Genomic DNA, 359,131 nt, shown 5'->3' with positions numbered 1-359,131 from the left:
GAGGCCGCCCATGTCAGCGTCGACGACATCGCCAAGCGTCTGGTCGATTCAGGCTTCCACGCGCCCACCATGTCCCGCCGGTGGCCGGCACCCTGATGGTCGAGCCCACGGAATCGGAACCCATGGCGGAACTCGACCGCTTCTGCGACGCCATGCTGTCCATCCGGGCCGAAGCGCAGGACATCATCGACGGCAAGATCGACGCGGACAACAACCCGCTGAAAAACGCCCCCCACACGGTGCGCGATCTGGTCGGCGACTGGGATCGCCCCTACACCCGAGAACAGGCCTGCTTCCCGCCGGGCTCCATGGGCGTCGACAAATGCTGGTCCCCGTCAGCCGCGTCGACAACGCATGGCGACAGAAACCTCGTCTGCACATGCCCACCAATGGACGCATACCTCGACGCAGCTGAGTAAATCACACCCCCCGCCAAAGGCGGGGTCCACGACAAAACAACGCAGCCAAATCAGGCGGGGAGGAGAAATGAACACTATGTCCTCGGCAACAACCACGTACAGTTGGCCCGAACTGCCTCTGAACGGCTGCGAAGTATCGACGTTTTCTAAGCGATCCCGAGGCCGAAGGTTCGGCCGAAATGGTTACCGAGTTTTTACATGCTCTGAATGATCTTGTCGAAGATCACACCTATGCCGTCACCATTCGGAATACATCCGAAGCCTTTACTGGCGACCCCCTGTATTGGGCGGGTCGCACTGCGATTTTTTGGGGCGACATTCACAAACTCTGGCACTGCGCCAGACAGGACAAGACCCGCGTTGCGCAGATACTGAATCTGGCGTCACGCTCCATTCTGGTCGGGGGGGCTGCTCTGCTGCTGGCGCACAGCGCGAAGACTGATGAGCCCCTCGCCGCCATCCATCCGAATTTCTCGGCCGCAGCGCAGGAGATCGGGCTTGCCGACTGTCACAAACCCACGCACAAATCACCCGATGGGCGGGTACACAGTGCCGCGACCAAACTGAGCGCCCTGCGCCTGCTGGCGGAATTCGTAGCATTGGACCACGGTGAACATCTAGCCGAAAGTCTACGAGGCTACATTGGCCTTACCGAACCAAAACGCGGCTGTGCAAGCCAGTTGGCCAACCGCCTGATCCAACGGTCCGGGGCTGATCCGATGGTCCGGCAGGTGATCGACAAGATGCTGAACAATGTCGAAGACCCGCTGAAAATCTCGGACCTGTCGCAGGCGCTTGGGGCCTCGACCCGTCAATTGCAGCGGCGGTTTCTGAACAAGACCGGTGTCAAATTGTTGACCACCTATCGCGAGCTGCGGCTTGAGCGCGCCTACAGCTTGCTGCGCTATACCGACATGCCACGGCTTGAGATTTCAACAGCAACCGGTTTTCATCAGCTTCTGCCCAGGGCGGGCTTTCAGGCGCAGTATTCCACCACGCCGAGGCCGTTCGCGCTGCCGATTTGCCGGAGAACTTAGGGATCACGGCGCGCTGCACTAACCTGCCAGACACCTTGCCGGGCCCGTAAGTCCGGGCCAATCTGCACGAATTCTGCACAACTGCTGCAAGGTTCTGCGATCTGCCCCTGCAATCTTGAAACTCAAGCGGGAGGCTGATATGCCCAATGAACTTATAATCCGGGGTGCCCGCTCACTTGCCCATGATGGCTGGTGGCTGGCCAGTGAAAGTGGCACGTCGGTTGACCCAACGCCCCGCCTGCGACCCGGAAACGTGCTGGACGGCGTCCGAAGGTTTCCGCGGGTTACTGCACTGATCCTGCTTGTTCTGCTGGGCGATCTACTGTTCTGGGGCCACAAACCCGGGCTCTCACTGGCCCTTTTCGCTTGGTGCATCTTTGCTGCCGTCTGGGTGAAAAAGCCCACCCGCTCAAAACTACTGGTGCCCGCAGTTGTGTTGATGCTGGCCACCCTGCCCTTGATAGAACATGTCCAGCTTTTGGCGGTGACCTTCCTGATCTCGGGGCTGCTCAGCGCGATCGTGTTGTTGCAAATCCCACCAGAGGTCAAATACCGCAAGCTCCTTCCCTGGCTGGCCGGTGGAGTATTGCGCCTTATCAAAAGGGTTCCGACTGCCGGGCTGAAGGAATGCGCAACGCACGTTCGGGGATGGCGCCGTAAACCGGTAGCACATGGCGAAACCGGCCGTTCAATAGTTCATGTATTCATCCGCAACTGGGCCTTTCCGTTGGGTGGCTTCTTCGTGCTTGGGGCGTTGCTGATCAGTGCTAATCCGGTGTTGGAACATGCTTTGGTCCGAGTGCTTAAGGTCGATTTCGACCTGTTTGTGCTGATCCGCCGGATCGCGTTCTGGGGCGGGCTGGCCTTGTTGATCTGGCCGTTCCTGACAGCCCCCGCGCCGGATGCGCCTATGGCAGCCCCCACCCTAAGCTGGAACATGTCACGCCTGTTGAATGCCGGATCGGTTTTCAGGGCTTTGGTCCTGTTCAACCTCATGCTGGCGGCGCAGAGCATCATGGACATCTCGATCCTGTTCGGCGCCGCCGCCCTGCCCGAAGGTATGAGCCACGCCACATATGCCCATCGCGGCGCTTACCCCCTGCTGATGACGGCCTTGCTGGCCGGGGCCTTCGCACTGGCAGCGCGCCCCTTTCTTGGGCAAAGCCCAGCGTTGAAACCCTTGTTGCTTGTGTGGCTGGCGCAGAACGTTTTGCTGACCTTGTCCGCAGCGTTCCGGTTGGACTTGTATATCGACGCGTTTGGCCTGACTTACCTACGGATCTACGCGCTGATCTGGATGGGATTGGTGGCAATTGGGTTGGCCATGGTGGCCTGGCAGGTGCAAAGGGGGCGTTCGTCTGTCTGGTTGATGCTGCGGGTCACTATGTTGAGCGTGGGAACCCTCTATATCTGTGCGTTCATAAATTTCGCTGCGCTGATTGCGACGGATACATTGTCGCGTGCTGCAGATTCGGATACCGCGACCCGGACCGACTGGACCTATCTGTGTGGTTTGGGGCATTCGGCCTCCAAGGCAATTTCTACCCAGATTGCCAAACAGCCGATCATGCACATTCCCGACTGGGCGCAAAGCTGTGTGCATCCTGCCCCAACCCATCCGAACTGGCGCGAATGGGACTTTCGCACCGCACGTGTGAATGGCTATCTTACGGCGAACCCCAAAGGCGAGGCGCGATGAAAATCCTGTTGGTTGATGATGATCCCCGCCTGCGCGATCTGGCTGGTCTGGCGTTGGAACGCGCCGGCTTTCAGGTGATCACCGCCAGCGATGGCCAGATGGCCGTGACCCACGCCGCCCGCGAAGCACCGGATCTGATCGTCCTGGATATTGGCCTGCCCGAGATGGACGGGTTCGAGGTCTGCCGTCGCATCCGCGCCCGATCCGAGGTTCCGATCCTGTTCCTGACCGCGCGCGATGATGAGATTGACCGGATACTGGGCCTGGAAATGGGCGCAGATGACTATGTCACCAAACCCTTCAGCCCGCGTGAGCTGGTGGCGCGGGTGCGCGCGATCCTGAAACGTGCATCCGGGTCGCGATCCAGCCCGACCTTGACCCATGGACGGATCACGCTGGACCCAAGCGCGCATGTCTGCAGGTTGGACGGAAACGCCATATCGCTGACCGCGACCGAGTTCACTTTGCTGGCCACGCTGGTCGAACGTCCCAGTCAGGTACACACCCGCGCGCAGCTGATACAGGCGGTCTGGGGGGCGTTGTCGCAAGTCTCGGACCGTACTCTGGACAGCCATCTACGCAACTTGCGGGGTAAGCTGGCGCAGGCCGGTTGCACTGGGGTGATCGAAACTGTGCATGGTGTCGGCATCCGCATTCAGGACACCGCGGCATGAGGCGCGGCGCCCAGCCTTGCCTTCGTGCTGGGCGGCGCCCTATGCGGCACATTGCTGTTGTCCCTGACCGGGCTGGTTGCGTTTCGGTATCTGGGACCGGAACTGGGCTATCGCAATGCCGCCGTTTTGCTGGCGGTGATCATCACGGCGGCCACGGCTGTTCTAGGCTGGTTGTTGGTGCGGCTATTGCTGCGACCGATTTTTGCGCTGGAACGTTTTGCCACGCAGGTTGTTCGGCACCCCGCCGATCCCCTCTCGCCGCCCTCACGTTTTGGCACTCAAGAGCTTGGCACCACCGCCCAGCGCGTCATCGACATGGCCGAAACCCTGCGCAACCGTGAAACCACTATCCGCAGTTTCTCGGACCATGTCACGCATGAGTTGAAGACGCCTGTTGCAACACTTAGGGTAGCGACGGAATTACTGCGCGATGATGACACGCTATCGGCTGAAAACCTGAGGCTGGTGGACCAGATTGCCGGCGCGGGCGTGCAGATGGAACAGCAGATCGACGCCATGCGTCAGGTAGCCCGCGCGCGCGAGTCGCGTCATGAGGGGGTGACCTGTCTGAACGCGGTGCAAGACGCATTGTGCCGATTTTCCCACTCGAAATGCGTTTTGACGGCGGCGATCTAATTATCCCGATTGGTTCCAATGGCTTGCTGGTCGTGTTGCGCCAATTGCTCGGCAACGCGCAAGAACATGGCGCGCAGGTTGTGACCCTGTCGGCAACAGGAGACGATACCGAAGTGATCCTGCGGTTTAGCGATGATGGGCCAGGAATTTCCTCCGGCAATGCAGCGCGGGTATTTGATCCGTTCTTTACCACCAAACGCGATCAGGGCGGGACTGGTATGGGGCTGTCCATCGTGCGCAATACACTGCGGGCACATGGTGCGGATATCTCGTTACTACCGACACATGACGGCGCTGCTTTTCGATCTGTTTCGACCAAATAGGCGCAGATCATTCCAGGATCAGTCAGTGTTCTCGACGGTGCTAGTCGATCCAATCTGATGCGCCCCTGAAGGTCACGCTCAGATAAGATTAGGTTTCAGTCTCGTTTTCTTCGTGGCGCGCACGCCGCAGATCATTGATCATCGCCTTGGCAAGCGAGACACACATCAGCAACAAGACCACGCTAAAAGGCAGCGCACCAATGATCATGGAATTGGTCAATGCCTCAAGCCCGCCGCCCCGGCCATCAGCAGCGTTCCAATCACCAGCGTCAGCAACCCGCCCCACAAAACACGGTGCATGACCCCGGTTTTCTCGGCCCCGCCGGACATAATCGTGTTCATCACCAGAATGCCGGAATCCGCAGACGTGACCAGAAAGGTCATGGTCAGCACCACGCACATAAAACTGATGATTACCAGCAGATGTCCCGAGATCATCTCGCTGAGCGTCACAAATAGCGTCGCCGTGGTCGAGGCCGCGAGAATGGCGCCATCGGCGTCTCCGTTCAGTTCCAGATCAATGGCCGAGCCGCCCAGAATGGTCATCCGGGCAAAACAAACCAAAGACGGTGCAACCACTGCGCCAAGGATGAATTCGCGCACTGTGCGCCCACGCGAGATGCGGGCCAGAAACAGACCGACAAAAGGGGAAAAGGCAATCCACCACGCCCAATAGAAGGTCGTCCAGCCCGATTGCCAGCCGAACAGCCGCCCCGGTGTACCTGCATCATAGGCGGCCTGCTTTGTCGTGTCAGGCAGGTCGGCCACGTCCCCGCTTAACCCTGCCAAAAAGCTGTCACGCGTGTCCCAGGCATCAGTAGCGCCGGGAAACAGCTCGGCCACGAAGGGGGCGGCTTCAGGTGGCAGGGCTGCGGCATACTCGGATTGGGACATCGGGGAATGGGCCTGAAGGCTGAGCGGTATAAAATTGACGATATAGTCCACCAATGCCTGCCCATAGATCCTGATCGCAAAAGAAAACGAGCCAAAGAAAATGAACACCGCCAGAAGAATCAGCGACAGGATCAGATTGAGGTTCGAAAGGTATTTCACCCCTCGCCCCACGCCGGACACCGCCGAAAGGGTCGACATCATCATGACTAACGCCAGCGCCGCAATCAGACCAGCGGTCGAGGGTTTCATGACCCCTTCCATCAACCACTGCGCACTGGTGATCAGGAAGGCGCCGTCGACAAGCTGCGACACTCCGTACCCGATGGTCACCGCCACCCCGAGGATGGTCGCCACCACGCCCAATATGTCGATCACGTGGCCCGCAACCCCGTTGGAATACTCGCCCAACAGCGGCGTCAGCGCCGTTCTGATCGTCAGAGGCATGTCGCGAGTATAGGCGTAATAGGCTAAGCTCAACCCTGTCACCACGTAGATGGCCCAAGCGTGGAAACCTGTATGCAGAAAGGTATAGCGATAGGCACCCTGAATCGCCTCGGCGCTTTTCGGGGCGACCTCACCAGACATGGTAAGCGGATTTGATTCCCACAGGCCCAACGGTTCGGCCGTAGCATACACCATCAACCCAACGCCCAGCCCGGCCCCGAACATCATCGAAAACCATGAGAAGTTGGTGAATTCGGGCCGCTCATCATCACCCCCCAACCGCATACGCCCGGTGGCAGGAAGGAGAGCAACCACAAACAGAAAGAAGGCAAACAACGCGACCGAGAGGTTGTAGAAGACGTTAAACTCGCTCAGCAGCCCGGATTTCCACGATCTCAGCGTGTCATTCGCATTCAGCGGCCAGACCAACGCCCATAGCACCAGCAACGAGACCGTGATCTTGCTGACCAGCGCAATCGGCAGGTTGTAGCCCTTGTAAAACCCGCTGTCCTGCCGTTCGATTTTAAGATCCGTAAAGGGGTCTTGCAGCGACATTTTGCGTGGGCCCACCTCGGTTTCCGTGCCGTTCAGCATCCGAGAAACCCCGGAAGACTGCAACAATTTTCAGGTCTTGCGGGAACTACTCGTTGGCAGTTCGCAACCCAGACAGCCATTCCCGAACGGTCTGAAATGCCGCATACAGCACCGGGATCATAAGCAGACCCAGCGTGCTGTCCAGGATCATGCCAAACAGTACCGGATACCCCACCGAGACCCGCGCCGCCGCCCCTGCCCCGCTGGACAGAACCAGAGGCATAACCCCCACGATGAAACACAGGCCCGTCATCGTCACCGGCCGGAACCGGATTTCAGCCGCCTTTAAGGCCGCGTCCTTAATGCTGGCCCCGCTTTCACGTTGCTGATTGGCAAATTCGACCACCATGATCGCCTTTTTCGCGGCCAACCCGATTAGCAGCACCATCCCCACCTGCGCAAAGATATTGCTGGTCAGGAACGGTAATACCACCAATGGGATCAACGCGCCCAACAGGGCAAAGACCGCCGACGTGATGATCGACAGCGGCAGAATCCAGCTTTCATACAGCACCACAAGAAACAGATAAGCCAAGACCAGCGCCGACAGCATGATGAAGGGCACAAGCCCCTGTGCCTTCACCTCTTGCTGGTGACACCCGACCAGTCGATCCGAAACCCGTCAGGCAGCGTCTTGTCGGCAATCGCCTGCATCGCGATGATTCCGTCGCCCGAACTGACCCCTTCGGCCAATTGCGCACTGACCGAGGCCGCCGTGAACAGGTTGTAGCGCGGGATCGTGTCCGGTGCGAGGACCGGTTCGCTGCTGACGAAATTGCGCACGGGCAGCGAGTCTCCGGCGCTGTTTTTGACATAGATGTTATCCACGTCATCCAGCGTCTGACGGAATTCGGCATCGGCTGAAATCACCACCCAATAGACGCGCTCGTCCAGTATGAAGTTGTCCACGAAGTACGAGCTAAGATTGGCCTGCAACGCGGTAAAGATATCCGCCACGCTGACGCCTAGCGTCTCGGCACGGTCTCGGTCGATGGACAGCTTGTATTGCGGGCTTTGGGCCGAGAAATCGCCATGTGCACGCGAAAACTCGGGCGCGGCATTCAGGGCGGTTACAAAGCCGTTCATTACCGCATCCAATTGTGCCCCGTCGCCTTTGCCCAGATCCAGCAGTTGGACCGAGATACCCCCCGTCGAGCCCAACCCGTGAATGGTTGGAAAGGGAAACACGTATGAGACCCCCTCTGACAATGTCGCCAGCTGTCGTTCAAGCCCATGCATGATGGCGTACCACTGCAAATCCGGACTGGTGCGTTGATCCCATGGGGTGAGCGTAACAATGGCCATGCCCACATTCGAACGCCCCCCGGCCAGCATGGAATGACCCGAGACCGTTGTGACCGCTGCAACCCCTGGCGTCTGTTCGATCAGCTTACCCACCTGCGCCATGAAGGCCTGGGTGCGCTGTAACGAGGCCCCGTCCGGCAGTTCCATCGACGCCATCAGAACGCCGTTGTCTTCCTGCGGAATCAGGCCGGTGGGCACAGTTTTGAACAGATACACCGTCACGCCGACGGCCCCGGCAAACACCAGCAGCGACACCGCCATATAACGCAGCATCAGCGCCACAAGGCGCAGGTATTGGCGCCGTAACCAGACAATCACTGCCGGAACAATCGCCAGCGGACCGATGGGCCTGCTGTCAGTTTTCAGCATCATCGCGCACAAGACCGGTGCCAACGTCAGGGCGTTCACCGCAGACAGGACAAAGGCAAAGATGATCGTCAGCGCGAACTGGAAATAGATCGTCCCCGTCACGCCCGGAAAGAAGCACACCGGCACGAACACGGCTGCCAGAACAAAGGTCGTCGCCACGATCGGCCGGTTGACCTGAGACATCGCCTTCAGGGTCGCCGCACGCGGGTCCAGCCCCTCATCCCGCAGGATACGTTCGGCGTTCTCGATGATGATGATCGCGTCATCCACCACTAGGGTAATGGCCAGAACCAAAGCGAACAGCGTGATCATGTTGGCGCTGAACCCGATGGCATAAATCAGCGCCACAGCACCCAGTAGCGACACCGGGATGGCGATGGCCGGTACGATGGTTGCACGCAGGCTGGCCAGAAACAGAAAGGTCACCGCAATCACCAGCCCCGCCGTCAGGGCCAGCGTCGTCATGATATCGCGGATCGAAACACGCACCGCGTCAGTAACGTCATAGGTGATCTCATACGACACGCCCTTGGGAAATTTCGCCGACAGATCCTTCATCAAAGCGCGCAGTGAGTCTGAAATCTCAAGCGCGTTGGCGGCGCTTTCCTGATAGACGGCGATTGTGGCCGAGTCCTTGCCGTTCAGCTTGGTCGACCCGGAATAGGTGGCCGCGCCCAGCTCGATTCGAGCGATATCCTCAAGCCGCGTGACTGACCCGTCGGGGTTCGAGGCGACAATGATCCGCCCAAATTCCTCGGCATCGCGCAGCAGCCCCTCAGCCCGCAGCTTAAACTGGAAATCGGTTCGTCCCTCGGCAAATGGCGGTGCCCCGACTTGTCCGGCAGCGGCGATGACGTTCTGATCCTCGATGGCGTCGGCAACCTCGGACGCGGTGATATTCAACGCGGCCATACGCACCGGATTGATCCAGACCCGCATGCTGTATTCCAGCTGACCAAATTGCGACACCGTCCCTACCCCCGGCAATCGCTGCAACGGGTCGTGCAGGAAATCAGCACCGAAATTGCTGAGAAACAGCTCATCCCGCGATCCATCGGGCGAGGTCAGGTTGATCACCACAATCATATTGCCTGACCGCTTGGTAACCTCGACCCCTTGCTGCAATACGGCCGAGGGCAGTTCGGAACTGGCCAGCGCCACGCGGTTTTGCACCTCAACAGCCGCCACGTCGGGGTCAGTGCCTAGCTCAAAGGACACGTTCAGCATATAGGTGCCGTCATTCGAGCTTTTGGACGACAGCGATAACATGCCCGGAATGCCGTTCACACGCTCTTCGATGGGGGTGGCGACGGATTCAAGAATGACCTGCGCGTCCGCCCCCGGGTAAGACGTATCCACATAGATCTGCGGCGGCGTGATATGCGGGTATTCGGTAATCGGGATCAGGCGTACACAGACCGCGCCGAACAGAACCATCAGGATCGCAATCACGGCTGCAAAATGCGGCCTGTCGATGAAGTAGCGTGCGATCAAACCTGCCCCTAACCCTGACTGTCTACTGCTTTCACGACCAGCCCGTCATGTATCTTCTGAAGTCCCTGTACCACCACACGGTCGCCTTCGCTCAGCCCGGATACCACCTGAGTGCGGGTCGCGGTCTGAGTGCCGATCTCGATATTCTGCCGGTGGGTTTTGCCGTCACTGTCGACCGAAAACACGAAATAACCCTGCTTGTCGAACTGCACAGCGTTGCGCGGAACGGTCAGCACATTGGGCTCCTCTGAACCGGCCAAACCCACGGTCACGAATTGACCGGGGATCAGCACGCCGTCAGGGTTGGCGAAACTGGCGCGCAGCTCAATCGTGTCGGTGTTCTGGCTGACGCTGTCGCCCACGAATATGACTTCGCCCGTGGAGGCATAGGTTTTCCCATCCGCCAGTTTGATGTTTGTGGTCAGCTTGATATCGTCTGGCGTGATGCGCCCTTTGCGGCGTTCTTGCAGCAAGACCGGCTCGCTGATGTAAAAACTCACCAGCATCGGATCAACGCTGTTAACCGTTGCCAAAACTCCGGTATCGGAGCTTTACCAAATTGCCCGCATCCACCGCTGACAATCCGATGCGCCCATCAATGGGACTGAGGATTTCCGTGTAATCCAAATCAATCTGCGCGATTTTCAGATCGGCCCTCGCCTCATCCACCGCAGCCTGCCCTGCGGCATAGGTTGCCAATGCCGTGTCCAAAACAGCCTGTGGGACATCGCCCTTATCGAACAGAGCCTGCTGACGATCCAGCGCCGCTTTGTCGGTCTGCGCGCTGGCCAGCGCGCTTTTCAGCGCTGCCTGTGCGCTGTCCACACTGGCCGCGTATTTCTTCTTCGATGCGAAACAGCATCCCCTTTGGCGACTGTCCCGCCTTCGGTAAAATTGACTTCTTCCAGAAACCCTTCGACACGGGCCTGCAGATCGACGCTTTGATCCGCCACGACCCGGCCAACAAACTGGGCCTTTTCTGCAAATCCTCCAACGTCACCGGCGCGACGGTCACACTTGGCGGCGGCGCGTCGGACTGGGCCGCTGCCGGGCCCGGCAGAAACAGGGGGATCAATGCGCAAACAAACAGCTTGGTAGGGTTCATCAAGGACCCCCGGTAGTTTGTGATCCCTTCACTATCCCTGCATCCCCCACACGGTGCAACGGTTTTCTGACTGTCACGGCGCACGCATTTCCCTGCTATATCAATCCCTTTGATACAGGGCTTGCCTGTCGCTGGTTCTTGGGATTTTCTGACGCCAACCACCAATCAAAAGGCCGGGCCTTCATGAAACTTGAATTCCATCACATCAACTTTGTCTCGGACGATGTTGAGCGGTTGCACCGTTTCTACACTCAGGTTCTGGGGTTGGCCGATATCCCGATCGAGAATTTTCCTCGGCCCGATGAGACCGACGACAAGGGCTATAGCGGCAAGATCCGCTTTGCCACCGACGGGGCCATACAGATGCATCTGGCCGAAAAGAACCTCGACGTCGCGTTCAAACATGGTAAGACTATCAACCCTGTCGAACGCGGCCACATCGCGTTTCGCACCGATGATATCGAGGCGTTCAAAAAGCTGCTCGATGACAACGGCATTCCGTATTCGGACTATGGCACCGCATTCGCGAAAGAGTGGCACCAACTGTTCTTCTACGACCCCGAGGGCAATATCATCGAGGTTCATCAAGCGGTTTAGCCAGCATCGGAGGTATTGATTGAAACAGGCCGTATTGGTTGTCGACGTCCAACCCAGCTTTGACCCGCCTGATTGGCTGGTCGAACGCAGCCGTCTGTTGGCGACCAAATTCCCCTCGGTCGCTACCGTTGAACGCCATGACGAGGACAAAGTTCCCTTTTTTCGACAAATTGGGTGGAAGCCACGTTCTGTCGACGAAAGCCTTGTTCAGGCAGATCATATTGTCCTGAAATACGGCTACAGCCCGCCCCGGAAGTCATCGCACAATTTCAAAGCTGGAAAGTCGACCGTGTGCTGGTCTGTGGCATCCAGGCCGACACCTGCGTTCTTGCCGCAGGGTTCGCCCTATTTGACGCGGGCCTGCAACCGACCATAATTGCCGATACGGTTGTTGGGTCTTCGCTTGATCGCAGCGGTAAGCTGGGCGTGGACCTGTGGCAGCATCATTTTGGCCAGGTGATTGATAGGCACTCTGATATTTTGTGACGTCGCAATCTCTGTCCGCATCAGAGAGGAGAGCTATTGTGACCTCGAACCCCATTTTAAGAAAAACAGCCTTTGCCATTTTTGTGGCCATCCCTTGTGCAGCATATGCAGAAGGCTTTTCACTGACCGGCCAATACGAAGGGCGCTATGCCTGTGACAGCACCACGGGTGGCGTGCCCTCAAGCTGGTCCGACCCCATGAGTGCCGGGATCGTTCAGGACGGAGACCGCATATCCATCGACCTGCGATACACGGACAAACAAGAGCTTGGGGCTGAATACTCGCTTTATACCGGATCAGTTGTTCTGAACCCCGAGGGCACCTTGGTCAGCGGCTATTTCGAAGCCTGCGGCGGCACTTTCCCGTCGAAAGAACTTGCGCGGTTTTTTCCCGCTGCTGCAAACACGCCATTCAGTTTTTCGGTGACCAGTGTTTGGGCTTCGGATCAGGTGCCAAACCTGCCAGGCCTAACTGTTCAAACCTGCACCTGGAGCCTGCAGCGCGTGTCCACGGAAACACCCACAGTCAGGCAGTGCGAGACGGCGGCTCAATAAGGAAATTTTCAATCTGGACCTATTTCTTAAGTCCAGATGTTTAAATTGGATCCAAAAGACCCATATAGCCGCAATCTTATAAATTAACCGTGCTTGAACAGCGACAATTCCCCTGTCAGGCCCCCAATCAAACTGGATGGTCCCGATGAATTTTATTCTACGCGGTAGCCTGGTTACGCAAATCATCATCGGTCTGGTAGCCGGTGCCCTTCTCGCCACCCTCTGGCCCGCTGCTGGTTCAGCCGTCGGTCTGCTGGGTGATTTCTTTGTCGACGCGCTAAAAGCCGTCGCCCCCGTTCTGGTGCTGATCCTTGTCTGCGCCGCAATCACCAACCACAAGAAAGACAGCCAGGCCCGCATGGGGCCGGTGGTGATGTTATACATTCTCGGCACGTTTGCCGCTGCACTGGTTGCAGTGGGCGCCAGTTTCCTGTTCCCCGTCTCTTTGCACCTGACTGGCACGCCCGAGCTTTTGGACGCCCCGGACGGGCTGGCAGAGGTGGTCAAGAACATCCTGTTGAAGATCGTGGACAATCCGGTGAACGCGCTGGCGCAGGCCAACTATATCGGCATTCTCGCCTGGGCCATCGGCCTTGGACTGGTTTTCCGCCACGCCAGCGACTCGACCAAGACCCTGATGTCCGATCTGGATGGCGCGATCACCAAGATCGTGGCTGCAATCATCCGGGTTGCACCCATTGGTATTTTTGGCATCGTGGCCTCGACCATTGCTGAAACCGGCTTTGAAACGGTCGCCAGCTACGGCCAGCTGCTGTTGCTGCTGATTGGCTGCATGGCGTTCATGGCGCTGGTTGTGAACCCGCTAATCGTGTTCCTGCGCATTCGCAAGAACCCTTATCCGCTGGTATTCACCTGCTTGAAGGAATCCGGGATCACCGCGTTCTTCATGCGCAGCTCCGCCGCCAATATTCCAGTCAACATGGAGCTGTGCCGCCGCATGAATCTGGATGAAGAGACCTATTCGGTCACCATCCCCATCGGCGCCACAATCAACATGGCCGGTGCCGCCATCACCATCACCGTGATGACACTGGCGACCGTGCACACCATGGGAATTCAGGTCGATTTCTTCTCGGCTCTGTTCCTAAGCATTATCGCTTCGGTTGCAGCCACCGGCGCGTCGGGCGTCGCGGGCGGGTCCCTGTTGCTGATCCCAATGGCCGCCAGCCTGTTCGGTATCGACAACGCAACGGCCATGCAGGTGGTCAGCATCGGGTTCATTATCGGTGTTCTTCAGGACTCGGCGGAAACCGGTCTGAACTCGTCCACCGACGTGCTGTTCACGGCGGCAGGATCGTACAAGCAAGGCGATCCCTATCCCCGCAAACTGCCGATGGAGCAGGTCGCCGCCTAAGCGGCCCTGATCCCACCCCACAACCGTCAGGTTTTACTCGGCGGTTGTGGAGTCTGCACTACCCCAACCGGCGGCGCGCATTGCCGAAGTTAGATCCCGTACAGGACCTGGATCGGCAAATACCCTGGTTTTCAACGCCTCCAACGGAAAGTTTGGCCAGGTCCTGGCGTATAATTCGGCCAGTCTGCGTGCCTCACCCTGATCACCGTTTTTCCAATGCGCGGCCATCAGATAGGCAGTTGAAATTGGCCCGAATGGGCCGCCGCGCGCGATCGTATTCTCATAGGTTCGGATTGAGCCCGCATAGTCGCCGGTGTGAAACTGCGCCGCACCCAGCGCGTTTCCGGCCACCGACCCACCACCATCTTCAGCCAGCGCCTGATAATGCTGTGCCTGTGAAAGTACGCGTTCAAAGTCAGAAGTATAAAGCGATATCAGGGCGTCAAATTCCGCAATATGTGGATCATTAGGGGCCAGCTTGGTTGCCCTGTGAGTCAGACTGACGGCCTGATCGAAATTGCCGGCAGCGAACTCAGACCATGCTCTGGCCGACAAAGCCCAGGGCGCATCCGGGGCCAGTTCAAGTGCATGGGCACTATTCTTATCGGCAGCGCCAAGCAACTCCTCTGCGACAGGATCGTAGAACTGCAAAATGGCAAGCATGGTTTCCACCTGCGCAGCCCCTGCATAGCCGCAGTAATACAGCGGGTCCCGCTGTATAGCCGTTTCAAACACCATCAGAGCCGGGCGGAGCCGTTGTAAATCCACAACCGGAAAAATCAGGTCCTGACCAGCGCTACACAGGTTCATCGCCTCGACCCGGGTCGGAGAAACATCGTAGATCGTGGATTGATCGCCGGTGGTCGGTGGCGCATTGCGGCCGCTCAGATGCGTGGTTGCCACATAACCGCCAAGGCCCAGCAGAACCGCTCCGGTTACCGCTCCGACCAGCAGCAGGTTGCGCTTACCTCCAACCTCGGCCGCACCCGACCGAAACTCTGGCGCGTAGCTGCCGACGGGCAAGGTGATGACCACCGGGTCCGACGCGCCTTGCCCCCGTAATACGCCTTAAGTTTGCGCCGAACGCGACCCGCGTCGACACGACCCCTTCGCGTCGGGACAGGTCATCGGTGCTGTAACCATAGACGTCCATGGCAATCGTCTTGGCGCGGATTTCATCCGTGCGTCCGGCAAGCGCCTCGGTCACGACATAGGTCAGAAATGACTGCATCCGCGCCGAACCCTTGAAATCCTTCGACGCAAGAACCCGATCAAGCGCCGACTGGATCTGTTCCTTTGGGAACGATCCTGCATCCCTCTGCGTGGTATCGTCGGTTGCGGCAGTCAAGAACTATCCTTTCAAGGTAAGGACTTGGCGGCATTCTGCTACGGTAGCATGCGGTTTAATACGTTCAAGACATATTCTTGGACAGGCATGTTTGAATGGCGAATCCAGCGGATGCCGTTACAATGACAGATGATGACTTCTTTGCAGCACAGTTTCCCGGCGCGGCACATCAATTGCAGGCTTTGCGCGCGCGGGACAAGGAGTTTAACCAAATCTGCGCCGATTACCACGAGGTACTCCGCGAGTTGGCGCTTGCCCCGCGATCCGCAGGTGGAACGCAGACCCGTTACCTCGCGGATCTGGCCGAAAGTGTCTCGGACCTGCGAAGCAGTATTGAAAACGGCTGCACGCCCCTGACCGCACAAATGAGTGAAAGGTTGACCATGAAACTCTGTACCCTTCTGCCCCTGCTGATCCTGACCGCCAGCCCGGCCATTGCTCAGGACACCCCAATCATTCACGATGGTGAGTTCGAATACCTGCGCGCGCAGTTCGGCACTGGGACGCACAGGATGTTGAAATTGACGCCAAGCTTGCCGAAATCCGCGATGCGAATGGCGGCCAACCACCCAATTTCCTTTACATCCTGATTGATGACGTGAGCTTTGGTCAGATGGGCGACCGCAAGATGAACTACGTCATGGGGATCGAGACACCGAACATCAACCAGCTGGCAACCGAGGGTCTGTCGCTGATGCGAATGTATACAGAACCCTCCTGCACACCCACACGCACGGCAATGCTGACGGGCCGCCATCCGGTGCGAGCCGGGGTGGAAGAGGTCAAGGTGGCGCTGGTGGGCGAGGGTCTTCCGGCCTCAGAAGTAACCCTGCCAGAAATCCTGAAACAAGCGGGCTATAACACCGCCCATGTCGGCAAATGGCATCAGGGCGACATCGAACAATCCTACCCCCACAATCAGGGGTTCGACTGGGCCGCCTTCCCCCTGCACCAACAAGTACAGCTGAGCCTCATGACCCCCGAGGCGATGCGGTCCAATGCCATGCTCGGTTATGTTCCGGAAGGGCAGAATAACCAGTTCCTTTTGGACGCGAGGTTCAAACCCTACGGTCTGGTCACAGGTGTCGAGGCCGAGGCGGGGGGCGTGGCCCGCGAAGTCGACATGGCGGCGGGCGAGGTTTGGACCCAGGCGAAATACGAAGACATGAACCTGCGCTATCAGCAGCAAGCTCTGGAACAACTTCAGCGCGTTGCGGCTGAAGATGCGCCGTTCTTCCTGCAATACTGGCCGCTTTACCCGCTGAATTTCGTCTATCCCGATCAGGCGATTTCACGCAACGGGGGCTTTCACGCGGACAAGCTTCAATTGCTGGACGGCTGGATCGGTGATCTGCTGGCCGCGCTGGAAGAAACCGGCGAAGCCGACAACACAATCGTCGTCCTGATGGCCGACAATGGCCTGATGTATCACTACGAGGGCACCTCAGGCCTGAACCAGTTGATCTATCGCGGTGGCAAGACCCAGCATCTTGAGGGCGGTGTGCGCACCGATGCCTTCATCCGCTGGCCCAACGTCGTCGAAGCCAACAGTGCAGCCGGCGATATCTTTCACGTCTCTGATATATACACCACCATGGCCAGGATCGCGGGAGCGACGGACTATATCCCGCGCGATCGTGTAATTGACGGCATCGACCAGACCGCCCTTTTGCTGAACGGCGAAGGCCACGGACGGCGCGATTATGTCTATGTTTACGAGGGGCCGGTCCTACGGTCTGTGGTCAAGCAAGAGTTCAAGATGCACCTGCCTGCCCCCGGACAACCCGGCGCTGGCGCACCGACCTACAACATCTATCGCGACCCGCGCGAACAACACCCGCTGGTGGGGTATTCCCTTTGGGCCGGGGCCTCGTTTCAGGACATGGTCAAACGCCATCAGAAAATGATCGCCAAATACCCGCATTCCGAGATTGGCACTGGCCTGCCCTATGAAGGGATCGAAAACCTGCGTCCGGAATCGGAACTGGCGCGCGAAACCTTCATGAGCTGGCAATGAGGTAAACCGTAGAATTTTAGAAATAAACATCATAATGTTTCAATGTGAGAATGCCTCGGCAGCCATAGGCCAAGAGAACATCATGCATACAAGGGGAGTACGGAATGAAACTGGGATGGTTAATCACCTTGTCATCAGGTCTTGTGGCCACATCGGCATTGGCGCAGGAAAACCCCATTCAGCACGACGCCGAATTTTACGTTCTGCAAGCCCAGCACGCCGACCAATGGGCACAGGATGATGCTGCTGTAAACGATGCATTGGCCACTTTTCGGGACCGCAACGGCGGCAACCCTCCAAACATTGTCAGCGTGCTGATCGATGATATGGGCTTCGGCGACATGGGCATCCCCGAACTGAACGCGGTGCGGGGATATGAAACGCCAAATATCAACGACTTTTCGGATCAGGCTATGCGGATGGTGCGTATGTACACCGAGCCATCATGCACACCGACCCGTGTGGCACAGATGACTGGGCGTTTGCCGGTAAGGATGGGGATGGGCGACACCGCCGTGGATATAGCAGGGTTTGGCTTGCCCGGCGACGAGGTCACCCTACCGGAAGTTTTGAAACAGGCGGGCTATGCCACAAGCCATGTCGGAAAATGGCACATGGGCGGACATCGCTGAAAGCTGGGCCATGAACCAAGGCTTTGACTACGCCCAAATGGCCGTACACCAGCAAGGACAACTGACCATTTTCAACGATGATGCCATAAAGGAACAGGTATCTGTCGCGATCCGCGATTATGACGACAAATACACTTTGGACAATTGGTTCAGACCTGATGCATCCGCGATGATGACAGTAATCGAAGGCGAGGCCGACGGTCCGATCCGCGAAATCCGCATGGAAACAGGCGAACGTTGGAATGCCGCCAAATACGACGAGATGAACCAAGCCTTCAGGACAAAACCCTGTCTGAACTTGAGCGTTTGGCCGGCGATGAAGAACCTTTCTTTCTCCAATATTGGCCAATGATTCCCCTGGATAACACGCGTGCTGGTCGTGACGGACCCGAAAGCGCCAACGGCGGGCTGTATGTCGACAAAATGCAGTTGCTGGATCAATGGCTTGGTGACCTATTCGCCAAAGTGGACGAGCTTGGGCTAACTGAGAACACCATCATTGTCGTAATGGGCGACAATGGCCATTTCACCAAGTATTCTCCGCAATCAGGGTTCACCCCAATGATCTTCCGCGGTGGAAAAGCTGACACGACAGAAGGTGGTGTTCGTGTTGATGCCTTTATTCGCTGGCCGGGAATGATTGAAGAAGACGCATTGTTGAACAGCATTGTTCATGTCTCTGACATGTACACAACGTTTGCGCGGTTTGCTGGTGCGGAAGAGTTCATCCCTCGCGACCGGCTTGTCGATGGTGTGGACCAGTCGGCCGCACTTCTTTTTGCCGATGAATCCAAAGCACGCCGGGATCACGTGATCATCTACTCGGTCGCCAAGCCCGAAGCTATCGTCAAAGATCAGCTCAAGCTCAAGCTGCCGGGACCCGGTGAAAGCCCGATTGTTGCCAAGTTTTTCGACCTATATCGCGACACGCGTGAGGAGTATTCGGTGTCGACCGAAGTTGGTGCCTGGGGTGGACAGGAGTTCGTTCGGATTCTCGGGCGCCACAATGCGCGAAAGGAAAAATTCCCGGATACTCCTCCGGCCACGGGTGTTCCGTACGAGGGCATCGACAACATCCGCCCCGAGACACAGCAAGCGGTTGAAGCGTTCCTGGTCAAACGCCAATCGTCACAACAATAAGCTTAGACTGCCCGCAGTATTTCCGCGGGCGGCCTTTTCAACTGACAGCAGGTAAGGCGATGGCTGGAAACATAATCTTCGCACTTGGCATAGTGGTGTCGCTTGGCATTGGCTTTGTCTATTTCCGCGATCTGGGCGACATCTCGCAAATGCTGTTGAAGGTGAAGCGCGAGAATATGGTGCGGTTCATCCGGCATGAATACCGCCTGATCGGTATCGGGTTGGGCGCATTTGCCGTCTCCACGCTGACCTTTCTCTTTTTGGGTGGCGGGTCGTTCTGGTTGTGGGCTTTGTCTGCGTTGCTGGTGCTGTTCTTTTACGGCTTCCCTTATGTCTGGGTGCATCTGGGCCTGCGTAACCAATTGAACGAGGCGGCATTCTTTCCGATCAGTGAGGCCCGCAAATACGTCGGCCCAACCGCGCCGGTCATCGTGATGGATCACAACGGCCATGCCCGCGCGCACCCGGATGCACAGATCATGCGACCTCATCTGGCCGGTGACGTCGATGGGTTGGGCGGTGAAGATGTGGTGATGACCTATTGCGCAATGGCCAACCTCGGTCAGGGATACACCCCACGGATCGAGGGCAAGCGGCTGGACCTTGAGGTGCTGGCCCAGCACGGCAACAACCTGATCCTGCGCGACAATGAATCCGGCGAACCGATCCAGCATATCTATGGCTTCCGCGAGGCTGACCGCGACCCGAACGCAGATGGGCTCGCCTGCCCCCTGCGCCCCGAGGCGCAGATGAAGCCCTGGCCGACCTACCGGATGACGTTCCGAGGATTCCAAAAGGCCTTTCCCGACGGCGAAGTCTTTCTGAACAAACCCTCGTCCAATCCTCTGCTGCGGCTGCTGGACATGGTGACCGAAATCACCTTTGGCTGGGGCATCGGCCGCCAGCATCAGGAAGAAGCACCCGTGATGGACAATATGGATCGTTCCGATGACCGGCTGCCCAACAAGACCTATGTCTGGGGGATCACAATCGGCAAGGATGCCGCCTGCTGGACGGATGATTTCGTCATCGACAACAACTGGATCGTCAACGCCACCGTCGGTGGCCGCGATGTCGTAGTCAGTTTGGACCCGAAATACGAAAGCTTGGGCGTGTGGTATAATGACAGTGGTCAGCCCGTTTCACATTGCGATTTCTGGGGTGTGTCGGACCAGGGTCAGTTGCAACGGGTAGAAACTCTGCGGGCCGGAATATTCTGGCACGTCTGGTCCGAGTTTTTCCCGGACACTGACATAAATCGCGTCGGCTCGGGCGCAACGGATTCTGAGGACGTAGCGGCATAGAACCCATTTCGGAAACACATAATTTAAGACAGAAATAGTGAGGGACAGAATGGTACAAACCAAAAAAACAAGGCTCGGCACCGTCGCAGCGGCCTTACTGACATCCGTGGCAGCACCCACCTCGGCGCAGCAGTCCGATTGGTCTTACGAGGCCACTATCTATCTGTTCATGCCCGAGACCGAGACCAGCATTGAAACCCCTAGGGGTACGCTTGACGCGACACTTAGCTTTACAGACGCGCTGGAAAACCTCGACTTTGCGTTCATGGGCGCGCTGGCGGCAACAAACGGGCAATGGAGCGTGCTGGCCGACTATAACTATACCAACTTGTCCTTTGGCGATACCGGGCCTGGCGGCGGCGATCTTGAAACTTCGGTCAAGACACAGTTCCTGACGGCCTTACTGGGTTACCGAGTGCGCAATGATCCAACCGTCAAGGTGGACCTTGCGGGCGGCTTCAGGTGGTACAGTACCGACACTGATTTCTCGCTGACACCTGTGGGAGGTCCCGCCTTTACCTCTACTGCCGACGAAAGTTGGGTCGACCCGGTAGTTGGGGTCCGGGCACGGTTTACGCTATCCGATTCATGGACCAGCACCGCTTATGTGGATTACGGAGGATTTCGCAGCGGCAGCCAGACCTGGTCGGTTCTGCTGACTGCAGACTACATCATCAACGACAGGTGGATGCTGCGGGGTGGATACCGTTACATATCTTTCGACCACGATATTGACGGCAATGATTACGAATTCGATCAATCCGGCCCGCTGATAGGTGCTACTTACCGGTTCTGAGTGCGCAATCTTTAACAACCGGGGTTACGACAGATGCGCTGTGGCCTCAATCTCAACCATGGCTTCGTCTTCGACCAAACCGGCAACGATGATCATCGACATGGCGGGGAAGTGCCTGCCAAACACCTCGCGATAGGCTGCGCCGACTTCGGCCTGTTTTGCCAGGTATTCGCTTTTGTCGATGACAAACCAGGTCAAGCGGGTCACGTCGGTTACCTCACCACCTGCGGCTTCGACAATGTCCACGATATTTTGCAGGGCCTGTTTCATCTGGCCAATAAAGCCGCCGTTGACGAATTCCTTGTTCGCGTCCCATCCGATCTGGCCGCCAATATGCAAGGTTCCGTCCTTAGTCAGAACGCCGTTCGCATAGCCTTTGGCCGGAAGCCAGCCGTCGGGCTGAATGATCTTGTGGCTCATGTCGCGTCCTTTCTGAATGTTTCCAGCTTGCTGCGGATGGTATCTGGCCACGCCTCGGGGCGGCCATCGGCGTTGACGTGGACCAATGTCGCCAAAGTTGTCAGCCGCACCTCGTCCCCACAACGGGCGGTCATCGTGTACCCCGCCGAGCTGTTGCCGATCTGTGTGATTTCAAGTTGGAAAACCAATTGGTCTCCATGGCGGCTGGGTGCGGGAAACTGGGTCTGGATCTGAACAGTTGGTACGGCACCTGCGCGATGCAGATCGTGGAACGGCGCGTTCAAACCCTGATCAAAGAACGCCTCGACGCAATCATTGATCATCTCGAAGTAACGCGGAAAGAACACGATACCGGCAGGGTCGCAATGTTTGAACAAGACTTTTTGATGAAACTCAAACGCCATCAGACCCCCACATATTTTTCGGAAATTTCAGGGGTCAGGTCAGTGATGGCACCGGTCCAGACGGTGCGGCCCCGCTCCAGAATGACCGCTTTGTCAGACACAGCCGCCAACTCCTTTAACGATTTGTCGATCAGCAGGATCGCCACGTTGGTCTCTTGCCGCAGGCGGTGCAGCGCTGCCCAGATTTCCTGCCGGACGATCGGGGCAAGCCCCTCGGTGGCCTCATCCAGGATCAGCAGTCGGGGGTTAGTCATCAGCGCGCGGCCTATCGCCAGCATCTGCTGCTCTCCTCCCGACAGGGAAACCGCCCGTTGCCCCTGCCGTTCACCCAACCGGGGAAACAACTCGGTCACACCACGCAGGGTCCAATCCCCTGGGCGTGCCGCCGCAATCAAGTTTTCACGCACAGTCAGGTCGGCAAAACAGCGGCGGCCTTCGGGCACCAGCCCCACGCCTTTGCGCGCGACCTTGTGACTGGGCAGCGCATGCAGGTCCTGACCGTCCAGCGTTAGCGTGCCGTCTGACCGGATCATCCGGCAAATGGCCTTTACCGTGGTGGTCTTACCCATCCCGTTCCGCCCCATCAGGGCAGTGACCTCACCCTGCGCAATCTCAAGATCCACACCAAACAGGGCCTGACTGACACCGTAAGAGGCGCTGAGGTTTTCTATCCGCAGCAGACTCATGCCTCGTCCCCCAGATAGGCGTCGCGCACCTCGCGGCTGGTGCGGATTTCGTCCGCCGTGCCCGTGGCGATGACCTTGCCATAGACCAGCGCGCTGATCCGATCGGCCAACGCAAAAACCGCGTCCATGTCGTGCTCGACCAGCAAAATGGGCGCTTCCTGCCTCAGCCCGTCAAGAAAACCCGTCAGTCGTTTCGACCCTCCGGCACCAAGCCCGGCCATTGGCTCGTCCATCACAAAGGCTTTTGGGGACAAGGTCAAAGCAACTGCAACCTCCAATTGCCGCCGCTGACCATGGCTGAGGTTGGCACAGCGCGTATCGCGGTCATCGCTGAGGCCCACGCGCTCCAACGCTGCCTCGGCCCGCTCGCGTAGCACGGGTCGTTTCAAGGCAGGTCGCCAGAACCGCCAAGCCATATGCTCGGCCCCCATCGCGCCCAGCACGGCGTTTTCCAGAACAGTATCTTCCATGCACAATTGGGAAATCTGAAAGGTGCGCCCCAGCCCGTCCCGCGCCCGCGCCTGCGTGCTATGCCCCGAGACATCTTGACCATTCAGCAGGACCCGCCCGGAATCTGGCTGCAACCCACCGCAAATCTGTTGGATCAGCGTCGATTTGCCCGCCCCGTTTGGGCCGATGATAGCATGGATTTCGCCGGGTATCAGGTCAATCGACACGTCGTCGGTGGCCTTGAGTGCGCCAAAGCTTTTGGTCAGGTTCAGCGTGGAAAGGACGGGATCAGACATGTGCCCCCTCTTTCCCGGTCAGCAGACCGATCAGCCCCCCGCGCCCGAACAGCACAATACACAGCAGGACCACGCCCAAATAGACGTGCCAGAAGTCAGTTAGCTCGCCCAAAAAATGTTCCAACGCGACAAAGACGCAGGCCCCGATGACCGGCCCCATCAAGCGCCCCACCCCTCCGATGATGATCAGCACGATCAATTCACCCGACAATTGCCAACTGAACATCGTGGGGGAGACAAAGCGGTTCAGGTCTGCAAACAGCGCGCCTGCCAACCCGGTGATTGCCCCCGAAAGGACAAAGGCCAACAGCTTCAACCGCATCGGGTTCAGGCCCACGGTCTCAACCCGAGTGGGCGTCTGACGCGCCGCGTTCAGCGCCAATCCGAAGGGTGAGCCTTGAAGGCGGGCGAACAGAAATAGCACCACACAAAGCAGCGTGAAACAGATGCCATAGAACTGGATCGGTGCTAGTGTGTTCAGACCAGGAAAGTCGTTGCGGACATAGATCGACAGCCCATCCTCCCCCCCGTACTGCGCCCAGGAGATCGCGAAGTAGAAAAACATCTGCCCAAAGGCGAGCGTGATCATGATGAAATACACCCCGGACGTGCGCAGCGACAGCAGCCCGATAAAGAACGCCACAATCCCTGAAAGGATCATCGCCACCAGCCAGATCACCGGCATAGCTTTGGTGCCATCGGTGGTGAATAGTCCCAGATCAAGCGCCGTGTAGGTCTGCGCGTGATAGGCAAGGATGCCCATCGCGTAGCCTCCGATCCCGAAGAACACGGCGTGGCCGAAACTTACCATGCCACCGATCCCAAGGATGATGTTTAACCCCACCGCCGCCAGCGCAAGGATCACCGCCCGCGTCACCAATGTGATCGTAAAGGGTTGATCAGCCACAACGGCCCAAAGCGGCAACACCAGCAGGCCCAAGATCATCGCGGCATTGAGGTATTTCTCATTCAACCTCATGCGCGTGCTCCGAACAAGCCAGTAGGTCGCCAGATCAGCACCAGCCCCATCAGCACATAAATCCCCATCGAGGCCAGCGCCGAGCCGCTTTTCTGCGCCGCACCGTTGTCCATGAACAGCTTGAACAATTCGGGCAGGAACACCCCGCCCAGCGTGTCGGTCAGCCCGACCAGCAGCGCTCCGATAAAGGCTCCGCGCACCGAGCCGATGCCGCCGATAACGATGACCACAAAGGCGAGGATCAGCACCGGCTCGCCCATACCGACCTGAACCGATTGGATCGCCCCAACCAAAGCACCCGCCAACCCGGCCAGCGCCGCGCCCAGCGCAAAGACCAGTGTGTAGAGTTTCGAGATATCTACGCCCAGCGCTGCAATCATCTCGCGATCATTCTCACCGGCGCGAATTTGGATACCCAATCGGGTGCGTTCGATCAGCGCCCACAGCCCCACGGCCACAGCCAGCCCGATGCCAATCAGGGTCAGGCGATACAGCGGGTATTCGATCCCGCCCGGCAATGTGACAGGCCCCGACAGCGCGTCGGGGATGTCCAGAAACAGGGGGAAAGAACCAAAGACCCAACGCGTGCCTTCAGAAAAGATCAGGATCAGCGCGAAGGTGGCCAGCACCTGATCCAAATGCGGCGCGTTATACAATCGTCGGATTACAACCATCTCGACAATCGCTCCGGCCAGCGCTGCGGCGGCCAAGGCGGCGACCAACGCCAGCAGGAAGGACCCTGTGGCACCAGCTACGGCGGCGGCGGCAAAAGCCCCCACCATGTAAAGGGACCCGTGCGCCAGATTGATCAGGCCCATCACGCCGAAAATCAGCGTCAGACCAGCCGCCATCAGGAACAGCATCACACCGAACTGCAGCCCGTTAAGGATCTGCTCGACAATCAGGATCGAGGACATGGGAACTCCGGTGGTCTGCCCGCCCCGCAATCGGGGGCAGGCAGAGGGTCAGTTACATTTTGCACTCGTCCGCATAAGCGTCAGAGTGGTTTTCCAGCGCAACGCCAAGGATCTTGTTGGTGAATACATCGCCTTCCTTGATCACTTCGCGCGCATAGATGGTCTGAACCGGATGATGGTTCGGGCCAAAGCTGAAATCACCGCGGGTACTGTCGAATTCGGCCGCTCGCAGCGCCTCACGGAAAGCATCGGCATCTGACGGGTCGGCCTTGTCCAGCGCCGACAGCAGCAGATTGGCGGTGTCAAACCCTTGACTTGCGTAGAGCGAAGGCAGACGTCCGTATTCCGCCTGAAAGCTTTCCACAAACGCCGCATTGGTCGGGTTGTCGATATCCTTGTTCCACTGCGAGGTGTTCACCACACCCATTGCCGCATCACCAACTGCCTGCAGGATGCCCTGATCAAAGCTGAAGGCCGGACCGACCACGGGCAGGTCGATCCCACTGTCGGCATATTGCTTGAGGAAGGAAATCCCCATACCGCCCGGCAGGAAGAAGAACACACTGTCTGCATCGCTAGCCCGGATTTGGGCGATTTCAGCAGCATAGTCGGTCTGTCCCAGTTCGGTATAAATTTCACCGGCCAAGTCACCCTCGAAGAACCGCTTATAGCCGGTCAAGGCATCCACGCCAGCCGGATAGTTCGGGGCCAGAATGAAACTGTTCTTATAGCCCGCACCGTTGGCATAGGCCCCGGCGGCCTCGTGCAGGTTGTCGTTCTGCCAGGCGACGTTGAAATAGTTCTGATGGCAACCTTTCCCGGCCAAGGGAGACGGGCCCGCATTGGGCGACAGATAGAATACGTTCTGGTTCACCGCCGCAGGCACAACCGCCATGGCAAGGTTGGACCAGATGATCCCGGTCATCACGTCAACCCGTTCGGATTGGATCATCTTGTCCGACAACTGCACGGCGATGTCGGGCTTGCGCTGGTCGTCTTCGATTACAACCTCAATATCGTCGCGGCCCGTTTGCGCGATGGCCAGCATGAACCCGTCCCGCACATCGATGCCCAACCCGGCCCCGCCGCCAGACAGCGTGGTGATCATCCCGACCTTGACCTCGGCCACCGCACCGGTGGCGCACAGCGCGGAAACCGCAGCGGCCGCTAGAAACTTTTTCATCTTCATCTCCCTTCGTTGGTCTTTCGAACGCGCCTTTTGCCAATCTTCCCCGCGTTCAGCCTATGCCCCTGACAGGGCGTTCTTTTTTGTTTTGCCGCTATTCACACCGATCACGCCCCGTTCGTCGAGGGGGATTTCAACCTGAAGCGCTGAATTTTTCCCGTCGCAGTCTTTGGCAACGCGTCGCAGAACCGGATCGAGCGTGGGTACTTGTAGGGCGCGATTACGGATTTGACATGAGTTTGCAGCGCCTCGCGCAGGCTATCCTCTGCCACAGCACCTTCGGTCAGCACGACATGCGCCTCGACAATTTCGCCCCGATCCGGGTCTGGGGCGCCTATCACTGCGCATTCCAGCACGGCCTCGTGCGCCAGCAGCGCGGCTTCGACCTCGGGGCCTGCGATATTGTACCCGGCCGAGACGATCATATCGTCATTGCGTGCCGCGAAATGGAAATAGCCGCCCTCGTCCTGATAGAAACTGTCGCCGGTGATGTTCCAGCCGTCGTGAACATAATCCTTTTGACGATCATCATTCAGATATCGGCAGCCGGTCGGGCCTCGCACCGCCAATCGGCCAATGTCGCCCGTTTTGGCCTCAGTCCCGTCGCGGTTCAAAACCTTCGCTTCGTACCCTTTGACCGGCCTTCCGGTGCAAGCGGGCCGGTGATCGTCGAACCGGTTTGAGATGAAGATATGCAGCAATTCCGTGGCCCCGATGCCATCGAGCATCGGCTTGCCTGTACGTGCAATCCAGTCGTCATAGACGGGTTTGGGCAACGTCTCGCCCGCCGAAACGGCAGCGCGCAGGCTGGACAGATCGGCCCCGTCCTCCATCGCTTGCAACATGACCCGATAGGCGGTTGGAGCTGTGAAACAGACGGTGGCTTTATACTTCTCGATGATCTCGATCATACCGGAGGGAGAGGCTTGTTCCAGCAAGGTCGCCGTTGCCCCAAATCGCAGTGGAAACACCGCCAATCCACCCAGCCCGAAAGTGAATGCCAATGGAGGGGACCCGACAAAGACGTCCTCATGCTGCACGTTCAGAACCTCGCGCGCATAACCATCGGCGATGATCATCAGATCGCGGTGAAAGTGCATCGTGGCCTTGGGCTCTCCGGTCGAACCTGAGGTGAATCCCAGAAGGGCAACGTCATCGCGACCCGTTTGCACGCATTCGAACTGAACCGGTTTTTCCAGCGCCAGACGATCAAGTTCGGCATCGTGGTTTGAGGTGCCGTCGAACCCCACGACGCGCTCTAGGAACCGGCTACCCTGTGCGCAGGTTTCCATTTCCTCCATCAAACGCGTATCGCACAGGGCGAACTGGATCTCGGCCTTGTCCACATGTTTGGTCAACTCTCCCGCCCGCAGCATGGGCATAGTGTTGACGACCACGGCCCCAGCTTTGGTCGCGGCCAGCCAGCAGGCCACCATGGCCGGGTTATTTGCCGAACGGATCAACACACGGTTACCGGGCTGTACTCTTATATCTTCGACCAGCACATGCGCCAGACGGTTGGTCCAGTCGGTCAGCTCTTTATAGGTCCGCTGCCGCCCATTTCCGATCAGCGCGATGTTGTCGCCAAACCCCTTGTCCACCATCGCATCGGTAAGCTCATACGCAGCATTCAGAAGGTCGGGATAGTCGAACCCATCCAACAGAAAATCTGGCCACTGCTCCTCGGACGGCAAGCTATCGCGGCTGAACGTATCGATATGTGCGGACGGTCCCAACATCACTTCCCCTCCCTATGCGCGGCCATTGCCTGACGGGCGATGACCACTTTCTGAACGTCCGAGGCACCCTCGTAGATGCGCAACGCCCGGATTTCACGGTACAGCGCCTCGACCGGCATGCCCGATCGGACACCGTCACCGCCGAACAGCTGTACCGCCTTGTCGATGACCTGCTGCGCGTGGTCGGTGGCAAAAAGCTTGGCCATTGCGGCCTCACGTGTGATCCGTGGTGCCCCACTGTCTTTGGTCCAGGCGGCGCGGTAGACCAGAAGCGCCGCCGCATCGACGTCCAGCGCCATATCGGCGATGTGCCCCTGCACCATCTGCAGATCGAACAGCGGCGCGCCTTGCACATGCCGGGTACTGACCCGCGTCAACGCCTCATCCAACGCGCACCGGGCGAACCCCAAGGCCGCTGCCGCCACGGTCGAGCGGAACACATCCAGCACTGACATGGCGATCTTGAACCCGGCACCGGGCGCGCCGATCATCGCCGACGCTGGGATACGCGTATCAGAAAACCGCAGTGTCGCCAGCGGATGCGGAGCGATGGTGTGCAGCTGTTCGGCAACCTCAAACCCCGGAAAGTCGGGTGTTACCACAAAGGCAGACAATCCCTTAGCACCCGGCGCCTCGCCCGTGCGGGCGAACAGGGTGTAGACATCGGCAATGCCCCCGTTCGATATCCACGTCTTTTCGCCGTTCAGAACATAGTGATCGCCATCACATGTCGCGGTCATGGCAGAATTCGCCACATCGGATCCTGACTGCGGCTCGGTCAGCGCAAAGGCCGAAATCGCCTGCCCGCTGCGCGTTTTAGGCAACCATTCGGCCTTTTGCTGGGGTGAGCCGAACAGGGAAATCGCACCGGTGCCAAGACCCTGCATGGCAAAGGAAAAATCAGCCAACCCATCATGCCGGGCAAGGATTTCCCGGGTCAGACACAAAGTCCGCACATCCAACTGGCCGTCTTCATCCGCAGTTGGCTGCAGCAGCCCCGCCGCGCCCAAGTCACGCACCAGCGCGCGGCAGGCGGCATCCGTGTCCGCATGGTCGACCTTTAGCTCCTGCACGACCTCTTCGACTCGCGCGGCCCAGTTGCGGTGGCGTGGCTCGAAAAATGGCCATGACAGGAAGCTGCGATCTGCCATCAATCCCCCTCGAACTCTGGTTTTTCTTTGGCGACAAAGGCGTTGTAGGCACGCTCAAAATCGCCGGACTGCATGCAGATGGCCTGCGCTTGTGCCTCGGCTTCGATGGCCTGTTCGATCGACATGGACCATTCCTGCGCCAACATGGTTTTGGTCATCATATGGGCGAAATTCGGCCCCGCAGAGATACGCCGGGCCATGTTCTGCGCCGCGCCCTCAAGCTGATCCGCCTCGACCACGCTGTTGTAGAACCCCCAGCCAAGCCCCTCCTCGGCGCTCATAGACCGTCCGGTATAGAGCAGCTCTGCCGCCCGCCCCTGCCCGATGATACGGGGCAAGATGGCACAGGCTCCCATGTCACAACCAGCCAGCCCAACCCGTGTGAACAGAAAGGCGCATTTCGCCTGTGGTGTGGCGATACGCAGATCGGATGCCATGGCGATGATCGCTCCAGCCCCAACGCAGATACCGTCCACCGCCGCAATCACCGGCTTACCGCAATTCACCATCGCCTTGACCAGATCGCCGGTCATGCGGGTAAAGGCCAACAACTCTTTCATATTCATGCGGGTCAGCGGGCCGATGATGTCATGCACATCGCCACCCGAGCTGAAATTGCCACCATTCGAAGCAAAGACCACCGCGTCCACATCATCGACATAGACCAGATCGCGAAACCAGTCGCGCAGCCCGGCATAGCTGTCGAAGGTCAGTGGGTTTTTCCGCTCAGGCCGGTCCAAGCTGACCGTGGCAACGCGGTCTTGCACCTCACACTGGAAATGTTTGACGTCACGGATCATTAGGCTCCTCCGGCAGGCTGAATTCAGTGGTGAGCGTCCTTGCATCCTCGGCCGAGAATTGACCCAGCATATCGGCGATCCATGCCTCATGCGCGGCGGCCTGGCGGGCGAATTCCGCCCGGCCCTTTTGGGTCATACACACGCGATGGGCGCGGCGGTCTCCGGGCACCGGCACCCGCACCAGCAGGCCATCGTCAGCCAGCCGGTCCACGATCCCGGTCACGTTGCCATTGGAGACGCGCAGCACGCCGGAAATCTCGCTCATTTTCAGGCCGCCCTCAAAGCGCGAGAGCGCTGCCATCACGTCGAACCGGGGCAAGGTCGTGTCGAACTCGGCCCGGAAATTCTCACGCAGTTTGGCCTCGATACCTCGGGTGGTTTTCAACAGACGCAACCACAGGCGCAGCCGTTCTTTCGAGGCATCCTCAAGCGGGGGGTGTGCAAGGGTCGGGGTCATATTTCACCTCCCGAAAGGCTGAGCGCATGACCGTTCACGGACTTCGCTGCGTCCGAGCACAGCCATTTCACTGCGCTGGCGACCTCATCCGTTTCGATAAACCGGCGTTGGGGGTTGCCCCGGTGAAGCGAGGCGGCGGCGTCCTCTGCGCTCATCCCCGTTTTTTCGACGATGGTTTCGATCGAACGTTCCAGCATCGGCGTATCTACAAAACCGGGGCACACGGCGTTGACGGTGATCCCGGTCGGGGCCAGTTCAACTGCCAGCGCGCGGGTAAGGCCGATAACCCCGTGTTTCGCGGCGCAATAGCCAGAGACGTAAGGATAGCCTTTCAATCCCGCTGTCGAGGCGATGGCGACCAGACGCCCAGCGCCCGCCGTCTGCATGTCTGCCAGCCCGGCCTGCCAGACGTTGAATACACCGATCAAGTTGACCTCGGTCATGCCGCGCAGGTCATCCGCCGTCATTTTGGCAAACGGCACCGAATGCGCCGCGCCTGCATTGGCGATGACCGCCGTGACCGGGCCGCGTTGGGCGCGGGCTGACTCGAAAGCGGCCTGTACTTGCACCGTGTCGGTCACATCGCAGACTTCGAAAGGTAGGCTCTGCTGTTGCAAGGTAGCCTCGGTCCGACCTAAAAGAGTGATCACCACGCCATCCTCAGCAAACGTCTTCGCAATCGCTGCACCGACCCCGGTGCCACCGCCTGATATGACCACATGACTCATACCTTACCTGCCATTTCCGCGTCGCGGTCGGCCAGACGCCAGGCCTGATCGCGCCCAGCCTCATAGGGTTTTGGCCAGATCTCCTGCCGGTCGCCCAGCGCCGTGGCTGCGTGCAAGGTCCAATAAGGGTCGTTCAGATGCGGTCTGGCCAGACAGACCAGATCGGCGCGCCCTGCCATCAAGATCGAATTGACGTGGTCGGCCTCGTAGATGTTGCCAACTGCCATTGTCTTGATGCCACGTTCATTGCGGATACGGTCCGAGAATGGGGTCTGGAACATCCGCCCATAAATCGGCTGCGCCTGTGTCGAGGTCTGGCCTGCGGACACATCCACGATATCCGCCCCCGCCGCCTCGAACATCGCCGCGATCTCAACGGCCTCTTCCGGTGTGATGCCGTTTTCACCCGCCCAGTCACTGGCCGATATACGCACTGCCATCGGCTTGGCCTCGGGCCAGACCGCGCGCATGGCCGCGAACACCTCAAGCGGGTAACGCATGCGGTTTTCCAAACTGCCGCCATAGTCGTCGTCTCGTGTGTTTGAAAGCGGAGAGATGAAGGACGAGATCAGATACCCATGAGCCGCGTGCAGTTCTATCATGTCGAACCCGGCGCGATCAGCCATTTGGGCGGCTGCTGCGAATTCAGCCATGACGCGATCCATATCCGACCGATCCATCGCTTTGGGTATGGCGTTGTCGTCTGACCACGCAATGGCCGAGGCGGAGATCAGGGGCCAGTTGCCTTCCTCCAACGGCTGATCCATGCCCTCCCACCCGATGCGCGTCGATCCTTTGCGCCCGGCATGACCGATTTGGCAGCAAATCTTGGCGTCGGTCTCGGTGTGGACGAAATCGGTCAGGCGGCGCCATGCCGCCTCATGCTCGGGCGCATACAGACCGGGACAACCTGGCGAGATGCGACCATCGGCACTGACACAAGTCATCTCGGTATAGACCAGCCCTGCCCCGCCCTTGGCGCGCTCGCCATAGTGGATCAGATGCCAGTCGGTCGGGCAGCCATCCACGGCCTTGTACTGTGCCATGGGTGAGACCACGATCCGGTTCTTCAACTCCATCCCACGCAGACGGAATGGCGCAAACATGGGCGCGCGGGCGGGAGCGTTGATCCCGACCCCGGCTTGCGCCATGAACCAGGCCTCGGCCCGGCCCAGCCACCCAGCATCGCGTTCGCGCAGGTTTTCATGGCTGATCCGTTGCGACCGGGTCAGCATGGAATAGTTCAGCTGCACGGAATCCAGATCCAGATAGCGTTCAACATCCTCGAACCACTCAACCGAGTTCCGCGCCGCCGATTGCAGTCGCAGTACTTCGAGCCGCCGTTCGTCTTCATAACGGGCAAAGGCAGCCTCAAGCGTGTCTTCGCTGTGGATATACTCGGCCAGCGCAATCGCGCTTTCCAACGCCAATTTGGTTCCCGACCCGATCGAGAAATGCGCCGTAGCCGCAGCATCCCCCAGCAAAACGACGTTGTCGTGGCTCCATTTCTCACACAGCACGCGCGGAAACCGCAGCCAGGCTGAGCCACGGATATGGTTGGCATTGGTCATCAGAGCATGCCCGCCCAGATGATCCTTGAAGATGTCTTGGCAAACTGCAATCGAGACCTGCTGGCTCATCTTGTCAAAGCCATAGGCATCGAATGTCTCTTGTGTGCATTCGACAATGAAAGTCGCGGTGTCTGGATCGAATTGATAGGCATGGGCCCAAACCCAGCCCTTATCGGTCTTCTCGAAGATAAAGGTAAAGGCGTCGTCGAATTTCTGGTGCGTTCCCAGCCACACAAACTGACACAGGCGCTGGTCGATATCCGGTTTGAACACATCCGAAAACTCGGCGCGGGTTTTCGAATTCAGCCCGTCCGACGCAATGACGACGTCATAGTTGGCCATATAGTCCAAGGCGGATGCAGCCTCGGTTTCGAACCGCATCTTCACATCCAATTCGCGGGCGCGGGCCTGCAGGATCAGCAACAGCTGCTTGCGCCCGATGCCGCAGAACCCATGCCCGCCAGACACAGTGCGCTGGCCTTTGTGAACCAGCGCCACATCGTCCCAATAGGCAAACTGTTCCCGAATTCTCTCAGCGCTGATCGGATCGTTGACCGCCAGATTGTCCAACGTTTCATCGGACAGAACGACGCCCCAGCCAAAGGTGTCATCGGGTCGGTTGCGCTCGATCACCTCAATCTCGGCCGCCGGATTTCGAAGCTTCATCGAAATCCCGAAATAAAGACCCGCCGGTCCGCCGCCAAGGCAAGCAATGCGCATCGCTAAACTTCCCTTCATCCGTCTGAATACCTTAAACGCTAGACCGAGTCGCTGATCCCTTCAAGTTAAAATATTTTATGCTTGAAGTTTTTTTGCGGGAAGTTACGCTTTCAATTATTCTCCAAAACGTCGGGTGGCCGGATGGTGTTGCGTGTCGAAACAAAGGACGATTTGGCGGTTGTGACGATCGACAACCCGCCTGTGAACGCGGCCAGTCAGGCAGTGCGCGCGGGGCTGTTGGCAGCCATTGCTGAGACCGAAGCGAACACCTCTGCCAAGGCCGTCATACTGTGCGCTGAAGGTCGGACATTCACTGCTGGTGCGGATGTACGCGAGTTTGACAAATCGCCAATGGAACCCCACCTGCCGGACGTCATCCAGGCGATTGAAGACACAATAAAGCCCTGGGTCGCGGCACTGCACGGTTCTGTCCTTGGCGGTGGACTTGAGATCGCGCTTGGGTGCAGTCACCGCGTGGCGCTGCGCAGCACCAGGTTTGGCCTGCCCGAGGTAACGCTGGGCCTGATCCCTGGCGCGGGCGGCACCGTTCGACTACCGCGCCTGATCGACCCGCTTGAGGCTCTGAACATGGTGACCAGCGGCAAGCCGATCTCGGCCGCGACGGCGCTGAACCTGGGTTTGATTGACGGTATCGCCGACGGTGACCTGATGGCCTGTGCCAGTGCGCTGGCCCGGTCGGCCGCAAACGCTCGGCCTAGAACTGCATTGCGGCACCGGAACGCCAAACCAGTTATGGACCCAACAGCTTGGGAAGCAGCAAAGACCCGCATCATCACAAAAGCGCGCGGCGCACATGCGCCTGCCGCAGCAGCAAGGGCCGTGCAAGCCGCGCTCGATCTGCCCGCGGATCAAGCTCTGTTTCAAGAGCGTGAGACGTTTTTGACCCTGAAATCCGACCCGCAAAGCGCGGCCTTGCGATACATCTTCTTTGCTGAACGATCAGCGTCAAAACTGTCCGAACTGAAGGACATTGAACCCCATCCGCTCACAAGCATCGGCGTGATTGGTGGGGGCACCATGGGGGCCGGAATCGCCGCCGCCTGCTTGTTGGCAGGGCTGCCAGTGACCTTGGCTGAACGGAACGAAGCTGCCCGTGCAGCCGGGCAAGGTCGCATCACAGCCATCCTAGACAACAGCAGAAAGCGCGGCCTGATTGACCAAGACAAGCAGGAGGCTCTGACCGCCGCTTTATCAACCACGACCACATTCGAAGCTCTGACCGAAACCGATCTGATCATCGAGGCTGTATTCGAGGACATGGAGCTGAAAGCGCAGGTCTTTCAGGAGCTAGATAAGCATATCCGGCGCGACGCCATTCTAGCCAGCAACACGTCTTATCTGAATATCAGCGCCATGGCCGCCCAAGCCAGACACCCCGAACGTGTGATCGGCCTGCACTTTTTCTCACCCGCCCACATCATGAAACTGGTTGAGGTCATCATCCCAGACAGTGCCGCCCTATCCGTCGTGGCCACAGGGTTTGCGCTGTCGCGTAAGCTTGGAAAGATCGCCGTGCCCTCCGGTGTATGTGACGGGTTTATCGGCAACCGCATCATGTCTGCCTATCGACGTGAATGCGAATACATGGTCGAAGACGGTGCCCTTCCATGGGACGTTGATCAGGCGATGCGCGATTTTGGTTTTCCCATGGGTGTGTTTGAGATGCAGGACCTTGCGGGCCTCGACATCAGATGGGCCAAGCGCAAAAGCCAAGCTGCGACCCGCGACCCCGCCCAGCGCTATGTTCACATCGCCGACAAGCTGTGTGAGGCGGGACGTTTCGGGCGCAAGGCCGGTCAAGGTTGGTACGATTACGCAGGCGGCAATGCGACCCCGTCGCAATGGGTGGAGAACCTTGTTCTGGCCGAATCCGCGCGCAAGAAGATCGCCCGCATTCCGGTATCCGATACCGAGATCGTCCAGCGCCTTCTGACCACCATGCAGGCCGAGGCACAGGCCCTTTTGACGGAAGGCATAGCACGCCGCCCCGAGGATATCGACGTGGTTATGGTCAACGGTTATGGATTTCCACGCTGGCGCGGCGGCCCGATGTTCCGGAAACACCACCCTTAGGTGGATTGAACACCCTCAGAAACTCGGCGCGATCATGTTGGCATAGTTGTTGGCCAGCACCTCGGCATCAGTGCGGTTGAACTTGACCGAGGGCAGCGCCTGCATGTCGATCTGTGCCGCATTGTCGAATAGTTTCGCCAGATCGACGGTCAGATGAACCTCTTGCTTTCCGTCTGCCAAAACCACTGCCGGAACTGAAAACTCGACCTCGCGCGCGTTCTCGGAAAACCCCACGTGATAGACTAGGGGGGACACGTCCCCACCCACTTGCAGCGCCCCTTCGAATACGACAAATTTGTACCCGACCTCCCAATTCCAGGCCATTTGACTGTTGGGGTCCAGGTCCCCGCGCACCTCAATCGAGCTGTTCGCAGCCGGGTCGACACCGATCAAGAACCGCACGGTTTCAATCGATGGCAATGGCACGGCAGGCAAGGTGATCGAATGCGCGCTGTCCGCATTGTCAAAGCGCAGCAAATGATAACTTTCGGGTTCGGCATAGGTCTCATCCCCGTGCCCGAAAGACAGGTTGCTGAGGTAGAACCTGAAGTCGCGAACCCTGAACTGACCCTGCCCGCCCGGATTATCATAGATGAATTGATCATAGATCAGAGGCTCATCCCCCATCTGGGCGTGGAATGTCAGCGTGATCGGCGTGGCTTTGTTTTGCCCCGGGTTCAGCACGAACCACCCCGCGATCAGGACCACCAAGGCTGAAATTACAATGATCGGACGCATCACGACCCTCCCTCGAACGGGTTGGAAAACTGCGGGTTGGTCAGAAACGCCTCATCCGTCAGAGTGTGCAGGAAGGCGATGATGGCCTGGATTTCATCGGGCGTCATGCGCAGGCCCACCGTTTCCTGCCCCGCCTCGGGCGCATTGTCGGCCTCAAGGATCAACGGGCTGAGTGTATCGCTGACCACGATACCATCGTTGTAATGGTCCATTACGTCTTCCAGCGTGTCAAACCGACCGTCATGCATGTAGGGAGCTGTGACGGCGATGTTGCGCAGGGTCGGGACTTTGAAAAACCCCTTATGCGCCGGGTTGCCCGTCACCGCCATCAGACCGTCGGGCAAGGTCTCATCCGGATCCAGCCCGTTGTTGGAAAACCCATCCAGCGCATCGCGAAAGCCCGAGGTCAGGAACTGACTGTGGCAATCGATGCAATTGCCGCCCCTCAGGGACACCTTGGTATCGGGATGCGCCATGAACAGCTTGCGCCCATGTTCTTCCTGCGCGGTCAGCCGGACCTCACCCCGTAGGTATTGATCGTATTTCGAGTTTGACGAGATCAAAAGCCGCATGAAAGTCGCCAGCGCCTTGGCTGTATTTTCGGGCGTGACCGCACCATAGGCCTGACGAAACATCTTGCGATAAGACCCTGAGGCCTGAAGCTCCTCCATCAGCGCATCGATATCCTGCCCCATCTCATCCGGATGTTGGATCGGCATCAATGCCTGCTCTTCCAACGAGGTCGCACGGCCGTTCCAGAAAAACCTCTCCTGCCCCCAAAGCAGATTGGCGAGGCTCATCGAACTAAAGTCCAGCTCACCCCCGGACAATGTCGGCGACTTTGCCAGCCCATCGGTAAACGCCAATTCCTGCACGTGACAGGTTGCGCAGGACACCTCATTGTTACCCGACAGGATGGGGTCATAGAACAGGTGCCGGCCCAACGTGAACGCCTCTTGCGTCAGCGGGTTGTAGGGCGGAACGGCAAACCGCCCGAACACAAAAGGGGCTGAGAAATCGGCAATGGGCGTTGCCGTCGGGCCGCGCATCCGATCCCAGACCATCCAACCAGCCACCGCAATCCCTGCGGCGGCCAGGATCAACACAACCCAACGCATTCCGCCCCCCCCAACGGCCGTCAGTGGTGGTGAACAAACCCCGAGCCGAACAGTCCTTCGAGGTTATCCACTCCCTTGTTGTAACGCTCTTTGAAATCAATCGTGGCCAGACGCTCTCCGGTCTCCAGATCATGAACCGAGATCGTATGGCTGGCCAGATCGGCGATGAAATCCACATCGGTCGGATCATCTTCAGCCCCGTTGCCCAGATTCAGCAGATTGTTCTGAACGGCAATCAAATCGCGCCCCGAAGCCGAGGTGAAAAAGATCATATGATGCGCCCCCGGATCGGCGACGATATCCGGCCCGCTGGGCACCAGCTCGGGCAACGCGGCCAATTCATAGCGTTTCACCACACCCGGCAGGGCATGCGAGATGAACAGCTCATCCTCGGTGCCGTAGAATTCCAGAGGTACAGCCGTTTCATTGGCAACACCGCTATAGATCACTTCGGCCTCACCAAAACTTTTGGAACTGGCGTCATAAGGTACTTTCCACGTCTCGAACCCGAACATTGTATTGGCCAGAATGGCCGGTTCGATATCTGGATGCATGCCCGGGCGGGCAAACAGCACCTCGACCGGAGAGGACGGAAAGTCCAGCGGCTTTTCTTTCTCAACCACGATGTTTTCAATGGGCTCCAGCGCGTTCAGATCAATGATCGTCAGCATGTTGCCAACACCGGTGGCCAGATCCGGATGCACGGTCGAGGTCACGACCATGCGGTCCTCAAAAGCCGAGATACCATGCGGATACATGATATAGGGCGCGCCTTCGCCCACCTGGCTTTTGCGGGCTTCGATCACTTTTACGACCTCATTCGTCTGTGGATCAAAAACGCCCACCGAACCGCCATCATCGCCGCCGGTTCCGCCCATGAAGGTCACGAACATGTATTCCTGACCGTTCGAATTGGCCCACATGATGTCTTCACCGACCATCTGTCCCTGCGTATCCAGACAGGTAAAGCCCGAAATCACCGGCGCACCGCCCGCATCGCGGGCCAACCCGACCTCGGCCAGGCTGCACGAGGGATCAAGCCCCGTGGCATAGAGCCTGCCATTCGGGCTGTAATACAGATGGTGCAAGGGATGCTCCATCTCAGGCTGTTCTACTTCGCTGAGGATTTCTCCGAACCGATCCGACTCCGGGTCCAGCTCAATGATTGCGATACTGTGACTCGTATCCAGCGTCGGCAGCCCGCGCAACAGCACCATGCCCTGGCTTTCCTCGCGGTCCTGCGACAATGCGGGCGACAGACCTGCCAGTATCAGGCCCGCACCGATCAGAACACTACGTGTAGTATGGCTGAATTTCATAACTTCCCCCCCTGAGATGAAATTTAGGAATACTTGTGAATAAGATGCACCTTACCCCACGTCATATCACAATACTGGAATGGAACCAAATTCATGGGGGCCGAAAGATTTGTTGACGGATGGGGCATTCCTCACTCAATGTTCTAGGCATCAGAGGATAAGGAACCGAAGCTGTGACAGCCACCCTTCGACAACCGATGATGCGTCGCGACACCGGGTGCGATCTGGTCGTCTAACCCGCGGGGACAGACCGTTATCATCTGACCCGGCTTCGGGTTTGTTCCACCTTTTCAAGCTGATACCCAAATGATCCAACCAGATGGATTGCGCATGGCAATCGATATCGGCGGTACGTTTACTGATACCGTCCTGCTGAACAGCGCATCGCAGGTGGTGGCAACCACCAAAACTCCCACCACTCCACATCGCCCTGCCCTTGGTGCCGTTGCGGGTGCCACGCATGTGCTTGAAGCCGCTGGTGCCGATTGGCATCGGGTAACCGGTTTCATTCATGGCACCACGCTCGCCACCAATGCGTTGATCGAACGGCGCGGGGCCGCGACCGCCACCATAACCACGCGAGGGTTCCGGGATATCCTCGAAATCGCTTATGAACGGCGCTACAGCCAATATGCGATTGATCTGGTCAAACCCGACCTGATCGTGCCGCGCACCCATTCGCTGACCATCGGTGGGCGCATGGACGTCAACGGGCAGGAACTGGAACCGTTGGACGCTGCGGCCATCGCGCCTTTGGTGGACGAACTGACGGCGCTTGAGGTCGAGGCCGTCGCCATCTGCCTGCTGCACGCCTATGCCAACCCTGCACATGAACTGGCCCTGCGCGATCTGCTGGCGCTGCATATGCCCGATTTGGTCATCTCACTCAGCCACGAGGTCAGCCCCGAAGCGCGCGAGTTCGACCGGCTGTGTACCACCATTGCCAATGCCTACGTGCAGCCGCTCATGGCCGGATATCTGCAGGATTTTGAGGCGCGCTTTCGGCAGATGGGATTAACCTGCCCGATCCTGATGATGACAGCAGGTGGCGGCATGACCACGCTCGACACCGCTGCCCGGCTACCGATCCGGTTGGTGGAATCCGGCCCCGCCGGTGGCGCCGTTCTCGCCGCCCGCATCGCCGAGGCCACTGGAGAGGCGGACGTGCTGTCCTTTGACATGGGCGGCACCACGGCCAAGCTGTGCCTGATCGACGAGTACCGCCCTCAGACCGCGCGCAAGTTCGAAATCTCGCGGGCCGAACGCTTTATCAAAGGCTCAGGCATGCCGGTTCGGATACCTGTGATCGAGATGATCGAAATCGGCGCTGGAGGCGGTTCCATCGCCAGCGTCGACCGTCTAGGTCGCATTCAGGTCGGCCCCCATAGCGCGGGATCAGACCCCGGCCCGGCAGCCTTTGGAAAGGGCGGGGAAAACCCCACCGTCACCGATGCCGATCTGACGCTGGGTCTGATCGAGCCTGGGCGTTTTGCCGAAGGACGGCTGCAGATCGATCAGAGCACAGCGCAACAGGCGATGGCGAAAGATGTGGGCGACCCTTTGAGCCTTAACCCCGATCAGGCCGCCTTTGCGGTCAGTGAGATTGTCGACGAAAGCATGGCCAGCGCAGGTCGTATGCACGCGGTCGAATCCGGCAAGGACCTTGGCAATCGGCTTATGATCGCGTTTGGCGGCAACGGTCCACTGCACGCCACCCGTGTGGCCCGTCGCGCCCAGATGCGGCGCGTACTGATCCCGCGTGATCCGGGCGTCGGGTCGGCCGTCGGGTTCCTGTTTGCACCGGTCTCTTATGAGGTCATCCGGTCACGCTATGCCCGATTGGACAGTCTGGATATCGACGGGTTGAACCAGTTCTTCGACAGTATGCAGGCCGAAGCGGAACAGGTTGTCCGCGCCGGTGCGCCCGACGGCGAATTGCTGCAACGCCGGATCGCCTATATGCGATATCACGGGCAAGGGCATGAGATCGAAATCAGCCTGCCGGATCGGGCTATGGCCGCCTCGGATCTCGACGCGCTAAGGCAAGCTTTTGAGACGGAATACAGCCGACAATTCAGCCGTATCGTGCCCGGCATGACCATCGAGATTCTGAACTGGGGACTGTCCGTTTCATCGCCAGCACCTACACATGAGCCGTATCTTGGAAACCCGGGTCATCGGCAGGCGGAAACGACCGAACAGCGCCAGATCCTGTGCGACATTACCGGGGAATGGCGCTCTGCAGGCGTCTACAGCCGCACCGACCTGACGCCGGGATCAACGCTCAGCGGTCCGGCGCTGATTGTCGAGGCACAAACGACCACATTTGTTAGCGCAGATTTCGGCGCAACCGTGGATGGCCAGGGCAATATCTGGCTGACGCGGCAAGAGGAGGCACAGGGATGATCCAAGCAGATACACGCCTGCAAGTGATGTGGAACCGACTTCTGGCCGTGGTCGAGGAACAGGGGCAGGCGCTGATCCGCGCCGCCTTCAGTCCGATCGTGCGCGAATGCGGCGATATCTCGGCCGGGATATTCGACATGCAGGGTCGGATGCTGGCACAAGCTGTCACCGGCACGCCGGGACATATCAACACCATGGCTGAGGCGGTCAAAACCCTGCGCGCCAGATTTGCCCAGACCGATATGAAACCCGGCGACATCTATATGACCAACGATCCGTGGATCGCCTCGGGTCACCTGAACGACTTTTTGCTGATGATGCCCGTGTTCCACGGCGATACCGTCATCGGCTATACGGCCTGTACCTCGCATCTGGTCGACCTCGGCGGGTTGGGCATGGGGCCGGAAGGGTCGGATATCTATGACGAAGGGCTGCTGATCCCGCCCTGCAAACTGGTCAGCCAAGGCGAGGTCAACGCGCTGGTGCTGGAGATCGTCAAAGCCAACTCTCGCGAGCCCATCGCCAACGAGGGCGACATTTATGCCCTGATCGCCTGTTGCGAGGCCGGGTCAACAAGGCTGGTTCAGATGATGCAGGAATTTGGCATCACCGACCTGAGCGCGCTGTCCGATTACATCATCGAAACGTCACGTCGCGGCACGCTAGATGCTATCGCCGGCCTGCCCAAGGGCACATGGCAACACGTGCTGAAAGTAGATGGTTACGACGAAGAGATCGAGCTGCACGCAGCGCTGACCATCGCCGATGATCACCTGTTGCTGGACTTCGACGGCACAGCGGCCTGTGTGGGTAAAGGGATCAACGTGCCACTGAACTATGCAACCGCCTATTCCGTCTTTGCCCTGCGTTGCATCATCGGGGCGGATATCCCGAACAATGCGGGTTCGCTCGATCCGTTTCGGGTGACGGGCCCCGAGGGTTGTATCCTGAACGCGCAACCTCCGGCACCGGTGGCGATGCGGCATACGTTGGGGCAGATGACCCCCGACCTGGTCTATGGCTGCCTGTCGCAGGCCCTGCCTGAAAAGGTTCCGGCCGAGGGGGCATCATGCATGTACGATCTGCCCCTGCGCCACGCGCCTGAAGCGATCGACCGGGGCGATGACCAGTTTGCGTTGGAATTGGTGTTCAATGGCGGCACAGGCGCACGCCCCGGGCTGGACGGTCTGTCGGCCACGGCCTTTCCCAGCGGCGTTTGGGGCAGTCAGGTCGAAACCACCGAGGCGGTTGCCCCTGTGCTGTTTCACCGTCGTGAACTGCGGCCCGATTCCGGTGGCGCCGGGCGTCTGCGCGGCGGTCTGGGGCAGCATATCGAACTCAGCGCGTCCAAGGATCAGGATTTGATGCTGTTCCTGTCGGTCGAGCGGATCAAGAACCCTGCCAACGGCCGAGAAGGTGGGTTGGACGGCGCGCCCGGTCGCATCACCGTGATGCCGGAAAACCGCCAACTGCCGGGCAAAGGTGAGGTTCGGATCAAGGCCGGTGAAACGCTGATCTTTGAAACTCCGGGTGGGGGTGGCTTTGGCCTGCCCGAGGAACGCCCGGAGGAGGCGGTGCAAAGCGACGTCCGCGCGGGCCTTGTCAGCGAGGCGATGGCCCAAACCCAGTATCGGAGGCAAACATGACCCAACCGCACCCGCATATTGCGTGCATGTCCCCCTATGCGCTGGCCAACCTTGACGCGCCCGAGGGCAAAACCCTGATCTCGCTGTCGCAAAATGAAAGCCTGCGCCCGCCCAGCCCCAAGGCGACCGAGGCGGCAGCGCAGGCGTTGGGCAGCTCGATGCTCTATCCCGATCCGGACTGGACGGACCTGCGGCACGCACTGGCCGAACTGCACGGAATAGATCCCGATGGTATTTTGTGCGGCAACGGATCGCTCGACCTGATCGGATGCCTGGCGCGCGTGTTCGCCGGGCCAGACCGGGCGGTGCTGGCGCCCGCCCATGCCTATCCGTTCTTTCAAACGGCGGCGCAGGTGACAAACGCGCGGTTCGACCCTGCCGCCGAAGTAGATGCCGTCGTCAGTGTCGACGCCATGCTTGCCGCGGTCCAACCTGATACCGGGATCGTCTTCGTCGCAAACCCCGGCAACCCGACCGGCACGCGCATTCCGAAAGCCGAACTTGTCCGCCTGTGTCAGGGCCTGCGGCCTGACATCCTGTTGGTGATCGATGAAGCGTATGGCGAATTTTCTGATCACCTGGGCGAGCGGTGTTTCGATCTGGTTCAGGGCGGAAACACAGTCGTTTTACGCACGTTTTCTAAAGCATACGGCATGGCGGGGTTTCGCGTCGGGTGGGGTCTGTTCCCACCTGCCATCGCCAGAGAGTTGCGTAAAGTGATGAACCCGAACAACGTCCCGGCCAGCGCCCAAATCGCTGCCGCGGCAGCCGTGCGGGACGATGCCTATATGCGCGAAACCTGCGCGATCACCGCAAGCTTGCGGGATCAGGCAACGGCCCAGTTGAAACAGGCCGGGTTCGCGCCTTATCCCAGTTTCACCAACTTTGTGCTGCTCAACATGGGCAGCACCGAAGCCGCAGCAAGCGCGGATCAAAGGTTGCGGTCCGAGGGCGTGTTCCTGCGCCCGCAAGGCGGCGCGGGCCTGCCTCATACCCTGCGCATGACCGTCGGTCCGCAGGCGGCGCTGGTCAAAGCGATAGAAATCCTGACGAAATGGAAACAGGAGGGACAGATATGACAGCTTCCAGAGGGCGGGCCCGGTTCGGCCTGCTGGTGCCCTTCACCAACACCAATTTTGAGCCTGACCTGGCCCTGATGTCCCCGGCAGGCGTTTCACTGCACGTAGCCCGATTGGGTGGGTATGACGAGGATGAAATCCCCGACGAATCCCAGATGCACGATCTAGGGGCCGCCGACTTGGATGAGCCTTTGCGACTGTTGATGGGAACCAAGCCGGACGTTGTCTTTTATGGATGCACCTCGGCCACGCTGACTCATGGCCCTGAGTTCGACCGAGATCTGGCCAACCGCATCAGCGCCGATAGCGGGGCCAAGACGGTGACCGCAGCGGGGGCGTTGGTCCATGCGTTGTCCACCTTGGGGGCCAAGCGTATCGGTTTCGCCTCGCCCTATGTTCCGGCGATCAACGACATGGCAATTGCTTTTCTGGGCAAGCTGGGGGTGGACACGATCCAACGCTCGGAAGTGTCTGAACCGCTTGGCAATGAAGGCCAGGGGGCGTTGGAGCCGGATGCCGTATTCGAACTGGGCCGCGGGGCTGATCACCCCGAGGTCGACGCGCTGGTTCTGTCCTGCACCGACATGCGCAGCGTCGAGGTCATAGCCCGGCTGGAAGACGCGGTTGGGAAACCGGTGATCAGCTCGAACCAGGCGATGCTGTTTCAGGCGTTGCAACTGTTGAATATCGATGAACCCATCCCCGGGTACGGACAGCTATTGGAACGCGAAAGGTGATCCGAGCGGTCAATCCTTCAGTTCACCAACGGATGTCACTCCGATTTGGGCCATGGTGATGCTAAATTCTTCGCTCAACACATCCCAAAGCTGCTGCAGGCCCGCCTCGCCTGCGGCGGCCATGGCAAATTGCAGGATGCGGCCAAAGAACACATAATCCGCACCCGCGGATAGGGCCTTTATGGCGTCCTCACCGGACTGCAACCCGCTGTCATAGAACAACGGGTATTCGTCGCCCACGGCGGTGCGTATCTCTCGCAGCGCTTCAATCGCCGCCGGGGCGCTATCCAGCTGCCGCGCGCCATGGCTTGAGACCTGAAGGGCATCAGCGCCCGCTGCTTTCACGGCCAGCGCGTCCTCGGGGTCCAGCACCCCTTTGACGACCAGCTTGCCCTCCCATTGATCGCGCAGACGGGCCAGCGTCTCCCATGTTGCCTTTGCGCGGCTTTCGGTGCGGTCGAACTCGTAACCCTCAGTCAGAAAGTTCGCCATCTGAGGTTTACCTGCCATCAGGGTTGAAAGGGACCACTTCGGATGCAGGGCAAAGTCCACGAATTGGCGTGGGCCGATCCGAAAGGGCATCTTGAACCCATGGCGCAGCTCACGTGGGCGTCGCCCGACCTCGGGAACATCCACGGTCAGCACCAGCGTCTCGTAACCTGCAGCGCGGGCGCGATCGACCAGCTTGAACGTGCCCGAGCCGTCGCCGCTGAAATAAAGCTGGAACCAGGCGTTGCCTTCGGCTTCGACAATAATCTCCTCCATCGACGTCGAAGCGACCGTGGACACGCCCAAGGGCACGGAATACCGCGCGGCCAGACGGGCCAGCATCAGATCAGCCCCGGGTGCGGACAGGTTACACATGCCCATTGGCGCGATGCCGAAGGGGCGTTGTGTGGGCTGGCCAAAGACTTCGGTCGCCAGAGACCGTTCGCTGACGTCCCGCAACACCCGCGGGCGTATTGTCATAGCGTCCAGGGCGGCACGGTTGCGGGCCGCGCCGGTTCCAAGCCCCGCCGCGCCGTCAATATAGTCGAATACCATCCACGGCAGACGCCGCCGCGAAATGCGGCGAGCGTCTTCTGCGCTGTGGATCGCATTGCTTGGGATCAAGCCTGAACGGCCTTCATAAAGCGGTCACGGATGACTACCGGATCCATTGTGATGACAGGCATCTTGGCATTACCGCTTTCGCATTTGCTGACAATGATGGTCATCTGTTTGGCATCCAGCGCCTCTTGCAGCACACGGCCTGTATCTTCGGCCTGGCATTCGATCACACGTTCGCACCCGGCGGCCTCGGCCATTTTCGCCAGAGAAGTTTTCTGCCCCGCATAGGTCGGTTGATCCCCGGTTGAGCCATAAGAGCCATTGTCGACGATCAGCAGGATATAGTTATCGGCCACGTTGTTGGCGATGGTCGGCAGCGTGCCAAGATTGGTCAGGATCGAACCATCCCCGTCAATCACTATCACCGGCTTCGGCTGCGACAGCGACAGCCCAAGACCGATGGATGAGGCCAGCCCCATCGTGCCCAGCATATAGAAATTGTTCGGCTGATCATCGATTGCGTGCAGTTCCTGGCTGGGGATACCGATGTTGCAGACAACCAGTTGATCACGCAGGATCGGGGCGATTTCTTTCAGAATCTCAGAACGGATCATTGGTCGCCGTAGCCTCCCCAGAAATTGGCATCGGTCAGGATTGCGACCGGCTTGTTGCACATGAAGGTGTATTTCAGGATCGCATCCAGTTCCTCGACATCCGCCTGATGGTGAAAGTGGTAGGTCGGGATGTTCATCTGCGCCAACAGGGCCTTGGTATGCACCGCCATCTCGACCTGACAGGCAACGGGTTCGCGCAATTCTCCACGGTATGAGATCAGCATGGGCAGCGGCATGCGATAATACTGGATCAGCGTTGCCAGCGTGTTGATGGTCACTCCAATCGCGGTGTTCTGCATGATGATGGCCGGGCGCTTACCGCCCATCCACGCGCCTGCGCACAGGCCCATCCCTTCGTCTTCCTTGTTTGACGGGATGTGGAAAATCTCTTCCCGCGCGTCGATCTCCTCGATCACGCCAGCAAGCTGCTTACACGGGACGGTGGTCACAAACGAAATATCGTTCGCCACCAGATCGTCAGTGATCTTCTTGTCTATGTTCATTTCCGGTCTGTCAGTCCTGTTTGGGGCGCCCGGGGCGCGATTGATGGTTCAGATGCCACGATGCACATGCACCGCACATCCGGCATGACGGACGACGCGCGACGCGGTCGATCCCAGAAAATAGTCGCTGAGGCCCGGCTTGTGCGAACCGATGACGATGCAGTCAAAATTATTGCTGTTGGCGTAGTCAATGATGCTCCGGGCGGTGTGGCCCTTGACGATCTCGGGCTGGATGCCCTCAAGATCCTCGGTCTTTTCTTTCAATACTCTGGCAGCGGCCCGAAAGCCTTCCGCGACCATCTCTTTGTCCAGATAGGCACTGACCGAACCCTGTGGCATCTCATAGACGTGCAGCGCGACGATCTCGCCACCCTCGGCGGTCAGCGCGCGGGCGACCTCTAGCGTGTGTTGCGAAATATCGTGATCCAACGCCATTGGAACCAGAATTTTCTTATACATGAATCCCTCCGTTTCTTCCGGGCCTATGCCCACGGCATGAGGATGATTTTCGGTGCCGCAACGACCCCATTGCGCAAGTCACGAAACGCCTCGGCGCCTTCAGACAGGGCCCGTTCTTCAACCCAATCCAAACCACCCAATCGGCCATCAAAAATGGCCTGCGCGGTTTGCCGGAAATCCTCGGCCGTATATGTATAGGTGCCGATAAAAGTGATTTCCTGCAAGGTCATGCGACGTATATCCAGCCCTCCGGCGTCTTCTCCCAACCCGACATGGGCAATTACCCCGCCCGGCTGAACCATCGTTGAGGCCAGGGACCTAGTGGCAGCAAAACCGACCGCGTCGATCACAAGGGGGAAGTCTTGCATCGTCTCTTTGACCACGTTGAACGCACCAGTGCTCTGCAAATAAGCGCGCCGTCCGTCGCTGGGTTCGACGATAACCACATCATCAACATCCATCGCAGACAATGCCAGCGCTGCGGCCACACCGATGGCGCCGCCGCCAATCACCAACGCCTTGCGATCCATCGTGGGATGCAGCGCCTCAAGGCCCAGCCGGACCGCGTGCCAACTGACCGCCAGAGGCTCGGCCAGCGCAGCCTTTGCAAAGCTCACGTGTGCGGGTACCTCGACAAGATTGCTGGCAGGCATGGCGACATATTGGGCAAAGGCCCCTTCACGCGGTGGCATTGAAATGATCTGACGGTCGGCGCACAGGTTCTCGCGCCCCGACTTGCACGCGCTGCACTTGCTACAACTCACCAGCGGGTTGATGGTGACGCGCGCGCCATCGCGTGGGCCGCCTACAATCGTGCCTGCGGCCTCGTGCCCAAGGATCAAGGGTGCCGGGCGGCGTGCATCGTGGCCCAGATAGGCGTGCATGTCCGATCCGCAGATGCCGGCGGCCTCGATCCGGATAAGATGTTCGGCTTCCCGCGGCGCAGCATCCGGGACATCCCGAAAGGCCACTTGTTCTACACCTTCATAGACTAGAGCTTTCATTTTGCCGTAAACCCTCCGTCAACCATCAGCACCTGCCCGGTGACGTAATCCGAAGCTTTCGAGCACAAAAACAGGATCGGCCCGTCGATATCCTCGACCCGCCCGTTGCGCTGGGTACAAGTCTGAGCCGCGTTGCGAGCGGCACGTTCGGGATCATCGAACACGGCTTGGGTCAGTTCGGTCGGGAAGAACCCCGGCCCGATGGCGTTGGCGGTGATCCCGTGCGGCGACCAAGCCTCGGCCATGGCGCGCGTTAGTTGCCCGATCCCGGCCTTGGTTGCACCATAAGCAATGCCCCCCGGAAAAGCCCGTGTGGTTTGCAGCGAGGCGAAATTCACAATCCGTCCCCAACCGCGTTTCTTCATGGCAGGCACCATCGCCTGGCTCAGGAAAAACGGCGCGCTGAGGTTCAGCGCAAGCGTGGCATCCCAACCTTCGGCGGAGACATCATCCGCTGCTTCACGCGTGTTTACCCCGGCCGCGTGAATAACAATGTCCGGCGATCCGAATTTCGAGCCTATCTGTTCCACCAACGCCCCTGTCACCGACCGATCGGCCACATCGGCAACCACGGTTTCGGCACGCTCACCGATTTCGCGTTTCAAATCTGACAGTGCCTCGGCCCGGCGAGCCACGCCAACCACCTGAGCACCGGCAGCAGCCAGAACAACCGCCACCCGGCGACCAAGCCCCGAACTGGCCCCGGTCACGCAGGCCACCTGCCCCGTCAGATCAAAGAGAGATCGGGGGTCATCCATCTGACGTCAGGTCAAACTGTTCATCAGGAAAATACTTGGCCAGACGAACATCTGCCGCCCGGGCGTGCCCCTCCATCCCTTCCAGGCGGGAAATCCGGGCAGTTGCCACAGCAATAGGCTTTGAACCTTCGCGCGTGGCCCTCTGCCAGGTGACGATTTTCATGTACTTGTGAACACTCAGACCGCCGGTATAGCTGGCGGCACCTGATGTCGGCAGCACATGGTTGGTTCCGGTCGCCTTATCGCCGTAAGAAACCGTCGTTTCCTCACCCAGAAACAACGAGCCATAGCAGGTCAGCCGATTCAGCCACCAATCCAGATCTTCGGCCTGAACGGTCAAATGCTCGGGCGCGTATTCGTCAGAACAGGCCGCCATTTCTTCACGATCCGAACAAACGATCACCTCGGCATAGTCACGCCACGCGGCTGAGGCGTTTTCGCGGTTCAGTTCCGGCAAGTCTTCAATAAGCGTTGGCACCAACTCCATCACTTTTTCGGCCAGGGCACGATCATCAGTGACCAGCCAAACCGGCGAGTTATAGCCGTGTTCAGCCTGAGAGACCAAATCGGTCGCAACCACATGCGCATCGGATGAACTGTCGGCAAGGATCAGGCTGTCAGTAGGCCCTGCGATCATGTCGATGCCGACCTTGCCGTACAAGATACGTTTGGCTTCGGCGACAAACTGATTGCCAGGACCAACCAGGATATTGGCGCGCGGCAATCCGAACAGGCCATAGGTCATCGCGGCCACACCCTGCACGCCGCCCATGGCCAGAATGCTGTCGGCCCCGCAGATATGCGCCGCATAAACAATCGCCGGGGCAACCCCTGCGCCAGGACGCGGAGGGGAACAGGCCGTGATATGGCGGCACCCGGCAACCTTGGCCGTCGTAACCGTCATGATCGCGCTTGCGATATGGCTGTACCGGCCACCAGGCACATAGCATCCCGCCGCATCCACCGGGATTGCCTTTTGACCAGCGACGAAACCCGGAACGATCTCCATCTGAACATCGGACACGGTTGCCTTTTGCGTTTCCGCAAAGCGGCGCACGTTATCATGGGCAAATCGGATGTCAGCCTTCAGTTTTTCCGGCACCAGCGCGATGGCGGCGTCAATCTCGTCTTGAGTCATTAGGACATTGCCGTCGAATTTGTCGAACTTGGCGGCATATTCCATGGCCTTGGCGTCGCCACCTGCCTCGATATCGGCAAGGATGGTCTTGACCGTTTCATGCACTTCGGACGCATGAGATTCAGGGGTCAGCGTCGCCTTTTTCAGATAGTCACGAGGCATAGTCAGCAAGTCCTATTGGTAGATTTCAGGTAGCAAAGTGGTCGACACCGCCGGGACATACGCGATCAGCAAAACCACGATAAGCATCGTTAATACGAAAGGCACAGCACGGGCGGCAATCTTCAGAATGGACTCGCCTGTAATGCCAGATACGACAAACAGGTTCAGGCCCAGAGGCGGGGTAATGAAACCCACACCCAACGCGGTGATCATCATGATACAGAACTGAATTTCGTTCATGCCGATATTGTCCGCCAACGGCTTGAGGATGGGGGCAAGGATGACGATATTCGGTGTCGTTTCCATGACACATCCAGCGGCAATCAGGATGCCGATCATCAGCAGGATCAGCAGATAGGGGTCATCGGTCAACGATGTGATCGAGGCCACGAACCCCTGCGGCACACCCATGATCGCCAGCGCCTCGGCTAAGGGAGCGGAGAAGGCGATGATGGGCAGGATAACGCCGTTCACCTTGGCGGAACTGACCAGCATTGAGGGGAAATCGGCCAGCGTCAGCGTACGCAGGATAAAGCCCATGATGATAGTGACAACAACGGCGGTGGCGCCGGCCTCCGTCGGAGTCAGACGCCCCGAGAAGATACCATAAAAGATAATGCCTGGCACGATAAAGGCGTACCAGCCGGATTTCAGCGCTTTGCCTAGATTGGCCAGCCATTCGCCCATAGTCATCATGCCGCCGCCCTCATAGGCATAGAGGCGATTCATGATGATGTTGGTGACCAGAATCGACACCAGAATGGCCAAACCGGGGATCAACGCCGCCAAGAACAGGGTCGAGGCAGAAATACCCAGAACAAGGCCGATGATGATATAGGCGATGGACGGCGGGATCAGGATCCCAGTACAGGCACCGGCGGCCACCAGCGCGCAGGCATAGGGGCGCGGATAACCACTTTCGACCAGCCGGTTGATGGTCATGCGGCCCACTGCGGCAGCCCCCGCCGCGTCCGAGCCGGAAATGGCCGCGAACATGCCGCAGACCAAAACGGTGGCGGATCCGAAACCGCCCTTGGCGAAACAGGTCAGCGCCTCGGCTACATCCAGAAACTTGCGCGATAGCCCAGTGCGCACCAGCACGTCGCCGGTCAGGATAAACAGCGGCACGGCGGTCAGCGCAAAAGCGTCGATGCCGGTGAACAGGCTTTCGCCAACAAGGCTGAGCGGCAGGTCGCCCGACATAATCAGCATGACAATCGCAGCCGTACCAATCGCGGCCCATACCGGAACCGCAAGCGCGATCAGGCCCACGAACATGATTACAGGCAGATAAAAATCCCAGCCCAGCTCAACGGTTTGATTGAGGGAATTCCAGAGCATCCTGTTTCTCCTCAGTCAAACAGCTTGTCGCCTTCGAAAACGGGCGTGCCGTCACGAAGGGATTTCAAATCACGCAGGAAGGATTGGATCAGACGCCAGATCATCAGCGCGAATCCGGTGGGCACCGCCATCAGGAACCACACCTTGGACACTCGCAGCCCGTCCGTCACCGAGCCGAACTTGGCCGAAACGTGGACCGCCTCGAACGACCAGTAAAGTGCAATGATCGCCACGACGAACATCACCAGGTCGCCGAATATATACAACAGCGCTTTGGGTCGTTGCGGCAAGTAATGCATGATTACGTCGATGCGGATATGGGCGCGTTCCCGGACCGCAGCCGCAGCCCCGATCCACGCAAGATAAATGAAGGAATAGCGAACGATTTCCTCACCCCAGATCGAGGAAAACGCGAAAATCTCTCGCCGCAGAACCTCGATGGCCATCGTAATCACCAGCATCACGTAGAACACCAGCAGCAGCCAGCGTTCGGCGTTGCGGTCTATGTTTTGAAGAACGGTCATCGTATCCCTCGACAAAAGAGCAGTCAGGCGTTGGCCTTCTGTTACGGGCCGGTTTCGGCCTGACTGCTAAGGATGATAGCGGGCACGTTGGCTGCGCCCGTCGGCTTGGTATTACGCGTCGTGGACGTAGTATTTGCCCTGCGTTCCGGCCGCTTCGACCAGCTTTTCAAAATTGTCCATTGATCCGGCCAACTCGGTCTTGAACGGATCCCATTCCGACCGCTGATAGCCACCGACATCTTTCCACTCGGCCAACTGATCATCTGTCAGCGACTGGAATTGCACACCGGCCTTGTTCAGTTCAGCCATGGCAAAGGCGCGTGCCGAGGGTACTTTGGACAGGTTCTGGTGGCTGGTCATTTCCGCCCCCCACATGATACCTTCCTGCACATCCGCAGGCATCGAGTTGAACCATTCCAGGTTACAGGAATAAACCTGACTGTCCGGCACCGCCTGCGTGAAGGTCACGTTGCTGAGAATGTCTTTAAACCCAAAGACATAAAGCGCGCCGACCGACGGATCGAGCGCATCGGCCACGCCTTGTTTGATTGCCGAAGGTGTTTCACCCCAGGCCACCGGCGTCGGGTTCGCGCCAACCATCCGGTAGTATTGTTGCAGCATTTTTGAGCCCGGCACGCGGAACTTCACGCCGCTCATATCTGCTGGTGTGACAATGGGGTTCCCGCCCTGACGCACCGCAACGACACGCGGGTCGATCACCACATAGAACAGCGCCTTGAACCCGGCGGCCTCGACCTTGGGATGGACCTCATTCTTCCAAGTTTCGGAATGCACCAGATTGGTGAAACGCTGGTTCGAGCCGCACAGATACGGCATGTTAATCAGGTCAACGGTGGACGCAAAAGGCGCAAAGTTCGACAGCGAATGTTGCGCGGCCTGAATGGTGCCACCTTGCACTTTCTGCACCAGCGAACCGCCTGCACCCAACTGACCACCCGGCGCCAGTTTCACATAAACTTTGCCGTTGGTGGCATTCTGGATGTTTTCCTTCAGATCCAGCTGCATGATCGGATAGCTGCGCGACGCGCCCAGCACATAGGCCGTGGCGATCGTCATCACATGATCCGCAGCGTTTTCACGCTCTTTTTCCTCTTTTGCGGTTTGCGCTGCCGCTTCGGATGACCACAGCACGCCGCCTGCTCCGGCCACGAGTGCAGCAGTGAATGCACCGCTAGCGCTGAGCTTCAGGAAATTGCGGCGCTCTGCCGAGGCCAGTTCTTTTTTGTCGTTGTTCATTAATTGCCCTCCCAAGCAAAAAAGTCAGCCGTCGCTTTCTGCGTCGCGGTCAGCTTCCCTTTTCAGAATTGCGACAACGAACAGGATCGACGCCGCGAACAGGACCAACATCTCTCCTACGTCCCCAAGAAACGCGCTGCCCGCAAATGCCCCCATGGCAACGTTCGCAAAATAGATGACGAACACGATGATGGATGCGGTCAGAAACATTTCTCAGGACTCCCTTTGGAATCGGCCCGATCTCATTTGTAAGCGCTTACATAAAAAATGCAAGCGCTTACATAACGGCTTTCCTTGCGACCCGGTTAAGTTTAGACTTATTGGCAAAAGTGAATGGCGGATTTGAAAATGTCGAAACTTGGATCGGCGCCAACATTGGATGATGTGGCCAAACTGGCTGGCGTTTCGACCGCAACCGTATCACGTTGCCTCAACAACCCAGATCAGGTGGTCAAGGCGACGCGCCAGCGCGTTCAGTCAGCTGTAGACGCGCTGGGTTACGTGCCAAACTTTGCTGCGCGCGTGATGGCAGCCAAGCGATCCTCGACGATTGGTGCGATTATTCCGACGATGGAGAACGCCATCTTCGCCCGTGGCCTGCAGGCGTTTCAGGAAGAATTGCACCAGCACGGATATACGCTGCTGGTCTCAAGTTCGGCCTACAAACCGGAGATCGAGGAAGAGCAGATCCGAACGCTGGTCGCGCGTGGCGCGGACGGCTTGCTGTTGATCGGACATGATCGCAAACCGCAGATTTACGAAAACCTTGAGCGATGGAAAATTCCAACTTTGGTCGCTTGGTCATACCTGCCCGATGGGCAGCTTCCCTGTATCGGCTTTGACAACCGTGCGGCAATGGCCGAACTGGCAAACCGTGTGATCGGTTTGGGCCACAGAAGGATCGGCGTGATTTCAGGCATCAGCGCAGGCAATGATCGCGCACGCCTGCGGATCGAAGGTGTACAGGATGCGGTCAGACAGAACGATCTGGCCTTGTCAGACTTGGCTATCATCGAAACCCCTTATGAGATTGAAAACGGGGCCGCGGCCTTCTCGGGCTTGATGGCGCAGGATATGCCGCCCACCGCGATCCTGTGCGGCAACGATGTTTTAGCCGTGGGCGCCCTGCATCGGGCGCAGGAAATGGGATTGAATGTGCCCGGGGATGTCTCCATCACCGGATTTGACGATATCGAGCTGGCCCGGATTGTCACGCCCCGCCTGACAACCGTACACGTCCCGCACCGGGAAATGGGCCGCAGGGCCGCATCAGAGCTGATCGGAATGCTTGAAAACCAGGCAGGTGGCAGCGGTAAGCGGCTGGACACACATATCGTAGAGGGCCAATCCCTCGGGCCGCCTGCTGACAGCTAGGCGGCTTCGGCCTCCATGGTGCGGAAATCATCTTTTAGCCAGGCATGACTCGCACTCATGGGGTCGGTGAAATGCTGCCGTATCAGCGTCGCCATTACCTTTTGGATCAGTTTCGAGGTTGTTTCGGGATACACCTCGGTTGTGAACAGCGACACGGTGCGCACAAAGTTCCGCCCCGGAAACGGGATCGCCCTAAGACTGTCGTGGAACCTCTGAGCGCGATGGAAACAGGCGGCGGTCGTAATTGCCCAGCCGCTACCCTCGGCAACCAGCCCGATGATCGAGTGATTGCATTCCAATTCGAACCGGTTGGGCAGATTGTATTTGCTGCGGGTCAGCTGAATCTCGATCTGTTTGCCGATCATAAGGTCGCGTGAATAGCGCAGCAGAGGCAACTCTGCATCAGGCGTCAGCAGATCTTCGGGTGTACCCTGATATCCAATGGGCAGGATCACAATAAACGGATCGCGCATCAGCGGGTATTCGATCAGCCCTTCCGTCCGTTCCGAAGGCCGCGTGGCGACGCCAGCGTCCAGTTTATGCTCTTGCAGGTTGGCGATGATCTCGTGACTAGGGCGCGTATAATGGCGGAAACTGCATCGCGGCAGGGCCTGAGCCAGAAAGCGGAATAAATCCGGCGCGATCTGATTGTCGAAATCGTCGATCAGGGCCAGCCGCAGGTCTGTTGCATGCTGCCAGTTGCCGGACCGGATTTCAGCCTCGCCCCGTTTCAGCACAGTCAGCCCATCGCGAACATATCGCGCAAAAACCTCACCCGCAGGGGTCAGACCCATTGGGCGACGCCCGTGATCGACCAGATCGACGCCCAGCGCGCCCTCAAGGCTACGCAGGTGGTTCGAGACGGTGCTGATCGACAGCCCCGTCTCGGATGCGACCTGTTGGATCGACCCTGATTTGGCCACCAGTCGGAAGACTTCCAGCCAACGAAGGCTCAGAGATTTCGACACCGCGAACACCCATTGTTTCGATTTCTTCGAAACGAACCCAAGCAAAGTTTTGCGCTGGCGGCAATGGTGAAGTTGACTGACGTGCTGGAATTACTCTCGCATCCGCTCGAATCCCGGATCGTAGGGTGACGGCGGTATGACCGTAGTGCGCACGCGATGACCGCAGGAATCCAGCTCCATTTCAGCCCCGATATCGGCCAGTTCGGGATCGACAAACCCATATGCCAGATTGAGCCCGGTGCGGTGCCCCCAATCGCCCGAGGTAATTGTGCCCACAACACGCTCACCTTGCATCAATGACGCGCCGGGATGCGCAGGCTGTTGTGTTGCATGAACCTGCAGAGCAACCAGTTTTTTGCGCGCGCCCTCTGCCTGCCGTTTCAGTAATGCGTCGCGCCCGATAAATTCACCCTTGTTCAGCTTCACAAAGCGATCCAGCCCCGTCTCAAACGGATCAAATTCGGTGATCAGATCGGCCTTCCAATGTAGAAAGCTCTTCTCCATGCGCATGGATTCCACTGCCCGCGCGCCGAACAGTTTCAACCCGTACGCGCCCCCGGCCTGACGCAATGCCAGATAGGCTGCATAAAGCGAGGCGTTGGGCACATGTATTTCATAAGCTAACTCGCCCGAGAAACTGACACCCATTACCGTCGCCGGGGCGATCCCGACAAAACATTCCCGCACGCTGAGCCACGGAAACGCCGAAGCGGACCAATCGCCACGTGCGCAGGCAGACAGTACATCGCGGGCTTTCGGGCCAGCTAGCACCAGAATGGTCTGATCGCTGGTCAGGCTGCGCAGCTGAACGTCCTCACTGGCCCTAACATGCTGTGCCAGCCAATCCATGTCGTGAAATTCACTGGCGGCGGCCGAGCCATACCACAGACGGGCGGGGCCCCGATCGCTGGCGGGCAGGTTGGTAACGGTCGCCTCGGCCTTGACCATGCCGTGATGGTTCAACAAATACCCCAGCCCCACCCGGCCCTCACGCCGGGTGACGGTGCCGCAGAACATCCGGTCCAGAAAGGCATGCCGATCCGCACCCGTGATTTCGATCCGGTTGAAACCATTCACCTCGGCCAGCCCGACGCCGGTTTGCACATTTGCCACCTCAGCCGCGACCAGATCAAAGGTTTCGTCAAAATCGAAACTAAGCGTCGGAGAAAAGCTGGGGGAAGGCTTGATGTACTCCACCCTTTCCCACCCGTTGACCACGGTGAATTCCGCCCCTTCTGCCGCCAACACCGGCGTTAACGGCGTCGTCTTGGCCGGTCGTCCGGCAGGGCGGTGTTCATGGGGGAAGTGAAACCGGAATTCGTTCTGATAGTCTTCAATTGCTTTCAGCGCCGTGAGTTCCACATTCGCATGACCCGTGAACCGGCGCGGGTCCAGACACCAAGTGTCATAACAGGCCTCTCCATGCACGATCTGCTGGGCCAGCAACCAGCCATGGCCGCCCCCTTCACCCAACCCCGCACGCAGCCCAATGATACAGAAGGCATTGCGCTTGCCGGGGATCGGCCCAACTAAAGGCGCGCCGTCAATCGTATAAGTAATCGGCCCGTTGACAATCGTGTGGACCCCGACCTCCATCAGTGCGGGCATTCGGGCAAACGCGCCTTCGAGCACGTCAGTCACCCGATCCAGATCATCAGGGCACAAGGCGTTGACAAAGTTTGGGTCGATCCCGTCCATCCCCCAGGTCTTGCAATCCTGCTCATAAAACCCCAGCAGCAGCCCGTTCTTTTCCTGGCGGCAGTAATAGTCGCTGATCGGACAGCGCAGCAGCGGCATACGGTGTCCTGCGTCCCGGATGGCGGGGATTTCTTCGGTCAGGAAATACTGATGCTCCATCGACGCGACCGGATGGTGAACCCCCATCATCGCGCCAACCTCGTTAACCCTGTAGCCGCAGGCATTCACTAAAACATCGCAGTCGATGTCGCCATGTTCTGTATGCACGGTCCAAGTGTCGTCGCTGTGTTGTGTCAAGGCCGTAACGGGGGTGTTGCGATAGACCTCGGCCCCGGCTTTGCGCGCCCGGCGCGCCAGCGCCTGACACAGCTGGGCCGGGTCGATGTCTCCATCCATGGGATCCCACAGCCCGCCAATCAGGTTCTCGCTCGAGATCAAAGGGTGGCGGCGAGCGCATTCCTCGGCGTCGATCACTTCGAATTCCACATCCATCCCGCGTGCCATCGATGCGAAATGGCGATAGCCTTGCATCTGGGCCTGCGTGTTGGCCAGACGGATACCACCATCGCCATGATGATAGTTGATCGGATAATCCGGGTCCTCGGCCAGTTCCTTGTACAACCGGATCGAATGAGATTTCAGACCAACCATTGTCTGGTTCATGCCGAAATTCGTCACCTGTGCCGCCGAATGCCATGTCGTGCCCGAAGTCAGCTCGTTCCGCTCGACCAAAACCACATCCGTCCACCCTTCTTGCGTCAGGTGGTACAGCGTTGAACATCCGGCGATCCCGCCGCCGATGACAACGACCTTGGTGCGCGACTTCATGGCTCTGCTCCCTCTTGTCCCCGACAAGTCTTGCGGAAAAAAGGGCTGAGCCGACAACAGAGGCATCGACTGTATTGAAAAATCGAAACTGCGATTGAGGATTTTGAAATTCGCAATTCCCCTTTGCTGCAAACTGGATTTGCCGATTAGGGTTTCCGAAAGACGCGCGGGAAAGGAAAGGGATGTCCTCGGAAGGTGCCAAACGAAGCGGTCGTCGGGCCCGGCATGCGCAGCGCGCGGCCAAGCCTGTGATCGATCCCTGTCCGCCCGGTCAAAAAGGCGGCGCGTTCAAGCCATTGACGCAGCCCGAGATCACACAAATCTACGACACCGCCCTACACCTGCTGGAAACATTGGGCATGGGCGAGGTGCCTGACCGGCTGGCCGCTGATCTAAAAACGGCCGGCGCACAACCGGGTGAACAGGGTCGGCTGGTGTTCCCACGTGAAATGGTAGAGCGCGTGATCCAGAGCGCTGCCAAGACATTCACTTTCCACGGTCGCGACGAAACCCGGTCCATTGAGGTTGGCGGCGACCGCGTGTTCTTTGGCACTGGGGGGGCCGCCGTACAGACGTTGGACATGGAAACCGGCCTGTACCGCCCGTCGACATTGGCCGATCTGAGCGATTTCGCACGATTGCAAGACACATTAGCCAATGTCAGTTGGTTCACCCGCTGCTGCGTGGCGACCGACCTGCCGGATGTGCGCGATCTGGACATCAACACAGTCTATGCACTGGTGCGCAACACGACCAAACCAGTGGCAACTTCATTCACGCTGGCCGAGAATGTCGCCCCGATTGTCGAGATGCTGGATATCGTGGCCGGCGGACCGGGTGAGTTCGCAAAACGCCCCTTTCTGAAGGCCCATATCAGCCCGGTAATATCTCCGCTGCGTTACGGCGAAGATGCTGTGGACGTGGTCTATGAATGTATCGCAAACAATATCCCCATGTCCTGCATCACCGCAGCGCAGGCCGGTGCAACAGCCCCTGCAACGCTCGCCGGATTTCTTGCACAATCACTGGCCGAAACGCTGGCCAGCCTGGTCATGGTCAACGCGATCCAGCCCGGCTTTCCGATGGTGTTTTCCAACTGGCCTTTCATCGTTGATCTGCGCACTGGCTCGTTTGCCGGGGGCAGCGGTGAAACCGCCATCCTGAACGCCGCCTCGGCGCAGATCACAAACTGGCTGGGCTTGCCCTCGGGTGTCGCGGCGTCGATGGCCGACGCAAAGGCCATCGACGCGCAATACGGCGCGGAAAAGGGTATGACATCGCTGGCTGCCGCACTGGCCGGGGGCAACCTGATCTATGAAAGCTCGGGCATGACTGCCTCGCTATTGGGTGTCAGTTTCGAGGCTTTTGTGTTGGATAACGAAATGCACTCGCACACCTACCGGGCGTTGCGTGGGATCGAAGTGACTGAGGAAAACCTGGGCTTCGACGCGATCTGCCATTCGGTTCTGGGAGACGGTCATTTTCTGGGCAGTTCGCATACGTACGCGGCGATGGAGCGGGATTACTTCTACCCGGACCTGGCCGATAGGAACGAGCCGCGCACGTGGCAGGAAGAAGGCGCACCAGACGCTTGGTCGGCGGCACGCGAAAAGGCCAAAGAGGTGTTGGCCACGCATCATCCGAAGTATCTGACCGACGCTCAGGATGCCGAAATCCGCAAACGCTTTCGCATTCTGATCTGAACGCGCCAGACCATTTTCAATCGACAATTCTGCCGCTAGGCTCACCCGCAACCGACAGAGAATGGGGACCTCATGACCAATTCGTTTTTTCAGCCGGTCTCGGCGATGGAGCTTGCCCGGTTCGCCGGCATTCCCACCTTCATGCGCCTGCCCAGCATGACACTGGATCACGACCGCATTGCCGAGGTTGAACTGGGTCTTGTTGGCATTCCTTGGGATGGCGGCACCACCAACCGCCCAGGCGCGCGGCATGGTCCGCGTCAGCTGCGGGATTTCTCGACAATGATCCGCGCGATGAACCCGGTGACCGGGGTCGCGCCATTCTCAATGGTCAATTGCGCCGATCTCGGCGACGTCGCGCCGAACCCGGTGGATATCGGGGATACGCTGGAGCGGGTGACCGCGTTCTACTCGGACTTGCAGGATCGCGGCATCACCCCCCTGACCGCTGGAGGGGATCACCTGACCACCCTGCCCGTCCTGCGCGCGATGGCCAAATCCGGCCCGCTTGGCCTGATCCAGTTTGACAGCCATACCGACCTGTTCGACACCTATTTCGGTGGTCATAAGTTCACCCACGGCACCCCGTTCCGCCGCGCTGTCGAAGAAGGACTGGTCGACCCAAAACGTTTTGTTCAGGTCGGCATTCGCGGTACCGCATATAACACGGAAGACATCGAATGGGGCGAGGCGCAGGGCATCCGCATCATCCGCATCGAGGAACTGTTCGATCGCGGCATCGACGACGTCATGACCGAAGTGCGCAGTATTGTCGGAACGGCACCGACCTATTGCACCTATGACATCGACTTCGTCGACCCGACCTATGCGCCCGGCACCGGCACGCCCGAAATCGGCGGACCGAACAGTTTTCAGGCGCAGCAGGTCATTCGCAAGATGGCTGGCGTCAATCTGGTCGGGGCCGATCTGGTCGAGGTCGCGCCGCCCTTCGATCCCGAGGGCGGCACAGCCTGGCTTGGTATTTCTCTGATGTTCGAACTGCTCTGCGTGCTGGCGCAGGCAGTGGATGCGCGGCGACCTTAGGCCCCACTGACGTTCTCAGCGATCATCGAGATCATCTCGAACATCACCGCTGCTGCTGTCAGGGCGGTGATGTTGTTGGGGCTGTCCTTGGTGGGCATCATGCAGACGACGTCTCCGCCCACAATGTTCAACCCGCGCGCGGCGTGCAGAATGCCGACGGCTTCGTCTATGTCGAAGCCCTTCTCACCGGGTTCCAGATTGGACACCGCAGGCGCAACTGTCGGGTCGAGGCAATCTAGATCGAAGGTGATATAGACCGGGCGATTACCCAGAACCTCTTTAGTCTGCGCCACCACATCTGCAAGCCCGCGCTGGCGGAATTCGCGCATGGTGACGATGTTATAGCCATAGTCGTATGAAGGCTGCAGCCAGTCCAGACTGCGCGGATGGCCACGAAGACCGATCTGCATGGATCGTGTCGGGTCGACCTGTCCCTGATCGGCCAGATAAGCCCCCCAATGCGCTGCCGATTTCTTGGCGCCCAGAAAATGATCGACCTTGGTGAACACATCCGTGTGGGCGTCCAGATGCAGAAAGCTAATCGGCTCACCGCCCGCCAGCTTGCCCCGGCCCAGCGCCTGCACGATCCCGCCCGTAATGGAGTGATCGCCACCCACCGAAACAGGCCGCGCACCAGCTGCATCGATATCTTTGTAAAACTGCGTGATGCGCTCGATGCAGTCCTCGTTGTCATTGGCCCTGGGGAACGGCACGTCGCCCACATCGGCAATCCGCGCAGTGTTCCAGGGATCGATCCCAAACAGCGAATGAACACGGCGCTGCACGGCCGAGACATGGCGCAAGGCGCGCGGACCGAGATGCTGATCCCGCTCGGTCGTGCCATTGCCGGTGGAATGGGGCACGCCAGCCAGCGCGATATCCTGCCCTTCAGGCCCGACATTCGGGCAGCGGAACAGGGTGGGCACCCCCCACCAGTAAAGGTTTTCCATCATGGATTGTTCATAACGGTCTGTCATTGTTGTCCCCGGTAAAAGAAAAACGCCCCCGGCGGAAACCGGGGGCGAGTATGTTCAGAGTTTCTCGTCTTCTCGCCGGAAGGCCCCTTGCACGATCCGGTCCATGACCATGGCCAGGAACAGGATTGCAAAGCCGCCCAGCAGGCCCGGACCCTTGGCGGCGTATTGCAGCGCCTCAAGGATTTCCTTGCCCAAACCACCACCGCCGATCAGCGAGATGATCACCACCATCGACAGACACATCAGGATGGTCTGGTTCACCCCGGTCATGATGGACGGCAAGGCCAGCGGGATTTCCACATCTTTCAGCAACTGCCATTTGGACGCGCCAAAGGCGACGGCCGCTTCCTTGATGCTTTCCGGAACCCCGCGCATACCCAGCGCAGTCAGACGGATCACCGGTGGCATGCCAAAGATGATCGTGGCCAGAATGCCCGGTGGGTTACCCGTGCCAAAGAAGGCAATGATTGGGATCAGATAGACGAAGGCCGGAAGCGTCTGCATCAAGTCCAGCACAGGTTCCGCTGCGCGATAGGCGCGTTTGGACTTGCCAAACCAGATGCCCAGCGGGATGCCGAACACAACACACAGCAGAACCGCAGCCCCAACCAGGGCCACTGTCTCCATCGCCACATCCCAGTAGCCCAGCAAGGCGATATAGGCCAGCGAAGACGCGGTGAAGATCGCCACGCGCGGACCCGCCGCACGCCATGCGGTCACGCAGATGACCAGCATCACAACCGGCCACGGCGACCCGATCAACGCCACCGTCAACGCATCCAGAACCGAACGGACACCGGCGACAATCCCGTCAAAGACGTCTCCCCCAGCAGCGGCAGCGGCGTCAATCCTCGCCTCCATCCAACTGGCCAGGTTAGAAAACAGCGTTCCCTCGCCCGGGCCCAAAATGATCTCGGACACCTGTTCCTCGGGGAAGGCATCCAACAAGGGCAACGAAGCGTTCACCGTGAACTTATAGACGATCAATGGCGCAATCGCAGCCACCAGAATGGCACCCATCACTGTGTTGCGCGTGGAACGGCCGCTTTCCGTACTGGCCGGATCCGTCCGCCATTTGGAATACTGCTTTTCATAGACGCGATCCGCGTAAAACCCCTGCACCAGTTTGAACACCAGCAACATCAGCAGGCCAGTGACCATAATACCCACGGCCTCGGACTGTGCAGCAGCAGCCTTTTCAAAACTGGAATCGGCGGCCTTTTGGATGTTTTCAGCCAGTTTGGTGAATCGGTCTATGTCGGCCTTTTCCGTGGCTTCCCCAGCCCGTTCCAGCAGCTCGTTCGCGCGGGCCTGCTGGCGCTCGGCCCGCTCGGCCAGGTCGGCCCCGGGATTGCCCCAGGCCCCACGTCCGATCTGAACCCACGCGATGATTTCCAGGATCAGGAAGGTCCAGAACATGCCCCAGATTGCGCGCGACGCCGACCAGAAAGGCCCAAGTACCGCTGCCCAAAGGTTGAACGTGTTCGGAACCGGGCTGGTCGCATCATGGATTTTGTGGAACGCGTTGACATAGTAATCACCGCTCGGCCCGACGAAATCGTGAATGGACTGGTCCAGCGCCTCGCGGTCGACCTCGATATCTGAGGCGGCCGTTACTTTGACCTCTGTGGTTGCATCAGTCATTTTTGCCCCCCTGAATTCCGCGCAGCAGGCGTGGTTTGGTCACAACGCCCACATCGGCACCCGCGTCAGTGATGATCACTGGCATATCCGTATTGACGGCCAGGTCGATCAACTGATCCAGATCCGCCCCTTCGTCTGCACGTGGCGCGCCCTCGGTCGGGCCGGAATAGCTTTCCATGGGTTCCATGATCGAATGCGCCTTGACCAGTTTGAGCTTGGAGATGCCCTGCACAAACTCGCGCACATAGTCGTCCGCCGGGTTCATGACGATGTCTTCCGGCGTGCCGATCTGAACGATCACGCCGTCTTTCATGATCGCAATCCGGTGACCGATGCGAATGGCCTCATCCAGATCGTGAGTGATAAACAATGTCGTCTTCTGCAACTGCGCCACCAACGCCTTGAACTGATCCTGCAATTGCAAGCGGATCAGCGGGTCAAGGGCCGAAAACGGTTCGTCCATCAGCAGAATTTCCGGGTCCGAAGCCAACGCGCGGGCAATCCCCACCCGCTGCTGCATACCGCCCGACAGTTCTTTGGGCAGGCGATCCTCATATCCAGTCAGGTCCACCAGACCCAGCGCGTGATCGGAAACCGCCCAGCGTTTCGATTTGGAAACCTTTCGAATTTCCAGCGGATAGGCCACGTTATCGCGCACCGAACGGTGCGGCATCAGCGCCATATGTTGGAACACCATCCCGATCTGTTGTGCCCGAATGCGCCGCAGTTCATTTTCGGAAATCTTGGACACGTCGTGCCCCAGAATTTCGATCTTTCCTGCGGTCGGCTCGATCAGGCGGTTCACGTGCCGCACCAGCGTCGACTTGCCCGAGCCCGACAGGCCCATGATGCAGAAAATCTCTCCCCGAGGCACTTCGAAGGTGGCACCCTGCACACCCACGACACAATTAAATCTTTCCAGAACTTCGGGCTTTCCTATGCCCTCGTTCCGCACTGCGGTCATGGCTTCTTCGGCCCGTGCGCCAAAGATCTTCCAGACATCCGTCAGTTTTACGACTGTTTCTGTCATTTTTGTCCCTTCGATGCAGAACAGGCCGCCGGTCAACTCCGGCGGCCTGTCCGAGTTTCAGCCCTGATTGGCGTCACTCACTGTGACATCCAGTCCAAAACGGCATCTTCGTTGGCTGCCACCCACTCTTCCGCATAGGCAGCAGGCTCTTTGCCTTCGATCACCAGCGCATAGGTCATGGCGGAAACCGAATCGGTATCCAGCTTCATGTTGGCCAGCAATTGGGCAACCTCGGGATATTCATCCTCAAGCGCCTTTGCATAGTGCAGGTGCAGATAGGCCAGATCCCAGGCTACACCGGCCTCGGACTTTTCAAGCCAATCCGGATCGTCGGTGGGCTGAAGCACATTCCACTTGGACGCGTCATAGGCCGGCTCTTCCAGAATCTGCATATCGTGCAGGGCAAACACGTAGTGCGGCGTGTAGCAGAACCCGACCCATGGGTCGCCTGCCTTGATCGCATTGTCGAGGTTCGCATAGGCGACGGTCTCGTCAATCTCGGTCAGCTCCATAACCTGATCGTAGCCGTAGGACTTGGCCCGGATTTTTTCGACATTGGTCGAGGCCCAACCCGGCGCACCGATCCATACTTCACCCTGGCCGTCACCATTGCTGTCGAACAGCGCGGCAATGTCGGGGTTGGTCAGATCGTCGATCGAACGGATGTCGTTGGCATCCGCTGTCGCCTTGTCGACACACATGCCCTGGAACGCTTCAACACCATTGGGGTTGAACGCAACGGTGCCTTTGTCGGTCACATAGGTGTCGTGCAGATTCTGCTGGTTCGGCATCCAAACTTCGGGGTGAACATGCATCGCACCGGAATCCATCGCCTCGAAAACGATTGGGTTGGTACCGTTCTGCAGTTCGACCTCAAGCCCGAGGTTCTGTTCAATCGCTACCTTCAGGATATGCGCTGTCGCATTCACCGATGGCCAGTTCGGCACACCGATCACGATGTCCGCGGCCATAGCAGGCCCGGCGATCGCCATTGATGCGCCTCCCAGTAGCGTTGCAAATTTTTTCATCTGATATCTCCATGTTGGTCGTCTTTAGTGCTTGTTGTTGTCCCCGGTCTGACCGAGACGCACCTTTCGAACAAATGCCGGAAAGCCGAATTACCTGTCTTCTTAGGTAAACAACTTGCTACTCCGGGATTGCCCGAAAATTCAAACATGCCAGCACGCCGCCCATCAAGAGCTTCGCGCGACAATTTCCTTAATACGACATTATCGTAGGTTAGTTTCGCTTTTTTGCAAATCGAATGGCTGTGACGCCTGAATTTTTCGCATGAAGGCGTCTGGCATAGCTTTGTCGATTTTGTTTCGGAAGAAAACCACCGTAACGATATCCACGAAACGGTTGCGGGTTGGACCTACCCCAACCGGAAGATCAATTGTCATGGCCGCCAGAATAGCCAACCCTTCAGGGTCGCTCAGCAATACTGCTTGGTCCTGGCAGTGCATCAACGGGCACTTTCAAATCTTTTCGAATAGAGCTGTCGCCTCTTTGTGGGTGGTCGATGGATGTCACCGGCGCATATTTTAGAGCAAATGGTTATTCTTCAGGAGCATACATGAACGCCAAGTATTTCGCGCCGCACGGGGGCCATCCCGCGCAGGACCAACTGTTGACTGACCGCGCTGTTTTTACGGACGCTTATGCCGTCATTCCCAAAGGCACAATGCGGGACATCGTGACCAGCTTCTTGCCGTTTTGGGACGACACGCGCTTGTGGGTAATCTCGCGCCCGCTGAGCGGCTTTGCCGAAACATTCTCGCAATACATAATGGAGGTGCAGCCGGGCGGGGGTTCTGACCGGCCTGAGGTCGACCCCGAGGCCGAAGGCGTTTTGTTCGTTGTCGAAGGAACAGCGACGTTGAACGCCGAAGGCGAAACCTACGAATTGACCCCTGGTGGCTATGCCTATTTGCCTTGTGCAAGTGAATGGACGCTGCACAACCACGCTGAAGAAACGCTGCGGTTCCACTGGATCAGAAAAGCCTATGAGGCGGTCGAAGGGCTGGATAAGCCCGATGTTCTGATCCTCAACGAAAACGATATTGAGCCGACAACCATGCCCGGCACAGACGGCAAATGGGCCACAACACGGTTTGTCGACCCAAGTGACCTGCGTCACGACATGCATGTCACGATTGTCACGTTTGAGCCGGGTGCAGTCATCCCATTCCTCGAGACGCATGTAATGGAGCACGGGCTCTATGTCCTCGAAGGAAAAGCTGTTTACCGGTTGAACAATGACTGGGTCGAGGTTGAGGCCGGCGATTACATGTGGTTGCGCGCGTTTTGCCCCCAGGCCTGTTACGCAGGTGGTCCGGGCAAGTTCCGGTATCTTCTTTACAAGGATGTAAATCGACACATGGCACTGAGACCGGGATCGGTTGCCTACCCTCAGCAAAAGCGCCTCAGTACGGCGGCTAAATAGCAACTATATAGCCAGGAACATACGATGGGCCGCCTCGATTTCGGGGCGGCTTGGTTGTTCGGCGTCTGGATCCTCAAATCTGATCCTGACAGTAGGATTTAGGAACAAACAAAAGCGGCGCACCTCGGCACGCCGCTTTTTTTACTGTGTCACGTGGAATGCCAATTCAGGCATCATTAGACGTGATCGTCATGTCCAATCGACCCCTGACCGTGACCCGCCATACCACCTGAAACCTCTTCGGTTGCCTCGTCCGAAAGTTCCTCGGGCAGAACCAGGTTCAAAACAATCGCGATGACGGCGGCGGGAAGGATACCCGAGGTGGCCAGAACCTTTAATGTGCCGGGCAGATACTGCAAAGCACCGGGCTCAAGCTGCAATCCAAGGCCAAGGCTCAGCGCAATCGCAAAGATCACCATGTTGCGACGGTTCCAGTTCACGTCCGACAACATCGAGACACCCGCCGCGACCACCATGCCGAACATAACGATTACGCCACCGCCAAGCACTTCGATCGGGATGGATGAGATAATCGCACCTATTTTCGGGATCAGACCACAAATGATCAAGAAAAGCGCACCGATGGTGACAACCATGCGGCTCATGACACCGGTCATGGCAATCAGACCGACGTTCTGGCTGAACGATGTATTCGGCAACGCGCCAAAAAGGCCCGAGATTGCGGTGCCGACACCATCGGCATAGGTCGCGCCCTGAATTTCCTTGTCGGTCGCTTCTCGTCCAGCGCCGCCCTTGGTGATACCGGACACGTCGCCCACCGTTTCGACCGCTGATACAAAGGACATCGCGCAGAAGCCAATGATCGCAGCGACCGAAAATTCAATGCCGAAATGCAGCGGGTTCGGCAGTGCGAAGGAAGCCGCGTTGCCAACATTGCCCAGATTCACCTGACCAAGTGCAAATGCCACCGCGTACCCGACCAACAGGCCGATCAGCACCGCCGACACAGACAACATACCCCGCGCAAAGAACTTCAGACCAAGCGTGACCACGATCACGGTGCTTGCCATGAACCAGTTCAGGCCCGAGCCGTATTCTTCGGTACCGATGGCGGGCACACCGCCAGCGGCGTATTGAACGCCGACCTTCACAAGCGCCAAACCAATCATGGTCACCACAAGACCTGTCACCAGTGGCGGCAGCGCAAATCGAAGACGTCCGATGAACAGCCCCAAGAACGCATGGAACAGACCACCAACAACAACGCCGCCCATCAGGACAGCAATGGCATCAACGCCCTTTCCAACCACCAGCGGGATCATGATCGGGATGAAGGCGAACGATGTTCCCTGCACGATGGGCAAACGGGCTCCGACAGGACCCACACCAATGGACTGGAACAACGTGGCGACGCCCGCAAAGAACATCGACATCTGGATCATGTAGATCATCTGCGGAAAATCAGGACTGTTCGAGCCGAACCCAAATCCGGCCGCGCCGCAAACGATAATGGCTGGCGTAACGTTCGAGACGAACATCGCCAGCACGTGCTGAATGCCCAGTGGGACCGCTTTGATAAGTGGTGGTGAGTAATTCGGATCGCGGAGCTGCTCCGGCGTTCCGATGGTTGCATCTGACATTTTGTCTTTCCTCCCTTGAGAGACGTTAACCGGCTCCTCTTCCGGCTAGGTTTCTCATTCTGTGATTGTGAAGGGCTCCTCGAACCAATGCTCCTGAAGGTTGGGCCCGGTTCCAATTCGGTCGACCACTGCAAAAAGCCCGGGCGCGTGGAGCGGGGTCAGAACCCCATGCCACGTGTTGCGGTGATAATTCACGCCCTGCCCCGGTGCTGTTTTGAATGCGATAGGCTGTCCGGGGACTCCATCTTCGTCGGGCGCCACGACCACAACAAAGGGTTTGTCCGACAAGGGCAGAAAGGCCTGACTTCCATCCGGGTGACGTTCGACCATGTCCAGTTTGATCGGCAGGCTGAACGCCTCGGACTGAAACACGCTGATCCCGGCGCGCCCGTCACGGAAATCCAGCGCGGCGCGGTCATGATACCGCGCGCACTTGCCCTGATTGATGTATTTGTCCACATCACCAGCCACTTCGATGACATCGCCGAATGGCGCAAAGGCCTCGGACGTCAGGGGCAGAAGATTCAGGACAGTCGTCATCCCGCGAACTTCTCGATCAGGCGCAGTTCCGCGATCCGTTCGACCTGGCGGCAGGCTTCGGCAAATTCGGTGTCGCGGTCGCTGTCGATACGGCGGTTGAAGGCGTCTAGAATGCTGGCTTTCGTGTTGTCCTTGACCGCGATGATGAAGGGAAAGCCGAACTTGGTTGTGTATGCCTCGTTCAGCGCTGTGAAATTCGCGCGTTCTTCGTCCGTCAGCATATCCAGACCGGCCCCGGCCTGTTCAGCCGTGCTTTCCTTGGTCAGACGACCTGCCGCGGCAAGCTTGCCCGCCAGATCCGGGTGGGCAGTCAGAACACCCAGACGTTTTTCGGCAGAGGCCGTACGGAACACCCGCGCCAGCGCGTTGTGAACTCCGGCAGCATTGTCATGGGTCGGCCCAAGCTCCAGATCATACGCGCCTTCGGCAATCCACGGGCTGTGTTCGAATATGCCGCCGAATTCGGCAACAAAGGTGGGCTGGTCCATTTCGGACGGGGTGAGGCGTTGCATCGGGGGGTGTTCCTTTGCCCAGTGATCGGCAATCTGTTCGCGCGTCGCGAACCAGACACCGTCATGTTTCATGAAATGCTCCAACGCGCGTTTCAGCGCCATGGCGCGGCCCGGCCGGCCAATCAACCGACAATGCAGACCAATTGAGAGCATTTTGGGCGCACCGGCTTCGCCTTCGGCATACAGCATGTCGAAGCTGTCTTTCAGATAACTTTCGAACTGGTCGCCAGTGGTGAACCCCGCCTGAATCGCAAAGCGCATGTCGTTGCAGTCCAGCGTATAGGGCATGATCAACTGATCTTTGCCACCGGCCTTTGTCCAATAGGGCAAATCGTCGGCATAGCTGTCTGCGATATAGGCAAAGTCGCCTTCCTCGGCGGCCAGATCGACTGTATTCATCGAACAGCGGCCCGTGTACCAACCGCGCGGCGGCTGGCCCGTGACCTCGGTATGCAGACGGATCGCTTCGCGGATTTGCGCGCGTTCTTCGTCTGGGCTCATGTCTTTGTGTTCGATCCACTTCAGGCCATGGCTGGCGATCTCCCACCCTGCGTGTTTCATCGCTGCAAGCTGCGCCGGCGCACGGGCCAACGCGGTGGCAACGCCATAAACGGTTATAGGAGTGTCCTGCAAAAGCTGGTGAACGCGCCAGAATCCGGCACGGCTGCCGTATTCATAGATCGTCTCCATGTTCCAGTGTCTTTGGCCGGGCCAAGGGGCGGCACCGGTGACCTCGGACAAAAACGCTTCGGACGCGGCATCACCATGTAAGATGTTGTTTTCACCACCCTCTTCATAGTTCAGCACAATCTGAATCGCGATCTTGGCATCATTGGGCCAGTTGGCTTTGGGCACTTGCCCGCCATAGCCGGTCATATCTCGTGGATAACGCGTCACATCAATTTCCTTCTTCTTGAAATGATGAATACCCCAGATAATCGACGATGTTTTTCAAAAAATACAACAAAGAGTTTCGGCCAGTCAGCCTTTGCCTCTTGGGGAGTATTCGGATTAGTAATTTCCAAGTTTTATAGAGAGGCGCAAATGTCAGGTTACCTAACTACACATGTTCTGGACACGGCGCGGGGGTGCCCTGCCGAGGGTCTGAAAATCGAACTTTTTCGAATTGAGGGGACTGGCCGTACATTGCTGAAAACCCTGGTCACCAATGACGACGGCCGCACGGATGAACAAATCCTGCCCGAAGCCGAGTTTTCATTGGGCGAGTACGAATTGATTTTCTACGCCGGGGAATACTTGGACGCATCTGGCACTCCGCCCGAGGATCCACGTTTTCTGAACGTAATCCCAATCCGCTTCGGGATGTCCGAACAGTCGCATTACCATGTGCCGCTGCTTCTTTCGCCCTTCGGGTACTCAACCTATCGCGGCAGCTGAGCCGCCTTTTAGGGCGTGTTTGTCTCAGCAATCGTTGAACCAATACGCTCGATTATGAACTCCATGAACAGGCGTGTCTTGGGGTCCTGCATACGACGGTGGGTAAACAAACACGCCATTTGAATCGGTTCCGGTGGTGTTTTAACCGCGACCGGAACCAAAGTACCGGCGTTGAGGTACTTTGAAATCTCAAATACCGGCTTCAACGCGATGCCGTGCCCGGCCAAGGCCCAATCCGTCAACACGTCGCCATCGTCTGACTCGTACCGCCCTGAAACACGGAATCGCTTTGGTCCGGTTTCGGTTCTCAAAAGCCACTGGAATTCAGTGGCACCGGGAAACCGCAGGCTGAGGCATTCATGCCCGTTGGCGACAATATCGTCGCCACTTTCTGGCATCCCATGTTTCTTGATGTATTTCGGGGAAGCACACAGAACCCGTTCCACGTCAGCAATCTTTCGAATGCGCAAATTGCTGTCTTCGGGCTGACCAAGGAAGAAAGCCAAATCCAGGCCTTCGGTCGTGATATCCACATTTCGGTCAGTCAATCTGAGCCGAACATTCACCTCAGGGTATTCAGCCAGAAATTTTGGCACCTGCGGTGCTATCAGACGCCGACCAACCCCCAAGGGGGCGGCGATATACAGCGATCCCTTGAGGTTCTCGGTGATATTGACGATTTGCGCTTCGGCGTTCTGGACGGCTTCAAGAATTTCCGTCGCCCCCCGATAAAACGATTTTCCCTGTTCTGTCGGCGTCAGGCTGCGCGTTGTACGTTGAAACAGACGTACACCAAGATGTTCTTCAAGCTGGGAAATCCTAGCCGAGGTTACAGCCGGTGAAACCCGCAAATCGCGGCCCGCGGCAGACATGCTGCCCAATTCATAGACACGGACAAAAGTGCGGATGTTATCGAAGTAGGACATTTTTTTGCATTTTTTGATACTGCTTGGTCTTTCGCAGCAATACCAGAACAAACCTCTATCGCATAGAGTGCACAGGAACTTTGAACTTTAGGAGCAATGCCATGTACGACTTGGCCGTAATGTGGGAGTGGATCGCCTTTTCTGTCCGCTGGCTGCATGTGATCACCGCGATGGCGTGGATTGGCGCGTCATTCTATTTTATCGCGCTGGACCTCATGCTTAAGCCAAACCCTGCCCTACCGGACGGGGCTTATGGCGAGGAATGGGAAGTACATGGCGGCGGGTTCTATCACACCGTCAAGTACCTTGTGGCGCCTGCCCGGATGCCCGAACATCTGACCTGGCACAAATGGCAGAGCTATACGACCTGGCTATCTGGAGCGGCCCTTCTGATGATCATCTACTGGGTCGGCGGTGAGCTGTTCCTGCTTGATCCAACCAAGGTGGATTTGGCGCTGTGGCAAGGCATCCTGATCTCTGGCGGTTCACTGACTATCGGATGGTTGCTGTACGATCAGATGTGCAAATCCAAGCTCAGCGACCACCCGACCGTGTTGATGCTGTTGCTATTCGTGATCCTGGTGATCATGTCTTGGGGTTATAACCAGATCTTCACTGGCCGCGCTGCGCTCTTGCACCTTGGTGCGTTCACGGCAACGATCATGACGGCCAACGTGTTTTTTCAGATCATGCCGAACCAGCGGATCGTGGTCGAAGACCTCAAGGCCGGTCGGACGCCCGACGCGAAATACGGCAAGATCGCCAAGGTGCGTTCGACGCACAACAACTATCTGACCTTGCCGGTCGTGTTCCTGATGTTGTCGAACCACTACCCTCTGGCTTTCGGAACCGAGTATTCGTGGATCATTGCCAGCCTGATCTTCCTGACAGGCGTGACCATCCGGCATTACTTCAACACCATGCACTCGACCGGGGAAGGCCCGCACTGGACCTGGGCTGTCACGGTCATTCTCATGGTCATAATCGCTTGGCTGTCTTCGGTCAGGCCAACAGAAACATGGGAAGACGCCGAAGCCCGCGAGCTGACGCCATATGAACAGAAATATGCGTCAGCCGCCGGTTTTGAGGCCGCGTATGACACGGTGCTGGGCAATTGCTCCATGTGTCATGCGCGCGAGCCGGTCTACGGCACCATGAAATGGGCACCCAAGAAGGTTTACCTTGAAACACCCGGTGACGTGGCCCGGCAGGCCGACCAGATTTATCTGCAGGCTGGGATCAGCCACGCGATGCCGCCACCATCGGCGGTTCAGATGGATGAAGAAGCACGCCAGACCATTGTTGCGTGGATCAACGAAGTCAGAGATCAATAGCACCAACAGAGAAATTGGTGACAGGCAAACTGGGTTTTCATACCCAGTTTTTTGTTTTTCAGCCCGGCGCGAAAAAGCGTTTGCTGTGCTGAGCGATATGTTCGACGAAAAGGCGCACCTTGGGGTCCTGAAGCTTTTTATGCGGATAAAGGCACCCGAAAATCGTCGGCACTGGGGGTGTCTTCGGTAGGACCTCGACCAGTCGACCGTCCTCAAGATATTCCCGCACGTCAAAGCGTGGTTTGTTAACGATCCCTTTGCCCGCCAGCGCCCAGTCCGTCAGCACGTCCCCATCGTCCGCATCGTATTTACCGTGAACTTCCAGCTTTCGCGGTCCCATGTCGGTGTTGAGGGTCCAGAAGTATTCGGGCGATCTAGGATACCGCAGCAAAAGGCAGTTATGGGGCGTATGCAGAAGGTCATCCGGCGTATTGGGCACGCCAAAGTTCGACAGATATTCCGGAGACGCGCACAGCACGCGATCGCAATCCGCAAACTTTCGCAGTTTCATGGTGGAATCGCCGGGCTCACCGATAAAGAACGCGATGTCCAAACCGTCGGCCATCATGTCCACCTTGCGGTCCGAAAGACGCATGCGAATCTCTGTTTCGGGGTAGAGTTCTGAGAATTCCGGCACCAGAGGCGCGACGATTCTACGCCCGACACCCAGCGGCGCGGTGATGCGAATGGCACCTCGCGGGGCATCGGAAAAGCTGGCAACGCGCGCTTCGGCGTGATCGATCGCCAGCAGAACGGCTTTGGCCTCATCGTAGAAAACCGATCCAACTTCTGTTGGGGTCATCGACCGGGTGGTTCTGTTGAACAGCCGCACGCCCAAATGGTTCTCAAGCTCTTTCAATCGTTTGCTGGCCACCGCCGGGGTTAACCGCAGGTCGCGCCCGCCGGATGTAATGCTGCCCAGCTCCATCACTCTGACAAAAACACGCAGGCTTTCGATGTACGACATTCGATCCTCTCCTTGCGGAAAGACTGCGCCATGGCGTTTTCTTTTTCAACGATCCGTTGAAAGTATTTGCCGTTTCCGGCGATTTTAAGACTCAATCGTTGCGCCTATGGTCCCCCCGATCACCCACCTGAAAGGCAGGGGCATAGGGAGAATACCATGACGCATCGCACCGACATCCAATTTGTCCTGAATGGCAAGGATGTGTCCGTTCCAAACGTATCCGCAGACCAGACGCTTCTGGATTTCCTGCGGTTGGAGCGTCGGCTGACAGGCACAAAAGAAGGCTGCGCCGAGGGCGACTGTGGCGCGTGCACCGTTCTTGTTGGACGGCTTGGCGGTGAAGGTCTGGCCTATGTTCCCGTGAATGCCTGCATCCGGTTTCTTGCCTCGGTCAATGGCTGCCATGTCGTGACGGTTGAACACCTGTCCGGCCCGGACGGTCGTCTGCACCCGGTACAACAGGCGATGATTGATCACCACGGCAGCCAGTGCGGGTTCTGCACGCCGGGCTTCGTCATGGCGCTGTATGCACTGTGGATGCAAACGCCCGAGCCGACTAAAGCGCAGGTTGAAACCGCGCTGCAGGGCAACCTGTGTCGCTGCACCGGGTATGAGCCAATCATCCGTGCCGCCGTTGCCGTCAGCCGCTATGGCACCCCGGCATCGGACCACCTGAATACCGAACGTGAAACCATGACCGCACGTCTGGCCGCGCTCAAGGACGATCGGCGCGTTGTATCCGGGCCGGAAGACAACCTGAGCATTATCCCCTCCAGCGTTGATGACCTTGCCGATTGCCTGCAGACCTATCCCAAGGCCACGATCGTGGCCGGTGCCACGGATGTGGGTCTTTGGGTCACCAAATTCCTGCGTAACATCGGGCCTGCCATCTTCACCGGTCATCTCGAAGACCTGAAAACAGTCGAAAGACAGGGTTCCCTCCTCCTGATCGGTGCTGGCGCCAGCTACACCGATTGCCAGGAACTTCTGTCTGAACACCTGCCACACCTGTCCTCCTACTGGGATCGCATCGCAGGGTGGCAGGTGCGGAATATGGGAACCGTCGGCGGAAATATCGCCAATGGCTCGCCCATCGGGGATACGCCGCCGGTTCTTATCGCGCTTGGAGCGGAAATCACGCTGCGGCGCGGTTCTGAAAGCCGGACGCTGCCTCTCGCTGAATTCTTCATCGACTACGGAAAGCAAGACCGCCAACCCGATGAGTTCGTCGTAAGCATCCATGTGCCCCTGCCCGGACCCGATGATCTGAATGCAGCCTACAAGATTTCCAAACGTCGAGACGAGGACATCTCCTCGGTCGCTGCTGGCATTCACATGACGGTCACGGACGGCACCATCAGCAATGCGCGCATCGCATTCGGCGGTATGGCTGCCACGCCCAAGCGAGCCGCTGCTGCCGAGGCGGCGCTGAACGGTCAATCCTGGTCGCGGAAAAGCTTTGAGGCCGCCGCCGAGGCGCTGGCTGAAGATTTCAGCCCTCTCACCGATTGGCGCGCATCGTCTGACTACAGAATGCTATCCGCCCAAAACCTGCTGCGCCGCTTCTACCTTGAAAACGACGCCCAAACCGACGCCCCCGTTCAACTGGCTTGCGCCTGATAAGGAGACAATAAATGAAAGATAACGTTTCCATCACCGGGGCGGCCCACACCAATGTCAAACATGACAGCGCGATCAAGCATGTCACTGGACGGGCCGATTACACCGACGATATTGCCCAGCCCGAAGGCACGCTGCACGCGTATCTCGGCGTCTCGGACGTAGCGCACGCCAAGCTATTGGGCATCGACTTCACCGACGTTCTGGCCACGCCTGGCGTTGTCGGAGTGTTGACCGCGGATGATGTGCCGGGGGCCAATGATATCAGCCCGACACATCTGAACGATGAACCGGTTTTCCCGACCGATGCCATTCAGTTTCATGGGCAGCCTTTGTTTGCCGTTGTTGCCGAAACCCGCGACATCGCGCGCCGGGCCGCAGAACTGGCAAAAATCAACCACGAAACTCTGCCCCATGCGCTGGACCCGATTGCCGCGCAGGAGGCCGGTTACCCGCATGTCACGGCACCGCTCAAGCTGGAGCGCGGAGATGTCGCCCCGGCGCAGGCTACCGCCCCCAACCGGATCAAGGGCCGCATGAGCGTTGGCGGCCAGGATCACATGTACCTCGAGGGTCACATCGCCTTTGCCATTCCGGGCGAAGACGACGATGTGGTCGTGCATTGCTCAACCCAACACCCGTCCGAGGCGCAGCATATGGTGGCGCATGTCCTGGGCGTGCCGTCCAACGCCGTTGTGGTCAACGTGCGCCGTATGGGCGGTGGCTTTGGCGGCAAGGAAAGCCAGATGAACCTGTTCTGCGCGGTTGCTGCCATGGCTGCCAAAAAGTGGAACCGCGCCGTGAAAATCCGCCCCGACCGGGATCAGGACATGACGGCGACCGGCAAACGCCATGACTTTGTGATCGATTATGACGTCGCCTTTGACGATGATGGCCGCATTCAGGCTGTCGAAGGCAGCTTTGCCGCGCGCTGCGGGTTTTCAGCAGACCTTTCGGGGCCCGTGACCGACCGGGCGCTATTCCACGCGGACAACGCCTATTTCTATCCGAACGTGCGCCTGAACAGCCATCCGATGAAAACCAACACGGTTTCGAATACCGCATTCCGTGGGTTTGGCGGCCCCCAAGGCGTGATCGCGGCAGAGCGGATGATCGAAGAGATTGCCTATGCCACCGGACAGGACCCGCTGGATGTACGCAAGGCCAACTTCTACGGCACCACGGACCGCAACATCACCCCCTACCACCAAGAGGTCGAAGACAGCATTCTCGACCGGTTAATCGGAGAGCTGGAAGAGACATCGGAATATCGCAAGCGCCGTCAGGAGATCATCGAATTCAACAAGACGTCGCCAATCCTGAAAAAAGGCATCGCGCTGACACCAGTCAAATTCGGCATTTCCTTTACAGCGACTTGGTACAATCAGGCTGGCGCACTGGTGCATGTCTACAATGACGGTTCGATCCACCTAAACCACGGTGGCACCGAAATGGGGCAAGGCCTGAACACCAAGGTCGCGCAGGTCGTGGCCGAAGCCTTTCAGGTCGATTTCAGCCGGATCAAGATCACCAAAACGACCACCGAGAAGGTTCCCAACACCTCAGCCACGGCTGCCTCGAGCGGGACTGATCTGAACGGCATGGCTGCGTTGAACGCGGTCGAGCAGATCAAAGCGCGTCTGGTGAAATTCGCCGCTGAGAACTGGGATGTTACACCCGAGAACGTGGCCTTCCACGCCAATCAGGTGCATATCGGCGACGAAGTTCTGCCTTTCGACACGTTCATCAAACAGGCCTATCTAGCACGTGTGCAACTTTCGGCGGCCGGGTTCTACAAGACGCCGAAAATCCACTGGGATCGGGCCAAAGGACAAGGCCGCCCGTTCTACTATTACTCCTATGGCGCGTCCTGTTCGGAAGTGACAATTGACACCCTGACTGGTGAGTATCGGGTAGAGCGTACTGATCTTTTGCACGACGTTGGACGCTCGTTGAACCCTGTGCTGGACAAGGGCCAGGTCGAAGGCGCGTTTATACAGGGCATGGGGTGGCTGACCACCGAAGAGCTTTGGTGGGACGACGCGGGCCGTCTGCGCACCCATGCGCCGTCGACCTACAAAATTCCGCTCGCGTCCGACCGTCCGCGCATCTTCAATGTGAACCTCGCCGACTGGTCGGAAAACCGCGAGCTGACCATCAAACGCTCCAAAGCTGTCGGAGAACCGCCGTTCATGCTGGGCATTTCGGTGTTCGAGGCGCTGTCAATGGCCGTGGCCTCTGTCGCTGATTACCGCGAATGCCCGCGCCTTGACGCGCCAGCCACTCCGGAACGTGTGCTGATGGCAGTTGCGCGGCTGCAAGCGGGGCCCTGAGCCATGACTGCCCCCGGTTCCCTTAGCGAATTCCTGTCCACGCAGCACAGTGTGATCTGCATTGCGCTGACACGCGTGCGCGGGTCGTCGCCGCGCAACGAAGGGACCGAGATGTTCGTGGCACCCGGGGCACTGTGGGGAACCATCGGTGGTGGCCAATTGGAGTTCATGGCCATCAACGCCGCCCGCGACATGCTGCGCGACGGGGTGTTGCATCAGGATCTGGATGTGCCGCTTGGCCCGGAAATCGGCCAGTGCTGCGGTGGGCGGGTCGAGATGAAACTGACCCGCATGCGTGCGTCCGACAAATGGGCCGCCACAGAACGCGCGACCCCGCGCGACGAGGCTTTGCCACACGTCTATGTCATGGGCGCAGGTCACGTGGGGCGCGCTTTGGCCAATCAGTTTCAGCATCTGCCGGTGCGCTGCATCCTCGTCGACACTCGACCCGAAGAGGTCGAGCTTTGCACAGCCAATGTCGAAACCCGCGTCAGCGCGATCCCCGAGACGGATATCTGGGGTGCGCCTGCAGGCAGCGCCTTTATCGTTCTGACTCACGATCACGGGCTTGATTTCCTGCTGACATCCGCCGCACTGGAACGTCAGGACGCCGCTTATGTGGGGATGATCGGATCCGCCACCAAGCGAGTGAAACTTAGGAACTGGGCGCACAAACACTGTGACGGACAGTCTATCGAACACTTGAAATGCCCTATCGGGGCAAGCGGTAGCCGCGACAAGCGGCCCAGCGTCATCGCCACCTTCGTGGTGGCCGAGGTGATGGCTGAATTGACCTCTGAAACTGCCGCGACCGCCCCGACCGGGGCAAACCAGGCGCCCCTGCGGGGCCACCATCACGACCGGAAAGGGAGATCGGCCTGACATCTGTCGGGCCATTCCGGTCACATCAGAGGAGGAGACCGTCATGGACGGGAGGACCTACGAATACAAGCTGTTTACCCGCAGCGACTTCAGCGCTTTCTGGGCGCTGTTTACTGACAACCTCGTGAATCTGCTGATCCTTTCCGGGGTCTGCCAGTTCGTGTTTCAGATGCCCGCCGAAATCGTGTTTGGCCGCATTGTTCCCGGTGCCGCCGTCGCGATTTTGGCCGGTGTTGCCGTTTATACGTACCTCGCCAAATGGGCCGCAAACAAACGGGGTGAAGACGTCACCGCCTTGCCCTACGGCATCTCGACTCCGGTTATGTTCGTCTACTTGTTCGGTGTGATCGGACCCATCTACTGGGCGACCAATGATCCCATGCTGGCATGGCAAGTGGGCATTGGCGCCGGGTTCATGGGCGGCATCGTTGCGGCCTTGGGTGCCATTGTCGGGCCTTATCTGAAGCGGATCACGCCGCGCGCCGGGATGCTGGGCACGCTGTGCGGTATTGCGCTGGTCTTTATCGGTTCCGTTCCGTTGGCCGAGGTGTTCGAAAACCCCATCATCGGCTTCACGTCGCTGCTGTTTATCCTGTGGGGTCTGATCGGGCGTTTTCGCCTGCCGGGCAATGTTCCGGCCGGTCTGGTCGCAATTGCTGCCGGTACGGTGATTGCTATCATCCTTGGTGAATCCAAAATCGACGTCAGCGGCATCGGCTTTTACCCGCCGGTCCCCTATTTCGGTGACCTCATCGCCGGTGTGCAATACCTGTTCGCCAACCCCGAGCTGTTCCTGGTGCTGATCCCGGTACAAATCTACAACTTCATCGAAACCATGAACAACGTGGAATCTGCCGAGGCTGCAGGCGACCACTACCCGGTTGGACTGTGCCAAGTAACGGACGGCGCAGGCACAATGTTGGGTGCGCTTTTTGGTTCGCCCTTCCCGACAACCGTTTACATCGGGCACCCTGCCTACAAGCGGCTTGATGCTCATGCCGGTTACATCGTTGGTGTGGCTGTTGTGATCGCTGCCGCCGCTTTCCTGGGCTTCTTGTCCTTCCTTGCGGGCCTGATCCCGATTGCCGCCGCGGCTCCGGTCCTGGTCTTTGTTTCGGTCAGCCTGATCACCAACACGGCCTGGGCTGTAAAGCCGATGCACATGGCTGCCGTATCCTTTGCGATCCTGCCTCACATCTCGGCCTTCCTGATGGTCAAGTGGGGGTCTCTGATGAACGCTCTGCGCAGCACCGGTGTCGAGGGACTGCCCTCGCTGGGTGACGAAGGCCTGACCGCAGCACTACTGATGGAAGGTGCCCATTACGAAGGACACCTTGCCCTGAGCCAAGGCGCGATCATCACTGGTCTGGTCTGGGGTGCCATTGTGGCCGACGTAATCGACGGCCGGTTCCGGATGGCGGGCGCGTTTGCTGTCGCTGGTGGGCTGATGTCCTCTGTTGGGATCATCCATTCCTACACGTTGCAGGTGCCTCAGTTCGACGGGATCACCATTGGTTACTTGATCATCGGCGCGTTCCTCTACGTCTATCCGATGTTCGCACCCAAAGAGGATCTTGAGCATCGTGTAATCGTACCGGATGAGCCTGATCTGATCGACGACGACTCACCTGCACAACAGGCCTAATCCATAGCGGGGCAGTCGCAGGGCTGCCCCCTACTCTTTCCCTATCCTACAAACGAGACCTTTCATGACACAGAGATTGCTTCGCGGTCGTCTGCTGACCTTTCATCGCGAACCCCTAAGCGGCGAAGATTCCGGCGCGTATACCTATCTTGAGGACGGCGCCCTGCTGATCCAGGACGGAATCATTCAGGATACCGGACCCTTCGCCGAGATCAGCGCGAAAGCCGGGGATGTGCCTGTGACAGACCACCGCCCGCACCTGATGATGGCCGGTTTTATCGACACGCATATTCACTTCCCCCAAGTGCAGGTGATCGCCTCATGGGGCGCACAGCTTTTGGACTGGCTCAACAATTACACCTTCCCGGAAGAAACCCGTTTTGCCTCGGATGCACACAGCGCGAACATGGCGCGAGCATTCTACGATCAACTCGTCACCCACGGCACCACGACCGCCGTGGCCTATTGCTCGGTCCACAAAACCTCGGCAGATGCGTTCTTTACAGAAGCAACCAGACGAAACATGCGCATGCTTGGTGGTAAGATCCTGATGGACCGCAATGCGCCAGAAGGTCTGCAGGACACGCCGCAAACCGGGTACGACGACACCAAGGCGCTGATTGCGGACTGGCATGGCAGGGGCCGCAACGGCTATGTCATCACACCTCGGTTCGCGATCACATCGACGCCGGAACAGATGGCCATGACGCAGTCCTTGGCGCAGGAGCATCCGGATTGTCACATCCAGACGCATCTGTCGGAAAACAAAGATGAGATTGCCTTTACCAAGCAGCTTTATCCGCAGGCGCGCGATTATCTGGATGTCTACCAATCCTTTGGTCTGCTGGGGCAAAAGACTCTGTTGGGGCACTCGATCCATCTGGAGGCACGCGAGATCGACGCGCTTGCAGAAACCGGTGCACATCCCGTGTTTTGCCCGACCTCGAACCTGTTCCTGGGCAGCGGCCTCTTTGATCATGGCGGGCTGAGCGCGCGCGGTATCTCGAACGGGATCGCAACGGATGTCGGTGCTGGCACCAGCTACTCGATGCTGCAAACCTTGAACGAAGGGTACAAGATTCTGCAATTGCAAGGGCTGGCTCTGCATCCCCTGCAGGCCTTCCACTGGGCTACGCGCGGTAATGCCTGCGTTCTGGGTCTGGAAGACAAAATCGGAAACCTCGACCCCGGAACCGAGGCGGATGTCGTTGTTCTGAACGCCCGCAGCACCCCCGCCATGGCCCTGCGTATGGATCGCGTTGGCAGTCTTGCAGAAGAATTGTTCGTCCTGCAGATGATGGGAGACGATCGCGCTGTTGAAGAGGTCTATGTATCAGGTACGCCCAGCAAGTCTGTGACCGGCCAATCCTCCGAAACCAACTTTGCGTTCGATCCCGCGTAAATGATAACTGACCTGTGTTTGGCCGTTCCGTGACCGGTTAACGGCCAAGCATTTCAACGAACTGCCGGTGCAGCCCGATGCGGCCCGGCGCAACTAACGATCCTTTCCGCTTTTCATCATTACTAACCGGGATCACGTTTTCACCGCTCTCAGTTCGAAAAATAAATTGTCATGGTTGACAAAGTATTTTTCTCGCTTATTTGTCATTCGTGACAATAAACGAGATCCTGATGCCCAGACCTTCGCTAAAAGACCAAAGATCGCACGAAATACTCGACGCCTATCTAACCTGCGTGGCGCGGTTCGGGCTGGAAGGCGCGACCCAGGCGCGGATCGCCGATGAAGCCGGCGTCAAGCGACCGCTCTTACGCCATTACCTTGGAAACAAGGACGAAATGATAACCGCGCTGGCCGAATACGTGATTGCCGGATTTACCGCGTCATTGGACGGTTTGCGTCGGGCTTTGCCAGACACGGCGACACCTTCGGACCTGGTGGACACCTTGTTTTCCGAAGATAGCGGAACCGATCCACGGCTGATGCTGGCCTATCAGGCACTGGTCACCACAGTGCCCGATCGCCCCGATCTGCGCCAAGGTCTGATGGACAGCCTCACGGATTTCTTCGACGTGGTCGAAGCAATCCTGCGGCGCGCGGCACCAATGGCACCAGACGCAAGCATACGCGCAGCAACACAGGGCATTTCGGCAATCTTTGTCAGTATGGACGCCCTGTCCCCGCTGGACCCGCCCGAAGCATGGCGCGCCGAATTGAAACTGGCCGCCTCTCTACTGGCATCGACACTGGAGGCTAAAGTATGACCCCGACGCGAACGGTGAACTACATTGCCCTGCCCATCCTGCTGGTAGCCACTGTGTTTGGTCTCTACTGGGTTTGGGGGCTGCTCTTTGTCTGGTGGATCGTCCCAACCATCATGAACGGACAAGCCTTTCTGGTGTTCGAAATTAACCGCGACGATGACCCGATTCTGTACTGGGCCATCGTCGGCCTCTGGGCTGTGCTGGGTCTGATGATGATCGCCGCCAGCCTGTTTCCCCAATATGCCCATCTTCTTGCCTGAGGTACTCTGATGACCAAAATGTATCACCATCTACCGGTTGAAGCTTACACCTCGCAGGACTGGTTCGACCGCGAACAGCGCCAGATCTTCTCGCGCACTTGGCGTTTTGCCGGGCTGGTCGAAGATATCGAAGGACCGGGCCATTACCTGTCGGTTCAGGCCGGGCTGAACAATCTGTTCATCGTCATGGGGCGCGATCACCGGCTGCGCGCCTTTCACAACATCTGCCGGCATCGGGGTACCCAGTTGATCCGCGCGGTCGGCAAGACACAAAAAGCGCTGACCTGCCCTTATCACGACTGGACCTATGATCTTGAGGGCAACCTGATCTCGGTCCCGGATGAGGCCTCTGAATTTCCCGGCGGCGTCGACAAATCCTGTCTTGGCCTCAAACCGGCCAGCGTGGATGTCTGGCGCGGGATGCTGTTCGTGCATCCGGACCCTGACGCCCCCACCCTTGCTGAATGGTTCGGAGAGGTCGATCCCCTGTTGGGCCCGCACAAGCCCGAGGAACTGGTCGAGTATACCGACGGGCGCAACACCTATGAAATCAAAGCCAACTGGAAGATCGTTGTCGAGAATTACATCGATGTCTACCACTTGAGCCATCTGCATTCGAATACGCTGCATATGTATGACCATGCCAAGGCGGAATACGGATGGAAGGGGCCGCATTACCACTTTTGGGAACCCCCGTCCGAGGCCTACGCGAAGGACCACGAAGCCAAACTTCCTATGCCGCGTGTGATCGCTGAACCTCATACCGGTGCGTGGGTTCCTATGCTGTTTCCCGGCATTGGTATCGGGGCCAGCGAAGAAAGCTGGAATCTGTTCATCATCACACCGTTGGCCCCCGATCTGACACGGATCGAAAACCGCACAAAGGTTGCCAACGCTTCGAACTGGGAGTTCCAGAAGCAACAGTGGAAAAGCGCCGGCTTTTGGAGGGATTTTGGCGGCCCGAAATATCAAGGCGACGATGCAGCAGGCGCAGATGATCCGATGGCATCGGGCGATTTCACGACCGAAGATATCTATGCCTGCGAACAGCAGCAGAAATCGCTGAAAAGTCCGTATCTGGAAATCGGCCCCGCTGGGATTGGCGAAAGCCCGATCACGCAGCACCAGAAAGCGGTGCTGGATTTCATGCAAGACAGCTGAATGCCCCGGAGATTGATCATGAAACCAATCCAAGCCACCCTGATCGGAGTTGCGCTTGCATCGGCTCTGGTGCTGACGGCGCAAGCTGACGCACCGGAAGACATTGCCGCGCGTATCCTACAAGCGCAGGATGAACAAAGCCTGCTTGCCACCTGGAGCGATTGGCACCCCGATGCCACGCATCAGATCATCCTCAAATACGGGATGGGGCAGCCGGACGACGTGTTCACGTACCGTGTCGGGGATGACACCGACGCGGAAGACCCCGAGATCGCGAAGGCGTTGGAAGGTTACTCAGAAACAGCCCGATCAGCGCCCGTGATTTCATCGCGCACCGAGGATGGCGTGTCGCACGTCACCGCCGTGACCGATGTCGATTATGATTGGCAGGGATACAGCGGCAGAATGCGTCAGACAGACAACTTTGTCTTTGCGCCTTATCTTGGCGGGACGGTGATCCAGTCCTTGACCACGACCTATGATTACCGATGACGGGACCTTGTTATGCAACGTGACTTTCATACCCTGACCGTGTCCGACACTCGCCGAGAGATCGGCGGCGCGGCCACCAGTGTAACTTTCGACGTCCCGCCCGATCTGACCGATCTGTTTCAATGGACGGCCGGGCAACATCTGACGCTCAGGTTTCAGATTGCCGGTGCGGAGCAAAGGCGCAGCTATACCATCTCGAACCCGCCGGGATCGGCGCTGCGTATCACGGTCAAGCGCGTAAAGGATGGGATCGTTTCCAACCACATAGGCGACACCCTGTCGCCCGGTGGCACGGTCGAGGTCATGCCCCCATTCGGGCATTTCACCTTACAGCCCGGAGCCCTGAAACGCCGCACCCACTATTTCTTTGGAGCCGGCAGCGGTATCACGCCGCTTTACGCGATGATCAATTCCGTTCTGACCGATGAACCCCATTCTTCGGCCCATCTGGTCTTTGGCAATGCCAATGTGAACAGCATCATTTTCCAGGATGAGCTTGAGCAGTTGCTGGAACAACATCCGAACCAGTTCACCCTACGCCATGTCCTGTCGCACCCCTCCATGCTCAGCTGGTTTTCACCGTGGCGCACAGGGCGGTTGGACGCAGATGTCATTCAGGCGGCAATCACTGAAACGCCTCCGGTGGCGCAAGACACTCACTATTGGATCTGCGGCCCCGGCAGTATGAATACGGATATCCGGGCGGCGCTGCGGAATCTGGATGTGCCAGACGATCGCATCCACATGGAAAGCTTCGGCGGAGACGCCCAAGACGACCTGAGCGAACCCGGCATGGCCGCAACCGCCCGGATCAGGCTTGACGGCAAGGTCTCGGAGGTGCCTGTTGCTGCTGGGCAAACCCTCCTTGACGCGGCGATTGCAGCCGGTCTGAACCCACCGTTCAGCTGCCAATCCGGTGTGTGTGGTGCCTGCGTCGCCCAGCTTGAGGACGGCGCCGTTCATATGCGCAACCGGATGGCTCTGGAGGATCGTGACGTCGAGAAGGGGTTGATCCTGTGTTGTCAAAGCGTCGCAACACAAAAGGAGCTATCCCTGCAGTTCGAAGATTAGGTTATGTCAGGGCGTTTTGACATAACCCACCTTACTTGAACGTCAGATCAGGTGCGCCGCGCGTGACGTTTTGCGCGCGGCTTTTACCAGCTTGATCAACCCGCACGGCCAGCTTTTCGGCCGTCGGGAATCGTTCGAAATATGCAAAGTGGATGGCCTCAATCACGTCGATATTCTTGCACCTTATCAGGTATTCAGCTTGAAATTCGTTTGTGTCATCACCATCCGTCCGCGTGGTGTCTGTGTCTTGCCCCAAACCTATGGCCGAAAGTGTGACATTGGCCATCGCGGCAAAACACTCGGCCTCTTCGGGCACGACAAACAACTCCAGAGGCTTGGACAGGTCGGAAATGGCGACAGCAATAGAATCCCGCCCTTCATCGTTTTGTACAGGCTTCTCGGTACCAAGAATGCCGACGGCGGGGACTGCAAGCGACAAGGTGAACTCGGCCCCGGATACCACAATGTCCAGATCACCCGCGGCATGATCCTGCGCGACAGCGGTATGAGCCTGCGACACAAAAACCGCAGAGATCAGGATCAGGGCGAAAGCTGCGCTTTTCATAAACAGGCACCACTAAACAAAGAATCACCCGGATTATTCTAATATGTTTCAAATCCCGTGCAATCTTGGCCCCACGCATCGCGCCCCACCAATATTGGGGAGTATCGGGGTGACCAATATTATCCGACTATAAAACTCAGGTTGACATAGGTGACTAATTCACTCAGTTAATACATCATACGCACCGCATAACCGGCGTATGAAAACTTTTTTCTGACTGGAAAGTGTCACCCCCATGACCCGATTTTTCACCGCCACCAGCATCCTTACAATTGGTGCTGCCTCCGCAGCTTTTGCAGCTGACGCACCCTCGAAAGCCGAAGTTCTGAATACCTACGCAAACATCGCCGAAGCCAAATATGACGATAGCTTGATCGCTGCCAAAGCGCTGCAAGAGGCCGTAAACGCCCTGATCGCCGACCCATCCGATGCCACCCTGAACGCGGCCCGCGCCGCCTGGGTCGCCGCGCGCGTGCCCTATCAACAGACCGAGGTCTACCGCTTTGGAAACGCCATCGTTGATGACTGGGAAGGCAAAGTGAACGCCTGGCCGCTGGACGAAGGCCTGATCGATTATGTCGATGCCTCCTATGGCGGACCCACTGATGAAAACGAGTTTGCCGCGCTGAACGTGATTGCCAATCCAAGCTTTGAGTTGTCGGGCGAGGCCATCGACGCCAGCGAAATCACCCCCAAACTGCTGGGCGAAACCCTGCACGAGGCTGACGGGATCGAGGCAAACGTCGCCACCGGCTACCACGCCATCGAATTCCTGCTATGGGGTCAGGACCTGAACGGTCACGGCGCGGGCGCGGGCAATCGCCCGTATACCGATTATGTTCAAAGTGACGCCTGCACCGGCGGCAACTGTGATCGCCGCGCCCAATATCTGAGCGCCGCGACCGCCCTGCTGGTCAGCGATCTGGAATGGATGGCCGCACAATGGGCCGAAGGTGGTGAGGCGCGCGCTGCACTGAACGCGAATGAAACCGCTGGCGTCAGCGCGATCCTAACCGGCATGGGCTCGCTGTCCTATGGCGAGCAAGCAGGTGAACGTATGCGCCTTGGCTTGATGCTGAACGACCCCGAAGAAGAGCATGATTGCTTCTCGGACAACACCCACAACAGCCACTATTACGACGGCTTGGGCATTCAGAACGTGTATCTGGGCAGCTATACCCGCATCGACGGCACCCCGGTTTCGGGCGCTTCGCTATCGGACTTGGTGATCTCGTTCGATCCGTCGCTGGACGCCGAGATGAAGGTCAAGCTGGCCAACACCATGCAGGCCCTGGGCCGCCTGAAGTCGACCGCCGAGGCCGGTTTCGCCTATGACCAGATGCTGGAACGCGGCAATGAGGGCGGCGAGCAACTGATCATGGGCGGCGTCAACGGTCTGGTCGATCAGACCAAGACGATCGAGCGTATCGTGACCGCTCTGGAACTGGATCAGATCGAGTTTGAAGGCTCCGACAGCCTGGATAACCCGAACGCAGTTTTTCAGTAAGCTGTTCGCACGCAGGAGCGACCTTGTTCCGCCCCGTCGTATCCTCTTGGGAAACTAAACGCACCTGTTATCGTGCGGGACCTTAGGGTTCCGCACTTTTTCATGCCGAATAAGGTTGCCAATGAAGGATGCCCCCAGATGCCGAAGGTGTTCTGTGGAAGACCCAAAGGTTCGAGAAGGTTGCCTTATCCAGTTCAGCTTTTTAAAGATCACCCTGCAATGCGCTGGCGAAATCGGGTAACTCAGGCAATTACAGGCGAAATCAGAACAGATTCAGCGTTCAAAAACAATCGAATTGAAGAAAGTTCTAATGATCTCACATGATGACATACAAGCCGATTTGGACCTGAAGTTTCAGCACGCGCAAGCCGCCGGTTTCAATGATCCTGCCATCATGATCTATCAAATGGGCAAAGTTGGTTCCCAGAGCCTCAAATCAGCATTCCAGACTGCCTACCCCAATGTTGCGCATATGCACAAACATGAGCGCGCGAAAAAATTCATTACCGATCGTGCAGCGGTTAAACAGCCTGTCCTGCTTTTTGTGGCGTCCGTGAACCACTGTCACGATGCATGTCCGCCTGCTTTCAGAACATCTGCAATCCAATAAATGCATATTGGTATCTTGGCGACGAGAAATCGGTTTTGAATACCAACCTCGAAGACATCCGTGCCCACTTCGACGTGGTCGCACCAAAGCACGTGACGAACTTCATGGCGCCCTGGTTCGACAGCTTCCAGAAACCACGGGCTTCGCCTTAGACGACCTTGCACTTGTGGAAAATGGTTTCTGGTTCACAAGCACACCAGACATCAGTGTTTTCTTCTATAAACTGGAAGAAATGGCTGAATTTTACCGGGGCTGCAGAGCTTTTCTCAATTCCACGAGATTCCTTTCGGTGTCTCCAACACTGCAGAGGATAAAAGATCTTCGGTCTCTACCGCGCCCTGCAGCAGTCCTATTCAATCACACCACAAGAATATCAATCCAAATTTGGAGACATTTCGTGGCTATCTAAATTCTACGATGCGGACGAACTGGCGGCACTAACCGCGCGCTGGATCAAAGAGTGATCCCCAAAACCACGTGTCGGCAGAGACGCACCTAAAACCTTCAACTCAAGGTCATACGAAATTTCTAACTGGACGCCCCGAAATTAACTGACTATTTCTCTAGGAAATAGAATCGGCTGAATTCACTATGATCGTATGTCACTGCACAAATATAACTGACCATGATATCCGCGCCGCGATCGATTGGATGCGGACAGCAGATGCACACACGATCATCACCCCCGGCAAGGTCTACCACGCCCTTGGAAAATCAGCGGATTGTGGCGGCTGCATGCCGCTTTTTCTGGACACAATGCGATCGAACGATAATCTGGAAGTCCCCATGCAGCTCCGTGCCCTACGCACCAGAGCAACTCAGGAGAAAGCAGATGAAGGGCAACCCCAAGGTAATAGAATACCTCAACAAATCTCTGCGGCATGAGCTGACAGCCGTCAGCCAGTACTGGCTCCATTACCGCCTGCAGGAAGATTGGGGCCTTGGCCACATGGCCAAGAAAAGCCGTGAAGAATCCATCGAAGAGATGGGGCATGCCGACAAGCTAATCGAACGGATCATCTTTCTGGAAGGCCATCCCAACCTGCAGAAACTGGACCCGCTGAGAATTGGTCAGAACCCCAAGGAAACACTGGAATGCGACCTGGCAGCCGAGCAGGACGCGCGCGCGTTGTACGTAGAAGCGCGGGATTACTGTAGAGAAGCACAAGACTATGCCTCTATGTCGCTGTTCGAAGAATTGATCCGCGATGAAGAAAGTCATATCGACTTTTTGGAAACGCAGCTCGACCTGTACGAAAGGATTGGCGACGCCAATTATGCGCAACTCAACGCATCGAAAATGGACGAGGGCGAGTAGCCTTTTCATCCTGTCGGTGGTCGCCCTTGCGGCCACCCAAACCCCAGCCGCCGAGCTGCGGGACTATCACCTGAATTTCGAACCCAGAACCGAGGATGAGCGTGCGCGCATCGCCCGTGTCACCGCTGCGCCCACCGATTTCAGCACGCCCCAAAGGTTCGAGGACTTGCCCGCCGGTGCCGCCACCGTTCGCGCCCGTGCCGATGCTGACGCATTTTCGCAGCCCTCAGGCAACCTGAGCTTTGAGCAAGAGCTGGACTTTAAGGTTGGAAACGGACTGTTCAAGAAAATCTGGGTGTCTTCTCCGGCCTCAACTCTGGCCTCGGATGGGCTGGGGCCGCTGTACAACGCCCGGTCGTGCCAGCGCTGCCATATCAAGGACGGGCGCGGGCACACGCCCAACGGTCCGGATGACAATGCAATTTCGATGTTCCTGCGGATCTCGATCCCCGGTGGCGGCGGATATGACGAGATCGAGGATTACATCGCCACCCAGCCCGAACCAAATTACGGCAGCCAGATGCAGGATTTGGCCCTGCCCGGTCATCCGGCTGAATATCGCCTGGATATCACTTACAAAGACGTCCCGGTCACTTTGTCAGATGGCGAAACCGTCACTTTACGCAAACCAACCTACGCGGCGGCTGACCTTGGATACGGGCCGCTGCATCCAGAGGCGATGCTCAGTCCACGTGTGGCGCCGCAAATGATCGGCCTTGGATTGCTCGAAGCGATCCCGGTCGCGGATCTGCTGGCCAACGCTGATCCCGACGATGCCGATGGGGATGGGATTTCCGGGCGTCCCAATATCGTCTGGGCGATGGAATATAGCGCCCCGATGATGGGTCGGTTCGGGCACAAGGCCGGGATGCCCACGATCATGGAACAATCGGCGGCGGCCTTTGCCGGTGATATCGGCATATCAAGCCCACTTTACCCCGCCAGCCACGGCGATTGCACCGATGCTCAGATTGGTTGTGCGACCGCCCCGCACGGGGACGGTGACGTGCGCGAGTTCGAGATCGACCAGATCGGAATGGACCTTGTTGCCTTTTACAGCCGCAACCTGGGCGTTCCCGCCCGGCGGGACATGGACGACCCTCAGGTGCTGCACGGTAAGCAGGTGTTTTACGACACTGGCTGCGCGTCCTGCCACACGCCTGCCTTTGTCACCCATCGCATGTCAGACCGGCCCGAACAGAGTTTTCAGCTGATCTGGCCTTACTCCGACCTGTTGCTGCACGATATGGGCGAAGAACTGGCTGATAACCGCCCCGAGGGTCGCGCCACAGGGCGCGAATGGCGCACGCCACCGCTTTGGGGCGTTGGGCTGACTGAACAGGTTTCGGGCCACACCCAGTTCCTACATGATGGTCGCGCGCAATCCTTGCTGGAAGCCATCCTCTGGCATGGGGGTGAGGCGCAGGCAGCCCGCGATACGGTCGTGGCCATGCCCAAACCCGACCGCGATGCCCTGATCCATTTTCTGGAAAGCCTCTGACACATGCGTATCCTTGTTGCTGCTGTCGCATTGACGCTGCCCCTAACTGCGCTGGCGCAGGACCTTGAGCCGATCTTGTCGGATACGGTCAAAGGGCACATCCTTCCCGGCTTTGCCGCACTGGCTGAAACGACCGGGGTGTTGGCCCAAACAGCACAAACCGATTGCACCCAAACCTCGCCCGAATTGCGGGGCGCCTATCACGCGGCCTTTGACGACTGGATCTCGGTCAGCCATCTGCGCTTTGGCCCGTCCGAGGTGGACGACCGCGCCTTTGCGCTGGCCTTCTGGCCCGACACCAAAGGGTTCACCCCCAAAGCCCTGTCCAGCCTGATCGCGACCGAGGATGCGGCTGTGGAAAGCCCCGAAGGTTTTGCCGAGGCATCCGTCGCCGGACGTGGCTTTTTTGCGTTAGAGCAGATGCTTTATGAGCCCAATTTTGCCGATCAGGGCAGCGCCACATATCGCTGCGCGTTGATACAGGCCATCACCACCGATATCGTCAGCAATGCCCGCGCGATAAACGCAGATTGGGGCGGCTATGCAACTGCCCTAACCCAACCAGGCGACGACAGCCCCTATCGGTCCGACGATGAGGCCATGCAAGAGCTTTACAAGGCGTTGGTGACCGGACTTGAATTCACTGGCGACACCCGCCTTGGTCGTCCGATGGGCACCTTCGACCGCCCGCGCCCCAACCGGGCCGAGGCACGCCGTTCGGAACGCGCGCTTCGTCATGTGGAACTGTCCCTGATCGCCCTGCGCGATCTGGCCGCGCACCTGTCAACGGACCACCCCAAGATTGCCGCCGATCTGGACAGCGCCTTTGACAAGGCCATCATCCGCGCGCAATCGCTGGACGACCCGGTGCTGGCCGGGGTCGCCACTCCGCAGGGCCGCCTTAGGGTCGAGGCGTTGCAGCAAGCCATCAACGATATCCGTGCGATTGCCTCGGCCGAGCTGGGTCCGACTCTAGGCATCAGCGCCGGGTTCAATTCACTGGACGGGGACTGACCTGTTGCCCAGCCGTCGTCATTTTCTGGCCGGTCTGGCCGCGACCAGCCTTTCGCCGTTACACGGCTGGGCCGCAGTTGGTTCGCCCGACTATCTCGCCGCTGCCCTGTTCCCGGATGGCAGCTATCGACTAGCTGGGCTGGATACGGGTGGAAACATCCTGTTTTCCATACCTCTACCTGCGCGCGGCCACGCGGCGGCAGCCCATCCGCACCGCGCACAGGCCGTGGCTTTTGCCCGTCGTCCCGGTACCTTTGCGGTGGTCATCGATTGCGCCACAGGCACCGAAGTCACCCGACTTAACGCCCCACACGGTCGCCATTTCTATGGCCATGGCGTCCTTTCCCTCGACGGCACTCGTCTGTTCACAACTGAAAACGAATATGATTCCGGAGACGGCGTGATCGGCGTCTGGAACACAGACAGCTACACCCGCATAGGCGAGTTCACTTCGGGCGGGATCGGTCCGCATGACATGCGATTGATGCCCGATGGTCAGACGCTGGTCATCGCCAATGGCGGCATCGAAACCCACCCCGAGACAGGGCGCACCAAGCTGAACCTGCCAACCATGCAGCCGCAGCTGACCTATCTGGATTTGTCCGGCACGGTTTTGGAACAGGTGGAACTGCCACGCGCACTACATAAGAATTCGATCCGCCATTTGGCTGTACGGCACGACGGTTTGGTGGCATTTGCGATGCAGTGGCAGGGGGACAAGGTGCATCACCCCCCTCTTCTGGGCCTACATCGTCGGGGCGAAGCACCACGTTTGCTTTCAGCGCCTGATGCCGCGCAAAGCACGTTGCAAGGCTACGCGGGCAGTGTAGCCTTTGCCGGGGATGAAACCACGGTTGCCATCACCTGCCCACGCGGCAACGCCTTGCACCGGTTCGACGTCGCGAATGGCCAACTGAACGGGGATTTCCCGTTGGAAGACGTCTGTGGCCTAGGCCCCGGCCCCAAAGGGTTCGTTTTTACCACCGGCACTGGGATAGTCGGAGAGCTGACATTCACCCCCCGCATTTCAGCCCGTCCGGACTGTCATTGGGACAATCACCTGATCCCAATTCGCAAGCCTGCATAAACTCGGCAAATCCCCCCACATAGATTACACTTGGAAGAATCAAAATGCTGCCGTATTGGCGGGCGCTAAACCGGCACTTTAACCGCAAGGACTGACCTGATTGAAACAGACGCCCGACGCACCGCATTCCATCTACGGGGTAGAGAAATGGGGCAAAGGCCTCATTGAGGTGACGGAGCAGGGCGAGATCGGTCTGCGCAATCCCCTAGTGCCCGAGGCGGCGGCAATCAGCCTGCCAGGTATCCTGCATGATCTGGACGAACGCGGTATTAAGGCACCGATGTTGCTGCGCATCAGTTCGTATCTGGAAAACGAGATCGCGCATATCAACGAAAGCTTTCGCGATGCGATTGCACGTGTCGGCTACAAAGGCAGCTATCGCGGCGTATTCCCGATCAAAGTGAACCAGCAGGCCCAGGTGGTCGACCGGATCGTCGAGTTCGGTAAAAAGTACAACTATGGGCTCGAGGCTGGCTCCAAGCCCGAACTGGTTGTCGCACTGGCGCACCGTCTGGCCCGCGAGGCGCTGATTGTCTGCAATGGCGTCAAGGATGCCGAGTTCATCCAACTGGCCATTCTCAGTCGTAAGATCGGCTTCAACACGGTCATCGTTCTGGAAAGCCCGAAGGAGGCGGACACGGTGATCGAGGTCTATAACGAACTGGGCATCGAACCCCTGATTGGTGTGCGGGTCAAACTGACCAATCAGATCAGCGGCAAGTGGGAAGAAAGCTCGGGCGACCGGTCTGCCTTTGGCATGAACACTGACCAACTGGTCGCGACTGTGGACAAGCTGAAAGCGGCGGGTCTGCTGCATTGTTTGAAGCTGCAGCATTCACACCTGGGCTCTCAGGTGCAGGACGTCAACGACGTGCGCCGCGCCGTTGGCGAGGCCTGCCGTTACTACACCGAATTGACGCGCGAGGGCGTGCCGCTGACCCATCTAGACCTCGGCGGCGGCATGGGTGTGGATTATACCGGTGAGAAAAAGGCTGCAGAGAACTCGATCAACTACACGGTCGAAGAATACTGCGCCAACGTGGTTGAAACCGTGGCCTACGCGATGGACGAGGCCGAGGTCGAACATCCAACGCTGGTGACCGAGAGCGGGCGCGCCGTGGTGGCGACGTCGTCGATGCTGGTGTTCAATGTGCTGGAAAGCACCTTGTATGACGCACCGAACGGCCCCGAGGTCGAAGCAGACGATCACCATCTGGTCTCAGACCTTGCCGCGATCAACGGGTACCTCAGTACCGAGCGTTTGCAAGAATGCTGGAACGACGCAAATTTTTACCGCAACGAGCTGCGCGCGTTGTTCCGCCGCGGCTATGTCGACCTGCGTCAGATGGCCCGCGCCGAACGCATCTATTTATCGCTGATGGCCCGCCTCAAGGCGCTGGCAGCAAGCGATGATTTGGAAACGGATGTGGACGACCAACTGGAAAAAGTGGCCGATATCTACCACTGCAACTTCTCGCTGTTCCAGTCGCTGCCCGATGTCTGGGCCATTGACCAGCTGCACCCGATCGTCCCGCTGCAGGGGCTGAACAAGACACCCGACCGCCGCGCGGTCCTGTCCGACATCACCTGCGACAGCGACGGTAAGATCGACCAGTTCATTTTGGCCGACGGTGTCTCACCCAGCCTGCCGGTGCATTCCCTGCCCGAAGATCAGGAATACCTGATGGGCGTATTCTTTGTTGGTGCCTATCAGGAAACACTGGGCGATCTGCACAACCTGTTCGGGGACACCAATGTCGTAACCATCGACCTGCGAGCAAACGGTGGCTTTGATCTGCTGCACGAACAAGAGGGCGACACCATTAGCCAGGTCCTTTCCTATGTCGAGTTCGACCCCAATGATTGCGTCGCCACCTTCCGCAAAATGGTGGACGAGGCGATCTCGACCGGTACTCTGATGGCCAAGGACCGCAAAACCCTGATGAGCGCCTATCGCGACTCGATCAACGGCTACACCTATTACGAATAACCCCAGAGAGGAGATTACCCCCATGGGAACTTTGAGTGGCAAAACACTGGTTGTCGGCGCGGGCGGCGTATCCCACGCTGCCGTGCATAAGATGGCGATGAATTCGGATATCTTCACCGAAATCACTCTGGCCAGCCGGACCAAATCGAAATGCGACGCCATCGCCAAAGCGGTGAAAGAGCGTGTGGGCGTTGATATCGCCACGGCGGAACTGGATGCCTACAAGGTTGAAGACACGGTCAAATTGATCAAGGAAACAGGGGCTGAGATTCTGGTGAACCTCGCCCTGCCCTATCAGGATCTGGTGCTGATGGATGCCTGCCTTGAAGCTGGCATTCACTACCTCGACACAGCGAACTATGAGCCCGAGGATGAGGCCAAGTTCGAATACCACTGGCAATGGGCCTATCAGGAGCGGTTCAAAGAGGCTGGGCTGACCGCCATTCTTGGATCGGGCTTCGATCCGGGCGTGACCAGCGTCTTTGCCAAATGGCTTAAGAAACACAAGCTGGACACCATCCGCCAGATCGATGTTCTGGATGCCAATGGCGGCTCGAACGATCAAGAGTTCGCCACCAACTTCAACCCCGAGATCAACCTGCGTGAGGTTCTGGCCGAGGTCCGCCATTGGGAAAACGGCGAATGGCACCATAGCCCGGCGCTGACCAACAAGGTTGAATACGACTTTCCTGCCATCGGGCCGAAAAACATGTACCAGATGTACCATGAGGAACTGGAATCGCTCTCGACCCACTTCCCCGAGATCGAGCGCGCCCGCTTCTGGATGACGTTTGGCGACGCCTATATCAAACACGCGACCGTACTGCAGAACGTCGGCATGACACGCATCGATCCGGTCATGCATGACGGCAAGGAAATCATCCCGATCCAATTCCTGAAAACCCTGCTGCCCGATCCCGGCGATCTGGGTGCCGAAACCAAAGGTAAGGCCTGCATCGGCGACATCGCTACCGGTCAGGCCAAGGACGGCTCGGGTGAGAAGACCTATTACATCTACAACATCTGCGATCACGAGGAATGCTATGCTGAGGTCGGCAGCCAGGCCGTCAGCTACACCACCGGCGTCCCCGCCATGATCGGCGCGGCGCAGGTGATCAAAGGCAACTGGTCCGAGCCCGGCGTGTGGAACATGGAACAGCTTGACCCCGACAACTTCATGGACATGCTGAATGAGCATGGCCTGCCTTGGCAAGTCCACGAACTCGACGGCCCGGTCGAGTTCTAAGTCCACTCATTTCATCTTTTGCCAAATACTCCGGGGGTCCGGGGGCAGAGCCCCCGGCCTCTCCACCACAAGGAAACGCCGGACATGTCCGACATGATGACCACACAGGCTGGCGACGCCGGAGCCTTCCGCAATTTCGACCTGAACCGTGTGCCAACCCCCTGCTTTGTGGTCGATGAAAAAGCGGTCGAGCGAAACCTGACCATCCTCTCCGATATCGGCGCCCTGTCCGGCGCGCATGTCCTTTCGGCGCTCAAAGCGTTTTCCATGTTTTCGTTGGCCCCACTGATGCGCCAGCACCTCGGTGGCACCTGCGCCAGCGGCATTTACGAGGCCCGGTTAGGCCGCGAAGAATATGGCGGCGAAGTCGCCACTTTCTGCGCCGGGTACAAAGATGCCGACATGGACGAAATCCTGTCGCTGTCCGACCACATCATCTTTAACAGCTCGGCACAAAAGGACCGGTTTTTGGCCAAAGCACAGGCCGCAAACGTGCAGGTTGGGTTGCGCATCAACCCCGAGCATTCCGAAGGCGAGATTGCCAAATACGACCCCTGCGCGCCCTGTTCACGTCTGGGTACCCCGATTAGCCAGTTGACCACCGAGGCCATGAACGGTGTCGATGGCCTACATATGCACACACTCTGCGAACAGGGGTTCGATCCCTTGCAGCGGACATGGGCCGCCATAGAGCCAAAAATTGCGCCCTATATCAATCAACTCAAATGGCTGAACTTTGGTGGTGGCCACCACATAACGCGCGACGACTATGACCGTGAGGGTCTGGTGGGCTTCATCAAGAGCACCCGCGAAACCTATGGCATCAACGTTTACCTCGAACCCGGCGAGGCTGTCGCGCTGGATGCAGGTATTCTGGTCGGCGAAATCCTCGACCTGCCCACCAACGGAATGAACCTTGCCATCACCGATATCTCGGCCACCTGTCACATGCCTGACGTGATCGAAGCCCCTTATCGCCCCGCGTTGATGGACGAGGCCGTGGCAGGTCACACCTATCGTCTGGGCGGCCCGTCCTGTTTGGCCGGTGACGTGATCGGAGACTACACATGGGACAAACCGCTGGAGATCGGTCAGCGTTTTGCCTTCCTTGATCAGGCGCATTACTCAATGGTGAAAACCAACACGTTCAACGGCGTACCCCTGCCCACCATCGCCCTGTGGAACAGCGAAACGGACGAGTTGAAGATCATCAAACAGTTCGGCTATGACGACTTTAAGGACCGCCTCTCATGAGCATTTTTCTCGACAGTGAACTGACCGCATCTGAGCGCTCCGAAGATGCCCGGTTCCGCGTGATCCCGGTACCGCTGGAGCGCACGGTATCTTACGGTTCGGGAACGGCCAAAGGCCCCGAGGCCATCATCGAGGCCAGCAATGAGCTGGAACGTACCACCGGCCACGCCGAGCCCTGCGTCGAGGGGATTTTCACCGAAGAGCCCGTAGATTGCGATGCGTCCCTGTCCGAGATCATGGAGCGCCTTGCCCAGCGCACCGAGGCCGCCATTCGCGCGGGCAAGGTGCCGGTCACTTTGGGGGGCGAACATTCGCTGAGTTACGGCGCTGTGATGGGTGTGGCTCGCGCCTTGGGTCAACCCATAGGCATTGTCCAGATCGATGCCCATGCCGACCTGCGCAATGCCTATCAGGGGGAAAGACACTCCCACGCATCGGTCATGCATCTGCTCGCTGAAGAAGGTATCCGATTGGCGCAGTTTGGCGTGCGCGCCTTTTCGACCGAAGAAGCGCAAAGCCGCCTGAAAAATCACGTTTTCCACGTGGATGCTGAGGAGTTGGTCACCGGCAATACCCACACCGTCGACCTGCCCGAGGATTTCCCCGAGCTGGTCTATGTCAGTTTTGACGTGGACGGGCTGGATCCCGCCATCATGCCCGCCACCGGGACACCGGTGCCCGGTGGGCTGGGCTACTATCAAGCGCTGCGGTTGGTCGAACATACCCTGAAAGGCCGCAAATGCGTGGGCTTTGACGTGGTCGAACTGGCCCCCAACGGCAATACCGCCTGGGACTTTACCGCCGCGCAGATCGTCTATCGCCTGATGGCTGCCTGTTAACCCTCAGACGTTTCGTTCAACTCCATGTGCCCCTCGCCCTTGTTCAGGACACGGCGCAACATGGGTTCGAAGAACTCCAGCGGTTTGGTCGGGTAATCCGGGTCGAACGCCTTTTGGTCGTATTCATGGCAGAAATAGCGGCAGTCCTCCCAATAAGGGCTGTCGCGATACTTGTCGCGGGCGTTGCGGTCGCCGCCTAGATGATGGTTGTAGTAGTACCCCTGAAACACACAGTGATGTTTGAGAATCCAATAAGTTTTCTCACTGACATAGGGCTTCATCATCGCCGCTGACAGCTCACCATGGTTATAGGGTGACAGAATATCGCCGGTGTCGTGGATCAGTGCTGCGACCACGATTTCCTCGTCCGCGCCGTCTTCAAAAGCGCGCGTCGCGGCCTGCAGGCTGTGCTGATAGCGGTTCACGGGATAGGGCGTCCAGTCTTCGTCCAGCGACCGGATCGCGTCCAGAATCCGGTCAGGCAAAGCGGCATTGTATGCCTCTTCATACTCCATGACGGCGTCCCAGTCGGCCTTGGTGGCCTCTTCGAAACTGGTCCACTTGGGTTTGTGGCTTTTGTCCAGCATGGCGCGGTCCTTTGGCTGATCTGTTGGAATCAGAGTAACGCATCCCTCCCACTCAAAAAAATGAATTGATTTTATCAATCCGATGAAAAAATAGTATCACCATGCAATTCAAAGCAATCGAGACCTTTCTATGCGTGGCCGAGACCGGGGGCTTCCATGCCGCCGCACGCAAATTGAACGTGACACAAACCGCTGTCAGCGCCCGTATCCGGCTGATCGAAGAAGAAACCGGCAAGGCGTTGTTCACCCGCGGTGCAGGCGGCACCAGCCTGACTGAATTCGGGCAACAGTTCCGACCATATGCCGAACAGATGCTGTCGCTTTGGTCCTTTGCGGCACGCGAACTGCCAGCCCAAACGCAGAACCGGATCGCGCTGCGTCTTGGTGCGCAACTGAGCATCTGGGACCCGCTGCTTGTCGATCTGGCCGTTCAGTTCGAACAGCGCCTCGGGCAACTTTTGCTGACGTTGAACTATGACCACGATCTGAGCATGGTCGACGCGGTCGCCACCCATGTTCTGGACGCCGCATTAACCCACGAAACACCCAACGATCCGCGCGTGCAATCGCACGAGTTAAACCCCGAACGCCTGTTGCTTGTCAAAACTCCGGAAACGGACAATCCAGTTTTCGTCAATCTGGAACTGGGCGAGGTCTATCAGGACCACGTCCGTTCGGCTGCGCGGCAGGCCACGGGGCAAACGGTGTTTCTGGGCAATTGCCTGATGGCCCTGCGCTATGTCCTGCGGCGGGGCGGAACCGGGTATTTCCCGGAATACGTCATCCGAGATCATCTGTCCGCGGGTCAACTGACCCTCGTGGCCGGGGCCATTGACCTGCTGCTGCCGCTGCATCTGGTGACCCGCCGTGACAGCACAACCAGCGACGATGTCCTGACCTGCCTGACCGAGCTGCGCGCAGCCTAGGCCTGAGAGATCGCGCTCGAGGCATCTCTGTGGCGCCTGCGCAGCAACGGCCGCCCGGCAACCAACAAGAACAGACAGGCGACCGCGATGCCGATGACCGCCGGCAGATACAACAGTATCCACAACTTCGGTTCTTCGATTACAACGGGTGAAACAAAGCCCCGCACGCCTTCCAGCACGACCAGAATCGAAAACGCCCCCAGGATCTGCGGCCACAGACCAAATCGCGAAAAGCTACCCAACATCAACGTGGCATACCCGGCCATTGCCACGGCGATACAAATGGCAATCCACGAAAACCGCTGATGCAATTCGTCGACCAATTCTCCGATGGGAAAGCCTTCGGCGACGCTGATGGCGGCGTGGTCTCGCAAAAGTTCAATGGTGGGGATGGCTTCGAGACTGCGCTCGGCCATGACATTCGAATTCGTCAGTGCGGAAATGTCATATGAGGCGTCCTCGAACAGCGTCGAGGACAAGGTTCTGCCCTCCTGATTCAAACGCAACGCGATCCCGTCCAACATCACCAAGTGGATCCCAGATTCATTGTTGACCAAATAGGCCGTTTTTGAGGAATAGCTGACCGGGTTCAGCGCATCTCGCCGATCTGATACGAAAACCTCGGACAGCGTGCCGTCCAGGTCAATCTTGCCGATATAGACAGTAACGCCAAAGGCGGGATGCAGGAATTCGCCTTCATTCAGCAATTGCGCGGTGACGTCCCCTGCTACTTCGGCTTGGCGCTGTTCAAGCTGCTCAACAGATGCGGGGCGCAAAAAGACGCTGATGACTGCCATCATCAGCCCGGCCACCAACCCAAACAGGAATACCGCACGGGCCAGCCGCCATGGGCTGGAACCAGTGGCCAGCATCACCGTCATCTCGCTTTCGCGGCTCAGCCGGTTGGTGGCATAAACAGCGGCGGCAAACACCGCCATCGGCATCACCGTGCGGATCAGCGTTGGCAATGTCAGCGCCGAGAATTCCAGAAACACCATGGCCGATTGGCCACCGCTGATGACCCGGTCAAACAGGCTAACCGATCGGGTGATCCAGAACACACCGACCAGAACCAAGGTGAAAAAGCCGAACAGAATCAGCAATTGCCGCAGGAAATATCCATCAAAGCGCGACATGGGTCCTCTTACGTGTGTTCGTGGTGGTCGGACATTATGTCATTCCGTCGCTGTAGGAAACCGGGATTGGCCAATTGTCACCACTACGAAAAGCGCGGCAATGGCCTGGCTTGCTGAACCTGAGACTGTGGCGTGGCCGATTCACGCGGACTATGCCTCTGGAAACTCTTATATTCGGATCAAGGTGTGTCCTCCTTACCCGCCCATCCCGCTGTATCTCGGCGCTGTGTATCTACCTCTTCGAATTCCTGCTAAACATAAACAAAACAAAAAAAACATCCTAGAGCAGACGAGCAGATGAGAGGTCTAACCGCAGCGTTGGCAGTGCTCTTGACTATGAGCGCGCCATTGACATCGAAAGAAATACAGGTTGGCAATGATCCAGGCGGGCGGATTCTGGACCGCAAGGTTCAGATCGAAATCGCCAATAGGACCAACGCGCGCATACACATTGTCGGGGATTACTGTAACTCCAGCTGCACCATGCTGTTGGGGGCAGACGATGTGTGTGTATCCTCCGAAACGCTTTTCGGGTTTCACGGCCCGTACCGAGTAAACCGGACAAAGATGACCGAAAAGGAATTCGACCAGAAAAGCACTTCGCTTGCCACGTACTACCCGCGACCGATAAGAAACTGGTTCATGTCCAAGGCAAGGTTTGTGGGCCCGGATGAGTTTCTGTATGTGTCCGGTGAATATCTGATAAGCATCGGCGTTCAAGAGTGCGCGTAAGTCTTCTGCAGGCTGTCACTTCTCACAACACCCCATATGCAGGTCGCACGACTCATGCGCATCCATTGAAACAGCGATTTGAGTGGAATGGCAGGGGCAGCAGGGTTCGAACCCGCGACCTACGGTTTTGGAGACCGTCGCTCTACCAACTGAGCTATACCCCTAAGGTGCGCCTCAGATATGCCAGCCGCGCGACGGACTCAAGAGGCTTTTTCAGATTCCGCGCGACAATTGCATTCGACAAACAAGTTGCGTGCGGCGTTGAGTTCTATAAGACACTGTTTGGTCAGTACGAGGGACCCCATCCGTGAGTATCCGCAAAAAGATCGCCGACAGCGAAGCCGTTCTGAACTGGGCTGCGCGCCGCATCGCAAGCTATATCCGGATGGTCAATCGCAACACCACATGGCAACGCATCGGGTACGACGAACTGGACCAGTTGGTCGAACAGGGTGAGCCGGTGATCGTGGTGCTGTGGCACCAAAGGCTGGCGCAATCCCCCTATTTCTTTCCTTTGGAAAAAGGGCCGATCTGTTCGATCACCTCATCCGCAAGAGCGGGTAGTATGGTGGGCCGAGTGCAGAAACTGTTCGGCATGGATACCATCGCCATGACCAGCAAAAACGCAAATAACATTGCGATATCGCGCCAAGTGATCGGCAAGATTAAGCAGGGCATTTCCATAGGCATCGCCGCGGACGGTCCGCGCGGTCCCGAACGGGTACTGTCAACTGTGCCTCTGGTCTGGGCGCGCACCTCGGGCAAGCGGGTGTTCGGCATCACCTTTTCGGCAGAACATGGCCGCGAGGCCGGGACATGGGATCGTCTTTTGATGCCGCGCCCCTGGCGGAACAAGGGTGTCTTTCTGTGCCGGGAATGGACTGAAACCGTGCCGCGCAAAGCGTCCGAAGAACAGATCGAAACCCTGCGCCAAAGCCTTGAGCAGCACATGAACGACATCACCGCCGAAGCCGACCGCATGGTCGGGCGCGAACCGTGGTCGCCTAAGGGTTAACCGCCCCTCAGCCGTTGCATCAGATAGATTTCGCTACCTTCGGGGATCGGTTCGGTTAACCCGCTGGCGATGACCCGCCCGTCGATGGCGATGGACACCCCCGCATCAATCGGGGCCTGCAATTGCGGATGAATCTTCACCAGTTCTCGCAGCAACTCGCCTGTGGTCTTGGCCTCAACCTCCACCATCTGCTGGCCCCCGGTCAGTGACCGGAGGCTGGACCAGAGGTGAACCTCAACCATTGTCCTTAAGCGCCGCCAGAATGCGGGGCGGTGACATCGGCAGTTGCTTCATCCGAACGCCCGCCGCATGCGACACCGCATTTGCGATGGCGGCCAAAGGTGGCACGATGCCCGTCTCACCCACACCACGCACGCCAAACGGATGGCCGGGGTTGGGCACTTCGACAATCACCGTGTCGATCATCGGCAAGTCACTGGCGACAGGGATACGGTAATCCAGGAAGATCGAGTTCTGCAGGCGGCCATCCTCGCCATAGATATATTCCTCGTTCAGTGCCCAGCCGATGCCTTGCGCGGCACCGCCCTGATACTGGCCTTCCACATAGGTAGGATGGATCGCCTTACCCGCGTCCTGAATGACCGTATAGCGGGTAACCGCAGTCTTGCCTGTTTCCGGATCGACCTCAGCATCAACGATATGGGTGCCAAAGGATACGCCTGCGCCTTCTGGCGTGGCCTCGAAATGGCCCGAGATAGGCCCGCCGGTTTGACCCATGTGGGCGGTGATATCGGCCAGTGGGCGCGGGTCGAAATCACCCGCGTTTGGACCCGAAGGTACAGCGCAGCCGTTTTCCCATTTCACAGCATCCGCCGGAATTCCCCAGCTGGCGGCAGCTCGTTCGCACAGCTTTTCAACCGCGTGTTTTGCTGCCTTGATGGTTGCCAAGCCGCTTGCATAGGTCACGCGCGAACCATGCGAAACGTCGTTATACCCCAGCGTCGCCGTATCGGCGACGGTCACACGGATGTTCTCATACGGAATGCCCAGAACCTCAGCCGCCATCAGCGCCATTGACGCGCGTGAGCCACCGATATCGGGCGTACCCACCATCAACTGTGCCGAGCCATCCTCGGACAGCGCCAGCGAAACCGACGTTTCACCCCCGTGGTTGAACCAGAACCCGCAGGAAATCCCACGGCCCTGCCCCGGCTTCAGCGGGGCCGAGTAATGCGGGTGGGCCTTCGCGGCCTCAAGCGTTTCCACCAAACCGATCCGCTCATACGTCGGGCCATAGCTGGCTTTGGTGCCTTCATGGGCGGCGTTTTTTAGACGAACTTCGATCGGATCGAGGCCCAGCTTCTTACACAGCTCGTCAATCACCGATTCAACCGCAAAAGCCCCCATCGGTGCACCCGGCGCGCGGTAAGCGGCCTGTTTCGGGCGGTTGGCCATCACGTCATACCCAATCTGGCTGACATTGGTCAGGTTATAGGGTGCAAAGGCACACATGGCGGTCATGTCACCCGGGGCGCCCGGAAACGCCCCGCCCTGCAGGCGGAACACGCCTTGGGCTGCCGAGATGGTGCCATCCTTCTTCATCCCGATCTTGATATCCATCGACGCCGAGGATGTCGGGCCAGTGGCCCGGAACACCTCGGACCGGGTCATCACCAGCTTAACCGGGCGGTTCGCCTTGCGGCTCAGTGCCAGCGCGACAGGTTCGATGAAGACTGTGGTTTTACCGCCAAAACCACCACCAATCTCGGACGCAGTCACGCGCAGTTGCGAGGTTTCGATACCCAATAGCGCCGCGCAGGTCTTTTGCGCGATCCAGTGGCCTTGAGTGGTACACCACAGCTCACCCTTACCGTCGTTGCCCAACATGCCCAAACAGGCATGCGGCTCGATGTACCCCTGATGGGTTGCCTCGGTGACAAAGCTGTCTTCGATAATCAAGTCAGCTTCGGCAAAGCCAGCTTCTACATCGCCGTGCCCGCTTTCGTGGTACCGCACGACGTTCGGGTGCATCCCCTCGGGCACGGAATAATCCGCAGCACCTTCGCGTAAGACCGGCGCATCCGGCTCCATCGCTTTGTCTACGTCGGTGACGTGCGGCAGCACCTCGTATTCAACCTCGATCAGCTTGAGCGCATCGCGCGCCGCCAAAGCCGAGGTCGCCGCCACAGCCGCGACTGCGTGCCCGTCATAGAGCGCCTTTTCACCCGCCATGACGTTTTCCAGAACATTCCAGAATTCACCCTCAAGGCCGGGTTTGAACGGCACTTCGGCAAAATCCGCGCGGGTGACGACGGCTTTGACATCCTTGTGCGCTTCGGCCTGCGAGGTGTCGATCTTCACAATCCGTGCGTGGGCGTGGGGCGAACGCAGGATCGCGCCGTGTAGCATGCCTGGCGCGGAAACATCCGCCCCGAACTTGGCGCGACCAGTGACCTTGTCTAACCCATCAGGCCGGTTTGGGCGCGTTCCAACGAAGGTGAATTGTGTTTTACGATCGTCGAGTGCCATTACGAAGCCTCCCGCAGTTCTTCGGCCGTTTCCATCACGGCGCGAATGATCTTGTCATACCCAGTGCAGCGGCACAGGTTGCCTGCCAGCCAGTACCGGGCCTCTTCCTCGGTCGGGTTGGGGTTCTTCTCCAGCAGCGATTTGGCCGCGACCAAAATGCCCGGCGTGCAGATACCGCATTGCAGGGCGGCATGCTCGATGAACTTTTTCTGCAGCGGATGCAGAACGTCACCCTCCGCGATGCCTTCGACGGTTTCGATCTGCTTACCATCGGCCTCGACCCCTAACATCAGGCAGGAACAGACCAAACGGCCATCAACGGTGACCGAGCATGCGCCGCAATCGCCGGTGCCGCAGCCCTCTTTCGCACCAGTCAGGTTCAGCTTGTCGCGCAGGCAATCCAGCAGGGTTTCGCGCGGATCGCAAAGGTAATCGACCGCGTCACCATTCACGGTGGTGGATACGTGGAACTTGCTCATGCTTCCTCTCCCTTGGCGCGGGCATAGGCGATTTTCGCGGCGCGCTTGGCCAGAACGCCGGCGACTTCGGTACGGAATTCGATAGTGCCGCGTTTGTCGTCAATCGGGTTGCAGGCGGCGGATGCCGCAGCGGCCAGTGCATCCAATGAAGCGTCGTCCAGCGCGCTGCCGATGATGGCCTTGGCACAGTCCTCAACCAGCAGAACGGTCGGCGCGACAGCGCCCAATGATACGCGCGCCTCGGTGACGGTGTCCCCGTCCAGACGCAGGCTGACGCCAACGCCAACCACGGCAATGTCCATCTCAGTGCGCGGGATAAAGCGCAGGTATGCGTCGCCGCCATTGTCGCCCCGTGCGGGGATGTGGACGGCCGAGATCAACTCGCCCTTGGCCAGCGACGTTCTACCGGGTCCGGTTGGGATGTCTTCGACCGCTACCTCACGGTCGCCATCCGGGCCGGTCACCGTGACCGTGACACCCGCCGCAACCATGGCAGGCACCGAATCCGCCGCCGGAGAGCCGTTGCACAGGTTGCCGGTCAGCGTCGCGCGCCCCTGAACCTGGGTCGAGCCGATCAGATCCATCGCCTCGACCACGCCGGGCCAGTCGCGACCCAGTTCCAGATGTTCGCTCATCTCGGCGCCAGTGGCAGCGACGCCCAGCGTCCAACTGCCGTCGGCGTTGCTGTTGATATCGCGCACGCCGTCGATCTTCTTTATGTCGATCAGCGTTTCGGGCGTCACAAGTTCTGATCGCAGTTGCACCAGAACATCGGTGCCGCCTGCCAGAAACCGTGTGATGCCCGTCGCGTTTGCGGCCAGTGCCGAAGCTTCGGCAAAGCTGGCGGGGCTGTGATAATCCATGAAATACCTCGCACCTGTTGATCAGGATTCACTGGGTTCAGAGGGGACGTTAGTGCAGCAGCATGGCCGCGTCCATGGCAGGAGCGACCAAATTTCATGTTACCCGATGTCGTTTCCAGACCTGAGGTCAGAGGTCGATCTCGATCACACCGTCTGGCTGCGCCGCGCGACTTTGGCACAGGATCATCGCATCCGCGCGTTGCTGGTTCGACAGAACGAAATCGCGATGTTCAATGTCTCCCGAAATCACACCGCATTTGCAGACCCCACATATGCCGTCTGAGCATTTGACGTCCACGTGAATCCCCGCCTCGGTCAACACCTGTGCGGCGTCCTTTTCCACAGGTACGATCAATTCCCGACCCGATTTTGCCAGCCGTAAGGTGAACGGATGGTTTTCATATTCAGGCTGTTCAGGGACCGAGAAATACTCCAGATGCCGCGCGTCCTCGGGGAAGCCCTGCGCCTCGGCCGCTTGTATCACACTGTCCATGTAGCGGTCCGGCCCACAGGTATAAACGTGCCAACCCGGTTGGTAGCCCGACAGAACCGCATCCAGATCGGCGCGGGTGCCTTCGTCCGAGAAATGAAAATGTACATGTTCCGCCCAGGGCATCGCCGCCAGATCGTCCAGATATCCGGCGCTGGCACGGGTGCTGGAGGAATAATGAAGCACAAACGGCTTGCCCAGCGCGTGCAAACGGTGGGCAAAGGCGATCATGGGGGTAATGCCAATCCCGCCGCCCATCAAAAAGGTCTTGGTGGCCGTCTCATCCAATTCGAAATGGTTGATCGGTTTTGAGATGAACACCTTGCGCCCTTCGTTAAAGATGCGGTGCAAAAGGGCTGAGCCGCCGCGCCCGTCATCCTCGCGCAGCACTCCGATTTGATAGGAGGACCGGTCAGACGGATCGCCGGACATAGAATACTGCCGCAGGAATTCCGGCGCGACCAGCACGTCCAAATGCGCCCCTGCGGTCCAGTCGGGCAAGGGCGCGCCGTCGATGGCCGCAAATTCGTACTTGGTCACATCCGCCGTCATCTTGTCGACTTTGGTCAGCTCAACCCGCATCACTGGCGCGTCGCCCGCAATAGTGTAGCGGTGGATTACCGACACATCACCGGCCGCTTTGCGGGCCTTGTATTCCTCAGCCGTGACCATCGCTTGATAGGCGGTAATCCCGGCTTCGCGATCCATAGCAAAGGGATAGGGCCAGGGGTGCGGCGCCAGATAGGCAGGGTAGACGGCCAAAGTCTGATCTTCGTATTTCAGGTCAAGGTCTGTTTGCAGACCACGCCGGTTCAGCGGGTGAGCGGTGGGGCGATAGGCACCATCAGTCTGCAGTTCGATATCCCACCACCACTTCTTGACGTCGTTCAAACCGCCATTTCCGACCGCATCATCCAGCTTTGCCAAAACAGGCGCAGCTTGCGGCAGGTTAATCGCGGCCCAGCGAAAGGGCCGCTCTTGAAATATACCTTCAAGGTTCCACGGGCAGGTTTTCATGCACCGCCCGCACATGGCCCCACCTGACGTGCCGATCCGGTACGTGGCACATTTCTGGCTGTCGGATTTCCAGATTTCATAGCCGTTGAACATCAGTTTCGGTCCGGCCGTGATCGCCCCCGAAGGACATTCACGCGCGCATTTGTTGCATGCCTCGCAAAAGCTCTGCAGACCGAAATCGATGGGCTTGTCGTGGCTAACCGGCATATCCGTTGTCACCACACCGGACTTCAGGCGCGGACCCAGATAGGGGTTCAGGATCACCTCTCCGATCCGACTGACCTCACCCAGACCAGACAGAAGCAACAGCGGCGGTTGCAGCACTTCGCCGTCCATGACGGTATGCGCTTTGGCCTTGTATCCGAGGTTACGGATTTGCTGCGCAATCACGCCGCCAAGAAGGGAAAACCGCAAGTAAGCCCGCATGGACTGGCTGACCGCGATCCAGTCGTCACCACTGGACCCTTCCATGGTTTCACGCCCCTGGTCGATGATCATACTGATCGCCTGATCATGCGGGGGGTTGATTTCCTCTCCAGCAGCGTCGTGGGAATACCAGCTCCATTCAGGGCACCGGCTGAGGCCAACGGCATCGGCACTTAGAAAATAGCTTGCGGCCTTAATATTCGCGGCATTGCGCGCGGCATCGGTAGGCTGCGACACCTCAGCACTTTCACCATCCTGCAAAAGCACGAAGGCCCCAAGCGCCCGGCGCTGCGCAAAGCTGGGGGCAGATTTGCGGACATAATGCCCACCCTTTGCGGCGTCCTGCAGCGGTTTGCCCATATCGCCAAACAACGCACGGGCGAACATGTCAGCACGCTTGGGGACGCGGGCGACATCTTCTTCGTCGATATAAGTGGTAGGGCTCTCAACGCGTTTAAGCTTTTCGAACGGATGTGCGCCGTCCACATAGCGCCGTTTGGCGTAAACGTCGCGGTTCAAGGCGTTCTTGGCAAACCCGGTGCCCAACCACCAGGCCGGACCCTGTGTGTGAATCCACGGCTGTTGCGCCATGGGCATCAGAGGCTGGTCATGCGTGATCTCTAACTCGGTCGTTACGGCGGCCAGACCGAACCGTTTGCCCAACCACGGGGCCACTATGTCGCCACCCTCAACCGTGGCTAGACCCGCCGCCACTGCCAGCCGGCCCAGATCAACCTCGGACGACATCGCGGTATGCGCCCGCGCATCATAACCCAGCAGGCGGATGTAATTGGCGATCACCACCGCGTTCTCGGTCGCCAGCAGACAGGCACGATGATCCTGCGCGTCGATGATCCACTCGGCCCCTGGCTCGGCCGGGTCTGGATCACGATTGTGTTCGTACAGAAAAACGATGGTGTGGCGATGCGTGTCCATCGGTTTGGGCGCGGCCTCCATGCTTTCCTTCAGGTCCGCCATGATCAGGTCGATCCCCGAAGCCAACGTCTTGGTCTGTCGCGTCTTCAGCGCATGGGCCAACCGGTCGATATCGGGGTTGCGACGTGGCTCAGACAACAACGCCTCAGACGTCAACGGGCCGCAGCCCATCATCGAGGCATCATTGAAATAGCCAAATGCCTTAAGGTGGTTGGCGCGCTCGGACGGGTCCGCCGGAATCTCTGATCTCACCGGATTCACGAACCCGTCGCGGATGGCGTCCATCATCGCTTGAAACTCACCCATCGCGTTGACGATGCTTTCGGGCTGGTCCGGTTGGCGAAATCTCAGCTTTGGCATCGGGGGCACAACAGACAGATCCGGCATCTCGATCTGCCGCGCCAACCGCTCCAGCGGATACCCGCCCATATGGACAGGTCTGTTCTTATCCGAGAAAAAGCGGATTCCCATTGCGCGCCTCCTGTTGCTGACTTTCACCTAATGCGCCGTAGACAGCAAATCCATTCATGAATAGTCATAGATGATATGAGCAAAACTGATTTCACCGATCTGGACGGCAAAGTCTTGCGCACCTTTCTGACGATCCTCGAGGAAAGCTCGGTTTCAAAGGCTGCCGACCGGTTGGGTGTGACGCAATCAGCAATCAGCCACACGCTGGCCAAACTGCGGCAGGTTCTGGGGGATCCGTTGTTCGTGCGCTCGGGTCAAGGCCTGACCCCGACCGAGCGCGCCTTATCGCTGAAAGAGCCGGTACAACAGGTGCTGGACGGCATGCGGGCGCTGACTGACGAGCGTCCGTTTGATCCGCTGGCCGATGAGATCAGCATCCAGATCGCCACCAACGACATGCCGCGCGACCTGATCTTTCCGCCATTGCTGCACGCGCTTCGGGCCGAAGGCGTGCGCCTGCGGCTGGGGTTCATCCCGTCCGGCGTCCCCGACCCCGACCTGCTGCGCAGCGACCGGTGTCAGTTGATGCTGACCCCGCTGCCGCCCGATGGGCCGGATATTTTTCAAAAACGCGTACTGATCAGCCCGCTAATGATTTTCTACGATGCCGATCAGCGCAATCCGCCAGACAGTTGGCAGGCCTATTGCCAGTCTGAGCATATTGAAGTGCGATTTACCGACGGACGCAGTTCCCGCGCTGTGATGCGTGGTGTGGACCAAAGCCAGATCCGGCCACCAACCGTCACCCTGCCGCATTTCCACGCGATTCCGTCCTTTGTGAAGGGCAGCGACCTGATATCGACGGACACTGTGCTGATGAAACACGGGCCGTTGGCGGCACTGGACTGCGCGCCACTGCCGTTCGAGTGCGAGCCGGTCTCGATCTACATGGTCTGGCATCAACGCTCGGCCAATGACCCGGCCCATCGCTGGTTGCGCGCACGGATCGAGACCATCGCCACGACGCTGCAGAATTGATCACCGGGGCGGTCGCGGATCAGAACCGTGCCTTGATCAGATGCATCAACGTCGCGCCCGTCTCGAAATAAGCACGTCGCAGGGCGGTCCAGCTTTCGCGGTATTCAGGAACCGCAGGCACAGGCAGCAGGCTCGGGTCGTCCTGCAGCAGGCTTTCTGCCATTAAGCGGCCAAAAACCGTACCCGGACCGATGCCCCGTCCAGAATATCCGTGTGCTGAAAGGGCATTGGGACCGATCTGCGTGATCTTGGGGATGTGGTCCGAGGTCATGGCGATGCGCCCATGCCAACCTTGGGTCAACGACTGACCGGAAAGTTGTGGAAACAGCTCGGCCAGCTTGCGCCTGCACCAAGCCGCGTGAACCGCCCGGCCCGCCTGCCCCAGATCGCCCATGCCCCCGATTATCAGCCGCCCTTCGGCATCCATACGGAAAGAGGTCATGACCAACCCGGTGTCCCAGCACCCCTCCGCCTCCGGCAGAATGCTGGCCCGCAGATTGTCCGACAACGGAGCCGTAAAGAACTGGAAGTAATAGACCGGAACATAGTCCGGGGCGGTATCTTGAAGACCCTGATGATAGGCATTGGTGGCCTGAATTAACGATTTCGCCCGCACCGAGCCATGCGGGGTTTTCAGCACCCATTGACCGTTGTCGTACTGCGTCGACTGCACCGGGCATTGGGTGGCAATCCGCGCCCCGGCCTCGGCAGCGGCACGGGCCAGACCACGCACATAGCCCAATGGGTGAATCGTCCCCGCACGCGGATCAAACAGCGCGCCATGGAATGCCGCGCTGCCAGTCCGTTGGGTAGCCTGATTGGCGGGCAGCAATTTAACCGGGGCTCCCGTGGCGCTCAACTGGGCGTGGCGCCTCTGCAAATCCTGCAGGCCCGAGGCGGAATGCGCGCAGTGTAACGTCCCATTGCGAACAGGATCACAGTCGATGCCATGCCGTTCGATCAGGTCAAACACATCCGCAGGTGCCGCGGCCAAAAGATCGATCAACCGATCCCCGGCCCGCTTGCCCAGATGCGCGCGGATATCCTCGGGTGGCAACCACAGCCCCGCATTCGCCAGACCGACGTTTCGGCCTGAACCGCCGTGGCCAATGCCTTGCGCCTCCAACAGGCAGACCGACGCCCCGGCCTGCGCTGCCGTCAATGCTGCGGAACAGCCAGTATAGCCGCCGCCGATTACGGCCAGATCAACTGTTAGATCACCGCTTAGGGGGCGGTCTTCCACATGCTCGCGGCAGGTTTTCAACCACAGGGATTGGTCGTGGTCACTCACGCTGGGCTCCAGAATTTTGCGCGGATCATCGGGGCTGATTCAGCCGGTTGCAAGTGCCCTTTGATCATCACGGCCCATTGCGATCAGAAACGGCTCGACCTGTTGCCGCGCCTGAAACGCCGCCTTGTCCGAAATGCCCTTCCAATCGGCCAGAACCAGTGATTGCGCCACGGCCCCCCCCAGGGTCGCGCCCGGGCCGGTGACGATGAACAGGTCCGGGGCGAACTCGCGCGCAGCGGTCTGGATGGCGCGGGTAAAGTCATAGGTCTCGGTCACCTGATGGCCCAGAGTGTAATCCCAAAGCGCCTGCGTATCTGTCGCGCCCGGCCACCAGATTTTGCCGCGCCCATCGATCAAGGGGCGATCAGGCTGCGCAAACAGATCCGGTGCCAGTCGCGCGCGCCCTTCTGCAGCGACCGGAGTCTGCAAGGACGTATGAAACGCCGCGTGGTTCGCCAACCGCATCGGAAAGCGTTCCTGTATAACAGGCTGAGAAGCTTCGAACGCCTTCAACCCCGCTTCGTTCCCGGCCAGCACCAACATCCCACCCAGATCGATGGACAGCGCCAGATCACACCCGTCGGTTGCGTTGATCCGCGCCACATCCGCCAGCAACTCGGCCTTGCGCGCCGGAGCATCCCGCCAATCGTCGCCCGCATATGGATAGACAAGCTGCCCGCCAATAAGCTGTTCCTGCATCAGCGTGCCCATCGTGTTCACCACCCGAAAACCATCCTGCGGCGACAGCGCACCACCAACGGCCAGGGCAATATACCAGCCCATCGAATTGCCGGTGACCGCGACAACCTCGATATCGTCCGCCAAAGCCTGCGCATCGGCAAACGAGGCCGCATAAATTAAGGGCGAGGCCACATCGCCCCGCGAATACTTGGACATCGTATACCGGCCTGCACCATCCAGGGCGGTCACGGCGTCCTGCCCCGTCTCGGCACGGATGGCGTCGAAGTTGTGGAACAGGTCCATCCACTGCGCGTGATGGCGGTGCAGAAAGCCCAGCTCGGGCTTGTTATAGGTGCCCCGACCGGGGCAGATGACGACGGCTGTGCGGGTCATTGGCGGCCTCCGGCCAGTTTCAGCGCGGCGGCAACGATACCGCCCTTGGATGGCAGTGGCGCGGCATAGGCCGGACCCGTGGCGATAAAGCAATCCTCGGCCACAACGCGTGCGGTTGGCGTTGCGGGATTTTCTTCGGCGAAGAATGTCATCAGCGCCTCGGACTGGCTGCCGGTGCGGCGGCATTCATCCACGACCAGAACATGTGCGCAGGGCTTGGTGGCCTCGCGCAGGGCCTCGACTGGCAAAGGCGCCAGCCAGCGCATGTCGATGATGCGCGTCTTTATCCCGGCTGCGTCCAGTTTGGGCAGCGCCTGTTGCGACAGGTAATGCCCGTTGCCATAGGTCACGATGGCCAGATCGGTACCATCCCCATGCACACCAACCTCACCCAACGAAATACGTTGATCCGGCGAAGGGTAGGTGGTCATCCATCCGCCATCTTGCGCCCCGTGCAAATCGCGCATCGGATACAGCGCGATGGGCTCTAGAAACACCACCACCCTTTGCTCTTCCCGCGCCAACCGCACGCATTCACGCAGCATCTGTGCCGCATCTGCACCAGAGGACGGACAGGCAATGATCACGCCGGGAATGTCGCGCAGCACCGCCAGGGAATTGTCGTTGTGGAAATGCCCGCCGAACCCTTTCTGATACCCCAGCCCCGCAATCCGCAGCACCATCGGGTTCGTGAACTGCCCGTTCGAGAAGAACGGCAGCGTCGCGGCCTCGCCCCTGATCTGATCCTCGGCATTGTGCAGGTAGGCCAGGAACTGAATTTCGGGGATCGGAATAAAGCCGTTGTGCCCCATTCCTATCGCCAGCCCAAGTATGGATTGCTCGTCCAACAGCGTGTCGATCACCCGATCCGGACCAAAGCGTTGTTGCAATTTCTGCGTCACACCATAGACGCCTCCCTTACGGCCCACGTCTTCACCCATACAGACGACTTCACCGTGTTCCAGCATCAGATCTGTCAGCGCCCAGTTGATCAGGCGGCTCATGGGCTGGGGGTCATTCATCGCCCGCAAATCGCCGCCAAAGGCTTTGGCGCGCGCCTCGGCATCCAGGCCGTTGGTAGGTTTGCAGATACGTTTCGGTGGAACCAGACTGGCCACCACCTCGGCGGCATCTGACAAGTGAGGGCGGGTGGCGGCCTCGGCGGCGATGCGATCCGTGCGGGCGCAGGTGTCATTGTAAATCTTCAACGCCTGATCCGGCTGCAACGCGCCCGCTTGATCCAACAAACGCACAGTATGCAGCAGCGGGTCGTTGGCCTCATCAGCTTCGACCTCGGCTTTCGACAGGTAGGTGGTCGGCACATCCGCCCCGGCGTGACCGTAGAGGCGCACTGTTTTCAGGTGCAGAAAGGCGGGCTTTCGGCGGGTTCGCACGTAATCGGCGGCTTCCTTGGCCACGGCGTAAGTCTCGAATATGTCTAACCCATTGGCTTGGAAATACTTGACGCCCGGCCGATGCTCCATCGACGATTGAATCCAGCCCTTCGGTGTCTTTACCGAGATTCCGATCCCGTTATCCTCGCACACGAACAACAACGGTAACGGCGTCGATTGCACGCTGGTCCAACCGGCCGTGTTGAACGCCCCCTGCGCGGTCGAATGGTTGGCCGAAGCATCCCCAAAAGAACAAACAGCAATCCCGTCCAAGGGCAACTCGCGGTGTTCCGGATCATGCCGCCGCGCCGCGCCCAGGCTATAGGCCGCGCCCACCGCTTTGGGCAGGTGGCTGGCAATGGTCGAGGTCTGCGGCGGGATCCTCAGCGCCTTTGACCCCAGCACCTTGTGTCGCCCGCCCGAGGTCGGGTCATCCTTGGAACACGCAAAGCTAAGCAACATGTCCCAGGCGATCTGCTGGCCCGGCACCTGTTCGGCCCGGGCAATCTGAAACGCCGCATCGCGATAATGCAGAAAGGCAATGTCGGTCGGGCGCAGCGCATGGGCGACGGCTGCCATCCCCTCGTGCCCCGATGAACCTATCGTATAGAAGCCCTGCCCCGCCTTCTGCATCGCACGGCTGGTGCGGTCCAGCGCACGGCTGAGGACTTGCGACCGAAACAATGACACCGCATCGGGGTTGCTCAGACCCGGTCTGGGGGCGGCCCCGTCGGGTAAATCGCGCTGTGCGACTCGGGTCAGGAAATTCTCGTGAACGATCTGAGCGCGATCCATGGCCAGTTCCCTGATCCTGTGTGACTTAATCCGGAGTGTTGCCGCAGCAGCACCCCCTTTCTTGCAGGCATTCGAGGGCAGAGGCAAAAGAAAGCCGCAAGCACCCGGGAAATAAACCTCCGATCCGATGCACCGGCTTACACGCGCATACCCTGAAGAAATACCTGCATTTGTATCGGGCTGGCGCGCGGCAAAAGCCAGTGATATTCCTTTCGAAAGGTATGAGGATTTGTCATATGATCGCCCCGCGCCGCTTTTTGCCCTCGATCCCCTCTTTGCTGGCGCTTGAGGCCGTTGATCGCCTTGGCAGCGCCTCTGCCGCCGCCGAAGAACTGTCACTGACGCAAAGCGCAATCAGCCGTCAGCTCAAGACGATGGAGGAACAGCTTGGCGTCGCCCTTATCCAGCGCAGCCAGATGCGGTTGCATCTGACGCCTGCGGCAAAGGAATATGTCCAGGTCGCCCGCAAAGCGCTGAACCAACTGGCGCAGGCGTCGCTGAAGCTCAAGGCCAACCCGACCGGAGGGTCGCTAAACCTGTCGATCCTGCCTGCATTCGGCATGCACTGGCTGGCGCCACGCCTGCAGGATTTCGCCCGCCGCCATCCAGAAGTCACGGTAAATCTGAATACGCGGCTGCGGCCCTTTGATTTCGACACGGAACAATTCGACGCCGCGATCCACTTTGGTCAACGCGACTGGGCCGGTGTGAATTACCTGCCCATTATGCGCGAAGATGTAGTGCCCGTTTGCGCACCCGATATGCTGCCCGACGACAGCGATGACATTGAGTGGTTGATCAAAGCGCCCCTGTTGCATTTGGAAACACGCCCCGAAGCCTGGGAGAAATGGTTCGCCGCACAAGGCCGCGAGGTTTCTGGGATACAGGGAATGCTATTCGATCAGTTCTCGACCATGGGACAGGCCACTATCCACGGGCTGGGCGTGGCATTGCTCCCAAGTTACTTGATCGAAGCTGATCTGGCAGCGGGGCGGCTTGTCCCAGCGTGGCACGGTCCGGGTGTCAGCCTTGGGAATTTCTATCTGGTCTGGCCACAATCGCGGGCGGAATCCGAACCACTCAGATCATTCCGAGCGTGGCTGCAAGGTCAGATTGATCAGGCCCCCAACACGTAAGCCAGAGGTGCAATGCGGCTCTGCGCCGCCTTCGGCCTTGCGTGCTGCGGAAGGAGGAGGGGCCAGGCAGGCGCGCGCATAGCCCGCGCCTGCCTGGCCCAACGGGAGGATATGTTTCGCCAGAAACATTGATGACGGGCGGGAGTAACCGGTCTGATTAAGTATCCAAAGATCGGGCAATGAGTTCCTTCATGATCTCATTGGTGCCGCCATATATCATCTGAACGCGGGCATCTGCGTAAAGGCGGGCAATCGGGTATTCCATCATGAACCCATACCCACCGAACAGCTGCAAGCATTCGTGCATGATTTCGTTTTGAACTTCCGACCCCCAGTATTTCACCATCGAAGCGGTCGCCGCATCCAGCGTGCCAGCTTCAAGCCGCGCGATGCAATCATTGACGAAGCTGCGCAAAACCTCAGCCTTGGTCTTGCACTCGGCCAGCTTGAAGCGGGTGTTCTGGAAATCCATCACCCGTTGACCAAATGCCTTGCGTTCTTGCGTGTACTTCACCGTCTCAGCAATGGCGAAATCAATTGCGCCCAGCGCACCGATGCCAATCGTCAGGCGTTCCCAGGGCAATTGGTTCATCATTTGGTAGAACCCCTGCCCCTCTTCCGCGCCCAGAAGGTTGGTCATAGGCACCTTAACGTCTTCAAAGAACAGCTCAGCCGTGTCATTGGCCTTCATCCCTAGCTTCTTGAGGTTACGCCCCTTGCGAAAGCCCTCGGCGCTCTCGGTCTCAACCCCAATCAGTGAAACCCCTTTTGAGCCCAGCGCCTTGTCCGTCTTGCACGCCACAAGGATCAAGTCTGCCGATTGCCCGTTGGTGATGAATATCTTGGATCCGTTCAAACGGTAGGAATTTCCATCCTTGTCGGCCGTCGTGCGAATGGCCTGCACATCCGAGCCGGTCCCGGGTTCGGTCATGGCAAGCGCGCCGACCATCTCGCCCGACGCCAGTTTCGGCAACCAGTTTTGCTTTTGATCTTCGCTGCCATAGGCGCTTATATAGTGGATAACGATAGATTGGATCGCATACCCCCACCCGGAATCCCCGTGCGAGGATTGCGCGTACATCGTAACTGCGTCAAATCCGATGCCACCACCTACACCGCCGTAAATCTCGGGGATCGCGCCCGCCATTAGCCCCATGTCGCCAGCCTTGCGCCACATGCCGCGATCCACGACACCATTTTCGATCCAGCGTTCGATGTTGGGGATCAGCTCATTATCCATGAACCGATCCGCCATTTCGGCAAACATCCGGTGTTCTTCAGTTACCCAACTGGCGGTCGTGGTAAATAGCTGCATGGGTATCCTCCCCAAATCTTTCGTTGATCAAGGTAGCTTTGGAGGCATTGCAATCCAATCCATCCAACGCGTTGGAACGTAACGTTCTTTTGAATGTTCGGGTCCGGTCAAGCCAGCGCCGCGTCCAGCAAGACCCGGGCAGCCGCCTTAGCATCCCCCGCCGGGTCACAGGTTTTCAAGAACACAGCCGTCACAATTGCGCCTTCCTGCAATAGAACAATCTGGCAGGCCAGATGTTCTGGATCACGGGCACCGGCCTTCCGCGCCAGATCGATAAAATGATCGAGCAATATGCGCTTGTGCTCGGCGGATTGCTTGTGGATCGGGTGGTCAATTTCCTGATACTCCGCCCCTGCCTTGATGAACATGCAGCCGCGGTATTCTTTCTCATCAAACCACTCGCCCAGCGCATCGAAACTGGCGAGCAACTGGCCGACAGGGGTATCTGCGAGCTCCTCGATCCGAGAAAAGAACTCTTTTCGGAAGTTCTCATCCCGCAACTGCAAGGCAGCCAGAATCAGCTCTTCCTTGGTGCGAAAGTGTTTGTACATCGAGGTTTTTGACACGCCCGTTTCCACCACCAGCTTGTCCATTCCGGTGGCGTGAAATCCGTCACGATAAAAGACCTGCAAAGACTTGCGGACCAGTTCATCGCGTTTGTTTGGGCGCATGTGTCACCTCCTGCATGTACAGATCAGTACATAATACCGCACTGTCCTCACGGCAACCGTAGAGTGCGCTGCGGTGAAATTTCAAAATAAGACTTGCAAAAGTTTACAGATCGGTACACATTGCCAACAAGATGTACCGATCTGTAAACCTTGGAGCGCGCAGATGAGACACCATGCCAGCCTTTTCCCACCCCAGTACGTCCCGGTTGTTTTAACCTTGGCGATGCTTGCAGCCATACTGACATGAAAGACCACGCAATGAGCCGGCCCCCTCTGCCCCCGTTCAGTCTGGAAACCGCCAAACAGAAAGTCCGAATGGCGGAAAACGCTTGGAACAGCCGCGACCCGGATGTGGTCACTCCGGCGTATACTGATGACAGCCAGTGGCGAAACAGGGCAGAGTTCCTAAACGGTCACGTCGAAATCCACGCCTTTTTGACCCGAAAGTGGAGCAAGGAACTGGACTATCGTTTAATAAAGGAACTGTGGGCCTTTTCCGGCAACCGTATCGCCGTGCGCTATGCATACGAATGGCGGGACGACAGCGGACAGTGGTTTCGGTCCTATGGCAACGAGAACTGGGAATTTGCACAAGATGGGCGGATGGCCAAACGCTATACCTCATTAAACGACTTACCAATTTCCGAGGGCGATCGCCTGTTTCATTGGCCACAAGGGCCCCGTCCCGATGATCACGCCGGGCTGTCTGACCTGGGGTTGTAAAGGGGTAAGAACATGCCGCGTGCCTTTTCCGAACTGACATTTACACCAGCCGTCCGTGCGCATCAGGAAAGGATGGGCTCAGCCAAGACTTACGCCAAGTTTGTTGACGGCGGTCCGCAGCAAGGCCATCAGATCGGACCGGTTGAAAAGGCCTTTATCGAGGCGCGCGATGGATTCTATCAGTCCACTGTTTCCGAGACCGGCTGGCCTTACGTTCAATATCGCGGCGGACCGATTGGGTTTCTAAAGGTTCTGGACCCACAGACCATCGGATACGCCGATTTCACGGGGAATAAACAGTATATTTCGCGCGGGAACCTGGATGGAAACGACCGGATCGCCCTGATCCTGATGGATTATACCAACCAAAGGCGCCTCAAGATTTTGGGTCGGGTGGAGTTTACTGAGGGCGCGGCCGCCGCCGCCGACCTTTATCCCGAAGGTGCTAAAGCCCCCGCCGAACGCGCCGTCCGAATTCGGGTCGAGGCGCTGGACTGGAACTGCCCCAGCAACATCACACCCCGCTTTACCGAAGCCGAGTTGCGCCCGCATCTTAACGCGCTGGGCCAGCAACTGGCTCAGTTACAGGCCGAGAACGAAAAACTAAGACAGCAACTAGCGCAACGGTCCTGACCCCGTTGCACCCAAAATTCGCAAACTAAATCAGATAATAGGGTCCACAACCATGCTACGCTTTGCCTTGAATGTTGTTCATCTCGGCCTGATTGGGGCACTGTTGCTGGCTATGGGCCTTGCGTTGGCGTTTTTTGCCTCGCCTGAATCCGTGCGTTCCCCTCTTCCCTTTTTGCACGATTCCCTTTTGCTTGATCAGCTATCGAACAAGTGATCTGCGCTGCGGAATTCTACGGAAATCTGACATGACCCCTTGACCTTCCCGTGACTGGAACCCTCATTTGGAGGGTAAAAGTGACGATAGGATGAGTCGGATGGCTGCGCCGCAGACAACTCAGTTGAAAATCTCAGGCATGGGATGTGCCTCTTGCGTCGGTCGGGTGGAAAGCGCCTTGCTGGATGTGCCGGGTGTGTCTGACGCCTCGGTCAATTTTGCGACGGAAACCGCGCAGGTTACCTATGACGGCCAGGTCAGCGGTTTGATCAACGCCCTGTCGCATGCCGGATATCCCGCAGCAACCCGGCAAACGAGCCTGAAGATCGCCGGTATGAGCTGCGCCTCGTGCGTCTCTAAAATCGAGCGCGCGCTGAAAGCTGATCCGGCAGTGGTCGACGCTCAGGTCAATCTGGCCACGGAAAGCGCGCAAATCACCTATGTCGACGGCGCAACCGATCCACAGGTGCTGGCGAAACGCTGCGAAGAGGCCGGGTATCCGGCGCGCGTGGCGGACGCCGCCGACCCCCAGGCCGATGGGCGCAAAACCGAAGAGGTCCATGCGCTGACCCGCGCCACCCTGTTTGCCGCCATCCTGGCCCTGCCCGTGTTCGTATTAGAGATGGGCGGGCATATGATCCCGGCTTTCCATCACTGGGTGCAGGCAAGCATCGGCACACAAACCAGCCATCTGATCCAATTCGCGCTGACCTCAGTGATTTTGCTGGGGCCCGGGCGGGTTTTCTACGCAAAGGGCATCCCCTCGCTGCTGCGCGGATCGCCGGATATGAATGCGCTTGTGGCTTTGGGCACGGGCGCGGCGTACTTGTTCTCGGCCACGGCCACCTTTGCGCCGCAAATCCTACCGCAGGGCAGCGCAAACGTGTATTTCGAGGCCGCCTCGGTCATCGTCGTTTTGATCTTGCTGGGTCGCGTGATGGAAGCCCGCGCTAAGGGCCGCACCGGGGCCGCAATCCGCAAACTGGTAGGCTTGCAACCCAAAACCGCGCGGGTCGAAATGGACGGTCGCTTCATCGACCGTCCGATCGCCGACATTACTGTTGGGGACATCCTGCAAATCCGCCCAGGTGAGCGGGTTCCTGTGGACGCAGAGGTGCTTGAAGGCACCTCCTACGTGGATGAAAGCATGATCACGGGCGAGCCCGTTCCTGTGGGCAAATCCCCAACCGATCAGGTTGTTGGCGGAACGGTCAACGGCACCGGCGCGCTGCGTCTGCGCGCCACGCGGGTCGGGGCTGATACGGTTCTGGCGCAGGTCATTCGGATGGTCGAACAGGCGCAAGGGGCCAAGCTGCCGATTCAGGGGTTGGTCGACCGGATCACCGCATGGTTCGTGCCGGTGGTCATCGCCGTCGCACTGCTGACGATTGTCGTCTGGCTGATCTTTGGCCCTGTGCCTGCGCTGCCGATGGCACTGGTCACCGGGGTCTCGGTCCTGATCATTGCCTGCCCCTGCGCGATGGGTCTGGCGACGCCGACCTCGATCATGGTCGGCACCGGGCGCGCGGCTGAACTGGGAGTTTTGTTCCGCAAAGGCGATGCGCTGCAGCAATTGCAGCAGGCTAAGGTCATCGCGCTAGACAAGACCGGAACCCTGACGCTGGGGCGGCCCCAACTGGAAAGCGTTACCACCACGAACGGCTTTGATCGCGACACCGTTCTGCGGTTGGCCGCAGCGGTAGAGGCGCAGTCAGAACACCCCATTGCCACCGCAATCACCCGCGCGGGTCCGGACGATCTGCCCGCAATTTCCGCGTTTAAATCCCTAACCGGGCTAGGCGTTCAAGCGACGGCCGACGGACACGATCTGTTGATCGGGTCGCCGCGGCTGATGGCGCAGAACGGGGTGGGCTTAACCACCCTGACTGCCGAGGCCGATTTGCGCTCCAGCGAAGGTGCCACACCTCTGTTCGTCGCCATTGACGGTCAGGCGGCGGCTCTATTGGCGGTTTCGGACCCGGTGAAACCCGGCACGCAGGACGCGTTAGAACGATTGCATGCAATGGGCCTGAAACTGGCGATGGTGACCGGCGACAATGCCCGCACTGCACAAGCGCTGGCCGACAGGCTGGGCATCGATCATGTCACGGCCGAGGTTTTGCCGGACGGTAAACTGGCCGCGATCACCGCGCTGCGAGAACAATTCGGCGCATTGGCGTTTGTCGGCGACGGTATTAACGACGCCCCAGCGTTGGCGGCGGCGGATATCGGCGTGGCCATCGGAACCGGCACTGACGTGGCGATTGAAACGGCGGATGTGGTGTTGATGTCGGGTGATCTGCGCGGTGTGGCCAATGCGGTCGAGATCAGCCGCCGCACCATGCGCAACATTCGCCAGAACCTGGGCTGGGCCTTTGGTTACAACATCCTGCTGATCCCGGTGGCCGCTGGGGTGCTGTTCCCGTTCAGCGGGCATCTGTTGTCCCCTGCCCTCGCTGCCGGGGCAATGGCGTTGTCCAGCATCTTCGTGGTCGCCAACGCGCTGCGCCTGCGCCGTGTCCGGGCTGCGCTGCCCGAAACATCCCAAGACCACACATCCCAAACGGTGACGCCATGAATATCGGAGACGTTGCAACCCAGACCGGCCTGCCCGCCAAGACGATCCGGTATTACGAGGATATCGGCCTGATCAAACCTATGCGGGACGACAACGGCTATCGCCGGTTCCGTGAACAGGACGTGCATAAGCTGAACTTTCTGGGCCGCGCCCGCGCTCTGGGGTTCACGATTGAGGATTGCCGCACTCTGATGGCCCTTTATGAGGATGAAACCCGCGCCAGTGCCGATGTCAAAAAGGTTGCCCGCGCGCATCTGGTGCAGATCGAAACCAAGATCGCCGACCTCAACGCGATGCGCGATACGCTGGGCCACCTGATCGACGCCTGTGCCGGAGATGACCGGCCTGATTGTCCGATCCTGCAGGATTTGGGTGGCAAACCCTGACACGGGGTTGCTCTTTGCGCGTGGCTTTGCTTTGTCTCTGCCTGGCAATCCGGCCCGCCAAATGAAATGGCCCGGACAACAGAGAGGATCACAATATGGCAAAAGTTGCGTTTCTGGGTTTGGGCGTCATGGGCTATCCAATGGCCGGTCACCTGCAGGCGGCGGGCCATGAAGTAACCGTATACAATCGCACTGCTGCAAAGGCCGAAGCCTGGGTTGCCCAACATGGTGGCGCGATGGCAACCACCCCGAAAGAAGCCGCCCAGGGCGCGGAGTTCGTCATGGCCTGCGTCGGCAACGATGATGACCTGCGGATGGTCTGCACGGGTGAAAATGGTGCCTTTGACGGAATGGCCGACGGCACAACTTTCGTTGATCACACCACCGTTTCCGCCAAGGTGACCCGTGAGCTTTATGCGGCGGGCCAAAGCAAGGGTATCGCATTTGTGGACGCCCCGATCTCGGGCGGTCAGGCGGGAGCCGAGAATGGCGTCTTGTCGATCATGTGCGGTGGTGATCAGGCCGCCTATGATGCGGCTGAACCGATCATGCAGGTCTATTCCAAGATCTGCCGTCGGATCGGCGACAGCGGCGCAGGGCAGATGACCAAGATGAGCAACCAGATCGCCATTGCCGGTCTGGTTCAGGGTCTCAGCGAAGCGCTACATTTCGCTGAAAAAGCCGGATTGGACGGTCGATCCGTTGTTGAGGTGATCAGCCAGGGCGCTGCGGGCAGCTGGCAGATGGCGAATCGCTATGAAACCATGCTGGATGATCATTTCGAACACGGTTTTGCGGTTGACTGGATGCGCAAGGATCTGGGGATTTGCCTTGAGACGGCAAACGAAACCGGGGCGTCCCTGCCGGTTACGGCGTTGGTCGATCAATTCTACAAAGATGTGCAAAAGCTGGGCGGCGGACGGTGGGATACATCTTCGCTGTTCAAGCGGTTGCGCGCGTTGGACTGACGGCATTGGGGGGCTGTCTGCCCCCTTTTGGACCGTTCGGCCAATTCACCCCCGAGGATATTTTCGGCCAGATGAAGGGGAACCTCGTGAAAATTGGACAGGGAAGCGTATGAGCGACTTGACCGTATTCTGGGCGGATGCCCTGCGCGCCCATTGGGGGCTGGACGCCAAGCTGACGCGGCTGGATGGCGAATATGATCTGAACTTTATGGTGCGGGCTACCAATGGTCAGGATTACGTACTGAAAGTCATGCGCCCCGGATGCGAAGCAGAGTTCGTTGATCTGCAGGTCAAGGCATTGGCCCATATCGCGGGTGAAGCGCCGGGGCTGCCATTCCCTCAGGTCTATCCCGCCCTTACCGGGGCGCAGCTGCCGCAAATTGCCGATCAGCAAGGGCAGATGCGGCTGGTCTGGTTGCTGGAATGCCTGCCGGGGCAATGTTACGCTAAGGCCGCGCCTAAATCCGAGGCGTTGATCTTAAAATTGGGGCGTGTTCTGGGTGCCACCGACAAAGCGTTGGAGCGGTTTACCCATGACGGGCTGCATCGTGCAGATTTCAAATGGGACCTTACGCAAGCCGGTTGGATCGCCGATCGGCTGGATGCGATCACTGATCCTGCTCGTCGGGTTTTGCTGTCCGAGATTTGTGACCAGTTCGCGGCGATCTCGGGTTCGTTGGCGGAACTGCCGAAACAGGCGATCCATAATGACGTCAACGACTACAACATTCTGGTTGAGGGCGAACTGGGTCAGCGTCAGAGTATCTCGGGCCTGATTGATCTGGGCGATATGTGTGCTGCGCCGCGTGTCTGTGATCTGGCGATTGCGGGGGCCTATATCGTTCTGGATCACCCCAAGCCGGAACGCGCGCTTGCCGCTCTTGTGCAGGGCTATCACGCGGCTAATCGGCTGCGCCCCGATGAGATTGATTTGATCTGGCCCTTGCTGCGGATGCGGCTGGCGGTGTCGGTTGTAAACTCGACCCTTATGGCGATTGAGAACCCGGACGATCCTTATGTGACGATCAGTCAGGCCCCCGCATGGCGGTTCCTTGAGAATGCAGGCGTGAACGGTGACCTGATGGCGGCGCGGCTACGAACGGCCTGCGGTTTGCCCGTTACTGACGGGGCCGAACGCATCCACGCCTATCTGTCCGAACATCGCGGCCAGTTCGCCTTGATGTTCAATCAGGATCTAAGCGATGCGCCCATGGGCTCGCTGTCGGTTGAGAACTCGACCTGGCCGCAGAACCCGTTCCACATGCCACTGGAAGAGGCCGCGCGTGTGGGTGAGGAATTTGGCCAAGGCCTTTGGTTGGGCTATTACAACGAACCCCGCCTGATCTATGCCGAGCCCGGGTTCCGCAAGGGGTCCTGGAAGGCTTCGGACCGGCGCACCGTGCATTTGGCGGTGGATGTGTTTGCCCTGGCAGGCACCGTGCTGCACGCGCCGATGAGCGGCCGGGTCGAAGCGGTCGAGAACCGCGACGCCCATTTGGACTATGGCGGCGTCGTGATCCTGCATCATGAAACGCCTGAAGGTGACCCATTCTATACGCTTTATGGCCATCTGGACCCCGAGGTTTGCGACCGGCTGAAACCCGGCGATCCGGTGGCGCAGGGGGCGGCCTTTGCCCGGCTGGGGGACGCTAGTCAGAATGGCGGCTGGGCCCCACATGTGCATTTCCAGCTGGCCCTGACCACGGATGGAATGCAGACCGACTGGCCCGGTGTCGGCGATCCCGATGAGATGGAGCTGTGGCACGCCGTCTGCCCCAACCCCGCGGCGCTGTTGAACCTGCCGGAGGAGAAAGTGTTCTATCGCCCCACCGACAAGCAAGCGATCCTGCAGGGGCGGCACGATCATTTCGGCGGCAACCTCAGCCTGACCTATGACGATCCGGTCATGCTGGTGCGCGGTTGGAAACATCACCTGTTCGACGAATGGGGGCGACCCTATCTGGACGCCTACAACAACGTGCCCCATGTGGGCCACGCGCATCCGCGAATTCAGGCGGTGGCGGCGGATCAGCTGAAGCGAATGAATTCAAATACGCGCTATCTGCACCCTGCCCAGACGGCCTTTGCCAACAAGATTCTCTCGAAACTGCCGGATCATTTCGAGGTCTGCTTTTTTGTCAATTCAGGCACCGAGGCGAACGAGTTAGCCTTGCGTCTGGCCCGCGCTCATACCGGCGCCAAGGGCATTGTCACCCCGGATCACGGCTATCATGGCAACACCAACGCGGCTGTTGCGATCTCGGCCTATAAGTTCAACAAACCCGGCGGTGTCGGTCAGGCCGACTGGGTCGAGCTGGTTGAGGTTGCCGACGACTATCGCGGGTCATTCAAACGTGACGACCCGGACCGCGCTACAAAATTCGCGAATTTTGTAGACCCTGCAATCGCTGCTCTGCAAGACAAGGGGCACGGGGTCGCAGGTTTCATTGCCGAGACCTTCCCCTCGGTCGGCGGCCAAATCATTCCGCCCAAAGGTTACCTGCCAGCGGTATATGAGAAAATCCGCGCTGCGGGCGGTGTGTGCATTGCCGATGAAGTACAAACCGGGCTTGGGCGACTGGGTGAGTACTATTTCGGCTTTGAACATCAAGGCGCGCTGCCGGACATCGTCGTCATGGGCAAACCTATCGGTAACGGCCATCCACTGGGCGTACTGGTTACGACCAAGGAAATCGCCCAGAGCTTTGACAACGGGATCGAGTTCTTTTCAACCTTTGGCGGCTCGACCCTGTCATGCCGGATCGGCAAGGAGGTGCTGGACATCGTCGATGACGAAGGCCTGCAGGACAACGCCCGCGATATGGGCGCGCGCCTGATGGATGGTCTGCGTCAGATTGAATACGATTTCGGATGCGTTGGCGATGTGCGAGGAATGGGCCTGTTCCTTGGGGTTGAGCTGATCAACCCGGATGGGTCCGAGGGCACCGAAATCTGCAAATACGTCAAAAACCGGATGCGCGATCATCGTATTCTGATCGGCAGCGAAGGGCCCAAGGACAACATCCTGAAAATCCGCCCACCGCTGACGATCGAGGCCGAGGACGTCGACATGATCCTCTGGGCTTTGCGGGACGTTTTGACCGGAGTGGGTGATTTCACCCCTGCCGCAGCCTGCGATCACGGGCATCACCATGCTGGGTGCGGGTGCTGCTGAGAAATAAACCCCGGCCTAGGGAGGGCCGGGGTTCTGCGCCACGCTGCTGCCTAATGCAGCAGGGCTGCGGGGGGTTGGTGCCCGGTTGTGGGCAGCGGAATCGACGCGGTCATGCGTCGCAGCGCCAGTCCAAGTTGTTCTGATAATGAGGCCAGAGCGGGGGCAAAATCCGGTCGCACAATCAGGGACGCCATCATCATCGCGTCTTCACGGGACCCTTCCGAAGCCGCCGCGATCATCTGCGCAAAGCAATTTTCGTCAGCGCCAAGACAAGAACACCCCAATCCGTGACGGATCAACGGGCGGCGCCCGTGATGCGCGCACAGCGAACACAGGCGGTCAAGCGACATCATCGCAGCGCGCCCGCATTCTGCGCCCAACGCAATTTCAAAATCGCTGGCGGCATCTGCGCGGCCCTGGGCACCATCACCCCAAAGCCGCAAGTACATCACGGCTCCGGCTTCGACGGGGCCAAGGTCAGTTAAGCGGCCAACAGCCGCCCCACCCCGAGAGGAAGTTTCGCTCATTTCGTCAGGATCAATTTGCCTGCGCGGGTGATGCGCAGCGTATACAGCTGGTCGCCCAATTCGATATGGGCCAGGTTACCGCCATTGGTCAGTTCTTCGGCCTTATGCGATGGCAGCATGGATACAGCATAGGATTGGCTGGGATTCGGGGTCTGCATATTCATCAGGACAACTCCAGAGGGGGCTGGGGCGAAATGCCTTAATCTGTTCGCGTTTTACTTGATCTGGCTGACCCTGACAGGGGTTGGCTGTGGACTTGAATAATAATCTGATTAAAATAGTCAGGTATGTCAAGGCCCGTTCTGGTGAATTCTCCAACCTCGCACGATTGCACCAAAAATTCAGGCAGGGTACCACTTTCTCAGAATATCAAACCAAGGGGGCAGCCAATGGCCGCGACTATCATGTTTGACCTAGATGGAACGCTCGTGGACAGTCTTCCTGATCTTGCAGCGGCCGCGAACAATATGTTGCGTGACGCCGGCGTAGCGCCCTTATCACAGGACCAGATCAAACAATTTGTTGGCAACGGGCTACCCAAACTGGTCGAGCGTGTGATTGAGCATTGCGACCTGCCGATGGTCCAGCACGGTGATCTGACCCGGTTGACGCTTGCCCATTACAACGCCGCCTCCAGCGATAAAACCGTGGTCTATCCCGGTGTGCTGCAGGCGCTGAAGCATTTGCGTGACATGGGCTGCGTTCTGGGGGTTTGTACCAACAAACCCGAAGCCCCTGCCCGCCATGTGCTTGAGGCGATGGGGCTTGCACCCCATTTCGATGCCGTCCTTGGCGGTGACAGCCTGAACACCCGCAAACCCGACCCGGCCCATCTTGAGGCCAGCTTTGCCGCCGTTACCACAGCCGGTCCGCAGTTGTTTGTCGGAGATAGCGAGGTGGATGCCGAAACCGCTCAACGTGCACAAGTGCCGTTTTTGTTGTTCACCGAAGGTTATCGAAAATCACCGGTTGCCGACATTCCACATACAGCAAGCTACGACCGATCCTCTGAATTGCCCAAACTGGTTGCACAAGTACTGCTATCTCTGGAGCAAAGCGCCTGAGAGCCTATTTCTAGAGGGGGATCGAAACGGGTCGCGGCCAGTGACTGAGGGGCCGGCCGAGGGGGTAAGTAGCCAGCCCCTCACAGGGGAAAAGTGGTATCGTCCGATATGACCCGTTCGATAAAACACAGTTAACGAATCGGCCTGAATTTCGATATAGGGGGTTTCCCGTAGCGCGCCGGACAGTGTTGAAATCACAGTTAATTTTTTCGCCCATTTTGGCGCAAACAGGGGTTTTGCCCTGAAAACAGATAAAATAGGCGAACCCTTAGCGCGCTTGTAAGGCAGGACCGTGCGGCTGCATGTCCTACCGGGCAAATGACGTTGGACGGTACAGTCCACCACCTTGGCGTTGAACTGGAAAATCCGCTGGATCACAGATTTTTTTGGAACACACCGCGCGACTGTGGTCGAAAAATCCGCCGGTTCAGCGGCCATTCATCTTCCACTCTATACATCCGGTTCGTCTCTCGGTAAGGAGCGTGCTTCGACAATGATCCGTGTGTTGGACGCTCTGAGGGTGACCGCATCACCCAAGAGAGCCGAGCTATGAAACAGACAATCGCAGATGCGCTGAAGCGCAAAGGATATGATACCCTGACCCCGGTCCAGGAGGCCGTGTCCGCACCTGAATTGCAAGGAAAGGACCTGCTGGTTTCGGCACAGACAGGATCGGGAAAAACCATCGGGTTCGGCCTGGCCATCGCGCCGACCATTTTGGGCGATGCGCAGGTTTTCGGCACCTCAGACGCGCCTTTGGCACTGGTGATTGCGCCAACGCGAGAGCTGGCAATGCAGGTCAAACGCGAATTGGGATGGCTTTACGCCGACGCGGGCGTGTTCATTGCCTCATGTGTTGGCGGAATGGATATGCGCGACGAACGCCGGGCCCTGTCACGTGGGGCGCATATCGTGGTCGCGACACCGGGGCGTTTGCGCGATCATATCATGCGCGGGTCGATTGATCTGACGGCCGTGCGCGCTGTGGTTTTGGATGAAGCCGACGAAATGCTTGACCTTGGGTTCCGCGAGGATCTGGAGTTCATTCTCGACGAAACGCCCACAGACCGACAAACACTGTTGTTTTCCGCCACGGTTCCGCGCGCCATTGCCACCCTTGCCACCCGGTATCAACGGGATGCCGAGCGTGTAAGCACCGTCAGTGAACGGACGCAACACGCCGATATCGAATACCGTGCAATGAATGTGGCCCCGCGCGATGGTGAAAACGCGATCATCAACGTGCTGCGTTATTACGAGGCCCCGAACGCCATCGTCTTTTGCAACACACGTGCGATGGTTGCACGCCTGACTGCCCGCTTGTCGAACCGTGGATTCTCGGTTGTGGCTTTGTCCGGTGAACTGACCCAAAGCGAACGCTCAAATGCCCTGCAGGCCATGCGCGACGGGCGTGCCCGCGTCTGTGTGGCGACCGACGTGGCCGCGCGCGGGATTGACCTGCCGAATCTGGATCTGGTGATCCATGCCGAACTGCCCAACAGTCACGAAACTCTTCTGCACCGTTCAGGTCGAACCGGGCGCGCGGGGCGCAAAGGGGTCAGCGCCCTGATCGTCGCACCGGCTTCGTTCAAAAAGGCTCAACGGCTGTTGAAATTCGCCAAACTGACTGCTGATTGGGGTCCGGCACCTTCCGCAGACGCAGTCAACGCACAGGATCTACAGCGGATGTTCGGCTCGGACGACTGGCAGGTGGATCTCGTCGAGAGCGAGCGCACATCGGTCGACGAACTGGTGGCCAGATTCTCGCCGGGACAACTCGCCGCGGCCTATGTCCGTCAATACAAACGTCAGCATTCTGCACCGGAAGAATTAAGCGACGTCAAAACCACAGGGACAAAGTCAGAGGCACCTTTTGGTCCGAGTGTGTGGTTTTCGCTGTCGGAAGGACGCAACGATAACGCGTCTCCGCGCTATATTCTTCCCATGGTGTGCAAGGCAGGGAACATCACCAAATCCGATATCGGCGCGATCCGTATCGCTGACGATGTGACCTATATCGAAATTCGCGAAAGCAGCGTTTCCGGGTTTTTGGACGCGATCGGACCTGAGATGAAGGTCGAGGGCACAAAAGACATCGTGCGGCTGGACACGGCCCCCGACTTTTCGAAACCGTCAAAGACAGGCCCAAAACGAGGCGTGAAAGGCAAGAGAGACCCGCAAAAGTCTGAGCGCAGACCGCCTCGCCTTGTCGATCCACAGCCTGCGAAGGCGCGAAAAAAGACGGCATCAAAGCCGCCTGAGAAAGCCAAAGTCGACACTAAGCCCAAGCGCGATGGCGATAGCCTAAGCAGTAAAGGCAAAAAACCAAACCGCGGCCCAAAGGGCCCGCCGCCGCCCAAGGGTAAGCCAAACAGCAAGAAAAACCGCGCACGCGCTGCCGCGGCAAAGGGCGGCAATTCTGTACCGAGACGTTCTAAGTAAGCTGAAACGATCCCCAACCCGAATTCGCCTGGGTTCGTTCTTGGGAGGCAAACAAGCCGCACTGAAAAAGCAGCTTTTCTCGCGCTGTCAGAAAAGGTTTAATCCACCCGTTCTAAGCTTTTGCTAAATGGGTCAGTGGCATGAATATTGCAGACATCGTCGACTTTGGGCGTTACCCTCTGGGAATTGCAGATTTCGGTACGAAGGCAAGATCGTCACTGAATGAAAACGGTGTCTTGGTCCTTGAGGAATTCATCCGCCCCAAGGCACTGGCAATGATGCAAGCCGAGGGTTTGACGGGACAAGACCAGGCATATTTCTGCACTCAAAGCCACTCGGTCTACCTAACGCCGCCAAATCCAGAGTTTGACGCATCACACCCGGCAAATCGTCAAGTGGAGTCGTCCAAAGGATGTATCTGCGACGACGTGGTGTCACCGACATCGCCCCTGCGCACCCTGTATAACGACCCATCATTCCACAGCTTCATCAAGCAGGTCACGGGCGAGGCTGAATTGCACCCTTATGTCGATCCGCTGTCGTCTATCAACATTCACTATGCAACCCGCGGACAAGAACTCGGTTGGCATTTCGACAATTCCTCGTTCGCAATCACATTGCTGATCCAGAAACCCGACGCCGGTAGCCGTTTCGAATATGTAAAGGACCTGCGGGACGCGAGCGCAGGCGACATGAACTATGAAGGTGTCAGGGCCGTTCTGGACAAAGAATTGAAGCCACAAATCCTGAACATGGATCAAGGCACGCTGGTTCTGTTTCGCGGTAGGAACTCCATTCACCGGGTCTCACCGAATGAGAGTGACAAGACAAGAATGCTCGCCGTGTTGGCCTATAACTCGGAACCTGATGTGGAACTGTCAGAGAGTGCCCGCATGACCTTTTACGGTCGATTGAACTGACGTCGGCTTACTGCAATGCAGTACGAACATGCGCGAGATGGGACCTGGAAGGCCGCCAGTTTTTCCATTGAGTCCAATTCTGAGGTGGCTCGCAGAAGCGCCGTCTCTCAAATTAAGATATTGATTTAAAATCAAAATGACCTGGAAGCATCGACTGCAAGACAAACAAGCAGATTTTCAAAGCCTCTCGGGGTTTGAAAATATCTGAGTGCAAATGGAAGTCGGTCCAGAGCCCTTCCAACAAAGCAATCAATGCATCTGTTGCAAGTTTGGCGTCTACGTCTTTGTACCCACCTTCGCTTATGATTTGCTGCAACAGCTCAAGGATCACTGCCCTGAAACTTTTGTCCCGCGAGTCGATGAAAGGAAATATGTCGGGGTTCGAGAGCGCTTCGGCCCGAAATGAAAACCAGATCGCGACGTCCCGTGCGTTCAGGACCAAAGGGTCGAAATCCGCCTTGAGGATTGAGATCAACTTGTCCGCAGGGCCTAATTCCGGACTGTCCGCGATTGTTTTCCACTGCCCGGCATAGCGCGCTGACAACTCCTCGGCCACGGCAAGCAGCAATTTCTCTTTGGAACCAAAGTGCAGGTTCACCATCCCCCTCGACAGTCCTGACAGCTCCTGGATTCTGGCCGAGGTCGTGCCGCGAATACCGTATTTATGGATGGCATCCGCAGCCGCCTGAATCAGCTGCTGTCGGTTCTGCAACTTACTCAGATCGCGGGCATTGGTCGGAGTATCGGCCTCGAGAGTAATCTTGTTTTTCCTTCGCTGGGGTGTTCGCCTTTGCTTTCTCGCATCTAGTGAACCGGAAGTTCAAGGATTGACATTGAATGAATGTTTGTTCATTTTGTGATATATATTACATCAAGGTGCCCCATGACTCTGTTCAACTCCGACTTTCAGTCCGTACGTGACTGGGACAACGAACACTTCCTGCATCCATGGGAAGGGATGTCATTCCTTGGCCAAAATGAACGAACCTTTGCCGAAAGTGGCCAAGGCGTTCACATCGTGACAGAGGGCGGAAAACGCTTGATTGACGGACCTGCGGGGATGTGGTGCGTTCAATTGGGCTATGGGAACGCTGAAATTGCCGATGCGATGGCCCAGCAAGCGAAAGAGATGGCGTATTTTTCGCCCTTCAACAACGCCAACTCGGCCCCAGCCCGGCTGGCACATGAGATCGCCAAAAGAACGCCGGGTGACCTGAACCATGTGTTCTTTACAACCGGCGGCTCAACAGCCGTTGATAGCGCCCTGCGGTTTGTGCAGTTCCGCAATAACCTGCTTGGCAAACCTGAAAAAAAGATCGTGATATCGCGGCAAAAGGCCTATCACGGTTCGACTTATTTGGCGGCCTCAGTATCTGGAAAAGAGCGCGACAAAGGGTGGTTGGACCAGGCCTCTCACCTGACGCGCTTCCTGCCGAATGTGAACCCGTACACGCGCCGCGCCGATCAAACGGTTGAAGATTTTCTAGACGAAAAAATCGCTGATCTAGAGAACATGATCCTGGAAACCGGCCCTGACAAGGTCGCGGCTTTCATCGCTGAACCGATCCTATGTTCTGGTGGGGTCATCGTGCCTCCGCAGGGGTATCATCAGCGCTGCTTGGACATCTGCCGGAAATACGATGTCCTGAATATTTCAGATGAGGTTGTGACTGGATTTGGGCGGCTTGGGCATTGGTTTGCATCCGAAGACGTCTTTGGCATTCAACCAGATATCATCACCTGCGCCAAAGGTATGACGTCTGGCTATGTCCCCATGGGGGCCTGCATTATCTCTGATCGACTGATCGCAGATGTCTGTGGTGAGAACGCGCCGGAGGCTACGTTTTCAAACGGGTTCACCTATTCGGGCCACCCGGTAAGCGCGGCGGCTGGTTTGAAAACCATCGAAATCATGGAGCGCGACGGTATTCTGGAACATGTCCGCGCGCTTACGCCGCTGTTCGAAGAACGCCTTCAGGCTCTGGCGGCCTTGCCGCTTGTGGGTGACGCCCGAGGTATGGGGCTGGTTGGCTGCGTCGAATGCGTTGCTGATGCTAATGCTGACAATCTTTTGGACCTTGATAAGTCTGTTGGCGCATTGATTGACCAGCATTGCCAGGAAAACGGGCTGATCCTGCGACCGATCATCAACATGTGCGTGTTTTCCCCACCGCTGATCATCACGGAAGGCGAGTTGAACCGGATGTTCGATATCCTTGAGAAAGGTATTCGGTTGGCGACTGAAGACCTGACACAGCAGGGTGCGTTTAAGGCTTAGAAGCCGTCTTGATGCGGCATCACTATTTTACAAGTTTCAATGCCGCATCGCCTTCCGCTGTCCTCAACCCGCCTGCATCGCCTCAGGCGGTAATTTAATCGGAAACTTGGCCCGCACCTCTGCATCAGCCTTGCTGCCAAAGTAGTTCGGATAGTGATTGGATAGGATGTCGTCCACCACCGACCGACTCCTCTCAAACATGTCCTGTCGACCTGCCTTTTCCCAAGTATCGGTCAGTTCCCGATCCAGCAGGGTCGGGTAGACATATTCCGTCTCCATATATTGCAGGGTCTGCGCGTTACCAAGGAAATGACCCGGATCAATTGCGCATTCATGGATAACGTCGATCGAAAGCGTGTCGTCGCTCACCTCGATCCCGCGCAGCGTTCGCGAGATCATGCCCGCAGCCTCGTTGTCGATGACCATGGACTCAAAGCTGCAGCCCATCAGACTGCCAAGCATACCGCCAAATTCGCAGAGCCTGTTGGCACCGGCATGCGCCGCCAATGCAAAGGTCAGTGCCTTTTCCAAGCCGTATTGCGCATCCGGGATTTTGGAATCCGTCATACCACACCCAACACTGGTCGGCAGGTTATAGAAATTGCCCATCTGGATGGCCGCAGCTGAAATTAACGCCTGTTCGCCACTGCCGCCAGTAAAGGACCCAGTACGCAAGTCGGTGATGAAAGGCCAAGCTGCAAAGACGACCGGAGTGCCCGGATTGATGAGGTTCGCAATAGCGACGCAAGACAAGGTCTCAGCAACCGCTTGCGCTAAGGTTCCTGCCAAAGGCGCCGGCGAAGTCGCCCCGGCCTGTGGGGGAACGGCAAGATCGCACACCAGCCCCATCTTCGCCGTATCGATCAAGATTTCCAGATTTTCGCGCCCGAACCTAAGCGGGGATACGATGGGACAGCCTCCAAAGATGACCGAGGGCTTTTCAAGGAACTTGCCCTCGCCACCCGATGCCAGATCGAACAGATGGATCGCATCCTGAATGTGCTCGCGGGTTCTGAAGGTCAGGCAGGAAGGTTTTTCGCTGCCTGCCAGAATGGCGTAGAGCATGCTCATGTCATGCTCATAATCCTGTGGCACATCCGTCGCCAAAACCGTGTCACCGGTCATGTGAATATTATCGAGCCGGTCGACCAAGCGGGTGAAGTCGTAAATATCCTTAAGCGTTGATGGCCTGTAACTGCGAGTCTCGGCATCAAAGGTTGTCACCGCCGTGCCGGAATTTGCGTAATACACCTTGTCCTTGGTGCAGTGCATGTCGTCCTTACCGGCCCGCGATCCGCGTGCATGGACAAAGAATTCACTGGCGGCTTTGGCCAACAGATCTTCCATCAAGGCGCGAGGAAAGCACAACCTGCCGTGCGCGTTCAATGTCGCCCCTTTTGGCACCACAAGATCGAGAACTTCCTGCGTTGGGTCCCCCACGCCTGTGCGTTCCAGAATGCTAAGCGCGGCCTCGTGAATGCGCGACATGTCCGCGTCTGACAGGGGCTTGTATCGCCCACCCGAAATACCCGGCCAGATTGCTTGCGAGGCTGCGTTGCTGGTTCGCACGGCTGCGCGTGCCTCACGCCCGCCCCCGCGCCGTCTTGATCTGCGCTGCGTTAGCTCTGTCATGTTCTTTCTCCGAATTTTGCGCGTCTCAGATCATGCTGAAGTAGTTGCGATAGAAGCCCGAAATGCTCCATTCCATCTCGGACAATGGCCCGGGGACGAAATGGTGCGAGTTCACGCCTTCCTGATTGTGCCGGATGATCCGTTCGTCATCGAGCGATGTGACATGCCACAGCCATGTCAGGGTATCCTTGTCATAGTCGCGCCCCTCTTCGGCGTCGCCGCGAACGTACCAGACGATCTGAATATCGGTGTCTTGCAGAGCACGCGGCACGAACCGATACCCGACAACGTGATCGGCATAGACGAGGAAATAGTTTAGCGTACCGATCCCCAGATCGGTGGCCCCGCCGTCTTGGGATTTCAGCTCACCCAATGGCGGCGCCAAGGGCGCGCCATCCTTGCTGCCGGTCAAGTAGCCGGGGAACAGTGGGTAACGCCGCCAATAGACATCTGCGCCCGGTGCGACTGCGTTTTCTCCAGTCAGATCAAGCTCCTCGAGGGGAACCCCGGCTTCTTTCATCCGCTCGTGCAGTGCCCCGCTGAACTCGAGAACCTGGGCCGGATCTTTCAAGGAATGACTGCGCGAATAGTCCTGATGAGATGGCGCGCAGTGATAACATTCCAAGTAATTCTCCAGAGCAAGCTTCCAGTTCGCCGGAACCGGGTATGAGGCCTCATGGGCAATCTTCAGATTCTCAAAACCGAACGGCTTTGACAGCGGGGCCAGCCTATCCAAAGCGGCGTCCAGCGGCGGCGCGTCTTCGGACGGGCAAACAAAAATCAGACCCTGAAATATCTTTACCTGAACCGGAAACAAACCGTACTGGCCCGGGTCAAAATCCGCCCCCATTGACCGCCCGTTTCTGAGCTTACCGTTCAGGTCAAAGGTCCACGCGTGATAGGGACAGATGAAGTTTCGCGCCTTGCCTTTCTGTTCAATGCAAACGCGCGATCCCCGATGGCGGCAAACATTTAGATGCGCGCGCACCTCACCCTCGCGATCCCGAACGATGATGATGGATTCAGGCCCGTAGTCGAACAGGAAATAGTCGCCCGGCTCGGCAATCTGGCTGATATGTCCGACCCAGATCCAGTTGCGATTCCAGAACGTGCTGATATCGTTTTCGTATACTGCCTGAGACGTATAGAAATGGCGCGGCAAGGCGAACCCTTCCCGCTGCGCTTCCATCAAGTCGCGCATTACTTGCAAGTCATCTTTTGGCATAGCGCACCTCATGCAGATTCAAGGGAAACGATTTCCCGACGGAAAAATTCACGGTCGATATCGCCCGCGTCGCGTTCAAAATTCCGGGCTGCCATGTGGCCCGAATAAACAGCGTCAGCGATCAAACCGGGGTTTGCCGCATCACCGATCAGTTCCAGACTTGTCAGTGGCTTGTCGGGCAAATTTCGCAGTTCCTCATAAAGGGCAGTCTCGCGCGCGCGCTGCGTGACCAAAACAACTGATGCGCACTCGACGCTTTGTTCGCGTCCGGTATAGGCGCATTGAACTCTCGCCAATCCGGGCGTGATTTCGACCAGGGTCTGGGACAACACCAGCCGAACACCTTTTTCCAACAAGCCGCGTTGCACTTTGACCTGTTCCAAGGTCAATTCAGTGAAAGGCGAAACCATCGAGGCCGGGGTTACAAAGACGACCTCTCGCCCGGCTTGCGCCAGATGATCCGCCAACACGCCACCGAGATAGGCCTGATCATCATCGTAGACCATAATCGGGCCATCCCCCGGCATTACCCCTGACATGATGTCGTCCGGAGTGAATACTTGAGAGCCTGACTCTATCGATACGCCCCGGAACGCAGACTTCCCGCGACCGTCTCGCCGCCATGACGCGCCAGTTGCCAGAAAGACATTCGGAATGCCCAACTCGACAACCTCGCTTGCTGACAAGCGACTGTCGGTGAACAGTTGCACGTTCCCGCGTTGCTGCAAGTCATAGATCCTGTGATCTGTAACGCGCTTCCATGCGGATAGCCCGGCCAGACCAGATTCCTGCAACACGCGACCACCAAGCTCTTGCTTGGCTTCGGCCAGGGTTACGTCATAGCCCCGACGCGCCAATTGCATCGCGCATTCAAGCCCGGCGGGACCGCTGCCGACAACAAGCGCGGCTTCTTCTTTTCCTCGGCTCTCTATGATTTCAGGATGCCATTTCCGGCGCCACTCCTCCCCCATCGTCGGGTTTTGAGTACACCGGATAGGAACGCCCAGCGCGTCAGAGGACACACAGATATTGCAGCCAATACACTCGCGAATTTCCTCGATCCGACCTTCCTTTATTTTGTTGGGAAGAAACGGGTCGGCAATGGATGGTCGCGCTGCGCCGATGAAATCAAGGATACCTTTCCTGACAAGTGACACCATCAAGTCCGGAGACGTGAAACGCCCGACACCCACAACAGGCTTGGACGTCACCTGTTTGACGAATTCAATATATGAGGTTTGAAAACCGTCGCGGGGCTCAAAACGTGTCGTCGCCGAGTCATTGCTCCAGTCCGCGACGTTGACGTCCCATAGGTCTGGCAGGTCTGCCAACAATTCGACTACGGCACGGCCTTCTTCCTGCGCCTGCATCCCGTCTGACCCCAGCATTTCATCAACTGCGAAACGCAAGGCGATAGCACACTCATCCCCGACCTCTTCTTTGGTTTCTTCCAGAAGCTCTCGGGTTAAGCGCACTCGGTTCTCCAACGAGCCTCCGTATTCATCCGTTCGGTCATTGAACTGAGGCAGCAGAAAATGATGCGGCAGGGTCATGTGATGACCGGCATAAACATACACGATGTCAAAGCCCGCCTCGCGCGACCGCCGCGCCGCCGCGCGGTGCCACTCGCGAAACTCGCGAATGTCCGACTTATCCATCGCCCGAGCCTGTTTGGGATACGCTGTTTGCAAGGCAAGTTCTGACGGACCTAGCAAAGGTGCGCGGCTCAGGTGGTTCTGCGCATGGTGGCCGTTATGTGCCAATTCAATGGCCGCCAACGAACCCTTGGCATGAACTGCATCGGTCATCAAGCGCAGCGCTGGAATATCCCGTTCGTCCCATAGTCGGTTTTCCGCATATGGGGACAAATCTGAAGTGGGATGAATTTCCGTCTCCTGATTGGACACTACGGCCCAACCACCCTCGGCCTTCATTGCCCGCATGCCAGCTTCGGCCTGCGGTCGCAGATGTCCCATACCATTGCAGTGGGGCACCTGATAGAACCGGTTTCGGGCCGATACAGGCCCGATCTGAACCGGTTCAAAGAGAACAGAATATCCGTCAGCGCCTGACATTGTCGCGCTTCCTCCAGAAAATTTGGAAATGGTTCTGTGGGATCGGCGGGCTTTCTAAGGCACCGCCAATCCCAGTTGTGTAGTTAGATGGTTCTAAAAGCCCGCTTTGATGCGCTCGAACTCCTTCAACATCTTCGCTTCAATCTCAGGATTGACCGCGTCGAAGAACAGGCTGCCGTCAAAGAAGCTGTCCACGTCCGAGAACCCGTAGGTCTCAATCAACTCTGGATCAGCTTGCGCAAATGCGTCTTCATTGGCATGGGCATAACCCCAGCTTTCGATGATATACTTACCGCTGGCGGCCGAGCTGAGCGCGTTGAGCATGTCGTAGACCTGTTCATCGGACTGTTTGGCAGACTTCAGATGCACGTAACCGCAGACCCAGGTGGCGATGCCTTTGTCCACATCACGCATCATGACTGCCGGGGTTTCGTTCCAAATCAGGTTCAACTCCGATTGGTTCCAGCCCCAACCCAGGGTCACCTCACCACTGGCAATGGCTTGATCCAGTTGACCTGCATCAGACCAGTAGAAACGTACATTGGGATGAATTGCCCGCAGGTAATCCGCCGCCTTCTGGAACTCCTCTTCGCTCATATCGGAATAGCTTGAGGCACCAGTTGCCAGTGCAGCCATGGCGAACGCGCTCGAGGCTGCATCCGGAACGGCAACCTTGCCCTGATAGGCCGGGTCTAACAACAATTGCAGCGAAACATCATCAGCCGAAATCATGTCGGTGCGGTAGATCAGGCCGGTGTTCCCCCATTCAAAGGGAACCATATAGGTCTGCCCGTCGATCGTGATACCATCGACCTCTTTGATCTTGGGCATCAGTTTGTCCCAGTTTTCCAGCTTGCTGGTGTCAATCGGCTTGATCATATCCGCTGCCACCCATTTTCTCAGGGCGTCCGTACACGGATGGGCCAGATCGGCCTCAAACCCGGATTGAAGCTTGGTGAAAGCCTCTTCGACGCTGCCGAAATAAGTGTAGCTGGGCGGCCCGCCGTATTTTTCGACGTAATCACCAAAGAATCCCTGATCCTCATATCCGGACCAGTCGAAAACGGTCAGATCAGCCGCGTCGGCCAATGCTTGGCTTGCCGTGAAGGTGGCAACCACTGCTGCCGTAAGTGATGCTGTTTTATTCATGTGTTTCCTCCCAAAGATTCACGTTTGCCCAAGTCGATCACCGAGGCGCTTTGAACCCCAAGCCAGACGGTATCGTCGCGGCTGTGATCAACTGTGTGAAAGTAGTTTGGCACTGCAACGGCGATGCTTTCCGGCAACCCGTCGACGCGCACATAATAGTGGACGCTTTCGCCATAGAAGGCGACGTCCGACACCTTGCCCTGAACATGCGCGTCGTACCCATCCGGTTTTTCTGCGCTGATCTCCAATTGCTCGGGGCGAACGCCGACCAATAGATCCATGTCATGCACCTGAACGTTGGGGTTCACCCCGATAGTCATCGAGCCAAACCCTTGAACATTCACGTCCAGCGTGTCGGCGTTCTCAGCAGTCACTTCGGCATTCAGAAAGTTCATCCCGCCGATGAAAGAGGCCACTTCTCGGTTGCACGGTTGGGAATACAGAACCTCGGGCTTGTCGACCTGCTTGAGCTGCCCAGCAAACATGACCCCGATCCGGTCGGACATGGTCATCGCCTCATACTGGTCATGCGTGACCATGACGAAGGTAATGCCAAGCTTTTGCTGCAGGCGGCGCATTTCCAATTGCATCGCTTCGCGCAGGTTTTTGTCCAGCGCGGATAATGGTTCATCCAGCAGCAACACCTTGGGTCGCATGACCAATGCGCGGGCAAGCGCCACACGCTGCCGTTGCCCACCTGACAACTCATTGGCCTTGCGATCCTGCAAGCCGCCGAGTTCCACCATCTCAAGCGCCTCGGCAACGCGTTCCTTGATTTCATTTCGCGACAGCTTTGTCTTTCGCAAGCCGAACCCGACATTGTCACCCACATTCAGGTGCGGAAAGATCGCATAGCTTTGGAACACCATATTGGTGGGCCGTTTGTTGGCAGGAACCTCGCCCATCGTCCGTCCGTCAATCCGGATCTCGCCCTCTTCGTGATCCTGAAACCCTGCGATGATGCGCAATGCCGTTGTCTTTCCGCAGCCCGAAGGCCCAAGAAGCGAAAAGAACTCCCCCTCTTTCAAGGTCAGGTTCAGGTCGGACACGGCCACAAAGGAACCAAAGCGTTTTTCGACGCCCTGTATCTCGATGATGTTCTGTTCGCTCATCAGGTTGGTTTCCTTTGGCTTCAATCTGAGGATTGGATGGAACGGCGGCGAAAATATTCGGCTATCAACAGCAGCAGAACCGAGGACAGCAAAAGCAGCGACCCCAGCGCCAGCGTGTTCGGTAGCTTTGCCGGAAAGCGGATCTGGCTCCAGATATAGACCGGCAATGTCGGGCTGTTGCCAGACAGGAAGAAGGCCAGAACAAACTCGTCGAATGACACGGTGAACGTGACCAAAAGACTGGCGATGATGCCCGGTGCAACGATTGGTAGGGTGACACGCCGAAAGGTTCCCACAACGCTTTCGCCCAGATCAAACGCGGCCTCTTCCAACGACTGGTCGAAATCGTCAAAGGCGGATTTCATGATCGACACGGCAAAGGGCAAGGCCACGAATACATGGCCAAGGATCACTGTTGTCAGCGATGGCTTCAGTCCGACGCTGATGAACAGCACCAGCATGGAACTGGCAACGATAATGCCGGGAACGACCAGCGGGAGCATGACCAGACCTTCGGAGAATTCCCGCCCTTTGAACCGGTACCGGACATAGGCGCGCGCAGCGAAAAGGCCCAGAGACGTCGCCATCAAGGCAGTCACGCTGCCAACGATCAGCGAGTTCACCATCGCTTGAAGCAGTGTGTCCTGCTGACCCAACTGCGCGTACCATTTCAGCGTAAAACCCTTTAAAGGGAAGGCCACGATGGTTCCGTCATTGAACGAAAACAACGGCAAAAGCAGAACCGGCAGGTAGAGAAACACCAGGTAGGCGATCGCGTAAACAAGCAACCATGGGATACGAATGGCCTTGGTCATCTGATCCTCCGCCCCAGAGCGGTGACGACCACCACGAACAGGATTGCAACGCAGCCGACCGAAAGCATGGCAAGCAGAGACAGGGTTGCACCCAAGGGCCAATTATTGGCCGCGCCAAACTGCACCTGGATCAAATTAGCCACCATTTTCCCCTGCGAGCCACCGACCAGGGCCGGCGTGACGTAGTCGCCCACCGTGGGGATGAAGATGATCAAGCAGGCGGCGATGATCCCTGGCACAGTCAGAGGCAAAGTCACGCGCACAAACCGTTCCAGCTTGCTGCACCCAAGGTCGGTTGCGGCCTCTAACAGGCTGCGGTCGATCTTTTGTAGCGACACATAAATCGGCAGGATCGCAAACGGCGCCCATGCATGTGCAAGTGTAAGGACAACGGCGAATTCATTGTAGAGCAGGAAGGTCAGTGGTTCCTGAATCAGCCCCAGCGAAATAAGGGCCGAATTCATCACCCCATTAAAGCCTAGGATCAGTTTCCAACTGAACACCCGCAGCAGGTAGCTGCTCCAAAAAGGAATGGTGATCAGCAATAGCCAGAGGGTCTTTTTCTGCGTCCGAAATGCGATGAAGTAGGCAATCGGATAGGCCAGACCGACTGTTGCCAGCGTCACCGCCCCCGCAATCGCAACCGATCGGATCATAAGATGCCGGACCAGCGGATCGGTGAACGCCTCTTGGTAATTCGCCCATGTCAGCGTGCGATCAATCTCGACATAGGTCTGGGTCCAAAAGCTGTAGGCGACAAGAATGCACAGGGGCACGGCCACAAGCAGACCGACATAGAGCGTCGCAGGCGCGCTCAGTGCCAGGCCCTTGCCCGTTTCACTTCGTATGACTCCAGCCATGCTTCCCTGCTGAACTTTGCTTTCGGTGGCGCGACAATATCGATCACAAAATGGACAATCGTCCATTTAAATCTGGAATTTTAGGGCTAGCTGTGTCAACTGATATTTTCACAACCGGGGCTGGCCAATTTCCCAAAGGCCACTAGAAGGACCCGCAAGAGACTGAAAACAAACAAAACCACCTGATCAGATGACTGGAAGACGACAAGAAATTCGAGAACGAAACCGCCTATCACTGATCGAGGCGGTACTCGACTCGGTCGCAGAAAAGGGGATTTCCGAGACGTCGGTCAGCGAAATCATTCAACGCGCCGATTTATCCCGCGGCATGATTCACCTTCATTTCGGGGGTAAGGACAACCTTGTCGACGAAGCTGCGCGCTATTCTTCCGAGCAATATTACAATGGTATTTATGCCATGCTGGAAACGACCGGACAGACAGGCCAGGAACATATTGAGATGATTGTTCGGGGTGACTTAAGCGAAGCCATTCTCAATAAGAAAAACGTCGCAATTTGGTACGCGTTTCGAGGTGAGGCCAGGAACAGAGCGGCAATCGCTGCGTTTTCAGATACCCGCGATGCAAAGCTTCGGAAACTGATCTTCAACGCGTTCGCCCGCATAGCGAAAGAGACTGAAATCGAACACCCAAATCAAGTTGCGCGCGACGCCACCCACGGCACGCTCGCCATGTTGGAAGGCATGTGGACTGACTACTTGCTTCACCCGGATTCCTTTGATCGCGACGAAGCAATGCGAATTGTCTTTCGGTTCCTGAGGGCAATGTTCCCCAAACATTTCGACCTTAGTGGCGCCCGGTTATGTCAATGAAGCTTGCGACACAGTGCCTGTCACCTGTGATGATGTCCATGAACGTGGTCTTGCCTACACCGTTAGGTGGTAAAGGTGGATGTCCTTGGCGCAGCCGCGCCGCCCAGATCAGCCTGTCTGGCTAATCAAGCCCTTGATTGTGTTTATGACGTTGGCCGCGTGATCTTTGTCGAGTGCTGCGGCATGTGGATCAGCGAAGGCCCCACTGTCATTGTCAAAATAGGCACCTGACGCGTCAGCAAACCGCCCGCCCAGGGCCGCATCCATCAGTATATCAGCGCCAATACTCATATCGTTCCCTGAAACGCCAAAGCCCTCTTTCACCATCTTCGAGGCCAAAAGCGATCCGGGATTCACTGCCACCATCACCGGCCCATCGGGTTGTAATTTGGCCCATTCCCTGGTCCAGATCGTGATAGCCAGCTTGCTTTGGGCATAGGCCTCCATATCTGTCAGCGGCACATTGCCCTGCATGGCCTTGACGTTTACCGGGGCCTGCGCCGCCGATGACAAGTTCACAACGCGCCCGTCGGAGGGAATGATCGGCAACAACAATTCGGTCAGCAGATATGGTGCAAGCGTGTTCACGACAAAGCGGATGTCCTGCCCATTCTCAAGCACTGTTTGCGGGGCTTTCAACACACCCGCGTTATTGATCAACACATCCAGTTGGTCATGTTTGGCGCGTATGGTTTCGGCCAGTTTTCGAACCGCGGACAGATCGCTTAGATCAGCGGTATAGGTTTCGACATTGCCACCGACTTCGGCGGCGGCGCTCTCCAATTTGGGTGCGCTGCGCCCGTGCAAAAGCACTTGGTGCCCGTCAGCGGCCAGTTTCTTTGCTGTCAGCAAGCCAATGCCGTCAGTTGAACCGGTGATAAGAACAGTCTTGGTCATCAGTTTTATCCTTTAGGAAAAGTCTGGCAGCACAACGTCCGCCAGACGTTCAAGTGTTGTGTCGATGGGTGCTTGATTGAACCTGAGGTTCAGCGCCACGTGATTGACCCCAAGGGTTTCAATCTCGCGAAGATAGTTGCACAGGAAATCAGTTCCGGACTGAAACCCAAGGTGGATCGGGCGAGGAGGTGCAGCGGGATCGGCAACGACATCGACATAAAGCGATTGCATAACCGGCTTGTCCGGTTGCCCTGCCGCCTTCGTGCGTGTTCGGTATTCCGCGATGACCCGCCCTTGGGCTGCGGCGTTGAGTGGATAGGTCATCCAACCGTCCCCGTTCCGTGCCACCCAATCGGAGGTTTGCTGGCTGCCGCCAGTGATAAGCAACGGCAAACGCGTGCCATGCGGCTTTGGCAACAGATCAATGTCGCCAGACAGTGTGCCCTGCCCGCTTTCATGCGTGGGATAGCCCAATCCGACCGCGCGGATGTACTCAACACTATCGCGGAAACGTGCCCCCCGATCGTCAAAGCCCTTGCTCATCGCCGGGTACTCCTCGGGCCGGTCACCAGAAGCAACACCCAAGAGCAACCGACCACCCGATAGCACGTCCGCGGTCGCCGCCGCCTTGGCCACATGGGCTGGGTGACGCAGAGGCAGGATCACACTCGACGTTCCTAGCGCAATCCGGTCTGTCACCGTTGCCAGCGCACCCAAATAGACAAATGGATCGAAAACCTGTCCGGCATCACCAAAACTTGGAACATTGAAAGGCACGTCGCGCAGCCAAAGTGCTGCAAACCCAAGGTCCTCTGCCCTCCGCGCGGCCTCTAAGTGGCCCTGCATCGTCGGCTCTGCGCCGACCGCATAGGATTCAAGCGGCAACACAAGGCCGACACTCAGCCGACCCGGACGATACACCCGGTTGTAAGCCACATTGATCTGGGCAAACTCGGTGGGCTGGATTCTATTCAACATATCTGCCCCCCTTTAATAGCGCACCAAGGTGCGGCTCTCGATGCTCTTGCGAATGGTGGAGATGCTTTGATCTTCGACCATATCGAGCGCGCTATGTGCCACCGACGGTAGCCCTTGACTGTCGTAGATGTTGAAAAACGCAACCTCGTCCGGCGTCATCTTGGAAAGATAGACCCATTCATGGTCAGGGTTTCCCACCAACCCCATGATTTGCCCTTTGCGGTCGGGATAGATCAGGTCCAGCAGAATCCAGTCAGAGGGGTCAACTGAAGACGGGCGAACAAAGCCCAGCGGGGCGGAATTGATCGGATGTTCCACAGGACGCCACACATTGACAAAGGCAAAGTGACCTTGCGCCCATTCAGCTGCGGTCTCGGCCCCCAGCAGATCGACAAGGCGCTGCTCAGCCCCGTCCTTGCTGTAGTCACTGTGGACGTTGCGCGCGGGCTTGCGCGTGGCACCGGGATCGTCGACCCGAACGGTGTGATCAAAAATCACAACCTCTTGCGCACTCAGCCTGTCCAGAAGCATCCCGGTCAGTTCCGCATCATATGTCTGTTTCCAGGACTCCCCGGTAAAATCCCAGACCTGCGATTTCAGCAATGTGAATTCTACGGCATCAGATGCAAATGTGACTGACGTTGCCTTCGTGCGGGTATCCGCCAGCGCAACAGTCGTTGGAGCCAGTTCTGGGGAAATCAGATTGCCCGCAACCCCACCTGAATCAAGTTCAAAGGCTTGCCGATAGGGCTTGTGAACATGGTAGTTGACTGTGGCTGTCCGTGTCATCTGCGCCTCCTGCCTAGGCCCTTTTGCGTCTACGAAAGGGATTTAATATCGATCAAATTGCAGATAAACTGCCAATATCAGGATTTATAATTCGGGTTTTGGATATAATGAGCCTTGATACAGATGCGCTCCGACTGTTTGTAAGGGCGGCAGAAATGCTCAACATCAGTGCTGCGGGGCGCACGTTGGGCATGGCCCCAGCTGTCTCCAGCGCAAAGCTTGCCAAGTTGGAACAGAGCCTGCGCTCTGAACTATTGCACCGAACGACCCGCAAAGTGTCGCTGTCTGTCGAAGGGGCCGATTTCCTGCCTTTCGCCCGCGAGATCATCGCGCAGGAAGAAGCCGCGCTTGCGGCCCTGGGCAAGCAGACGACAACGATCCGGGGCACATTGCGCTTTGCTGCGCCAAGCAGCTTTGCCCAACTCTACATCGCGCCGATCCTACCGACGTTTCTTCAACAGCACCCTGACCTCACATTGGACTTGCGCCTTTCTGATGTTCAGTTCGACCTGATCGAAGGCAGCTTTGACCTTGCACTTAGGAACGCGCCGCTTGTGGACACCAGCTTGAAAGGCCGCAAATTGGCCGATGACCGGCGCATCCTGTGCGCCGCGCCGCACTATCTTGAAACGCACGGAACCCCCAATACGCCCGCCGAACTGGCAAACCACCATCTGATCGCCTTCCAAAACCGTCAACCGCGCCCGCTGACAGGCCCGGCAGGCGAACGTGCTGTATTCGACCCCGCATCTGCCAAAGGTCAATTGATTATCGACGACGGCCAAAGCCAGGTCTGCGCCACGCTGGCAGGGGCCGGTATTTCCTTGAACGCTTTATGGAGTGTGCATGAGCAACTGAAGTCAGGCCGGCTGACACAGGTTTTGCCGAACTTTGAAGCCGCAGAGGACAATGTCTTGTGGTTGATCTATCCCAAGTCCAACGTGCTATCCCCCAAAGTGCGGGTGTTCATGGACTTTCTGATCGCAGAGATTGGCGCAGCGCCACCATGGGAAACATGAACCGGAAAAGATCTGTCGCTGTCGTGTGGGCACACATCGGGTTCTATGGCATCAAGCGATGTTGATTTTGCCAAGGCCGCCAATCTAAGTCGATCGTTGCCGTACACGGCTTAACGTCCAATACGCCAATGAAATCCTTGACCTACTTTGAATCAGAGTTCTTCATTGAGTAGAACATGATCAGAAAACACCGTTTGCACGACGGGTCAAACCAACAAGGGGAAGCATGCTGGTAGGGCGCAGGCGATAGTTCTGCTGAAACGGCAAGCAAAAATTTAGATGTCCGATATAGCGTCTTGGCTAAAAAAACATGGTTTGTCCAAGTATGCTGCTGCCTTTGCAGAACACGAAATCGAACATGGTGATCTTTCTGAGCTAACGGACGATGACCTTGTGACAATCGGCCTCCCCCTTGGACCAAGGCGGCGTTTCATGAAAGCTGTTCGCTTCGATGTAGAGGCAGGCCTAGACCCACACAACACCGGTACTGGCCCCGAAATCATCGCGGAACGGCGACAGCTTACCGTCATGTTCATTGATTTGGTCGGATCGACAGAAATTTCCCAACGCGTCGACCCAGAAGATCTGGCCGATGTTCTTCGACTTTTCAAAGAAACATGTGCTGCGTCGGTTGCTGCCTTTGATGGCCATATTGCCAGCTATTACGGCGATGGGATTATGGTCTTTTTTGGATTTCCCCACGCGCATGAAGATGATCCAGAGCGGGCAATTAGGGCGGGCCTGCGCATCATGAATGAAATGCCGAAAATTCGCACCCACGCGAAACTTAACGTCCGTATCGGGGTTGCGACCGGATTGGTTGTCGTCGGTGATCTGCGTGGCGAAAACATGTTTGAGGACGGGACGGCGATGGGTGAGACACCGAACCTGGCCGCGCGCCTTCAGGCAATGGCGGATCCAGGAACGATGATCGTCGCCCCCAGCACGCATCAGTTGGCCGGTGATACCTTCGAATACGTTCTGCGAGGCGCGTTCAAGCTCAAGGGTTTTGCTAAAGAGGTCGAAGCTTGGCAGGTGACGGGTGAGCGGCAAACCGTCAGCCGTTTTTTGGCAATAGATGATGTGTTGCTTAAGCCGTTGGTGGGTCGCTCCGCAGAATTAGAGACCCTCAATGACAAATGGACGCTTGCCAGCGGTGGTCACGGGCAGGTTGTACTTGTGTCGGGTGAGCCAGGAATTGGCAAGTCACGGCTGGTGGAAGAATTCAGGCAAGAATCTTCGGACTTGCTCGGCACGCGGATGCGATATCAGTGTTCTCCCTACCATTTTGCGACTGCGTTCTATCCTGTCATTCGACAACTTGAGAATGTCGCCAAGCTCCGTTCCGAAGACTCGAACGAGGCAAAGCTTGAAAAAATCCGTGCTGTTCTGGGCGATCAATCCAACGATGCATTGCAGCTGGCCGCGTCCCTTCTGTCCATCCCATTCGAGGATCAATTGGGCCCCCTGAACCTGACGCCTCAGCAGCTCATGGATCAGTCATTAGACCTGCTGCTAGGCAATCTCACGTCGGAAGCAAAGGAGCAGCCGGTTCTATTCTTGTTTGAAGATGCGCATTGGATTGATCCAACGACCAAGCTGCTTTTGGACCGAATAGTGGAGCGAATTCGCGACCTTCCGGTTCTGGTCGTCATGACATTCAGGCCCGAGTACGACCCGGGCTGGACGCTGCAATCGAACCTCACGAAAGTTGTTTTGAAGCAGTTGGATTTTCAAGAGGTGAAGAGCATTGTGGACGAAGTCGCAAAAGGTGAGGTGATCTCGGACGAGATGTACGACGCGGTCGCGGCAAGATCTGACGGAGTGCCGTTATACATAGAGGAAGTGACCAAAGATCTCCTTGAATCGGGCATTCTGACCAAGGGCCGAGACACTTATACGATGGGTGGGGCCTCTCCGGCCAACTCGGTCCCCAGCACGTTACATGATGCACTTATGGCGCGCCTTGATCGTTTGAGCTCTGCCAAAGAGGTGGCCCAGATAGGGGCCGTAATCGGGCCTCAATTCACCTATCCTTTGATCTCTAAAGTGGCCGATATTGGCGATAAAGCGCTGCGTGCGAACCTCGAACTATTGGTAGAAGCAGGCATTGTTACCGTTTCTCGCGCCGAAGATTTTGAAACCTTCAGCTACTGTCATGCCCTCATTCGTGACACTGCCTACAACAGCCTATTGAAGCGAGAGCGTCGTGTTTTGCACTCTCGCGTAGCGCAACAACTTGATGACACTTCGACGCACACGGGTGATGCCAGCCCAGAAGTGCTGGCCCATCATTACACTATGGCGGGCATGCGTAAGGAGGCCGTCAATTACCGGTATCTTGCCGGTCAGCGTGCTGTCCAACGATCTGCGAATACAGAGGCGAACACGCAGCTTTCCCTGGCGATCGAGCAATTGAGTGAACTGGAACAAAGCACTGAGCGAGACCGCAAAGAAATTGAGATTCAGGTTCTGAAAGCAGGCGTTCTACGATCAACCTCAGGAATTGCTGCGGATGAGACCGGCTCGGTCTACGCAAGGATCCGCGACTTGTGCGAACGCGTTGAAGAAACCGATCATCTGTTCCCGGTTCTGAACGGTTTGTATTCCTTTCATTTGGTGCGCGCCGAGTATGATTTGGCCAAGAACGTTGCCACGCAATTGCTGGAATTGGCGACTACAACACGCGAGACGCAGCACCAAATGGTGGCACATCGCGCCATGGGCGCCGTGTTGTTTCATATCGGGGAATTAGGTTCAGCATACGAGCATTTGAACAAGGCGTTAGAACTCTACAGCCGGAAACGTGATGGCCACCTCGCGTACATTTACGGGTCGGACCATGCGGCCATCACTTCGTGCTTTTTAAGTTTGGCCATGTGGATGCGCGGGGATCCAGACAACGCTCTTGAAGTTCAGACGCAAGCGGTGGCGGGCGCAGAAGAACTTGAGCATGCCCACAGCATTGCGCAGTCGCTGACCTATCTGTGCATGCTTTACCTAATGAGACGTGAACCTGAAAACGTACTCGGGGCTGTTGAAAAGCTTGAGGCGCTTTCAATCAAACACTCATTCACGTTCATGTCCTTGACTGCGACCCTCTGGCGAAGCTGGGTGAATGCGTATCTTTCGCCAAACCAGGAAACGATCCTTGCGTTACTGAAAGCTTCAGAAGCTTGGAGGGTAAGCGGGGCGGGAAACTATAAGCCGTTCTTTCTTACTCTGATTGCCGAACTCACACTTAAAACCGGTGATCGGGAAGGTGCCTTGAGCTTTTTGGCTCAGGCACGTGAATTCCAAAATCAAACCAATGAAGGATGGGCCCAATCTGAGACGGATCGGGTCTATGCGCTTGCGCTGTGCGAGAATGAAGTGGCCGAACAAGAGTTTCGTGAGGCTTTGAAATCTGCGAGGCGGCAGAAGGCAGGAATGCTCGAGCTACGCGTCTCGGTAGATTACATCAAGCAATGCAATCGTTTTGAACAAGCGCAAAGTGCCGACTTTGATCTAAGTGCCGTTTTAGAGAGGATCACAGGAGGTGAGCATACGACCGATGTGAGTGATGCATTGAAGCTAATTGCTGAAAAATCCGTCAGTTGAATCTCAGATATCCGCATGAAACGGCCGAAGCTGAAGCTTTTTGTTTTCGTTAGGTATTTGTGCAGATTTTGTAACGGCAATCGCGCAGTTTGTGTCCGTGCAGCCTTTTTTACGCACGCGGCGAATAGCTAGTTTTACCGTCCGCAACCCAGCAAAAAATAACCGGCTACAAACGGCTAGAATGGGTCGCAATCTCCTTCCATTGATGGCCTATCAGGAATTGGGCCCTTGTTCAGAAGATCCTACGGGCTCATCCAGATCCAACACTGCGGGGTCGATCATGCGTTTGTTTGCGCTCATCTTGACAGAATTCCGCATTGCCTCACTGCGCCGGAGCAATCGCCGGAAACGCGCTTCGTCGAGCATTAGCAGTGTCGAGGGGGCCAATGCCCGCACGTTTACGCGACGGGGCCGTTTCAACAGCATGGCCAATTGCCCAAACATTTCACCACGACCTAACCGCGTAGTATGTCTGCCGAGTTCCACTTCGACTGCCCCAGAAGCGATAAAGAATACACTCCCCGCGAATTCGTCTTTGGAAATGATCGTGTCACCCGCGTTGGCATATCGGGTTCGCAATGCTCTGCTGAGTTTCCTCAGTGACGCTTTGTCGAGATCAGAAAATAGTGGAAACTGCCGGACCAGATCCCGTCCTTTAAGGGCGATGTCCAGTACCGGACGCCCTTCAGACAAAGCACGTCGCGCCGCCACTTCCTGCATCAACACCGAATAGAGCTCTTCACCCACAAGGCCGTCCTCGCGCATGACCGCGTATTCACGCTCTTCCAGCCGCAGCGCCGTTCGCCGGATGAACCGCCGCTCCAGCTTTTCGGCGTAGCCTGGATATTGGAGCCGCAGTCCGTCAAGCGCTGCCTCAACCGCCTCGGATCGACGCGCCAACAGGTCGTCAAGCAATTCCGCAACCCGGCGGCCGTGGATTCGACGTATGCGCCCACGGACGAACCCATCAAGGTCCCGCAGGATCAGGCGCTGCATGAGCAGTCTTTCAAACCGATCCGTTGTAATACGCGTGAGTGGAAACGAGATTCGAAGCCGGTTGTGCAAAAAAACGGCGATCCGGAAAGACCTGCCGTAAACGACGGACCGGTTAGACGCGCGCTGATAGCCGAGCCGCCCTCCGGTCCGTGCGCCTTCAATGAGGCGATCCGCGTCTGACAGAATCTTCTCACTCAGCACAGATGACATGGTGCGCTCTCGCATCCGGGCCAACACGGAATCCCGCTCTGCCCCAGCCAGCGCAATAAGGCCAAGTGTGATCCGATCACGATCAAGGATCTGCGCGCTGTCTTCAGCAGCGTTTACGGCCTCGTCGAGGCGTTCACTGAACTGTTTGGCTTCGTTTCTGACGATATCGTGGGTCAAGTCGTAGTTTTCTGCAATGCGAGACACGTCCTCGCGCACCGATTGCAAGGCGACGGCGACCACTTGGCGTGACAGTGCCGTATCAAGCGGAGAGAGCCTATCGAGCCCCAGTTTTGTGATCACTGCGCGCAAGGTTGTTCCCTGCACAATCAGTGTAAACAGCGTAAAGCCAGTGGCCAGGATGCCGACCAGTCGCTTGGTCTCCAGCGGGATATGCGTGCTTTCGGTGACTGCCAGCGCCAGCGCCAGTGTCACGGCACCCCGCAATCCACCCCACAGCATCGCGGTGCGATAGGGGCGATCAACAGCTGGCGACAGACCGATTGTCGTGAGCAATGGCAACAAGCCGAACAGAACCGCCGCCCGTGCAAATACTGCAGCAAGAACCACCACGGCCAACAGGCCGAAGTCAGACGGCTGCACCCCTTCCAACAGTCTCGGAATCAGCAATGCCGCAAGAATAAAGATCAGCGCGCCCGCCCAATGTGCCAGCAGGTCCCATACTTCTTGAAGATTTGTCCAACCGGCCGGTGACAAACGACCGGGACCCGTGAGGTTAAGCGTAAGACCTGCGGCCACCACGGCGATAACGCCAGAAGCCCCGATGCTTTGTTCTGCAACGATATACGCGAGATATGGCAGTGCAACGGAAATAGAAATTTGTGCCATATCCCAGCGGTCGACGAACGCCATCACCCAAACAGCCATGCGCGCCATGAGCCAACCGGTGAAAGCACCTCCTGCGATTAGCAGCGGAAATTGCCCCACAGCTTCACTTAGCAATGGGTCGGGCCTTCCGAGCATGACAAAGCTCATGAATAGTCCGAAAAGAGCAATGGCAGCGGCATCGTTAAGGAGGCTTTCGCCTTCGATAATTCGCGACAGCCTGCGCGGTGCGGAGATTGATCGAAAAATGCTGACAACCGCCGAAGGGTCAGTTGTCGACACAATTGCGCCGATCAACAGACAGGCGGCCAGTGGCAGCGTACTTACCCAACTCAGCGCATAGCCAATGGAAAGTGTCGCCACGATCACCGCGACAACCGCCATCATCAGGATGGGCATCCAATCGTCCAGCATCCTGCGCAGGTTCATGCCAAGCGTCGCCTGAAAGAGCAATGTTGGCAGGAAAACATAGAGGAAGACGTTAGACCGGATCGGCAGGTCAATAATCGCTTGCGCGCCCGGGTTCAGCGCATCCGTCAGGTCGGTGTTAAGAAAAAATGCCGCGCCAAGCCCAATCACTATCCCAAGAACAGCGAGGATAACGCTGTAGGGCAAGCGCAATCGCGCGGCCAGTGGTTCCGCCACCCCGATTACAACAAAAAGAGAAGTGATGATGGTCGTAATGACGACGATATCCATCCATACGTATTACCTGAGAACTCGACCTAATGGAATCCACCCTTCAAGCGTTTCGACCACATCGGATCAAAGTGTTAAAATACACTCGCCAGGCTGTGCAGTTGCAGCCGATGCCAGCAGTGACTGGGCAAACTACGGCACCAGACCCACGATTCGACGGATTGAATAAGCCAACCGATTAGGCCGCCCCCAGGCGTTAGGTTCCGATGACTTCAATGGGCGCCAAACAACTTTAAGATCACTGGCCACATTCGGAGCAGTGCTATCCATCAAGCTGTGACCATGAAGAAGTTGCACGGCGCGTAAGCTGCTAGCTTTCTTGTGGTACCCTCTGCCATATCAGCGGCAGAGGGCCTATTTCGTCACAGGGCCTTTCGGAAGATAATCTTGTCATCGCCCTCCGCCCAGAAATCGCGGATGCGCGCTTCTTCCTCATAGCCATTCTGAGCATAGAACTTGCGCGCGAGTGCAAAGTTGTCAGTGCCAGATGTGTCTACGATTAAGATACGTTGCCCTTTGTCTTTCAAATACTGTTCCGCGGCCTTGACCAAGGCCGCGCCCAGACGTTTGCCTTGCAAGTCTGGGCGCACCGCGAGCGCGAGCATATTCCAGGTTCCGTCAGCAAGGTCTTCTGGAACGATGTAGCACAAGCCGACGGCTTCGTCGTCTGAGTGGCACGTAAGCCAGAGAGCTTCTGTTTCCCCTGACAATGTAGGTGCCAGCATATCCGGAAGCATCTCGCTTGGGAAAAGTCCTGTATTGTCCAGCACGGCTTTGAGACCCGGAATGTCGTCAGAAGACGTTGGCTTGATTATTGGATTTGTCATTTTCTAGTTTACCTTAAGGCACGATGCGGGCAGCAATCCGGAGCGACTTTTTTTCGACACTCCGACGCAGTATTTCAGCGCACCAAAAGGCACTTGAAAGGCCAGCACCCCACTTTCTGTGCCTTTTCGTCAGTTACAAGCCGACTGGCCAGCATACATTCCAAGTCCGGCACCAGCCGCCGTTGCAAGGGTCTGGCCCGTGCCTGAACCAACCTGATTGCCTAAGACGCCACCCAAGGCTGCACCCCCCAAAATCCCAGCGGCACATCGGGCGTCGTTTTGTGCTTGAGCCTGAGTTGGTGTTGTCGGGGCTCCACATGCTGCCAAGAGCAACGTGCCACCAAGCAGGCATACTACTGCTGTCTTCTTCATGTCGGTTTCCTTACGTTCACGCGTATGTCTTAGATGCTTGTTTCTGGACATGTAGGGTCTGCTCAACTGCTCTCCAACCTGTGGTCGATTTAGACGCGAAAACCCGCCTAGTGGCGCGGTGTTTCGCCAATTGAGCATTCTCGTCGCGCAGCTTTGGGGTGAACCACGCAGTTAATCAAGGCTTCCGGAGTTGCTCCACTTTAGTCGACGTGTGCCTTTGTGAAGCACATCGGCAATCTGTCACTGACCTGCGCCGTCTGGGTGCAGGGTTGAGGAGACGTACTTAACCACATCCACAAACTCCTCCACCATTTTCGAGTTCGCCATCGCCCGTCGCGCGACGTAGAGTTCGATGCGTTGGTTGTCTGTCCGATACGGGATGCAGCTCAAACCCGCAGGTGCCAGGGTGCGGATCCAGGCTGGTGCCAGCCCGATGCCAACCCCGTGCGCCACCAGCTGCAACATGGTTGATTTGTCAATGACTTCGCAGGCGATGTCCGGTTGCCATCCTTGGGCACGAAAGCTGTTCCACAGCAGGTCATGCAGGATCGGGCGCGCGTGTTTTGGAAATCCGATAATCGGCTGATCGCGGATATCCGCCGCTGACAGCATTGCTCGGCCCGCTAGCTGGGATGCGGAGGGCAGCACCACAACGGCACCCTGCTGGTACAAAAGATCTGCCTGCAGAAATTCTTCCGTTGGGGGTTTGCGAACAAAAGCAATGTCGGTCCGATGGTTCGCAAGCTCTCTCGTATGGTAGTCCGAAGACGAAATCTCAAGAATGTCCACGTGCACCGAAGGTTGCCGTTTGCGGAATTCCATCAGCGCCGGCGGCAACAGCATCGAGATTGCTTCGTCCACGCCGCTGACCCGCAGCGTTTTCAGCCCGCTGTCGGCCGTGTGTCGGGCTTTGGAAACGGATTTATCGATATCCGCCAGTATCCGTTTGGTGTCGCGCAGGAATTCGGACCCCGCTTGCGTCAGGCTGACCTGCCGAGTTGTTCGAAAGAACAGAGCAAAGCCCAGCTCGTGTTCCAGCGCAGATATACGGTCGGACAAGGCCGGCTGACTAAGGCCGAGGCGTTCGCCCGCCTTTCGAAAATGCAATTCTTCGGCGACGGCCACAAAGCACTGAAGTTGGCGAAGTTCCAAGTCACACTACCCCGGCTAGTGTATGACGCGCACCCGTTGCCGTTCTCCCAGTCCGCTTTCATATTTGCGGATCGCGTCGGCGAATTCCAGCGAGTTCAGGGTGTCGTCGCGGCCCTCAAGATGGGCGATTTGCGTCGCGTCGTCCATTTCAAACGGCAGCTCTGCCTCTCCGTGTCTGATGACCCGGTTTTCGATATCAATCGTATAGCTGGCACCATCCTCATGGGACGCCGCTTGCATCAACTGATCCCGAACCTCAGGACTGACGATGGGCAAGGCAAGGCCATTCTTACGCGCGTTGTCGTAGAAAATGCCTGCAAAGCTGGTGCCGATGATGCCCTGAATACCCAGTTGAACCAGCCCCCAGACCGCATGTTCCCGGCTGGACCCACAACCAAAATTGTCGCCGACGATCAGTATTCTAGCCTCGTGCCAGGGATGTGTGTTCAGCACAAAATCCGTGCGCGGCGTATCGTCGTCGTGAAAGCGCAGGTCAGCGAATGTGCCATCCGCCAGCCCTTCGCGCGTGATCGTGATCAGAAAGCGTTTGGGCATGATCACATCGGTATCGACATTGGCAAGCGGCAAGGCGGCGGCCAGCCCGTGAACAGTTTTTGACATCTAGTCCACTCCTTCACTCAGGAATTCGCGTACATCCGCGATACGACCATGGATGGCGGCGGCGGCCACCATCTCCGGGCTCATCAAATGGGTGCGTGACCCGCGGCCTTGCCGACCTTCAAAATTGCGGTTGGTCGAGGACGCAATTCGTTCGCCATCCATGGCGATATCGTCATTCATCGCAAGGCACATCGAACAGCCGCTTTCCGGGCGCCAGTCAAAGCCCGCTTCGATAAACACCCGGTCGATCCCCTCAGCCTCGGCCTGCAGGCGGGTAAAGGTTGAGCCCGGAACGACGATGGCGTTCACCGACGCGGCAACCTTTTTGCCATTCAGGATTTTGGCTGCGGCGCGCAGATCCTCGATACGGCTGTTGGTGCAAGATCCGATAAAGGCGCTGTCGATTTCAATATCGGTCATCGCCTGCCCCGCTTTCAGGTCCATATAGCCCAGCGCCCGGTTTAGTGCCTCGCGTGCCTTGGGAGTCATCCCTTCGGCCTCGGCAGGGACTGAGCCGTCGACAGGAACCGACTGATCCGGGCTGGTACCCCAGCTGACAAGCGGGGCAATGTCGGCGGCGTCAATCTCAAACACCGTGTCATATTCCGCGCCGGGGTCCGCGTTCCAGTCCAGACCGCCAAAATCCAGCGTATCGCTATGCGCGCGGCCCTTGATTTTCTCAAGCGCCTTTTTGTCGGCACCGATCAGGGCTGCCCGTCCGCCCAGTTCGACCGCCATGTTGCAGATCGTCATCCGCCCAGACATTTCCTGTGCACGGATGGCCGAGCCTGAAAACTCGACAGCATAGCCATTGGCGCCGCCTGCACCGACCACCTGAACCACCTTCATGATGACGTCCTTGGCGGTCACACCGGGGGCGAGATCGCCATCGATATTGATCAACATGGTTTTCAGCCGCTTATAGCGCAGGGTCTGCGTCGCCAGCACATGTTCAACCTCGGACGTGCCAATGCCAAAACCCAACGCCCCAAAGGCCCCATAGGTGGTGGTGTGGCTGTCGCCGCAGGCAATCAGCATCCCTGGCGCGACAAGCCCCTGTTCGGGGACAACAACATGCTCGATCCCCTGACGGCAGTCACCCAGACCATAAAAGGCGATGTTGTGCTTTTTGCAATTGGCTTCCAGATTGTCGATCAGCAGCTTGGACGCCGCATCATGCGGATCGCGCTGCCGTGTAGCGTTCACGTGATCAACGACCGACAAATGGGCCTCGGGCCGCCAGACAGAGAGCCCTTTCTGATCCAGCCCGGAAAAGGCCTGCGGGCTGGTGTATTCATTCATGATATGGAAATCGACATAGATCAGCATGTCGCCGTCCGGCAGGTCGCAGACCTTATGTGCGTCCACCAGTTTATCGTAAAGCGTCCTGCTCATTCGGCGGCATCCTTCTGATCGATTTGCCGCAGGAAAAATGCGCGCATTCGGCTTGCTATTTCGTCTGGGATCTCTTCGACCATGTAATGCGTGGCATCAACGGCCTCGCCCTCGACCCAATGCGCCCGCGCTTGCCACAGCGCCATCGCGTCAAAACAGGTCTCGATCACCCCGCGCTTGGCCCACAGGACCATAAGCGGTTGCTCTATCTTCCGCCCGTCGTCCCGATCGTCATGTTCGATGTCGATGGTCGCAGCGGCACGGTAATCTTCGCAAGTGGCATGGATGGCCTCGGGTGTGCTGAAGGCTGCGATGTATTCGTCAAGCGCCTCGGCGGTAAAGGGATTTTCACCTTTAGCCTGATTGAAGCATTTGAGTTTCCAGAACTGTGCGGGGTCATTGCCGATGATCTGTTCCGGGATGGGGTGTTTCTGAATCAGAAAGAACCAGTGCCAATAGGCGGTGGCAAACTCCTTCGAGGTGTCGCGATACATTTCACGCGTCGGAGCGATATCCAGTAGGACCATCGCCTGGACATTCTGTGGATGATCCAGAGCCATTCGATGCGTGACGCGCGCACCTCTATCATGGGCACCAACCAGAAAAGTCTCATGTCCCATCTGAGACATGACCGAGACCATGTCCTTTGCCATTTCGCGCTTCGAATAAGGCGTATGCTGATCATCCGAGGCGGGTTTGGACGATCGACCATATCCGCGCAGGTCGGGACAGATGACATGGAACTGATCTGTGAACTGCGGGGCAACCGCATGCCACATGGCCGATGTCTGCGGATAGCCGTGCAACAACAAAAGGCCCGGATTGCCGGGGTCGCCCCCGTGACGAACAAAAATCTTCTGCTCGCCGACATTCAGAGTCAGTTCCTCGAAATCCAGAAACATACCGGAGCGCCCCGCGAAAATGGGTTGTTATTCACGATACCCGACTTTTACACCGATATTGATCGAATATACTGATCAATTCTTCTGAAAAATCATCGCCGCCCAAGCATGTACTCTCGCTCAGCATCTTTGATCGGGTCAGACCGACCTGAAAAAAAGGGCAAAGGCAACAAAGTTCTGAATCTTCGATCTGCCGTTCCCGTTAAAAAAACGAGGCGGTCAATGCGTTCTAGACCTCGGATGACCCGCCTTTGGATCGCCCATCACACCCAGGCCGAGAAAAGCAATTTTTGCCATTACAGTTTCTTATCTACAAAAGGTCGCGCGGTGTTTGTCCGGCAAAGAATGCGTCTAAGTTGTCCAATGCGCGAAAGCCCATGGCGTCCCGGGTTTTAGTCGTGGCGCTACCTATATGCGGCAACATGAAGATGTTTTCGTGCGCTGCGAACTTTGGATTTCCGACCGGTTCTGTCTTAAAGCAATCAAGCCCTGCGGCAGCCAGCTTTCCACTTTCAATGGCTTGCAGCAGCGCGTCTTCATCAACAAGAGCGCCACGAGCTGAGTTGACGAGTATTGCATCGTCAGGCAGCGCAGCCAGCCGTTCGGTATTCATAAGGTCCAGAGTTTCGGGCGTCGCAGGACAGTGAAGCGATAAAAAGTCGGCCACTGGCAAAAGAGTATCGACGCTCTCGTGATAAATTGCTCCCTGTTCCTTATCAGGTGACAGGCGGGTGCGGTTGAAATAGTGAATTTCCATATCAAACCCGCGTGCTTTTGTTGCAAATGCCCGACCCACGCGCCCCATCCCGACGATGCCCAGGCGCGCACCCGTGAGTTGCTTGCCGACCATGAAAGATGGGCTCCAACTGTCCCAAGTACCTGTACGCATAAGGCGATCGCCTCGGACAGCGTGCCGCGCCGCACCAAGCATGAGCAACATTGCAAGTTCCGCCGTAGCGTCAGAAAGGACGTCTGGTGTGTTTGTCACCACGATCCCCCTTGCTGCCAAGGCCGGCAAGTCGCAATGGTCCACACCAACAGAATGGTTCGCGACAATTTTTAAACGCGGGTCAAGCTTTGACACGACCTCTGCTGAGAAGTGTTCCGAATGGCAGGGCATTATTGCGTCCACCTTGGAACTCATCTCAATGATCTCTTCTGACGTGCCCGGAGTATCGGCTTCGTTCAGGATTACGTCATAATCCTTTCGCGCACGCGCTATGGTTGCGTCGGACACGCGGCGCGGCAGCCATAGGACTGGTCTGTCACTCATGCGTTCAGTCCTTTTTGACGGCGTCTTCCCAGAAATTATAAAGCGCCAAGGCAATTACAAAGACCGCAATACACAGGAAAGGCAAACCGCCCCAAAACCCGGCAAAGCCAGTTGAAATGCTGTGTGCAAGGCCAAGAACAAAAACCATCATCAGACCGGTGCCGATAATGCCCATAAGAATGTTTGTAAGTCGCGACATCGTTTAATTTCCTTACTGTTCTTGTTCGGCGAGGGTGCGTTGTACCCATGATGCAGTGCGTAGAAGTCGGTCATCTTCCTCGACTGCGCCAATCAATTGCACGCCGATTGGCAGGTCATTCTGCCCAACCAGCAAAGGCAAGGTGAGGCACGGTAACCCCGCCAGCGTCCAAGTCAGGCAAAAGACTGAATCGCCAGTATGCCCTGCTGTCAGTGGCACGGCCTCTCCTGTAGCCGCAGGGGCAAGGATTGCATCGAATTCGGTGAAGTATTCTGCGAAAAAGCTTTGAGCAGAGATCATGACAGCCAAGGCATCTTCATACTGCGCCAAGCTTATTTCTGTTCCTCGGGTTATTGCAGACTGCATCTCGAGGCTGAGTTCCGGCCAATGAGCTTCGGAAATCTCAACCATGTTCTCGCGAATTTCGTAATCGTAGATCGTTTTGTGAACATTAATGAGGTCAGCTAATTGACGGGATGCCGAAAATCGCTCGACCCGGCCACCCAAGCATTCGACAACGGCATTAAGGCCTTCGACGGTATCCACATCCAAACGATCATTGAACGGAAAATCCAGCCAGGCGATGTTCGGTTCGACAGGCACCTCTGCCCGCACGCCTTTCAGCATGTTAGCCCGCGGTCTGGCAAAGCTGCCGGGATCGGCTTGGTCATAGCTAGACAGGACGTCTGTCAACAAAGCTATGTCTTCCAGAGAATTTGCAAATCCGCCGACATGATCCAGCGACACAGATGTGCGAAAGACACCGCTACGCGAGATTGTTCCGCGGGAGGGTTTGAAACCGTATACGCCACAATACGAGGCGGGGCGGATCACCGAACCACCGGTCTGGGTTCCAATCGCCAATGGAACGTGCCTGGCCGAAACTGCAGCGGCAGATCCGCTGGAGGACCCGCCCGGAGTTCGGCTGTGATCCAAAGGGTTGGTGGTGTCGGCCGGATTCATGAAGGCAAATTCAGTGGTCTTGGTCTTGCCCATGATCACCGCTCCGGCTTCACGAAGATGCTCAACCAGTCGAGCGTCCGTCTCAGGTTGGCGGCCTGAAAAAATTGCCGATCCGCGTTGCGTGGGCATGTCTTTTGTATCGACAATGTCTTTCAGTCCGACGGGTACACCATGTAGCGCCCCTATCGCCCGCCCTGCCTTGCGAATACGATCCAGCTCACGCGCCTGATCGAGTGCCACGCCGGCGTCCAGGTATGCCCATGCGCGAACCTTGTCATCCGTTTCCTCAATTCGCGCCAAGCAGGCCTCAACCAATGCTTCGGATGAAATGCGCCCGGTTCGGATAGCCTCGGCGGATTGAACCGCCGAGAACAGTGACAGATCATGCTTTGTCATGGCACCCAAACCCCAAACAGATAATCAGGAAGCCACAGTGCGATCCCCGGGAACTGATACATCAGCACCATGCACAGGATCACGATAGCCAGATAGGGCATCAGACCTTTGAAGATCTCCATCAACTGGATCTGGTTCTTCAGAACCCCTTTCAGATAATAGGCTGACATGGCCATGGGAGGCGTCAGGAATGAGGTCTGTAAATTCAGTGCAACCAGCATCGCGAAGAAATACGGATTGACCCCAAACGTATCCAGCATCGGCAGAAAGATAGGCACAAAGATGATCAAGATCTCGGACCACTCAAGCGGCCATCCGAGCAGGAAGATAATCAGCTGAGCAAGGACCAAGAACTGCCAGGGTTGAAGGTTCATACCGACGACCCAATGCTCGATCACATCGTGTCCACCAAGATAGGAAAAGATCGAGGCGAAGGTCCAAGAGCCGACAAACAACCAGCACACCATGGCCGTTGCCTTAGCTGTGAGAAAGACACTCTGTTTGACTTTGTCCCAAGTGAGCGATCGATACAGCATCGCCAGAACCAAACCGCCCAATGCGCCCATTGCCGCCGCTTCAGCCGGGGTCGCCAGACCACCAAGGATAGAGCCAAGCACCAGCATGATCAAAACGGTCAAAGGCACAAACGAAACAAGCAAATCCATATAAATCTGCCGTTTCGGGGGAATGTCTTCTTCTTGTGGTTTCGGTGCCAGCGACGGGTTTATCCAGACGCGCACCATGACATAGACGATGTATAACCCCGCCAACAAAAGACCCGGGAAAACAGCCGCAGCATACAAGCGCAATGGTGATAGCTCTGCAATGGCGGCATAGACGATCAGCATAATCGACGGTGGGATCAGAATTCCCAAAGTTCCGCCCGCACAGATAACGCCAGAGGCGAAGCTGCGCTGATACCCGGCATTCGCCATCGCAGGATAGGCAAGCAGACCCATCAGAGTAACAACTGCACCAACAATCCCAGACGCGGTCGAAAAAACTGCGCAGGTCAGCAGCGCCGCAATGGCCAACGAGCCCGGTAGATTTCGTGCCGCCATGTAGAGCGAGAAGAACAGGCGATCGACGATGTTCGCCCTCTCGACGACGTATCCCATAAATAGGAATAATGGGATGGCAACCAACGTATCATTCTCCATCACCGAGTAGGTGTTTTGGTTCAGAAGGTAGAAGATGTTGTTGTTGAAGATGTCCGCAATGGTCTCGGGCGCGGACTGGTAGTAGGCGTAGTACCCAAAACCGACACCCATGGCGAGCAACGTGAAAGCAATGGGAAAACCCAGCAGCACCAAAACAATGAAGAGGCTGAGCATCAGGATGGCGACTTGTGGATCAGTCATCGCTGCGACCTCCTTCTTGAGTGCCAGTTGTTCGAATTTTGTCGATTGTATTTTCCATCAACATGTCTTCGGTTTCGCGCACGTCATCGAGCCGCTCGAGCCAGACGCCATTTCGCATCGCCAGCCAGCACCGGGCCATTTCGGCAAGGCCTTGAAGCATAAGAAGGAAACCAGCGACCGGGATCAGGGTTTTGAAAAAGTAAATCTGGATGCGCGCAGGGCTGTTCCAGCTGACCTCTTCATAGCGCCAACTGTCTTTCGCGATCTCCCACCCGTACCAGAACAAAGCGAACATGCCGGGAAAGAAGAACAGAATGTATAGAACAAAATCGACCCGAGCCTGCCAGCGGACAGAGAACAGCCGGTACAGAACGTCGCCGCGGACGTGCGCGTCTTGCGCCAGCGCATAGGCCCCTGCCATCAGAAACAACGCGCCATACATCTGGACCATCATGTCGAACGCCCAGACGGTTGGCTTGTTCAGCACATACCGGACGAACACTTCGTAAGACACGGAAAGTGTCAGAATTAGGATGCACCATCCAAAGGCTTTGCCGACCCATTGGCTTAGCCCTTCGATGGCGTGGATTGTCTTGATCAAGGTCAGTTCCTCGCCTGTTCTGCCCGGAGTTCAGGAAGCCGCGCCACAACGCGACCTCCTCATTTCAAAGGTATTCAGGCCTCAACCGAAGTAGTGCTTGTATGCAAGCTTGTAGTCCGGTTGGTTCAGGTTGAGATAATTCATCACGGTCTTCGCATAGGCCTTCTGGCTTTCAATTACCTTTGCGAAGAACGGATCCTCGTTGGCAATCCGTTCAACGACCACATCCCAAGCATTCAGCTGTGCCTGCATCACACTGTCGGGGGTGCGATATACGTTAACGCCCTGCTCCTCTGCCAGTGTGACCAGATCCTCGGAATAGCGTTTGGTGTTGTTCCAGTAGAAGTTGGAGTTTTCGGCTTCTGACGCATACTTCAAAATGGCTTGAAGCTCAGGTGCAAGGGCGTTGTATTTGTCCTTGTTGAATGTGACCTCGAAGAATTCCTGACTCTGGTGGAACGACGCAAGGTGATAATGCTTGGATACATCCTGCATCCCAAAGTCACGGTCCGACGTTGGATTGTTGAATTCCGCCGCGTCGATCAGACCTGACTTCATTGCTGGCTGAATTTCACCTCCCGGCAGCTGTACGACCGACATTCCCATCTCAAGCAAGACATCTGCCGCGAGACCAACGGTGCGGTACTTCAGACCATTCATTTGATCTGCGCTTGTGATTTCTTCTTTGAACCAGCCAAGCGGCTGAGCCGGCATGGGTGAGTTGAAGAATGATACGACGTTGAGGCCCAGAATGCCCATCAATTCGTCGAATAGTTCCTGACCACCACCATAGTTCACCCAACCCAGAACTTCCTGGCTGGACCAGCCAAAGCAGGGGCCAGTTCCAAAGAGCGACGCTGTCTTTGACTTAGAGTACCAATAGGCCGGCACGTAGTGCGCTGCATCCAGAACGCCGCGGTGAACAGCATCCTGCATCTGGCTTGTTTTTACGACGGAATTCACGGGCAACAGTTCGATCGTGAGTTTCCCGCCGGACATTTCGTTCACGCGGTTAACGTAAGACTGCGCGTTTTCCAGAAAAATACCGCCTCCCCAGGCGGCCTGCATCTTAAGGTTAGTTCCTTCCTGAGCATGGACAGCCGGAGCTGCAAGCGCACCGGCGCCCACAACGGCAGAGCCACGCAGAAAATTTCTGCGGTTCAAAGATTTTGTCATGTTTCCTCCCTTAACTGGGCCTTGACCGATTTTGCCTCGGCATTGGCACCAATCCGCTCTCCAGCGGATAAGAGTAACGATAAGACAGATTCCAAATATTTCAAAATAATTTGGAAAACTCTTGAAATTTGGACAATAAATCCAATCAACTTATTGATTATTTTATATTTTTATTTTTCATTTTTTTACCCCGCTGAACGAGCTAGAATCTTTCAGCAAGAAACTGAGCATTGGTTGCCCTGAGTATGAATGAACAAAAAAACTCGCTTCGCCGAGGACGCCCGCGCCTAAAAGCGAATGAGGAGAAAGCCGAAACATCGCCCGTTGTTGCGCTGGATCGCGGCATTCGCGTGCTGATCGCTCTCTCAGATACGCGCTGCGCGACACTTGCGGAACTGGCCAGAGTCACGGCAATCCCAGTTGCGACGGTACACAGGCTTCTGACCACGTTGCAGCAGCGAGGCATGGTTGTTCATTATGCCGAGCAAGGCAAATGGCGAATTGGACCGCAGGCCTATCGGATCGGCAGTACGTTTGAAGATGGATCAAATTTGCTCGAAGTCGCGCCGTCAGTAATGCGCACACTGTCAGAAGACACCGGTGAAACAGCAAATCTGGCAATCGAAGAATGTGGGCAGCTATTGTTTCTCATTCAGGTCGAATCCGATAACCCAATTAGGGCTTCTTTCAAAAACGGAACTGCGGCGTACTTTCACACATCCGGTGTGGGAAAAGCTATGATGGCATTTATGGACGAGGCCGCGGTTGAGACCCTTTTGGCCCCACAAACACTAGTCCGCCAGACGCCCAATTCCATTACAGACCTGCAAGAGCTGAAGTCAGTACTCCGCAAGTCCAGACAGCGTGGATGGGCCTTGGACGATGAAGAACGGTTTTTGGGTATGCGTTGTATTGCTGCGCCTATCTTCGACTCGCTGGGCAAAGTTGTTGCGGGCGTTTCGGTTTCCGGTCCAGTTACAAGATTTCCCGAAAACAAGCTTGAAGGTCTGGCGGCATCGGTTGTCCAAGCTGCCAAAACCATTTCAGAAAGGCTCCAAAATTCCCCAATTGGAAGCTGATTGCATAAACGCCGCAGGTTATTGAAACTTGTTGCGATTTTTTAATTTTCGGTGAAAGGCCGCAGCACTGGATGGGTTTTTTTTAGGGGCAGTGCCGAAAAAAATGCTGTGGAATGCGCTAATTCTCGGCTTGGGACAACGATTGACATTGTGACCCTCATCCAATGGCTCTGGCCATCACACTGTCAATACGAAAGATAAATTCTCTGTGATGTGATACAATGAGCCCGAAAAACCTGAGGGGGGCAACGTGGATCAACGATTGCGTGCCTGGCTGAGTCGCCTGGGATTGGAGAGCTATGCTTCGTTGTTGGAAGAAAACGACGTCGACATTGAGACTCTGCGCCATCTGAATGACGAGGACTTGAAAGACCTTGGCTTCAGCCTTGGGCACCGTCGTCGCCTGCTTGCGGCCATTTCGCCAGCGGCACAAGCCGTAAAGAAAGACACGATTGAAAACGCAGCACCCGAGCGGCGGCTGCTTACTGTTTTGTTCGTTGACATTGTGGATTCCGTTGTCCTCTCAAGACAGCTGGACCCCGAAGAGATGCGGAATCTGGTCACAAAGTACCAGTCGGCAGTTGTATCAGCTGTCCTTCGGTATCAAGGCTATGTCGCCAAGTTTCTCGGAGATGGCGTTTTGGCCTATTTTGGGTGGCCCGAAGCCCATGAAGATGAAGCTGAACGAGCAGTAAAGGCAGCAAAAGATGCCTTTGCAGCAATCCAGGAAATTCACTCACAAGACGGACGGCAACTCCAAGCGCGTGCAGGTGCAGCTAGCGGAGAAGTTGTTATTGGAACAATAGTTGGCGATGTCATGAATGATGACGCCGCCGTCATCGGGGCAACACCCGGCTTGGCTGACCGGCTTCAACGCTTGGCGCGGCCATACGAAATTGTTGTTGGCCCATTAACCCGTCAACTCTTGGGCCGCCGATTTGAAGTGGAAGACATTGGCCAACATGAATTGAAAGGGTTTGACGAGCCTGTACAAGCCTGGCGCGTCGGCACGGAAACAACTGTCGAAACACGTTTTGAAGCATCCCGGTTCCAAGGTTCAACGCCATTGGTTGGACGAGCTTCGGACCTTCACTTAATTCGTGATGCATGGCAGCAAGCAAAGGCAGGATCGGGTCAAGTGATTTCATTGACCGGAGATCCGGGCATCGGCAAATCCCGATTGGTAGAAGAAATGCGGCACGAAATCTCTGGAGACAGGCGTTTCGGCTATCGTTACCAATGCTCTCCTCATCACACCAACGATGCCTTTTTTCCATTGATTAGCGGGATGCGGAGAGCTGCCGGGATTGCAGAACAGGACTCGGTAGCGGCGCAACTTGAAAAACTAGAGAACATACTGGGGCTGACGGATATCCCGTTGACCGAAAGCGTGCCTCTGATCGCGTCGCTGTTAAGGGTAGAAACTGAAGGGCGCTACGATGCCCCGGATTTCCCTCCGGTGCAATTGCGCCGCGCGATAATTCGGTGCCTGATAGATCAAGTGCTGCGTATGAGCGCACAGCACCCGATCATCATAGTTATTGAAGACATCCATTGGGCCGATCCGTCGACGCTGGAGCTGCTGCAAAACATGATTTCTGAGACCGCCGAAGCGCCAATCATGTTATTGCTAACGTACCGACCGGAATTTCAGCCTGATTGGAACGACTGCGGCTATTGGCATGAGATTGTCCTTAGTCGGGTCGGTCGGCGGCAATCTTTGCGGATTTTAAACTCCGTTTCTGGGGGAGACGTGAGCGAGGAAGCCGCCGCGCAAATTGTCAAACGCGCCGATGGCGTGCCGCTCTACATCGAGGAACTGACCAAGGCATTTCAAGAGGCGGGGTTGAGCAGTGGGGATGTTGTTCCCGCCACGCTTCACACATCGCTTTCAGCACGCCTGGATCGGCTTGGGTCGTCAAAAGCGATTGCTCAGATTGGGTCCGTCATTGGGCGTGAATTCGATCACAAAGACATTGTGGACTTGTCGGCAGAGGTCGACATGGACTGCCTGCAAGCGCTTGAAAAGCTTGTTGAATCGGGATTGATTCTCCGCATGGGCGTTCCGCCAACGGCAAGCTACATGTTCAAGCATGCTCTCGTCCAAGATGCTGCCTACTCCACCCTGTTAAAGAGCCGACGCCACGAGTTGCACTCTGCATTTGCCGATCTGCTTGAAAGAAAAAGTTCTGATAACAATAGCGAGACCGCAGGAATTGTGGCCCATCACGCCTTTCTTGGCGAGGATTGGCCGCGTGCTTTCCGAGAGTTTCGCAGAGCAGGCGAAGACGCGGTTGAACGCTCGGCGCTGCGCGAAGCAGCAAGCCAGTTTCGCAGGGCGCTCGACGCGCGCAAAAAATTTGAAATGGATGCCGAAACTGCAACCGCAGCAATAGATACGAAATTTGCGCTACGGAACGTTCTTTGGGCACTGGGGCAGTTCGCCGCTATTCTAGATCCACTTGACGAAGCCGAGAAGTTGTCGCTCACGTTGGAAGACGATGTGCGCCTTGGTTGGGTTTCCGTTTATCGTGGCGCAAGTTTGTGGCAAGTCGGACGCTCGGCTGACTCCAAGGCAGCCGCCGAACGCGGGCGCGATATTGCTCGGAATTCCGGTGATCGGTCGCTGGAAGTTGCGGCTGATTTTTACCTTGGCTGTACATTCGTAACCTCTGGTGAACTACGCACAGCCGAGAGATACTTCGAACGTGTTGTTTCAAATCTGCCTGGCGATGCTGCGCTCGAAAAGTGTGGGCTGCCTTTTGCACCTGCGATTATCGCCCGGTCCTGGCTGGTCTGGTCTTACGCCGAGCGTGGCGAATTTGAACGTTCTTCACATCATGCAGAACAAGCCGTTGCGCTTGCGGATCTTCAAGACAATCCTTTCAACCGCGCGCATATCGGTTACGATATTGGCTATTATCAGATTGTACGTGGTGACATCGCGGCTGCGCGTGCGACTCTTGGCAACGCGAGTTCGATCATCGACGTTTGGGGCCTCACCTATCTATCCCCCTTCACGAACGGATTTCTTGGGTTTGCTGAAATCCTGGCAGGAGAGGTTGAGACGGGCCTGGCGAGGCTTGAACAGTCTTGTCAGTTGTATGATGACATTGGGCTTGGTTTGTTCAAGTCCCTGGTTTTTACCCAGCTGGCCTTCGGATATCTCAAAGCCGGTCGCATCGAAGACGCATCCAAACGTCTCGGTCGCGCACTCGAAATAGCGCGCAGTCGTGGTGAACGCGGTCACGAAGCCTTTGGTTTGTTTGTGATGGGCGAAGTCTTAAGCAACGCAGGCGCTGGTGAGGAATACGACGCGATGAAATGCTATGAGCGAGCCTTGGAGATTTCAACTGAGCTGGAAATGCGCCCATTAGCGGCACAGTGCGAACGCGGGCTGAGCCGAATTAAATCCAGGATGGGGCATACCGATGCCCAAGATCCTATGAGCCGGGAAAACAAGTTTTTTGATGGACTTGGTCATCCCAGGGACAAACGAACCTAGGCGCATGTTGAACAACGGTGTGAAGCTGGAAGAAGCCTCTCGAGCAGAAGGTTAGGGGCTTCTTGGGACAAAGCGAAAAAACAGATGAAATTTTTTGAAGGATAGGCATTTGTTTGATGCTTGTTGTGCGAGACTTACGATGTGCGACAAGACTGATCGCTAGATCTTTACGCTCACAGAACGATTGCGAACCTGCGATGAGAGCCCACTACTGCCGTTAATCATACTGCAGCCATTTGCTCTCGCGCGCGTTCAAGCGTGATGAGTTTGGGTGCTGAGATTCCCGTACCCAGAACTTTCACACCGGTCTGCAGCGGATAGTTTTCACGCACAAAATCCCCTGAGGACTGCTGTCGCCGGGTCCTCTTCAGCGTCTTTAAGCCAAGTATAGAATTCGCCCATACGTGTCTGACGTCAGCAGCAATGGGACAATTCAGGGTTTTTGCATAGAGGAGGGTTTCCGGCTCATCGTAGGCTTCAAGGATCGAAGATCAGACGGGAACCATCGCTACCAATGCCGGTTAATGCAATAGCGCCAAGGGAACCGTTCAAATTGAGCTGGCTGTTAACTGCGCGTCAGGCACCAGTCAAGAAGTGATACGGCGTCATCCGGCAGCGATATGGCAAGGCCGTCAGCGAAGGCCTGAAACTGTGGGATGGATGCAGGCCCTACGCCAACCAGCACCGGAACACCGTGTTCCAAGGCCTTGCCCACCACCGAGCGGAATCCACGGCCAGCGCATTCCTCGGGGCCGAACTTATTCAGTATGAACAGATCGGCGTTCTCGAAACTGCTTTGCTCCACTTGCGCCACGGCTTCGGCAAGCGCACTGGGATCCAATCTACACGCCTCCGAGCCGACACCGAGGTTCTGCGTAATCTTGATGACCGCTCCATCTGGCAGTACTCGCACGCTCATATCGCACCCATCCTGATAAATGGGCGAATGGCTCGCCTCCTTCACGATTCCGCGCAGTTCAAACCCGTTGTTGTTCAGCTCATCGGCCAGTTCCGATAACAACCTGTCAGCTTCGCCCCGTTTCTGCGAAGAGACGTATGCAATTTTCATCCCTCTGTCCTTTCAGTGTATGCCGCACTCACTTTCGTCTGATGCCTGCGGCCGCTCAAAACTGGGCGCCGTGGTGTTCCTCTGAGAGCAGGCATAAATCCGATCAGAAAAGCAGTCCAGCCAAGGCACCACAGCACAGCTACGCAGAGTACGAGAGGAAGACCCGGAAAAACCGGTGCCGCAATGCGAATGCAGGTTGCAATCCAGATCGCCCAAACTCCAATGGTAAACCCCCAATTGGCCCTCAAGCCACCTTCGGCGGTATGCGCTGCTGCCCGGCCTGCGATCGCCATAATCATTCCGGCCATTCCGCCGATTGTGATGGCATGCAAGGCGTCCGCCCTAGGATAGAACGACGGTGCAAACCCCGAAAAACCCATGGCGATTAAACCAAAGGGTACCCAGAAAAAGGCCAGGTGCAGTGCCACAAGCAATGGGTTCCCGATGATCGCCAGCGTCCGCCATGTGAGCATTGACCACAAAACTGCCAATGCCGCACAAATCATCGCGAAATATGCCAAGTCTGATGCGCCAATCAGTCTGGCCGCAATGGCCAAACCTAACAGCACCTGCGGTACGACCAAAGACTGAGTGCTCGGGACCAAAGGCCCGACGCGGTCGTGGAGAGTAAGCCAATTGCCTGTGAAAGCCGGAATTGCGCGCAATCCGATGTTGATCATCAGCAATGCGAGACCAAGCAGAAATACATCAACCATTTCCAGGCTTCTGGACGGGGACCCCATCAGCGTCGCGGTCAAAAACAAGAATTCACCGATACCAAGCCCCACTATCGCACACACAAAGCCAAGCTTTTGATAGATGCCCGCCAACAGAAGTTGAGTTCCGACTACAACCGCCAGTAGGAGAAAATACCCGGCATTGAAGACGACAAGCAGCCCGGAAGGCACGAAATCCGCCAGCGCCATAGCAACACGCGCAAGGGCCCACAACGCCAACAATGTGATCAGAACTCCACCCTGAACCGGCGGTCGGCCTGTCCAGCTTGGCAATGCCGTCAGCAGATACCCACCAATCGCCGCACCAACAAAGCCAAAAATCAGCTCGTGAACGTGCCAGATAATTGCAGGCTCAAACGCTGGACCAAAACCATCAGTCCATGCGCTTAGGGGCCAGAGGGCAATCGTGAACAACGCGCAAAGAAATGCCGCGGGAAACAGGACACGGTATGGGACGATCTTGCGCGAAGTCATAGTGTTGCGCGGGTCAGCCCGGATCACTCCGCGCCACGTATGTCAATCAGGAACCCGTCGCTGAGCTGGAAATCAGGAGCGCCGGGCAGAAAGTCATCCGCCAAGGCTCCTCGCCAAACATTTCGGTCGAGACGCTGGCGACACAGTTCACGTTTTTGCGCAATAAAGGTCAAAGAACGCGACAGGGGCGTAAGCAGGGCAACCCGCAGCGCGCCCGTCACGCGGTAGAGCATAGCAGAATAGGGTTTTGAGGGTTCGACAAACAGACCTCCTGCTGTTTTAGCAAGGTTTACCACACGGGTTTTCCTAAGCTTCCTTTGGCGCGAAGGAATTGATCGTTGTCAATCTGCCGCCGCATTTGCGTTGTTGCCGGGGAAAAAATCCTGAGCGCGGTTTGCAGGATGGTCGATCTGAGCCGAAAGAACTGCGTCATAGAACGCCGACTTCTTGCAATCTCGCAACTACGTGATTGGTCATGTTGGCGCATCGTTTGCCGCCAAATGGGAAAATTGCTTCGAAGCCGCCCCGGACCCGGTTTTCAATTGTAGTTTGCAACCTGCGGCGGGCGCGAAAGAGGCGTGTTTTTACTGTTATCGGGTTGACCTGAAGCTCGGTGGCGATGGCATGAATACTCATTTCCTCTGCTTCGCGCAGCAGAAACGGCAGTCGCAGATGGGGTGGCAGATCGGAAACGGCAGATTCAAGCAAATCTCTCAATTGCGCGCGCCCAAGCGTTGCGTCGGGGAGTTCAGAATTTTGCCCGGGGAACATAATCACACTCGGTGCACTGGTTTCGTCCACGGTGTTGTACTCTTCAGCAGTACGCTCTCGTCTGCGCTGCATACGCGACGTGTTGATCACGATCCGGGTAATCCAGGTGGAAAAGCTGGCATGCTCACGAAAATCCTGCAGTTTGCTGAACGCCGACAGATAAGCCTCTTGCAGCGCTTCTTCTGCCTCGGCGTCGCTGTCAACGATACCTCTGGCAACGCGAAACAGGCGGGGGTTCAAGCGACGGATAAGTTCCCGGACCGCCAGCTCGCTTCCTTCACGCGCGGCATTTACAAGCTCAGCTTCCGATTTGGCCGCATCGCTGGTTGCTTGTTGAGTGAGGTTTGTTTGGACCTTCATGATCAGTCCTCCCTGCGAACGGTAACTTCCGAAAGGATCCTCTCTACCAAAGGCAAAGCTGTCAGAATATCTTCCGAAACATCGCTCTTGTCGTGTGAACTTCCCTCCCAGCCGGCGTCGCTGGGGGTTCCAACTACTATGCGACCAACCATCGCCGCCATTTCGTGTGGTAGGCAATAGTAGTCATATACACCTGGCGTAATCAGGGTGACTTCAAAATACTCATCCGGAAGCAAAAAGTCACTGTCCCAAGGGTCGGCCGCAGCGGGAATGCGTCGCCTTCGATCATAGTTCGCCGGATGATAGGCGGTTGCTGTATGACTGTTACCGGGATCACGATTGGTGAACCGGACGGTGGTGCCTGAAGACACAGCAAGTCCAACAGGATCATACCAGATACGTTCACCGCGCGGGCTGCCGCGCATCTCAACCGTGGCGATCGGTTGCGCAAGCGCGATCCGCGAACTGGCGACGGAAGCAACGGCCAATCCCCCAAGCCATACAGCATGACGGCGCGTACAGATCATTTGGCCAGACGCTCTTTTGCGTTTTCGTCGTGAAACAGCACGACATGCGCGTGCGGCTTGTCCACGCCGGGATGCCCGGCATTGAAATAGATATCTGTCGAGCTGACGGTGTGTGTACCGATGTTCAATCCGTCAAATGATGCACCGTTTTGCAGATCGTCGAGTGGTGTCATGTAGACCGTGGCTGACAATCGACCGTCGCGATCATATGCGAGGAACGGACCTGCGGGCAGAGTGGTTGGGTCGACGAAGAGCGTTCCCAGACCAGGGATGAACTCGGGCAATGGCAATACGTCGCTCACTTTCACATAAGGATCACCGGCTGGGGCATTGGCGAGAGCTTGTTCATCGTGAGCCTTAGCAGTTGGGGCGGCAGCGACAATAAATCCAAAAACAATTACGGTTTTTCTGAACATGGTTTGGTCCTTTCCAAGGGTTTCACCGGGTTCGCTTTAGTGCGTTCCTGGTTCCTTAGATGCAGGAAACACGGAAAGGTTCCCGAAATTCGACGAAATCGCGCAAGCTGATCGTGAATGCGCTGCAAGGTGGCATTGTCAGCTATGTATGAATTCAACTACTTCCGGAATTTGCACTCTCAGCGCATGTCTCCTTCGACGGGGCGCGCCGCAGCATCCTGAAGGTAGGGTGGATGTCAGGATTGGACCGCTGTGGACTAAGTGCTGAGGTGCCCGGTTGGCGGCACCGGGTGGAACATGCCTTTCGCGCGCTGCAAAGGATCAAATCCGCCCTCGCATTTATATCAGGCTCGAGGAATTGGGAGAGGTTGAAGTCAAAAACAGCGCTTGCCCGCTGCGATGTTTTGCAATGCCGTTCGACAATCTGATCGGCGATCCGGAACAGGACTACTTCGCGGCAGTGCAACTCGTCTAAGCTGCCGCTCGCTGCGAGCGCAAATTCTTGGCTACATGCCCCTGGAAAGCAATTGAAACACCGGCATGAGTTTCCCGAATAACACAGACGTTCGTTCCATGAGGTTCGGTTCGATAACAAACGCAGGAGCCCCGGCGTCCATCCAAACGGCAAAACCCTTGCGGCGCAATGCCTCTGCATGGGGATGATCTTTGTCAAAGCCAGTCGGAACGCGTTTCAATTCTGGGTCATCGATCCGGAAACCATCCTGTCGCATATCTTCAGTGAGCTGGATCAACTCTGCCCCTTTTGGGCCAGCCATTGCCGTGCGGAACGCGTCCAGTGCATTTTTGTCATACTGAAATACCCCGCAGCCAAGGGACAGTTTTTCGGGCGATAGCCCAAAGAACCACATCGGTGGTTGAACCGCGTTGCCCTGCGGAATGAACGCAATATGCAGGTGTGCGTTGTAGGGCGTCTTGTCCTTGGAGAACCGGACATCACGGTAGATGCGAAAGATCTTACTGCGGTGGCCCTGCCCAGTCAGGTCTTGCAATGCGCCAGCCATGCCGTCGGCAAAATGCTTGCTGGGGTCCTTCAACTGGGTTTCGTAGGTTGTCTTGTGCGCTGCGAACCAATCCTTCGTGTTGTTGGCCTTAAGACCCTCAAGAAAACCAAGTGCCTCAGACGAGAAACTCTCAAATGTAGCCATCACATCCTCCATTCAGTCTTTCGCCGGGAGGGCTGCGGCGTGTTCGAGGCAAAGTTCTACCCAGCGTCGCAATGCTGGGTCATCGCAGTCGCCCTCTTCAACATGTACAAAGCCCCCCAGTTTACGGGTTCCATGGATCACTTCCTTAGCCATTGGATCCTTCAGTGCCATGCTCTCGTTCGCCTTACCCACCCGGAACATGAACCAACCGACCCCATCTTTGTGACGGCGCGCGCCGCAGAGCATGTTGCCGTTTAAAAAGAAACACTGGCCGCCCATCATCCGCTTTTCGGAGATGCCCGCATGCGCGGCCAAAGCATCGCGCACACGAGTGTTAAGGTTTTCATCTACCGGCATCAGGCGGCTGTGCCGAGTTGCCAGAGGATCGCGAAAGCCAGCACCATCATAGTCAAGGTCGTCAGGGCCGCCCCAATTGCGCGCCCTTTGCTTTCTGCTGATGCGCGCAAACCGAAGTAGTGGATGAGGCGGGCTAGCAGCAGAACCCCACCACAGGCAGCTATGAGCCAGGGTGCCGTTCCCGCAATCTCGGCACCCGCGAGGGCAAGCAGGGCAAGCGGGACATATTCGATGAAGTTCCCGTGTGCCCGCATCAGGCGTAGCAGTCCCTCATCCTCACCATGGAGCAAAAGTATCCCGGTCCTGGCACGACGCACGCCGACGGCGATTGCCATGGGAATGCTCATCAAGACAAACACCGCTGTCACGATCAGCGCAATTTGGGGCAGTTGTTCCATCTGATCCCTCCTTTCGAGCGACGCTTAGGACGCCATGCTTTCATAGGTAATCAGCGCGAACCGCGCGCCCTGCGGGTCGGTTAGCGTCGCCATGCGCCCAACCCCCGGCATGTCCATCGCAGGCTGAATGACCGCGGCACCCTTGGCTTGCGCCTTTGCGACACTCGCATCCACGTCGTCCACGGTAAAAAAGATCGTCCAGCTTCCATTGTCCTCAGGCATCGGTGAAAAGCCACCAATAGGCGTCTCGCCCACCACTGCGGCCGAATAACTCGACCCGTCCTGCATCGGCATGTCGTTTATCGCCCAGCCCAACACATCCTGATAAAAGGCTTTGGCTTTGCCCTGATCCGGTCCGGAATGCCCGATCCATCCGGAATTGCCGACAGTTGTCATCTCTAGAATACTCATGGGTGTCTCCCTTGGTTGTGCCCGCCACATACGGGTCTGATCCAAGGACGCGCGAGGTGCCGGCTTTCCTACACGCCGCGCAATTCTTTTTGGCTGATCGCGATTTTATCCGCGATCACAACGCGTTCAGGGCCCGTTGGAGCGAGTGTCATCACGGTTTCAAAGGCGGCGATGGCGGCTTTGTGGTCGCCAGTTTCCTGCAACAGACCGCCCCGCATCGCGTGATACCAGCGATAGGTGGTCAGATCCTCTGCCACTACCTCCATCGCCTTCAACGCATATTGCGGGCCGTGCAACTTGGCCTGTGCAGCGATCTGGTTGAGTTTAACCACAGGGGTCGGCTGCAGCGCATGAAGGGCGGCGTAGTGGCTCTCTATCAAGGCCCAGTCGGCGTCTTCAGATGAGGCCGCACGGGCGTGGGCCGCAGCGATTGCGGCCTGGATGATATAGACCCCGCGATGACCAATACGTTGGGCTTTTTGCAAAAGGCCCGTTGCCTCGGCGATGTCCGAACGGTCCCAAAGGTCGCGATCCTGATCGTCCAACGCCACAAGCTTTCCATCCGCATCGATACGTGCCCGCCGACGGGCGTGTTGGAGCAACAGCAACGCCAACAAGGCGGACTGCTCACCCATGGCCGGGAACAACGCCACAAGCAGGCGGGCGAGGCGGATGGCCTCTTCACACAATGTAAGCTTCATCTGTTTGGGACCGGCCGAAGTCGACCACCCTTCGTTGAACATCAGGTAGACCATCAGGGAAACTTCACCCAGCCGCGCTCCCCTCTCTGCCGGGCTGGGCGTTTCAAAAGCGACCGGGTTGCTCGCAATCTTCTTTTTGGCACGGGTGATCCGCTGTTCCATTGTCTTTGGTTTAACCAGGAATCCGCTGGCAATCTCGTCGACGCTCAACCCCGCGACCACGCGTAGAGCGATGGCAATCTGATCCCGTTGATCCAATTCCGGATGGCAACATACGAACAACAGTCGCAAGACATCGTCGCGCATCTCATCAGGGTCAGGTGTTTCGGTGGGCGCTGGTTGAAACTCCTCTGTGTGGCGCGACAGAATTGCCGCGCGGCGTTGGGATTTGCGGACATGGTCAAGACCCGCATTGCGGGCGGTCGTCAGTAGCCACGCCAACGGATCACGGGGCGCGCCATCCTTGGGCCAAACCGTCAGCGCCTTCAGGCACGCATCGGCAAAGGCTTCTTCGGCCGTATCGATATCGCGAAACACCCGCGTCAGGGCCGCAATGGCACGTGGGCGCTGTTGGGCGAATGTGGCCTCCAGCCAGTCCGACATGACCTACTCCGATGAAATGACACCCCCGGCCCAGGCCACAGGCCGTACTTCGAGCCGCGCAACGGGCGAGGAAATCATCTTTGCGTATTCCAAAGCCTCATCAAGATCTTTGAAATCGGCGGCGTAGAACCCAAGGAAGTTCTCCTTCGTCTCGGCAAACGGACCGTCGGTAATCAGCGGCGCGGTGCCCTCGCTGGTGGCCGGTTCGACCATCACTGCAGAGGTCGGCGGCATCAGCTTTATCGAAACAAACTCCCCCCGCTTATTTAACGCTGTTTGCAGTGCACCATGGCCCGACATTACCTCATCCTGTCGGTCTCTCGGCAGAGCCTCAAACACGCCCGCCTCTCCATAGATCGTGATTGCATAGATCATTATTACCTCCGTCCTTTTGATACATGCTGCAAGGACGCGCGAGCACATGCAAATCCGACAGCCAACCAATTTGGATGTTTGGAGCGATACGGTGGTTCTGCAATTGCAACACGCATTGCGCCCGGAGGACCGATATCTTCCTGCCGATCATCTGAAAAAATTCAGTCGTTGTGCAGCACAAAAAACTCACGGCGCTTTATCACGCCGACAGGATCGGGATAATTAAACCAGTGGGCCCTGAGACTAAGCAGGTTCCCAAAGCTCAATTGGATTGCCTTCAGGGTCATTGAGCCACGCAAACTTGCCATTCGGATAAGGAGAATCTGGATCGCGACGCACTTCGACACCTTTGGATTCCAACTGCGCAATCATTTTTTCAATGTCGCGAACACGAAAATTCAACATGAATGCCTTTTCCTGATTTCCGAAATACTCGGTCACCTTCTCGAACGGGGCAAAGACAGTTTCGCCCGCTTCCTGTGTCCAACAGGGCGTTTCATAATCATTGGGAACAAGATCAATTCCCAGATGATCGCGGTACCATTCTGCCAACGCGGGAGGATCCTCAGATCTGAAGAAAAACCCGCCAAGTCCCAGCACTTTTTCCATCTTAAAAACAAGACCTGCTGTTAACCAGAATACGTTACTTCAATTTACGTCATTTGATAAGCTCAGCCCACAGGAGACATCCATGGAACACACTGGCCCTGCAGCGCAACTTTGACAAAGCCGCCTATCGCATTAAGGTCCCGACGCCGATTTGGTAACGTGTTCACGCGCAATGCGTGGAGTTAACCTCCGTGTTCAGAAAGTACGGATCGAAGGTAGTTTGTAGAGTGCCATGTCTGGCTTGCACAGATGATGCCGGCGCAGCCCTTGAGGATAAGCCGATGTTGGCTCGCTTGTCTGATTGTGCCTCGATATGTCCGCCCGGATTCTGGGTCCCGCAGCATTCCCTCCCAGGCAGTACCGTTGAACACAAGACCCGTCAGGATCAAATCGCCTATCTTCGCATGAGGTGTCTGCCCCTCCCAACTCCAGAGCAACCGACCGCATCTGGTGGCACTATCCGCGCCACAATCCTCGAATTCAACTATGATACCAAGCCCGGGCGACGCGTAGCGACCGCTGAGCTCGAAGGCATCGCCGCGACTGGCTGCCAGCCCCCCAACAATCGCTACAAACAGAAGTGCTGCTTTCAGACCAACAGGCCGGATGCGCGGCGCAACGCGGGCAAACTCGGTGAAGTACTTGGGATGTTCCGTCTTCATCAGCCGATCCCACCAAGAAAAATACAGGCCGAGGTTGTAACCGGCATGGGCGTGATGCAGATCGTGATGGGTGACGCTTGTCAGCCAGCCGAAGACAGGGCGGCCTTTCTGATCGGCTGGAAAGATCTCGATCCCGCAGTGACCCACTGCATTGCGCAGCATCATATGGGTTACAAAAACGAACAGCGCCAATGGATGCGCCGGGAGGAGAATCAATACCAAAGGCAGGTAGACGGCGTTTACCACAGCCTCACCGACATCGAAGCTATAGGAGGTGAAGGGCGTAGGTTGGTGTGATTTATGGTGCAACCGGTGGAACCGCCGAAACAGCGGCGGGTAGTGCAGCGCGCGGTGTGTCCAATAAAACCACGCATCGTGGAGGACGATCAGCGCCACGATGCTGAACGCGAAATAGGCCCAGCCAAATGTCGCGACCTGTTGGTATATCGTGATGACCCCTGCCCTGGCGCCCAGCACGATTGATGTACCAGCAGCAGTAAAGATCAGAACGGTCCGCAGGCTTACCAGGATCTCGCGACGGATCTGGCCCTTGGGTGGATCCGACAGGCGGACTTTTTGCGCGGCAAGCCGACGTGCCAGAAGGACATTGATCAACAGATACGTACCGCCTGCGCCCAAAACATAGCGCAAGAAGTCTCCGCCAAAGACATTTGCATAGACGGAAAGCAGTGTAGTGAGATGTGTCATTGGCTTCTCCAAGTGCGAAAGGACATGCAAAACGACCTGACGCAGGCGGGTTTCCGGTGCTCTCTGATTTCGAAAAACGATGGACATATTGAGTTTTCGGCGAGGATTTTTCAGTTTCGACATGGTCCAGCCATTGACCGGCAAGCCAATTCGCACTTCGCTTATGCGCGTGATGTCAGATTTAGCGGTCTTCGATATTTTCCTGCGTGGTAGCGCCGTTGGCGTTCTCTTTCTCTGTGCTGTGATCTTTCTGGCAAGCGGACCCCGAACCCGGAAAAGTCTGGCCGTCGTGCTGCTGTGCCTGAGCCTAGGCCCTTATGTGATCGTGTCCTCTCCGGGTATCGATCTGAGCGAGGGGCCAATCCGGTTTGTACTTGTGATGATCGCGGGCGTGATCCCGGTTCTGATCTATTGGGCCGCGATTGAGCTGTTTCAGGATGACGTTGTCATTCGACCCTGGCAGATCACCGTCGCGGTTCTTATCGTTGGGACAAGCTGGTTGACCCAGCTGCAATTTCCACTCGGTGTGGTTCGTGGCGCATGCGTGCTGATCTTCTTTTTGCACATGCTGAAAATTGTTGTTTCAGGCGAGGTCGAAGATTTGATTGCCGAACGCCGCCGGTTTCGCCGTTGGTTTCTGGTCTGGCTATTGACCCTTGGCACAATCATCACGGTGATAGAAATCACCCATTTGGATCAGGTGCTTCCATATTGGATATTCCCCCTACAGGCATCAGCAATTTGCCTGTCTGCAGCAGCCTTCCTGGTTTGGTCGGTGCGTGTTGCACCCGGTATCTGGATCGAACACTCTGCTGCCTCGCAGCGCGACATAAACCCGAACCCTGCGCAAGCGGCATTGATCAAGCGTATTGATACTGCGATGGCTGCAGGTCTTTGGAGAGAGGAAGGGCTGACCGTAGCACATATGGCGGCCAAACTCGGGACGCAAGAGCATCGGCTACGGTCTGCGATCAATCAGGGAATGGGACACCGCAACTTCACCAGCTTCGTGAACGCATTTCGCGTTCACGAGGCGCAAGCGATGCTGGAAAAGCCGGAAATGGCCGAGCGTACAGTGCTCAGCATTGCTTTTGACGTTGGCTTCTCTTCGCTTGGGCCATTCAATCGGGCCTTTCGCTCGCAAACAGGCAAGACCCCTACAGAATACCGAAATGAAGCGTTGTTACGAGAGGAATGATCGCAGCCAGCCGCCCTTTGCTGACCTTGATCAAAGTGTCCAGTGCAGCGTTTCTGCTTATTCACAAGCGAACATTGATGCGCAACGCCTCAGACTATTCTTCTTTCTCCTGCAAATACGCAACAATTGACGTACGAGGCCCTCACTTCCTGGTGGCTAGCTTGTCCACATTTGCCGCTGCCCAATCATGCATAACTTGCAACACTGGTATCAGACTTTGGCCCAAAGGTGTGAGGCTATACTCCACATGCGGTGGGATCGTTTTGAAATCTTTGCGCGACACAAACCCGGCGTCTTGCAATTCGCTAAGCTGGCGGGTCAGCGTCCGGTGCGTGATGCTGCCAAGATTTCGTTGCAGTTGATTGAACCGCGAGGTTTCCTGCGCCAGCCAATAGATGACCAAGAGCTTCCACTTACCCGATATCGCCTCAATCAAAGGTTCAATGAGGCAATTTTCATCCGGTTCAACAGGCGCCATAACAGTATCCCAAATGACCGTACTTGTCGTTGTGATCTTGTGTTTCTAATTACGGCTCAGACGAACGGGAAGCAATGAGGAACAGAATGGACAAGCAGAAAGTCGTGATAGTTGGCGGTGGGTACGTCGGCTTTGAAGTCGCAAAAGAGTTGGATGAATATGCTGATGTCACTCTGATCGAGCAGCGAGAGGCTTTCATGCAGCCGCCAGCGGCCATTCGTGCACTACTAGAGCCCGATCTGCTGGATCAGATCATTTTGCCATACGACCGCTTGCTGAAGAATGGGCGGGTCATCCGTGGCCGTGCCGCTACTGTGACTCAATCCGAGGTAACGCTGGAAGACGGCTCTGCTTACCCTGCGGATTACATCGTCCTGGCCACTGGTTCGTCTTATGCAGCCCCTTTCAAACCGGCGGGCGAAAGTATGGATGACTTTCGCAAGGCCAGTGCCGATGTCTGCGCTCGGCTGGCGTCTGCGAAATCGGTCGTCATCGTTGGGGCCGGCCCCGTCGGTACCGAGTTGGCAGGAGAGATTGCAGCGGCACAGCCCAGTAAGGACATCACTTTGGTTTCGTCTGACAACAGCTTGTTTCCGACGTATCCCGTCAAGCTGGGGGCAGAGCTCAAACGCAAGCTGGAACGCGCCGGCGTGAACGTCGTGGTAGGCCAAAGGGCAGAGAATCTGCAGCACGCTGACAAACCTTATGCCGGATCAGTAAAACTGTCAGATGGCCGCGTTATCGAAGCTGATCTGGTCTTCCCCGTGATCGGGTCCAAACCAAATACAGCATTGGCGCAAACGCTGCCCGCGGTGACCATGGCGCCCTCTGGCCGGATTAAGACGGATAGCTGGTTGCGCCCGTCCGAGTACCCAAATGTCTTCATCGCCGGGGACATCGCCGACGTCGGTGACAGTATGACGATTGTTGCGATCTCTCGTCAAAACCCTTGGCTGATCAAGACCCTGAAACAGGTCCTCAGCGGGCAACCCGTAGAGAAACAAAAGCCCTACGCGCCTTGGAAAATGGCACCGATCCTCGTTCCGCTAGGCCCCAAAATCGGAAACAGTTGGCTCTTTGCGACTGTCGGTGACTGGGTCACACGGAAGATGAAAGGAAAAGAACTCTTTATCCAGAAGTACCGCAAGGCATTTGGGCGGTGATGGTCTGCCCTGCCCCAGCCATCATTTTTCTGGCATCAAGACGCTCTAGGAATTCGCCCCATGCTCCGTGTTGACCTTCCCAAATTTCCGACCCGCCATGGTTACATGAGCGAGAGAATCCAGCAGGCCTATATTAAATCGGCAATCGATAAGGGGCTGCTACCACCGGAAGCACTCCGGATGGCAGAGGTTGTCTCGCTGACAGCCCCCGGTGACCTGAGCAAGCCCATTCAGTTTTGGCAACTCTATTCCGTCCTCGGGCAAGAGCCCATCGTCGGCATCGTGCATAGGTTCTATGAACGTGTGTTTGCCGATGAGCCTTGGTTCACGTCCGTGTTTGAACGGGTCGGTGGGCTGAACCACCATGTCACAACCCAGGCGTCAATGTGGATCGATGTCATGGGCGGCGGCCCGTACTATCACGGCGCAGAGTTCCGGCTGAGCTTCCATCACACCCACAACGCGATGGCCCTGATGAACGACAAAGGGGCCAAGCGTTGGGTCACCCTGATGCGAGAAACGCTTGATGCATCCTCGGATTTGATGGCGGATGATCCCCGTGTCCGAACCAGCCTAAACACCTTCCTAACCTACTTCATGACCAAATACGCGGATGAGTTCGCGTTTGAGGATCGACACGTTTTTGGTGACACAAACGGCCAGCTCAAGCGCCGGATCAATTTCATGAAGATGACGACCGAAGCGATCGAAGCCTTGAGCGAGGAAGAACTTAGCGAAGCACTAAAGGAACGCGGTGTTGATGTTTCGCAATATCCAAACAAGCAAGCATTGGTAGGGAAGGCACTGATGATGTAACCCATCCGGCTCATAGCGGACTTAGGCAAGGCCGTTATGAGCCGTGGTGAGGCTTCACCAGACCGGCCATTTGCGGCGACCGAAAACTGAGGCGGGTACGAACTCACCTGCTGCGCAAACACACGAGCCGTCATTGCCGAGCTGTACGGAATAGCCAGTCTCTTGATTATGGCGTGAACATGAATGCCGGTCCCCAAAAGTGTTTATAAGTCGGAACAGGAAAGAAATGCCGGCACGCAATCCAAGCATGATCAGTAAAGGGTGCCTCACAACGGGATTCCAGAAGATTCCATGGCTTCAAGCCACCGGTCCAAAGCATCCAGACGAGACATGCCTTGCCCATCAATAACTCAACTTGCCGCAACTTTGATACAATCTCTTCCGGCTTCGGTCGCTTGTTCGCCATGTGGTTCCTTCATTTTCTTAACCATAACGGCGGACCACTTCAGAGGGGGAGGATCAGCAATCCTGCCCGTCCACTTTGCTTTGCCGTAGTGACTTCAAAGGCCGTTTCGATCCGAGAACAAGAATTCTGGCTGCTCCACAATCGCCCCGCAATACGCGGATTACCTTTCTCGGCAACGTCACTCGGCGGGGGTCGGCGCATTGCGGGCGCGCTAGGTTCGGCTGCTAATTGCCAGCCCCAGGGCAATCAGGGCCAAACATGCAGTGGCCGTGAAAGTCATCGAAAAAGCATAGGCAACATCTGCGGCCGGAGCATTAGTGGTATCTCCCTTCCCGACTATGTTGACGAATAGCGTGGGTATTGCAGAGGCACCCGTCATCAGACCCAGGTTCCGCGAGAGCCCGAGAAGGCCAGAGAGCCGGCCACGTTGTTCTTTGGCGGCGTGGATCAGAACCGCCGTGTTGTTAGCGGCAAGAAAAAGTTGGAAGCCGGGCGTCAACATGATGAGTGCAGCCAAATAGCCGCCGACACCGAAGTATCCCGGCAGGTACGCCAGGCACAGCAGACCAACAGTAGTCTGCACAAGGCCGATAGTCATCGCGCGATCCGCACCAAGCCTGTCCGTCACCCATCCGGCCGGAACGCCGAAGAGCGCAGCGACCAGCGGCCCAACTGCGATAACCAAACCGATGATCGCTTCGTTCAATTCCAGAGAAAGTGCTAGGAAGAACGGACCAACGACCAAAGTGGACATCATGATTGCGCTGACCAGAAGGTTCAAAAAAAGCCCGATACTTGTCCTCTGGTCGCGGAGCAATTTCATCGGCACCAGCGGTGAAGCTACACGGGTTTCAACAAGCCCAAAAAAGACGATTGCGATCAGAGCAGCGGAAAACAATGCACCCGGTGGCACTGGGATACGCGAGGCTCCGCCGCTGGTTGCCAGAGCGTAGGCCGCCAGTGCAATAACCAACACTATGGTTCCCGGAAAATCCAATTCTCGGCAGGATACTGTCCGACGTTCGGAATCGCGCGTGATTGCGGTGACAGACAGTATAAGCGTGACACCAGCAAAGCCGGCAAGAAACCAGAATGCCATGCGCCAGTTACCCATCGCCAACAACACACCGCCCAGTGAGGGGCCCAGGGCAGTCCCCGCAGCAGAAGTCGTGCCAAGTAATCCCATTGCCGTGCCCAACCGCTCAGTCGGGACAAAATCACGTGCGATAGACATCGGAAGCGCGATCAGGATCGCTCCGCCAAGCCCCTGCAACGCGCGTCCGGCAATCAGCAAGCTCAGGCTCGGGGCCATAGCGCACAGAACCGACGCTGCAATAAAGACGATGAGACCAGCAATCAGCAAGCGACCGTGGCCGAATAGATCGCCAAGCCGCCCGGCGGATACGATCGTGATGGTCACGGATGTCAGGTAAGCCAGTACGACCCACTGCACCTCGGAAACTGTCGCAGCGAAGCTACGCGTCAGCGTCGGAAGCATTACCGCGGCGATACTGATACCCAATGAGGCGGTCAATGTCGCTGCAGCGAGAGTTATCAGGATGGGAATGGAAGATTGCGCCTGCACCGTATCAGTCATCGTAAACTCTCTTGTCTCATGTGCCAGTGAGGAGCTATCCTGCCACTTAAAGTCGACTTGAGGTCAACCATGAAACTTCTTGATATTGGCGTCCTGTCCAAAAGGAGCGGCGTCCCCCCCTCAACACTGCGCTATTATGAGGAGATCGGGCTGATCCAGTCCGCCGCTAGGAATGGGCTTCGACGGCAGTTCGAGATACGCGTCGCGACGCAGCTTGCTTTGATCTCTTTAGGAAAAATGGCGGAATTCTCACTTACTGAGATCAAGGACATGTTCGCCAATGATGGCACTCCGCAATTGCCACGCCCTGAATTGCACCTGCGCGCAGATACTCTTGATGAACAAATCCGTGGTCTCACCCGGCTACGCGATGCGTTGCGTCACGTGGCGGATTGTCCGGCAGAGACCCATATGGAATGCCCAAAGTTCAGGCGCCTCATGGAGTTTGCGTCGCGTTCCGCCGCCACTCAAAAGCGATGAAAGCGTCTGCGTAGCCTGACAGCAGGCAGGTCTTTTAATGCAATTCGACGAATTGAACAGACGGGCTCGGAGTAATCATGTGCACAATTTCGATCTCGTCCAAGCTTGCCTTGGCTGATGCGAAGGCCTTAACCCCAAGCATCGGTCTTGTTCGCCTCTTAATGAACAGGTGGTCCTGTTCGACGATATTATTCAGGTACTTCCGCCCGACCATCTCTATTGGTATCGGGCAACCAAAACCCTTGAGCATTCTGTTGATTGCTTTGATACCCGCAGTGTTTGTGCTGCTTTTGCCGATGACAACCTTTCGTGGGAGGCCGTTGACCTCCAGCATCTTGGCGAAGAACTTTGTGGCGACCTGTTTGCTGCGACGTTCTGAAAGCTTGAATTCGAGCGTTTTGGCCTGCTTGGGCTTCCACATATTGCGTGATAGTTAGTAAATGCTCGGCCATAGGCGCAAATCTGTTAATCTGAGGCAGCGCCAGAAGAATAGTAGAATGCAATCGCTTGCGCCCTGTTTTTAACCGAGAGCTTTTCATAGATGTTGCTCAGGTGAAATTTGACGGTATTTGTCGAGATTTGCAGGTCCTTCGAAAGTTCACGATTGGATAGGCCCTTGGCCAACGCTTCAAGGATGACGCGCTCTTTACGAGACAGGCTGTGAATTGGATCCTGCTGCATTTTCCGAACATCGATGAACGGAAAAACCATCTTGCCTCGGGCAACATCCGAACAAGTTTCCAGCAAAACATCGACCTCACCTGATCGGGATGCGAACCCCGCAGCTCCTGCCTGCATAGCAAGGCGCGGCACGTCTCCGGCATCGTCTCCATATACGACGAAACGGGGCGCGTTCTCCTGTTCACGCAGAACCTCGATCAATTTGGCGGCGCCCAAGACCGGCAAATTCCAGGCGATCACGCAGACCTTGACCGGAACTCTCATAACCGCGCCCAAGAAGCCTTCGGCGGTTGCTGATGTTGCCACCAGAGAGAATCGTGGATCACGCTCGAAAATCTCGGACATGGCCGACAATACCAGTGGATTGTTGTCGGCAAGCATAACGTTAATCGGTTGCTGTGAAGGCTCTGCCATTGATTTTACACCCAAAAACCCAAAAACCTACCCGTAAGAATAGGTACTAATTTGGTATACCGCGGTATTTCTGCCAAAACGGGTAGTTTTTTTCTAATCCTATTAGAAGTCCCAAAGCAGTAGTAAGTTACGTTGCGCAATGATGCAAGCAACGCTTTCCTGATCCACAACGCGATATTTGGGCGTGATTGACCACGCCGACGATCAAGGAGGATCGAATGACTTTTCAGATTTATCCCCCGCTTGAGATCCCCGAGACACTGGCTGCTGGTCCGGGGCCGGGCAATACCGATGCTCGTGTTTTGCAGGCCTTCGCCAATGCCGGGGTTGCGGATCACATGCAGGGCGACGTTTTGCGTGGGATGGTCGAATGCAAGCACATGCTGCGCAATATCTGGGGAACCGATAACACCTATACCTTTGCTGTGGCCGGTACCGGCTGGAGCGCATTGGACACCATGTTCTCGGCTGTGATGCCCGGTGATAAAGTCGTGGCCTTTGCCAACGGCACCTTTTCCGGCATTGATGCGCTGACCCTACGCATCAAGGCGGCCACGCCCGAGGAGCATGCCGCCAGCCCGCTTGATCCACAGGCCGCCAGCGTAACGGTCGTTGATGTTCCGCACGGACAGCCGGTCACTGGTGAACTGGTTGAAGCCGCGCTGGAACAGCACAAACCAAAATGGGCCTTCATGGCGCATTGGGAAACCGGATCGGGCCGCATCAATGATCTGCGCGGGTTCTCGGACGCATGCGAGCGTCATGGGGTGATGGGTCTGGTTGATGCGGTCTCGTCGTTGGGGCGTCGACGATTTTTCGATTGATGACTATCCGGGGATCGCCGGTTGGGCATCCTGTCCGCAGAAGGGCCTGTGCTGCCTGCCACTGACCTATGCGCCGGTCAGTTTTACAGATGCCTTTATTGAATCCCTCAGAGCGACGGGTGCCTACAGTTATGTCCACAATCCCCTATTCGAGGCGCGTCACTGGGGTATTGTCGACGGTCAGGACGTCGAAAAGGGGACCTATCACAGAACCCATTCCGGGTATGCCGTTGCAGCGTTCCATGAGTCCCTGCGTCTGACACTTCAGGAAGGTCTGGCCAGACGGTCAGCCTCGTACAAGACCCATGAACGCGTGCTGCGCGATGCTGTTACGGCCATGGGATGCGAGGTGACTTCGGACATGCCCAGCCTGGTCGTGCTGAATCTGCCGCCGGAACTGGCCGGGCGAGAGATGGAGCTGGTGCAGAACTGTCGGGCAAGGGGTTTTGGGATCTGGCCGACGCTCAGCGCGCCGGTTCAGGTACGCATCGGCATCCTCAATCAGCTCAACCGCCAGGCCGTCAGCCGGATCGTCCGCCTGTTTGCCGAAGCCATGCGGGAACTGGGCGGCAATGTCGATTTCGAAGAGATCGAGGCATTGCTCGAAAGCCGTTACGGCACATCGATCGCTGCTTGAACGCACTGCATGAACGGGAGGAATGCAGATGGATATCCATGAATACCAGGCGAAAGAGGTTCTTTCGAATTTTGGCGTCGCCGTACCGTCAGGTGCCTTGGCCTATAGCCCGGAACAGGCGGCCTATCGCGCCCGCGAACTGGGCGGAGACAAGTGGATTGTCAAAGCCCAGGTCCATGCGGGTGGCCGCGGCAAAGCGGGTGGCGTCAAACTGTGTAACAGTGAAAACGAGATCCACGAGGCCTGTGACGAGATGTTCGGCCGCAAGTTGGTGACCCATCAGACAGGACCGGAAGGCAAAGGCATCTATCGTGTCTATGTCGAGTCCGCTGTGCCGATTGATCGCGAGATCTATCTTGGTTTTGTTCTGGACCGCTCCAGCCAGCGGGTCATGATCGTAGCCTCCTCCGAAGGCGGGATGGAGATCGAGGAGATCTCGGCGGAACGCCCGGACAGCATCGTGCGGTCTATCGTGGAACCCGCAGTTGGACTGCAGGAGTTCCAGGCCCGCGAGATAGCCTTCAATCTGGGCCTTGAGGCTCGTCTGGTTCAGCAAATGGTACGGACGTTGCAGGGCTGTTACGCCGCCTTCAGCGATCTGGACGCCACGATGGTTGAAATCAATCCATTGGTTATCACTGGCGACGACCGTGTGCTGGCATTGGACGCAAAGATGAGCTTTGACGACAATGCCCTGTTCCGTCATCCGCAGATCGCTGAACTTCGGGATAAAAGCCAGGAAGATCCCCGTGAAAGCCGCGCGGCGGACCGTGGCCTGTCTTATGTCGGGCTGGACGGCAATATCGGCTGCATCGTGAACGGCGCTGGTCTGGCCATGGCCACGATGGACACGATCAAACTGGCCGGGGGCGAGCCCGCGAACTTCCTCGATATCGGTGGTGGTGCCTCACCCGAGCGCGTGGCCAAGGCCTTTCGACTGGTTCTGTCCGACAAGAACGTTCAGGCGGTTTTGGTCAATATCTTTGCTGGCATTAACCGCTGCGACTGGGTCGCCGAGGGCGTTGTGCAGGCGCTGCGTGAGTTGGATATCGACATCCCGGTCATCGTGCGACTTGCCGGTACGAATGTCGAAGAAGGTCAAAAGATTCTCGCCAAATCCGGCCTACCGATCATCCGCGCCACCACTTTGATGGAAGCCGCTGAACGGGCGGTGGGCGCATGGCAGAACGATCTGTCCCAAAACACCAAGATGAGGGCCGTGTAATGAGCATACTTCTCGACCGCGACACCCGCGTCATCGTTCAAGGCATCACCGGACGCATGGCGCGCTTTCACACAAAGGATATGCTGGCCTACGGCACCAATGTTGTCGGCGGAGTTGTTCCCGGCAAGGGTGGTGAAACCGTTGAAGGTGTACCGGTGTTTGACACCGTGAAACAGGCCGTTGAGGCAACCGGAGCGGATGCCAGTCTGGTCTTTGTTCCGCCTCCGTTTGCTGCAGACTCCATCATGGAAGCTGCTGATGCGGGCATTCGCTACTGTGTCTGTATCACCGACGGTATCCCGGCGCAGGATATGATCCGGGTCAAGCGGTACATGTACCGTTATCCCAGAGAAAAACGTATGGTTCTGACTGGACCGAACTGCGCCGGTACAATCAGCCCCGGTAAGGCTCTGCTGGGTATCATGCCGGGCCATATCTACCTGCCTGGCAATGTCGGCATCATTGGCCGCTCGGGCACACTGGGGTACGAGGCGGCAGCACAGCTCAAAGAACGTGGCATTGGCGTTTCGACCAGCGTCGGCATCGGTGGCGATCCGATCAACGGGTCCTCGTTCAAAGATATCCTGCAACGGTTTGAAGAGGACGAGGATACCCACATCATTGCGATGATCGGCGAAATCGGCGGTCCGCAGGAAGCCGAAGCCGCGGAATACATCCGCAATCACATTACAAAACCGGTTATTGCTTATGTTGCCGGATTGACCGCCCCCAAAGGTCGAACCATGGGGCACGCCGGTGCGATCATCTCGGCTTTTGGCGAAAGCGCCAGCGAAAAGGTTGAAATCCTGTCCGCTGCTGGTGTGACCGTGGCCGAAAACCCCGCCGTGATTGGTGAGACAATCGCACGAGTGATGGAGGCTGCGTGATGGTTAAACCTTCGGTCTTAGTCACCCGTCGCTGGCCTGCCGCCGTCGAGGCGCAACTGGCCGAAAACTACAACGCCGTGCTGAATACCGGGGACAAGCCAATGTCCCCGGCAGACATCCGGCGGGCGTTGAAAACCTATGATGCTGTCCTACCCACGGTCACCGACACGCTCAGCGCCGAGGCATTGGATGTGCCTGGCGCGCAGACCAAGATCATTGCCAACTATGGGGTCGGCTATAGCCATATCTGCGAACCTTCGGCGCGTGAGCTAGGCATGACGGTAACAAATACACCGGATGTCCTGTCCGAGTGTACGGCCGATCTGGCCATGACGTTGCTACTGATGGTTGCGCGCCGGGCAGGTGAGGGCGAACGCGAATTGCGCTCCGGCAAGTGGACCGGCTGGCGGCCGACGCATCTTGTGGGCACAAAGGTCAGCGGCAAGACGCTGGGCATCATCGGTTATGGCCGGATCGGCCAGGAAATGGCTCGCCGTGCCCATCACGGGTTCGGTATGAACGTCCTCGTCTACAACCGCAGCGAGGTGGCCGCGGATGTATTGGGCCAGTGCGACGCAACACAGGTGGACACGATCGATGATCTCTTGCCCCAGTGCGATTTTGTGTCACTGCACTGCCCCGGCGGCTCCGCGAACCGGCACCTGATCAACTCGCGCCGACTGAGCCTGATGAAGCCTGACGCATTCCTGATCAACACTGCGCGCGGCGAGGTGATTGATGAATGGGCTCTGATTCAGGCACTGATGTTCGACATGATCGGTGGTGCGGCCTTGGACGTCTTCGACGGCGAGCCCCGCATCAGCCCGGATCTGCTGCAATGTGACAACCTCGTGATGCTGCCGCATCTGGGCAGCGCAACGCGCGAGGCCCGCGAAGCGATGGGCTTCCGCGTTCTCGATAATCTGAGTGACTTCTTCCAAGGCCGTGAACCACGTGACCGGGTGATCTGATGCAAGCGCTGGCCCAAAATATTCAGTCCCCCCTGAACCGTTCAAGCTATGCTGATGGGTTGCGCTCGGAACTGCGGGCGTTGTGGCGGAACATTTTGATGAAACGGGCGCCGCATGTAGCGACATGGGCCGGGGCCTTACCGCTGCAATCCATCCCCACCGGGCCCGAGGCGACGCCCTATTTGCAGGCCCTGTCTATCTGGTTCCAACTGTTGCGTATCATCGATGAAAACGCCGAAGTCAGAGATCGTCGACTGACCGAGACCAATAGCGGGCCCGAAGCGGTCGAAGGCGGGTTTGCCGAGGTGTTGTCTGACCTGTCCCTGACAGACAGCCCAATGGAAAAACTGACTGCTAATCTGTGTGCCGGACCCACACTAACCGCGCATCCAACCGAGGCCAAACGGGTCACCGTACTGGAAATCCACCGGCGGATTTATCGCAACCTTGTTAGTCTGGAAGCGCAACGCTGGACCCCAACTGAGCGCGCCGAATTGCTGAAAAACCTGGAAGGTGAAATTGACCTCCTGTGGCTGACCGGTGAACTTCGCCTGACGCGGCCAAGCCTGCACGATGAGATCGAGTGGGGTTTGCAATTCTTCAGGGACGCAATCTTTGACGCTGTCCCGCAAGTCATGGATCGGTTCGATCAAGCCTGCCTGCACATGCTGGGAAAGACCTTGAGCAAAACGCCCAGTATTCGCTTTCACAGCTGGATCGGAGGCGACCGGGACGGCAATCCGAATGTCACGACAGAGATGACCGCGCTGGCCTTGCAACGTGGGCGCGAAACGGTTCTGGACCTCTACGGTCAAGCCCTTAAACAAGCCGCAAGCAAGCTGAGTATCAGTGCGCTAATATTGCCGCTGCCCGAACCACACAGGACACGTGTACAAGAAATTGTCGACCGGGCTCCGGACACTGACCGCAATCAGAACGAACCGTTCCGGAAGGCTCTGGATGCCATACGCCTTCGGCTGATAAAAGACGGCTATAACCACATTTCGCAGTTCGTGAACGATCTAAACGCGCTTGATGCCGCTTTATGCGCGGTCAAAGCCGAAAATCTGGCGCGAAGACATATCCGCCCACTGCGCCGGGCCGCAGCGGTTTTTGGGTTCCGTACCGCAACGCTGGACATACGCCAGAATTCCACCGTCACAACCGATGTTCTGGCCGAAATTTGGTCACAATCCGGGCTGGCATTGGAATATGGTACGCCCGAATGGTCTGCCCGTTTGCGGGCCGAATTGGCCGATCAGAACTTGCCCTATCAAAATCGGGAAGCGCTGAGTGATGAGGCCCAAGAGCTCCTCGCCCTCCTGACACTTGTTTACAGCGTTCGATCGGGACCAGACCCCAAGGCTATCGGACCATTCATCCTGTCAATGACCCGTTCCGCCGACGACATTCTCGGTGTCTATCTTCTGGCCCGGTACGCAGGATTCGGGTCCGAAACTCTGGATTTATCAGTGGTCCCACTGTTCGAGACGATTGCCGACCTGCGCAATGCCCCAGCGATATTGCTGGACGTTCTTGATGTTCCGCTTTCCCGCCGCAGCCTTAAAACCGAAGGTAACGTGATCGAGGTGATGCTGGGTTACTCAGATAGTGGCAAGGATGGCGGCTATTTCTGTTCAACTTGGGAATTGGAACGCGCGCAACGCAGGATTGTCACGGCACTGGCCTCGCAAGGTTTCAAGGCTACATTTTTTCATGGGCGCGGCGGCTCTGTCAGCCGGGGCGGAGCACCTACCGGGCGCGCCATCGCCGCACAACCCAGCGGAACCATTGCCGGACGCTTGCGTGTTACGGAACAGGGTGAGGTTGTTTCGACCAAGTATGCTAACCGCGGCACAGCTGCAGCGCATCTGGAATTACTGCTCTCAAGCACGCTTCGACATACGGCTAACCCCAGCGAAACCCCGTCCCGGCCCGAATTTGACGATGCGCTGGATGCCCTATCGGAACTGTCGCAAACAGCCTATGTATCGCTTCTGCAGATGCCGGGTTTTCTGGACTACTTCCAGCAGGCCAGCCCCGTCGAGGAACTTGCTCGCCTAAAAATCGGCTCCCGCCCGACCCGTCGGTTCGGCGCAGCTAGTCTCGATGATCTGCGGGCTATTCCATGGGTTTTTGCGTGGTCGCAGAACCGCCACCTGATTACCGGTTGGTACGGGTTTGGTGCAGCCATGGCCAGCTTTCGCAAGTTCCGAGGTTCGCGCGGTGACGAAGTTTTGCAAGAAATGTTTCAGAAATCTCGCCTGTTCCGCCTCGCTGTCGATGAGATGGAGAAATCGCTCTATCAGGCTGATATGGGCATCGCCACGCAATACGGCGAACTGGTGCGCGATAAGTACATCCGCCAAAGCATCTCTCAGGCGATCAAAACAGAATTCAATAACGCTTGCAGCGCTGTGCAGTTTCTGACTGGCGGTCAGACAATAGGTCACCGTTTTCCCCGGCTGTGCGAACGGTTTGATCGCAAACGGGCGGAGCTGGCTCGCATTCACGCATTGCAAGTCGAACTGCTGCAACAAGCCCGAACCAAATCGCAAGCAGGATCAGTCCCTGTGCCGCTACTGCAATCCATGAACGCTATTTCCGCTGGCCTTGGCTGGACCGGCTAACCAATTTCAAGAGATATGCCCCGTGAATGTCCCGCATCGTCTAGACGGTTTTTTCACCCAATCCCTATCCGACCGTGACCCTGAGCTTTTTGGTTCGATCACACCTGAGCTGGGCCGCCAGCGCGACGAGATCGAGCTGATCGCGTCCGAGAACATCGTCTCTGCCGCCGTGATGGAGGCGCAGGGCTCGGTGATGACCAACAAATACGCCGAAGGCTATCCCGGTCGGCGGTATTATGGCGGCTGCCAATTCGTTGATATCGCTGAAAACCTGGCCATCGACCGCGCCAGGCAGCTGTTTGGGTGTGACTTCGCCAACGTGCAGTCGAACTCGGGCAGCCAGGCCAACCAGGGCGTGTTCCAGGCGCTGATCCAACCCGGCGACACCATTCTGGGCATGAGCCTGGATGCAGGCGGTCACCTGACCCACGGCGCGCGCCCCAACCAGTCGGGCAAGTGGTTCAACGCGGTGCAGTACGGCGTCCGCAAGGAAGACAACATGCTGGATTATGATCAGGTCGAGGCGCTGGCGAAAGAGCATAACCCCAAGCTGATCATCGCCGGAGGCTCGGCCATCCCGCGCGTGATCGACTTTGCCCGCATGCGCGAGATCGCCGACATGGTCGGTGCCTATCTGCACGTGGACATGGCGCATTTCGCCGGTCTGGTTGCGGCAGGCGAACACCCCAGCCCCTTCCCGCACGCGCATGTGGCGACGACGACCACGCACAAGACCCTGCGCGGTCCGCGTGGTGGCATGATCCTGACCAATGATGAAGATATCGCTAAGAAAGTGAATTCGGCGATCTTCCCCGGCATTCAGGGCGGCCCGCTGATGCATGTGATCGCGGCCAAGGCCGTGGCCTTCGGCGAGGCTCTGCAGCCTGCGTTCAAGGACTATATCAAGCAGGTCGTCGTCAATTCGCAGGCATTGTCGGATCAGCTGATCAAGGGCGGTCTGGACACGGTGACCCACGGCACCGACACCCATGTGGTGCTGGTCGACCTGCGCCCCAAAGGCGTGAAGGGCAACGCGACCGAAAAGGCCCTGGGCCGCGCGCATATCACCTGCAACAAGAACGGCGTGCCGTTTGATCCTGAAAAACCGACCATCACCTCGGGTATCCGTCTGGGCTCGCCTGCTGGCACCACCCGTGGCTTTGGCGAGGTCGAATTCCGCCAGATCGCCGACTGGATCATCGAAGTGGTCGACGGGCTGGCCGCCAATGGCGAAGACGGCAACAGCGCCGTCGAAGCCAAGGTCAAGGCCGAGGTCGCGGACCTCTGCGCGCGCTTCCCTCTCTATCCGAACCTGTAAGACGAAGGACCCTTACCCATGAGCTTTCATAACATCGACCAAGCCCCTGCTCGCCTGAACCGCAGCGAACTGGCCGTTCCGGGCAGCCAACCCGGAATGTTCGAAAAGGCCGCACAATCAGATGTAGATGTGATCTTCCTCGATCTGGAAGACGCGGTCGCGCCTGATGAAAAGGAACAGGCCCGCAAGAACATCATCGAGGCGCTGAACGATATCGACTGGGGCAACAAAACCATGTCGGTGCGGATCAACGGGCTGGATACGCATTATATGTATCGCGACGTGGTGGATGTGGTCGAACAGGCTGGCGAACGGCTGGACCTGATCATGATCCCCAAGGTTGGCACCGCTGCGGACGTCTATGCGGTCGATATGCTGGTAACGCAGATTGAGGACGCCAAAGGCTACAAGAAACGGATCGGGTTCGAACACATCATCGAAACCGCGCTTGGGATGCAGAATGTCAGCGAGATTGCGGCAGCTTCCAAACGCAATGAAAGCCTGCATTTCGGAGTGGCCGACTATGCGGCGTCAACCCGTGCCCGGACCACGATCATCGGCGGCGTAAACCCTGACTATTCCGTTCTGACGGACCCGGATGCTGACGGAGACCGCATGACGCATTGGGGCGATATGTGGCACTATGCGCTGGCGCGCATGGTAGTCGCTGCGCGTGCCAATGGCCTGCGCCCGATTGATGGTCCGTTTGGCGACTTTCAGGATCCCGACGGCTACCGAGCGGCTGCCAAACGCGCGGCGGTTCTGGGATGTGAAGGCAAATGGGCCATCCACCCCAGCCAGATTGCCCTGGCCAATGAGGTCATGTCGCCATCCGAGGCCGAAGTCACCAAGGCACAGCGCATTCTTGTCGCCATGGCCGAGGCTGAATCGGCGGGCAAAGGCGCTGTGTCTCTGGATGGCCGTCTGATCGACTATGCCTCAATCCGTCAGGCCGAAGTGCTGGTCGAAAAAGCAGGCCAGATCGCAGCGGCTTGATCGCATCATGACTGTGCAATCGTCCATATCGCTGCGCGATAGAGCCGCCGCCATCTTTGCCGAAGCCGTCGTCGCGGCGGACCCGGCGAAGTGCCTGCGCCAACGGTTGCAATCAGCCCCATTGCCATCACCAGAACATGGCGGGCGCAGCATCCTGATTGCAATTGGGAAGGCTGCCCCTGCCATGATGGAGGAGGCATTGCAGCATGTTCAGGGCGATCATGTCGCCCTGATCGTAACCCATAGCGACAACCGGAGCGAAGTCCCCGGTGCGACGGTTTTGACCAGCGGGCACCCCATCCCGGATGAACGCGGTTTGAAAGCCGGGCGACAGATCATCGCTTTGCTCAGCGCAGCACGTAATCAGGATCAAATCATAGCACTGATCTCCGGCGGGGGGTCGGCCTTGGTTCCCGCGCCTGTTGATGGTTTGACCCTTTTGGACAAAATTGCGGTCAATGAGGTTTTGTTGTCTTCCGGGCTGGACATCGTTCAGATGAACCTTGTGCGCCAGCACCTGAGCCAGCTCAAAGGCGGCGGGTTTTTGCTGCACGGCGCACCTGCCCCGATCACGGCGTATATCCTGTCGGATGTCATCGGTGATGATCTTCGGGCCGTAGCCAGCGGACCAACCGCCTTACCAATCGGAAGCCACGCGGACGCCCGCAGAACCTGCATCGAGGCCGGGATCTGGCACCGGCTACCAAAAGCCGTCCGTGCCCATCTGGAGAAAAGTATTCCTGAACATTCCATAGCAGTTGAGGCAACAAATAGCCTGATTGGGTCGAACACAATTAGTTTGGAAGCCGCGTTTCGCTATGCGGCGCAGAACTACCGTACTGAAATTGTGTCCGACGCGTTGATTGGAGATGTGTCCGACGCGGCTGAACGGATTTTCCAAGCAGCTTTGTCCGCCACTTTGAACCGCCCAACCGCCCTGCTGTTTGGTGGTGAAACGACTGTACGTCTGCAAGGAACGGGTTGCGGCGGGCGCAACCAGGAATTGGCACTGCGCGTCGCCCAACTGACGCAAGACCGCACGATACCCGGAAATTGGATTTTTCTTAGCGGTGGTACGGATGGCCGCGATGGCCCAACCTCGGCAGCTGGCGCGATAGTGGATGCAGGGACGCTCACCCGAATCCGCGCGTCGGGACATGACCCTACCGCTCTGTTGGCGAGCAACGACAGTCATAAGGCTTTGACGCTGTCTGGTGATCTTCTGATGACCGGAGCGACCGGGACCAATGTAGCCGACATTCAGATAATGCTGCTTGGGTCTAACGTTTGAAAGCCCGCGAATAGATGGGCAGATACTTAGATCCGTATTAAGCGATCTTCAGGTTTCAAACTCATCAAAGAGACACACACCGACCACAATTGCTGGATGCTGGCGAGGAACGATTTCGAACTTAAGCCGAACTATGACAAAGTGATCAAGGGTGTCGGAGAGTTGTCACACCAACTTATAGTCGACAAAGAAATTCTGATGTTCGAATTTCGAGCGGCCCCTGTTTGTCTCACTCTCGGAGTTAGAGATGGTTGTTTTCAATGCGAACATTCAGGCCTTAGTGCAACCAATTATCCAGATTCGGTATATTCTCGATTGCTACCCACGGCGGTTCTATCACAGAGGTCAGGCATGCTATCGGCAATACCGTCTAGTCATAGGAATTTGAGTTCTAGAATTTTTCTGTCAGCATCATTATTTTACTAGCAGGAAAAAATGGTGCTATGGTAGACCGAGTTGGATTGGGTAATGCACGTCGTCTTGTTGCAGAACCCGTTCGGACAAGTGTAGCAAGACATTGAAAGAATGAAATTGAAAAAAAACGACAAAGAAATGGCGACAAATCTGACACAGGATCCGCATTCTGTTCGCTCGGGTGACAGAGAAAAAGTTCTTGAAGTTGCCATTGGTCGCGAGGTTCGCGCTTTTCGCAAAAAGCAGAATACTACGGTCGCGGAATTGGCTCAGCTGACCGGATTGTCGATTGGTATGCTGTCCAAGATCGAAAACGGGAACACATCGCCTTCCCTGACGACTTTGCAATCGCTTGCTGATGCGCTTTCAGTTCCTCTGACAAGCTTTTTCAGACAATTTGAAGAGCGCCGCGAGGCGGTTCATACCAAAGCGGGTGAGGGCGTCGAGTTAGAGCGCGAAGGAACACGCGCCAATCATCAATATAATTTGTTGGGGCATATTGGTGCCAACGGTTCTGGGGTAATCGTAGAGCCCTACCTGATCACCCTGACCGTTGAATCCGACGTGTTCCCAACATTTCAACATGATGGAATCGAGACGATCTACATGCTGGAAGGCGAGGTAGATTACCGCCACGGAGACAAGATTTACCCTCTGAAACCGGGTGACACCTTGTTCTTTGACGCCGACGCACCGCACGGTCCGGAACGGTTGGTGAATCTGCCGGCACGCTACATTTCAGTGATCAGCTATCCGCAGACAAATTGACCGGCTTGCGCAACAAGAAATCCGTGGGTCTGTCATAGCCGACGTGGCTGCCGGTACTTACGATTGTAAATCCAAGCCTTGAAAACACACGGTGGTTTTCAGTGAGTTCCACGCGCGTTTCCAGTTCCAACGCTGATAGACCAAGGTCTGCTGCACGACTTGCAGCGTGATCTACCAAAGTGCGGCAGATACCCCGCCCCCGCATTCCTTCCTTCACCGCCAGCTTTCCTAGGTACAAGTTGTTGGCTTTGGGCGTCAAAAACATGCACGCGAATAGCGGTTGGCCCATGGCCCAGATTTCACCACCACCCCTGCAATGCGCCTGCATTCCTTCCACCGTTAGATTATGGATAGACGAAGGAGGATTAATTCGGGCATCCATATACCGAAATGACGCGCGAAGCAGTGCAAGCGCGTCATACAATGCGAAGTCATCGGGCTGAATGAGCCAAGGTGTTTTGCCTGCATCAGTCATATGAGCCAAAACACGTCAAGGTGATCGCTTACTTTGACAAAGGCGGCTCTGTTTCCAGATCCGGCCATATACCGGGAGAGGTCGGTAATCCGTCGTCAAACTGACTAAGGTAGTCCAACATCATTGGGCGGTTGTCGATAAACCCCTTGTAGGTGGCGAGTTCAACCGGAAGGTCGCGAACAACACGGTGCAGCCGGCGACCCCATTTCGGAACCGTCATCAGATCTTGAAAACTGCAAAGATAGCAACGGATTGGGAATACTAGCGCGTTTGATCGCGGCAATCGGAAGAATGTTTGCAATTCGACCCGAAGATGCTGCTTATGGGCTATGTTTTCGGGCGTCAGTGTGGTCTTTTGGATGCCCCATTTGTGATAGTTTTCCGGGCTGGTATCCAACAGCGGGTTCACCGTCATGGTCCAGTTCAGCCGCCGTGCTGGAGCGCCCTGTTGAATGTTCAGCAGAAACTTCAGCGCGCGCTTGAAAATCCCCATTTCATGGGCTTTTGGAACCGGCGCGTGCCATTCGAAAAAATTCATGCCGATGTCGAAATCCAGGCTCCAATCGGCCTGGGTCGTGACCATACCAGCGTCCATCCACAACATCTCGTCCCGCTGGTCCAGCACTGCGAAATCGCCTTGCGCCTGACGGGTAATGTACTCCATCGGCCCGTAAGGCAGCGTGGTTTCATCCATGAAGGTAAAGCTGTGATCGATCCCCAGTGGCTTGTTGATCCAGCGCCACTGGTTGCCGTTACGGTGCAGTTCGAACAGGTCCGGGTAGTCCTCGGATTTGCTGACCATGATCAGTTCCAGCAGGTCCCAGCCCGCCAAGGTCATATGCGGCAGAGACTGACAGCGCAGCGGGTCCTGATCCAGAACGATGGCGCGGTCTTTCATTTCCGAGACATAGTGTTCATCCACGTCGAACCGCATCTCATAGACCGAGCCCTCGGGCCCGCCCCTATGCTGCTCCATGTTGACCGAATACATGTAGCTGTCTTCGTGGAACGGAAACGGAAAGCGTTTGATCGCCCATTCCGAGTTGTGGAACGTATAGTCGTCGCGGAAGGACTCGTCGTTGAATTGAATGGTCATGGTGGGCCTCCTCTCAGCGGTCCAGCACGAGGGACTTGCCCTCGAAACGCGATACGCAGGGCATGATTTTCTTGCCTGCTGCCTTTTCTTCGTCGGTCAGCCAGTGATCGCGATGAACAAAATTGCCGTCGTGATCCAGCACAACGGTTTCGCATTGGCCACAGGCCCCGCCACGGCACAGATACGGGGCGTCGACACCTTCGCGTTCGATAGCCTCCAGAAGGCTTTCGTTTTCACCCACATGAATGACCTTGTCGGAAGACGCCAGACGCACTTCGAACGGTTTGCCGGGCTGAGGCGCCAAGAACTCTTCGTAATGCACGCAATCTTCGGGCCAGCCTTCGGCGGCGGCAGTGTTGCGCACCCAATCGATCATGCCCTTTGGTCCGCAGACATAGACATGGGTGCCCAGGGGTTGCCCGCTGAGAAGGTTTTCCAGATCAATCGCCTGATTCTGATCGTCGTAATACAGATGCGTTTCGTTTGGATGCCTGTCTGTCAGTTGATCCGCATAAGATGCCAGCGCCTGATTGCGACAGGCATAGTGCAGCTCCCAATGACCGTGCAGCAGTTCGAGCTGTTTGATCTGCGCCAGAAACGGGGTGATCCCGATACCACCGGCCAGAAACAGATGTTTGCGGGCCCGCAAATCAAGCGAGAACAGGTTGACCGGGTAGCTGATGGTCATCTCGTCGCCCAGCTTGACCTGACGGTGCATGAACAACGACCCTCCCCTGCCCTGATCATCGCGGCGAACCGAGATCGTATAGGATGATTGATCGAACGGATCGGACATCAGGGAATAAGGGTTGAGCCGCGTGATGCCGCCATCCTGCATTTCGACCACGGTATGAGCACCGCCCGAAAAGGTTGGCAACTGTCTGCCGTCAACGCGTTCGAACCGGAACCGTGTTACCAATTCGTTCAGCGGGGTAATTTCTGTAACTTTGACCTGAATTTTCTCTGCGCCACTCATTCGTAGATTCCCTTCGGCTCGGGCACGTTCCCATGATCCTCGGCGTCAACGCGGACGCCCTGATAGGCGGCAAGGCGGCGGGAATAGTGGTCGCGCACAAAAAGGTTTAAACCACAGTGCGAGCAGACAAACGGATCGACCTCGACATCATCGGTAATGCCCTTGCAGTGCACACATTGCATACGGCGCGCAGTCGAGCCGCGATGCTCGGTCTGGATCGCGGTATGTGGCAAGCCAACGGCCATCACCTCATTCATGGCCTGACCCATCATGCCCTCTGTGCCGGTCAGATAGACTTGTAGCCCCATATGCGCGTCCTCGAGAACGCGGCGAATACGATGCAGCGCGGCCTCATAAGAAGGACCTTCGTAGAATTGTGCTGGGTTTAGCGCCTGCAGTCTGTCCGAAAAATCTGTGCCTTTCGGGATGTAAATCAGATGGGTTTTAGCCATCAGGTCGGGTGTCGCTATGTCAATAACAGCTTCGGCCCCTTCGGCCTCGGCGATCATGAGATGATGTTCACCTGAGCGAACCTCTAGCGTACCCCAGACCGGGCGGCTTGCGATTGACTTGGGAAATTCGAACTTTGACATTGTGCCCTCAAATAGGAAAAGGGCGCCTCGGTGTGTCCGTTGCGCCCCCTTAAACTCAGCCCTTTGCGGTTCTGATCGATTTGTCCTGGTCGTAGAACGGCATCTCTTCCGCAGTCGCTGCTATTTCTGTCCCGTCGCCGTTTCGCACCGTCAGCTGGGTGCCGGGTGAGGCACAGGCGACTGGCATCCGCGCGATACCTACGTTGTGGCCATTGATCTCGGAATACATGCCGAAGGTGACAACGCCGACCTTTTCGCCGTTTTGCAGCAGATCCGCGCCCTCATCCGCCGGAATTGTACCGTCCAGTTTGACACCGTAGATCTTGAATCGCTCTTTACCTTTCGAGGCGTAGTGGTTCTCGGCACCGATAAAACCAGTTTTGCCCGGTGAGACTGTAAATTCCAGGCCCAACTCCCAAAGGGTATCGCCGCATGTTTCATCGACGAACGGATAGGTTTCCGAATTGTCGCCTGGATAGAACAGAAGGTAGCTTTCGGTTCGCAGCAGATCGAGTGTCGAGAACTGGACCGGAACGATGCCCATATCCTTGCCCTCGGCCAGGATGTTGTCCCAAAGGTGCACGGCATGCTTGGCCTGACAGAAAATCTCGTACCCGCGCTCACCGGTGTAGCCGGTCCGCGAAATCATAACCGGGCAACCATAGAGCTTGGTTTGCATGATACCGAAGTAGGCCAGATCACGAATTCCGGGAACATGCTTGGCCAGGAAGTCCACCGCAACCGGTCCCTGCAAAGACATGTCGTGCATGTCGTCGTCAAAGATGACCGAACAATTCTTTCCAGCCGCCACTGATGTCAGCTGCTCCATACCCGTTCCTGTGCCGTGCACGACAAGCCACGTGTTCACTGACAGGCGGTAGATGATGCAATCGTCAACGAACTTGCCTTCGGGATTCAGGATCGACGCATAAGTCGACCGACCCGGCATGATTTTTTCCACGTTCCGCGTGGTAACGCGGTCAATAACATAAGCCGCATCTTCGCCGACCACGTGAACCTTTTTCAGACCCGATACATCCATTAGACCGGCCTTAGTACGGATGGCTTCGTAATCCGCCTTGGCGCGTTCCGGGCTATGGTCATAGAACCATGCGGTTCCCATACCGTTCCAGTCTTCTAACTCGCCGCCGATCTCGGCATGGCGCTGCGCAAGGGCGGACGTCCTCCAAAGAATGGCCATTGTTCAGCTCTCCCGTTAATTGCTTTTTTGTTGACCATATTGAGGCCGATGTCAGATTGAAAATCAACACCCATGTGCAGATTTTTTTCCTGTTGGGAATATTAGGCTGCAATTTGTGCACCCTAATACAAATTACCGAGAATGACATAAGTGGTTATTTATCAATGCCATGGGTTGAATTTCGACGGACCCAAAAGTGCATGAAACAAATGCCTAAAAGATGTTTGCCCCACATATCTATTGACAGGTCGCCAATGAAATTGTCCCCTGAGTAGATAAATATTCCCAGCAGGAAATTCTTCGCAGAAAGACCTCCTGCTGCAACAACAGGGAGACTACGAAGTGGATGGTAATCTAAATGCACTAACGACGGTCTTTACCGAGTTCTACTACTGGGTAACGGTCGTTTTCATGTTCCTGATCCATGTGGGCTTTTGCATGTACGAGGTCGGTGCCAGTCGTGCCCGCAACCATATGCACACATTGATGAAAAACATCATGATCATCCCGCTGGTAACGGTCACGTTCTTCTTCTTTGGATGGTGGATTTACTGGGCCTTTCCGAACTTTCCGTTCTGGGGCGGTCTGGACACCGAAGCGGGCGCTGCCAATCTGCCCTGGGCTGATACGATGGCGACCAATTTAAGTGACAGAATCACCGGCGTCTTCTGGGCCGCGTTCTTGCTGTTCTCATGGACTGCCGCCTCGATCGTTTCAGGTTCTGTAATCGAGCGGATCAGATCTTCTGCCCTGTGGGTCCATGCCGTGATGATTGGTTCTGTCTGGTGGATCATAGACGCTGCGTGGGGCTGGCACTATGGCGGCTGGATGGTACGCCTTCTTGGATACCACGACGCCTATGCTTCAGGCGTTATCCACGCGATTGCAGGTGGTTACGCCCTTGGCGTGATTATGGTTCTGGGCCCACGCCTGGGTAAATTTGCCAAGGACGGTACGCCGCGGGATATTCCGCCGCACAACCCCTGGATGCTAACCATCGGGATATTCCTTATCTACACTGGTTTCTGGGGCTTCTACGCCGCGTGTAACGTTCCAGCGATCTCGCCTGAGGCAATCGACGGTCAAATCACAGGTGTGACTTGGACCGCAACCAACATCTATCTGGCCCCAACTACGCTCTCCGCGATTACCTTCAACTTCCTGATGTCGCTGTCCGGCGGGTTGATGGCAGCGTATGTGGTTTCCAAAGGCGACGCCTTCTGGACATTCTCGGGCGGTCTGGCCGGAATTATCACCGCATCGGCAGGTAACGATCTGTATCACCCGATCCAGGCAATGATCATTGCCGCCATCGGTGTCGTGATCGTTTACAAACTGCACTATTGGGTTGAGCGTCGGTTCAAGCTGGATGATGCCGTTGGGGCTGTCGCCGTGCATGGCTACGCAGGGTTCGTTGGCTTGGTGATTTCGGGCTTTGTCCTCTGGGGTGTGCCTTCTTCTCCATATGAAGGCTACGCGACGATTAACCCGGTCGGTCAAATCACTGGTGCTGTCATCATGTTCTTTGTTCTTGGCTTCTTGCCAGGTTGGATTCTGGCGAAAATTCAATCGGCCGCTGGTGTTCTGCGCATCCCGGAAGAAGTTGAACTTCAGGGTCTCGATTACGCTGAACACCATGCCTACGAAGACGCCAAAGCCGCGATTATTGCAGCCGACAAGGAAGAACTGGCTGCCCGTGGCGTAGCAGCTAAGTAAGGGAGAAAAATATGTCTACCAATGGATATACAAATTGGGCCGTGGATCTGGCCGAAGTCGGACCAATCTATCCCTTCCAAGGTTACGAAGTTCTGATGGTCATTGTGGGCGTCATATTCTGGATCGGATGGCATCGCATCCAATTTGTCCGGGAAGGCGAGCACCTTGAGAAAGCCCGTCACACCGGCGACGAAGAAAAAGTGAAAGCACAGCTGGAACGATACTGATCCTGCATTGAAAGCTGGCAATGGGCATAAATTCAAATTCTTGCCCATTGCCTCTCAGGAAAATTTATTTCCTATGATTATTGATGTCCGTTTGAATTGTTGGTACCGTAGAATCATAACGAAACACACAAGGAGATCTGCCAGCCATGTGCGGAATTGTTGGATTATTCCTCAAAGACCAGTCTCTTGCGCCCCAACTGGGCAATATGCTGACAGACATGCTGATTACGATGACGGATCGAGGCCCCGACAGTGCGGGGATTGCGATTTATGGTGAGGAATCAGGTGGCAAGACTAAGATGACGCTGCAGTCGCCCAATCCCAAGGACGACTTTGCCGGTCTAGCCGAAGAGCTGGGGCAGCACTTGGGCCTGGTGGTAAGCCAGACTGATAATGACACGCACACTGTGCTGGAAGTTCCGGCCGGGCAGTTTGAAGCGGCACGGGCCGCGTTGGCAGAAATCCGGCCTTCGGTCCGGATCATGAGCCGGGGCGAGATGCTGGAGATCTACAAGGAAGTTGGCCTACCCAAAGACGTGGCCGCGCGCTTTGACATCAGCAGCATGAGCGGCACGCATGGCATTGGTCATACACGCATGGCAACGGAATCTGCGGTCACGACGATGGGTGCGCACCCGTTCAACACCGGACCCGATCAGTGTCTGGTTCACAACGGCTCGCTGTCAAACCACAACTCGCTGCGCCGCAAGCTGCGTCGCGAAGGAGTGGTAATCCAAACCGAAAACGATACCGAGGTCGGTGCCGCCTATCTGACCTGGAAGATGATGAACGGGGCCACCTTGGGTGAGGCGCTGGAAAGCAGCCTTGAGGATCTGGATGGCTTCTTCACCTTTGTTGTCGGCACCAAGGATGGGTTCGGCGTGGTCCGCGATCCGATCGCCTGCAAACCGGCAGTAATGGCCGAGACCGATCAATACGTGGCCTTTGGCAGCGAATATCGGGCGCTTGTGAACCTGCCCGGCATTGAAGACGCCCGCGTCTGGGAGCCGGAACCGGCAACGGTTTACTTCTGGTCCCACAACGACAGGCCGACAACGACGGAAAAGGCCGCCTGACATGCAGACCTATGATCTTGAAGCAAACGGCCTGCGCGGGCTGAACGCAACGCTGCAATCGCAATCCACCGAGACGAACCAAACCAGCTGGGAGGTTGTGAACCCCAAGGGCAGCCACGCGATTGCCGTCGGGCTGGACGCGCCCATCGAAGTGACAGTCAAGGGGTCCACCGGCTACTACTGCGCTGGCATGAACCAGCAGGCGACGGTCAAGGTTGAAGGCTCGGTCGGGCCTGGCGTGGCCGAGAACATGATGTCCGGTCAGGTGATCGTCGATGGCGATGCCAGCCAGTATGCCGGGGCCACGGGTCATGGCGGGTTGCTTGTGATCAAGGGCAATGCAAGCTCGCGTTGCGGAATTTCGATGAAAGGCATCGACATCGTTGTGCATGGCAGTATCGGCCACATGTCGGCCTTTATGGCACAGGCCGGTAACCTTGTGGTCTGTGGCGATGCAGGCGACGCGCTTGGCGACTCGCTGTATGAAGCGCGACTGTTCGTGCGCGGCTCGGTCAAAAGTCTCGGCGCTGACTGCATCGAGAAAGAAATGCGCCCCGAGCACCTGGAGATTCTGAAGGACCTGCTGGATCGCGCAGGCGCGGACGCCAGTCCGGAAGAGTTCAAACGCTACGGCTCAGCTCGCGAACTGTACAACTTCGACATCGACAATTCCGCCGCTTACTGAGGAAGAAGGGTATGAAAGATATGGACGATCAGATCCCCCGCACCCTGCCGATCCAGTCGGCGACATTTTCCAACCCGATCAATGCCGAGATCCGTCGCGCCGCAGCCACGGGCATCTATGACATCCGCGGTGGCGGTGCCAAGCGCAAGGTGCCCCATTTTGACGACTTGCTGTTTCTGGGCGCGTCGGTGTCACGCTATCCGTTGGAAGGCTATCGCGAACGCTGCGACACCTCGGTAACGCTGGGCACGCGCTTTGCCAAGAAACCGATTGAACTGGACATTCCGATCACCATTGCGGGCATGAGCTTTGGCGCGCTCTCTGGCCCGGCGAAAGAAGCCTTGGGCCGGGGCGCATCGGCAGCTGGCACGTCAACCACCACCGGTGACGGCGGTATGACACCCGAGGAACGCGGTCACTCCAGCAAGCTGGTCTACCAGTATCTGCCCTCGCGCTATGGCATGAACCCAAACGACCTGAGGAAGGCCGACGCGATCGAGATCGTGGTCGGTCAGGGTGCCAAACCCGGTGGCGGCGGTATGCTGCTGGGACAGAAGATTAGCGACCGTGTGGCCGAAATGCGCACCTTGCCCAAGGGTATCGACCAGCGCTCGGCCTGTCGCCATCCTGACTGGACCGGCCCGGATGATCTGGAAATCAAGATCCTCGAATTGCGTGAGATTACAGACTGGCAAGTGCCGATTTATGTCAAGGTTGGCGCGACCCGCCCCTATTATGATACGGCATTGGCGGTAAAGGCCGGTGCCGATGTGGTGGTGATGGACGGGATGCAGGGCGGTACGGCCGCGACGCAGGACGTCTTTATCGAACATGTGGGCCTACCGACGCTTTCGTGCATTCGCCCTGCCGTGCAGGCGCTGCAGGATCTGGGTGTGCATCGCGAGGTTCAGCTGGTGATCTCGGGCGGAATCCGCACCGGAGCCGATGTCGCGAAAGCTTTGGCGCTTGGCGCGGATGCGGTGGCCATTGGCACCGCAGCGCTGGTGGCGCTTGGCGACAACGATCCGAAATGGGAAGCCGAGTATCAGAAGCTGGGCACTACCACCGGAGCCTATGACGACTGGCACGAAGGTCAGGATCCAGCAGGCATTACTACACAGGATCCCGATCTTGCCGCCCGTCTAAACCCGGTCGAGGCCGGACGCCGTCTGCGCAACTATCTCAAGGTGATGACGCTTGAGGCACAGACCATCGCGCGGGCCTGTGGTCACAACCACTTGCACAACCTCGAACCCGAAGACCTATGCGCCCTGACCATGGAGGCAGCCGCGATGGCCCGAGTGCCATTGGCCGGTACCAGCTGGTACCCGGGCAAAGAAGGGTTCTGAAAAATAATTGCGCGGCTCTCTGACAAGGGCCGCGTTTTGCATTTGAACAACGAAAAACAACAGGGAAAGGAAAGCCATCGTGACGACAGATCTCGCAGCTTTCGCAAAAGAAAAAGGCGTCAAATACTTCATGATCTCTTTCACCGACCTGTTCGGTGGGCAGCGGGCTAAGCTAGTGCCCGCACAGGCGATAGCCGACATGCAAGAAGATGGCGCGGGTTTTGCCGGGTTTGCTACCTGGTTGGACATGACCCCGGCGCATCCTGACATGTTGGCAGTGCCGGACCCCTCCTCAGTCATTCAATTGCCGTGGAAGCCCGAGGTGGCTTGGGTTGCTGGCAACTGTGTGATGGAAGGCAATGACGTCGCTCAGGCTCCACGCAACGTGTTGAGACGCCTGATCGGCGAGGCCGCCGAAATGGGCATGCATGTCAAGACCGGCATCGAGGCCGAGTTCTTCCTGTTGACCCCTGATGGCGAGCAAATCAGCGACCCGTTCGATACCGCCGAAAAACCTTGCTATGATCAGCAGGCGGTGATGCGCCGCTATGACGTGGTGCGCGAGATCTGCGACTACATGCTGGAATTGGGCTGGGGACCCTATCAGAACGACCACGAAGACGCCAATGGCCAATTCGAAATGAACTGGGAGTTCGATGATGTCCTGCGCACCGCGGACAAGCACTCCTTCTTCAAGTTCATGACAAAGTCGGTGGCCGAAAAACACGGCTTCCGCGCTACTTTCATGCCCAAGCCCGTTGAAGGGCTGACTGGTAATGGTTGCCACGCCCATATCTCGGTCTGGGATGCGCCTGGGGCAGAGTCCAAAACGAACGTCTTTGCCGGTGAAGGCGAAGGCCCGACTGGCGAGGTTGGGCTGGGTGAACAGGGCAAGTACTTCCTGGGCGGGATCATGAAACATGCAAGTGCTCTGGCCGCGATCACCAACCCGACCGTGAACAGCTACAAGCGCATCAACGCGCCGCGCACCATGTCGGGCGCGACCTGGGCTCCCAATACCGTGACCTGGACTGGCAACAACCGCACCCATATGGTCCGAGTTCCCGGCCCGGGCCGTTTCGAGTTGCGTCTGGCCGACGGGGCCACCAACCCCTATCTGCTGCAGGCGGTCATCATCGCCGCGGGCCTGTCCGGCATCCGCTCGAAGGCTGATCCGGGGCGGCGTTGGGACATCGACATGTATGCCGAAGGACACACCGTCACCGACGCCCCTAAACTGCCGCTGAACATGCTCGACGGATTGCGCGAATACGACAACGATACTGAGCTGAAAGCCATGATGGGTCAGGAATTCTCAAGCGCATTCCTCAAAATGAAACACCAGGAGTGGAACTCCTTCGTCAGTCATTTCTCACGCTGGGAAAAAGACCACACACTCGACATCTAGACAAATCAGGGGCTGCAGACATTCTGCTGCCCCACCCCTTCGGTCAGACGGAGACCCGCACCTCGTGAACATTCTGATTTTCCAGCATTCGCCGGGCGAAAACCCCGGAGCGTTTCTGGAACACACTTCGTCATGCGGTGATACGGCCAGCATTGTGCATCTCTATGATGGTCAACCGATCCCGCAGCTCGACGAATTTGATTTGCTTCTTGTTCTGGGCGGTCCGATGGACGTCTGGGAAATCGAAGCTAACCCATGGCTTGTGCGTGAGAAGCAAGCAATCAGGACTTGGGTTCAAGACTTCAAACGTCCTTATTTTGGTATTTGTCTGGGCCACCAACTTTTGGTTGACGCGCTAGGTGGGAAATGCGCACGCATGCAAAAGCCCGAGATCGGTGTGCATTCCATCAATCTGACCGATAACACGCGGGGTGATCCGCTGTTCGAGCTCTTGCCTCATCAATTCCGGGTGCTTCAATGGCATGGAGTTGAAGCTGTTGATCTGCCAGCCGACACATCAATTCTGGCACAATCTGATGCCTCTGCTGTTCAGGCATTGCGGGTTTCGGACTGTGCGTGGAGCGTACAATTTCACCCCGAACTTGTTCAGGGCACGATCCAATCGTGGATGGGCGACCCCGCCAACCATCAATGCGCCGTTGATTGGCTTGGCTCTGCAGATGCAGCGTGGGAAATGGTTTCTGACAGCGACAAAATAGTTGAAGAACAATTCAAGATAACATCCAGTATCTATAACAGATTACGACAGATCTGATCACACGCGATCAACCCGGAACCTCAAGGTTCTTTTCGCTGTCTGCTTCAACCCTCCAATCGGGGACATCGTTGACAAGCATCAGCGCAGCGCGGCGCAATGTTGTGCGCATTTTGTCCACCACTGGACCGTCCATTTCGCAATCTGCCAACGCGGCGTCAAAAGTTTCCAGCCAAAGCTCGGCATCCGCTTCACGTATCGGCACATGCGCGTGGATTTCTCGCAAGTCCATATGACCAAATCGCTCACGATAATATGCACGACCGCCCAAAAACCCGCTCAGGAATTCGAACTGCGCCTGTCTTGTATGAGACAACCCATGACCGCGAAAATGTAGCCTGTGCAACGAATGCACCGCCGGGTCGGTCTCCATTCGGTCGTAGAACCGCTCGACAAGAGTCCGCAGCTTTTCTTCGCCACCGAGTTGATCCAAAGCCGATGACATAGGTCTCTTCTCCGAGCTGCCGTTGTCAATAAATATTGCATATCAGGAAAATAAGTTTATCACCAGTGACATGTTGGCGCGATTGATATCAAGAGAAGGATACGAAATTTCCGGGCATTCCAAGTTGCGCGAGGTGACCGGATGAGTGCCCTTGCACTGGGTCTGCTGGCAGCATTGTGCTGGGGTTTTCACGATCTTGCCGTGCGATATGTCAGCCAGACCGTCAGTGTCATTGCCGCATTGATGGCCGTGCTGGTTGCAGGGGCACTGTTACAGTTCGGTCTTGTGGCAATTTGGGCTGGGTTCGCCCCTATGTCCGCCAAGGCAGTGTCCTACGCAGTTGTAGCGGGCGGCTTTTACTTGCTGGCTGGCCTCAGCATGTATGCTGCGTTTCAGCGCGGGCCTGTACGTCTGGTTGCCCCGCTTGTCGCCAGCTATCCGGTCCTGTCTGTCACACTTGCGATTTGGCGCGGTTCCGAGGTCAGCATCTGGCATTGGCTGGCAATCATTGCCATTGGTGCCGGCGTGTCCATTGTATCGACTCGATCCGACGACAGTACAGAGTACCCTGCCGCCGGGCCGACGATTGCCTTTTCCATACTCGCTGCAGTCGGGTTCGCTGCAACGTTCGCTTTGGGTCAGTATGCAGCCGAACTGGGCGACGAATTCACTGTTTCATTGATTGGCCGTCTGACCGCTATCCCTGTGCTGGCAGCAATCGCTATTGCATCTCGCAAGTCGCTTTGGCCGGGCACACGAGCCCTGCCCCTGTTGTGCCTGATGGGTGCGCTCGATGCGGTGGCAATTCTGTGCGTCGTGTCTGCCGGGGGGTTGCCCAATGCCCAATACGCGTCCGTTACAGCGTCGATCTTCGGGTTGTTTACCGTTGTATTGGCCTGGGCAATTTTGCGAGAGGAAATGGCTTTCTTTCAATGGCTTGGATGCACCATTGCTTTTGTCGGAATTGGCTATCTCGCGACCTGAGCATCTCTCTTATCCAGCGCAATCCTATGGGCCTGATGGGCTGCAATCGCACTGTTCAGTATGCAATCAACTTCGCCCGGACGAACGGGTCCGGGATAGTGCCATGCCCCGGGGCGAATGAGGTCTTTGTGTCTCTGCAATTCACTTCGCAGGTTGAGTACGTCAATATGCGCAGGTACGTCAGGTAAAAGAAGGACAGCTTAGACATCCACCGCCCCGCTCAGTTGTTTGATCTGAGTTTGACATTCGTCCTGCGACATATCTTTGCCCCAGAATTGCTGATCCAGTGCCATGTCTGTTTGTGCCGCGCGGGTTATCAAAGCGCGGGTGCGTGCAACATTCGTCGAAGAGTGGCCAATTGACACTATCACCATACGCGTGGCGCGGCCCGCCAAACGCCAATATTGTAGCACTTTTGAACTAGCAGACTTGCTACCGCCTGATCGAAGAACGGCAGCAAATCTCAAGCTGTCAGGCCTTCGGGCTCTGGCAAGGCATTGGCGCGACAGCAGGCCGTCAGTGTGTTGGCCAGCAGGCAGGCGATGGTCATCGGTCCGACGCCACCGGGCACGGGTGTGATCGCTCCGGCGCGTTCGGCCGCGCTGGCGTAATCTACGTCACCAACCAGCTTGTTCTTGCCGTCCCGTTCAATTCGGTTGATGCCCACGTCAATCACTGTTGCACCTTCCTTGATCCAATCGCCCGGGATCATCTCGGGGCGGCCAACGGCAGCAACGACGATATCTGCGCGGCGCACAACATCAGGCAGGTCCTTGGTGCGACTGTGTGCGATGGTCACGGTGCAGCTGTCACCCAGCAACAACTGCGCCATCGGCTTACCCACGATATTCGATCGGCCCACAACAACCGCATCCATTCCCGAGAGCGAGCCATGGTAGTCGCGCAGCATCATCAAACACCCCAGCGGCGTGCAAGGCACCATCGACTTCTGCCCGGTACCCAGCAGTCCCACGTTCGAGATGTGGAAACCATCAACGTCCTTGGCCGGGTCAATCGAGTTGATCACCAGATCTTCGTTCAGGTGTTTGGGCAGGGGCAACTGCACCAGAATACCATGCACGGCTGGGTCGTTGTTCAGCTTGTCGATCAACGCCAGCAGATCTTCTTCGGACGTGTCGATGTCCAGCTTGTGCTCGTACGAGTTCATGCCGACCTCGACGGTCATCTTTCCCTTGGACCGCACATAGACCTGGCTTGCTGGGTCTTCGCCTACAAGAACCACGGCCAGGCCGGGGGTGATGCCGTTTTCTTCTTTCAGCTTTGCGACCTGGTCGGCCACCTGGCCGCGTACTTTTGCGGCAAAGGCCTTACCGTCGATAACCTGCGCTACCATCCTTTGATCCCTTCTTTTCAAAACGGATCGGGCGCACAAAGCGCCCGGTTCTTCATTCGGGGCCGAGCACGCGTTCTTCGCGGGCAATCGACCAGTCAATCAAGATGCGCCAAAGCTTCTCGGCAAGATCGGGGTCCATGCCCAACTCGTCGGAACTTGTGCGCACGCGCTGCACCACATCTTCGACACGATCCGGAATTCGGGCGGGTAGCCCCTCGCCGGGTTTCAACTGAGACGCACGATCTATGTAAGTTGCGCGCGCCACCAACATTTCAATCAATTGGCGATCCAGCTTGTCGATCTGAACCCGCAATTCCCGCATCGAGTGGCAGTCCTGCGGCGGTATCAGAGTGGGCATTTCAATCTCCTGCGGTCCGGGGATACCCCCGGACCACGAGATGTATCATTCGGGCGCTTAGAACAAGCCCTCGATCTCACCTGCGTCATTGAGGCAGATGGTTTCAGCAGCCGGTTTGCGTGGCAGGCCGGGCATGGTCATGATCTCGCCGCAGACAACCACGATGAAGCCGGCGCCTGCGGACAGGCGAACCTCGCGCACCGGAACCGAATGGCCGGTGGGCGCGCCGCGCAGGGTCGGATCAGTCGAGAAGCTGTATTGCGTCTTGGCCATGCAGACCGGTAGATTGCCGTATCCGGCCTCTTCCCATTCGCGCAACTGGTTGCGAATCTTGTTGTCAGCCAGAACCTCGTCAGCGCGGTAGATGCGCTTGGCGATGGTTTCGATCTTTTCGAACAACGGCATTTCGTCGGGGTAGATCGGTGCAAAGTTCGCAGCACCATTTTCGACGATTTCCACAACTTTCTCAGCCAGAGGCGCAGAACCGTCTGAACCGAGCTCCCAGTGACGCGACAGAACTGCTTCGACACCATGTTCGGCGCAATAGTCCTTGACGGCCTGCACTTCGTCATCGGTGTCGGTGACAAAGTGGTTGATGGCGACAACAACGGGCACGCCGAAGGATTTCACGTTCTCGATGTGACGGCCCAGGTTGGCACAGCCCGACTGAACCGCGTCGACGTTTTCGGCACCCAGATCGGCTTTGGCAACACCGCCGTTCATCTTCATCGCGCGCACGGTGGCGACCAGAACAACTGCCGACGGCGCGATGCCCGCCTTGCGGCACTTGATGTTCATGAATTTCTCGGCACCCAAGTCAGCACCAAAACCCGCTTCGGTGACAACATAATCGGCCACTTTCAGAGCGGTTTTGGTCGCGATGACCGAGTTACAGCCGTGTGCGATGTTCGCGAAAGGACCACCATGGACAAAGGCCGGGTTGTTTTCCAGCGTTTGCACCAGATTGGCTGCATCGCGTCTTTCAGCAGAACGGTCATTGCGCCTTCGGCCTTGATGTCGCGGCAGTAAACCGGGGTCTTATCGCGGCGATAGGCGACAATGATGTCACCCAGACGCTTTTCCAGGTCTTTTAGGTCGGTGGCCAGGCAGAGGATCGCCATGACCTCGGACGCCACGGTGATGTCAAAGCCGGTTTCACGCGGGAAACCGTTCGACACGCCACCCAAGCTGGCGGTGATCTGACGCAGCGCACGGTCGTTCATGTCGACCCACGACGCCACGCAACGCGACGAATGTCGATCTCGCACTCATTGCCCCAGTAGATGTGGTTGTCGATCATCGCCGACAGCAGCGAGTGGGCCGAGGTGATGGCATGGAAGTCACCTGTGAAGTGCAGGTTCATCTCTTCCATGGGAACAACCTGCGCGTAACCGCCACCCGCAGCACCACCCTTCATCCCGAAGTTCGGGCCAAGCGAGGCTTCGCGGATACAGATCATCGCGTTTTTGCCGATGCGGTTCAGGCCATCGCCCAGACCGACGGTGGTGGTTGTCTTACCCTCACCCGCAGGGGTCGGGTTGATCGCGGTCACCAGAATCAGTTTGCCGTCTTCACGACCTTGAACCGAGTTGATGAAGTCCTGGCTGACTTTCGCCTTGTCGTGGCCGTAAGGCAGCAGATCGTCACTGGAGATGCCAATTTTCGCACCGATTTCCTGAATCGGCTTCTTGTTCGCCTCACGGGCGATTTCGATGTCGGATTTGTAGCTCATTGGGTGCTGGGCTCCGTGCAAAGTAGGTTTAACGGACTCAAACCCGTCCGCATCTGCGACCGGGGAGGAATCGAATACTTTCTTTACGGTAAATAATTTTTCCCTTGGGTCAACCTTGGAAATACGAGGACATGACCGAAAGGGTATTTGTTACCCAATGGGATCACGGTTCACGCGTAACGTTTGCGCACCGCGCTAAGCCCCAACAACCAATCCTCAACGATGCGTAATTCCGGGAATGCTTTTTGCGTTGGGCTTTTAAGAAGATAATACCCAGACTGTGTTCGCACCGAGACGTCCTGAATTGGTCTGACCAACGCGCCGCTTTCAAGCAGTGGGTCGACAAGATGGGCCCAACCCAATGCGACCCCCAATCCATCGACTGCAGCTTGTATAGAGAGAGGATAGGTGTTGAAGGCCACAGCGCGCTCCATCAATGAGGTCGAAATATCATTGCCGTTGAACCACGTGTGCCATGTCATCCATTCCGCGTGACTACTGGTCACCTCAATCAGATCCAACTCTGGCAAAGCAGTTAAATCTGTCACCGTCGGATTACTATTGAGATACTCCGGGCTGCAGACCGGGAAAACAGTTTCCCCAAATAACAGCTGAGCATGATATCCAGGCCATTCCCCATCCCCGCGCAATATCGTCAAATCCATCGAATCTGAAAGGCACTCTGCATCACTGTCGGAAGACACCAACGAAATACGAATGCGATCATTAGATTTGTTGAATTTTCTTAGCTGTGGCATCAACCAGAGTGACGCAACCGAGTTGGTCGCAGAGATCGAGACTGTGTTGGCCTGATGTTTAGCCAGCATGTCACGGCTAACATCCCGCATCAGGTCCAGCGACTTTTCCACAGTTGCCAACAAAATCGCACCTTGTTGCGTCAGCGAGACCGAGCGATGACCTCTGACAAACAGCGGAACATCATAATGCTGCTCCAGCAGTCGCACCTTGCGGCTGATTGCCGTTTCAGAAATGTTGAGCACCTTGCTGGCCTGCGCAAAACTCTGCGCCTTCGCAGCCGCTTCAAATGCCAAAAGGTAATCGAGCGGTGGAAGGACCTTCCCGGTAATTGGCGCTTTCTTTGGCATCTGAAGGCGGTTTCCCAATCTGAAGATGATCGCAATCAAAAACATTTGCCCGTTTCGACTGGAAACCGATCAGGCAACTGACTGTTAAAATAGTGAAAAGTCAGATTTGCCTCAAGAATTTATAGGCAATGCCTCTCAAATTTCTGTTCTGCGTCTCGTGAAAACTTAGGCAGAATGAGAAAATTCGGGGCCGGAAGAGTCCGCAGATAAGAAATGTACGTCACTCAGGGAGCAAACATGAAACTCACAAACCTATTTTCTGCTGCAACCTTGGCAGCGGTAGCGGGCACCGGAGCGTTCGCCGAAGACAGCAGCGATCCGATCGTCATTCCAATTCACAACTGGTCCAGTCAGATCGTGATGTCTTACGTTACAGGTCAACTACTCGAAGAGATCGGTGACAACGTCGAATACGTCACAACAGACAGTCAGGCGGTCTACGAGTCGGTACGCTTGGGCGATGTCACACTTGAGATGGAAGTCTGGGAAGGTGCATTTGGCGCATCCTTCCGCGCCGCGCTGGAAAAGGGTGGTCTGCATGATGCAGGCGATCATGATGCAGTCACGCGCGAGGATTGGTGGTATCCGATGTGGACTAAGGAATCCTGCCCCGGCCTGCCTGATTGGCAAGCTTTAAACGACTGCGCGCATCTTTTCGCAACAGCGGAAACCGGGGACAAAGGCCGGTATCTGGATGGACCCGTCGACTGGTTGAAGCACGGTAAGGAACGTGCCGAAGCGCTTGATTTGAATTTCACGGTTATCAATGCGGGTTCGGCTGCAGCCCTTTGGGCCGAGATCGGAGCGGCAGAGGCGGATAAGAAACCTGTTCTGGTCTTCAACTGGACACCCAACTTCGCCGAAGCTGTCTGGCCCGGTGAGTTTGTTGAATTTCCGGCCTGGGAAGATGGTTGCGACAAAGATCCATCCAAAGGTCCGAATCCCGATGCGTTGTATGATTGCGGAAACCCAGCCAGCGGTTACCTGAAAAAAGCCGCATGGGATGGCATGAAAGATAAGTGGCCGGCTGCCTACTGCGTATTGACTGAAATTTCGTTCACCAACCCGCAAATCGCGGAAATGGCCAAGCTGGTCGATACAGACGAGCTGGAACCGGAAGAGGCAGCAGCCGAATGGCTGGACGCTAACCGCGCTGTTGTTGACCCCTGGATCAGCGCCTGCAGTTGATAAACCGGTCATTCGCGACGAAACTGGCGCGGCCTTGCTGATCTCGGTTAAGCGAGGCCGCGCCTAACAAGAAAGAAGGCAGCCATGTCCGCCACAGCGCCCGTCATCTCAGCCAAAAACGTCTGGAAACTGTTTGGAGCCTCTCCTGAGACCTATCTGAAATCTATGCCCGCGGGTCGCAGTTTCGACGAGATACGTGCGGACGGTTACATCGCTGGGGTCAAAGACGTCTCAATTGAAGTTGGCCGGGGTGAAATGCTGGTCATCATGGGGCTGTCCGGATCAGGTAAGTCTACTCTGGTACGGTGCTTTTCACGTCTTCATGACATTACCGGCGGCACGATTGAGGTTGACGGTCAGAACATCATGAGCCTGAGCGAGCGCGACCTGATCGAGTTGCGACGCAACAAGATGGGCATGGTGTTCCAGTCCTTCGGTCTGCTGCCGCATCGTACGGTTCTGGATAACGTGGCCTTCCCGCTGGAAATGCGCGGTCAGGATCGCCATGACCGACGCGAACGCGCATTGGAAGTAATCAAGCTGGTGGGCCTTGAGGGTCGTGAAGAATATTTCCCGCGCGAACTCAGCGGCGGGCAACAGCAACGCGTCGGCATCGCCCGGTCCCTGGCGATTGAGCCGGATATTTGGTTCCTGGATGAACCGTTCTCCGCCCTTGACCCTCTGATCCGACGTGAAATGCAGGATGAATTCCTACGGCTTCAAGAGATGCTGGGTAAAACCATCGTCTTTATCACTCATGATTTTGACGAAGCGCTGCGTTTGGCAGATCGGATCGCGATCATGCGCAATGGCGCGGTTGAACAGTGTGACACACCCGATCAAATCGTCATGAATCCTGCCACTGAATATGTGGCGAAATTTACCGAGGACATCGACAAAGCCCGCGTGGTGCATGCGAAAGGGCTGGCGAAACCGGTCAACGGGCACGCTTTGGAAGGAGCTCCGATCAATGGTGGCGCAACGATCCACGAACTTGCGCGAGTTCTGGTCAATGACAGCCGCATCCTTTTGCCGGTTGCAGATGACAAAGGCGTTATCACCGGTGTCCTAGAACGCGACACCGCTCTGAATGTTCTGCTCGGAGCCGAATAATGGCGACGCTGTCCACTGATCTGACGGAGACTTCGGGCAAGCCGTGGGGACGTACACGGGTACTTACCGCGCTGCTTGCAGTGGCGTTTGCACTGATCCTTGCCAAAGCCGCTGGTATTCTGCCTGAATGGCTGAACCGCATCCCCGAAGCGGCGATCCCGCCCACCGCACAAGTTCTGGATGCGATCTTCAACTTCATCCAGAATGACCTGGGCCTGATATACGTCACCCGCTTCATCGCGGAAGGTCCGCTTGAATTCCTGCTGGATACATCGGCCAACCTTTTGGAAGGCAAGCGTCGCTGGCCCTATCTGGGACCGATCCCATGGTCTGCGATTGCCGCCGTTGCCGCGGTTGTGGGTTATGCTGTCGGTGGATGGAAGTTGGCCGCGTTGGGCGCGGGCACCTTTATCTGGACCGCAGCAATCGGCCAGTGGAAGATCGCCATGCAAACAATGTCGGTGATCGTGGTTGCAGCACCCCTGGCGTTCCTGCTGGGGCTGGCTTTGGGTATTGCCGCATGGAAATACGGTTGGTTCGAGCGGGTCCTGAAGCCCATCCTGTCCATATTGCAAACCCTGCCCTTCTTTACCTACCTGCTGCCTGCGGTGATTTTCTTCAAGGTGGGTCCAACCGCCGGGGCCGTTGCAACGATTACATTCGCGATCCCGCCGATGATCCTGATGACAACGCTGGGGCTCAAGAAGGTTAGCCCCGAAGTGATCGAAGCGGGTCAGATGTCCGGCTGTACTCGCTGGCAGATGCTGCGCCATGTATACATTCCGGCAGCGCGCACCGAAATTCTGGTTGGCGTCAATCAGGTGATCATGCTGTGTCTGGCAATGGTCGTTCTGACCGCCTTTATCGGAATGCCGGGTCTTGGCGCTAAACTGTTGGCGATGATGGGAAGTTTCAAGCTCGGACGATCCTTCGAGATTGGCATCACTATCGTCCTTTTGGCCGTGACTTTGGACCGGATGTCCAAGGCCTGGGTGGTCAAGCAACCAGTTCACTTTGAACGCAACACGCCCTGGTGGAAGCGGCATCAAATCTCGCTGGTCGCACTGGGTCTGTTCATCGGGTTTATCCTGCTATCACAGGTATTCCCGATCCTGGCTGAAGTTGGCCGCAAACAGCACCTGAGCCAAGGCAAGGAAATTGACGTGGTGATCAAGTCGTTCCTGGCTATCGACGCCATCAAGGGAACAACTGAATGGTTGCGCTGGTTCCTGAACGTCAAGGTTCTGATCCCGTTCCGGGACACGCTGCTGGCGATCCCGACCCCCGCCTTCATCCTAATAGTCGTTGCCTTTGCCTATTGGGTCGGCGGACGCCGCCCAGGTATCTATGCGGCAGTGTTTTTTACCATCGTCGCATTCTCGGGTTGGTGGGACCGGTCGGTGATCACTCTGTATACAGTTATCTCGGCTGTTGCGCTGGCCACACTGATCGGAATACCGCTGGGCGTAATCGCTGCCCGGTCCGAACGCTGGTCGAAAAGCATCCTTCTGGCCTGCGACACCGCGCAGACCTTCCCCAGCTTTATTTATCTTATCCCAGCGATCATGTTGTTCGGTGTCAATGACGTGGCGGTTGTGTTCTCGATCCTGATCTTCGCCGCCGTACCGCTGATCCGGTACACTATTATTGGCCTCAGCAGCGTCCCGCCGGAAATGACCGAAGCCGCCGACATGTCCGGCTCAACCCGTCGCCAAAAGCTGATGTCGGTACAGTTCCCACTGGCTCTGCCAACTATGGCGGTCGGGTTCAATCAGGCCATCATGTTCGCCTTTTTCATGGTCATCATCGCAGCCTTTATCGGCACGCAGGACCTTGGGCAAGAACTTCAGCGAACGCTGGCCGGAACCGAGTTGGGCAAAAACTTTGTCCTCGGCCTGAACGTGTCGCTGATGGCGCTGACCTTTGACATGGCGATCAGCAGCTGGGCGGAACAGCGTAAAAAGCGACTGGGGCTCGATTAAGATGGCACAACAGCAAAACATGCGTACTGTCGCCCGGTTCGACGATACCGGCTTTGTTAGAATGCACATGGACGGTCTGCTCGACGAACAAGTCTGGTGGAAGAATGTCAGCTTTGACGAAGTCACCGGGCAAGGGAGTTATCTGATGAAGATGGCCCCGGGAACGCGCTCGAATCCGCATACTCATCACGGTGCGGAAGAGTTCTTTGTCCTCGAAGGCGATCTGACTGATCACGACGGTTTCAGCTATCGCAGCGGTGACTTCGTCAGTTTGGCCGCCGGTTCCAGCCATTTTTCGCGCACCGAGGCGGGATGCCTTTTGGTGGTCACGCACCGCGGTGCAACCGAGTCCATTCAGGAAGGTGCATTATGAATGTGAAACCGGTTTTCGAAGTGCCTTACGAACGTAGCGGGGTTCTGGCCCCCGGTCTTCCGATTTTACCTCATGGAACGGAACGTCATCCCGTCCCTGGCGCAGGGTCGCGGGCGGTTTCGGTGTCCAAAGGCGACACGATCACATTGCTGGATCGCGATGGGATGCAACCCGCCGAGATGGTGTTCTTTGCCCCCGATCGAAGCTCGGACGCTGCCATGCTTGGCGCGCAGGGGCACGGTCGACCAGAGGGGCTGATTGCGACTCTGGCGAATGGCTCGGCTTCGGGCAAGAAAGTGCTACGCGCGTTAGATGTTGCAGGTTTCGATATCGGGCGCGGGGATGCGATCAGGGCTTTCTCAGATGGATCACGGCCCGGCGACATGGCGCATTTCGTGGCGGAATGCGACGGGCTTCTGATCGTCTCTGCTCCCGGCGAAGCGATGCGGCCCGAAGACAACAACCCGCCAACCGACATTATCCTGTACATTCAGCGTGCCGCTCCTGGTTTGGAAAAACCCGACGTGGGCCCGCCCGATCCTCTGGCCGACCCACTCAAGGATATCAACATTCAGCCTGGCAATGCCAAATCTTATGAGGTCAAAACCGGAGAGTTCATCCAGATCGTGGATGTCAGGGGCCGCGAATGTTCAGACTTTCAGGCGTTCAGCCGACGTGCGCTGGATCAGGGGATCGAACGCGAGATTGATCCCACCACGACACGTAGCCTGATGGGCAGTTTGTATCCGCAACCAGGCATATTCTCAAAGTACTGGTCGGTGGATCAAGAACCCCTGGTCGAGATCGTGCAGGATACGTGCGGCCGCCACGACACGTTCGGGCTGGCCTGCACAGCTCGGTATTATGAAGACTTGGGCTATCCTGGCCATGTCAATTGCTCGGAAAATATCAACAAAGATCTGGACCAGTATGGCATCCGGCCCCGCGCAGGTTGGCCTGCGATCAACTTCTTTTTCAACACGATGCTGGACGATGACAATGCCATCGGCATGGATGATCCGTGGTCGCGACCCGGAGATTTCGTGCTGCTGCGCGCGCTGACAGATCTTGTCTGCGTCAGTACCGGCTGCCCCTGTGACATTGACCCGGCCAATGGTTGGAATCCAACCGACATTCAGGTGCGAACTTACAGAGCGACCGAAGATTTTAAACGGTCCTATGGCTACAGAAAATCTGCGGAGGCGGATGTGGAAGAAACCAAGAAAACAGCATTTCACGACTGCTTTGCACGTCATACCCGTGATTTTGTCGAATACAACGGGTATTGGCTGCCCAATACTATGACCAATCATGGCGCGATCGCAGAATATTGGGCCTGTCGGGACAAAGTCGCCGTAATGGATCTGAGCCCACTACGCAAATACGAGGTTGTTGGCCCGGATGCCGAAGAACTGATGCAGCTTTGCGTGACCCGCAACATGAAGAAGCTGAGCGTTGGTCAAGTTGTCTATACGGCAATGTGCTATGAACATGGTGGCATGATCGACGATGGCACTGTCTATCGGCTGGGAGAGACCAACTTCCGATGGATCGGCGGCAACGACACGAGCGGTTTGTGGCTGCAGGAACAAGCGCGCAAGCGCAATATGAATGTCTGGGTGCGAAACTCTACAGATCAGTTGCACAATATCGCGGTACAGGGGCGGCACAGCCGCGACATCCTCTCGCAGATATTCTGGACGCCACCCCAGCAGCCAACAATTGAAGAATTGCCTTGGTTCCGGCTTACCGTGGCCCGGGTCGGGGATGTGCGCGGAACCTCGGTCGTGATTTCCCGAACCGGATATTCCGGCGAGTTGGGATATGAAATATTCTGCCACCCCAATGATGCTGTCGAGATTTTCGACCGTGTATGGGAAGTTGGTCAGGATTATGGAATTGCCCCGCTTGGTCTTGCCGCCCTCGACATGTTGCGGATCGAAGGCGGCTTGATCTTTGCCGGGTCCGAATTTGACGACCAGACCGATCCGTTCGAGGCCGGGGTCGGTTTTACCGTCCCATTGAAATCTAAGACCGATGATTTCATCGGGCGCAGCGCAATTGAGGAACGCAAGGCTCACCCTCACCGCAAGCTGGTCGGGTTTGATATAGAAGGTGGAACAGTGCCTTCTCCGGGCGATTGTGTACGTATCGGAAAAGCGCAGGTCGGCGAAATCACCAGCGCGATGAAGTCACCCAGCTTAGGCAAGGTCATCGCCCTTGGGCGTGTTGCATCAACCCATGCGCTGGAGGGGCACGACATTGAGATCGGCCAACTGGATGGGCAGCAAAAGCGCCTGAAGGCAAAAATTGTTCCGTTCCCGCATTTTGATCCAACTAAAGAACGCGTGAAAGGTGTTTACCCCAGTAAAAATGTCCCGGATGCGGCCGAATGAAAACTTGACTGCCAAACAAACGGCCAAAGTTGTGGCCGTTTGTTTTCTGGAGCTTGTCATCGCAACTTCACCAACAACTGGCTTCGCGGACAAATGTGACCGGGTTTCCGCGCTTGAAAACTATAATACCACGGGCGTCTCACCGAATGGAGCGATGTGCAAAACGTTTGTCGGCCTGGACAATGTCCAAGGCGTTTCATGCCGATGGGAGTTTCCATTCCGGGACTCTGAAGCCATTCGCGCGTTTAACGACCTCTGGACTGAAGTAACACTTTGCAAAGAGGGAACTTGGACGCAAGACGACGGATCAGTCAACCACCCTGATAGTTACGTGCTGAGGGAGCTTTTCACTTCAGAAGGCTTTTTTCGCGTTGCCCAAAAAGACAAGGGCCAAATCAATCGTACATTGGTGTTTTTGAGTCTCGAACATCACAATTGATGCAGTCGGTGTACATCGCCCACCAGCCCCGGAAACCATCACCCCAATGGGTCAGAGGCCAACAATGCACTAACAATCAAACTGGACCAGTCAGATGAGGCTGCTCAGAAATCCACGCATTAAGCCACTCATTCTCTCAGCCGTCGCCGCTTAAGACTTGGTTGGGATAACCACCCGACCACTTAATCCTCCTAACGCGGCAGATTTTCCCAAGTCGAAGTGCGCACCGTATGCCTTGAGAAGATCAACCGCGATTGCCAGCCCCAGCCCGCTGCCTCTTACCGAAGTGTCAAGCCGTCCACCAGAGCGTAGCGCTTCGCGTATTGCGTCCTCTGGGATACCTGGGCCGTCATCTTCGATACAGATCTCGACACAGTCTTCGTGACGTTTTGCGGTCAGTTTTACTTTGCCACGACACCATTTGACTGCGTTATCCAGTAAGTTCCCAAGAACCTCTTCGATATCCTGCGTATCCATGCGCACCCAAAGCTCAGGATCGCTTTTGACTTCCAGTATTTTATCCTCTCTCTCAGCGATCGTAGTAAACAACCGTGCGAGACGTTCGACTGAGTGTGAAACATCCGTACGCGAATGGGTCAACTCAGCCGTGTTTAGAGCCCGGATTCGCGCGAGTGATCGACCGAGTTGAGAGTCGATCCGATCTAGAGCTTCGTCAGCGATACCTGTGTCAACACCGGCCTGTGACATAGCCTGTAGTTCATTTCTCAGAATAGTGGCTGGCGTTTTCAGAGCATGTGCCAGATCAGCGGCTTGCCTGCGTGAGCCGGATACAATGTCCCGATTGCGATGCAAAAGCTGATTCAGATCATCGACCAAAGGGGCCACTTCGTCCGGGTAATCCGTGGGTGTCAGATTGTCATCCGTGTCCCAACGATGGGCGACATCCGCACGCAATTTACGAAGAGGACCCAGGATTGCGGACATCAGCATCAATGAACTTGCAACACCGATCAAGCCAACCAAACCAAACACCGGTAGAAGACTGCGCTGTGCCGCCCGTCTTTCATTGACCAACTGCGCCTGGCTTTCCGCGACACTAATTCCCCAGACAGTTCCATCTTCGAAAGAAATTTTTTGGTATGCGCTGCGCAACGCTTCCCCCTCGGGGCCGGAAGTGTTCCAAAGGGTTGCATCTTCAGAGATGTCAGGTGGTTCAGCGATTGTTTCGTCAAACAAAGACGCCGACGTGTAAACCTCGCCGTTGCCGGTGGTAACTTGCCAGTATCTGCCGGAATATGGAGCGCTGTATGCCGGATCAAACATGAGATCACGCAGGGCATCCGGGTCTTGTGTCGTAACGCTCAACCCAACGACAAGCTGGGTGTGGCGATCTCGAAGCGTAGCGTCGAACCTGTTTGAAATTCGGGCATCGATAAACGAAAAAACAGCCAGAGTGCCCACACCAACGGACAATGCCCCAGATGCAATCCCTCCAAGCAGTGCCCGTTGACGTAGCGACAACATCAAACTGAATCGATCATATATCCGCGACCCCGGACCGTTGTTATCAGGTCAGGTCCCAATTTGTTGCGCAGCCGGTTTATGAAAACCGCAATGGTATTCGAATCTCGGTCACCGTTATATTCGTAGATATGTTCCGAAAGTTCGGATCTGGGGATCAGGCGACCGGCGTTGTGGGCCAGGTAAGTAAGAACAGCTATCTCCTGGGCTGTTAAGTCGATCGGAACGCCATCAACAGTCACCCGCCCATTGCGTGTATCAAGAACGACATTGCCCATCTCGATAACAGGATTCAGCTGCCCACTCTGACGGCGCAAGATTGCGCGGACACGCGCGGCCAGCTCGGGCAAATGGAATGGTTTGGTCATGTAATCATCTGCACCGGCATCCAATCCGTCGACCCGTTCGCTCCAACCATCGCGTGCCGTCAGGATCAGAACCGGAGTTTTTATACCCGCGCTGCGCCAGTCGCGCAAAACCGAGATGCCATCTCGTTCCGGAAGCCCGAGATCGAGGATGATCATGTCATATGGTTCGGTAGTTCCCAGATGCTGAGCATCAACTCCGTTGTGGACAATATCGACCACGCGGCCTTCAGCATTCAGCAGCTTTTTGATCTGTTCGCAAAGGTGCGGTTCGTCTTCTGCGAGTAATACTCTCATACTTTTTTCTATAGGCCTGCGACCGAAATTTTAACCACTATTTTTTGCCACCACCATTACCGTTGCCACCGGAGTTGCCGTTACCGTTGCCACCGGAGTTGCCGTTACCGTTGCCGCCGGAGTTGCCGTTACCGTTACCGCCGGAGTTGCCGTTACCGTTGCCACCGGAGTTGCCGTTACCGTTGCCACCGGAGTTACCGTTACCGTTGCCACCGGAGTTGCCGTTACCGTTGCCGCCAGAGTTGCCGTTGCCGTTGCCACCGGAGTTACCGTTACCGTTGCCACCGGAGTTGCCGTTACCGTTGCCGCCACTATTGTTGCTCTGATTGCCCTTACTGCTGGTCTGGCTTTGTGAGTTGGATTTGGCGGAATTGCCTGATGTGGACTTGGCTGCATTTGAAATCTGGCGTCCGATATTTGAACGATTGGGCACAACGACACCGGTTTGAGCATTCACAATAACACTTATGATCTTCCCATTGGGTTTCTTTACGAGGATCCGATAGTAGACCTTGTCAGTCTGGAACGCGCGCGCATCGACCGGCGTTCCACCAAAGACTTTTTCAACGCCTTTTAGAACCCTCTTTAACCTGATGGTGCTGCCCGTCGTTGTCACTTTGCGCAATTCGGATTGCTTTAGTTCGCGCACAGCAGCATGCCCTTCCCCAACCTGGAGAAAGGCGAACAGACAAGCGATGATAAAAAGCTTTCTCATCCTCAGTACTCAATATCGCGTAATCGCGCCTCAATTCTACAGATTTTAAGATGAACTGGCGATGAACGGTCGGTTCGTCGCAGGTTCAACGATAATAGGCTTAAATTTGTCAGTTAGTTCCCGATTCCGACACGCGCACTCGTGCTGTCATGTTTCCACGCATTGCATCGTGTGTGGAAATTCGCATTCAACAAACGAGGACCGTCATGAAGATCAATACGACCGACCTAATGAAAGCCTCTGCAATCGCAATCGCCTTGCTGGGATCCACGGCAATTGTTGGCGCATTCACGTTCCCTGATGCCGCCTATGCCAAGCAAGGCAAAGGAAACGGCGGTGGCAACGGCAATGGTGGTGGCAACGGTAATGGTGGTGGCAACGGTAATGGTGGCGGCAATGGAAATGGGGGCGACAAGGGCAACAGCGGTGGTAAAGGCCATGGCAACAGTGCGAGTAGCGGCAAAGATAAAAACAAGGGTAACGGGTCAGCCGCATCCACGAACGGAGCAAGCAAAGCGGCCGGAAAATCTGGTCACAAGTCAAAAGGCTCCGCAGGGGTCAATTCGAGGTCTTCTAAGAAGGGGCAATTCTCTTTGAAAGGCTTGCTTGGCGGTAATAAAAAGCAAACTGCCAAAAAAACGCAAAGGAAGGGAATTGGTGGCCTGTTCAAAGGTAGCAAGCCAGTAACCACCGCAAAACAAACAAAGACTACTTCGGTCAAGCGGTCCTTGCGCCCACCAAGCAGAAAAGCAACGATTCTGGAAGATAGTACACTTGCGCTTGAACCGCGCAATCTCGGCAAGCTAAACGGCGCCATTAACTCCAGCCCCAAAGCAAAGCTCGCTCATATTGCAAACGGTCAGTATAAGAAAGGTACCGGGCCGGTCAGCCTTGCAGCAGGCCTTGCCGTTGCGGACACCGAATTCAATCACATCATGGGTGAAGACAACACGTTAAGCCCCAAAGACGTGAAAGAAATCAACGCAGCGCTGGATTACTTGGACGAAGCCCCCCTGTCATTGGAGGAAGCTGAGGATATCCTTGCCAATGAGGAAGCCAACCCTGGGACAACTGACCCTGAAGCTTTGGAAGACGCGCAAGCCGTTAAAGATGCGCACGACTTAACCACGGATGAAGATGGTAATCCGATTGATCGACCTACGGAAGATCAGTTGGCGGCCGCAGAAGCCGTGCATCAGGCAGAAGACAACCTTTTGGATCACCACAAGGGCGGGTTTTCAGAAGATGACGCCATCGCAACGCAACAGCAGGACAATGTTCTCGACGCTGTACGAGCCTCTAATCCTGACGAGGAAGCAGTCAAAACCGCGCTTGGCAGTTCGTATGACGAAGACAAGTATGATGAGGATGAAGCCAATACAGATCCGGTCGATGACGGTCAGACGCCTGAGGGAGAACAAAAGGAAGAACTTGTCAGCAACGGCTAAGTATTCTCCCAACGAGAATCCGGGCGACGTTTTTGCCTTGCATTCGTCTAACATGAACCAGAAAAAGTACCTTAATTCTGAACCTTAGCTTAACACTGCAAAAAAGCCCGCTCGGATTGGAGCGGGCTTTTGCATTTGTGTTTTCCCGGGTAGGACGTTTCCCGGGAAAACTGCAGACGTCAAGATGTAGGGTCAGACGTCCTTCTTGCTCTTTCAAGCTGCTCATTCCTTGCGATAGCTTTCAGTGCAATTTCGACAGGCGGGAAACGCCCGCTTCTGGATTTCGTGCTGTTAGACAAGTGTTTGTGCGCGGTGGAACGTGGTGGTTCCAAGTGTACAGGAACCTGATCCATAGCGCTTTCAGTGGCAGACTTAATCATGCAGTTCCCCTTCCAGGGAGCCAAGCATCTATAACTGTCTCGGCTCGGTGGAAGGAGTATGCGCGATGCCTGTTGAACACCACGAGAACACATTGTTCACCTTTGGTTAACGTTGTCGCCGAAGCGTAAACAATGTGTTGAATCGCTCTTCGCCGCTTGTAACCCAGCTATAAAATTGGGTTGCTCTAAATTTTATTTGAACAACATTAGCCATGCTTGGCTTTGTACCATAGCTTAGCCGTCGATCAGACCAAAGGGTGTCTTGCTCGGTTTTATGGCTAACGAGGCGCGTTGCAGAACTGGCATTCCATTGCTGTCAACCGAAGTTAGCTGTTTCAGCGTCTCTGGACCTGCGGCCTGCTTGGATTTTTCGATTTAACAAGTGCAACAGTTCGACTTGATTAGAGGCACCCGTCTTCGAAAATACCGAGCTTAGGTGCGAACGAACAGTCGTTGGGCAGACAGTCAGGGCTTCTGAAACCTTTTTAACTGTCATTCCTTCCTTCAGCATAGCGCAAACCCGAAACTCGCACCGGCTGAGCCCTGCTGGATTTTGAGGGCCCAGGATTGGAACATGCTCGGTATCCGAAACTTCTTTCAGATTATGATTGCGACCCTTCTCCAGATACGAGGAGATTGAACCAGGCGTTCGCTTGCACCAACCTGACGCCAGTGTCGGCGCCAACATGGCTAGTAGGTCCAGATCATATTGGGCAGGTTCATGCCTGAAATGCAGCTCGATGTGATCCACATGCCCGCCGGTTGTATCAAGCGGAACCACGATCACCTCGCCCAGCGCCTTTAAATTGTCCTCAAAATGACGAAGCGTTGCTGTGTTGCCCGCAACCAACGCGTCTGACAACGTCCAAATTGAGCCCACCCGTGCCGTCAGAAAACTTTCACCCAGAACCCGTTCCACCAGAGTTTGAGGTTGAGAGGGCCAAACCTTTCCTTCCTCGCTGCAACACCGGGCAATATATTTTACTTTTCGTTCCACCTTAAGTGTACGTGCAATTAATGCGGCATCCGCATTAACTAACTTTATTAGCTTATTTAAAACCTGTGGAATGGAGTTTTTGCTCGTTAAAGCATGCGTCCATTCCATAACAAAATTGAAACTATTTTGCGCCTGGGCGCTCTTGGAGAAACTGATACTCATTACCCTACCAACCAAAACAACAAACGTTGCGAGGCAGAACTTTCTGCCGCGGCCCCACCGCAATTACAAACTTGTTCGGGGTTCATGGGTCCAGCAACTGATTTTAAGTCCGTGCCTATGGGGCAGAAAAAGAGTGAGCAGCCTCCAATATTTGCATAACTATCTGTAATTATGTCGCAAAACTTAGATACCGAAAAACAAATTCCCGACACTTGGATGCCTCAAAGGAAAGATATAGCGACGAGTATTATTGAGCCTTTCAGCCACAGTTGCACATCGAATCGCCGCATTGTTTCCAGGCTGACTGATTCGATTGAAGATTAAAGCCTTGTTAATGTGGTGTTTATTTTAATCTCTTTTAAGAGGTTTTAATGGTATTTAAATCTTCTATTACGTGTATTTTTCCTATTTTTCGCGGAAGGCGGAAGTTTTCATCACCGCTACCGTTATTTCAGAGCCAATGCGAAATGCCTGGCTTGCGCTGCGGTAAATGCAGCGTGGATTTCAATTTAACCTTTCGGGGGAAACATGACCAAATTTATGAAGAAGTTTGTCAAAGAAGAAAGCGGCGCGGCAATTGTTGAATATGGCCTTGCCCTTTTGGTTGTCGCGTCAATTGCAGTTGGTGCTTTTTCTTACCTTGGCACTGAGACAAACAACAATGTGACGTCGGCTTGCACCGCTCTGGGCAGCGCAACCTGCTGAGCCATTGGTTCCTTGCGATTTGCAAACCACAACAACATTCTGCGCCGTCCCATCCGTGTAGCGGCGCAGAATACACCGCCGGGATTTTCGAAACATAATCACTGACATTTCGAAACTTTTGAGCGTAACTTTTGGAGACAGAGATGCGTATCAGACCAGTTATTACCACATTATTTGGAATTGCGATTGCTTCAGGCTCTGTGTTCCTGGCGAAGGATTACATCCAATTTAACACGACTGCACCCAGTGCCACGACGAACGCCGATCTCGTTGAGATCTACGTTGCGCGCTCAGAAATCGCATTTGGTCAAACAATAGAAAATCATCACGTCACAACTCATCTCTGGCCACGCGAAGCGCTACCTGCCGGGGTTTTCACCGAGTTAGGCGTACTTGTTCCGGATAATCGCCAACAGCTGCGTCGCGCTAAGGGGCGGTTCTATCCCGGTGAAGTCATGCTTATTTCGAAAGTTTCGAATTTTGGCGAAAAGGTCACGCTGGTTCAAAAGCTGGGTGAAAACACGCGCGCCATGGCGATCGAAGTGGACGCCGTGACCGCGGTCGGCGGATTTGTCACTCCAGGTGATTGGGTAGACATCGTTTTGACACAAGGTGCGAAAATGGATTTGCGCGCCGTTACTATTTTGCAGAATATCCGCGTGATTGGCGTCGATCAGCAATCCGAAGAACTGAGCGATCAACCCGAAATTGCCCGCACGATCACAGTAGAAGTGACCCCTCAGCAAGGTCAGCGCCTGGCTTTGGCCCAAAAGGCCGGCACCCTGAGCCTCACACTCAGAACGTTGGACGGCGTCGAGGATGAACCGATGGAAATGGTCCGCCTGCGCGATCTTCTGCAAGAGGAAGGTCCGGTTGAAAAAGTCGAAGCGCAACCGACAATCATTGTGAACCGCGGCACCGAAACCGAAGTTGAAGTTATACAGAGAAGCTCTCGTGGAGCCGACGACGCGACAGAAGTGGAAGCCGTTCCAAATGCAGAGTCCCGCGATCAAACGGACGCCCAGTCGACACCGGCAGCCATCAACTCTGGCACCAAGCCGAAAGCCCGCTCGCTCAAAGTCAGCCAGAACACTGCACAGTAAGGCTGCGTCATGCGTCGGACAACGAACATATCATTCTTTGCACAGGACGAGCGCGGCACGGTCGCTATTCTCTGGGGTACAGCATTTGTCGCATTTCTCGGGTTCTTTGCAATCACGATGGATGTAGGCCGAATGAACTCGACCCATGCAGAGCTTCAGTCCTTCGCGGACCACGTAGCCTTGGCAGCCGCTGGTGAGTTGGACGGACAACCCGACGCCATCACCCGCGCAACCAATGCAGCGGCCAACTTGATCAGTGACAGCCAGACATTTGCCAATGGGTCCGCCACGCTTTCGGGTTCATCGGATTATACGCTTTCGTTTCATTCCGCCCTGCCGGTTTCGGACCTCACGCCGTTGGGCGCAGACGTCACGACCAACCCAAGAGAAGCCAAGTTTGCTCAGGTCGTGCTAACGCCCAAATCCCTTAGCATGAACCTTGCTTCTGCTTTGGACCGGATGCTTGGCGGAAGCGGCATATCGGCCAGCGTTTCGGCCGAGGCCGTCGCCGGTTACTCCAAAGCGGCCTGCGATATCTCACCTTTAATGTTCTGCTTACCGCCGGATTGGGAAAATACCCTGACCGTTGGTGATCAAATCTTACTGCGCAGCGGTGGCAACGGAACCGCCTGGGGACCGGGCAACTTCGGGTTTATCGACCTAGCAACATTTGAAGATGCCTCCGGCGTATGTGCGGATGAAGGCGGGAACAAACTCGCCTGCCTCATCGCGGCGCAAAGCCAGATCACGCAATGCGTCCTCACCAATGGTTTGGATACCGAACCTGGCCAGAAGGTCGGAATCACCAATGCGGCGTTCAATGTCCGCTTTGATATTTTCCGTAGCGTACTTAACGGTGAGAAAAACAATCCGGACTTTGCACCGGCTCCAAACGTCATCAAAGGGATACAGAAAAAGGGTGGTGGTTCCTGCATTCAGGGTAACGAAGAAGTCACGCCTGATACGATCGCACTTGGTCGCGACACTTGCATGGCAGCAGGTACGTGCGGTGGTAACAACCGGTTCGGAGACGGTGTCTGGGATCGCCAAGGGTATCTTAACCGGAACCATGACCTTGCAGATGGTATCGCAGACGGAATTGGCAGCGATGCTCACCTCCCGGCTCTTAGCGTAACGGATAGCGTGTTCGCTGGCACAAGATACGGAATGTATCTGCGGGAAATCGCGTACGGCAACAGCAACCCACATTCACCACCGAACGCAAACTCGATCCTGGACCCTTCGCTTGCAGAAACCGGTCGCCCGATGTGTTCGAACCAAATGTCGACTAACCCAGCGCGTCGCGTCGTGACCGCAGCAGGCATTGATTGCGCTCAAAACCCGGTTTCCGGCTCGACCACAGGCGTTCCGGTCACAAAATTTGTTGCCGTCTTCCTGACCGAACCGGTGGGGGATGACGGTAGTTCACCGCCGAGTTTTGACATCCATGGCGAGATTGTCGGCTTTCCTGACGTTTCAGGCGTCGGCAGCGGCGGCAATGGGTTCGGCGGTATCTTTCGCGACCTAGTGCAACTGTATCGGTGATGGGACGCAGAATCATGAAAACTCGCCTCGCAGAATCCCTCAAACGCTTTGCAAAAAAAGATGATGGCGCGATCCTTGTGGAATTTGGCCTGGTCATGCCAATCATGCTTCTACTATTGGCCGTTACGTTGGAATCCGCACGCATGATGTGGTCATACCAATCGGTTATTGCAGGCGTCCGCGACGCCAGTCGCTATCTGTCCAGAGTCACTCCGGCAGATATCTGCACCTCTGGCGGTTCTGTTGCAGGGCTTACTACAACATTGAAAGGCATCGTCGAGGACGACAAAAATGCCAAAAGCCTGTTTCCACCCAGCATAACGGTCAATTCGGTGACACCCAGCCTGTCCTGTGTGTCTGGAACCTATAGGGTCAACCCAGCCCCAGTAGGCACGGTCAGCGCAAACATCACTATCCAGTTTCCGATGGGCAGCATCCTGTCCCTCTTTGGCAGCGGACTATCGTCCGTGACGACGGATGTCTCTGACACTTCACGGATTTTCGGACAATGAAAGGTCAGCTTCATATCCACACGCGCTTGCTTCGCCGAGGGCAGAAAGTTCTTCAGGATCAAGGCGGCGGCGTTCTTGTAGAGTTCGCCATTGTCGTCTCCCTGTTTCTGTTTCTCTTCATGGCGCTACTGGATTTCGGCCGCATGTCCTATAGCGTTGCGAATGCTCAAAAAGCCTCACAACTGGCAACGCGCATTGCAATCGTACGACCGCCTGCATGCCCCGGAGTGCCCACGACGCATCAGCGAGGCACATCTACTTCGTCACCGAGATTTGGTACGTCCTGCAGTGCCTCGGCCGGGGTTTGTGCAGATCCTCAAACCCCTTCGTGTTCGGGTGTCGCAACCAATGCTACGGCCTCGGAAATCTGGACCCGGATTAGCCCGCTTTTGCCCCCGGATACCACAATAGACAACTTACAGTTTCATTATGACTTCAATCCCAATCTGGGTTTCCTGGGTGGCCCTTATACACCCATGGTCTCAGTCGAATTGAACCTTAACGATTTTCAATTCGTGTCACCGTTGGCCGCGCTGGCAAATGCCGCGGGCGCAACTAACAGCACAATATCTTCGACAGTCGGTTACTCAAACTTCAGCGTCTCGCTGCCTGCTGAAGACCTTGCATTAGGAGAGTCAGGATGAGAGATCAGAGTGTTTTCACACCCAAATCACAGGCAATTATGCTTGTTTCGGAAAACGAAGAGATCGCGCAGCTGGTTGCGGATGTCTTTCCCGTAAATGAGGAAAATAAAGTCACCAGGAACGGGGCATCGTTTCAGATGTTGAATGGAACTGCTCTCGATCTTGCATTCAAGCACGATCTGGTGATCTTTGAAATCGACCCTGATGACACAGGAGAGCTCCGCGCTATCGAGGCTGTCCTGACGCACCGCGACGATAACACCTTGTTTGTTGCGCTCACTCAGAATGATCTGTCGATCTCCAAGGCGCGTGAATTGTACAAGATCGGTATTGATGAGGTTTTGCCGCTGTCAATTGATGGCGAAGGTTTGAAAGCCGCAGTCAGTGAAAAACTAAATGCGCGTGCGGTTTCGCAAACCACTATTTCAGACGGTTCTTCGGCGTTGGGCAAGGTGATACCAGTCGCAAAGGCGCGCGGTGGCATCGGGGCTTCAACAGTTGCTGTCAACCTTGCGTGCTCGCTTGTCGGCGGCAAGGGATCTTTCTTCAGGAAATCCGCAAAAAACCGAGTAGCCCTATTGGATTTTGACCTTCAGTTCGGAAACTCGAATGTCTTTCTGGACATCGAGGACAACGGCGGATTCCTTCAGCTAATTGAAAATTCTGAAATTCCTGATGATCACCTTTTGTCTTCGATCCTGCAAGAGCATGGGCTTGGCGTTGACGTTCTGTGCGCGCCTACCCCGATGGTGCCCCTGCAATCGATGCGACCTGATCTGATCGAAGGGATGCTGGACCTTCTGCAACAGCGCTATGATTATATAATCATCGACCTTCCCTGCGCCGTTGTTGAATGGGTTGAACCTATTTTCAAACGGGCCACCAAATTGGCTTTGGTTACCGATACTACTGTCCCCTGCGTACGCCAGGCGCGGCGGTTGATTGATTTCTACCGCGAGGCAAACGTCGGCCTTCCGGTGGAGTTCGTGGTCAACAGAGAGCGGAACACTTTGATCAAGCCTTCGCATGTCCGCGAAGCCGAGAAGGTATTGAAAACAAGCCTGAAACACTGGCTACCCGACAATTCGAAAGTTGCCAGAAATTCCGTAGATCTTGGACGGCCGATTGTGGACATGAAGCCGCAATCGGACCTTGGAAAAGCCTTGGCAAAACTGGCCGCTGCGGTCTCGGCTGAAACTCAGCCCGTGGCAACGAAGAAAGCGTAAAAGGAGATCAACGTGTTCAACGAATTTAGATCACGCAAGGTTGCTTCCAAGTCGAATGTGCTGACACTGGATCGACCCATTGACATGCCCACCAAATCCAAGGCGACTCCTGACCCAGTGGACGTCGACCTGCAGGCGCATCTGGAACTCAAAAGCCGCTTGCATGGTGAGCTTCTGGACCGGCTCAATCTTTCAGTCATCGACAAGGTTGAACGATCAGAATTGAAACGCCAGATCGCATCTTTGGTAACCGGCCTGATCGAGGCAGAAAACCTGCACATGCGGTCTGAGGCTTTCACTGCGCTGGTTGATGAGCTTATCCACGAAGTCATGGGCCTGGGGCCATTGGAACCGTTGCTGGAAGACCCGACTATCAACGATATTCTCGTAAACTCTTTTGATCAGGTGTACGTCGAACGCTTTGGTCTTCTGGAGCTTTCTACTGTTCGCTTCCGCGATGAACGTCACTTGCTACGGATTATCGACAAGATCGTCAGCAAAGTTGGTCGGCGTATCGATGAGTCTCAGCCCTGGGTTGATGCGCGTTTGGAAGACGGCAGCCGCGTTAACGCAATTATTCGGCCGTGTTCCGTCGATGGACCAGCTTTGTCAATTCGCAAGTTCTCCCGCAACCCTCTGACAATAAAAAAGCTTGTTGATCAGAACAGCATGAATGATCAGGCAGCCAAACTCCTTGAGGCACTTGTCGAAGCGAGGTTGAATATCCTCATCTCAGGCGGTACCGGCACGGGTAAAACAACCATGCTGAACGCTGTATCATCGTTTATTGATGGCAAACAGCGTATCGTTACCATCGAAGACGCTGCCGAACTTCAGCTTCAGCAAAGCCATGTTGTACGTCTTGAAACCCGCCCTCCAAATGCTGAAGGGCAAGGTGTAATCACCCAACGTGACCTGGTTCGCAATGCCCTGAGGATGCGGCCTGACCGCATCATCGTTGGAGAAGTTCGTGGATCAGAATGTTTTGACATGCTTCAAGCCATGAATACGGGCCATGACGGGTCTATGACCACCGTTCACGCAAACTCGGCGCGCGATTCACTAAGCCGGGTCGAGCAGATGGTGACAATGCTTGGCGCTGACTTGCCGATCAGAACCATCCGGTCGCAGATAGCTTCGGCCATACAGATCGTACTCCAACTCAGCCGCCTTAGCGACGGCACCCGCAGAGTCGTCAGCATTTCCGAGATTACCGGCATGGAAGATGACACGATCACGATGCAGGACATCTTTGTTTTCAAACGTCGCGGCAAGTCGGAGGACGGACAGGTACTGGGAGAGTTCTTGCCTACCGGCATTCGTCCAAAATGCTTCGATCAGTTGGTTGCCGCAGGGATCGACGTAGACACCAACATGTTTATTCGTGGGGCTATGTCGTCATGATTGACCTGCAACCGAACACCCTGAACATTCTGTTCTACATTTCAATTTTCCTTGGAATTCTCCTTGCTTACGAAGGATTACAGCAGCTTTTCCTGCGCAAGGAATCCCTCAGCGAGGCCAGAAATCGGCGCATGAAGCTGATCCAGGGGGGCGCCTCAACCGATCAGGTTCTGCAATTGCTACGTGACCCTGCGATGACGGCTCCTGGCGAAAAACCCAGTTTGATCGCCCGATTTCGTCGTCTGCTTGTCCAGGCCGGGCTGACGATCAGCCCGATCTGGGTGGTCCTTGCAGCCACCTGTCTGGCCATGGCGGCCTTCGTCACAATATCCCGGTTCCTTGCCCCGGAAATTGCCGCAGCTCTAGGCGTCCTTCTGGCTGTCGTCCTGCCGCTGCTGGTACTGATCGCCATGAAGGATACCCGGGCCAAAAAACTGACGAAACAGTTACCGGATGCATTGGACCTTATGGCCCGTGGCCTGAAAGTCGGGCACCCAGTGGCTGTAACTGTCGGGAACGTGGCGACAGATCTTCCGGACCCGATAGGTAGTGAGTTTGGCATAATTCAGGACCAGATTAACTATGGCGACGACGTTGCAACGGCGTTTCAGGATTTTGCAAAACGTGTTGGAACAGAGGATGCGAACTATCTTGCCGTCAGCATCGGTATTCAGCACGGTACCGGCGGCAACCTTGCCCGTGTCCTAAGCATTCTGTCCCAGGTCATCCGTGACCGGCAAACCATGCAAAAAAAGATCAAGGCCATCTCTGCCGAAGGGCGTCTTAGCAGTCTAATTCTCACGGTCCTGCCAGTGTTCATCTACTTCTCAATCGAGATGTCCACACCTTCGTTCTACGGCGATGTCCGAAACGATCCGCTGTTCCCATATTTCGCGAGCGCGATAGTCGGACTGACGATTGCTCAAGGACTTATCCTGAAGCGGCTCGTCAAATTCAAATTCTGAATGGGAGCGGAAAAATGGAATTTATTCAAAATGTTCTAAACGGCCAAGACCTTCCCCTTCAGTATCTTGTGCTGGGTGGGATTGCCGTAAGTGTTTTCTTTGTGATCCTCGGAATCTCTGGCATGACCGCAACCGATGACACGGTCGCGCACCGGATGCGGGTCGGAACGATTTCTCGGGGGCACGGAACAGATTTTGACCTCATACAGGGGGATGACAGCGACCCGCACGGACTGCTTAAGGCATTTGTGCCCTCGTCGAAACGCGAACGTTCCCGAATTGGCAGAATGCTTAAGCAAGCTGGTATTCAGCGCAAACATGCAGTCCGATCATTTTATCTGTTCCGTTTGGTGATGGGTTTTGTGCTTCCAGCCGTTTTCGTAGTGGCTTTGTCGTTGCCGCTTGAAACTCAGGTTCAGCTTGGGATTGCTGGCCTATTGCAAAGCATCACCTGGGTGAACGCATTGCAGATTGTCACCGCTTTGATGGTAACCGGTTTCTACGGTCCAGCACTCTGGCTGCGGCACCGTATAAAAAAGCGCCGCCAGGCCATCGAACACAGCCTTCCAAATGCGCTGGACCTGTTACAGGTGGCGATTGAGGCCGGGCTCGGATTTGACGCCGCAATGGTGCGAGTGGCGAATGAGATGGCGCATGCGGCACCGGAGATTTCGCAAGAGTTCACGATACTCCAACTGGAACTGCAAGCTGGCAAAGAGCGTCAGGCCGCCTTTATGGACATGGCCGAACGCGTCGGCATTGACGAGGTCAGCTCTTTCGCGAACGCCTTCCTTCAATCCAATCAATACGGCACCAGCATTTCCGCTTCGCTGCGCAGATTTGCCACTGATATGCGTATCGATCGCGAACTGCGCGCTCAGGAAAAGGCCAACCGGCTACCAGTTCAAATGTCAGCCGTAATGGCCATGTGCATGATGCCCGTTCTACTGCTGATCTGCCTGTCGCCGATGGTGATCCGATGGATCAATATGTTTGGGTGATGGTTGGGTGTAGTCTGAGAATTGAAGGAACAAAGAATCTTCTTTGAGCTGCAATGGATGACACGCTTTAGTTATCTGCTTTTAGTCAAATTCTAATCCTAATACCTTGCTAACACTGCATTTTGCAGGATTAAAGCACCAGGAAACGGTCGTATTCCAGGCGGTGTCCACTAAGCGCGAACAAACCCAGCCTCACAGGGGATCGTCTCGATTTCTCTTCGGTCCAACGCCCGAGCCAGATGAATCGCGGCAAATTCAAACTGCTCTGCCATTTGACCCAGTGTTTCAAAACGAGCCAGAAACGCTTGCAGGCTTTGGGCAGTTATATAGCAACGGTCGTGCTGCGTGTCCGGGTTTCGCACCGTGACCTGATTTAGAAAGCCGCCATTCCGCAACCGCCGGATCGATATCACATCTATTTTCAAGCGTGCAGCCGCATCCAAGAGCGGCAGGTCGCCAGAAAATGCACGCTCCTGTCTTTCTAAGCCTTCAGCTTGATCGATCAGCAAACCAGCCAAACCTTCGACTTCTGGATCACGCGACACGCCGGTCAATCGACCTGCTGCCCAATCGGTGACAACGCGTGCCAAAGGAAACCGGTCATTCTCTGAGCGGTACGCAGATGGCGGTGATACGTTGTAGGAGTAAAAATGGCGTCGAAATGGTCCCATGTTAGACTAAGAACTTAGGTTTGGCGTTTGTGAGATTGCAGATGATAGTCAAAATTTGGGTCAACTGCCCATCCGAGAAAGTCGCTGACCAGATCGCGGACAAGCTTCTTGAAGAGCGTTTGGTTTCCTCATCGAACCGCTACACTGCGACTAGAAGTAAATATCTCTGGAAGGGAAAAATCGTAACCGCACGGGAGGTCCCACTTCTGCTGAAAACCCGAAAGGAACTTTTTGGCGCAGTCGTTGAAGCGATCCGCAGGATGCACCCTTATGAGACGCCCAGTATTCTCTCGATTAATGTTGACCAAGCCAACGGTGAATATCTTGAGTGGATGATTGAAAGCACGCGCGAGATCTAACCAAAGCTCAAACTAACGGCCGATAACCGCTGTATCTTTGGGCTCACTACCGACTTTCTCTGCGGCGAGTTCGGACAAGCAGATGAGCCCTGACCGGGCGTTGATCGTAGTTCGGTTATTTGTTCGCTTAGCAAATCGCGAACCCATACATACCAGAACTTCAGTGCTAGTAGGTTAAGCAGTAAGGGGACGTTGTCCGCCAGTTGTTTTGTGGTCACTTGAGGGCCCGCAGCGAAAGCCGCACTCAGATTGGTCAAAGCGAGGAACGTGGCAAGAAGCGTTAAGAGTCTCATTGCGTTTTTCCTTTCGGTTCAGATGTAGACGACGCCAAAGCGCTCTTCGATCAAGGCGAAATCTATTTCGCCGATCTCGTTCTGGCGCGAGGTTTCGGCCATAAACTCCTCAGCCCAATCACCGGGGAAGATGTAGCTGATCATCTTGGCGGTCGTATCACCGACGTTCTTCATGTAGTGGGACACGCCGCGAGGGCATTGGATGCTGGCCCCAGGCCCGGCCTTAAAAACTTCATCGCCGATTTTAACTTCCAGGTCGCCCTCAAGGATGTGGAAGGTCTGGTCTTCCCATTTGTGATAATGATCAGGAATGAACCCGCCCGGTGCTATTTCACCTGAGCCAAAGACATACTCGGATTGCGTATCGTCTTTGCCTGCGACAACCGACGTGTACTCCTGATCCGCCATGAAATATTTGCGGCCTTCATGCCAACCGCTGACAACGGTCTTTTTGGCAGTCGCTTCTGTTTTCTTAGACATGTTGAGGTCCAATTCTGATTTCATTTGTGGGGAACGACCGGGCTGCCCCGCAACCCAGTCAGAGGTTCAATGGCCGTGCCATATGGCGTAAGCCATCCGTTCAACATGGGCTGGAAGGTTTTCTTTGTAGAACAGCCAATCTTCGAAACCAGGCAGTTTGACCGTATCCTTAAGTTCGTCGACCGATTTGCCGTTTTGTAGACCCTCCCAAACGGCAACGTACAGGGCTTCGACAAAGGTCAATTCTTCAGCGAGAAGCTCAGGCGATGAATGCTCCAGGTGGCCTGAAACCACGGTATCGTAGTCAAGCTCTGCTCTGACACGGCGCAGGGTGTTCAGAGCGCCCACATAATCATGCGTGTTCAAACGGGCGTTCGAGACCAGAAAACGCGGAAGATGCCAATCCACCCCCATTAAAACCTTGTCGTCGGGCATGTGGATCACGCTCTGGCACTGGCCGTCGCTGGACCCGAAGTACTTTAAGTCGATGATCTTATCGCCCAGTTCGATGCGATGCTCATCTGCATAGGTCACGTCAGGCAGCACCACCCGGTTTTCCAGATCGCGGCTCATCAACTCAACGCACCCTTCATGGGCGATGAACTCCGCACCTTCGTCCTTGAAAATCTGGCCGCCCCGCGAATGGTCAAAGTGATCGTGCGAGTAAACAACCTTGACCACGGGTTGATCGGTCAGCTTGGCAATTTCAGCGCGCATCGCCTCGGACCGGAATTCGTGATTGGGGTCTACAACCAGAACGCCTTCGTCCGTGATCACCACCAGGCTGGAATAATGCGCCATGTAGAACTGATAGACGCCGTCCTTCAGCTTGGTCATGGCCGGTGTCGTTTCATCACCTGCTGCAATGGCCGCGCTTGTAAAGGTGGTAGCGGCGGCGATGGCCGTCAGAATGCGCTTCATGGCATGTGTCTCCTTTTGCGTTGGAAACAACATACTCTTGACCCAACATGAGATAATTGATGTCATTGACAATTCAAAAGATACAAAAAGTATTGAATGGACAAGCTGAAGAAAATGACCGTGTTTGCTCGCGTGGTCGAGCTGGGAAGCTTTGCCGCAGCCGCGGAAGATTTGAATGTTAGTCCGGCCATTATTGGGCGACATGTGGCCGATCTGGAAGCGATGCTTGATCTGCGCCTCATTAGCCGCACAACTCGTTCGAAGGAAGTGACCGAAGCCGGAACTCGCTACTATCACGGGTGCAAGGCCACCCTGGAACAAGTGGATGCACTTGAGCAGGACGTGGTTGCACAAGAAGGGGGGCTGTTATCTGGAGTAATTCGCGTAGCTGCTCCGGAAGGGATCGGTACGCCACTGTTGCTGGATGCGGTGCAGAGCTTTCAGACGCTTCATCCCGAGGTGTTGTTTGATCTGGTGTTTGAAAATGAGCAGACTGACTTCATCAGCTCCAGGGTGGATTTGGCCATTCGGTTAGCGATCAAGCTGGACGATAGCAGTCTGATCGTTAGCAAGCTGGCTCAGACATCCCTCGGTTTGTTCGCGTCCCCCTCTTATCTACGCGCATATGGAACACCCACAACGGTTGCCGATCTAGACCAACATCGCTGCCTAGTCTTTGGTGCTTCACGATTTGGCGACAGTTGGCCGCTCGTGACAAATAAAGGGATGCAAAAGCTGCGCCTGCCCTGGAAACTTGTCATGAACCAAACCAATACTTATCGCGAAGCACTGGTGCGTGGGTTGGGGATCGGATTGCTTCCGGAAATCATGGCGATAGACCTGGTGGAAGCGGACCAACTTGAGCCAATCAATTTAACAGGGCAGTTCCCTGATGTTGGGGTGTTTGCAGTCTACCCCGAAAAAGCCTTCCAACCTCGCCGGGTTGGTCTATTTCTGGACCACCTTCGGCAACAGATCAAACAACATCTGGCCTGACCTAAAAAGCGCCCCCGTGCTGACTTCAATTGCACAAAGCCGAACTTGGGATGTTTGCAGCGAACGGCGGCTCCGTCCGCATAGCGGTCGTTTGCTGCAACTTGCTTGAATGTCTACTTTGCGAACAAAGCTGCCATTGATTGTCCAACGCAATCGGCACTCGAATTACCTCGGTCGGTGAGTACTCCGCATTAAACTTGTTCACTTTCCAACCGGCGTCAGTTCTTTTGACACCATACTTATTGGTCACCCAGCGATATGGTAGTGTTCTTGCGCAGACAACACGTTGGATCGCGAATTGACCGAGTTTGGGTTTTCCCCGTCGAAGTATCCCCACCTGCAATGCACTGCCACCAGCAAACGTAGTGGCAAGCGCTGTAAACGATGTCGTCGCCCTGGGTCGGCCGTATGCCGGATGCATGAGGCTGGAGACCGATGCACAGAGGCACGTCAAAAACCAGAACCTAGTGTCGGATCGAATAACCTGAGAAATCGGATGGTGAAGATGGGACGCCGCCTCGCGCGCACCGCCGTTAGGGACGTCCCGCGAGAGGTCGAACTTGAGTTCGCTCGAAACTAAGCCGCAAATGTTCCGCAGCCCGATCACGAGAGGTTTCTACTCGCACTAACGGCGGCGCGACCAAGCCGGCAAAAAGGGTCGCGTAGTGGCAGATATTGCAGGCGTCAAACAATACTAATTTCAACGGAGCAACGAACGGGAAACAAATTGTGATTAGAAATTAGATAATTACGGACCAGTTTTGTGGTAGACTAGGATGAACTTAGCGCGCTGGGACGAAGGAGTACGAAACCTAGAGGAACTTTTAAAATGGAGATTTTCGAGCAGTTTGCAGAAGAGTATGGGCGGACAAAGCTCATCGAAATGACATTGCAGGACTATTTGCTGGAATGTCGTGAAGACCCAACTATGCGGGCTACCGCAGCCGAGCGGATGATCGCCGCGATAGGCGAGCCCGAGCTTATTGATACCAGTCAGGATGCTCGGCTCAGTCGCATATTTCTTAATCGAACAATCAAGCGATACAAGCCCTTCCAGGACATATATGGCGTCGAAGAAACCATCGAGCGCATCGTTGGCTTTTTCCGCCATGCCAGCCAGGGTCTCGAGGAACGCAAGCAAATCCTCTATCTGTTGGGCCCAGTCGGTGGGGGCAAGTCAACGCTTGCCGAGATTCTTAAGAACCTGATGGAGCGGCAGCCGATTTATATACTGAAGGCGGATGACCAGATCAGCCCAATCTTTGAGTCGCCGCTTGGCCTTTTCGACCGTGCGCGGATGGGGGATATGCTAGAGAACAAATACAATATCCCCAAACGGTTGTTGAACGGATTGATTTCGCCCTGGGCTGTCAAACGCCTGCAGGAATTTGACGGCGATATTTCCAGATTTTCGGTTGTCAAACTCTACCCGTCGAAACTGCGCCAGATTTGCGTTGCGAAGACTGAACCGGGCGATGAAAACAACCAGGACATCTCTTCGCTTGTCGGAAAACTCGATATTCGCAAGCTGGAGGAATTCAGCCAGAACGACCCAGACGCCTATTCCTATTCCGGTGCTCTGAACCGCACCACGCAGGGGTTGATGGAATTCGTTGAGATGTTCAAGGCGCCGATCAAGGTCTTGCATCCGTTGCTGACCGCCACGCAAGAGGGGTCTTATGCTGGTACGGAGAATATCGGTGCTTTCCCCTTCCAGGGTGTGATAGTTGCGCATTCGAATGAAGCGGAATGGCAGCAGTTCAAAAACAACAAGAACAACGAGGCTTTTCTGGATCGGATCAGTTTGGTCAAAGTTCCCTATTGCTTACGTGCCTCGGATGAATCCCAGATTTACGAGAAGTTGCTTGAGGAAAGCAGCCTAGGTGAATCTCCCTGCGCACCCGAGACGCTGTCTATCCTGAGCCAGTTCAGTGTTTTGACTCGGCTAAAAGAGCATGAAAATTCGCCAACATTTTCTAAGCTCCGCGTCTATGATGGTGAAACACTGAAGGATACCGATCCCAAAGCGCGGTCAGTGCAGGAATATCGGGATGCGGCCGGGGTGGACGAGGGGATGACGGGCACATCGACCCGCTTTGCCTTCAAAGTGCTGTCCGAGACCTTCAATCACGACACCGAGGAAGTGGGCGCCGACCCGGTTCATCTGCTTTATGTTCTTGAACAGGCGGTGAAACGCGAGCAATTCCCCGACGAGATTGAAAGCCGGTATCTATCTTTCATGAAAGACGATCTGTCGCCCCGATACGCGGAATTTATCGGCAACGAGATCCAAAAAGCCTATCTGGAATCCTATTCTGACTTTGGTCAGAACCTTTTTGACAGATACATCTCTTTTGCAGATGCATGGATCGAAGATCAGGACTTCAAGGATCCGGATACCGGCCAGATTCTCAATCGCGGCGTTCTGGAACAGGAGCTTGAAAAGATCGAAAAACCGGCCGGAATCTCCAATCCCAAGGATTTCCGAAACGAAGTGGTCAAATTCGTGCTGCGCGCGCGGGCCAACAATAGCGGTCGAAACCCTGACTGGCGCAAATATGAAAAGCTGAGAAGGGTTATCGAAAAGCGCATGTTCGGCCAAATTCAGGATCTGTTACCGGTCATCAGCTTTGGCGCTAAGCGGGACAAGGAAACCGAAGCCAAGCATAACGAGTTTATTGATCGCATGATCGGCCGCGGCTATACGCGCCGTCAGGTCAGGCGCCTGGTTGAATGGTACATGCGGGTCAACAAGGCAGGATGAGGAGTCTATGCTCAAATGGCCCATTTCATCGATCGAAGGCTAAACCCCAAGGATAAGAACCTTGGGAACCGCAGGCGGTTTCTGCGTCGGGTTCGATCTGCCGTCAAAGAGGCGGTTGACGAAAGTGTCCGGCGTCGGAAAATCGCTGATGTCGACCAGCAGGAAAACATCTCGGTATCGTCAGAAGGGATCGGGGAGCCGCATTTTCAACATGACAGCAAAGGTGGTTCCAGACACCGGGTTCTAACCGGAAACAAGACGTTCAAGGCAGGTGACCGGCTCAAGAAACCCCCGTCGGGTCAGGATGGGCAAGGTGGACGTGAGGGGGCACCCGATGGAGAGGGCGAAGACGAGTTCATGTTCGTCCTGTCGCGGGACGAGTTTCTTTCCATGTTCTTCGAGGATCTCGAACTGCCCGACATGGTAAAACGCAGTCTGAAAGAGGTTGCCGTCTCCAAACCGCACCGCATGGGATATACTGCCGCTGGGACGCCCGCCAACCTCAGTGTTTCGCGAACAATGCGCAATGCGTTCGGGCGACGTCTTGCAATGCGGCGCCCGACAAACACCGAGATACAGGCTCTTACGCAACAGGTTGAAGAACTAGAGGCGTTGGAAAATACAGATGCGGCGCGAAAGGCGGAAAGGCAGTTGCTGCGCGAGCAGCTCGACAAGATGCTACGGCGACGCAAGATCATTCCCTACATTGATCCGCTGGACGTACGTTACAAGTATTTCGAGATGCGCCCCGAACCGGCAGCTAATGCGGTGATGTTCTGCCTGATGGACGTTTCGGCCTCGATGGGAGAGCGGGAGAAGAGCCTTGCTAAGCAGTTCTTCGTCCTCCTGCATCTTTTTCTCAAGCAACGCTACGACAAGATCGAACTAGTATTTATCCGCCACACGCAGATTGCCGCGGAAGTCGATGAAGATACCTTCTTTCACTCCCGCCAAACCGGTGGGACGGTCGTGAGCAGCGCGCTTAACGAGATGAAAAAGATTATCGAAGCCCGCTATCCGTCCGCACTGTGGAATATCTATGCCGCGCAGGCATCGGATGGTGAAAATTTCAGCGGAGATTCGCAACTGTGCGCCGACCTGCTGAACAGTGAACTGATGAAGTGGTGCCAATATTTCGCCTATACGGAGATCGTCGACGAGACCGAAGCCAATCTGATGAACAGCGAAGACAATGGTATGGAGCTGTGGCGCTCGTACCGACAGGTCGCAGAGGCTTGGCCAAACTTCGCCATGAAACGGATCGCGCGCGCCAGTGACATCTACCCGGTTCTGCACGAGCTGTTTGCACGCAAGACGAACGGAGTTTCCAATGGCTGATCCTGCCGAAGCTAAGGCGCCGCTGTTTGACGGAGCGGAATGGGATTTCGAGACCATCCAGCGCAGCTTTGACGCGATCGAATCTGTGGCGATTGATGATCTCGAACTTGACGTCTATCCCAACCAGATAGAAATCATCTCGTATCAGCAAATGCTGGACGCCTACTCGTCGACCGGGATGCCGCTCATGTATCGGCACTGGTCCTTCGGGAAGCGTTTCGTTCACGAAGAAAAAGCCTACAGCAAGGGCGCAAACGGTCTTGCCTATGAGATCGTCATAAATTCCGATCCCTGTATTTCGTACTGCCTCGAAGACAACACTATGGCGCTTCAGGTCCTTGTGATTGCCCACGCGGCCTTTGGACACAATCATTTCTTCAAGAACAATCACCTGTTTCGTCAGTGGAGTGATGCACAGGGTATTCTCGACTACCTCGACTACGCGCGCGGCTTTATTGCCCAATGCGAAGAACAGCACGGGGAACGCGAGGTTGAGCAATTGCTGGACGCCGCCCACGCGCTCATGCCGTCCAGCGTTTTCCGGCATAGGCGCCCGCCCCACTCATCGCTCGCGGATGAGAGAACCAGACAGCGTGAGCGGCGTATCGAGGAGGAACGGGCGGTACACTATTTGTGGGACGCCTTCGATCATCCCACACAGTCATCGAAAACCGATGAAGAGGCGCGGAAACGCAAGCGTGAAATGGGGTTGCCAGAAGAAAACCTGCTTTATTTCGTTGAACGCCACAGCCCGGTTCTGGAGTCTTGGCAACGTGAAGTTTTGCGTATCGTTCGCAACATAGCACAGTATTTCTATCCGCAACGCCAAACCAAAGTGATGAATGAGGGGTGCGCCTGCTTCGTTCACTATTACATCACCAACGAGCTGCACCGCGCCGGTCTGCTGACGGATGGCGCCATGCTGGAAATATTGCACAGTCATACCAATGTGCTGACGCAGCCTGGCTTTGACGCTCCGAACGCGATGGGGATCAACCCTTATGCGCTGGGTTTCGCGATGATGCAGGATATCCAGCGCATCTGCACCGACCCGACCGAGGAGGACCGGGAATGGTTTCCGGACATAGCGGGAAGCGGCGCGTGGCGCGATATACTAAAGGATGCCTGGGCCAACTATCGGGACGAGAGCTTCGTGCAACAGTTCCTCAGCCCCAATGTCATGCGCCGATTCCGCATGTTTTCACTGACCGATGACGAGGGGAAACCTTTCTACACAGTCGACGCAATTCATGACGAACGCGGTTATCACCAAGTGCGCGACACCTTGGCGCGCGGTTTCGACGTTTCGGAACACGATCCCGATATTCAGATCGTTGACGTAGACTTGATGGGCGATCGTCACCTCAGGTTAAATCACTCCGTGCGCAATGGTGTGCCGTTGAACAAAAAGGCATCTGAGGCGACTTTAAGTTATCTGCAGCAAATCTGGGGTTTTGATGTGGCGTTTGAAAACTAGGTTCGGGACTCATTGATATCCGCTTTGCGACGTGATTCATCGTTCGAAGAATGAGCGGTGACCTTTCTGATCTTCTCTGGCTGAGCCATGCGCAGATGGTGCGTCTGCAGTCCTGTTTCCCAAAGCCCCACGGCAATCTTAGGACGACAGCGGACAGCGACAGTACCAGAGCATTTTGATCAAGATAATGTCGCGCGGATATCGACACCCTATGGAAAGATTGCGCCGAGTTATTGTTATCTTCACGTTTGGGACAGCGATGCCTCAGTTGTACCGAAGGTTGATGCAACAAAACCGCATCAAGAAACCCACCGATCTGGGGCGATCCACAGGTCACTTCAACCTAATAACTGAACGGGGCCAGTTCTTTAGCAACCCGAAGCCCATCCACATCCGAACGGTTTAGCGCCAATTCCAGATCAAAGCTCGCTGCGCAAACGCCTGAACTAAGCATGGCAGGCGCAAACAGTGATCCATCTTCCTTACCCTAGTTGGCAACATCTATCAGAGCGTCCGTTTAGGTATGGTGATCTTAAATAAGTGCACAATCTCCAAGCCTGTAAAAACACCATAGTTGCTCATTAGAATGCCTCCATGCCGTTACGTGTCTAAATGCCCGCCAAGGGCAATTGGCGACAGATCTGGATTTAGGCCTAACCCGCGGGCAAGTATATTGGCCGACCGGTCATACTGACATAGCACCCGCCCTCATCACATCTGACGGAACGTCTTGCGCGCCAGTCGGTGTTCGTCGGTTTGGGCCACACGTATGCAATCTCCACCAGGCTGAGCCCCGATTTATGTCATGCCCATCGGACATTGCCGCGGACGATCAACTTTAATGCCCAGATATTGGTCATGCGGCCTCGCGATGCAGGGCCTGACACAGGCAGTGAACGCCACCGCCGCCCAAGGTGAACATCGACATATCAGGATCATAGACCTGGAACCCAAGGGCCCGCATTTTTGCGTTTAGGTCGGTAGCACCAGCCATAGACAGTACCTTGCTATCCCCTAGCGCCACCAGATTAACCCCGAGGTTTTTGGCTTCGCGGAACTCGACATCAACTATTTCAATGCCCCATCCTTTGATAACATCCACCAACCAAGGCTCCATCGCGTCAATGCAGGCCACGGCAAGTTTCTCGGCCAACGGAACGATTAACCCGTCCATGTGGACAAACTCGCGACTAATTGGGGCAACGACTGCCTCCCAACCCTCGGTGCGGACAAATTCGGCTACTTGTTCCGATCCCTCTTGCTCAGACCGTTCACCACAATAGCCAATTAGAACACGGCCAGGTTCGATGATGTTGAAATCACCGCCTTCAAAGTGTCCTGCGGTCGCAAATTTCCAAATCGGGATATTGTTGTCCTGATAAAACTTTATCGCGGTGGCATAATCCGCACGCCGACACTTCAACTGCATATGGCAAATCAAAGCGCCCCAGGGGGTCATCGCCGAGCTGTCACGGGCGAAGAAATTGCGGTGAAGGACCGGATCACTGTCCAGATAGTGACAGTTCACGCCGTTTTCTTCGTAAATCGACACCATTTCAGCATGTTGTGACATCGCCTGTTGTAGATCAAAGGTCGCGCCGGTTTTGTGCGCATTGGCCAACGTCCGACCGATCAATGGGCCTGCTTCAACCCATTTGAAGTATTCAGGACGACCAAGCAGAACATCCGTGAGTTTTGCGTAATCGTTGTTGATTCCCCAATTGGGCGCATTTTCCGCCTTCAACGCCATGGTGCCATTTCCTCTGGTCTCATTCCTGGTATTGCAAAGCTTGGCACGGCAATTACAATTATAAAATTACAAAATAAGAGATATTATTTGCATAAATATACAAGTAAAGGTCATGTATGCTGCCTCCTTCCTTATCGAAAGCCGACATTCATCTGCTGCACGTGTTTTCTGTCGTCGTTGAAGCACGCAGTTTCTCGGCAGCACAAGTTGTTTTGAACGTGTCCGCGTCGACGATTTCGCGCCAGATATCCGATCTCGAAACGCGCTTGGGTCTGAGACTGTGCCAGCGAGGACGCAAGGGGTTCCGCCTAACCGACAAAGGAGAAATCGTCTATGCAGCCTCTCGCAAGCTCTTTGCAGCATTGGATCTGTTTGGTGAAACCGTAGACGGGACGCGCGGGAAACTGGTCGGTCGGTTGACTATCGGAGCAATCGACAATTGGGTTTTCAATGACAACGCGCCTATCGTACCAGCTTTGTCAGAGTTTGCTCGTATTGCGCCAGATGTGGCCATCGAATTGCATTCAATTGCGCCTGGCGATATCGAGATAGGGGTTCAGGACGGACATATCGCTTTAGGCATCGGAGTGTTCCACAATAAAAAACCGGGGTTGATATATGAGCCGCTGAAAACGGAACGAATTGGCCTGTATTGTGGACAAACCCATCCTTTGTTCAAAGCAGAACCGAAGGCCGCCGTTGATGAATTTCTTTCTCAGGCAAACTTTTGCAATCGTGCCTATTTGAACGAACAAAAAGTTGCGCCGGTTTCACGCGGCTTACGCTCTACAGCCAAAGCGCATCAGATCGAAGGCGTTGCCATGTTGGTGCTGACTGGTCGTTTCATCGGCTATCTTCCCGAAGGCTTGGCTGATATCTGGGTACGTCAGGGACGAATGCGCTCAGTCGGAAATGGTCGGTTCGATCAGAAGTCGCATATCACGCTCGTCCGCAAACGTGGTGACGAACCAAATCTGGTGGTTAAGACCTTCACAGAACTACTTGTACGCGCATGTAAATCTGATCTGTCTTCAGATTCCTCTCTGTGGGCAAGGTCTGCTACTCTCCCTAATGGCTGATAGTCTTGCGCTCGAAGCGAATGACCGCTTTCCGCCCGAACTCTCACGTGTATCGAACGGCCTAAACCGGCCATTGAACAAGTGTCATGTATTCTGCAGTGCAGCTGATTGATGCAGGCCTTAGCTGCAGCGGCATACCGCACTCCAAATTCATTCCATGTCATTCAAACCTGACCAGGAAGCCATAGGACGATAGCAGGGAAGGCAACGAGCATCGCGATGGTTGCAGCATCCGCCAGAAAGAAAGGCGTTACACCTTTAAAAACATCCTGAACGCTTAGGTCATCACGAACGCCGGCCACGACAAAGCAATTCAGCCCAATAGGTGGGGTGATCAGGCAAAACTCGGCCATTTTGACAACCAGAATGCCAAACCAGATGGCGCACATAGGCCCAGACATACCGAAGGTACTTTCGGCTGCGCTTACGGTTTCGCCACCGTTCAACGCCATGACGGCGGGGTAAACTACCGGCAACGTCAGCAGCAGCATACCTATCGCGTCCATGAACATACCCAGTACAGCGTAAGCTAGAAGAATACAGATCAGGATCAGCATCGGAGACATCTCAAGCGAGGTAATCCAGTCGGAGAACGCACTTGGCAGTTCGGCGAACCCAAGAAAACGAACGTAGACCAAAACGCCCCAGATGATCGTGAAAATCATGACGCTCAGCTTGGCAGTTTCCAAAAGCGCGTCTTTGAGCTCGGACCAGCGCATGCCTTGATACAGCGCCATCAGGAACACCACAAATGCTCCAATTGCGCCGCCTTCGGTTGGCGTACCCCAGGCATCGCCGCCGAACGGGTTGTAGACAAAGAAGATGATGGTGACGACGACAATCACGATGGGCAATGCGGGCGGCAACGAGAGGAAACGTTCTTTCCATGTAAATCCGGTGACTGCGGGACCAAATCCTTTGATAACGACGGCCATGCCAATGATCAGCAAGCCATAAATTACCGCCGAGAACATGCCCGGGATGAACCCGGCCAACAGCAGTTTACCCACGTCCTGCTCGACAATAATCGCGTAGATGACCAGAATGGCCGAAGGCGGGATGAGCGAAGCGAGTGTACCGCCTGCAGCGACGACACCTGCAGCAAAACGCTTGTCGTATCCGATCTTCAGCATCTCGGGGATGGCGATACGGGCGAACACAGCGGAAGTCGCGACCGAGGCTCCGGATACCGCAGCAAACCCAGCGGTTGCGAAAACGGTCGAAACCGCCAGCCCACCGGGGACCCAAGCCAGCCAACGCTTTGCGGCTTCGAACAGTGCTTTGGTCAAGCCCGCGTAATAGGCGAGGTAGCCAATCAGGATGAAAGTCGGGATAAGGCTCAACGCTTGGCTTGAAATCTTGGAGTGCGGCACCTGCCCCGCTGTTTTGACGGCCACAGTCACAGCCTTGCCGAACCGCGCCGGATCGTACCCAAACTTAGCCCAGAAGATCCAGATCAGACCAACCATGCCAGCTGTCGCGGCGGCGAAGGCCACGCGCATCCCCAGCACCACAAGAACAAGCATACCGCCCGAGACGATCAGACCAATATCAATGGGTTCCATCAGATTTAACCTCAGTTATCGTGGCCCGAGACGTGCTCGGCTTCCATTGCAGCTTGAGTGGCTGCGTCAGCTATCAGCGGGACGGCAATAGGTGCTTGATCGGGGTGCCGGATCGCGCGCCCGTAGGCCCAGAGCTGCAAAGAAAGCCTTAGGCAAAGCACGCTAAAGGCAACGGGGGCCAACAGCTTTGCGGGCCACAGCGGGATACCTATGTCGATGGAGCTGTCGCGGCTCCAGAGTGGAGCACCAAAGTCAAAGCTGCGTGCGAAATGCGCCCAGCTCCCCCAGATCAGCAAGACGATCAGCGCCAGAATGACAGCGGTTGAAATGAACTCAACGATATAGAGCGTCCGGCCTCTAAGCGCTCCAACAACCATGTCCATTCGGATATGACCGCCATCACGCTGCGCATAGGAAATCCCCATGAAGGCGATTAACGGCATGGCCTGCTCGATCCAATCCACGTAGCCGGGAAGTGGCGCATTGGCGAAATTCCGACCACCAACGGAGACTACGGCCATGACCATCAGCGAGAAAACCGCAAGACCGCTGATCAGGGCCAGAAAGCTTTCCAGTTTGTAGAGGTGTTGATCGAGAATGCTGAGACGGCTGTCGTCAGACAGCACCAGGGATGACCCGGCCATCGTTTTGCTCCGCTGTCAGGGGGAAAGGCACCCGACGCCAGGTAGGCGACGCCGGGCAGTGAGTGGATTAGCTGCCGTTTGCGATCTTCCCAGTCACAAGGTCATAAAGCTCTTGTGCTGGCAGGCCACGCTCGGTGTTTTCTGCAATCCAGGCCTCGGCCGCGGGGGCGGCAGCGGCTTCTTTGAACGCTGCGATTTCTTCATCGCTGAAAGTGACCCGTTCGATGCCGCGTTGATCCAGTTCAGGGCCCCACGCTTCCATCGTTTTGGTCTGGTAGTGGCTCACGTAGTGATCCAGTGCCTCATCCACCGACCCCAGCAGAACTTCGCGGTGTTCGTCAGACAGATCTTCCAGTGCCAGCGTGTTCACCACGACAGGGCAGTTGACGGTGCCGGGATTGAGGTTCGTCGTCCACCACGTGCCATTCTCAATGGTGCCGAAGGACATATGCGCGTGTGGCGCAAAGCTGACCGCTTTGACGATGCCGCTGTCCATTGCCTGACGCACTTCGGATGCAGACATCGAGGTCGGAACTGCTCCAACCGTCTCCATCGCCTTGCCGATGCCACCTGTCGCCCGAACGCTCAGACCTTCAAAATCGGTTAGGGATTTGGGTGCTTCACCGACACCAACAAGGTTGTACTGCGGCAGCGGAGACGGCATCAGCAGAGTCGCGTCCCAGCGGGCCAGATCTTCGACAACGGCCGGATGTTGATAAACGGCCATCGACAGGTCGACTTCCTGTTCAAGGGATGTCACGCCCAAAAACGGCAGTTCCAAGACAGTGATCGAAGGGTTCTTATCGCGGTGATAGCCAGCGCAGAACTGCGCCATTTCAAACGCACCAATCGAAATCCCATCGAGGTTTTCTTTGTTCTTCGACAGGCCACCATAGCTGATGTTGAGCGTGAACTCACCGCCCGTCTTTTCGTTCACCAACTCCGCAAGTTTCTCGACGTGTTCGGTAAAGGCGCGACGCTTGCCCCACAGGGAAACGTTCCATTCGACAGCCAGTGCTTCGGATGCAACGGTCAGCGACAAAGCTGCAATGGCCGCCCGGTTAAGATGTTTGCGCATAGTGGCTCCTCCCAAATCACGCAATGTGTTTGGGCAGAGTATTCAGGATGCGTAGCAGCCTGCCTATGAAGGAAAATGCGCGAGGAACTCCTGTTTCCCTGCGGATATCCGCAGAGTGGTTTCGATTACAACAGCGCCTCTTTATCGAGACCGAGTTTGACGATCTTTTCGTTGAGCGTCCGTCGGCCGATCCCAAGCGCTTCGGCGGCGGCATCCATGCGGCCTTTATGCGCCTTGATGGCTTTGCCGATGAGCTCGCGTTCAAAAGCAGCAACCGCTTCGCGTAGGGTATCCGGCACTTCGTCGAAGTGCTGATCGCTTTGGATGGCCTGCGCCACCGACCCTCCTCCGCGTCGGGCCGCCAAAATGCGCCGTTCGCAGACATGGCGCAATTCACGCACATTGCCGGGCCAGCTATGTGAAAGCAGAGCGGCCAAATCGTCCTGATCGAGTTCTGGCGCGTCTATCTCATAAACCTTTGCGTATTCGTTCAAGAAATGCGTTGCCAACAGAACCAGATCATCCCGTCTTTGACGTAGCGGAGGTAGAGACAGGACGACAGTATTCAATCGAAACAAAAGGTCCTGACGCAAGCGGCCTTCGTCTGCTGCCAGTACAACGTCTTCGTTGGTTGCTGACACGACTCTGAAGCTTACCGGTACCGGTGACACAGCCCCCACCGGCAGCACCTGCTGATCTTCGATGACCCTTAGTAGCTTGGCCTGCGCCGCTGGTGGGCACGAGCAGATTTCGTCCAGAAACAAGGTCCCTCCCGACGCCGCCGCAAGCCTTCCGTCGGATTTACCCGCGATGCCGAACATTTCCGCTTCAAACGTATCGGCCGACAATGCAGCGCAATTCAGTGCCAGAAACGGTGCCTCCGGCGAGCGGCCCAAATCATGTAAAGCATGAGCAACCAGCTCCTTCCCGGTGCCCGTATCTCCCTGCAACAAAACCGCAACCGATGTATCAGCAAGATCAAGTACTTCTTGTCGCAAGTCTGTAATGGCGTCTGTTTGGCCCAGCAGGATGCGGTCAAGGCCTGACAGTTTGAACAGCCGGTCTTTGAGGCGAGCATTGCTTCTTCGCATTCTGTTTTGTTCAGCTGCGTGCCTCAGCACCGTAAGCAATCGCCGTGGTTCATATGGCTTTTCGATGAACCCGTACGCCCCGTCCTGTATGGCCTGAACCGCCATCGGGATGTCACCATGTGCCGAAATCAATACCACCGGAGGCGCCACCTGTCTGTCCAGACTGGCCAGCAATTCAAGCCCCGACATACCCGGCATACGCACATCGGACAGAATGACATCGGGCGACGCACTGGCCAGATACTCCATCACGTGGGTCGCGCGCGACAGGGCGCTAACAGTCCAGCCGGCGGCTTCGAGCAACTCGACAAGAGACTGTCTCATTGATTTGTCATCATCGACGACCAGAACTTTAAAGGGTTGCCGCTGGGTCATTCGTTCGTTTCTTTAGTAATTGAGGCCATCGGGAAGGTGACACTAAAAACTGTTCCGCCGCCATCACGATTTCGGGCCGTCATCTTGCCATCGTGATCTTTGACAATGCTGGTGGAAATGGCCAGTCCCAAGCCCATGCCTCTCCCGCTCTCTCTTGTGGTTACAAATGGCTCTTGCAACTCAGCCAGCGTTGCCTCGCCCAACCCGTGACCGTTGTCCTGAATTTCCAACACCGCTTCATCATCAGTAGCTATGACAGCGATATGGATTTCAGGTGCATCCACTTCGTCCATCGCGTCAATCGCATTGCGCAAAAGATTAGTGATGACCTGTTCGATCCGCAGGGCGCTGCCTCGGACAAAAGCCGGATCCGTCGGCGCATCAACTGAGATTTTCACCTTGCCCTGCTCGATGTTTGGCGCAACCAGAGCCAACGCGGCGTTAACCGAATTGGATAGGTCTACGTCATCGAACGCCTCACTCTCTGACCGTGCAAAAAACCGCAATTGGCGTGTAATCCCTTCCATCCTGTCGACCAGGCTTCCGATATTTTGCGACAGCTTGGCCTCACCAGAAGATGAGATTTCTTCTGCCACCAGGTGATTGCGCATCGCAGCGATAGGCTGGCCCAGTTCATGTGTGACCGACGCGGAGAGTTGCCCCAGAGCCGCCAGTCGGCTTGCGCGCTCCAATTCCCCTTGGGTGCGTTTGAGGCTCCGCTCGGCTGTCTTGCGGTCGTCGATTTCGATAGCGAGCCTTTCATTTGCCACCCGCAGCTTTGCTTCTTCCTCTTCTGACCGCACTAAGGCCGCGCCAACGCGCCTTGCGCGTTGTATCTGGAAAAAGATAAATGCGAGCCCCGCTAAAAGGACAAAAACTGTTGTTACAAGCCAACTGCGCGCAACGGCTTGATCGTCACTTGCAAAATAGTGAAGCGACCAGCCATGGGGTAAATCCGTAGCTGCAAGATGCAGACGCTTCGTCCCCGCAATTCTGGCCTGATCTCCCGGCAACTCAATCCAGTCCAACGCATCTAAGTCTTGCCCCGGAAACTGCCTGGCTTCTCGAATCCGTTCTTGCTGTGGTTCTGACAATGGCGTCAACGCGCGATATTGCCAGTTCGAGTTCGAAGAAAGCAGAACGACGCCGTCTTCATTGGCCAAAAGAACCTGTTCGCCCGAGTTTTTCCAACTATCCTGAAGATTGGAGAAATCGATCTTAATCGCTATGACGCCAGTTGAAGCGCCCTGGTCGTCAAGCACTGCGTTGGCGATGAAGTATCCTGGCAGACCAGTCGTTGCCCCGATGGCATAGAAGCGGCCCTGTTCACCAGAAATGGCAGTTTGGAAATACGGACGGAAAGCGTAGTTCTGGCCAACAAAGCTCCCAGTGTCGCGGTAGTTCGATGCGGAAATCGTGATCCCGTCTTCGTCCATCAAGTAGATCGCATCCAGCCCCGCCTGTTCCGCAAAATCCTCGAGGCGTCGGTTCAAAGTTCCGGTACCGTCTCCTTCAGCTGTTCCAATTACAAAGGAATCCTGTGACAGCACATATGTGAGGTGGGAAAATCGTTCGAGTTCGCTGTTTACCGAGCTTTGGTAAAGAGAGAGCCGGCCCTGAGCTTTCGAAAGCTCCTCCGAAACGAAGTACTGGTAAGAAACCAAATAAAGGCCAATGCTGGCGGCAATGGCTATCAAAATACCTACAATATACGAAGCTGATCGCATCGAATGCCCATGAACTGCGACGGTATAGGATCACAGTAGGTATTAGCCGTCCATCCCAAGAGTACTAATCTAACATTTGGATGTTTAGGCCAAACAAGAATGACCGAGTAATTAGAGAACGCGAAGCAATGAACGAACATGCCGAAACAACTATTTACATTCCGCAAGCAGATTCGGCCCAGAGCCGACATCCAACCATTTGTTTCGATGCTGCGGTCGCAGCCCGCATTGCAGACTTTCGCCGCGAACGCAAAATCCTGTTCAAACCGAACTTACACAACGCGGGAAAAACCGTCGTTCTCTGCTTGGTAGAATTGGCATGCAGTTGAACGAAGGAACTTGCCTTCGAGAAGCTTGATTACGCACCGCTGACATTCGCTTGGCGAAGCAGAAATCTCTGAATTTTACCGCTGGGTGTCTTCGGCAGTTCTTTGACGAATTCGATAAGCCGAGGATAGGCGTGAGCAGAAAGGCGCTGTTTGACATAGTCCTTCAACTCCGCGGCCAACGCATCATTACCTTCTGTGCCATCCGCCAGTACGACTACCGCTTTCACTATTTCGGTCCGTTCCTTGTCAGGAACGCCTACGACCGCCGTTTCCGTTACAGAGGGATGTTCGATCAGAGCGCTTTCAACGTCAAACGGTCCGATGCGATAACCCGAAGAGGTGATAACGTCGTCGTTCCGACCAACGAACGTTATACATCCGTGTTCATCCCGCTCCACTGAGTCCCCAGTAAGATAGTATCCGTTCTCGATCGATTTGGTGCCCATGTTTAGGTAGCCGCTAAAGAACAAGAGAGGTGAATCCGCAATGTTGACGGCCAATTGACCTGGCTCATTGAAGTCGGCGATGCTGCCGTCCTCAGCCAGAACCTCAACCCTGTATCCTGGCATCACATAGCCAGCCGATCCCGGGCGTACCGGATGTTCGAGCCCGTGATGATTATTCACCAGCATACCCGTTTCCGTCTGCCCATAATGATCCTTAATCGGCGCATTCAGTTCGGTCTCGAACCAACGGATGACTTCGGGGTTCAGTGGCTCGCCTGCGCTGCTGATGCAACGAATCTGATCGCGCAACTGTGACGCGCGCTCGGTTCCCGCGGCGATGATTAGTCGAAACGCAGTAGGCGCGCCTGCAAAGTTAGTCACGCCCAATTTCGAAATCACGTCATATGTACTGTCCACTGTGAAAGGCCCTTCGACCAGAGTGGTTGCATGTCCCAATAGTAGCGGGCCGATCAATGCATAGTAGAGTCCATAGGCCCAGCCTGGATCGGCTATATTCCAGAAAACATCCTCATGTTGCAGGCCGATCCCTTCGACCATGTAAGATCGAAAGGCAGCCAGAGCCTTTAGGGGCACGGGCACTCCTTTGGCGGGACCTGTAGTTCCAGATGTCGCCATCATGAACATCAGATCATCGCCGTTCCGCAAAACAGGGACGAACTCAGGCGATTGCGCGGCCATCGCCTGGCGGAAATCAATGTCTCCCGCAATAACCCCTTGTCTCGTTTCCACAATCGTCGCGACAGGCGGACAACTTTCCAGTCCGTCGAGCTTGATGCGGTTCGCGGCGTCAGTCACAATCAACTTCGCGCCACTCATGGTCAAACGGTCCTGAATGGACTTGGGCCCAAAGGCTGTAAACAAAGGCTGATAGGCCGCGCCAGCCAGGAGGGTGCCGAGAACAACTGTCACAAGATCCGGGGTGCGGGGTAACAGACCTGCCACGATGTCACCGGGTTGGATGCCATGTTCTTCCAGCAAGTTGGCGAAACGCGCAGCTTCTTCGCGCAACTCTGCAAAATTGCGCGTCTCATGGTGCCCATCCAATGCAACCCAGTTCAAAGCACGGGGATTGCCCTGCAAATGGGCGTCACAACATTCTACGCATGCATTTATCCCGTCGCTGAAGTTGCCGAAAAAGGAAAACTTTGCCAGCTCCAGGTCAAATTTCTCCACCCTTTTGGAGTATTCTGGGGAAGTCTCAGTGTCAGAACTCGATTCCATCAAAACGTATTCCTCCAAGTGCAGCCCTTAATTACCTTGCACTTAGACAGGTCGAATTTCCACGTTGGAAATTACGCGAACATCAGCGCAACGTGAGTGGTCCATTTGTCCCGAAGCAAAGCTCGGTTTGTGTTACATAGCAACCATCGGGTTTTGCGCAGCATCTGCATGGTTTCGGCTTCAGTTTGCGACGCCAACGGCCCATTTCAGACATTCGAGTATTGCGAAGTATCGGACGGCTACGGCCCTTCGCAGATCAGCGGGAAGGCACCGACTTCTGGTATCGTGAGTGTGCCCACGGTGACGAAATCGTCACCTTCGACGGCTGTTATCAATCGAACCGAGGCAACGATCCGGCTATATTCAGGATCGGCGAAGTCGATAACAGTGTGCATATCGACATCGGCCCCCTGCGCCACGATGATTGGTATCGCACCATCAACTTCTGTTAAGCTCCAGTGTTTGCTGTCTGCGTGAATGGTCGCACTCACGACTGCGAGTCCAGGGACAGTTCCCAATCCGACAGCAACAACTGCGCCTGATCCATCAGGGGCTTCACAATACAACTCAACAGTTGCGAATGCCGAGGTTGCCGAGAAGAAAGCAAACAGCGCCAGAGCAGAAGTCCTGATCATGAAGATTTCCCTTCGTTCGCAATCCGACCTAAAATACATTTTAGGTTCACTGTTCTCAACAAGCGTGTCTCAACGCGGGTCAAAGACAAGGAAACACCGGCATCCGCAGACCACTACGATGCCCCAAATCATTGGCATCGAACGGCTAGAAGTTAATTGAATCCGTTAAGAGTTTGAGCATTGTAGCGGACATTCAACTTCAGCACAGCAACCGAAGCAATAATACCCCAGGCTGCGACGTGGCACGACCCAAAAGAGACGTTGGCCAAGGGCTGTGGTGTTGCAGTGCAGCTTCCCGAAAGCAGACATTTCCAGTTCACATCAAACCAACTTCACCTCGGATGGACCAGCTTATCTGCGTTTGCTGCGGCCCACTCGTGCATCGCGTGAAGCAACCCGTCACGCATGAAATACTTGTCGGAGAAGCTCTAGAGCGCGGCAGCCTATACCACGGCTGGTGCAGATGGAATCTTTGTTCCGGGGCTGACGATTGTTTTGGTGAGTGCAGAATTTCCTTTACAAACCGACCGCCGGTCTAGATATACAGACCAACGGTCTGTATTGATGGATTCGGAAAACCACTAAAGCCTGCCCGCCCTCTCGCCTCGTGAGTACTTAAAACAAAAACGCCGGTCGCTCCACGACACCCATTTCGTGGACGCATTAGCTGTACCTGAAATCGAAAGCTTGAAACATGCACTATGATTCCCACCGTGCCCCACGAAGTATTTTGGAGTTCTGCGCCCGTCAGTTGCGTCGAATTTGGCAATACTCAGGAGATGTTCGAAAAAGAAATGGCTCAGTAGGAAACCCCAACACTACAACGCCATTGTCTGACCACATGCGCCGAGACGTTGGGTTGATTGAGCGAGGGCCGGATGATCGTTCGCATTGGTGGTCATATTGACGTGGTCAGCGATGGGATTGTGTATCTTCGCATCCTACAGGTTCAAATTTGCCTTTATCAACTCTGCGCATGCAATTGGCGAGGCATCTTCTGTATTCACCGATAAGTCATATTTCATCCCATCATGAACACGCTCGAATTGCCATCTGGAAAGCCCGAGCGTCCGGTCGCCTCGCTTTCGTTCCCGTGCCTCCAGCACGTCCAGCGAAGCAAACAAACCAACCATGTAAAAATCATACGGCTCCAGTAAGCTTTGATATTCAGATACCGCGCTCGCAGACCCGGCTTCCGTGTTTCCAAACAACACTTCGTCAACAATCAAATTATTCCCGGTGCGCGCCATTGCAGCAACTGAACGGCGCATTCCGGAAAGTGCGCGACTGGCTGTTGGTCCGACCCGTGCGAAGGTCACTGCTTTCCCGCCCACCACACGCTTTTCAAAACTCAATCCATCTGGATCACCAGCAAGCCGCTCTGGCAACATTGCCAGGAAGGCATCCATTTCGATGTGAAGGAACGGTAGTGTCATAATGTTCTGAAGCGCTTTTGCGATAGAACTTTTACCAACGCTCCCTACTCCGTTTAGGAGAATTACTGTCGCCATAGGTCTCGTGACTGATTGATCGCTGCCAAGGTCCGTTATTTGGCTGTGGAAGGGGGTGAAGGCACAGTTTCCATCGTAACATCCACCGCTTCCGGCCATCCAAAATCTGTTGTCCCATCCGGCAGACCCAGAATTCGGTCGAGTGTTAGAAATTGCATATCGATCGCCGCCTGTAAATTGCGTGCGGCTTCATCTGCTATGTCAGTTCCCCGGGCGTCGATGGCGCGCAGCAATGCAAAATCAAAGAAGTTCATAAGGAAGAGTATAAGCTCTGCCGCCGTATCAACATCGGCGACAGTGAACGTTCCTTCGTCACAGCCCTTCCGGATGATTTTGGTCAGGACCGGCATGGCACCAGTTCTGACCCTGCGCTTGAATTGTTCGAGCAGGAACAGGTTTTTGTCCTGGTTCATGATCTTGAACATCTCGACCTGGCCTGGGTAGTCATGCTCGCGCAGGTAGTTTGCCCTTAGATGGGTGAAGTTATGCAACAGATCGAGTGCCGAAGATTTCTCGTCAGAAGCAACAACAGACATTTGCGCGAACACGCCTTCTGCCATGCCATCCAATACCCCGAACAAAAGCTCATCCTTGGATTTGAAGTGGTGATAAAAGCCACCTTTCGAAACACCGGCCAGATCCAGCACATCCTGAATGGTCGTATCTTCGAAACCTTTCGAAAAGAACAACATTTGCGCACACCCCAGTAACTGCGCGCGCCGCGCCTCTGGCTGCATATTCTTCCGCTTCGTAGGTTTCATACATTTCCCCCTTGCAAACCGACCGACGGTCTGCAATTACAGACCTGCGGTCGGTTTATATCCCGACTCATCTGGCAGGACAACGAAATTCACCTGCCGCCCCGAAATAAATGATGCGCTGATGCAGCCCAAGACCGCAAGCTACAACGCTTCGCGCGCCCAGTTGAGTTGTGTCTACTACACAGGATCGAATGCCATGAATGCTCTTGTCTGCAGGGATATTTCAATATCCGAGTTACGCCAAACATCTCGGCTGGCTGGTATCCGGGATTTGCTTGAACTTCTGGTCAGGCTTTCCCCGGACTGGGACGAAGCCAGGCGATCTTTGTCTCAAACAAGTCCGCAGACTTGGCTCGTAAATCCGTTCTCCCTCAATTGATCCAAACCTCTCAGGAGAGAAACATGTTGGACAATGTAAGAGCGCTTTCCACGGTTTACCGCGCAGCCAAAAGCATGACGGCAATCGCTTTGACAGAGTTGCCTGAGCCTGGGAATGTCGCGGAAGCATTGCAATTGGTGAACGTGCCCGTGCCAAGACCTTCGCGCCACCAAGTCGCGATTCTGCTGTTCGCTTCATCACTGCATGTCGATGAAATTTATGCGGCTCAGGGCACCGCTCTTGGTCGTTTCTTCGGGCCTAAACACGCTTCGGCAAATTCCCCCTACGTCATGGGGACTTCGGTGTCAGGGGTCGTTGTCGCAACTGGTCAGGACGCAACCCGGTTCAATGTTGGAGACGAAGTGATCGTCGTTCCCAACGAGCTTGGCGAAAACGGGTCTTGGGCAACATACAGATGCGTTTCGCACGCCTATCTGATGCTCAAACCCCCGGCCTTGTCTCATGTCGAGGCGGCAGCCGCGACACTATCAGGTTGTGTTGCGTGGGGTGCGATCAACACCGCACGCGTCGAAAAAGGTGACCATTGCCTCGTTGTTGGGGCATCGGGTGCCGTCGGATCCATGATGGTTCAGTTTCTCAAATCAAAGGGCGCAATCGTGACCGGGGTTTGCAGCGGCGCGAATACCGATCTGGTGCGCACGTTGGGTGCAGATCACACGATCGACTACAACGTCACCAGTTTTGGTTCGCAGGGCCAAAACACCTACGACAGGGTCTTTGATCTGGTAGGCGGTCGGGACATCGAGGCCGCAGCGTACCGAATACTGAAACGCAATGGCCGGTTCGTCACGATTGTTGGCCCAGTGCGCCACATTGGTGAACGCAAGCTGTCCAGGGCCGAGTTTCTTCTGGGTGTTGGACACATTGTTTGCCGCAGTATCGCAACACGGTTCCGCGGTCCTCGGTATCGTTTTTGTGCCTCCTTGCCACGGAACAACGCCTATGCAGCAATACTGAGCATCGCAAAGCACAACATACGCTCTCCAATTGAAGCCGAGATTCCATTCGATTTGCCGCAAATCCGGGCCGCAATCAGAACTCTGATGTCCCATCGGACAAGAGGTCGGATCGTCATCAACTTTTTGACCAACGAAAAATCAAGCCGGCCGGAAACCAGTTCCAGACCTGAGGTGCACCTCAAGCAATCACTGTTCCGGCACAAAACGAAATTCAATCAAGACACGGTAACACTATGACAAAACTTTGGAAATCACCGGGGTCGGACAATCCCGTTTCATCTGTCGCTCACCGCAATCGACGCAATCCAACCGATCGCATTGCGAGCTGTGTTCGGCCCGTGCGGTCAATAGTGGTCGCGTTTACCCTTGGCGTCGCGCTGAGCGGGTGTGCAGCAAACATGGCCGCAAAAGGCAGTGATGGTCCAGACCTGAGCGTAGTCAGCCAGGAGGCCACCCGGATGGATGTCGAACGGCAGTTGGGGTCGCCTGAGCAGCTACAGCAACAAGCCAATGGTGATTGGGTGGCCGTCTATGACGTCGAACCCCGGACAAAGCCAAACCTTGCTCGGGCGGCAGGCCACGGAACGCTGGACCTCTTTACCTTCGGGCTCTGGGAGGTTGTCGGTGGGCCTTTGGAAGTGGCCCATGCGCGGCGGGTTCTCGTCACTGCACGATATGACGACGCGGGAAAATTGCTGCAACTGACCAGCAAGCCCAAACCCATCCTTTGATCTGAGGGTGGGTCACCGCCGACCTGCAACAGGCCGGCGTTACATCCAACACCCCGACGAACAGCAAGCCATCCCCGTTGAACCATAGTGCAGGTCCAGCGAGCAGATACCCCTGTCCACACAAACAAGAAAACGGACTAAAAATGAAGACTATAACATTGATCACACTGGCCGCTATGGCTCCCACAATGTGTTTGGCAGACGAAAGCTGGACCGGCTTCAATGCTGGTTTGCAGCTATCCACGGTTGATGTTTCCCAAGACGAAAACGATAACGGAAACGCAGCGTTGGGCCTCCACGCCGGATATCTTCATAATTTTGACGGCTATGTAGTTGGCGGTGAACTGACTTATGATGCGGGCGCTGAGCTTGTGTCTGACAACAAAACAAAAAAGGTCGATACGATACGCCTGAAGTTCAAAGGCGGACACGTATTTGGCCGGACGTATCTGTACGGCGTCATTGGATATGCGAACATCGATGGCGGTTCCATCAGTGAAGATGGCTACTCTGCTGGCGTTGGCGTTACGTATCGCGCAACGGACAGAGTTCTGGTCGGCCTTGAGTACCTGAGAGACACATATGACACGTCAGCTGACGACATCACAGCTGACTCTGTCGCGCTTCGGGTGTCTTACAAGTTCTGACAGAAGGCGTTTGAGAACCTGACACAAGCAGGGGACAGTCAATTGCCCCCCACTCATAATTCAATTCCCGGGAGCCACCAGGTGACTGAAATACCAACGCTTGAGACTGAACGACTGCTACTTCGACCACCAATAATGGCAGACTGGCCCGACTATCTTGCGCTGATGACATCAGAGCGCTCAAAGTTCATGGGAGGCCCGGTCTCTGACCGCATGACCTGGGGGATTTTCTGTCATGACATAGCTCAGTGGACCCTCATGGGGCACGGGGCACTGATGATGGAAGACCGTGTTTCAGGAGCGTGCCTTGGGCAGGTTAGCATCAACTCCGGACCGCTTTTCCCCGAACCCGAATTGGGCTGGTTTGTCTATGCTGATGCCGAAGGAAAAGGCTATGCGTTTGAAGCTGCGCGAACGCTGCGAGATTGGGCCTGTACATGGAACGTAACCCAGTCGCTCGTCAGTTATATCGATCCGAACAACTTCCGCTCCTGCCGCCTTGCTGAGCGGCTTGGAGGAATTTTGGATTCAAATGCCGAGCGAGATGACCCCAATGATCTCGTCTACAGGTACCATTGAGCTGCGCAAACAACTCCCCGGACCATTCGAGCGAGGGTCACCTTGATCAGTCGCCCGATCAGACCGTCATCCCCAACATCCTTTGCTTTTTGATTGTCCCGGTATCAAGGGGCGCAACGCAGCCCTGTCTTCTTTTATCTGTTGGAAATACCGGATCACGGGCCGGGTTGTCGCAACCCATGCGCGGCAATACGGGGGTACAAAACCTCAGTCAGACAATGACCAGCATCCTCAGCCCCCCGCGGAAAACCCGAAACGCCCGTCGGGCTGATCATTTGTCCGACGGATCACTTTCAGCATAATCCCGTAGGCGCTCGATATCAGAGATTACGGCGTGGTTGCGGTTGATTTGCACACCAACCGTTTTTAACCGCGAAAACGCCCGGCTAAGGCTTTCCGGCTTCATCCCCAGACGCCCGGCGATCAGCATTTTGTCATAAGGTAGCTCTACGTCGCAGCCATCGGGTTTGGCATCACACAGGTTCAGAAGAAACTCTGCCACCCGCTGCGCTCCCGTCTGCGCCTTGAGCTGCTCCAGCTGTGCCACCAGCGAATGAAGATGCGTGAACGTGGACGCCAGAATAGAAACGCCAATCTCGGGGTCTTCTTTCATCAACGACAACAGCAAAGGGCTTGGGATATGCATCACGTCGCAGGCCGACACGGCCTCGGCAGAAACGGGGTAAGGGACGTTTCGCAGCGCGACGGCCTCGCCAAAACTTTCGCCGCGGGTAAAGACGCTGACCACTGCCTCGGCCCCGGTCGGGGACATGCGGAACAACTTGACCCAACCGGCAAGAACCACGTGGACGGCCTTGGCCTCTTCTTCCTGTAGAAAGATCGTTTCGCCCCGATCATAGCTACGCCAAATTGCGTGGCTCAGCAGTGTATCGACATGCTGGTCCGGCAAACTCTTGAGCAAAAGCGATTGCCGCGCGATCGCTTTTTGTGCTTCGTGTGCCACGGAGTTTCCCCTTTTCCCTGATCGATCGTCCGACCGGTACGTCCTTTTTCGCAAGGCTATGCCAAAGCTCTGCCCGGCGCGCCAGCCTTTTCCTGCTTCAACTTGACTATTGTCATGTCTTAGGCGTCACCATGCGCATAAATTCGGCCCAAAGCCAGCAATCCGGGGAGCCAGTATAATGGACTACGAGCGATTTTTCACCCAGAGCCTGGACGATCTGCGGGACGAAGGAAACTATCGTGTTTTTATCGACCTGCAACGCCGCTGCGGATCATTCCCAAACGCACGTCAAACCGACGGGGCGGTACAGCGCGACGTACGTATCTGGTGTTCGAACGACTATCTGGGCATGGGGCAGCATCCGGCGGTGACCGGGGCGATGCATGACGCGCTGGACCGGTGCGGCGCTGGTGCTGGCGGCACCCGGAACATCTCGGGCACCACACACGATCACGTCCTGCTTGAGGCCGAACTGGCCGATCTGCACGGTAAAGAGGCAGCGCTTCTGTTCACCTCTGGCTATGTTTCGAACTGGGCGGCCCTTGGCACCCTTGCTGCGAAAATCCCCGGCCTTATCGTTTTCTCGGACGCGCTGAACCACGCCTCGATGATCGAAGGCATCCGTCATTCGCGCGCGCAAAAGGTGATCTGGAAGCACAACGACCTTGAAGACCTCGAGGCGAAGCTGGCTGCTGCCGATCCTGACGCCCCCAAGATGATCGCCTTTGAATCCGTCTATTCGATGGACGGAGATATCGCGCCGACCCAAGAGATTTGCGATCTGGCCGACAAATACGGTGCGATGACCTATCTGGATGAGGTTCATGCCGTCGGTCTTTACGGCCCGCGCGGTGGCGGCATTGCTGAACGCGAAGGTCTGATGGATCGGCTGACCGTGATCGAGGGCACGTTGGGCAAAGCCTTTGGTGTGGTTGGTGGCTATATCGCGGCCTCAGCCGCACTTTGTGATTTTGTGCGCAGCTTTGCCAGCGGGTTTATCTTTACCACCGCCTTGCCCCCGTCGATTGCGGCGGGCGCTGCGGCCTCGATCCGGCACCTGAAACAGTCGAATACCGAACGCGATCAGCAGAAGTCCCGCGTGGCGCAGGTGCGTGCCCGGTTGGATGCAGAAGGCATTCCGCATCTGCCCAACCCCAGCCACATCATCCCGGTGATGGTAGGTGATCCGGTGAAATGCAAATTCATCTCGGACACGCTGCTTGAAGAATTCGGTATCTACATCCAGCCGATCAACTACCCCACTGTCCCCAAAGGAACCGAGCGTCTGCGGATCACCCCTTCTCCGGTGCATACGGACGAAGATATCGAACATCTGGTCGGCGCGCTGTCAGCCCTATGGCAACGCTGCCAGATCGCGCGGATGCCGATGGCTGCCCAGTAAACAAAGCGCTCCTTGCTTGAAAAACTGCCGCCCAGATCGGGCGGCTTTTTTCTGCTTCAAACGAGGTAGAGGGCAAAGATCAGCACCGAAAACCCGGTTAGAACCATGGTGAATCCGCGCAACCAGGCTGGGCTTCTAGCAAGGTCCAGATACTGCGCAAGGATTACGCGCGTCTTGATCAGTGCAAGCAACAGAATGCCACCCCCCATGACCGCAGCCGGCACCGGCAACAAGGTCAATACCGCTGAGCCGACACTTAGCCCCAAAAGGGCAAGCCAGGCCCGTGTCAGAGTGTTGTCCCCCATCGCCCTCATCCCAACAGATAGATCACCGGAAAAAGCATGATCCAGACCAGGTCGACCATGTGCCAGAACTGCGCGCCCGCCTCGATATTGCGTGCGTCATCCCGCCAGGACACCAGTAACAGAATGCCGACCCCGGCCAGAACATGGGCCGCGTGAAAACCAGTCAGAAGGAAGTAGAACAGGAAGAAGGGATGCGTTTCATAATTGATCCCCTGCGCCATTTTATCCGCGTATTCCGTGCCTTTGATGATCAGGAAAACAACGCCCAGAAGGGCCGCGCCGATCAAGGCCATGCGCGCCGTCGCGCGCCGCGCGACCTGTCGCCAGTGCAGCGCCTGTGCGGCCAGATAGCCCGATGTGACCAGAACCGCTGTGTTAAACGCCGCTCCAGTGCGATGCAGATGTGACTGCGCCTCGGCAAAACCCGCCGGGTCGGTCAGACGCACGCCCATAAAGGCGATCATCCCAGCGCCGAACACCAGCAGTTCCGAGACGATCAGAACCCACATCAGCAACTCGCCCGGAAGCTCGTCGATCAGAGAAGCATCGCTCATGCGCCGACCAGTTGGCGATAGATTTGCGGCAAAGCCATCGTCAGGCGGTGCGGGTCAGGGATCACCGCAAAACCGCCTTGCCCGAACATACGCGGGAACCAGCTTTTGCCGGTTTTGTCGATGGTGACACCAAAGACCGATTGCCCGGCGCGACGCGCTTCGCGGACGGCCATGCACGTATCTTCGATACCATGGCGACCCTCATAGTGATCCAGGTCGTTCGGCTTGCCATCGGTGATCACCAGCAGCAGTCGGCGCTTGCGCGATTGATCCGCCAAATCGGCTGAGCAATGCCGGATTGCCGCCCCAAGCCGTGTGTAATGCCCCGGGCGCAGTGACGCGATTCGCTGTTCGACCGTTCCGCACATTGGCTCATCAAACCGCTTGCAGCGCTGCACATAGACACGCTGACGTTTCAGAGAACTGAAGGCGTGGATCGCAAAGTCATCCCCACAAGCATTTAACCCCCACGCCAACGCGGCCAGCGCCTCGCGTTCAATATCGATCACGGCGCGGCCTGTGACGGCACTTTCGGTGGATCGGCTGACATCCAGCAAGATCGAGACCGCCAGATCGCGAGCTTCGGGACGGGATTGCTGCCAGACGCGCTCGTTGGCTTCCCCACAAGCCCGGCGTTCAGTCTCGGCACGCACGGCGGCTTCGATATCCAACTGGTCGCCGTCCAGATGGCCGCGTGTCATAACCCGACCGGGGCGCAGCGCCTCGAACTGGCGCTTCACCGCGCGGATGCGGCGGGTAGTGGCCGGGTCCTTACCAAACTCGGCTGCATCTTCGCGGATATCGGCATCCGACAACAGGACATTCACGTGGTCTGGCAAGTACTGCCCGGTGCGCACGTCCCATTCGGGATAAAGGATACGGCCCGATAGACGCTCGCGATTCACATCCTCGGGCGCCAGATCCAGGTGCAGCTTCAGCTTGGTGGGCGGCGCCTTCGAGATTTGACCCAGCCCGATCTCTTCCTGATCGTCGGCCGCCTTTTTGGCATTGTCGGGATCGTCATCATCGACCCGGCGGTTCAGGTTCAGAAACTCGGCCCAACTGAGGATCGCCTCGAATTTGTGCAGTATCAGGCTGTCTTTCCGCTCAGCCTGATCAGATTTACGGCGGCGGGCGCGGTGGGTTTTCTCTCCCGACTCTTCGGGCGGGCCTTCGGTATCGGGGTTTTCCACCTCATTATGTTCTGAAAAGCCAACGGCGCGCAGTTCGGGCCACAGGGGGACCGGGCGAAAACGCTGATACCCGCGCGGGGCAGACAGGCTGTCATCCAGCTCCAGCAGCTGTTCCGCCTTGGCAGACAGCGATGCCGGATCACCCAGCACATGGCGAACCAGTTCTTCCAGCGCGGCTTCGACCGGCGGCAGGTTAGGGATATCACGTTGGTGCAGCAGACCCTTGCACAGTTCGGTATAAAGGGGGAGCAAGCCGGGCGCGTTTTCCAGCGTGGCCTCGACCATCTGTCGCGCAGCGATCAGCGCATGCAGGTCGGCCCGCAGGGGGTCATCCTCATCAATTCGGGTGTCGGCATGGGCCGCAACGGCTGCCAGCCAGACATATAGCGCGCCGTTGGCTTCGCGCGCCGGGAAAACGGCCAGACGGTCCGGCAGGCGCAATACCTCGCCATCGAACGAAGCACGCGGCATCAACTCGGCCTCGGTTCCCAAGCGGCGACGCCAGCTTAAACGGTGGCGTGAAATTTCGGGTGAGACCGGGCGTAATTCAACGCCCGGACTACCCCCAAGCCCTCGGAAGAGGACTGCCAGCCGCCCCGCGACCTCAGAAAGGTCGACCGCGGCTCCAACATGCACCTCAGGTGCATCGAGGCGGCTGGCAAGGGTGTGCCACAGTTTCCCGATCGTTTCTTCGGGTTCCCATGGCTCAAAATCGATCTTGACCATTGGCCGGCCTCACCCAAAGACAGCCGTGACAAGATCGAGGAGCCCGCGTTTGATATCCTCGTCATCAGTCAGAGGTTCGATCATTGCGGCAAGAATGGCGCGGTCCGTCGACATACCCTGTGCGATCAGCGTCGCAGCATAGACAACCAGTCGGGTAGAAACGCCTTCCTCAAGATCCTGACCCTTGAGCCCCCGCAGTTTGTTCGCCAACCGGATCAGCGGTTTGCAGCGCTCAAGCGCCAGGCCACTTTCCTGGGCGACAACCTCGGCCTCCATCTCAGGCGACGGAAAGTCGAATTCCAGCGAGATAAACCTTTGTCGGGTCGAAGGTTTCAGGGTTTTCAGGATATTCTGGTAGCCGGGATTGTAGGATGCCACCAGCATGAAGCCGGGCGCGGCTTCGAGTTCTTCGCCGGTGCGATCAATCGGCAGGATGCGCCGGTCGTCAGTCAAAGGGTGCAGCACGACGGTCACGTCCTTGCGGGCCTCGACCACCTCATCCAGGTAACAGATTGCGCCTTCGCGCACTGCGCGGGTCAGCGGGCCATCGACCCAGACGGTTTCCCCGCCTTTCAGCAAATAGCGGCCAATCAGGTCGGCAGCGGCCAGATCATCATGGCAGGCGACAGTATAAAGCGGGCGGCCAAGCTGCGCGGCCATATGGGCCACAAAGCGGGTCTTGCCGCAACCTGTCGGCCCTTTCAGCAGAACCGGCAGATCGTTGTTATAGGCGGCGGTGAACACATCGCATTCATCGCCCTGGGGCAGGTAGAAGGGGGCGTTTGCCGCCCCCGTTCCCATTTGTATGGAGCCATCCATTTGCATTACTCCGCAGGGGTTTCGGCTGCGCCGGGTTCGATGACCTCTTTCCGGGGCACCCAGATCGAGTAGACGAACAGCAGCGCACCAAGGACCACGACTACACCAGACCCAAAGCGCATCCAGTAGAAGATCGCGATCTGATCCTGCACGTCCATGAAGTAGTCACCGATCACACGTTGCATGTGCGTCTGCACGGTTCCGCCGAAGGTCAGCACGAAGGTCATGAAGACCATACCGCTGGTCATCAGCCAGAACGAACCCATGTTCAGCACCTGATTATACGGATCGCGGTTTTTCAGGATCGGCATGGCATAGGTGAAGATCGCCAGGTTGAGGCAGACATAGGCGCCGTAAAAGGCCAGGTGACCGTGGGCCGCGGTAATCTGCGTGCCGTGGGTGTAATAGTTCACCCCGTGCAGCGTATGCAGGAAGCCCCAGACACCGGCACCAAAGAAGGCCAGCGTGGCACAGCCCAGCGACCACAGCAACGCGGCCTTGTTGGGGTGGTCCCGGCGACCCTTCCAGACCATGACGAAGGCAAAGGCCATCATCGCAAAGAACGGGATCACCTCAAGGCTCGAGAAGATCGAACCGATCCACTGCCAATACGCTGGCGTACCGATCCAGTAGTAGTGGTGACCAGTCCCAAGGATGCCCGAGAACAGCGCTGCAGCGACGATGACATACAGCCATTTCTCAACCACCTCGCGGTCAACACCGGTCAGCTTCAGCATCAGGTAGGCCAGGATCGAAGCCATGATCAGTTCCCACACACCTTCGACCCACAAGTGAACAACATACCACCAGTATTGCTTGTCCAAGGCCAGGTTGCCGGGGTTGTAGAAGGCAAACAGGAACAACAGCGCCAGACCCCACAAACCCAACAAGAGGATGTTGGTGATCGCGGTCTTTTTGCCCTTCAGAACGGTCATCGACACGTTGTAAAGGAAGATCAGCGCGGCCACGACAATGCCCGCCTTGACCCATTTGGGTTGCTCAAGGAACTCGCGCCCCTCTTTGCCCAGCAGCCAGTTTCCTTCGAACAGGTTGAAGGTATAGGTCAGCACCACGCCCAACGTCCCCACAACCAGAATGATCAGTTGTAGATAGGCCAGCTTGGGTGAATGGATTTCACGTTCAGCCTCTTCCGGGATCAGGAAGTAGGCCGCACCGAAGAAGCCCAGGATCAGCCAGACGATCAGCGCATTGGTGTGCAGCATCCGCACGATGTTGAACGGCAAAAGCTCGCTCAGGAAATTTGGTGATACATAGATCAGGCCAGCCAGAAGGCCACCCAGAACCTGTATCACGAACAGGGCCATGGCCACCGCAAAGTAGGCGTAGGCGATTTTTTGGGATTCGTATTTCATTGCTCCGTTCCCTTTCTCAGCCAGCCTCGTTGGGCGGCCAGTCCTGAGCGTCGATATTGTCCGTCCAGATCAGGAAGTTGGTCAGGTCGCGAATTTCTTCGTCGCTGAGGTTGAAATTGGGCATCTGCCGACGACCGGGAATGCCGGTCGGTTGTGCCTCCATCCAGCCCTTGAGGGATTCAAAGGCTGATTCCGGGTCGTCCAGCACACCCCAACGTGTCATCACGTTGCCGACTTCGGGGGCGAAATAGGCCCCTTCACCCAAGATCGTGTGACAGTTGATGCACGCGTGTTTTTCCCAGACGTGCTTGCCCCGAACCACACTTTCATCGAGTTTTGCCGAATTCTCGGAATTCACGATGTACCAGTGGGAATGGGCCGACAGGGCCAGAAATATTAGGATAAAGAACAGGGACCCGCCATAGAATATGTTGCGAGCCATGCTCTTGGTCATGACTTCTCGCATTGCGCTCTCCTTTGCGCAGTTTAGCTTGTCTAGCCAGAATGGCGGCTGGGTCATAGGAGGGCCTTAACGAAAGTCAAGGCTGGCGGAAGTAAATGAAAATCATCCCTCCCGGCCCGTACGAGGGCCCGTCAGCGCAGGCCACATGGCGATCAGGTAAAGCGCAAAGGCACAGACCCACAGGCCGTCCGACAACAGCATCGCCACCATATAGCCTGCGTTCAGTTCGGCCCCGATCCAGCGTGACAGTGCAGCAACCGCCATCAGACCATAGGCCACGACCATCGGGGCGGGCGCGATTAGTGCACGGCCGCTGTGACCCAGCGCGGCGCGGCTCATGACTGCTAGGGTCATACCGCCCACACACCCTATGCCCAATACGTGCAGGGCGGCGATTTCATTGCCCAGACCCAGCACTGCCAGCCCCCACAAGATCAACCCCATCGCCAACATGCCTAGACCCAAATGCAGCGCCAGCAGAATTGGCTGCCGGGCGGCCCAGCGACTGCGCCAATTGGCCATGCGCAGTATCTGAACCACCCCAAGGGCAAGCGCCAAAACCCCGGCCAACGGCCCTGCACCCAGCACCAGAACACCCAGTGGCAAGATCAGGGCCAGAACCATGCCTGCCTTGTCGAAAAAGGCGACCGAAACCGGCCAGTCCGCCTCTGGGACCCCAGCGCGTTTCATGGCATTGCGGGTAAAGGCCGGAGTAATCCGACCACCCAAAATGGCGATCATCGCACACAACGCCAACAATCCCGCGCGCAGCCCAGTTTGCAGAGTGCCTTCAGTGATCCCAATCCATTGCAGATGTGTCATCATGTCCGCGACCCAGATCAAGCTCAGCAACAGCAGGAAAATCATGTTCTGCGGCTTGGGACGGCGGATCAGCTGCGTAGCTATTTTGGCCCCCAGAACCGGTACAAAGGCCAGGTCGACCACCGCAACCAGAACTGGCGGCAATACTCCTGAAAACCACATGGCCATCCGACCGGCCAACCACAGCCCGGCAGCCAGAGTGATAAAGTGCGCCCGCGCCTCGGAGGCGCCGGTCCAGTTCGGTACTGCGGTCAGAAAGAACCCGCCCAGCGCGGCCGTCGCATAGCCGAAAATCATCTCATGCGCGTGCCACATCGGCGGCGTCATACCGTAATCCGGCGCCATGTAAGGCACTGTCAGCCACAGCCCCCAGACCACGCCGACAAACAGGCCGTAGAGACCGGCAGACAGAAAGAAAACACGAAATCCTTCACCAAGAATGCGGGCGATGATTGTGGGCATGGCTGCTCTCCTCAACCGTTTTTTTCAGCCCTAGCAGCCAACCCGCGCAACGGACTTAACAAAAATCAATCCTCACGAAAAACATGCCTCTAAAACACAGATTTTATGACGGTTTTTTTCGCCATTTTTTCCTGCCGAACCCTTGAAATGGGCCCCTGGCGTTGACTTTCGTCAAGGAGCCGTCGGGCGCGATGTCTCACCCTTGGACCTGCCTCACCACGCAAATGGAGAGTGATCATGTCACTTGGAATCAGCTACAACAAAACTGGCCGCGCCTTTGGGGTCGGTTTGGCGATGCTGCTGGGCAGCGTCGCTGCGCCAACCTTCGCCGAAGAGCCAACCCTTAGCGAGGAAGCCTTTGAATCCTCCAAACAACTTTATTTCGAGCAATGCGCAGGCTGTCACGGCGTTCTACGTAAAGGTGCCACCGGTAAAAGTCTTGAACCGATGGTCAAAACCAAAAACGACGATGGCACCGTAACCGAATCCGGCACCCTAAAACTAGGTCAGGAACGGCTTGAAAAGATCATCGCCTGGGGTACCGAAGGCGGGATGAACAACTTCTCGGACATCATGACCGAGCAGGAAATAAAGGACATGGCGACCTACATCATGATGGAGCCGCCAAAGCCGCCTGAAATGTCGCTTGAACAGATGATGGCGACCCGCAAGGTCTATGTCGAAGAAGCCGATTATCCAACCGAGCCGCTGCATGGCCGTAACTGGGAAAACTTCTTTGTTGTCATCGAACGCGATGTGGGCAAGGTGGCCGTGATCGACGGCGACACGAAAGAGGTTCTGACACACATCCCGACCGGCTATGCCGTCCACGTTCTGAAAGCATCTGAACACCACGCACTGGAAGAGCCAGAACAGCCCGGGCGTTTCTGGTACACCATGGGCCGTGACGGCAAGATGACTAAGATCGACCTCTGGCAGACGCCAGACAAGATGTTGGTTTCCGAGGTCAAGATTGCCTATGACGCCCGCGACGTTGCCGTTTCTGGTGACGGCAAATACGTCATCGGTGGGGGCTATTGGCCGCCGCATTTCGCAATCGTCGACGCCCAGACCATGGAACCGGTCAAGGTCGTATCAACCCGCGGTGTGAACGTGGACGGGGATTACGTGGAAGAGGCCCGTGTGGCCGCAATCTACACAACTCCGAACGAACCCACCTGGATCGTTGCCGTGAAGGAATTGGGGCAGTTGTGGCAGGTCGATTATACCGATCTGGACAACCTGCGGATCGACAAGATCGACAGCGCCAAGTTCTTGCATGACGGGTTCTTTGACCCGACAGGCCGATACTTCCAGATCGCCGCGAACGCGTCGAACAAGATGGTGGTTGTCGATACCGAAACCCACAAGCTGGAAGCGATGATCGACACAGCCGCGTTGCCGCACCCCGGCCCTGGTGCCAACTGGGTCGACCCAAATTGCGGCCCGGTTGCTGGTACGACACACCTTGGTGTGGGTACCGTGACCGTCTGGGGTAACGATCCCGAAAACCGCCCGGATGATGCTTGGAAGATCTGCTACGAAGTGGAAACCGACGGCCCCGGCCTGTTTGTCCGTACTCACCCGAATTCGGACTACATCTGGGCTGACCAGACCAAGCACCCGGAACCTGAAGTTCAGCAATCGGTGCAGGTCATCTCGAAAGAGACCGGCGAGATCGTGAAAACCATCCAGATCACCGAAGACGAAGGCAGCGCCGCTGTTCACTTCGAATTCAACGCGGATGGTACCGAGGTCTGGGTTTCCAAGTGGAACCTGTCGGACTCGAAAGAACCTAACGGTCAGATCGTGATCTTCGACGCCAAGACGCTGGAAGAAATCGGCCGCATCGAAGGGCTTTATGCTCCGACCGGCAAATTCAACGTCTACAACCGTTCGAACCACGTCACCTGACGAGTTCGCAACCAAAACCGGAAAGGGCGGGCCCCTCGCCCGCCCTTTCCTCGTTTGACCAAACAGCCAAATCCACCGGCCTGCCACCCAGGGCCAGATAAGACAGCCAAACGGAGCCCGGATATGACTTCCGAACCGGAAAAAAAGAAACCAATTTGGCGCCGGTATTTCCTGTGGGGAATGCCCGTGGCCGGAATAGCCGTGGCCTTTGTCGCGGGCATCGTCTTTTGGGGCGGGTTCAACACCGCCATGGAAGCCACCAACACAAAGGAATTCTGTGTCTCGTGCCACGAGATGCGTGATTTCGTCTATGAGGAATACACCGGCACGATCCATGACGTGAACCGGTCTGGCGTGGGCGCGGTCTGTTCCGACTGCCACGTTCCCAAGGACTGGACCCACAAGATGATCCGCAAGATCAAAGCGTCCAAAGAGCTGTATGGCAAGCTGGTCGGCACCATCAACACCCGCGAAAAGTTTGAAGCCAAGCGAGTACATCTGGCGATGAATGAATGGGAGCGGATGAAATCCACGGACTCACGTGAATGCCGCAACTGCCACGATTTTGAATCGATGATGCCCGAGTTCCAAAAACCACGCGCACGTCAGCAGCACCTGAATGCGATGGAAATCGGCCAGACCTGTATCGACTGCCACAAGGGGATTGCCCACTCGGACGCCCGTGATCGGGCCGATGAGGACTATCTGGAAAAGCTTGAGGCACCCAACCCGGCCTTTATTCGTGAAATCCCGCAGGAATACCTGACCAGCCTTGCGAAGATCGAAGCCAAGGAAGCTGCCGAAGCCGAGGCTGAAAAAGCAGCCAAAGCCGCCCAGCAAGAGGCCGTTCAGGCACAGATCGCGGCCGCCGTAGACGCAGCCGTCGCCGAAGAACGCGCCAAGGCAAATGGCGAAGAAGCCGCAGCACCGGCAGGCGGCGGTAGTGATGTTGGCAGCAGCGTCGACTGGAATGCCGTTGCAAGCGCCGATCTGAAACTGTTCTACCCCGGTCAAGCCTCGTTTGAGTGGGTGCAGAACGGCAAGTTCCACGGCGGGGCCCGTCCCCTGACCAAGGGCGGCGATCAATGCTCGACCTGTCACGCCAAAGAACTGGATACGATCGGCAACAAGATCGTTGCGGGCGGTGATCTGGAACCAACCCCGATCCCCGGCAAACGTGGTGTGATCGATGCGACCGTGCAGGCCGCGCATGATGACGCGAACCTTTATATCCGCATGCAATGGCCGGATGCAGGCCATAACCCTGCCCCCTTCGTCGATGGCGGCAAGATGGACCCCGACAACCAGATCAAGGTTGCAATGATGATCACCGGTACCGGGATCGAGTTGGGCGATCAGGTAGGCTGCTGGGCCTCGTGCCACGCAGACAACAGCTATATGCCATTTGATCCGGGCGCTGACGCGATTGCCGCCAATGGGGATATCGCAGGCCGCCTGAGCACTCAGGACACAGTGACCAAATACATCAGCGAAAGCCGGACCGAGGTCGAAGTCAAAGGTCGCCGCGGCAAGGCATTGGGTGGCTGGGACAAGCTGGAGGCCGAGGCGCAGATCCAGCAATACCTGGCCGATGGCACTTATCTGGACCTGATGCGTGTCTATGCCGATGGCAGCGCCTCCAACGGTTATCTGTTGGAACAGCGCGTGGTCAATGACGGAGAAATTACCGCCTCGGCCAATCTGTCCGGTGGCGTGTGGACCGTCGTCTTCTCGCGGCCACTGAACTCGGGTGCGCCCGGCGACGTGCCGCTGGAACCGGGTCAGACCTATACGGTGGGCTTTGCCATTCATGATGACTTTGCCGCCGCGCGGTTCCACCACGTTACGCTGAACACCAGCCTGGCGCTGGACGACGACAGCGCCAACATCAACGTGGTCAAACAATAACAGATAGGGGCCGGAAAACCCGGCCCCCGCCCTTTTTTGGAAAGGAGAGATGGATCATGAAACCCCACTGCCTTCTTCCTGCACTTCTACTTCTCGCCCCACCCGTCTTGGCGGATAAATCCGCCGAGATTTGCGCCGAGGCCGAGCAACGCTATGTCGACTTGTTCGGGCAACCTTCGTCAGCCGTCGAAGACGCCGAAGTGGTGCTGATGTACAAATACAATTTCTGCCCCGGTCAGTTGACCGTGAAAGCGGGAACGACAGTGCGCTGGATGAACGTGGACAAACGCACCAGTCACAGTGTTCTGCTGAAAGACGGCAGCGAACCCGAAAGCGACCGTTTGTTCCCCGAGGAATCCGTCGAGATGACATTCCTTACTCCAGGCCCGCAGGAATACCTGTGCGGGCCGCATTGGGAAACGCAGAACATGATCGGAATGATCACCGTAGAACCCTGAGCCGAGGCAAAAAATACAGGCAAGTCAAAGGAGCGCGGGCGCAAATCCCGCGCTCCTTAACTTTAGTCAAGGAAGGCGCGCGCAGAATCCGCCAACCTGTTCTCATGACACGCCCGGTTCGCCCAGCAACGTCCCTTTTCGCAGGCAAACCCGGGCTCGGAAGACATTCAGACCAAGCGAGTTTGCACATGAGCGGTAAGGTTTTTCTGATTGGCGCCGGCCCCGGCGACCCCGAACTCATGACCCTGCGTGCCTTGCGCATGCTGCAAGAGGCCGACGTGGTCGTCTATGACCGGCTGGTTTCGGACAACATCCTTGCCCTGCATGCCGAAAAGGCGCGGCTGATTCCGGTCGGCAAGGCCCCCAAATGCCATACCGTACCGCAAGATCGCATCAATGAGATTCTGCTGGAAGAGGCCCGCGCCGGTCACACCGTTGCACGGCTGAAAGGCGGCGACCCGATGATCTTTGGCCGTGGCTCGGAAGAAGCGGCGTATCTTGTGGCCCATGGCGTCACGGTCGAGTACGCACCCGGCATCACGGCCGCGCAGGGGGCATCCTGTTCGACTGGCGTGCCGCTGACCCATCGCGGGCTGGCAACCTCGGTCCAATATGTCACTGGCCACCGGCAGGAAGACAAGGTGCTGGACCTGGATTGGAAGCGGTTGGCCGATCCCGACTCGACGTTGGTGGTCTACATGGGCGTAGCCAACATTGGCCAAATCGCCATGGGGCTGATGACCGAGAACCTGCCCGGATCGACCCCCGTGCTGGCTGTCAGCAAAGCCACCACAGGGACCGAACGTCGCATCGTGTCCCGGTTGGACAGGCTGGCCACTGACGTGCGCAGCGCTGCACTTGAGGCACCCACTTTGTTCATCATCGGACAGGTGGTTTCGCTGTATGCCGAACGTTCGGTGGCCGAATTGATGGAACAAGCGCATGGCTAGGCTAGGTCACCGGACTGTTGCGCCTGGCAGGCAGAGCAGCCAACCGTTGACTTCGGTTCTGCTGGCCGGCGCGGTTGTGATCGCCACCTCGGCATTTGCCGCCGACACCTTGAACCCCGACGCCCTGAAACGGCTTGTCCATCAGGATTGCGGGTCGTGCCATGGGCTGTCGCTGAAGGGTGGCCTTGGTCCCGATCTTCGGTCCCAAACGCTGCAACACTATGATCCGGACGTGTTGACCGGCGTCATTCTCGATGGGATTCCCGACACGGCAATGCCCCCCTGGCGCCCCCTTATTACCGAGGAAGAGGCGGAATGGATCGCCCGTTACCTGCTGCAACAGGAGGCACAATGAAACAGCTTATTCTTGGCCTTGCCGCCACCCTGATGATGACCTCGGCGCATGCTGAACCAACCGCCACCGGTGATCTGGGTCTTGTGATCGAACGCGCCAAGGGCTCGGTCCTGTTGGTAGATCAATCCGACCGGGCCGCGCTGGCGCGGATCGAAGGGCTGGGCGATCTGTCCCATGCCTCGCTGGTCTATTCGCCCGACGAACGCTTTGCTTATGTGTTCGGGCGCGATGGCGGGCTGACCAAAGTCGATATCGTCACCCGACAGATCGTGAACCGCGTCGTACAGGCCGGTAACGCAATTGGTGGCGCAATTTCAGACGACGGACAGCTAATCGCCGTGTCGAACTATGAACCCGGCGGCGTCCGTGTGTTCGACGCCAATACGCTTGAGTTGGTCGCAGATATCCCAACGGGTAGCAAAACAATCGGTCTGGTCGACGCGCCGGGCCGCAGGTTCGTCTTCACCATGTGGGACTCTGGCGAAACCTGGATTGCCGATTTCGCGACAGGCACGCCCGAGATCACCAAGATCCCCGATATGGGCAAAAACCCCTATGACGCGCTGATCACCGCCAATGGCCGCACCTATATCACTGGCCTTTTTGGCGAGGACGGGCTGACCGCGCTGGATCTCTGGGCCGAGGCCCCGGAACCGATCCGCGTCCTACCGGATTACGGGCGCGGGCAGGAAGAAATGCCTGTCTACAAGATGCCCCACCTGGAAGGTTGGGCGCTGACAGGCCGCGAATTCGTTCTACCCGCCGTGGGCCATCACGAGGTTCTTTGGATCGATGCCGACACTTTGACCGAAACCGGACGCACACAGACCCACGGTCAGCCGGTCTTTGCCATGGCCCGGCCCGACGGACGGCAGGTTTGGGTGAATTTCGCCCATCCGCTGAACGATACAATTCAAGTGATCGACAGCGTCACCAAGGACATCATCCACGAATTCAAACCCGGTCCGGCGGTGTTGCATATGGAATTCACCCCGCGTGGGCACGAGGTCTGGATCAGCGTGCGCGATGCCAACAAAGTCATGGTCTATGACACGCAAACCTTTGAAAAGCTGCGCGAGATTGAAGCGGACAGCCCATCAGGCATCTTCTTCACCGCACGTGCGCACAGAACGGGGCTTTGAGACGATGGATCACATCACTGACCCGATCGACTGTCGCTTGCTGGACGAGTTTCAGCGCGATTTTCCCATAACCGACCATCCGTTTGAGGTACTTGGCGCAGCGTTGGGTCTGGACGAGGCCGAGGTCATCGATCGCCTGACCCGGATGCGTGCAACCGGTCGGATCACGCGGGTGGGTGCGACGATTGCACCGGGGGCAGTATCGGCCAGCACCCTGGCCGCCGTTGCCGCCCCCGAGGAACAGTTGGAAGAAATCGCCGCCCTGATCGACGCAGAACCCGGAGTGAACCACAATTACCAGCGCGAGGATACGTGGAACCTGTGGTTCGTTGCCACCGGGCCGGACCGGGTGCATGTGAACGATACCCTGGCCCGGATCGCCCGACGTACCGGGCTGCGGGTACTGGACCTGCGGCTGGTACGCCCATTCAATGTCGATCTTGGTTTTCGAATGTCGGGCAATTCCCGCAATGTGCCCGGCCCCCGCAAGGTGGATCGCTCAGCCATGCGGGACGGCGACCGCGCTCTGCTACAGGCGCTCAGTTCCGGCCTAGAACTGGTCGCGGAACCCTATACCGCGCTGGCCCGATCAATGAACCGATCCACGCCCGAGGTTCTGGCGCGGATCAAGGCGCTGCACGATGCCGGCATCATCTCGCGCCTCGGTGTCATCGTACGTCACCGGGCGCTGGGTTGGTCGGCCAATGCGATGGTGGTTTGGGACATGCCCGCCAGTCAGATCGACACCGCCGGCCCGGCGCTGGCCGCACATACTGGCGTGACCCTGTGCTATGAACGTAACCCGGTCGAGGACGTCTGGCCTTACCGCCTGTATTCCATGATTCACGCCCGCTCGCGCAGCGAGGCGCAAGAAGTTCTGTCCGGCGCCGTTGCCCTGCCGGAACTGGCCGGTGCGCGCCACAAAGTTTTGTTTTCGACCCGCTGTTTCAAACAGACCGGCGCATTGATCCAACCAAAAGAGGCCGCCGTATGAGACTGGACGAAACCGACCGTGCAATCCTGAACCGAATGCAGGACGACCTGCCGTTGATCCCTCATCCTTATGCCGCGATTGCCACCGAACTTGGCATTCCGGAAAGCGAATTGCTGCGCCGCCTCAGCCGCATGAAAGAGGAACGCATCATCACCCGCTTCGGTCCGTTTTTCGACGCGGCCGCCATGGGGGGTGCGTTCTGTCTGTGCGCCATGGCGGTGCCGGTCGAAAATTTCGAAACCGTCCTGACCAAAGTCAATGCGCACGCGGAGGTTGCCCATAATTATGAACGTACGCACCGGCTGAACATGTGGTTCGTACTGGCCACCGAAACGCCCGAGGGGATCGAGGCCACCGCTGATGCGATCGAACGGGAAACGGGGATCGAGGTTCTCCGTTTCCCCAAATTGCAGGAATTCTTCATCGGCTTCCGGGTAGCGGCATGATCGACGCAAAAGACAGAGAGATTATCGAGGCGCTGCAAGGCGGCCTGCCCCTAGTGCCCGCGCCCTATGCGCGGGTGGCCGAGCGTCTTGGCATGGACGAAGACGCGTTGCTGTTCCGCCTGGCTGAACTGAAATCGCGCGGCGTTATCCGTCGCATTGCCGCTGCTCCTAATCACTACAAACTGGGCATGACCTCGAACGGCATGACCGTGTGGGATGTGCAAAACGACCGTGTGACTGAACTGGGCACCCAGATCGGCGCGCTGCCCTTTGTCACCCACTGCTATGAACGCCCCCGCGCCCTGCCCGACTGGCCTTACAATTTGTTTGCCATGGTTCACGGCGCGGACCGTGACGAGGTCGAAGAAAAGCGCGCCGAGATCACAGCCATTCTCGGCGGTGCCTGTCGGGCCAAAGACATCCTCTATTCCACGCGCATTCTGAAAAAGACCGGGCTGCGCCTGAAAGCGAAAGGCTGAAACATGTTCCGCCTGACCGAATACATGCACCAACTCGTCACCCCGACCCCGGTGCGCAAACGCCGCCCCGGACCGGTGAAACCGGTGGTGATCTGGAACCTGACGCGGCGCTGCAATCTGAGATGCCGCCATTGCTACACCGTCTCGGCGGATGTTGCGTTCCCCGGTGAGCTCAGCCACGAGCAAGCCATGGTAACCCTTGAGGATCTGGGCCAATTTCGCGTCCCGGCCCTGATCCTCTCGGGTGGGGAACCGCTGGACCGGTTTGATTTCTTCGACATTGCCAAACGCGCCCGCGATCTGGTGCCGATGCTGGCGCTGTCGACCAACGGCACGCGGATTTACGATGAAACCGCTGATATGATTGCCGATGTGGGATTCAACTATGTCGGCATTTCGCTGGACGGGATCGGGGCCACAAATGACTGGTTCCGCGGCGTTGAAGGCGCCTTTGCCGACGCATTGCGCGGTGTGCGCGAATGTAAGAAACGCGGGATCAAAGTGGGCCTGCGATTTTGCCTGACCGAGGGCACTCAGCATCACCTGCCCGACCTGCTGCAACTGTGCGATGACGAAGGGGTCGACAAGTTCTACCTGTCGCATCTGGTCTATGCTGGGCGCGGCGACAAGAACCGGGGCGAAGATGCTGAACACCTGCGCACCCGTAACGGGCTGGACCTGCTGCTGGAGCGCGCGTGGGAGGCCGCCTCGGGCGGGCGCCCGCTGGACATTGTGACCGGCAATAATGATGCAGATGCGGGGTATTTCCTGAACTGGGTGCGCACGCATTTCGATGCCGACAAGGCCGCTCATGTGCGCGAACATCTCGCCGCGTGGGGCGGGAATTCCAGCGGGCTGGGCGTGGCCAATATCGACAATCTGGGGCGCGTGCATCCCGATACGTATTGGTCCGACTACACGGTCGGCAACGTGAAGACCAAACCGTTCTCAGAGCTGTGGGCCAGCGAGGACCAGATGCTCTCTATGCTGCGCACCCGACCACGTCCGCTGAAAGGGCGCTGCGGGGCCTGCCAATTAAAGGACGTCTGTGGCGGCAATACTCGTATCCGGGCTTTGCAGGTGACCGGCGATCCCTGGGCCGAAGATCCGGCCTGCTATCTTTCCAATCAAGAAATCGGCGTGGATGACGCAGGCGAACGCCTTAAGGTCACGCCGTTCCGGGGGAAACGTCATGATCCGGCACATCAGTTCTTTTGACACGCTGAAAATAGGCACGCTCTGCTCGCTGCTGCTGGCTGGTTCAGCATGGGCCGACGCCCCGTCGGACTATGCCGAACACTGCGCCTCGTGCCATGGCGAGAACCGTTTAGGCGGTGTTGGCCCGGCCCTGATCCCCGAGACGCTGAAGCGCATGCGCGGCCCGCGTGTGGCCGCCGTGATTGCCGAGGGGCGTACAGCCACCCAGATGCCCGCCTTTTCGCATGAACTTGACGCCTTGCAGATCGAAGAACTGGCGGGTTGGCTGAAATCCCCGCTGGAAACCAACCCCGAATGGGGCGAGGCCGAGATCATGGCCAGCCGTACGCTGGACGCAGAATACAGCCCGGTCGATGCTCCCGTCTGGGACAGCGACCCGATGAACATCACGCTGGCCGTCGAAACCGGCGATCACCACGTCAGCGTGTTGGACGGTGATACGTTTGAGGTATTGGATCGGTTCGAAACTCCGTTCGCCGTCCACGGAGGCCCGAAGTTCAGCCCCGACGGGCGCTATGTCTTCATCATGTCGCGCGATGGTTGGGTTCAGAAATACGATATCTGGGCGCTGAAACAGGTGGGCCGCGTGCGCGCGGGGCTGAACAGCCGCAACATCGCCATGTCAGGTGATGGAAAATGGGTGGCCGTCGCCAATTACCTGCCCAACAGCCTGACCCTGCTGTCGACCAGCGACCTTTCGGTCGCCAAGGTCATCGAGATCAAAAGCAAAAAGGGCAATCCCAGCCGCGTTTCTGCCGTTTATCAGGCCCCGCCACGCGAAAGCTTTGTGCTAGCCCTGAAAGATGTTCCCGAGATTTGGGAGGTTTTTTACGGCGACAACCCGCCTCAGTTCGGACTGGGTCATGACTTCCGTATCGAAGGGCAGTTCAAGAACCCAAATCCTTTCCCGGTCCGCAAGATCACCACGCCTGACTATCTGGACGATTTCTTTTTCGACCAAAGTTATGAATACGTCATGGGTGCCTCACGCGACGGCAAGGGCGGCCAGGTTATTGATCTGGTCATCGGTCAGAAAGTGGCTGATTTAGACCTGCCAGGTATGCCGCATCTGGGATCAGGCATCACGTGGCGGTACGGCGATACAACCGTGATGGCCACGCCGCACCTGACCGACGGCACCGTGTCTGTGATCGACATGCAGACATGGGAAACGGTCAAACGGATCAAGACCGAAGGGCCGGGTTTCTTCATGCGCAGTCATGAGAATTCTCCTTACGTCTGGGCCGATGTGTTCTTTGGGCCCAACAAGGATGCGATGCACGTAATCGATAAGCAAAGCCTTGAAATCGTAAAGACTTTACGCCCAGCGCCCGGTAAAACCGTGGCCCATGTCGAATTCACCAAGGATGGGCGCCATGCACTGGTATCGATCTGGGAAGACGATGGTGCCGTGATCGTCTATGACGCGCAAACTCTGGAAGAGGTTCGCCGCTTGCCCATGCGCAAACCTTCGGGGAAATATAATGTCTGGAACAAAATTACCTTCTCGGAAGGTACCAGCCACTGAGGGCAAATGGCCGGTCTGGAAGCTGGCCATCCTGCTCTACCCCGCCACGGCACTGACCGTGGCCATCAACCTGTTTCTGGCGGGTCTGGTTGCCAATGGCATGGGGCTTGGCGTGATCGCACCAGTAAGCGCAATCCTGTGGTCGATCCCGCTGGGCTTGCCCGCATCCTGGCTGGCCGGGCGCTGGTTGCGCGGGTTGATGGATGAAGCCGACGATTAGTCACAAATTTCGAATACCTGACCTAAGTCAAGTATCCGTCTGAGAGAATCCCGTAGGACAAAGGAAAGAACGCCGAGTTGGATTCTCCATGTCTGCCCCAGTCCCACTGCACACACTGTCTGTCCGCGCTTTACGCGCGGCGTGCGCCATGGCAGGCACCCTTCTTTTGCTGTTGCAACTGCTTAGTCCGGCGCTGGCGAGTCCCGGACAAAGCATGTGGGTTGAGATCTGCTCGGAGGCAGGCGCGGTCTGGGTTCAAGTGGACCTCGAAGAAGGGACCGAAGACCCAACCGCGGCCTGCCCGAAATGCGCCGACTGTGCCTTGTGCGCCGTCACCGCTGCGGCACCCCTGCCAAACCTGCCGGAACTGAAGTCGGACGGGATTGTTCAGGTCGCTCGCTGCGATGACCGCAATCTGGTCAGTTGCTACCAAGTTAGGCGATTATGGCCCGAAACCAGAGGCCCTCCGCACGCGCCCCAAGAAACATCCGAACGCGCCCCGCGCGCGTCCATGGCGTCAATCCAAGTAACCGGAGGTGCGCCGTGGTCGTAAGTCGCGCAACCCATATCCTGCTGGCCCTTGTCCTGTCCTGCCTGATGGCGATCAGCGCCCATGCCGACAGCCTTGCCAGCTTCCTGCCCGAGATTGAGCCCTCTGACCTTGCCCCCGGTGCCGATGCCTTTGGCCCGGTGCGCGATGACGTGCCTGTTGCTCCTGTTCTGAAAGGGGGCGAAACCGTCGCCTGGGCTTTCCTGACTTCGGATTTCGTGGGCACCACCGGCTATTCGGGCAAACCCATCCATGTAGTTGCCGCAATAAACGCTGATGCCGTGCTGACCGGTGTGCAACTGGTCAAACACTCGGAACCCATCGTACTGATCGGCATTCCCAATTCGCGCATGGTCGAGCTGACCGAAGGCTACACCGGTCTGGACCTGAAACACGAGGCCGCAACGGGTGGTGAGGGGCATGACCTCGACATCATCTCGGGTGCCACCGTGACCATCATGGTGATCGACGACAGCCTTGTGCGCGGCGGTATCAAAGTGGCCCGCGCGCTGGGTTTAGGTGGGCTGTCGCCATTACAAGCCGATGGGCCGAAACGCGAAGTCGATATGGCTATGAACGCCATCTATGACTGGACCACCCTGTCGGGTGACGGCTCGATCCGGCGGCTGACGCTGGATGTCGGTCAGGTCAACGCCGCTTTTGAAGCTACCGGAGATCAGCGCGCCATCAAACGCCCGGAACCGGGCGAACCGGATGACACGTTTATCGATATGCATATGGCGTTGGTCTCGGTTCCCTCGATCGGGAAATCCCTGCTGGGTGAAGCCGAGTATCAAAACCTGGTCGAGTGGCTGGACGACGGCGAACAGGCCATTCTGGTACTGGGGCGCGGGGCTTACAGCTTCAAAGGCTCAGGCTATGTGCGCGGTGGGATCTTCGACCGGATTCAGCTGATCCAAGGCGACAATTCGGTCCGGTTCTTTGACAAGCAACAAGAGCGCCTAGGCAAGGTTGCGGCCGCTGATGCGCCCAGCTTCACCGAACTTGATATCTTTAAAATCCCAGCCGAGGCGGAGTTTGATCCCGCCGAGCCGTTCCGCCTGCAACTGCTGGTACAGCGGGCCGTGGGCGCAGTTGAGAAAACCTTCCTGACTTTCGATCTGGGCTACAAACTGCCCGAGCAGTACTTGCTGCCAGTGGCCGCCCCAACCGTTGTTGACGACGCCACCGGCGAGGCCGCTGCCAAAGCCGCCCTGTGGAAGCGTATCTGGAAGGACCGCACAGTCGAAATTGGCGTCCTTGGCGTCATGCTGCTGGTCCTGACAGCGACGTTCTTCTTCCAGTTCCACGTGACGATGAACGCGAGGGTCTTCTATTGGTTCCGCATCGGCTACCTGACCATGACCCTATTCTTCATCGGCTGGTACGCCAATGCGCAGCTGAGTGTGGTGAACCTGATGGCACTGGCTGGCAGCCTGCGGACCGGGTTCAGCTGGGACGCCTTCCTGCTGGATCCGCTGGTCTTCATCCAATGGTTCGCGGTCGCCGCCGCGCTGCTGTTCTGGGGGCGTGGGGCCTATTGCGGCTGGCTGTGCCCGTTTGGCGCTTTGCAGGAGTTGACCAATAAGATCGCGCGGGCATTGCGCATCCCGCAATGGACCCTGCCATGGGGCCTGAACGAACGGCTTTGGCCCGCGAAATACATGATCTTCCTGGGTCTTTTCGGCCTCAGCTTCGTCTCGATCCCGCTGGCCGAAACATATGCCGAGATTGAGCCCTTCAAGACCGCGATCATTCTGAAATTTATGCGCGACTGGCCGTTTGTGGTCTTTGCGCTGACCTTATTGGGGATTGGGCTGTTCATCGAACGGTTCTACTGCCGCTACCTCTGCCCGCTGGGCGGAGCGCTGGCGATCCCCGCCCGTATTCGCATGTTCGACTGGCTGCGCCGCTACAAGGAATGCGGCACCCCCTGTCAGACCTGCGCCAACGAATGCCCCGTTCAGGCCATCCACCCCACCGGTGAGATCAATCCGAACGAGTGCGTCACCTGCCTGCATTGTCAGGTGCTCTACCAGTCCGAGGACAAATGTCCCGTCGTTATCCGCCAACTGAAACGGCGGGCCAAGACAGGGTCGGTCGACCTCAAGACCCCCCTCGGACAGCCACCGGCGAACCATCCGAACGCCAAACCGCAATCCGTTTCCTAAAAAAGGAGGAACGAACATGTCGGAACATGACAACAAGCTGAACATCACACGCCGAGGGATGCTAGGTGCAACCGCAACTGGCGCGGTGCTGGCCGGGACCGGTCTGGGCTCGACCCTGATGACCGCGAAACAAGCCAGTGCTGCAGCCAACGCCAACCTGCAGCCTGGTGAGTTGGACGAATATTACGGTTTCTGGTCCTCAGGTCAGACTGGCGAGCTGCGCATCCTGGGCTTCCCGTCCATGCGCGAACTGATGCGCGTGCCAGTGTTCAACCGCTGCTCGGCCACCGGCTGGGGTCAGACCAATGAGTCGTTGAAAATCATGACCGACGGCCTGCTGCCTGAAACCAAAGAGTTTCTCGCCAAGCGTGGCATGAAAACCTATGACAACGGCGACCTGCACCACCCGCATATGTCGTTCACCGATGGCACCTACGATGGCCGCTACCTGTTCATGAATGACAAGGCCAACACCCGTGTCGCTCGCGTGCGCTGTGACGTCATGAAATGCGACAAGATCACCGAGATCCCGAACGCCAAGGCGATCCACGGTCTGCGTCCGCAGAAATTCCCGCGCACCGGCTATGTCTTTGCCAATGGTGAGGATGAAACCCCGCTGGTCAACGACGGCACAGTGCTGGACGATCCGTCGCAATACGTGAACATCTTCACTGCGCTTGACGGCGACACCATGGAAGTGGCGTGGCAGGTGATGGTGTCGGGCAACCTCGACAACACCGACTGCGACTATCAGGGCAAATACGCCTATTCGACCTCCTACAACTCGGAAATGGGTATGAACCTGGCCGAGATGACCGAGAACGAGCTGGACCACGTGGTTGTTTTCAACATCGCAGAAATCGAGGCGGGTATCGAGGCCGGTGACTATCAGGAACTGAAAGGCGTCAAGGTTCTGGACGGCCGTAAGGGTCAGAACAAGAAGTACACCCGTTACATTCCGATCCCGAACTCGCCGCACGGCATCAACACCGCGCCCGACGGCAAGCACGTCTGCATCAACGGTAAGCTGTCGCCGACCGTGTCGATCATGGACGTCACCAAACTGGACGCCTTGTTCGAAAGTGATGCCGACCCGCGGTCCTGCATCGTGGGTGAGCCGCAACTGGGTCTTGGCCCGCTTCACACCGCCTATGACGGTCAAGGCAATGCGTTCACCACGCTGTTCCTGGACAGCCAGATCGTGAAGTGGAACATCGAAAAGGCAATCGAGGCTTACGGTGGTGCTGATGTGGATCCGATCATCTCGAAGGTCGACGTGCACTATCAGCCGGGCCACAACTCGACCTCCATGGGTGAAACCAAGGATGCCGACGGAAAGTGGCTGATTTCGATGAACAAGTTCTCGAAAGACCGCTTCCTGAACGTGGGTCCGCTGAAGCCCGAGAACGAGCAGTTGATCGACATCTCGTCCAACGAGATGAAAGTGGTTCACGACGGTCCGACCTTTGCCGAGCCGCATGACTCGATCATCGTTCGCAGCGACATCGTCAACCCGGTAAACGTCTGGGATCGCGCCGATGTTACATGGGAAGACGCCCGCAAACAGGCCGAGGCCGATGGCATTGATCTGGAAGAAGGCGCCGAAGAACCCATCCGGGACGGCAACAAGGTGCGGGTCTACATGACATCGCAGGCTCCGACCTTCAGCCTGGAAAAGTTCACCGTCAAACAGGGTGACGAGGTGACGGTTTACATCACCAACCTCGATGACGTGGACGACGTGACCCACGGCTTCTGCCTAGGTAACTACGGCATCGCAATGGAAGTTGCACCGCTGGCAACTGCCTCGGTCACCTTCACAGCCGACCGTCCGGGCGTACACTGGTTCTATTGCCAGTGGTTCTGCCACGCACTGCACATGGAAATGCGCGGTCGGATGTTGGTCGAACCGCAGGGAGCATAACCCATGCGTTGGCCTCTGCTCATACCGCTCCTGCTTGGCTCGCCCCTATGGGCGGCGGACTGGGATGTGCCCAACCGGGCGGGGGCCATTAATGAAACACTGGCGCAGGCGGCGGATGGGGACACCCTCCGCCTGAGCCCCGGTGTTTACACCGAAACGCTTGTGCTGGACCGGCCCGTCACCATCGATGGGCTGGGACAAGCCACCATTGACGGCCAGAGCACGGGAAGCGTCATCACCGTGACCGGACCGGGCGTGACCGTACGCGGTCTGACGGTGATCGGCTCGGGCTCAAGCCATGACGGGATCGACAGCGGCATCCAACTGACCAAAACGGCCAAAGCGCCGGTGGTCGAAGACAATGTGTTGTTGGGCAACCTTTATGGCGTCGACATTCACGGTGCCAAGGACAGCATCGTGCGTGGCAACCGGATCGAAGGTCGGCAGGACCGGCGTATGAATGACCGCGGCAATGGCGTCTACGTCTGGAACGCGCCGGGTGCGCGGGTTGAAGACAACGACATCCGGTACGGGCGCGACGGGATCTTCGTGAACTCGTCCAAGAAGAACACCTTCACCGGCAACCTGTTCCGCGACCTGCGTTTTGCGGTGCATTACATGTATGCCGACAATTCGGTCGTCAGCGACAATGTCTCGATCGGCAACGATCTAGGTTATGCGGTGATGTTCACGACCAATGTGACCGTGGCCAACAATATCTCGATTGGTGACCGCGAACATGGCGTGATGCTGAACTACGCCAACAAGAGCGTCATCACCGGCAATGTGGTGAAAGGTGCCAAGGAAAAATGCACCTTCCTCTATAACTCCAACAAGAACGAATTCACCGACAACTGGTTCCAGGGATGCGGCATCGGCATCCATTTTACCGCCGGGTCCGAGCGCAACCGGATCGTCGGAAACGCCTTTGTCGGCAACCGGACCCAAGTTAAATACGTATCGACCAAATGGGTCGAGTGGTCCGAAGACGGGCGCGGCAACTACTGGTCCGATTTCGCCGCTTACGATGTGGATGGCAACGGCATCGCCGATGCACCCTATCGCCCAAATGACTCGATGGACCATGTGCTGTGGACCCAACCCTCAGCCAAACTGCTGCTCGGCTCCCCCGCCGTGCAGCTGGTGCGCTGGTCGCAATCTGCCTTCCCGGCCCTGTTGCCGGGCGGCGTGACGGACAGCAACCCATTGATGCAAGCCCCTGAACCCCCAGCTATGAAAAAGGTGCCTCATGACGGATAAGGCCCTAGTTATCGACCATGTCAGCAAGGACCGCGGAAAAACTCGCGTTCTTGACGATATCAACCTGTCTCTTGCCCCCGGAAAGCGCGTGGCGCTGCTGGGCCATAACGGCGCGGGCAAGTCGACCCTGATCAAATCCATCCTCGGCCTGACGCCGATCCAAAGCGGAGCCATTCGGATCGGAGACGCCACCCCCGGCAGCGAACAAGCGCGGCGCGAGACCGCGTATCTACCCGAGGCGGTGTCGTTTCATCCCGCTTTAACCGGAAGGGAACAGCTAACACTGTTTGCGAAATTGTCGGGAACCAAAGCCGATGTGCCCGGCCTGCTGAACCGTGTCGGTCTCAGCGATGCGCTGGATCGCCGGATCGGAACGTATTCCAAAGGGATGCGGCAACGTCTGGGCTTGGCTCAAGTTCTGTTGGGTCAGCCGAAAGTGGCGCTGCTGGATGAGCCCACCTCGGGGCTAGACCCCATTTCGCGGCAAGACCTTTACGCCATCATTGACGAGTTGGCAGCGAAAGGTACCGCCGTCCTGATCGCATCCCACGCCCTGACCGAAGTTGAGGCGCGCACCGACCGCATTGCGATCATGCGCAAAGGCCGGATGGTGGCTGATGATACGTTGACCAACCTGTCGGCCCTAGCTGGTCTGCCGATCCGCCTGCGCGTGCGCGCCAGCACCAACCCAGAAGCCCTGGCCGCGGCATTGGGTGGCGACCGGATCAATGGCGCATCCGTTGAGTTGCTGTGTTCCCCAGATGACAAAATGGAGGCCCTGCGCCGGATCGCCGGAATGGGCGATGCCGTGGCGGATGTGGAAATGACCCCACCCAAGCTGGAAGACCTTTATCGCCACTACGCTCAGGAGGAGATGCAATGACCCGCTTCCTCGCCATTACCCGCACGGAGATGCTGATCCTGCGCCGCAACCGCTGGCTGCTGGTGGCCACCCTGATCATGGTGCTGTTCGCCTTGGCGCTGACCTTTGCAGGCAGCGCGCCTACCGGTACGCTGGGCGTCGATATGCTGACCGTCTCGGTTGCCTCGATGACTACGTTGTCAGTATATCTTGCCCCCTTACTGGCGTTGATGATCGCTTTTGATGCCATCGCAGGTGACGTGGACCGGGGCAGCTTATCGCTGCTGCTATCCTATCCGGCGGGGCGTGGAGAAATCCTGTTGGGCAAATTCACCGCCCATCTGGCCGCACTTGCCTTTGCCATGACCGTCGGCTTTGGCACCGCTGGTGCAGTGGCCGCATGGTTCGGCGGCGCGGGGCCAGAAAGCCTGATGGCATTGCTACGCCTAATCCTCACATCCATCCTGCTGGGCGCCGTGTTTCTGGCGCTGGGTTACCTGCTGTCTGCACTGGCTAGGGGCGCCACGGCAGCAGCAGGTTTGTCGGCCGGGCTCTGGCTGATCTTTGTCGTCCTTTATGATCTGGGCTTGTTGGGAGCCGTCGTCATGGACAAGGGCGGCACCTTCACCCAATCCGTCTTTCCGTGGGTGATGGTAGCCAACCCGGCCGACGCATTCCGTTTGTGGAACATCTCCGCGACCGAGGGCGTTGCGATGGCATCCGGCATGACCGGAGCCGCGCAGGCACTGCCCGTCTGGGCCGCTCCTGCCTCCCTATTAATCTGGCCGGTATTGGGCTTTGTCCTCGCCCGCGCCGCGTTTCGGAGGGTCGAGCCATGAAACGTCTTGCTTTGATCGCGTTTGTCGCGCTGGCGGCCTGCAAGGAAGAGATCGCCGAGGCCCCTGACCCAGTGGACCTGACCCCCGATGCGCTAAGCTTTTTCTGCCAGATGAACATCGCTGAACATGGTGGCCCGAAAGGTCAGATCCATCTGGAAGGCTACCCTACACCTCTGTTCTTCGCCCAAGTGCGCGACATGGTGGCCTACCTTAAAAGCCCCGAGCGTGATGCACCCATTGCAGCCGTCTATGTCAGCGATATGGGCGCCGCGCCCAACTGGCAACAGCCGGGTGTTTCCAACTGGATCGCCGCCGAGGGTGCGACCTTTGTGGTCGGAGCCAATGTTGCGGGCGGCATGGGCGCGCGCGAGGTGGTGCCCTTTGCAGACCCCGCTGCCGCCGAAACCTTTATTGGCCAGTACGGTGGCAATCTGCTGCCTCTGTCCGGCATCCCCGACACCGAGGTTCTGGGCCCCGTTGATCTGGACCTGAAACTGGAGACCCCCTCATGACTGCCCTCTCCCGCCGCCGGTTTCTGACCATGTCCGCCGCTTGTGCCGCCTTTCCCGCGGGTGCCAAGTCTGCCCCTACGGCTCACTGGCACGGGGTCGCGCTGGGGGCCTCGGCCAGCTTGCGACTTGAGGGGCTGACGGACACACAGGCCACGCCAATCATCACCGCGGTCGAAGCCGAAGTGAACCGGCTTGAGAACATCTTCAGCCTGTACCGACCGCAATCCGAACTCAGCCGCCTGAACCGCGACGGGCAACTGCCAGCCCCAGCCCCCGAACTGCTGAACGTCCTCAGCCTGTGTTCGGCCTTGCACGAGGCCACAGACGGAGTTTTTGATCCTTCAATTCAACCGCTCTGGTCCGCGCTGGCCAACGGGGCCACCGCGCAAGAGGTCCATTCCGCCCGAAAATCCATTGGATGGTCTCGCGTTTTAATCGGGTCCGACATGATCCGCCTGCCCCAACCCGGTGTTTCAGCACTGACGCTGAACGGTATCGCACAAGGCGCCATTACCGACCGCATCGCGGCTTTGCTGGCCTCGCACAGTCTACGCGATGTATTGGTAAATATGGGGGAAATCGCCGCCCTTGGCCATCGCCAAGACGGGCAAGCCTGGCAAGTCGGACTGGCCGGACCCGGTAGAGAAGTTCTCAAATCCATCGAATTAAGCGATCGTGCCGTTGCAACCTCGGACGCAGGCAACCTTCTGCTGACCGATGATCAAGGCCACATCCTGAACCCGCAAGACGAGGTAGCAACGAACCACATAGTATCGGTCTCAGCCCCCAGCGCAGCCATCGCCGACGGGCTGTCCACGGCCTTGTGCGCGTTGCCTGAAACGCGCGTTGACGCCGCGATCAGGTCATTCCCCGAGGCGCGCATAGAAATGTACATCTGAAAAACTTCGGTGGTCATCCTAGTAAGCGAGGCCATCGGCTTTCCAATAAACCAAACCATCAAGTGCCCACAACGGCTTACAACATAAGCCGTTGTTCCGACCGCATCTAAAAATGGTAGGTGGCGGAGACGAAGGATTCGAACCCTCGAGACCCTTCCGGGCCTACTCCCTTAGCAGGGGAGCGCCTTCGACCACTCGGCCACGTCTCCGCTGGCGGGTATATCCTTGCCTGTCACCCGGATACAAGGCGATTTTCTATGCCTTGCTCACTTTTCTCAAATTCGTCGCAAACGCACACGCAATCAGCGAAATTTCGGCGCTCTTGAGTACGGATATAAGCACTCGTAATTGCGCGAAGGATTTCTTCAAACTACTCTATATGACGCGCTCTGAACTGAAAACTTGCCAAATACACGGGCTATAAGGCATATTTGTATAGATTTATTAGCGTATAATTCAAAAATACGAATTTATTGAGGGGCAAACCGAGCGGTGGGCGCGATGCGCTCAGTACCTATCTGTGGGGGAAGGACGTTAGGTTGGCTTGGTTGAAATCGTTACTCGTTATTTGTTGTGTTTTGCTTCTGCCGTCGCAGGCCTTAGCCAACATAGGAAAAGTCATCGGCGTCGAACAAGGCGCTGAATTAACGCGCGCAGGGAAATCGCAGCCGTTGCGCACAGGGATGGAAGTTGCATCTGGCGATTCCATATCCACCGACGGCAGCGGTCTGGTTCAGTTGGTTTTTGTCGATGAAACCAAGATCGCGATTGGCCCGAATGCTCGGATGACACTGGATGTGACAATGCTGCGCGGCAACAAAAAGGCCAAGAACTTCGCGGTTCAGGCCCTTGGCGGCAGTTTTCGCTTTATCTCTGGCAAAAGCAAAAAGCGCGCCTACTCGATTCAAACGCCCACTGCGACCATGGCCGTACGCGGAACAACTTTTGACATATGGGTCGCGCCCGGCGCGCAAAGCGCCATGCTGATTTTACAGGGCCGGGTAGAAATGTGTGGTCAGAACGGCATTTGTCAGGAGACTGGTCGCAAATGCAACCTTCTCGCCACTACACAGAGTGGACGTATCGGGCGCTCTGTCGATCAGGAAAGTTACGAACAAGCGGTGAAAGAAGGGTTCCCCTTTGTTCAGTCACAAGAGCAATTGCTGATTCCATTGCAAACGGATGTGACGGGCTGCGGCAGGGACGCCCTGCCTCCTCTGCCGCAACGGTCAGAGGTCCCTGCATCCGGCCCTGACTGGGGACCGCGTGAGGTTCAAAGCGCTGGGGCCTCCGGGTCGTCCCCGTCAAACAGCGTCGGCGTCGGCGTCGGCAGCGGCAATGGCGGCAGCGTCGGCAGCAGCACTGGCAGCAGCAACGGCAGTGGCGGCAATGTCGGGACCGGTAGCGGCAGTGGCGATGGCAGTGGCGGCTCGATCGGCGGCGGTTCCGGCAGCGGCGGGCCAGGCAGCGGTGGCACGATTGGTGGCGGCGGAACAGGGGGATTTGGCGGCGGCAGCAGCAGTGGCACCACCGGCGGTAACGGCGGCAATAGCGGCGGTTGAGCGAACACAGGCCCCGCTGCATGACATCAGATCAGTCGTTGTCGCAGAAAAATGCGCACATCCCGTTCAGGTCCGTCCGGGCTGACCACGACATTCGGAGGCAAACGTGACCGGGAAGCCCAAAGAACGAACAGGGCGGCGGCGGGCCTTCCAGCTGGTCGGGCTGGGCCTGATCCTTTTCGGGTGCTTTATCCGTGTTCTCGATCCATATCCGGTGCGGATGACGCGGCTGATCTATTTCGACATTCTGCAACGCATCTCACCACGCGAATACAACCCTGATCTGCCTGTCCGCGTTGTGGATATCGACGAACAGTCGCTGGCAAACTGGGGGCAATGGCCCTGGCCCCGAACCCTTTTGGCACAGATGGTCCAGAACCTGGGCGAATATGGGGCCGCCGCTATCGCCTTTGACATTTTGTTCGTCGAACCTGACAGGTTCTCGCCTGCGCGGTTGCTGGAAGAACCCTCGCTCTCTGGGGTGCTGTCAGTTGAGCGCCACGCCGAGAAGCTGGACCATGACGTGCTGTTTGGAATGGAGATCGCCAATTGGCCGGTTGTATTGGGCGCGGCAGCCCGGCAATCCAGCGACGGCAGGCACGTCACGCCGATGGCCGGGATCATCGAAATAGGGGAATCGCCGACTTCGGGACTGGTTACCGTTCCTTATTGGACCCCACCAGCCTCACCGCTGGATCGAGCGGCAGCAGGTATTGGAGGGGTCAATGTCTCACCCCTTGGCGGTATGGGCATCGTGCGCCGTGTACCGGTCTTGTGGGGCGGGCCGGATGGTGCGCTGCCGGGGCTGGGGATTGAGGCGCTAAGGGTTGCCATAGACGAACCCGTCATCATTGCCGAAGGCATGCCGGGTGAGGCCGGTATCATGCTGGCGGTCGAGATTGGTCAATTCCGCCTGCCAACCACCGAAAACGGCGAGGTCTGGGTCAGGTACAGGCGCGATAACCCGGACCTGTATCTGTCAGCTGATGATATCATGCAGCCACAGGACAATCCCGATCTGCGCGCCGAAATCGAAGGGCGGATCATTCTGGTCGGCACGTCGGCCGCCGGATTGTTTGACATGCACCAGACACCTTTGGGTGAATCTGTTCCGGGCGTGTCGATCCATGCGCAAATTCTTGAACAGGTCCTGACCGACGAAATGCTAAGCCGCTCGGATGTGACGTCGGCGCTCGAACTGCTGTCTTTCGTCATTCTTGGCGTAGTGGTCACGGCCGTCATGGCGCGGTTCGGGGCGGTTGCGTCATTTGTTGCAGGTGGCGTTGCTGCGGCGGTTGTCCTTGGCATCAGTTGGCTGGCATTCCAGCACCAGTTGGTTCTGTTCGACGTTACCTTTCCGCTGATGGGGGGCATGGCTAATTTCGGCCTGCTGGCGGGCTATCTGTTCATCTCGACCGAGCGCGAAAAACGTGTGATCCGACAGATCTTTTCCCACTATGTCGCGCCCGAGATTCTGGACGAAATTGAGGTGTCTGGGCATCAGCTTCAACTGGGCGGTGAAACACAAGAGATCACCGTCATGTTCTCGGATATACGAGGCTTTACGCCTTTGTCCGAGTCAGTTTCGGCCACCGATCTCGTCACCTTGCTGAATCAGCTGTTTTCTCAGATCGGCGACCAGATATTGCTGGAACGGGGCACCATAGACAAGTTCATCGGCGATGCGGTAATGGCGTTTTGGAACGCCCCCCTGCCGGTCGAAGATCACCCATGCCGTGCCGCAAAGGCGGCGCTGTTGATGCGACGGGCGCTGGTAGAGTTCAACGCCTCGGACGTCATGCAGGGGCGGCCGCCGATTGCGCTGGCGACCGGTTGCGCCACGGGTCGGGCCTGCGTCGGTAATATCGGGTCAAAGCGCAGGTTCAACTATACCGTCATCGGGGATGTGGTGAACGTCGCCGCACGGATCGAACAAAGCTGCCGCCATGTGGACTATGACATCGTTGTCTCAAGTTCGGTGTATGAGAAAACGCGGCACGAAATGGCGATGCTTGAGGCCGGGTATGTCGACCTTAAGGGACGAACTGACCTGGAACCCGTTTTCGTGCTGGTTGGCAATCAAGACGTACTGGAAACCCCTGAATTTCAGAAATTGGAAACAACCCACCAAATGCTGATCGCGGCTATTCGGGACCGGCACCCTCAGGACCGGATTGAACGAATATGCGAGGATTGCATCGAACAAGCCCACCATATCGAACCCGGATTGATGAAGTTCTATTACGCGCTGTCCGGCAGGGCCGCCGATTTCCGGTCGGATTTCCAATCCAATCAGTTGATCTTCAGCCACCAAAGACGCGCCCGGAAGCCATCAGCCTGAGCAATTTGAATGGAAAGGCTATGCCAATTCCGCCAGCGCCGTATCAATGCGTGTCAGCATCGGAGATCGCCCTGCAGACTCGACGATGACGCGGGCCCGGCTTAGATGCTCGATAGCCTGCGCCTTGTTTTTTTTCGCCTTGTACAGCAGCCCCATGATCATATCGCAGCGCGCGATATAGTGGCCCTTTTGGTCGAACTGAGGGTTCTTGCGCACCTGCTCGACCATCGCGATCAGACGTTTTTTGCCAAACAGCATAACCCAAAGGATCGAACGGAAATTTCGAAACAGAACCCGCAGCGAACCGCCGCCTTCACCAGTTAGGACGGCCAGGTACATCTCACACAGAAACAGACGGGCCCAGTCAGCGGATATCTGGGTGCCCTCGTCGGTACGTTTCTGAATGGCGCATTCAATCTGGCGCAACCCGTCCGTGATCCGACCGTTCAGCGCATAGGCCACCCCCAGCATCGCCGCGGGCCCGAAGGTGAAAAGGGTCCAACCCTTTTCGTTGCAGGCCTTGATGTGGTTTTGAACCACCTCAGTCGCCCCTGGCATTTCCAGCGGCACCATGGCTCCTACTCTGGCTGCTTCGGCTATGGCCAACTCAAATTCGACCTTTGATGCTTTGCGCGCCTTCTCAGCCATTTCAAGCGCCAGTTCGTGATCATCGGTGACCATCGCGATCAACGCTTTCATGGCGGTTCCATAGCCCAGCGCGCGCGGGTCGTTTTTGGCTTTTCCCAAGGCGATCATCCGATCTGATGCGGCATGCGCCCGCGCCACCCGCCCCCGTGTCAGTTCGTTCCACCCAACAGTGGCCTGATAAAAATTGTGGATATAGGCGTCGTCGATCTGTTCCAGCACAGCCTCGACTTCGCGTTTTCGCGCCTCGAAACGGTCATTGTCGATCGGCGCGTGATAGATTGAGACCGAAAGCTCATTCACCATGGCATACGCCTTAGAGGCCGGATCATTCAGGCGACCGGCCATGTCTGTCAGCTCCTGCTGAACCCAATGCGCCTCGTGATACTTGCCGTTGCAGACCAGACAAGAGACATAGTGGTGCAGGAACAACGCGTGATCCTGGCTGTCACCTGCCTTTTGCAGGATCGGACGAACTGTCCCGGCCAGTTCGATAATCTTTTTGACCCGAAGTGAGATATTGGAACACAGCGCGAAACTAGCCATGAATCCGGCAAATTCTGCATCTGTGGCGCAACTTGGGTCGTTTTGGTACAGTTCAAGAGCGTCCACAAAATACCGGTTGGCTTCGTCCAATGAATAAACGCCGAGGCATTTATCACCAGCCATGGCACTGTAGTGAAACGCCTGATCTGCCCGATCCGTCTGTCCATAGTGAAAGGCCAGCACCTCGGCGGCCTCGTGCAACCGGTTGGCGTTGCGCATCACCAACGCCTCGGCAATGGCAAGATGCAGGTCGGACCGGCGGGACAGAACCAGGCTTTGATAGACCGAATCCCGCAGCAGCACATGTTTGAAGATGTAATCCGACGAGTTCGACTCGCGGTACAGCACATCCTGCGCTTGCAGCCGTTGTAGGGTGGCGCCGGTTGACTTGGTCGTCTCGGTGATCTGGGACAAAAGACCGGGATCAAAACGCCGACCAATCACGGCTGCAGCCTGCAGCAAGGCGCGATCTTCGGGATCAAGTCGTTCAATTCTAGCTGTCAAAAGACTGCGCATGGTAACGGGCAGCCCGCTGTCGCTGATATCCGCTTCGATATGGGCGCGGCCATTTTCGACGCGCAAAACTCCCTGATCCAGCAGAAAGCCCAAGATTTCTTCGCCAAACAGGGGATTGCCCCCAGCACGGTCAGCCAGCTGTTCTGCCAACCCTTCGGGCAGAGCATACACCCCAAGACGGTTTTGCGCCAGCGTGGCAAGGTCTTCGACCCTCAGCGGGCGAAGCGCCACGGTTGTCACCCCGGCCATGTTTTGCCAACTGGGTGTGTATTCGGGTCGCCGTGTCTGGATGATCAGCAGGTTCGACAGGCCCGGAGCCTCGATCATATTCGCCAGCAAATCCTTTGACGCGCTGTCGATCCAATGGCCATCTTCGATCAGCAAAACAACCTGGCCCCGCGCGCATTTCAGGCGCAGCAGCTCGGTCAGCAACTCGCGAATACGTAGACCGATTAGAACACCGTCGAGACCGTCCAGAGCCCCCTCGGGCGGCGTGAGCCCCAGAAAGTTCATCATTAACCCAAGGTACTGTTGCGTGAACAGCCCAGATTTTTTTAACCCGGCCTCAAGCTTGGCCCGAACCCGCAGCGGGTTGTCGGCATCGGTGATGAGAAATGAATTTCGCGTGATTTCCAGGAAGGGCAGAAACGGAACCTGCTGGCCATCGGCAAAGCAGTTCCCCGTCAGGACCGACACCTCGTCCGCAGGTAGGCGATGAAGAAACTCGAAAACCAGTCGCGTTTTGCCCAACCCCGGCTCGGCAACCAGGTCAATCACGGACCGGGTGTCTTTCGCCCGCTCCAGCGCGGTGGAGATCGTGCTTAGTTCATCTGTTCGGCCAACATAGCCGCTCAACCCTTGCGCCACTGATGCGTCGAACCGGGTTGCGTCGGGGTGAACGGCCTGCAACTGCCACAGCTTTTGCGGCGCGGACAAACCCTTGATCTGATGTTCGCCGAAAAAACCAAGCTCGGTCACCCATTCGACCAGCCCCCGTGTGGTGTCGCAGATCAGGCTTCCACCCGACGGAGCAAGATTTTCAAGCCGCGCGGCCAGATTCACTGTGCTGCCCACAGCAGTCGTCGGGCCGCTCTCGCCCTGGACAGCCGCCATCAGAACCGTACCGGAACTGATCCCCACGCGCACCTTCGGGCGCACGCCGAAACGCGCTTCGATATCCGCGGCGGACGCTTCGAATGCCGCATGGATCGCCATAGCGGCCCGGCAGGCCCGCAGTGCTGTATCTTCGGTCGCGTCGGGAATGCCGAACAGCGCCATTATGCTGTCGCCAGCAAAATCGCGCACCGTTCCACCGTGGGCCTCGACCGCCCGGACTAGCGTATCGTAGGTCAGCCGAACAAAGCCCAACGCCTGTTCTTCCCCAAGCGATGCAACAATCGCAGTATAGCCGACCATATCGGCAAACAGCACCGTGACCTGACGCCGTTGCTCGCTATCTGCTTGTTCCCGCTTAGGTTTATCCGCAATCTTCCCCATACCTGCAAAGGTGTACTACAGCCAATCCAGGCTCGCCAGTATTTGCAGATGAATTGCCGCAAAGGCTTATTCAAATAGCAGTGAAAATGTCACGCCCAAAGCCGGGTGCGACCATAGTCGGCGACACCTGTCTGTTTCAGACAGTTTCCGCCCGCAGATCATCTGCCTGAGGGATGCTGCAGACCCCTAGATACCGACGAACCGTCTCAGTCATTCCAAAGTTCAGAGCATCGCAAAACAACGCGTGCCCGATGGACACTTCGGCAATCGACGGGATCCGAGCGATCAGTTTGCGCGTGCCACTGACCGTCAGATCGTGGCCCGCATTGACCTTGAGCCCTTGCGCCGCAGCCGCGGTCGCTGCAGCGGCCAGACGGTCAAGTTCCTGCGTCTCGGCCACTGGGTCGTCATAAGATCCGCCGAACGGGCCGGTGTAGAGTTCAACCCGATCTGTTCCGGTCATCGCCGCATGCGGCATGTGCGCTGCCTCGGGGTCGCAGAACAGGGATACGCGATGACCGTTCGCCTGTAACCCGGCAACCACATCCGCTAGCATCGCGCCCTGCGCTGGGAAATCCCAACCATGATCACTTGTCGCCTGACCCGGATCATCGGGAACCAACGTCACCTGGTCCGCGCGCACCTGCTGAACCAGCGACAGAAACCGTTCATCTGGATAGCCTTCGACATTCAATTCCCAGTCTGGAAACTCCGCGTCAAGCATGGAGCGTAGCCCGCGCACATCATCGGGCCGGGTGTGGCGCTCATCCGGGCGGGGGTGCACCGTCACGCCCGCCGCGCCCGCGTTCAAGGCGATCCTTGCCAGACCTATCAAATCCGGCCAGGGGTGCTCACGCCTGTTGCGCAGCAGGGCGGCAACATTCAGATTTACCGAAAGGTCCGTCATCACCCTGCCCTACAGCCGAAAGGATTGCACATGTTCGGGCGTCGGCACGCCATCGATGTTTCGGGGATCAGGAATAGGATCACCAACCGACGTGTGAACGGGAATGACCCCGGCCCAGATGGGCAAATCATAATCCTCTTCCTCGTCATTTGGACCGCCCGTGCGGACCTTGGCGCTACCTTCCGATATATCCATGCCCAGCACCATTGTTGCCTTCAGATCCTGCGCGTGATCAGGCCGCAGGCTTTCATATCGCCCCGGGAACAGGCCGTTCACGAACCTGCCTAGTTTGTCCAGCTTTTCTGCCGGGTCTTCAACCTTGACCGCGGTGCCAAACAACGTGACCGACCGCGAGTTAACGGAATGATGCATACCGGAGCGAGCCAGGACAAACCCGTCAAGAATTGCGACCGACAGACAAACCTGCGCATCGCGAGAATTGCGCAGCGCACGACTGGCCGAGGACCCGTGCCAATAAATGCGATTGCCCTCTCGCCATTGCAACGTCGGAGTGACAAAGGGCTTGCCATCAATCACATAACCCACGCTGCACATGGGTTGCGCGTCCAGAATACTGTTGATGGTGGCACGGTCGAAATGCCCCCGCTCATGGGATCGACGCAGGCGGGATTTGTCGGTGATGTTTAAAGTCTGGTTCATGGTCATAGCTCGGGTTTGATCTTGCTATGACTGTAGTGCCCGGGTATTGGATATTTTCAAATGTCCAATTTTAGAACTTTTCCTAAAGCCAATTTGAATCGAGATCTTTTTGCGATCTCGTTGGATGCATCGCTGAAGACCTCGCTTCAGGCGCAACTGTTTGAGGCGCTGCGCGGTCTCATATCTACGTCCCCTGACCTAATCGGGACGCGGCTGCCAGCCAGCCGCACACTGGCATCCGAGTTGTCGATATCCAGAACAACGGTTCAAGCAGTTTATGACCAGATGATCAGCGAAGGGTATCTGGTCACCCGGCAAGGCAGCGGCACATTTGTGGCCAGCGAGATCACCCACCTGTCGCAACCGCAGCCCATCCCCCGCCCGGCGGGTCCAAAGACCCAGAAATGGCTGCCCTTTCAAACCGGTCTGCCGGATCAATCCCTGCTGCCGCACAAACAATGGGCACGCCACCTTGAACGCGCATGGCGCAACCCAACACCCGAGCTTTTGGCGCGAGCGGACCCTTTGGGTTGGTATCCGCTGCGCGCGGCCATCTCGGACCACGTTGCCGCGTGGCGACACTTGTCCTGTGATCCGGGGCAGATTGTGATCACCTCGGGCGCGCGCGAAGCCTTCGAGGTTATATTCCACGGGCTGCTTGGTGCGGGCAAACAGGTTGCGATCGAAGACCCATGCTGGCCGAAACTTCACGCGATTCTGAGGGATACAGGAAACTTAGCCTGCCCAGTACGTATCGATCAGGACGGGCTGGATGTGACACGCCTTCCAGACAAGGCCCATGCCACTATCGTCACGCCTTCGCGGCATTATCCAACAGGGGTCAGCCTGCCCTTGCCCCGCCGGGTCGCCTTGCTGGATTGGGCCAGACAGACCGGTGCGGTGGTGATCGAGGACGACTACGACAGCGAATTCCGCTATCGGGGGCAACCTCTGCCATCGCTTTCGGGGTTGGATGGCCTCAATAACACGATCTACCTTGGCAGCTTTTCAAAACTCGTCAGCCCGGCACTGAGGATCGGGTATCTGGTTGTGCCCAAACGCATGCTGCAAAGCACGCGGACCTATCTTGATCGTGTGGGACCACGCGCCTCGCTGATCCCGCAACCCGCCTTGGCGACATTCATGAACAGCGGTGAATTCGCTATGCATTTACGACGCATGCGACGCGTTTATGCGCGACGTCAGAGCCATCTGCTCACCGCGCTCGCCCCCGCCTGTGACCTACTGGAGCTTCAGCCGGACTCGTCGGGCATGCATCTTTGCGTTGCACTTCGAGCGGCACTTGCAGACAGAATGTCCGACATTGAAATCAGCCAGCGGGCCGGGGAAAACGGACTGCGCATCAGCGCAATGTCTGACCAATGTGTGTTGCCGCAAAAGATGCAGGGCTTACTGCTGGGGTACGCGGCGTTTGACGAAGATACACTTTCGGACGCGGCGGATCAGTTGGTTTCTCTTATACAGCTGCCACTTTGAAGCAAGCCATGCTGCCTACTGGATAATGGTCAAAAAGTTTTTCACACGTGAAGCACACAACATGATATCGTCAAATAAGAATATATATTCTCAGTATTTCACAAGCTGAATCCGCGAACTCTGTGAATGGGGAGGTTCACATGCTTCGACTGTCTGTCTGCTTACTTACTTTGGTCTCTGTCCCGGCAAGCGCTATTGCCGATGCCGTTCCCACCAAGGAAGCCGCCGAGGGAACCTTTGCCGAGCGTCCCTTTTCACCCTACGCCAACCGCACTTTCCCGGAGCGCCCGCTTTGGGGCGACACGCATCTGCATACGGGGCTGTCACTAGATGCGGGCGCATTCGGCAACACGCTGCTGCCTGACGACGCATGGCGATTTGCCAAAGGCGAGCAGGTGATTTCCTCCACCGGGCAACCAGTCAGACTGGCCAGACCGCTGGATTGGATGGTGCTAACCGATCATACTGACCTGATGGGTTTCGCGCCCGATCTGCAGGCGGGCAAACCCGGTGTGATCTCAGACCCGAAGGGGCTGGAATGGTACGAAGGATACAAGGCCGGTGGCGAAGAAGCTGGTAAAGCAGCCTTCGATATCATCACAAATTTTTCTCAGATGACGTTGCCGGAGATTTTGCTGGAGTCCTACAGCCCGGGGGCCGATGCTTTTGCGTTCACCTGGGAACATATCGTCCTGGCCGCGGAACGGCACAACGATCCCGGTCAATTCACCGCGTTTATCGGTTTCGAATGGACCTCGGTGCCCAAGGGCTTCAACCTGCACCGGAATGTTATGTTGCGCGACGGACCAATCCGCGCGTTGCAGGTTGTTCCGCCGGTAACACAGCCACCCTACGGCAACACCGATCCCAAGGCGCTTTACTCTTGGCTGGAGGATTACGAAGCCAAAACCGGCGGCCGGGCGGTGGCTTTCGCCCATAACGGCAACCTTTCGAACGGCTGGATGTTCCCAACCGAAGACACGTATCACGGTGGCCAGGTTGACGAAGAATACGTCCAGAACCGCGCAAGGTGGGAGCCTCACTACGAGGTCACGCAAATCAAGGGAGACGGCGAGGCCCACCCGTATCTCAGCCCGGATGATCCCTTTGCCGATTATGAGAACTGGGATATTGGCAACCTCGATATCACCGAATTGAAAACCGAGGACATGCTGGCGGGCGAGTATGCGCGCGAAGCCCTCAAGCGCGGCCTGATGCTAGAAGAAAAGTTCGGCGTGAACCCCTATAAATTCGGCATGGGCGGCGCGACTGACAGCCATACTTCGCTGGCAACCGCCGAAGAAGACAACTTTTTTGGCAAATCTGTAAGTGTGGAACCGTCGCCTACCCGGATACAACATCCCTTTATTGCCAATGAGCTGGGCGAGATACCGGGCGATCTGCTGGTCGCTTCGGGCTACACTGCCGTTTGGGCCACCGACAACACACGCTCAGCCATTTTCGATGCGTTCAAGCGCCGCGAAACCTATGCGACCACCGGTCCTCGGATCGGTTTGCGTTTCTTTGGAGGCTGGGCGTTTGACGAGGGCGACCTTGAGACGCGCTTTCTGGCGGATGTCGGTTACACGAAAGGCGTACCCATGGGTGGTGACCTGCGCCCGCGCGAAGGGGATGGCGCACCGAATTTCCTGATTGGTGCCTTGCGCGACCCGATCGGTGCAAATCTGGATCGGGTTCAGGTCGTCAAAGGATGGCTGGATGCAGACGGGGCGATGCAGGAAAAGGTTTATAATGTCGCCTGGTCTGATGATCGGTCACAGGATGCAGATGGCAACCTACCCGAGGTCGGTAATACTGTGGATGTGGAAACCGCGAGCTGGAGCAATACCATCGGTGCGTCTGAGTTGATCACTGTTTGGTCCGACCCGGATTTCGACCCGAATGAACGGGCCTTTTATTACGTCAGGGTTCTGGAAATCCCCACCCCGCGTTGGTTGCTATACGACAAGTTGCGGTTTGGCATTGATCTGCCGGAAGACGCACAACTGATCCATCAGGAACGCGCCTATTCCTCACCGATTTGGTACACTCCGGGGTGAATGGCCTTTTTCGAAGAACCACCACTGCGTTGGAATATAAGCGTAATTATTCTGCAGTCTGTTTGACTTATCAAAGGACCCGCCACTACTATTAAGGCGGGTCTGAAAGCGTCTTCGGAACTAAGCATGCATATTTTGAAAGAACCCCTGCTCCACTTTATTCTGATCGGAGCCGCCATCTTTGGCTGGTTTTCCATAGTGGGCCCAAAGGACGAAAGCGCTGAACGGGGTGATGCAGTTGTTATCGACGACGCTGATGTCACGCTTTTGGTCACCCGCTTTGAAACAACCTGGAAACGCCCGCCCAATGACGTAGAGTTGCAGGTGCTGATCGACGCCCTGGTGCGCGAGGAAATCCTGGTGCGCGAGGCGCGCAACCTGGGGTTGGATCGCGGGGATCAGGTAATCCGGGCACGGTTGGCACAAAAGATGGATTTCCTGTCGGATGCAATCGCCACCTCGGTAGACCCCGAAGATGCAGTGCTTGAAGCTTATGTCGCGGCAAACTCGGCACGTTTTACTAAACCTTGGCAGATAGCATTCGATCAGGTGTATCTGGGCGATCAGCCGGTGCCCGAGGATGTGGACACCGCGCTTACCGCACTAACAGCGGGCAGGGAATGGTCAGAGTTTGGTGTACGATCCCTAATACCTCGATCAATGCCGCTGTCGCCCCCCGGCGCCGTCGATGCCGCATTTGGCCTGGGGTTTTCGGCTGCGCTGTTCCCATTAGAACCGGGCGTCTGGGCCGGGCCGATTCAATCGGGATATGGGATGCATCTGGTCCGTGTCACCGAAACGCGCCCCGAATATCTGCCGCCACTTACGGACATTCGCGATGCGGTTTTGATAGCATGGCGTCGGGACACGGCCGAGGAACTGGCGCAGGCGCAATACGAAACCCTTGCCGCGCAGTACCGGGTTGAAACACCGGGGTCCGGTGAATGAGGGCCCTGTTTTGCTTGATAATAGCGATCTGGTTGGCCTGCACCCCAAAGTCCGGCAATGCACACGCGCTTGACCCCGGATATCTGGACCTCCGCCAATTGACGCCAGGCACCTGGCAAGTGATGTGGCGCATACCGGATGTGAACGGCCAACCCATGAGGATTGACGCGATCCTGCCCGAAGCTTGCACCCCATCGCACGGTCCACCGCCGATCTTCGACTCGGTTGCTTGGGTGTCCTCTTGGGTTGCAGAGTGCGGGGCTGAGATCGAAGGACACACAGTCAGAATCCGGGGCCTCGAACGACAAAACAACGATGTCCTTCTGCGCGTTCAGCCACTGGAATCTGCGATTGCCACCCTCCGGTTCACACCTGAAGAGCCGGCCTTGACTTTGCCAATAGATCCGACCACATGGTCCGTTTTCATCAGCTATTTCTGGCTTGGCTTCGAGCATATCCTGGAAGGGTGGGACCACCTTCTGTTTGTCTTCGCCTTGTTCATTCTGGTGCGTGATCCTTGGCGGCTGGTCGGCGCAGTGACAGCCTTTACAGTCGCGCATTCGATCACGCTGGCAATGGCAACGCTGGGGGTGCTGCACGTTCCTGCCGCGCCGGTCGAAGCGGTGATTGCCCTGTCGATCGTTTTCCTAGCCCTGGAAATTCTCAAACACAAAGAAGGGCAGATCAGACTGTCCGAGCAATACCCATGGATTGTCTGCTTTTGTTTTGGCCTGCTACACGGGCTGGGTTTCGCCGGTGCCCTGTCCGAGATCGGCCTGCCCTCTCAGGATATCCCAGCTGCACTTCTGGCCTTTAACCTTGGGGTCGAGGCCGGACAACTTGCCTTTATTGCGGGCCTGTCAGTAGGAATGTTTCTGTGGCGTCAGGTGGCGCGCTTTAATCCACCACGATTGAACGGGGTTACCCGACCAATCACTGGCTATGTCATCGGCAGCGTGTCGGTCTATTGGCTGGTCGAGCGTGTCAGTGGGTTTTAAGCTTTTGGTCCCAGAGGCTTAGGTCAATTTGGTTTTCCGGCATTGAAGCTTTGTTTTGGATGGGGTTTTTGCCACTCACCCCATTGTTTTATGGTTCTGACGGGTTGAGTTTGTTAAGCGATTGATCTTGGGGATCAATTGTAGTGTGACCGGGCTGTTCTGAGATTTTCTGACGCTGGTTGCGGGAGTAGGATTTGAACCTACGACCTTCAGGTTATGAGCCTGACGAGCTACCGGGCTGCTCCATCCCGCGTCAGTGTCAGATTTGTATCATCGTTAGAGAGATGTTTTGGGCTTTTACTAGGTTTGGCGGTGACCTACTCTCCGGGGCTTAAGCCCAAGTACCATTGGCGCGGCAGTGCTTAACTTCCGGGTTCGGGATGGGACCGGGTGTTTCACTTGCGCTATGACCACCAAACCGAGGAAAAGCCCATGTCTGCATTCTTGCTGAGCAAGAAAGCGACGGGTGGCAGGCAGCGTCTTTGCGTGCAAAGGCGCGTTGCCACTCGGTTGTTATGTCACCCCTTACGGGGTTTCACATCAATCAACGTTGTCCAACTCAAGGTCGGTGTATGCTTTTGGTCTTGTTTGATCGCCTACCGCTTCGCTACTTGAGGCGGTGAGCTTTGTCTTTCTGTTACTGGATCAAATCAAGCCTATCGGGCGATTAGTACCGGTCAACTGAACGCATTACTGCGCTTACATCTCCGGCCTATTGACGTGGTGGTCTTCCACGGCCCTCAGGGAGACCTTGTTTTGAGGGGGGCTTCCCGCTTAGATGCCTTCAGCGGTTATCCTGTCCGATCATAGCTACCCAGCACTGCCGTTGGCACGACAACTGGTCCACCAGTGGATCGTTCACCCCGGTCCTCTCGTACTAGGGGCAACTCCTCTCAAGTCTCCTACACCCACGGCAGATAGGGACCGAACTGTCTCACGACGTTCTAAACCCAGCTCACGTACCTCTTTAAACGGCGAACAGCCGTACCCTTGGGACCTGCTCCAGCCCCAGGATGAGATGAGCCGACATCGAGGTGCCAAACACTGCCGTCGATATGGACTCTTGGGCAGTATCAGCCTGTTATCCCCGGCGTACCTTTTATCCGTTGAGCGATGGCCCTTCCACTCGGGACCACCGGATCACTATGGCCGTCTTTCGACTCTGCTCGACTTGTCAGTCTCGCAGTCAGGCTGGCTTCTGCCATTGCACTCAACGAGCGATTTCCGACCGCTCTGAGCCAACCTTCGCGCGCCTCCGTTACGCTTTAGGAGGCGACCGCCCCAGTCAAACTACCCGCCACGCAGGGTCCCGGATCCGGATAACGGACCGCGGTTAGACATCAAGAGTGCGAAGGGTGGTATCTCAAGGAGGCTCCACGGATACTTGCGTTTCCGCTTCAAAGCCTACCACCTATCCTGCACATCACAATCCTGATGCCAGTGCGAAGCTGTAGTAAAGGTGCACGGGGTCTTTCCGTCTAACCGCGGGAAGCCTGCATCTTGACAGGCAATTCAATTTCGCTGAGTCGATGTTGGAGACAGCGGGGAAGTCGTTACGCCATTCGTGCAGGTCGGAACTTACCCGACAAGGAATTTCGCTACCTTAGGACCGTTATAGTTACGGCCGCCGTTTACCAGGCTTCAATTCAAGGCTCTCACCTCTCCTTTTAACCTTCAGGCACCGGGCAGGCGTCAGACCCTATACGTCGTCTTGCGACTTCGCAGAGCCCTGTGTTTTTAATAAACAGTCGCCACCCCCTGGTTTGTGCCCCCAGCCCCTAGTTGCCTAGGAACCGGGCCTCCTTCTCGCGAACTTACGGAGGTATTTTGCCGAGTTCCTTCAACATCGTTCTCTCAAGCGCCTTGGTATTCTCTACCAGTCCACCTGTGTCGGTTTAGGGTACGGTCTGATAGGAGGGCTATTTCCAGGAACCTCTCAGCAGCCCAATCAATCCGATAAGATTGAACTACACCTGAGATCCGTCACCACTCCACGGCCCGGGAATATTAACTGGTTCCCATCGCCTACGCCTTTCGGCCTCGGCTTAGGGGCCGGCTTACCCTGCTCAGATTAGCTTTAAGCAGGAACCCTTGGACTTTCGGCGAGAGTGTCTCTCACACTCTTTGTCGCTACTCATGTCATCATTCTCACTAGTGATCTCTCCACCGGATCCCTCACAGGCCGGCTTCATCGAAAGCCTCTCTCCTCCAATCCGCCCGAAGACGTGAAGGAGGAATGAGACTATGTCACACTACGCTCTGCTACCATGCCTTACGGCATCCTAAGCTTCGGCTCATGGCTTGAGCCCCGTTACATCTTCGCCGCAGGACAACTTATTTAGACCAGTGAGCTGTTACGCTATCTTTAAAGGATGGCTGCTTCTAAGCCAACCTCCTGGTTGTTTTGGTCGTCCCACCTGCTTTCCCACTTAGCCATGAATTGGGGGCCTTAGCTGTAGGTCAGGGTTGTTTCCCTCTCCACTACGGACGTTAGCATCCGCAGTGTGTCTGCCATCTAGTACTCCCGGGTATTCGGAGTTTGGTTAGGATCAGTAAGCCTGTGGGGCCCCATTACCCATCCAGTGCTCTACCCCCCGGGGTATTCGGATGACGCTCTACCTAAATAGATTTCGCAGAGAACCAGCTATCTCCGAGTTTGATTGGCCTTTCACCCCTAGGCACAGCTCATCCCGATCCTTTTCAACGGATGTGGGTTCGGTCCTCCAGTAAGTGTTACCTTACCTTCAACTGGCCATGCCTAGATCACTCGGTTTCGGGTCTGATCCCACGAACTCATGCGCCCTATTAAGACTCGCTTTCGCTACGCCTACACCTAACGGCTTAAGCTTGCTCGTGAGACCAAGTCGATGACCCATTATACAAAAGGTACGCCGTCAGCTCGCAAGGAGCCTCCGACTGATTGTAGGCGTTCGGTTTCAGGTACTGTTTCACTCCCCTCGTCGGGGTGCTTTTCACCTTTCCCTCACGGTACTGGTTCGCTATCGGTCAGCAAAGTACTTAGCCTTCGAAGGTGGTCCTCCGATCTTCAGACAGAATTTCACGTGTTCCGCCCTACTTAATACGTCCATCAAAGCTTCCTATACGGGGCTGTCACCCGCTATGGCCATGCTTCCCAACATGTTCTAGTCACTTATCTGGCTCGGCTGGTCCCCGTTCGCTCGCCGCTACTAGGGGAGTATCAATTGATTTCCTTTCCTCCGGGTACTTAGATGTTTCAGTTCCCGGGTTTGCTCTTAAAACCCTATGTATTCAGGTCTTAAGTACCTGTTTAAGCAACATATTGATTATCAGAGATAACAATATGAAGCTTTCAGGTGGGTTGCCCCATTCGAAATCCATGGATCAAAGCTTATTCTCAGCTCCCCATGGCTTATCGCAGAGTATCACGTCTTTCATCGCCTCTTGCTGCCAAGGCATTCACCAAACGCCCTTCTCGCGCTTGATTTGATCCAGAAAGAGAAAGACTTGATATTGGCACTACCGCCTATTCGGCTACTTGAGTGCGTTTAACCGCACACAACCGAAGCTGCGCTAGCAATCAAATCAATCGCGATCATCCAGCTGGTAACTAAAGATGATCTTTCTTCTGAACCAAAAGCATACTTTCCCGCCTTCCATCCTGGAACCCATGCTGCCGATGTCGGTCGGCCCCACATGGAGAATGGAAGACAATGCATGATCGTCAGATCATGCGGGTTAGTGTACTTGACTTGGACAACTCTGTTCGTTTCAGCCGGGATATTCAAAGAGGGACGAGGAAACATCCCTAATCGAACCTCCTCCGAAGAGGACCAACTGAGATCAACGCCACACTCGGCGCGATCAAACAGTGTTGATTGATTTCTCTCTATACGATGTCAAAGCCTCCGAAGAAGCTGCGTCCAATCGGACGGTTAAGAACCCAAGGTGCTTAACGATCTGATCAGGTAAATGGTGGAGCCACCGCCAATCGGCTTGACGATTGGCGCATCAAAAATCCTAGGCTTCATCATGACGAGCGAAGCGAGGAATGGTGGAGCCTAGGAGGATCGAACTCCTGACCTCCTGAATGCAAATCAGGCGCTCTCCCAGCTGAGCTAAGGCCCCAAAAGTTTTTGGTGGGTCGAGGAGGACTTGAACCTCCGACCTCACGCTTATCAGGCGTGCGCTCTAACCACCTGAGCTACCGACCCAGTTGATTTTGCTCGGCTCTTTTTAAAAGCTGCAAAATCGACGTTGCCCGACAGGCGCTTTTGCTCGCAAAAGCTGCCGAGAGGGCCAGACCTCACAGCGTGCAGGCCTGATGTGTTCTGAAGAGATATGAGGACGGCTCGGTCCATGAGTTTGATCAACTTTGTTTGTTGATCTTCTGCTAAGTGTATCACGAGATTTGCGAACAAATCTAACTAGATACATCCTTAGAAAGGAGGTGATCCAGCCGCAGGTTCCCCTACGGCTACCTTGTTACGACTTCACCCCAGTCGCTGATCCTACCGTGGTCCGCTGCCCCCAAAAGGTTAGCGCACGGCCGTCGGGTAGAACCAACTCCCATGGTGTGACGGGCGGTGTGTACAAGGCCCGGGAACGTATTCACCGCGTCATGCTGTTACGCGATTACTAGCGATTCCGACTTCATGGGGTCGAGTTGCAGACCCCAATCCGAACTGAGACAGTTTTTTGGGATTAACCCATTGTCACTGCCATTGTAGCACGTGTGTAGCCCAACCCGTAAGGGCCATGAGGACTTGACGTCATCCACACCTTCCTCCCGCTTATCACGGGCAGTTTCCCTAGAGTGCCCAGCCGAACTGCTGGCAACTAAGGATGTGGGTTGCGCTCGTTGCCGGACTTAACCGAACATCTCACGACACGAGCTGACGACAGCCATGCAGCACCTGTCACTAGGTCACCGAAGTGAAAGACCCATCTCTGGGCCGGTCCTAGGATGTCAAGGGTTGGTAAGGTTCTGCGCGTTGCTTCGAATTAAACCACATGCTCCACCGCTTGTGCGGGCCCCCGTCAATTCCTTTGAGTTTTAATCTTGCGACCGTACTCCCCAGGCGGAATGCTTAATCCGTTAGGTGTGTCACCGAATAGCATGCTACCCGACGACTGGCATTCATCGTTTACGGTGTGGACTACCAGGGTATCTAATCCTGTTTGCTCCCCACACTTTCGCACCTCAGCGTCAGTATCGAGCCAGTGAGCCGCCTTCGCCACTGGTGTTCCTCCAAATATCTACGAATTTCACCTCTACACTTGGAATTCCACTCACCTCTCTCGAACTCTAGACCGATAGTTTTGGAGGCAGTTCCGGGGTTGAGCCCCGGGATTTCACCCCCAACTTTCCGATCCGCCTACGTGCGCTTTACGCCCAGTAATTCCGAACAACGCTAACCCCCTCCGTATTACCGCGGCTGCTGGCACGGAGTTAGCCGGGGTTTCTTTACCTGCTACCGTCATTATCTTCACAGGCGAAAGAGCTTTACGACCCTAAGGCCTTCATCACTCACGCGGCATGGCTGGATCAGGGTTGCCCCATTGTCCAAGATTCCCCACTGCTGCCTCCCGTAGGAGTCTGGGCCGTGTCTCAGTCCCAGTGTTGCTGATCATCCTCTAAAACCAGCTATAGATCGTAGGCTTGGTAGGCCATTACCCCACCAACTACCTAATCTAACGCGGGCTAATCCAATGGCGATAAATCTTTCCCCCGAAGGGCTCATACGGTATTACTCTCCGTTTCCAGAGGCTATTCCGTACCATTGGGCATATTCCCACGCGTTACTAACCCGTCCGCCGCTCACCCCGAAGGGCGCGCTCGACTTGCATGTGTTAGGCCTGCCGCCAGCGTTCGTTCTGAGCCAGGATCAAACTCTCAAGTTGAAAGCACATTGCTGCGCTATCCTTGACGTTCGAACCTCTGCACATCTCATCAGGAGGCTAATCCTGATGAAGTCTTCTGTTTGATGTACACAGACTTCCTAAGAAATCAGTGAACCACTCAAACAGTGAAGCTGACACTAGATCATCGGCCCCGATTGCTCGAGAAACCTACTAGCGCGATATACAGACATTCAATCCGTCGAAACGAACCAAACCGCCCACATATCTCTTCAGTTATCCATCAATGTCAAAGAACATAACACCCAGAGCCAAAAACCAGACCGTTGCGCCAATAACCTCAGCGCGCCCGCCTAACAAATCCCTCAAGATGCCCCCAGTCTCTCCTGAGCGTCTCCGCCGTCTCCAGCGTCCCAACACCGCCTCAGCAGCGCCGGTGAAGGGGGTTCTAAGGTTTACCCAAACAACCCGCAAGTGGAAAATTGCATCTTGCGCAATTTTTTTGCGAATTGATATTTTTCATTTATTTTTCAAATGATTAAGATACACCCAACTAAGCCACATGCACCACTCACGCAGTAGGCACACGCAGTTGCCCCACCAAAAGCAGTCGGTCAACCACCCGCATACCCTATATATAGTGAGTTCCCAGCCGACATCCACAAGACCCAACCGAGTCGCATCATCTGATCCGAGTCAATTTTGAGCCCATTTCCCCGACTCGCCACCAAACAGGGCACTGAAAAAGGCACAACGCGCGCGCCGGGTCTTGCGCATTACCCTCGGATACTGTCACCTCGCCGGAAAGAGACAGCCAAACGCACAGTAATATGACAGCTACGCACGCGCATCCCTTTCCTTGTATACGGACGGTTGGTCAGGACGGTCTATTGGTCTCGTTTGCTGACACGATGGCTGAATCCTCGAACCGGGCGGCGCTTGCATTTCGCAATGCGGTCGACCTTCTTGGATGGGAAGGTGTGATTGAGACATCGGCGTCTCTGGCCTCGGCCTATGTTCGGTTCGATCCCCTTGCCCTGCCTCACAAGGAAATCCACGGGCGGATCGAAGAGATGCTGCATCAACAAGACTGGTATCGGGCACCGCTTCCTGCAGGTCGCCGCTTGTGGCAGGTACCCACTGTGTACGGAGGCGAATTAGCGCCGCAATTGGACGAAACCGCAGCGGTAGCTGGGCTGACACCAACCGAAGCCATACGACGCCTGAGTGAAACCCGTGTTCGCGTACTGACCATCGGCTTTGCGCCCGGCCTACCGTATCTTGGACCGCTAGGGCCTGAGTTCAACATTCCACGCCTCAAGAAGCTCACTCCTATGGTGCCGGAAGGAGCGCTGATCCTGGCGATATCGCAACTTGTGCTGTTTTCCAGGCCCAACCCGACAGGATGGAGACATGTCGGCCAAACCGCTTTTCGCTGTTTCCGTCCCGAAGCCGAACAGAGCTTTGTCCTGCGTCCCGGCGACGAGATGCAATTTCTGCCGGTCTCACGCGCAGAACTGGAACAGATACGCGAAACCAATGATGGTCTAGGCGGGGCGACCCGAGAGGAGATCCCGGCATGAGCCTGCTGGTACATCAGATTGGCCCGGCCTGCACCATTCAGGATCAGGGGCGTTCGGGATATCTGGATCAGGGACTTTCACGTTCAGGGGCGGCAGATCAACTGGCGTTGCATGAGGGTGCCGCGCTGCTGGGTCAAAGCCCGGACTGCGCAGCCCTGGAAATGGCGGGAATGGGCGGCACGTTCGAGGCCACGCAACCGGTCAGCATCGCCCTGACCGGCGCGCCAATGCAGGCCAGTATCGATGGCGTCCCGATTGTCTGGAATGCCTCTTTCTCTATGGAGGCGGGTCAGAAGCTGACGATCGGCGCAGCCAATCAGGGCAACTATGGCTATTTGCATGTTGGTGGCGGATTTGAAGTACCGCTGTTTCTGGGTTCACGTTCCGCCCACCTGACAGCGAATGTCGGGCGTGCCGTGCAGGCCGGCGACCGACTGCCCGTCGGTCCCTATTCAGGCAACACCGGTATGAAACTGCGCCCCGATGACCGATTTTCCGGGGGCACCCTGCGCGTGTTGGCAAGCTTCCAGACCCCCCTGTTCGATCCAGAAACGCTGGACCGTTTTACCAAAACCGCGTTTCGGCGCGGTGCGCGGGCCAACCGAATGGGCATGCAATTGGAAAACGATGGCGAAGGCTTTGCCGCAAAGGGTCAATTGAACATTCTGTCAGATGTGATCACCCCGGGCGACATCCAGATGACCGGCACCGGAAACCCCTTTATCCTGCTGCCCGAGTGCCAGACGACCGGTGGTTACCCTCGTATCGCCACTGTCCTGCCCTGCGATCTGCCCCGGGCAGCGCAAACCCCGGCCGGCGGGCAGATAAAGTTTACATTTGTGTCCATGGACGAGGCCGTCGCCCTGCACGCCACTTACCTGTCCGATCTGTCGCGATTGCGCGCGCGGGTCGAGCCCTTGGTCCGCGATCCGCACGACATCCCCGACCTGTTATCCTATCAATTGATCAGCGGAATGATCTCTGGCACCGAATAAGGAGTTTGCCGATGCCCAGCGTCGATTTGAATGCCGATATGGGGGAAAGCTTTGGCCCTTGGAATATGGGCGATGATGAAAGCCTGCTGAAGATCATCACCTCGGCCAATATCGCGTGTGGTTTTCATGCGGGTGACCCCGATGTCATGGCGAAAACGATGACGTCGGCTGCCCAGAACGATGTCGGCATCGGCGCGCATCCCGGCTTTCCCGATCTGCAGGGATTTGGCCGCCGCAATATGAAGGTGCCACACGAGACCCTGCGCAACCTGGTCCGTTTTCAACTTGGCGCGGCGATGGGCATGGCCAAGGCGGTTGGTACGAAGGTCCGGCATCTGAAGCTGCACGGCGCTTTGGCCAATATGTGTTCGGTCGATATCGACATGGCACGAGCTTGTTATCAGGGCGCGCTGGACGTGGACCCGGACATTATTGTCATGGTGCTGGCTGTTACCAAACAGGAAGAGGCCGTGCGCGAATTGGGTTGCAAATGGGTGGGAGAAATTTTTGCCGATCGCGCCTATAACGATGACGGTACGCTTGTTGATCGCAGCCTGCCCGGCGCGGTCATCCACGACCCCGAACTGGCAGGACCACGCATGCTGAACATGGTCCGCAAAGGTGCAATCATCACCGAAACCGGCAAGCGGTTGGAAACCTCAATCGACACGATCTGCCTGCATGGGGATGGGCCGACCGCGGTACAGATCGCCCGGTCTGTTCGCGAGAACCTTATCGCAGGTGGCGTCGAGGTGACAAAATTCACCCGATAGACATCCGGGTGTAAGGTTTGCACCCCACCTTCTTACTGTTGCCCAGTTGGATTTCTGACCCTAGCATGCCTGCAAGTGCATGTTCTGATTATTGGAAATCCAGGCAACGCCGGACCCAGAACTCTCTGGGCCCACGCAAGGAGGGAAATTTATGTCTTTCGATTTGATGTCTTATGAACCGCGCGGGGACAAGAAGAACTCTGACTTCTTCGGCGAGTATCTACCCAAAATTTATGAGCGGCGCAGCAGCTCTGGTGTTGCCGATCAGGTCGGGCCGATGCGGGCGATTGTCCAGCAAGTGGAAACCACGGCGCTGTTCGATACGCTGATCGAATTGTATGTGATGACCCCTTATCGCCACACGGCCACATATTTGGGGCAAACGCATAAGTTTTCGGTCCTGCATTCGCGTGCCGACTACCCGGCGTTGATCGTGATGGCGCCGCTCAGCCCCAGCTTTGAGGATTTCATTCCCCGCATCAACCGCATGTATCCGCTGGCGCGCGGCACTCCGCAAACACGTTACGTCGGAGAGATTTACGGCGTGACAGACTTGAATACCCTTAGCAAGACGCTTGAGGATCAGAATATCCGCTTTGAGTATGAAGGCGATACCGAAAACCCGTTCTACACGCTGGATGGGTTCCGGTTCACCACCCCGTCGGATTTCACTTGCAACCGGGTCGGTTATTCCACGCTGGATTTCAACGATCCCGACAGTCTGGGCTTGGGTGACCGCGTGTTGCTGAGCGATGCCGAGCAGGCGCAGTTGGATCAAGCCGCCGCTTTTGGCTCTGACAGCAAAATCTCACCCTTGATGTTGGGGGTCGACCACCTTGCCACACGTATTCTGGCTGGTGAGCGTGAAGACGCGATCCTCGAGTTTCTGACCATGGTGCCCTATTACTTCTGGGGTGCGTACAACATCTTTGACATGAACTCGTCGACCAACGTGAACCGAAACCCGAATGTGGATGATGACAAGAAATCGCCTGCCAAGGTCTTCACAGCCAACAACACCCCGTCCTTCATCAATTCATTCGAGCGACTGCCGATGCCGACCGAGGATTTCGTCCGAAATTTTGGCCGTCGCCTGCATCACATGGCCATCGAAATTCAGGACGGTGATCACAACGCCGGTGAGAAAAACGTCGATTTCGTGGTTAATACGCTCAAGGATAAAGGCGTGCCGTTTCTGGCCCATGTGGTGGGTGAATGCAAAGACGATCCGAACCTCAAGCAGATTTTCTCGAAACACTCGAAGAATACGCTGCTGATCACGGAATATATCGAACGCTGCCACCACTATGACGGGTTCTTCACCAAGGACAACGTGGCGGCCCTGACAGCCGCCGCCGGGCAGGACGAACAATACCAGCATGGCCACGTGTTCGACTAAAACGCCCTGACAAAAAAGGGCTGCGAGTTTCCTCGCAGCCCAGATCCATCCAGGAGAGTATATGTCGGATCTTATGACGGCCCGATCATGAAACAGGTGACATTCCGGGCCTGAAGCCTGCGGCAGGCCAAATCGGCCTGTTCGCGGGTCATGCCCTGGAATGTCGCGTCAAAGCCGCGCGAGCTTTGGTTCACCTTGCGCAGCGTGCCTTCCAGAGTGGTCATTTCCGACAGGGCAGTTTTCAGCAAAACCTTTTCCGCCTCGTATCGGGTGGTATAGCGGCCCACGTTGACGCCCCACAGATGCCCGCCGGACGTGGAAAGGCGGGTGACAATTTCCGGTTCGGGTTCCGGCTGCACGGCCGGATCGGCCGACGCCAGAACCAGATCATTCGGACGCGCAGCGGGGCGCGCTGTGTCGCCGGTTGGGGTTTGGATATCCGCAGCGGCCATGGCGGCTGCAATACCGTCCTGAATACGCGCGCCGTTCTTGGCCGCTGTCGCAGCAACCGTACCCGCAACCTGTACCGCAGACCCTGCCGTTGGACGCAGTACCGGACGGAGACTGGAATTTGGTGCACCGGTCAGAGCTGCAACCGTCGCGCCCAATCCGGCATTCCCGGCATAGGCCGGGCGCGCCGGTTTACGGATCGGTGCCCGAGACGGGGCGCGGCGGAAGCCCATGTCCAACAGCTCGGCCACTTTGGCGTTGCGCGATGCGCCCGACTTGCCGCCAAAGACGGTGGCGATGATACGTTCATCTTTGCGCTTGGCCGAGGCCACAAGATTGAAGCCCGCAGCCCGGGTGTAGCCTGTCTTGATCCCATCAGCGCCCTTATAGGCGGCCAGCAGGCGGCGGTTGGTGTTGGGAACGGTCTTGATCCCCGCATGTGTCGATTGGCGCGAGAACAGATTGTAGTATTGCGGGTAATCATACAGCAGATGACGGCCCAAAGTGGTCATATCACGCGCGGTCGACAGGTGGCCTGATTCCGTCAAACCATGCGCGTTCTTGAAGGTTGTGCGGCTCATGCCCATCGCCTTGGCGGTTCGGGTCATGCGGCGGGCAAAGGCGGCTTCGGACCCGCTGATTGCAATCCCGATGGCGGTGGCGGCATCATTAGCCGATTTCACCGCCGCCGCGCGGATCAGATAGCGGAATGCAATTCGCTGACCGGACCGCAAGCCCAGCTTTGACGGCGGCTCGGACGCGGCCTTTTTGGTGATGCGCACCTGGGTATCCAGGTCGATCTCACCGTTCCGCACCGCTTCGAACGCAATATAAAGCGTCATCATCTTTGTCAGCGAAGCCGGATGCAGCCGTGTGTCGGCATTACGCGAATGCAGCACCTCGCCGGTGCGTGCATCGATCACCATCGCCGCATAAGGAGCAGCCACCCCTTGCAACGGCGCAAAGGAGAGCAGCCACAAGAATGCTATAAGGAATAAGCCCATTCGGGCCGGAACTGTCCGCCGAACCTGCACGATCTTTGCCTCTGTCTACCTCGGGCCGCCGGGTTTTCCCGGTCGGCTAAATAATTATTATATTATTGATCAGGCTAACACAGAGACCCAGTGAAAGAAACAAAAAGCTCGTGAATTCGCGGTTTCTTGAGCTTGCCACGGACACACCACATGTGGTCAGGCGCACCCTTGCCACCACCAAATCCATGAATATGACCAGAATTTGCCGACGCTGGGCGTCGATTTTTCAGGACTGAGACCATTCGGCCACATCAGCTGAGTCGCTGAACAAGATTGGCAAGCTGACCCAAATCCTGAAGCTCGCGGTATCGCGGGTTATCCGCCGGGGTTTCGGCCTGTTCGATTTCCCAAACCAGACCGTGCGGCACATACACGCCCCAGCACCCGGCCTGTATCGGGGCCACCACGTCCGAGCGCATCGAATTGCCAACCATCATCGCCGATGCAGGCCCGTCACCGTATTGGCCAAAGATGAGCCGATAGGTCTGGGGCGTTTTCTCGGACACAATCTCGACCCCGTCGAATAGCTCACCCAACCCCGACTGGGCCAGTTTCCTCTCTTGATCAATCAGATCTCCCTTGGTGATCAGCACCACCTGATGAGTCGCCGCCACGCTTTCAATCGCCGCGCGTGCATGGGGCAACAGCTCGATCGGATGGGCCAGCATCTCTTGCCCGGCTTCTATCAATTGCCGAATGACCGAGGCGGGAACCCGGTCATCCGTCACCTCAATCGCAGTTTCGATCATCGATAGGGTGAAACCTTTGATTCCATATCCATAGTGCCGGATATTGCGTTTTTCTGCGGCCAGCAGACGCTCCATCAGGTGATCCCTTTCGGCGTGATCCGCCAGAAGATCGGCGAAATAAGCCTGCGTCAGCTGAAAAAACCGCTCATTGTGCCACAATGTATCATCCGCATCGAAGCCGATTGTGGTAAGATTTTGGCCCATGGCTATTACGTCCTGCTGGCTCTTTTCTCTGGCTGGTTCGACGTTATATAAGCGCAAAGACAAACCGAAGCCTGAATCGGACAGTAGAACGCGATGCTTGAACACCAATGGATGATGTCTGACAAGTCGGACGACGACGATGCCGACGCGTCTGTCCTGGTACAGACGCGCACCAAGACCAAGCGTCCGCCGCTGTACAAGGTTCTGCTGCTGAATGATGATTACACGCCGATGGAATTCGTTGTGCATGTACTGGAACGGTTCTTTGGCATGACCCACGCGCAGGCGTTCGAGATCATGCTGACGGTGCATAAAAAAGGCGTGGCCGTCGTTGGCGTGTTCAGCCACGAGATCGCCGAGACCAAGGTGGGCCAGGTCATGGATTTCGCCCGCAGGCACCAGCACCCCTTGCAATGCACCATGGAACGGGAAGAGTAAGACCAGACCGGTCTTACGGAATCGCTTATGTCCCCTCGCCTTGATATTGCGCTGCAAAGCGGTCTGACCTTGTCGCAACCACTGACTGTACTGGGGCCAACATCGGCCAGTGACCTGTCTGATTTGCCGCGTGAAACGCAAGTGGTGCAGCCGTTTAAACCCTTTCACGACCATTTCACCCAACTGGGCTTCGCGGTTGTACCTGTGGCGCAAGATCCCTGTCAGGACGCCATCGTAATCCTGCCACGCGCCAAGGCATTGGCCCGGTCGATGGTGCAGCAGGCCTGCACCCGCGCGAATGGCGTGATTGTAGTTGACGGCGCCAAGACCGACGGTGTGGACAGTTTATTGAAGGACATCCGCAAGCGGGTCGCGGTTGAGGGGCCGATTTCAAAGGCGCATGGCAAGATCTTCTGGTTCCAGTCCGATCCGCATACCTTTGCGGATTGGGCCGCGCCCGCCCATCAGACCGCGGACGGTTTTAAAACCGCGCCAGGCGTATTCTCGGCCGACGGCATTGATCCGGCCTCGGCCCTGTTGCGGGCCGCGCTGCCGGACAAGCTGGGCGCTCGGGTCGCCGATCTGGGGGCCGGTTGGGGGTATCTTTCGGCCGGGCTGCTGCAGGCGCCGGGGCTGAAATCCTTGCACCTGGTCGAGGCCGACCATATTGCGCTGACCTGCGCCCGCACCAATGTGACTGATCCCCGCGCTCAGTTTCACTGGGCCGATGCGGTGACATGGCGTGCCTACGAACCCATCGACACCGTGGTGATGAACCCACCGTTCCACACTATGCGCAACGCCGATCCGGCACTGGGGCAAGGCTTTATCACATCCGCGGCAAAGAACCTGACCCGCAATGGCACATTGTGGATGGTGGCCAACCGCCACCTCCCCTATGAGCCCACATTGACCGACACATTTGCGCATGTCGAAGAAGTGACCGGCGACAATCGGTTCAAGGTGTTCCATGCCTCTCGCCCTCGGCGGTGATCCCAGTTAACCTGCGCCGCAATTCAGGAGGAAGCGCATGTCCTTTTCCATAGCAGGCAAAACCGCAATCGTGACCGGCGGCGCCAACGGAGTCGGCCTGGCCATCGGGCGCCACTTTGCTGATGCCGGGGCCAATGTGATGTTCGCCGACATGGACGAAAAGCGGCTGGCCGAAGAACTGGGCGAGCAGGCCGATGACAGCAATATCCGTTTCTTTGCTGGCGACCTGCGGGAAAAGCTGACAATTGCCAACCTGCTGTCGGCCACAATCGACGCCTTCGATCAGGTGGATATCCTGATCAACGGCGCCCGTCAGGTGATCCCTTCTGATCCGCTGGATGCCGAAGACGATTCAGTCCGCACCCTTCTGAATCAGAACCTAATGCCCGCCCTTCGGTTAAGCCAGTTGGTCGCCAAACGCATGATCAAACAAGCCGGAGATGACGAGGAAAACATTGCAGGCTCGATCATCAACCTGTCTTCGATTGCAGCGCGACGAACCCACCCTGACCTGATGGCCTATTCCGTCTCGACCGCCGCGCTGGATCAGATGACCCGATCCTTGGCTGTCGCGCTGGCCCCCAACCGTATTCGGGTAAATTCCATCGCATTGGGATCCGTGATGAGCGCCTCATTGCGCTCCACACTGAAAGAGAACCGCGACTTTCGGGACGATATTGAAAAACACACTCCGCTGGCCCGCATTGCTGCGCCGACCGAACTGACCGAAACAGCACAGTTTCTGGCCTCGGACGCCGCAGGTTTCATCACCGGACAAATTCTAACCATTGACGGCGGCCGCACCCTGCTGGACCCCGTTGCAGCCCCAGCGCACTGACACATATGTTCGACACCGAAAAATCCACCGCTTCTGCATGGTTCCGCCAATTGCGGGACCAAATCGTCACCGCCTTTGAGGCTCTTGAAGACAGCCACGACACCGGGCCGTTTTCGGACGCCAGACCTGGACGGTTCGAAATCAAGGAAACCACGCGCCAGTCCGAAGATGGCACGGATGCGGGCGGCGGATTGATGTCGGTGATGCGCGGTGGCCGCGTGTTCGAAAAGGTCGGCGTCAATATCTCAACCGTCTACGGGACACTTGGCGTGCGCGCGCAGCAGGCGATGGCAGCGCGCAAAGGCATTCCGGGCATGACCGAAGACCCGCGCTTTTGGGCCTCGGGCATTTCGCTGGTGGCGCATATGCAAAATCCGCATGTTCCGGCGGTGCATATGAACACTCGCATGTTCTGGACCCCACATGCATGGTGGTTCGGCGGTGGGTCCGACCTGAACCCTTGCATTGAATATGACGAGGACACGGCCCATTTTCACGCCACGCAAAAGGCTCATCTGGACCCGCACGGGCCAGGTCATTACCCACGCCTGAAAGAATGGGCGGACGAATATTTCTATATCCCGCACCGCAAACGCGCCCGCGGGGTTGGCGGTATCTTCATGGATGATTACTGCACCGGCGATTGGGCTGCGGATTTTGCGCTGACACAAGATATCGGCCGTGCCTTTCTTCCGGCCTTTTTACCCCTGGTCGAACAGCGCCGCGTGCAAGGATTCAACGATGCCGACAAGAACGCTCAGCTTGTGCATCGGGGCCTCTATGCCGAATACAACCTGGTTTACGACCGGGGCACCAAGTTTGGGCTGGAAACCGGCCACGATTCCGACGCCGTGCTGATGAGCTTGCCGCCGATGGCCAAATGGGTCTGATCTACCCTCAGAAATCGAAATCCATAAAGTTATCGTAGCAACGGCTTTGCGCCCCGGATGCCGACATACTTTCGCCCACGCGGCTGACGCTGATTGAATAACTCTTTTTTGTGCTGCCCCCTTCGGGCTTAGTCAGCGAAAACTCCACCGTCCGTGTTTGCTTTTCATAAGGTCTCGAGACATAAATCTGCTGCGTTGTCGGCAGGCCAAGGGTGCGGATGGCGAAATCACCGATACCGCACCAATAGGCAATTGCCTTTGACGTGCCATGCGTGGCCACTTGATAGTTGCCATTGTCCAATGGCGTCACTGTCGTGCGAAAGCCGGGATTGAAGCCATACCTAAACCCAAACCCGGTCGCTTGCGCGAGGGCTGGCACCAACACCAGAACGCTTACGCTCAATAATTTGAATAATTGCATGGCAAAACTCCTCTAACCAAAATACGGCTTTGTTTGAAATGATAGGGATTAGGCTCGATGAGTAAAGTTAACGATAGGCGGCGCAATTCTCACCATTCCGCAACGGAAACGCGCCTATGTGACCGAAATGGTATCATTTCAGGACTTTAGAGGGTAACCTCTGATCGTCGGTCATTTGCACGAGGCACGGGTTGAGCAAGGCATTCCCAAAGGACTGGTTCGACATTCCGCCCGAAAAATATGCGGATTTCGGCGCGCTGTTCTATCTGGCGTCGCTGACAACACCGCATAGGGATCGCAGTCTGGCGCAGGTGCTTTATGCCTTTGAAACGCCGTTCCGGCTGGGCCAATATCACATCTTTCGCCAAAATGGCTTTCCGCGCGGATTCGTGACATTCGCTGGCCTTAGCCCCGAGGCCGAACACCGATACGCCATTCAGGAAACTCCGTTGACCGAGGCCGATTTCACCAGCGGGTCGTCGTTCTGGATCGTCGATCTTGTCGCCCCGTTCGGGCAGACCAATCAAATTGTAGAGATGCTGAAAAAGAGCATCCCCCAGCCTAGGGTTCGCACGAACCGCATGGACAGTGATATGTCTCAAAACCGGATCGTGGAATGGACGCGTGATGACACGGGCGCGATTCATATGCAGCTGTACCGCAAGCAGGAATTCGCACGGGTTCTGGCAGCAGAGGGCACGTAACATGGTTTCGATAGCAATTACGGGTGAAATAACCGGCGATGTGACCGGCAACCCTCCGAACCAGGCTATGGGCGATCTGGATCTGGACAGCAACGTCCCCATTTTGTCGGAAACATGGGTCATCTCTTCGCCTCCGGCTTTTGGAACAGCCAGCGTCGACCCGAATACAGGCGAATGGACCTATACAGTTGACCCGGCGTTTTTTGACAGTCTGGACGACAACCAAATCGTCACCGATACCTTCACCATTCAAGTGACCGGTGAGTTCGGCACTTTTCTTGGGCCTTTCCCTTTCGACCTGCAGCAAGAGATCACGATCACCATCGAAGGGGTGTGTTTTACCGCTGGCACGCTGATCGAAACCCCGGGTGGTGCGCAACTAATCGAGGCCTTATCCGTTGGAGATCAGGTTCTGACCGCAGATCACGGCCCGCAACCGATCCGATGGATCGAAAGCAGCGTACTGCCACCCGAGCGATTACGAGAAAATCCCGCCATGCGGCCTGTCAGGATCAGCGCGGGCAGCCTTGGCCCAAATACGCCCAACCGGGATTTGCTGGTGTCGCAGCAGCACCGCGTTCTGATCCGCGGTCCCAAGGTCGATTTGCTGTTCGGCACGCCCGAGGCGCTGGTCGCGGCCAAACATCTGTGTTCCTGGCCAGGGATCGATATTGAAACCTCTGACGCGGCCGTCGAGTATTTCCACATTCTGCTGGACGAACATGAAATCCTGACCGCCGAAGGCGCATCGGCTGAAAGCCTGTTTCTGGGTGAGGAATCCTTGTACACGCTGTCATCCGAGGCATTGCAGGAATTGGCGGCGATATTCCCCGATACCGCGACCCCTGATGGGAATGGCTTCGGTCGCGCCGCCCGTTTGGTTCTGCGTGAATTCGAAGCGCGCGCGCTGATTTAAGACGGGGTCAGCCTGCCGCCCACATCCTGCGGCGCCAGGGCAACGGTCTTGATTACCGCAAAACAGGACTTGCCCGGTTCCAATCCCAAAGCCGCAACAGAACGGCGGGTCACGCGCGCCAAGATCGGCCCTGCGGACGTTTGCAATGAGACAATGGCGCCCGGCCCGCCGCCCGCGCGGATGGTGGCAACCGTCCCTTCCAACATGTTCAACGCCGACAATCCATCAGGCCGCTTGCTGGACAGGATCACCTCTTGCGCGGGAATACGGATTCGAAGGTCTTCCCCTACCTGATGCGGGATACGTGGCAGGAATAGGCGTGCACCGCCGGCCTCCAGCTCGGTCAACCCATCCGCATGATGTTCCTGAACCCGCACATTCAGCACCGCGCCCACAGCGCGAACCCCGGCCGGAGCCACGGACGGGTCAGCCATAACTTCTGAGGCAGGGCCATGCCGCACTACTTTGCCATCCTGCAAAGCGACGACAGAAGTGGCCAGCCGTGCGACCTCGGCCGCGGAATGGGTGACGTACAGAATGGGCACTGAAACCTCATCCCGCAGCCGTTCGAAATAGGGCAGGATCTCAGCCTTGCGCGCATCGTCCAGCGCGGCCAGCGGCTCGTCGGCAAGGATCAGGCGCGGGCTGGCCAATAGTGCACGCCCAATGGCGACTCGCTGCTTTTCTCCGCCCGACAAGCCCGCTGGACGGCGATCCAGCAGATGCCCGATACCCAGCATTTCGATCACCTTGTCCGGGTTCTCGCGGCGCGCGCGCTTTGGTGCGAACCAGCGACCATAGGCCAGATTTTGGCGCACTGTCAGATGCGGGAACAGGCGACCTTCCTGAAAGATGTAACCCAATCGCCTACGATGCGGCGGTAACCAGAGGTCCTGTTCGGTATCAAACAGTTCCCACCCATCAACGGCAACACGCCCGGCTTTGGGCCGCAGAAGCCCCGCCACGGCATTGACCACGGTGGTCTTGCCCGACCCCGACCGCCCGAACAGAACCGTCACCCCCAAGGGCGCGTCAAAGCTGAGGTCCAGCTTGATATCGGGCAGGTCATGCTGCAGGCGGACAGACAGCCTCATGACCCGGACACCCGAGCGGCGGCGCGACGACCAATATATTCCGACAGTAGCAGTGCGCCCATGGCAATGATGATTGAAATCACAACCAGTCGGGTCGCTGCCCCCTCACCGCCGGGCACCTGCAGGAAGGCATAGACGGCTGACGGCAAGGTCTGTGTCTGGCCGGGAATGTTTGAGACAAAGGTGATCGTGGCGCCAAATTCGCCCATTGCCTTGGCGAAAGCGAGAATACTGCCCGCGATCACACCGGGCAGGATCATTGGCAGGGTCACGGTCGCAAACACAAAGGGCCGCGACGCGCCCAAGGTCGCTCCGGCCTGTTCCAACTTGGGGTCTACCGCCTCGATCGACAGACGAATAGCGCGCACCATCAATGGAAAGGCCATAATCCCCGCCGCCAGCGCCGCTCCGGTCCAGCGGAAGGCGACCACGATGCCGAACTCCCCCAGTAGCCTGCCCATCGGCCCCTGAATCCCGAATGTCAGCAGCAGCAGATACCCGGTTACAACCGGCGGCAGGATCAGCGGCAGATGCACCAACCCATTCAGCAATTGACGCCCGGGAAACCGCCAGCGCGCCAGCGCATAAGCCACGAAAATGCCAAAGGGCAATGTCACCAACGTCGCCCAGAAGGAAACGCGCAGCGACAATCTCAGCGCTTCAATTTCTGCGGGCCCCAACCATCCCATGTGTCAACTGCCCGGCAGGGTAAAACCCTGTTCTGCAAAGATGGTTTGGGACGTATCCGATTGCAGGTGGTCCAGAAACGCCCGTGCCTCAGGCCGCGCCGAAGTGTTTACGGCAGCGGGGTAAATGATCGGCGGGTGAAGCTCTGACGGGAACGAGGCCACGACCTTCACCCGATCTTCAACCTGCGCATCGGATTGGTAAACGATCCCCAGTGGCGCCGCCCCTGCCGCGACCAGCGCGAGCGCCGCGCGCACGTTGTCAGTCTGGGCGATCCGAGGTTGCACGCCCTCCCACAGCCCCAGTTTTTGCAGGGCCGCCTTGCCGTAGATACCCGCAGGCACCGCATCGACCAGCGCCATGGCCAGATGCCCGCTGCCCAGCCTTGCAATCAAATCGGTGTCCGCCTGAATATGCCCGATCTGCGCCTGATCCGACCCACCGATCAGAACCAGCCCATTGCCCAGCAGATCCACGCGCGAGGCCACGTCGATCAATCCCTGATCCTGCAGAACATCCATCCAATCCACATTGGCGAAAATGAACACATCTGCGGGCGCGCCCAACTGAATCTGCCGCGCCAACACTGACGAGGCCGCATAGGACACCGTCACCTGATGCCCTGTTTGCTGCTCGAATATCGGTGCGATCTCATCCAACGCGGTTTTCAGACTGGCAGCCGCAAACACCAAAACTTCTGCCGCGCTGACCCGGAGCGGTGCCAGCGTTACAGTGCCAAGCACCAGGGCCGCGATTGCGCATCGGCGGGCAAGGGACAGGATCATATGCTCTCGCGTCAGGAAGGTTGCGTCCCTTCGGAGATATCTGAGGCAACCGGGGGCACGCAAGCGTCTTTCCCATACGATCAGGGCCAGCCTGCGGAAAATGAACAAGACTACCGGGGCCTGCGATACACTGGGGCGGATTATCCGGTATTGAGGTAAAGAAATTGTGCCGGACCCTCTTGCACCCGCGCGCAGGCTTGGCTACATGCAGCGTCACGGGTGATTAGCTCAGTTGGTAGAGCGCTTCGTTTACACCGAAGATGTCGGGAGTTCGAGTCTCTCATCACCCACCATTCTCCCTCTGCTTCCACAAATACCACGGACTCGGTGTTATTTGACTCTCGGCCTTGCAACCGATTGCAAAATATAGCTGTTGGCGCATACTATCTGTTTCATGAAATTGCTGATCAGCTTCCCCCCTAACCGTGGGTGCCAGTCATGAGTGTCACCTTGAAAGATGTTGCTGCCCTAGCGGGTGTGTCACGCTCGGCCGTGTCGCGGACCTTTACCGAAGGTGCCTCGGTTTCGGCAAAGACCCGCAGCAAGGTTGAAAAAGCCGCCAAAGAGTTGGGCTACAGCCCCAATGCGCTGGCGTCGTCGCTGACAACCGGGCGGACCAAGCTAATCGGGCTAATTTCCAACAACTTTCACAACCCGATCTTCCTTGAGGTTTTCGACCAGTTCACCCGCGCCCTGCAGGAGCGCGGGCTACGACCCCTGATCGTCAACCTGACGGACGAGACTGAACCGGCCAATTCGGTGCGGATGCTGCGGCAGTATTCTGTGGATGCCGCCATCGTCGCCTCATCGACCCTGCCGCCCAGTTTTGCCAAGGCGTTCCATGATGCTGGCGTGCCGGTGGTGCATACGTTTGGCCGCTCAGCCACGTCGCCCGAAGTGCATGTGGTCGGAATCGACAACGTCGAATGCGGGCGCATGGCGGCGCGGGAATTGCTGGCGCGCGGGTATCGGCGCGTGGGGTATCTGGGGGGGCCAAAAGATGCGACCTCGGCCATGGACCGATATCGCGGCTTTATGGAAGAGGTCGAAAAGCACCCCGAACTTGATGTGTCCCACTCATTCGCGGGAGCCTATTCGTTCGAGGCTGGACGTGCCGAGATGTTGCGACTGCTGGCAGGTGCCCCGGCTGATGGGTATTTTTGCGGTGACGACATTCTGTCGGTTGGGGCGCTGTCCGCCTTGCGCGACCACGGGCTGAAACCCGGCGAAGATATCGGCATCATTGGCCTGAACGACATGGAAATGTCGCGTTGGGAGAACATTGACCTGACCACCATTCATCAGCCGATCAAGCAGATCATCACCTCGTCCGTCGATCTGGTTGAAGAGATGTTGAAAAATCCCAAACGCTATCCCGAAGCGCGGATATTCCCCTGCCGGGTGATCGAGCGGGGCACATTGCGGCCCCGCCCCTGATTATCGGAACATCGGCGGGCGCGCATCTTTCCACGCGCCGTCTTCTTTGCCTGATGCGACTGCCGCGTGGACGGCAGCAATCGAGCGGACGCCGTCTGAAGCGCCGGGCAGGCCGTCACGGGTTTCTCCGCGGATCGCATCGGCCAGATCGCAATAGATATTGGCGACGGCCAGGGGGAACCCTTCGGGATGCGCAATCGCCACGCGGGACAGGCGCTGCACCTCATCATGCAATCCACCCTCACCCTTTTCAATGATCTGAGTACGCCCCCCCACGGGTGTATAAATCAGCTGATTGGGCTGTTCCGAGTGCCATCGCACTCCCCCGATTTCGCCAAACACCTGAATGTCGAACCCGTGCTGCCGCCCGATTGCCACGGATGAGGTCCACAGGCGGCCGACTGTGCCGCCCTCCATTCGGAAATTCACCATGGCATCGTCCTCCAGTTCCCGGCTTGGGATGGTCGAGGCCATATCGGCGGACAGTGTTTTGACCTCATCATCGCAGATGAAACTGGCCATATGCAGCGCGTGGATACCGCAATCAGCGAATTGCCCAGATACACCCGCCATGGCCGGATCATACCGCCAACGGACGCGCGGATTGTCGGCGTCGGTGGCGTCGCCGTGGTGGCCATGGCTAAAATTAGTCACCACCAAGCGCACTTTCCCAATGTCGCCAGCCCGCACCATTGCACGGGCCTGCCGCACCATCGGATAGGCGGAATAGCAATAATTCACTGCACAGATCTTGCCCGAAGCCTCGGCCACGCGGACAATCTCTTCGCCCTCTTCCACGGTCATGGTCATCGGCTTTTCGCACAGCACATTGAATCCGGCTTCAAGAAACGCCTTGGCAATCTCGAAATGGGTTGAGTTTGGCGTGGCAATTGTCACCAGATCAATCCGGTCCTCGCGCCCTTTTTCACCCGCCAGCATTTCCTGCCAATCGCCATAGGCGCGGTCCGCAGCAACACCCAGCCGTCGGGCATATTCCCGACCCACATCGGGGCGGTGATCCAGCGCGCCCGCGGCGAGTTCGAACATCCCGTCCGCCAGCGCTCCCAAACGGTGCGCAGGCCCAATCTGGCTGCCTTCGCCACCACCGATCATGCCCCATCTCAGCTTTGCCATGGTTCTTGTCTCTCTTCAGGTTTTACGGTTGCGCGATCAGAAATCGCTTATGTTTTGCCATTGCCGCCGCTCGGACGAGGCCAGCGCTGCAGCCAGCACCCGGTTGACCTCATGCCCGTCTCGGAAGGTGGGCCAGATCGGTTGGCCGGCATGAATGGCTTCAAGGAAATCCTTGGCCTCAATGATAATCTGATCCTGATATCCAGTGCCATGGCCTGGGCCCTGACAGAAGGGTTCGTAGTCCGGATGTGCAGGACCGGTCAGGATCTTTGTGAAACCGCGATGCGCCTCGGGGCCTTCGCGACGATAGAACCACAGGGCGTTTTGGTCTTCCTGATCGAAACGCAGCGCGCCTTTGGTGCCCGAAATCTCATACGCATAGCCCATTTTACGCCCGGTTGAGATGCGGCTGACATAGATATTGCCCATCGCGCCATTTTCGAACCGGCACATGATCTGAGCATGGTCGTCATTGGTGACTTTTCCGCCGGGACGGGTTTCGTGGACGGTTTCAACCTCGGCCATCACTTCGGCAATCGGCCCCATCAAGGCCAGCGCCCCATTGACCATATGTGGCGCTAAATCGCCAATGGTGCCGTTGGCCATACCCGTTGTGCGCCACGTGGCCGGGGCATCGGGGTCGGCGTAGAAATCCTCGGTATGTTCACCCCGAAACCAGGTGACTTCGCCCAATTCACCGTCGGCAATCAGTTTCCGTGCAAATTGAGTGGCAGGCGTGCGGACGTAGTTGAACCCGACCATGTTTGTGACACCAGCCGCCTCGGCCGCGGCAACCATGGCATCTCCATCAGCCATCGACGCGCCAAGGGGTTTTTCGCACAGAACCGGCTTGCCCAATGCAAAGGCCGCCTCGGCAATCTGACGGTGGGTTTCCTGAGGCGAGGCGATGACCACGGCCTCGACCGCCGGGTCATTGACCAGCGCCTGCCAATCCCCAGTCGCGCGCTTGAATCCATAGGCCGCCCGATAGCGTTCGGCGCTTTCAGGGCTTGAGGCACAGATCATTTCCAGACGCGGACGCAACGCGGTGTTGAACACCGCACCTACCGCTGACATCGCGACGGAATGAGCCTTGCCCATATAGCCGCCACCCACAATTCCAATTCCGATTTCAGGCATCTATCACGGCTCCGAACATACTATTTGCAACCGGTTGCAAAATGAGTATCGTGTGAATCGATTCAACGCAAGGTCCAAACTTTGCCGACCCCACTTTGCCGGAGGACATGACGTGAGCGCTTTGATAGACGGTATCAAAGGTAACCGCTTTGCCGTATTGGGGCGTGCAGGCATGGACCTGTACGCAGATCCCATCGGTGTCAAAAGCGAAGATGCTGATACCTTTCACGCCGATCTGGGCGGGTCTTCCGCAAATATCTGCGCCGGTCTGGTCAAGCTGGGCAGTCAGGCATCTCTGATCACATCAGTCTCGGATGATGCGGTGGGGCGATTCTGCCTTAACAAACTGCGCGATTACGGCGTGGACGCATCCTATATCCGCGTTCTGGGCGGTGAATACCGCATGTCGCTGGCCGTCTATGAAAGCCGAATCGAGAATTTCCAGAACGTCATCTATCGCAATGGCGCAGTCGATTTTCAGGTCACCGACGAAGATATGGACAGGGTTGATTTCTCGGCTTTCTCTGCTGTGATTTCGGCTGGAACCGTCTTTGCCGCCGAACCCTCGCGCAGCGCCACGTTCCGCGCTTTTGACAATGCCCGCGCGGCTGGTCTTCCGATCATCTTCGACATCGACTATCGCCCCTACAGCTGGCCTTCGGCTGAGGTTGCCGCGGATGTGCTGTCACGCGCGGGAGGCGCCAGCGACCTGATCGTCGGCAATGACGAAGAATTCGGCTTCATGGCTGGCGGTATCGAAAAAGGGTTCGCAAAAGCCAAGGAACTGGCCGAAAAACCCGGCCGGATCGTCATCTACAAGATGGGCGAGAAAGGTGCCGTCACGCTGGTAGACGGTCAGGAAATTGCTACCGGCATATACCCCGTCACCGCCGTTAAACCCAACGGCGCGGGCGACAGTTTTATGGCTGGCCTGCTGGCCTCGATCGCGGCGGGGCACTCACTGAAAGACGCCGTGATGCGCGGCTCGGCTTGCGCATCAATCGTGGTTTCGCAACCCGGTTGCGCCCCCGCCATGCCCACAACATCCGAGCTGGACGCATTCCTTTCCGCCCATCCCGGCCCGACCACATAGGAGACCCCAATGCATATCGCGCCCTATGACAATCAGAACAAACCCATCGTCGATACCGACGACCCTACGGTGCCTTTGAACTATTTCAACATCGTCAAACTGAAAAAAGGTGAGGTGTTCGAATATCAGGTGCCGGGGTATGAAACCTGCATCGCCCCCGCCACCGGCAGCGTGGATGTCGACGTTGAAGGCGTACAGTTCCCCAAGCTCGGCAACCGGGGTGAAGACGTCTGGGATGGCGAGCCCGAGGGCGTCTATGTCCCCGTCGGCGCCAAGGCTCAGATGGTCTGCGTCTCGGATCAGGCCGAAGTGTTCATCGCCGGGGCCAAATACGACAAGGTACTTGACCCGTTCGATGTGCGCGAGCATGACCTTGTGCAATACGGCAGCGATGACACCAAAACCCATCGCAAGATCAAGCACATCCTCGGTCAGAAACAGCACGACAAGGTAGGTCGTCTGTTGGTCAGTGAGCTGTTCACTGTAGGTCAAGGCGGTTGGTCCGGATTCCCCAGTCACAAGCACGACACCAACCGCCTGCCGGAAGAGTCGCGCCATGACGAGACCTATAACTTCCGCTTCAAGCCCAATTGGGGCTCGGGCCTGCAGATGTTGCAACGCGAAGATAACAAACCCGGCGATGCTTATCACATCGTCGACGGGTCCACGATTTGCATCGACAAGGGCTATCACCCCTGCTGCGTTCTGCCGGGGTATGAGATGTACTATTTCACCATTCTCGGCGGTCTCAGCCAGAGGTCTCTGGTGCAGTTCTTCCAACCAACCCATGCCTACCAGATCGAGACTATTCCGGGCATCAAAGACATGATTGCAAAGTTCAAATGACCCTTGTCACGCTGAAAGACGTCCTGTCCCCCGCTTATGAACAAGGCTATGCCGTGGGCGGCCTGGTCACGCTGGGCTGGGAAGACATGCGCGCCTATGTGGCCGCGGCCGAGGCTGAAAACGCGCCGGTAATCCTGCAAGCGGGGCCTAGTTGCCGTGAACACACGCCGCTGCCTGTGCTGGGCAAGATGTTCCGCCATCTGGCCGAAAACGCCTCGGTCCCCGTTGTCGCGCATCTGGACCACGGCTATACGTATGAGGACTGCAAAACCGCGCTGGACAGCGGGTTTACATCGCTGATGTTCGACGGATCACGCAAACCGTTGCAGCAGAATATTGACGAGACCGCCGCGATTGCCGAAATGGCCCACGCGGCGGGGATTTCATGCGAAGGTGAGATCGGCTTTGTCGGCTATTCCGGTGGCGAAGGGTCAAATGGTACCGACCCGGCCGAGGCCGCGCAGTTCGCACGTGAAAGCGGTGTAGATGCGATGGCGATTTCTGTCGGTAACGTCCATCTGCAGCAGAACAAGGAAGGCGGCCTAAACGAAGACCGCATCCACCAGATCGACGCCGTGACCGACGTGCCCTTGGTCATTCATGGTGGTTCCGGTGTGCCGGTTGAACAGCGCACCCGCCTGGCCCGCGGGACCTCGATCTGCAAATTCAATATCGGGACCGAGCTGCGCATGGCCTTTGGCGCCGCCCTGCGCGAAGCCGTAAACAGCGACCCCGAAAGGTTCGACCGCGTCACCATTCTAAAAGAAACCCACGACCCGGTCGAAGCCGCCGCACGGCTCGTGATCCGGGCCTTCGGAGCGCCACCGCAAAGTTAATACCGGAGCATCTAACATATTGCTTCAAAATGGGGATTTTACACTCCACGAATAATCCTGATATTCGTGAGGTATGCAACGAAACACCGAACGCTTCCTCAATAAGCTCTTGCGGGGCATTTCAACTGACCACATAGAAACTGTTAGGGATGCATGGCGGGCATTACTCTCTGATCAGGAAGAGGCCATCCCGGTCATAAAGAAAAAACTCAACTCCAATGCCTGGAAAAACAATCCTCCGGGTCCTTTACCAAAGTACTTTGGTATCCTGTTGGCCCTGCTAAGCGAGATGGACGGCGACGCGTTCCGGCAGGAAGTCATGCGGCTGGGATCGATCAAACTGCATCCAGTTCATCGCAGAACGCTGAACGTTTTGGCAAAACGGCTGGAAGATGCACCTTCAGTTTACTTGGCCGAAACCGTTCCAGTATTCATTGCCAATGACGTCGCAAATTCGCGCCGCGTCATTCGTAACCTTCAGCGTTGGAGCAAAACCAAAGGATTGTCGTTAAACGACGTGACCCGTATCGACGTTATCGCCGAGCGGCCTGAGCTAGACTATCTGGGCAGGTACAACCTGTTCTTCTCTGGCATTGTGCTGACCCAACCAACGATCCAACTCAAAGGTCTGATTAGTTGGATTGAAACACTCAACAATGAAGTCACCTTTTACCACGAGGTCGGCCATCACGTTCTTGGGCACAGTGAGGGTGGACAGGTGGCCGAGCAAGAAGAGGAAGCCAACGCCTATGCCCGGTCCATGATCCGCGCGTCGAGACCGGTTTTCTTTTTCGTTGTGGACGTGTTCAAAAAGCCACTGAAGCTGGTCCTCAAACCCTTATTTCCGCAAAGCAAACGTAACTCAAAGCGCGCCACGTAGACCGATCGGACCTACCCGTCGCGCTCCATGATCCATTCAACCTCGGGAGCGGGTACAAAACGCCACTTGCGTAAAGGTCCGGCCATGACGTTCAGATAGTACATCTCAAACCCATAAGGTGCGCCGCACGGGTGATGGCCGCGCGGGACGGTCACGACGTCGCCATCTGAGACTGCCATCGTCTCATCCAATTGACCGTCATCGGTATAGACCCGCTGAATGCCAAAGCCGTTGGCCGGGTTCAGGCGGTGGTAGTAGGTCTCTTCCAAATAGGTGATACGCGGGTAATCATCTTCGTCATGCCGGTGGCTGGGGTAAGATGACCAGTGCCCATTCGGTGTGAACACCTCGGTCACCAGCAGACTGTCAGCATAATCCTCGGCTTCCATCGCGATGTTGTTGATATAGCGCGTGTTCACCCCTCTGCCGCGTTCGGTCAGAGTGATGCCGTCGGGCCCGATCCGCCGCGCCGCGTGCCCACCTTTTCCCGGAGCGGTGCAGACGGCGATGACGCAATCGGTTTCGGCGATGGCCTCCCACTCGGTTCCATTTGGCAGATACAGGCAGTGCGGCGGGGTCTTCTCAAAGACATTCATCCGGTCTCCCAGAACACCCCAATCCTGGCCGGCGCCAGTGATCTGCGCCTTGCCCTCGACCATGACCAAAATGACCTCGCGCTCACCAGTGGCCTCAGCCGCCTTATCCCCTGCGCGCAGATGATAGAGGCCGAACCCGACATACTGCCAACTCGCACTAGCCGGGGTGATGTCATGGACCTTTCCATGGGTGCCGAAGGGTTTCTTAAGCAGGTCTGCCATTTTAGCCTCCTTGATGTTCTTGCTTCAGGCAGCTTGCCTTGTGTGCAGGGCGGATAGCGCCTCGGCCAGAATTGTTTCGGTCCAGCCCTCGACCACGGCCCTTCGCAGGATATCGGCCTGACTTTCCGGCGCGTTGCCTCCGATCGGAGGATCCGTGTCCAGATTTGTCGGAAACGGGTAGCCTTCCGCTGTGGCGGCGATGGCGGCGTCCAGTTCTGCTCCTGCCAGCTCGCCGCGCTGTTTCAGGGCAATGAGAGACGGGAAAACCTCCAGCGCCATGGCGCGGCGATCCACCGCCTCCATCGCACGCCCGAACGCGGATGAGATTTGCAGCAGGTTGGCCATCCTGTGGATGTCGGCGCTGCTGTTTTCACCCGCCGCGTGAAACAGCGCCGGGTTGAAAAACACCGCATCGCCTTTTGCCAGTGGCAGTTGAACATAATTGCCTTCGAAATGATCCTGATGGGCGGTATCGTGAAACGCCAGATATCCTGATGGGTAAAGCTGTGAGAACGGCAACAGCTTTGTCGGCCCACTTTCCACTGGCATATCACAATGGGCAATCGCCCCCTGTAACGTCAGCGACGCAGTCACAAGGTGGGCATGCGCCGGGTACTGGGCGGCACTGTCCGCGCTTTGAAACCCAAGGTGGTAATCCCGATGCGCCTGCTGCGCCTTACCGCCGGGACGCACCTGATTGACCTGCGCGGTGAGCTGATAGTCCGGGCCTAACCATGCCTCGCACGCTGCCGCAATCGCGGTGTTCCCGAAATACAGCGCAAAGCCTTCGGGGTCGCGAAGGCACTGCTTTTGCAACGCGTTCCAGATCCGGTCATTGGCGCCCGAGGCCGCAAAGTGATCGCCCTCACCCGCCCCGCTTTGGCGCTCCTCGTCGATAAGCTCTCGGAAGATTTCGGTGGCGCGGTCGATGATAGAAGTATCCGCATATGCCCCCTTGAGGGCGATCACGCCAGCGGACTTGTCCAGCACCCAAGCCCATTCCGCCAGCACTGCCCGGCGTGCATCGGGCCGTTCCAATGCCGGGCGCAACGCCTGCATGTCATAGACAGGAATGTTCTTTTCAACCGACGCGGCAAGGGGCACCACATCGGCCAAAAGACTTTGCGAGGTCAACACCTTAAATTCATCCAGATCGCAGGATTCCCGGTCGAAATAGCCGACATATCCGAGGTCTTGATTTACCATGACTTTTTCCTTTCTCATGGCTTTTGGTGTTGCTCTCTTGGGCGGCGTGTTACGCCTTGATCTTCAACCCTGCCGTTCCGCACACGTCCACAATGTGGTCGTAACCCATCTTGGAGTATTCATAAGGTGGCGCCTTGGCTGGGTCCTGTTCCGCCTCGACCACGATCCAGCCGTCGTAGTCCATCGCCTTCAGCGCGTTTGCAATCGCCTGGAAATCAATGCAGCCGTCGCTGGGCACGGTAAAAGCCCCGGCGATAACGGCATCCAGAAAACTGCGGTTTTTTTCGCGCGTATCCTGCACCACGGCGGGCCGGATATCCTTGAAATGCACATGATGCACCCGGTCGCCCCAGCGGTTCAGGGTGGCCAGCACATCGCCGCCGCCAAACAGCAGGTGGCCGGTGTCAAAGCACAGCTTCACCTCGGGGCCCGACCCCTCCATCAGCCAGTTCACCTCATCTTCGGTTTCGATGATCGTGCCCATGTGATGGTGATAGGCCATCGTCATGCCCTGATCGCCCACCCACTTGGCCAGATCGGTGATCTTAGCCGCATAGGCCATAACCTCATCTTTCGACAGTTTGGGGCGGTGGTTGACCGGCGTTCCAATCTGCCCCTGCACGGTGTTCGAACACTCGGCGTAAACGATGCACGGACTGTTCAGGGCTACGAATTGCTCGACCTGTGCGCGCACAGCGTCGCGTTCAGTTGCAAAGTCATTGACCAGCGACGCGCCCGAGCACCAGCCACCGCACAGCGCAATGTCGTTGCCGTCGAGATAGGCGCGCAAACCCTCGGTATCGCTGGGCATTCGCTGGCCCCGTTCTACGCCTGTATAGCCGATCTCACGCGCCTCTTTCAGCGCCTGCTCCATGGTGAAGGCCGCAGTAATGTCCGGCAGGTCATCATTCTGCCAGGCGATCGGAGAGATTCCGATTTTCACGCTCATTTCGTGTTTCTTTCCTTGATAGCAACCTCGTAGGCCGCCCGTTTTTCATTCACTTCGGGGCGGATGCTGACCTCGGGAACGGCCACTTCCCACCATGTTCCGCCATGTTCGGTCGAGGGGTACGGATCAGTGTCGATAACCACCACATACGGCCCCTTGATCTCGCCGCGTTTAGCCAGCGCGTCCTCAAGCTCGGCAATCGAGCTGACCTTGACCGAAGTCGCCCCCATCGCCGCCGCATGGGCGGCAAAGTCGATGGCAGATGGCGTTTCGTGCACCGCATGATCCAGCAAGTTGTTAAACTCGGCCCCGCCCGTACCCATCTGCAGCCGGTTGATACAGCCAAACCCGCGATTGTCGGTGATGACGACCGTGAACGAAATTCCCATCATCGCTGCCGTCGCCATTTCCGAATTCGCCATCATATAAGTGCCGTCGCCGGTAAAGCAGATCACATCACGTTCCGGCTGAGCCATCTTGATCCCCATTGCACCAGCGATTTCATAGCCCATACAGCTGAACCCGTATTCCATGTGATACGAACCCGGGCGCGGCGCTTTCCACAGCTTGTGCAACTCACCCGGCATGGTGCCCGCCGCACACATCACAACGGTGTCGTTGTGCGAAGCGCGTTGAACCGCACCCACCACCTGCATGTCGGTCGGCAGAGCGTTGCCGTCCCCCGGCGCATCGGTCAGCTTATCGACCTTGCCAAACCATTCAGCCTTCAGCGTGTCGGCCACCGGATCGACGCGGTATCCTTGCAAGGCCGTGCCCAGCTCTTGTAGCCCGACTTGCGCGTCGGATTGCAGTGGCATGGCGCCGTGTTTTTCGGCGTCATAGGCAGCTGTGTTCAGGCAAATCGTCTCACGTTCGGGATTCGAGAACAGGCCCCATGAACCTGTGGTGAAATCCTGCAACCGCGTGCCGACTGCCAGAACCAGATCGGCGGCGGCACAAACGTCATTGGCGGGCTCACCGCCAGTGACGCCAACCGGCCCTAGATTCAAAGGGTGATCCCAGGCCAGTGCCGATTTACCAGCCTGCGTCTCGGCAACGGGGACGTTGTGCGTTTCAGCAAAGCTTTGCAGTGCATCGGTCGCGCCCGAGTAATGCACCCCACCCCCGGCAACGATAACCGGACGCTTCGCTGCCTTGATGGCCGCGACGGCACGGGCCAGTTCGCCTTCATCCGGGCGGATACGGCGCTGATACCAGACCCGCGGCTCAAAAAAGCTTTCGGGATAGTCATAAGCTTCGGCCTGCACGTCCTGACAAAAGGCCAATGTTGCCGGTCCGCAATCGGCCGGGTCCGTCATGGTGCGGAAGGCGCGCGGCAGTGCGGTCAGCAGATGTTCGGGGCGCGAGATACGGTCATAATAGCGGCTGACCGGGCGGAAACAGTCATTGGCGCTGACGGTGCCGTCGCCAAAGCTTTCGATCTGTTGCAATACCGGATCGGGTCCACGCGTGGCGAATACATCACCGGGGACGATCAGAACCGGCAGGCGGTTCACATGCGCCAGCGCGGCCGCTGTCACCATATTGGTCGCGCCCGGCCCAATTGACGAGGTCACCGCCATCGCCCGGGTACGCCGCATCTGCTTGGCATAAGCAATCGCGCAATGCGCCATGGTCTGCTCGTTATGGCCGCGATAGGTGGGAAGGGTGTCTTTGACAGCGTGCAGCGCCTCACCCAGACCTGCCACATTGCCGTGGCCGAAAATGGCCCAGACACCAGCGATGAACGGCTCTCCGGCCTCGTTCATCTGCGCACCCAGATAGCGCACCAAAGCTTGCGCTGCGGTCAGTCGGACTGTTTTGCCCATTGTGATCCCTTTCAACACAAGGCCGATTTGGCCAAGCCTGCAATTTTGTTTGATGTCGGGCCGTGGGCCCAAAATGGGGGAACGGGGTTAAACCGTTCCGCCCAAGGACCCTTCCAGTTCGGCCAGTTCCTGACCGCCTGCCATCAGGTCCTGCAACTCTTCTGGCGTGATTTCCCCGCGCCGTGCAGTGCCCAGCGTCTTGCCCCGATTCAACACGGTAAAGCGGTCGCCCACAGCCAGCGCGTGGCGCACGTTGTGGCTGATGAAAACAACGCCTACGCCTTGACTGCGCACCTTGTCGATGGTCGCCAACACGTTCGAGGTCTGGCGTACACCAAGGGCCGAGGTCGGTTCGTCCAGAATCAGAATCTTGGCGCCGAAATGAACCGCCCGAGCAATGGCCACCGTCTGACGTTCACCGCCCGACAAGGTACCCACGGCCTGATCGGGACCACGCAAGTTGATGCCCATTTTTCGCATCTCTTCCATAGTGATTTCATCGGCCAGTTTCTTGTCGAAGAAATTGATCCCCGCGACTTTGCGCGTTGGTTCATTCCCCATAAAGAAGTTCCGGCTGACGCTCATTAGTGGGATCATCGCCAGATGCTGGTGTACGGTGGCAATTCCCGCTGCAATCGCATCACGCGGATCTTCGAAATGCATCGGCTTATCTTCAAAGAAGATCTCGCCGGCGGTGGGCTTGTGTACGCCCGACATGGTCTTGATGAAGGTCGACTTGCCCGCGCCATTGTCGCCCAGCAAACAGTGGCATTCGCCGGAACACAGATCAAAGCTGACACCGGCCAGCGCAATCACCGAACCGAAATGCTTTTGAATGTCGACCATCCGAATAATCGGTTTCTTGGCCTGCGCGTCGCCGTGGTGGAACTTGGTGTCTTCGGTCATCTCAGCGTTCTCCTGTGATGATGCGACGGATGTAGGTGTTCAGGATCACAGCACCCAGAAGGATGACGCCCAGGAACACCCGGAATAGCGAGCTTTCGACACCGGCAAAGAACAGACCCTGCTGCACGACGCCAAAGATCAACGCGCCCAACGCCGCCCCAAGGACCGAGCCATAGCCACCGGTCAGCAATGCGCCGCCAATGACCACGGCGATGATCGCCTCGAACTCTTTCAGCAACCCGCGATCCGCACCGGCCGAACCAAACTCCATCACCTGACAGGTGGCGAAAACCGTGGCGCAAAAGGCAGTGAACATGAACATCAGCACCTTGACCCGGTTCACCGGCACGCCTGAGTTCCGGGCCGCTTCGGCGTCACCACCGGCAGCAAATATCCAGTTCCCGAACTTGGTTTTGGTCAACAGCACATGGCCAAAGATGATCAGCCCGATTGCCCAGATCAGCAACATGGGAATTCCATCGACGACCGGCTGCCCTTCACGTGTGCCACGTGAGAACGTTTCGATCAGGCCATTGTTGCCCAGCCAGACAAAGAAGCCTTGAAACACCTTGCCGCCAAACACCCACGCTAACCAATCGCCCTCGGCCACGTCCTTGATGCCGCCAATGATGGTTTTGCGTTCGATAGTCTGCGGCAGGTAGATCGTGAAACCGCGCAAGATGAACAGAAATGCCAGGGTGACGATAAAACTAGGCAGCCCCGTTCGTATGACGATGTAGCCGTTCAGCGCGCCGATTGAGACACACAGGGCAAATGTCACCAGGATCGCCATCCAGACCGGCCAGCTAAGCGTGACCGAAAAGATTGCGATCATCATGCCCGCGAAACCAATCATCGAACCGACGGACAAGTCAAATTCACCCGCGATCATCAGCAGACAGGCCCCTACCGCGATGATCATGAATTGCGCCGAGACAATGGACCAGTTCATGATGCCCTGGCTATTGAACATGCCGCTGTCAAAAGCAAAAAGCAGGAAAAAGGTGAAAACAGCAACTGTCCCGACCATGCCGCCCAATTCGGGGCGGATCAGGGCGCGACGCAGTGGCGAGATCTCTTTGATCCGTTCGTCACCGCCTGCCGTGGATTGAACTGTCTCAGACATTGTGGTCCTCCCTCGCGCGGGTTTCCGAGTGTTGGAGTGAGCGGCGGGCGCAGTCCTCTTGCGCCCACCGCATTGTTAAATCAGCGGTATTCGCCCGCGAACTCTTCGATTTTTGTCAGGCCGTCCGCCGTAACGAAGCCCGGACCAGAGTTGATGTTGTTGCCCGGGAGGACGCCATAGCGGTGGTAATTGGCCAGAACCACAACCGGCAGATAGGCCTGCAGGAAGGGCTGCTGGTCGATACCCCACTGGATGGTGCCGTCCTTGATGCCTTTGACGATTTCACCGCCCAGATCGAACGTGCCGAAATAAATGTCACCGGCCATTCCATTTTCCTGCAGCGCCAGAATGGTCGGGTCCGCCGATGTCGGACCAAGCGTCAGAACAGCGTCGGTTTCAGGGTTTGCGGAAAGATAGGCCAGAACCCGGTTCTTGATTTCAGCGGGGTCCTGACCGGCGTCGATCATCTGCTCGCCCAGTTCCACACCCAGACCATCGGCAAAACCTTGGCACCGCTCTTGGCTTGAGGGTTGAACGATATAGTGGTTCACACACAAGAAGGACCCGATCCCGTCCGCCTTGGCCCGCTGACCGGCAGCCAGACCCGCATCATATTCAGGCTGCCCCACATACATCAAAGCGCCAACTTCACGCGCCTTTTCGGGCGTGCCGGTGTTCATGATGATCACGTCGATGCCGGAATCCACCGCTGCCTTGATTGGACCTTCCAGAATGTCCGGGTCGGCCAGCGTGGTAATGATGCCATTGGGGCCAGACGCCGCTGCCTGGTCGATGATCCGTGCCATGTCAGCCAGGTCACCTGTGGGCGGATTGCGGTATTCAACCTCGACACCCATCTGTTCGCCCGCCAGGGCAATGCCATTTTTGATTGTGTTCCACCAGCTGTCGCTGTCAGGGGCGTGGCTGACCAGAATGTATTTCTCACCCTCTGCCGCGACGCCGGTTGCGGTGACCAGCGCCAGCGCGCTGGCAGCCAGTGCGCTTTTTACGAACTTATTCATTTGGTTTCCTCCCATAAAAACAGTTTGTCTTTATTGCCGGGGCAGCAGCCCCAGTTATTCGGACCGGCCGAATCTCCTCCGCTCCGGGAATCTGGCGGAGCTTTCCCCAGTTTCCGGATATCCGCTCATTTTGCAACCGGTTTCAAAACATCGGCCATTGCAACAGGCTGCCCTGATTGGGCCGAACGGTTCGCAGCTTCGGCCATGGCCAGGGCAGCAACCCCGTCTTCCAGCGTCACTGGCATTGACGAACCGGACTGCACCGCCTGCACAAACGCATCCCATTCTGCGCGGTAGGCAGGCATATAGCGTTCCAGGAAAAAATAGGTCGGTTTCGCCCCAGTGATGCCGTCGGCTGTTGACTTGACTACCGCGTTTTCCAGAATGTTATGGGCCTGCAACAGCCCGCCCGACCCAAGCATTTCGATCCGCTGGTCATAACCGTAGACAGCACGCCGCGAATTCTTGATCACCGCAATCTGACCGCTTGCATAAGTCATTGTTACAACAGCTGTATCCACGTCGCCCGCCCGTCCTATTTCGGGATCGACAATCGAGGTGCCGAAGGCCGAAATCTGCTCCGGCAACTGCCCCATCAGATAGTTCGCCATGTCGAAATCATGGATCATCATGTCCCGGAACAGACCGCCCGAGACCTTGATATAGCTGACGGGCGGAGGGGCCGGATCGAAAGACGTAATCGACAACAACTCGGGCGCGCCAATTTCACCCTGATCGGCTGCGGATTTCAGAGCCGAAAAGCTGGGATCGAACCGGCGATTGAACCCAACCATCACCGGTTGGCCGGTTTCCGCCGCAACTGCTTGGCAGGCAAGTGCCCGTTCAAGGCTGAGATCGACAGGTTTTTCACACAGAACCGCCTTACCCGCCCGTGTAGCGGCCTCAATTAAGTCAGAATGGGTGTCAGTCGGCGTCGCGATCAGGACGGCATCAATCGACGGGTCTGCGATGATCTCCATCGAGTCGCGCGCGGTTGCCCCCTGTTCAGTGGCAAGGCTTTCAGCCGCATCGGAAATCGCGTCAGAAACAGCGCACAGCTGGCTTTGCGAATGCGCAGCGATGGCCTGTGCATGTACGCGCCCAATGCGTCCGGCACCAAGCAATCCGATTCTGAGCATGCAGGCCTCCCGATTCTTTATTTCGAGGATACCATGATTTTCTTTGCAACCGGTTGCAAGATATTTTTCAACTTACTTGATACGATGAGGCTTAAAGGGCTCCGCCCCACGTGAGCGGGGCCCAGTAAACCGCCGTCCATTTCAAGTGGTGCGATCTTTGCCCTACACGCGCTCTTGCGCTGCCACCAGGGCCAGCCCCTCGGCCACGGCGGTAAAGACAGAGGCAAAGGAATGCTCGGCCGAAGGGAAAACGCCACGCATCGTTTCGGGCACGACGCCCATCAGGCTAGACCCCCCGACATAGACGACGCGGTCGATCTGCTGTGCAGTCAAATCAGCCTGGCGCAGAACTTCGCGTGCCCCCGTGTCCAACTGCGCGGCATGAGCGGCAAGGCTTTCGGCCACCAACTCATCACTGAGTTGCGCGGTCAACCCCGTCTCAAGCATGTTCAGCGTGATGGCCGGATCATTCGCCCCTGAATTCACGGCTATTTTTCCGCGCTCCACCGCAAAGGCCAGTTCGTGACCCAATTCGTGTTCAAGCACTGTTGCAAGCCGCGCTAACCGCTTGGGGGACTCGGCCAGCTTCAGCATATCGCCCACCATGCGGCGGTTCTGGGCCGTGTACAGAAAAGGGACCATTTCCCAGGTCGCAAGGTCATTGAAGATCGCGTTGGGCGTCTGCGACACGCCTTTGCCAAAAACATCTCGAACCATCGACCCTTTACCCAACAGGGGCATGACCTGATTGATGCTTATTGTACGATCAAAATCCGTACCGCCAATTCGTACCCCGTGGTTGGCCAGAATCTCGACCTCTGCGGACCTAGTGCGGAAAACCGAAAAATCTGACGTTCCGCCACCGATATCCACAACCAATCCAACCGTGTCATCTGGCCCGGCCGCACCGTTCGCAATGGCAGCCGCGGCGGGCTCAGGGCAGAACCGGATGTCGGTAAATCCGGCGGTCTCATAACACGCGTGCAAATCAGCCTCGGCCTGCGCCTCGCGCGGATCGCCCGAGCCATGAAATACCACGGGCCGTCCCGAGACCACGCGGGTGCAAGACACGCCACGCTCGGCCTCGGCCCGCTCTCGAAGCCTGCGCAAGAAAGATCCGATTATCTCGACGAAAGTCACCCTCTGGTTCAGGATCTGGCGCTTTTCATGCATCAACGTGGTGCCCAGCACGCGTTTGAGGGCGCGCATAAATCGCCCCTCCAACCCTTCAAGCAATGCCTGATTAGCAGGCTCGCCGATCAGGGTTTCGCGGGTTTCGAAATCAAAGAAAAAGGTTGTGGGAAGGGTCGTGGCGGCGGCGTCGAACCGCACCAAACGGGGTGCACCCGCGTCCACATATGCCACCGCCGAGTTCGACGTGCCAAAATCAATGCCAATCCACGGGCTGCTGGGGGCCATGGCGCATGTCTCCGAGATGTCTGAGCAAAGACGACAGGGCCTAGAGCGTTCGCAGCCCAGGGTCAAGGGACAAACTTGACCGGCTGGATCGACTGAAACTGGCGGATATTATTCGCGCTTTTCCGACCATCCTCGTCTGAAGGACGTTGGCGCCTCGCCATAACGCTTTTTGAAACGCACCGTAAGCTGGGTCGCACTGCCAAACCCCGTGGCCGCAGCGATTTCGGTAACGGGCAATTCGGTTTCGCTGAGCAGTGCATAAGCGCGCGCAACTCGCAATTCGATGTAAAACTGCACAGGTGAAACTTCGACATATTTCTGGAACAAGCGCTCCAACTGGCGGCGTGATATCTGAACAGCCTCTGCTATTTCCGAGATATCCAACGGATCCTCCAGGTTCTCATGCATGATCTGCATGGCGTTGATCAGGTACTGGTTGCGGCTACCCAAAGCCACCGAAAAGGCTGATTTCTGGAGAGTTTTGCGGTTGTTCGACCGAAAATGGATGCACATGTCGGAAACGATGACGGCCAAATCCTTTCCGAAATCAGACTCGATCATATCCAGCATCATATCGGTCGCGGCATTGCCGCCGCCGCATGTCATAAGCTCATTGTCGATTTCATACAGGTTTGCAGAAGGTTCCAGCCCTTCAAAATGTTCGATAAAGGCGGGGTGGTTTTCCCAGTGTAAGGTGAACCGCTTTCCGGTTAGCGCTCCGGCTTTGGCAAGTGCAAATGCACCGGTGCAAATACCACCAATCTTGCAGCCAAAGGCCTTCTGGCGACTGATCCACGACAGTACCTTGGGATTGGTGCTGTCTGCCGGTTCTATGCCAGAGCAGACGAACATCCTTGATAGGCGCGGTAGGTTTTGCAGTGCAGTGTCCGGGGTGATTTCAATTCCGTTTGAGCATTGAACCGGGTTTCCATCTTCGGTGATCAGATACCATTTGTAGAGCTCTCTGTTCGTGACCTGATTGGCGATCCTCAACGGCTCGACAGCTGCGCTAAAGGCCAGCATGGTTAGTTTCGGCAGAAGCAGGAAATAGATCTCTTTGGCTGGCCCGTCATGATCTATGCGAAAACTGGCCGCCCCTTTTGGGATGAAGTTCTTGGGGCTCATTCTATTTCCTCCCAATACCAAACGAGATGGGTGAAACGCACCAACACCCGAAGGTGTTGGTGCAGGTCGATCAGGCGTGCCACTCAGCAACAGGCTCGCCGCTGGCTTCCCAAGCGTGGATTTCCTCGTCACTGGCTTTGGGCGAGAAAAGCCCAGTCATAGCATAAAAGATACCGATGACAGGTGACAGCCAGCAAGCAAACGCAAGGGGAATGTATAGCAGGTTTTCAAAATTCCCCTCTGCGATCCCAAGACCAAGTGCGGTGATCACAAAGGCGCCTCCGGCGTTCCAGGGGATCAGGGGCGAGACCAAGGTACCGCCTTCTTCGACAGCGCGTGACAGGTTCAACGGTGAATACCCCATGGCCCGATAGACAGGCGCATACATGCGGCCCGGCAGGGCGATGGAAAGATAAGGGTCACCCGCAACGGTGTTTGTCGCCACCGAAGTCAAAATGGCCGAGGTCTGAATGCCCGCGAAGGTCTTCACCTTCGAGATGACCACATTGATGATCACCTGAAGGCAGCCAACGCGCTCCAACGCGCCGCCAAACCCCAAGGCAAGCAGCACCAGCGAGATCGTCCACATCATCGACTGAATACCGCCACGGTTCAGCAGCGGGTCGATTTCGGGAACGCCGGTATCAATGGAATACCCGCTGTTGGCGAAGGTGAACGTTTCGTGCAGACCCGCACCCTGGCAAAAGATGGCCATGATGCCACCAACGACGGCCCCTGCAAACAGCGACGGGATCGGAGGCTGTTTCATAACCGCCAGAACGATGACCAAAACAGCCGGGAACAACATGATCGGGGAAATCCAGAATGCCTCATCCAGTGCGGTTGTGATGGCATGGATGCGGTCAAACGACACTTGCGATGTGTCGATCAACGTAAAACCGACAACAAAGTAGATCACCAGCGCAATCAACATGGACGGAACCGTGGTGGGTAACATGTTACGGATATGGTCAAACAGATTGGTGCCTGTCACGGCGGGTGCCAGGTTCGTAGTGTCCGACAAAGGTGAGATCTTGTCGCCGAAGAAAGCACCTGAGACGACCGCACCAGCCGTCCAATACATCGGAATACCAAATCCGGCGCCAATGCCCATCAGGGCCAGCCCGACAGTGCCCGTCGTTCCCCAGGAGGTGCCCAGCGAGACAGAGACGATGGAACACAACACCATGCCCGCGGCCAGAAACAGCTCGGGCGACAGTATCTTCAGACCATAATAGATCAGTGTTGGAACCGTGCCGCTTGCGATCCACACACCAATGATCATGCCAACCGTGATCAGAATCGAAACAGACGGTAGTGAAATATTGATGACGTGGAATACGCCCTCTTCGATGCTAGGCCATTTGTGCCCAAGCATAAGACCGACGATCCCAGTAATCGCGATCCCGAAGGCCAGCGGAATATGCGGGGTAAAGTCACCAAAATAGAAAAGCTGCAGGCCAAGTACGAAAAGGGTCAGCACAATTGGGACAAGCGCCAGCCCCAGACTTGGCTGTCTTATGTGTTCTTCATTCGCAGACATTTAGGTCTCCTCCGTTGGAATAATCCAGAACCGTGATGATCCGCGGAAGAAACCAAGTTTTAGGGAACCGCACCGTCGGTCAAAGCGCACATCCTATAGAAATTTGCGACACGGTTGCGTCGATTTTCGGCCCGCGCCCGACGCGGCGATGCACATGTAAGCACGCATAGTGCAATCAAACATATCCACTGCCGCACGGTTGGGGTCCTTTCGATTCAAGGAGATATGGCTGGATATCGTCGGACCTTTTGGTAACGTGCAGACACATTGATTTGCATCTGCAATAGTTTTTGCGGGACAGATACCGGAGCGTACTTTTGATAATTCCGTTTCACGTTCGTGAGATGCTTCATCGCATCAAGGCTCGATTTGATGCCGATCAGATACCGCAGCAGATGGCGTCAAACGACGCCGAATTTGCCACCTTGCGACCATCGCGCAAGACAACCCCTGAAATGGTTGTGCGGTTTTGGGAAAAGCTGAAACCAACCGCAGGTGATGAAGATCAGGCGCAGATTGCGGACCCTGCAACGCTTGACGCTGCAGAAATTTACAGTGCCAATATCGAAAATTTCATTGGGACGGTTAAGCTTCCTGTTGGAATTATTGGGCCGTTGCGTTTGAACGGAATGAACGCAAACGGGGATTTCCACGTTCCCCTCGCCACAACCGAGGCGGCGTTGGTCGCCTCATATGCCCGGGGTGCCTATGCCGCCACCCGGTCTGGTGGTATCAGCACGGCTGTATTGTACGAAGGGGTGCTGCGCACTCCGGCTTTTGTGTTTGAAAGCCTGCTAAAGGCCGGGCAATTCGTGGATTGGGTGGTTTCAAATGTCGAAATGCTCAAATCCGCGGCCGAGGCGACCACCGGCCACGGCAAGCTAGTTTCGCTGGAGCCGTTCATAGACACCAACGTCGTGTTCCTGATCTGCCGATACACCACCGGCGATGCAGCCGGACAGAACATGGTGACCATTGCCACCGACGCGATGTGCCATGAAATTGCAGATAACTGTCCGGTCGAGTTCGAGAACTGGTATGTCGAAGGGAATTTCTCAGGTGACAAGAAAGCTTCGGCGCTTGGGCTGGTGACAGGGCGCGGACGAAAGGTTAGCGCCTCGGTCACACTTCCTGCTGAAATTGTCGAAAAGACGCTGGGCACAACGGTCGAGGCGATGTTGGCCTATGGGCGTGTCGCCAATCTGGGTGCGCATCTGTCGGGTCAGTTTGGCGCACAGGCGCATTATGCCAACGGGCTGGCCGCGTTTTACATAGCAACCGGCCAGGACGCGGCTTGCGTGGCCGAAAGTGCGATGGGCGTCACAAGAATGGAGCCAAGGGGTGATGATCTATTCTGTTCGGTGACGTTGCCAAACATTTTGGTTGGATCAGTAGGGGGCGGCACCGGGTTGCCAAGCCAGACTGCGGCCCTGAATATACTCGGCCTTAAGGGCAACGGGTGTGGCACAGCGTTGGCTGAGGTGGCCGCGGCAACCTGCCTGTGTGGGGAAATATCCATCGTCGCGGCAATCGCGGCAGGGCATTTTACCCGCGCTCATGAAAGTCTGGCCCGCCAAAGATGAGCTTTCAAAGCCGCTTCTGGATTTATCAGACTGAGCGATTTCCGCTGAAGAAAACCGTGCCCCTGCTGCTCGTGTTTTCTGCGGCCAGTATATGTGTGTCCGCCCGTCTGGCGGATCGCCCCCTGCCGGAATGGCCTGCATTTGCCGCCGGTTTTATCCTTGCCATGGCGCTGTTTTTCCAGATGCGGGTCTGTGACGAATTCAAAGACGCCGAGGATGACCGACGATACCGGCCCGACAGGCCAATTCCACGTGGTCTGGTATCCAAGCGCGAAGTAATGGGCTGGGGCCTGTTGACCGTGCCTTTGTCTGTTGCCGCCGTCTGGCTGTGGTACCCGCCGGTCTTGTGGCTATTGGGTTTAGTCTGGATCTGGCTTGGGGCAATGACCGTCGAATTTGGCGCGCCCGCCTGGTTGAAGGCACGACCGGTCCTGTACCTGCTAAGCCATATGGCAATCATGCCTCTGATCGATTTGCTGCTGACCGGCATCGAATGGCTGCCAAAAGGTCAGGCGGCACCCTTCCTGTGGTTGTTTCTGGCGCTGTCCTTCGTGAACGGGTGTGTGCTTGAGATTGGCCGCAAATTGTGGGCACCCGAAAATGAGATCACCGGCGTCGACACCTATTCCGGGTTATGGGGCCCGCCTCAGGCAGGGCGCATCTGGGTGGGTTGCGTTTTGATATCCTATGCGCTGCTTGTGGGCACAGGTGCCGCAACCGGCGTTGGTTGGATAAGCGCCTTGATCGGCGGGTTGGCCCTGATCCCCTGTTGTCTGGCCGCAAAAAGCTATGTTCAGGCGCCGACAGTGAAAGCCCAAGACCGGATGGACACAATCGCCGGCCTATGGGTGTTTTTCTGCTACGCCACAGCTGGTTTCCTTCCGTACCTGATCGGAGCGCTTACATGAACTTCATCGTCGCCCAATCGGATGCAAACGATGTTTCCGTTGTAGGGGGCAAGGCAGCTGCTTTATCGCATCTTACGCAGCATGGTTTTGCCCCGCCCGCATTTTTTGTCATTACCAGCGATGCATTCCGTATGGGGAAATCCGGTCCCATTGCTCAAAACGGTCTGCAATCGGCTTTGACTGCCGCGCTGAAAACACTCGGAACCGGGCCTTACGCGGTTCGTAGCTCTGGTAAGGCCGAAGATGGTGTGGAACACAGCCATGCAGGACAATATGAAACGGTTCTGAACGTTTCGGGCGGCTCTGTTTTGAAAGCGGCCAAAAAGGTCTGGCATTCCGGCTTCTCTGAGACGGTCGAGACATACCGCGCGGTCAAATCCGGGGGCGAGGCCGAAGGACCCGCGATCATCGTACAGCGCATGATTAATCCAAAATCTGCAGGTGTCGCATTTTCCGCCGACCCGGTTAGCGGTCGTCGCGGTGTGGTCGTAATTTCGGCAATTGATGGTCTGGCTGAGCAGTTGGTTTCTGGTGAGACGGACGGGGAAGATTGGATCATAGGCGCGGATGACGCACCTGAAAGCGCACCGGATAAGCCTGAGTATTTAACGGTGAGTGACGCGCAGTCCATTGCCGCCCTCGCGCGCAAAGCCGAAGAGCTTTTCGGATCGCCCCAGGATATTGAATGGGCCATTGATGCACAGGGGCTTCATATTCTGCAGGCCCGACCAATCACAACGCCATTGCGCCCCGCGGCCTTGGCCGACACAACGCTGACGATTTTCGACAACTCGAACATTGTCGAAAGCTATCCCGGTATCGTTAGCCCGCTGACCTATTCCTTTGCTCTGCACGTGTATGCTCAGGTCTACCGCGCGTTTGTCAGGTTGTTGGGCGTCTCCAAGCGTACGGTCGACCAGAATCCAACGGTGTTCGACAATTTGCTCGGGCGCGTGGATGGGCGTGTCTATTACAACCTGATCAACTGGTATCGGGCCTTGGCCCTGTTGCCGGGGTTTTCGCTGAACCGCGACTATATGGAAACGATGATGGGCGTGTCGGAACCCATGCCGCGAGAGGTCACGGATGCCCTTGCCCCACCCCCCTCGGTTGGTTGGCGCAGGATTGTGGAATACGCAAAGCTGGGCAAGGTCGCGGCCGGGCTGATCTGGCAGGCCATCTGCCTGCCACGAACGCGGCGAAACTTTTATGACAGGCTGAACGGGGTATTGCAGGCGGGGCTGGACGTAGATGCGTCTAATGCGACCCAGCTTGCAGCCGAATACCGCCGCATCGAAAGCACCCTGCTGGATCGGTGGGATGCCCCATTGATCAATGATTTTCTGTGCATGATTGCATTTGGCGGGTCCCGCAACCTGCTGCAAAGGTGGCTTGGTGAAGACGGTCTGACACTGCATAATGACCTGATGATTGGCCAGGGTGACATCGTGTCAGCCGAACCTGCACAGCGCATTGCCCGGATCGGCCATATGGTGCGCACCGCCGGTATCACGGAGCAGTTGAAAGCTGACGCGCGGCTGTCCGCTTTGTCGGCGCACCCACAGATCGAGGCTGAAGTTGAATCCTATCTGGAAAAATTCGGAGACCGATGCACCGAAGAGCTAAAGCTGGAAAGCATCCCTCTGCAAGACGACCCGACAAGCCTGTTGCTGGCGATTGCCGCCAGCGCCGATCATCCTCCCGGCGGGCGTCAGGAAGGCCGTGAACCGAATTGGAAGGAACTGTTCCCAGCGAGCCCGATCAAGCGACATGTTGCGAAATGGATTTTGGGTTGGACCAAGGCGCGCGTGCGAGACCGCGAAAACCTGCGCTTTGAACGCACCCGCATCTTTGGCTATGCGCGCCGTGTGTTTTTGGGGATCGGTCGGGAATTTGCCGCGCGCGACTTGCTTGAAACACCAAAAGATGTGTTCTTTCTGACAACGCATGAAGTTCTTGGCGCGGTCGAGGGGTTCAGCCTGTCGCCTGACCTGAAAGGCATCGTTGCACGACGCAAGGCCGAAGATGCGGCCTCATCCCAACGCCCCGATCCGCCCGAACGGATTGAAATCCAAGGTCCTGCCATCGCGCCTGTTTGGTCTGATTCGATTGAGGCCGAAGCAGATGCCACACGGACAAAGCACGGAACGGGCTGTTCCGCGGGTCAGGTCAAAGCACGTGCGCGGGTGATCCGCGATCCTCGGACCGAGGCGCTGAACCCCGGCGAAGTACTGGTCGCCCGCCACACCGATCCAGGCTGGATCGCCGTTTTCTCGAACGCCTCTGCCATCGTTGTCGAACGTGGCAGCTTGTTGTCCCACTCGGCCATTGTGGCGCGCGAATTGGGTATCCCCTGCGTTGTTGGCCTAAAAGGGGCCACACAATGGATCAAAGACGGAGAAGTACTGTCTGTCGACGGGGCAAGCGGCGCAGTGGAGCGGTGCGATGCGTAGCAGTGAAATCGAAGACAAGGCGGATTTCGACCATATCCGGTACGCCCAACTGTGGGAGGATGCGGACGTCCTGACCGCCGCATTGGGTGATTGCACGGGGCGGACACTGGTGTCGATATGTTCGGCCGGAGACAATGCGCTGGCCATGCTGACACTCGATCCCGCGCGTGTTGTGGTGCTGGATTTGTCCCCGGCTCAGATCGCCTGCCTCAAGCTCAGGATCGCGGCGTATAAGGTGCTGACGCATTCAGAGTTCATTGAGTTGACAGGCTCGCGCCCAAGCAAGCGGCGGCTTGCTTTGCTGAACCGGGTGTTGGACGAAACCGATGCGGAAACAGACGCCGTCTGGCAGACCCTTGCGTCCGAAGTAGACAGACACGGCATCGGCGGCGTCGGTAAGTTCGAGCGGTATTTTCGCATCTTTCGAACCTGGCTGTTACCGCTGGTCCATTCGCGCCGCACCGTCGACGACGTGTTCACCCCCCGAACCCCCGACGCACGCGAGGTTTTTTTCGACACGCGGTTCAACACATTCCGATGGCGGTTGTTGCTGAACACTTTTTTCTCGCGATTCGTGATGGGGCGGATGGGGCGGGACAGCGCGTTTTTCGACCACGTGGATGGAAGCCCGGCCCAACATGTTGCTCGCCGACTGCGCCATGCCGGGGTCGCGACCGATCCATCGCAAAACCCCTATCTGCACTGGATTCTAAAGGGCACCCATGGTGACGCATTGCCGATGGCGTGGCGTCCGGAACATTATGAAACTGTCCGGTCCCGATTGGATCGCCTGGATATTCGCCTTGGTTCGCTCGAGGCTTTCGTCTCGACGGGCGAAAAGGCCAGCGGGTTCAACCTGTCCGACATTTTCGAATACATGTCCCCTGAAACGTTCAAGCAGGTCTATGGGGCGATCCTGAGTGCGGCAGAGCCAAATGCACGATTGGTCTATTGGAACATGATGGCGCCGCGCCGTGTACCAGCGGATTACCGGGACAGGATTGAAACCCTGACCGAAATCGAAACACAGCAGAAGGCCCGCGATCTGGCCTTCTTCTATTCGGATTTCGTGGTCGAAGAGGTCCGGCCTTGACCGTTCTCATGCAGATATTGCTGGCGGCAGGGTCGGTGTTGGCATTGCTCGGCGTGATGATGGTCATCCGCCACCTGGCCAAAGCTGCAGGGCTGAACGCCGAAGTGCAGCGGAAACTGATGCATGTAAGCACGGGGCTCTTTGCGTTGCTGCTGCCCTGGATCTTTTCCGACCGCTGGCCGGTTTACATGCTGATCGCCGCCACAATGCTTGTGATGCTTGTCTTGCGTCTTCCTCGTTTTTCGAAAGGTCTTGGCGCGACCCTGCATGGGGTGGAGCGAACATCCTATGGTGACTTCCTGCTCGCGTTGTCGGTGGGGCTATGCTTCTTGCTGGCCGGGGATAACCTGTTGTTCTACATCTTGCCGATTGCGGTTCTGACCTTGGCAGACGCCGCCGCCGCGCTGGCCGGAACCGCGTATGGAACGCGGCGATTCATTGTCGAGGATGGTGAGAAAAGCGTCGAGGGATCGGTGGTTTTTTTCGTGGTTACGATGCTGATCGCGATCGTCTGTTTTCTGTTCATGGCCGCCTTGCCACCAGCGAACATCCTTATGCTCTGCGTTATGGTTGCTGCTTTTGGAACCCTGGTCGA

319 protein-coding genes, 6 tRNA genes, 3 rRNA genes and 7 pseudogenes (1 of these 335 only partly in view) are annotated in these 359,131 nt (G+C 56.9%); 168 read left to right on the top strand and 167 right to left on the bottom strand.

Annotated features, from left to right (window positions below):
* The 6 genes and pseudogenes from ACR3EP_RS18995 to ACR3EP_RS18970 form a co-directional block, all read left to right on the top strand.
* Positions 1–419, top strand: a pseudogene (locus ACR3EP_RS18995) (glycine dehydrogenase (aminomethyl-transferring)); the annotation flags it as partial.
* 179 nt (positions 420–598) lie between these two features.
* On the top strand, positions 599–1,456 hold the full coding sequence (locus ACR3EP_RS18990) for a helix-turn-helix domain-containing protein (protein WP_480638980.1): 858 nt from the start codon (positions 599–601) through the stop codon (positions 1,454–1,456).
* A gap of 139 nt (positions 1,457–1,595) precedes the next feature.
* Positions 1,596–3,155, top strand: a complete 1,560-nt coding sequence (locus ACR3EP_RS18985; RefSeq protein WP_480638979.1) for a DUF4153 domain-containing protein — start codon at positions 1,596–1,598, stop codon at positions 3,153–3,155.
* Complete coding sequence (locus tag ACR3EP_RS18980; protein WP_480638978.1) at positions 3,152–3,829, top strand: response regulator transcription factor; 678 nt, start codon at positions 3,152–3,154, stop codon at positions 3,827–3,829. Before ACR3EP_RS18985 ends, ACR3EP_RS18980 begins: the two co-directional genes overlap by 4 nt.
* 24 nt (positions 3,830–3,853) lie before the next feature.
* Entirely contained in the window at positions 3,854–4,465 is a 612-nt protein-coding gene (locus ACR3EP_RS18975; protein WP_480638977.1) for a histidine kinase dimerization/phospho-acceptor domain-containing protein, read from the top strand.
* Entirely contained in the window at positions 4,441–4,788 is a 348-nt protein-coding gene (locus ACR3EP_RS18970) for an ATP-binding protein (protein WP_480638976.1), read from the top strand. The genes ACR3EP_RS18975 and ACR3EP_RS18970 overlap by 25 nt, the downstream gene beginning before the upstream one ends.
* Before the next feature lie 88 nt (positions 4,789–4,876).
* Here ACR3EP_RS18970 and ACR3EP_RS18965 read toward each other — a convergent pair.
* The 4 genes and pseudogenes from ACR3EP_RS18965 to ACR3EP_RS18950 all read right to left on the bottom strand — a co-directional run bounded on the left by ACR3EP_RS18965 (position 4,877) and on the right by ACR3EP_RS18950 (position 10,713).
* Positions 4,877–6,681, bottom strand: a pseudogene (locus ACR3EP_RS18965) (BCCT family transporter).
* A gap of 85 nt (positions 6,682–6,766) precedes the next feature.
* Positions 6,767–9,831: pseudogene (locus ACR3EP_RS18960) on the bottom strand (efflux RND transporter permease subunit).
* Positions 9,832–9,896: 65 nt separating this feature from the next.
* Entirely contained in the window at positions 9,897–10,421 is a 525-nt protein-coding gene (locus ACR3EP_RS18955) for an efflux RND transporter periplasmic adaptor subunit (RefSeq protein ID WP_480638975.1), read from the bottom strand.
* Positions 10,408–10,713, bottom strand: a complete 306-nt coding sequence (locus ACR3EP_RS18950) for a hypothetical protein (RefSeq protein ID WP_480638974.1) — start codon at positions 10,711–10,713, stop codon at positions 10,408–10,410. The genes ACR3EP_RS18955 and ACR3EP_RS18950 overlap by 14 nt, the downstream gene beginning before the upstream one ends.
* Before the next feature lie 23 nt (positions 10,714–10,736).
* Here ACR3EP_RS18950 and ACR3EP_RS18945 point away from each other — a divergent pair, with 23 nt between their 5' ends.
* The 6 genes from ACR3EP_RS18945 to sstT all read left to right on the top strand — a co-directional run bounded on the left by ACR3EP_RS18945 (position 10,737) and on the right by sstT (position 14,005).
* Complete coding sequence (locus ACR3EP_RS18945) at positions 10,737–11,009, top strand: hypothetical protein (RefSeq protein ID WP_480638973.1); 273 nt, start codon at positions 10,737–10,739, stop codon at positions 11,007–11,009.
* Positions 11,010–11,176: 167 nt separating this feature from the next.
* A complete protein-coding gene (locus ACR3EP_RS18940; RefSeq protein WP_480635720.1) occupies positions 11,177–11,590 on the top strand; it encodes a VOC family protein in 414 nt (137 codons plus the stop codon).
* Between the two features lie 19 nt (positions 11,591–11,609).
* Positions 11,610–11,966, top strand: coding sequence for a hypothetical protein (locus tag ACR3EP_RS18935; protein WP_480639049.1), 357 nt, complete (start codon positions 11,610–11,612; stop codon positions 11,964–11,966).
* Positions 11,882–12,076 carry an isochorismatase family protein gene (locus ACR3EP_RS18930; protein ID WP_480638972.1) on the top strand — a complete coding sequence of 65 codons (195 nt, stop codon included), beginning with the start codon at positions 11,882–11,884 and terminating at the stop codon, positions 12,074–12,076. Before ACR3EP_RS18935 ends, ACR3EP_RS18930 begins: the two co-directional genes overlap by 85 nt.
* A gap of 38 nt (positions 12,077–12,114) precedes the next feature.
* A complete protein-coding gene (locus ACR3EP_RS18925) occupies positions 12,115–12,630 on the top strand; it encodes a hypothetical protein (protein WP_170377934.1) in 516 nt (171 codons plus the stop codon).
* Positions 12,631–12,775: 145 nt separating this feature from the next.
* Positions 12,776–14,005, top strand: coding sequence for a serine/threonine transporter SstT (sstT, locus tag ACR3EP_RS18920; protein ID WP_170350941.1), 1,230 nt, complete (start codon positions 12,776–12,778; stop codon positions 14,003–14,005).
* A 33-nt stretch (positions 14,006–14,038) separates the two neighbouring features.
* Here the strand turns inward: sstT and ACR3EP_RS18915 are convergent, their stop codons facing one another.
* Positions 14,039–15,028: a tetratricopeptide repeat protein gene (locus ACR3EP_RS18915; RefSeq protein ID WP_480638971.1), complete on the bottom strand. Its 990-nt coding sequence runs from the start codon at positions 15,026–15,028 to the stop codon at positions 14,039–14,041.
* Positions 14,970–15,353, bottom strand: a complete 384-nt coding sequence (locus ACR3EP_RS18910) for a hypothetical protein (protein ID WP_480638970.1) — start codon at positions 15,351–15,353, stop codon at positions 14,970–14,972. The genes ACR3EP_RS18915 and ACR3EP_RS18910 overlap by 59 nt, the downstream gene beginning before the upstream one ends.
* A 122-nt stretch (positions 15,354–15,475) precedes the next feature.
* Between ACR3EP_RS18910 and ACR3EP_RS18905 the strand changes: the two genes are divergently transcribed.
* From ACR3EP_RS18905 to ACR3EP_RS18875, 7 genes are all read left to right on the top strand, one after another.
* On the top strand, positions 15,476–15,943 hold the full coding sequence (locus tag ACR3EP_RS18905) for a hypothetical protein (protein ID WP_480638969.1): 468 nt from the start codon (positions 15,476–15,478) through the stop codon (positions 15,941–15,943).
* 8 nt (positions 15,944–15,951) lie between these two features.
* Positions 15,952–17,370: a sulfatase-like hydrolase/transferase gene (locus tag ACR3EP_RS18900; protein WP_480638968.1), complete on the top strand. Its 1,419-nt coding sequence runs from the start codon at positions 15,952–15,954 to the stop codon at positions 17,368–17,370.
* A 104-nt stretch (positions 17,371–17,474) separates the two neighbouring features.
* A complete protein-coding gene (locus ACR3EP_RS18895; RefSeq protein ID WP_480638967.1) occupies positions 17,475–18,002 on the top strand; it encodes a sulfatase-like hydrolase/transferase in 528 nt (175 codons plus the stop codon).
* Positions 17,956–18,354 (top strand): hypothetical protein, encoded by a 399-nt coding sequence (locus tag ACR3EP_RS18890; protein WP_480638966.1) that lies wholly within the window; start codon positions 17,956–17,958, stop codon positions 18,352–18,354. Before ACR3EP_RS18895 ends, ACR3EP_RS18890 begins: the two co-directional genes overlap by 47 nt.
* A complete protein-coding gene (locus ACR3EP_RS18885) occupies positions 18,351–19,142 on the top strand; it encodes a sulfatase-like hydrolase/transferase (RefSeq protein ID WP_480638965.1) in 792 nt (263 codons plus the stop codon). The genes ACR3EP_RS18890 and ACR3EP_RS18885 overlap by 4 nt, the downstream gene beginning before the upstream one ends.
* Positions 19,143–19,201: 59 nt before the next feature.
* Positions 19,202–20,446 (top strand): DUF3179 domain-containing (seleno)protein, encoded by a 1,245-nt coding sequence (locus ACR3EP_RS18880; RefSeq protein ID WP_480638964.1) that lies wholly within the window; start codon positions 19,202–19,204, stop codon positions 20,444–20,446.
* A gap of 49 nt (positions 20,447–20,495) precedes the next feature.
* Entirely contained in the window at positions 20,496–21,242 is a 747-nt protein-coding gene (locus tag ACR3EP_RS18875) for an outer membrane beta-barrel protein (RefSeq protein WP_170362130.1), read from the top strand.
* A gap of 24 nt (positions 21,243–21,266) precedes the next feature.
* On the opposite strand, the gene ACR3EP_RS18870 is transcribed toward ACR3EP_RS18875, so the two are convergent.
* From ACR3EP_RS18870 to ACR3EP_RS18810, 13 genes are all read right to left on the bottom strand, one after another.
* A complete protein-coding gene (locus ACR3EP_RS18870; RefSeq protein WP_170377946.1) occupies positions 21,267–21,662 on the bottom strand; it encodes a RidA family protein in 396 nt (131 codons plus the stop codon).
* Positions 21,659–22,066: an acyl-CoA thioesterase gene (locus tag ACR3EP_RS18865; protein WP_170397804.1), complete on the bottom strand. Its 408-nt coding sequence runs from the start codon at positions 22,064–22,066 to the stop codon at positions 21,659–21,661. The genes ACR3EP_RS18870 and ACR3EP_RS18865 overlap by 4 nt, the downstream gene beginning before the upstream one ends.
* Complete coding sequence (locus ACR3EP_RS18860; RefSeq protein WP_170362127.1) at positions 22,066–22,752, bottom strand: ABC transporter ATP-binding protein; 687 nt, start codon at positions 22,750–22,752, stop codon at positions 22,066–22,068. Before ACR3EP_RS18860 ends, ACR3EP_RS18865 begins: the two co-directional genes overlap by 1 nt.
* The gene (locus tag ACR3EP_RS18855; protein WP_480638963.1) at positions 22,749–23,498 is read right to left on the bottom strand and encodes an ABC transporter ATP-binding protein; all 750 of its coding nucleotides are present in this window, start codon (positions 23,496–23,498) and stop codon (positions 22,749–22,751) included. The genes ACR3EP_RS18860 and ACR3EP_RS18855 overlap by 4 nt, the downstream gene beginning before the upstream one ends.
* Complete coding sequence (locus ACR3EP_RS18850) at positions 23,491–24,477, bottom strand: branched-chain amino acid ABC transporter permease (RefSeq protein ID WP_170350931.1); 987 nt, start codon at positions 24,475–24,477, stop codon at positions 23,491–23,493. The genes ACR3EP_RS18855 and ACR3EP_RS18850 overlap by 8 nt, the downstream gene beginning before the upstream one ends.
* Complete coding sequence (locus ACR3EP_RS18845; protein ID WP_480638962.1) at positions 24,474–25,394, bottom strand: branched-chain amino acid ABC transporter permease; 921 nt, start codon at positions 25,392–25,394, stop codon at positions 24,474–24,476. Before ACR3EP_RS18845 ends, ACR3EP_RS18850 begins: the two co-directional genes overlap by 4 nt.
* A gap of 52 nt (positions 25,395–25,446) precedes the next feature.
* Entirely contained in the window at positions 25,447–26,577 is a 1,131-nt protein-coding gene (locus ACR3EP_RS18840) for an ABC transporter substrate-binding protein (protein ID WP_480638961.1), read from the bottom strand.
* 110 nt (positions 26,578–26,687) lie between these two features.
* Positions 26,688–28,319, bottom strand: coding sequence for an AMP-binding protein (locus ACR3EP_RS18835; protein ID WP_480638960.1), 1,632 nt, complete (start codon positions 28,317–28,319; stop codon positions 26,688–26,690).
* Positions 28,319–29,470: an acyl-CoA dehydrogenase family protein gene (locus tag ACR3EP_RS18830; RefSeq protein WP_480638959.1), complete on the bottom strand. Its 1,152-nt coding sequence runs from the start codon at positions 29,468–29,470 to the stop codon at positions 28,319–28,321. Before ACR3EP_RS18830 ends, ACR3EP_RS18835 begins: the two co-directional genes overlap by 1 nt.
* The gene (locus ACR3EP_RS18825) at positions 29,470–30,270 is read right to left on the bottom strand and encodes an enoyl-CoA hydratase family protein (protein ID WP_480638958.1); all 801 of its coding nucleotides are present in this window, start codon (positions 30,268–30,270) and stop codon (positions 29,470–29,472) included. The genes ACR3EP_RS18830 and ACR3EP_RS18825 overlap by 1 nt, the downstream gene beginning before the upstream one ends.
* Positions 30,260–30,727: a MarR family winged helix-turn-helix transcriptional regulator gene (locus ACR3EP_RS18820; RefSeq protein WP_170350925.1), complete on the bottom strand. Its 468-nt coding sequence runs from the start codon at positions 30,725–30,727 to the stop codon at positions 30,260–30,262. The genes ACR3EP_RS18825 and ACR3EP_RS18820 overlap by 11 nt, the downstream gene beginning before the upstream one ends.
* On the bottom strand, positions 30,724–31,455 hold the full coding sequence (locus ACR3EP_RS18815) for an SDR family NAD(P)-dependent oxidoreductase (RefSeq protein ID WP_480638957.1): 732 nt from the start codon (positions 31,453–31,455) through the stop codon (positions 30,724–30,726). Before ACR3EP_RS18815 ends, ACR3EP_RS18820 begins: the two co-directional genes overlap by 4 nt.
* Positions 31,452–33,746 (bottom strand): bifunctional salicylyl-CoA 5-hydroxylase/oxidoreductase, encoded by a 2,295-nt coding sequence (locus ACR3EP_RS18810; protein WP_480638956.1) that lies wholly within the window; start codon positions 33,744–33,746, stop codon positions 31,452–31,454. Before ACR3EP_RS18810 ends, ACR3EP_RS18815 begins: the two co-directional genes overlap by 4 nt.
* Before the next feature lie 141 nt (positions 33,747–33,887).
* Between ACR3EP_RS18810 and ACR3EP_RS18805 the strand changes: the two genes are divergently transcribed.
* The gene (locus tag ACR3EP_RS18805) at positions 33,888–35,840 is read left to right on the top strand and encodes a 3-hydroxyacyl-CoA dehydrogenase NAD-binding domain-containing protein (protein ID WP_480638955.1); all 1,953 of its coding nucleotides are present in this window, start codon (positions 33,888–33,890) and stop codon (positions 35,838–35,840) included.
* A gap of 15 nt (positions 35,841–35,855) precedes the next feature.
* Here ACR3EP_RS18805 and ACR3EP_RS18800 read toward each other — a convergent pair whose 3' ends face one another.
* From ACR3EP_RS18800 to ACR3EP_RS18790, 3 genes are read right to left on the bottom strand one after another with little or no spacing between them, the layout of a single operon-like run.
* Positions 35,856–36,578, bottom strand: a complete 723-nt coding sequence (locus ACR3EP_RS18800) for an MbnP family protein (protein ID WP_480638954.1) — start codon at positions 36,576–36,578, stop codon at positions 35,856–35,858.
* Positions 36,578–37,696, bottom strand: coding sequence for a cytochrome-c peroxidase (locus ACR3EP_RS18795; RefSeq protein ID WP_480638953.1), 1,119 nt, complete (start codon positions 37,694–37,696; stop codon positions 36,578–36,580). The genes ACR3EP_RS18800 and ACR3EP_RS18795 overlap by 1 nt, the downstream gene beginning before the upstream one ends.
* A gap of 20 nt (positions 37,697–37,716) precedes the next feature.
* A complete protein-coding gene (locus ACR3EP_RS18790; protein ID WP_480638952.1) occupies positions 37,717–39,015 on the bottom strand; it encodes a hypothetical protein in 1,299 nt (432 codons plus the stop codon).
* 306 nt (positions 39,016–39,321) lie between these two features.
* Here ACR3EP_RS18790 and ACR3EP_RS18785 point away from each other — a divergent pair, with 306 nt between their 5' ends.
* From ACR3EP_RS18785 to ACR3EP_RS18770, 4 genes are read left to right on the top strand one after another with little or no spacing between them, the layout of a single operon-like run.
* Complete coding sequence (locus tag ACR3EP_RS18785; protein ID WP_480638951.1) at positions 39,322–41,421, top strand: hydantoinase/oxoprolinase family protein; 2,100 nt, start codon at positions 39,322–39,324, stop codon at positions 41,419–41,421.
* Complete coding sequence (locus ACR3EP_RS18780) at positions 41,418–43,067, top strand: hydantoinase B/oxoprolinase family protein (RefSeq protein ID WP_480638950.1); 1,650 nt, start codon at positions 41,418–41,420, stop codon at positions 43,065–43,067. The genes ACR3EP_RS18785 and ACR3EP_RS18780 overlap by 4 nt, the downstream gene beginning before the upstream one ends.
* Positions 43,064–44,146: a pyridoxal phosphate-dependent aminotransferase gene (locus tag ACR3EP_RS18775; RefSeq protein ID WP_480638949.1), complete on the top strand. Its 1,083-nt coding sequence runs from the start codon at positions 43,064–43,066 to the stop codon at positions 44,144–44,146. The genes ACR3EP_RS18780 and ACR3EP_RS18775 overlap by 4 nt, the downstream gene beginning before the upstream one ends.
* Complete coding sequence (locus tag ACR3EP_RS18770) at positions 44,143–44,883, top strand: maleate cis-trans isomerase family protein (protein WP_480638948.1); 741 nt, start codon at positions 44,143–44,145, stop codon at positions 44,881–44,883. Before ACR3EP_RS18775 ends, ACR3EP_RS18770 begins: the two co-directional genes overlap by 4 nt.
* 9 nt (positions 44,884–44,892) lie before the next feature.
* Here ACR3EP_RS18770 and ACR3EP_RS18765 read toward each other — a convergent pair whose 3' ends face one another.
* The 11 genes from ACR3EP_RS18765 to ACR3EP_RS18715 all read right to left on the bottom strand — a co-directional run bounded on the left by ACR3EP_RS18765 (position 44,893) and on the right by ACR3EP_RS18715 (position 53,903).
* Positions 44,893–45,993, bottom strand: a complete 1,101-nt coding sequence (locus ACR3EP_RS18765) for an alpha-hydroxy acid oxidase (RefSeq protein WP_480639045.1) — start codon at positions 45,991–45,993, stop codon at positions 44,893–44,895.
* Positions 45,993–46,547 carry a sulfopyruvate decarboxylase subunit beta gene (gene comE, locus ACR3EP_RS18760; protein WP_480638947.1) on the bottom strand — a complete coding sequence of 185 codons (555 nt, stop codon included), beginning with the start codon at positions 46,545–46,547 and terminating at the stop codon, positions 45,993–45,995. The genes ACR3EP_RS18765 and comE overlap by 1 nt, the downstream gene beginning before the upstream one ends.
* Positions 46,544–47,050, bottom strand: a complete 507-nt coding sequence (gene comD / locus ACR3EP_RS18755; RefSeq protein ID WP_170350914.1) for a sulfopyruvate decarboxylase subunit alpha — start codon at positions 47,048–47,050, stop codon at positions 46,544–46,546. Before comD ends, comE begins: the two co-directional genes overlap by 4 nt.
* 48 nt (positions 47,051–47,098) lie before the next feature.
* The gene (locus tag ACR3EP_RS18750) at positions 47,099–47,509 is read right to left on the bottom strand and encodes a universal stress protein (protein WP_170350913.1); all 411 of its coding nucleotides are present in this window, start codon (positions 47,507–47,509) and stop codon (positions 47,099–47,101) included.
* A gap of 23 nt (positions 47,510–47,532) precedes the next feature.
* Positions 47,533–48,513, bottom strand: a complete 981-nt coding sequence (locus ACR3EP_RS18745; RefSeq protein ID WP_480638946.1) for an alcohol dehydrogenase catalytic domain-containing protein — start codon at positions 48,511–48,513, stop codon at positions 47,533–47,535.
* Positions 48,510–49,271, bottom strand: a complete 762-nt coding sequence (locus ACR3EP_RS18740) for an SDR family NAD(P)-dependent oxidoreductase (protein WP_480638945.1) — start codon at positions 49,269–49,271, stop codon at positions 48,510–48,512. Before ACR3EP_RS18740 ends, ACR3EP_RS18745 begins: the two co-directional genes overlap by 4 nt.
* The gene (hisD, locus tag ACR3EP_RS18735) at positions 49,264–50,571 is read right to left on the bottom strand and encodes a histidinol dehydrogenase (RefSeq protein WP_170350910.1); all 1,308 of its coding nucleotides are present in this window, start codon (positions 50,569–50,571) and stop codon (positions 49,264–49,266) included. Before hisD ends, ACR3EP_RS18740 begins: the two co-directional genes overlap by 8 nt.
* A gap of 12 nt (positions 50,572–50,583) precedes the next feature.
* Positions 50,584–51,912: a TRAP transporter large permease gene (locus tag ACR3EP_RS18730; RefSeq protein ID WP_058282850.1), complete on the bottom strand. Its 1,329-nt coding sequence runs from the start codon at positions 51,910–51,912 to the stop codon at positions 50,584–50,586.
* Between the two features lie 11 nt (positions 51,913–51,923).
* A complete protein-coding gene (locus ACR3EP_RS18725) occupies positions 51,924–52,436 on the bottom strand; it encodes a TRAP transporter small permease (protein ID WP_170350908.1) in 513 nt (170 codons plus the stop codon).
* A gap of 111 nt (positions 52,437–52,547) precedes the next feature.
* On the bottom strand, positions 52,548–53,693 hold the full coding sequence (locus ACR3EP_RS18720; RefSeq protein WP_170350907.1) for a TRAP transporter substrate-binding protein: 1,146 nt from the start codon (positions 53,691–53,693) through the stop codon (positions 52,548–52,550).
* Between the two features lie 24 nt (positions 53,694–53,717).
* Entirely contained in the window at positions 53,718–53,903 is a 186-nt protein-coding gene (locus ACR3EP_RS18715) for a hypothetical protein (protein ID WP_170350906.1), read from the bottom strand.
* A 138-nt stretch (positions 53,904–54,041) separates the two neighbouring features.
* Between ACR3EP_RS18715 and ACR3EP_RS18710 the strand changes: the two genes are divergently transcribed.
* Entirely contained in the window at positions 54,042–55,067 is a 1,026-nt protein-coding gene (locus ACR3EP_RS18710; protein ID WP_480638944.1) for a LacI family DNA-binding transcriptional regulator, read from the top strand.
* Here ACR3EP_RS18710 and ACR3EP_RS18705 read toward each other — a convergent pair.
* The gene (locus ACR3EP_RS18705) at positions 55,064–56,035 is read right to left on the bottom strand and encodes a LysR family transcriptional regulator (RefSeq protein ID WP_170350904.1); all 972 of its coding nucleotides are present in this window, start codon (positions 56,033–56,035) and stop codon (positions 55,064–55,066) included. The genes ACR3EP_RS18710 and ACR3EP_RS18705 overlap by 4 nt on opposite strands.
* 90 nt (positions 56,036–56,125) lie before the next feature.
* Positions 56,126–58,561, bottom strand: a complete 2,436-nt coding sequence (locus ACR3EP_RS18700) for a GcvT family protein (RefSeq protein ID WP_480638943.1) — start codon at positions 58,559–58,561, stop codon at positions 56,126–56,128.
* Between the two features lie 182 nt (positions 58,562–58,743).
* Between ACR3EP_RS18700 and ACR3EP_RS18695 the strand changes: the two genes are divergently transcribed.
* Together ACR3EP_RS18695 and ACR3EP_RS18690 are read left to right on the top strand one after the other, a co-directional pair.
* Positions 58,744–60,264, top strand: a complete 1,521-nt coding sequence (locus ACR3EP_RS18695; protein ID WP_480638942.1) for a trimethylamine methyltransferase family protein — start codon at positions 58,744–58,746, stop codon at positions 60,262–60,264.
* A gap of 72 nt (positions 60,265–60,336) precedes the next feature.
* Positions 60,337–61,308 (top strand): agmatinase, encoded by a 972-nt coding sequence (locus ACR3EP_RS18690; protein WP_170413463.1) that lies wholly within the window; start codon positions 60,337–60,339, stop codon positions 61,306–61,308.
* On the opposite strand, the gene ACR3EP_RS18685 is transcribed toward ACR3EP_RS18690, so the two are convergent.
* From ACR3EP_RS18685 to ACR3EP_RS18665, 5 genes are all read right to left on the bottom strand, one after another.
* Complete coding sequence (locus ACR3EP_RS18685) at positions 61,305–62,285, bottom strand: arginase family protein (protein ID WP_480638941.1); 981 nt, start codon at positions 62,283–62,285, stop codon at positions 61,305–61,307. The genes ACR3EP_RS18690 and ACR3EP_RS18685 overlap by 4 nt on opposite strands.
* A gap of 54 nt (positions 62,286–62,339) precedes the next feature.
* Entirely contained in the window at positions 62,340–63,929 is a 1,590-nt protein-coding gene (locus tag ACR3EP_RS18680) for an ABC transporter permease (protein ID WP_170362101.1), read from the bottom strand.
* Positions 63,922–64,959 carry a quaternary amine ABC transporter ATP-binding protein gene (locus tag ACR3EP_RS18675; RefSeq protein WP_170350898.1) on the bottom strand — a complete coding sequence of 346 codons (1,038 nt, stop codon included), beginning with the start codon at positions 64,957–64,959 and terminating at the stop codon, positions 63,922–63,924. Before ACR3EP_RS18675 ends, ACR3EP_RS18680 begins: the two co-directional genes overlap by 8 nt.
* Before the next feature lie 77 nt (positions 64,960–65,036).
* A complete protein-coding gene (locus ACR3EP_RS18670; RefSeq protein WP_170350897.1) occupies positions 65,037–65,987 on the bottom strand; it encodes an ABC transporter substrate-binding protein in 951 nt (316 codons plus the stop codon).
* Between the two features lie 201 nt (positions 65,988–66,188).
* Positions 66,189–66,401 (bottom strand): hypothetical protein, encoded by a 213-nt coding sequence (locus ACR3EP_RS18665; RefSeq protein ID WP_480638940.1) that lies wholly within the window; start codon positions 66,399–66,401, stop codon positions 66,189–66,191.
* Positions 66,402–66,535: 134 nt separating this feature from the next.
* Here ACR3EP_RS18665 and ACR3EP_RS18660 point away from each other — a divergent pair, with 134 nt between their 5' ends.
* The gene (locus tag ACR3EP_RS18660; protein ID WP_480638939.1) at positions 66,536–67,405 is read left to right on the top strand and encodes a bifunctional allantoicase/(S)-ureidoglycine aminohydrolase; all 870 of its coding nucleotides are present in this window, start codon (positions 66,536–66,538) and stop codon (positions 67,403–67,405) included.
* A gap of 176 nt (positions 67,406–67,581) precedes the next feature.
* Here ACR3EP_RS18660 and ACR3EP_RS18655 read toward each other — a convergent pair whose 3' ends face one another.
* From ACR3EP_RS18655 to puuE, 3 genes are read right to left on the bottom strand one after another with little or no spacing between them, the layout of a single operon-like run.
* Positions 67,582–69,006, bottom strand: a complete 1,425-nt coding sequence (locus ACR3EP_RS18655; protein WP_170350894.1) for a uracil-xanthine permease family protein — start codon at positions 69,004–69,006, stop codon at positions 67,582–67,584.
* Between the two features lie 54 nt (positions 69,007–69,060).
* Entirely contained in the window at positions 69,061–69,546 is a 486-nt protein-coding gene (locus ACR3EP_RS18650; RefSeq protein ID WP_170350893.1) for an ureidoglycolate lyase, read from the bottom strand.
* Positions 69,543–70,955 (bottom strand): allantoinase PuuE, encoded by a 1,413-nt coding sequence (puuE, locus tag ACR3EP_RS18645; RefSeq protein ID WP_480638938.1) that lies wholly within the window; start codon positions 70,953–70,955, stop codon positions 69,543–69,545. The genes ACR3EP_RS18650 and puuE overlap by 4 nt, the downstream gene beginning before the upstream one ends.
* Positions 70,956–71,102: 147 nt before the next feature.
* Here puuE and uraH point away from each other — a divergent pair, with 147 nt between their 5' ends.
* Positions 71,103–71,456 carry a hydroxyisourate hydrolase gene (uraH, locus tag ACR3EP_RS18640; protein WP_170362092.1) on the top strand — a complete coding sequence of 118 codons (354 nt, stop codon included), beginning with the start codon at positions 71,103–71,105 and terminating at the stop codon, positions 71,454–71,456.
* Between the two features lie 8 nt (positions 71,457–71,464).
* Here the strand turns inward: uraH and ACR3EP_RS18635 are convergent, their stop codons facing one another.
* Positions 71,465–72,382 (bottom strand): LysR family transcriptional regulator, encoded by a 918-nt coding sequence (locus ACR3EP_RS18635; RefSeq protein WP_170350890.1) that lies wholly within the window; start codon positions 72,380–72,382, stop codon positions 71,465–71,467.
* 101 nt (positions 72,383–72,483) lie between these two features.
* Between ACR3EP_RS18635 and ACR3EP_RS18630 the strand changes: the two genes are divergently transcribed.
* A complete protein-coding gene (locus ACR3EP_RS18630) occupies positions 72,484–73,716 on the top strand; it encodes a urate hydroxylase PuuD (protein WP_170362091.1) in 1,233 nt (410 codons plus the stop codon).
* Between the two features lie 58 nt (positions 73,717–73,774).
* On the opposite strand, the gene ACR3EP_RS18625 is transcribed toward ACR3EP_RS18630, so the two are convergent.
* On the bottom strand, positions 73,775–74,683 hold the full coding sequence (locus tag ACR3EP_RS18625; RefSeq protein ID WP_170362090.1) for a LysR family transcriptional regulator: 909 nt from the start codon (positions 74,681–74,683) through the stop codon (positions 73,775–73,777).
* A 156-nt stretch (positions 74,684–74,839) separates the two neighbouring features.
* On the opposite strand from ACR3EP_RS18625, the gene xdhA reads away from it, so the two are divergent.
* The 10 genes from xdhA (at position 74,840) to ACR3EP_RS18575 (ending at position 86,370) form a co-directional block, all read left to right on the top strand.
* The gene (gene xdhA / locus ACR3EP_RS18620) at positions 74,840–76,303 is read left to right on the top strand and encodes a xanthine dehydrogenase small subunit (RefSeq protein ID WP_480638937.1); all 1,464 of its coding nucleotides are present in this window, start codon (positions 74,840–74,842) and stop codon (positions 76,301–76,303) included.
* Between the two features lie 14 nt (positions 76,304–76,317).
* The gene (gene xdhB, locus ACR3EP_RS18615) at positions 76,318–78,636 is read left to right on the top strand and encodes a xanthine dehydrogenase molybdopterin binding subunit (RefSeq protein ID WP_480638936.1); all 2,319 of its coding nucleotides are present in this window, start codon (positions 76,318–76,320) and stop codon (positions 78,634–78,636) included.
* Positions 78,637–78,639: 3 nt separating this feature from the next.
* Complete coding sequence (xdhC, locus tag ACR3EP_RS18610) at positions 78,640–79,518, top strand: xanthine dehydrogenase accessory protein XdhC (RefSeq protein WP_480638935.1); 879 nt, start codon at positions 78,640–78,642, stop codon at positions 79,516–79,518.
* A gap of 43 nt (positions 79,519–79,561) precedes the next feature.
* A complete protein-coding gene (locus tag ACR3EP_RS18605) occupies positions 79,562–81,163 on the top strand; it encodes a xanthine/uracil/vitamin C permease (RefSeq protein WP_170350884.1) in 1,602 nt (533 codons plus the stop codon).
* 64 nt (positions 81,164–81,227) lie between these two features.
* Positions 81,228–82,565, top strand: a complete 1,338-nt coding sequence (gene guaD / locus ACR3EP_RS18600) for a guanine deaminase (protein WP_480638934.1) — start codon at positions 81,228–81,230, stop codon at positions 82,563–82,565.
* A 230-nt stretch (positions 82,566–82,795) separates the two neighbouring features.
* A complete protein-coding gene (locus ACR3EP_RS18595; protein ID WP_480638933.1) occupies positions 82,796–83,386 on the top strand; it encodes a TetR/AcrR family transcriptional regulator in 591 nt (196 codons plus the stop codon).
* The gene (locus ACR3EP_RS18590; protein WP_480638932.1) at positions 83,383–83,646 is read left to right on the top strand and encodes a hypothetical protein; all 264 of its coding nucleotides are present in this window, start codon (positions 83,383–83,385) and stop codon (positions 83,644–83,646) included. The genes ACR3EP_RS18595 and ACR3EP_RS18590 overlap by 4 nt, the downstream gene beginning before the upstream one ends.
* Positions 83,647–83,655: 9 nt before the next feature.
* Positions 83,656–84,807: an aromatic ring-hydroxylating oxygenase subunit alpha gene (locus ACR3EP_RS18585; protein ID WP_170362084.1), complete on the top strand. Its 1,152-nt coding sequence runs from the start codon at positions 83,656–83,658 to the stop codon at positions 84,805–84,807.
* Between the two features lie 18 nt (positions 84,808–84,825).
* The gene (locus ACR3EP_RS18580) at positions 84,826–85,299 is read left to right on the top strand and encodes a hypothetical protein (protein WP_480638931.1); all 474 of its coding nucleotides are present in this window, start codon (positions 84,826–84,828) and stop codon (positions 85,297–85,299) included.
* Positions 85,300–85,311: 12 nt separating this feature from the next.
* Positions 85,312–86,370 carry a 2Fe-2S iron-sulfur cluster-binding protein gene (locus tag ACR3EP_RS18575; protein WP_480638930.1) on the top strand — a complete coding sequence of 353 codons (1,059 nt, stop codon included), beginning with the start codon at positions 85,312–85,314 and terminating at the stop codon, positions 86,368–86,370.
* A gap of 31 nt (positions 86,371–86,401) precedes the next feature.
* On the opposite strand, the gene ACR3EP_RS18570 is transcribed toward ACR3EP_RS18575, so the two are convergent.
* The gene (locus ACR3EP_RS18570) at positions 86,402–86,935 is read right to left on the bottom strand and encodes a ZrgA family zinc uptake protein (protein ID WP_480638929.1); all 534 of its coding nucleotides are present in this window, start codon (positions 86,933–86,935) and stop codon (positions 86,402–86,404) included.
* A 235-nt stretch (positions 86,936–87,170) separates the two neighbouring features.
* On the opposite strand from ACR3EP_RS18570, the gene ACR3EP_RS18565 reads away from it, so the two are divergent.
* The 11 genes from ACR3EP_RS18565 (at position 87,171) to speB (ending at position 99,301) form a co-directional block, all read left to right on the top strand.
* A complete protein-coding gene (locus tag ACR3EP_RS18565; protein WP_480638928.1) occupies positions 87,171–88,442 on the top strand; it encodes an imelysin family protein in 1,272 nt (423 codons plus the stop codon).
* 310 nt (positions 88,443–88,752) lie between these two features.
* Positions 88,753–89,052 carry a hypothetical protein gene (locus ACR3EP_RS18560; protein ID WP_480638927.1) on the top strand — a complete coding sequence of 100 codons (300 nt, stop codon included), beginning with the start codon at positions 88,753–88,755 and terminating at the stop codon, positions 89,050–89,052.
* Positions 89,053–89,643: 591 nt separating this feature from the next.
* Positions 89,644–89,937, top strand: coding sequence for a (2Fe-2S)-binding protein (locus ACR3EP_RS18555; protein WP_170350875.1), 294 nt, complete (start codon positions 89,644–89,646; stop codon positions 89,935–89,937).
* A complete protein-coding gene (gene bfr, locus ACR3EP_RS18550; RefSeq protein ID WP_170350874.1) occupies positions 89,885–90,370 on the top strand; it encodes a bacterioferritin in 486 nt (161 codons plus the stop codon). The genes ACR3EP_RS18555 and bfr overlap by 53 nt, the downstream gene beginning before the upstream one ends.
* Positions 90,330–91,871 carry a di-heme oxidoreductase family protein gene (locus tag ACR3EP_RS18545; RefSeq protein ID WP_480638926.1) on the top strand — a complete coding sequence of 514 codons (1,542 nt, stop codon included), beginning with the start codon at positions 90,330–90,332 and terminating at the stop codon, positions 91,869–91,871. The genes bfr and ACR3EP_RS18545 overlap by 41 nt, the downstream gene beginning before the upstream one ends.
* Before the next feature lie 3 nt (positions 91,872–91,874).
* Entirely contained in the window at positions 91,875–92,885 is a 1,011-nt protein-coding gene (locus ACR3EP_RS18540) for an imelysin family protein (protein WP_480638925.1), read from the top strand.
* 4 nt (positions 92,886–92,889) lie between these two features.
* Positions 92,890–93,972, top strand: coding sequence for a DUF1513 domain-containing protein (locus ACR3EP_RS18535; protein WP_480638924.1), 1,083 nt, complete (start codon positions 92,890–92,892; stop codon positions 93,970–93,972).
* 100 nt (positions 93,973–94,072) lie between these two features.
* Entirely contained in the window at positions 94,073–95,962 is a 1,890-nt protein-coding gene (gene speA, locus ACR3EP_RS18530) for a biosynthetic arginine decarboxylase (protein WP_480638923.1), read from the top strand.
* Between the two features lie 22 nt (positions 95,963–95,984).
* Positions 95,985–97,208 carry a saccharopine dehydrogenase family protein gene (locus ACR3EP_RS18525; RefSeq protein ID WP_480638922.1) on the top strand — a complete coding sequence of 408 codons (1,224 nt, stop codon included), beginning with the start codon at positions 95,985–95,987 and terminating at the stop codon, positions 97,206–97,208.
* A gap of 84 nt (positions 97,209–97,292) precedes the next feature.
* The gene (gene nspC / locus ACR3EP_RS18520; protein WP_480638921.1) at positions 97,293–98,462 is read left to right on the top strand and encodes a carboxynorspermidine decarboxylase; all 1,170 of its coding nucleotides are present in this window, start codon (positions 97,293–97,295) and stop codon (positions 98,460–98,462) included.
* Positions 98,459–99,301, top strand: coding sequence for an agmatinase (gene speB, locus ACR3EP_RS18515; RefSeq protein ID WP_480638920.1), 843 nt, complete (start codon positions 98,459–98,461; stop codon positions 99,299–99,301). Before nspC ends, speB begins: the two co-directional genes overlap by 4 nt.
* Here speB and ACR3EP_RS18510 read toward each other — a convergent pair.
* Positions 99,298–99,888 carry an HD domain-containing protein gene (locus ACR3EP_RS18510; protein WP_480638919.1) on the bottom strand — a complete coding sequence of 197 codons (591 nt, stop codon included), beginning with the start codon at positions 99,886–99,888 and terminating at the stop codon, positions 99,298–99,300. The two genes, speB and ACR3EP_RS18510, sit on opposite strands and share 4 nt — an antisense overlap.
* 101 nt (positions 99,889–99,989) lie before the next feature.
* Between ACR3EP_RS18510 and ACR3EP_RS18505 the strand changes: the two genes are divergently transcribed.
* Complete coding sequence (locus ACR3EP_RS18505) at positions 99,990–100,814, top strand: LysR family transcriptional regulator (RefSeq protein ID WP_480638918.1); 825 nt, start codon at positions 99,990–99,992, stop codon at positions 100,812–100,814.
* On the opposite strand, the gene lptF is transcribed toward ACR3EP_RS18505, so the two are convergent.
* On the bottom strand, positions 100,811–101,950 hold the full coding sequence (lptF, locus tag ACR3EP_RS18500) for an LPS export ABC transporter permease LptF (RefSeq protein ID WP_480638917.1): 1,140 nt from the start codon (positions 101,948–101,950) through the stop codon (positions 100,811–100,813). The genes ACR3EP_RS18505 and lptF overlap by 4 nt on opposite strands.
* 348 nt (positions 101,951–102,298) lie before the next feature.
* On the opposite strand from lptF, the gene ACR3EP_RS18495 reads away from it, so the two are divergent.
* A complete protein-coding gene (locus tag ACR3EP_RS18495; RefSeq protein ID WP_480638916.1) occupies positions 102,299–102,682 on the top strand; it encodes a hypothetical protein in 384 nt (127 codons plus the stop codon).
* Positions 102,683–102,770: 88 nt separating this feature from the next.
* Here the strand turns inward: ACR3EP_RS18495 and ACR3EP_RS18490 are convergent.
* Positions 102,771–102,846, bottom strand: a tRNA-Trp gene (locus ACR3EP_RS18490).
* A 143-nt stretch (positions 102,847–102,989) separates the two neighbouring features.
* Between ACR3EP_RS18490 and ACR3EP_RS18485 the strand changes: the two genes are divergently transcribed.
* Positions 102,990–103,697, top strand: a complete 708-nt coding sequence (locus tag ACR3EP_RS18485) for a lysophospholipid acyltransferase family protein (protein WP_170362068.1) — start codon at positions 102,990–102,992, stop codon at positions 103,695–103,697.
* Here ACR3EP_RS18485 and ACR3EP_RS18480 read toward each other — a convergent pair.
* The 5 genes from ACR3EP_RS18480 to ACR3EP_RS18460 form a co-directional block, all read right to left on the bottom strand.
* Positions 103,694–103,939 (bottom strand): MoaD/ThiS family protein, encoded by a 246-nt coding sequence (locus ACR3EP_RS18480; RefSeq protein WP_480638915.1) that lies wholly within the window; start codon positions 103,937–103,939, stop codon positions 103,694–103,696. The genes ACR3EP_RS18485 and ACR3EP_RS18480 overlap by 4 nt on opposite strands.
* A complete protein-coding gene (locus ACR3EP_RS18475) occupies positions 103,932–106,187 on the bottom strand; it encodes a xanthine dehydrogenase family protein molybdopterin-binding subunit (RefSeq protein ID WP_480638914.1) in 2,256 nt (751 codons plus the stop codon). Before ACR3EP_RS18475 ends, ACR3EP_RS18480 begins: the two co-directional genes overlap by 8 nt.
* The gene (locus ACR3EP_RS18470) at positions 106,187–106,666 is read right to left on the bottom strand and encodes a (2Fe-2S)-binding protein (protein ID WP_170350859.1); all 480 of its coding nucleotides are present in this window, start codon (positions 106,664–106,666) and stop codon (positions 106,187–106,189) included. The genes ACR3EP_RS18475 and ACR3EP_RS18470 overlap by 1 nt, the downstream gene beginning before the upstream one ends.
* Positions 106,663–107,529, bottom strand: coding sequence for an FAD binding domain-containing protein (locus ACR3EP_RS18465; protein WP_480638913.1), 867 nt, complete (start codon positions 107,527–107,529; stop codon positions 106,663–106,665). Before ACR3EP_RS18465 ends, ACR3EP_RS18470 begins: the two co-directional genes overlap by 4 nt.
* Before the next feature lie 127 nt (positions 107,530–107,656).
* Positions 107,657–110,869 (bottom strand): 2Fe-2S iron-sulfur cluster-binding protein, encoded by a 3,213-nt coding sequence (locus ACR3EP_RS18460; protein ID WP_480638912.1) that lies wholly within the window; start codon positions 110,867–110,869, stop codon positions 107,657–107,659.
* A gap of 75 nt (positions 110,870–110,944) precedes the next feature.
* Between ACR3EP_RS18460 and ACR3EP_RS18455 the strand changes: the two genes are divergently transcribed.
* Positions 110,945–111,847, top strand: a complete 903-nt coding sequence (locus tag ACR3EP_RS18455; protein WP_170362063.1) for a LysR family transcriptional regulator — start codon at positions 110,945–110,947, stop codon at positions 111,845–111,847.
* Positions 111,848–111,866: 19 nt separating this feature from the next.
* Here ACR3EP_RS18455 and ACR3EP_RS18450 read toward each other — a convergent pair whose 3' ends face one another.
* From ACR3EP_RS18450 to ACR3EP_RS18440, 3 genes are read right to left on the bottom strand one after another with little or no spacing between them, the layout of a single operon-like run.
* Positions 111,867–113,138: an NAD(P)/FAD-dependent oxidoreductase gene (locus ACR3EP_RS18450; RefSeq protein WP_480638911.1), complete on the bottom strand. Its 1,272-nt coding sequence runs from the start codon at positions 113,136–113,138 to the stop codon at positions 111,867–111,869.
* 39 nt (positions 113,139–113,177) lie between these two features.
* Positions 113,178–114,212 (bottom strand): ACP S-malonyltransferase, encoded by a 1,035-nt coding sequence (locus tag ACR3EP_RS18445; RefSeq protein WP_480638910.1) that lies wholly within the window; start codon positions 114,210–114,212, stop codon positions 113,178–113,180.
* Positions 114,209–116,401, bottom strand: coding sequence for a dehydrogenase E1 component subunit alpha/beta (locus ACR3EP_RS18440; RefSeq protein ID WP_480638909.1), 2,193 nt, complete (start codon positions 116,399–116,401; stop codon positions 114,209–114,211). The genes ACR3EP_RS18445 and ACR3EP_RS18440 overlap by 4 nt, the downstream gene beginning before the upstream one ends.
* 236 nt (positions 116,402–116,637) lie before the next feature.
* On the opposite strand from ACR3EP_RS18440, the gene ACR3EP_RS18435 reads away from it, so the two are divergent.
* Positions 116,638–117,537, top strand: coding sequence for a LysR substrate-binding domain-containing protein (locus tag ACR3EP_RS18435; RefSeq protein WP_480638908.1), 900 nt, complete (start codon positions 116,638–116,640; stop codon positions 117,535–117,537).
* Positions 117,538–117,694: 157 nt separating this feature from the next.
* Here the strand turns inward: ACR3EP_RS18435 and ACR3EP_RS18430 are convergent, their stop codons facing one another.
* Positions 117,695–118,852: an acyl-CoA dehydrogenase family protein gene (locus ACR3EP_RS18430; protein ID WP_480638907.1), complete on the bottom strand. Its 1,158-nt coding sequence runs from the start codon at positions 118,850–118,852 to the stop codon at positions 117,695–117,697.
* A gap of 107 nt (positions 118,853–118,959) precedes the next feature.
* Positions 118,960–119,523, bottom strand: coding sequence for a TetR/AcrR family transcriptional regulator (locus ACR3EP_RS18425; RefSeq protein ID WP_170350850.1), 564 nt, complete (start codon positions 119,521–119,523; stop codon positions 118,960–118,962).
* A 258-nt stretch (positions 119,524–119,781) separates the two neighbouring features.
* Between ACR3EP_RS18425 and ACR3EP_RS18420 the strand changes: the two genes are divergently transcribed.
* The 6 genes from ACR3EP_RS18420 to ACR3EP_RS18395 all read left to right on the top strand — a co-directional run bounded on the left by ACR3EP_RS18420 (position 119,782) and on the right by ACR3EP_RS18395 (position 128,200).
* On the top strand, positions 119,782–120,246 hold the full coding sequence (locus tag ACR3EP_RS18420; protein WP_480638906.1) for a nuclear transport factor 2 family protein: 465 nt from the start codon (positions 119,782–119,784) through the stop codon (positions 120,244–120,246).
* Between the two features lie 12 nt (positions 120,247–120,258).
* Positions 120,259–120,879, top strand: coding sequence for a pyridoxamine 5'-phosphate oxidase family protein (locus ACR3EP_RS18415; RefSeq protein ID WP_480638905.1), 621 nt, complete (start codon positions 120,259–120,261; stop codon positions 120,877–120,879).
* 314 nt (positions 120,880–121,193) lie between these two features.
* Positions 121,194–123,671 (top strand): heavy metal translocating P-type ATPase, encoded by a 2,478-nt coding sequence (locus ACR3EP_RS18410; RefSeq protein WP_480638904.1) that lies wholly within the window; start codon positions 121,194–121,196, stop codon positions 123,669–123,671.
* Complete coding sequence (cueR, locus tag ACR3EP_RS18405; protein ID WP_480638903.1) at positions 123,668–124,057, top strand: Cu(I)-responsive transcriptional regulator; 390 nt, start codon at positions 123,668–123,670, stop codon at positions 124,055–124,057. The genes ACR3EP_RS18410 and cueR overlap by 4 nt, the downstream gene beginning before the upstream one ends.
* Before the next feature lie 95 nt (positions 124,058–124,152).
* On the top strand, positions 124,153–125,025 hold the full coding sequence (locus ACR3EP_RS18400; protein WP_170350845.1) for an NAD(P)-dependent oxidoreductase: 873 nt from the start codon (positions 124,153–124,155) through the stop codon (positions 125,023–125,025).
* A gap of 109 nt (positions 125,026–125,134) precedes the next feature.
* Positions 125,135–128,200, top strand: a complete 3,066-nt coding sequence (locus tag ACR3EP_RS18395; RefSeq protein ID WP_480638902.1) for an aminotransferase class III-fold pyridoxal phosphate-dependent enzyme — start codon at positions 125,135–125,137, stop codon at positions 128,198–128,200.
* Positions 128,201–128,250: 50 nt separating this feature from the next.
* Here the strand turns inward: ACR3EP_RS18395 and ACR3EP_RS18390 are convergent, their stop codons facing one another.
* Together ACR3EP_RS18390 and hemP are read right to left on the bottom strand one after the other, a co-directional pair.
* A complete protein-coding gene (locus tag ACR3EP_RS18390) occupies positions 128,251–128,727 on the bottom strand; it encodes a hypothetical protein (protein ID WP_226689632.1) in 477 nt (158 codons plus the stop codon).
* Positions 128,724–128,891, bottom strand: a complete 168-nt coding sequence (gene hemP, locus ACR3EP_RS18385) for a hemin uptake protein HemP (RefSeq protein WP_170350842.1) — start codon at positions 128,889–128,891, stop codon at positions 128,724–128,726. Before hemP ends, ACR3EP_RS18390 begins: the two co-directional genes overlap by 4 nt.
* A gap of 225 nt (positions 128,892–129,116) precedes the next feature.
* Between hemP and gph the strand changes: the two genes are divergently transcribed.
* From gph to ACR3EP_RS18370, 3 genes are all read left to right on the top strand, one after another.
* Positions 129,117–129,791 (top strand): phosphoglycolate phosphatase, encoded by a 675-nt coding sequence (gene gph, locus ACR3EP_RS18380; RefSeq protein ID WP_226689631.1) that lies wholly within the window; start codon positions 129,117–129,119, stop codon positions 129,789–129,791.
* Between the two features lie 549 nt (positions 129,792–130,340).
* Positions 130,341–132,233 carry a DEAD/DEAH box helicase gene (locus ACR3EP_RS18375; RefSeq protein WP_480638901.1) on the top strand — a complete coding sequence of 631 codons (1,893 nt, stop codon included), beginning with the start codon at positions 130,341–130,343 and terminating at the stop codon, positions 132,231–132,233.
* Positions 132,234–132,373: 140 nt separating this feature from the next.
* Positions 132,374–133,153, top strand: a complete 780-nt coding sequence (locus ACR3EP_RS18370) for a HalD/BesD family halogenase (RefSeq protein WP_480638900.1) — start codon at positions 132,374–132,376, stop codon at positions 133,151–133,153.
* Positions 133,154–133,265: 112 nt separating this feature from the next.
* On the opposite strand, the gene ACR3EP_RS18365 is transcribed toward ACR3EP_RS18370, so the two are convergent.
* The gene (locus ACR3EP_RS18365; RefSeq protein ID WP_480638899.1) at positions 133,266–133,865 is read right to left on the bottom strand and encodes a TetR/AcrR family transcriptional regulator; all 600 of its coding nucleotides are present in this window, start codon (positions 133,863–133,865) and stop codon (positions 133,266–133,268) included.
* 171 nt (positions 133,866–134,036) lie between these two features.
* Here ACR3EP_RS18365 and ACR3EP_RS18360 point away from each other — a divergent pair, with 171 nt between their 5' ends.
* A complete protein-coding gene (locus tag ACR3EP_RS18360; protein WP_480638898.1) occupies positions 134,037–135,431 on the top strand; it encodes an aminotransferase in 1,395 nt (464 codons plus the stop codon).
* A 63-nt stretch (positions 135,432–135,494) separates the two neighbouring features.
* Here ACR3EP_RS18360 and ACR3EP_RS18355 read toward each other — a convergent pair whose 3' ends face one another.
* The 7 genes from ACR3EP_RS18355 to ACR3EP_RS18325 form a co-directional block, all read right to left on the bottom strand.
* The gene (locus tag ACR3EP_RS18355) at positions 135,495–137,063 is read right to left on the bottom strand and encodes a trimethylamine methyltransferase family protein (RefSeq protein WP_480638897.1); all 1,569 of its coding nucleotides are present in this window, start codon (positions 137,061–137,063) and stop codon (positions 135,495–135,497) included.
* A gap of 25 nt (positions 137,064–137,088) precedes the next feature.
* Entirely contained in the window at positions 137,089–138,288 is a 1,200-nt protein-coding gene (locus tag ACR3EP_RS18350) for an aromatic ring-hydroxylating oxygenase subunit alpha (protein ID WP_170552878.1), read from the bottom strand.
* An 8-nt stretch (positions 138,289–138,296) separates the two neighbouring features.
* Positions 138,297–140,363: an oxidoreductase gene (locus ACR3EP_RS18345; protein WP_480638896.1), complete on the bottom strand. Its 2,067-nt coding sequence runs from the start codon at positions 140,361–140,363 to the stop codon at positions 138,297–138,299.
* Between the two features lie 93 nt (positions 140,364–140,456).
* Positions 140,457–141,512 (bottom strand): ABC transporter substrate-binding protein, encoded by a 1,056-nt coding sequence (locus ACR3EP_RS18340; RefSeq protein ID WP_170413609.1) that lies wholly within the window; start codon positions 141,510–141,512, stop codon positions 140,457–140,459.
* Positions 141,509–142,624 (bottom strand): ABC transporter ATP-binding protein, encoded by a 1,116-nt coding sequence (locus ACR3EP_RS18335; protein ID WP_170362043.1) that lies wholly within the window; start codon positions 142,622–142,624, stop codon positions 141,509–141,511. Before ACR3EP_RS18335 ends, ACR3EP_RS18340 begins: the two co-directional genes overlap by 4 nt.
* Positions 142,625–142,644: 20 nt before the next feature.
* The gene (locus tag ACR3EP_RS18330) at positions 142,645–143,439 is read right to left on the bottom strand and encodes an ABC transporter permease (RefSeq protein ID WP_170350831.1); all 795 of its coding nucleotides are present in this window, start codon (positions 143,437–143,439) and stop codon (positions 142,645–142,647) included.
* Complete coding sequence (locus tag ACR3EP_RS18325; protein WP_170362042.1) at positions 143,436–144,299, bottom strand: ABC transporter permease; 864 nt, start codon at positions 144,297–144,299, stop codon at positions 143,436–143,438. The genes ACR3EP_RS18330 and ACR3EP_RS18325 overlap by 4 nt, the downstream gene beginning before the upstream one ends.
* Positions 144,300–144,489: 190 nt before the next feature.
* Here ACR3EP_RS18325 and ACR3EP_RS18320 point away from each other — a divergent pair, with 190 nt between their 5' ends.
* Positions 144,490–145,131, top strand: a complete 642-nt coding sequence (locus tag ACR3EP_RS18320; RefSeq protein WP_480638895.1) for a TetR family transcriptional regulator C-terminal domain-containing protein — start codon at positions 144,490–144,492, stop codon at positions 145,129–145,131.
* A 108-nt stretch (positions 145,132–145,239) separates the two neighbouring features.
* Here the strand turns inward: ACR3EP_RS18320 and ACR3EP_RS18315 are convergent, their stop codons facing one another.
* Genes ACR3EP_RS18315 through ACR3EP_RS18305 form a run of 3 tightly spaced genes read right to left on the bottom strand, consistent with a single transcriptional unit; the run spans position 145,240 to position 147,795 of the window.
* Positions 145,240–146,028, bottom strand: coding sequence for an SDR family NAD(P)-dependent oxidoreductase (locus tag ACR3EP_RS18315; protein ID WP_480638894.1), 789 nt, complete (start codon positions 146,026–146,028; stop codon positions 145,240–145,242).
* Between the two features lie 12 nt (positions 146,029–146,040).
* Entirely contained in the window at positions 146,041–147,006 is a 966-nt protein-coding gene (locus ACR3EP_RS18310; RefSeq protein ID WP_480638893.1) for an LLM class oxidoreductase, read from the bottom strand.
* 12 nt (positions 147,007–147,018) lie between these two features.
* Positions 147,019–147,795: a CmcJ/NvfI family oxidoreductase gene (locus ACR3EP_RS18305; protein WP_480638892.1), complete on the bottom strand. Its 777-nt coding sequence runs from the start codon at positions 147,793–147,795 to the stop codon at positions 147,019–147,021.
* 107 nt (positions 147,796–147,902) lie between these two features.
* Here ACR3EP_RS18305 and ACR3EP_RS18300 point away from each other — a divergent pair, with 107 nt between their 5' ends.
* On the top strand, positions 147,903–148,814 hold the full coding sequence (locus ACR3EP_RS18300) for a LysR family transcriptional regulator (RefSeq protein WP_425082119.1): 912 nt from the start codon (positions 147,903–147,905) through the stop codon (positions 148,812–148,814).
* A 279-nt stretch (positions 148,815–149,093) separates the two neighbouring features.
* Positions 149,094–152,414: an ATP-binding protein gene (locus tag ACR3EP_RS18295; protein WP_480638891.1), complete on the top strand. Its 3,321-nt coding sequence runs from the start codon at positions 149,094–149,096 to the stop codon at positions 152,412–152,414.
* A 213-nt stretch (positions 152,415–152,627) separates the two neighbouring features.
* Here ACR3EP_RS18295 and ACR3EP_RS18290 read toward each other — a convergent pair whose 3' ends face one another.
* The 13 genes from ACR3EP_RS18290 to ACR3EP_RS18230 all read right to left on the bottom strand — a co-directional run bounded on the left by ACR3EP_RS18290 (position 152,628) and on the right by ACR3EP_RS18230 (position 166,400).
* Positions 152,628–155,162, bottom strand: a complete 2,535-nt coding sequence (locus ACR3EP_RS18290) for a cation:proton antiporter (protein WP_480638890.1) — start codon at positions 155,160–155,162, stop codon at positions 152,628–152,630.
* 362 nt (positions 155,163–155,524) lie between these two features.
* Positions 155,525–155,989, bottom strand: coding sequence for a GNAT family N-acetyltransferase (locus tag ACR3EP_RS18285; protein WP_480638889.1), 465 nt, complete (start codon positions 155,987–155,989; stop codon positions 155,525–155,527).
* A 129-nt stretch (positions 155,990–156,118) separates the two neighbouring features.
* Positions 156,119–156,361 (bottom strand): glycine zipper 2TM domain-containing protein, encoded by a 243-nt coding sequence (locus ACR3EP_RS18280; protein WP_170350802.1) that lies wholly within the window; start codon positions 156,359–156,361, stop codon positions 156,119–156,121.
* Positions 156,362–156,601: 240 nt separating this feature from the next.
* Positions 156,602–157,513: a LysR family transcriptional regulator gene (locus ACR3EP_RS18275; protein ID WP_480638888.1), complete on the bottom strand. Its 912-nt coding sequence runs from the start codon at positions 157,511–157,513 to the stop codon at positions 156,602–156,604.
* A 15-nt stretch (positions 157,514–157,528) separates the two neighbouring features.
* Positions 157,529–158,134: a 3-isopropylmalate dehydratase small subunit gene (gene leuD, locus ACR3EP_RS18270; RefSeq protein ID WP_480638887.1), complete on the bottom strand. Its 606-nt coding sequence runs from the start codon at positions 158,132–158,134 to the stop codon at positions 157,529–157,531.
* A complete protein-coding gene (gene leuC / locus ACR3EP_RS18265) occupies positions 158,135–159,529 on the bottom strand; it encodes a 3-isopropylmalate dehydratase large subunit (protein WP_480638886.1) in 1,395 nt (464 codons plus the stop codon).
* Entirely contained in the window at positions 159,526–160,431 is a 906-nt protein-coding gene (locus tag ACR3EP_RS18260) for an alpha/beta fold hydrolase (RefSeq protein WP_480638885.1), read from the bottom strand. Before ACR3EP_RS18260 ends, leuC begins: the two co-directional genes overlap by 4 nt.
* Before the next feature lie 310 nt (positions 160,432–160,741).
* Positions 160,742–161,704, bottom strand: coding sequence for a 2-hydroxyacid dehydrogenase (locus ACR3EP_RS18255; protein WP_480638884.1), 963 nt, complete (start codon positions 161,702–161,704; stop codon positions 160,742–160,744).
* A 4-nt stretch (positions 161,705–161,708) separates the two neighbouring features.
* A complete protein-coding gene (locus ACR3EP_RS18250) occupies positions 161,709–161,903 on the bottom strand; it encodes a hypothetical protein (RefSeq protein WP_170350800.1) in 195 nt (64 codons plus the stop codon).
* A 12-nt stretch (positions 161,904–161,915) separates the two neighbouring features.
* Positions 161,916–163,262 (bottom strand): amidase, encoded by a 1,347-nt coding sequence (locus tag ACR3EP_RS18245; protein WP_480638883.1) that lies wholly within the window; start codon positions 163,260–163,262, stop codon positions 161,916–161,918.
* Positions 163,259–164,623, bottom strand: a complete 1,365-nt coding sequence (locus ACR3EP_RS18240) for a TRAP transporter large permease (protein ID WP_170350798.1) — start codon at positions 164,621–164,623, stop codon at positions 163,259–163,261. The genes ACR3EP_RS18245 and ACR3EP_RS18240 overlap by 4 nt, the downstream gene beginning before the upstream one ends.
* Complete coding sequence (locus tag ACR3EP_RS18235) at positions 164,616–165,224, bottom strand: TRAP transporter small permease subunit (protein ID WP_170350797.1); 609 nt, start codon at positions 165,222–165,224, stop codon at positions 164,616–164,618. Before ACR3EP_RS18235 ends, ACR3EP_RS18240 begins: the two co-directional genes overlap by 8 nt.
* Before the next feature lie 81 nt (positions 165,225–165,305).
* Entirely contained in the window at positions 165,306–166,400 is a 1,095-nt protein-coding gene (locus ACR3EP_RS18230) for a TRAP transporter substrate-binding protein (protein WP_170350796.1), read from the bottom strand.
* A gap of 245 nt (positions 166,401–166,645) precedes the next feature.
* Between ACR3EP_RS18230 and ACR3EP_RS18225 the strand changes: the two genes are divergently transcribed.
* Both ACR3EP_RS18225 and ACR3EP_RS18220 read left to right on the top strand, forming a co-directional pair.
* A complete protein-coding gene (locus ACR3EP_RS18225) occupies positions 166,646–167,479 on the top strand; it encodes an IclR family transcriptional regulator (RefSeq protein ID WP_480638882.1) in 834 nt (277 codons plus the stop codon).
* 250 nt (positions 167,480–167,729) lie between these two features.
* Positions 167,730–170,984 (top strand): adenylate/guanylate cyclase domain-containing protein, encoded by a 3,255-nt coding sequence (locus tag ACR3EP_RS18220; RefSeq protein WP_480638881.1) that lies wholly within the window; start codon positions 167,730–167,732, stop codon positions 170,982–170,984.
* Positions 170,985–171,549: 565 nt separating this feature from the next.
* On the opposite strand, the gene ACR3EP_RS18215 is transcribed toward ACR3EP_RS18220, so the two are convergent.
* From ACR3EP_RS18215 to ACR3EP_RS18150, 14 genes are all read right to left on the bottom strand, one after another.
* Positions 171,550–172,053 carry a DUF2478 domain-containing protein gene (locus ACR3EP_RS18215; RefSeq protein WP_480638880.1) on the bottom strand — a complete coding sequence of 168 codons (504 nt, stop codon included), beginning with the start codon at positions 172,051–172,053 and terminating at the stop codon, positions 171,550–171,552.
* A complete protein-coding gene (locus ACR3EP_RS18210) occupies positions 172,050–173,264 on the bottom strand; it encodes an NnrS family protein (RefSeq protein ID WP_480639044.1) in 1,215 nt (404 codons plus the stop codon). Before ACR3EP_RS18210 ends, ACR3EP_RS18215 begins: the two co-directional genes overlap by 4 nt.
* A gap of 23 nt (positions 173,265–173,287) precedes the next feature.
* Positions 173,288–173,560, bottom strand: a complete 273-nt coding sequence (locus tag ACR3EP_RS18205; RefSeq protein ID WP_480638879.1) for a hypothetical protein — start codon at positions 173,558–173,560, stop codon at positions 173,288–173,290.
* A 133-nt stretch (positions 173,561–173,693) separates the two neighbouring features.
* Entirely contained in the window at positions 173,694–174,395 is a 702-nt protein-coding gene (locus tag ACR3EP_RS18200; protein ID WP_480638878.1) for an RNA polymerase sigma factor, read from the bottom strand.
* A 2-nt stretch (positions 174,396–174,397) separates the two neighbouring features.
* Complete coding sequence (locus ACR3EP_RS18195) at positions 174,398–174,883, bottom strand: plastocyanin/azurin family copper-binding protein (protein WP_480638877.1); 486 nt, start codon at positions 174,881–174,883, stop codon at positions 174,398–174,400.
* A gap of 35 nt (positions 174,884–174,918) precedes the next feature.
* Complete coding sequence (locus ACR3EP_RS18190) at positions 174,919–175,338, bottom strand: hypothetical protein (protein WP_480638876.1); 420 nt, start codon at positions 175,336–175,338, stop codon at positions 174,919–174,921.
* Between the two features lie 506 nt (positions 175,339–175,844).
* Positions 175,845–176,504, bottom strand: coding sequence for a DUF2461 domain-containing protein (locus tag ACR3EP_RS18185; protein WP_480638875.1), 660 nt, complete (start codon positions 176,502–176,504; stop codon positions 175,845–175,847).
* Between the two features lie 12 nt (positions 176,505–176,516).
* Positions 176,517–176,861, bottom strand: a complete 345-nt coding sequence (locus ACR3EP_RS18180; RefSeq protein WP_480638874.1) for a TfoX/Sxy family protein — start codon at positions 176,859–176,861, stop codon at positions 176,517–176,519.
* Positions 176,861–177,259 (bottom strand): MAPEG family protein, encoded by a 399-nt coding sequence (locus ACR3EP_RS18175; protein WP_480638873.1) that lies wholly within the window; start codon positions 177,257–177,259, stop codon positions 176,861–176,863. Before ACR3EP_RS18175 ends, ACR3EP_RS18180 begins: the two co-directional genes overlap by 1 nt.
* Before the next feature lie 24 nt (positions 177,260–177,283).
* Complete coding sequence (locus ACR3EP_RS18170; RefSeq protein WP_170350785.1) at positions 177,284–177,670, bottom strand: VOC family protein; 387 nt, start codon at positions 177,668–177,670, stop codon at positions 177,284–177,286.
* Between the two features lie 68 nt (positions 177,671–177,738).
* On the bottom strand, positions 177,739–178,974 hold the full coding sequence (locus ACR3EP_RS18165) for an RNA polymerase sigma factor (protein WP_480638872.1): 1,236 nt from the start codon (positions 178,972–178,974) through the stop codon (positions 177,739–177,741).
* 3 nt (positions 178,975–178,977) lie between these two features.
* Positions 178,978–179,349 (bottom strand): YciI family protein, encoded by a 372-nt coding sequence (locus tag ACR3EP_RS18160; RefSeq protein WP_170398084.1) that lies wholly within the window; start codon positions 179,347–179,349, stop codon positions 178,978–178,980.
* 243 nt (positions 179,350–179,592) lie between these two features.
* Complete coding sequence (locus ACR3EP_RS18155) at positions 179,593–179,958, bottom strand: VOC family protein (protein ID WP_170362005.1); 366 nt, start codon at positions 179,956–179,958, stop codon at positions 179,593–179,595.
* Between the two features lie 182 nt (positions 179,959–180,140).
* Complete coding sequence (locus ACR3EP_RS18150) at positions 180,141–181,451, bottom strand: sterol desaturase family protein (RefSeq protein WP_480638871.1); 1,311 nt, start codon at positions 181,449–181,451, stop codon at positions 180,141–180,143.
* Between ACR3EP_RS18150 and ACR3EP_RS18145 the strand changes: the two genes are divergently transcribed.
* Entirely contained in the window at positions 181,450–182,526 is a 1,077-nt protein-coding gene (locus tag ACR3EP_RS18145; RefSeq protein WP_480638870.1) for a helix-turn-helix domain-containing protein, read from the top strand. The genes ACR3EP_RS18150 and ACR3EP_RS18145 overlap by 2 nt on opposite strands.
* A gap of 142 nt (positions 182,527–182,668) precedes the next feature.
* Here the strand turns inward: ACR3EP_RS18145 and ACR3EP_RS18140 are convergent, their stop codons facing one another.
* Entirely contained in the window at positions 182,669–183,004 is a 336-nt protein-coding gene (locus tag ACR3EP_RS18140) for a winged helix-turn-helix transcriptional regulator (RefSeq protein WP_170362002.1), read from the bottom strand.
* Positions 183,005–183,075: 71 nt separating this feature from the next.
* Here ACR3EP_RS18140 and ACR3EP_RS18135 point away from each other — a divergent pair.
* The 3 genes and pseudogenes from ACR3EP_RS18135 to ACR3EP_RS18125 form a co-directional block, all read left to right on the top strand.
* Positions 183,076–183,219, top strand: a pseudogene (locus tag ACR3EP_RS18135) (FAD-dependent oxidoreductase); the annotation flags it as partial.
* The gene (locus ACR3EP_RS18130; protein ID WP_480639043.1) at positions 183,202–184,167 is read left to right on the top strand and encodes an NAD(P)/FAD-dependent oxidoreductase; all 966 of its coding nucleotides are present in this window, start codon (positions 183,202–183,204) and stop codon (positions 184,165–184,167) included. The pseudogene ACR3EP_RS18135 and the gene ACR3EP_RS18130, both read left to right, overlap by 18 nt.
* A 180-nt stretch (positions 184,168–184,347) precedes the next feature.
* Complete coding sequence (locus ACR3EP_RS18125; protein WP_480638869.1) at positions 184,348–184,983, top strand: globin domain-containing protein; 636 nt, start codon at positions 184,348–184,350, stop codon at positions 184,981–184,983.
* Between the two features lie 617 nt (positions 184,984–185,600).
* Here the strand turns inward: ACR3EP_RS18125 and ACR3EP_RS18120 are convergent.
* Positions 185,601–186,986, bottom strand: a complete 1,386-nt coding sequence (locus ACR3EP_RS18120) for an MFS transporter (RefSeq protein ID WP_480638868.1) — start codon at positions 186,984–186,986, stop codon at positions 185,601–185,603.
* Between the two features lie 69 nt (positions 186,987–187,055).
* Between ACR3EP_RS18120 and ACR3EP_RS18115 the strand changes: the two genes are divergently transcribed.
* Entirely contained in the window at positions 187,056–187,466 is a 411-nt protein-coding gene (locus tag ACR3EP_RS18115) for a helix-turn-helix domain-containing protein (RefSeq protein WP_480638867.1), read from the top strand.
* A gap of 34 nt (positions 187,467–187,500) precedes the next feature.
* Here ACR3EP_RS18115 and ACR3EP_RS18110 read toward each other — a convergent pair.
* Positions 187,501–187,875: pseudogene (locus ACR3EP_RS18110) on the bottom strand (DDE-type integrase/transposase/recombinase); the annotation flags it as partial.
* 56 nt (positions 187,876–187,931) lie between these two features.
* A complete protein-coding gene (locus tag ACR3EP_RS18105) occupies positions 187,932–188,561 on the bottom strand; it encodes a response regulator transcription factor (RefSeq protein ID WP_254428658.1) in 630 nt (209 codons plus the stop codon).
* A 218-nt stretch (positions 188,562–188,779) separates the two neighbouring features.
* Between ACR3EP_RS18105 and ACR3EP_RS18100 the strand changes: the two are divergent.
* The 9 genes and pseudogenes from ACR3EP_RS18100 (at position 188,780) to ACR3EP_RS18060 (ending at position 200,522) form a co-directional block, all read left to right on the top strand.
* Positions 188,780–190,022 (top strand): annotated as a pseudogene (locus ACR3EP_RS18100) (pyridoxal-phosphate-dependent aminotransferase family protein).
* 28 nt (positions 190,023–190,050) lie between these two features.
* Positions 190,051–191,247: a malate--CoA ligase subunit beta gene (locus ACR3EP_RS18095; RefSeq protein WP_170352142.1), complete on the top strand. Its 1,197-nt coding sequence runs from the start codon at positions 190,051–190,053 to the stop codon at positions 191,245–191,247.
* Positions 191,247–192,134 (top strand): succinate--CoA ligase subunit alpha, encoded by an 888-nt coding sequence (gene sucD / locus ACR3EP_RS18090; RefSeq protein WP_170352143.1) that lies wholly within the window; start codon positions 191,247–191,249, stop codon positions 192,132–192,134. Before ACR3EP_RS18095 ends, sucD begins: the two co-directional genes overlap by 1 nt.
* Entirely contained in the window at positions 192,134–193,105 is a 972-nt protein-coding gene (locus ACR3EP_RS18085) for a 2-hydroxyacid dehydrogenase (RefSeq protein ID WP_170352144.1), read from the top strand. Before sucD ends, ACR3EP_RS18085 begins: the two co-directional genes overlap by 1 nt.
* The gene (locus tag ACR3EP_RS18080; protein ID WP_480638866.1) at positions 193,105–195,735 is read left to right on the top strand and encodes a phosphoenolpyruvate carboxylase; all 2,631 of its coding nucleotides are present in this window, start codon (positions 193,105–193,107) and stop codon (positions 195,733–195,735) included. Before ACR3EP_RS18085 ends, ACR3EP_RS18080 begins: the two co-directional genes overlap by 1 nt.
* Before the next feature lie 22 nt (positions 195,736–195,757).
* On the top strand, positions 195,758–197,053 hold the full coding sequence (glyA, locus tag ACR3EP_RS18075; RefSeq protein ID WP_480638865.1) for a serine hydroxymethyltransferase: 1,296 nt from the start codon (positions 195,758–195,760) through the stop codon (positions 197,051–197,053).
* A gap of 18 nt (positions 197,054–197,071) precedes the next feature.
* Positions 197,072–198,049 (top strand): HpcH/HpaI aldolase/citrate lyase family protein, encoded by a 978-nt coding sequence (locus tag ACR3EP_RS18070; RefSeq protein WP_170507843.1) that lies wholly within the window; start codon positions 197,072–197,074, stop codon positions 198,047–198,049.
* 7 nt (positions 198,050–198,056) lie between these two features.
* Positions 198,057–199,340, top strand: a complete 1,284-nt coding sequence (locus ACR3EP_RS18065) for a glycerate kinase type-2 family protein (protein WP_480638864.1) — start codon at positions 198,057–198,059, stop codon at positions 199,338–199,340.
* A 525-nt stretch (positions 199,341–199,865) separates the two neighbouring features.
* On the top strand, positions 199,866–200,522 hold the full coding sequence (locus ACR3EP_RS18060; RefSeq protein ID WP_170352117.1) for a helix-turn-helix domain-containing protein: 657 nt from the start codon (positions 199,866–199,868) through the stop codon (positions 200,520–200,522).
* Here ACR3EP_RS18060 and ACR3EP_RS18055 read toward each other — a convergent pair.
* The 5 genes from ACR3EP_RS18055 to ACR3EP_RS18035 are packed head-to-tail and all read right to left on the bottom strand — an operon-like array spanning position 200,500 to position 204,863.
* Positions 200,500–200,997, bottom strand: a complete 498-nt coding sequence (locus ACR3EP_RS18055) for a GNAT family N-acetyltransferase (RefSeq protein ID WP_480638863.1) — start codon at positions 200,995–200,997, stop codon at positions 200,500–200,502. The two genes, ACR3EP_RS18060 and ACR3EP_RS18055, sit on opposite strands and share 23 nt — an antisense overlap.
* Before the next feature lie 28 nt (positions 200,998–201,025).
* A complete protein-coding gene (locus tag ACR3EP_RS18050) occupies positions 201,026–202,093 on the bottom strand; it encodes a heme-dependent oxidative N-demethylase family protein (protein ID WP_170362861.1) in 1,068 nt (355 codons plus the stop codon).
* Positions 202,094–202,106: 13 nt separating this feature from the next.
* Positions 202,107–203,069: a PDR/VanB family oxidoreductase gene (locus ACR3EP_RS18045; RefSeq protein ID WP_170362863.1), complete on the bottom strand. Its 963-nt coding sequence runs from the start codon at positions 203,067–203,069 to the stop codon at positions 202,107–202,109.
* On the bottom strand, positions 203,066–203,662 hold the full coding sequence (locus ACR3EP_RS18040; RefSeq protein ID WP_480638862.1) for a dimethylamine monooxygenase subunit DmmA family protein: 597 nt from the start codon (positions 203,660–203,662) through the stop codon (positions 203,066–203,068). Before ACR3EP_RS18040 ends, ACR3EP_RS18045 begins: the two co-directional genes overlap by 4 nt.
* 55 nt (positions 203,663–203,717) lie before the next feature.
* Positions 203,718–204,863: an aminomethyl transferase family protein gene (locus tag ACR3EP_RS18035; protein WP_480638861.1), complete on the bottom strand. Its 1,146-nt coding sequence runs from the start codon at positions 204,861–204,863 to the stop codon at positions 203,718–203,720.
* A 342-nt stretch (positions 204,864–205,205) separates the two neighbouring features.
* Between ACR3EP_RS18035 and ACR3EP_RS18030 the strand changes: the two genes are divergently transcribed.
* The 7 genes from ACR3EP_RS18030 (at position 205,206) to ACR3EP_RS18000 (ending at position 212,099) form a co-directional block, all read left to right on the top strand.
* Positions 205,206–206,579: an ammonium transporter gene (locus ACR3EP_RS18030; protein ID WP_170362869.1), complete on the top strand. Its 1,374-nt coding sequence runs from the start codon at positions 205,206–205,208 to the stop codon at positions 206,577–206,579.
* A gap of 11 nt (positions 206,580–206,590) precedes the next feature.
* Positions 206,591–206,806: a hypothetical protein gene (locus ACR3EP_RS18025; RefSeq protein WP_170352110.1), complete on the top strand. Its 216-nt coding sequence runs from the start codon at positions 206,591–206,593 to the stop codon at positions 206,804–206,806.
* A gap of 146 nt (positions 206,807–206,952) precedes the next feature.
* Positions 206,953–207,882, top strand: a complete 930-nt coding sequence (locus tag ACR3EP_RS18020) for a class II glutamine amidotransferase (RefSeq protein WP_480638860.1) — start codon at positions 206,953–206,955, stop codon at positions 207,880–207,882.
* Between the two features lies 1 nt (position 207,883).
* On the top strand, positions 207,884–208,567 hold the full coding sequence (locus tag ACR3EP_RS18015) for a GltB/FmdC/FwdC-like GXGXG domain-containing protein (protein ID WP_170362873.1): 684 nt from the start codon (positions 207,884–207,886) through the stop codon (positions 208,565–208,567).
* A 20-nt stretch (positions 208,568–208,587) separates the two neighbouring features.
* A complete protein-coding gene (locus ACR3EP_RS18010) occupies positions 208,588–209,916 on the top strand; it encodes an FMN-binding glutamate synthase family protein (RefSeq protein ID WP_170352119.1) in 1,329 nt (442 codons plus the stop codon).
* A 79-nt stretch (positions 209,917–209,995) separates the two neighbouring features.
* The gene (gene glnT, locus ACR3EP_RS18005) at positions 209,996–211,324 is read left to right on the top strand and encodes a type III glutamate--ammonia ligase (protein WP_170352107.1); all 1,329 of its coding nucleotides are present in this window, start codon (positions 209,996–209,998) and stop codon (positions 211,322–211,324) included.
* Between the two features lie 154 nt (positions 211,325–211,478).
* Entirely contained in the window at positions 211,479–212,099 is a 621-nt protein-coding gene (locus ACR3EP_RS18000; RefSeq protein WP_480638859.1) for a type 1 glutamine amidotransferase, read from the top strand.
* A gap of 10 nt (positions 212,100–212,109) precedes the next feature.
* Here ACR3EP_RS18000 and ACR3EP_RS17995 read toward each other — a convergent pair whose 3' ends face one another.
* Positions 212,110–212,544, bottom strand: coding sequence for a group II truncated hemoglobin (locus ACR3EP_RS17995; protein ID WP_170352105.1), 435 nt, complete (start codon positions 212,542–212,544; stop codon positions 212,110–212,112).
* A 141-nt stretch (positions 212,545–212,685) separates the two neighbouring features.
* On the opposite strand from ACR3EP_RS17995, the gene ACR3EP_RS17990 reads away from it, so the two are divergent.
* Positions 212,686–213,528, top strand: coding sequence for an EamA family transporter (locus tag ACR3EP_RS17990; protein WP_480638858.1), 843 nt, complete (start codon positions 212,686–212,688; stop codon positions 213,526–213,528).
* 463 nt (positions 213,529–213,991) lie between these two features.
* Here ACR3EP_RS17990 and folD read toward each other — a convergent pair whose 3' ends face one another.
* The 4 genes and pseudogenes from folD to ACR3EP_RS17970 all read right to left on the bottom strand — a co-directional run bounded on the left by folD (position 213,992) and on the right by ACR3EP_RS17970 (position 218,123).
* Positions 213,992–214,882 carry a bifunctional methylenetetrahydrofolate dehydrogenase/methenyltetrahydrofolate cyclohydrolase FolD gene (folD, locus tag ACR3EP_RS17985; RefSeq protein WP_170425634.1) on the bottom strand — a complete coding sequence of 297 codons (891 nt, stop codon included), beginning with the start codon at positions 214,880–214,882 and terminating at the stop codon, positions 213,992–213,994.
* Between the two features lie 52 nt (positions 214,883–214,934).
* Positions 214,935–215,240 carry a chorismate mutase gene (locus ACR3EP_RS17980; protein WP_170352146.1) on the bottom strand — a complete coding sequence of 102 codons (306 nt, stop codon included), beginning with the start codon at positions 215,238–215,240 and terminating at the stop codon, positions 214,935–214,937.
* Between the two features lie 57 nt (positions 215,241–215,297).
* Positions 215,298–216,972, bottom strand: a pseudogene (locus ACR3EP_RS17975) (formate--tetrahydrofolate ligase).
* Positions 216,973–217,142: 170 nt separating this feature from the next.
* On the bottom strand, positions 217,143–218,123 hold the full coding sequence (locus ACR3EP_RS17970; RefSeq protein ID WP_480638857.1) for a LysR substrate-binding domain-containing protein: 981 nt from the start codon (positions 218,121–218,123) through the stop codon (positions 217,143–217,145).
* 192 nt (positions 218,124–218,315) lie between these two features.
* Here ACR3EP_RS17970 and ACR3EP_RS17965 point away from each other — a divergent pair, with 192 nt between their 5' ends.
* From ACR3EP_RS17965 to ACR3EP_RS17940, 6 genes are all read left to right on the top strand, one after another.
* Positions 218,316–219,266 carry an ABC transporter substrate-binding protein gene (locus tag ACR3EP_RS17965; RefSeq protein ID WP_170351497.1) on the top strand — a complete coding sequence of 317 codons (951 nt, stop codon included), beginning with the start codon at positions 218,316–218,318 and terminating at the stop codon, positions 219,264–219,266.
* A gap of 84 nt (positions 219,267–219,350) precedes the next feature.
* Complete coding sequence (locus tag ACR3EP_RS17960) at positions 219,351–220,379, top strand: quaternary amine ABC transporter ATP-binding protein (protein ID WP_170414614.1); 1,029 nt, start codon at positions 219,351–219,353, stop codon at positions 220,377–220,379.
* Positions 220,379–222,361 (top strand): ABC transporter permease, encoded by a 1,983-nt coding sequence (locus ACR3EP_RS17955; RefSeq protein ID WP_480638856.1) that lies wholly within the window; start codon positions 220,379–220,381, stop codon positions 222,359–222,361. The genes ACR3EP_RS17960 and ACR3EP_RS17955 overlap by 1 nt, the downstream gene beginning before the upstream one ends.
* Before the next feature lie 19 nt (positions 222,362–222,380).
* Positions 222,381–222,734, top strand: coding sequence for a cupin domain-containing protein (locus tag ACR3EP_RS17950; RefSeq protein WP_480638855.1), 354 nt, complete (start codon positions 222,381–222,383; stop codon positions 222,732–222,734).
* Positions 222,731–225,130 carry a trimethylamine N-oxide demethylase gene (locus ACR3EP_RS17945; protein WP_480638854.1) on the top strand — a complete coding sequence of 800 codons (2,400 nt, stop codon included), beginning with the start codon at positions 222,731–222,733 and terminating at the stop codon, positions 225,128–225,130. Before ACR3EP_RS17950 ends, ACR3EP_RS17945 begins: the two co-directional genes overlap by 4 nt.
* 4 nt (positions 225,131–225,134) lie before the next feature.
* Positions 225,135–225,569 (top strand): hypothetical protein, encoded by a 435-nt coding sequence (locus ACR3EP_RS17940; RefSeq protein WP_425082397.1) that lies wholly within the window; start codon positions 225,135–225,137, stop codon positions 225,567–225,569.
* Between the two features lie 150 nt (positions 225,570–225,719).
* Here the strand turns inward: ACR3EP_RS17940 and ACR3EP_RS17935 are convergent, their stop codons facing one another.
* Genes ACR3EP_RS17935 through ACR3EP_RS17925 form a run of 3 tightly spaced genes read right to left on the bottom strand, consistent with a single transcriptional unit; the run spans position 225,720 to position 228,428 of the window.
* Entirely contained in the window at positions 225,720–227,054 is a 1,335-nt protein-coding gene (locus ACR3EP_RS17935) for a sensor histidine kinase (protein WP_480638853.1), read from the bottom strand.
* Positions 227,054–227,713, bottom strand: a complete 660-nt coding sequence (locus ACR3EP_RS17930) for a response regulator (protein ID WP_170351510.1) — start codon at positions 227,711–227,713, stop codon at positions 227,054–227,056. Before ACR3EP_RS17930 ends, ACR3EP_RS17935 begins: the two co-directional genes overlap by 1 nt.
* A gap of 37 nt (positions 227,714–227,750) precedes the next feature.
* Positions 227,751–228,428, bottom strand: a complete 678-nt coding sequence (locus ACR3EP_RS17925; RefSeq protein ID WP_425082396.1) for a PepSY domain-containing protein — start codon at positions 228,426–228,428, stop codon at positions 227,751–227,753.
* 206 nt (positions 228,429–228,634) lie between these two features.
* Between ACR3EP_RS17925 and ACR3EP_RS17920 the strand changes: the two genes are divergently transcribed.
* Positions 228,635–229,876, top strand: coding sequence for a hypothetical protein (locus ACR3EP_RS17920; RefSeq protein ID WP_480638852.1), 1,242 nt, complete (start codon positions 228,635–228,637; stop codon positions 229,874–229,876).
* Positions 229,877–230,572: 696 nt separating this feature from the next.
* On the opposite strand, the gene ACR3EP_RS17915 is transcribed toward ACR3EP_RS17920, so the two are convergent.
* Positions 230,573–231,415: a helix-turn-helix transcriptional regulator gene (locus ACR3EP_RS17915; RefSeq protein WP_480638851.1), complete on the bottom strand. Its 843-nt coding sequence runs from the start codon at positions 231,413–231,415 to the stop codon at positions 230,573–230,575.
* A 528-nt stretch (positions 231,416–231,943) separates the two neighbouring features.
* Here ACR3EP_RS17915 and ACR3EP_RS17910 point away from each other — a divergent pair.
* The 9 genes from ACR3EP_RS17910 to ACR3EP_RS17870 all read left to right on the top strand — a co-directional run bounded on the left by ACR3EP_RS17910 (position 231,944) and on the right by ACR3EP_RS17870 (position 240,520).
* A complete protein-coding gene (locus tag ACR3EP_RS17910) occupies positions 231,944–232,120 on the top strand; it encodes a Flp family type IVb pilin (RefSeq protein ID WP_170362153.1) in 177 nt (58 codons plus the stop codon).
* A gap of 143 nt (positions 232,121–232,263) precedes the next feature.
* Entirely contained in the window at positions 232,264–233,223 is a 960-nt protein-coding gene (cpaB, locus tag ACR3EP_RS17905; RefSeq protein ID WP_425082393.1) for a Flp pilus assembly protein CpaB, read from the top strand.
* 9 nt (positions 233,224–233,232) lie between these two features.
* Entirely contained in the window at positions 233,233–234,768 is a 1,536-nt protein-coding gene (locus ACR3EP_RS17900; RefSeq protein ID WP_480638850.1) for a TadE/TadG family type IV pilus assembly protein, read from the top strand.
* 14 nt (positions 234,769–234,782) lie between these two features.
* Positions 234,783–235,280 carry a TadE/TadG family type IV pilus assembly protein gene (locus ACR3EP_RS17895; RefSeq protein WP_480638849.1) on the top strand — a complete coding sequence of 166 codons (498 nt, stop codon included), beginning with the start codon at positions 234,783–234,785 and terminating at the stop codon, positions 235,278–235,280.
* Complete coding sequence (locus ACR3EP_RS17890) at positions 235,277–235,924, top strand: TadE/TadG family type IV pilus assembly protein (RefSeq protein ID WP_480638848.1); 648 nt, start codon at positions 235,277–235,279, stop codon at positions 235,922–235,924. Before ACR3EP_RS17895 ends, ACR3EP_RS17890 begins: the two co-directional genes overlap by 4 nt.
* Complete coding sequence (locus tag ACR3EP_RS17885) at positions 235,921–237,150, top strand: CpaE/TadZ family protein (RefSeq protein ID WP_480638847.1); 1,230 nt, start codon at positions 235,921–235,923, stop codon at positions 237,148–237,150. Before ACR3EP_RS17890 ends, ACR3EP_RS17885 begins: the two co-directional genes overlap by 4 nt.
* 12 nt (positions 237,151–237,162) lie before the next feature.
* Positions 237,163–238,554, top strand: a complete 1,392-nt coding sequence (locus tag ACR3EP_RS17880) for a TadA family conjugal transfer-associated ATPase (protein ID WP_367647831.1) — start codon at positions 237,163–237,165, stop codon at positions 238,552–238,554.
* Entirely contained in the window at positions 238,551–239,519 is a 969-nt protein-coding gene (locus ACR3EP_RS17875; protein WP_480638846.1) for a type II secretion system F family protein, read from the top strand. Before ACR3EP_RS17880 ends, ACR3EP_RS17875 begins: the two co-directional genes overlap by 4 nt.
* 14 nt (positions 239,520–239,533) lie before the next feature.
* Positions 239,534–240,520, top strand: coding sequence for a type II secretion system F family protein (locus ACR3EP_RS17870; protein ID WP_480638845.1), 987 nt, complete (start codon positions 239,534–239,536; stop codon positions 240,518–240,520).
* Positions 240,521–240,690: 170 nt separating this feature from the next.
* Here the strand turns inward: ACR3EP_RS17870 and ACR3EP_RS17865 are convergent, their stop codons facing one another.
* Entirely contained in the window at positions 240,691–241,110 is a 420-nt protein-coding gene (locus tag ACR3EP_RS17865) for a hypothetical protein (protein ID WP_170362159.1), read from the bottom strand.
* A 122-nt stretch (positions 241,111–241,232) separates the two neighbouring features.
* Here ACR3EP_RS17865 and cutA point away from each other — a divergent pair, with 122 nt between their 5' ends.
* Positions 241,233–241,550, top strand: a complete 318-nt coding sequence (gene cutA, locus ACR3EP_RS17860) for a divalent-cation tolerance protein CutA (RefSeq protein ID WP_480638844.1) — start codon at positions 241,233–241,235, stop codon at positions 241,548–241,550.
* A 311-nt stretch (positions 241,551–241,861) separates the two neighbouring features.
* Here cutA and ACR3EP_RS17855 read toward each other — a convergent pair whose 3' ends face one another.
* Complete coding sequence (locus tag ACR3EP_RS17855) at positions 241,862–242,323, bottom strand: cupin domain-containing protein (RefSeq protein ID WP_170351527.1); 462 nt, start codon at positions 242,321–242,323, stop codon at positions 241,862–241,864.
* Between the two features lie 66 nt (positions 242,324–242,389).
* Positions 242,390–243,244: an MBL fold metallo-hydrolase gene (locus tag ACR3EP_RS17850; RefSeq protein ID WP_480638843.1), complete on the bottom strand. Its 855-nt coding sequence runs from the start codon at positions 243,242–243,244 to the stop codon at positions 242,390–242,392.
* A 96-nt stretch (positions 243,245–243,340) separates the two neighbouring features.
* On the opposite strand from ACR3EP_RS17850, the gene ACR3EP_RS17845 reads away from it, so the two are divergent.
* The 4 genes from ACR3EP_RS17845 (at position 243,341) to ACR3EP_RS17830 (ending at position 249,819) form a co-directional block, all read left to right on the top strand.
* The gene (locus ACR3EP_RS17845) at positions 243,341–244,240 is read left to right on the top strand and encodes a LysR substrate-binding domain-containing protein (protein WP_480638842.1); all 900 of its coding nucleotides are present in this window, start codon (positions 243,341–243,343) and stop codon (positions 244,238–244,240) included.
* Positions 244,241–245,069: 829 nt separating this feature from the next.
* Positions 245,070–247,004, top strand: coding sequence for a PrkA family serine protein kinase (locus tag ACR3EP_RS17840; protein ID WP_480638841.1), 1,935 nt, complete (start codon positions 245,070–245,072; stop codon positions 247,002–247,004).
* Positions 247,005–247,019: 15 nt separating this feature from the next.
* Positions 247,020–248,342: a YeaH/YhbH family protein gene (locus ACR3EP_RS17835; RefSeq protein WP_480638840.1), complete on the top strand. Its 1,323-nt coding sequence runs from the start codon at positions 247,020–247,022 to the stop codon at positions 248,340–248,342.
* Positions 248,335–249,819: a SpoVR family protein gene (locus ACR3EP_RS17830; RefSeq protein WP_480638839.1), complete on the top strand. Its 1,485-nt coding sequence runs from the start codon at positions 248,335–248,337 to the stop codon at positions 249,817–249,819. Before ACR3EP_RS17835 ends, ACR3EP_RS17830 begins: the two co-directional genes overlap by 8 nt.
* A gap of 856 nt (positions 249,820–250,675) precedes the next feature.
* Here ACR3EP_RS17830 and ACR3EP_RS17825 read toward each other — a convergent pair.
* Complete coding sequence (locus ACR3EP_RS17825; RefSeq protein WP_480638838.1) at positions 250,676–251,569, bottom strand: dimethylarginine dimethylaminohydrolase family protein; 894 nt, start codon at positions 251,567–251,569, stop codon at positions 250,676–250,678.
* A 116-nt stretch (positions 251,570–251,685) separates the two neighbouring features.
* Here ACR3EP_RS17825 and ACR3EP_RS17820 point away from each other — a divergent pair, with 116 nt between their 5' ends.
* Positions 251,686–252,648, top strand: a complete 963-nt coding sequence (locus tag ACR3EP_RS17820) for a LysR family transcriptional regulator (protein WP_425082381.1) — start codon at positions 251,686–251,688, stop codon at positions 252,646–252,648.
* A gap of 164 nt (positions 252,649–252,812) precedes the next feature.
* Here the strand turns inward: ACR3EP_RS17820 and ACR3EP_RS17815 are convergent, their stop codons facing one another.
* The 5 genes from ACR3EP_RS17815 to ACR3EP_RS17795 all read right to left on the bottom strand — a co-directional run bounded on the left by ACR3EP_RS17815 (position 252,813) and on the right by ACR3EP_RS17795 (position 259,128).
* Positions 252,813–254,213, bottom strand: a complete 1,401-nt coding sequence (locus tag ACR3EP_RS17815; protein WP_170377243.1) for a TRAP transporter large permease — start codon at positions 254,211–254,213, stop codon at positions 252,813–252,815.
* 11 nt (positions 254,214–254,224) lie between these two features.
* Positions 254,225–254,857 carry a TRAP transporter small permease subunit gene (locus ACR3EP_RS17810; RefSeq protein WP_480638837.1) on the bottom strand — a complete coding sequence of 211 codons (633 nt, stop codon included), beginning with the start codon at positions 254,855–254,857 and terminating at the stop codon, positions 254,225–254,227.
* Positions 254,858–254,924: 67 nt separating this feature from the next.
* Positions 254,925–255,935, bottom strand: coding sequence for a TRAP transporter substrate-binding protein DctP (gene dctP, locus ACR3EP_RS17805; RefSeq protein ID WP_170350191.1), 1,011 nt, complete (start codon positions 255,933–255,935; stop codon positions 254,925–254,927).
* A 125-nt stretch (positions 255,936–256,060) separates the two neighbouring features.
* Entirely contained in the window at positions 256,061–257,401 is a 1,341-nt protein-coding gene (locus ACR3EP_RS17800; protein WP_480638836.1) for a sigma-54-dependent transcriptional regulator, read from the bottom strand.
* Positions 257,398–259,128 (bottom strand): sensor histidine kinase, encoded by a 1,731-nt coding sequence (locus tag ACR3EP_RS17795; protein ID WP_480638835.1) that lies wholly within the window; start codon positions 259,126–259,128, stop codon positions 257,398–257,400. Before ACR3EP_RS17795 ends, ACR3EP_RS17800 begins: the two co-directional genes overlap by 4 nt.
* Positions 259,129–259,256: 128 nt before the next feature.
* Between ACR3EP_RS17795 and ACR3EP_RS17790 the strand changes: the two genes are divergently transcribed.
* A complete protein-coding gene (locus tag ACR3EP_RS17790; RefSeq protein ID WP_480638834.1) occupies positions 259,257–259,457 on the top strand; it encodes a hypothetical protein in 201 nt (66 codons plus the stop codon).
* Between the two features lie 29 nt (positions 259,458–259,486).
* On the opposite strand, the gene ACR3EP_RS17785 is transcribed toward ACR3EP_RS17790, so the two are convergent.
* The 4 genes from ACR3EP_RS17785 to ACR3EP_RS17770 all read right to left on the bottom strand — a co-directional run bounded on the left by ACR3EP_RS17785 (position 259,487) and on the right by ACR3EP_RS17770 (position 264,088).
* Complete coding sequence (locus ACR3EP_RS17785) at positions 259,487–261,004, bottom strand: AMP-binding protein (RefSeq protein WP_480638833.1); 1,518 nt, start codon at positions 261,002–261,004, stop codon at positions 259,487–259,489.
* A gap of 380 nt (positions 261,005–261,384) precedes the next feature.
* Complete coding sequence (locus ACR3EP_RS17780) at positions 261,385–261,780, bottom strand: hypothetical protein (RefSeq protein ID WP_170350186.1); 396 nt, start codon at positions 261,778–261,780, stop codon at positions 261,385–261,387.
* A gap of 941 nt (positions 261,781–262,721) precedes the next feature.
* Complete coding sequence (locus tag ACR3EP_RS17775; RefSeq protein WP_480638832.1) at positions 262,722–263,291, bottom strand: chloramphenicol phosphotransferase CPT family protein; 570 nt, start codon at positions 263,289–263,291, stop codon at positions 262,722–262,724.
* A gap of 35 nt (positions 263,292–263,326) precedes the next feature.
* Positions 263,327–264,088, bottom strand: coding sequence for a TetR/AcrR family transcriptional regulator (locus ACR3EP_RS17770; RefSeq protein WP_170550565.1), 762 nt, complete (start codon positions 264,086–264,088; stop codon positions 263,327–263,329).
* A gap of 366 nt (positions 264,089–264,454) precedes the next feature.
* On the opposite strand from ACR3EP_RS17770, the gene ACR3EP_RS17765 reads away from it, so the two are divergent.
* From ACR3EP_RS17765 to ACR3EP_RS17750, 4 genes are all read left to right on the top strand, one after another.
* A complete protein-coding gene (locus ACR3EP_RS17765) occupies positions 264,455–265,648 on the top strand; it encodes an NAD(P)-dependent alcohol dehydrogenase (protein ID WP_480638831.1) in 1,194 nt (397 codons plus the stop codon).
* A 113-nt stretch (positions 265,649–265,761) separates the two neighbouring features.
* Positions 265,762–266,142 carry a hypothetical protein gene (locus tag ACR3EP_RS17760; protein ID WP_170377225.1) on the top strand — a complete coding sequence of 127 codons (381 nt, stop codon included), beginning with the start codon at positions 265,762–265,764 and terminating at the stop codon, positions 266,140–266,142.
* Positions 266,143–266,285: 143 nt separating this feature from the next.
* A complete protein-coding gene (locus ACR3EP_RS17755; RefSeq protein WP_425082372.1) occupies positions 266,286–266,789 on the top strand; it encodes an outer membrane protein in 504 nt (167 codons plus the stop codon).
* Between the two features lie 81 nt (positions 266,790–266,870).
* A complete protein-coding gene (locus ACR3EP_RS17750; protein ID WP_170411800.1) occupies positions 266,871–267,368 on the top strand; it encodes a GNAT family N-acetyltransferase in 498 nt (165 codons plus the stop codon).
* Between the two features lie 271 nt (positions 267,369–267,639).
* Here ACR3EP_RS17750 and ACR3EP_RS17745 read toward each other — a convergent pair whose 3' ends face one another.
* Positions 267,640–268,332 (bottom strand): Crp/Fnr family transcriptional regulator, encoded by a 693-nt coding sequence (locus tag ACR3EP_RS17745; protein ID WP_170350179.1) that lies wholly within the window; start codon positions 268,330–268,332, stop codon positions 267,640–267,642.
* A gap of 178 nt (positions 268,333–268,510) precedes the next feature.
* Here ACR3EP_RS17745 and hemA point away from each other — a divergent pair, with 178 nt between their 5' ends.
* The gene (hemA, locus tag ACR3EP_RS17740; RefSeq protein WP_480638830.1) at positions 268,511–269,734 is read left to right on the top strand and encodes a 5-aminolevulinate synthase; all 1,224 of its coding nucleotides are present in this window, start codon (positions 268,511–268,513) and stop codon (positions 269,732–269,734) included.
* Positions 269,735–269,790: 56 nt separating this feature from the next.
* On the opposite strand, the gene ACR3EP_RS17735 is transcribed toward hemA, so the two are convergent.
* The 7 genes from ACR3EP_RS17735 to ACR3EP_RS17705 form a co-directional block, all read right to left on the bottom strand.
* Positions 269,791–270,039, bottom strand: coding sequence for a cytochrome C oxidase subunit IV family protein (locus ACR3EP_RS17735; RefSeq protein WP_226688857.1), 249 nt, complete (start codon positions 270,037–270,039; stop codon positions 269,791–269,793).
* A 5-nt stretch (positions 270,040–270,044) separates the two neighbouring features.
* On the bottom strand, positions 270,045–270,593 hold the full coding sequence (locus ACR3EP_RS17730; RefSeq protein WP_480638829.1) for a cytochrome c oxidase subunit 3: 549 nt from the start codon (positions 270,591–270,593) through the stop codon (positions 270,045–270,047).
* Entirely contained in the window at positions 270,590–272,512 is a 1,923-nt protein-coding gene (locus ACR3EP_RS17725; protein ID WP_480638828.1) for a nitric oxide reductase activation protein NorD, read from the bottom strand. The genes ACR3EP_RS17730 and ACR3EP_RS17725 overlap by 4 nt, the downstream gene beginning before the upstream one ends.
* A gap of 9 nt (positions 272,513–272,521) precedes the next feature.
* Entirely contained in the window at positions 272,522–273,331 is an 810-nt protein-coding gene (locus ACR3EP_RS17720; RefSeq protein ID WP_170359421.1) for a CbbQ/NirQ/NorQ/GpvN family protein, read from the bottom strand.
* Between the two features lie 5 nt (positions 273,332–273,336).
* Positions 273,337–274,704 (bottom strand): cbb3-type cytochrome c oxidase subunit I, encoded by a 1,368-nt coding sequence (locus tag ACR3EP_RS17715; protein ID WP_170350173.1) that lies wholly within the window; start codon positions 274,702–274,704, stop codon positions 273,337–273,339.
* 16 nt (positions 274,705–274,720) lie between these two features.
* Positions 274,721–275,170, bottom strand: a complete 450-nt coding sequence (locus ACR3EP_RS17710) for a c-type cytochrome (RefSeq protein WP_170350172.1) — start codon at positions 275,168–275,170, stop codon at positions 274,721–274,723.
* 99 nt (positions 275,171–275,269) lie between these two features.
* Complete coding sequence (locus tag ACR3EP_RS17705; protein ID WP_480638827.1) at positions 275,270–276,451, bottom strand: NnrS family protein; 1,182 nt, start codon at positions 276,449–276,451, stop codon at positions 275,270–275,272.
* 237 nt (positions 276,452–276,688) lie between these two features.
* Between ACR3EP_RS17705 and ACR3EP_RS17700 the strand changes: the two genes are divergently transcribed.
* The 20 genes from ACR3EP_RS17700 to ACR3EP_RS17605 all read left to right on the top strand — a co-directional run bounded on the left by ACR3EP_RS17700 (position 276,689) and on the right by ACR3EP_RS17605 (position 297,080).
* Positions 276,689–278,365, top strand: coding sequence for a cytochrome D1 domain-containing protein (locus ACR3EP_RS17700; protein WP_170377212.1), 1,677 nt, complete (start codon positions 276,689–276,691; stop codon positions 278,363–278,365).
* 123 nt (positions 278,366–278,488) lie between these two features.
* Positions 278,489–280,273, top strand: a complete 1,785-nt coding sequence (locus tag ACR3EP_RS17695) for a NapC/NirT family cytochrome c (protein ID WP_480638826.1) — start codon at positions 278,489–278,491, stop codon at positions 280,271–280,273.
* A 56-nt stretch (positions 280,274–280,329) separates the two neighbouring features.
* Positions 280,330–280,731 (top strand): cupredoxin domain-containing protein, encoded by a 402-nt coding sequence (locus ACR3EP_RS17690; protein WP_480638825.1) that lies wholly within the window; start codon positions 280,330–280,332, stop codon positions 280,729–280,731.
* Between the two features lie 188 nt (positions 280,732–280,919).
* Complete coding sequence (cobA, locus tag ACR3EP_RS17685) at positions 280,920–281,681, top strand: uroporphyrinogen-III C-methyltransferase (protein ID WP_480638824.1); 762 nt, start codon at positions 280,920–280,922, stop codon at positions 281,679–281,681.
* Positions 281,682–281,727: 46 nt separating this feature from the next.
* Complete coding sequence (locus tag ACR3EP_RS17680; protein ID WP_254438747.1) at positions 281,728–282,036, top strand: c-type cytochrome; 309 nt, start codon at positions 281,728–281,730, stop codon at positions 282,034–282,036.
* Positions 282,033–283,178, top strand: a complete 1,146-nt coding sequence (locus ACR3EP_RS17675; RefSeq protein ID WP_480638823.1) for a cytochrome D1 domain-containing protein — start codon at positions 282,033–282,035, stop codon at positions 283,176–283,178. Before ACR3EP_RS17680 ends, ACR3EP_RS17675 begins: the two co-directional genes overlap by 4 nt.
* 4 nt (positions 283,179–283,182) lie before the next feature.
* Positions 283,183–284,172 carry a siroheme decarboxylase subunit beta gene (gene ahbB, locus ACR3EP_RS17670; protein ID WP_480638822.1) on the top strand — a complete coding sequence of 330 codons (990 nt, stop codon included), beginning with the start codon at positions 283,183–283,185 and terminating at the stop codon, positions 284,170–284,172.
* Positions 284,169–284,618: an Lrp/AsnC family transcriptional regulator gene (locus tag ACR3EP_RS17665; protein WP_480638821.1), complete on the top strand. Its 450-nt coding sequence runs from the start codon at positions 284,169–284,171 to the stop codon at positions 284,616–284,618. The genes ahbB (ACR3EP_RS17670) and ACR3EP_RS17665 overlap by 4 nt, the downstream gene beginning before the upstream one ends.
* Positions 284,615–285,097, top strand: a complete 483-nt coding sequence (gene ahbB, locus ACR3EP_RS17660; RefSeq protein WP_425082365.1) for a siroheme decarboxylase subunit beta — start codon at positions 284,615–284,617, stop codon at positions 285,095–285,097. The genes ACR3EP_RS17665 and ahbB (ACR3EP_RS17660) overlap by 4 nt, the downstream gene beginning before the upstream one ends.
* A gap of 3 nt (positions 285,098–285,100) precedes the next feature.
* Positions 285,101–286,315 (top strand): heme d1 biosynthesis radical SAM protein NirJ, encoded by a 1,215-nt coding sequence (gene nirJ / locus ACR3EP_RS17655; RefSeq protein ID WP_425082364.1) that lies wholly within the window; start codon positions 285,101–285,103, stop codon positions 286,313–286,315.
* A complete protein-coding gene (locus ACR3EP_RS17650; protein ID WP_425082363.1) occupies positions 286,290–287,843 on the top strand; it encodes a cytochrome D1 domain-containing protein in 1,554 nt (517 codons plus the stop codon). Before nirJ ends, ACR3EP_RS17650 begins: the two co-directional genes overlap by 26 nt.
* Entirely contained in the window at positions 287,800–288,063 is a 264-nt protein-coding gene (locus ACR3EP_RS17645) for a hypothetical protein (RefSeq protein ID WP_480638820.1), read from the top strand. Before ACR3EP_RS17650 ends, ACR3EP_RS17645 begins: the two co-directional genes overlap by 44 nt.
* Before the next feature lie 148 nt (positions 288,064–288,211).
* Positions 288,212–288,616 (top strand): hypothetical protein, encoded by a 405-nt coding sequence (locus tag ACR3EP_RS17640; RefSeq protein WP_480638819.1) that lies wholly within the window; start codon positions 288,212–288,214, stop codon positions 288,614–288,616.
* Positions 288,617–288,660: 44 nt separating this feature from the next.
* On the top strand, positions 288,661–290,784 hold the full coding sequence (locus ACR3EP_RS17635) for a 4Fe-4S binding protein (protein ID WP_480639042.1): 2,124 nt from the start codon (positions 288,661–288,663) through the stop codon (positions 290,782–290,784).
* Between the two features lie 16 nt (positions 290,785–290,800).
* Positions 290,801–292,708: a TAT-dependent nitrous-oxide reductase gene (gene nosZ, locus ACR3EP_RS17630; RefSeq protein WP_170359395.1), complete on the top strand. Its 1,908-nt coding sequence runs from the start codon at positions 290,801–290,803 to the stop codon at positions 292,706–292,708.
* A gap of 3 nt (positions 292,709–292,711) precedes the next feature.
* Positions 292,712–293,968 carry a nitrous oxide reductase family maturation protein NosD gene (locus ACR3EP_RS17625; RefSeq protein WP_480638818.1) on the top strand — a complete coding sequence of 419 codons (1,257 nt, stop codon included), beginning with the start codon at positions 292,712–292,714 and terminating at the stop codon, positions 293,966–293,968.
* Positions 293,958–294,851, top strand: a complete 894-nt coding sequence (locus tag ACR3EP_RS17620; RefSeq protein ID WP_480638817.1) for an ABC transporter ATP-binding protein — start codon at positions 293,958–293,960, stop codon at positions 294,849–294,851. The genes ACR3EP_RS17625 and ACR3EP_RS17620 overlap by 11 nt, the downstream gene beginning before the upstream one ends.
* Positions 294,848–295,669: an ABC transporter permease gene (locus ACR3EP_RS17615; protein WP_480638816.1), complete on the top strand. Its 822-nt coding sequence runs from the start codon at positions 294,848–294,850 to the stop codon at positions 295,667–295,669. Before ACR3EP_RS17620 ends, ACR3EP_RS17615 begins: the two co-directional genes overlap by 4 nt.
* The gene (locus ACR3EP_RS17610; protein WP_170350153.1) at positions 295,666–296,181 is read left to right on the top strand and encodes a nitrous oxide reductase accessory protein NosL; all 516 of its coding nucleotides are present in this window, start codon (positions 295,666–295,668) and stop codon (positions 296,179–296,181) included. The genes ACR3EP_RS17615 and ACR3EP_RS17610 overlap by 4 nt, the downstream gene beginning before the upstream one ends.
* Complete coding sequence (locus tag ACR3EP_RS17605; protein WP_480638815.1) at positions 296,178–297,080, top strand: FAD:protein FMN transferase; 903 nt, start codon at positions 296,178–296,180, stop codon at positions 297,078–297,080. The genes ACR3EP_RS17610 and ACR3EP_RS17605 overlap by 4 nt, the downstream gene beginning before the upstream one ends.
* A gap of 120 nt (positions 297,081–297,200) precedes the next feature.
* Here ACR3EP_RS17605 and ACR3EP_RS17600 read toward each other — a convergent pair.
* Positions 297,201–297,289: transfer RNA gene (locus tag ACR3EP_RS17600), tRNA-Ser, on the bottom strand.
* 474 nt (positions 297,290–297,763) lie between these two features.
* On the opposite strand from ACR3EP_RS17600, the gene ACR3EP_RS17595 reads away from it, so the two are divergent.
* Together ACR3EP_RS17595 and ACR3EP_RS17590 are read left to right on the top strand one after the other, a co-directional pair.
* Positions 297,764–298,642 (top strand): FecR family protein, encoded by an 879-nt coding sequence (locus ACR3EP_RS17595; protein WP_480638814.1) that lies wholly within the window; start codon positions 297,764–297,766, stop codon positions 298,640–298,642.
* A gap of 106 nt (positions 298,643–298,748) precedes the next feature.
* Positions 298,749–300,983 (top strand): CHASE2 domain-containing protein, encoded by a 2,235-nt coding sequence (locus ACR3EP_RS17590; protein ID WP_480638813.1) that lies wholly within the window; start codon positions 298,749–298,751, stop codon positions 300,981–300,983.
* 18 nt (positions 300,984–301,001) lie between these two features.
* On the opposite strand, the gene ACR3EP_RS17585 is transcribed toward ACR3EP_RS17590, so the two are convergent.
* The 3 genes from ACR3EP_RS17585 to ACR3EP_RS17575 all read right to left on the bottom strand — a co-directional run bounded on the left by ACR3EP_RS17585 (position 301,002) and on the right by ACR3EP_RS17575 (position 305,754).
* A complete protein-coding gene (locus ACR3EP_RS17585; RefSeq protein WP_480638812.1) occupies positions 301,002–304,187 on the bottom strand; it encodes an ATP-binding protein in 3,186 nt (1,061 codons plus the stop codon).
* A 136-nt stretch (positions 304,188–304,323) separates the two neighbouring features.
* Positions 304,324–305,094 carry a pyridoxine 5'-phosphate synthase gene (locus ACR3EP_RS17580; protein WP_480638811.1) on the bottom strand — a complete coding sequence of 257 codons (771 nt, stop codon included), beginning with the start codon at positions 305,092–305,094 and terminating at the stop codon, positions 304,324–304,326.
* A 9-nt stretch (positions 305,095–305,103) separates the two neighbouring features.
* Positions 305,104–305,754, bottom strand: a complete 651-nt coding sequence (locus ACR3EP_RS17575) for a pyridoxamine 5'-phosphate oxidase family protein (RefSeq protein WP_480638810.1) — start codon at positions 305,752–305,754, stop codon at positions 305,104–305,106.
* Between the two features lie 93 nt (positions 305,755–305,847).
* Between ACR3EP_RS17575 and pdxR the strand changes: the two genes are divergently transcribed.
* The 4 genes from pdxR to ACR3EP_RS17555 all read left to right on the top strand — a co-directional run bounded on the left by pdxR (position 305,848) and on the right by ACR3EP_RS17555 (position 311,257).
* Positions 305,848–307,251: a MocR-like pyridoxine biosynthesis transcription factor PdxR gene (gene pdxR / locus ACR3EP_RS17570; RefSeq protein ID WP_480638809.1), complete on the top strand. Its 1,404-nt coding sequence runs from the start codon at positions 305,848–305,850 to the stop codon at positions 307,249–307,251.
* Positions 307,252–307,391: 140 nt separating this feature from the next.
* Positions 307,392–309,311: a DUF3604 domain-containing protein gene (locus tag ACR3EP_RS17565; protein ID WP_170359372.1), complete on the top strand. Its 1,920-nt coding sequence runs from the start codon at positions 307,392–307,394 to the stop codon at positions 309,309–309,311.
* A 126-nt stretch (positions 309,312–309,437) separates the two neighbouring features.
* A complete protein-coding gene (locus ACR3EP_RS17560) occupies positions 309,438–310,259 on the top strand; it encodes a peptidyl-prolyl cis-trans isomerase (protein ID WP_480638808.1) in 822 nt (273 codons plus the stop codon).
* The gene (locus tag ACR3EP_RS17555; RefSeq protein WP_480638807.1) at positions 310,256–311,257 is read left to right on the top strand and encodes a HupE/UreJ family protein; all 1,002 of its coding nucleotides are present in this window, start codon (positions 310,256–310,258) and stop codon (positions 311,255–311,257) included. Before ACR3EP_RS17560 ends, ACR3EP_RS17555 begins: the two co-directional genes overlap by 4 nt.
* A 176-nt stretch (positions 311,258–311,433) precedes the next feature.
* Here ACR3EP_RS17555 and ACR3EP_RS17550 read toward each other — a convergent pair.
* The 6 genes from ACR3EP_RS17550 to ACR3EP_RS17525 all read right to left on the bottom strand — a co-directional run bounded on the left by ACR3EP_RS17550 (position 311,434) and on the right by ACR3EP_RS17525 (position 317,140).
* Positions 311,434–311,510 (bottom strand) — tRNA-Met (locus ACR3EP_RS17550).
* A gap of 51 nt (positions 311,511–311,561) precedes the next feature.
* Positions 311,562–311,675 (bottom strand): 5S ribosomal RNA (rrf, locus tag ACR3EP_RS17545).
* Positions 311,676–311,903: 228 nt separating this feature from the next.
* Positions 311,904–314,723 (bottom strand): 23S ribosomal RNA (locus ACR3EP_RS17540).
* A gap of 565 nt (positions 314,724–315,288) precedes the next feature.
* Positions 315,289–315,364 (bottom strand) — tRNA-Ala (locus ACR3EP_RS17535).
* A gap of 9 nt (positions 315,365–315,373) precedes the next feature.
* Positions 315,374–315,450, bottom strand: a tRNA-Ile gene (locus ACR3EP_RS17530).
* A gap of 229 nt (positions 315,451–315,679) precedes the next feature.
* Positions 315,680–317,140: ribosomal RNA gene (locus ACR3EP_RS17525) — 16S ribosomal RNA — on the bottom strand.
* Together the 16S, 23S and 5S rRNA genes with 3 tRNA genes alongside form the textbook arrangement of a ribosomal RNA operon.
* 788 nt (positions 317,141–317,928) lie before the next feature.
* Here ACR3EP_RS17525 and ACR3EP_RS17520 point away from each other — a divergent pair.
* The 4 genes from ACR3EP_RS17520 (at position 317,929) to ACR3EP_RS17505 (ending at position 321,848) form a co-directional block, all read left to right on the top strand.
* Complete coding sequence (locus ACR3EP_RS17520) at positions 317,929–318,681, top strand: 5-oxoprolinase subunit B family protein (protein WP_480638806.1); 753 nt, start codon at positions 317,929–317,931, stop codon at positions 318,679–318,681.
* Complete coding sequence (locus tag ACR3EP_RS17515) at positions 318,678–319,676, top strand: 5-oxoprolinase subunit C family protein (RefSeq protein ID WP_170412926.1); 999 nt, start codon at positions 318,678–318,680, stop codon at positions 319,674–319,676. Before ACR3EP_RS17520 ends, ACR3EP_RS17515 begins: the two co-directional genes overlap by 4 nt.
* Before the next feature lie 11 nt (positions 319,677–319,687).
* Complete coding sequence (locus tag ACR3EP_RS17510) at positions 319,688–320,449, top strand: LamB/YcsF family protein (protein ID WP_170412923.1); 762 nt, start codon at positions 319,688–319,690, stop codon at positions 320,447–320,449.
* A gap of 151 nt (positions 320,450–320,600) precedes the next feature.
* A complete protein-coding gene (locus ACR3EP_RS17505; RefSeq protein WP_480638805.1) occupies positions 320,601–321,848 on the top strand; it encodes a hypothetical protein in 1,248 nt (415 codons plus the stop codon).
* A 71-nt stretch (positions 321,849–321,919) separates the two neighbouring features.
* Here the strand turns inward: ACR3EP_RS17505 and ACR3EP_RS17500 are convergent, their stop codons facing one another.
* Together ACR3EP_RS17500 and ACR3EP_RS17495 are read right to left on the bottom strand one after the other, a co-directional pair.
* A complete protein-coding gene (locus ACR3EP_RS17500; protein ID WP_480638804.1) occupies positions 321,920–323,302 on the bottom strand; it encodes a D-alanyl-D-alanine carboxypeptidase family protein in 1,383 nt (460 codons plus the stop codon).
* Between the two features lie 281 nt (positions 323,303–323,583).
* Positions 323,584–324,285, bottom strand: a complete 702-nt coding sequence (locus tag ACR3EP_RS17495; RefSeq protein ID WP_170361593.1) for an HAD family hydrolase — start codon at positions 324,283–324,285, stop codon at positions 323,584–323,586.
* 93 nt (positions 324,286–324,378) lie between these two features.
* On the opposite strand from ACR3EP_RS17495, the gene clpS reads away from it, so the two are divergent.
* From clpS to hemF, 4 genes are read left to right on the top strand one after another with little or no spacing between them, the layout of a single operon-like run.
* On the top strand, positions 324,379–324,723 hold the full coding sequence (clpS, locus tag ACR3EP_RS17490; RefSeq protein WP_170350453.1) for an ATP-dependent Clp protease adapter ClpS: 345 nt from the start codon (positions 324,379–324,381) through the stop codon (positions 324,721–324,723).
* A gap of 27 nt (positions 324,724–324,750) precedes the next feature.
* The gene (locus ACR3EP_RS17485; protein WP_480638803.1) at positions 324,751–325,716 is read left to right on the top strand and encodes a class I SAM-dependent methyltransferase; all 966 of its coding nucleotides are present in this window, start codon (positions 324,751–324,753) and stop codon (positions 325,714–325,716) included.
* A 37-nt stretch (positions 325,717–325,753) separates the two neighbouring features.
* Positions 325,754–326,554 carry an SDR family NAD(P)-dependent oxidoreductase gene (locus tag ACR3EP_RS17480; RefSeq protein ID WP_170350457.1) on the top strand — a complete coding sequence of 267 codons (801 nt, stop codon included), beginning with the start codon at positions 325,754–325,756 and terminating at the stop codon, positions 326,552–326,554.
* 5 nt (positions 326,555–326,559) lie between these two features.
* Complete coding sequence (gene hemF / locus ACR3EP_RS17475; RefSeq protein ID WP_480638801.1) at positions 326,560–327,444, top strand: oxygen-dependent coproporphyrinogen oxidase; 885 nt, start codon at positions 326,560–326,562, stop codon at positions 327,442–327,444.
* Between the two features lie 7 nt (positions 327,445–327,451).
* On the opposite strand, the gene ACR3EP_RS17470 is transcribed toward hemF, so the two are convergent.
* The gene (locus tag ACR3EP_RS17470) at positions 327,452–327,865 is read right to left on the bottom strand and encodes a hypothetical protein (RefSeq protein ID WP_170551402.1); all 414 of its coding nucleotides are present in this window, start codon (positions 327,863–327,865) and stop codon (positions 327,452–327,454) included.
* Between the two features lie 191 nt (positions 327,866–328,056).
* Here ACR3EP_RS17470 and ACR3EP_RS17465 point away from each other — a divergent pair, with 191 nt between their 5' ends.
* On the top strand, positions 328,057–328,569 hold the full coding sequence (locus ACR3EP_RS17465; RefSeq protein ID WP_480638800.1) for a toxin-activating lysine-acyltransferase: 513 nt from the start codon (positions 328,057–328,059) through the stop codon (positions 328,567–328,569).
* A 1-nt stretch (position 328,570) separates the two neighbouring features.
* Entirely contained in the window at positions 328,571–329,485 is a 915-nt protein-coding gene (locus tag ACR3EP_RS17460) for a Hint domain-containing protein (RefSeq protein ID WP_480638799.1), read from the top strand.
* On the opposite strand, the gene modC is transcribed toward ACR3EP_RS17460, so the two are convergent.
* From modC to modA, 3 genes are read right to left on the bottom strand one after another with little or no spacing between them, the layout of a single operon-like run.
* Positions 329,482–330,579, bottom strand: coding sequence for a molybdenum ABC transporter ATP-binding protein (gene modC, locus ACR3EP_RS17455; protein WP_480638798.1), 1,098 nt, complete (start codon positions 330,577–330,579; stop codon positions 329,482–329,484). The genes ACR3EP_RS17460 and modC overlap by 4 nt on opposite strands.
* Positions 330,576–331,268: a molybdate ABC transporter permease subunit gene (modB, locus tag ACR3EP_RS17450; protein ID WP_170350469.1), complete on the bottom strand. Its 693-nt coding sequence runs from the start codon at positions 331,266–331,268 to the stop codon at positions 330,576–330,578. Before modB ends, modC begins: the two co-directional genes overlap by 4 nt.
* Before the next feature lie 3 nt (positions 331,269–331,271).
* A complete protein-coding gene (gene modA, locus ACR3EP_RS17445) occupies positions 331,272–332,051 on the bottom strand; it encodes a molybdate ABC transporter substrate-binding protein (RefSeq protein ID WP_170350471.1) in 780 nt (259 codons plus the stop codon).
* 217 nt (positions 332,052–332,268) lie between these two features.
* Between modA and ACR3EP_RS17440 the strand changes: the two genes are divergently transcribed.
* A tRNA-Val gene (locus ACR3EP_RS17440) sits at positions 332,269–332,344 on the top strand.
* A 145-nt stretch (positions 332,345–332,489) separates the two neighbouring features.
* A complete protein-coding gene (locus ACR3EP_RS17435; RefSeq protein ID WP_480638797.1) occupies positions 332,490–333,488 on the top strand; it encodes a LacI family DNA-binding transcriptional regulator in 999 nt (332 codons plus the stop codon).
* On the opposite strand, the gene ACR3EP_RS17430 is transcribed toward ACR3EP_RS17435, so the two are convergent.
* Positions 333,489–334,622: a Gfo/Idh/MocA family protein gene (locus ACR3EP_RS17430; RefSeq protein WP_170350475.1), complete on the bottom strand. Its 1,134-nt coding sequence runs from the start codon at positions 334,620–334,622 to the stop codon at positions 333,489–333,491.
* Between the two features lie 36 nt (positions 334,623–334,658).
* The gene (locus ACR3EP_RS17425; protein ID WP_480638796.1) at positions 334,659–335,762 is read right to left on the bottom strand and encodes a Gfo/Idh/MocA family protein; all 1,104 of its coding nucleotides are present in this window, start codon (positions 335,760–335,762) and stop codon (positions 334,659–334,661) included.
* Between the two features lie 112 nt (positions 335,763–335,874).
* On the opposite strand from ACR3EP_RS17425, the gene iolC reads away from it, so the two are divergent.
* The 4 genes from iolC to ACR3EP_RS17405 all read left to right on the top strand — a co-directional run bounded on the left by iolC (position 335,875) and on the right by ACR3EP_RS17405 (position 339,417).
* On the top strand, positions 335,875–336,855 hold the full coding sequence (gene iolC / locus ACR3EP_RS17420) for a 5-dehydro-2-deoxygluconokinase (protein WP_480638795.1): 981 nt from the start codon (positions 335,875–335,877) through the stop codon (positions 336,853–336,855).
* Positions 336,856–336,864: 9 nt separating this feature from the next.
* Positions 336,865–337,701 (top strand): 5-deoxy-glucuronate isomerase, encoded by an 837-nt coding sequence (locus ACR3EP_RS17415; protein ID WP_480638794.1) that lies wholly within the window; start codon positions 336,865–336,867, stop codon positions 337,699–337,701.
* Positions 337,698–338,537, top strand: a complete 840-nt coding sequence (locus tag ACR3EP_RS17410; RefSeq protein ID WP_480638793.1) for a class II fructose-bisphosphate aldolase — start codon at positions 337,698–337,700, stop codon at positions 338,535–338,537. Before ACR3EP_RS17415 ends, ACR3EP_RS17410 begins: the two co-directional genes overlap by 4 nt.
* 73 nt (positions 338,538–338,610) lie before the next feature.
* Positions 338,611–339,417 carry a hypothetical protein gene (locus ACR3EP_RS17405; protein WP_480638792.1) on the top strand — a complete coding sequence of 269 codons (807 nt, stop codon included), beginning with the start codon at positions 338,611–338,613 and terminating at the stop codon, positions 339,415–339,417.
* 11 nt (positions 339,418–339,428) lie between these two features.
* Here the strand turns inward: ACR3EP_RS17405 and iolB are convergent, their stop codons facing one another.
* The 11 genes from iolB to nhaC form a co-directional block, all read right to left on the bottom strand.
* The gene (gene iolB, locus ACR3EP_RS17400; protein WP_480638791.1) at positions 339,429–340,235 is read right to left on the bottom strand and encodes a 5-deoxy-glucuronate isomerase; all 807 of its coding nucleotides are present in this window, start codon (positions 340,233–340,235) and stop codon (positions 339,429–339,431) included.
* A 24-nt stretch (positions 340,236–340,259) separates the two neighbouring features.
* Positions 340,260–341,441: a phytanoyl-CoA dioxygenase family protein gene (locus tag ACR3EP_RS17395; RefSeq protein ID WP_480638790.1), complete on the bottom strand. Its 1,182-nt coding sequence runs from the start codon at positions 341,439–341,441 to the stop codon at positions 340,260–340,262.
* A gap of 49 nt (positions 341,442–341,490) precedes the next feature.
* Complete coding sequence (gene iolE, locus ACR3EP_RS17390; protein WP_425081612.1) at positions 341,491–342,390, bottom strand: myo-inosose-2 dehydratase; 900 nt, start codon at positions 342,388–342,390, stop codon at positions 341,491–341,493.
* Positions 342,387–344,219, bottom strand: coding sequence for a 3D-(3,5/4)-trihydroxycyclohexane-1,2-dione acylhydrolase (decyclizing) (gene iolD, locus ACR3EP_RS17385; protein WP_480638789.1), 1,833 nt, complete (start codon positions 344,217–344,219; stop codon positions 342,387–342,389). Before iolD ends, iolE begins: the two co-directional genes overlap by 4 nt.
* An 87-nt stretch (positions 344,220–344,306) precedes the next feature.
* Entirely contained in the window at positions 344,307–345,125 is an 819-nt protein-coding gene (locus ACR3EP_RS17380; protein WP_170350493.1) for an ATP-binding cassette domain-containing protein, read from the bottom strand.
* A 1-nt stretch (position 345,126) separates the two neighbouring features.
* The gene (locus tag ACR3EP_RS17375; protein ID WP_170350495.1) at positions 345,127–346,251 is read right to left on the bottom strand and encodes an ABC transporter permease; all 1,125 of its coding nucleotides are present in this window, start codon (positions 346,249–346,251) and stop codon (positions 345,127–345,129) included.
* An 80-nt stretch (positions 346,252–346,331) separates the two neighbouring features.
* Positions 346,332–347,273, bottom strand: a complete 942-nt coding sequence (locus ACR3EP_RS17370) for a sugar ABC transporter substrate-binding protein (protein ID WP_170350497.1) — start codon at positions 347,271–347,273, stop codon at positions 346,332–346,334.
* Between the two features lie 125 nt (positions 347,274–347,398).
* Positions 347,399–348,412, bottom strand: a complete 1,014-nt coding sequence (iolG, locus tag ACR3EP_RS17365; protein ID WP_480638788.1) for an inositol 2-dehydrogenase — start codon at positions 348,410–348,412, stop codon at positions 347,399–347,401.
* 162 nt (positions 348,413–348,574) lie between these two features.
* On the bottom strand, positions 348,575–349,831 hold the full coding sequence (locus ACR3EP_RS17360) for an Hsp70 family protein (protein WP_480638787.1): 1,257 nt from the start codon (positions 349,829–349,831) through the stop codon (positions 348,575–348,577).
* A 108-nt stretch (positions 349,832–349,939) separates the two neighbouring features.
* A complete protein-coding gene (locus tag ACR3EP_RS17355; protein WP_480638786.1) occupies positions 349,940–350,956 on the bottom strand; it encodes a GlxA family transcriptional regulator in 1,017 nt (338 codons plus the stop codon).
* Positions 350,957–351,026: 70 nt separating this feature from the next.
* Positions 351,027–352,499, bottom strand: coding sequence for a Na+/H+ antiporter NhaC (nhaC, locus tag ACR3EP_RS17350; protein ID WP_480638785.1), 1,473 nt, complete (start codon positions 352,497–352,499; stop codon positions 351,027–351,029).
* A 344-nt stretch (positions 352,500–352,843) separates the two neighbouring features.
* Here nhaC and ACR3EP_RS17345 point away from each other — a divergent pair, with 344 nt between their 5' ends.
* The 5 genes in view from ACR3EP_RS17345 to ACR3EP_RS17325 are tightly spaced (at most 56 nt apart) and all read left to right on the top strand, a layout consistent with a single transcriptional unit that may run on beyond the window.
* Positions 352,844–354,082, top strand: coding sequence for a hydroxymethylglutaryl-CoA reductase (locus ACR3EP_RS17345; protein ID WP_254441175.1), 1,239 nt, complete (start codon positions 352,844–352,846; stop codon positions 354,080–354,082).
* 56 nt (positions 354,083–354,138) lie between these two features.
* On the top strand, positions 354,139–354,990 hold the full coding sequence (locus ACR3EP_RS17340; RefSeq protein ID WP_480638784.1) for a UbiA family prenyltransferase: 852 nt from the start codon (positions 354,139–354,141) through the stop codon (positions 354,988–354,990).
* Positions 354,987–357,443, top strand: coding sequence for a PEP/pyruvate-binding domain-containing protein (locus ACR3EP_RS17335; protein ID WP_480638782.1), 2,457 nt, complete (start codon positions 354,987–354,989; stop codon positions 357,441–357,443). The genes ACR3EP_RS17340 and ACR3EP_RS17335 overlap by 4 nt, the downstream gene beginning before the upstream one ends.
* Positions 357,436–358,536, top strand: coding sequence for a BtaA family protein (locus ACR3EP_RS17330; RefSeq protein WP_480638781.1), 1,101 nt, complete (start codon positions 357,436–357,438; stop codon positions 358,534–358,536). Before ACR3EP_RS17335 ends, ACR3EP_RS17330 begins: the two co-directional genes overlap by 8 nt.
* On the top strand, positions 358,533–359,131 hold the start of the coding sequence (locus ACR3EP_RS17325; protein WP_480638780.1) for a hypothetical protein. 733 nt of this gene lie beyond the right edge of the window; 599 of the gene's 1,332 nt are visible here — the first part of the coding sequence; the start codon lies at positions 358,533–358,535; its stop codon lies off the right edge, out of view. The genes ACR3EP_RS17330 and ACR3EP_RS17325 overlap by 4 nt, the downstream gene beginning before the upstream one ends.

Source organism: Ruegeria sp. BB10 (genome assembly GCF_056535725.1).
Note: the sequence above shows the minus strand (reverse complement) of the source record. Positions and strands in the feature narration are given on the sequence as shown.

What these genes read in the sequence shown, in the direction of transcription:
- ACR3EP_RS17875 (WP_480638846.1), top strand. Translation starts at nt 238,551, where the DNA reads ATGATTGACCTGCAACCGAACACCCTGAACATTCTGTTCTACATTTCA.
- ACR3EP_RS17665 (WP_480638821.1), top strand. Translation starts at nt 284,169, where the DNA reads ATGAGACTGGACGAAACCGACCGTGCAATCCTGAACCGAATGCAGGAC.
- ACR3EP_RS18470 (WP_170350859.1), bottom strand. Translation starts at nt 106,666, where the DNA reads ATGAGCAAGTTCCACGTATCCACCACCGTGAATGGTGACGCGGTCGAT.
- ACR3EP_RS17520 (WP_480638806.1), top strand. Translation starts at nt 317,929, where the DNA reads ATGACAGCTACGCACGCGCATCCCTTTCCTTGTATACGGACGGTTGGT.
- ACR3EP_RS18140 (WP_170362002.1), bottom strand. Translation starts at nt 183,004, where the DNA reads ATGGCGCCTGTTGAACCGGATGAAAATTGCCTCATTGAACCTTTGATT.
- ACR3EP_RS18420 (WP_480638906.1), top strand. Translation starts at nt 119,782, where the DNA reads ATGAGCCGGCCCCCTCTGCCCCCGTTCAGTCTGGAAACCGCCAAACAG.
- ACR3EP_RS17730 (WP_480638829.1), bottom strand. Translation starts at nt 270,593, where the DNA reads ATGAGCGATGCTTCTCTGATCGACGAGCTTCCGGGCGAGTTGCTGATG.
- ACR3EP_RS17705 (WP_480638827.1), bottom strand. Translation starts at nt 276,451, where the DNA reads ATGCCCACAATCATCGCCCGCATTCTTGGTGAAGGATTTCGTGTTTTC.
- ACR3EP_RS18565 (WP_480638928.1), top strand. Translation starts at nt 87,171, where the DNA reads ATGACCCGATTTTTCACCGCCACCAGCATCCTTACAATTGGTGCTGCC.
- ACR3EP_RS18330 (WP_170350831.1), bottom strand. Translation starts at nt 143,439, where the DNA reads ATGACCAAGGCCATTCGTATCCCATGGTTGCTTGTTTACGCGATCGCC.
- ahbB (WP_425082365.1), top strand. Translation starts at nt 284,615, where the DNA reads ATGATCGACGCAAAAGACAGAGAGATTATCGAGGCGCTGCAAGGCGGC.
- ACR3EP_RS17695 (WP_480638826.1), top strand. Translation starts at nt 278,489, where the DNA reads ATGACTTCCGAACCGGAAAAAAAGAAACCAATTTGGCGCCGGTATTTC.
- ACR3EP_RS18970 (WP_480638976.1), top strand. Translation starts at nt 4,441, where the DNA reads ATGCGTTTTGACGGCGGCGATCTAATTATCCCGATTGGTTCCAATGGC.
- ACR3EP_RS18310 (WP_480638893.1), bottom strand. Translation starts at nt 147,006, where the DNA reads ATGTTGAATAGAATCCAGCCCACCGAGTTTGCCCAGATCAATGTGGCT.
- ACR3EP_RS18745 (WP_480638946.1), bottom strand. Translation starts at nt 48,513, where the DNA reads ATGAAAGCTCTAGTCTATGAAGGTGTAGAACAAGTGGCCTTTCGGGAT.
- ACR3EP_RS18440 (WP_480638909.1), bottom strand. Translation starts at nt 116,401, where the DNA reads ATGGATCGCGCTCAGATCGTTCACGAGAATTTCCTGACCCGAGTCGCA.
- ACR3EP_RS18785 (WP_480638951.1), top strand. Translation starts at nt 39,322, where the DNA reads ATGATCCAACCAGATGGATTGCGCATGGCAATCGATATCGGCGGTACG.
- ACR3EP_RS18415 (WP_480638905.1), top strand. Translation starts at nt 120,259, where the DNA reads ATGCCGCGTGCCTTTTCCGAACTGACATTTACACCAGCCGTCCGTGCG.
- ACR3EP_RS18940 (WP_480635720.1), top strand. Translation starts at nt 11,177, where the DNA reads ATGAAACTTGAATTCCATCACATCAACTTTGTCTCGGACGATGTTGAG.
- hisD (WP_170350910.1), bottom strand. Translation starts at nt 50,571, where the DNA reads ATGCCTCGTGACTATCTGAAAAAGGCGACGCTGACCCCTGAATCTCAT.
- ACR3EP_RS17920 (WP_480638852.1), top strand. Translation starts at nt 228,635, where the DNA reads ATGAAGATCAATACGACCGACCTAATGAAAGCCTCTGCAATCGCAATC.
- ACR3EP_RS18020 (WP_480638860.1), top strand. Translation starts at nt 206,953, where the DNA reads ATGTGCGGAATTGTTGGATTATTCCTCAAAGACCAGTCTCTTGCGCCC.
- ACR3EP_RS18370 (WP_480638900.1), top strand. Translation starts at nt 132,374, where the DNA reads ATGAATATTGCAGACATCGTCGACTTTGGGCGTTACCCTCTGGGAATT.
- ACR3EP_RS17890 (WP_480638848.1), top strand. Translation starts at nt 235,277, where the DNA reads ATGAAAGGTCAGCTTCATATCCACACGCGCTTGCTTCGCCGAGGGCAG.
- ACR3EP_RS18225 (WP_480638882.1), top strand. Translation starts at nt 166,646, where the DNA reads ATGAATGAACAAAAAAACTCGCTTCGCCGAGGACGCCCGCGCCTAAAA.
- ACR3EP_RS17435 (WP_480638797.1), top strand. Translation starts at nt 332,490, where the DNA reads ATGAGTGTCACCTTGAAAGATGTTGCTGCCCTAGCGGGTGTGTCACGC.
- modB (WP_170350469.1), bottom strand. Translation starts at nt 331,268, where the DNA reads ATGGGATGGTTGGGGCCCGCAGAAATTGAAGCGCTGAGATTGTCGCTG.
- ACR3EP_RS17575 (WP_480638810.1), bottom strand. Translation starts at nt 305,754, where the DNA reads ATGAACCAGACTTTAAACATCACCGACAAATCCCGCCTGCGTCGATCC.
- ACR3EP_RS18680 (WP_170362101.1), bottom strand. Translation starts at nt 63,929, where the DNA reads ATGACTGATGCAACCACAGAGGTCAAAGTAACGGCCGCCTCAGATATC.
- ACR3EP_RS17710 (WP_170350172.1), bottom strand. Translation starts at nt 275,170, where the DNA reads ATGCGAGAAGTCATGACCAAGAGCATGGCTCGCAACATATTCTATGGC.
- ACR3EP_RS18070 (WP_170507843.1), top strand. Translation starts at nt 197,072, where the DNA reads ATGAGCTTTCATAACATCGACCAAGCCCCTGCTCGCCTGAACCGCAGC.
- ACR3EP_RS18345 (WP_480638896.1), bottom strand. Translation starts at nt 140,363, where the DNA reads ATGTCAGGCGCTGACGGATATTCTGTTCTCTTTGAACCGGTTCAGATC.
- ACR3EP_RS18625 (WP_170362090.1), bottom strand. Translation starts at nt 74,683, where the DNA reads ATGTCGTACATCGAAAGCCTGCGTGTTTTTGTCAGAGTGATGGAGCTG.
- ACR3EP_RS18630 (WP_170362091.1), top strand. Translation starts at nt 72,484, where the DNA reads ATGTACGACTTGGCCGTAATGTGGGAGTGGATCGCCTTTTCTGTCCGC.
- cutA (WP_480638844.1), top strand. Translation starts at nt 241,233, where the DNA reads ATGATAGTCAAAATTTGGGTCAACTGCCCATCCGAGAAAGTCGCTGAC.
- ACR3EP_RS18375 (WP_480638901.1), top strand. Translation starts at nt 130,341, where the DNA reads ATGAAACAGACAATCGCAGATGCGCTGAAGCGCAAAGGATATGATACC.
- ACR3EP_RS17375 (WP_170350495.1), bottom strand. Translation starts at nt 346,251, where the DNA reads ATGTCTGAGACAGTTCAATCCACGGCAGGCGGTGACGAACGGATCAAA.
- ACR3EP_RS18875 (WP_170362130.1), top strand. Translation starts at nt 20,496, where the DNA reads ATGGTACAAACCAAAAAAACAAGGCTCGGCACCGTCGCAGCGGCCTTA.
- ACR3EP_RS18065 (WP_480638864.1), top strand. Translation starts at nt 198,057, where the DNA reads ATGACTGTGCAATCGTCCATATCGCTGCGCGATAGAGCCGCCGCCATC.
- ACR3EP_RS18605 (WP_170350884.1), top strand. Translation starts at nt 79,562, where the DNA reads ATGGACGGGAGGACCTACGAATACAAGCTGTTTACCCGCAGCGACTTC.
- ACR3EP_RS18985 (WP_480638979.1), top strand. Translation starts at nt 1,596, where the DNA reads ATGCCCAATGAACTTATAATCCGGGGTGCCCGCTCACTTGCCCATGAT.
- ACR3EP_RS18590 (WP_480638932.1), top strand. Translation starts at nt 83,383, where the DNA reads ATGACCCCGACGCGAACGGTGAACTACATTGCCCTGCCCATCCTGCTG.
- ACR3EP_RS18050 (WP_170362861.1), bottom strand. Translation starts at nt 202,093, where the DNA reads ATGACCATTCAATTCAACGACGAGTCCTTCCGCGACGACTATACGTTC.
- xdhA (WP_480638937.1), top strand. Translation starts at nt 74,840, where the DNA reads ATGACGCATCGCACCGACATCCAATTTGTCCTGAATGGCAAGGATGTG.
- ACR3EP_RS17970 (WP_480638857.1), bottom strand. Translation starts at nt 218,123, where the DNA reads ATGTTTTTGATTGCGATCATCTTCAGATTGGGAAACCGCCTTCAGATG.
- ACR3EP_RS18825 (WP_480638958.1), bottom strand. Translation starts at nt 30,270, where the DNA reads ATGATCCGTGACGTCAAACATTTCCAGTGTGAGGTGCAAGACCGCGTT.
- ACR3EP_RS17735 (WP_226688857.1), bottom strand. Translation starts at nt 270,039, where the DNA reads ATGGGGGACAACACTCTGACACGGGCCTGGCTTGCCCTTTTGGGGCTA.
- leuC (WP_480638886.1), bottom strand. Translation starts at nt 159,529, where the DNA reads ATGAGCAGGACGCTTTACGATAAACTGGTGGACGCACATAAGGTCTGC.
- dctP (WP_170350191.1), bottom strand. Translation starts at nt 255,935, where the DNA reads ATGCGCAAACATCTTAACCGGGCGGCCATTGCAGCTTTGTCGCTGACC.
- ACR3EP_RS17480 (WP_170350457.1), top strand. Translation starts at nt 325,754, where the DNA reads ATGTCCTTTTCCATAGCAGGCAAAACCGCAATCGTGACCGGCGGCGCC.
- ACR3EP_RS18165 (WP_480638872.1), bottom strand. Translation starts at nt 178,974, where the DNA reads ATGTCGGACTGGCTGGAGGCCACATTCGCCCAACAGCGCCCACGTGCC.
- iolG (WP_480638788.1), bottom strand. Translation starts at nt 348,412, where the DNA reads ATGCTCAGAATCGGATTGCTTGGTGCCGGACGCATTGGGCGCGTACAT.
- ACR3EP_RS18715 (WP_170350906.1), bottom strand. Translation starts at nt 53,903, where the DNA reads ATGTTTCTGACCGCATCCATCATCGTGTTCGTCATCTATTTTGCGAAC.
- ACR3EP_RS18635 (WP_170350890.1), bottom strand. Translation starts at nt 72,382, where the DNA reads ATGTCCTACTTCGATAACATCCGCACTTTTGTCCGTGTCTATGAATTG.
- hemA (WP_480638830.1), top strand. Translation starts at nt 268,511, where the DNA reads ATGGACTACGAGCGATTTTTCACCCAGAGCCTGGACGATCTGCGGGAC.
- ACR3EP_RS17950 (WP_480638855.1), top strand. Translation starts at nt 222,381, where the DNA reads ATGCGTACTGTCGCCCGGTTCGACGATACCGGCTTTGTTAGAATGCAC.
- ACR3EP_RS18710 (WP_480638944.1), top strand. Translation starts at nt 54,042, where the DNA reads ATGTCGAAACTTGGATCGGCGCCAACATTGGATGATGTGGCCAAACTG.
- ACR3EP_RS18215 (WP_480638880.1), bottom strand. Translation starts at nt 172,053, where the DNA reads ATGAAAATTGCATACGTCTCTTCGCAGAAACGGGGCGAAGCTGACAGG.
- ACR3EP_RS17825 (WP_480638838.1), bottom strand. Translation starts at nt 251,569, where the DNA reads ATGGCGTTGAAGGCGGAAAATGCGCCCAATTGGGGAATCAACAACGAT.
- ACR3EP_RS17935 (WP_480638853.1), bottom strand. Translation starts at nt 227,054, where the DNA reads ATGTTGTCGCTACGTCAACGGGCACTGCTTGGAGGGATTGCATCTGGG.
- ACR3EP_RS17555 (WP_480638807.1), top strand. Translation starts at nt 310,256, where the DNA reads ATGAGGGCCCTGTTTTGCTTGATAATAGCGATCTGGTTGGCCTGCACC.
- ACR3EP_RS18200 (WP_480638878.1), bottom strand. Translation starts at nt 174,395, where the DNA reads ATGAAGGTCCAAACAAACCTCACTCAACAAGCAACCAGCGATGCGGCC.
- modC (WP_480638798.1), bottom strand. Translation starts at nt 330,579, where the DNA reads ATGAGGCTGTCTGTCCGCCTGCAGCATGACCTGCCCGATATCAAGCTG.
- ACR3EP_RS18290 (WP_480638890.1), bottom strand. Translation starts at nt 155,162, where the DNA reads ATGGATATCGTCGTCATTACGACCATCATCACTTCTCTTTTTGTTGTA.
- ACR3EP_RS18460 (WP_480638912.1), bottom strand. Translation starts at nt 110,869, where the DNA reads ATGGGAATCCGCTTTTTCTCGGATAAGAACAGACCTGTCCATATGGGC.
- ACR3EP_RS18810 (WP_480638956.1), bottom strand. Translation starts at nt 33,746, where the DNA reads ATGCGCATTGCTTGCCTTGGCGGCGGACCGGCGGGTCTTTATTTCGGG.
- ACR3EP_RS17915 (WP_480638851.1), bottom strand. Translation starts at nt 231,415, where the DNA reads ATGAGTATCAGTTTCTCCAAGAGCGCCCAGGCGCAAAATAGTTTCAAT.
- gph (WP_226689631.1), top strand. Translation starts at nt 129,117, where the DNA reads ATGGCCGCGACTATCATGTTTGACCTAGATGGAACGCTCGTGGACAGT.
- ACR3EP_RS18060 (WP_170352117.1), top strand. Translation starts at nt 199,866, where the DNA reads ATGAAATTGAAAAAAAACGACAAAGAAATGGCGACAAATCTGACACAG.
- ACR3EP_RS17640 (WP_480638819.1), top strand. Translation starts at nt 288,212, where the DNA reads ATGGCAGGCACCCTTCTTTTGCTGTTGCAACTGCTTAGTCCGGCGCTG.
- ACR3EP_RS17790 (WP_480638834.1), top strand. Translation starts at nt 259,257, where the DNA reads ATGAACGAACATGCCGAAACAACTATTTACATTCCGCAAGCAGATTCG.
- ACR3EP_RS18795 (WP_480638953.1), bottom strand. Translation starts at nt 37,696, where the DNA reads ATGCGTTGGGTTGTGTTGATCCTGGCCGCCGCAGGGATTGCGGTGGCT.
- ACR3EP_RS18685 (WP_480638941.1), bottom strand. Translation starts at nt 62,285, where the DNA reads ATGACAGACCGTTATGAACAATCCATGATGGAAAACCTTTACTGGTGG.
- ACR3EP_RS17980 (WP_170352146.1), bottom strand. Translation starts at nt 215,240, where the DNA reads ATGCCCACTCTGATACCGCCGCAGGACTGCCACTCGATGCGGGAATTG.
- clpS (WP_170350453.1), top strand. Translation starts at nt 324,379, where the DNA reads ATGCTTGAACACCAATGGATGATGTCTGACAAGTCGGACGACGACGAT.
- ACR3EP_RS18105 (WP_254428658.1), bottom strand. Translation starts at nt 188,561, where the DNA reads ATGGCAGAGCCTTCACAGCAACCGATTAACGTTATGCTTGCCGACAAC.
- ACR3EP_RS17625 (WP_480638818.1), top strand. Translation starts at nt 292,712, where the DNA reads ATGCGTTGGCCTCTGCTCATACCGCTCCTGCTTGGCTCGCCCCTATGG.
- ACR3EP_RS17505 (WP_480638805.1), top strand. Translation starts at nt 320,601, where the DNA reads ATGTCTTTCGATTTGATGTCTTATGAACCGCGCGGGGACAAGAAGAAC.
- ACR3EP_RS17615 (WP_480638816.1), top strand. Translation starts at nt 294,848, where the DNA reads ATGACCCGCTTCCTCGCCATTACCCGCACGGAGATGCTGATCCTGCGC.
- ACR3EP_RS18845 (WP_480638962.1), bottom strand. Translation starts at nt 25,394, where the DNA reads ATGTCCTCGATCCTGATTGTCGAGCAGATCCTTAACGGGCTGCAGTTC.
- ACR3EP_RS17580 (WP_480638811.1), bottom strand. Translation starts at nt 305,094, where the DNA reads ATGACGGACCTTTCGGTAAATCTGAATGTTGCCGCCCTGCTGCGCAAC.
- ACR3EP_RS18085 (WP_170352144.1), top strand. Translation starts at nt 192,134, where the DNA reads ATGGTTAAACCTTCGGTCTTAGTCACCCGTCGCTGGCCTGCCGCCGTC.
- ACR3EP_RS18300 (WP_425082119.1), top strand. Translation starts at nt 147,903, where the DNA reads ATGAGCCTTGATACAGATGCGCTCCGACTGTTTGTAAGGGCGGCAGAA.
- comD (WP_170350914.1), bottom strand. Translation starts at nt 47,050, where the DNA reads ATGAACATAGACAAGAAGATCACTGACGATCTGGTGGCGAACGATATT.
- ACR3EP_RS18240 (WP_170350798.1), bottom strand. Translation starts at nt 164,623, where the DNA reads ATGACTGATCCACAAGTCGCCATCCTGATGCTCAGCCTCTTCATTGTT.
- ACR3EP_RS18305 (WP_480638892.1), bottom strand. Translation starts at nt 147,795, where the DNA reads ATGACACGGACAGCCACAGTCAACTACCATGTTCACAAGCCCTATCGG.
- ACR3EP_RS18210 (WP_480639044.1), bottom strand. Translation starts at nt 173,264, where the DNA reads ATGACTTCGCGCAAGATCGTCCCATACCGTGTCCTGTTTCCCGCGGCA.
- cobA (WP_480638824.1), top strand. Translation starts at nt 280,920, where the DNA reads ATGAGCGGTAAGGTTTTTCTGATTGGCGCCGGCCCCGGCGACCCCGAA.
- ACR3EP_RS18990 (WP_480638980.1), top strand. Translation starts at nt 599, where the DNA reads ATGGTTACCGAGTTTTTACATGCTCTGAATGATCTTGTCGAAGATCAC.
- ACR3EP_RS18475 (WP_480638914.1), bottom strand. Translation starts at nt 106,187, where the DNA reads ATGGCACTCGACGATCGTAAAACACAATTCACCTTCGTTGGAACGCGC.
- ACR3EP_RS18015 (WP_170362873.1), top strand. Translation starts at nt 207,884, where the DNA reads ATGCAGACCTATGATCTTGAAGCAAACGGCCTGCGCGGGCTGAACGCA.
- ACR3EP_RS18230 (WP_170350796.1), bottom strand. Translation starts at nt 166,400, where the DNA reads ATGACAAAATCTTTGAACCGCAGAAATTTTCTGCGTGGCTCTGCCGTT.
- ACR3EP_RS18505 (WP_480638918.1), top strand. Translation starts at nt 99,990, where the DNA reads ATGCAATTCAAAGCAATCGAGACCTTTCTATGCGTGGCCGAGACCGGG.
- ACR3EP_RS18445 (WP_480638910.1), bottom strand. Translation starts at nt 114,212, where the DNA reads ATGACCCGCACAGCCGTCGTCATCTGCCCCGGTCGGGGCACCTATAAC.
- ACR3EP_RS17820 (WP_425082381.1), top strand. Translation starts at nt 251,686, where the DNA reads ATGCTGCCTCCTTCCTTATCGAAAGCCGACATTCATCTGCTGCACGTG.
- lptF (WP_480638917.1), bottom strand. Translation starts at nt 101,950, where the DNA reads ATGTCGCGCTTTGATGGATATTTCCTGCGGCAATTGCTGATTCTGTTC.
- ACR3EP_RS18890 (WP_480638966.1), top strand. Translation starts at nt 17,956, where the DNA reads ATGCCACAAGCCATGTCGGAAAATGGCACATGGGCGGACATCGCTGAA.
- ACR3EP_RS17870 (WP_480638845.1), top strand. Translation starts at nt 239,534, where the DNA reads ATGGAATTTATTCAAAATGTTCTAAACGGCCAAGACCTTCCCCTTCAG.
- iolB (WP_480638791.1), bottom strand. Translation starts at nt 340,235, where the DNA reads ATGGCAGACCTGCTTAAGAAACCCTTCGGCACCCATGGAAAGGTCCAT.
- ACR3EP_RS18835 (WP_480638960.1), bottom strand. Translation starts at nt 28,319, where the DNA reads ATGTTGGGACCGTCCGCACATATCGATACGTTCAGCCGCGATAGCTTG.
- ACR3EP_RS17960 (WP_170414614.1), top strand. Translation starts at nt 219,351, where the DNA reads ATGTCCGCCACAGCGCCCGTCATCTCAGCCAAAAACGTCTGGAAACTG.
- ACR3EP_RS18175 (WP_480638873.1), bottom strand. Translation starts at nt 177,259, where the DNA reads ATGGAACAACTGCCCCAAATTGCGCTGATCGTGACAGCGGTGTTTGTC.
- ACR3EP_RS18595 (WP_480638933.1), top strand. Translation starts at nt 82,796, where the DNA reads ATGCCCAGACCTTCGCTAAAAGACCAAAGATCGCACGAAATACTCGAC.
- ACR3EP_RS18455 (WP_170362063.1), top strand. Translation starts at nt 110,945, where the DNA reads ATGAGCAAAACTGATTTCACCGATCTGGACGGCAAAGTCTTGCGCACC.
- nirJ (WP_425082364.1), top strand. Translation starts at nt 285,101, where the DNA reads ATGTTCCGCCTGACCGAATACATGCACCAACTCGTCACCCCGACCCCG.
- ACR3EP_RS17675 (WP_480638823.1), top strand. Translation starts at nt 282,033, where the DNA reads ATGAAACAGCTTATTCTTGGCCTTGCCGCCACCCTGATGATGACCTCG.
- ACR3EP_RS17495 (WP_170361593.1), bottom strand. Translation starts at nt 324,285, where the DNA reads ATGGGCCAAAATCTTACCACAATCGGCTTCGATGCGGATGATACATTG.
- ACR3EP_RS18430 (WP_480638907.1), bottom strand. Translation starts at nt 118,852, where the DNA reads ATGCAGCTATTTACCACGACCGCCAGTTGGGTAACTGAAGAACACCGG.
- sstT (WP_170350941.1), top strand. Translation starts at nt 12,776, where the DNA reads ATGAATTTTATTCTACGCGGTAGCCTGGTTACGCAAATCATCATCGGT.
- ACR3EP_RS17565 (WP_170359372.1), top strand. Translation starts at nt 307,392, where the DNA reads ATGCTTCGACTGTCTGTCTGCTTACTTACTTTGGTCTCTGTCCCGGCA.
- ACR3EP_RS18180 (WP_480638874.1), bottom strand. Translation starts at nt 176,861, where the DNA reads ATGCCGGTAGATGAAAACCTTAACACTCGTGTGCGCGATGCTTTGGCC.
- ACR3EP_RS18750 (WP_170350913.1), bottom strand. Translation starts at nt 47,509, where the DNA reads ATGTATAAGAAAATTCTGGTTCCAATGGCGTTGGATCACGATATTTCG.
- ACR3EP_RS18850 (WP_170350931.1), bottom strand. Translation starts at nt 24,477, where the DNA reads ATGAGGTTGAATGAGAAATACCTCAATGCCGCGATGATCTTGGGCCTG.
- ACR3EP_RS18325 (WP_170362042.1), bottom strand. Translation starts at nt 144,299, where the DNA reads ATGGCTGGAGTCATACGAAGTGAAACGGGCAAGGGCCTGGCACTGAGC.
- ACR3EP_RS18540 (WP_480638925.1), top strand. Translation starts at nt 91,875, where the DNA reads ATGCGTATCCTTGTTGCTGCTGTCGCATTGACGCTGCCCCTAACTGCG.
- ACR3EP_RS18170 (WP_170350785.1), bottom strand. Translation starts at nt 177,670, where the DNA reads ATGAGTATTCTAGAGATGACAACTGTCGGCAATTCCGGATGGATCGGG.
- ACR3EP_RS17425 (WP_480638796.1), bottom strand. Translation starts at nt 335,762, where the DNA reads ATGCCTGAAATCGGAATTGGAATTGTGGGTGGCGGCTATATGGGCAAG.
- ACR3EP_RS18690 (WP_170413463.1), top strand. Translation starts at nt 60,337, where the DNA reads ATGACCAATTCGTTTTTTCAGCCGGTCTCGGCGATGGAGCTTGCCCGG.
- ACR3EP_RS18255 (WP_480638884.1), bottom strand. Translation starts at nt 161,704, where the DNA reads ATGAGTGACAGACCAGTCCTATGGCTGCCGCGCCGCGTGTCCGACGCA.
- ACR3EP_RS18245 (WP_480638883.1), bottom strand. Translation starts at nt 163,262, where the DNA reads ATGACAAAGCATGATCTGTCACTGTTCTCGGCGGTTCAATCCGCCGAG.
- ACR3EP_RS18130 (WP_480639043.1), top strand. Translation starts at nt 183,202, where the DNA reads ATGCAGCCGCCAGCGGCCATTCGTGCACTACTAGAGCCCGATCTGCTG.
- ACR3EP_RS18425 (WP_170350850.1), bottom strand. Translation starts at nt 119,523, where the DNA reads ATGCGCCCAAACAAACGCGATGAACTGGTCCGCAAGTCTTTGCAGGTC.
- ACR3EP_RS17990 (WP_480638858.1), top strand. Translation starts at nt 212,686, where the DNA reads ATGAGTGCCCTTGCACTGGGTCTGCTGGCAGCATTGTGCTGGGGTTTT.
- ACR3EP_RS18585 (WP_170362084.1), top strand. Translation starts at nt 83,656, where the DNA reads ATGACCAAAATGTATCACCATCTACCGGTTGAAGCTTACACCTCGCAG.
- ACR3EP_RS18150 (WP_480638871.1), bottom strand. Translation starts at nt 181,451, where the DNA reads ATGTCGAAACTGAAAAATCCTCGCCGAAAACTCAATATGTCCATCGTT.
- xdhB (WP_480638936.1), top strand. Translation starts at nt 76,318, where the DNA reads ATGAAAGATAACGTTTCCATCACCGGGGCGGCCCACACCAATGTCAAA.
- ACR3EP_RS17690 (WP_480638825.1), top strand. Translation starts at nt 280,330, where the DNA reads ATGAAACCCCACTGCCTTCTTCCTGCACTTCTACTTCTCGCCCCACCC.
- ACR3EP_RS18280 (WP_170350802.1), bottom strand. Translation starts at nt 156,361, where the DNA reads ATGAAGAAGACAGCAGTAGTATGCCTGCTTGGTGGCACGTTGCTCTTG.
- ACR3EP_RS18860 (WP_170362127.1), bottom strand. Translation starts at nt 22,752, where the DNA reads ATGAGTCTGCTGCGGATAGAAAACCTCAGCGCCTCTTACGGTGTCAGT.
- ACR3EP_RS17470 (WP_170551402.1), bottom strand. Translation starts at nt 327,865, where the DNA reads ATGCAATTATTCAAATTATTGAGCGTAAGCGTTCTGGTGTTGGTGCCA.
- ACR3EP_RS17635 (WP_480639042.1), top strand. Translation starts at nt 288,661, where the DNA reads ATGGCGATCAGCGCCCATGCCGACAGCCTTGCCAGCTTCCTGCCCGAG.
- ACR3EP_RS17995 (WP_170352105.1), bottom strand. Translation starts at nt 212,544, where the DNA reads ATGTCATCGGCTTTGGATCAACTCGGTGGCGAAGAAAAGCTGCGGACT.
- ACR3EP_RS18285 (WP_480638889.1), bottom strand. Translation starts at nt 155,989, where the DNA reads ATGACAAATCCAATAATCAAGCCAACGTCTTCTGACGACATTCCGGGT.
- ACR3EP_RS18040 (WP_480638862.1), bottom strand. Translation starts at nt 203,662, where the DNA reads ATGTCAAAGTTCGAATTTCCCAAGTCAATCGCAAGCCGCCCGGTCTGG.
- ACR3EP_RS17380 (WP_170350493.1), bottom strand. Translation starts at nt 345,125, where the DNA reads ATGACCGAAGACACCAAGTTCCACCACGGCGACGCGCAGGCCAAGAAA.
- ACR3EP_RS18675 (WP_170350898.1), bottom strand. Translation starts at nt 64,959, where the DNA reads ATGACAGAAACAGTCGTAAAACTGACGGATGTCTGGAAGATCTTTGGC.
- cpaB (WP_425082393.1), top strand. Translation starts at nt 232,264, where the DNA reads ATGCGTATCAGACCAGTTATTACCACATTATTTGGAATTGCGATTGCT.
- ACR3EP_RS18815 (WP_480638957.1), bottom strand. Translation starts at nt 31,455, where the DNA reads ATGAGTCATGTGGTCATATCAGGCGGTGGCACCGGGGTCGGTGCAGCG.
- ACR3EP_RS18190 (WP_480638876.1), bottom strand. Translation starts at nt 175,338, where the DNA reads ATGTTCAGAAAAACCGTAATTGTTTTTGGATTTATTGTCGCTGCCGCC.
- speB (WP_480638920.1), top strand. Translation starts at nt 98,459, where the DNA reads ATGAGCATTTTTCTCGACAGTGAACTGACCGCATCTGAGCGCTCCGAA.
- ACR3EP_RS17330 (WP_480638781.1), top strand. Translation starts at nt 357,436, where the DNA reads ATGCGTAGCAGTGAAATCGAAGACAAGGCGGATTTCGACCATATCCGG.
- ACR3EP_RS17850 (WP_480638843.1), bottom strand. Translation starts at nt 243,244, where the DNA reads ATGAAGCGCATTCTGACGGCCATCGCCGCCGCTACCACCTTTACAAGC.
- ACR3EP_RS18805 (WP_480638955.1), top strand. Translation starts at nt 33,888, where the DNA reads ATGGTGTTGCGTGTCGAAACAAAGGACGATTTGGCGGTTGTGACGATC.
- ACR3EP_RS17930 (WP_170351510.1), bottom strand. Translation starts at nt 227,713, where the DNA reads ATGAGAGTATTACTCGCAGAAGACGAACCGCACCTTTGCGAACAGATC.
- ACR3EP_RS17720 (WP_170359421.1), bottom strand. Translation starts at nt 273,331, where the DNA reads ATGGATGGCTCCATACAAATGGGAACGGGGGCGGCAAACGCCCCCTTC.
- ACR3EP_RS17910 (WP_170362153.1), top strand. Translation starts at nt 231,944, where the DNA reads ATGACCAAATTTATGAAGAAGTTTGTCAAAGAAGAAAGCGGCGCGGCA.
- cueR (WP_480638903.1), top strand. Translation starts at nt 123,668, where the DNA reads ATGAATATCGGAGACGTTGCAACCCAGACCGGCCTGCCCGCCAAGACG.
- ACR3EP_RS17775 (WP_480638832.1), bottom strand. Translation starts at nt 263,291, where the DNA reads ATGGCGACAGTAATTCTCCTAAACGGAGTAGGGAGCGTTGGTAAAAGT.
- ACR3EP_RS17800 (WP_480638836.1), bottom strand. Translation starts at nt 257,401, where the DNA reads ATGACCCAGCGGCAACCCTTTAAAGTTCTGGTCGTCGATGATGACAAA.
- ACR3EP_RS17895 (WP_480638849.1), top strand. Translation starts at nt 234,783, where the DNA reads ATGAAAACTCGCCTCGCAGAATCCCTCAAACGCTTTGCAAAAAAAGAT.
- ACR3EP_RS18770 (WP_480638948.1), top strand. Translation starts at nt 44,143, where the DNA reads ATGACAGCTTCCAGAGGGCGGGCCCGGTTCGGCCTGCTGGTGCCCTTC.
- ACR3EP_RS17405 (WP_480638792.1), top strand. Translation starts at nt 338,611, where the DNA reads ATGCAACGAAACACCGAACGCTTCCTCAATAAGCTCTTGCGGGGCATT.
- ACR3EP_RS17620 (WP_480638817.1), top strand. Translation starts at nt 293,958, where the DNA reads ATGACGGATAAGGCCCTAGTTATCGACCATGTCAGCAAGGACCGCGGA.
- ACR3EP_RS18820 (WP_170350925.1), bottom strand. Translation starts at nt 30,727, where the DNA reads ATGACCCCGACCCTTGCACACCCCCCGCTTGAGGATGCCTCGAAAGAA.
- ACR3EP_RS17605 (WP_480638815.1), top strand. Translation starts at nt 296,178, where the DNA reads ATGACTGCCCTCTCCCGCCGCCGGTTTCTGACCATGTCCGCCGCTTGT.
- ACR3EP_RS18400 (WP_170350845.1), top strand. Translation starts at nt 124,153, where the DNA reads ATGGCAAAAGTTGCGTTTCTGGGTTTGGGCGTCATGGGCTATCCAATG.
- ACR3EP_RS18880 (WP_480638964.1), top strand. Translation starts at nt 19,202, where the DNA reads ATGGCTGGAAACATAATCTTCGCACTTGGCATAGTGGTGTCGCTTGGC.
- ACR3EP_RS18155 (WP_170362005.1), bottom strand. Translation starts at nt 179,958, where the DNA reads ATGGAAAAAGTGCTGGGACTTGGCGGGTTTTTCTTCAGATCTGAGGAT.
- ACR3EP_RS18575 (WP_480638930.1), top strand. Translation starts at nt 85,312, where the DNA reads ATGCAACGTGACTTTCATACCCTGACCGTGTCCGACACTCGCCGAGAG.
- ACR3EP_RS18560 (WP_480638927.1), top strand. Translation starts at nt 88,753, where the DNA reads ATGATCTCACATGATGACATACAAGCCGATTTGGACCTGAAGTTTCAG.
- ACR3EP_RS18980 (WP_480638978.1), top strand. Translation starts at nt 3,152, where the DNA reads ATGAAAATCCTGTTGGTTGATGATGATCCCCGCCTGCGCGATCTGGCT.
- ACR3EP_RS18545 (WP_480638926.1), top strand. Translation starts at nt 90,330, where the DNA reads ATGCGCAACTCAACGCATCGAAAATGGACGAGGGCGAGTAGCCTTTTC.
- ACR3EP_RS18800 (WP_480638954.1), bottom strand. Translation starts at nt 36,578, where the DNA reads ATGCGTCCGATCATTGTAATTTCAGCCTTGGTGGTCCTGATCGCGGGG.
- ACR3EP_RS17370 (WP_170350497.1), bottom strand. Translation starts at nt 347,273, where the DNA reads ATGAATAAGTTCGTAAAAAGCGCACTGGCTGCCAGCGCGCTGGCGCTG.
- ACR3EP_RS18435 (WP_480638908.1), top strand. Translation starts at nt 116,638, where the DNA reads ATGATCGCCCCGCGCCGCTTTTTGCCCTCGATCCCCTCTTTGCTGGCG.
- ACR3EP_RS18700 (WP_480638943.1), bottom strand. Translation starts at nt 58,561, where the DNA reads ATGAAGTCGCGCACCAAGGTCGTTGTCATCGGCGGCGGGATCGCCGGA.
- ACR3EP_RS17700 (WP_170377212.1), top strand. Translation starts at nt 276,689, where the DNA reads ATGTCACTTGGAATCAGCTACAACAAAACTGGCCGCGCCTTTGGGGTC.
- ACR3EP_RS18775 (WP_480638949.1), top strand. Translation starts at nt 43,064, where the DNA reads ATGACCCAACCGCACCCGCATATTGCGTGCATGTCCCCCTATGCGCTG.
- ACR3EP_RS18660 (WP_480638939.1), top strand. Translation starts at nt 66,536, where the DNA reads ATGAACGCCAAGTATTTCGCGCCGCACGGGGGCCATCCCGCGCAGGAC.
- ACR3EP_RS17645 (WP_480638820.1), top strand. Translation starts at nt 287,800, where the DNA reads ATGTCTGGAACAAAATTACCTTCTCGGAAGGTACCAGCCACTGAGGGC.
- ACR3EP_RS17815 (WP_170377243.1), bottom strand. Translation starts at nt 254,213, where the DNA reads ATGGAACCCATTGATATTGGTCTGATCGTCTCGGGCGGTATGCTTGTT.
- folD (WP_170425634.1), bottom strand. Translation starts at nt 214,882, where the DNA reads ATGGTAGCGCAGGTTATCGACGGTAAGGCCTTTGCCGCAAAAGTACGC.
- ACR3EP_RS18655 (WP_170350894.1), bottom strand. Translation starts at nt 69,006, where the DNA reads ATGTCAGATGCAACCATCGGAACGCCGGAGCAGCTCCGCGATCCGAAT.
- ACR3EP_RS18410 (WP_480638904.1), top strand. Translation starts at nt 121,194, where the DNA reads ATGGCTGCGCCGCAGACAACTCAGTTGAAAATCTCAGGCATGGGATGT.
- hemP (WP_170350842.1), bottom strand. Translation starts at nt 128,891, where the DNA reads ATGAATATGCAGACCCCGAATCCCAGCCAATCCTATGCTGTATCCATG.
- ACR3EP_RS17395 (WP_480638790.1), bottom strand. Translation starts at nt 341,441, where the DNA reads ATGGTAAATCAAGACCTCGGATATGTCGGCTATTTCGACCGGGAATCC.
- ACR3EP_RS18335 (WP_170362043.1), bottom strand. Translation starts at nt 142,624, where the DNA reads ATGAGCGAACAGAACATCATCGAGATACAGGGCGTCGAAAAACGCTTT.
- ACR3EP_RS18080 (WP_480638866.1), top strand. Translation starts at nt 193,105, where the DNA reads ATGCAAGCGCTGGCCCAAAATATTCAGTCCCCCCTGAACCGTTCAAGC.
- ACR3EP_RS18720 (WP_170350907.1), bottom strand. Translation starts at nt 53,693, where the DNA reads ATGAACAACGACAAAAAAGAACTGGCCTCGGCAGAGCGCCGCAATTTC.
- ACR3EP_RS18395 (WP_480638902.1), top strand. Translation starts at nt 125,135, where the DNA reads ATGAGCGACTTGACCGTATTCTGGGCGGATGCCCTGCGCGCCCATTGG.
- ACR3EP_RS18670 (WP_170350897.1), bottom strand. Translation starts at nt 65,987, where the DNA reads ATGAAAAAATTTGCAACGCTACTGGGAGGCGCATCAATGGCGATCGCC.
- ACR3EP_RS18025 (WP_170352110.1), top strand. Translation starts at nt 206,591, where the DNA reads ATGTCTACCAATGGATATACAAATTGGGCCGTGGATCTGGCCGAAGTC.
- ACR3EP_RS17410 (WP_480638793.1), top strand. Translation starts at nt 337,698, where the DNA reads ATGACCCTTGTCACGCTGAAAGACGTCCTGTCCCCCGCTTATGAACAA.
- ACR3EP_RS17830 (WP_480638839.1), top strand. Translation starts at nt 248,335, where the DNA reads ATGGCTGATCCTGCCGAAGCTAAGGCGCCGCTGTTTGACGGAGCGGAA.
- ACR3EP_RS17965 (WP_170351497.1), top strand. Translation starts at nt 218,316, where the DNA reads ATGAAACTCACAAACCTATTTTCTGCTGCAACCTTGGCAGCGGTAGCG.
- ACR3EP_RS17840 (WP_480638841.1), top strand. Translation starts at nt 245,070, where the DNA reads ATGGAGATTTTCGAGCAGTTTGCAGAAGAGTATGGGCGGACAAAGCTC.
- ACR3EP_RS18355 (WP_480638897.1), bottom strand. Translation starts at nt 137,063, where the DNA reads ATGACAGAGCTAACGCAGCGCAGATCAAGACGGCGCGGGGGCGGGCGT.
- ACR3EP_RS17345 (WP_254441175.1), top strand. Translation starts at nt 352,844, where the DNA reads ATGCTTCATCGCATCAAGGCTCGATTTGATGCCGATCAGATACCGCAG.
- ACR3EP_RS17460 (WP_480638799.1), top strand. Translation starts at nt 328,571, where the DNA reads ATGGTTTCGATAGCAATTACGGGTGAAATAACCGGCGATGTGACCGGC.
- ACR3EP_RS17415 (WP_480638794.1), top strand. Translation starts at nt 336,865, where the DNA reads ATGCATATCGCGCCCTATGACAATCAGAACAAACCCATCGTCGATACC.
- ACR3EP_RS17795 (WP_480638835.1), bottom strand. Translation starts at nt 259,128, where the DNA reads ATGCGATCAGCTTCGTATATTGTAGGTATTTTGATAGCCATTGCCGCC.
- ACR3EP_RS18905 (WP_480638969.1), top strand. Translation starts at nt 15,476, where the DNA reads ATGACAGATGATGACTTCTTTGCAGCACAGTTTCCCGGCGCGGCACAT.
- ACR3EP_RS17755 (WP_425082372.1), top strand. Translation starts at nt 266,286, where the DNA reads ATGAAGACTATAACATTGATCACACTGGCCGCTATGGCTCCCACAATG.
- ACR3EP_RS18895 (WP_480638967.1), top strand. Translation starts at nt 17,475, where the DNA reads ATGAAACTGGGATGGTTAATCACCTTGTCATCAGGTCTTGTGGCCACA.
- ACR3EP_RS18725 (WP_170350908.1), bottom strand. Translation starts at nt 52,436, where the DNA reads ATGACCGTTCTTCAAAACATAGACCGCAACGCCGAACGCTGGCTGCTG.
- ACR3EP_RS17595 (WP_480638814.1), top strand. Translation starts at nt 297,764, where the DNA reads ATGGAAGTTGCATCTGGCGATTCCATATCCACCGACGGCAGCGGTCTG.
- ACR3EP_RS17515 (WP_170412926.1), top strand. Translation starts at nt 318,678, where the DNA reads ATGAGCCTGCTGGTACATCAGATTGGCCCGGCCTGCACCATTCAGGAT.
- ACR3EP_RS17560 (WP_480638808.1), top strand. Translation starts at nt 309,438, where the DNA reads ATGCATATTTTGAAAGAACCCCTGCTCCACTTTATTCTGATCGGAGCC.
- ACR3EP_RS17765 (WP_480638831.1), top strand. Translation starts at nt 264,455, where the DNA reads ATGTTGGACAATGTAAGAGCGCTTTCCACGGTTTACCGCGCAGCCAAA.
- ACR3EP_RS18045 (WP_170362863.1), bottom strand. Translation starts at nt 203,069, where the DNA reads ATGAGTGGCGCAGAGAAAATTCAGGTCAAAGTTACAGAAATTACCCCG.
- ACR3EP_RS18250 (WP_170350800.1), bottom strand. Translation starts at nt 161,903, where the DNA reads ATGTCGCGACTTACAAACATTCTTATGGGCATTATCGGCACCGGTCTG.
- ACR3EP_RS18885 (WP_480638965.1), top strand. Translation starts at nt 18,351, where the DNA reads ATGATTCCCCTGGATAACACGCGTGCTGGTCGTGACGGACCCGAAAGC.
- ACR3EP_RS18055 (WP_480638863.1), bottom strand. Translation starts at nt 200,997, where the DNA reads ATGACTGATGCAGGCAAAACACCTTGGCTCATTCAGCCCGATGACTTC.
- ACR3EP_RS18160 (WP_170398084.1), bottom strand. Translation starts at nt 179,349, where the DNA reads ATGATCTATGCAATCACGATCTATGGAGAGGCGGGCGTGTTTGAGGCT.
- ACR3EP_RS18320 (WP_480638895.1), top strand. Translation starts at nt 144,490, where the DNA reads ATGACTGGAAGACGACAAGAAATTCGAGAACGAAACCGCCTATCACTG.
- ACR3EP_RS18870 (WP_170377946.1), bottom strand. Translation starts at nt 21,662, where the DNA reads ATGAGCCACAAGATCATTCAGCCCGACGGCTGGCTTCCGGCCAAAGGC.
- ACR3EP_RS18580 (WP_480638931.1), top strand. Translation starts at nt 84,826, where the DNA reads ATGAAACCAATCCAAGCCACCCTGATCGGAGTTGCGCTTGCATCGGCT.
- nspC (WP_480638921.1), top strand. Translation starts at nt 97,293, where the DNA reads ATGTCCGACATGATGACCACACAGGCTGGCGACGCCGGAGCCTTCCGC.
- ACR3EP_RS18525 (WP_480638922.1), top strand. Translation starts at nt 95,985, where the DNA reads ATGGGAACTTTGAGTGGCAAAACACTGGTTGTCGGCGCGGGCGGCGTA.
- sucD (WP_170352143.1), top strand. Translation starts at nt 191,247, where the DNA reads ATGAGCATACTTCTCGACCGCGACACCCGCGTCATCGTTCAAGGCATC.
- ACR3EP_RS18145 (WP_480638870.1), top strand. Translation starts at nt 181,450, where the DNA reads ATGGTCCAGCCATTGACCGGCAAGCCAATTCGCACTTCGCTTATGCGC.
- ACR3EP_RS18340 (WP_170413609.1), bottom strand. Translation starts at nt 141,512, where the DNA reads ATGAATAAAACAGCATCACTTACGGCAGCAGTGGTTGCCACCTTCACG.
- ACR3EP_RS17845 (WP_480638842.1), top strand. Translation starts at nt 243,341, where the DNA reads ATGGACAAGCTGAAGAAAATGACCGTGTTTGCTCGCGTGGTCGAGCTG.
- ACR3EP_RS17715 (WP_170350173.1), bottom strand. Translation starts at nt 274,704, where the DNA reads ATGAAATACGAATCCCAAAAAATCGCCTACGCCTACTTTGCGGTGGCC.
- guaD (WP_480638934.1), top strand. Translation starts at nt 81,228, where the DNA reads ATGACACAGAGATTGCTTCGCGGTCGTCTGCTGACCTTTCATCGCGAA.
- hemF (WP_480638801.1), top strand. Translation starts at nt 326,560, where the DNA reads ATGTTCGACACCGAAAAATCCACCGCTTCTGCATGGTTCCGCCAATTG.
- ACR3EP_RS18570 (WP_480638929.1), bottom strand. Translation starts at nt 86,935, where the DNA reads ATGAAAAGCGCAGCTTTCGCCCTGATCCTGATCTCTGCGGTTTTTGTG.
- ACR3EP_RS17885 (WP_480638847.1), top strand. Translation starts at nt 235,921, where the DNA reads ATGAGAGATCAGAGTGTTTTCACACCCAAATCACAGGCAATTATGCTT.
- leuD (WP_480638887.1), bottom strand. Translation starts at nt 158,134, where the DNA reads ATGTCAAAAACTGTTCACGGGCTGGCCGCCGCCTTGCCGCTTGCCAAT.
- ACR3EP_RS18650 (WP_170350893.1), bottom strand. Translation starts at nt 69,546, where the DNA reads ATGACGACTGTCCTGAATCTTCTGCCCCTGACGTCCGAGGCCTTTGCG.
- ACR3EP_RS17335 (WP_480638782.1), top strand. Translation starts at nt 354,987, where the DNA reads ATGAACTTCATCGTCGCCCAATCGGATGCAAACGATGTTTCCGTTGTA.
- ACR3EP_RS17810 (WP_480638837.1), bottom strand. Translation starts at nt 254,857, where the DNA reads ATGGCCGGGTCATCCCTGGTGCTGTCTGACGACAGCCGTCTCAGCATT.
- ACR3EP_RS17585 (WP_480638812.1), bottom strand. Translation starts at nt 304,187, where the DNA reads ATGGGGAAGATTGCGGATAAACCTAAGCGGGAACAAGCAGATAGCGAG.
- ACR3EP_RS18315 (WP_480638894.1), bottom strand. Translation starts at nt 146,028, where the DNA reads ATGACCAAGACTGTTCTTATCACCGGTTCAACTGACGGCATTGGCTTG.
- ACR3EP_RS17725 (WP_480638828.1), bottom strand. Translation starts at nt 272,512, where the DNA reads ATGGTCAAGATCGATTTTGAGCCATGGGAACCCGAAGAAACGATCGGG.
- ACR3EP_RS17355 (WP_480638786.1), bottom strand. Translation starts at nt 350,956, where the DNA reads ATGAGCCCCAAGAACTTCATCCCAAAAGGGGCGGCCAGTTTTCGCATA.
- ACR3EP_RS17835 (WP_480638840.1), top strand. Translation starts at nt 247,020, where the DNA reads ATGGCCCATTTCATCGATCGAAGGCTAAACCCCAAGGATAAGAACCTT.
- ACR3EP_RS18465 (WP_480638913.1), bottom strand. Translation starts at nt 107,529, where the DNA reads ATGGATTATCACAGCCCCGCCAGCTTTGCCGAAGCTTCGGCACTGGCC.
- ACR3EP_RS18855 (WP_480638963.1), bottom strand. Translation starts at nt 23,498, where the DNA reads ATGTCTGATCCCGTCCTTTCCACGCTGAACCTGACCAAAAGCTTTGGC.
- ACR3EP_RS18350 (WP_170552878.1), bottom strand. Translation starts at nt 138,288, where the DNA reads ATGCCAAAAGATGACTTGCAAGTAATGCGCGACTTGATGGAAGCGCAG.
- ACR3EP_RS18865 (WP_170397804.1), bottom strand. Translation starts at nt 22,066, where the DNA reads ATGGCGTTTGAGTTTCATCAAAAAGTCTTGTTCAAACATTGCGACCCT.
- nhaC (WP_480638785.1), bottom strand. Translation starts at nt 352,499, where the DNA reads ATGTCTGCGAATGAAGAACACATAAGACAGCCAAGTCTGGGGCTGGCG.
- ACR3EP_RS18840 (WP_480638961.1), bottom strand. Translation starts at nt 26,577, where the DNA reads ATGAAAAAGTTTCTAGCGGCCGCTGCGGTTTCCGCGCTGTGCGCCACC.
- ahbB (WP_480638822.1), top strand. Translation starts at nt 283,183, where the DNA reads ATGGATCACATCACTGACCCGATCGACTGTCGCTTGCTGGACGAGTTT.
- iolD (WP_480638789.1), bottom strand. Translation starts at nt 344,219, where the DNA reads ATGGGCAAAACAGTCCGACTGACCGCAGCGCAAGCTTTGGTGCGCTAT.
- ACR3EP_RS18695 (WP_480638942.1), top strand. Translation starts at nt 58,744, where the DNA reads ATGTCCTCGGAAGGTGCCAAACGAAGCGGTCGTCGGGCCCGGCATGCG.
- ACR3EP_RS17500 (WP_480638804.1), bottom strand. Translation starts at nt 323,302, where the DNA reads ATGGGCTTATTCCTTATAGCATTCTTGTGGCTGCTCTCCTTTGCGCCG.
- ACR3EP_RS18830 (WP_480638959.1), bottom strand. Translation starts at nt 29,470, where the DNA reads ATGGCAGATCGCAGCTTCCTGTCATGGCCATTTTTCGAGCCACGCCAC.
- ACR3EP_RS18115 (WP_480638867.1), top strand. Translation starts at nt 187,056, where the DNA reads ATGAAACTTCTTGATATTGGCGTCCTGTCCAAAAGGAGCGGCGTCCCC.
- ACR3EP_RS17955 (WP_480638856.1), top strand. Translation starts at nt 220,379, where the DNA reads ATGGCGACGCTGTCCACTGATCTGACGGAGACTTCGGGCAAGCCGTGG.
- nosZ (WP_170359395.1), top strand. Translation starts at nt 290,801, where the DNA reads ATGTCGGAACATGACAACAAGCTGAACATCACACGCCGAGGGATGCTA.
- ACR3EP_RS17430 (WP_170350475.1), bottom strand. Translation starts at nt 334,622, where the DNA reads ATGGCAAAGCTGAGATGGGGCATGATCGGTGGTGGCGAAGGCAGCCAG.
- ACR3EP_RS17360 (WP_480638787.1), bottom strand. Translation starts at nt 349,831, where the DNA reads ATGGCCCCCAGCAGCCCGTGGATTGGCATTGATTTTGGCACGTCGAAC.
- ACR3EP_RS17945 (WP_480638854.1), top strand. Translation starts at nt 222,731, where the DNA reads ATGAATGTGAAACCGGTTTTCGAAGTGCCTTACGAACGTAGCGGGGTT.
- ACR3EP_RS18120 (WP_480638868.1), bottom strand. Translation starts at nt 186,986, where the DNA reads ATGACTGATACGGTGCAGGCGCAATCTTCCATTCCCATCCTGATAACT.
- iolE (WP_425081612.1), bottom strand. Translation starts at nt 342,390, where the DNA reads ATGAGCGTGAAAATCGGAATCTCTCCGATCGCCTGGCAGAATGATGAC.
- ACR3EP_RS18740 (WP_480638945.1), bottom strand. Translation starts at nt 49,271, where the DNA reads ATGGATGACCCCCGATCTCTCTTTGATCTGACGGGGCAGGTGGCCTGC.
- ACR3EP_RS18185 (WP_480638875.1), bottom strand. Translation starts at nt 176,504, where the DNA reads ATGGCTACATTTGAGAGTTTCTCGTCTGAGGCACTTGGTTTTCTTGAG.
- ACR3EP_RS18295 (WP_480638891.1), top strand. Translation starts at nt 149,094, where the DNA reads ATGTCCGATATAGCGTCTTGGCTAAAAAAACATGGTTTGTCCAAGTAT.
- modA (WP_170350471.1), bottom strand. Translation starts at nt 332,051, where the DNA reads ATGATCCTGTCCCTTGCCCGCCGATGCGCAATCGCGGCCCTGGTGCTT.
- ACR3EP_RS17485 (WP_480638803.1), top strand. Translation starts at nt 324,751, where the DNA reads ATGTCCCCTCGCCTTGATATTGCGCTGCAAAGCGGTCTGACCTTGTCG.
- ACR3EP_RS17610 (WP_170350153.1), top strand. Translation starts at nt 295,666, where the DNA reads ATGAAACGTCTTGCTTTGATCGCGTTTGTCGCGCTGGCGGCCTGCAAG.
- comE (WP_480638947.1), bottom strand. Translation starts at nt 46,547, where the DNA reads ATGATCCGTTCTGAGATTCTGAAAGAAATCGCCCCGATCCTGCGTGAT.
- ACR3EP_RS18945 (WP_480638973.1), top strand. Translation starts at nt 10,737, where the DNA reads ATGCGAAACAGCATCCCCTTTGGCGACTGTCCCGCCTTCGGTAAAATT.
- ACR3EP_RS17855 (WP_170351527.1), bottom strand. Translation starts at nt 242,323, where the DNA reads ATGTCTAAGAAAACAGAAGCGACTGCCAAAAAGACCGTTGTCAGCGGT.
- ACR3EP_RS18390 (WP_226689632.1), bottom strand. Translation starts at nt 128,727, where the DNA reads ATGAGCGAAACTTCCTCTCGGGGTGGGGCGGCTGTTGGCCGCTTAACT.
- ACR3EP_RS18780 (WP_480638950.1), top strand. Translation starts at nt 41,418, where the DNA reads ATGATCCAAGCAGATACACGCCTGCAAGTGATGTGGAACCGACTTCTG.
- ACR3EP_RS17900 (WP_480638850.1), top strand. Translation starts at nt 233,233, where the DNA reads ATGCGTCGGACAACGAACATATCATTCTTTGCACAGGACGAGCGCGGC.
- ACR3EP_RS18555 (WP_170350875.1), top strand. Translation starts at nt 89,644, where the DNA reads ATGATCGTATGTCACTGCACAAATATAACTGACCATGATATCCGCGCC.
- ACR3EP_RS17510 (WP_170412923.1), top strand. Translation starts at nt 319,688, where the DNA reads ATGCCCAGCGTCGATTTGAATGCCGATATGGGGGAAAGCTTTGGCCCT.
- ACR3EP_RS18360 (WP_480638898.1), top strand. Translation starts at nt 134,037, where the DNA reads ATGACTCTGTTCAACTCCGACTTTCAGTCCGTACGTGACTGGGACAAC.
- ACR3EP_RS18035 (WP_480638861.1), bottom strand. Translation starts at nt 204,863, where the DNA reads ATGGCCATTCTTTGGAGGACGTCCGCCCTTGCGCAGCGCCATGCCGAG.
- ACR3EP_RS18010 (WP_170352119.1), top strand. Translation starts at nt 208,588, where the DNA reads ATGGACGATCAGATCCCCCGCACCCTGCCGATCCAGTCGGCGACATTT.
- xdhC (WP_480638935.1), top strand. Translation starts at nt 78,640, where the DNA reads ATGACTGCCCCCGGTTCCCTTAGCGAATTCCTGTCCACGCAGCACAGT.
- ACR3EP_RS18095 (WP_170352142.1), top strand. Translation starts at nt 190,051, where the DNA reads ATGGATATCCATGAATACCAGGCGAAAGAGGTTCTTTCGAATTTTGGC.
- ACR3EP_RS18260 (WP_480638885.1), bottom strand. Translation starts at nt 160,431, where the DNA reads ATGTTTCTGGATTTCGAGGAACTGACTCTGAATGTCGGCGAGCAGAAG.
- ACR3EP_RS17780 (WP_170350186.1), bottom strand. Translation starts at nt 261,780, where the DNA reads ATGATCAGGACTTCTGCTCTGGCGCTGTTTGCTTTCTTCTCGGCAACC.
- ACR3EP_RS18125 (WP_480638869.1), top strand. Translation starts at nt 184,348, where the DNA reads ATGGCAGAGGTTGTCTCGCTGACAGCCCCCGGTGACCTGAGCAAGCCC.
- ACR3EP_RS17650 (WP_425082363.1), top strand. Translation starts at nt 286,290, where the DNA reads ATGATCCGGCACATCAGTTCTTTTGACACGCTGAAAATAGGCACGCTC.
- ACR3EP_RS18730 (WP_058282850.1), bottom strand. Translation starts at nt 51,912, where the DNA reads ATGCTCTGGAATTCCCTCAATCAAACCGTTGAGCTGGGCTGGGATTTT.
- ACR3EP_RS18790 (WP_480638952.1), bottom strand. Translation starts at nt 39,015, where the DNA reads ATGAAATTCAGCCATACTACACGTAGTGTTCTGATCGGTGCGGGCCTG.
- uraH (WP_170362092.1), top strand. Translation starts at nt 71,103, where the DNA reads ATGTCAGGTTACCTAACTACACATGTTCTGGACACGGCGCGGGGGTGC.
- ACR3EP_RS17925 (WP_425082396.1), bottom strand. Translation starts at nt 228,428, where the DNA reads ATGAGAAAGCTTTTTATCATCGCTTGTCTGTTCGCCTTTCTCCAGGTT.
- ACR3EP_RS18480 (WP_480638915.1), bottom strand. Translation starts at nt 103,939, where the DNA reads ATGGTTGAGGTTCACCTCTGGTCCAGCCTCCGGTCACTGACCGGGGGC.
- ACR3EP_RS18510 (WP_480638919.1), bottom strand. Translation starts at nt 99,888, where the DNA reads ATGCTGGACAAAAGCCACAAACCCAAGTGGACCAGTTTCGAAGAGGCC.
- bfr (WP_170350874.1), top strand. Translation starts at nt 89,885, where the DNA reads ATGAAGGGCAACCCCAAGGTAATAGAATACCTCAACAAATCTCTGCGG.